Source organism: Streptomyces manipurensis, assembly GCF_049570255.1.
In the GTDB taxonomy this organism is placed as follows: domain Bacteria; phylum Actinomycetota; class Actinomycetes; order Streptomycetales; family Streptomycetaceae; genus Streptomyces; species Streptomyces manipurensis.
In genome coordinates, this window is the sequence record NZ_CP186950.1 from 2186786 (window position 1) to 2640380 (window position 453595).

398 protein-coding genes, 8 tRNA genes, 1 other RNA gene and 3 pseudogenes (2 of these 410 cut by a window edge) are annotated in these 453595 nt (G+C 73.0%); 190 read left to right on the forward strand and 220 right to left on the reverse strand.

Translation table 11 applies throughout. The features are described from left to right. Both aceE (ACPU2J_RS10065) and ACPU2J_RS10070 read left to right on the forward strand, forming a co-directional pair. Positions 1–2180, forward strand: the 3' portion of a protein-coding gene (aceE, locus tag ACPU2J_RS10065; protein ID WP_423833098.1) for a pyruvate dehydrogenase (acetyl-transferring), homodimeric type. The gene continues 502 nt to the left of window position 1, outside the view; only the last 2180 of its 2682 coding nucleotides appear in the window; the start codon falls outside the window, past its left edge; it ends in the stop codon at positions 2178–2180. Positions 2181–2342: 162 nt separating this feature from the next. After that, complete coding sequence (locus ACPU2J_RS10070) at positions 2343–2861, forward strand: DUF4240 domain-containing protein (protein WP_399818851.1); 519 nt, start codon at positions 2343–2345, stop codon at positions 2859–2861. On the opposite strand, the gene ACPU2J_RS10075 is transcribed toward ACPU2J_RS10070, so the two are convergent. Next, on the reverse strand, positions 2862–3632 hold the full coding sequence (locus ACPU2J_RS10075) for an SDR family NAD(P)-dependent oxidoreductase (protein ID WP_420081011.1): 771 nt from the start codon (positions 3630–3632) through the stop codon (positions 2862–2864). It abuts the gene before it with no gap. 87 nt (positions 3633–3719) lie between these two features. On the opposite strand from ACPU2J_RS10075, the gene ACPU2J_RS10080 reads away from it, so the two are divergent. Beyond that, the gene (locus ACPU2J_RS10080; protein WP_361604192.1) at positions 3720–4373 is read left to right on the forward strand and encodes a TetR/AcrR family transcriptional regulator; all 654 of its coding nucleotides are present in this window, start codon (positions 3720–3722) and stop codon (positions 4371–4373) included. 112 nt (positions 4374–4485) lie between these two features. Here ACPU2J_RS10080 and ACPU2J_RS10085 read toward each other — a convergent pair whose 3' ends face one another. Together ACPU2J_RS10085 and glnA are read right to left on the reverse strand one after the other, a co-directional pair. After that, a complete protein-coding gene (locus ACPU2J_RS10085) occupies positions 4486–5097 on the reverse strand; it encodes a hypothetical protein (protein ID WP_423833099.1) in 612 nt (203 codons plus the stop codon). Between the two features lie 156 nt (positions 5098–5253). After that, complete coding sequence (gene glnA / locus ACPU2J_RS10090; RefSeq protein ID WP_365074645.1) at positions 5254–6663, reverse strand: type I glutamate--ammonia ligase; 1410 nt, start codon at positions 6661–6663, stop codon at positions 5254–5256. A 184-nt stretch (positions 6664–6847) separates the two neighbouring features. On the opposite strand from glnA, the gene ACPU2J_RS10095 reads away from it, so the two are divergent. Next, the gene (locus tag ACPU2J_RS10095) at positions 6848–7315 is read left to right on the forward strand and encodes an RDD family protein (protein ID WP_389078895.1); all 468 of its coding nucleotides are present in this window, start codon (positions 6848–6850) and stop codon (positions 7313–7315) included. Positions 7316–7393: 78 nt separating this feature from the next. Here the strand turns inward: ACPU2J_RS10095 and ACPU2J_RS10100 are convergent, their stop codons facing one another. The 5 genes from ACPU2J_RS10100 to ACPU2J_RS10120 all read right to left on the reverse strand — a co-directional run bounded on the left by ACPU2J_RS10100 (position 7394) and on the right by ACPU2J_RS10120 (position 10782). Next, positions 7394–8092: a DUF4191 domain-containing protein gene (locus ACPU2J_RS10100; protein WP_030030927.1), complete on the reverse strand. Its 699-nt coding sequence runs from the start codon at positions 8090–8092 to the stop codon at positions 7394–7396. Positions 8093–8101: 9 nt separating this feature from the next. Next, complete coding sequence (locus ACPU2J_RS10105) at positions 8102–8299, reverse strand: hypothetical protein (protein WP_360875458.1); 198 nt, start codon at positions 8297–8299, stop codon at positions 8102–8104. A 245-nt stretch (positions 8300–8544) separates the two neighbouring features. Next, on the reverse strand, positions 8545–9498 hold the full coding sequence (gene lipA, locus ACPU2J_RS10110) for a lipoyl synthase (protein WP_361604204.1): 954 nt from the start codon (positions 9496–9498) through the stop codon (positions 8545–8547). 119 nt (positions 9499–9617) lie between these two features. Further along, positions 9618–10409 carry a lipoyl(octanoyl) transferase LipB gene (gene lipB / locus ACPU2J_RS10115; RefSeq protein ID WP_423833100.1) on the reverse strand — a complete coding sequence of 264 codons (792 nt, stop codon included), beginning with the start codon at positions 10407–10409 and terminating at the stop codon, positions 9618–9620. 76 nt (positions 10410–10485) lie between these two features. After that, complete coding sequence (locus ACPU2J_RS10120) at positions 10486–10782, reverse strand: hypothetical protein (protein WP_423833101.1); 297 nt, start codon at positions 10780–10782, stop codon at positions 10486–10488. Between the two features lie 173 nt (positions 10783–10955). Between ACPU2J_RS10120 and ACPU2J_RS10125 the strand changes: the two genes are divergently transcribed. Continuing rightward, positions 10956–12395: a regulator gene (locus ACPU2J_RS10125; RefSeq protein WP_361604213.1), complete on the forward strand. Its 1440-nt coding sequence runs from the start codon at positions 10956–10958 to the stop codon at positions 12393–12395. Between the two features lie 94 nt (positions 12396–12489). Here the strand turns inward: ACPU2J_RS10125 and ACPU2J_RS10130 are convergent, their stop codons facing one another. The 3 genes from ACPU2J_RS10130 to ACPU2J_RS10140 all read right to left on the reverse strand — a co-directional run bounded on the left by ACPU2J_RS10130 (position 12490) and on the right by ACPU2J_RS10140 (position 15796). Next, positions 12490–13761, reverse strand: a complete 1272-nt coding sequence (locus ACPU2J_RS10130; RefSeq protein ID WP_423833102.1) for an NAD(P)/FAD-dependent oxidoreductase — start codon at positions 13759–13761, stop codon at positions 12490–12492. Between the two features lie 286 nt (positions 13762–14047). Beyond that, positions 14048–14935 (reverse strand): TIGR01777 family oxidoreductase, encoded by an 888-nt coding sequence (locus ACPU2J_RS10135; protein WP_399818643.1) that lies wholly within the window; start codon positions 14933–14935, stop codon positions 14048–14050. A 102-nt stretch (positions 14936–15037) separates the two neighbouring features. Then, positions 15038–15796, reverse strand: coding sequence for a VIT1/CCC1 transporter family protein (locus tag ACPU2J_RS10140; RefSeq protein ID WP_389078887.1), 759 nt, complete (start codon positions 15794–15796; stop codon positions 15038–15040). An 89-nt stretch (positions 15797–15885) separates the two neighbouring features. On the opposite strand from ACPU2J_RS10140, the gene ACPU2J_RS10145 reads away from it, so the two are divergent. After that, positions 15886–16998, forward strand: coding sequence for a PP2C family protein-serine/threonine phosphatase (locus ACPU2J_RS10145; protein ID WP_423833103.1), 1113 nt, complete (start codon positions 15886–15888; stop codon positions 16996–16998). Between the two features lie 61 nt (positions 16999–17059). Here the strand turns inward: ACPU2J_RS10145 and ACPU2J_RS10150 are convergent, their stop codons facing one another. Beyond that, positions 17060–17311, reverse strand: coding sequence for a hypothetical protein (locus tag ACPU2J_RS10150; RefSeq protein ID WP_361604225.1), 252 nt, complete (start codon positions 17309–17311; stop codon positions 17060–17062). 105 nt (positions 17312–17416) lie between these two features. Here ACPU2J_RS10150 and ACPU2J_RS10155 point away from each other — a divergent pair, with 105 nt between their 5' ends. Next, entirely contained in the window at positions 17417–17791 is a 375-nt protein-coding gene (locus ACPU2J_RS10155; protein WP_420081006.1) for an ArsC/Spx/MgsR family protein, read from the forward strand. On the opposite strand, the gene ACPU2J_RS10160 is transcribed toward ACPU2J_RS10155, so the two are convergent. Continuing rightward, complete coding sequence (locus tag ACPU2J_RS10160) at positions 17788–18660, reverse strand: alpha/beta fold hydrolase (RefSeq protein WP_423833104.1); 873 nt, start codon at positions 18658–18660, stop codon at positions 17788–17790. The two genes, ACPU2J_RS10155 and ACPU2J_RS10160, sit on opposite strands and share 4 nt — an antisense overlap. A gap of 149 nt (positions 18661–18809) precedes the next feature. On the opposite strand from ACPU2J_RS10160, the gene ACPU2J_RS10165 reads away from it, so the two are divergent. The 3 genes from ACPU2J_RS10165 to ACPU2J_RS10175 all read left to right on the forward strand — a co-directional run bounded on the left by ACPU2J_RS10165 (position 18810) and on the right by ACPU2J_RS10175 (position 21271). Then, positions 18810–19238 (forward strand): MarR family transcriptional regulator, encoded by a 429-nt coding sequence (locus ACPU2J_RS10165; RefSeq protein ID WP_423834945.1) that lies wholly within the window; start codon positions 18810–18812, stop codon positions 19236–19238. Next, positions 19235–20653: a PLP-dependent aminotransferase family protein gene (locus tag ACPU2J_RS10170; RefSeq protein ID WP_423833105.1), complete on the forward strand. Its 1419-nt coding sequence runs from the start codon at positions 19235–19237 to the stop codon at positions 20651–20653. Before ACPU2J_RS10165 ends, ACPU2J_RS10170 begins: the two co-directional genes overlap by 4 nt. An 84-nt stretch (positions 20654–20737) precedes the next feature. Next, positions 20738–21271: a hypothetical protein gene (locus ACPU2J_RS10175; RefSeq protein WP_423833106.1), complete on the forward strand. Its 534-nt coding sequence runs from the start codon at positions 20738–20740 to the stop codon at positions 21269–21271. On the opposite strand, the gene ACPU2J_RS10180 is transcribed toward ACPU2J_RS10175, so the two are convergent. After that, positions 21264–22193 carry a Gfo/Idh/MocA family protein gene (locus ACPU2J_RS10180; RefSeq protein WP_423834946.1) on the reverse strand — a complete coding sequence of 310 codons (930 nt, stop codon included), beginning with the start codon at positions 22191–22193 and terminating at the stop codon, positions 21264–21266. The two genes, ACPU2J_RS10175 and ACPU2J_RS10180, sit on opposite strands and share 8 nt — an antisense overlap. 249 nt (positions 22194–22442) lie before the next feature. On the opposite strand from ACPU2J_RS10180, the gene glnII reads away from it, so the two are divergent. Next, positions 22443–23462: a glutamine synthetase gene (gene glnII, locus ACPU2J_RS10185; protein ID WP_361604244.1), complete on the forward strand. Its 1020-nt coding sequence runs from the start codon at positions 22443–22445 to the stop codon at positions 23460–23462. A gap of 474 nt (positions 23463–23936) precedes the next feature. Continuing rightward, positions 23937–24554, forward strand: coding sequence for a winged helix-turn-helix domain-containing protein (locus ACPU2J_RS10190; protein WP_423833107.1), 618 nt, complete (start codon positions 23937–23939; stop codon positions 24552–24554). Between the two features lie 109 nt (positions 24555–24663). Here the strand turns inward: ACPU2J_RS10190 and ACPU2J_RS10195 are convergent, their stop codons facing one another. Together ACPU2J_RS10195 and ACPU2J_RS10200 are read right to left on the reverse strand one after the other, a co-directional pair. Next, positions 24664–26181 (reverse strand): PepSY-associated TM helix domain-containing protein, encoded by a 1518-nt coding sequence (locus ACPU2J_RS10195; protein ID WP_423833108.1) that lies wholly within the window; start codon positions 26179–26181, stop codon positions 24664–24666. A 66-nt stretch (positions 26182–26247) separates the two neighbouring features. After that, the gene (locus ACPU2J_RS10200) at positions 26248–26994 is read right to left on the reverse strand and encodes a hypothetical protein (protein ID WP_423833109.1); all 747 of its coding nucleotides are present in this window, start codon (positions 26992–26994) and stop codon (positions 26248–26250) included. 63 nt (positions 26995–27057) lie between these two features. On the opposite strand from ACPU2J_RS10200, the gene ACPU2J_RS10205 reads away from it, so the two are divergent. The 8 genes from ACPU2J_RS10205 to ACPU2J_RS10240 all read left to right on the forward strand — a co-directional run bounded on the left by ACPU2J_RS10205 (position 27058) and on the right by ACPU2J_RS10240 (position 35499). After that, positions 27058–27645, forward strand: coding sequence for a rhomboid-like protein (locus tag ACPU2J_RS10205; RefSeq protein WP_423833110.1), 588 nt, complete (start codon positions 27058–27060; stop codon positions 27643–27645). A 69-nt stretch (positions 27646–27714) separates the two neighbouring features. Next, positions 27715–28509 carry a tyrosine-protein phosphatase gene (locus ACPU2J_RS10210; RefSeq protein ID WP_423833111.1) on the forward strand — a complete coding sequence of 265 codons (795 nt, stop codon included), beginning with the start codon at positions 27715–27717 and terminating at the stop codon, positions 28507–28509. Positions 28510–28586: 77 nt separating this feature from the next. Beyond that, positions 28587–30527, forward strand: a complete 1941-nt coding sequence (locus ACPU2J_RS10215; RefSeq protein ID WP_423833112.1) for a hypothetical protein — start codon at positions 28587–28589, stop codon at positions 30525–30527. Positions 30528–30696: 169 nt separating this feature from the next. Continuing rightward, entirely contained in the window at positions 30697–32148 is a 1452-nt protein-coding gene (locus ACPU2J_RS10220; protein ID WP_423833113.1) for a hypothetical protein, read from the forward strand. Between the two features lie 78 nt (positions 32149–32226). Next, positions 32227–33123, forward strand: coding sequence for a metal-dependent hydrolase (locus tag ACPU2J_RS10225; protein WP_365499619.1), 897 nt, complete (start codon positions 32227–32229; stop codon positions 33121–33123). Then, the gene (locus ACPU2J_RS10230) at positions 33120–34166 is read left to right on the forward strand and encodes a PDR/VanB family oxidoreductase (RefSeq protein WP_423833114.1); all 1047 of its coding nucleotides are present in this window, start codon (positions 33120–33122) and stop codon (positions 34164–34166) included. The genes ACPU2J_RS10225 and ACPU2J_RS10230 overlap by 4 nt, the downstream gene beginning before the upstream one ends. Before the next feature lie 54 nt (positions 34167–34220). Further along, entirely contained in the window at positions 34221–34937 is a 717-nt protein-coding gene (locus ACPU2J_RS10235; protein WP_361603316.1) for a TetR/AcrR family transcriptional regulator, read from the forward strand. A gap of 25 nt (positions 34938–34962) precedes the next feature. After that, positions 34963–35499 carry a GNAT family N-acetyltransferase gene (locus ACPU2J_RS10240; RefSeq protein ID WP_420080994.1) on the forward strand — a complete coding sequence of 179 codons (537 nt, stop codon included), beginning with the start codon at positions 34963–34965 and terminating at the stop codon, positions 35497–35499. On the opposite strand, the gene pulA is transcribed toward ACPU2J_RS10240, so the two are convergent. Together pulA and ACPU2J_RS10250 are read right to left on the reverse strand one after the other, a co-directional pair. Beyond that, positions 35486–40831: a pullulanase-type alpha-1,6-glucosidase gene (pulA, locus tag ACPU2J_RS10245; RefSeq protein ID WP_423833115.1), complete on the reverse strand. Its 5346-nt coding sequence runs from the start codon at positions 40829–40831 to the stop codon at positions 35486–35488. The two genes, ACPU2J_RS10240 and pulA, sit on opposite strands and share 14 nt — an antisense overlap. 96 nt (positions 40832–40927) lie before the next feature. Next, a complete protein-coding gene (locus tag ACPU2J_RS10250) occupies positions 40928–42640 on the reverse strand; it encodes a carbohydrate-binding module family 20 domain-containing protein (RefSeq protein WP_420080992.1) in 1713 nt (570 codons plus the stop codon). 312 nt (positions 42641–42952) lie between these two features. On the opposite strand from ACPU2J_RS10250, the gene ACPU2J_RS10255 reads away from it, so the two are divergent. Next, on the forward strand, positions 42953–44128 hold the full coding sequence (locus ACPU2J_RS10255; RefSeq protein WP_420080991.1) for a UDP-N-acetylglucosamine--N-acetylmuramyl-(pentapeptide) pyrophosphoryl-undecaprenol N-acetylglucosamine transferase: 1176 nt from the start codon (positions 42953–42955) through the stop codon (positions 44126–44128). A gap of 355 nt (positions 44129–44483) precedes the next feature. On the opposite strand, the gene ACPU2J_RS10260 is transcribed toward ACPU2J_RS10255, so the two are convergent. From ACPU2J_RS10260 to ACPU2J_RS10280, 5 genes are read right to left on the reverse strand one after another with little or no spacing between them, the layout of a single operon-like run. Then, the gene (locus ACPU2J_RS10260; RefSeq protein WP_399313986.1) at positions 44484–45491 is read right to left on the reverse strand and encodes a LacI family DNA-binding transcriptional regulator; all 1008 of its coding nucleotides are present in this window, start codon (positions 45489–45491) and stop codon (positions 44484–44486) included. Beyond that, complete coding sequence (locus ACPU2J_RS10265) at positions 45488–47137, reverse strand: glycoside hydrolase family 13 protein (protein ID WP_420080990.1); 1650 nt, start codon at positions 47135–47137, stop codon at positions 45488–45490. The genes ACPU2J_RS10260 and ACPU2J_RS10265 overlap by 4 nt, the downstream gene beginning before the upstream one ends. 51 nt (positions 47138–47188) lie before the next feature. Further along, positions 47189–48043, reverse strand: a complete 855-nt coding sequence (locus ACPU2J_RS10270) for a sugar ABC transporter permease (RefSeq protein WP_361603298.1) — start codon at positions 48041–48043, stop codon at positions 47189–47191. After that, complete coding sequence (locus ACPU2J_RS10275) at positions 48040–49104, reverse strand: carbohydrate ABC transporter permease (protein ID WP_423833116.1); 1065 nt, start codon at positions 49102–49104, stop codon at positions 48040–48042. Before ACPU2J_RS10275 ends, ACPU2J_RS10270 begins: the two co-directional genes overlap by 4 nt. A gap of 7 nt (positions 49105–49111) precedes the next feature. Next, complete coding sequence (locus ACPU2J_RS10280; protein ID WP_361603292.1) at positions 49112–50386, reverse strand: extracellular solute-binding protein; 1275 nt, start codon at positions 50384–50386, stop codon at positions 49112–49114. A 222-nt stretch (positions 50387–50608) separates the two neighbouring features. Here ACPU2J_RS10280 and ACPU2J_RS10285 point away from each other — a divergent pair, with 222 nt between their 5' ends. The 4 genes from ACPU2J_RS10285 to ACPU2J_RS10300 all read left to right on the forward strand — a co-directional run bounded on the left by ACPU2J_RS10285 (position 50609) and on the right by ACPU2J_RS10300 (position 55055). After that, a complete protein-coding gene (locus ACPU2J_RS10285; RefSeq protein ID WP_420080988.1) occupies positions 50609–52399 on the forward strand; it encodes a glycoside hydrolase family 13 protein in 1791 nt (596 codons plus the stop codon). Between the two features lie 124 nt (positions 52400–52523). Then, a complete protein-coding gene (locus ACPU2J_RS10290; RefSeq protein WP_399818687.1) occupies positions 52524–53564 on the forward strand; it encodes a LacI family DNA-binding transcriptional regulator in 1041 nt (346 codons plus the stop codon). Between the two features lie 74 nt (positions 53565–53638). Next, on the forward strand, positions 53639–54529 hold the full coding sequence (locus ACPU2J_RS10295; protein ID WP_420080987.1) for a phosphatase PAP2 family protein: 891 nt from the start codon (positions 53639–53641) through the stop codon (positions 54527–54529). Then, positions 54522–55055 carry a hypothetical protein gene (locus tag ACPU2J_RS10300; RefSeq protein WP_420080986.1) on the forward strand — a complete coding sequence of 178 codons (534 nt, stop codon included), beginning with the start codon at positions 54522–54524 and terminating at the stop codon, positions 55053–55055. Before ACPU2J_RS10295 ends, ACPU2J_RS10300 begins: the two co-directional genes overlap by 8 nt. Here ACPU2J_RS10300 and ACPU2J_RS10305 read toward each other — a convergent pair. From ACPU2J_RS10305 to ACPU2J_RS10315, 3 genes are read right to left on the reverse strand one after another with little or no spacing between them, the layout of a single operon-like run. After that, positions 55046–56170, reverse strand: coding sequence for a hypothetical protein (locus ACPU2J_RS10305; protein ID WP_420080985.1), 1125 nt, complete (start codon positions 56168–56170; stop codon positions 55046–55048). The two genes, ACPU2J_RS10300 and ACPU2J_RS10305, sit on opposite strands and share 10 nt — an antisense overlap. Beyond that, a complete protein-coding gene (locus ACPU2J_RS10310) occupies positions 56167–56427 on the reverse strand; it encodes a DUF397 domain-containing protein (protein WP_420080984.1) in 261 nt (86 codons plus the stop codon). Before ACPU2J_RS10310 ends, ACPU2J_RS10305 begins: the two co-directional genes overlap by 4 nt. Beyond that, entirely contained in the window at positions 56424–57272 is an 849-nt protein-coding gene (locus ACPU2J_RS10315) for a helix-turn-helix domain-containing protein (RefSeq protein ID WP_420080983.1), read from the reverse strand. Before ACPU2J_RS10315 ends, ACPU2J_RS10310 begins: the two co-directional genes overlap by 4 nt. 91 nt (positions 57273–57363) lie before the next feature. Between ACPU2J_RS10315 and ACPU2J_RS10320 the strand changes: the two genes are divergently transcribed. From ACPU2J_RS10320 to ACPU2J_RS10330, 3 genes are all read left to right on the forward strand, one after another. After that, positions 57364–57870, forward strand: a complete 507-nt coding sequence (locus ACPU2J_RS10320; protein WP_423833117.1) for an ATP-binding protein — start codon at positions 57364–57366, stop codon at positions 57868–57870. Between the two features lie 180 nt (positions 57871–58050). Beyond that, positions 58051–58911 carry a helix-turn-helix domain-containing protein gene (locus ACPU2J_RS10325; RefSeq protein WP_423833118.1) on the forward strand — a complete coding sequence of 287 codons (861 nt, stop codon included), beginning with the start codon at positions 58051–58053 and terminating at the stop codon, positions 58909–58911. Between the two features lie 369 nt (positions 58912–59280). Then, positions 59281–59826 (forward strand): hypothetical protein, encoded by a 546-nt coding sequence (locus ACPU2J_RS10330; RefSeq protein WP_420080980.1) that lies wholly within the window; start codon positions 59281–59283, stop codon positions 59824–59826. A gap of 31 nt (positions 59827–59857) precedes the next feature. On the opposite strand, the gene ACPU2J_RS10335 is transcribed toward ACPU2J_RS10330, so the two are convergent. The 3 genes from ACPU2J_RS10335 to ACPU2J_RS10345 all read right to left on the reverse strand — a co-directional run bounded on the left by ACPU2J_RS10335 (position 59858) and on the right by ACPU2J_RS10345 (position 62061). Further along, the gene (locus ACPU2J_RS10335; protein WP_420080979.1) at positions 59858–60871 is read right to left on the reverse strand and encodes a hypothetical protein; all 1014 of its coding nucleotides are present in this window, start codon (positions 60869–60871) and stop codon (positions 59858–59860) included. A gap of 139 nt (positions 60872–61010) precedes the next feature. Continuing rightward, positions 61011–61373, reverse strand: coding sequence for a DUF4180 domain-containing protein (locus ACPU2J_RS10340; protein WP_423833119.1), 363 nt, complete (start codon positions 61371–61373; stop codon positions 61011–61013). An 88-nt stretch (positions 61374–61461) separates the two neighbouring features. Then, positions 61462–62061 carry a hypothetical protein gene (locus ACPU2J_RS10345; protein WP_423833120.1) on the reverse strand — a complete coding sequence of 200 codons (600 nt, stop codon included), beginning with the start codon at positions 62059–62061 and terminating at the stop codon, positions 61462–61464. Between the two features lie 616 nt (positions 62062–62677). On the opposite strand from ACPU2J_RS10345, the gene ACPU2J_RS10350 reads away from it, so the two are divergent. Next, a complete protein-coding gene (locus tag ACPU2J_RS10350) occupies positions 62678–63445 on the forward strand; it encodes a CAP domain-containing protein (RefSeq protein ID WP_420080976.1) in 768 nt (255 codons plus the stop codon). Positions 63446–63503: 58 nt separating this feature from the next. On the opposite strand, the gene ACPU2J_RS10355 is transcribed toward ACPU2J_RS10350, so the two are convergent. Continuing rightward, positions 63504–66500, reverse strand: coding sequence for a bifunctional [glutamine synthetase] adenylyltransferase/[glutamine synthetase]-adenylyl-L-tyrosine phosphorylase (locus tag ACPU2J_RS10355; RefSeq protein ID WP_420080975.1), 2997 nt, complete (start codon positions 66498–66500; stop codon positions 63504–63506). Between the two features lie 256 nt (positions 66501–66756). On the opposite strand from ACPU2J_RS10355, the gene ACPU2J_RS10360 reads away from it, so the two are divergent. Both ACPU2J_RS10360 and ACPU2J_RS10365 read left to right on the forward strand, forming a co-directional pair. Beyond that, complete coding sequence (locus ACPU2J_RS10360; protein ID WP_423833121.1) at positions 66757–67245, forward strand: hypothetical protein; 489 nt, start codon at positions 66757–66759, stop codon at positions 67243–67245. A gap of 382 nt (positions 67246–67627) precedes the next feature. Then, complete coding sequence (locus tag ACPU2J_RS10365) at positions 67628–69685, forward strand: PIG-L family deacetylase (protein WP_423833122.1); 2058 nt, start codon at positions 67628–67630, stop codon at positions 69683–69685. A 75-nt stretch (positions 69686–69760) separates the two neighbouring features. On the opposite strand, the gene ACPU2J_RS10370 is transcribed toward ACPU2J_RS10365, so the two are convergent. Both ACPU2J_RS10370 and ACPU2J_RS10375 read right to left on the reverse strand, forming a co-directional pair. Then, entirely contained in the window at positions 69761–70012 is a 252-nt protein-coding gene (locus ACPU2J_RS10370; RefSeq protein WP_361603539.1) for a hypothetical protein, read from the reverse strand. A 240-nt stretch (positions 70013–70252) separates the two neighbouring features. Next, on the reverse strand, positions 70253–71614 hold the full coding sequence (locus ACPU2J_RS10375; RefSeq protein WP_361603578.1) for a glutamine synthetase family protein: 1362 nt from the start codon (positions 71612–71614) through the stop codon (positions 70253–70255). Between the two features lie 172 nt (positions 71615–71786). On the opposite strand from ACPU2J_RS10375, the gene ACPU2J_RS10380 reads away from it, so the two are divergent. The 4 genes from ACPU2J_RS10380 to ACPU2J_RS10395 all read left to right on the forward strand — a co-directional run bounded on the left by ACPU2J_RS10380 (position 71787) and on the right by ACPU2J_RS10395 (position 74213). After that, positions 71787–72167: a hypothetical protein gene (locus ACPU2J_RS10380; protein WP_423833123.1), complete on the forward strand. Its 381-nt coding sequence runs from the start codon at positions 71787–71789 to the stop codon at positions 72165–72167. Positions 72168–72221: 54 nt separating this feature from the next. Then, positions 72222–72923, forward strand: a complete 702-nt coding sequence (locus tag ACPU2J_RS10385; protein WP_420080971.1) for a DUF3105 domain-containing protein — start codon at positions 72222–72224, stop codon at positions 72921–72923. Next, positions 72920–73597, forward strand: coding sequence for a DUF305 domain-containing protein (locus ACPU2J_RS10390; protein ID WP_420080970.1), 678 nt, complete (start codon positions 72920–72922; stop codon positions 73595–73597). Before ACPU2J_RS10385 ends, ACPU2J_RS10390 begins: the two co-directional genes overlap by 4 nt. A 196-nt stretch (positions 73598–73793) precedes the next feature. Then, a complete protein-coding gene (locus tag ACPU2J_RS10395; protein ID WP_420080969.1) occupies positions 73794–74213 on the forward strand; it encodes a CBS domain-containing protein in 420 nt (139 codons plus the stop codon). Here ACPU2J_RS10395 and ACPU2J_RS10400 read toward each other — a convergent pair. Together ACPU2J_RS10400 and ACPU2J_RS10405 are read right to left on the reverse strand one after the other, a co-directional pair. Further along, complete coding sequence (locus ACPU2J_RS10400) at positions 74198–75190, reverse strand: alpha/beta fold hydrolase (protein WP_420080968.1); 993 nt, start codon at positions 75188–75190, stop codon at positions 74198–74200. The genes ACPU2J_RS10395 and ACPU2J_RS10400 overlap by 16 nt on opposite strands. After that, complete coding sequence (locus tag ACPU2J_RS10405; protein ID WP_391345366.1) at positions 75187–75888, reverse strand: DUF998 domain-containing protein; 702 nt, start codon at positions 75886–75888, stop codon at positions 75187–75189. The genes ACPU2J_RS10400 and ACPU2J_RS10405 overlap by 4 nt, the downstream gene beginning before the upstream one ends. A gap of 543 nt (positions 75889–76431) precedes the next feature. Between ACPU2J_RS10405 and ACPU2J_RS10410 the strand changes: the two genes are divergently transcribed. The 3 genes from ACPU2J_RS10410 (at position 76432) to ACPU2J_RS10420 (ending at position 81655) form a co-directional block, all read left to right on the forward strand. Next, a complete protein-coding gene (locus ACPU2J_RS10410) occupies positions 76432–78051 on the forward strand; it encodes a multicopper oxidase domain-containing protein (RefSeq protein ID WP_423833124.1) in 1620 nt (539 codons plus the stop codon). A 120-nt stretch (positions 78052–78171) separates the two neighbouring features. Next, positions 78172–79782: a hypothetical protein gene (locus tag ACPU2J_RS10415; RefSeq protein WP_423833125.1), complete on the forward strand. Its 1611-nt coding sequence runs from the start codon at positions 78172–78174 to the stop codon at positions 79780–79782. A 118-nt stretch (positions 79783–79900) separates the two neighbouring features. Then, a complete protein-coding gene (locus ACPU2J_RS10420; RefSeq protein ID WP_361603605.1) occupies positions 79901–81655 on the forward strand; it encodes an NAD+ synthase in 1755 nt (584 codons plus the stop codon). A 59-nt stretch (positions 81656–81714) separates the two neighbouring features. Here the strand turns inward: ACPU2J_RS10420 and ACPU2J_RS10425 are convergent, their stop codons facing one another. Continuing rightward, the gene (locus ACPU2J_RS10425) at positions 81715–82743 is read right to left on the reverse strand and encodes an endonuclease/exonuclease/phosphatase family protein (protein WP_423833126.1); all 1029 of its coding nucleotides are present in this window, start codon (positions 82741–82743) and stop codon (positions 81715–81717) included. 300 nt (positions 82744–83043) lie between these two features. On the opposite strand from ACPU2J_RS10425, the gene panB reads away from it, so the two are divergent. From panB to ACPU2J_RS10440, 3 genes are all read left to right on the forward strand, one after another. Then, complete coding sequence (gene panB / locus ACPU2J_RS10430; protein ID WP_361603611.1) at positions 83044–83913, forward strand: 3-methyl-2-oxobutanoate hydroxymethyltransferase; 870 nt, start codon at positions 83044–83046, stop codon at positions 83911–83913. Between the two features lie 147 nt (positions 83914–84060). Next, positions 84061–85083: an ATP-binding cassette domain-containing protein gene (locus ACPU2J_RS10435; RefSeq protein WP_420080965.1), complete on the forward strand. Its 1023-nt coding sequence runs from the start codon at positions 84061–84063 to the stop codon at positions 85081–85083. Beyond that, the gene (locus ACPU2J_RS10440) at positions 85080–85931 is read left to right on the forward strand and encodes an ABC transporter permease (RefSeq protein WP_361603617.1); all 852 of its coding nucleotides are present in this window, start codon (positions 85080–85082) and stop codon (positions 85929–85931) included. Before ACPU2J_RS10435 ends, ACPU2J_RS10440 begins: the two co-directional genes overlap by 4 nt. A gap of 57 nt (positions 85932–85988) precedes the next feature. Here the strand turns inward: ACPU2J_RS10440 and ACPU2J_RS10445 are convergent, their stop codons facing one another. Beyond that, complete coding sequence (locus ACPU2J_RS10445; RefSeq protein ID WP_423833127.1) at positions 85989–89417, reverse strand: AfsR/SARP family transcriptional regulator; 3429 nt, start codon at positions 89415–89417, stop codon at positions 85989–85991. A 73-nt stretch (positions 89418–89490) separates the two neighbouring features. Here ACPU2J_RS10445 and ACPU2J_RS10450 point away from each other — a divergent pair, with 73 nt between their 5' ends. After that, entirely contained in the window at positions 89491–90303 is an 813-nt protein-coding gene (locus tag ACPU2J_RS10450; RefSeq protein WP_389075601.1) for a site-2 protease family protein, read from the forward strand. A gap of 15 nt (positions 90304–90318) precedes the next feature. Here the strand turns inward: ACPU2J_RS10450 and ACPU2J_RS10455 are convergent, their stop codons facing one another. Continuing rightward, positions 90319–90534, reverse strand: a complete 216-nt coding sequence (locus tag ACPU2J_RS10455) for a hypothetical protein (RefSeq protein WP_420080962.1) — start codon at positions 90532–90534, stop codon at positions 90319–90321. Between the two features lie 101 nt (positions 90535–90635). After that, a complete protein-coding gene (gene npdG / locus ACPU2J_RS10460) occupies positions 90636–91340 on the reverse strand; it encodes an NADPH-dependent F420 reductase (protein WP_399818737.1) in 705 nt (234 codons plus the stop codon). Between the two features lie 108 nt (positions 91341–91448). Here npdG and ACPU2J_RS10465 point away from each other — a divergent pair, with 108 nt between their 5' ends. After that, positions 91449–92054 (forward strand): hypothetical protein, encoded by a 606-nt coding sequence (locus ACPU2J_RS10465; RefSeq protein ID WP_420080960.1) that lies wholly within the window; start codon positions 91449–91451, stop codon positions 92052–92054. Between the two features lie 21 nt (positions 92055–92075). Here the strand turns inward: ACPU2J_RS10465 and ACPU2J_RS10470 are convergent, their stop codons facing one another. Continuing rightward, positions 92076–92312 carry a hypothetical protein gene (locus ACPU2J_RS10470; protein ID WP_420082452.1) on the reverse strand — a complete coding sequence of 79 codons (237 nt, stop codon included), beginning with the start codon at positions 92310–92312 and terminating at the stop codon, positions 92076–92078. A gap of 80 nt (positions 92313–92392) precedes the next feature. Here ACPU2J_RS10470 and map point away from each other — a divergent pair, with 80 nt between their 5' ends. Both map and ACPU2J_RS10480 read left to right on the forward strand, forming a co-directional pair. Next, positions 92393–93250: a type I methionyl aminopeptidase gene (gene map, locus ACPU2J_RS10475; protein WP_361603638.1), complete on the forward strand. Its 858-nt coding sequence runs from the start codon at positions 92393–92395 to the stop codon at positions 93248–93250. Between the two features lie 139 nt (positions 93251–93389). Then, entirely contained in the window at positions 93390–94037 is a 648-nt protein-coding gene (locus tag ACPU2J_RS10480; RefSeq protein ID WP_361603641.1) for a heme oxygenase (biliverdin-producing), read from the forward strand. Positions 94038–94140: 103 nt separating this feature from the next. On the opposite strand, the gene ACPU2J_RS10485 is transcribed toward ACPU2J_RS10480, so the two are convergent. The 3 genes from ACPU2J_RS10485 to ACPU2J_RS10495 all read right to left on the reverse strand — a co-directional run bounded on the left by ACPU2J_RS10485 (position 94141) and on the right by ACPU2J_RS10495 (position 98036). Then, positions 94141–94839 (reverse strand): PhzF family phenazine biosynthesis protein, encoded by a 699-nt coding sequence (locus tag ACPU2J_RS10485; protein ID WP_423833128.1) that lies wholly within the window; start codon positions 94837–94839, stop codon positions 94141–94143. 19 nt (positions 94840–94858) lie between these two features. After that, complete coding sequence (locus ACPU2J_RS10490) at positions 94859–96331, reverse strand: HtaA domain-containing protein (protein WP_423833129.1); 1473 nt, start codon at positions 96329–96331, stop codon at positions 94859–94861. Between the two features lie 64 nt (positions 96332–96395). Then, on the reverse strand, positions 96396–98036 hold the full coding sequence (locus ACPU2J_RS10495; protein ID WP_423833130.1) for an HtaA domain-containing protein: 1641 nt from the start codon (positions 98034–98036) through the stop codon (positions 96396–96398). A 114-nt stretch (positions 98037–98150) separates the two neighbouring features. Between ACPU2J_RS10495 and ACPU2J_RS10500 the strand changes: the two genes are divergently transcribed. The 6 genes from ACPU2J_RS10500 to efeU all read left to right on the forward strand — a co-directional run bounded on the left by ACPU2J_RS10500 (position 98151) and on the right by efeU (position 104919). Beyond that, positions 98151–99167 (forward strand): heme/hemin ABC transporter substrate-binding protein, encoded by a 1017-nt coding sequence (locus ACPU2J_RS10500; RefSeq protein WP_420080956.1) that lies wholly within the window; start codon positions 98151–98153, stop codon positions 99165–99167. Position 99168: 1 nt separating this feature from the next. Further along, on the forward strand, positions 99169–100401 hold the full coding sequence (locus tag ACPU2J_RS10505; RefSeq protein ID WP_420080955.1) for a FecCD family ABC transporter permease: 1233 nt from the start codon (positions 99169–99171) through the stop codon (positions 100399–100401). 98 nt (positions 100402–100499) lie between these two features. Next, positions 100500–101375 carry a heme ABC transporter ATP-binding protein gene (locus tag ACPU2J_RS10510; protein WP_420082451.1) on the forward strand — a complete coding sequence of 292 codons (876 nt, stop codon included), beginning with the start codon at positions 100500–100502 and terminating at the stop codon, positions 101373–101375. Positions 101376–101561: 186 nt separating this feature from the next. Beyond that, positions 101562–102713 carry an iron uptake system protein EfeO gene (gene efeO / locus ACPU2J_RS10515; protein ID WP_361598300.1) on the forward strand — a complete coding sequence of 384 codons (1152 nt, stop codon included), beginning with the start codon at positions 101562–101564 and terminating at the stop codon, positions 102711–102713. A gap of 42 nt (positions 102714–102755) precedes the next feature. After that, positions 102756–104048, forward strand: a complete 1293-nt coding sequence (gene efeB, locus ACPU2J_RS10520; RefSeq protein WP_423833131.1) for an iron uptake transporter deferrochelatase/peroxidase subunit — start codon at positions 102756–102758, stop codon at positions 104046–104048. A gap of 25 nt (positions 104049–104073) precedes the next feature. Next, positions 104074–104919, forward strand: coding sequence for an iron uptake transporter permease EfeU (gene efeU / locus ACPU2J_RS10525; protein ID WP_420080953.1), 846 nt, complete (start codon positions 104074–104076; stop codon positions 104917–104919). A 60-nt stretch (positions 104920–104979) separates the two neighbouring features. On the opposite strand, the gene ACPU2J_RS10530 is transcribed toward efeU, so the two are convergent. From ACPU2J_RS10530 to ACPU2J_RS10540, 3 genes are read right to left on the reverse strand one after another with little or no spacing between them, the layout of a single operon-like run. Further along, positions 104980–105555, reverse strand: coding sequence for a GNAT family N-acetyltransferase (locus ACPU2J_RS10530; protein WP_420080952.1), 576 nt, complete (start codon positions 105553–105555; stop codon positions 104980–104982). After that, a complete protein-coding gene (locus ACPU2J_RS10535) occupies positions 105552–106415 on the reverse strand; it encodes a PhzF family phenazine biosynthesis protein (RefSeq protein ID WP_423833132.1) in 864 nt (287 codons plus the stop codon). Before ACPU2J_RS10535 ends, ACPU2J_RS10530 begins: the two co-directional genes overlap by 4 nt. 53 nt (positions 106416–106468) lie before the next feature. Next, positions 106469–107230: an SDR family oxidoreductase gene (locus tag ACPU2J_RS10540; protein WP_361598314.1), complete on the reverse strand. Its 762-nt coding sequence runs from the start codon at positions 107228–107230 to the stop codon at positions 106469–106471. Between the two features lie 109 nt (positions 107231–107339). On the opposite strand from ACPU2J_RS10540, the gene ACPU2J_RS10545 reads away from it, so the two are divergent. Next, entirely contained in the window at positions 107340–108653 is a 1314-nt protein-coding gene (locus ACPU2J_RS10545) for a Bcr/CflA family multidrug efflux MFS transporter (RefSeq protein ID WP_365493484.1), read from the forward strand. Between the two features lie 85 nt (positions 108654–108738). Next, positions 108739–109755, forward strand: a complete 1017-nt coding sequence (locus ACPU2J_RS10550) for a small ribosomal subunit Rsm22 family protein (protein ID WP_423833134.1) — start codon at positions 108739–108741, stop codon at positions 109753–109755. Positions 109756–109762: 7 nt separating this feature from the next. Here ACPU2J_RS10550 and ddaH read toward each other — a convergent pair whose 3' ends face one another. Further along, positions 109763–110638, reverse strand: coding sequence for a dimethylargininase (ddaH, locus tag ACPU2J_RS10555; RefSeq protein WP_361598481.1), 876 nt, complete (start codon positions 110636–110638; stop codon positions 109763–109765). Positions 110639–110729: 91 nt separating this feature from the next. Between ddaH and ACPU2J_RS10560 the strand changes: the two genes are divergently transcribed. Continuing rightward, positions 110730–111341, forward strand: coding sequence for a TetR/AcrR family transcriptional regulator (locus tag ACPU2J_RS10560; protein ID WP_365082724.1), 612 nt, complete (start codon positions 110730–110732; stop codon positions 111339–111341). Positions 111342–111511: 170 nt separating this feature from the next. After that, the gene (locus ACPU2J_RS10565) at positions 111512–112264 is read left to right on the forward strand and encodes a bifunctional DNA primase/polymerase (RefSeq protein ID WP_361598326.1); all 753 of its coding nucleotides are present in this window, start codon (positions 111512–111514) and stop codon (positions 112262–112264) included. Positions 112265–112329: 65 nt separating this feature from the next. Here the strand turns inward: ACPU2J_RS10565 and yaaA are convergent, their stop codons facing one another. Continuing rightward, on the reverse strand, positions 112330–113133 hold the full coding sequence (gene yaaA / locus ACPU2J_RS10570) for a peroxide stress protein YaaA (RefSeq protein ID WP_420080948.1): 804 nt from the start codon (positions 113131–113133) through the stop codon (positions 112330–112332). Positions 113134–113235: 102 nt separating this feature from the next. On the opposite strand from yaaA, the gene ACPU2J_RS10575 reads away from it, so the two are divergent. Beyond that, positions 113236–114678: an RNB domain-containing ribonuclease gene (locus tag ACPU2J_RS10575; RefSeq protein ID WP_423833135.1), complete on the forward strand. Its 1443-nt coding sequence runs from the start codon at positions 113236–113238 to the stop codon at positions 114676–114678. Positions 114679–114683: 5 nt separating this feature from the next. Here the strand turns inward: ACPU2J_RS10575 and ACPU2J_RS10580 are convergent, their stop codons facing one another. After that, entirely contained in the window at positions 114684–115523 is an 840-nt protein-coding gene (locus tag ACPU2J_RS10580; protein WP_423833136.1) for a hypothetical protein, read from the reverse strand. Next, a complete protein-coding gene (locus ACPU2J_RS10585; protein ID WP_423833137.1) occupies positions 115520–116254 on the reverse strand; it encodes a MerR family transcriptional regulator in 735 nt (244 codons plus the stop codon). Before ACPU2J_RS10585 ends, ACPU2J_RS10580 begins: the two co-directional genes overlap by 4 nt. Positions 116255–116332: 78 nt before the next feature. On the opposite strand from ACPU2J_RS10585, the gene rnpB reads away from it, so the two are divergent. After that, positions 116333–116734: RNase P RNA component class A (rnpB, locus tag ACPU2J_RS10590), an RNA gene on the forward strand. Positions 116735–117212: 478 nt separating this feature from the next. On the opposite strand, the gene ACPU2J_RS10595 is transcribed toward rnpB, so the two are convergent. From ACPU2J_RS10595 to ACPU2J_RS10605, 3 genes are read right to left on the reverse strand one after another with little or no spacing between them, the layout of a single operon-like run. Further along, the gene (locus ACPU2J_RS10595) at positions 117213–118505 is read right to left on the reverse strand and encodes a bifunctional RNase H/acid phosphatase (protein ID WP_420080944.1); all 1293 of its coding nucleotides are present in this window, start codon (positions 118503–118505) and stop codon (positions 117213–117215) included. Continuing rightward, a complete protein-coding gene (locus tag ACPU2J_RS10600; protein ID WP_361598484.1) occupies positions 118505–119248 on the reverse strand; it encodes a zinc ribbon domain-containing protein in 744 nt (247 codons plus the stop codon). The genes ACPU2J_RS10595 and ACPU2J_RS10600 overlap by 1 nt, the downstream gene beginning before the upstream one ends. Next, positions 119245–120102: a Nif3-like dinuclear metal center hexameric protein gene (locus ACPU2J_RS10605; RefSeq protein WP_389075562.1), complete on the reverse strand. Its 858-nt coding sequence runs from the start codon at positions 120100–120102 to the stop codon at positions 119245–119247. Before ACPU2J_RS10605 ends, ACPU2J_RS10600 begins: the two co-directional genes overlap by 4 nt. Positions 120103–120300: 198 nt before the next feature. On the opposite strand from ACPU2J_RS10605, the gene ACPU2J_RS10610 reads away from it, so the two are divergent. Then, complete coding sequence (locus ACPU2J_RS10610) at positions 120301–121398, forward strand: hypothetical protein (RefSeq protein WP_423833138.1); 1098 nt, start codon at positions 120301–120303, stop codon at positions 121396–121398. Positions 121399–121461: 63 nt separating this feature from the next. Here ACPU2J_RS10610 and ACPU2J_RS10615 read toward each other — a convergent pair whose 3' ends face one another. Genes ACPU2J_RS10615 through ACPU2J_RS10625 form a run of 3 tightly spaced genes read right to left on the reverse strand, consistent with a single transcriptional unit; the run spans position 121462 to position 124400 of the window. Further along, entirely contained in the window at positions 121462–122403 is a 942-nt protein-coding gene (locus ACPU2J_RS10615) for a 3-oxoacyl-ACP reductase (RefSeq protein WP_420080942.1), read from the reverse strand. A 25-nt stretch (positions 122404–122428) separates the two neighbouring features. Beyond that, on the reverse strand, positions 122429–123505 hold the full coding sequence (locus tag ACPU2J_RS10620) for a Zn-dependent alcohol dehydrogenase (protein ID WP_365082745.1): 1077 nt from the start codon (positions 123503–123505) through the stop codon (positions 122429–122431). A gap of 40 nt (positions 123506–123545) precedes the next feature. Then, positions 123546–124400, reverse strand: coding sequence for a MaoC/PaaZ C-terminal domain-containing protein (locus ACPU2J_RS10625; protein WP_365493499.1), 855 nt, complete (start codon positions 124398–124400; stop codon positions 123546–123548). A gap of 213 nt (positions 124401–124613) precedes the next feature. On the opposite strand from ACPU2J_RS10625, the gene ACPU2J_RS10630 reads away from it, so the two are divergent. The 3 genes from ACPU2J_RS10630 to ACPU2J_RS10640 all read left to right on the forward strand — a co-directional run bounded on the left by ACPU2J_RS10630 (position 124614) and on the right by ACPU2J_RS10640 (position 126068). Then, positions 124614–124967 carry a DNA-binding response regulator gene (locus ACPU2J_RS10630; protein ID WP_423834947.1) on the forward strand — a complete coding sequence of 118 codons (354 nt, stop codon included), beginning with the start codon at positions 124614–124616 and terminating at the stop codon, positions 124965–124967. 158 nt (positions 124968–125125) lie between these two features. Continuing rightward, entirely contained in the window at positions 125126–125698 is a 573-nt protein-coding gene (locus ACPU2J_RS10635; RefSeq protein ID WP_420080940.1) for an RNA polymerase sigma factor, read from the forward strand. After that, positions 125685–126068, forward strand: coding sequence for a hypothetical protein (locus ACPU2J_RS10640; protein WP_423833139.1), 384 nt, complete (start codon positions 125685–125687; stop codon positions 126066–126068). The genes ACPU2J_RS10635 and ACPU2J_RS10640 overlap by 14 nt, the downstream gene beginning before the upstream one ends. A 38-nt stretch (positions 126069–126106) precedes the next feature. On the opposite strand, the gene ACPU2J_RS10645 is transcribed toward ACPU2J_RS10640, so the two are convergent. Both ACPU2J_RS10645 and ACPU2J_RS10650 read right to left on the reverse strand, forming a co-directional pair. Continuing rightward, positions 126107–127318: a thiolase C-terminal domain-containing protein gene (locus ACPU2J_RS10645; RefSeq protein WP_423834948.1), complete on the reverse strand. Its 1212-nt coding sequence runs from the start codon at positions 127316–127318 to the stop codon at positions 126107–126109. Positions 127319–127344: 26 nt separating this feature from the next. After that, positions 127345–129477: an acyl-CoA dehydrogenase gene (locus tag ACPU2J_RS10650; RefSeq protein WP_420080938.1), complete on the reverse strand. Its 2133-nt coding sequence runs from the start codon at positions 129475–129477 to the stop codon at positions 127345–127347. Between the two features lie 158 nt (positions 129478–129635). Between ACPU2J_RS10650 and ACPU2J_RS10655 the strand changes: the two genes are divergently transcribed. Continuing rightward, positions 129636–130157 carry a hypothetical protein gene (locus ACPU2J_RS10655; RefSeq protein WP_420080937.1) on the forward strand — a complete coding sequence of 174 codons (522 nt, stop codon included), beginning with the start codon at positions 129636–129638 and terminating at the stop codon, positions 130155–130157. A 15-nt stretch (positions 130158–130172) separates the two neighbouring features. Here ACPU2J_RS10655 and ACPU2J_RS10660 read toward each other — a convergent pair whose 3' ends face one another. The 5 genes from ACPU2J_RS10660 to ACPU2J_RS10680 form a co-directional block, all read right to left on the reverse strand. Then, the gene (locus ACPU2J_RS10660; protein ID WP_423833140.1) at positions 130173–131084 is read right to left on the reverse strand and encodes an RNA polymerase sigma-70 factor; all 912 of its coding nucleotides are present in this window, start codon (positions 131082–131084) and stop codon (positions 130173–130175) included. A 5-nt stretch (positions 131085–131089) separates the two neighbouring features. After that, entirely contained in the window at positions 131090–132361 is a 1272-nt protein-coding gene (locus ACPU2J_RS10665) for an NAD(P)/FAD-dependent oxidoreductase (protein ID WP_423833141.1), read from the reverse strand. Between the two features lie 100 nt (positions 132362–132461). Beyond that, the gene (locus ACPU2J_RS10670; protein ID WP_423833142.1) at positions 132462–134087 is read right to left on the reverse strand and encodes a serine/threonine-protein kinase; all 1626 of its coding nucleotides are present in this window, start codon (positions 134085–134087) and stop codon (positions 132462–132464) included. Positions 134088–134118: 31 nt separating this feature from the next. Next, a complete protein-coding gene (locus ACPU2J_RS10675) occupies positions 134119–134385 on the reverse strand; it encodes a DUF397 domain-containing protein (RefSeq protein ID WP_399818785.1) in 267 nt (88 codons plus the stop codon). Continuing rightward, positions 134345–135193, reverse strand: coding sequence for a helix-turn-helix domain-containing protein (locus ACPU2J_RS10680; protein WP_423833143.1), 849 nt, complete (start codon positions 135191–135193; stop codon positions 134345–134347). The genes ACPU2J_RS10675 and ACPU2J_RS10680 overlap by 41 nt, the downstream gene beginning before the upstream one ends. A 126-nt stretch (positions 135194–135319) precedes the next feature. Between ACPU2J_RS10680 and ACPU2J_RS10685 the strand changes: the two genes are divergently transcribed. From ACPU2J_RS10685 to ACPU2J_RS10720, 8 genes are all read left to right on the forward strand, one after another. Beyond that, complete coding sequence (locus tag ACPU2J_RS10685; protein ID WP_423833144.1) at positions 135320–137131, forward strand: protein kinase domain-containing protein; 1812 nt, start codon at positions 135320–135322, stop codon at positions 137129–137131. 98 nt (positions 137132–137229) lie between these two features. Beyond that, complete coding sequence (locus tag ACPU2J_RS10690) at positions 137230–137871, forward strand: class I SAM-dependent methyltransferase (RefSeq protein ID WP_361598385.1); 642 nt, start codon at positions 137230–137232, stop codon at positions 137869–137871. A 92-nt stretch (positions 137872–137963) separates the two neighbouring features. Then, on the forward strand, positions 137964–138725 hold the full coding sequence (locus ACPU2J_RS10695) for a VanZ family protein (RefSeq protein ID WP_420080930.1): 762 nt from the start codon (positions 137964–137966) through the stop codon (positions 138723–138725). A gap of 10 nt (positions 138726–138735) precedes the next feature. After that, positions 138736–139446 (forward strand): response regulator transcription factor, encoded by a 711-nt coding sequence (locus tag ACPU2J_RS10700; protein ID WP_420080929.1) that lies wholly within the window; start codon positions 138736–138738, stop codon positions 139444–139446. Further along, a complete protein-coding gene (locus ACPU2J_RS10705) occupies positions 139439–140572 on the forward strand; it encodes a sensor histidine kinase (protein ID WP_423833145.1) in 1134 nt (377 codons plus the stop codon). The genes ACPU2J_RS10700 and ACPU2J_RS10705 overlap by 8 nt, the downstream gene beginning before the upstream one ends. Before the next feature lie 65 nt (positions 140573–140637). Next, the gene (locus tag ACPU2J_RS10710) at positions 140638–141651 is read left to right on the forward strand and encodes an N-acetylmuramoyl-L-alanine amidase (RefSeq protein WP_423833146.1); all 1014 of its coding nucleotides are present in this window, start codon (positions 140638–140640) and stop codon (positions 141649–141651) included. A gap of 166 nt (positions 141652–141817) precedes the next feature. After that, on the forward strand, positions 141818–142648 hold the full coding sequence (locus ACPU2J_RS10715; RefSeq protein WP_423833147.1) for a hypothetical protein: 831 nt from the start codon (positions 141818–141820) through the stop codon (positions 142646–142648). 103 nt (positions 142649–142751) lie between these two features. Then, the gene (locus ACPU2J_RS10720) at positions 142752–143762 is read left to right on the forward strand and encodes an LLM class F420-dependent oxidoreductase (RefSeq protein WP_399818800.1); all 1011 of its coding nucleotides are present in this window, start codon (positions 142752–142754) and stop codon (positions 143760–143762) included. Positions 143763–143922: 160 nt separating this feature from the next. On the opposite strand, the gene ACPU2J_RS10725 is transcribed toward ACPU2J_RS10720, so the two are convergent. Next, a complete protein-coding gene (locus ACPU2J_RS10725; protein WP_423833149.1) occupies positions 143923–144714 on the reverse strand; it encodes a MerR family transcriptional regulator in 792 nt (263 codons plus the stop codon). 145 nt (positions 144715–144859) lie between these two features. Between ACPU2J_RS10725 and ACPU2J_RS10730 the strand changes: the two genes are divergently transcribed. Both ACPU2J_RS10730 and ACPU2J_RS10735 read left to right on the forward strand, forming a co-directional pair. Next, positions 144860–146053, forward strand: coding sequence for a serine hydrolase domain-containing protein (locus tag ACPU2J_RS10730; RefSeq protein ID WP_420080923.1), 1194 nt, complete (start codon positions 144860–144862; stop codon positions 146051–146053). 88 nt (positions 146054–146141) lie between these two features. Continuing rightward, positions 146142–147161, forward strand: coding sequence for a quinone oxidoreductase family protein (locus tag ACPU2J_RS10735; protein WP_423833150.1), 1020 nt, complete (start codon positions 146142–146144; stop codon positions 147159–147161). A 46-nt stretch (positions 147162–147207) separates the two neighbouring features. Here ACPU2J_RS10735 and ACPU2J_RS10740 read toward each other — a convergent pair whose 3' ends face one another. Beyond that, a complete protein-coding gene (locus tag ACPU2J_RS10740) occupies positions 147208–147624 on the reverse strand; it encodes a hypothetical protein (protein WP_420080921.1) in 417 nt (138 codons plus the stop codon). Positions 147625–147717: 93 nt separating this feature from the next. Further along, positions 147718–148362 (reverse strand): hypothetical protein, encoded by a 645-nt coding sequence (locus ACPU2J_RS10745; protein ID WP_399818810.1) that lies wholly within the window; start codon positions 148360–148362, stop codon positions 147718–147720. Positions 148363–148474: 112 nt separating this feature from the next. Here ACPU2J_RS10745 and ACPU2J_RS10750 point away from each other — a divergent pair, with 112 nt between their 5' ends. Further along, positions 148475–148777, forward strand: a complete 303-nt coding sequence (locus tag ACPU2J_RS10750) for a hypothetical protein (protein WP_361598421.1) — start codon at positions 148475–148477, stop codon at positions 148775–148777. Positions 148778–148799: 22 nt separating this feature from the next. Here ACPU2J_RS10750 and ACPU2J_RS10755 read toward each other — a convergent pair whose 3' ends face one another. From ACPU2J_RS10755 to ACPU2J_RS10765, 3 genes are read right to left on the reverse strand one after another with little or no spacing between them, the layout of a single operon-like run. Next, positions 148800–149882, reverse strand: coding sequence for a prenyltransferase (locus tag ACPU2J_RS10755; RefSeq protein WP_423833151.1), 1083 nt, complete (start codon positions 149880–149882; stop codon positions 148800–148802). Then, complete coding sequence (locus ACPU2J_RS10760; RefSeq protein ID WP_361598427.1) at positions 149879–150613, reverse strand: class I SAM-dependent methyltransferase; 735 nt, start codon at positions 150611–150613, stop codon at positions 149879–149881. Before ACPU2J_RS10760 ends, ACPU2J_RS10755 begins: the two co-directional genes overlap by 4 nt. Positions 150614–150671: 58 nt before the next feature. Next, positions 150672–151985 carry a glycosyltransferase family 4 protein gene (locus ACPU2J_RS10765; protein ID WP_361598430.1) on the reverse strand — a complete coding sequence of 438 codons (1314 nt, stop codon included), beginning with the start codon at positions 151983–151985 and terminating at the stop codon, positions 150672–150674. Positions 151986–152200: 215 nt separating this feature from the next. Between ACPU2J_RS10765 and ACPU2J_RS10770 the strand changes: the two genes are divergently transcribed. Both ACPU2J_RS10770 and ACPU2J_RS10775 read left to right on the forward strand, forming a co-directional pair. Further along, positions 152201–152824, forward strand: coding sequence for a TetR family transcriptional regulator (locus ACPU2J_RS10770; RefSeq protein ID WP_420080919.1), 624 nt, complete (start codon positions 152201–152203; stop codon positions 152822–152824). A 103-nt stretch (positions 152825–152927) separates the two neighbouring features. Continuing rightward, the gene (locus ACPU2J_RS10775; RefSeq protein WP_361598460.1) at positions 152928–153299 is read left to right on the forward strand and encodes a VOC family protein; all 372 of its coding nucleotides are present in this window, start codon (positions 152928–152930) and stop codon (positions 153297–153299) included. A gap of 87 nt (positions 153300–153386) precedes the next feature. Here ACPU2J_RS10775 and ACPU2J_RS10780 read toward each other — a convergent pair whose 3' ends face one another. Beyond that, positions 153387–153620 (reverse strand): ferredoxin, encoded by a 234-nt coding sequence (locus ACPU2J_RS10780; RefSeq protein WP_361598463.1) that lies wholly within the window; start codon positions 153618–153620, stop codon positions 153387–153389. Then, on the reverse strand, positions 153620–155083 hold the full coding sequence (locus ACPU2J_RS10785; protein ID WP_423833152.1) for an aldehyde dehydrogenase: 1464 nt from the start codon (positions 155081–155083) through the stop codon (positions 153620–153622). Before ACPU2J_RS10785 ends, ACPU2J_RS10780 begins: the two co-directional genes overlap by 1 nt. A gap of 182 nt (positions 155084–155265) precedes the next feature. Between ACPU2J_RS10785 and ACPU2J_RS10790 the strand changes: the two genes are divergently transcribed. The 7 genes from ACPU2J_RS10790 (at position 155266) to ACPU2J_RS10820 (ending at position 163355) form a co-directional block, all read left to right on the forward strand. Further along, the gene (locus ACPU2J_RS10790) at positions 155266–156363 is read left to right on the forward strand and encodes an MBL fold metallo-hydrolase (protein WP_423833153.1); all 1098 of its coding nucleotides are present in this window, start codon (positions 155266–155268) and stop codon (positions 156361–156363) included. A gap of 394 nt (positions 156364–156757) precedes the next feature. Then, positions 156758–158008 (forward strand): prenyltransferase/squalene oxidase repeat-containing protein, encoded by a 1251-nt coding sequence (locus ACPU2J_RS10795; protein WP_423833154.1) that lies wholly within the window; start codon positions 156758–156760, stop codon positions 158006–158008. Further along, on the forward strand, positions 158008–158685 hold the full coding sequence (locus tag ACPU2J_RS10800) for an SCO2322 family protein (RefSeq protein ID WP_423833155.1): 678 nt from the start codon (positions 158008–158010) through the stop codon (positions 158683–158685). The genes ACPU2J_RS10795 and ACPU2J_RS10800 overlap by 1 nt, the downstream gene beginning before the upstream one ends. After that, positions 158682–159998: an energy-coupling factor transporter transmembrane component T gene (locus tag ACPU2J_RS10805; protein ID WP_423833156.1), complete on the forward strand. Its 1317-nt coding sequence runs from the start codon at positions 158682–158684 to the stop codon at positions 159996–159998. Before ACPU2J_RS10800 ends, ACPU2J_RS10805 begins: the two co-directional genes overlap by 4 nt. Next, positions 159995–161776 (forward strand): ABC transporter ATP-binding protein, encoded by a 1782-nt coding sequence (locus tag ACPU2J_RS10810; RefSeq protein ID WP_423833158.1) that lies wholly within the window; start codon positions 159995–159997, stop codon positions 161774–161776. Before ACPU2J_RS10805 ends, ACPU2J_RS10810 begins: the two co-directional genes overlap by 4 nt. Beyond that, positions 161773–162639, forward strand: a complete 867-nt coding sequence (locus ACPU2J_RS10815) for an ECF transporter S component (protein ID WP_420080912.1) — start codon at positions 161773–161775, stop codon at positions 162637–162639. Before ACPU2J_RS10810 ends, ACPU2J_RS10815 begins: the two co-directional genes overlap by 4 nt. A 260-nt stretch (positions 162640–162899) precedes the next feature. Beyond that, on the forward strand, positions 162900–163355 hold the full coding sequence (locus tag ACPU2J_RS10820; protein WP_420081851.1) for a transglycosylase SLT domain-containing protein: 456 nt from the start codon (positions 162900–162902) through the stop codon (positions 163353–163355). Between the two features lie 141 nt (positions 163356–163496). Here ACPU2J_RS10820 and ACPU2J_RS10825 read toward each other — a convergent pair whose 3' ends face one another. Continuing rightward, positions 163497–164666: a steroid 3-ketoacyl-CoA thiolase gene (locus tag ACPU2J_RS10825; protein WP_361594445.1), complete on the reverse strand. Its 1170-nt coding sequence runs from the start codon at positions 164664–164666 to the stop codon at positions 163497–163499. Between the two features lie 242 nt (positions 164667–164908). Between ACPU2J_RS10825 and ACPU2J_RS10830 the strand changes: the two genes are divergently transcribed. Then, positions 164909–166153: a cytochrome P450 gene (locus tag ACPU2J_RS10830; protein WP_361594447.1), complete on the forward strand. Its 1245-nt coding sequence runs from the start codon at positions 164909–164911 to the stop codon at positions 166151–166153. Between the two features lie 764 nt (positions 166154–166917). After that, positions 166918–167859 (forward strand): GlxA family transcriptional regulator, encoded by a 942-nt coding sequence (locus ACPU2J_RS10835; RefSeq protein ID WP_423833159.1) that lies wholly within the window; start codon positions 166918–166920, stop codon positions 167857–167859. 50 nt (positions 167860–167909) lie between these two features. Here the strand turns inward: ACPU2J_RS10835 and ACPU2J_RS10840 are convergent, their stop codons facing one another. Beyond that, on the reverse strand, positions 167910–169967 hold the full coding sequence (locus tag ACPU2J_RS10840; protein WP_423833161.1) for a bifunctional glycosyltransferase 87/phosphatase PAP2 family protein: 2058 nt from the start codon (positions 169965–169967) through the stop codon (positions 167910–167912). Positions 169968–170170: 203 nt separating this feature from the next. Between ACPU2J_RS10840 and ACPU2J_RS10845 the strand changes: the two genes are divergently transcribed. Continuing rightward, positions 170171–170542, forward strand: a complete 372-nt coding sequence (locus ACPU2J_RS10845) for an antibiotic biosynthesis monooxygenase family protein (protein ID WP_389072770.1) — start codon at positions 170171–170173, stop codon at positions 170540–170542. 138 nt (positions 170543–170680) lie between these two features. Here ACPU2J_RS10845 and ACPU2J_RS10850 read toward each other — a convergent pair whose 3' ends face one another. Together ACPU2J_RS10850 and ACPU2J_RS10855 are read right to left on the reverse strand one after the other, a co-directional pair. Continuing rightward, complete coding sequence (locus tag ACPU2J_RS10850) at positions 170681–171076, reverse strand: nuclear transport factor 2 family protein (protein WP_361594457.1); 396 nt, start codon at positions 171074–171076, stop codon at positions 170681–170683. 127 nt (positions 171077–171203) lie between these two features. Next, a complete protein-coding gene (locus tag ACPU2J_RS10855) occupies positions 171204–173273 on the reverse strand; it encodes a DHA2 family efflux MFS transporter permease subunit (protein ID WP_423833162.1) in 2070 nt (689 codons plus the stop codon). A gap of 226 nt (positions 173274–173499) precedes the next feature. Here ACPU2J_RS10855 and ACPU2J_RS10860 point away from each other — a divergent pair, with 226 nt between their 5' ends. Together ACPU2J_RS10860 and ACPU2J_RS10865 are read left to right on the forward strand one after the other, a co-directional pair. Next, complete coding sequence (locus ACPU2J_RS10860; protein ID WP_399821433.1) at positions 173500–174408, forward strand: peptidoglycan-binding domain-containing protein; 909 nt, start codon at positions 173500–173502, stop codon at positions 174406–174408. Between the two features lie 173 nt (positions 174409–174581). Beyond that, on the forward strand, positions 174582–175265 hold the full coding sequence (locus ACPU2J_RS10865; RefSeq protein ID WP_423833164.1) for an HAD-IA family hydrolase: 684 nt from the start codon (positions 174582–174584) through the stop codon (positions 175263–175265). Positions 175266–175346: 81 nt separating this feature from the next. On the opposite strand, the gene ACPU2J_RS10870 is transcribed toward ACPU2J_RS10865, so the two are convergent. Together ACPU2J_RS10870 and ACPU2J_RS10875 are read right to left on the reverse strand one after the other, a co-directional pair. Then, complete coding sequence (locus tag ACPU2J_RS10870) at positions 175347–175868, reverse strand: DinB family protein (protein WP_423834949.1); 522 nt, start codon at positions 175866–175868, stop codon at positions 175347–175349. Positions 175869–176081: 213 nt separating this feature from the next. Then, positions 176082–176663 (reverse strand): TMEM165/GDT1 family protein, encoded by a 582-nt coding sequence (locus ACPU2J_RS10875; RefSeq protein WP_361594465.1) that lies wholly within the window; start codon positions 176661–176663, stop codon positions 176082–176084. Between the two features lie 510 nt (positions 176664–177173). Between ACPU2J_RS10875 and ACPU2J_RS10880 the strand changes: the two genes are divergently transcribed. The 4 genes from ACPU2J_RS10880 (at position 177174) to ACPU2J_RS10895 (ending at position 181259) form a co-directional block, all read left to right on the forward strand. Further along, complete coding sequence (locus ACPU2J_RS10880; RefSeq protein WP_361594467.1) at positions 177174–177827, forward strand: HNH endonuclease family protein; 654 nt, start codon at positions 177174–177176, stop codon at positions 177825–177827. Positions 177828–177977: 150 nt separating this feature from the next. Next, on the forward strand, positions 177978–179633 hold the full coding sequence (locus ACPU2J_RS10885; protein WP_399313032.1) for an alkaline phosphatase D family protein: 1656 nt from the start codon (positions 177978–177980) through the stop codon (positions 179631–179633). A 201-nt stretch (positions 179634–179834) separates the two neighbouring features. Beyond that, the gene (locus ACPU2J_RS10890) at positions 179835–180458 is read left to right on the forward strand and encodes a DedA family protein (RefSeq protein ID WP_361594471.1); all 624 of its coding nucleotides are present in this window, start codon (positions 179835–179837) and stop codon (positions 180456–180458) included. 258 nt (positions 180459–180716) lie between these two features. Then, positions 180717–181259: a hypothetical protein gene (locus ACPU2J_RS10895; protein ID WP_365131822.1), complete on the forward strand. Its 543-nt coding sequence runs from the start codon at positions 180717–180719 to the stop codon at positions 181257–181259. Between the two features lie 78 nt (positions 181260–181337). Here ACPU2J_RS10895 and ACPU2J_RS10900 read toward each other — a convergent pair whose 3' ends face one another. Further along, positions 181338–181568: a DUF2277 domain-containing protein gene (locus tag ACPU2J_RS10900; protein ID WP_361594475.1), complete on the reverse strand. Its 231-nt coding sequence runs from the start codon at positions 181566–181568 to the stop codon at positions 181338–181340. 15 nt (positions 181569–181583) lie between these two features. Then, positions 181584–182255 carry a TRADD-N-associated membrane domain-containing protein gene (locus ACPU2J_RS10905; RefSeq protein WP_420080901.1) on the reverse strand — a complete coding sequence of 224 codons (672 nt, stop codon included), beginning with the start codon at positions 182253–182255 and terminating at the stop codon, positions 181584–181586. An 84-nt stretch (positions 182256–182339) separates the two neighbouring features. Between ACPU2J_RS10905 and ACPU2J_RS10910 the strand changes: the two genes are divergently transcribed. Next, complete coding sequence (locus ACPU2J_RS10910) at positions 182340–183641, forward strand: TerD family protein (RefSeq protein ID WP_420080900.1); 1302 nt, start codon at positions 182340–182342, stop codon at positions 183639–183641. 70 nt (positions 183642–183711) lie between these two features. Further along, entirely contained in the window at positions 183712–183786 is a 75-nt protein-coding gene (locus ACPU2J_RS10915) for a 50S ribosomal protein bL37 (RefSeq protein WP_099895366.1), read from the forward strand. 63 nt (positions 183787–183849) lie between these two features. On the opposite strand, the gene ACPU2J_RS10920 is transcribed toward ACPU2J_RS10915, so the two are convergent. From ACPU2J_RS10920 to ACPU2J_RS10930, 3 genes are all read right to left on the reverse strand, one after another. Continuing rightward, entirely contained in the window at positions 183850–184518 is a 669-nt protein-coding gene (locus tag ACPU2J_RS10920; protein ID WP_420080899.1) for a DUF4389 domain-containing protein, read from the reverse strand. Between the two features lie 214 nt (positions 184519–184732). Then, positions 184733–184921, reverse strand: coding sequence for a hypothetical protein (locus ACPU2J_RS10925; RefSeq protein ID WP_420080898.1), 189 nt, complete (start codon positions 184919–184921; stop codon positions 184733–184735). Between the two features lie 217 nt (positions 184922–185138). After that, a complete protein-coding gene (locus ACPU2J_RS10930; protein ID WP_420080895.1) occupies positions 185139–185429 on the reverse strand; it encodes an Imm32 family immunity protein in 291 nt (96 codons plus the stop codon). Between the two features lie 773 nt (positions 185430–186202). Between ACPU2J_RS10930 and ACPU2J_RS10935 the strand changes: the two genes are divergently transcribed. After that, the gene (locus tag ACPU2J_RS10935) at positions 186203–189004 is read left to right on the forward strand and encodes an NACHT domain-containing protein (protein ID WP_420080894.1); all 2802 of its coding nucleotides are present in this window, start codon (positions 186203–186205) and stop codon (positions 189002–189004) included. Between the two features lie 295 nt (positions 189005–189299). Next, positions 189300–189479: pseudogene (locus tag ACPU2J_RS10940) on the forward strand (tyrosine-type recombinase/integrase); the annotation flags it as partial. Positions 189480–189541: 62 nt separating this feature from the next. On the opposite strand, the gene ACPU2J_RS10945 reads toward ACPU2J_RS10940, so the two are convergent. Next, positions 189542–189616, reverse strand: a tRNA-Val gene (locus ACPU2J_RS10945). A 105-nt stretch (positions 189617–189721) separates the two neighbouring features. Between ACPU2J_RS10945 and ACPU2J_RS10950 the strand changes: the two genes are divergently transcribed. The 3 genes from ACPU2J_RS10950 to ACPU2J_RS10960 all read left to right on the forward strand — a co-directional run bounded on the left by ACPU2J_RS10950 (position 189722) and on the right by ACPU2J_RS10960 (position 192376). Continuing rightward, positions 189722–190966 carry a hypothetical protein gene (locus ACPU2J_RS10950; RefSeq protein WP_420080893.1) on the forward strand — a complete coding sequence of 415 codons (1245 nt, stop codon included), beginning with the start codon at positions 189722–189724 and terminating at the stop codon, positions 190964–190966. Positions 190967–191295: 329 nt separating this feature from the next. Further along, on the forward strand, positions 191296–192054 hold the full coding sequence (locus ACPU2J_RS10955; RefSeq protein WP_423833165.1) for a DUF4383 domain-containing protein: 759 nt from the start codon (positions 191296–191298) through the stop codon (positions 192052–192054). Between the two features lie 100 nt (positions 192055–192154). Continuing rightward, a complete protein-coding gene (locus ACPU2J_RS10960; RefSeq protein ID WP_361594497.1) occupies positions 192155–192376 on the forward strand; it encodes an FmdB family zinc ribbon protein in 222 nt (73 codons plus the stop codon). Positions 192377–192511: 135 nt separating this feature from the next. On the opposite strand, the gene ACPU2J_RS10965 is transcribed toward ACPU2J_RS10960, so the two are convergent. Genes ACPU2J_RS10965 through ACPU2J_RS10980 form a run of 4 tightly spaced genes read right to left on the reverse strand, consistent with a single transcriptional unit; the run spans position 192512 to position 197770 of the window. Beyond that, positions 192512–193171 carry an O-methyltransferase gene (locus ACPU2J_RS10965; protein WP_389072810.1) on the reverse strand — a complete coding sequence of 220 codons (660 nt, stop codon included), beginning with the start codon at positions 193169–193171 and terminating at the stop codon, positions 192512–192514. After that, positions 193168–193998, reverse strand: a complete 831-nt coding sequence (locus tag ACPU2J_RS10970; RefSeq protein ID WP_423833166.1) for an HAD family hydrolase — start codon at positions 193996–193998, stop codon at positions 193168–193170. The genes ACPU2J_RS10965 and ACPU2J_RS10970 overlap by 4 nt, the downstream gene beginning before the upstream one ends. Continuing rightward, a complete protein-coding gene (locus ACPU2J_RS10975; protein ID WP_423833168.1) occupies positions 193995–196589 on the reverse strand; it encodes a phosphoribosyltransferase in 2595 nt (864 codons plus the stop codon). The genes ACPU2J_RS10970 and ACPU2J_RS10975 overlap by 4 nt, the downstream gene beginning before the upstream one ends. 14 nt (positions 196590–196603) lie before the next feature. Continuing rightward, complete coding sequence (locus ACPU2J_RS10980) at positions 196604–197770, reverse strand: HpcH/HpaI aldolase/citrate lyase family protein (RefSeq protein WP_423833169.1); 1167 nt, start codon at positions 197768–197770, stop codon at positions 196604–196606. A gap of 196 nt (positions 197771–197966) precedes the next feature. Between ACPU2J_RS10980 and ACPU2J_RS10985 the strand changes: the two genes are divergently transcribed. Then, positions 197967–198719 carry a TerD family protein gene (locus ACPU2J_RS10985; RefSeq protein WP_420080889.1) on the forward strand — a complete coding sequence of 251 codons (753 nt, stop codon included), beginning with the start codon at positions 197967–197969 and terminating at the stop codon, positions 198717–198719. Between the two features lie 66 nt (positions 198720–198785). Here the strand turns inward: ACPU2J_RS10985 and ACPU2J_RS10990 are convergent, their stop codons facing one another. The 6 genes from ACPU2J_RS10990 to ACPU2J_RS11015 all read right to left on the reverse strand — a co-directional run bounded on the left by ACPU2J_RS10990 (position 198786) and on the right by ACPU2J_RS11015 (position 203353). Then, entirely contained in the window at positions 198786–199526 is a 741-nt protein-coding gene (locus ACPU2J_RS10990) for a TerD family protein (protein ID WP_361594509.1), read from the reverse strand. 119 nt (positions 199527–199645) lie between these two features. Then, positions 199646–200758, reverse strand: coding sequence for a DUF475 domain-containing protein (locus ACPU2J_RS10995; protein ID WP_423834950.1), 1113 nt, complete (start codon positions 200756–200758; stop codon positions 199646–199648). Positions 200759–200791: 33 nt separating this feature from the next. Next, on the reverse strand, positions 200792–201367 hold the full coding sequence (locus ACPU2J_RS11000) for a TerD family protein (protein ID WP_365492659.1): 576 nt from the start codon (positions 201365–201367) through the stop codon (positions 200792–200794). A gap of 231 nt (positions 201368–201598) precedes the next feature. Continuing rightward, positions 201599–202174, reverse strand: coding sequence for a TerD family protein (locus ACPU2J_RS11005; protein WP_030026013.1), 576 nt, complete (start codon positions 202172–202174; stop codon positions 201599–201601). A gap of 140 nt (positions 202175–202314) precedes the next feature. Next, positions 202315–202773 (reverse strand): peroxiredoxin, encoded by a 459-nt coding sequence (locus tag ACPU2J_RS11010; protein ID WP_361594513.1) that lies wholly within the window; start codon positions 202771–202773, stop codon positions 202315–202317. A 154-nt stretch (positions 202774–202927) separates the two neighbouring features. Continuing rightward, a complete protein-coding gene (locus ACPU2J_RS11015; RefSeq protein WP_420080888.1) occupies positions 202928–203353 on the reverse strand; it encodes a DUF3052 domain-containing protein in 426 nt (141 codons plus the stop codon). 472 nt (positions 203354–203825) lie between these two features. On the opposite strand from ACPU2J_RS11015, the gene aceE (ACPU2J_RS11020) reads away from it, so the two are divergent. Both aceE (ACPU2J_RS11020) and ACPU2J_RS11025 read left to right on the forward strand, forming a co-directional pair. Continuing rightward, positions 203826–206558: a pyruvate dehydrogenase (acetyl-transferring), homodimeric type gene (gene aceE, locus ACPU2J_RS11020; protein ID WP_423833170.1), complete on the forward strand. Its 2733-nt coding sequence runs from the start codon at positions 203826–203828 to the stop codon at positions 206556–206558. Between the two features lie 91 nt (positions 206559–206649). Further along, positions 206650–207441, forward strand: a complete 792-nt coding sequence (locus ACPU2J_RS11025) for a potassium channel family protein (protein ID WP_420080886.1) — start codon at positions 206650–206652, stop codon at positions 207439–207441. Here the strand turns inward: ACPU2J_RS11025 and ACPU2J_RS11030 are convergent. Beyond that, positions 207422–207832 carry a peptidase inhibitor family I36 protein gene (locus tag ACPU2J_RS11030; protein WP_420082444.1) on the reverse strand — a complete coding sequence of 137 codons (411 nt, stop codon included), beginning with the start codon at positions 207830–207832 and terminating at the stop codon, positions 207422–207424. The two genes, ACPU2J_RS11025 and ACPU2J_RS11030, sit on opposite strands and share 20 nt — an antisense overlap. A 460-nt stretch (positions 207833–208292) precedes the next feature. On the opposite strand from ACPU2J_RS11030, the gene ACPU2J_RS11035 reads away from it, so the two are divergent. From ACPU2J_RS11035 to ACPU2J_RS11050, 4 genes are all read left to right on the forward strand, one after another. Further along, on the forward strand, positions 208293–208964 hold the full coding sequence (locus ACPU2J_RS11035) for a TetR family transcriptional regulator (RefSeq protein ID WP_423833171.1): 672 nt from the start codon (positions 208293–208295) through the stop codon (positions 208962–208964). Between the two features lie 211 nt (positions 208965–209175). Continuing rightward, the gene (locus ACPU2J_RS11040; RefSeq protein WP_423834951.1) at positions 209176–210315 is read left to right on the forward strand and encodes an alpha/beta hydrolase; all 1140 of its coding nucleotides are present in this window, start codon (positions 209176–209178) and stop codon (positions 210313–210315) included. A gap of 75 nt (positions 210316–210390) precedes the next feature. After that, on the forward strand, positions 210391–211236 hold the full coding sequence (locus ACPU2J_RS11045) for a DUF4429 domain-containing protein (protein ID WP_420080884.1): 846 nt from the start codon (positions 210391–210393) through the stop codon (positions 211234–211236). A 130-nt stretch (positions 211237–211366) separates the two neighbouring features. Next, the gene (locus tag ACPU2J_RS11050) at positions 211367–212185 is read left to right on the forward strand and encodes a serine hydrolase domain-containing protein (RefSeq protein ID WP_420082442.1); all 819 of its coding nucleotides are present in this window, start codon (positions 211367–211369) and stop codon (positions 212183–212185) included. A gap of 9 nt (positions 212186–212194) precedes the next feature. Here the strand turns inward: ACPU2J_RS11050 and ACPU2J_RS11055 are convergent, their stop codons facing one another. Beyond that, complete coding sequence (locus tag ACPU2J_RS11055; protein WP_420080883.1) at positions 212195–212851, reverse strand: pirin family protein; 657 nt, start codon at positions 212849–212851, stop codon at positions 212195–212197. An 81-nt stretch (positions 212852–212932) separates the two neighbouring features. On the opposite strand from ACPU2J_RS11055, the gene ACPU2J_RS11060 reads away from it, so the two are divergent. The 5 genes from ACPU2J_RS11060 (at position 212933) to fabF (ending at position 217832) form a co-directional block, all read left to right on the forward strand. Then, positions 212933–214150, forward strand: coding sequence for a PucR family transcriptional regulator (locus tag ACPU2J_RS11060; protein WP_361594525.1), 1218 nt, complete (start codon positions 212933–212935; stop codon positions 214148–214150). An 89-nt stretch (positions 214151–214239) separates the two neighbouring features. Further along, positions 214240–215157 (forward strand): ACP S-malonyltransferase, encoded by a 918-nt coding sequence (locus ACPU2J_RS11065; protein ID WP_361594527.1) that lies wholly within the window; start codon positions 214240–214242, stop codon positions 215155–215157. Positions 215158–215176: 19 nt separating this feature from the next. Beyond that, positions 215177–216181: a ketoacyl-ACP synthase III gene (locus tag ACPU2J_RS11070; protein WP_361594529.1), complete on the forward strand. Its 1005-nt coding sequence runs from the start codon at positions 215177–215179 to the stop codon at positions 216179–216181. A gap of 57 nt (positions 216182–216238) precedes the next feature. After that, positions 216239–216487: an acyl carrier protein gene (locus ACPU2J_RS11075; protein ID WP_125816520.1), complete on the forward strand. Its 249-nt coding sequence runs from the start codon at positions 216239–216241 to the stop codon at positions 216485–216487. A gap of 79 nt (positions 216488–216566) precedes the next feature. Next, positions 216567–217832, forward strand: a complete 1266-nt coding sequence (gene fabF / locus ACPU2J_RS11080; protein ID WP_361594531.1) for a beta-ketoacyl-ACP synthase II — start codon at positions 216567–216569, stop codon at positions 217830–217832. Between the two features lie 100 nt (positions 217833–217932). Here the strand turns inward: fabF and ACPU2J_RS11085 are convergent, their stop codons facing one another. After that, entirely contained in the window at positions 217933–218427 is a 495-nt protein-coding gene (locus tag ACPU2J_RS11085; protein WP_420080882.1) for a DUF3145 domain-containing protein, read from the reverse strand. A 248-nt stretch (positions 218428–218675) separates the two neighbouring features. On the opposite strand from ACPU2J_RS11085, the gene ACPU2J_RS11090 reads away from it, so the two are divergent. Next, a complete protein-coding gene (locus tag ACPU2J_RS11090) occupies positions 218676–219572 on the forward strand; it encodes an SGNH/GDSL hydrolase family protein (RefSeq protein ID WP_420080881.1) in 897 nt (298 codons plus the stop codon). An 87-nt stretch (positions 219573–219659) separates the two neighbouring features. Here the strand turns inward: ACPU2J_RS11090 and ACPU2J_RS11095 are convergent, their stop codons facing one another. Continuing rightward, the gene (locus ACPU2J_RS11095; RefSeq protein WP_423833173.1) at positions 219660–222113 is read right to left on the reverse strand and encodes a beta-glucosidase family protein; all 2454 of its coding nucleotides are present in this window, start codon (positions 222111–222113) and stop codon (positions 219660–219662) included. Between the two features lie 180 nt (positions 222114–222293). Here ACPU2J_RS11095 and ACPU2J_RS11100 point away from each other — a divergent pair, with 180 nt between their 5' ends. Both ACPU2J_RS11100 and ACPU2J_RS11105 read left to right on the forward strand, forming a co-directional pair. Beyond that, positions 222294–222869 (forward strand): TetR/AcrR family transcriptional regulator, encoded by a 576-nt coding sequence (locus ACPU2J_RS11100; RefSeq protein WP_361594655.1) that lies wholly within the window; start codon positions 222294–222296, stop codon positions 222867–222869. 38 nt (positions 222870–222907) lie between these two features. Continuing rightward, the gene (locus ACPU2J_RS11105) at positions 222908–223624 is read left to right on the forward strand and encodes a carbon-nitrogen hydrolase family protein (RefSeq protein WP_420080879.1); all 717 of its coding nucleotides are present in this window, start codon (positions 222908–222910) and stop codon (positions 223622–223624) included. Between the two features lie 9 nt (positions 223625–223633). Here ACPU2J_RS11105 and ACPU2J_RS11110 read toward each other — a convergent pair whose 3' ends face one another. The 3 genes from ACPU2J_RS11110 to ACPU2J_RS11120 all read right to left on the reverse strand — a co-directional run bounded on the left by ACPU2J_RS11110 (position 223634) and on the right by ACPU2J_RS11120 (position 227448). Then, positions 223634–225235, reverse strand: coding sequence for a DUF2142 domain-containing protein (locus tag ACPU2J_RS11110; RefSeq protein WP_423833174.1), 1602 nt, complete (start codon positions 225233–225235; stop codon positions 223634–223636). Beyond that, entirely contained in the window at positions 225232–226908 is a 1677-nt protein-coding gene (locus ACPU2J_RS11115) for a hypothetical protein (protein ID WP_423833175.1), read from the reverse strand. Before ACPU2J_RS11115 ends, ACPU2J_RS11110 begins: the two co-directional genes overlap by 4 nt. Positions 226909–227112: 204 nt before the next feature. Further along, on the reverse strand, positions 227113–227448 hold the full coding sequence (locus ACPU2J_RS11120) for a winged helix-turn-helix transcriptional regulator (RefSeq protein WP_361594545.1): 336 nt from the start codon (positions 227446–227448) through the stop codon (positions 227113–227115). Between the two features lie 96 nt (positions 227449–227544). On the opposite strand from ACPU2J_RS11120, the gene ACPU2J_RS11125 reads away from it, so the two are divergent. Further along, entirely contained in the window at positions 227545–228435 is an 891-nt protein-coding gene (locus ACPU2J_RS11125) for an NAD(P)-dependent oxidoreductase (protein ID WP_423833176.1), read from the forward strand. A gap of 18 nt (positions 228436–228453) precedes the next feature. On the opposite strand, the gene ACPU2J_RS11130 is transcribed toward ACPU2J_RS11125, so the two are convergent. From ACPU2J_RS11130 to ACPU2J_RS11140, 3 genes are all read right to left on the reverse strand, one after another. Then, positions 228454–229254, reverse strand: coding sequence for an EI24 domain-containing protein (locus ACPU2J_RS11130; RefSeq protein WP_391345264.1), 801 nt, complete (start codon positions 229252–229254; stop codon positions 228454–228456). A gap of 68 nt (positions 229255–229322) precedes the next feature. Then, positions 229323–229745 carry an organic hydroperoxide resistance protein gene (locus tag ACPU2J_RS11135; RefSeq protein WP_361594551.1) on the reverse strand — a complete coding sequence of 141 codons (423 nt, stop codon included), beginning with the start codon at positions 229743–229745 and terminating at the stop codon, positions 229323–229325. A 66-nt stretch (positions 229746–229811) separates the two neighbouring features. Then, entirely contained in the window at positions 229812–230834 is a 1023-nt protein-coding gene (locus tag ACPU2J_RS11140; protein ID WP_365077517.1) for an NADP-dependent oxidoreductase, read from the reverse strand. A gap of 94 nt (positions 230835–230928) precedes the next feature. On the opposite strand from ACPU2J_RS11140, the gene ACPU2J_RS11145 reads away from it, so the two are divergent. Further along, complete coding sequence (locus tag ACPU2J_RS11145; RefSeq protein ID WP_420080875.1) at positions 230929–231351, forward strand: MarR family winged helix-turn-helix transcriptional regulator; 423 nt, start codon at positions 230929–230931, stop codon at positions 231349–231351. 40 nt (positions 231352–231391) lie between these two features. Here ACPU2J_RS11145 and ACPU2J_RS11150 read toward each other — a convergent pair whose 3' ends face one another. Next, the gene (locus ACPU2J_RS11150) at positions 231392–232144 is read right to left on the reverse strand and encodes an SCO2400 family protein (RefSeq protein ID WP_420080874.1); all 753 of its coding nucleotides are present in this window, start codon (positions 232142–232144) and stop codon (positions 231392–231394) included. Positions 232145–232222: 78 nt separating this feature from the next. Between ACPU2J_RS11150 and ACPU2J_RS11155 the strand changes: the two genes are divergently transcribed. Next, entirely contained in the window at positions 232223–232786 is a 564-nt protein-coding gene (locus ACPU2J_RS11155; protein ID WP_423833177.1) for a hypothetical protein, read from the forward strand. Between the two features lie 46 nt (positions 232787–232832). Here the strand turns inward: ACPU2J_RS11155 and ACPU2J_RS11160 are convergent, their stop codons facing one another. Beyond that, positions 232833–233630 (reverse strand): esterase/lipase family protein, encoded by a 798-nt coding sequence (locus ACPU2J_RS11160; protein WP_423833178.1) that lies wholly within the window; start codon positions 233628–233630, stop codon positions 232833–232835. Between the two features lie 211 nt (positions 233631–233841). On the opposite strand from ACPU2J_RS11160, the gene ACPU2J_RS11165 reads away from it, so the two are divergent. Together ACPU2J_RS11165 and ACPU2J_RS11170 are read left to right on the forward strand one after the other, a co-directional pair. Beyond that, on the forward strand, positions 233842–234879 hold the full coding sequence (locus ACPU2J_RS11165; RefSeq protein WP_361594563.1) for a rod shape-determining protein: 1038 nt from the start codon (positions 233842–233844) through the stop codon (positions 234877–234879). Continuing rightward, complete coding sequence (locus tag ACPU2J_RS11170) at positions 234876–236435, forward strand: GAF domain-containing protein (RefSeq protein ID WP_420080871.1); 1560 nt, start codon at positions 234876–234878, stop codon at positions 236433–236435. Before ACPU2J_RS11165 ends, ACPU2J_RS11170 begins: the two co-directional genes overlap by 4 nt. A 28-nt stretch (positions 236436–236463) precedes the next feature. On the opposite strand, the gene ACPU2J_RS11175 is transcribed toward ACPU2J_RS11170, so the two are convergent. Further along, complete coding sequence (locus ACPU2J_RS11175) at positions 236464–236898, reverse strand: Lrp/AsnC family transcriptional regulator (protein WP_365131757.1); 435 nt, start codon at positions 236896–236898, stop codon at positions 236464–236466. Positions 236899–236967: 69 nt separating this feature from the next. On the opposite strand from ACPU2J_RS11175, the gene ACPU2J_RS11180 reads away from it, so the two are divergent. The 3 genes from ACPU2J_RS11180 (at position 236968) to ACPU2J_RS11190 (ending at position 240062) form a co-directional block, all read left to right on the forward strand. Further along, the gene (locus tag ACPU2J_RS11180; protein ID WP_420080870.1) at positions 236968–237684 is read left to right on the forward strand and encodes a LysE family transporter; all 717 of its coding nucleotides are present in this window, start codon (positions 236968–236970) and stop codon (positions 237682–237684) included. 114 nt (positions 237685–237798) lie between these two features. Next, positions 237799–238581: a TSUP family transporter gene (locus ACPU2J_RS11185; protein WP_420082441.1), complete on the forward strand. Its 783-nt coding sequence runs from the start codon at positions 237799–237801 to the stop codon at positions 238579–238581. A gap of 119 nt (positions 238582–238700) precedes the next feature. Then, entirely contained in the window at positions 238701–240062 is a 1362-nt protein-coding gene (locus ACPU2J_RS11190) for a carboxyl transferase domain-containing protein (RefSeq protein ID WP_423833179.1), read from the forward strand. A gap of 46 nt (positions 240063–240108) precedes the next feature. On the opposite strand, the gene ACPU2J_RS11195 is transcribed toward ACPU2J_RS11190, so the two are convergent. Then, on the reverse strand, positions 240109–241371 hold the full coding sequence (locus tag ACPU2J_RS11195; protein WP_361594573.1) for an MFS transporter: 1263 nt from the start codon (positions 241369–241371) through the stop codon (positions 240109–240111). 215 nt (positions 241372–241586) lie between these two features. Between ACPU2J_RS11195 and ACPU2J_RS11200 the strand changes: the two genes are divergently transcribed. Then, the gene (locus tag ACPU2J_RS11200) at positions 241587–242744 is read left to right on the forward strand and encodes a carboxylate-amine ligase (RefSeq protein ID WP_420080868.1); all 1158 of its coding nucleotides are present in this window, start codon (positions 241587–241589) and stop codon (positions 242742–242744) included. Positions 242745–243318: 574 nt separating this feature from the next. Here ACPU2J_RS11200 and ACPU2J_RS11205 read toward each other — a convergent pair. The 3 genes from ACPU2J_RS11205 to ACPU2J_RS11215 all read right to left on the reverse strand — a co-directional run bounded on the left by ACPU2J_RS11205 (position 243319) and on the right by ACPU2J_RS11215 (position 243730). Beyond that, positions 243319–243392: transfer RNA gene (locus ACPU2J_RS11205), tRNA-Ile, on the reverse strand. 187 nt (positions 243393–243579) lie between these two features. Continuing rightward, positions 243580–243652 (reverse strand) — tRNA-Asn (locus tag ACPU2J_RS11210). A gap of 5 nt (positions 243653–243657) precedes the next feature. Beyond that, a tRNA-Asn gene (locus ACPU2J_RS11215) sits at positions 243658–243730 on the reverse strand. 145 nt (positions 243731–243875) lie between these two features. On the opposite strand from ACPU2J_RS11215, the gene ACPU2J_RS11220 reads away from it, so the two are divergent. From ACPU2J_RS11220 to ACPU2J_RS11235, 4 genes are all read left to right on the forward strand, one after another. Beyond that, complete coding sequence (locus tag ACPU2J_RS11220; RefSeq protein WP_361594579.1) at positions 243876–244178, forward strand: YtxH domain-containing protein; 303 nt, start codon at positions 243876–243878, stop codon at positions 244176–244178. A 97-nt stretch (positions 244179–244275) separates the two neighbouring features. Next, on the forward strand, positions 244276–245724 hold the full coding sequence (locus ACPU2J_RS11225) for an FGGY family carbohydrate kinase (protein ID WP_361594581.1): 1449 nt from the start codon (positions 244276–244278) through the stop codon (positions 245722–245724). Between the two features lie 191 nt (positions 245725–245915). After that, the gene (locus ACPU2J_RS11230) at positions 245916–247649 is read left to right on the forward strand and encodes an ABC transporter ATP-binding protein (protein WP_420080867.1); all 1734 of its coding nucleotides are present in this window, start codon (positions 245916–245918) and stop codon (positions 247647–247649) included. Then, on the forward strand, positions 247646–249568 hold the full coding sequence (locus tag ACPU2J_RS11235) for an ABC transporter ATP-binding protein (protein WP_423833180.1): 1923 nt from the start codon (positions 247646–247648) through the stop codon (positions 249566–249568). The genes ACPU2J_RS11230 and ACPU2J_RS11235 overlap by 4 nt, the downstream gene beginning before the upstream one ends. Before the next feature lie 69 nt (positions 249569–249637). Here ACPU2J_RS11235 and ACPU2J_RS11240 read toward each other — a convergent pair whose 3' ends face one another. Continuing rightward, positions 249638–250690, reverse strand: coding sequence for an RNA polymerase sigma factor (locus ACPU2J_RS11240; RefSeq protein ID WP_389072873.1), 1053 nt, complete (start codon positions 250688–250690; stop codon positions 249638–249640). Between the two features lie 172 nt (positions 250691–250862). On the opposite strand from ACPU2J_RS11240, the gene ACPU2J_RS11245 reads away from it, so the two are divergent. Together ACPU2J_RS11245 and ACPU2J_RS11250 are read left to right on the forward strand one after the other, a co-directional pair. Further along, a complete protein-coding gene (locus ACPU2J_RS11245) occupies positions 250863–251444 on the forward strand; it encodes a hypothetical protein (protein WP_423833182.1) in 582 nt (193 codons plus the stop codon). Next, complete coding sequence (locus tag ACPU2J_RS11250) at positions 251441–252460, forward strand: nucleotidyl transferase AbiEii/AbiGii toxin family protein (protein WP_423833183.1); 1020 nt, start codon at positions 251441–251443, stop codon at positions 252458–252460. Before ACPU2J_RS11245 ends, ACPU2J_RS11250 begins: the two co-directional genes overlap by 4 nt. On the opposite strand, the gene ACPU2J_RS11255 is transcribed toward ACPU2J_RS11250, so the two are convergent. From ACPU2J_RS11255 to ACPU2J_RS11270, 4 genes are all read right to left on the reverse strand, one after another. Beyond that, positions 252457–254535, reverse strand: coding sequence for a molybdopterin oxidoreductase family protein (locus ACPU2J_RS11255; RefSeq protein ID WP_420080862.1), 2079 nt, complete (start codon positions 254533–254535; stop codon positions 252457–252459). The genes ACPU2J_RS11250 and ACPU2J_RS11255 overlap by 4 nt on opposite strands. A 46-nt stretch (positions 254536–254581) precedes the next feature. Beyond that, positions 254582–254953, reverse strand: a complete 372-nt coding sequence (locus ACPU2J_RS11260; protein ID WP_423833184.1) for a hypothetical protein — start codon at positions 254951–254953, stop codon at positions 254582–254584. A 74-nt stretch (positions 254954–255027) separates the two neighbouring features. Further along, positions 255028–255798, reverse strand: a complete 771-nt coding sequence (locus ACPU2J_RS11265) for a glucose 1-dehydrogenase (RefSeq protein ID WP_423833185.1) — start codon at positions 255796–255798, stop codon at positions 255028–255030. 68 nt (positions 255799–255866) lie between these two features. Further along, positions 255867–256481, reverse strand: a complete 615-nt coding sequence (locus ACPU2J_RS11270) for a SanA/YdcF family protein (RefSeq protein ID WP_423834952.1) — start codon at positions 256479–256481, stop codon at positions 255867–255869. 356 nt (positions 256482–256837) lie between these two features. On the opposite strand from ACPU2J_RS11270, the pseudogene ACPU2J_RS11275 reads away from it, so the two are divergent. The 4 genes and pseudogenes from ACPU2J_RS11275 (at position 256838) to dnaG (ending at position 262393) form a co-directional block, all read left to right on the forward strand. Continuing rightward, positions 256838–257727, forward strand: a pseudogene (locus ACPU2J_RS11275) (sirohydrochlorin chelatase). A 36-nt stretch (positions 257728–257763) separates the two neighbouring features. Further along, positions 257764–259089: a deoxyguanosinetriphosphate triphosphohydrolase gene (locus tag ACPU2J_RS11280; protein WP_423833186.1), complete on the forward strand. Its 1326-nt coding sequence runs from the start codon at positions 257764–257766 to the stop codon at positions 259087–259089. A gap of 93 nt (positions 259090–259182) precedes the next feature. After that, positions 259183–260457 (forward strand): NAD(P)/FAD-dependent oxidoreductase, encoded by a 1275-nt coding sequence (locus tag ACPU2J_RS11285; protein ID WP_361594601.1) that lies wholly within the window; start codon positions 259183–259185, stop codon positions 260455–260457. 34 nt (positions 260458–260491) lie between these two features. Next, positions 260492–262393, forward strand: a complete 1902-nt coding sequence (gene dnaG / locus ACPU2J_RS11290) for a DNA primase (protein ID WP_420080855.1) — start codon at positions 260492–260494, stop codon at positions 262391–262393. A gap of 25 nt (positions 262394–262418) precedes the next feature. Here the strand turns inward: dnaG and ACPU2J_RS11295 are convergent, their stop codons facing one another. Beyond that, positions 262419–262874: a gamma-glutamylcyclotransferase family protein gene (locus ACPU2J_RS11295; protein ID WP_423833187.1), complete on the reverse strand. Its 456-nt coding sequence runs from the start codon at positions 262872–262874 to the stop codon at positions 262419–262421. A gap of 305 nt (positions 262875–263179) precedes the next feature. Here ACPU2J_RS11295 and ACPU2J_RS11300 point away from each other — a divergent pair, with 305 nt between their 5' ends. Both ACPU2J_RS11300 and ACPU2J_RS11305 read left to right on the forward strand, forming a co-directional pair. Next, the gene (locus tag ACPU2J_RS11300) at positions 263180–263722 is read left to right on the forward strand and encodes a hypothetical protein (RefSeq protein ID WP_361594607.1); all 543 of its coding nucleotides are present in this window, start codon (positions 263180–263182) and stop codon (positions 263720–263722) included. A 130-nt stretch (positions 263723–263852) separates the two neighbouring features. Next, a complete protein-coding gene (locus ACPU2J_RS11305) occupies positions 263853–264482 on the forward strand; it encodes a class F sortase (protein ID WP_420080852.1) in 630 nt (209 codons plus the stop codon). A 45-nt stretch (positions 264483–264527) separates the two neighbouring features. Here ACPU2J_RS11305 and ACPU2J_RS11310 read toward each other — a convergent pair whose 3' ends face one another. From ACPU2J_RS11310 to ACPU2J_RS11320, 3 genes are all read right to left on the reverse strand, one after another. Beyond that, positions 264528–265304, reverse strand: coding sequence for a sulfite exporter TauE/SafE family protein (locus ACPU2J_RS11310; RefSeq protein ID WP_361594611.1), 777 nt, complete (start codon positions 265302–265304; stop codon positions 264528–264530). Positions 265305–265340: 36 nt separating this feature from the next. Next, positions 265341–265631 carry a hypothetical protein gene (locus ACPU2J_RS11315; RefSeq protein ID WP_423833188.1) on the reverse strand — a complete coding sequence of 97 codons (291 nt, stop codon included), beginning with the start codon at positions 265629–265631 and terminating at the stop codon, positions 265341–265343. 62 nt (positions 265632–265693) lie between these two features. Beyond that, a complete protein-coding gene (locus tag ACPU2J_RS11320; RefSeq protein WP_423833189.1) occupies positions 265694–267016 on the reverse strand; it encodes a ferredoxin reductase family protein in 1323 nt (440 codons plus the stop codon). Positions 267017–267173: 157 nt separating this feature from the next. Between ACPU2J_RS11320 and ACPU2J_RS11325 the strand changes: the two genes are divergently transcribed. Genes ACPU2J_RS11325 through nirD form a run of 3 tightly spaced genes read left to right on the forward strand, consistent with a single transcriptional unit; the run spans position 267174 to position 271295 of the window. Next, the gene (locus ACPU2J_RS11325) at positions 267174–268439 is read left to right on the forward strand and encodes an NAD(P)/FAD-dependent oxidoreductase (protein WP_423833190.1); all 1266 of its coding nucleotides are present in this window, start codon (positions 267174–267176) and stop codon (positions 268437–268439) included. Position 268440: 1 nt separating this feature from the next. Then, a complete protein-coding gene (gene nirB, locus ACPU2J_RS11330; RefSeq protein ID WP_423833191.1) occupies positions 268441–270966 on the forward strand; it encodes a nitrite reductase large subunit NirB in 2526 nt (841 codons plus the stop codon). After that, positions 270963–271295: a nitrite reductase small subunit NirD gene (gene nirD, locus ACPU2J_RS11335; protein ID WP_365077431.1), complete on the forward strand. Its 333-nt coding sequence runs from the start codon at positions 270963–270965 to the stop codon at positions 271293–271295. Before nirB ends, nirD begins: the two co-directional genes overlap by 4 nt. A 46-nt stretch (positions 271296–271341) precedes the next feature. Here nirD and ACPU2J_RS11340 read toward each other — a convergent pair whose 3' ends face one another. Further along, positions 271342–271755, reverse strand: coding sequence for a VOC family protein (locus ACPU2J_RS11340; RefSeq protein ID WP_361594621.1), 414 nt, complete (start codon positions 271753–271755; stop codon positions 271342–271344). Between the two features lie 724 nt (positions 271756–272479). Here ACPU2J_RS11340 and ACPU2J_RS11345 point away from each other — a divergent pair. Then, the gene (locus tag ACPU2J_RS11345; protein WP_361594623.1) at positions 272480–273640 is read left to right on the forward strand and encodes an alkaline phosphatase PhoX; all 1161 of its coding nucleotides are present in this window, start codon (positions 272480–272482) and stop codon (positions 273638–273640) included. Positions 273641–273695: 55 nt separating this feature from the next. On the opposite strand, the gene ACPU2J_RS11350 is transcribed toward ACPU2J_RS11345, so the two are convergent. The 3 genes from ACPU2J_RS11350 to dusB all read right to left on the reverse strand — a co-directional run bounded on the left by ACPU2J_RS11350 (position 273696) and on the right by dusB (position 279296). Continuing rightward, positions 273696–274694, reverse strand: coding sequence for an ArsR/SmtB family transcription factor (locus tag ACPU2J_RS11350; RefSeq protein WP_361594625.1), 999 nt, complete (start codon positions 274692–274694; stop codon positions 273696–273698). 386 nt (positions 274695–275080) lie between these two features. Next, positions 275081–277789 (reverse strand): pyruvate, phosphate dikinase, encoded by a 2709-nt coding sequence (ppdK, locus tag ACPU2J_RS11355; protein ID WP_399821287.1) that lies wholly within the window; start codon positions 277787–277789, stop codon positions 275081–275083. Between the two features lie 364 nt (positions 277790–278153). Next, complete coding sequence (dusB, locus tag ACPU2J_RS11360; protein WP_361594629.1) at positions 278154–279296, reverse strand: tRNA dihydrouridine synthase DusB; 1143 nt, start codon at positions 279294–279296, stop codon at positions 278154–278156. A 51-nt stretch (positions 279297–279347) separates the two neighbouring features. Between dusB and ACPU2J_RS11365 the strand changes: the two genes are divergently transcribed. The 4 genes from ACPU2J_RS11365 (at position 279348) to ACPU2J_RS11380 (ending at position 283561) form a co-directional block, all read left to right on the forward strand. Beyond that, complete coding sequence (locus ACPU2J_RS11365; RefSeq protein WP_361594631.1) at positions 279348–280793, forward strand: MFS transporter; 1446 nt, start codon at positions 279348–279350, stop codon at positions 280791–280793. Positions 280794–280962: 169 nt separating this feature from the next. Beyond that, the gene (locus ACPU2J_RS11370) at positions 280963–282042 is read left to right on the forward strand and encodes an aldo/keto reductase (protein ID WP_423833193.1); all 1080 of its coding nucleotides are present in this window, start codon (positions 280963–280965) and stop codon (positions 282040–282042) included. 21 nt (positions 282043–282063) lie between these two features. After that, complete coding sequence (locus ACPU2J_RS11375) at positions 282064–282657, forward strand: TetR family transcriptional regulator (RefSeq protein WP_423833194.1); 594 nt, start codon at positions 282064–282066, stop codon at positions 282655–282657. Positions 282658–282823: 166 nt separating this feature from the next. Continuing rightward, positions 282824–283561, forward strand: a complete 738-nt coding sequence (locus tag ACPU2J_RS11380; protein WP_423833195.1) for a VC0807 family protein — start codon at positions 282824–282826, stop codon at positions 283559–283561. Positions 283562–283662: 101 nt separating this feature from the next. Here the strand turns inward: ACPU2J_RS11380 and ACPU2J_RS11385 are convergent, their stop codons facing one another. Further along, the gene (locus ACPU2J_RS11385) at positions 283663–285045 is read right to left on the reverse strand and encodes a glycine--tRNA ligase (RefSeq protein ID WP_420080843.1); all 1383 of its coding nucleotides are present in this window, start codon (positions 285043–285045) and stop codon (positions 283663–283665) included. 155 nt (positions 285046–285200) lie between these two features. Between ACPU2J_RS11385 and ACPU2J_RS11390 the strand changes: the two genes are divergently transcribed. The 4 genes from ACPU2J_RS11390 to ACPU2J_RS11405 all read left to right on the forward strand — a co-directional run bounded on the left by ACPU2J_RS11390 (position 285201) and on the right by ACPU2J_RS11405 (position 288445). Next, entirely contained in the window at positions 285201–286232 is a 1032-nt protein-coding gene (locus ACPU2J_RS11390) for a metal ABC transporter substrate-binding protein (RefSeq protein WP_423833196.1), read from the forward strand. Then, on the forward strand, positions 286233–287051 hold the full coding sequence (locus ACPU2J_RS11395) for a metal ABC transporter ATP-binding protein (protein ID WP_420080841.1): 819 nt from the start codon (positions 286233–286235) through the stop codon (positions 287049–287051). It begins immediately after the preceding gene. Then, complete coding sequence (locus tag ACPU2J_RS11400) at positions 287051–287914, forward strand: metal ABC transporter permease (protein ID WP_361596652.1); 864 nt, start codon at positions 287051–287053, stop codon at positions 287912–287914. The genes ACPU2J_RS11395 and ACPU2J_RS11400 overlap by 1 nt, the downstream gene beginning before the upstream one ends. Before the next feature lie 102 nt (positions 287915–288016). Further along, positions 288017–288445, forward strand: coding sequence for a Fur family transcriptional regulator (locus ACPU2J_RS11405; RefSeq protein WP_150519707.1), 429 nt, complete (start codon positions 288017–288019; stop codon positions 288443–288445). A 382-nt stretch (positions 288446–288827) separates the two neighbouring features. On the opposite strand, the gene ACPU2J_RS11410 is transcribed toward ACPU2J_RS11405, so the two are convergent. The 4 genes from ACPU2J_RS11410 to ACPU2J_RS11425 form a co-directional block, all read right to left on the reverse strand. Next, positions 288828–289652, reverse strand: a complete 825-nt coding sequence (locus ACPU2J_RS11410; protein ID WP_361596659.1) for an isoprenyl transferase — start codon at positions 289650–289652, stop codon at positions 288828–288830. A gap of 11 nt (positions 289653–289663) precedes the next feature. Next, complete coding sequence (gene recO, locus ACPU2J_RS11415; RefSeq protein WP_361596662.1) at positions 289664–290410, reverse strand: DNA repair protein RecO; 747 nt, start codon at positions 290408–290410, stop codon at positions 289664–289666. A 125-nt stretch (positions 290411–290535) separates the two neighbouring features. Next, positions 290536–292053, reverse strand: a complete 1518-nt coding sequence (locus ACPU2J_RS11420; protein ID WP_423833197.1) for a nucleobase:cation symporter-2 family protein — start codon at positions 292051–292053, stop codon at positions 290536–290538. A 611-nt stretch (positions 292054–292664) separates the two neighbouring features. After that, entirely contained in the window at positions 292665–293360 is a 696-nt protein-coding gene (locus ACPU2J_RS11425; RefSeq protein ID WP_361596668.1) for a TerB family tellurite resistance protein, read from the reverse strand. A gap of 161 nt (positions 293361–293521) precedes the next feature. Here ACPU2J_RS11425 and ACPU2J_RS11430 point away from each other — a divergent pair, with 161 nt between their 5' ends. Then, positions 293522–294280, forward strand: coding sequence for an SDR family NAD(P)-dependent oxidoreductase (locus ACPU2J_RS11430; protein WP_365131691.1), 759 nt, complete (start codon positions 293522–293524; stop codon positions 294278–294280). Positions 294281–294349: 69 nt separating this feature from the next. Here the strand turns inward: ACPU2J_RS11430 and leuA are convergent, their stop codons facing one another. Then, on the reverse strand, positions 294350–296113 hold the full coding sequence (gene leuA / locus ACPU2J_RS11435; protein WP_361596674.1) for a 2-isopropylmalate synthase: 1764 nt from the start codon (positions 296111–296113) through the stop codon (positions 294350–294352). A gap of 364 nt (positions 296114–296477) precedes the next feature. Here leuA and ACPU2J_RS11440 point away from each other — a divergent pair, with 364 nt between their 5' ends. The 4 genes from ACPU2J_RS11440 to ACPU2J_RS11455 all read left to right on the forward strand — a co-directional run bounded on the left by ACPU2J_RS11440 (position 296478) and on the right by ACPU2J_RS11455 (position 299470). Beyond that, positions 296478–297551, forward strand: a complete 1074-nt coding sequence (locus ACPU2J_RS11440) for a M4 family metallopeptidase (RefSeq protein WP_399312765.1) — start codon at positions 296478–296480, stop codon at positions 297549–297551. A 9-nt stretch (positions 297552–297560) separates the two neighbouring features. Next, entirely contained in the window at positions 297561–297830 is a 270-nt protein-coding gene (locus tag ACPU2J_RS11445) for a protealysin inhibitor emfourin (RefSeq protein ID WP_361596680.1), read from the forward strand. A 27-nt stretch (positions 297831–297857) separates the two neighbouring features. After that, a complete protein-coding gene (locus ACPU2J_RS11450) occupies positions 297858–298685 on the forward strand; it encodes a GNAT family N-acetyltransferase (RefSeq protein ID WP_420080837.1) in 828 nt (275 codons plus the stop codon). Positions 298686–298783: 98 nt separating this feature from the next. Then, on the forward strand, positions 298784–299470 hold the full coding sequence (locus ACPU2J_RS11455; protein ID WP_420080836.1) for an SAM-dependent methyltransferase: 687 nt from the start codon (positions 298784–298786) through the stop codon (positions 299468–299470). Between the two features lie 42 nt (positions 299471–299512). Here ACPU2J_RS11455 and era read toward each other — a convergent pair whose 3' ends face one another. The 3 genes from era to ACPU2J_RS11470 all read right to left on the reverse strand — a co-directional run bounded on the left by era (position 299513) and on the right by ACPU2J_RS11470 (position 303845). Next, positions 299513–300463: a GTPase Era gene (gene era / locus ACPU2J_RS11460; RefSeq protein WP_168714643.1), complete on the reverse strand. Its 951-nt coding sequence runs from the start codon at positions 300461–300463 to the stop codon at positions 299513–299515. A 905-nt stretch (positions 300464–301368) separates the two neighbouring features. Beyond that, on the reverse strand, positions 301369–302724 hold the full coding sequence (locus ACPU2J_RS11465) for a beta-xylosidase (RefSeq protein WP_423833198.1): 1356 nt from the start codon (positions 302722–302724) through the stop codon (positions 301369–301371). Positions 302725–302795: 71 nt separating this feature from the next. Next, positions 302796–303845, reverse strand: coding sequence for a GlxA family transcriptional regulator (locus tag ACPU2J_RS11470; protein ID WP_365131683.1), 1050 nt, complete (start codon positions 303843–303845; stop codon positions 302796–302798). 71 nt (positions 303846–303916) lie between these two features. Here ACPU2J_RS11470 and ACPU2J_RS11475 point away from each other — a divergent pair, with 71 nt between their 5' ends. Next, positions 303917–305248, forward strand: a complete 1332-nt coding sequence (locus tag ACPU2J_RS11475; protein WP_423833200.1) for an MFS transporter — start codon at positions 303917–303919, stop codon at positions 305246–305248. A 76-nt stretch (positions 305249–305324) separates the two neighbouring features. Here ACPU2J_RS11475 and ACPU2J_RS11480 read toward each other — a convergent pair whose 3' ends face one another. The 12 genes from ACPU2J_RS11480 to hrcA form a co-directional block, all read right to left on the reverse strand. After that, positions 305325–305693 carry a cytidine deaminase gene (locus tag ACPU2J_RS11480; protein ID WP_420080824.1) on the reverse strand — a complete coding sequence of 123 codons (369 nt, stop codon included), beginning with the start codon at positions 305691–305693 and terminating at the stop codon, positions 305325–305327. Positions 305694–305751: 58 nt separating this feature from the next. After that, positions 305752–306105 carry an MmcQ/YjbR family DNA-binding protein gene (locus tag ACPU2J_RS11485; RefSeq protein ID WP_399821253.1) on the reverse strand — a complete coding sequence of 118 codons (354 nt, stop codon included), beginning with the start codon at positions 306103–306105 and terminating at the stop codon, positions 305752–305754. Further along, the gene (locus tag ACPU2J_RS11490) at positions 306102–307406 is read right to left on the reverse strand and encodes a hemolysin family protein (RefSeq protein ID WP_361596704.1); all 1305 of its coding nucleotides are present in this window, start codon (positions 307404–307406) and stop codon (positions 306102–306104) included. Before ACPU2J_RS11490 ends, ACPU2J_RS11485 begins: the two co-directional genes overlap by 4 nt. Continuing rightward, positions 307403–307900, reverse strand: a complete 498-nt coding sequence (gene ybeY / locus ACPU2J_RS11495; protein ID WP_030957671.1) for an rRNA maturation RNase YbeY — start codon at positions 307898–307900, stop codon at positions 307403–307405. The genes ACPU2J_RS11490 and ybeY overlap by 4 nt, the downstream gene beginning before the upstream one ends. 13 nt (positions 307901–307913) lie before the next feature. Continuing rightward, entirely contained in the window at positions 307914–308951 is a 1038-nt protein-coding gene (locus ACPU2J_RS11500) for a PhoH family protein (protein WP_361596707.1), read from the reverse strand. 155 nt (positions 308952–309106) lie between these two features. Further along, positions 309107–310201 carry a carbohydrate kinase family protein gene (locus ACPU2J_RS11505; protein ID WP_365077371.1) on the reverse strand — a complete coding sequence of 365 codons (1095 nt, stop codon included), beginning with the start codon at positions 310199–310201 and terminating at the stop codon, positions 309107–309109. 187 nt (positions 310202–310388) lie between these two features. After that, positions 310389–311294, reverse strand: coding sequence for a ribonuclease Z (locus ACPU2J_RS11510; RefSeq protein WP_420080823.1), 906 nt, complete (start codon positions 311292–311294; stop codon positions 310389–310391). 3 nt (positions 311295–311297) lie between these two features. Then, positions 311298–311657, reverse strand: a complete 360-nt coding sequence (locus ACPU2J_RS11515) for a histidine triad nucleotide-binding protein (RefSeq protein WP_365077365.1) — start codon at positions 311655–311657, stop codon at positions 311298–311300. Between the two features lie 83 nt (positions 311658–311740). Then, the gene (locus tag ACPU2J_RS11520) at positions 311741–312484 is read right to left on the reverse strand and encodes a 16S rRNA (uracil(1498)-N(3))-methyltransferase (RefSeq protein ID WP_389072950.1); all 744 of its coding nucleotides are present in this window, start codon (positions 312482–312484) and stop codon (positions 311741–311743) included. Beyond that, the gene (locus ACPU2J_RS11525; protein ID WP_361596722.1) at positions 312481–313572 is read right to left on the reverse strand and encodes a nitronate monooxygenase; all 1092 of its coding nucleotides are present in this window, start codon (positions 313570–313572) and stop codon (positions 312481–312483) included. Before ACPU2J_RS11525 ends, ACPU2J_RS11520 begins: the two co-directional genes overlap by 4 nt. Positions 313573–313731: 159 nt before the next feature. Continuing rightward, the gene (gene dnaJ, locus ACPU2J_RS11530) at positions 313732–314871 is read right to left on the reverse strand and encodes a molecular chaperone DnaJ (protein ID WP_361596725.1); all 1140 of its coding nucleotides are present in this window, start codon (positions 314869–314871) and stop codon (positions 313732–313734) included. Then, the gene (gene hrcA / locus ACPU2J_RS11535; protein ID WP_361596728.1) at positions 314872–315888 is read right to left on the reverse strand and encodes a heat-inducible transcriptional repressor HrcA; all 1017 of its coding nucleotides are present in this window, start codon (positions 315886–315888) and stop codon (positions 314872–314874) included. A 163-nt stretch (positions 315889–316051) separates the two neighbouring features. Here hrcA and ACPU2J_RS11540 point away from each other — a divergent pair, with 163 nt between their 5' ends. Next, the gene (locus ACPU2J_RS11540) at positions 316052–316777 is read left to right on the forward strand and encodes an MBL fold metallo-hydrolase (protein ID WP_399821242.1); all 726 of its coding nucleotides are present in this window, start codon (positions 316052–316054) and stop codon (positions 316775–316777) included. 28 nt (positions 316778–316805) lie between these two features. Beyond that, positions 316806–317627, forward strand: coding sequence for a DUF3097 domain-containing protein (locus ACPU2J_RS11545; protein WP_361596734.1), 822 nt, complete (start codon positions 316806–316808; stop codon positions 317625–317627). Positions 317628–317671: 44 nt separating this feature from the next. On the opposite strand, the gene hemW is transcribed toward ACPU2J_RS11545, so the two are convergent. The 3 genes from hemW to lepA form a co-directional block, all read right to left on the reverse strand. Next, complete coding sequence (gene hemW / locus ACPU2J_RS11550; RefSeq protein WP_361596737.1) at positions 317672–318904, reverse strand: radical SAM family heme chaperone HemW; 1233 nt, start codon at positions 318902–318904, stop codon at positions 317672–317674. 106 nt (positions 318905–319010) lie between these two features. Further along, positions 319011–320903: an AMP-dependent synthetase/ligase gene (locus ACPU2J_RS11555; protein ID WP_423833201.1), complete on the reverse strand. Its 1893-nt coding sequence runs from the start codon at positions 320901–320903 to the stop codon at positions 319011–319013. A 234-nt stretch (positions 320904–321137) separates the two neighbouring features. Next, positions 321138–323003, reverse strand: coding sequence for a translation elongation factor 4 (lepA, locus tag ACPU2J_RS11560; RefSeq protein ID WP_361596743.1), 1866 nt, complete (start codon positions 323001–323003; stop codon positions 321138–321140). A 245-nt stretch (positions 323004–323248) separates the two neighbouring features. Between lepA and rpsT the strand changes: the two genes are divergently transcribed. Further along, on the forward strand, positions 323249–323515 hold the full coding sequence (gene rpsT / locus ACPU2J_RS11565; protein WP_361596746.1) for a 30S ribosomal protein S20: 267 nt from the start codon (positions 323249–323251) through the stop codon (positions 323513–323515). Between the two features lie 203 nt (positions 323516–323718). Here the strand turns inward: rpsT and holA are convergent, their stop codons facing one another. Beyond that, entirely contained in the window at positions 323719–324711 is a 993-nt protein-coding gene (gene holA / locus ACPU2J_RS11570) for a DNA polymerase III subunit delta (protein WP_365492816.1), read from the reverse strand. A 61-nt stretch (positions 324712–324772) separates the two neighbouring features. Here holA and ACPU2J_RS11575 point away from each other — a divergent pair, with 61 nt between their 5' ends. Next, positions 324773–325015 (forward strand): hypothetical protein, encoded by a 243-nt coding sequence (locus ACPU2J_RS11575; protein ID WP_423833202.1) that lies wholly within the window; start codon positions 324773–324775, stop codon positions 325013–325015. An 18-nt stretch (positions 325016–325033) separates the two neighbouring features. Here the strand turns inward: ACPU2J_RS11575 and ACPU2J_RS11580 are convergent, their stop codons facing one another. The 14 genes and pseudogenes from ACPU2J_RS11580 to ACPU2J_RS11645 all read right to left on the reverse strand — a co-directional run bounded on the left by ACPU2J_RS11580 (position 325034) and on the right by ACPU2J_RS11645 (position 339423). Continuing rightward, positions 325034–325915 carry a YceI family protein gene (locus ACPU2J_RS11580; protein WP_420080820.1) on the reverse strand — a complete coding sequence of 294 codons (882 nt, stop codon included), beginning with the start codon at positions 325913–325915 and terminating at the stop codon, positions 325034–325036. Positions 325916–326051: 136 nt separating this feature from the next. After that, positions 326052–328436, reverse strand: a pseudogene (locus tag ACPU2J_RS11585) (ComEC/Rec2 family competence protein); the annotation flags it as partial. After that, positions 328433–329188 (reverse strand): helix-hairpin-helix domain-containing protein, encoded by a 756-nt coding sequence (locus ACPU2J_RS11590; RefSeq protein ID WP_420080819.1) that lies wholly within the window; start codon positions 329186–329188, stop codon positions 328433–328435. The pseudogene ACPU2J_RS11585 and the gene ACPU2J_RS11590, both read right to left, overlap by 4 nt. 533 nt (positions 329189–329721) lie before the next feature. Continuing rightward, on the reverse strand, positions 329722–330567 hold the full coding sequence (locus ACPU2J_RS11595) for a DegV family protein (protein WP_361596761.1): 846 nt from the start codon (positions 330565–330567) through the stop codon (positions 329722–329724). A gap of 266 nt (positions 330568–330833) precedes the next feature. Next, a complete protein-coding gene (locus tag ACPU2J_RS11600; RefSeq protein ID WP_420080818.1) occupies positions 330834–331613 on the reverse strand; it encodes a hypothetical protein in 780 nt (259 codons plus the stop codon). A gap of 140 nt (positions 331614–331753) precedes the next feature. Beyond that, entirely contained in the window at positions 331754–334624 is a 2871-nt protein-coding gene (gene leuS / locus ACPU2J_RS11605) for a leucine--tRNA ligase (RefSeq protein ID WP_423833203.1), read from the reverse strand. Between the two features lie 257 nt (positions 334625–334881). Continuing rightward, a tRNA-Ala gene (locus tag ACPU2J_RS11610) sits at positions 334882–334954 on the reverse strand. A 131-nt stretch (positions 334955–335085) separates the two neighbouring features. Next, on the reverse strand, positions 335086–335319 hold the full coding sequence (locus ACPU2J_RS11615; RefSeq protein ID WP_008738908.1) for a hypothetical protein: 234 nt from the start codon (positions 335317–335319) through the stop codon (positions 335086–335088). A 143-nt stretch (positions 335320–335462) separates the two neighbouring features. Next, positions 335463–335535: transfer RNA gene (locus ACPU2J_RS11620), tRNA-Ala, on the reverse strand. 125 nt (positions 335536–335660) lie between these two features. Continuing rightward, positions 335661–336317, reverse strand: a complete 657-nt coding sequence (locus tag ACPU2J_RS11625) for a histidine phosphatase family protein (protein WP_423834953.1) — start codon at positions 336315–336317, stop codon at positions 335661–335663. After that, entirely contained in the window at positions 336314–336760 is a 447-nt protein-coding gene (gene rsfS, locus ACPU2J_RS11630; RefSeq protein ID WP_045950430.1) for a ribosome silencing factor, read from the reverse strand. The genes ACPU2J_RS11625 and rsfS overlap by 4 nt, the downstream gene beginning before the upstream one ends. 119 nt (positions 336761–336879) lie before the next feature. Then, the gene (locus tag ACPU2J_RS11635) at positions 336880–338577 is read right to left on the reverse strand and encodes an LCP family protein (RefSeq protein WP_420080816.1); all 1698 of its coding nucleotides are present in this window, start codon (positions 338575–338577) and stop codon (positions 336880–336882) included. Between the two features lie 24 nt (positions 338578–338601). Beyond that, complete coding sequence (gene nadD / locus ACPU2J_RS11640) at positions 338602–339219, reverse strand: nicotinate-nucleotide adenylyltransferase (protein WP_361596776.1); 618 nt, start codon at positions 339217–339219, stop codon at positions 338602–338604. 36 nt (positions 339220–339255) lie between these two features. After that, entirely contained in the window at positions 339256–339423 is a 168-nt protein-coding gene (locus tag ACPU2J_RS11645) for a hypothetical protein (RefSeq protein WP_361596779.1), read from the reverse strand. A 139-nt stretch (positions 339424–339562) separates the two neighbouring features. Here ACPU2J_RS11645 and ACPU2J_RS11650 point away from each other — a divergent pair, with 139 nt between their 5' ends. Beyond that, a complete protein-coding gene (locus tag ACPU2J_RS11650) occupies positions 339563–340672 on the forward strand; it encodes a M48 family metallopeptidase (RefSeq protein WP_423833204.1) in 1110 nt (369 codons plus the stop codon). Here the strand turns inward: ACPU2J_RS11650 and ACPU2J_RS11655 are convergent. From ACPU2J_RS11655 to ACPU2J_RS11685, 7 genes are all read right to left on the reverse strand, one after another. Beyond that, a complete protein-coding gene (locus ACPU2J_RS11655; protein WP_420080814.1) occupies positions 340656–341783 on the reverse strand; it encodes a hypothetical protein in 1128 nt (375 codons plus the stop codon). The genes ACPU2J_RS11650 and ACPU2J_RS11655 overlap by 17 nt on opposite strands. Before the next feature lie 68 nt (positions 341784–341851). Further along, positions 341852–342409, reverse strand: coding sequence for a hypothetical protein (locus ACPU2J_RS11660; protein WP_361596788.1), 558 nt, complete (start codon positions 342407–342409; stop codon positions 341852–341854). A gap of 76 nt (positions 342410–342485) precedes the next feature. Continuing rightward, the gene (locus ACPU2J_RS11665) at positions 342486–343769 is read right to left on the reverse strand and encodes a glutamate-5-semialdehyde dehydrogenase (RefSeq protein WP_361596791.1); all 1284 of its coding nucleotides are present in this window, start codon (positions 343767–343769) and stop codon (positions 342486–342488) included. Positions 343770–343926: 157 nt separating this feature from the next. Beyond that, positions 343927–344322 carry a hypothetical protein gene (locus ACPU2J_RS11670; protein WP_361596855.1) on the reverse strand — a complete coding sequence of 132 codons (396 nt, stop codon included), beginning with the start codon at positions 344320–344322 and terminating at the stop codon, positions 343927–343929. Between the two features lie 105 nt (positions 344323–344427). After that, positions 344428–345555 (reverse strand): glutamate 5-kinase, encoded by a 1128-nt coding sequence (proB, locus tag ACPU2J_RS11675; protein WP_365492837.1) that lies wholly within the window; start codon positions 345553–345555, stop codon positions 344428–344430. A gap of 76 nt (positions 345556–345631) precedes the next feature. Continuing rightward, positions 345632–346069: a GtrA family protein gene (locus ACPU2J_RS11680; RefSeq protein WP_361596797.1), complete on the reverse strand. Its 438-nt coding sequence runs from the start codon at positions 346067–346069 to the stop codon at positions 345632–345634. Next, positions 346066–347061, reverse strand: coding sequence for a glycosyltransferase family 2 protein (locus ACPU2J_RS11685; RefSeq protein ID WP_420080813.1), 996 nt, complete (start codon positions 347059–347061; stop codon positions 346066–346068). The genes ACPU2J_RS11680 and ACPU2J_RS11685 overlap by 4 nt, the downstream gene beginning before the upstream one ends. Positions 347062–347210: 149 nt before the next feature. Here ACPU2J_RS11685 and ACPU2J_RS11690 point away from each other — a divergent pair, with 149 nt between their 5' ends. Together ACPU2J_RS11690 and ACPU2J_RS11695 are read left to right on the forward strand one after the other, a co-directional pair. Next, positions 347211–350123 (forward strand): bifunctional glycosyltransferase/CDP-glycerol:glycerophosphate glycerophosphotransferase, encoded by a 2913-nt coding sequence (locus tag ACPU2J_RS11690; RefSeq protein WP_423833205.1) that lies wholly within the window; start codon positions 347211–347213, stop codon positions 350121–350123. Continuing rightward, positions 350120–351268, forward strand: coding sequence for a glycosyltransferase (locus ACPU2J_RS11695; protein ID WP_420080811.1), 1149 nt, complete (start codon positions 350120–350122; stop codon positions 351266–351268). The genes ACPU2J_RS11690 and ACPU2J_RS11695 overlap by 4 nt, the downstream gene beginning before the upstream one ends. 86 nt (positions 351269–351354) lie before the next feature. On the opposite strand, the gene galE is transcribed toward ACPU2J_RS11695, so the two are convergent. The 18 genes from galE to folC form a co-directional block, all read right to left on the reverse strand. Beyond that, positions 351355–352368 (reverse strand): UDP-glucose 4-epimerase GalE, encoded by a 1014-nt coding sequence (gene galE / locus ACPU2J_RS11700; protein ID WP_420080810.1) that lies wholly within the window; start codon positions 352366–352368, stop codon positions 351355–351357. A 57-nt stretch (positions 352369–352425) separates the two neighbouring features. Further along, positions 352426–354042, reverse strand: a complete 1617-nt coding sequence (locus ACPU2J_RS11705; protein WP_420080809.1) for a glycosyltransferase family 2 protein — start codon at positions 354040–354042, stop codon at positions 352426–352428. A 70-nt stretch (positions 354043–354112) separates the two neighbouring features. Continuing rightward, positions 354113–355558, reverse strand: coding sequence for a GTPase ObgE (gene obgE / locus ACPU2J_RS11710; protein WP_423833206.1), 1446 nt, complete (start codon positions 355556–355558; stop codon positions 354113–354115). A gap of 167 nt (positions 355559–355725) precedes the next feature. After that, on the reverse strand, positions 355726–355980 hold the full coding sequence (rpmA, locus tag ACPU2J_RS11715) for a 50S ribosomal protein L27 (protein ID WP_030027134.1): 255 nt from the start codon (positions 355978–355980) through the stop codon (positions 355726–355728). A gap of 13 nt (positions 355981–355993) precedes the next feature. Beyond that, a complete protein-coding gene (gene rplU, locus ACPU2J_RS11720; RefSeq protein ID WP_015033583.1) occupies positions 355994–356314 on the reverse strand; it encodes a 50S ribosomal protein L21 in 321 nt (106 codons plus the stop codon). Between the two features lie 275 nt (positions 356315–356589). Continuing rightward, positions 356590–360516: an Rne/Rng family ribonuclease gene (locus ACPU2J_RS11725; RefSeq protein ID WP_423833207.1), complete on the reverse strand. Its 3927-nt coding sequence runs from the start codon at positions 360514–360516 to the stop codon at positions 356590–356592. Between the two features lie 233 nt (positions 360517–360749). Then, the gene (locus tag ACPU2J_RS11730) at positions 360750–361529 is read right to left on the reverse strand and encodes a TIGR03936 family radical SAM-associated protein (protein WP_361596821.1); all 780 of its coding nucleotides are present in this window, start codon (positions 361527–361529) and stop codon (positions 360750–360752) included. 128 nt (positions 361530–361657) lie between these two features. Continuing rightward, positions 361658–362740: a hypothetical protein gene (locus ACPU2J_RS11735; protein ID WP_423833208.1), complete on the reverse strand. Its 1083-nt coding sequence runs from the start codon at positions 362738–362740 to the stop codon at positions 361658–361660. Between the two features lie 83 nt (positions 362741–362823). Beyond that, entirely contained in the window at positions 362824–364749 is a 1926-nt protein-coding gene (locus ACPU2J_RS11740) for a TIGR03960 family B12-binding radical SAM protein (protein ID WP_361596827.1), read from the reverse strand. Between the two features lie 76 nt (positions 364750–364825). Beyond that, positions 364826–366343, reverse strand: a complete 1518-nt coding sequence (locus tag ACPU2J_RS11745) for a CHAD domain-containing protein (protein ID WP_423833209.1) — start codon at positions 366341–366343, stop codon at positions 364826–364828. Positions 366344–366392: 49 nt separating this feature from the next. Next, positions 366393–367592, reverse strand: a complete 1200-nt coding sequence (gene rodA, locus ACPU2J_RS11750; protein ID WP_361596833.1) for a rod shape-determining protein RodA — start codon at positions 367590–367592, stop codon at positions 366393–366395. A gap of 14 nt (positions 367593–367606) precedes the next feature. Continuing rightward, on the reverse strand, positions 367607–369787 hold the full coding sequence (mrdA, locus tag ACPU2J_RS11755; protein WP_365077281.1) for a penicillin-binding protein 2: 2181 nt from the start codon (positions 369785–369787) through the stop codon (positions 367607–367609). A 13-nt stretch (positions 369788–369800) separates the two neighbouring features. Next, positions 369801–370508, reverse strand: coding sequence for a rod shape-determining protein MreD (mreD, locus tag ACPU2J_RS11760; protein ID WP_423833210.1), 708 nt, complete (start codon positions 370506–370508; stop codon positions 369801–369803). A gap of 13 nt (positions 370509–370521) precedes the next feature. Further along, positions 370522–371466, reverse strand: coding sequence for a rod shape-determining protein MreC (gene mreC, locus ACPU2J_RS11765; protein ID WP_361596842.1), 945 nt, complete (start codon positions 371464–371466; stop codon positions 370522–370524). Positions 371467–371597: 131 nt separating this feature from the next. Continuing rightward, the gene (locus tag ACPU2J_RS11770) at positions 371598–372617 is read right to left on the reverse strand and encodes a rod shape-determining protein (protein WP_030008578.1); all 1020 of its coding nucleotides are present in this window, start codon (positions 372615–372617) and stop codon (positions 371598–371600) included. Positions 372618–372913: 296 nt separating this feature from the next. After that, on the reverse strand, positions 372914–373324 hold the full coding sequence (gene ndk, locus ACPU2J_RS11775; RefSeq protein ID WP_030384687.1) for a nucleoside-diphosphate kinase: 411 nt from the start codon (positions 373322–373324) through the stop codon (positions 372914–372916). Between the two features lie 91 nt (positions 373325–373415). Next, a complete protein-coding gene (locus ACPU2J_RS11780; RefSeq protein ID WP_365077276.1) occupies positions 373416–373775 on the reverse strand; it encodes a DUF4233 domain-containing protein in 360 nt (119 codons plus the stop codon). A 2-nt stretch (positions 373776–373777) separates the two neighbouring features. Continuing rightward, positions 373778–375316 (reverse strand): bifunctional tetrahydrofolate synthase/dihydrofolate synthase, encoded by a 1539-nt coding sequence (gene folC, locus ACPU2J_RS11785; RefSeq protein WP_423833211.1) that lies wholly within the window; start codon positions 375314–375316, stop codon positions 373778–373780. Positions 375317–375433: 117 nt separating this feature from the next. Here folC and ACPU2J_RS11790 point away from each other — a divergent pair, with 117 nt between their 5' ends. Beyond that, the gene (locus ACPU2J_RS11790; RefSeq protein WP_423833212.1) at positions 375434–376483 is read left to right on the forward strand and encodes a rod shape-determining protein; all 1050 of its coding nucleotides are present in this window, start codon (positions 375434–375436) and stop codon (positions 376481–376483) included. Positions 376484–376513: 30 nt separating this feature from the next. On the opposite strand, the gene ACPU2J_RS11795 is transcribed toward ACPU2J_RS11790, so the two are convergent. Together ACPU2J_RS11795 and ACPU2J_RS11800 are read right to left on the reverse strand one after the other, a co-directional pair. Beyond that, the gene (locus tag ACPU2J_RS11795; RefSeq protein ID WP_420080805.1) at positions 376514–377662 is read right to left on the reverse strand and encodes a sensor histidine kinase; all 1149 of its coding nucleotides are present in this window, start codon (positions 377660–377662) and stop codon (positions 376514–376516) included. 170 nt (positions 377663–377832) lie between these two features. Next, positions 377833–380454, reverse strand: a complete 2622-nt coding sequence (locus ACPU2J_RS11800) for a valine--tRNA ligase (RefSeq protein ID WP_365137841.1) — start codon at positions 380452–380454, stop codon at positions 377833–377835. Positions 380455–380584: 130 nt separating this feature from the next. On the opposite strand from ACPU2J_RS11800, the gene ACPU2J_RS11805 reads away from it, so the two are divergent. Further along, on the forward strand, positions 380585–381508 hold the full coding sequence (locus ACPU2J_RS11805) for a hypothetical protein (RefSeq protein WP_389073008.1): 924 nt from the start codon (positions 380585–380587) through the stop codon (positions 381506–381508). A 77-nt stretch (positions 381509–381585) separates the two neighbouring features. Here ACPU2J_RS11805 and clpX read toward each other — a convergent pair whose 3' ends face one another. The 5 genes from clpX to ACPU2J_RS11830 all read right to left on the reverse strand — a co-directional run bounded on the left by clpX (position 381586) and on the right by ACPU2J_RS11830 (position 386260). After that, the gene (gene clpX, locus ACPU2J_RS11810; RefSeq protein WP_361607156.1) at positions 381586–382872 is read right to left on the reverse strand and encodes an ATP-dependent Clp protease ATP-binding subunit ClpX; all 1287 of its coding nucleotides are present in this window, start codon (positions 382870–382872) and stop codon (positions 381586–381588) included. 153 nt (positions 382873–383025) lie between these two features. Continuing rightward, the gene (locus tag ACPU2J_RS11815; protein ID WP_361607159.1) at positions 383026–383694 is read right to left on the reverse strand and encodes an ATP-dependent Clp protease proteolytic subunit; all 669 of its coding nucleotides are present in this window, start codon (positions 383692–383694) and stop codon (positions 383026–383028) included. Positions 383695–383750: 56 nt separating this feature from the next. Next, positions 383751–384368 carry an ATP-dependent Clp protease proteolytic subunit gene (locus tag ACPU2J_RS11820; protein ID WP_030026957.1) on the reverse strand — a complete coding sequence of 206 codons (618 nt, stop codon included), beginning with the start codon at positions 384366–384368 and terminating at the stop codon, positions 383751–383753. A 277-nt stretch (positions 384369–384645) separates the two neighbouring features. Then, complete coding sequence (gene tig / locus ACPU2J_RS11825; protein ID WP_361607162.1) at positions 384646–386031, reverse strand: trigger factor; 1386 nt, start codon at positions 386029–386031, stop codon at positions 384646–384648. A gap of 152 nt (positions 386032–386183) precedes the next feature. Continuing rightward, a tRNA-Pro gene (locus tag ACPU2J_RS11830) sits at positions 386184–386260 on the reverse strand. Between the two features lie 168 nt (positions 386261–386428). Between ACPU2J_RS11830 and ACPU2J_RS11835 the strand changes: the two genes are divergently transcribed. Together ACPU2J_RS11835 and ACPU2J_RS11840 are read left to right on the forward strand one after the other, a co-directional pair. Beyond that, positions 386429–386499, forward strand: a tRNA-Gly gene (locus ACPU2J_RS11835). Positions 386500–386613: 114 nt separating this feature from the next. Beyond that, positions 386614–387009: a DUF6578 domain-containing protein gene (locus ACPU2J_RS11840; protein WP_420080804.1), complete on the forward strand. Its 396-nt coding sequence runs from the start codon at positions 386614–386616 to the stop codon at positions 387007–387009. Between the two features lie 57 nt (positions 387010–387066). Here the strand turns inward: ACPU2J_RS11840 and ACPU2J_RS11845 are convergent, their stop codons facing one another. From ACPU2J_RS11845 to ACPU2J_RS11855, 3 genes are all read right to left on the reverse strand, one after another. Next, complete coding sequence (locus ACPU2J_RS11845) at positions 387067–387261, reverse strand: membrane protein (RefSeq protein WP_030008564.1); 195 nt, start codon at positions 387259–387261, stop codon at positions 387067–387069. 212 nt (positions 387262–387473) lie between these two features. Then, positions 387474–387929 carry an HD domain-containing protein gene (locus ACPU2J_RS11850; RefSeq protein ID WP_420080803.1) on the reverse strand — a complete coding sequence of 152 codons (456 nt, stop codon included), beginning with the start codon at positions 387927–387929 and terminating at the stop codon, positions 387474–387476. Beyond that, positions 387926–389314 (reverse strand): pyridoxal phosphate-dependent decarboxylase family protein, encoded by a 1389-nt coding sequence (locus ACPU2J_RS11855; protein ID WP_423833213.1) that lies wholly within the window; start codon positions 389312–389314, stop codon positions 387926–387928. Before ACPU2J_RS11855 ends, ACPU2J_RS11850 begins: the two co-directional genes overlap by 4 nt. Before the next feature lie 187 nt (positions 389315–389501). Between ACPU2J_RS11855 and ACPU2J_RS11860 the strand changes: the two genes are divergently transcribed. Continuing rightward, positions 389502–390158, forward strand: coding sequence for a DUF4232 domain-containing protein (locus ACPU2J_RS11860; RefSeq protein WP_423833214.1), 657 nt, complete (start codon positions 389502–389504; stop codon positions 390156–390158). Beyond that, positions 390155–390757: an AAA family ATPase gene (locus tag ACPU2J_RS11865; protein WP_420082439.1), complete on the forward strand. Its 603-nt coding sequence runs from the start codon at positions 390155–390157 to the stop codon at positions 390755–390757. Before ACPU2J_RS11860 ends, ACPU2J_RS11865 begins: the two co-directional genes overlap by 4 nt. Before the next feature lie 25 nt (positions 390758–390782). On the opposite strand, the gene ACPU2J_RS11870 is transcribed toward ACPU2J_RS11865, so the two are convergent. The 3 genes from ACPU2J_RS11870 to ACPU2J_RS11880 all read right to left on the reverse strand — a co-directional run bounded on the left by ACPU2J_RS11870 (position 390783) and on the right by ACPU2J_RS11880 (position 393550). Next, a complete protein-coding gene (locus tag ACPU2J_RS11870; protein WP_361592095.1) occupies positions 390783–391925 on the reverse strand; it encodes a PP2C family protein-serine/threonine phosphatase in 1143 nt (380 codons plus the stop codon). Between the two features lie 225 nt (positions 391926–392150). Continuing rightward, on the reverse strand, positions 392151–392960 hold the full coding sequence (locus ACPU2J_RS11875; protein ID WP_420080800.1) for an Fpg/Nei family DNA glycosylase: 810 nt from the start codon (positions 392958–392960) through the stop codon (positions 392151–392153). A 104-nt stretch (positions 392961–393064) separates the two neighbouring features. Continuing rightward, complete coding sequence (locus ACPU2J_RS11880; protein ID WP_030036244.1) at positions 393065–393550, reverse strand: ribose-5-phosphate isomerase; 486 nt, start codon at positions 393548–393550, stop codon at positions 393065–393067. A gap of 220 nt (positions 393551–393770) precedes the next feature. On the opposite strand from ACPU2J_RS11880, the gene ACPU2J_RS11885 reads away from it, so the two are divergent. Further along, positions 393771–395204 (forward strand): amino acid permease, encoded by a 1434-nt coding sequence (locus ACPU2J_RS11885; RefSeq protein ID WP_365492901.1) that lies wholly within the window; start codon positions 393771–393773, stop codon positions 395202–395204. A gap of 75 nt (positions 395205–395279) precedes the next feature. On the opposite strand, the gene ACPU2J_RS11890 is transcribed toward ACPU2J_RS11885, so the two are convergent. Then, positions 395280–395864 carry a biotin transporter BioY gene (locus tag ACPU2J_RS11890; RefSeq protein ID WP_399823520.1) on the reverse strand — a complete coding sequence of 195 codons (585 nt, stop codon included), beginning with the start codon at positions 395862–395864 and terminating at the stop codon, positions 395280–395282. A gap of 286 nt (positions 395865–396150) precedes the next feature. Here ACPU2J_RS11890 and ACPU2J_RS11895 point away from each other — a divergent pair, with 286 nt between their 5' ends. The 3 genes from ACPU2J_RS11895 (at position 396151) to ACPU2J_RS11905 (ending at position 400017) form a co-directional block, all read left to right on the forward strand. Beyond that, entirely contained in the window at positions 396151–397548 is a 1398-nt protein-coding gene (locus ACPU2J_RS11895; RefSeq protein WP_423833215.1) for an amino acid permease, read from the forward strand. A 249-nt stretch (positions 397549–397797) separates the two neighbouring features. Continuing rightward, the gene (locus ACPU2J_RS11900; protein WP_423833216.1) at positions 397798–399201 is read left to right on the forward strand and encodes an amino acid permease; all 1404 of its coding nucleotides are present in this window, start codon (positions 397798–397800) and stop codon (positions 399199–399201) included. Positions 399202–399360: 159 nt separating this feature from the next. Further along, positions 399361–400017 (forward strand): superoxide dismutase, encoded by a 657-nt coding sequence (locus tag ACPU2J_RS11905; protein WP_030016698.1) that lies wholly within the window; start codon positions 399361–399363, stop codon positions 400015–400017. A 148-nt stretch (positions 400018–400165) separates the two neighbouring features. Here the strand turns inward: ACPU2J_RS11905 and ACPU2J_RS11910 are convergent, their stop codons facing one another. Further along, entirely contained in the window at positions 400166–400816 is a 651-nt protein-coding gene (locus ACPU2J_RS11910) for a DsbA family protein (RefSeq protein ID WP_361592105.1), read from the reverse strand. Between the two features lie 132 nt (positions 400817–400948). Here ACPU2J_RS11910 and pepN (ACPU2J_RS11915) point away from each other — a divergent pair, with 132 nt between their 5' ends. Both pepN (ACPU2J_RS11915) and ACPU2J_RS11920 read left to right on the forward strand, forming a co-directional pair. Continuing rightward, positions 400949–403504: an aminopeptidase N gene (pepN, locus tag ACPU2J_RS11915; RefSeq protein WP_423833217.1), complete on the forward strand. Its 2556-nt coding sequence runs from the start codon at positions 400949–400951 to the stop codon at positions 403502–403504. A 203-nt stretch (positions 403505–403707) separates the two neighbouring features. Further along, entirely contained in the window at positions 403708–404673 is a 966-nt protein-coding gene (locus tag ACPU2J_RS11920; RefSeq protein WP_423833218.1) for a hypothetical protein, read from the forward strand. Here ACPU2J_RS11920 and ACPU2J_RS11925 read toward each other — a convergent pair. Together ACPU2J_RS11925 and ACPU2J_RS11930 are read right to left on the reverse strand one after the other, a co-directional pair. Next, entirely contained in the window at positions 404649–405536 is an 888-nt protein-coding gene (locus ACPU2J_RS11925) for a pyridoxamine 5'-phosphate oxidase family protein (RefSeq protein ID WP_420080795.1), read from the reverse strand. The two genes, ACPU2J_RS11920 and ACPU2J_RS11925, sit on opposite strands and share 25 nt — an antisense overlap. Before the next feature lie 63 nt (positions 405537–405599). Next, entirely contained in the window at positions 405600–406058 is a 459-nt protein-coding gene (locus tag ACPU2J_RS11930; RefSeq protein WP_420080794.1) for a VOC family protein, read from the reverse strand. A gap of 122 nt (positions 406059–406180) precedes the next feature. Between ACPU2J_RS11930 and ACPU2J_RS11935 the strand changes: the two genes are divergently transcribed. Both ACPU2J_RS11935 and ACPU2J_RS11940 read left to right on the forward strand, forming a co-directional pair. After that, positions 406181–406741, forward strand: a complete 561-nt coding sequence (locus ACPU2J_RS11935; protein ID WP_423833219.1) for a CGNR zinc finger domain-containing protein — start codon at positions 406181–406183, stop codon at positions 406739–406741. 273 nt (positions 406742–407014) lie between these two features. Next, complete coding sequence (locus ACPU2J_RS11940; protein ID WP_423833220.1) at positions 407015–410338, forward strand: S8 family serine peptidase; 3324 nt, start codon at positions 407015–407017, stop codon at positions 410336–410338. 73 nt (positions 410339–410411) lie between these two features. On the opposite strand, the gene ACPU2J_RS11945 is transcribed toward ACPU2J_RS11940, so the two are convergent. After that, a complete protein-coding gene (locus ACPU2J_RS11945) occupies positions 410412–411908 on the reverse strand; it encodes a M28 family metallopeptidase (RefSeq protein WP_423833221.1) in 1497 nt (498 codons plus the stop codon). A gap of 260 nt (positions 411909–412168) precedes the next feature. Between ACPU2J_RS11945 and ACPU2J_RS11950 the strand changes: the two genes are divergently transcribed. Next, the gene (locus ACPU2J_RS11950) at positions 412169–413197 is read left to right on the forward strand and encodes an aspartate-semialdehyde dehydrogenase (RefSeq protein ID WP_420080791.1); all 1029 of its coding nucleotides are present in this window, start codon (positions 412169–412171) and stop codon (positions 413195–413197) included. Between the two features lie 54 nt (positions 413198–413251). Here the strand turns inward: ACPU2J_RS11950 and ACPU2J_RS11955 are convergent, their stop codons facing one another. Further along, the gene (locus tag ACPU2J_RS11955; RefSeq protein ID WP_423833222.1) at positions 413252–413776 is read right to left on the reverse strand and encodes a DUF1203 domain-containing protein; all 525 of its coding nucleotides are present in this window, start codon (positions 413774–413776) and stop codon (positions 413252–413254) included. Positions 413777–413929: 153 nt separating this feature from the next. Here ACPU2J_RS11955 and pepN (ACPU2J_RS11960) point away from each other — a divergent pair, with 153 nt between their 5' ends. Next, entirely contained in the window at positions 413930–416512 is a 2583-nt protein-coding gene (gene pepN, locus ACPU2J_RS11960; protein WP_420080789.1) for an aminopeptidase N, read from the forward strand. A 130-nt stretch (positions 416513–416642) separates the two neighbouring features. On the opposite strand, the gene ACPU2J_RS11965 is transcribed toward pepN (ACPU2J_RS11960), so the two are convergent. From ACPU2J_RS11965 to ACPU2J_RS11975, 3 genes are read right to left on the reverse strand one after another with little or no spacing between them, the layout of a single operon-like run. After that, positions 416643–417542, reverse strand: a complete 900-nt coding sequence (locus ACPU2J_RS11965; protein ID WP_420080788.1) for a LysR family transcriptional regulator — start codon at positions 417540–417542, stop codon at positions 416643–416645. A 10-nt stretch (positions 417543–417552) separates the two neighbouring features. Next, a complete protein-coding gene (locus tag ACPU2J_RS11970) occupies positions 417553–418473 on the reverse strand; it encodes a DMT family transporter (protein ID WP_420082438.1) in 921 nt (306 codons plus the stop codon). A gap of 49 nt (positions 418474–418522) precedes the next feature. Next, complete coding sequence (locus tag ACPU2J_RS11975; protein ID WP_420080787.1) at positions 418523–419455, reverse strand: EamA family transporter; 933 nt, start codon at positions 419453–419455, stop codon at positions 418523–418525. Positions 419456–419626: 171 nt separating this feature from the next. On the opposite strand from ACPU2J_RS11975, the gene ACPU2J_RS11980 reads away from it, so the two are divergent. Beyond that, positions 419627–420118 (forward strand): MarR family winged helix-turn-helix transcriptional regulator, encoded by a 492-nt coding sequence (locus ACPU2J_RS11980; RefSeq protein ID WP_420080786.1) that lies wholly within the window; start codon positions 419627–419629, stop codon positions 420116–420118. A 168-nt stretch (positions 420119–420286) separates the two neighbouring features. Here ACPU2J_RS11980 and ACPU2J_RS11985 read toward each other — a convergent pair whose 3' ends face one another. Together ACPU2J_RS11985 and ACPU2J_RS11990 are read right to left on the reverse strand one after the other, a co-directional pair. Then, positions 420287–420529 carry a hypothetical protein gene (locus ACPU2J_RS11985; RefSeq protein WP_361592131.1) on the reverse strand — a complete coding sequence of 81 codons (243 nt, stop codon included), beginning with the start codon at positions 420527–420529 and terminating at the stop codon, positions 420287–420289. 20 nt (positions 420530–420549) lie between these two features. Continuing rightward, positions 420550–422556, reverse strand: coding sequence for a 4-alpha-glucanotransferase (locus tag ACPU2J_RS11990; RefSeq protein ID WP_420080785.1), 2007 nt, complete (start codon positions 422554–422556; stop codon positions 420550–420552). A gap of 241 nt (positions 422557–422797) precedes the next feature. Here ACPU2J_RS11990 and ACPU2J_RS11995 point away from each other — a divergent pair, with 241 nt between their 5' ends. After that, the gene (locus ACPU2J_RS11995) at positions 422798–425785 is read left to right on the forward strand and encodes a beta-N-acetylglucosaminidase domain-containing protein (RefSeq protein ID WP_423833223.1); all 2988 of its coding nucleotides are present in this window, start codon (positions 422798–422800) and stop codon (positions 425783–425785) included. Positions 425786–425836: 51 nt separating this feature from the next. On the opposite strand, the gene ACPU2J_RS12000 is transcribed toward ACPU2J_RS11995, so the two are convergent. After that, complete coding sequence (locus tag ACPU2J_RS12000; protein WP_420080783.1) at positions 425837–426379, reverse strand: HNH endonuclease; 543 nt, start codon at positions 426377–426379, stop codon at positions 425837–425839. Positions 426380–426647: 268 nt separating this feature from the next. Between ACPU2J_RS12000 and ACPU2J_RS12005 the strand changes: the two genes are divergently transcribed. The 11 genes from ACPU2J_RS12005 to ACPU2J_RS12055 all read left to right on the forward strand — a co-directional run bounded on the left by ACPU2J_RS12005 (position 426648) and on the right by ACPU2J_RS12055 (position 442844). Continuing rightward, entirely contained in the window at positions 426648–427745 is a 1098-nt protein-coding gene (locus ACPU2J_RS12005) for a mechanosensitive ion channel family protein (protein ID WP_420080782.1), read from the forward strand. 269 nt (positions 427746–428014) lie between these two features. Then, positions 428015–429247, forward strand: coding sequence for an ROK family transcriptional regulator (locus tag ACPU2J_RS12010; RefSeq protein ID WP_423834954.1), 1233 nt, complete (start codon positions 428015–428017; stop codon positions 429245–429247). A 117-nt stretch (positions 429248–429364) separates the two neighbouring features. After that, positions 429365–430639: a 6-phospho-beta-glucosidase gene (locus ACPU2J_RS12015; protein WP_420080781.1), complete on the forward strand. Its 1275-nt coding sequence runs from the start codon at positions 429365–429367 to the stop codon at positions 430637–430639. Then, positions 430636–431616 (forward strand): N-acetylglucosamine kinase, encoded by a 981-nt coding sequence (locus tag ACPU2J_RS12020; protein ID WP_423833224.1) that lies wholly within the window; start codon positions 430636–430638, stop codon positions 431614–431616. Before ACPU2J_RS12015 ends, ACPU2J_RS12020 begins: the two co-directional genes overlap by 4 nt. A 208-nt stretch (positions 431617–431824) precedes the next feature. Next, a complete protein-coding gene (locus tag ACPU2J_RS12025; RefSeq protein WP_420080779.1) occupies positions 431825–433231 on the forward strand; it encodes a hypothetical protein in 1407 nt (468 codons plus the stop codon). Between the two features lie 95 nt (positions 433232–433326). Next, positions 433327–434334: a glutamate ABC transporter substrate-binding protein gene (locus tag ACPU2J_RS12030; RefSeq protein ID WP_420082436.1), complete on the forward strand. Its 1008-nt coding sequence runs from the start codon at positions 433327–433329 to the stop codon at positions 434332–434334. Positions 434335–434432: 98 nt separating this feature from the next. Next, the gene (locus tag ACPU2J_RS12035) at positions 434433–435707 is read left to right on the forward strand and encodes a hypothetical protein (RefSeq protein ID WP_420080778.1); all 1275 of its coding nucleotides are present in this window, start codon (positions 434433–434435) and stop codon (positions 435705–435707) included. Further along, a complete protein-coding gene (locus tag ACPU2J_RS12040; protein ID WP_423833225.1) occupies positions 435704–438640 on the forward strand; it encodes a tetratricopeptide repeat protein in 2937 nt (978 codons plus the stop codon). The genes ACPU2J_RS12035 and ACPU2J_RS12040 overlap by 4 nt, the downstream gene beginning before the upstream one ends. Positions 438641–438643: 3 nt before the next feature. Beyond that, positions 438644–440290, forward strand: a complete 1647-nt coding sequence (locus ACPU2J_RS12045; RefSeq protein ID WP_423833226.1) for a protein phosphatase 2C domain-containing protein — start codon at positions 438644–438646, stop codon at positions 440288–440290. A 33-nt stretch (positions 440291–440323) separates the two neighbouring features. After that, positions 440324–441649: a VWA domain-containing protein gene (locus tag ACPU2J_RS12050; protein WP_365492964.1), complete on the forward strand. Its 1326-nt coding sequence runs from the start codon at positions 440324–440326 to the stop codon at positions 441647–441649. A 154-nt stretch (positions 441650–441803) separates the two neighbouring features. Further along, entirely contained in the window at positions 441804–442844 is a 1041-nt protein-coding gene (locus ACPU2J_RS12055; RefSeq protein WP_420080775.1) for an FHA domain-containing protein, read from the forward strand. On the opposite strand, the gene ACPU2J_RS12060 is transcribed toward ACPU2J_RS12055, so the two are convergent. Then, the gene (locus ACPU2J_RS12060) at positions 442845–443843 is read right to left on the reverse strand and encodes a methyltransferase domain-containing protein (RefSeq protein WP_423833227.1); all 999 of its coding nucleotides are present in this window, start codon (positions 443841–443843) and stop codon (positions 442845–442847) included. 141 nt (positions 443844–443984) lie between these two features. Between ACPU2J_RS12060 and ACPU2J_RS12065 the strand changes: the two genes are divergently transcribed. Continuing rightward, on the forward strand, positions 443985–444389 hold the full coding sequence (locus tag ACPU2J_RS12065; protein WP_420080773.1) for a globin: 405 nt from the start codon (positions 443985–443987) through the stop codon (positions 444387–444389). Positions 444390–444446: 57 nt separating this feature from the next. Here the strand turns inward: ACPU2J_RS12065 and ACPU2J_RS12070 are convergent, their stop codons facing one another. Genes ACPU2J_RS12070 through ettA form a run of 3 tightly spaced genes read right to left on the reverse strand, consistent with a single transcriptional unit; the run spans position 444447 to position 447299 of the window. Continuing rightward, complete coding sequence (locus ACPU2J_RS12070) at positions 444447–445166, reverse strand: hypothetical protein (protein WP_423833228.1); 720 nt, start codon at positions 445164–445166, stop codon at positions 444447–444449. Further along, entirely contained in the window at positions 445163–445612 is a 450-nt protein-coding gene (locus ACPU2J_RS12075; protein WP_361592157.1) for an acyl-CoA thioesterase, read from the reverse strand. Before ACPU2J_RS12075 ends, ACPU2J_RS12070 begins: the two co-directional genes overlap by 4 nt. A 22-nt stretch (positions 445613–445634) precedes the next feature. Next, complete coding sequence (ettA, locus tag ACPU2J_RS12080) at positions 445635–447299, reverse strand: energy-dependent translational throttle protein EttA (RefSeq protein ID WP_078658346.1); 1665 nt, start codon at positions 447297–447299, stop codon at positions 445635–445637. Positions 447300–447524: 225 nt separating this feature from the next. On the opposite strand from ettA, the gene ACPU2J_RS12085 reads away from it, so the two are divergent. Further along, positions 447525–447752 (forward strand): hypothetical protein, encoded by a 228-nt coding sequence (locus tag ACPU2J_RS12085; RefSeq protein ID WP_365077157.1) that lies wholly within the window; start codon positions 447525–447527, stop codon positions 447750–447752. A gap of 159 nt (positions 447753–447911) precedes the next feature. Here the strand turns inward: ACPU2J_RS12085 and ACPU2J_RS12090 are convergent, their stop codons facing one another. The 5 genes from ACPU2J_RS12090 to ACPU2J_RS12110 form a co-directional block, all read right to left on the reverse strand. Continuing rightward, a complete protein-coding gene (locus ACPU2J_RS12090; RefSeq protein ID WP_365492977.1) occupies positions 447912–449396 on the reverse strand; it encodes a bifunctional phosphatase PAP2/diacylglycerol kinase family protein in 1485 nt (494 codons plus the stop codon). A 165-nt stretch (positions 449397–449561) separates the two neighbouring features. Beyond that, a complete protein-coding gene (locus tag ACPU2J_RS12095) occupies positions 449562–450593 on the reverse strand; it encodes a thioester domain-containing protein (RefSeq protein WP_423833229.1) in 1032 nt (343 codons plus the stop codon). 347 nt (positions 450594–450940) lie between these two features. Further along, positions 450941–451348, reverse strand: a complete 408-nt coding sequence (locus ACPU2J_RS12100) for a single-stranded DNA-binding protein (RefSeq protein ID WP_423833230.1) — start codon at positions 451346–451348, stop codon at positions 450941–450943. Between the two features lie 99 nt (positions 451349–451447). After that, a complete protein-coding gene (locus ACPU2J_RS12105) occupies positions 451448–453307 on the reverse strand; it encodes a GTPase (RefSeq protein WP_420080769.1) in 1860 nt (619 codons plus the stop codon). 4 nt (positions 453308–453311) lie between these two features. After that, a protein-coding gene (locus ACPU2J_RS12110) for a dynamin family protein (RefSeq protein ID WP_420080768.1) crosses the window boundary here: on the reverse strand, positions 453312–453595 show its 3' end. 1378 nt of this gene lie beyond the right edge of the window; the window shows 284 of its 1662 coding nt (coding positions 1379–1662); the start codon falls outside the window, past its right edge — the gene reads right to left on this strand; it ends in the stop codon at positions 453312–453314.

Genomic DNA, 453595 nt, shown 5'->3' on the forward strand with positions numbered 1-453595 from the left:
AGCTCGACAACTTCCGCCAGGAGTCCGGCGGCAACGGCCTGCCCTCCTACCCGCACCCGCGACGCCTGCCGTGGCTGTGGGAGTTCCCCACGGTCTCCATGGGCCTCGGCCCGCTCTCCGCGATCTACCAGGCGCGCTTCAACCGCTACCTGCAGAACCGGAACATCAAGGACACCGCGAACTCGCACGTCTGGGCCTTCCTCGGCGACGGCGAGATGGACGAGCCCGAGTCGACCGCCGCCCTGGCCCTCGCCTCCCGGGAGCAGCTCGACAACCTGACCTTCGTCGTCAACTGCAACCTGCAGCGCCTCGACGGTCCGGTCCGCGCCAACTTCCGCGTGGTCCAGGAGCTGGAGGCCCAGTTCCGCGGCGCCGGCTGGAACGTCATCAAGACCCTGTGGGGCTCCGCCTGGGACGAGCTGTTCCAGCTCGACACCACGGGCGCCCTCGTACGCCGCCTGCGCGAGGTACCGGACGCGCAGTTCCAGACGTACGCGACCCGCGACGTGGCCTACATCCGCCAGCACTTCTTCGGCGCCAACGCCGAGCTGACCGCCCTCGGCGGCCTGCTCACCGACGCGAAGATCGCCGAGTGCTTCCGCACCTCGCGCGGCGGCCACGAGCCCCGCAAGGTGTACGCCGCGTACAAGGCCGCCCTGGAGCACAAGGGCGCGCCGACGGTCATCCTCGCGCAGACCGTCAAGGGCTACACGCTGGGTGCCGGGTTCGAGTCGAAGAACGCGAACCACCAGATGAAGAAGCTGACGATCGACGAGTTCAAGAGCATGCGCGACAAGCTCGGACTCCCGATCCCGGACAGCGCCTTCGAGGACGGCCAGGTCCCGTACGGCCACCCCGGCGCGAACAGCCCCGAGGTGCAGTACCTGAACGAGCGCCGCGCGGCCCTCGGCGGCCCGGCCCCGGCCCGCAAGGTCAAGCAGGTGGCCCTGCCCGCCCCGGCCGACCGCTCCTTCGCCCCGCTGCTCAAGGGTTCCGGCAAGCAGGAGATGGCCACCACCATGGCCTTCGTCCGCCTCGTCAAGGACCTGATGCGGGACAAGGAGACCGGCAAGCGCTGGGTGCCGATCGTCCCCGACGAGGCCCGTACCTTCGGTATGGAGTCCCTCTTCCCGTCGGCCGGCATCTACTCGCCGCTGGGCCAGACGTACGAGCCGGTCGACCGCGACCAGCTGATGTACTACAAGGAGGCCAAGGACGGCCAGATCCTCAACGAGGGGATCACCGAGGCCGGCGCCATGGCCGACTTCATCGCCGCCTGCACGTCGTACGCGACGCACGGCGAGCCGATGATCCCGTTCTACATCTTCTACTCGATGTTCGGCTGGCAGCGCACCGCCGACCAGATGTGGCAGCTCGCCGACCAGCTCGGCAAGGGCTTCATCGTCGGCGCCACCGCCGGCCGCACCACGCTGACCGGTGAGGGCCTCCAGCACGCGGACGGCCACTCGCACCTGATCGCGTCCACGAACCCGGCGTCGCTCAACTACGACCCGGCCTTCGCGTACGAGATCGCGGTGATCGTCAAGGACGGTCTGCGCCGGATGTACGGCGAGACGCCGGAAGACGTCTTCTACTACCTCACGGTCTACAACGAGCCGAAGGTCCAGCCGGCCATGCCGGAGGGCGTGGAAGAGGGCATCCTCAAGGGCCTCTACCGCTTCAACCAGGCCTCCGACCTGGAGAACGCCCCGGCCGCCGACGCCGCGAAGATCCAGCTGATGGCCTCGGGCACCGCGATCCACTGGATCCTTGAAGCGCAGGCGCTCCTCGCCGCCGACTGGAACGTGGCCGCCGACGTCTGGTCCGCCACCTCCTGGGGCGAGCTGCGCCGCGACGCGCTGGAGTGCGACGAGGCACTGCTGCGCGGCGAGGTGCGCACCCCGTACGTCACCCGCGCGCTGGAAGGCGCGGCGGGCCCGGTCCTCGCCGTGTCCGACTGGATGCGTCAGGTCCCGGACCAGATCAGCCAGTGGGTGGAGCAGGACTACACCTCGCTGGGCACGGACGGCTTCGGCCTGTCCGACACCCGCGAGGGCGCCCGCCGCCACTTCGGTGTCGACGCCCAGTCGATCGTGGTGGCCGCGCTGGCCCAGCTCGCCCGCCGCGGCGAGGTCCCCGCGTCCTCCGTCAAGGAGGCCCGGGAGCGCTACGGCCTGTAGGCCCGGCCCGGCCCGCCCGTGAGGCGGCCCGCCCAGGAGGGGACGGGCCGCCTCACGGCGTTTTCCGGGCCTCGGGCCCGGTGTGAGGGGGGGGCGGGGACCGGCCTTTGGCCGTATGCGCGGTGGCGGTGTGGGGGTGCAACCGTGATGCTGGATCCCGTGATGGACGAGACGGAGTTCTGGGAGATCGTCGACCGTACGCGCGAGGCAGCCGACGGCGACCCCGAGGAGCATGCCGAGCTGCTCGTGGAGCGGCTCGCACAGCTGGATCCGGACTCCGTCCTGGACTTCGCCCGGCATTTCGAGTCCCGGTACAACCGCGCGTACACCTGGGAGCTGTGGGGGGCGGCCTGGGTGCTGCTCGACGGGGCCAGCGACGACGCCTTCGACTACTTCCGGTGCTGGCTGATCGGCCAGGGCCGGGAGGTCTTCGAGGGCGGGGTGCACGATCCCGACCAGCTGGCGGAGCTGCTCGGCGACTTCGACGAGGAGATCGACGGGGACGGCGAGGAGCTCGGCTACGCCGCCGACGAGGCGTACGAGCAGCTGACCGGGGCGGTCGCGCCGGACCTCGGGATCCCGTTGCAGGCGGCGGAGCCGGTGGGCGCTCCGCTGGACTTCGAGAACGAAGCCGTGCTGGCGGAGCGCTTCCCCCGGCTCTGGGACCGCTTCAGGGGCTGATCAGGCGTGGGTGCCGCCGTCGATGCGGATTTCGGTGCCCGTGATGAAGGCGCCGTCCTCGGAGCCGAGCATGGCGACGACGCCGGCGACGGCCTGGGGGCCGGCGAAGCCCTGGCCGATGGCGGGGGCGAGCTTGGTGAAGAGGGACCAGTCGGTGTCCTCGGGCAGGCCGGGGCCGTTGCCGGTGGTCATGCCGCTCTCGATGGAGCCCGGCGCGACGCTGACGAAGCGCAGGCCCTGCTTGCTGTACTCGGCCGCCAGGGCGTGGGTCATGGACTGGATGCCGCCCTTGCTGGCCGCGTAGGCGGACATGTAGGGGTGCGCGAAGGACGCCGAGGTGGAGCTGAAGTTCACGACGACCGGCCGCTCCCCCGCGAGGAGTGCGGGCAGTGCCTCGCGGATCATCAGGAAGGTGCCCGTCAGGTTGACGGCGATCACCGTGTTCCAGAGGTCCAGGGTGGTCTTGTGGGTGTGCTCGGAGCGCAGGATGCCGGCCGCGTTGACGAGGACGTCGAGTCCGCCGAGGGCGCGGACGGCGGCCGCGACCCCGTCGCGGACCGCGTTCTCGTCGGATATGTCGAGGGTGGCGGTGGTGAGGCGGGCCGCGTGCCCGTCCTCGGCGGCCCGGGCGGCGGTGGCCGCGAGGCCCTCGTCGCTGACGTCCACGGTGTGGACGAGGCCGCCCTCGGCGAGGATGCGGTGGACGGTGGCCCGGCCGATGCCGGAGCCGCCGCCGGTGATGAGGACGCGTCGTCCTTCGTATCGGTTCATGGCGGGGAGCGTACCCACTGGTGGCACGGATTGCCATGATGGCAGGGAATGCAGGATGCGAGACGGGCGAAGGGTACGCTTCACCCCGTGAGATCCCCTCGTCCGTACGCTCCCCGGACCGGCCCCGGAGCCCAGTCGCTGACCGAGCGCCGCAAGGCCGCCACGCAGCTCGACATCGCCCGCGCGGCCTGTGAGCTCTTCGCCGAGCGCGGTCCCGACGGCACCACCGCCGAGGACATCGCCCACCGCGCGGGCGTGGCGCTGCGCACCTTCTACCGCTACTTCCGCAACAAGCAGGAGGCCGTCGCGCCCCTGCTGGCGGGTGGCGGCGACACCTGGCGCGCGCTGCTCGCGGAGGAGGATCCCGGCACCCCCCTCGCCGAGGCGCTGGAGCGGGCCGTCACCCGGTCGCTGAGCGGTCAGCAGGCGGTGGAGGAGGGCCTGGAGGTGACGCGCGGTCTGCTCCGCGCGGCGGCGGACGACCCGGCGCTGCGGGCGGTCTGGTACTGCGTGAACCAGGACTCGGAGGAGCACCTGGTGCCGGTGATCGGCCGGCTGGCGGGGCCGGGCGCCGATCCCCGCGAGGTACGCCTGCTCGCCGCGGCCGCGACGGACGCGATCCGGGTGGCGCTGGAGCTGTGGTCGGCCACGGACGCCCCCGTGTCGGGCCCGGGCTCCCCCGCCGAACTGGCCGTCCGGTGCCTGCGCGACCTGACCGGCGCGATGCCCCTGCTGCGCTAGAGGACCGGCGCGGCAGGGGCATCACGGCTTCGTCGAGGGCGAGTGCCCTGCGGAGTGCCCTGCGTACTGCGTTCGTTCGTCAGGGACGGGTGTCAGCGGGTGTCAGCGGGTGTCAGCGGCCACCACCGCCGCCGCCACCCCAGCCGCCGCCACCGCCGCCACCGCCACCCCAGTCGCCGCCACCGCCGCCGCCCCAGTCACCGTTCCCGCCGCCACCGCCGCCGTGGCCGCCGCCCCAGTCACCGTTCCCGCCGCCGCCACCGCCGTGGCCGCCGCCCCAGTCACCGTTCCCGCCGCCACCGCCGCCGTGGCCCCAGTCGCCGTTGCCGCCGCGGCCGCCGCCGTTCCAGTTGCCGTTGTCGTGCCAGTCGCCGTTCCCGCCGCGACCGCCGTCGCCCCGGTCGCGCCAGTCGCCGTTGCCGCCACGCCCGTAGTCGTTCCAGTTCGCGTGGTCCCAGCGGCCCCAGTCATGACGGTCGCCGTTGCCGCCGCGGCCGTTGTCGTTCCAGCACCAGCTCGGGCGGTCACGCCAGTCGCGGTTGCAGCAGTGGTCCCACCGCGCGTCGGAGCGGTTCGAGGGGTAGCGGTAGCAGTCGTAACCGCCGTTCCCGCCGCCTCCGCTGCCGGTGGTGGCCGCCGAGGCACTGCCGACCGGGAGGAGGCCGATGGCCACTCCGGCCGCACCCGCCATGGCTACTGCAACGATCCTTCGGCGCATCTTCATGCACCTCCGTCATAACTCGCTTATCGGGCGTTTAGGTCATTTCCACCGTTACTCGGGCCAGGGGCGCTGTCAAAGCGGGAGGCCCCCCTTCCCTCTCCGCGGAGAGGGAAGGGGGGCCTCCCATCAGGCATGACGCGAATTTTGCGGGATCGCGGCCTAGAGGTCGAAGTAGAGCTCGAACTCGTGCGGGTGCGGACGCTGCGCGATCGGGGCGATCTCGTGCGTGCGCTTGTAGTCGATCCAGGTCTCGATGAGGTCGGGGGTGAAGACACCGCCGGCCAGGAGGTACTCGTGGTCCTCCTCGAGGGCCTTGAGGACGTCCTCCAGGCTGGTCGGGACCTGCGGGACGTTCGCGTGCTCGTCCGGGGAGAGCTCGTAGAGGTCCTTGTCGATCGGCTCCATCGGCTCGATCTTGTTCTTGATGCCGTCGAGGCCCGCGAGGAGCAGGGCCGAGAAGGCCAGGTACGGGTTCGAGGACGGGTCCGGCGCGCGGAACTCGACGCGCTTGGCCTTCGGGTTCGAGCCCGTGATCGGGATGCGCATGGCGGCGGAGCGGTTGCGCTGCGAGTACACCATGTTGACCGGCGCCTCGAAGCCCGGCACCAGGCGGTGGTACGAGTTCACCGTCGGGTTGGTGAAGGCCAGCAGCGACGGGGCGTGCTTGAGGATGCCGCCGATGTAGTAGCGGGCGGTGTCCGACAGGCCCGCGTAGCCGGCCTCGTCGTAGAACAGCGGGTCGCCGTTGGCCCACAGCGACTGGTGGACGTGCATGCCCGAGCCGTTGTCACCGAAGATCGGCTTCGGCATGAAGGTCGCGGTCTTGCCGTTCTTCCACGCGACGTTCTTCACGATGTACTTGAAGAGCATCAGGTCGTCGGCCGCGGCGAGCAGCGTGTTGAACTTGTAGTTGATCTCGGCCTGGCCACCGGTGCCGACCTCGTGGTGCTGGCGCTCGACCTGGAGGCCCTGGGCGTCCAGCTCGAGGGAGATCTCGGCGCGCAGGTCGGCGAAGTGGTCGACCGGGGCGACCGGGAAGTAGCCGCCCTTGTAGCGGACCTTGTAGCCGCGGTTGTTCTCCTCGGAGCCGGTGTTCCAGGCGCCGGCCTCGGAGTCGATGTGGTAGAAGCCCTCGTTCGCGGTGGTCGCGAAGCGAACGCTGTCGAAGATGTAGAACTCCGCCTCGGGCCCGAAGAACGCGGTGTCGGCGATGCCGGTGGAGGCGAGGTACGCCTCGGCCTTCTTCGCGATGTTGCGCGGGTCGCGGCTGTAGGCCTCGCCCGTGATCGGGTCGTGGATGAAGAAGTTGATGTTCAGCGTCTTGTCGCGACGGAAGGGGTCCAGGCGCGCGGTGGTGATGTCGGCGCGCAGGGCCATGTCGGACTCGTGGATCGCCTGGAAGCCGCGGATCGAGGATCCGTCGAAGGCGAGCTCCTCCGCCGGGTCGAATGCCCGCGCCGGGATCGTGAAGTGCTGCATCACACCAGGCAGGTCGCAGAAGCGGACGTCGACGAACTTGACGTCGTTCTCCTCGATGTACTGCTTGACTTCGTCGGCGTTCTGGAACATCCAACTCCTCCTACTCCCGACCCGGGGCAGGGACGGGCTTTATAGCTCGTGGTGCGTCAGTGCGGTGCCGCACGCTGACCCGACCATAAGCAGACGGGATTTCTCAAGCATGACCCATTTGTTTCGCACAAGTTAACCAGGGTCCGGCCGGAGCACCGTGAGGCGCCACCGGTACCGTGGTCGGGTGGACAACAGACAGGCAATCGGATCCTGGCTCTCCGGCCCCAAGGCGGCCGCCGAGGACATGGGCGTCGACTTCGGCTACCCGGGCCAGCAGCTCGGCCTGCCGCAGCACGGCTCCGGCTCGGTGGCGCGGTTCGGGCGGCGCATCGGAGCCGTGGCCCTCGACTGGATCGGCTGCCAGCTCATCGCGTACGGGCTGATCACCGGCGGGAACCTGGCCGCGGCGGGCAACTGGACCCTCGGCCTCTTCCTGGCGCTGACGGTGCTGACGGTGGGCACCGTGGGCTTCACGCCCGGCAAGCGGGTGCTGGGGCTCCGGGTAGTCTCCGAGGACGGCGGACGGCTCGGCATCGGCCGGGTGCTCGTGCGCACGCTGCTGCTGGCGCTCTTCATCCCCGCACTGATCTGGGACCGGGACGGCCGCGGCCTGCACGACCGCCTCGCCCGCGCCGTCCAGGTCCGCATCTAGCGACGGACACAGGGGTGCCCCCCGAGCCGGTGGCTCGGGGGGCACCCCTGTGTCGTATACGAAGATCGGACGAGCGCGTCAGCGCATCTTCCCACCGCGGGGCATCCGCATGCCCTTGGGCATCGGGCCCTTCGGCAGCGGCATGTTGCTCATGAGGTCGCCCATGGCCCGCAGCTTGTCGTTGACCTGGGTGATCTGGGGGCCGGACAGCACGCGCGGCAGCTTGAGGAGGGTGGTGCGCACCTTCTTGAGCGGCACCTCGCCCTCGCCCGTGCCCACGATGAAGTCGTGCACCGGGACGTCCGGCATGATCCGGGCCATCTTCTTCTTCTCGTTCGCGAGCAGCGGCTTCACGCGGTTCGGGTTGCCCTCGGCGATCAGCACGACGCCGGCCTTGCCCACCGCCCGGTGGACGATGTCCTGCTGCCGGGTCATCGCGATGGCCGGGGTGGTCGTCCAGCCCCGTCCGACGTTGTCCAGTACGGCCGCGGCCGCGCCCGGCTGCCCTTCCATCTGCCCGAAGGCAGCCCGCTCGGCCCGCCGCCCGAAGACGATCGCCATTGCGAGGAAAGCCACCAGGAAGCCCAGGATGCCCAGGTAGACCGGGTGGTCGATCAGGAAGCCGATCGCAAGAAAGACACCGAAGGTGACGATTCCCACGCCCGCGACGATCAGACCGACCTTCGGGTCGGCCTTGCGCGTCATCTTGTACGTAAGGGCGATCTGCTTCAGTCGCCCGGGGTTCGCAGCAGTCTCTGCGTTTGACTTCCTCGCCATACCCAGAGTTTACGTGGCCTGCGGGGTTCGGGTAGCCGCGGCCTCAAGTACGTGTTCGGTTTCGACGCGGTCCTTCGCCCTGCGGCGGTCCTCCAGGACGGCGGCCCAGGCGTTGCGCCGGGCTCCGCTCATGAGCAGCGACTCGATGCCCCGGAAGGCGTCGGAGAGGGTCGGGATGGCGATGGCGCGTACGGGCGCGGCCTGCATGATGACGATCCCTTTCACGATGCCCGCATCCGGTGTGTGCGGGCGGTGTGTGCGGTGCGTGGACCAAGCGTCACTGACTGGTGTTACCAGGGCGTGACCGGGCGGTCAAATGTCGTTGACGCGTCGCATACGCCGACGCGGCCCGCCGGACTCTCCCTCTGAAGAGCCTAGGGGCCGCGTCGATGCGGTATTACTGATTGGTAATCCTTGTGCGGGACTTCACACGGTCGGCGCAGGGAGGCGGGTCACGCCTCGACGCGTCCGCGCTTCTCCATCGCCTGCTGGTACAGCCGGCCGGCGCGGTAGGAGGAGCGGACCAGCGGGCCGGACATCACGCCGGAGAAGCCGATCTCCTCGGCCTCCTTCGCCAGCTCGACGAACTCGGCCGGCTTCACCCAGCGCTCGACGGGGTGGTGGCGCGGCGAGGGCCGCAGGTACTGGGTGATGGTGATGAGCTCGCAACCGGCCTCGTGCAGCTCCTTGAGGGCCTGCGAGACCTCCTCGCGCTCCTCGCCCATGCCGAGGATCAGGTTCGACTTGGTGACCAGGCCGTAGGCGCGGGCCTGCCGGATCACGTCGAGCGAGCGCTCGTAGCGGAAGCCCGGGCGGATCCGCTTGAAGATCCGGGGCACCGTCTCGACGTTGTGCGCGAAGACCTCGGGCCGGGAGGCGAAGACCTCCTCCAGCAGCTCCGGGACGGCGTTGAAGTCGGGGGCCAGCAGCTCGACCTTGGTGTGGCCGGTCTCACGGCCCGCCGTCTGCTGGTGGATCTGGCGCACGGTCTCCGCGTACAGCCAGGCGCCGCCGTCGGCCAGGTCGTCGCGCGCGACGCCGGTGATGGTGGCGTAGTTCAGGTCCATCGTGACGACGGACTCGCCGACGCGGCGCGGTTCGTCGCGGTCCAGCGCCTCGGGCTTGCCGGTGTCGATCTGGCAGAAGTCACAGCGCCGGGTGCACTGGTCGCCACCGATGAGGAAGGTGGCCTCGCGGTCCTCCCAGCATTCGTAGATGTTGGGACAGCCGGCCTCCTGGCACACCGTGTGCAGTCCTTCGCCCTTCACCAGGGCCTGCATCTTGGTGTACTCGGGGCCCATCTTCGCCCGGGTCTTGATCCACTCGGGCTTGCGCTCGATGGGGGTCTGGGCATTCCGGACCTCGAGGCGCAGCATCTTGCGTCCGTCGGGTGCGACTGCGGACACGACCGGCTCCCTGTGACTTCGATTGTTCGGGCGCCCACCAGGGTACGCCCGTAATTTCGTACGCTCTTACGCCGACCAACCTGCGAGCGGCCGGACTCATTCCCGTAGCCGGAAGGTCTCTATGCGGTCTCGGTCTCGCGGGGCCGCAACTCGGCGTGCTCCAGCACGTCCCTGAGGTGCTTCTCGGCCACCGGCACCACTTCCTCGACGGTGACCTCGCGGCCCAGTTCGTACGAGAGGGAGGTCACACCGGCGTCCCGGATCCCGCACGGGATGATGCGGTCGAACCAGGTGCTGTCCGGGTTCACGTTGAGGGCGAAGCCGTGCATCGTGACGCCCTTGGCGACCCGGATGCCGATGGCGGCGAGCTTGCGGTCCTCGCGGCGCTGCCCGGCGTTGGAGGGGGCGTACTCGGGGCCGTTGAGCCGGGGGTCGAACTCCTCGTCGGCGAGGCGCGGGTCGAAGTCCAGGGAGAGGCCGCCGAGCTTCGGGCGCTGCTCGACGGGGTCGCCGAGCACCCAGACGCCGGAACGGCCCTCGACCCGGGTGGTCTCCAGGCCGAAGTCGGCGGCGGTGCGGATCAGCGCCTCCTCCAGGCGGCGGACGTGGGCGACCACGTCCACGGGCCGCGGCAGCTTCATGATCGGGTAGCCGACCAGCTGGCCGGGGCCGTGCCAGGTGATCTTCCCGCCGCGGTCCACGTCGATGACGGGGGTGCCGTCGAGCGGGCGCTCGCTGGGGTCCGTGCGCCGGCCCGCGGTGTAGACCGGCAGGTGCTCCACGAGCAGGCAGGTGTCCTCGACCTCGTCGGCGAAGCGGGCCGCGTGCACCCTGCGCTGCTCGTCCCAGGCCCGGGTGTACTCGACGGAATCCGGTCCGAAGCCCAGATGGACGAAACCAAGCTCAGCCACGGCAGCGCCTCCTCGTTGAACCTGCTGTGTGCACGTACCTCACCCGGCAAGGGTACGGCGGCCCGTGCGGCGCCCCTCAGGCCCCCGTGGAACCCGCGGCGCCCGGCCGGGGACGGGGTCCCCGCGGCGGCGCGCTCCGGCGCCGGCCCTTGGCCGGCCGGTCCGGGTCCTCGTCGGCGCGCGGCAGCCGCCGGTGCCCCTCGGAGTGGTCGTTCACCCAGCCGCAGACCCCGCACGCGTACCGCCCGTCGAGCCCCGCGATGAGGGTGCCGCACCGGCGGCATTCCGCCTCGGTGATCTCGGGCGGGGGCAGCGGGGCGGTGGATTCGGCGCGCTCCTCGGGAAGGTGCGCTCCGCGGGGCGTGCGGTTCATGGCCCGCAGCGTACGCGGGCGGAGGGGACCGGCCCGTAAAGAGCCCCACCGATTCTGCACACGATCGGATGAATATGGGGCAGAGAGGGCGGCGTGGGTGAAGTTCGCCGCTACATTCACGCCGTTCACAGGGCCGGGACACCGGTCCGTCACGTCAGGAAACCGTGGAGCCGATGACGGAACGACCTGCCCAGCGCGTCCCCAACAGGCAACTCGCGGCGCTGATCGCGGAAGCCGGGTTCTCCAACGCCGGGCTAGCCCGCCGCGTCGACCAGCTAGGCCTCGAACACGGTCTCGACCTGAGGTACGACAAGACCTCGGTGACCCGCTGGCTGCGCGGCCAGCAGCCGCGCGGGACCACGCCCGCCCTGATCGCCGAGGTGTTCACCCGCAGGCTCGGGCGGCGGCTCTCCGCGCAGGACCTGGGGCTGGACGCCTGCGCGCCCGTGTACGCCGGCCTGGAGTTCGCGGCCACGCCCGAGGAGGCCGTGGACATCGCGAGCGGCCTGTGGCGCAAGGACTCGGGCTCCCACGCCGAACTCCGCAAGATCGCCTTCACCCCGGCCGGGCTGGTGGTGCCCAGCCGGGACTGGCTGATCGGGCGGGCCGACGAGCGCGTGGGCCGGGGCGCGGAGCCGGCGGCGGCCCGCGTCCCGCTGCAGGGCCGGACCTCGGTGCCGCGCCAGCGGCAGATCGACCGGGGTCCCGGCCAGCGCGTGACGGCCGGGGACATCGCCGCGCTGAAGTCGGTGAGCGAGCTGTTCCGCACCCTCGACCAGACCTACGGCGGCGGGCACGCCCGCCAGGCCCTGGTGCGCTACCTGGAGCACGAGGCCGAGCCGATGCTCCGCGGGACCTACGGCGAGACCACCGGCCGGCGGCTGTTCGCGGCCGCCGCCGACCTGACCCGGCTCGCGGGCTGGACCTCGTACGACATCGCCGCGCACGGGCTCGCCCAGCGGTACTTCGTGCAGGCCCTGCGGCTCGCGCAGGCGGCCGGGGACCGCCCGTACGGCTCGTACGTGCTGGTCACCATGAGCCGCCAGGCGGTGTACCTGGGGCACGGCCGCGAGGCGGTGCAGCTGGCCCGGGTGGCGCAGCAGGGTGTCGGGTCCGGTCCCCCGCCGGTGGTGCAGGCCCTGCTGCACGCGGCGGAGGCGCGCGGGCACGCGGTGCTCGGGGAGGTCCGGGCGGCGACGGCCTCGCTGGTGCGGGCCGAGCGGTCGCTGGGCGCGGCCCGGCCGGGGGACGACGTGCCGCACTGGGCCCGCCCCTTCGACGAGGCGCAGCTCGCGGACGAGTTCGGCCACTGCCACCGGGACCTCCAGCAGTACCGGGCGTCGGCGCAGCACGCCGAGCGGTCGCTGCAGCTGAGGGGGGCGGCGTACGCCCGCTCGCGGCTGTTCTGCCGGGTGGTGCTGGCCACGGCCCGGCTGGGGCTGGGCGAGCTGGACCAGGCGTGCGCGCTGGGTGCGGAGGCGGCGCAGCAGGCGATGGAGATGCGCTCGGTGCGGGCGGTGGAGTACGTACGGGACTTCGAGCGGCGGCTGGAGCCCTACCGCGACGCCTCGGCGGTGCGGACCTACCGGGACCGGGTGGCGGCGCTGTCCTGAGGGCCGCCACCCGGTCCTCCACCGCGGGTCCCCGCACGTGGCAGGGGCCCGGTCCCGAGGCGGAAGGACCGGACCCCTGGGTCGTCTGTGGTTCTCAGGCCGCCACCGGGAGTGCGGGCTCCGGGGCGACCGGGAGCGGGATGCCGAAGTCGCGCAGGATGGCGCCGCCGGCGCGGCGGGCCGAGTGCAGGGCTCCCTGGACGGTGTTGGTGTCGCGGTGGTCGCCGCACACGTAGAGCCCGGCCAGGACCCGCACGGGGCGCCGCGCGTCGTAGGGCGGGGGCATGGCGGGGACGGCGTCCGGGGTGTGGTGGACGGCGAGCAGTTCCCACTCGCGGGTGGGGGTGTCGTAGAGCCGGGCCAGCCGTGAGGCGACGGTGCGCAGGGGCGGCGGCGGGCCGAGCACGGTGGTGGTGACCAGGCTGCGGCCGGCCGGGGCCCGTGTCGGGTCGACCGCGCTCATGACGGCGGTGTGGGAGACGGGCCAGTGCGGGTCCCCGTCCAGGACCAGCGAGGCGTCCCGGGGCAGCGGGCCCGCGGTGGCGTGGTGCAGCAGGGTCACCTGGTGGAAGGCGGGCAGGCGCAGGCCGGGCAGCAGCTCGGCGGCGGCGCGGGCGCCGGTGGCGAGCAGCACGGAGCGGCAGCGGAAGTCGCCGTGTTCCTCGGTGGTGACGAGGTTGGTGGCCACCGAGCGGACCCGGATGCCGGTCAGGACGGTGCCGGGCGGCAGCCCGGCGGCGAGCAGGTCGGGCAGGGCGGCGGAACCCCCCTCGGGGACGGCGAGCCGGCCGCGGGCGAAGGTCCTCAGGGCGAGGTCGGCGACCCGGCTGGAGGTGGTGAGGTCCGGGTCGCGCAGCAGGGCGGCGAGCAGGGGCCGGAGGACTCCGTTGAGGGTGCGCGGGGGCAGCGTCCGGGAGCGCAGGGCGGCGTGCGCGGTGCGTTCGGGACGGGCGAGCAGCTTCTCCTCGGGCAGGGCCGCGAGCCTGCCGAGGGCCGCGCTGAGCCGGGCCTGGTCGAGGGATCCGCTGGCCAGGGCCCGGGCCGGGGTGAGGGATCCGGCCCTCAGCTGCCTGCCTTCGGTGTGGACGAGGACCCCGGGCGTGAAGGGCCGCAGGGGCAGGGCCCGCAGGGCGGGGGTGCGTTCGAGTTCGGTGTACGCGGTGTTGAGCAGGGGGCCGGTCCGGTCCAGGCGGAAACCGTCGGCCGAGTCGGTGGCCATGCGTCCGCCGGGGCCGTCGGTGGCCTCCAGGACGGTGACGGTGACCCCGGCTGCGATCAGGTGGTGCGCTGCCGCGAGTCCTGCGACCCCGGCTCCTACGATGACGACGTCCGCATGGTGTGCGGCATGGTGTGCGCTGCTGAGCACGTGCCCCTCCCCGAGGTCGGCGCGGCTGTGTGGGGATCCTCCTTCCCCCAACCGACTCCGGGGGAACCCGAGTTGGGCTGGGTATTGCGGTCAACTCCGGTCGCACGACGGTCGCATACGGGTCACGAACGGTCGCACGGTGGTCGCACACGAAGATCTCGCCGCGCTCGTGCCGTGGCGCCGGCCACACGGCCACGCCCGGGCACACGGCCGACCTCGGGTTCCGGTCCGTGGCCGCCCGGCTCCGGCCCGCGGCCGCCCCGGCTCCTGCTCCGGTGCGCGGCCGTCAGAGCGCGGCGCGGATGGCCTCCTCGATGCCGGGGTCGCGGAAGACGAACCCGGACTCCAGCAGCCGGGCGGGCCGGGCCCGCTGCCCGGAGAGCACGTCCTGGGAGAACTCCCCGAGGACGACCCGCAGCGCCACCGCCGGCACGGGCAGCACGGCGGGCCGCTTCAGCACCCGGCCCATCGCGGCGGTGACCTGCCGGTTGGTCAGCGGCTCGGGGGCGGTGAGGTTGACGGGGCCGTGCAGGGACGGGGTGTCGACGATGTGGCGCAGGGCCCGGACCTCGTCCCGGAGGGAGATGAACGGCCAGTACTGGCGGCCGTCGCCGAGCCGGCCGCCGAGGCCCGCGCGGAAGAGGGGGAACATCCGGCCCCAGGCTCCGCCGTCCTTGGCGACGACCAGGCCGGTGCGGGCGAACGCGGTCCGGATGCCGGCCTCCCGGGCGGGGTCCGCGGCCGCCTCCCACTCCTGGCACACCGACGGCAGGAAGCCCCGGCCCGCGGGCGAGTCCTCGTCCACCACCCGGTCCCCGGTGTCCCCGTAGTAGCCGACGGCGGAGCCGCTCACCAGGACGGCCGGCGGCTCGTCGAGGCCGGCCAGCGCCCCGGCGAGCGCAGCGGTGCCCAGCACGCGGCTGTCGCGGATCGTCCGCTTGTAGGCGTCCGTCCACCGGTGGTCCCCGATGCCGGCACCGGCCAGGTGCACGACGGCCGCGCAGCCGGCCAGCCCGGCCGGGTCGACGTACCCGCGCTCCGGATCCCACCGCGCCTCGTCCGCGGCGGAGGGCTCCCGCCGGACGAAGCGGACCACCTCGTGCCCGTCCGCCCGCAGGGACCTCACGAGTGCACTGCCGATGAGCCCGGTCGAACCGGTGACCGCGATACGCATGACCCCATCCTGCCGGGTCGCTGCGCTGTGTTCGGGCGGATTCGGGGGTGTGGCGCCGACGGGCGTCACGACACGGCGCTCCGCGCCCCCGGGGCGGGGCCGTCAGCCCGTCGCGGTGCCCAGCCAGGTGCCCACCGCGTAGGTGACGGCCATGGCCAGGGCTCCCCCGGTGACGTTGCGCAGCACCGCCCGCGGCACGGGCGCCCCGCCCAGCCGGGCGCTGACCGTCCCGCACAGCGTGAGCGCCGCCAGGACCGACACCACCGTCACCGGCACCCGCGCGGACGCCCCCGGCAGGGTGATCGCCAGCAGCGGCAGCAACGCCCCGACCGTGAAGGCGACGAGGCTGGCGAGGGCCGCGTGCCAGGGATTGGCCAGCGCGTCGGGGTCGATCCCGAGCTCCACCCGGGCGTGGGCCCGCAGGGCGTCCCGTTCGGTGAGCTGCTCGGCGGCCTCCCGGGCCACGTCCCGGCTCAGGCCCCGCCCGGCGAGCAGGTCGGTGAGCTCCTGCAGCTCCGCCTCCGGCTCCTCGGCCAGCTCCCGGCGCTCCATGGCGAGCGCGGCCCGTTCGGAGTCGCGCTGGGAGCTGACCGACACGTACTCCCCCGCCGCCATCGACAGCGAGCCCGCCAGCAGCCCGGCGACGCCCGCCGCCAGGATGGCCGCCCGGGAGGTGGTGGACCCGGCCACGCCGACCACCAGGCCGGCGGTGGAGATGATCCCGTCGTTGGCGCCGAGCACCCCGGCCCGCAGCCAGTTGAGCCGGGTGCTCAGCTCGGCGCCGGGCGCGCCGCCGCCGGTGCCGTGCGCCTCGGCGTGCGCCCGGCCGGGCGTCCCCTGCGGGGCCTCGTCTCCCGTCACGTCACCACTGTCGCGGGCACCGGCCACCGCAGCCACCCGGCGGACCGGTCCGGGGTGCGCGGGTCCCGCCCCCGTACCAGGGTGGAGGGGTGAGACGCGGACGCGAGGAGCCGGGCAGGCTGCGCGGGGAGCCCCCGCCGCGCTGGGCCCGCATCGCGCCCGCGGCGGCGATGGTGGCACTGGTCCTCGCCCAGGCACTCACCCCCGGCGCGGAGCTGGGGTTCTTCCTGGCGGGCCTGCCACCGGTGGCGGCCTTCGCCTATGGAGCGGGCGGCACCGCCGTCTTCGCCGCGGTCGTCCTGGTCCTGCTGGGACTGCCGTCGCTGGGCGTCGGCAACGCCCGGAGCACGGACCTGGCCACGGTGGCCGCCGTGGGGCTGCTCAGCGTGGTGATCGCCTGGGTCCGCCAGCGCCGGGACGCACAGCTGGTGAGCGTGCGGACGGTGGCGGAGGCCGCGCAGCTCGCGGTCCTGCCGCCGGTGCCCGCACGGGTCGGGCCGGTGCACTGCGCCGCCCTGTACCGGGCGGCGCAGCGCGGGACCCTGGTCGGCGGTGACCTCTACGACGTACGGGCCGGCCCCTTCGGGGTGCGGGCGCTGGTCGGGGACGTACAGGGGCACGGCCTGGAGGCGGTGGCCACGGTCACGGCCCTGCTCGGCGCCTTCCGCGAGGCCGTCCTCGACGACGTCGGGCTGGCGGGCGTGGCGGCGCGCCTGGACCGGCGGCTGCTCGCGGACGCGGCGGCGGCCTCGGAGGACCAGGCGGAGCTGTTCGCGACGGCGGTGCTGGTGGAGTTCCCGCCGGGGCTGGGGGTCGTACGGATGGTGTCGTGCGGCCATCCGCCGGTGCTGCGGCTGCGCGGGACGGCCGTGGAGGAGGTGGTCGTGGAGCCCGGCCCCCCGCTGGGCCTGGGGCTCGCGGGGCCGGATCCGCCGCCGGTGGCGGAGCTCGCGGTGCTGCCCGGTGACCAGTTCCTGCTGCACACCGACGGCGCGACGGAGGCCCGGGACTCCACGGGGCACTTCTACCCCCTGGCGACCCGGGTTGCCGTGCTGTCGCGGGACCCGGCGGGCCTGGTCGACGCGGTCTGGCGGGACCTCGTCTCCTTCACCCACGGCGGCCCCGGCGACGACGTGGCCCTGCTGCTGCTCTCCCTGGACGGCCGGAGCGCGCGTGCCCCCGGCCGCCCCCTCCCGGGCTGAGCGGCCCTCCGCCCGCGCCCGCCCCGCCCTGCCCGGGCGGAGGGGGCGTGGGCCGGTCCTGCTAGGCCGCCTTGATGAAGGCGCGCACCATCCGGCAGGTGACGTTGGACGGCCGGTGGACGCCCGTCCGGACGGCCATCGTCCGGATCTTCCGGTTGGTGGCCCGCTGCGGGTCGTAGGTCCCCGAGTCGAGCAGGGATATCGCCAGCCTCATGGCCTTCAGACGTCGGTTGTGGCTCTCGTACCACTCGCGGGGCAGGCCCGCCGGCAGCGGCTTCTTCTTGACGTGCTGGACGGTGGTGGCAGTGGCCATCTACAGCCTCCCAAACGGTAGTTGGCTTCCTGTCGTGCTCCCTCGATTTTACCCGCGGGCACTGACAGAAGTCCCTGGCCAGACGGCCCCGGATAGGGTCGGGACATGGAGATCTGGATCAATCCCGCCTGTTCCAAGTGCCGCGGCGCCCTGACCCTGCTGGACGCGGAGGGGGCCGACTACACCGTGCGGCGCTACCTGGAGGACGTGCCCTCCGAGGAGGAGATCCGCACGGTGCTCGGCCGGCTCGGGCTGGAGCCGTGGGACATCACCCGCACCTCGGACCCGCTGGCCCGGGAGACGGGCGTACGGGACCTGCCGCGCGAGGCGACGCAGGAGGCGCGGGCCCGGTGGATCGCCCACCTCGCCGCGCACCCGAAGCTCATCCAGCGCCCCATCATCACCGCGGACGACGGCACGGCCGTCGTGGCCCGCTCCGAGGAGGCCGTCCGCGAGGCCCTCTCCCGCAGCGGGGTCTAGGACGCGCCCAGCCGGGCGGCGATGCGGTCGGCCGCGGTCAGCGGGAAGGCGTGGTGGGAGGCGCCGGGCAGCACCTCGACGTGGGCGTCCGGCAGGAGGCCGCGCGCGGTCCGGGCGGCGCGGGCCGCGTCGTGGCAGCGGGCCCGGCCCGCCAGGAGCACGTCGATCCGCAGGTCCGGCCGGCCGACGAGCCCGGACAGGGCGGGGCGCGGTCCCGTGACCGGCCGCACCGCGGGGAAGCCGGCGGCGCTCCCCTGGAGCCGCAGCAGGCCGGGGTCGGCCCCGTCCCCGCCGCCCTCCCAGGCGAGGAAGGAGCGGATCCGGTCGGGGGTGGGCCGTACCAGCAGGGGCAGGGCGCGCAGGACGTAGCGCGGGCGGAGCCCCGCGAAGACCAGGGTCGGGTCGGCGAGCACGAGCCGGCCGACCCGGCCGGGGCGCCGGGCGGTGTGGTGGGCGGCGATCCACGCGCCGTAGGAGTGTCCGCCGAGGACCACCGGACCGTCCGGGACGAGGGCGTCGAGGAGGGCGTCGAGCCATCCGCACAGGTCGCCGACGGTACGGATCGGCCGCCCGGGGGCCGGGGTGCTGAGCCCCGGCTCGCCCACGAGGTCCACGGCGTGCACCCGGTGGCCGCGGGCCGCCCCGGCGACGGCTCCCCACACGGCGGAGGTGGCGCCTCCGCCGGGCAGCAGTACGACGGGCGGCGCCCCGGCGGGGCCGGAGCTGTTGACGCGGGTGGAGCCGTACGGGGTGGGGAGGTCGGCGGTGTCGACGGAGCCGGGCCACCGGCCGAGCGCCTCCTCGTAGGCCTCCCGGAAGGCAGCCGCCGGGGACGGGAGCGGAGTCGGGGTCGGGGACGTCCGGGGCATGGGCCCTCCAATGTCTCGCCGGGCGATAATCTCGCTGAACGAGATGTTAGGCGGGAGGCGCTGTGCACGACAACAGAGGACCCGGAACGGAACCCGGAACCGGAGCCGCGCCCGGACCGGCGGGCGGACCGGAGCCGGAGAACCTCCGGCTGGTCCACCTGCTGCGCGCGGTGACCGTCGAATTCGGTCTGCGCCAGGCGGAGTTCGCCGCCCGCAACGGCATGCACCCCACCGACGTCCGGGCCCTGATCTGCCTGCTGGACGCCGCCCGCGCCGGAGAGCCGGCCACGGCGGGCCTGCTCGGCACGCGGCTCGGGCTCAACTCGGCGGGTACCACCGCCGTGATCGACCGGCTGGAACGGCTCGGCCACGTGGCCCGGTTCCGCGACGACCGGGACCGGCGGCGGGTCCTGCTGCGCGTGGAGCCGGAGGCGGTGCGCCTGGGGCGGGAGTTCTTCGGCCCGCTCATCGACGGGGTGCTCGCGGTGGTGGACTCCTTCGATCCGGCCGAACGGGACACCGTCCGCCGCTTCCTGACGGCCGCCCACGCGGTGTTCACGGCGGAGCCGCGCCCGTGACCGCCCCCACCCCGGACAGCACCGGCGAACCCGGCGGCTCCGACCTGCATCTGGACCTCTCCCCCGAGGGGCCCCGGCGCACCGCGCTCGCGCAGGCCCTGCGCGCGGCCGTGCGCAGCGGCCGGCTCCCCGGGGGCACCCGGCTGCCGCCGTACCGGACGCTGGCGGCCGAGCTGGGGCTGGCCCGCAACACCGTCGCCGACGCCTACGCCGAGCTGGTCGCCGAGGGCTGGTTCACGGCCCGGCAGGGTTCGGGCACCCGGGTCGCCGGCGGAGCCGCGGCAGCGGCGGGCGCGGCGGGCGCCCCGGCCGGTCCGGTGCCCGAACGGCCGCGCCACGACCTGCTCCAGGGCACCCCGGACCCGGCCTCCTTCCCGCGGGGCGCCTGGGCCGCGAGCGCCCGGCGGTCCCTGGCCGCGGCGCCGACCGAGGCCTTCGGCCCCGGTGATCCGCGGGGCCGTCCGGAGCTGCGGCGGGCCCTGGCCGGCTACCTGGCCCGGACGCGCGGGGTGCGCAGCGGCCCGGAGAACATCGTGGTCTGCTCCGGCTTCGCCAACGGCCTGCGGCTGCTCGCCTCCCTGCGGCCCCGGGACTGGGCCGTGGAGTCGTACGGGCTCCCCTTCCACCACGGCATCCTCGACGCGGCCGGGGTCCTCGCGCACCCGGTGGCGGTGGACGGGGACGGGGCCCGGACGCGGGAGGTCCCCGCGCGGGCCCGTACGGTCCTGCTCACCCCGGCGCACCAGTTCCCGACCGGGGTCCCGCTGCTGCCCGCACGCCGGACCGCCGCCGTGGAATGGGCCCGCGCCACCGGCGGGGTGATCGTGGAGGACGACTACGACGGGGAGTTCCGCTACGACCGCAAGCCGGTCGGCGCGGTGCAGGGCCTGGCTCCCGAGCACGTGGTGTACGCGGGCTCGCTCAGCAAGAGCCTCTCGCCGGCGCTGCGACTGGGCTGGCTGGTCCTGCCGGACCACCTGGTCGACCGGGTGCTGGCGGCGAAGGGGCAACGCGAGTCCTGGGCGGGCGCGCTGGACCAGCTGGCCCTGGCCGACTTCATCGAGTGCGGGGCGTACGACCGGCACGTCCGCCGGATGCGGCTGCGCTACCGGGGCCGCCGCGACCGGCTGGTGTCCGTGCTGGCCGAGCGGGTGCCGCAGGTCCGGGTGACGGGCATCGCGGCGGGGCTGCACGCCGTCGTGGAGCTGCCGCGGGGCCGGGAGGCGGCGGCCCTCGACCGGGCCCGGGCGGCGGGCCTGGCCATGGACGGGCTGTCGTCCTACCGGCATCCGGCGGACCGGTCGGAGCCCCGCGAGGGCCTGGTGGTGGGGTACGCGGCGCCGCCGGAGACCGCGTTCGGCCGGGCCCTGGACGCACTGGCGGAGGTCCTCGGCCGGTCGGTGGCGGGCGGCTGAGCCGGTGTTCACCGCGGCCCCACACGCTCTTCTCGTAAGGTGACCGGAGCGCCAAACAGGACATACCGCACCAAAGGACCCGTCGTGACCGAGCAGCAGCCGCAGGAAGAGGGCCGCACCGCCCGCCCTCACCAGCCCGCCCACCGGCACACCGACTGGATGTTCGGCGGGGTCTACGGGACGGTCCTGGCCAGCGCCCTGATGGCCGCACTGAACCAGGAGGGCGAGGGTTTCACCCCCTTCTACGACGCGAGCTGGGTGCTGGTGACGGCCGCCACGGCCGGTCTCGCGCACGGGTACTCGCACCACATGGCCTCCCACCGGGAGGGCTCGGAGGGCTACCGGTGGCGGCTCCTGGCGCAGGCCCTGTGGAGCGAGTGGCCACTGATCGTGGCCACCCTCCCCACCGTCCTGCTGCTGACCGCCGCCGGACTCGGCGGCTGGGACGCCTACGACGTGACGGCCGCCGGACTCGGCCTGAACACCGCCCTGCTGTTCGGGTGGGGGGCGCTCGTCGCGCTCCGGGTGGGCCACCGGCTCGGCCGGGCCCTGCTGATCGGCCTGGCCGACGCCGGCATCGGCCTGGCGATCATCGTGGCCAACGCCCTGATCAAGTAGGGAGCTGGGCCTCCGCCTGCGCCAGGATCTCCGTCAGCCGGGCGCCGAACCGGGCGTCGCGCGGATCGGGCACCCCCGTCCGCGCGGCGTCGAGCAGGGCGTCCAGGGCCCTCCCGTACGCACCCGGTACGTCGCTCCAGCCGGGCAGTGCGTGCACGCCCGCGGTGCCGCGCAGCTCCAGGCCCACGCCGGCCGCCGCCTGCGGCGCGCCCAGGCTGAGCACGGCCGTACTGGCAGCGCCGTTGGCGTGGCGCAGGGCCAGCTGGACCACGTCGGAGGGCCCGCGGGTGGCGCTGACCTCGGTGACCTCGCCCAGGATGGGGATCAGGACGGACAGGGCGTGCGGGCCGACGTCCCACAGCCCGCCCTTGGCCTTGCGCCAGGGCGAGTCGGCGTACGCGCTGGGCGTGCCGTCGGGCGGGAAGACGGCGCCCAGCCAGTGCGCCGCGGCCGTGAACCAGCCGGTCCGGGCGGCCTGTTCGGCGACCCAGCCCGCGGTGGGCTCGGCGAAGCGCAGGGTGAGGAAGACCACGGAGGCGACCCCGTGCCGGGCCACGGCGTCGGCGACGGTACGGGCCTGCGCCGGGGTCGTCGCGACGGGCTTGTCGAGGAGCAGGTGGCAGCCGGCCGCGGCCGCGCGCACGGCGAGCCCGGCCTGCACGTCGGGCGGCAGGGCGAAGGCGGCGACGTCACACTCGGCGAACAGCTCCTCGGGCTCTTCGTACACCTTCACGCCGTGCTCGGCCGCCAGCTCGGCGGCGGCTTCGGGCCGGCGCCCCCAGACGCCGGCGAACTCGGAGCCGGGATGGGCGGCGAGGGCGGGCGCGTGGGTGCGCTGCGCCCACGGGCCGGTGCCCAGCAGCCCGACCCGGGGTACCGGACCGGCGGCGGCCTGGCCGGGGGCGCTCGCGGCGGTGTTCACGACGGCATCTGCGGCGGGGTCTCCGGCAGGGCTCACATCAGACGAAAGGCTCACGCGCCCAGTCTGCCGCACCCGGACGGGCCTCCCGCCACAGGTCCGCACGGGCCGCCCGACCAGCGGTGTGAACCTCGGTAACACGGGGTTCACACACGGGCAACGGACGGGAAATCGCGGGCGGGCACGCTGCGGTCATCACCGCAGCGATGAAGCAGCGACCAGCAGCACCCGCAGAGTCTGAGGATGGGGCCCGTGAGCTACAAGGCTGAGTACATCTGGATCGACGGCACCGAGCCGACGGCGAAGCTTCGCTCCAAGACGAAGATCCTCGCGGACGGCGCGGAGCTGCCGATCTGGGGCTTCGACGGATCGAGCACCAACCAGGCCGAGGGCCACGCCTCCGACCGCGTCCTGCAGCCGGTCTTCTCCTGCCCGGACCCGATCCGCGGCGGCGCGAACGTCCTCGTGCTGTGCGAGGTCCTGAACATCGACATGACCCCGCACGAGTCCAACACCCGTGCCCTGCTGCGCCCGGTGGCGGAGAAGTTCGCCGGCCAGGAGGCGATCTTCGGCATCGAGCAGGAGTACACCTTCTTCGACGGCGTCCGGCCGCTCGGCTTCCCGGTGGGCGGCTTCCCGGCCGCGCAGGGCGGCTACTACTGCGGTGTCGGCTCGGACGAGATCTTCGGCCGCGAGATCGTCGAGAAGCACCTGGACCACTGTCTGGCCGCGGGCCTGGAGATCTCCGGCATCAACGCCGAGGTCATGCCGGGCCAGTGGGAGTTCCAGGTCGGCCCGCTGGGCCCGCTGGAGGTCTCCGACCAGCTGTGGATCGCCCGCTGGCTGCTCTACCGCACCGCCGAGGACTTCAACGTCTCCGCGACGCTGAACCCGAAGCCGGTGAAGGGCGACTGGAACGGCGCCGGCGCGCACACCAACTTCTCCACGAAGGCGATGCGCGAGGACTACCGCGCCATCATCTCCGCGTGCGAGGCGCTGGGCGAGGGCAGCAAGCCGCTGGACCACGTGAAGAACTACGGCGCGGGCATCGACGAGCGTCTGACGGGCCTGCACGAGACCGCTCCCTGGAACGAGTTCAGCTACGGCGTCTCGGACCGCGGCGCGTCGGTGCGCATCCCGTGGCAGGTGGAGAAGGACGGCAAGGGCTACATCGAGGACCGCCGCCCGAACGCCAACGTGGACCCGTACGTGGTGACCCGCCTCATCACGGACACCTGCTGCACCGGCCTGGAGAAGGACGGCCTGGTCTGACGGCCTGGTCCGACGGCCCGGCCCGACCCGGTCCGGCGCCCCGCCGGCCCCCGCACCACCCCCGACGCCCGCCCCGCCCTCCCGGCGTGGCGGGCGTCGTCGTCGGTCCGCCCCGGCCCCGATCGGCCACCCGCCTTGCCCCGTATTGCCCCGATCCCGGTCCCGGGATTCGAGACGGCGATCCACTGGCTGAGATCCGCCCTGCCCCCGGGGCGGTGCGTCTGCTTGAATGGGGCCATGGCCAGCCCCTCGCACACCTCGTCAGGTCGCAGCGACCTCGAGCCGTTCTGGCCGTCCCGGCAGGACCACGACTTCGACCGTGAGTGTCGCCGCGCGAAGAACGCGCAGGCCCTCTAACGCCTCCGGGACCTCCACGACCTCCTGTTCCCCCGGGGCCTTCGGTCTGCGCGGTACGACATCGATGACGCACGCACGTCTCCTGCCGGCCTCTCCGCGTGAAAGAGCTGACCACTCATGGCGAACACCCGCTCCCTCGCTTCCGCTGCGACCGCCCCCTCCCCGACCCATCCGCCCGCCCCGCGCCACCGGCTGCGTTCCGTCGACCGGGACGAGGTGGCCCGGGTCGTGGACTTCCTGCCGCCCGGGGCGACCTGGCTGCCCGCCCCGCAGCACACCCTGCCGGCCCTTCCGGGCCAGCCGCCGATGATCGGCTACCTGGTGCTCGTGCCGGCCGACCAGCAGCCCCCGGTCGGCTTCGCCCCGCAGGCCGTGGCCGCCGCCGTCCACCAGGTCCCCGCCGCCCGCACCCAGGCCCCGGCGGGGAGCGCGGACCGCCCGGCCGGCCGGGGCGACGCCCTGATCCGCATCGACCCTGCGCAGCGCACGGCCGAGGTCGACGGCCGCGTACTCGACCTGACGTACCTGGAGTTCGAGCTGCTGGCCCACCTGGTCGAGCACCCGCACCGGGTGCACAGCCGCGACCAGCTGGTCACCACGGTCTGGGGCTACGGCCACGTCGGCGACGGCCGGACCGTGGACGTCCACATCGCCCGGCTGCGCCGCAAGCTGGGCGGCTCCCACCGGGGCGCCATCCAGACCGTGCGCCGGGTGGGCTACAAGTACGCGCCCTGACCGGACAACAGGTCCCGTCCCGTCCTGTCCCGTCCGCAAGGGGTGTGGGCCCGTACTCCCCCGGGGGAGTACGGGCCCACTGGCTCTCCGGTGCGCTCCCGCCGGAGCGCTACGCGGCCCCGGCCCCCGACTCGACCTCGGCCTCGGTCTCGGTCTCGGTCTCGGTCTCGGTCTCGGCCGGACCGTCCGACGCGGCCCGCCGGCCGGCGACGAAGCCCAGCAGGACGTCGACGGCGAGGAAGGCCACGAGGCTGATGCCGAGCAGCGGGACGAACCAGCCGACCAGCGCCGTCACCGCGGCCAGCGGCAGCAGCACGGTCACGGGGAGCCTGCGCCAGGCGCCGCGCGGCTGCGCGCGGCCGACCGACAGCCTGCGGTCCTTCGTCGGGCGGCGCAGCCACCACATGCGGTAGCCCCAGAAGACGAGGAACATCACCGCGAGGGCGAGCGCGGCGAGCGCGATCTCGTTGACGATGCCGAAGGTCTTGCCCATGTGCACGTCGATGCCGAAGCGGGTCAGCTTGGCGAGCAGGGGGTAGTCGGAGAAGCGCAGTTCGTCCAGGACACGGCCGTCGGCCGGGTCCAGGGCGACGACGTCGAAGTGGACCGGGACCGTCTTGTCCTGCTCCTTGATCACGTAGCCCTTGCCCTCGGCGGGCAGGGTCACGCGGATCTCCTCGGTCACCCCGGCGGCGCGGGCCGCGGCCACGGCCGCGTCGATGCCGATGTCCGCGGTGGGTGCGGGGGCGGGCATCGGGGTGCCCTCGGGCATGGTGTGCCCGGCGTGCTCGTCCGACCCGGCGGCGCCGGCCGCGCCGCCCAGCTGCGCGGACACGGAGGGGGTGGCCCCGCCGAGGCCGTCCTGGAGCCGGCCGATGTTCTCACCGGCGTACTTGGACCAGGTCAGGCCGGTGGCGGAGAGCACGACGAGGCCGACGACGGCCCACAGACCGACGGTGCCGTGCCAGGACAGGGTGCGGCGGCGGCCGGTGGCCGCGCGGTCGGGGAGGAAGAGCTGCGCGCGGCGCTTGCGGCGGCGGCCGATCCACAGGGCCAGGCCGCCGAGGGCGACCACCCACATCCAGCTGGCGGCCAGTTCGCTGTAGTTCCGGCCGAAGTCTCCGAGGTGCAGGTTGGAGTGGAAGGTGCTCAGCCAGGCCCGCAGCGGCAGCGCGTCGCCCGCGGTGGTGAGCTGTCCGCGCACCTCGGCGGTGTACGGGTCGACGAAGACGGTACGGGTCTCGCCCTCGGCGAGGCCCGGGGCCTCCATGACGATCCGGGTGGTGGCCTCGGCGTCCGGGCCGGGCCAGACGCCCACGACCTCGCCGTCGGGCGCGGCGGCCTTGGCGGCGTCGACCTGGGCGGCGAACGGCAGGGCGGTGTCCCCGACCCGGTCGACGGTCAGCTCGTGGGAGTAGACGATCTTCTCGGCCTGCCAGGAGCCGGCGTAGAGCAGGCCGGTGGTGGCGGCGAGGAACAGCAGCGGGGCGATCAGCAGGCCCGCGTAGAAGTGCATGCGCAGGAGCAGGGGCCGTACGGCGGGCCAGCCGCCGGGGCCGGTGGATTTCGGGGCGGGTGTGGCGGGGGCGTCCTGGGTGGGGACGTCCTGAACCTCGTCGAGGGACATGTGGGTCCTAGGTGTTGGCGAAGACATGGGGGAGCACGGCCCCGGGTCTGCGCCGACGTCGCCGGTTCAGGCGGGGGCGGGACGGCCGGGGGCCGAGGAGCGGGTGAGGTGCGCGCGGGCGGGCGGGCCGCGGCGCACCACGGCGTGGGCGTGCACGGCTCCGCGCAGGCGGCGCGGCCGCCGGTGCGGGGGCCGGGGCGCGGGGCGGGCCGGTGCGGCGGCGATCCGCGCCCGGACCAGGGCGAGCGCGCGGGCCAGCGGCCGGGCGGCGTGCAGGGTGGCGGCGCCCAGGGCGCGGGCCAGCCGGAAGACGGCGGCTTCGCCGCGCGCCAGCCAGAGGGCGCAGAGCAGCCCGGCGAGCACGTGCGCGGCGATCATGCCCACGCCGCCGTCGTGCCCGGCCATCCCGCCCATCCCGCCCATGCCGCCCATGGCCGCGAGGTCGGCGGCCCCGGAGGCGCCCGTGACCACGGCGCCCGCGTCGGCGGCGACCGCTCCCGCGTCCGCCGCCATGTGGTGGTGGTGCTGCGCCCCGGCGTGCGGGGCACCGGCTGCCGGACTCGCGGTTCCCGAGAAGACCAGGTGCAGGGCTCCCTGGACCCCGAGCACCGCCGCGCTGATGCCGACCGGCCCCCGGCGGCGCCCCGCGGCGAGCCAGGCGAGGCCGCCGGTCACCGCGAAGGCGCCCAGAAGACCGTAGAAGGGGATGTCCGTCCCGGACATGTACGAATGCCCCACCGCGCCCAGAGCGACGCACACTGCCGCGAACATCGCGGCTCGGGTGGCGCGCATCGGCGCGAAAGATTCGAACATGGCCGGGACATGTTCGCACGGGGCGCCTGCGCCTCCGCCAGGGCCTTGTCCGATCATGAGCAGATGAAGCAGATTCCGTGGGGAGCGGTGTATGTCGGCGGGGTCCAGCTGGGGGCCCAGGCGCTGGAACGGATGAGCCCGGCGGACCGGCGGCGACTGCTGGAGCGGTGCTCCACGAACGTCGACAACCTCTCCGCCGGGCGCTGGGAGACCCTCGCCGGCAGCGCGTTCGTCGTCGAGGAGCCCATGCCCCTGCCGTACGCGCTGCTGCTGCTCGCGGTGCTCGGATACGCCGAGTACGCCTACGGCGCCTGGTGGGCGGCGGCGGTGTTCCTGTTCGGCCACGCCTCGGCGACCCTGCTCGTCCACGGGGCGCTGCGCCGGACGGCCGACCCGGCCGTACGCGGCGCCCTGGACGTGGGCACCAGCTACGGCTTCAACACCGTGCTCGGCGCGCTGACGTCGGCCCTGCCGCGGGGCGCCGTCCGCACCGCCGCCAGGGCCGGGCTCCTGGCGCTCGCGGTCGCGCCGGTGGTGAAGCGCGGGCGGACCTTCACGGACGCGGGGCACCTCGCGGCGCTCGGGGTCGGCGTCGGCCTCTCGCTGGCCTTCGATTGCCTTTCCGGAGCGAACCGTCCGAAAATTGCATGAACCACCCACGAGCAGCACCGTTTCCCCCCGCACGACCCGAGCCACTCGCACACGGCTGGAGCCGCCACGATGACCGCCACCCCCTCCACCACCGTCGCCAACCTCCGCGACCTCGGCGGCACCCCGCTCGCCGACGGCCGTACCGTCCGGCCCGGCCTGGTCCTGCGCTCCGGCCAGCTGGACCGGCTGGACCTGGACGCCGACCCGGTGGTGGCCGCGCTGGGCGTGCGCACCGTCATCGACTTCCGCACCGACGCCGAGCGCGCCGACCACCCCGACCGCATACCGCCGGGCGCCCGGCTGCTCGTCGGCGACGTCCTCGCGGACAAGCTGAGCGCGGGCAGGATGCCCGCCGCGGCCCAGCTCAAGGACCTGATGTCGGACCCGGCGGTGGCCGAGGAGCACCTGGGCGGCGGCAAGGCGCAGAAGCTGTTCGCCGACACCTACCGCGCCTTCGTGAACACCGGGTCCGCGCAGGCGGCCTACCGCACCCTGCTCACCGAGGCGGCCGACGCCGAGGCGGGTCCGCTGCTGTTCCACTGCACCGCCGGCAAGGACCGCACCGGCTGGGGCGCGACGGTCCTGCTGTCGCTGCTCGGCGCGGACGACGAGACCCTGATGGACGAGTACCTCTCGGTCAATCCGGCGGTCAGGCAGGCCTTCGCCCCGATGATCGAGGGCTTCACGGCGGCCGGGGGCGACCCGGACATCGCGCTGGCCCTCATCGGCGTCTTCCCCTCCTACCTGGGGGCCGCCCTGGACGAGGTCGAGATCCGCTACGGCTCCATGGAGAAGTACGTGCGCGAGGGTCTCGGCGTCCCCGACGAGACGGTCCGGGCCCTGCGGGACCGCCTGGTGGCCTGACGCCCCGGAGCGTCCCGGACCCGTCCGGCGGACCGCCGGCCGGGTGACCATCCGACGATTCGCTCGTTCTGCTGAACGTGACTGCGCCGGACACCGCCACCCGCCCCCTGCCGCCCGCATCCGTGCCGCCGGACGTCGAGCAGGCCGAGGCCGCCATCGTCGAGCACTACCCGCGGCTGGTGCGGCTCGCCTACCTGGTGCTGCCTCCCACGCTCGGCCGCAACCGCCGGGTGCTCACGGCCCATTCGCTGGTGCAGCGGGCGCTGCCGCGCGGCGGGCGGCGGGACGCGGCGGCGGGCGCCGCGGCCGTGCAGGGCGGGGTCCCGGGCCGGCGCGGCGGCGTGGACGACTCCGGCTACGCCTACGTCCGGCTGCGCGTGCTGCGCGCCGCCCTGGAGGCCGGGCTCCCGCTGACGTTCCGCTCGCTGCCGCGGCGCGCCCAGCTCCCGCCGGCCCTGCCGCAGGTGTGGGGGCTGCGGCTGTTCCCCCGTGCGGGCGGGGCCGAGGAGCTCGCCCTCGACCAGTGGCTGGCCACGCTGGACGGGCCCGGGCGGGCCGCCTGCGTGCTGCGGGCCGTGGAGCGGTTGTCGGAGCCGGAGGTGGTCCGGGTCCTCGACGAGGCCGGCGTGCCCGATCCGGCCGCCGCCGTGGCGGAGTCCGGCGACCCGGCCGACGACGCCCTGTTCGCCTCCCCCGAGTTCGATCCGTGCGTGCTCCAGGCCCGTCCGACCGACCTGCTGCGGCGGCGGCGCCTGACCCGGGCGGCGCTGGCCGCCGCCGCGGCCCTCGCCGTGTGCGGGACGCTGCTGGCGCTGCCGGGCGGGGGCTGGGGTGCGGACGGGGCGGCCGCCCCGCCCTACGCGCGCAACGCCGCGGCCGAGCAGGCGTTGGATCCGGGGAAGCTGGTGCGGGCCGCGCCCACGCTCTGGCGGACGTCCTCCCGTACGGGCTTCTCCACCTGGCCGGCCCGAGGCGAACGTGCCGACGACACCGCGCTGCTGCGCCGGGCGCTGGCCGTGTGGGCCCGGCCGGGCGCTTCGGTGGCGGTCTCCGCCACCCCGGGGACCCCGGCCGGGCCGCCGATGGGGCCGGCGCAGCTGCTGTACGCGGGCGCCGTCGACCAGGCCGTCGTCGTCCTGCTGCACGACGGTCTGCGGGTGGTCCGCTACGCCGAGCCGCGGACCGGATCCGCGGGCGCGGCCCTCGACTTCGCCCGGACCGACGGGGCTTCGGCGGACACGGCCGCCGCGCTCGTGCTCAGCAGGGTGGACGGCAACGTCCGCTATCTGACCGCGCCCTGGGTCACCGGTGCGGCCCTGCGGGACCTGCTCCGGCCCACGGCCGCGCCCACCGCGCTCAAGCCGACGCCGGACGGGGTGACCCCGCCGGTCCCGGGTCCGGCCCCGAAGGGCGAGTGCACGAGCTGGAACGCCCTGGCGCTGACCGGTGACGGCGCCACCCGCCTGATCACCGACCTCGGCGAACTGACCCCGGCCCGGCTGACCTCGGGCGCGCCGGGCGCGGAGCGGAACGTGACGGAGGCCGCGGAGCTCGGGGACTGGTCGCGGATCGCCTGTCTGCTGCCCTCCGTCCGCTCGCACGGGGTGCGTTCGGTGAACGCGTGGACGTACGCGAAGCAGCCGCTGCCGGAGGGCGAGGGGACGTCCGCCTGGCTGTGCACGCGGGCGGAGACCTGGCACGGTGCGGCGGACCGGGTCCAGGCGCAGTTCCTGGCACCGGGCACGGGTACGGCGGCGCAGGCGGCCGCGGCGGAGGGTTCCGCGGCGTGCGGGACCAGGGAGCCGCGCGTCCTGGCGGGTGTCCTGTGGAAGTCCCGGGCGGGCCAGTGGTACGTCCTGGCGGCGGGCAGTGCGCAGTTCGCGTCGCTGTCGGTGTCGGGCGGGGGCGTGAACGGTTCGGCGAACGGCAACCGCCTGGCGGTGAAGGCCCAGGCCGGTGCGCAGGTGGACCTGTCGGGGAAGCTGACGGACGGTACGAAGGCGGGGGTGTTGCGCTAGCGGGCCCGGCCCGGACCGGGGCGGCCGAGCCGGTGAAAGTTCAACCACCGCCTGGCCAAAGGGAGTTGGCGGGATCCGAACATGACGGTCGCTGTGCCCACATGGCATGATCGGTTCCGGTTACCGTTCGGTAATCCCCCACACCCCACGCCCCTCGAAGGTCCACCACGTGCGCACGCTTGCCCGCAGCCTCCTCCTCCCCGGCCTGACCGCCCTCGCGCTCACCGCCACCGGCTGCTCCTCCACACCCCACACCGGCGCGGCCGAACCGGCCGGCACCACCTCCCCGACACCCACCGCCGACGGCGTCTCGCAGCAGCTCGACGTGGCCGCCGCACCCCAGGGCGAGTCCACGCCCGCCGCCGTGGCCCGTGGCGACGCGAAGGGGCGGACCGAGAAGTCCGCACTGAAGGTCGCCTCGTACGACGCCGCGAGCGGACGGGCCGTCATAGCCGACGCGCCCAAGGCGCCCTCCAAGGGGCCCTCGCAGGCCCCCTCCCAGGCCCCCTCGCCCGGGAAGACGGCGAGCACGCCGCCCGACTCCGCCAGGCCCGGGGCCGACAAGCCCGTCGCCGTGGGCGACGTCATCGCCAGCGCGCCGGCCCCCGGCGCCCCCAACGGGCTGCTCGCCAAGGTCACCGAGGTGGTCGGAAAGACCGACCGCGGCACCGAGGTGAAGACCGCCTCCACGACCCTGGCCTCCGTCCTCAACGACGACAAGGCCGACGGCAAGGTCCCCGTCGACCCCGCGTCGGTCACCGTCGAGCCCCTGATGAAGGGCGTGACCTTCTCCTGGGCCAAGAGCGACGGCCTGAAGTTCGGCCCCGAGGGTGCCAAACTGCCGCTCGGGAACCTGCGGCTCGACGTGAACGCCTCCGTCGACACCGCCCCGGACGCCCCCGCCTCGGCCGGCGCCTCCGTCTCCGGCTTCGTCCAGCTCGCCCCTCAGGTGGAGTTCGCGTACGACGGCACGCCCGGCGGCGCACCGGGCCCGCGCGGCGCCTTCCTCGGGATGAGCGGCGACTGGTCCTCGCAGTGGAAGCTGCAGGGCCGCGCCGCCGCGAGCACGGGCGCGCCCAAGCGGATCCCGTTCGCCAAGCTGCACAGCTCCCCCGTCATCCAGGTCGGCCCGGTGCCCGTCGTGGTCAACCTCGACCTGACCTGCTACATCCAGGTGGAGGCGGACGGCAAGGTCACCGTCGAGGTCCAGCAGGACGTCAAGGGCGACTTCAAGGTCGGCGGCAGCTACGCCGTGGGCAAGGGCTGGACGCCCGTGAGCGCGTCGAACGTGCAGAGCACGCCGGTGCGGGCGAGCGTCACCGCCGCCGGACGGGTCAAGGGCGCCATCGGCGCGGAGGCCTCGGTCGGCCTCTACGGCGCCGTCGGCGTCACCGGCGACTTCGCCCCGTACCTGCGCGGCGAGGCCGACGCGAAGGCGACCGCGTCCAGCGACGGCAAGACCTCGCTCAGCGGCGCCTGGGCGCTGTACGGCGGCTTCGACCTGAGCGGGAACCTGCAGCTGCAGCTGTCCCTGTTCGGCACCCCGCTCTTCGAGCGGCGCATCCCGCTGGGCAGCCTCAACCGCGAATGGGCACTGGCGAGCGGCCGCACCGGCCAGTAGGACCCCGGCCCGGGGGCGTGCGCGAGAACTCGGCGCAGGGGTCTTCTCACCTCCTGTACCCATCAGTACATTGACGCCATGTCTAATACGCCGCTCGCGCCCGCCCCCGTGGCGTCGGAACACGTGGACCTCAAGCCGCGGAACGTGTCCTTCGGCTGGAAGGACACCCCCCTCCACTGGCTGCCCGGCGAACCCTTCGCCGGACACATGATCAACGTGCTCCACCTGCTGCTCCCCGCGGGCGAGCGCTGGTTCGTCCACGTCTACAAGCAGGCGCTCCCCCACATCACGGACGAGCGCCTGCGCGAGGACGTCGTGGGCTTCATCGGCCAGGAGGCCATGCACGCCGCCGCGCACGACGACGTGCTCCCCCACCTCAAGCGCCTGGGGCTGGACCCCACCCCCTACACCGCGCAGGTGGACTGGATGTTCGAGAAGCTGCTCGGCGACCGGACCCTGCCGCCCGGCCGGGCCCGGCACTGGTGGCTCATGGAACGCATCGCGATGATCGCGGCCATCGAGCACTACACGGCCTTCCTCGGCGACTGGGTCCTCAACGCCGACGCCCTCGACCGCCGCGGCGCCGACCCCACCATGCTGGACCTGCTGCGCTGGCACGGCGCCGAGGAGGTCGAACACCGCTCGGTGGCCTTCGACCTCTTCATGCACGTCGACGGCGGCTACCGGCGCCGCGCCCGCACCTGGGCGACCGCCTTCTCCGCCCTGGTCTTCCTCTGGCAGCGCGGCGTGCGCTTCTTCATGGAGAACGACCCGCACCTGGTAGACGGCAAGGCCTCCTTCGGGCAGTTCGTCCGCGCCGGCCGGCAGGGCGTGCTCCCCTCGACCGGCGCCATGCTGCAGTCCATCCCGAAGTACCTCTCCCGCACCTACCACCCCTCGCAGGAGGGCTCCACGGCCCAGGCCGTCGCCTACCTGGCCACCTCCCCCGGCGCGAACGGCGGGGTGCGGGCATGAGGCGCGTCCTCGCGGTCACCGCGGTCGCCGGTGCGGCCTGGGCGGCCCGGCGGGCCCTGAGCCGGCGCATCGACAGGTCCCCGCTGTGGCCCCTGCCCGCCCTGGAACAACCGGTGTCCGGGCACTCCCCGCGCCGTACGCTGCGGGCCCGGATCGCCTCCCGCACCGAGCCCGCGGACGGCGTGCTGCGGCTGGTCCTGGAGGCCCCCGACCTGCCCGCCTGGACCCCCGGGGCCCATGTGGACCTCACCCTCCCCTCGGGCCTGGTACGCCAGTACTCGCTGTGCGGCGACCCCGGCGAGCACGGCCGGTACACCATCGCGGTCCGGCTGGTCGAGGACGGCCGCGGCGGCTCCCGCGAGGCGCACGCCCGGCTGACCGAGGGCACCGAGCTGGAACTGCGCCCGCCCCGCAACCGCTTCGAGCTGCTCCCGGCACCCCGCTACGTGTTCGTCGCCGGCGGCATCGGCATCACCCCCGTGCTGCCCATGCTGCGCGCCGCGTCGCGGGCGGGCGCCGAGTGGACCCTCCTCTACGGGGGCCGCTCCCGGGCCTCGATGCCCTTCCTGGACGAACTCGCCGCCCACGGCGACCGGGTCGTGCTCTTCCCGCAGGACGAGACGGGCCTGCCCGACCTGTCCGCGGTCTCCGCGGCGGCGCCCGGCACCCTCGTCTACTGCTGCGGCCCCGAACCCCTCATGCGGGCCGTCACCGAGGCCGCCCCCGACCCGGACGCCGTGCACCTGGAGCGCTTCGCCCCGGCCGCGGAACCCGGCCCCGCCCGGGCCTTCACGATCGAACTCCGCCGCTCCGAACGGGTCGTGGAGGTGGCCGCCGACGAGAGCGCCCTGGCCGCGGTGCGCCGGGAGCTGCCGGACACCCCGTACTCGTGCGAGCAGGGCTTCTGCGGCACCTGCCAACACCGGGTCCTCGCGGGTGCCGTGGACCACCGCGACGAACTCCTCACGGACGGGGAACGGGAGGACTCCATGCTGCTGTGCGTCTCCCGCGCCGAGGACGACCGGCTCGTCCTGGACCTGTGAGCACCGCGCCTCCGGCACCGGGGCCTCCTCCCGCTCCGCAGTAGGGTGTTCCGCATGACGACCGGGGTGCGACGCAGGATGGGTGTCGAGGAGCGGCGGCAGCAGCTGATCGGGGTCGCCCTGGAGCTGTTCAGCCACCGGTCCCCCGACGACGTGTCGATCGACGAGATCGCGGCGGCGGCGGGGATATCCCGGCCGCTCGTCTACCACTACTTCCCCGGCAAGCTGAGCCTGTACGAGGCCGCGCTGCGCCGGGCGGCCGACGACCTGGCGCAGCGCTTCGTCGAACCCCGGGAGGGGCCGCTCGGGGCGCGGCTGCTGCGGGTCATGGGACGGTTCTTCGCGTTCGTGGACGACCACGGGCCGGGCTTCTCCGCGCTCATGCGGGGCGGACCGGCGGGCGGCAGCAGCCGGGCCAACGCGATGATCGACGAGGTCCGGCAGGCCGCGTACGAGCAGATCCTCACGCACCTCGACATCGGCCTCGACGACCCGCCGGCCCGTATGGAACTCGTGGTGCGCTCCTGGGTCTCGCTCGCCGAGTCCACCGCGCTGATCTGGCTGGACGGACGCCGCATCCCGCGCGCCGAACTCGAACTCCAGCTGGTGCACGACTTCGCGGCACTGGCCGGGGTCAGCGCCGCGTACGACGCCGAGATGGCGGGCATCCTGGTGCGGATCCTCGCCGACGAGCCGGCGGACGGGCCGTTCGGTGAGCTCGCGACCCGGCTGGCGGTGCTCGTCTCGGGCGGGGTGCCCGCCCCGCGGTGATCTTGCGTGTGGCCATAATGCCCGCGTGATCATTGACGACGGGATCTTGTTCCGGCAGGCCGAGGAGAAGGACGCCGGCACCCTGGTGCAGCTGTACGACCAGGCTGCCCGCTGGATGCGCAAGCACGGGATCGACCAGTGGAAGCCCGGGGAGAAGGACGCCGCGCACTTCCGGGCGGTGATGCGCTCCGGCGAGGTCTGGATCGGCTCGGACACCGACGGCCGGGTCTGCGGCGCCTACGAGCTGTGGTGGTCCGACGAGGACGCCTGGGGCGTCCAGCCGCCCGTGGCCGGCTACGTGCACCGGCTGATGGTGGCGCGCGAGACCGCCCCCGCCGGAACCGGGCGGCGGCTGCTCGAACATGCCGAGCGGCGCGTCGCCGGGACCGGCCGGGAACGGGCGCGGCTGGACTGCGTCTCCACCAACCCCCGGCTGCTCACGTACTACCGAGGTGCGGGCTACCGGGTGGTCGGGGAGTTCCCCCACAAGGAGGGGAAGGACGGCAGGATCTACGGGGTGATCCTGCTGGAGAAGCGGCTGGACCGGCTCAACGCCGTGTGAACACGGCGACCGTGCGGGCCGGGACGGTGAACTCTCCCTTCTGCCGGTCGAAGGCGGACTGCCGGACCGTGGCGTCGGCCCCGGCCGCCTGGACCGGGTGCAGGCGGTGGGCGGTGCCGGCGAGGGCCGGGACGCGCTGCGTCTGCGTCTGCGGGGTGGCGTTGAAGACGACCACGAGGTCGCCCAGGGTCATGGTGATCACACCCGGGGTCTCGTCCGTGCCGGAGAGGGGGAAGCCCAGCGAGGACTGCACCGCCCCCGCCGTGGTGAGGGCGAACTCCGGCTCCGTGGTACGGATCTTCAGCAGGTCGCGGTGGGCCGCGGCGGTGGCGTCGATCTCGGCGCAGCCGGGGGCCGGGCCGGTCAGCAGCGGCTTGGCGTACGTCCACTTCGGGGCGTTGTCGGCGGCCGGGGGCAGGCCCCGCCCGAAGCCGTTGCCGTCGCGGCAGTCCCAGTGGATGGCGTTGAACCAGTCGCCGCTGTCGTAGGAGTTGCGGTCCAGGGACTTCGAGCGCAGCAGGTCGGTGCCCGCCTGGGAGAGGGCCGGGCCCTGGGAGAGGGTGGCCGTCGCCATCGCCAGGACGTGCATGCGGGCCTGGTCGCGCGGGCTCGTCCCGGCCGGCAGCTTGAAGGTCAGCGCGTCGGCGAGGGTCTCGTTGTCGTGGGCGTCGGCGTAGGCCAGGGCGTCCCCGGGGGCGGCCGCGTAACCGGCCGGGGCGCCGTTGTAGTCCACCTCGGAGCCCTTGACCCGGCGGCCTGTGGTGTCGGTGAAGGTGTACGCGGCGAGGTTGCCGGAGAGGCCGACCTTGATCAGGTCCTGGGCGTGCAGGAGCCGGGTCCGCTGCTGTGCGGGGGTGCCGTTGGCGGGCGATGCGTTCGGGGCCGTGAACAGTCCGGAGGCGAAGCCCTGGACGCGCGGGTCCTCGTCGAAGGGGCCGCCGCCGCGGACGGCGTCGCGGGCCCGGTCGGAGAAGGTGGCGATGCCCGTGCCCGCCATGTTCTTCTGCGTGGCCTGCACGAAGCGGGCGTCGTCGGCGATCTCGCCGAAGTTCCAGCCCTCCCCGTAGAGGACGATCCGCTTGCCGTCGACCCCGTCCTTGGCGGGGGTCAGGGCGTCCAGGGCGGCGCGTACGGCCAGGATGTTGGCCTTCGGGTGGTGCCCCATCAGGTCGAAGCGGAAGCCGTCGACCTTGTACTCCTTGGCCCAGGTGACGATCGAGTCGACGACGAGGCGGCCCATCATGGCGTTCTCGGGCGCGGTGTTGGCGCAGCAGGTGGAGGTGGCCACGGAGCCGTCGGCCAGCAGGCGCTGGTAGTAGCCGGGGACGATGCGGTCGAGGACCGACTTGTCCGACTGCCCGGCGGCGACCGTGTGGTTGTAGACCACGTCCATCACCGTGCGCAGGCCGGCGCCGTTCAGCGACTGGACCATCCTGCGGAACTCGACGGTGCGGGCAGTGCCGTTCGGGTCGCTGGCGTAGCCGCCCTCGGGGACCGTGTAGTGCAGCGGGTCGTATCCCCAGTTGTAGGCGTCCTTGGCGGCGGCGGCCGCCACGCACGCCTGCTGCTCCTGGGAGTCCGGGGCGTAGACCTTCAGGTCGCAGGCGGGCTCGGTGCGGTCGGCCGCCTTCTCCGGGACGGTGCCGATGTCGAAGGCGGGCAGCAGGTGCACGTACGAGGTGCCGGCCTCGGCGAGGGCGCGCAGGTGCCGCATGCCCGCCGAACCGGTGTCGGTGAAGGCCAGGTACTGGCCGGGGTGGGCGCTGGTGCGGTCCGCGACGGAGAAGTCGCGGATGTGCAGCTCCTGGATCTGCGCGGAGGTGAAGGGGACGGCAGCGGGCTTGCGCAGCGACTTCCAGCCGGGCGGCGCCAGCTTCGGGTCGGCCAGGTCGACGACCAGGCTGTGCACGGAGTCCGCGGTGAGGGCGGTGGAGTAGGGGTCGGTGACCAGGTTGCGGACCACCTGGCGGGTGCTGGGGGCCCAGACGGTCACCGCGTAGCGGTAGGGCTTGCCGGCCCAGGAGCGCTCGCCGCGCACCGACCAGACGCCGGTGGCGTCGTCGCGGCGCATGGCGACGGTGCGGCCGTCGAGTTCGAGGGCCACCTGCTGGGCGGTGGGCGCCCAGACCGAGAGGGTGGGCCGGCCGTCCTTGAAGACCGGGCCGAGGGCGGCGGTCGTCGCGTACAGGTCGTCGAGGACCCCGGCGAGCTGGACGCCGGTCGCGGCGAGGACGGCACCGTTCGCGGCCCGGGCCGAGGCGACGAGCTGGCCGCGCAGGGCCTCCCGCACGCGGTCCCGGTCGCGCGGGTCCACGGTGAACGCGGCGTACGCGGCCAGGTGCGGGAACTTCTGCTTCTGGGCGGCGGTCAGCTCGGTCCGGTGCAGCCGGAGCCACGGGGCGGCGCCGGTCAGGGTGCCGTTCGCGGCCTTGACGGCGCCCTCGCGGGAGGCGAGGAGCTGCACGGAGGCGGCGGCCGCGGGGGCGTTCCAGGCGACGGTGTCGCGGTCGATCCAGACGGCCTCGGCCTTGGTGAGGTCGAGGGCGGCGGCGGATCCGGCGGGCTGCGGCAGGAGGTACTTCTCCCGGCCGCCCAGCGTCCACACCTCGTGGCCGGTGGCCTTCAGGTCCAGGGACTGGTCCGAGGGGAGGTCCTTCTCGTCACCCTTGTGCAGGATGTAGCTGAGGCTGGTGGCTCCCGGGGCGAGCGGGACCTCGTAGACCGCGCCGAAGGAGTCGAAGCGGGCGGGGAGCAGCGGCTTGGACCAGTCGGTCGGCGTCGCGGCCCCGGTCCAGACGTGCAGGCCCCAGCCGTCGTAGGCGCCGTCGGAGCGCTGGTGGTGCAGGACGGCCTTGCCCTGGTCCTGCGGCGGGTGGGCGGGGCGCTCGGTGCGGGCGGGCTCCTTGCCCTGCTCCAGCCAGATCTCGCCGGTCTTCGTCACGTCGATGCTGCGGTCGGCGGCGACGTCCTTGGTGCCGTTCTTGTCGATGACGAGATAGCTGACGGAGGAGGCGCCGGGCTTGAGCCTGACGTACGCGAAGGCGCCGTAGGCGTCACGGCCGGTGAAGGCGTGGCCCTCGGGCCACGGCGTGGCCTCGCCGTCCGCAAGATCGCCCCAGGCGTAGAGGCGCCAGTCGTCGTAGTCGCCGTCGGGGCGGTTGTAGTGGACGACCGCGTAGTCCCGCTGGGTGGCCGTGGGGACCTCGGGGGGCGGCGCCTGGCCGGTCGCGGAGGCGGCGATGGCGCTCGCGGTGCGGCCCGCGGAGTCCACGGCGACGGCCTTGTAGCGCAGGGCGGTCCCCGCGGGGGTCCCGGCGTCGATGTGCTGGGTGACCTTGTACGGGGCGTGGTCGGCGGAGCCGAGGACCTGCCACCGGCCGTTGCCGGTCTGCGCGGCGAAGACGACCCGGTTGAGACCGCCGCCGGTGACGTCCGCGGACAGCTCCACGGTGCCGGTGGCGCCCGGCGCGGGCGCCTTCAGGGTCAGCGCCGGGCCGGTGGCCGGCTTCGCGGCGGGGGCCACGGCCTGGAGGACGACGCTGCCGAGGGCGGGGACGACGACCGTGAGCTTGCCGGCGGCCGAGGCGCGCAGCAGGGCGGTCCCGCCGTGGAGGGTGCGGTACTGGCTGCCGGCCGGCGCGTCGATCTCCACGGTCCGGGACGCGGTGCCGTTGTTCGCGGCGACGAGGTACTCGGTGCGCGTCCTGGTGTCGGTGCGGGCGAACGCGTACACGGAGCCGTCGGAGAGGCGTTCGCTCTGGACGCCGTCGCGCAGCGCCGGATGTGCCTTCGTCAGCTTCGAGAGGGCGCTGATCTGCCGGTAGAGCGGGTGCCCCGGGTCGTAGGCGTCGGCCGCGTGCGTGCGCGCCGTGCCGAGCTGGTCGTCGTCCAGGTAGTCGGCGACGCGGGTGGCGAACAGCGGCTGGCGCGCGTCCTTGTCGCCGCCTGCCCCGGTGAAGCCCTGCTCGTCGCCGGAGTAGACCACCGGGTTGCCGCGCGAGAAGAACATCAGCTCGTTGGCGAGCCGGTAGCGGTCCAGCAGCTCCTGCTCGCCCGCCTCCGGCCGGTCCTGCTTCAGGAAGGTCCCGAAGCGGCCCATGTCGTGGTTGCCGAGGAAGGTGACCTGCTCGTACGCGTTGGCCTTGTCGGTGGTGTACCGGTAGTCGTCGGCCAGGACGGAGCCCAGCCGGGAGGCCTGCGCGCCCTGCGAGGCGTACGCGCGGATCGCGTCCTGGAGCGGGAAGTCGAGGGTGGCGTCGAGGCGGCCCCGCGTCACGTACGGGGAGGTGACGGCCGTGTCGGCCGAGTAGACCTCGCCGAACATGAAGAAGTCCTCCCGCCCGCGCTCGGCCGCGTAGGCGTCGAGGGCCGTCGCCCACTGCGTCCAGAACTCCGTGTTGACGTGCTTGACCGTGTCGATGCGGAAGCCGTCGATGTCGAAGTCCCGCACCCACTTCTCGTAGATCTTCTCCATCCCGTCGACCACCTCGGGACGCTCCGTCCACAGGTCGTCGAGGCCGAAGAAGTCGCCCTGCTCGGAGGACTCGCCGGCGAAGGTGGAGTCCCCGCGGTTGTGGTACATCGTCGGGTCGTTGAGCCAGCCCGGGACCTTGGCGTTCTTCTTCGCGTCCGGCACGAACGGGGTCCTCGGGAAGGACTCCCCGTCCACCTTCGGGAACTTCGCCTTCCCGGCGGCGTAGTCCTTGTCGTCGAACGGCACCCCGTCCTTCGTCAGGTAGGGGAACGCCCCCTTCGACAGATAGCCGTAGGACGCCTCCCGGTAGTCCACGACGTCCGCGGTGTGGTTGGTGATGACGTCGAAGAAGACCTTCATCCCCTTGGCGTGCGCCTTGTCGATCAGCCGCTCCAGGTCCGCGTTGGTGCCGAAGTGCGGGTCGACCTGGGTGAAGTCGGTGATCCAGTAGCCGTGGTACCCGGCGGAGACGTCGTCGCCCTTGCCCTGCACCGGCTGGTTCTTGAAGATCGGCGCCATCCAGATGGCGGTGGTGCCGAGCCCCTTGATGTAGTCGAGCCGGTCGGTGAGCCCCTTGAGGTCACCTCCCTGGTAGAAGCCCTTGTCGGTGGGGTCCAGGCCGGTCTCCAGGCGCGAGCCGGTCAGACCTCCCCGGTCGTTGCGCGGATCGCCGTTCGCGAAGCGGTCCGGGAGCACGAAGTAGAACTGCTCCCGGGTCAGGTCGTGCCGCGCGGGCTCGGAGGCCAGCTTCGCGTCCGAGGGCGGAGCGGGCGGCCTCGCCGCGGCCGCGGCGGGGAGGGCGGGCAGGAGCGTCACGGCCAGGGCGGCGGCGAGCACTCCTGCGGCAGGGCGTATCAAGGCGGGTCTCCTTGGGTACGTGTCGCGTGGCTGCGGGCCGCCCGGCGGTGGCAGGGACGGTGGTGCCGGGCGGCCCTGGTCTGTGGGGGCGGCGGCTCAGCTGCGCCAGGTGTCGGTCAGCGTGACCTTGCCGCTCGCGGGGACGGTGGCCGTACGGTTGGCGCCGCTCTCCCAGGTGACGTTCCCGGAGGCGTCCTTGCGGACGTACTTGTACGCGAAGGACGTGCCGGCCGGGAGGCCGAGGTCGAGCTTCCAGACGGGGTAGGCCGCCGGGTCGAGCTTCAGGGCGCCGCCGGTGTTCCAGTTGCCGAGCTCGGCCCGGTCACCGGTCACGAAGATGTTCTGGCCCACGGCCGTGGTCGCGTTGACCGCGAAGGAGGCTCCGGCGGAACCGGCCGGGGTGCCCGAGCAGGTGCGGGCCCCCACGTGCAGGGCGAGGGCCGTGCCCGCGCCGAGCGTGGCGGTGAACCGGCCGTCCGACGCGACGGTGACCGCGCGGCCGCTCTGCACGTCGCAGTAGTCGCCGGCCGGGAGCGAGGTCTGGAAGGTGCGGGTCAGGGACGAGCCCTCGTGGTTGAGGGCGACGTACGCCTTGGAGCCGCGGCCGAACGCGATCTGGTCGCCGCCGTTGTCCCACCAGTTCACGACGCCCTGACCGCGCGCCGTGTTCCGGAAGGCGACCATGGAGGAGATCTCCCGCCAGGCGTGCTGGCACTTCCAGCCGTCGCTGTAGCAGGCGTTGACCGTGCCGCCGTTGGGCGGGCCGGCGTCCTTGTCGCTCCACTCGTAGCCGGAGTGCACGTCCGGCGAGCCGTAGGGCCAGGCCAGCATGAACACGTTGGCGAGGGTGTAGGAGGAGCCGTCCTTGTAGCTCAGGGTGTCGCCGAGCCGCTCGGTGTCGTGGTTGTCGACGAAGACCCCGGACTTGCCGCTCGCCATGTGGCCCCAGGCCTCGCCGAAGTTCTTCAGGTAGGCGAGGTTCTCGCTCTGGAAGACCCGCTTCAGGTCGCGCGCGTAGCGGAACTCCTGGACGTCGCCGTTGCCCAGGTACTCGCTGGGCGACACCGCCTCCCCGGCCCCGAATATCGCCTCCTGCTTCCAGTAGACGGACGGGTTGCTCAGCCGGGACTTGATGTTGGCGAGGTCGGCGGCGGGCATGTGCTTGGCGGCGTCGATGCGGAAGCCGTCGACGCCCAGCGAGAGGAGGTCGTTGAGGTAGCCGGCGATGCGCCCGCGCACGTACTCCTCGCCGGTGTCGAGGTCGGCGAGCTGGACGAGTTCGCAGTTCTGGACGTTGGTGCGGTCCTGGTAGTTGGAGATGGTGGCGCGGCAGTCGTCCAGGTCCGCGCCGGAGTAGAGGCCCGGGTAGGAGTACTTCGTATACGTGGAGCCGCCCGTTCCGGTGAGGGTGGCGCCCGCGTCCGCCGGGCCCGCCATGTGGTTGATGACGGAGTCGACGACGACCTTCACGCCCGCCGCGTGACAGGCGCCGACCATCGCCTGGAAGGCGGCCCGGTCACCGAGCCGGCCGGCGATCTTGTAGCTGACGGGCTGGTACGAGGTCCACCACTGGCTGCCCTGGACGTGCTCCTGGGGAGGCGAGACCTGCACGTAGCCGTACCCGGCGGGGCCGAGGGAATCGGTACAGGCCCGGGCGACCGAGTCGAAGCGCCACTCGAAGAGGACGGCCGTGACGTCCTTCTCGCCGGGGGGTGCGGCGGCGGCCTGCGGCCCGAGGGCCGTGAGGGCGGAGGCGGCAAGTGCGGTGGTGGCGAAAAGGGTTGCAGCTCTGACGGCTCTGGCAGGCATGCGGGGGCCTCCTGGCGGAAGGTGTGGGGATTGGAGCGACCGTAGGGGCCAGGTAGAAGGCCTGCAAGAGTTTGCGCAAGAGATTGCAGAATCGTTTCCGAGGCGTGTCCTCCGCCGTCCCCGGGGCCGGACTCCGGCCGGGGCGGGGGGAGTTCGGGGGTGGGGCGGTCAGTGAGGACCAGCGGGTCCTGGATTCCCTTTGGCTGCGCGGAAGGGCCGTCCGCGCGGCGGAGCGCGATGCACGGCAGGCGCTCCGTCGCGCGTCCGACGTCCTTCAGCGTGATTGGCTGGGCAGCCAGTAGGGTGCGTGGGGTGAACAGTTCCCCCGTGCTCCCGCGTTCGTTCCGGCTCCTCGTGACGGGCGGAGGCACTGGCGGTCACACCTACCCGGCCCTGACGGCGATCCGTACCCTGCAAGGCCGCCTCGCAGATGCGGGCAGCACGCTGGACGTCCTTTGGATCGGCACGGCGGACGGGCTCGAAGCACGTGTAGCCCCGGCGGAGGGGATCGCGTTCAGGACGGTGGCCACGGGCAAGATCCGCCGGTCGTCGAATCCGCTCAAGATGCTGTCCGCCGCGAACGTGAAGGACATGGCCCGGGTACCGCTCGGCGTGGCTCAGGCCCGGTCGATCGTGTCGGACTTCCAGCCGGACGTGGTCCTGGCCACCGGCGGGTTCGTCGCGGTCCCGGCCGGGCTGGCCGCTCGGCTGTGCCGCGTCCCGCTGGTCCTGCACGAGCAGACCGTCCGGCTGGGTCTGGCGAACCGGAAGCTCGCGAGTTCGGCAACGCGGATCGCGGTGTCCTCGGAGTCCTCGCTTGACCTGCTGCCGGCCGAGGTACGTGGGCGTGCGGTCGTCACCGGGAACCCGGTGCGGCCGGAGGTACTGGGCGGACACGCGGACAAGGCGGTTGAGGCGCTGGGCCTGTACGGGTTCGACCGGCGTCTGCCGACGGTGTACGTCACCGGGGGCGCGCAGGGCGCGCAGCAGATCAACGGTGTCGTCCGTGAGGTTCTGCCCTGGCTCCTGACGCACGCGAACGTGGTCCACCAGTGTGGTCCGGCGAACGTGGACGAACTCCGGTCGGCCGCCGCCGGGCTGGACCCGGTCCTCGCCGGCCGCTACCACCTGACCGGGTTCCTCGGGCCCGAGCTTCCTGACGTGCTGGCGCTGGCCGACGTCGTGGTGTCGCGCAGCGGAGCCGGCACCCTGGCAGAGCTGACCGCGCTCGGCAAGCCCGCGGTGTTCATCCCGCTCGCCACGTCGGCCGGGAACGAGCAGGCCCACAACGCCCGTCACCTGGCCGACGCGGGAGCGGCACTGGCGCTGCTCGCCGATGTCACCGGCCCTGTGCTCCAGAGCGCGGTCGGCCCGCTCCTGACCGACCCCGCCCGACGGACGGCGATGGCGCAGCGGGCCCGGACACACGGTCGGCCGGATGCGGCGGACAGGCTCGTGGACGTGGTGCTGTCCGCCGCATCCGGCTGAGCACGCCGCCATCGCAGGCGGCTACGTCCAGCCCAAGAGGCTCGCAGTCGCCATCGCAGCGGAGCGCGTAGCGATCGCGGGCGGCCTATGCCCGGCCACGGGGGCTCGCAGCCGCTCTCCTGGAAAAGCGCGTAGCGATCTGAGGCGTTCCCGTCCCGGGCTCCGCCCGGGACGGGACGCTCCCTCGTCTCGGAAAGGATGCTCCGGCCCGTTCCTTTGGGGGGTTCCCGGCACTGCTCTGATCCCGCCCCGCCGAAGCCCCCGCTCCCCCACACCACCCCGACGCAGGGAGGTGGGTGGGCGGCCGCCGGCGCGGGGTGGTGGGGCCGCGGGGGTGGAGGCCCCCCGACGGCCCCTAGCCCACCGGCGCCTGACCCGTCGACCCGCGTACCACCAGCTCCGGCTGGAAGACGTACTCGGTGCGCTGGACCGGGGTGCCCGACACCGCCTCCAGCAGCGCGCCGACCGCGGCCGTCGCCATGGCGCGGACCGGCTGGCGTACGGTCGTCAGCGGCGGGTCGGTGAACGCGATCAGCGGCGAGTCGTCGAAGCCGACGACCGACACGTCCTGCGGCACCCGCAGGCCCCGCTCGCGGACGGCCCGTATGACGCCGAGCGCCATGGGGTCGCTGCCGCAGACGATGCCCGTGCACCCGCGGTCGAGGAGGGCGCCGCCCGCGGCGTGGCCGCCCTCGACCGTGAAGAGGGTGCGCTGGATGAGCCCCTGCTCCTCCGCGTCGGGCACCAGGGCGCGGAAGCCCTGTTCCTTGCGGGCCGACGGCACGTAGCGGGTGGGCCCGATGGCCAGTCCGATCCGCTGGTGCCCGAGGTCCTGGAGGTGCCGTACGGCCATGTCGGCGGCGGCCCGGTCGTCGGGGGAGATGAAGGGGGCGTTCACCTGCTCGTTGAACCCGTTGATCATCACGAACGGCAGCCCGCGCGCGGCGAGGCGCTGGTAGCGGGCGGGGTCGGCGTGGGCGTCGGCGTGCAGGCCGGACAGGAAGACGATGCCGGTGACGCCCCGTTCCTCCAGCTGCTCGACCAGTTCGTCCTCGGTGGCTCCGCCGGGGGTCTGCGTGCACAGCACCGGCGTGTAGCCGTGGCCGGCGAGGGCCTGCTCGATGACCTGGGCGAAGGCGGGGAAGATGGGGTTGGTGAGCTCCGGGATCAGCAGGCCGACCAGGCCGTTGCTGCGCCGTTTGAGCCGTACGGGCCGTTCGTAGCCGAGCAGGTCCATCGCGGCCAGCACCTTGTGCCGGGTGCCGGCCGCGACGCCCGCCTTGCCGTTGAGCACACGGCTGACCGTCGCCTCGCTGACCTGGGCCTGCGCGGCGATGTCCGTCAACCGGAGAGGGGAGGTCACCCCGACGTCACCTGCCACCACGCCGTGGTGTCGGCCGGCAGCAGCCCGCCCTGGACCGGCTCGCCGCTGGACAGCAGGAGCTCGCCGGTGACGGGGAGCGGTACGGCCGCGCCCGTGGTGTTGGCCGCGCACAGGAAGTCCCCGCGGCGGAAGACCAGCACGCCCTGCGGTGCCTCCTGCCAGTCCACGGACTCGCCCGCGCCCAGGTCCGGGTGGTCGCGGCGCAGGCGCAGCGCGGTGCGGTAGAGCTCGAGGGTGGAGGACGGGTCGCCGGTCTGGGCCTCGACGCTCAGTTCCGCCCAGGAGTCGGGCTGCGGGAGCCAGCTGCCGCCGGTGCCGAAGCCGTAGGGGGCCTCGGTGCCGGACCACGGGAGGGGGACGCGGCAGCCGTCGCGGAAGCCGTCCTGTCCGGCGGCGCGGAAGAAGGACGGGTCCTGGCGGACGTCGTCGGGCAGGTCGGTGACGTCGGGCAGGCCGAGTTCCTCGCCCTGGTAGACGTACGCCGAGCCGGGCAGGGCCAGCATGAGCAGGCTGGCCGCGCGGGCGCGCCGCAGGCCGAGTTCGCGGTCGCCGGGCTCGCGCAGCTGGGTGCCGAGGCCGGCGGGGTTGGCGAAGCGGGTGGCGTGCCGGGTGACGTCGTGGTTGGAGAGCACCCAGGTGGTGGGCGCGCCGACGGGGCGCATCGCGGCGAGGGAGCCGTCGATGACCTCGCGGAGCGCGGCGGCCTCCCAGTCGCTGGTGAGGTACTGGAAGTTGAACGCCTGGTGCATCTCGTCGGGGCGGACGTAGCGGGCGGTGCGCTCGACGGTGGGGGTCCAGGCCTCGGCGACGAGGACGCGGTCGCCTTCGTACTCGTCGAGGATGCGGCGCCAGGAGCGGTAGATCTCGTGGACGCCGTCCTGGTCGAAGAAGGGCATGACGTCGTTGCCGAGCAGCTTGAGCTGGTCCTTGGCGCCGAGGTCGGGCAGGCCGGGGGCCTTGACGAGGCCGTGGGCGACGTCGACGCGGAAGCCGTCGGCGCCGAGGTCGAGCCAGAAGCGCAGGATGGAGCGGAACTCGTCCTGGACGGCGGGGTGGTCCCAGTTGAAGTCGGGCTGCTCGGGGGCGAAGAGGTGCAGGTACCACTCTCCGTCGGCGACGCGGGTCCAGGCGGGCCCGCCGAAGATCGACTCCCAGTCGTTGGGGGGCAGTTCGCCGTTCTCGCCCTTGCCGGGGCGGAAGTGGAAGCGTTCGCGCAGCCGGGATCCGGGGCCTTCGCGCAGTGCCTGCTTGAACCATTCGTGCTGGTCGGAGCAGTGGTTGGGGACGAGGTCGACGATGATGCGCAGGCCGAGGCCGTGGGCTTCGCGGATGAGGGCGTCGGCGTCGTGGAGGGTGCCGAACATGGGGTCGATGGCCCGGTAGTCGGCGACGTCGTAGCCGGCGTCGGCCTGCGGGGAGGCGTAGAAGGGGCTGAGCCAGACGGCGTCGACGCCCAGCTCCTTGAGGTAGGGCAGTCGGCTGCGGATCCCTTCGAGGTCCCCCATGCCGTCTCCGTTGGAGTCGGCGAAGCTGCGCGGATAGACCTGGTAGATCACCGCTTCTCTCCACCAGCCGGGCGCGGTGCCGGTGGAGGTGGGGAGTGCGTCGGCGAGGTGCTGGGTCATGTCGTCCTTGAAGAGATCGGGCCGGGAAGCGGAAGGGGCAGGCTCGGGTGGTCAGCCCTTGGTGGCGCCTGCCGTCATCCCGGCGACGAGGTGACGCTGGGCGAAAACGAAGAAGATCGCCGCGGGGATGGCGATGAGGACCGAGGCGGCGCTCATGGCTCCCCAGTTGGAGGTGTACTGGGTGACGAAGGTCTGCAGGCCGCCGGCGAGGGTGAGGTTCTCCTCGCCGACCATGAAGGCGGAGGCGTAGGCGACTTCGCCCCAGGCGGTGATGAAGGCGTAGAAGCCGGTGACGGCGAGGCCGGGCTTGGCGAGCGGCAGGATGAGCCGCCAGAAGGTGCCGAAGGGGTTGAGTCCGTCGACGCGGCCGGATTCGTCGATCTCGACCGGGATGGTGTCGAAGAAGCCCTTCATCATCCAGGCGCAGAACGGCACGGCGATGGTGAGGTAGGTGATGATCAGGCCGACGGGCTGGTTGAGCAGCCCGAGCTGTCCCATCAGGTTGTAGAGCGGGACGATCAGGATGGCCATGGGGAACATCTGCGTGATGAGCAGGGTCCACATGAGGGGCCGCATGCCGGGGAACCTGAAGCGGCTGACCGCGTATCCGGTGGTGGCGGCGATGAACACGCCGAGGACGGTGGTGACGCCGGCGACCAGGACGGAGTTCAGGAACCAGTCGAGGAAGTGGCTCGACTCCAGCAGGTTCGTGTAGTTGCCGAGGGTGGGTTCCTTGACGAAGTCCGTGGTGATCGCGTACTTCGCGGGCTTGAGCGAGGTCAGCAGGATCCACAGGACCGGGAAGACGGCGACGACCGAGGCCACGAGCAGGGTGGCGTGGAGGCCGAAGGAGGCGAGCGGGGAGCGGCTGCCCCGGGCCCGCGTGCGGGTCGTGGTCACGGTCACCACACCTCTCCCTGCTTGCGCAGCGAGCGCCGGTAGACCAGCGCGAAGATCATGAGCAGCAGGAGGATCAGCACGCCCCACGTCGCGGAGACGGCGAAGTCGCGCGGGCTCGTGATGAAGGCCTCCCGGAAGGCCTGGGTCACCAGGATCTCGGTGGAGTCGCCCGGTCCGCCCCGCGTGAGCAGGAAGATCACCGGGAACATGTTGAAGGTCCAGATGGTGGAGAGCAGGATGACGGTCATGCTGACCGCGCGGAGCCCGGGCAGGGTGATGTGGCGGAAGCGCTGCCAGGCGCTCGCGCCGTCCATCTCCGCGGCTTCGTAGAGCTCGCCGGGGATGGACTGCAGGCCGCCGAGGAGGGCGACCATCATGAAGGGGATGCCCAGCCAGACGTTGACGGCGATGACCGAGAACTTGGCCCAGGTGGGGTCGTCGAGCCACGGCACGGCGGCGATGCCGCCGCCGTCGAGGATCTTGTTGAGGATGCCGTTGTCGCGGTTGAAGAGAAACCGCCAGGCGAAGACGGAGACGAAGCCGGGGACGGCCCAGGGCAGGATGAGCGCCATCCGGTAGGCGGCGCGGCCCCGGAACTGCCGGTTCAGCATGTTGGCGAGGGCCAGGCCGATCGCGAACGTGATGGACACGCACGCGACCGTCCAGAGCACCGTCCACACCAGCCGCTGCAGGAACACCGGGTCGCCGAGCACCGCCGTGTAGTTGTCGAGTCCGACGAACTCGTACGTGGCGTCGATGTGGCGGGCGCCGATGTCTCGGGCGACGTTGCGCTCGTTGGCGTCGGTCAGCGACAGGTAGAAGCCGCGCACCAGCGGCCAGCCGATGATCACGCCGAGGACGAGCACGACCGGGGCGACCATGGCCCAGGCGTACCAGTGGGTGGAGAGGGCGCGCCTCAGCGCGCCCGCGTTCCCCGCACTCCCCGCGTTCCCCGTTCTCCGGGTGTTCCCGCTGTCAGTCCTGCGGCTCCGGCCGCGGACGGCGGAGTCGTTCCCGACTCCGCCGTCCGCGGCCTTCGCCACCGACTGGCTGGTGTCAGCAGCCATGGTGTTGTTACTTCCAGCCCTTGAGGATCTTGCGGAACTCGACGCCGGCCGCCTTGGCCGCGTCCTCCGGGCTCGACGCCCCGGTGACCGCCTTGGTGTATTCGACCTTCAGCGGCTCGAAGAGGGAGCCGTTCTCCGGGATCCAGGCGCGCTCGACGGCCTTGTCCACGGCCGGCTTGAAGAACGCGACCATCTCGCTGCTCTTGACGTCCGGCTGCTCGTAGGCGGCGGTACGGGTCGGCAGCAGGCTCAGCTCCTTGGCGGACTGGACCTGGACCTCCTGGGAGGTCATGTACTCGACGAAGGCGTGCGCGGCGGCGCGGTTCTTCGAGCCGGCGTAGACGCCGAGGTCGTGGCCGCCCTGCGGGGCGCCGGCCTTGGCGGAGCCGGCCGGGACGGCGGCGATGCCGAGGTTGGCCTTGTCCTTGAACTGGTCGCCGGCGTAGGTGTCGGCGACGGCCCACGGACCGTTGATCATCATGGCGGCCTCGCCGGTCTTGAAGGCCGTCTGCATGTTGGTGTAGCCGTCGGTGGAGTTGGTGATCGCCGCGCCCGAGGCGACCAGGTCGCGGGCGGTGCGGAAGGCCTTGACGCCCGCCTCGTTGTCGACGGTGACCGTCTTGTTCTTCGCGTCGACGAGGTCGCCGCCCTCGCCGTAGATCAGCGGGAGGAACCAGTAGGAGTCGTCGCCGCGCAGGTAGAGGGCGGCCTTGCCGGTCTTCGCCTTGATCGCCTCGGCGGCGGTCTTCAGCTCGGCCAGCGTCTTGGGGGGCTGGACGCCGGCGTCGGCGAGCATCTTCTTGTTGTAGAAGAGGCCGAGGGTGTCGATGACCTGCGGGACGGCGTAGGTCTTGCCCTCGTACTTGCCGCTGGCCGCTGCCTGCGGGAGGAACTCGGCGTCGACCTTCTTGGCCGTCTCTGCGGGGACCTCGTCGAGGTAGCCGAGGGAGGCGAAGTCGGCGACCCAGCCGACGTCGGCGCGGATCACGTCGGGGGCGTCGGAGCCGCTGCTGAAGGCGTTCTTGACCTTGTTCTGCGCGTCACCGTAGGGGACGTTGACGTACTTGACGGTGACCTTCGGGTGCTTCGCGGTGAACGCCTCGGCGATCTTCTGGAAGCTGGCCTTCTCGGCGTCGTTCGAGGTGTCCCACCACGTGACCGTACCGGAAAGCTCGCCGCCGGCGTCGGTCCCGCCGTCGCCCTTGTCGTCACCGCCGCCGCAAGCCGTCGCCGCGAGCGCCAGGGCCGCGACCAGCGCGGTGGCCGCTATGCCACGCCGCATATGAACTCCTTCGATGATCCCGGCCGCGCCCTCGCGGTCCCGAGTTGCCAGGAACGTAACAAGACTGAAAGAGGACCGAAAGACCTTGCGCAAACTTTCTGCAAGCGGGGGCGATCGTTACATCCGTGTGTCCGGACGGTTGCCGCAGCTTGCTGTTAGTTCGAGTCACCTTCGACTGCACGGGCCCGCAACCAGCGGGTGGTCCGCCGCGTTGACCCCGATATGACCCATGAGTCGACGGCCGTCAGCCTTGCAAGTGCTTACAGCAACCCGACGACTGCGAGCGGTGACTGGTGGCGCGATGCCGTCATCTACCAGGTGTACGTGCGCTCCTTCGCCGACAGCGACGGCGACGGGATCGGCGACCTGCGCGGGGTCCGCTCCCGCCTCCCGCACCTCGCCCGCCTCGGGGTCGACGCCGTGTGGCTCACCCCCTTCTACGTCTCCCCGCAGGCGGACGGCGGCTACGACGTCGCCGACTACCGGGCCGTCGACCCGCTCTTCGGGGACCTCACCGACGCCGAGGACCTCGTCCGGGCCGCCCACGCGCTCGGGCTGCGGGTCATCGTGGACGTGGTGCCGAACCACACCTCCGAGCAGCACCCCTGGTTCCGCGCCGCGCTGGCCGGGGAGCCGGGGGCCCGCGAGCGCTACCTCTTCCGCCCCGGGCGGGGCGCCGACGGGAGCCTCCCGCCGAACGACTGGGAGTCGATCTTCGGCGGCCCGGCCTGGACCCGGGTCGCCGACGGGGACTGGTACCTGCACCTGTTCGCGCCCGAGCAGCCGGACCTGGACTGGAGCCGGCCGGAGGTCGCCGCCGAGTTCGACTCGGTGCTGCGCTTCTGGCTCGACCTCGGCGTCGACGGCTTCCGCATCGACGTCGCCCACGGCATGGTCAAGGCCGACGGCCTGCCCGACATCGGCCGCGGCGCCCAGGCCACCCTGATCGGCAGCGAGCCGCTGCCCTTCTTCGACCAGGACGGGGTCCACGCGATCCACCGCTCGTGGCGGCGCCTGCTCGACTCCTACGAGGGGCAGCGCATCGGCGTCGCCGAGGCCTGGGCCCCGACCTCGGAGCGGCTCGCCCTCTACGTCCGCCCGGACGAGCTCCACCAGGCCTTCAACTTCCGCTTCCTGACCTGCCCCTGGGACCCGGCGGCCATGCGCACCGTGATCGACGAGTCGCTGGCCGCCACCACCGCGGTCGGCGCCCCCACCACGTGGGTGCTCTCCAACCACGACGTCGTACGGCACGTGACCCGCTACGGCGACGGCCCGCGCGGCCTGGCCCGGGCCCGGGCCGCGGCCCTCCTGATGCTGGCCCTGCCCGGCTCGGCGTACCTCTACCAGGGCGAGGAGCTCGGCCTCCCCGAGGTCCTGGACCTCCCGCCCGCGGCCCGCCAGGACCCGGCCTTCCGCCGCGGGCCCCGGCCGCAGACCCCCGCGGGCGCGCCCGCCCCGCACCCGACGGTCGTCGCCCCCCGCGACGGCGACCCCACCGGGCCCGAGGCGGATCCCGGCGACGGGCCGCGGGCCGGGCACGGAGCCGATCTCCCGACCGCGCCGGAGGCGGACGGGCAGGACGGACTCCGCGACGGCTGCCGCGTTCCGGTTCCCTGGTCCGGGACGGAAGCCCCCTACGGCTTCGGGCCGGGCGGCAGCTGGCTTCCGCAGCCCGACGGCTGGGCCGGTCTGAGCGTCGCCGCCCAGACCGGCGACCCCCACTCCACGCTGGAGCTCTACCGCGCCGCCCTCGAACTGCGCCGCGCCCTGCCGGGCCTCGGCGCCCCCGGGGCGGGCGGCCCGCCGGAGTCCTGCGGGATGCGCTGGCGGTCCGCGCCCGAGGGGGTGCTCCTCTTCACCCGGCCCGGATTCGCCTGCACCGTCAACACCCGCCCCGAGCCGGTGGAACTGCCCGCGCCCGGCCGCCCCGTACTCTCCAGCGCCCCCGTGGAGACCGACGGCCGCACCGTCCGGCTGCCCGCCGACTCGTGCACGTGGTGGACCCCGTGACGCCCCCGGCCCGCGACGGCCTCCGCGCGCCCCGCCCCGCCCGCAACGCGCTGCGCAAACCCGGACGTCTCACTCCGCGCACTCAGGTTCCTACGTGAACCGGCGACCGGTAGAGTCCCATCCCGTGACCGCACGGCTAGCCGACATCGCAGCCCAGGCGGGGGTCAGCGAAGCCACAGTCAGCCGCGTGCTCAACGGCAAGCCCGGTGTGGCCGCGGGCACCCGCGAATCCGTGCTGGCCGCCCTCGACGTCCTCGGCTACGAACGCCCCGTGCGCCTGCGCCAGCGCAGCGCGGGCCTGGTCGGGCTGATCACCCCCGAGCTGGACAACCCGATCTTCCCGGCGCTCGCCCAGGTCATCGGCCAGGCCCTGACCCGCCAGGGCTACACGCCGGTGCTGGCCACGCAGACGCCCGGCGGCTCCACCGAGGACGAGCTGACCGAAATGCTCGTCGACCGGGGCGTCTCCGGCATCATCTTCGTCTCCGGCCTGCACGCCGACACCACCGCCGACACGGGCCGCTACGACCAACTGCGCGGCCAGGGTGTCCCCTTCGTCCTCATCAACGGCTTTTCGGACAAGGTGCAGGCCCCGTTCGTCTCCCCCGACGACCGTGCCGCCATGCAGCTCGCCGTCACCCACCTCACCGCGCTGGGCCACACCCGCATCGGCCTCGCGGTCGGACCGAAGCGCTTCGTACCGGTCCTGCGCAAGATCGAGGGCTTCCGGCTCGGCATGAAGGAACGGCTCGGACTCGGCGAGGCCGAGATCGAGGAGCTGATCCAGCACTCGCTGTACACGCTGGAGGGCGGCCAGGCGGCGGCCACCGCGCTGATCGCCCGCGGCTGCACGGCCGTGGTCTGCGCGAGCGACATGATGGCGCTCGGCGCGATCCGCGCGGCCCGGCAGCAGGGCCTCCAGGTGCCGCAGGACGTGTCGGTCGTCGGCTTCGACGACTCCCCCCTCATAGCCTTCACCGACCCGCCGCTGACCACCATCCGCCAGCCGGTGCAGGCGATGGGGCAGGCCGCGGTCCGGACCCTGCTGGAGGAGATCGGGGGGACGCCGGCCCCGCACAGCGAGTTCGTCTTCCTGCCGGAACTGGTCGTACGCGGCTCCACGGCGTCCGGCCGGGGCCGGACGCGCGAGCCGTCTCGTACCTGAGACGGACGTGCTGCGCCCAAGACGGTCCCGAGGGATGATCGGACGCGGGAACGCATCTGGCAGACTCTCTGCCCATGGGTGAATCGAGCGTGAAGACACTGGAAACCCGGACGGCTGTCTCGTCACCCACAGAGGTCGAGGCAGAGACTCGTCCGGGTTCCGAACGCGCCTTGATCGCCCGGCTGCGGATGCCGCGCCGGCCGCGCATCTGGTTCGAGATCCTGCTCATCGCGATCAGCTACTGGACGTACTCGCTGATCCGCAACGCCGTGCCCGAGCAGAAGGCGGTCGCCCTCGCGAACGCCGACTGGATCTGGAGCGTCGAACGGTCCCTCGGCATCGCCGTGGAGCAGTCGGTCAACCACGCCGTCAACTCCGTCACGTGGCTGATCGTGGGCATGAACTACTACTACGCCACGCTCCACTTCGTCGTGACCATCGGCGTCCTCGTGTGGATCTACCGCCTCCACCCGGGCCGGTACGCCGCGACCCGCCTGGTCCTCTTCGCCACCACGGGCGTCGCCCTGGTCGGCTACTACTTCTACCCGCTCGCGCCGCCCCGGCTGATGAACGGGCAGAACTTCATCGACACCGTGCTCGTGCACCACACCTGGGGCTCCATGGCCTCCGGGAACCTCAAGCACATGTCGAACCAGTACGCCGCGATGCCGTCCATGCACATAGGGTGGTCGCTCTGGTGCGGCCTGACGATCTTCGCGGTCGCCACGGCCCCCTGGGCCCGGATCCTGGGCCTCCTCTACCCGACGGCGACCCTGGTGGTCATCGTGGCCACGGCCAACCACTTCTGGCTCGACGCCGTGGGCGGCATGATCTGCCTCGCCTTCGGCTACGCCGTCTCGCGCACCTGGTACGGCGCGATGCCGCACCGCCTCCCTCGCCACCCCGAACCGGCGGGCCCGCACCCGGCGACGGAGCTGCTCAGCCGCGTCCGCACCCGTGCCTGAGCCGGCGGCACCCGTGCCCGACCCGGCGGTGACCGCCGGACCCGAAGCGGTCGTCTTCGTGTGCGCGACGTGCGAGGCCCCGCTGACCGGCCCCCTCACGCCCCTGCCCGCCGTCCCCGAGGCCCCGTACCACCCGTGGTGGGAGGACGGAGTGTCCCGTTCGGCCCCGCCGACCGTGCCCTCGGGGCACTACGCGATCGAGACCGAGCCCTACGGGGCTCCCCTGGTCGTCGCCGAGACCCCCGGACCGGCCATGCCGCGCCGCGGCACGATCGGCAACGGGCACGGGCAGCTCCTGGTGTCGCGAGGCCCGCGCGGCAACATCGTCGTCGACCCCGACGACGCCCTCGGCCTGGAACTGCGCCACGCCTCCGCGGCCTGCTGCGGGGCCACCCCCGACGGCGGCATGAACCAGGTGTGCGCCTGCGGAACGCTCGTCGCGACGCTCTCCTCCGACTGCTGCATCCCGTACGAACTCCACCTCTCCGCGACCCACGTCCGGGCGGTCGGCGCCGTTCAGGGCTGACGCGCGAGCGTCCCGGGCGGTGGGCCGAGGCGGGTGAGGGCCTCGGTGAGGGTCCGCGTGTAGGCGTCGTCGGCCAGGATCCGCGTGCCGACGTAGTCGTGGCCGAGCCGTTCCCCGCGCGCCAGGATCCCGCTCAGCAGCGGCGCCGCCTCGGCGGCGGGCGCTCCGATCTCCCCGAGGCGGCGGACGGCCTCCCGCACCGGCATCGCCGGGTTCCCCGTCCACTCCGGGTCCACCGCCGCGAGCAGCACCGGCACGGCCGGTTCCGCGTCCCCGGTGATCCGCCAGTACGCGTACGCGGCGGCGACCCTGGTCCAGCCTCCCGGCGACCGCGTCAGGCCGAGCACGGCGTCCGCGTGCGCGGCGGCCAGGGGGCCGAGGTCGGCGAGGAACGGCAGACCGTGGCTGCCGCTCCCCGAGCGCACGGCCGTCCCGCACACGCCGAGGGCGAGCTCCGGATCCCCGGTGACCCTCCAGTGCGCCCAGGCGGCACGCCGCCCGTGCTGCCGGCGTGCCCGGGGGTCGCGTCCGGTGGCGTACGCGACCAGCCGGTCCGCGGTCCCGGCGGCGGCGGGCCCGATCCGGCCGAGGACGCGCAGGGCGTCATAGGCGAACTGCGTGTCCAGGCGTCCGGCCACATGGCCCACGGCGGGTGCGGCGGCGGCGCCGCAGAGGGCGAGGAGTTCGAGGGTGGTGGTGTTCCGGTGGGTGTCGCGCCCGTCCCGCCGCATTTTGATCAGCAGGGCCCGCACCAGGTCGGCCGCGGGCAGGGCGGCCAGGACGCGGGCCTCCGGACGGTTGTCGGGGAACCCGCCGTGCTCGGCCAGCGCCCTCAGGCCGGGCAGCGCCCTGAGGTCTCCCGTGCCGGCGAGCGCGAGGGTCCGCACCTGCACGCCGTGGCCGACGGCCGTTCCGTACCGCCCCTGCCTGCGGCGCAGGCTCGCGGCGATCCGGTCGGCGTGCCGGGCGACGGCCGGGCCGGCCTGGACCAGCACGCCGTCGGCCCGCCAGCTCTCGGAGTCCTCGCAGACCGCGTCGACGACGGCATCCCAGCACTCCGGATCCGGCCGCCGCTGCCGCAACACGGCGTCGACGGCCGAGTCCAGCCGTCTCACGCGGTGCGGGCGTGTGCCACGAAGCCGGTCCAGGCAAGGGGGGCGACGGCAAGACGCGCCCCCTCGGGCCGCTTGGAGTCCCGCACGAGAACGGCCCCGTCGGTACGGGCTACTTCGACGCAGTCAGGGCCATCGTTGGTGCTGTAGCTGCTCTTGGTCCATGCGACCTCGACACAGTCCGGTCCATCGGCCGTGCTGTAGCTGCTCTTGACCCACGTGAGGTCGGAGAGGCCCTCGCCCGACGGCTTGATGGTCATGTCTCCCCCAGTACCTTCTCGATGAACGTCAGCGATGCCCGAGGCGTCAGGGCCTGTGCCCGGATCATGCCATAGCGCATGTCCAGGAGCTGGACCTCTTTGGGCTCGGTGATCAAGCGGCTGGCCAGCTGAACTTCGTTATGTCCCACCGTCGTTCCATCCCTGAGACGCATGACTTTGAACGATGAGGCGAGCCCGGAATGCTCCTCGACCGCGATGGGCATCACCTGGATCTCGACGGTGCGCAGCCGACCGACCTCCAACAGGTGCTCCAACTGGCCGCGCAGAACCATCCTGCCCCCGATAGGCCGCCGGAGGACAGCCTCTTCCTGCACGACGGTCAAGAGCGGGGCCGGATGTCGCCGGAGGATCTCTTGGCGGGCGAGCCTCGCAGCAACCAGACGTTCGACCTCACCCTCCGAGAAGCCCGGGCGCCTCAGCCCGAACAGGGCGCGGGCGTAGGCCTCCGTCTGGAGCAGGCCCGTCACCACGACGTTGTCGTAGGACCCGATCTCCACCGCCTCGGATTCCAACTTGGCCAGATCCCGGACCTTCTTGGGATACCGGGCCCTTTCGATGTCCGCCTTCATCGCGGCGATTTTCCCGTCCGCCCCCAGGGCCTCGTCCGCCTTGTCCAGGAACTCCGGGCGCGGAATACGCGCACCCCGCTCGATCTTGTAGATCAGGTTGGCGCCGTATCCCATCCGTTCGCCGAATTTGGTTCGGTCAAGGCCCGCCGCCTCACGCCACATCTTCAGCTGCCGACCCACCGTGGCGATGACCGCCCCGGATTCGTCCTCCGGGTCGAGTTCCCAGCTCGACTCGTCCGTGCCGTCCGTGCTCACTGACACCTCCGTTGGACCGGTAGGACACCACGGGACGCGCCTGGACAGCCGTCGTACACAGCGCCCTCAACTCTGTTCAGGTTACGCACGGATGGCCACGCTGAGTCACGTGAATCAGGAAACCCGCCTCGTCGCCGTGCTCCCTTCCACCCCGCGAGGAGCACGCGCCGCCCGCGCGCTCACCGTCGCCCAACTCGCGGAACAACAGATTCCGTTCGAGGATGCGGCGCAGGTCGTCGCCGAGCTCGCCGCCAACGCCGTGACCCACGGCCGGGTGCCCGGGCGGAGCTTCCGGCTCGCGTTGCGGGTCACGGCCGGGCCTACGCTGCGTATCGAAGTCAGCGACACCCGGCGGGAGTTCGCATCACCGGCAGTGGCGCCGGAGCCGTGGGCGGAGTCGGGGCGGGGGCTGTTCCTGGTGGCCGCCCTCGCCACCCGGTGGGGGACGGACCACGGGCCCGTACCGCTGAAAACCGTATGGGCGGAAATGGATTTGGGGATTCCGAGTCCGATGTCACCGGATCGAGGTTTTCACGACCCGGTGGATCGCGGGCCGGTCGCGCACGACGCCCAAGGATTGAATAACCGGGGGAAATGACCTCTCCACACCTCCCCCTCCCCTCTCACCCGGTCGGGTGAATCACCCCAATCCGGGTGGCGCGCACCTCAATTCGCCGGGCACGCTGTCCCCCGACAACCCCATAAACGCAATCGGCCCTCGTACGGGACTGGCATCCCGAGCGAGGGCCTGATCACAGAGAAGGCAAGCCCCTTCACCATGACTGACCAGCAGCTTAGCGCTACGTCGCGCCCTTCGTCGGGCATTCGGCACATCAACCACGACCACCGTCGCGGCTACGTCAAGATCGGCAACCATCTCGCCCAGCACCGCCGGCTGAGCATGACGGCAATCGGGCTGGCCACGCACATCCAGTCCCTCCCCACCGGTACCAAGGTGACCATCAAGGCCCTGGCCGAACGCTTCCCGGAGGGCGAGGTGCGGATCGCCGCCGCCCTGCGCGAGCTGGAGGTGCACGGCTACCTGGCCCGCTTCCAGGAGCGGCTTCCGTCCGGGCGCGTCGTGACCTGCACCGTCTCCTACAACAACCCGCCCGCCCGGTCCGCGGAAACCGCCCGCGCGCGCTACGTACCGCCGCGGCCGACCGCACCGGCTTCCGAGCCCGAACCGGACCCCGAACCGGATGCCGGACCGCCACCTGCCGGAGCAGTCGCCGCCGACGTACCGCAGAGCGAGCGCGAGGCGCGGGAGCTGCTGGCGCGCCTGCGGCTGCGCGATCCCCGGATGGTGCTGTCGGAGCGGGACACGGTACGGCTGGCGCCCGCCGCGGCCCGCTGGCTGGAACGCGGCCTCACCCCGAGCGCCGTGGCCGCCGCGCTGACCCGGGCCCTGCCGCAAACGGTCATCCACTCCCCCGCCGCCCTCGTCGCGCACCGCTTGCGGGAGATGCTCCCGCCGCGCCTCGCCGTCCCCGCCTCCGGAGGCGGCTCCTCGGCCGCCGGACCGCCCCCGCCCCCGGACCGGGTGCTGCTGCCGCTGCGTTCCTGCGAGGACTGCGAACGGGCCATCCGCTCCGCCTCCCCCGGCCGCTGCGCCGACTGCGCCCGCGTCGCCGCGTAGCGGGAGGGACGTCGTACGCTGCGGGTGGCCGGAGGCCGCGCCGGTCGCGCAGGCGCCCGGCCGGACGGCGGCTGCGGGCCTACGGCGGCCTGTGCCTCTACGGCCTCGTTCTCGCCAACGGCCTCCCGAGGCTCGCCGACGCCTCCGAGGCGACGGTCACGGCCTGCTCGGCCGTCGGCCTGGGCTTCGGTGCCGCCGCTGCCGTCCTGTTCCTGTTCGCGGCGCACAAGGACTGGGCCGCCCCGGCAGCGTGACGGCTCCTCCGCGCCGACCCTCTTCCGCCGCTGTGGACAACGGAGGTGTCGGGGAACGGGGTTGGGCGGCCGACCGGCTGGGATCGCCGTGAGGGCGCATGGAAGGATCCGGGGCATGGACGAGAGAGCCGGGTGGCTGACGGAAGGGGTGGCGGGGCCCGCCGCCGGACATGAGGACGTGCTGCGGCTGGTGCTGGACGCCACACGCCCGGAGCCCGGCGGACGGGTCCTGGCCCGGGCCGTCGCCTGCGAGCTGTGCGGCCCCGAGGGCGGCGGGTTCGAGGTCGCCAAGGGCGAGTGCTTCTGCGTCGGCTGCTGCATCCCGGTCGGGATCGTGGACGGGGGCGTGCAGCCCGACGCGTACCCGTGGCGGCTCGAAGCGGGCGGGGCCCCGCTGCCGCCCGCCTCGCCGGGGCCCGGCTTCGAACCGTCCGACCTCCCGGAGTGCCCGTGGGGGCACGGCGTCCTGGACGTGGCGGTCGCCTTCGCGTTCGCGGCGGACGGGACGACCGTGCGGGCGGTCTCCGTCGGCCTGAAGTGCCCGGAGGACGGCGCGCTGCTGCTGTACGTCGACAACGCGCGCGTCGTCCCCCGCCCCTGCGCCTGCTCCGGCCCGGGGACGACCTGCCGCGGGCCGGAGCAGGTGCAGGAGGGCGCCTGACCGGCCGCGGCACGCCGCGGCCCGCCGCCGTCTACGGAGTACGGGCGACGTCCCAGCCGTAGGCCTCGTGGTGGCGGCGCAGCGCGGGATCGCGTACGCCGGGCAGCCGGACCAGGGTGTCGTCGAAGGCGCGGGCGTGCGCGGGCAGCGGGTACCAGGAGTCCGGCGGCGGCGGGTAGTCGTCGCGCAGGACCCCCGCCGGGAGGACCCCGGTGGCGGGCATCGGCGAGGTCTCGCCGGGGCGGACGAGATACGCCCAGACACCGCTGTCGAGCGGCACCACGGGGCCTTCGTCGTCGGGCGGCCGCCAGGGTTCGCCGGTCAGCGGGTGGCGGGGGACGAGGAGGACGTCGGGGCGGGGCCGCGGCGGGCGGACCCCCGGGCCGGCCAGCCCCACGGAGCACGGCGGCGGCCCCGCGGGCAGGTGGCGTGCGACGGCGGGGCCGAAGAGCTCGGCGACCGGGCCGGCGGGCAGGGTGACCGGGCGGTCCCCGGTGGCCACGACCAGGTGGGCCAGCGCGACCCCGAGCGCCGCCTGCCAACGGCGGCTCCACCTCCCGTCGGGCTCGACGGGCGGCACCCGGTGGTCCGCACGCCGCAGATCGCCCCAGTCGGGCGGCGCCACGGCGGGCAGTCCGGAAGGGCGCCGCACGACCTCGCCGGGCTCCAGCCACACCGCCTGCCAGAGTCCGCAGTCGTCCATCCGCGTCGCCACGGCCCGCCCGCAGCCCGTACAGGCGAGGTTGGGCCCGCTGCGGCCGTCCACGCCCCGGCAGTAGCCGTCGCACCGCTCGGGGATCAGCGTCAGGGAGCGGGAGTCGCCGGGCGCGATCACGATCCTGTTCCGCGCGCCGAAGGACACCGAGAACACCGGCCCGTAAATGCCCTGCCGGGCGGCCTCCTCCTCCCCGACCTCGTCCCACCGCCGCCACGGCGGACCGCTGGGCCGCGGCTCGACGGCGTACGTAGCGGGCTCCATCAGCGCGGGATGCAGCTCCTCCCACCCCCCGTGGTGGGTGTGGACGGGGAGCGCGACCCGCGACACGGGCGCCGTCACCTCCGTACCGCACCCGGCACACGCGAACACGTCCAAACAAGCCCCCTCCGACCGCATTTCCCCCCATCCTGCCCGGCCGACCGCACGGGCTCCAGCCGGTTTCCGCCCCTGCCGGAACGGGCCGGTGTCAGCCCTGCAGGCGCTCGCGCAGCCGGTCGAGGTCGGTGAGGAACCAGGTCTGGGTGCCCCTGTTGCATTCGCGGACGAAGTCCGCGAGGGCGGGGCTCTCCTGGATGCGGGCGGAGACGTCGCCCAGCACCACCAGGCCCACCCGGTAGTTGACGAACTTCTGGATGATGTCGCCGGCGACCTTCGTGCGGAGCCGGAAGAAGTCCTCGCCGAACCGCTCCACGGGCACGACGACCCACCGGGCCCCCTGCCAGGCGGCGTTGCCCACCAGGTCCAGCGCGTCCGCCTCGCTCGCGATCACCGCCCCCTCGGGCTCGCACACGAGGACGCTGACGCTGCCGATCTCCTGAAAGCTGCTCATACGGTCCGAGGTTACGTGCCGGTACGGGCTCCGGTCGAAGCGTTTGCGGCCCCGGGGGCGGTCGCACGGTCAGGGCGGTCGCCGCCGGTCACGTCGGGCCGTCGGCGCCCGGGCGCAGGTCGCGCACCCGGAAGACGACGGGCGGGGGGTGGGCGCCGCAGGGCTGCGCGTGCAGTTCCTCCGGCCGCAGCGCCCAGGCGACGGCCTCGTCCGCACCGGTGTACGCGGGGTCGAGGTGGAAGGTGGTCCTGGTGCCGTGGCGGCGGAGCGCGGGGCACTCCCGCGGGGGTCCGGCGGGGACGGTGCCGGCCAGCTCCTGGCGGTGGCCGCGGCCGTCGAGCCAGACCTCGACGACGGTACGGACGCACAGCGCTCCCGCCGCGGCGGGAGCGGGGCGGTCCGGGTCGAGGAGCGATCCGTGGAAGCCGGGGCGCGGCCTTCGCCGTGCGTCGGCGGGGTGGGGCCGGTCGTCCTCGACCGTGAAGGAGAGGTCCGACAGGATCTCGACGACGCACTCCCCGTGCGTGCCGCCGGGATGGTGCAGGGCGTCCTGGACCACCCGCTGGAGCACCTCGGTCGGCAGCTCGGGGCTTTCTCGCCCGACGCCGAAATACACGGCCGGGTGGGCCCGTACGTGGTCCGCGAACGCCGGATCCGGAAGCCGGTGGCCGGCCGCCTCGTACTCCACTCCCGCTCCCCCGTGTCCACTCGCTTCCCCACTCGGCTCATCGACTCGCGTCAACTCGCGCGCATGCGCGTGACCGCCGAGGGCACGATCATGGCAGTTCTTCCCGGATACCGGTGGGCGTGGAATTCACGAAGGCGGGAATCGGGAATTGCCGCGGTTCCGTTCAGAGGTCGAAGGCGGGGCCCGTGCGGGCACGCCGCCGCGGTGGACCGGTCGCGGGCGGATGGTTCCCCCATGGAAACGTGACATGCATCACGGGGCGCGCCTCCACGCACCCACCCCCTTACGGCGGTCAGGCTCGTCGACATTTCGACATTTGTCCGTTTTGGAATCGACATTCCCCTCAACCGAGGGAACGGAATCGGCGATACCGGTGGCCGGGCCGCCGACCGCCCTGGTCACGGCCGGTTCTGAGAGCCCCTCAGCAGGTTGCGGAAGTGATCGGATCGTGACCAAGCACGTTCGCCGGTCCGTTTCAAGCCGGGTGACGAATGCCCAGGCCAGAGCGGAAACGGAAACTTGCCAGGCCGTTCGCGGGCTTTTAAGAATGGCGGCTCCTCCGGCGTCGTCGCAGTTCCGGCGCCGGAAGCTTCGCGATCACCGAATGAGGTCACGCATGCAGAAGCATCGGAAGAAGAAGCAGTACCGGAAAATAGTCATAGCCGTCAGTGCCCTCGGAATCGTGGGTGTTCCCACCGCCGCCATGGCCTGCTTCGACTCGGACGACGACGGCCGGGTCCGCGCGGCGAGCCAGCAGGAGCGCCGACCCTGGCAGTACGCGCCCGAGGCCGCGGCCGCCACCACCGCACCGCCCGTCGAGGCCCCGCTGCCGAGCGCCCCGCCGAGCAGCCCCGCGGACGCCGCCCCGAGCAGCCCCGCCGCACCCGCCGAGCCCGTCGCGCAGACCTCCCGGGCCCCGCAGCCCGCGCAGAAGCCCGCGAAGCCCCCGGTCGCCACCAAGAAGCCGCAGGCACCCGCGCCCGCGAAGCCCTCCGCCGCGCCCGCCACCGGTGCCGCCGCCGAGGTCCTCGCGCTCGTCAACCAGGAGCGCGCCGCCGCCGGCTGCCAGGCCCTCACCCTGAACGCGAAGCTCACGAAGGCCGCGCAGGACCACAGCGCCGACATGGCCTCCCACAGCAACATGTCGCACACCGGGTCCGACGGATCCGACCCGGGCCAGCGCATCACCCGCGCCGGATACACGTGGAGCACCTACGGCGAGAACGTCGCCTACGGCTACGGCTCCGCCAAGGCGGTCATGGACGGCTGGATGAACAGCCCCGGCCACCGGCAGAACATCCTGAACTGCTCCTTCAAGGAGATCGGCATCGGCCTGGCCCAGCCGAACAACTACTGGACGCAGGCCTTCGGCGCCTCCCGCTGACGCGGGCGCCCGCCCGAGCGGACCCCGGACCCGTGCGGGGTCCGCGGTCCGCCGACGGCTATCCGCCGTAGAACAGCTCCTCGACCACCGCGCGGGCGCGGCGCGTGATGCGGCGGTAGTCGTCCAGCATCTCGCCGGCCGTCCCCTCCGGGTAGCCGAGGTAGCGGCCCACCGCGGCCAGTTCGCGGGCCTCCGCCGGGAAGGTGTCCCCGGCCCGGCCCCGCACCAGCATCACGGCGTTGCGCACCCGGGTCGCCAGCACCCAGGCCTCGTCCAGGATCTGCGCCTCGTCGGTCGGGATCAGCCCGGCCGCGTGCGCCGCCGCCAGGGCCTCCCGGGTACGGGTGGTCCGCAGCCCCGGCTCCGCCCAGGCGTGCCGCATCTGGATCAGCTGGACGGTCCACTCGACGTCGCTGAGTCCGCCGCGGCCGAGCTTGGTGTGCAGCGTCGGATCGGCTCCGCGCGGCATCCGCTCCGACTCCATCCGGGCCTTCAGCCGGCGGATCTCGCGCACGGCGTCCTCGCCGAGGCCCTCGGCGGGATAGCGCAGCGGGTCGATCAACTCGATGAAGCGGCGGCCCAGTTCCTCCTCGCCGGCGACCGGTTCGGCGCGCAGCAGGGCCTGGCTCTCCCAGGTCAGCGACCAGCGCCGGTAGTAGGCGGCGTAGGAGCCCAGGGTGCGCACCAGGGGGCCGGAGCGGCCTTCGGGGCGCAGGTCGGCGTCGATGAGCAGCGGCGGGTCGGCCGTGGGCAGCTGGAGCAGTCGGCGCATCTCGGCGATGACCGTCTGGGCGGCCTTGGCCGCCTCCTGTTCGTCGACTCCCTCGCGGGGTTCGTGGACGAACAGGACGTCGGCGTCGGATCCGTAGCCGAGCTCGTGCCCGCCGAAGCGGCCGACCCCGATGACGGCGAAGCGGGTCGGCAGGGTCTCGCCGAAGTGGGACTGCACGGCGGCGCGCAGGGCTCCGGCGACGGTCGCGGCGGTGAGGTCGGAGACGGCGCCGCCGACCCGGTCGACCAGGGCTCCGTGGTCCTCCTCGGCCGGGCTGTCCTCCGTACCGTACGCGCCGATGATGTCGGCGGCGGCCGTACGGAACAGCTCGCGGCGGCGGACCCCGCGCGCGGCGGCGACGGCGGTCTCGGGGGTCTCGGCGCGGCCGACGGCGGCCAGGACCTCCTGCCGGAGCGCCTCGTGCGTACGGGGCTGCAGCCCCTCGGGGTCGCCGAGCAGGGCCACCGCTTCGGGGGCGCGCATCAGCAGGTCGGGGGCGAGGCGTCCGGCGGACAGCACGCGGGCGAGGTTCTCGGCGGCGGCGCCCTCGTCGCGCAGCAGGCGCAGGTACCAGGGGGTCTTGCCGAGGGCGTCGGAGACCTTGCGGAAGTTCAGCAGGCCGGCGTCCGGGTCGGCGGAGTCGGCGAACCATCCGAGGAGCACCGGCAGCAGGGTGCGCTGGATGGCGGCCTTGCGGGTGACGCCGGAGGCGAGGGCTTCGAGGTGGCGCAGGGCGGCGACGGGGTCGGCGTACCCGAGGGCTTCGAGGCGCTGCCCGGCGGCGCGCGGGGAGAGCCTGGTCTCGCCGGGGGCGAGCTGGGCGACGGCGTCGAGGAGCGGCCGGTAGAAGAGCTTCTCGTGCAGGCGGCGGACCACGGAAGCGTGCCGGCGCCAGGCCTTGTTGAGCTCGGCGACCGGTTCCGTGCGCAGGCCCAGGGAGCGGCCGAGGCGGCGCAGGTCGGCCTCGTCCTCGGGAACGAGGTGGGTGCGGCGCAGCCGGTAGAGCTGGATGCGGTGCTCCATGGCGCGCAGGAAGCGGTAGGCGTCGTTCAGTTGGGCGGCGTCGGCGCGGCCGACGTAGCCTCCGGCGGCCAGGGAGTGCAGGGCGTCGAGGGTGGTGCCGGAGTGCAGGGTGGCGTCGCTGCGGCCGTGCACGAGCTGGAGCAGCTGCACGGCGAACTCGACGTCGCGCAGACCGCCGGGGCCGAGCTTGAGCTCGCGGTCGACCTGGGCGGCGGGGATGTTGTCGACGACGCGGCGGCGCATCTTCTGGACGTCGGCGACGAAGTTCTCGCGCTCCGCGGCCTGCCAGACCAGGGGCGTTATGGCGGCGATGTACTCGGAGCCGAGGTCGGCGTCGCCGGCCACCGCGCGGGCCTTGAGCAGGGCCTGGAACTCCCAGGTCTTGGCCCAGCGCTGGTAGTAGGCCATGTGGGAGGCGAGGGTGCGCACCAGCGGCCCGTTGCGGCCCTCGGGGCGCAGGTTGGCGTCGACGGGCCAGATGGTGCCCTCGACGGTGGTCTCGGAGCAGATCCGCATCATGTGCGAGGCGAGGCGGGTGGCGGCCTGCAGGGCCTTGGCCTCGTCGGCGCCGTCCGAGCCGTCGGCCGCTTCGGCGACGAAGATGACGTCGACGTCGGAGACGTAGTTGAGCTCGTTGCCGCCGCACTTGCCCATGGCGATGACGGCGAGCCGGCAGCGGCCCGCGTCCTCGGGGGCCGCTGCGGCGGCGATCCGCAGGGCGGCACGGAGGGTGGCGGTGGCCAGGTCGGCGAGCTCGGCGGCGGTCTGGGCGACGTCGATGGTGCCGCAGACGTCCCGGGCGGCGATGGAGAGCAGGCAGCGGCGGTAGGCCACGCGCAGGGCGACGGGGTCGTGGGCGTCGGCGAGGCCGCGCTCGAACTCGGGGAGCCCGGGGTGCAGGTCGGCGGCCTCGTAGGTGACGAGGTCGATCCAGTCGCGGGGGTGCCGGGCGAGGTGGTCGCCGAGCGCCTCGGAGGCGCCGAGCACGCCGAGGAGGCGGTCGCGCAGGGGCTTGGCGCTGACGAGGGTGTCGAGGAGGCCGGGCAGCTCGCCGTCGGGCTGTGCCTCGGCGAGCCGGACGAGTCCGCGCAGGGCCAGGTCCGGGTCGGCGGTCGCCCCGAGGGCGTCGAGGAGCACCGGATCGGCCCGTACGGAGGTCATCGCGTCGGCGTCGAGCAGCCGGGCGGCGGCGGACGGATCGGTGAAGCCGCTGCGCAGCAGCCGGATGAAGGTGCTGCTCCTGCGTCCCGGGACCGTCATCCCGCCGCCTCCCGCGGTCGTCCTTGCCACTGCCCTGGCGTGCCTGGTGTGAGCCTAGCCGCAGCGGGCGCCCGGCTCACCGGGACGTCCCGTGGCGGGCCCCGCCGATGATCGGAGAAGCCGGAACCCGCCCCCTCGCGGGGCCGCTCGCGCCGGGCGTCGGCGTCGCGGGGGCCACGTCCGCTCCTGTCGGTGGCGGCGGTTAGGATCCGCTGTTCGTTCGAACGAGGAAACCTTTGGCGGGGGGCTACGGGGTATGGGTGCACGGCTGGGCGAGACCGCATCGGAGTTGGCCGGTCTTCTGTGGCGGGAGCACACCGTCTACCGCGAGCGCACGGGCGGTGTCGTGATCCGCGGGGAGCACGTCCAGCGCTGGATCAGCCTGGCTCCGAGCGGCGGGCGGGACGAGGTCCTCGTGCGGGCCGGACGGATCCTCGACGGCGGCACGACGGCTCCCGCCCGTTCGGAGGCGCTGGTGTGCCTGTCCGCCGGGACCGGCGAGCTGGCCGCGGTGTGCCGCCGCCTGCTGTCCGAGACCGCCGCCACGCCGGCGGCGCCGCACGGGCACGGACAGCGCGGGCCGCAACGGCGCACGCCGCGCAGGCGCACGCCGCGGGGGCGCACGCCGCGGGGGCGGACCGCGACCCGGAGCCGCCACACCGGCCTGGCGTCGTGGGCGGTCGTCGTGGTCGTGGTCGCGATCGTCGGCCTCTACAGCGCGTTCTACGGGCGCTTCTTCCTGTGACGGCAGGGCAACGAGGCACGTCGGCAGGCGCCGGCTCGCCGGCCGTTCGGCGGGGCACGGCCGCCGGCTGACCCACCACGCTTCAGAAAACGTTCGTATCGCGTGATGGGGCCCACTCCACACCGACCGGCCGGACGGACCCTCCCCATGGAGGGTGCGTGGGACAGTGCCCCGCGCAACGCGGCTCCGTAGGCGGGGCGGCGGGGACGGCGCTCCTGGGCGGGGTTCCGCGGCGCGGCGGGACGCGGAAACGGATGCACCGCGTCCGCATCTCGGGGATCTTCCTCACCCCTCCGGGTGAACCGAATCCCCCGTTCCGGACTCTCTCTGACTGCTCGACGGATTTCCCCGCCCGGAACGAACCGAACGCGAGGCGCACCCGATGCCCGTGACCCGCCGTGGCTTCGCGGCCCTGCTCACCGTACTGACCGCCGGCACCACCGGCGTCCTGTCCGTGGCCACCGCCCGGCAGACCTCCGCCGAGGCCGGCCAGGACGGGAAGCCGACCGCCGTCCTGCCCGCGAGCGTCACCGCGGGGTCCGTCGTCCAGGTCGTCGCGCACCCCGACGACGACCTGTTCTTCATGAACCCGGACCTCAGCCGCTCCCTGCGCTCCGGCACCCAGGTCACCACCGCGTACCTCACCTCGGGCGAGGCCGACGGGCGCAACGAGGCCGGCGGCGCGGCCAAGGACCCCGAACAGCCCGCCGACCACGCCCACTACGCCGAGGCCCGGCAGAACGGCATACGCGCCGCCTACGCCCAGATGGCCACCGGCGACCGCACCAGCCCCTGGAAGCGCGGCATCCTGCCCACGGCGGGCGGCGGGCACGCCGAGGTCGACGTACTGATGGCAAAACCGCAGATCAACCTGGTGTGGCTGATGCTGCGCGAGGCCCGCAGCACCGGCGGCGACACCCCCGAGAGCCTGCGCGGTCTGTGGAACGGCCGAATAACCGCCCTGAACGCCCAGCTGACCTCCGGCACCCCGGTCAAGCAGCCGTTCTCGTACACGAAGGACCAGCTCATACAGACGGTGGCCGGGGTCCTGGAGCAGTACCGGCCTACGACGATACGCATGCAGGACCCCACCCCCGGCCGCTACGGGGACAACGGCCGCTACACCGACCACCAGGACCACATGTACGGCGCGCGCTTCGTCCAGGCGGCGGCCGCCGCCTACGCCGCGCGCGTGCAACGCCGCCCGCACTTCTCGGTGCAGAACTACCTCGGCTACCACAACAGCACCCTGCCGCACTCGTTGGACCCGCAGACCGCCGAGACGAAGACCGACTACCTGCGGACGTACGCCTGGCAGGACCGCCAGGACTACTGCGGCAGCCCGTCCGGATGCGGCGACCGCAAGGTCGCGGGCAACCCGACCGGGCGCAACTGGGCCCAGTCGCTGCGCTACACGCGGGCCGACAGCACCTCCTGGCTCACGGAGGGGACCCCGGGCAGGCTGTGGGCGTTCGCCGCCCTCGACGGGCAGATGGCCTGCTGGACCCGCGACTCCGGCGGCGCCTGGCAGGGCCCGAACCTCCTCCCCGGCACCGGCATCGACCCGGGTGCCACCGCCGCCCGGCTCCCCGACGGCCGCGTCGGCGTGCTCGCCACCCGCACCCTGCTCGGCCCCGGAGCCGCCGACTACCGGCGCGAGGTCGTGTACGCCGTACAGTCCGCGCCGAACGGGCCGTTCGGGCCGTGGCAGTCCCTCGGCACCCCCGAGAAGACCGACGACGAGGGCACCTCGGCGATCAGCGCCCCCGCGGCCGCCGTCGACGCCCAGGGCCGGCTGACCGTCTACCTCCGCGACGCGCGCCGTACCCTGCGCGCCGCCTCCCAGCAGCCGGACGGCGGCTTCTCCACCTGGCAGCGGGCGGGCGGCGAGGACCTCCAGGGCGACCCGGTGACGGCGCTGGACTCCGCCGGCCGGCGCCACGTGTACGCCACGACCACCACCTCCGTGCTGGCCTGGACCCAGTCCGCCCCGGACTCCCCGATGCGCGGACCGGAACGGACGGGCCTGCCCGCGACCACCGTCCCGCTGTCGGCGTCCCCGGACGGCGCGGGCGTCCGCCTGTACTTCCGCCGCCCCGACTCGGGGGTGGTCCGCACGGCCCTGGTCACGGCCGGCCCCGCGGCCAGGCCGCAGGTCTCCAGCATCACGGAGGCGGGCGGCCGGGCCGGCTACGGGGCGGTCGGCGCGGCGGGCCGACACGTGGCGGGCCGGGCGGACAGCGGCACGGTCGCCGCGTCGGGCCTGGGCGGCCCGCCGGCCTGGCAGGAGTCCGGCATGCTCTTCGCCGGAGCGCCCTCGGCCGTGCACGAACCGTCCGGCACCACCACGACGACGGTCCTCGGCCTGGACGCGGAGCTCCACACGTCCACCACCCCCGCCACCCCGGCCCGCCCGGCCTGGCACCGGGCGGTCCGCTAGCGGGTCCCGGCGGACACGCCGCGGGGGCGGACCGGCAGCTCTGCCGGTCCGCCCCCGCGACGTGAACCCTCCGGGTCAGGCGCCCAGGTGGTGACCCTTCGCCCACTCGAACTCGCCGTCCTTGGCGCAGGTCGAGGAGTAGATCGGGCCGGTGAAGGCCGGACGGTTGCTGGGCACCGCGGCCAGGGTGGAGCAGTCCGACGAGAAGCCCGCGCGACCGCCGGAGAAGTAGTCGATGTCGACGTCGTCGGCCAGGGCGGCGCCGGCCCCGCCGAGCAGGATGCCGGCGGCCAGGACGGACGCGGTGACAGCAGAACGAATACGCATGACTCCCCTAAGGATCCGTGACACGACGCGCTGGTCGAAGTGCGCGTCGGCCGGTCCAACAGCCGAAGCCCCCGTCCGGGAACGCCGTTTCACTCCAATGCCCGCAGCTGTATCGTTTCGACACCGCACGCCCCCTTCACGCCCCCCCGAACGCGCCGGCATCGCACAACACGTCCGGGCCGGTGGTCGTCGACCACCGGCCCGGAGGGTTGTGCGCGCCCTGCGGGCGCTGACCTGCCCTTACAGCACCGGGAGGTTCTTGCGGAGTTCGAAGGCGGTGACCTCCGAGCGGTATTCCTCCCACTCCTGCTTCTTGTTGCGGAGGAAGAAGTCGAAGACGTGCTCGCCCAGGGTCTCGGCGACCAGTTCGCTGCGCTCCATCAGGGAGATGGCCTCGCCCAGGTTCTGCGGGAGGGGTTCGATGCCCATCGCGCGGCGTTCGGAGTCCGAGAGGGCCCAGACGTCGTCGTCGGCGCCGGCCGGGAGTTCGTAGCCCTCCTCGATGCCCTTCAGGCCCGCCGCCAGGAGCACCGCGTACGTCAGGTAGGGGTTCGCGCCCGAGTCGATCGAGCGGACCTCCACGCGCGACGAGCCGGTCTTGCCGGGCTTGTACATCGGGACCCGGATCAGGGCGGAGCGGTTGTTGTGGCCCCAGCAGATGTACGAGGGGGCCTCGCCGCCGGAGCCGGCGGTGCGGGAGGAGCCGCCCCAGATGCGCTTGTAGGAGTTCACCCACTGGTTGGTGACCGCCGCCGTCTCCGCCGCGTGCCGCAGCAGCCCGGCGATGAAGGAGCGGCCGACCTTCGAGAGCTGGTACTCGGCGCCCGACTCGTAGAAGGCGTTGCGGTCGCCCTCGAAGAGGGACAGGTGGGTGTGCATGCCCGAGCCCGGGTACTCCGAGAACGGCTTCGGCATGAACGTGGCCTGGACGCCCTGTTCCAGCGCGACCTGCTTCATGACGAGGCGGAAGGTCATGATGTTGTCGGCCGTGGAGAGGGCGTCGGCGTAGCGCAGGTCGATCTCCTGCTGGCCGGGGGCGCCCTCGTGGTGGCTGAACTCCACCGAGATGCCCATCGATTCGAGCATGGTGATGGCCTGGCGGCGGAAGTCCATGCCCACGTTCTGCGGGGTGTGGTCGAAGTAGCCGGAGTTGTCGGCGGGCACCGGGCGGGTGCCGTCCAGCGGCTTGTCCTTCAGCAGGAAGAACTCGATCTCCGGGTGGGTGTAGAAGGTGAAGCCCAGGTCGGAGGTCTTGGCGAGGATGCGCTTGAGGACATAGCGCGGGTCCGCGAAGGACGGGGAGCCGTCCGGCATGAGGATGTCGCAGAACATCCGGGCGGTCCCGGGGGCCTCCGCGCGCCACGGCAGTATCTGGAAGGTGCCCGGGTCCGGCTTGGCGATCATGTCGGACTCGTAGACCCGCGCGAAGCCCTCGATCGCGGAGCCGTCGAAGCCGATGCCCTCGTCGAAGGCCTGCTCCAGCTCCGCGGGGGCGACCGCGACGGACTTGAGGAAGCCCAGCACGTCGGTGAACCACAGGCGCACGAAGCGGATGTCGCGCTCCTCAAGCGTCCGGAGGACGAATTCCTGCTGCTTGTCCATGCCTTCATCCTCGCAGTTCAGACGGCCTGTGCACCACCGCCTGACCGGTCGCGGCGCACTCGGTCCGGCCCAGTATCGCCCGTGGTGGTTTCCGCCACATTACGCACACCGCAAAGCTCGCGGCACCCCCGCACTGACCTCGGCCCGGTCATGAGCATTACCATCTGCGCCCATGGGGGGCCGGGAGTACACGCAGCGGGGGCGTCGGGGACGTTCCGCGCTGCGGCGTGCCGCCCTGCTGAGCGTGCTCGGGGGGCTGGCCGGGGCGCTGTTCCTGTGTGCGCGTTCCGGTGAGCCGCACACCGCCTCCGAGGACGTCCGGGCCCACGGCGCGGCGGCGCACGCCGTCTGCGTGTCGCCGTACGACCTGCCCGGCTGTTCTCCCCGCGCGCACCTGCCCCCGGCCGTGCTGCCCGTGCCGCCGCCGGCCGTGACCGTGGCCGGTGGCGCGCCGCCGGCGGTCGCGCCGGTCGCCGGGGCGGGCCGGGTCCGGCCGCCCGGGCCGCAGGCCCGTGCCCCCGACCTGCACGTCCTCCAGGTGCTGCGGACCTGACGGGTCCGGTTTTGCGTTCCGCCCACCCCCCATTCTTCAGAAGGAACCAGGCACATGGCCGGCAACTCCAGCAGGACCCCCCAGAACACGGACCCGAACTCCCGCCAGGCCCGCATAGCCGAGATGCGCCGCGCCGAGAAGGCGCGCGAGCGGCGCAACAAGGCGATCGCGATCACCCTCTCGACGCTGATCGTCGGCGGCCTCGTCGGCTTCGGCGCCTGGGTGCTGATCGACCAGAAGCAGGAGGAGAAGCGCAAGGAGGCCGCCGCGGCGCAGCTCCGCAAGGAGGCGGAGGAGATCCGCAAGAAGCCGGTCGAGGGCGAGCAGCTGTGGGACGTGAAGAAGCTCGGCCGCAACCACGTCGAGACGCCCGTGAAGTACGAGACGGTGCCCCCGGTCGGCGGTGACCACCACCCCCGCTGGATGAACTGCAACGGCGACGTCTACAAGACCCCGGTGCCCGAGGTGAACGCCGTCCACTCGCTGGAGCACGGTGCCGTCTGGGTGACGTACAACGACAAGGCGCCCCAGGCCGAGCTGGACAAGCTCGCCACGACCGTCGGCAAGACCCCGTACACGCTGATGAGCCCGGTCAAGGAGCAGACCGGCGCGATCATGCTGAGCGCGTGGGGCAAGCAGCTCACCGTGGACAGCGCGGACGACCCGCGGGTCAAGCAGTTCCTCACCAAGTACGTGCAGGGCGAGCAGACCCCGGAGCCGGGCGCGGCCTGCACGAACGGGCTGACGGCGAAGTGACCCGCGCGATCCCCCGTACGTACTGGGTCGCGGGTACGGCCGTGCTGCTGGCGCTGCTGTTCGCGGCGGCGGCCACGGTCACCGCCGCGAACGGCGGACCGGCCGCCGCGGACGCGGCCGCCCCCCGTACGCCGGGGCTGCACTCGGCGGACGCCGGCTTCGCCCGGGACATGGCGGTCCATCACCAGCAGGCGGTGGAGATGTCCTTCATCGTCCGGGACCGCACCCAGGACGAGGCGGTCCGCACGCTCGCCTACGACATCGCGAACACCCAGGCCAATCAGCGCGGCATGCTCTTCGGCTGGCTGGACCTGTGGGGTCTGCCGAAGGTGGTGGCCGACGAGCCGCCCATGTCGTGGATGACCGGCTCCGGGGGCCACGGCGGCCACGAGGGGCACGCCGCGGCCAAGCCCGGCGCGTTGATGCCCGGCATGGCGACCAAAGAGGAGCTGGCGCAGCTGGGCTCCGCCGAGGGGCGGGACGCGGAGGTGCTCTACCTCCAGCTGATGACCGACCACCACAAGGGCGGCGTGGCGATGGCGGAGGGCTGCGCACGGCTGTGCGTGACGCCCGTCGAGCGGGCGCTCGCGCAGGGCATGGCCGACGCGCAGCAGTCGGAGATCACCCTGATGACGGACATGCTGAAGCAGCGCGGGGCCACACCGCGCGGGTGACGGGGCACGCCCGTACGGTGGTGGGAGGCGCCCTCTCACCCGTTACGGGCGTGTGCTCCGCCGCGGTGCGGCGGGGCCCGGTGGAGCGGCCGGCCGGGCGGAACGTCGTCGCCGGGCGGACGGCCCCACCGACGGGGGGACGCCGCGCCGGGTGCGTCCGCATCCGGCGGCGGACGGCGTGCAGGGAGGTTCAGCGATGACCACCGCCGCAGACATCATGCACCCCGGGGCGCAGTGGATCCCGGCGACCGAGACCCTGGACCGGGCGGCGCAGCTGATGGCCCGGTTGAACGTGGGGGCCCTGCCGGTCAGTGACGCCTCGGAACGGCTGTGCGGCATCATCACCGACCGCGACATCGTGGTCGGCTGCGTGGCCAAGGGCCACGACCCCGCGCAGGTCACCTGCGGTGACCTGTGCAAGGGCACTCCGCGGTGGATCGCCGCGGACGCGGACGTGTCCGCGGTGCTGGACGAGATGGAGGGCCACCAGATCAAGCGGCTGCCCGTGATCGACGACAAGAGGCTGGTCGGGATGATCAGCGAGGCGGATCTGGCGCAGCACCTGTCGGAGGAGCAGTTGGCGGGCTTCGTGGAGAAGGTCTACGCCAGGCGCTGACCGGGCCGGGCCGCCCGGCCCGCGCCCCCGTCCGGTACGGGGGGCTGCGGCAGGCCGGCGTCGAGGACCGTCCGGGCCACCTGGTCCGGGCGGTCCAGCATGACGAGGTGGCCGGCGGGCTCGGCGACCTCGAAGCGGGCGCCGAGCAGGTCGGACAGGTCCGCCTGGCGTGACAGCCAGTGCAGGGCCCCGCGGCCGGCGGATCCGTCGTGGCCGGCGAGGACGGTGGTCGGCGCGGTCAGCGGGGCGCTCCGGCGCAGGTCGAGGAGTTCGGCCGCCATGTCCGGGTAGCGGGAGTTCTCCAGCAGGGCGCCGCGCCAGACCCGGCCGGTGCGGTAGCAGCGGCGTACGAGGTCGGCCGGGGCCGGGTCGCCGCCGCCGGTGCGGGAGGCCCGTACGGTGGCGCGCCGGGCAGCGGGGCCGAGGGCGGCGGGCAGCCCGGCCGCGGTCAGGGCGCGGCCGGCGGCGCGGGCGATGCCGGTGCGCAGGGCCTGCGGCAGGACCGTACGGGGGTCCTCCTCCACGCTGGCGTCGAGGAGGACCAGCGCGGCGGTGCGCTCCGGGTACAGACGGGCGAAGGCCTCCACGTGGAACGCGGCGATGGAGTGGCCGACGAGGGTGACCGGGCCGGACGCGGGACCACCCGCGGCGGCGGCCACGGCCTCCGGGGTGCCCCACGTGTCCAGCGCGCCCGATGCCTCCAGCGCGTCCAGGAGGGCCGCGATGCGGTGGGCCTCCCCGGCCGTGGTCGGCGGCTCGGCGGCGGGGCCGCTGAGGCCGTGACCGGGACGGTCGAAGCGGACGACGGTACGGCCCTGCGCCACGAGCAGCGCCGCGACCTCGTCCCAGTCGAACCAGGCCATGGCCAGCCCGGCGGCGAGCACGCACACGGGCCCGCGGCCCTCCACGACGACGTGCAGCGGGACGCCGTCGACCCGGACGAAGCGGCCGACCGGTTCGGAGGAGGAGGGGCTCATGTACGGCCTTCCTTGTGCACGGAGTAGGCGAGCAGCCCCAGCCAGATTGCCACGAGCAGCACCTGGAGCCGCTGACCGGCGCCGAGCGCCCAGGTGCCGTGCCCCGCGGTGAACATCGCTATGGCGGTGAGGGTCCAGGCGGTGGCGAGCAGTTCGAGGACGACCAGCGCCGGGCCGAAGCGGGCGAGCGGCGCGAACCAGCCGTAGCGGCGCGCGGCGACGGTCAGAGCGACCAGCCCGACGAGGGCCCCCGTCATGGCGAGGCTGCTGCTGACGGCGTGCGCCTGGTGCGTGGCGGGCACCAGGCCCGCGGTCTCGCGCGCCGCGCACTCCGGGTCGGCGGTGGGCGTGCAGCTGAGCGGGAGCCAGGCGTCCGCGGCGGTGGCCGCGCCGAAGAGGGTGACCCCGGCCCATCCGACCACGGCCCACGGGCGGCGGGACTCGGTGTACTTCAGCAGCCGCGTCAGGGCGAACAGCCCTCCGGCGAAGGCGAGCAGTCCGGCGGTGAAGTCGGTGGCCCGGAACAGGCCGCCGAGCGGCTGGTCCTGTGCGGCCAGCTCGCTGACGTACGTCTCGATGGGGTTGAGGCCCGTGGAGACGACGACTTCGAGCACCCAGGCCGTGTAGGCGGCGCCGGAGAGGCCGATCAGGAGGGCGACGGGCCAGGCCGCACGCGGAGAGAGCCCATGAGGGGACATAGTGTGACTAATCCTCGGCAGTTTTCGGGGTCGGTCCTGTGATCGGATACCCACCCCGGGTAGGGTTCCGGCCATGACGCGCAGTGCTCGGCGAGCCGTTCCGGGGTCCCGGCCGCTGCCGCCCTCCGCACTGCTGCGCGGCGTCGGCACCCTGCGTCACCCGGACCGTCCGGTCGGCTCCCACACCCTGGATGACGTGCCCGCGGCCCGCTGCGTTGCCTCGGCCGGGCCTCCCGGACCCTCCGCGGACGGTGGCGCTCGCCACACTCGGGACGCCTCCCCGCACACACGGCCGCACACACATGCCGCCGCGCCGCCCACGGGCGTGGGCCGCATACCGGACGGACCGGACGGGCCGGTACCGCAGGCTCCCCACGCCCTCCGCACCGGGCCCTCGGCCGCGCGGCGATAGCCCCGACCGCCGCCCGTCCCGCTCACCCCCGCCCCCGCCGCCCACTCCCCCGTCACGGCCGCGGTCCGGACCCGCACGCCCCGCCACGCCCGTCCACGCCCCTCCCCCGGACTCCCCCACGCGAGGTGCCCATGCGCTCCCTCCCCACCCGCCGCACCCTCCTCGGCGCCTCCGCCGCCGCCCTCGGCTCCGGGCTGCTCACGGCCTGCGGCGGCGGCTCACCCTCCGGCGGGGCCACCGCCCGGACCGGGCACGGAGCCATGCACCACGGCGGCTCCCCGGCCGACGGCCCCCCGGGATACGTCGACCCGGCAGGGCCCGAGGTCCGCGCCGCCGAGGCCGCCCGCAAGGCCACCGGCCCGCTCACCGAGGTCAGGCTCACCGCCACCGCCACCCCGCTCGACCTCGGCGGCGGTCACACCGTCCGCTCCTGGGCCTACGGGGACACCCTGCCCGGGCGGGAGGTACGCGCCACCGCGGGCGGGACGCTCTCCCTCACCCTGGCCAACAACCTGCCGGAGGCCACCTCGCTCCACTGGCACGGCCTGGCCCTGCGCAACGACATGGACGGCGTCCCGGGACTGACCCAGCGGGACATCGCCCCGGGCGGCTCCTTCACGTACGGCTTCGCCCTCGCGCACCCGGGGACGTACTGGTTCCACCCCCACACCGGCGTGCAGCAGGACCGCGGCCTGTACGCGCCGCTGATCGTCGAGGACCCGAAGGAACCGCTCTCCTACGACAAGGAGTGGGTGGTCGTCCTCGACGACTGGATCGACGGGGTGGACGGCGCCACCCCGGACGCCGTCCTCGCAGAACTGCGCAAGGGCGCGGGCGGACAGGGCGGCGCCCATGCCGCCCACGGCCCGGCCGGCCGGCCCGGAGGCACGGCCTCCGCCCGGCCGAGCCCGGCCGGGGCGCCCTCGTACCTCCTCGTCGGGGCCGACAGCGACATCCTGGGCGCGGAGGCCGGCGACGTCGCCTACCCGCACTACCTGGTCAACGGCCGGGTGCCGGAGGACCCGTCGGTGTTCACCGCCCGCCCCGGCGACCGGATCCGGCTGCGCATCGTCAACGCCGGCGGGGACACCGCCTTCCGGCTGGCCCTCGGCGGCCACGAGATGACGGTCACCCACGCCGACGGCTTCCCGGTGCGGCACGCCACGGCGCGCTCGCTGCTGCTGGGCATGGGCGAGCGGTACGACGTCCTGGTCACGGCGCAGGACGGGGTGTTCCCGCTCACCGCGCTGGCCGAGGGCAAGGACCGGTCGGCGCTCGCCGTCCTGCGCACCGGTACGGGCACGGCCCCGACGGCCGCGACCCGGCCGGCGGAACTGGACGCCGCCCCCCTGATGGCCGGCTCACTGCTGCCCGACGAATCCGCGGCCCTGGCGGAGCGCACCCCGGACCGTACGCTCGCACTGCGCCTGACCGGCTCGATGAACCGCTACGACTGGGCCTTCGACGGCACGCCCTACACGCCCGACCAGCGGCATCCGGTCACGGCGGGCGAGCGGGTCAGGGTGGAGTTCCGCAACGCGACCCCGATGTGGCATCCGGTACACCTGCACGGGCACACCTTCGCGCTCGGCGGCGCCGGCGGAGCCCGCAAGGACACCGCGATCATCCTGCCGGGCGGGAGGCTGACGGCCGACTTCGACGCCGACAACCCCGGCCTGTGGATGGTCCATTGCCACAACGTCTATCACTCCGAGTCCGGGATGATGACCGTCCTCGGCTACCAGGCGTAGGGCGGCGCCCGGGCGGGGAAGGCCGGGTTCCGCCCAGGCCCCGCGGACCCCGGGCGCGGCGGGGCCGGACACCCGGCGGTAATTCGTACGGACGTGCGTGCCGGTCGTGGCACTCTTGCTGTGATCACGACAGTCGCGACAAAGGACGTCCTCGCCGGTATGACCACCCCGCCGAACCCGCCCCACACGCCCGCCGGACCTCCTGCGGAGCCTTCGGACGAGCCCGCACGGCTGTCGCTCCAGAAGCCCTCCGCCGCGCAGCCCGCGGCGGACCGGGACGCCGTTCCCCCGGCTGCCGAGGCCGCCGCCCCGGAGCCCGACGAGCCCGGCGGGCACGACGAGGCCGCTCCGCCCGCACCGGCCGCCGCCGACGCCACCGTCACCCTCCAGGCCGCCGCGGCCCCCGCCGGTGAGCCGCAGGAGGCCCAGGAGGCTCCGGCGGCCCAGGAGGCACCGGAGCCGCAGGACGCACCCGCCCCGGAGGCTCCCGCCGCTCCCGCGCCTGCCGCCCCCGCCGAGCCCGTCCCCGCGCCCGCCGACGCCACCGTGTCCCTGACGGCCACCCCGCCCCCGGCGCCCGGCACCGACCCGGCGGGGGCCGCCACCCCGCCCGCGCCCGCGCCGTCGTTCGAGAAGGCCCCGGCCGCCGGCCCTGCGGGCCCGCCCGCTCCGGCGGCCGTGCCGCCCGTACCGCCCGCCGCGCACCCGGTCCCCGCCCCCGTCCGTTCCGCGTTCGCCCCGCCGACTGCGGAGGACCTCGCCGCCGCGCAGGCCGCCCCGTACGCCGCCCCGGCCTACGGCTCCTCGCCCCACGGCGCCCAGCCGTACGGCGCCACGACCCACGGCGGCGGCCCCGGCGTCCCGCAGCCGCCCGCCCCGGACGTCAACCCGTGGGCGCAGCCCGCCCCCGGCACCGTGCCGTACGCCGCGTACCTCCCGCCGGCCCCGGCCGGCAACGGCCTCGCCGTCGCCGCCGTGGTCGTCGCGAGCCTCGGCGTCTTCCTCGGCCTCGTCCCGCTGCTCTTCTGGCTCGGCGGCCTGCTCGCACTGGTGGCGGTCGGCCTCGGCATCGGCGGCATCGTCCGCGCCTCCAAGGGCGCCCCGAACCGGGTCATGGCCATCGTCGGCACGGCCCTCGGCGGTCTCGGGCTCGTCGCCTCCGTCGCCGGCTTCTTCATCACCGTGTCCGTCTTCGAGAACGACGGCGGCTACGCCCATTCCATCGACTACGGCGACGACCCGGAGGACCTCTACCCGGGCGACGAGCCCTGGCCCACCGTCTCCCGGTCCCCCTCCCCCTCCGCCTCCCAGGTCCCCGGCCTGACCAGCGCGCTGCCCTTCGGTGAGACCTTCACCTACCCGAACGGCGTCAAGGTGAGCCTGTCGGCCCCGACGAAGTACGAGCCGAAGGGCATCACCGCCCGCGAGCGGATCAAGAACGCGATCCAGCTGACGGTCACCATCACCAACGGCTCCAAGGAGCCGCACGAGGTGATCTACGCCATGCCCAACGTCCGTGACGACAAGGGCATGACGGCGGACATGGTCTTCGACAGCGGCGGCAGCGCCGGCACCACCGTCCCGAAGATGATCAGGGGTTCGATCCTGCCGGGCGAGACCGCCAGCGGCATCGTGGCCTTCGAGGTCCCCGAGGGCACCAAGAGCATCACCGCGGACATCTCCGCCGGCACCCTGCTCGACGACGTGAAGTACGCCGGCCCCATCGGCTGACACGCCCCCTCCGGTGCCGCGGGAAACCCCGCCGGGACACCCCGCGGCGCACCTCGCGGCACCGGGAACCGCACGGGATCCAGGACATCGCGTCAGAAAGACGATTACACTGGCTCCCGTGCCTCAACTACGTCTCGCTCTGAATCAGATCGACTCGCACGTCGGCAACATCGCCGCCAACGCGGACTCGGTCGTCCACTGGACCCGGCACTCCGCCGAGCAGGGCGCCCACCTGGTGGCGTTCCCCGAGATGGTGCTCACCGGCTACCCCGTCGAGGACCTCGCCCTGCGGGCCTCCTTCGTCGAGGCCTCCCGCACCGCCCTGCGCGAGCTGGCGGAGCGGCTGGCCGCCGAGGGGCTCGGCGAACTGCCGGTCGTCGTCGGCTACCTCGACCGGACCGAGCGGGCCGTGCCCCGGCTCGGCCGCCCCGCCGGCTCCCCGGAGAACGCGGCGGCCGTCCTGCACCGCGGCCGGGTGGTCCTGCGCTTCGCCAAGCACCACCTGCCCAACTACGGCGTGTTCGACGAGTTCCGGTACTTCGTGCCGGGCGACACCCAGCCGGTGATCCGGGTGCGCGGCATCGACGTCGCGCTGGCCATCTGCGAGGACCTCTGGCAGGACGGCGGCCGGGTCCCCGCCACCCGCGCCGCCCGCGCCGGGCTGCTGATCTCGGTCAACGCCTCCCCGTACGAGCGCAACAAGGACGACCTGCGGCTGGAACTCGTGCGCAAGCGCGCCCAGGAGGCCGGCTGCACCCTCGCCTACGTCGCGATGATGGGCGGCCAGGACGAGCTCGTCTTCGACGGCGACTCCATCGTGGTCGACGCCTCCGGCGAGGTCGTCGCCCGCGCGCCGCAGTTCTCCGAGGGCTGCGTCCTGGTCGACCTCGACCTGCCCGCCGCGTCCGCCGACGCCCCCGAGGGCCCGGTGGGCGACGGGCTGCGCATCGACCGCGTGGTGCTGTCCGAGGAGCCGGTGGAGCCGTACGAGCCGGTCGTCCCCGGCGGGTACGCCGAGCGCCTCGACGACGACGAGGAGGTGTACGACGCACTGGTCGTGGGCCTGCGCGCCTACGTCCGCAAGAACGGCTTCCGCTCGGTCCTGATCGGGCTCTCCGGCGGCATCGACTCCGCGCTCGTCGCCGCCATCGCCTGCGACGCGATCGGCGCGCAGAACGTCCACGGCATCTCGATGCCCTCCAAGTACTCCTCGGAGCACTCCAAGGGCGACGCGGCCGACCTGGCCGAGCGCACCGGCCTCAACTTCCGCACCGTGCCGATCGAGCCGATGTTCGACGCCTACATGGGTTCGCTGGGCCTCACCGGTCTCGCCGAGGAGAACCTCCAGTCCCGGCTGCGCGGCACCATGCTGATGGCGGTCTCCAACCAGGAGGGCCACATCGTCCTGGCCCCGGGCAACAAGTCGGAGCTGGCCGTGGGCTACTCCACCCTGTACGGCGACTCCGTCGGCGCGTACGGCCCGATCAAGGACGTGTACAAGAGCGACGTCTTCCGGCTCGCCCGCTACCGCAACCGGGCCGCGGCCGAGCGCGGCGAGACCCCGCCGATCCCGGAGAACTCCCTCTCCAAGCCGCCGAGCGCCGAGCTGCGCCCGGGGCAGGTGGACACGGACTCGCTGCCGGACTATCCGGTGCTCGACGCGATCCTCGCCCGGTACGTGGACCGGGACCAGGGGCTGGACGAGATCGTGGCCGCCGGCTTCGACGCCGAGCTGGTCGCGAAGACCCTGCGGATGGTGGACACGGCCGAGTACAAGCGCCGCCAGTACCCGCCGGGCACGAAGATCTCCGCGAAGGGCTTCGGCAAGGACCGCCGGCTGCCCATCACCAACGGCTGGCGCGAGCAGGCCTAGGCCGCGTACGACGGAGGGCCCCGGCGCACCGGCGCCGGGGCCCTCCGCTTCGTCCTGCGCTACTGCTTCACCGTCAGCCGCGCGGCGATCGGCAGGTGGTCGCTGCCAGTGCGCGGCAGGGTCCAGGAGGCCTCCGGCTTGACGCCGCGGACCATGATCTGGTCGATCCGGGCCATCGGGAACGGGGCCGGCCAGCTGAAGCCGAAGCCGTCGCCCGCCGCGCCCTGCGTGGAGCGCATCTGCGAGGTCACCTCGGACAGCGCACGGTCGTTCATCGTGCCGTTCAGGTCGCCGAGGAGCACGACCCTCTTCAGCGGCTCGGCGGCGAGCGCGGCGCCCAGCGCGTCAGCGCTGTTGTCGCGCTGGTTCGCGGTGAAGCCCGCGTTCAGCTTGACCCGGACCGACGGCAGGTGGGCGACGAACGCCGCGACCGGCCCCTGCGGGGTGGCGACGGTGGCCCGCATGGCGCGGGTCCAGCCCATCCGGATGTCGACGGGCGCGGCCCCGCTCAGCGGGTACTTGCTCCACACGCCGACGGTGCCCTCGACCGCGTGGTACTTGTACGTCCCCGCCAGGGCCTGCTCGTAGACGGGGACGACGCTGCCCTTGAGCTCGGTCAGGGCCAGCACGTCGGCCCCGGAGCGGGCCACGGACTCGGCGGTGCCCCGCGGGTCGGGGTTGTCGGCGTCGACGTTGTGGGTGGCGACGACGAGGTTGCCGCCCGGACCGGACTTGTCGGTGACCAGCCCGCCGAAGAGGTTCAGCCACACCGCGGTGAGCAGCAGGACCGCGACGAGCGCGGTCGCCGACCTGCGCAGCACCGCCCCGGCCACCAGCAGCGGGACGGCCAGCCCGAACCAGGGCAGGAAGGTCTCGGTGAGGCTGCCGAGGTTGCCCACGTCGTTGGGCAGCTCCGCGTGCAGCACCATGACCAGGCACAGCAGGACGGCGATCGCCGCCAGCACCAGGCCGCGCCGCCAGATCCCGGGGTCACGGCGCAGTCCGGCCAGCCGGCGCCGGAAGCGGGATCCGGAGGGCTCGGGCTCCGAGCCGCCGTTCCCCGATTCCGTCATGTACGCCTGTGCCATGCCACTGCCCTCACTGCCGTGCTCGCGCTCCGTCCCCGCCCCTTGACCCTAGGCGATGAACCGGAGCCTTCCGTGCTGTACGTCACGGCCGTCTCGTCACGGCCGTACGTCCGGAAGGACGAACTGCCGTACGCAGCGGGTTCCGCTTGTCACGAAACGCGCACATTGGATCCTCCGCGGCCGGTGGGCGCGGCGGCCGGCGGCGGCCCACTTCCGCCGACGGCCCCGGTGATGCCACCATGGTGGGTGAGTCCGGGGACGCCGTGAGGGCGCCTCGAGATGACACAAGGAGCAGTTGCAATGACGCACGCCGTTTCGCCTGCCCGCGAACCCGCAGCCGCCGCCTCCCCCACCCTGTACGGAGGCACGGGCACCCGGCGCATCACCGTCCGCGACCTGACGCTCGCCAAGGAACGCGGCGAGAAGTGGCCCATGCTCACCGCCTACGACGCCATGACCGCGTCCGTCTTCGACGAGGCCGGCATCCCGGTGATCCTCGTCGGCGACTCGATGGGCAACTGCCACCTCGGCTACGACTCCACGGTCCCGGTCACGATGGACCAGATGACCATGCTGTCGGCCGCCGTCGTACGCGGCACGAGCCGTGCCCTGGTCGTCGGCGACCTGCCGTTCGGCTCGTACCAGGAAGGCGCCGTGCAGGCGCTGCGCAGCGCCACGCGCCTGGTCAAGGAGGCCGGGGTCGGTGCCGTGAAGCTGGAGGGCGGCGAGCGTTCGCTCGCGCAGACCGAGCTGATCGTCCAGTCGGGCATCCCCGTCATGTCCCACCTGGGCCTGACCCCCCAGTCCGTGAACGCCATGGGCTACCGGGTGCAGGGCCGCGGCGACGAGGCGGCGCACCAGCTGCTGCGCGACGCGAAGGCCGCGCAGGACGCGGGCGCGTTCGCGGTGGTGCTGGAGCTCGTCCCGGCGGAGCTGGCGGCCGAGGTGACCCGGTCCCTGCACATCCCGACGGTCGGCATCGGCGCGGGCGCCGAGTGCGACGCCCAGGTCCTGGTGTGGACCGACATGATGGGCCTGACCGGCGGGAAGATGCCGAAGTTCGTCAAGCAGTACGCGAAGCTCCGCGAGACCATGACGGACGCGGCGAAGGCCTTCGCCGAGGACGTCGTGGGCGGATCGTTCCCGCAGGAGCAGCACTCCTTCCACTGAGCCGGGAGGGGCGGCGCCGGCCCGGCCGGTGCCGCCCGCCGGCCGACCGTGTCGGCGGCCCGCGTCGGCGGCCTGTCGGTGGTTCGTCGGCCGCTCGCCCCGGGCTGTAGGCGGACTGTCGGTGCTTTGTCAGTGGCGGCTGGTCCCATGGTGGGCATGACGCGAAACGACAACAAGCCCAACGCCGTGGAGGTACGGGGGCTGGTCAAGCACTACGGCGAGACCAAGGCCCTCGACGGCGTAGACCTGGACGTCCGCGAGGGCACCGTCCTCGGGGTCCTCGGCCCCAACGGCGCGGGCAAGACCACGCTGGTCCGCTGCCTGTCCACGCTGATCGTCCCGGACTCCGGCACCGCGACGGTCGCCGGCTACGACGTGGTCCGCCAGCCCCGGCAGCTGCGCCGCACCATCGGCCTGACCGGTCAGTACGCCTCGGTCGACGAGAAGCTCTCCGGCTGGGAGAACCTCTACATGATCGGGCGGCTGCTGGACCTGTCCCGCAAGGACGCCCGCCTCCGCGCGGACGAGATGCTGGAGCGGTTCTCGCTGACCGAGGCGGCGAAGAAGGCCGCCATGAACTACTCCGGCGGCATGCGCCGCAGGCTCGACCTCGCCGCCTCCCTGATCGGCCGCCCGGCCGTCATCTACCTGGACGAGCCGACCACGGGCCTCGACCCGCGCACCCGCAACGAGGTGTGGGACGAGGTGCAGCGCCTGGTCGCCGAGGGGGCCACCGTGCTGCTCACCACCCAGTACATGGAGGAGGCCGAGCAGCTCGCGAGCGAGCTGACCGTCATCGACCGCGGCAAGGTCATCGCCAACGGCAAGGTCGACGAGCTGAAGGCCCGCGTCGGCGGCCGCACCCTGAAGATCCGCCCCGCGGCCCCCTCGGACCTGCCGGGCATGGCCCGTGCGCTGGCCGAGGCCGGGCTGGACGGCGTGGCCGGCTCGCAGGCCGTCCCCGACGAGGGCGTGCTGCTCGTACCGATCCTGAGCGACGAGCAGCTGACCGCCGTGGTGGGGCTGCTGGCCGCCCGCGGGTACGCCATCGCCGACCTCGGCACCTACCTGCCCAGCCTCGACGAGGTGTTCCTGGCCATCACCGGCCAGAAGTCCACCTCCGTCGAGGACTCCGTCCCCACCGACCAGAACGAGGAGGTCGCGGCATGAGCACCGTAACCACGACGAAGCCCGCTCCCGCCGCGCCCGGTCGGGCGGCGGCGGAGCCCCGGCCCGGGGAGGGCCGGATCGGCCTGCGGGCCAACCTGCGGCACATCGGCGCCCTGGTGCGCCGCAACGCCCTGCAGATCAAGCAGGACCCCGAGTCGATGTTCGACGTCCTGTTCATGCCGATCATCTTCACGCTGCTGTTCGTGTTCGTCTTCGGCGGCGCGATCTCCGGCAAGGGCAACCAGGCGGACTACGTCAACTACGTGGTCCCGGGCCTCATGGCCATGATGGGCATGAACATCGCGATGGCGGTGGGCACCGGGGTGAACGACGACTTCAAGAAGGGCGTGATGGACCGGTTCCGGTCCATGCCGATCGCCCGGTCCTCCGTGCTCCTCGCCAAGATCGTCGTCGAGCTCGGCCGGATGATGGTGGCCATCGCGATCCTGCTGGGCGTGGGCTTCCTGCTCGGCCTGTCGATCAAGTCCTCGGTGCTGGACCTGTTCCTCGCCATCGGGCTGTCGGCCGTCTTCGGCAGCGCCCTGATGTGGATCTTCATCCTGCTCGGTCTCACCATGAAGACCGCGCAGGCCGTCCAGGGCATGGCGATGCTGGTCCTGATGCCGCTGCAGTTCGGCAGCTCCATCTTCGCCCCGCCGTCCACCATGCCCGGCTGGCTTCAGTCCTTCACCGACTACAACCCGCTGTCGAACCTGGCCGACGCGGCACGCGCCCTGATCAACGGCACGCCCGTCGGCGACTCGGTGTGGATGACCCTGGCCTGGTCGCTGGCCATCACGGCCGTCACCATGCCGCTCGCGGTGCGCAAGTTCCGCCAGAAGACCTGACCCGCGGACCGATCCGTTCCGGATCGCGTCCCGGACGGACACCGGCCGGGGGCCGGGTCAGATGAGGGCGGTGGCCTCCTCCTCGGAGAGGCCGCCGCCTTCGGCGTACGCCGCCTCGTAGGCGGCGTCGCCGAGCGCGGCCCGCGCGAGCTTCTCGGCCAGGGCGAAGTCCTCCCGCTCCGTCGACACCGGGAAGTGCCCCGGCGGCAGCAGCGCCCGGTAGGCGCCGAGCAGCCGGGCCGCGTCGCGTTCGCGCCGCCCGCCGCCCAGCGAGGCCAGGGACAGGGCGCCCGTCACCAGGTAGACGGCCGGCATCTGTGGCGCCACCATCCGGGCCAGCGGGTCGGCCACGGCCACCATGGCCTGCCGCAGCCGGGCCAGGGCGTCCTCGTGGTGCCCGTCCTGGTTGTCCAGCCAGGCCATCGTCCCGAGCAGGAAGCCGTCGAAGACGGCGAACGCCCCGAAGGCGAACTCGTCCCGCAGGAGCTGGAGCTGGGCGCGGGCCTCGGCGATCCGGCCGGTGCGGCCGAAGATCCCGGCGAGGAACATCCGGGCGGCCGGCATCGCCTCGTTGCCGTACTGCCGCACCGTCGCGGTGATCTCCGTCAGGATCCGCTCGGCCTCGTCGATCCGGCCGGCCTCGGTCAGCGTCCCCGCCATCCGGACCCGCAACACGGTCACCTGCGCCAACGCGCCGAGGCGTTCCGCGTAGGCGACCGCCTCACGGTAGTCGCGGGCCGCCGCCTCGTACTCGCCGCGTTTCTCCCGGGCCTCGGCGCGGGCGGACAGGGCCTCGGCGCAGCCCCAGGCGTCGCCCAGGTCCCGGAAGAGGGCGAGGCTCTCGTCGGCGTCGCGGGAGGCGTCACCGGCCCAGGCCGCCCGGTTGGCGAAGATGTTCGCGCGGAGCTGGAGCGCGGAGGCCAGCTCCCAGCCGTAGCCCAGCTCGCGGGCGGTGGCGACGGTCTCGTCGACGGTCGTCCGGAGCATCTCCGGGTCGCCCGCGATCATGACCGCGTAGATCCACAGGGAGGCGGGGGTCCGGCAGGTCTGCGGGAGCCCGGGGCGGTAGACGGCCAGGATCCCGTCGATCTGGGCGCGGACCGCCGGGTCGTTCCACGTCTCGCTGGTGTGGTCGCGGGAGGCCAGCAGGACCAGCCGCAGGGCGCGCCAGGCCTCGGTGAGGGTCTCCCCCGAGTACGGCGGCGGGTGGTCGACGAGGCGCTCGTGGACGGGCTCGGCGGGTACGTGGGGCTCGGCGAAGGGGTCGGGGCCGAGCACGGCGACCGCCTCGGACCAGTGCCGGGACTCCGAACGCAGGTCGTGCATGTGCCAGTACCAGCCGAGGGAGTGGACCAGGCACAGGGCCTCGTCGGCGTCCCGGGTGGCGACGGCCCGGCGCAGCGCGGTGCGGAGGTTCTCGTACTCGGTGGCGAGCCGGTCGGTGGCGGCCCGCTGGCCGTGCCCGCGCAGCAGCGGGTCGGTGGTCCGGGCCAGTTCGCGGTAGTGGACGAGGTGGCGGTGGGCGGTGGCCTCGCGGTCGCCGTCGGCCTCGGCGAGGCGCTCGGCGGCGTACTCGGCGACCGTCTCCAGCAGGCGGTAGCGCATGCCGGAGCCGTCGGCGCCGGGGGCGGCGACCACCAGGGACTTGTCGACGAGGGAGCCGAGGACGTCGGCGGCGTCGAAACCGGCGCGGGCGCCCCCGTCGGCGGGGTCGGTGCAGACCGCTTCCGCGGCGGCGAGGTCACAGCCGCCCGCGAACACCGACAACCGGCCCAGGACCGTCCGCTCGGCCCCGTCCAGCAGGTCCCACGACCAGTCCACCACCGCGCGCAGCGTCTGCTGACGCGGCAGCACCGTACGGGAACCACTGGTCAGCAACCGGAACCGGTCGTCGAGCCGGTCCGCGATCTGCCGCGGGGTCAGCAACCGCAACCGCGCCGCCGCCAGCTCGATCGCCAGCGGCAGCCCGTCCAGCCGCCGGCAGATCTCCGCGGCGGCCGCCGGGTCCTCGTCGGGGGTGAATCCGGGGCGGGCGGCCGCCCCGCGGTCGCCGAGCAGCCGCAGCGCGATCGGGTCGGGCAGCGGCTCCACCGGGCGCAGGGACTCCCCCGGCACACCGAGCGGTTCGCGGCTCGTGGCCAGGATCTGCACGGCGGGGCAGTGCGTGAGGAGCCGCTCGGCCAGCTCGGCGGCGGCGCCGATGACGTGCTCGCAGTTGTCGAGGAGCAGCAGCATCCGACGCCGCGCGCAGTGCTCGGCGAGCCGGTCCAGGGGGTTGTCGCCGTTGCGGTCGGTCAGGACGCGCAGCTCCTCGGCCGCGGCGCCGCGCAGCTTGGTCTCGCGCGCGCCGAGTGCGGCGAGCGTGGCCTCGGCGACGTCCTCCGGGTCGTCGACCGGGGCGAGCTCGACGAGCCACACTCCGTCGGGCCACGCGCCGGCCGCCGCGTGCGCCTCGGCGGCCTCCTGCGAGAGCCGGGTCTTGCCGGCGCCGCCGGGCCCGAGGAGGGTGACCAGCCGGGCCCGGGCGAGGTCGTCGCCGATGACGCGGATGTCCTCCTCCCGCCCGACGAAGGTGGTGAGCCGGGCCCGCAGGTTGCCGCTGCCGCCCTGCCCCTGTCCGGCCCGCCCGGCCGGGAGCGGGGCGGGTGCGGGTGCGGGGGCCGCGGGTGCCGGAGCGGCGTACGGGGCCGCGTACGGGGCCGCCGGGTGCGGATGCGAGGGCTCGGACGGGAGGAGCGGCGGGCCTGGGGGCGGGCCCGGCGGCGTCCGGCCGGGCGGCGGGGCCAGGAGCTGGGCGTGCAGCGCCCGCAGGGCCGGGCCCGGGTCGGTGCCCAGCCGGTCGGCGATCTCCCGGCGGACCTCGTCGTACGCGGCCAGCGCCTCCGCCGGCCGGCCCGCGTCGCGCAGCGCACGGATCCGCAGCGCCTGCAACGGCTCGTCCAGCGGCTGCTGCGCGCACAGCGCCGTCAGCTCCGGCAGGAACCGGCCGGCCTCGCCCAGGTCCAGGGCCGCGTGGAGCCGGCCCCGCCGCGCGTCCAGGCGTACGGCCTCCCAGCGCGCGGCCTCGGCGGCCTCGTCGGGCAGGTCCGCCAGCGCCGGCCCGCGCCACAGGGCGAGGGCCTCGTCGTACAGGGCGGCCGCCCGCGCCGGATCCGGCGCCTCGCCGCCCGCGCGGACCAGCCGTTCGAAACGGTAGAGGTCGATGTCCTCCCGCGCGGCGGCCAGCTGGTAGCCGCCCTCCGCGGAGCGCACCGCGGCGTGCCCCAGCGCCCGCCGCAGCCGGCCCACCAGCGCCTGGAGGGCCGCCACGGCGTCGGCCGGCTGGTCACCGGCCCACACCTGGTCGACGAGGAGACGGGCCGGCACCGTGCGCCCCGGCCGCAGCGCGAGCGCGGTCAGGAGCGCCCGCAGCCGCGCTCCGCCGACGGGTACCGGGGTCCCGTCGTCGTGGAGGGCCAGGGCGGGGCCGAGAATCGCGTAACGCACCGGCCCATTGTCCCCGGAGCCCTGCCCGGCCCCGAACCCTTTTCCGCGCGGCGCCCGGGATAGGTTTCCCCGCATGGGTCATCAGGGCGGCCGCGGCGAGCGGCGGATCAGTGCGGTATTCCTCGGTGTCGTCGCCGTCATGGCGGTCACGGGCTGGGCCACGTGGACGGGCTACTCCACGAGCACCGGGCTGGCGGTGTTCCTGTTCGTGACGTCGGCGTGGATCGTCTCGCTGTGCCTGCACGAGTACGCGCACGCCCGCACCGCCCTGCACGGCGGGGACCTGACCGTCGGCGCCAAGGGCTACCTGACGCTGAACCCCCTCAAGTACACGCACGCCCTGCTCAGCATCGTCCTGCCGGTGCTGTTCGTGATCCTCGGCGGCATCGGCCTGCCCGGCGGCGCCGTCTTCATCGAACGCCACCGGATCCGGGGCCGCTGGAAGCACAGCCTGATCTCGGCGGCGGGCCCGCTGACGAACGTGGCCTTCGCCGTCGTCTGCACGGCCCCGTTCTGGCTGGACGCCCTCGACGGGGTCCCGCAGGCCTTCCGCTACGCGCTGGCGTTCCTGGCCCTGCTCCAGGTCACGGCGGCGATCCTGAACTTCCTGCCGGTGCCGGGCCTCGACGGGTACGGGGTGATCGAGCCCTGGCTGTCGTACCGCGTCCGGCGCGAGATGGAGCCGCTGGCGCCCTTCGGGCTGATCGCGGTGTTCGCGCTGCTGTGGATCCCGGCCGTGAACGCGTTCTTCTTCGGCGTGGTCTACGACCTGCTCGGCGCGCTGGGCGTGTCGGACCTGGAGAGCTACTGCGGACGCGACCTCTACAGCTTCTGGCAGGACGCGAGCGGCGTCTGCGAGGTCCCCCTGGGCCGCGGCCGGGACTAGGGCCTGTCCGGCGGCTCAGGCCGCGGGGTGGGACCCGGCCGCCCGGGCGTCGCGCGCGGCGGCGGCCTTCTCGGCCTTCGCCTTGCGGATGTAGTACCAGGCCATGTTGGACGTGAGGCCCGCGAGCAGCACCCAGACGATCCCGATGAAGCTGCCCTCCACGAAGGCGACGACGGCCGCGGCCACGGCGAGGAGGCAGACGACAACGGCGAAGACGGCAAGGCGGGGCATGGGAGAAGCTCCTCGGGAACACTGAAGACGGTCGAGCCCCACCAGTGTCCCCCATGCCCCGCAGTGCTGCCGTAAGGACCGGGGCCCGGTGGCGGGGGCGGTCAGACGTCGGTGATGCGGAGGCCCGCGTGGGCCTTGTGGCGGCGGTTGGTGGAGATGAGGTTCGCCACGAGGCCCTCCACCTGGTGGGCGTTGCGCAGGCGGCCCGCGAAGATTCCGCGCATGCCCGGGATGCGGGCGGCGAGGGCCTGGACGATGTCGGTGTCGGCGCGGGACTCGCCGAGGACCATCACGTCGGTGTCGATCTCGTCGATCGACTCGTCCTGGAGCAGGACCGCCGACAGGTGGTGGAAGGCGGCCGTCACCCGGGAGTCGGGGAGCAGGGCGGCGGCCTGCTGGGCGGCGCTGCCCTCTTCGACGCGGAGGGCGTAGGCGCCCTGCTTGTCGAAGCCGAGCGGGTTGACGCAGTCGACGACGAGCTTGCCCGCGAGGTCCTCGCGCAGGGCTTCGAGGGTCTTGGCGTGGCCCTCCCACGGAACGGCGACGATGACGATGTCGCTGCGGCGGGCGCAGTCGGCGTTGTCGGCGCCCTCGACGCCGAGTCCCAGTTCCTCCGCGGCGGTGTGCGCGCGGTCGGCGGCGCGCGAGCCGATGATCACCTTCTGGCCGGCCCGGGCGAGGCGGTAGGCGAGGCCGCGGCCCTGGTCGCCGGTGCCGCCGAGGACGCCGACGACCAGGCCGGACACGTCGGGGAGGTCCCACGGGTCCTTGGCCGGCGGCTTCTGCGTGCTGTCTGAGGAAGTCATGGGGGCGAGCGTACTGCCGGGTAGTGCGGACCCGAAGCGATCGCCCCGGGGGGTGTCAAGTGGAAGGAACCGCTCCCCCGGGCGGGGCCTATGCGGCAGGATGCCGGCATGGACGCCGTGAGGGTCGCGCTGCTGCGCGAGGTGCTCGCCGGTACGCAGTGGCCCGGGGCCGCGCGCCGCTTCGCGGGCTCGCTGCGCCGCTCGGTCGTGCCGGCCGGCGGGAACCTGCTGCTGGTGGGGACGGAGGACTACGAGCCCTGGCACCTGGCGGCGCACCTGGTGGACGAGGCCGCCTGGTCGGGCCTGCCGGAGCTGGCGCCGACCCTGGTGCGCCACCGGGTACGGCCGGGGGCGCCCGCGCACCTGTCGGTGGGACTGGGCAGGCTGGCGGCGGCCCGGCGCGGGCACACGCTGCTGGTGGTGGCTCCGGCGGAGCCCGGCGAGGGGCTGCTGGAACGGGTGCACGACGCGCGGCGGGCGGGGGCGACCGTCCTGTCCCTGGACGGCGGGGACCGGGAGCTCGGCGCGCTCGCGCACGACGCGCTGTCGGTCCCGCCGGACGGGGCCGAGCTTGACCTGGACACCGTCCAGCACCTGGTCAGCGCGGCGACCGGGGAGAACACCCTGCCGGCGCAGCGCGGCCCGCTGCGGCTGCGGGACCGGCTGGCGCGGCTGGCCGACCAGCTGACCGCGCCGCCGCCCAGCCGCTGGTGACGGGGGCGCGCCGCCGGCCGGTCAGCCGGCGGTGCCCTCTTCGTCCTCGCGGGTCTTGTCGTTCCACTTGGGGTCGTTCTGCCATTCGAGGTTGCGTTCCTGCGCCGTCTCCATGGCGTGGTTGGCCTCCTCGGCGGTCGCGTAGGGACCGAAGCGATCCTTGGCGGGGCAGTCGGGGCCTTCCTCGACCTTCTTGTGGACCAGGCAGTAGTACCACTCGCCCGGTTTGCCCACCTGGCGCTTCTTGAACAGGGCCATCCCGTCGGGCTCCTCTCGCTGCCGCTTCACGATCTCTATGCCGCCATGCTGCCCCATCCCCGCTGGATACACTCGCTTGCATGTCCGGTCAGTCGCTGCTCGTACCAGGCGAGCTCTCTCCCGCCCGTTCCGTTCCCGGAAACATCCGCCGGCCCGAGTACGTGGGCAAGCCCGCGCCCACTCCGTACACCGGACCGGAGGTGCAGACGGCCGAGACCATCGAGGCCATGCGCATCGCCGGCCGGATCGCCGCCCAGGCGATGGAGGAGGCCGCCAAGCTGATCGCGCCGGGGGTGACCACCGACGAGCTCGACAAGGTCGCCCACGAGTACATGTGCGACCACGGCGCCTACCCGTCCACGCTCGGCTACCGCGGCTACCCGAAGTCGCTGTGCTCCTCGGTCAACGAGGTGATCTGCCACGGCATCCCCGACTCCACCGTCCTGCGCGACGGCGACATCGTGAACCTCGACGTGACGGCCTACATCGGCGGCGTGCACGGCGACAACAACGCCACCTACCTGTGCGGCGACGTGGACGAGGAGTCGCGGCTGCTGGTGGAGCGCACCCGTGAGGCGCTGGCCCGGGCCATCAAGGCCGTCAAGCCGGGCCGCCAGATCAACGTGATCGGCCGGGTCATCGAGTCGTACGCGAAGCGCTTCGGCTACGGCGTGGTCCGGGACTTCACCGGCCACGGCATCAACTCGTCCTTCCACTCCGGCCTGATCATCCCGCACTACGACAGCCCGCACGCGACCACCGTCATCGAGCCCGGGATGACGTTCACCATCGAGCCGATGCTGACGCTGGGCACGCACGACTACGACATGTGGGCCGACGGCTGGACGGTCGTCACCAAGGACCGCAAGCGGACCGCACAGTTCGAGCACACGCTCGTGGTCACCGATTCCGGGGCGGACATCCTGACCCTTCCGTGAGCGGGCAGCACCGCGGGGGCTCCCCGAATTTTTACCGACAGAACGTCGGGAACACATTGACTTAGGCATACCTAAGTAGGAGTATCGGGTGTGGCGGCGCGCTGCCGCCGCGCCTGTTTCCTCTTCCTGGAGGTCCGCCTTGGACGCCTTCTCTACGGTCATCCGCGTCGCGTCGCACGAGCAGCACACCGAGGCCGAGACGTCGACCTTCATGAGCGACCTGCTGGGCGGACGTCTCGGCGTGGACGCGTACACGCGCTACACCGAGCAGCTGTGGTTCGTGTACCGGGCCCTGGAGGACGCGGCCGAGGCGCTCAAGGACGACCCGGTCGCCGGACCGTTCATCCGGCCCGAACTGATGCGTGTCGCCGAGATCGAGCGCGACCTCGCGCACCTGCTGGGCCCGCAGTGGCGCGAGAGCGTGGTGGCCCTGCCGGCCACGGAGGCCTACGCCGCCCGCGTCGCCCAGTGCGCCGCGCAGTGGCCGGGCGGGTACGTCGCCCACCACTACACCCGCTACCTCGGCGACCTCTCCGGCGGCCAGATCATCCGCGACAAGGCCGAACGCACCTGGGGCTTCGAGCGCAAGGGCGACGGCGTCCGCTTCTACGTCTTCGCGGACATCTCCAACCCGGCGGCCTTCAAGCGGACCTACCGCGAGCTGCTCGACGCGATCGCCGCGGACGACCTGGAGAAGCAGCGCATCATCGACGAGTGCAAGCGGGCCTTCGACTTCAACGGCGCGGTCTTCCGCGAGCTGGGCGAGCAGTTCTCCCTCAGCGCGTAACCGCGACCGCGGTCACGGCCGCGGGGCCGGTCCCGGTGCACCTGGCACCGGGACCGGCCCCGCGGCCGTTTCGGGAGCGTCTCAGGAGAGCCTCGGGAGAGGCTCAGAATCCGGCGAACTGCCCGGCGCGGGCCTCCCGGCCGGCCTGTCCGGGCGCGGCGAAGCGGACGCGGCCGCCCAGTTCGATCGTGCCGTCCGCGCCGGGGGCCGTCAGGATCTGGGATCCGGCGCCCTGGGTGATGTTCAGGGCCCGGTCCAGCTGGGCCGTCAGCAGGATCGCCGCCGAACCGGTGGCCTCGTCCTCGGTGATGATCCCGTCGGGGCGGCGCGGGAAGCCGCGGGCCCGCACCCGGCCGGCCGCCTCGTCCTCCCACGCCCACGCGTACAGCCAGCCCTCACCCGGCGGCGGCGCCGGCAGCGCCTCCACCTCGGCGACCGTCGCGTACTGCTCGGTGCGCTTGCCCTCGACCCACTCGGGGCGGGCCGTGATCCAGGTGAACTCGCCGTCGTCACGGGCCCATACGGATCCGGCGGGCGGCTGCAGCTCCTCGATGTCCAGCAGCCAGGCGACCCCGACCAGCGGGTGCCCGGCGAAGGACATCCGGGTGCCGGGCGTACGGATGTCGACGACCCCGCGTTCGGGGTCGTCGACGAACACCGTCTCGCTGTAGCCGAGTTCGGCGGCCAGCGCCTGCCGGGACGCATCGTCGGGGCAGGTCCGGCCGTCGCGCACGACACCCAGAAGGTTGCCGTGGCGGCCGTCACCCGCGCAGAAGACCCTCAGCACATCGAGATCGTTCACGCGGGAATTGAAACACGGCTCAGGGCTGGGCCGTACGCCGCCTGCGCGCCAGGTGGACCGCACCGGCGCCGGCCGCGATCACCGCGCCGGAGGTGGCGAGCAGGGCTCCGGCCGGGACACCGGCGCCGGTGGCGGCGAGGTTGCCGCCCGCGGAGCCGCCGACGGAGCCGGCCGAACCGCCGCCCGCCGTGCCGCCCGTACCGCCGGTACCGCCGGTGGTCCCGCCGGTGGATCCGCCGGTGCCGCCGCCCGTCGTCCCGCCGTCGGTGGTGCCACCCGTGGACGGCAGGGTGGCGTCCTTGTCGACCGCCACGGAGAAGGTGAGCGGGTCGATCGGGTCGCCCGCCTTGTACATGGAGCCCGTCGTGTCGTTGGCGAAGGCGGCCGCGCCGTCGGCGGTGAAGGCCGCGGGGACGCCGTTCAGCGCCAGCACGCCGTTCTTCGTCCTGTAGTCGGTCTTCGACAGGTCGAGCGTGGCGAAGGCGACACCCGTCCTGCTGCCGGTGGCGTTCTTGACGTCGACGTACAGGGTGCCGGTCTTGCCGGTGGCGTCGACGCGCGGGTTGCCGAAGGTCATGTCGATACCGTGGGCGGCGTACTGGAAGCGCAGGCTGCCCTCGAAGGAGGCGTTCAGCTTCTGCTTCTTCGCGTCCAGCTCGCCCTTGCCGAAGGCGAAGTCGAAGAGCTGGCCGTTCTTGGCGGCACCGCCGGACGGGGTGATGGAGCCCGCGCCGAGCACGTAGCGGCGGAAGGACTCCTTCAGACCCCAGGTCAGCTTGCCGTTGAGGACCTTCTGCGCCCCGTCGGCGGGAGGCGTGGGGTTCTTGGTGGGAGTGGGGTCGGCGCTGGGGGTGGGTTCGGCGCTCGGGGTGGGCTTGGTCGGGGTCGGCTCCGGGGCCGGCTGCTCGAACTTCAGGCCCACGGTGAGCGGGTCGCCCGTTTTGTTCTCGTAGCCGGCGGAACCGAGCGCGTCCGCGGCCTCCTTGGTGAGGGTCGTCGCCAGGCCGGTCATCGACTGGCCGGCGAAGGCCACCGTGGCCAGCGGCACGTCCTGGGCCGTGGCACCGGACGTGGTGACGTCGGCGGTCAGCTTCTTCGTGCCGGTGTCGATGCGGATGTCGGAGAGCTTGACCTCGAAGCCGTGGCCGGTGGGCGGGGCGGGCGAGGAGAAGGTGACGCTGCCCCTGAAGGCCGCCTTCACGACGTGGCCGCCGGCCGGGTCGTACTGGCCGGTGGGCTCGGTGAACCGCAGGGTGCCGTCGGCGTTCTGCTGGGCGCCGTCCGCGACGGTGATGGTGCCCTTGGCCATGCCCGTCACGTAGGCGCGGTAGCTCGCGAGGACACCCCAGTCGAGCGTGCCGCCGACGATCTTCACGGGGCCGGTGGGCGGGCCGCCCGCGGCGCTCGCGGGCAGGGAGAAGGCGGCGGCGCCGAGCGCGGCTGCGGTCAGGACGGCGGCCGCGAGGGAGATCGGGCGGCGGGCGGTGGACATGGCGGGGGACTCCTGGGGGCGAAGGGGAAGAGTGCGGTGGTGGGAGAGGGGGCGGGCGGTACGGCTACTTCGCCGTGCCGGTGGACGGGGCCTCGGGCCCGTCCCCGGCCGGTGCGTCCGGGCCGGTCCGCCCCTCGGCGGGCTCGGCGGCGCGTCGGTCCGCGCCGCCCTCCGCGTCGGCCGCGGGCCCGGGTTCGCCGGGCGCGGCGGGTGGTTGGTCGGAGGGGGACGGGGACTCCGCCGCAGCGGCGGAGTTCCCGGAGGCGGGGGCCGGGTCGGCCACCGGTGCCGCCCCGGCCGCCGGTCCGGCGGTGGACGCGGCCCGGCGGTTGCGGGTCAGCAGGTAACCGGCACCGGCGGCCAGCAGCAGCGCGGCCACGCCGAGGGCGACGTGGAGCGCGGCGCCGGAGGAGGATCCGGCGGCCGCGGGGGCTGCCCCGACCGGGGACGCGGAGGCGGTGGCGGGTGCGGGTGCGGACGGCGCGGGCGTGGAGCCCAGGTCGGGCAGGGCCGGGAGCTGCGCCGTGGCGTCGAGGGCGACGGCCAGCGAGACCGGGTCCATCTCCGTGCCGGCCTGGTACATCGAGTTGAAGGCCTGGGAGCCGCCCTCGGTGAGCGTGGCGGGGGCCTCGCTCAGGGTGGCCAGCGCGCCCTCGGTCTTCAGGCCCTTCGCGTCGAACTCCACGAGCGGGACCGCGTTCTTCGTCGCGCCGCCGGAGGTGACGTCCGCGGACAGCACGCCCTTGCCGTTCTCCACCTTCACGCCCACCTTGCCGAAGGTCAGGTCGAGGTGGGCCCCGGTGAAGCGCACGGTCCCGGCGAAGGCCGCGTCGAGCACGCCCTTCTCCCTGTCGAACGCGCCCTTGCCCTGCGGGAAGCGGAAGAGCGCGCCGCCGTCCTGGGCGCCCTCGGCGAGGGTCCAGCCGCCCTGGCCGATCGGACCGGTGACGTACTCGCGGAAGGTGCGCCGCACCCCCCAGTCGACGGCGGCGTCGGCGAAGGCGCCGGGCGCCTGCGGGGCGGTGGCCGCGGCCGCCGCCGTGGCGCTGGGCTGCGCGGCCGGCGACTGGGCGGGGGCCTGCGCGGGGGCCTCGCGCACGTCGGCGGAGAGCGAGACCGGGTCGAGCTGCGCACCGGCCGGGTAGTAGCCCGCGAAGGCCTCGGCGCCCTGTGCGGTGAGCGTGGCCGGGATGCCGGTCAGGGCGAGGGGGCTGCGGGCGCCCTTCATGTCGATGCCGCCGAGTCCCAGCGTGGCGAACGGCACCTGGGAGCGGCTGCTGACGGCTCCGCCGCCCTTGGCCTTGCTGGAGACGTCCACGTACAGGGTGCCGCGGCCGCCGCTGATCCTGACCGTGGGGCGGCTGATGGTCATGTCCAGCTCGTACGCGCCGTCGGGCTTGCGGTGGCCCGTGAAGGACACTCCGCCGGTGTACGCGGCCTCGAAGGTGCCGCTGCCGGGGTCGTATGAGCCGGTGGCCGAGTGGAAGCGGAACAGGCTGCCGCCCACGGTCGCGGCGCCGCCCTTCAGCTTGAAACCGCCTTTTGCGATCGGCCCGGTGACATAACTCTGGAAGGACGCCTTGATGCCCCAGTCGAGCCGGCCGCCCTGCACGGTGCCCGCGTGGGCGGCGCTCGCCGGGAGCAGGGCCCCCAACAGGGCCGCCAGCAGGGCGACGGTGAGCGTACGGACGGGTCTCATGGGCATGACTGCCCCCTCCAGGGTCTGGCGAGCAAGGTTAGGCTAACCTAAGCTAAACCCGGACCGGATGAGAACACCCGGTCCCCAGAACCTCAGCCGGACGACCAGGACGGTGCCTTCGTGCCTACGCCCGCCGCGTCACACCGCTTTCCCCGTCTCGCCGTTGCCGTGGCAGCACTGGCACTCGCGCTGACGGCCTGCGGAGGTACGGCCACCACCCCCACCCCGCCCGCACCCGCCGCCCAGGCGGTCCCGGACCGGGTGGAACCCCTGGCCCCGGCACCCCGGCCGGCCCTGCCCGTCACGGTGCCCTCCGCCGACGGCGGCCAGGTCACCGTCACCGCGGCCGACCGCGTCGTCCCGCTGACCGGCAGCCTCAACGAGATCGTCCACACCCTCGGCCTCGGCGCCCAGGTCGTCGCCCGCGACATCACCGCCACCTTCGAACAGGCCGCCGCACTGCCGGTGGTGACCCGTGGCCACGACGTCTCCGCCGAGAGCGTGCTCTCGCTGCGCCCGACGCTCGTCCTGGCGGAGACCACCACGGGCCCCGCCGAAGCCGTCCAGCAGATCCGCGACGCCGGGATCCCGGTCCTGGTCGTCGCCCCGGCCAAGTCCCTGGACGACGTCCCCCGGCGGATCGACACGGTGGCCACGGCGCTCGGCGTCAAGGAGGCCGGAACGCAGCTCAACCAGCGCACCGCCGACCGGATCGCCGCCGCCCGCAAGGGCGTTCCGGCCGCCTCGGGCAAGCAGCCGCGGGTGGCCTTCCTCTACCTGCGCGGCACCGCGTCGGTGTACCTCCTGGGCGGCTCGGACTCCGGGGCCGCCTCGCTCCTCGAAGCGGCCGGCGCGGTCGACACCGGCAAGGACTCCGGACTCGGCAAGGACTTCACCCCGATCACCAGCGAGGCCCTCGCGGCCGCCGCGCCCGACGCGATCCTGGTCATGTCCAAGGGCCTCGAATCCGTCGGCGGCATCGACGGCCTCGTGAACATCCCGGGCGTCGCCCAGACCCCGGCCGGCATGGACCGCCGCGTGCTCACCGTCGACGACGGCGTCCTCCTCAACTACGGCCCCCGCACCGACCAGGTCCTCTCCTCCCTGATCGCCCAGCTCTACGGCAAGGGAGCCTGAGATGCCCCTCTCCCCCGCCGCGCACGACCCGGCCGGGGCCGGGTGGGTGTCGGGGCGCTCCCCGCAGGGCGCCGAACGCACCGCCGCCGCACCGTCCGACCCCGCGCACCGTTCGGCGTCCGAGGAGACGCCCCGGCGCACACCCGGCCCCACCGAAGCCGAGCCCGCCCCGGCCGAGCCCGCCGCAGGCGGCCCGGCCGCAGGACGGCACGGCCGCGCCGCCCTGCTCACCGCCGCCCTGACCGCCGCCCTGCTGCTCCTCGCCCTCCTCTCCGCCGGAATCGGCGCGTACCACATCCCCACCGCCGACGTCCTCGCCTCCGTCCAGCACCACCTGGGCCTCGGCGGGGCACCGCTCGACCGGGTCGGCGAGAGCGTGCTGTGGAACGTACGCCTCCCCCGCGTCGCCCTCGCCCTGCTCGTCGGCGCGAGCCTCGGCTGCGCCGGAGCGCTCATGCAGGGCGTCTTCGGCAACCCGCTCGCCGAGCCCGGCGTCATCGGCATCTCGGCCGGCGCCGCCGTCGGCGCGGTCGCCGCCATCGGCCTGGGCCTGAGCTTCTTCGGCAACTGGACCATCACCGCCTGCGCGTTCACCGCGGGCCTGATCACCGTCAGCGCCGTCTACCTCCTCTCCCGCAACGGCGGGAGGACGGAGGTCGTCACGCTCATCCTCACCGGCATCGCCGTGAACGCGTTCGCGGGCGCCCTCATCGGCCTGTTCGTCTTCTTCGCCGACTCCGGCCAGGTCAACCAGATCACCTTCTGGCAGCTGGGCTCCCTCGCGCAGGCCACCTGGCCCAAGGTGCTCGCGGTCCTCCCGTGCGCCCTCGCCGGTCTGCTCGTCGCCCCCTTCTACGCCCGCCGCCTCGACCTCCTCTCCCTCGGCGAGGGGCCCGCCCGCCACCTCGGCATCGACGTCGAACGGCTGCGCCGCGCCCTCATCCTGGTCGTCGCCCTGCTCACCGCGGCCGCGGTCGCCGTCGCCGGCGTCATCACCTTCATCGGCCTGCTCGTCCCGCACCTGCTGCGCATGGCCAACGGCCCCGGCCACCGCTTCCTGGTGCCGGGGAGCGCCCTGGCCGGTGCCGTGGTCCTGGCCGCCGGCGACCTGGCCGCCCGGACCCTCGCCCAGCCCGCCGAGCTGCCGCTCGGTGTGCTGACCGCCCTGATCGGCAGCCCGTTCTTCTTCTGGCTGCTGCGTCGCACCCGCCGCAAGCAAGGAGGCTGGGCGTGACCCGCGCGACCACCGCACACACCGAAGACGCCACAGACGCCACAGACACCCGGGACCATCGGGACGCCACCGTCACCGCCGGATCCGGGCGCGGCCCCCTGGCCCGCCTCCTCGGCCGCAACCGCCGCGCCGTCCCGGCCCGTCCCGCCCCCGGCTCGCCGCTCGCCGAGGCCGTGGACCTGCACGTCCGGCTGGGGCAGCGCGAGATCCTGGCCGGCATCGACCTGACCGCCCGGGCGGGCGAGGTGCTCGCCCTGGTCGGCCCGAACGGCGCCGGGAAGTCCACCCTCCTCGGCGCCCTGGCCGCCGACCTGCCCGCCGCCTCCGGCGAGGTCCGCATCGACGGCCGCCCGGTGACCGGCTGGAGCGCACCCGAGCTCGCGCTGCGCCGCTCGGTCCTGCCCCAGTCGGCCTCGCTGTCCTTCCCGTTCCCCGTCGAGGACGTCGTACGGATGGGCCGCGCCCCCTGGGCCGGCACCCCCCTCGCCGAGGACGACGAGGAGGCGGTGGCCTCCGCCATGGCCGCGTCCCAGGTCACCGCGTTCGCCGCCCGCCCCTTCTCCGCGCTCTCCGGCGGCGAGCGGGCCCGGGTCGCGCTGGCCCGCGTCCTGGCCCAGCGGGCGCCGCTGCTCCTGCTGGACGAACCCACCGCCGCCCTCGACCTGCGCCACCAGGAACTCGTGCTGCGCCTGTGCCGCGAGCGGGTCGGCGCGGGGGACGCGGTCGTGGTGGTCCTGCACGACCTGGGGCTGGCGGCCGCCTACGCCGACCGGGTGGCGGTCCTGCACGGCGGCCGGATCGCCGTGGCCGGCCCGCCCGCCGAGGTGTTCGAGGACGCGCTGCTGAGCCGGGTGTACCGGCAGCCGGTCGAGGTGCTCCCCCACCCCCGGACGGGGGTACCCCTGGTGGTCCCCGTACGCGGCGGCACGGAGGACACGGCGCCTTCCACGATGCGGAAGAGCCTCCGGATTTGACCGGTGCTTGACCGGCCCTTGAGGCGGCCGTGGAGCGCCCGTGACGGCCTCGTGTCCGGGGACGAAAGGTGCGACCCGAATCACTGCGCGACGGGGTATCGGACAGGTAAGGCTCGGTTAAGTTAGGTCCGCCTCACCGGCCTCTCCCCCTTGGGACGGCCCACGTCCGACGCCCAGGAGCCCCCTATGCGCCCCGCCCGCCTCACCGTCGCAGCCGCCTCCGTCGCGGCCGCGCTGACCGTCGTCACGGCCTGTTCCCAGAAGAGCGACTCGGGCGGCGACGACGCGATCAAGGTGGCGGCGTCCGACAGCGCCTGCGAGGTGTCGAAGACGGAGTTCCCCGCCGGCAAGGTGCAGATCGACGTCGAGAACAAGGGCGCCAAGGTCACCGAGGTCTACGTCCTCTTCCCGGACGCCCGCATCGTCACCGAGCGGGAGAACATCGGCCCGGGCACCAAGGCGTCCATCACCGCCGAGATCAAGGCGGGCGACTACGAGATCGTCTGCAAGCCCGGCATGAAGGGCGACGGCATCGCGCAGAAGGTCAAGGCGACCGGCGCCCAGGGCAGCGGCGAGAAGCGCAGCCCCGAGGCGGACGCCGCCGTCGCCGCCTACCGCGCGTACGTGGTCAAGCAGGCCGAGGAGACCCTGCCCAAGGCGCAGGCCTTCGCCGACGCGGTCAAGGCCGGCGACGTCGAGGCCGCCAAGAAGGCGTACGCGCCGTCCCGCATCGGCTGGGAGCGCACCGAGCCGGTCGCCGAGTCCTTCGGCGACATCGACCCGAAGGTCGACGTCCGCGAGGACGGCCTGGAGGCCGGCCAGGACCCGGCGAAGGACTGGACGGGCTGGCACCGCCTGGAGAAGTCCCTGTGGGCCGACAACAAGATCGACGACAACGACAAGAAGCTCGCCGACACCCTGATCGCCGACCTGACCGACTGGCAGAAGAAGGTCGGCCAGGCGGAGATCACCCCGACCTCGATCGCGAACGGCGCCAAGGAGCTCCTCGACGAGGTCGCCACCGGCAAGGTCACCGGCGAGGAGGAGCGCTACTCCCACACCGACCTGGTCGACTTCAAGGCCAACGTCGAGGGCGCTCAGCAGGCCTACGAGCTGCTCAAGCCGATCGCCGGGAAGAACGACCCGGAGCTGGCCAAGCAGCTCGACACCCAGTTCGCGGCGCTGAACACCCTCCTGGACAAGTACCGCGCCGACAAGACCTCCTACGAGTTCACCTCGTACGACAAGGTCGGCGAGGCGGAGCGCAAGGAGCTCTCCGACGGTGTCAACGCGCTCGCGGAGCCGCTGTCCAAGCTGGCCGCCGCGGTCGCGAAGTAGCGGTCGGACCGGAAGCGGACGAACAGCGGACGGGAGCGGACGATGACCGAGCAACAGGCGGCTGCCGGGCAGCCGGACCAGGACGACCGCGGCGCACCGGCGGCGCCCGGGGCCGCGCCCTCCCGGCGCGCGGTGCTGGGCTGGGGCGGGGCCGGGCTCGCGCTCGGCGCCGCCGCGGCCGGCGGCGCGGCCGCGGCGTTCGGCGGCGGGTCGGACATGGTGTCGGCGGCGGCCGCGGGGGCGGCCGTGCCGTTCCACGGCGAGCACCAGGCCGGCATCGCGAGCGCGGTGCAGGACCGGCTGCACTTCGCGGCCTTCGACGTGAAGAAGAAGGACCGCGCGGAGCTGGTGGCGCTGCTGAAGGAGTGGACGGCGGCGGCCCGGCTGATGACGGCGGGCCGGCCGGTCGGCGACGTGTACGAGGGCCTGCCGGAGGCACCGCCGACCGACACCGGCGAGGCCCTCGGGCTGAAGGCCTCCCGGCTGACCCTCACGATCGGCTTCGGTCCGGGCCTGTTCGCCAAGGACCGGTTCGGGCTGGAGGGCAGGCGCCCCGAGGCGCTGGTGGACCTGGAGCAGTTCCCCGGTGACAACCTGGACCCGGCCCGCTCCGGCGGCGACCTCTGCGTCCAGGCCTGCGCCGACGACCCTCAGGTCGCCGTGCACGCCGTCCGCCAGCTGGCCCGGATCGGCTTCGGCCGGGTCGCGGTGCGCTGGTCGCAGCTCGGCTTCGGCAAGACCTCCTCGACGACGCCGGACGAGCAGACCCCGCGCAACATGATGGGTTTCAAGGACGGCACCCGGAACATCTCCGGCACCGACGACGCGGCCCTGGCCGAGCACGTGTGGGTCGGCGCGGGCGACGGCAGCGACTGGCTGACCGGCGGCTCGTACCTGGTGGCGCGCCGGATCCGGATGAACATCGAGACCTGGGACCGGACCTCGCTGCGGGAGCAGGAGGACATCTTCGGCCGCGACAAGGGCGAGGGCGCCCCCGTGGGCAAGTCCAGGGAACGCGACGAGCCCTTCCTGAAGGCGATGAAGCCGGAGGCGCACGTCCGTCTCGCGCACCCGGACACCAACAACGGTGCGACGATCCTGCGGCGCGGTTACTCCTTCACGGACGGCACGGACGGTCTGGGCCGCCTCGACGCGGGTCTGTTCTTCCTCGCCTACCAGCGCGACGTCCGCAGGGGCTTCGTCCCGATCCAGCGCAGCCTGGCGAAGTCCGACGTCCTCAACGAATACATCCAGCACGTGGGTTCGGCCGTCTTCGCCGTCCCGCCGGGCGTCCGCGACACGGACGACTGGTGGGGCCGGACGCTGTTCGCGTGAGATTCCTCCGGAGGGGAAGGACGCCGTGTTCGGCAACTATCTGATCGGCCTGCGCGAGGGGCTGGAGGCCAGCCTGGTCGTCTGCATCCTCGTCGCCTACCTGGTGAAGACCGACCGCCGGGACGCCCTGCGTCCGGTGTGGCTGGGCATCGGGATCGCCTGCGCGCTCTCGCTGTCCTTCGGCGCGCTGCTCGAATTCGGCACGCAGGAGCTGACCTTCGAGGCGCAGGAGCTGATCGGCGGGAGCCTGTCGATCGTCTCGGTGGGCCTGGTGACGTGGATGGTCTTCTGGATGAAGCGCACGGCGCGGCATCTGAAGGCCGAGCTGCACGGGCGGCTCGACACGGCGCTCGCCATGGGCACGGGCGCGCTGGTGGCCACGGCGTTCCTGGCCGTGGGCCGGGAGGGTCTGGAGACGGCGCTGTTCGTGTGGGCGTCGGTGCGGGCCAGCGGTGAGGGGTCCTCGGCTCCGCTGATCGGGGTGCTGCTGGGCATCGCGACGGCCGTCGTCCTCGGCTGGCTCTTCTACCGGGGTGCGCTGCGGATCGACCTGGCGCGGTTCTTCCGGTGGACGGGCGCGATGCTGGTGGTCGTGGCCGCGGGCGTGCTCGCGTACGGGGTGCACGACCTCCAGGAGGCCCGCTTCCTGGGCGGTCTGGGGAACAAGGCCTTCGACGTGAGCGAGACCGTCCCGCCGGACAGCTGGTACGGCACCCTGCTCAAGGGCGTCCTCAACTTCCAGCCGGATCCCACGGTCCTGCAGGTCGTGGTGTGGGTGCTGTACGTGGTGCCCGTGCTGGTGCTGTTCTTCGCCGGCCGGAACCGGTCGGCGGCTCCCCCGCTGCGGCCCGCGGACTCCCCGGCGGGCTGACCGGGCGGGCCGCGCCGGCGGGACCCGACGGCGGGCTGTGGTGGCGGGCCCGCGGGCCGGTCACCACAGCCTGTCGATGTTTCCGGGGTGGAGCGGGACGCGGACGCCGGTGAAGGCCCTGCGGTCCCGGTCCGGGGTGTCCGAGAAGAAGGCCGCCGGCACCACCTTGTCGAAGCCGGGGGCGTCGGTGGCCAGCGGCTCCTCGGGGGTGCCGCCGACGAGCACGGTGCCCGGGAGCGGCGGGAATCCGGCCGCCGTGTAGAAGGGCGCGAGGGGCCGGTCGCAGCTGAACAGCGCCAGGTCCACGGCCGGGTCCGCGGCCAGTTCCGCGCGGGCGGCCGCGACCAGCAGGCCGCCGAGCCCCCGGCCGCGCAGCGCGGACCGGGTCACGACGGAGCTCAGCCCGGCCGCGCGGTGGGTGCGTCCGCCGAGGCGGATCTCCTTGTGCAGCAGGGACAGGGCGGCGGCGACGGTGCCGTCCTCCCCGAGGAGCAGGAGGCTGCGGGGCGCCAGGGCGGGGTCGTGCCCCGGGGCGGAGCCGGGCCAGGCCTCCGCCTCCAGGGCGGCGACCTGGGCGGCGAGCCCCGCGGGCACGTCGGCCTCGGCGAAGCAGACCACGTACGGGTCCCTGCTCACGGGATGCGGACCGCCGCCCCGCCGACGCGCACCCTGGGGTCGCCCGCGCGCAGTTCGACGGTGAGGACGCCGGGGCGGCCCATGTCCTCGCCCTGGTGCAGGGTCAGTACGGCGTCCTGCGGGACGAGGCCCAGCTCCCGGGCGTACGCGCCGAAGGCGGCGGCCGCGGCGCCGGTGGCGGGGTCCTCGACGACCCCGCCGACCGGGAAGGGGTCGCGTACGTGGAACAGCGCCGGGCCGGCCCGGTGCACGAGCTGGACGGTGGTGAGGTCCAGGCGGCGCATCAGCGCCTCCAGGCGGGCGAAGTCGTAGTGGAGGTCGGCGAGGCGGTCGCGGGTGGCGGCACCGAGGACGAGGTGGCGGGCCCCGGCGTAGGCGATCCGCGGCGGGATCGCCGGGTCGAGGTCCGCCGCCGGCCAGTCCAGTGCGGCCAGCGCCTCGGCCAGGTCGGCCGCGCCGATCTCCTCGGTGTGCGGCTCGACGCTGGTGAGCGTGGCCCGCGGGCGGCCGTCCGCGACGGTCACGGACACCGGGACGGTGCCGGCGCGGGTGGCGAAGAGGAGCTCGCCGGGTCCGATCCGTTCGGCGAGGGCCACGGCCGTGGCCACGGTGGCGTGCCCGCAGAAGGGGACCTCCGCCTTGGGGCTGAAGTACCGCACGGTGAAGGCGCGTCCCGGGGCGCCGCCGAGCCCCTCGGGCGGGGCGGTCAGGAAGGCCGTCTCGCTGTACCCCAGCCCTGCGGCGATCGCCAGCATGGCGGCGTCGTCGAGCCCGGCCGCGCCCGGCACGACCCCGGCGGGGTTGCCGCCGTCCGGGTCGTCGGAGAACGCGGTGTAGCGCAGTACCTCGGTTTCGGTCATGCGGTCATGATCGTCGCCGCCCGGCGCCGTGGCAACGGGCCCGGGACGGGGGTTCAGCCGCGGCCGATGTAGGGCATCGAGGTGGCCATCACGGTGGCGAACTGGACGTTCGCCTCCAGCGGGAGCTCCGCCATGTGCAGCACCGTGCGGGCCACGTCGGCGGCGTCCATCACCGGTTCCACGGCGAGCTGCCCGTTCGCCTGGAGGATGCCGGTCTGCATGCGCTCGGTCATCTCGGTCGCCGCGTTGCCGATGTCGATCTGGCCGCAGGCGATGCGGTAGGGCCGCCCGTCCAGCGACAGGGACTTGGTCAGGCCGGTCATGGCGTGCTTGGTCGCGGTGTAGGCGATGGAGTGCGGCCGGGGCACGTGGGCGGAGATGGAGCCGTTGTTGATGATGCGGCCGCCCTGCGGGTCCTGCTGCTTCATCTGCCGGAAGGCGGCCTGGGCGCAGAGGAAGGCACCGGTGAGGTTGACGTCGACGACGGAGCGCCAGGCCTCGGGGGTGAGGTCCTCCAGCGCGACACCGCCGGGGCCGAAGGTGCCCGCGTTGTTGAAGAGGAGGTCGAGGCGGCCGTGGCGGGCGCGCACCGACTCGAACAGTCCAGTGACGTCGTGCGGGTCGCTGACGTCCGTCCGGACGCACAGGACGTCGGCGCCGGGGCCGGCCGCCCGGGCGGTGTCCTCCAGGGGTTCGGTCCGGCGGCCGGCCAGGGCCACGGCCCATCCGGCGGCGGCCAGGGCGAGGGCCACCGAGCGGCCGATCCCGGAACCCGCGCCGGTCACGACGGCGATCTTCTTCGTACGTTCGTCCATGGGGCCGCAGGGTACGTCACGGCGCGCTCGGGTCCCCGGACGTTCCGATTGCTGAGAGCATGGGTCGGTCAGGGGTGCATATGAGCAGATGAGAAGACTGGAGTTCCGCATGTCGGAGAGAGGCCCCGCGACGGCTCCCTCGCACGACCCGTCGCCCGATTCGCCCTCCGTCCCCCTCGCCACGGCGCCCCTGAAGGCCGCACGCCGCACGGGCCTGCTGGTCACGTTCATACTGGGCGGGCTGACCGCCCTCCCCCCGCTGTCCATGGACATGTACCTGCCGGCGCTGCCGCAGGTCACCGACGCCCTGAACAGTCCCGCCGCGACCGTCCAGCTCACCCTGACGGCCTGCCTGGCCGGCATGGCCCTGGGCCAGCTGGTCATCGGCCCCATGAGCGACCGGTGGGGCCGCCGCCGGCCGCTGCTCGCCGGCATGGTCGTCTACGTCCTGGCCACCGCGATCTGCGCACTCGCCCCCACCGCCGAACTGCTGATCTCCTTCCGGCTGCTCCAGGGCCTGGCCGGGTCCGCGGGGGTGGTCATCGCGCGGGCCGTCGTACGCGACCTGTACGACGGCGACGAGATGGCCCGGTTCTTCTCCACCCTGATGCTCATCTCGGGCGCCGCCCCGATCGTCGCGCCCCTCATCGGCGGCCAGGTGCTGCGCTTCTCCGACTGGCGGGGCGTCTTCCTCGTCCTGACCGCGGTCGGCGCCGTGCTCACCCTGACGGTCTGGCGCAGCCTCCACGAGACGCTGCCGCCCGAGCGCCGGCACACCGGCGGCGTCGGCTCGGCGCTGCGGACCATGCGCGGGCTGCTCGGCGACCGCGTCTTCGCTGGCTACACCCTGACCGGCGGCTTCGCCTTCGCCGTGCTCTTCTCCTACATCTCCGCCTCCCCCTTCGTGATCCAGGAGATCTACGGGGCTTCGCCGCAGGCCTTCGCCCTGCTCTTCGGACTCAACTCCGTCGGCCTGATCCTCGTCGGCCAGATCAACGGCAAGCTGCTGGTCGGCCGGGTCCGCCTGGACAAGGTGCTGGGCCTCGGGCTCGCCGTGGTCACCGCCGCGGCCGTGTCGCTGCTGCTGATGGCGACGGGCGTCTTCGGCGAGGTCGGGCTGACGCCCGTCGCCTCCGCCCTGTTCGTGCTCATGTCGGCGATGGGCGTGGTGCTCCCGAACACCAACGCGCAGGCCCTGATGCGGACCCCGCACGCCGCCGGATCGGCCTCCGCGCTGCTCGGCACGGCCTCGTTCCTGATCGGTGCGATCGCCTCGCCGCTGGTGGGGATCGCCGGCGAGGACACGGCCGTGCCGATGGCGCTGGTGCAGCTGGTGTGCGCGGTGCTGTCGGTGAGCTGCTTCCTGGGCCTGTGCCGGCCCTGGCAGAAGCGGGACGTACCGGCCGGTCCCGCCCGGGCCTGAGCCCGGACCCGGGCGCCGGGCCGGTTCGCCGGCCGGCCGGGCCGCCCGGTCCGGCCGCGGTCCCGCGTCACCGTAAAATCGGCAGGTGAACGCCTCCGCCCCCACCGCCTCCGCCGAGACCCTCCGCAGCACCCTGGGAGGGCTGCTGGACGGGCTCCCGCCCAAGCAGGCCGCGGCCGCCGTCGAGCGGCTCATCGCCAACTACCGGGGGCGGACCCCCACCGACGCGCCCGTCCTGCGCGACCGGTCCGACGTCGCGGCGTACGCGGCCTACCGGATGCCCGCGACCTTCGAGGCCGTACGCACCGCCCTGGACGCCCTGGCGGAGGCCGCGCCCGGCTGGGCCCCCGGCTCGCACGCGGACGTCGGCGGCGGCACGGGGGCCGCGACCTGGGCCGTGGACGCCGTCTGGGACGGCCCGCGCGAGACCACCGTGCTGGACTGGGCCGAGCCGGCACTCGCCCTCGGCCGGGAGCTCGCCGTGGCCTCCGGCTCGCCGGCGCTGCGCGCGGCCGAGTGGCGGCGGGCCGTCATCGGCCCCGGCCTGGCGGTGCCCGACGCCGACCTGGTGACGGTCTCGTACGTGCTCGGCGAGCTCACCCCGCAGGCCCGCACGGCCGTGGTCGCCGAGGCGGCACGGGCCGGCCGGACGGTGGTCGTCGTCGAGCCGGGCACGCCGGAGGGCTACCTGCGCGTGCGCGAGGCGCGGGACCAGCTGATCGCGGCCGGGCTGCGGGTCGCCGCACCCTGCCCGCACGACGGGACCTGCCCGATCGAGGTGGGCCGGGACTGGTGCCACTTCTCGGCCCGGGTGAGCCGTTCCTCCCTGCACCGGAAGGTCAAGGGCGGTTCCCTGCCGTACGAGGACGAGAAGTTCAGCTACGTGGCCGCCACCCGCGTCCCGGTGGAGCCGGCCACCTCCCGGATCACGCGCAAGCCGCAGATCCGGAAGGGGCTCGTCCTGCTGGAGCTGTGCGGTCCCGAGACGGGCGAGGGCGCGGGCCTGACCCGGGTCAACGTGACCAAGCGCAACGGCGACCTGTACAAGGCCGCGCGGGACACCGACTGGGGCCGGGCCTGGCCCCCGCCCGCTCAGGACTGAACGGTGCTCAGGGCCGCAGCTCCTGGGTGCAGCACTTCACGCTGCCGCCGCCCTTGAGCAGCTCCCCGAGGTCCATCGGGACCGGCTCGAAGCCGCGCTCGCGCAGCGGGTCCAGCAGCCCGGTGGCGCCCTGCGGGAGCAGGACGTTCCGGCCGTCGGACACCGCGTTCAGGCCGAGGGCGGCCGCGTCGGCGGCGTCGGCGATCAGCGCGTCCGGGAAGAGCCGCTTGAGCACCTCCCGGCTGCCGGGCGAGAAGGCGCCGGGGTAGTACATGACCTCGTCGCCGTCGAGGACGCTGAGCGCGGTGTCCAGGTGGTAGTAGCGCGGGTCGACGAGGTCGAGGCCGATGACGGGGCGGCCGAAGAACTCCTGGGCCTCGTCGTGCGAGAGCGGACTGGAGCGGAAGCCCCGGCCGGCCAGGATCCAGCTGGCGGTGACGGCGAAGTCCCCCTCGCCCTCGTTGATGTGGTCCGGCTCGTGGACGTCGCGGTAGCCGTTCGCGCGGAACCACGCGAGGTGCCGTTCGGCCTCGCCGGTGCGCTCGGGATAGGCGAAGCGTGCCCCGAGGACCCGGCCGTCGACGACGAGGGCGCCGTTGGCGGCGAAGACCATGTCGGGCAGGGCGGGGTCCGGTTCGAGGATCTCCACGGTGTGACCGAGGGCGCGGTAGCGGTCCCTCAGGTCCTCCCACTGGGCGAGTGCGAGGGGCAGGTCCACCGGTTTCGTGGGGTCCATCCACGGATTGATGGAGTACGTGACCTTGAAGTGTGCGGGTGGGCACATCAGGTAGCGCCGGGGTGTGGCGTCTCTGCGCAAAGAAGGCTCCTCACGACTTTCACGACTCGGAACGAGTTCTGAAGAGAATCGTCTCTCCGGAACCAGGACAACACAGTGGACCGATGGGGTGGTTTCGGGGAAGGCCGCATGGACGAAGAGAGGGAGACGAGACGTCTCGCTTTGGTATTTTCAGGTCATGACGAAGACCCCCGACGCGACCCGCCGCAGCGACCGCTCCCGGCGCGCCATCCTCGACGCCGCCCTCACCCTGGTCGGCGAGGTCGGCTACAACAAGCTCACCATCGAGGCCATCGCCGCCCGCGCCGGCGTCGGCAAGCAGACCATCTACCGCTGGTGGCCCTCCAAGGCCGCCGTCCTCCTCGACGCCTCGCTGGCGCTGGCCGGGGACGCCGAGACGGCCGCCGAGTGGGCGGGCTTCCCCGACACCGGGGACCTGGCCGCCGACCTCAAGCACGTGCTGCGGGCCACCGTCGACGAGTTCAACGACGAGAAGTACGAGGCACCCGCGCGCGCCCTGACGGCGGCCGGCGCCACCGACCCCGAGCTGGGCGCCCGCTTCACCGAGAAGCTGCTGGAACCGCAGCTCGCCCTGTACGAGGAGCGCCTGCGCACCGCCCGCGAGGCCGGCCAGCTCGCACCCGACACGGACCTGCGGCTGACCGTCGAGATGCTCCTCGGCCCGCTGACGTACCGCTGGCTCCTGCGGACCGCACCGCTGACCCACGCGTACACCGACGCACTGGTGGACCGGGTGCTCGGCGGGGTGGCAAACGTCACCGCCCGCTAGGCGCCGGACAACCGGCGTTCACCCGCAAAGGTTTGCCCTGATTCTGTGGCTATGGTGTGGTTTCGACCCACCCATCCCCGGCCCCCCGCCCGTCGAGAGCGGTCACCCGGGGCTCAGGATGGTGGGACCATGTGAAGGTCTGCCGGGGCAACGGTGAGGTGAGGGGATAGATGGGGTCTGAGTCCGGCCGCGTCGAACGCGGCGAGCAGAGCAGGATTTCCCAGTGGCTGCGCCGGCGGCAGAAACCCGCCGCCGAGGACCCCGCACGCGAGCGCGAAGCGCTCCTCCTGGCCGTCGCCGCCGCCGGCCTCCCCCTGGCCCCCGCCGCACATCCCGCCGGCTACCGGTGTTCGTGCGACCGCATCGGCTGTCCGACCCCGGCCCGACATCCGGTCTCCTTCGCATGGCAGACCCAGTCGACCACCGACCGCGCCCAGATCGAGCGGTGGGCCCGCAACCAGCCCCAGGCCAACTTCATCACCGCGACCGGCATGGTCCACGACGTGCTCGACGTCCCGCTGGAAGCCGGCACCGACGCCCTCGACCGCCTCCTCCTCGCCGGCATCAAGGTCGGCCCCGTCGCCGAATCGGGCGGCACCGGCGACCAGGCCCGGATGCTCTTCTTCACCGCGACCCGCGGCACCCCCGAGGACGAGGACGAATGGTGGCCCTGCGCCCTGGACTGCCACCCCGAGACGATGGACGAACACCCCGGCCTGCGCTGGCACTGCCGCGGCAGCTACGTCCTGGTCCCGCCCGCCGCCCTCCCCGGTGACCACGGCGTGAAGTGGATCCGCGGCATGGAGCACCCCCTCCCGGACCCGCTCACCCTCCTCGAAACCCTCACCGACGCCTGCGCCCAGTACGCCGACTCCACGGACCAGGACCCGGCCGCGGTCGCCTGGCCCCTCGGCCGTCACTGACCGCGTGGCCGGGGGCCGCTCCCCCGGCCACCGCCCCACGGGGGCGGATCCGCCCCCGTGGTGGATCAGTGGTGGATCTGCGTCACGACCACGTCCAGCGACCAGGCCCGGCCCGCCCGCGCGGGCGCCTCCGCCTCGACGACGTGCCCCAGGTCCCGCAGGGCCGTCACCAGCTCCGCCGGTCCCGCCGGCTCCGCGCCCGCCACCAGCAGGTCCCGCACCAGCCGGCCCTTCGTCGCCTTGTTGAAGTGGCTGACCACCGAACGCTTCTCGACGCCGTCCACCACCTGCGCGTGCAGCACCCGCACGGTCGCGGTCCGGCCCGCCACCTCGCCCTTGGGCTTCCACGCCGTCGCGTACGCCGCCGAACGCAGGTCCAGCACCAGCCCGTCCCCGGCCGCCGCGGGCATCACCTCCGCCATCGGCGCGCGCCAGTACGCGCCCAGCGCACCCAGCGCCGGCAGCTTCACGCCCATCGAGCAGCGGTACGAAGGGATCCGGTCGGTGATCCGCACCGCACCCCACAGCCCCGAGAAGACCAGCAGCGACGCCTCCGCGGCCGCCCGCGCCGCAACGGGCAGCCCGGCCAGGTCCAGAGCGTCGTAGAGGACCCCCGTGTAGATCTCCCCCGCCGGGCGGGCGCCCGCCGTGCGCAGGCCGGCGTTCTTCGCGACCTCGCCCCGCAGCCCCTCGCTCAGCCCCAGCACCTCACGGGCCTTGAGCTCGTCCCCCGCGCACAGCTCGACCAGCTCCTCCAGGACCGTCGCCCGGGCCTGCGCCAGACCGGGCAGCGACAGCGCCCCGGGCTCCAGCGGTGCGCCGGAGCCGCCGGCGGCCTTTCCCTCGGACGGCGGCAGCAGCACGAGCACGGTGGTTCTCCTTCAATACGTCACGGCGCGAGGGGTGCGGCCCCCCGGCCAGGGTAGACGGCTCGCCGCGCCGTCCGGGCCCACCGCCCATAGGCTCGGTCCATGCCACGGCGTCAGATGCACATCACCGGCGCGGACGGAGCCGCCCTGCGGGCCGCGCTGCGCGCCCTGCGGACGGACCTGGACGTGCCGGCCGCCTTCCCGGCCGAGGTGCTCGCCGAGGCCGAGAACGCCGCCGCCCGCCCCCGCCTCCCGGACGCCGACGACACCGCCGTCCCCTTCTTCACGATCGACCCGCCCTCCTCCGTCGACCTCGACCAGGCCCTGCACCTGGCCCGGCGGCCCCGCGGCGGCTACCGCGTCCACTACGCCATCGCCGACGTCGCCGCCTTCGTCACCCCCGGCGGCGCCCTCGACGCGGAGGCCCACCGGCGCGTCACCACCCTCTACTTCCCCGACGGCAGGGTCCCGCTCCACCCGCCCGTGCTCTCGGAGGGCGCCGCCAGCCTGCTGCCCGGCCAGGACCGGCCGGCCCTCGTGTGGCGGTTCGACCTCGACACCGACGGCCGGGTCGAGACCACCGACGTCCGGCGCGCCCTCGTCCGCAGCCGCGCCAAGCTGGACTACGACGGCGTGCAGAAGGCCGTCGACAACGGCACCGCCGAGGAACCCCTCGCCCTGCTCGCCGACGTCGGCCGGCTCCGCGAGGCCCTGGAGCGCGAACGCGGCGGGATCTCCCTCGACGTCCCCGAGCAGGAGGTCGTCGAGCACGACGGCGCCTACCGCCTCGCCTACCGCGCCCCGCTGCCCGCCGACGGCTGGAACGCCCAGATCTCCCTGATGACCGGCATGGCCGCCGCAGATTTGATGCTCGCCACCGGCACGGGCGTCCTGCGCACCCTGCCCACCGCTCCCGACGGCGCCGTCGGCCGGCTGCGGCGGACCGCGAAGGCCCTGCGGATCGACTGGCCGCACCACGTCCCGTACGCCGAACTGGTCCGCTCCCTCGACCCGCACCGGTCCGCCCACGCCGCCTTCCTCCAGGAGTGCACGGCCCTGCTGCGCGGCGCCGGCTACACCGTCTTCTTCGGCGGAGACGTCCCCGACCCGGCGATCCACGCGGCGGTGGCGGCCCCGTACGCCCACTGCACCGCGCCGCTGCGTCGGCTCGTCGACCGGTACTGCGGCGAGCTGTGCGTGGCGGCGGCCGCGGGCACCGAACCCCCGGAGTGGACGTCGGCCGGCCTCGCCGCGCTGCCCGGGCGGATGGCCGGGGGCAGCCGGCTGGCGAACGCGGTCGAACGCGAGTCGGTGGACCTCGTCGAGGCGGCCGTGCTCGGGGACCGCGTCGGGGAGACCTTCGAGGCCACCGTCATCGACGTGAAGGAGCGGGAACCCCGGGTGGGCACGGTCCACCTGGAGGACCCGGCGGTCGTCGGCCGGATCCGGTCGGACGCCGGAGACCTTCCCCTCGGCGAGCGCATCCGGGTCCGCCTGACCGAGGCGGACCCCGGCACCGCGAAGATCCTCTTCGCCCCGGCCTGACACCCCTACGGGCAGCCGGCCGTCCGGCGCAGCGCCGTGACCACGGCGCGCGGGTCGTCGGCGTGGAAGCGCACCGTCCGCGCCCGCCCCCGGGCCCCGAGCGGGCGGGTGAAGTCCAGCTCCCGGTTCAGCTCCAGCGTCACCGTGGTCTGGCTGCCGACGATCAGGTCGAGCACCCCGTCCTCGGAGAGCGTGACCAGCCGTCCTTCGGGATAGCGGCGCTCCACCCGTACCGACGCCACCGCGTCCGGCGGGACGGCGAGGTCGAAGAGGGCTCCGTAGCGGATCCTCAGCGAGCCGTCCGGGCGGACCACGTGCGGGCGGCTGACGCAGGCCGCGTGCAGGGCGAGCACCAGCAGGATCCCGTAGACGTCCAGGACCAGCACCACCCGGTGGACCGCGGGCCAGGGGATCAGGAAGGCCAGGGCGACGGTCTCGACGACCGACACGAAGACCATCCCGTACATCACCGCCGTCTGCGGTCCGGTGTAGGCGGCTGCCAGGTCCCCGGGGCGCACCCCGTGCGTACGGCGCAGCGCCCACCACCCGAGGGAGACCCCGGCCTTCAGCTCGTGCCGCAACAGCCGCCGCACCTGGACCGGGACCACGGCGTGCGCCGCCGTCCGCCGGGCGGCCCGGGGGGCCTCGCCGGCCGCCCGGGCGGCGGCGTACAGCCGGTACAGCACCCACGCCTCCAGCAGCAGCACCCCGAGCACCAGGACCTCGGCGGCGGCCAGGGCGGGCGCGGGCAGCCGTACCCCGGCGGCCACGCACACCACGAGCGCCAGCTCCGCCGGCAGGACCGCGGCCACCGCGATCCGGGCGGCCCGTACCGTGCGGGTCATCCCCGCCCCCTCTCGATGAAGGCCTCCATGACCAGGCGGACGACCTCCGCCTGCGCGGGGGCGTACTCGGCGAGCAGCGCCTCCTTGAAGCCGGACACGACCGCCCCGTCCCGGGGGACCGCGGCGAACACCTCGTCGGGGACCGCTGCCACCAGCTCCGCCGCCAGTCCCGGGATCCGCGGGTCGTCCTCGGCGGCGTCGGCGAGTTCGTCCAGCCGCTCGTACAGGGCCAGCACGGCGGGGTCGGCGGCCAGCGGCCCGAGCGCGGCGTAGACCTCCTCGCCGCCGACGCCCGTGGCGTCGAGGAGCGTCAGGTGCTCGCGGTCCTTCGCCGCGGCCGGGGAGGTGGTGTGCGGCGCCTTCGCCAGGAGCGCGGCGAGCGCGGGCGAGATCGGCTCGCCCTCCCCGGGGTCCGCGGCCAGGAGCACGCCGAGCCGACGCCGCCGCTCCTTGATCGCGGCCTCCTGCCGGGCGAGGTCGGCGTCCAGCTCCTCCAGTACGTCGGCCAGGTCGCGCCCGGCGTCGTCCGCGAGCACGTCGCGCACCTCGTCGAGGCTGAGCCCCAGCTCGGTGAGCCGCCGTACGCGGGCCAGCAGGACGGCGTCCCGGACGGTGTAGGCCCGGTAGCCGTTGGGGCGCCGCTCCGGCTCCGGGAGCAGCCCGACATGGTGGTAGTGCCGGATCGCCCGGGTGGTGACCCCGACGACCGCGGCGATCTCTCCGATCCGCATGCCCACCAGTAGAAACCCTGCCGTTGCGGCAAGGTCAAGGGGCGGCGGCACAGCCGGTAGCATGGTCGCCACGGCAGACGAGTCGGCCGGGCGGCCGCGTCGGGATCTCCGGATCCCGCCGAGGAACGTCCGGGCTCCACAGGGCAGGGTGGTGGGTAACGCCCACCCGGGGTGACCCGCGGGACAGTGCCACAGAAAACAGACCGCCGGGGGCTTCGGCCCTCGGTAAGGGTGAAACGGTGGTGTAAGAGACCACCAGCGCCTGGGGTGACCCAGGCGGCTAGGTAAACCCCACCTGGAGCAAGGTCAAGAGGATCCGTCCCCGGACGGGTCTGCGCGAACGCTTGAGGGCTGCCCGCCCGAGTTCGCGGGTAGACCGCACGAGGCCGGCGGCAACGCCGGTCCTAGATGGATGGCCGTCTCCCCGGCGACCGCGAGGTCTCCGGGCGACAGAACCCGGCGTACAGGCCGACTCGTCTGCCGCTTCCACTCCCGTTCGGGGTGGCGGGGTCTACCGCGGGGCCGGACCCGGCTCCCGGAGCTCCGCCCCGGACCCCGCGCCTCAATCGCCGGCGAGGCTTCATCGACGCCCGGCGGCTTCGCGAGGTGTGGGCCGGTGCCCCGCCGGAGCATCTCCTCGGCTCGGCGCGCGCGGGCATGTCCCGGTTGTCGGGCGGTGGTCGCGCCTCGTCCTGCGGGGACGCTCCGCCGTGTCCCCGCCCCACGGCGGGCTCCGACGGTACGGAGCGGGGACGGTGAGGGGTGTACCCGCAGGACGAGGCGCGACCACCGGGTACCGCCGTGACGCCCCGCGTGCGCCGAGCCGAGGAGACACCCCTCGCCGGCCCCGCGGAGGGGCCTCCGCGACACCCGGATCCCGATCCGCCGCCTTCCGGCCCCGCCGGCGTTTGAGGCGCGGGGTCCGGAGCTCCGCCCCGGGAACCCGGCCCGGCGGGGCCTACCGCAGGTGGGACGTGTCGTTCAGGAGGCGGAGCGAGGCGTTGCCGTCGGCGTAGTAGGACACCGCCGAGAGGGAGGCCGCCGAGAGTTCCATGCGGAACAGGGATTCCGGCGGTGCCCCGAGGGCGAGGCGGACCAGGATCTTGACCGGGGTCACGTGGGTGACCAGCAGGACCGTGCGGCCCGCGTGGGCGGCCAGCAGCCGGTCGCGGGTCGCCGAGATCCGGCGGGTGGCCGCCATGAAGCTCTCGCCGCCGCCGGTGGGCGCCGCCTTCGGGGAGTCGAGCCACGCCTTCAGGTCGTCCGGGAAGCGCTCCTGGACCTCACCGAAGGTCAGCCCCTCCCAGGCGCCGAAGTCCACCTCGCGCAGGCCCTCTTCGACGGTCACGGCGAGGCCGAGGCGGTCGGCGACGGCCGCGGCGGTCTCCCGGCAGCGGCGCAGCGGGGAGCTGACGACCGTCTGGATCGTGCCGCGCGCGGCCAGCGCCTCGGCCACGGCGGCGGCCTGGCGGCGGCCGGCCGGGGACAGTTCGGGGTCGCTGCCGCCGCTGCCGGAGAACCGCTTCTGCGGGGTGAGCGCGGTCTCGCCGTGGCGCAGCAGCACGAAGGTGGCGGGTGCGCCCATGTCGGGGCCCCAGCCCTGCCCCGCCGCGGGGGCGGCGGCCCGGTCGGGTTCCGCCGACGGGACCGGTGCGTCCTCGGCGGCGGCCTCCGGCGCCGGGAACGGCGTGCCGGTGCCGCGGGACGCGGCCAGGGCTGCGCGGGCCGCCGCGGCGCCCGCGGTGGCGTCCCCGGGCGGGCCGGACGGCGGCGGGGTGGACAGCGACCGGGCCGCGGACGTGTCGAGGGCGGCGGTGGAGGCCGACGGCTCCCACTGCGCGCCGCGCTTGCCCGCGTCCATCGCCTCGTTGGCGAGCCGGTCGGCGTGCTTGTTGCGCTCGCGCGGGATCCACTCGTACGTCACCTGGGCGCGCGGCAGGATCCGCGCGGCCTCGGCGGCGAGCGGCTTCATGTCGGGGTGCTTGATCTTCCAGCGGCCGGACATCTGCTCGACGACGAGCTTGGAGTCCATCCGGACCAGGACGACCGCGTCCGGCGCGAGGTCACGGGCCGCCGTGAGCCCGGCGATCAGGCCCTTGTACTCGGCCACGTTGTTCGTCGCGACGCCGATGTACTCGGCGCGCTCGGCCAGCGTCTCGCCGGTGGCCGGATCGAGGACGACCGCGCCGTACCCGGCGGGCCCGGGGTTGCCCCGGGACCCGCCGTCCGCCTCCACGACGAAGCGCGGCATCAGATGCCCGAGTCGGCCGTACGGACGAGGATGCGGCCGCAGTTCTCGTGGCGGACGACCTGGTCGCGGGCCGCGGCCTTGATCTCGTTGACCTCGGCCATGTCGAGCTCCAGGCGGCAGCCCTCGCAGCGGCGCTGGTAGAGGCGGGCGGCGCCGACGCCGCCCTGCTTGACGCGGATCTTCTCGTACAGGGCCATCAGGTCGGCGGGCATCGAGGTGACGATCACCTCGCGGTCCTTGGTGACCTTGGCGACCTCGGCGTCGATCTCGGCGGTGGCCGCGTCGCGGCGCTCGGTGGCGTCGGCGGTCTTGGTCTCCAGGCCGGAGACGCGTCCGGTGAGCTCGGAGACGCGCTCCTGGGCGGCCTCCAGACGCTCCATGACCTCCAGGACCACGTCCTCCAGGTCGCCCTGGCGCTTGGCGAGGGAGACCACCTCGCTCTGCAGGTTCGCCAGGTCCCGGGCCGAGATGCCCACGCCGGAGTCGAGCCGCTGCTGGTCGCGGACCGCGCGCTGGCGCACCTGGTCGACGTCCTGCTCCGCCTTGGTCTGCTCGCGGGCCGTGTCGCTCGCCTGGGTCTGCGCGGCGACGAGCAGGTCGCGCTGCTGGCTCAGGTCCTTGGTGAGGGAGTCGAGCTCGGCGTGCTCGGGCAGCGACTTGCGCTTGTGGGCGAGCTGAGACAGCCGGACGTCCAGTGCCTGGACGTCGAGAAGTCGGATCTGGTCGGCGGGCTCGGCGTTCAGTTGGGGGCTCCAGAGATAGAAGGGGTGGTGACGGACGGCGCGTGCACCGTCCAGGGGTCGGTGACCGTGCGCGAGACGTGGGTGCGCAGACCCCAGCCGTGGCGCTCGGAGATGGCGTCGAGCTGCGCGGCGGCCTGTTCGCACCAGGGCCACTCGGTCGCCCAGTGGGCGGCGTCGACGAGGGCGAGCGGGCTCTGCTCGCGGGCCTCGGACACCGGGTGGTGGCGCAGGTCGGAGGTGACGAAGGCGTCCACGCCGGCGGCGCGGACCTCGGCGAAGAGGCTGTCGCCGGAGCCGCCGCTGACGGCGACGCGGCGGATCAGCGCGTCCGGGTCGCCGGCGACGCGGATGCCCTGGGCGGTCGGCGGCAGCCAGGCGGCGCACCGGGCGGCGAACTCGCGCAGGGTCTCGGGGCGGTCCAGTTCGCAGATCCGGCCGAGGCCGCGGCGGCCCTCGGGGTCGCTCGGATCGGGCACGAGCGGGCCGGTGATGCGCAGGTCCAGGGCGCCGGCGAGGGCGTCGGAGACGCCGGGATCGGCGGTGTCGGCGTTGGTGTGGGCGACGTGCAGCGCGATGTCGTTCCTGATCAGCGTGTGCACGACGCGGCCCTTGAAGGTGCCGGCCTCGACGGTGGTGGTCCCCCGCAGGTAGAGGGGGTGGTGGGTGATGATCAGGTCGGCGCCCAGTTCGACCGCCTCGTCGGCGATCTCCTGGACGGGGTCGACGGCGAAGAGGACCCGGGTGATCTCGGCGTCGGGGTCGCCGCAGACGGTTCCGACCGCGTCCCACTTCTCGGCCCGCGAGGGGGGCCAGAGAACGTCCAGCGCGGCGATGACTTCAGAGAGACGGGGCACGGGCCAAGGCTACCGTCCGCTGGTGGCGGCCCCGTCAGCCCGGGCCCGGGCCGGGGGCCCGCCGCCGCGGCGCAGCACAGTCGCCGCGCCGCTCAGGGGCGAATCGCCGGGCGGACACCCTTACGTGTGAAGCCGGGTTGGTCGTGTTGTTCGGCGCAGGCCCGAAAACTAGCTTCCTCCCCGGAGGTGACGGCCCGGATGACTGTCTGTGCCATCGAGATGACGACCACGGCCCCGTTCACGATCTCCGCGGACGGGTCGTACGCCGCCCGGCTCGCCGGGGAGGGCGAGGCGCGTTACGCGGAACGCTGGACCCTCGCCGGACCGGAGCCGTACGCGGTTCCGCTGCCCCTCGCGCAGCCCGAGGACGGCGACAGCGAGGTGCTGCCCCTCGCGGACGGGCGGGTGCTGATCCACCGGCGGGTCGCGGACCGCCACGCCTTCGCGCTGCTGTACCCGACGGGTGCCGCGGCCGGGCCGCGCACCGGGGAGCTCCAGCTGGGCGCGGTGGACGCGGAGGAGGGCGTACGGGTCACCCTGCTGCCGCCGTCCCCGGACGGGTGCGGCGCCTACGCCCTGGCGGCGGGTGAGACCTCGACCATGCTGTGGCAGGTGGCCGGCTGCGCGTTCGGGCCGCAGCGGATCGTGACGATCCCGGGACGCTGCTCGGGCGGTGTCTGGCTGGACCGGACGGGCCGGCTGCTGTCCCTGGACCGTGAGCTGGACGGCACCGCCAAGGCCGTGGCCGTGGACCTGGGCCGCGGCGGCGAGGTCACCCCGCTGCTGCAGATCACCGAGGACAGCGAGGACCGGCTGCTGCTGGCGGACCCGGACAGCGGGCTGCTGCTGATCCGCTCCGACGCTCCGGGTGAACCGCGCCTGGGCTGGGGGGTGCTCGGGAGTTCGCTCCCGGTCCGCTTCCCGGAGTGCCTGCGGCCCGCGGAGGCGCGTCCGTTCGCGGTGCAGCCCGGGCAGGCCCTGATGCCGGAGACCTGCGGGGTGGCGCTGTGGATGCCCGAGGGCGGCATCGGCCTGTGGCGGCCCGCCGACCGGCACGTCTTCCGTGTCGCCGCTCCGGCGGGCTGGCTGGCCGGCGGCGGGCTGTGGAGCGCGGACGGCCGCCTGCACCTTCCGTACGCGACGGCGGAGGTGCCCTGCGGGATCGTCGGCCTGAGCCTGCCGGCCGCCCCTCCGGCGCCGGTGCGGCTGGATCCAGGGCCCGCGGCCGCGGCCGCGCCCGGACCGGCGGCCCCCCGCCCGGTGCCCCTCCAGCAGGCCCCGCTGGCGGGGCGGTAGCGGAGGGGGTGCGGGGCGGCGGGATCGGTCCGGGCGCGGTGGTGCCCGGCGGGTGCCCGGTGCTCAGGCGTGCTTGAGCCCGAGCACCTCCGTGGCCGCGAAGGTCTCGTTCGCGGGCCGGGTCGCGTAGTGGGCGGTCAGGACCTCGTCGAGCTCCTCGTAGGAGAAGGCCTCCTTGCCGGTGTCGAACTTGGCGGCGACCTTCGGGCGGTCCATGACGACGACGATGCCGCCGTGGACGACGAACAGCTGCCCGTTGGCCCGGGCCGACGCGGGTGAGGCCAGGTAGCCGACGAGCGGGGCCACGTGCTCGGGTGCGAGGGGGTCGAGGCGGCCCTCCTCGGGGAGCTCGAAGCCGGCGAAGACGTCCTCCGTCATCCGGGTCCGGGCGCGCGGGCAGATCGCGTTGGCGGTCACCCCGTACTTGGCGAGGGCCAGGGCGGTGGACGTGGTCAGGCCCACGATGCCGCCCTTCGCCGCCGCGTAGTTCGGCTGGCCGGCCGAGCCGCCGAGGAAGGCCTCGGAGGAGGTGTTGACGATCCGGCCGTAGACGGGGCCGCCGGCCGCCTTGGACCGTTCCCGCCAGTGCGCGGACGCGAAGTGGGTGGTGTTGAAGTGGCCCTTGAGGTGGACCCGGATGACCGAGTCCCATTCCTCCTCCGACATCGAGAAGATCATCCGGTCGCGGAGGATGCCGGCGTTGTTGACCAGGACGTCGAGCTTGCCGAAGGTGGCGACGGCCAGCCCGACCAGCTCGCGGGCCTGCTCGAAGTCGGCCACGTCGCCGAGGTGCGCCACGGCCTGCCCGCCCGCGGCCCGGATCTCCTCGGCCACCTCCTGTGCGGGGGCCGCGGAGGCCTCCCCGGAGCCGTCCCGGCCGGGCTGGCCGAAGTCGTTGACGACCACGCTCGCGCCGAGCCGGGCCAGCTCGATCGCCTCGGCCCGGCCGAGCCCGCGGCCCGCGCCCGTGACGACGGCGCTGAGCCCCTCAAGTGGCAGTGACATCCGTACGGTTCCCCTCGGAGTCGGGTCAGAGTTCGATGCACGTGCGCAGGGCGACGCCCGTGCGCATCTGGTCCAGGGCGTCGTTGACCTCGGCGAGGCCCACCCGGTGCGTGATCAGGTTCGCCAGGTCGATCCGGCCGGCCCGCCAGAGCTCGATGGTGCGCTCGTAGGAGCGGAGCACGTCGCCGCCGCCGTACATGGACGGCAGGATCTTCTTCTCGTCGAAGAACAGCGAGAACATGTTGATCTGGAAGTTGTCGTCGAGGGCGCCCGCCCCGACCACCACGACCGAGCCGCCGCGCCGGGTCATCTCGTAGGCCTTCTGCACGGTCGCGGACCTGCCGACGACCTCGAAGACGTAGTCGAATCCCTCCCCTGAGGTGATCCGGTTCTTGGCGTCGGCGAACTCCTCCGGGGAGACCGCCTCGGTGGCGCCGAAGCGCAGGGCCGCCTCGCGGCGCGAGGCCACCGGGTCGACGGCGACGATCTGGGCCGCGCCCTGCACCTTGGCGCCCTGGATCACGGAGATGCCCACGCCGCCGCAGCCGATGACGGCGACGGAGGAACCGGCCTCCACACGGGCGGTGTTGACGGCGGCCCCGATGCCGGTGGTGACGCCGCAGCCGATCAGGGCCGCGATGTCGAAGGGCAGCTCGTCGGGGATGGGGACGGCGCAGGCGGCCGGGACCACCATCTCCTCGGAGAAGGTGCCGGTGCCGGCGAAGCCGAAGATGTCGCCGGTACCGCGCCGGAAGTTGGGGGTGGCGACGTTCCCGAAGGCCTCCAGGCACAGGTGGCCCTGGCCGCGCCGGCAGGAGGGACAGCGGCCGCACGGCGGCAGCCAGCAGACCAGGACCCGGTCGCCGATCGCGTGGCCGGTGACGCCGTCGCCGATGTCGGTGATCACTCCGGATCCCTCGTGGCCCGGGACGAAGGGGGCGGGCTGGGGCAGTACGCCGCTCATCGCGGACAGGTCGGAGTGGCACAGGCCGGTGGCCTTGATCCGGATCCGCACCTTGCCGGGGCCGAAGCCCACGGCCTCCATGTCGTCGACGACTTCCAGCTTGTCCTGGCCGATCTCGCTCTGCAGTGCTGCGCGCACGGTGCGGCTCCTGTCGGTGCTGTCCGGGAGAAGGGGGGTGTCACGCGTGGTCGACGACGGTGTCGGCGAGGACCGGCGCGTCGTCGCGTTCGACGGCGGTCACCGACACCAGGACGCGGCCGGGCTCCTGCCACATCCGGATGCGCAGGGTCTCGCCCGGGAAGACGATCCCGGCGAAGCGCGTCCGGTAGGCGCGGACCCGGGAGACGTCCCCGCCGAGGGCGGTGTCCACGACGGCCTTGAGGGTCATGCCGTACGAGCACAGGCCGTGCAGGATCGGCTGCTCGAAGCCGGCCAGCTTGGCGAACTCGGGGTCGGCGTGCAGCGGGTTCCAGTCGCCGGAGAGGCGGTACAGCAGGGCCTGTTCCTCGCGGATGCGGCGCTCCTCGACCCGGTCGGGCGCCCGCTCGGGCAGCTCCTCCCGGACGGAGGGGCCGCGCTCGCCGCCGAAGCCTCCCTCGCCCCGGATGAAGATCTGCGCGTCGCTGGTCCACAGCGGCCCGTCGGCGTCCGCGACCTCGGAGCGCAGCACGACGACGGCGGCCTTGCCCTTGTCGTAGACGGCGGCGACCCGGGAGCTGGAGGTGGCCCGCCCCTTGACCGGGATGGGCCGGTGCAGCTCGATGGAGTGGCCGCCGTGCAGGACGTTCGCGAGGTCGACCTCGATGCCGGGCTGGCCGAGGCCGCCGAGCATGGCCATGCCGGCCCCGGCGACGGTCGCGAAGCTGGGCAGGACGTGCAGCCTGGATTCGAGGGTGTAGCGCAGTTCGTCGGGGTCGGTGGCCGGCAGGCCCGCGCCGAGGCCGAGGTGGTAGAGCTGGATGTCCTTGTGGTCCCAGCCGATCTCCCCCGGTCGGGGGTCGGCGGCGAGGGCCCTTGCGGCATCGATCGGCATGTGGATGCGGCTCCCTGTCGTCGGAAGGTCGGGAAAATCGCTGCCCTGGAAGACCTCGGCGCGACCGTCCGCACCGTCGGCCGCACCGAGGTCGTCTGCGGGCCGGTTCTAGAACGCGTTCTAGGGTCGGCCGGTGAGGGAATGTATAACGCACGCCCCCTCACTTGGGAAGACTCCTGACTTCACGTCAGATAGGCTTTCCGGGTGGACGAAATGCCCGTGGAACACCGCCGGGGCCGCGCCCTGCGGGTGCTGCTGGACCCGCCGAATCCGGCCCTGGCGCTGCAGCTCGGCCTCCAGCCCGACATCGAGGTCGTATGGGACCTCATGGCCCGCCCGGCGGTCGCGCTCGTGGAGGATCCCGGCACGGTGACGGCCCTGCTCGCGGACGACCCGGAGTGCCGGGTCCTGGTCCTGACCGGCTCGGCCCATCCGGGCCTGGCGGCCTCCGTCCTCGCCGCCGGCGCGGCGGGGCTGGTGCTGCGCGACGGCCCCGTCGAGGAGCTGGCGGACGCCGTCCGCCGCGCTTCGACGGGCGAGACGGTGGTCGATCCCGCCCTGGGGTGAATCCTTTCGGGGTGCCCCCGCCTCCTGTGTACGTGACCGACACCGAGGTCGGCACCCGAACTGGAGGTCTGACGTGATCACTGCCCTCGTCGTCGCCGGCGCCGCCGTCCTGCTGTGCGCCTGCACCGTCACCGTACTGCGCAAGCGGGGCCGGGCCCGTGGCTGAGCGGAACTGGCCCGACGACGCCCTGATCGTCGCCGCGCAGGCCGGCGACCTCGACTCGCTCACCGCGCTGGTCGCCGGATCGCATCCGAACGTACGGCGCTTCGCGCACTCGCTGTGCGCCTCGACCGAGGACGCCGAGGACGCGGCGCAGGAGGCGCTGATCATCCTGTACCGGAAGATCGGCATGCTCCGGGCCACCGGGGCCCTGGCCTCGTGGATGTTCCGCATCGTCCGCAACGAATGCCTGCGCCGGGCCCGGCTGGCGCCGCGCGAGCGCGAGCGCGCGGAGCTCCCCGACACCGCGGTGATGTCCGCCGAGGACGAGGTGCTGAGGAGGCTGGAGGCGGGGCGGGTGGCGGAGGCGATCGCCGGACTCCCGGCCGACCAGCGGCGCGTCCTGGTGATGCGGGACCTCCAGGGCCACAGCGGGCGGGCGACCGCCGACGCGCTCGGCCTGAGCACGGCCGCGATGAAGTCGCGGCTCCACCGCGCCCGTACGGCCCTCCGGCACAGCCTGCACGGCCCCTTCGACCACGCGCCGGGAGGCGACCATGCCCGTCACTGAACGCACCACGGTCCTCGACCCCGTCCCCGCGGACCGCCCGGGGTGGGACAACCACGCCGGATCCCGGTCCGGCGCCGGATCCCGCTCCGGGTCCCGCGCCGGGTCCGGCTTCGCGAGCGCGTCCGTACCGCGCCACCTGGCCCGCGGCGCGGTGGGCTTCGGCTCGCTGATCGCGGCCTTCGCCCTCCTCCCGGTGTTCGGCCCGGCCACCCTGCTCCTCGCCCCGGTCGGCGTGGTCGCGCTGCGCGGCTGCCCGATGTGCTGGGCGATCGGCCTGGCCGAGACCGTCTCCCGCGGCCGGCTCCGCCGCGAGTGCACGGACGGCGTCTGCGAACTGAAACCGGTCGCACGAAAGCCCGGGACCGCATAGGGCGACGCGAGGGCCGGGGCCGGGCCCGGGCCGGATGGTCAGCGGCGCAGCAGGGTCACCACCGCCGCGCCGCCCAGGCCGATGTTGTGCGCGAGGCCGACGCGGGCTCCCGCGACCTGCCGGGCGCCCGCCTCGCCCCGCAGCTGCCACACCAGCTCCGCCGCCTGCGCCAGCCCCGTCGCGCCGAGCGGGTGGCCCTTGGAGATGAGCCCGCCGGAGGGGTTCACCACCCACCGGCCCCCGTACGTCGTCGCGCCGCTCTCCACCAGCTTGCCCGCGGCCCCGTCCTCGCACATGCCCAGCGCCTCGTACGTCAGCAGCTCGTTGATCGAGAAGCAGTCGTGCAGCTCCACCACGTCCACGTCCTCGATGCCCAGCCCGGACGCCTCGTACGCCTGCCGGGCCGCCGCCGCGCTCATCGGCTTGCCGACCACGTCGATGCAGGATCCCGACGCGAAGGACTCCTGCGTGTCCGTCGCCATCGCCTGCCCGACGATCTCCACCGCCTTGTCGTGCAGGCCGTGCGCGACGAGGAACCGCTCCGACACCACCAGCGCCGCCGCCGCGCCGTCCGAGGTAGGCGAGCACTGGAGTTTCGTCAGCGGTGCGTGGATCTCCTTCGCCGCGAGGATCTCCTCCACCGAGTACACGTCCTGGAACTGCGCGTTCGGGTTGTTCGCCGAGTGCCGGTGGTTCTTCGCGCCGACCGCCGCCAGCTGCGCGGGCGTGGTCCCGTGGCGCTCCATGTGCTCCCGCGCCGCGTTGCCGAAGATCTGCGCCGTGGGCGGGGACATCTCGAAGCCGTGGCCCGCGGCCATGATCCCGTAGTGCCGGGCCACCGGTGACGTCTTGAAGGATTCATCAGCGGCTCCGCCGCGGGCCCCACCGTCGGCGCCCCCGCCCAGCGCGCCGCGCTTCATCTTCTCGAAGCCCAGCGCCAGCACGCAGTCGCTCAGCCCGCCCTCCACGAACTGCCGCGCCAGCATCAGCGCCGTCGATCCCGTCGCGCAGTTGTTGTTGACGTTGTAGACCGGCACCCCGCTCAGCCCGAGTTCGTACGCCGCGCGCTGGCCGGCCGTGGACGCCTGGAAGCAGTACCCGACCGGCACCTGCTGCACCAGCCCGTAGTCCACGCCCGCGTCCGCGAGCGCCGCGGACCCGGCCTCCTTCGCCATGTCCCAGTACTGCCAGTCCCGCGACTCGGGCTTCTCGAACTTGGTCATGCCCACGCCCACGATGTACGACTTCATGCCCCTGCTCATGCCCTGGTGTCCCTTCAGTCCCGCGGAAGGCCGAGGATCCGCTCGGCGACGACGTTGAGCTGGACCTGTGTGGTGCCCCCGGCGATGGTCAGGCAGCGGGACATGAGCATCCCGTGCACCGCCCGCTCCCCCGCTCCTTCGCACACGGCTCCCGCCGGCCCCAGCAGTTCGAGCGCGAGCTCGGCGGTCCGCTGCTGGTGCGGGGTCTGGACGAGTTTGCGCACCGAGGCGCCCGCGCCCGGTTCGAGGCCCGAGACCTGCTGGAGGGTGGTGCGCAGGGCGATGCAGGCCAGGGCGTGGGCCTCGGCGGCGAGGGCGCCGATCCGGGCCCGGTGGGTGTCGTCGAGTCCGGCGGCGCGCGCCAGGAGCGCTTCCAGGCCGGTGTCGAAGGTCATCTGGTCGGCCATGTGGACGCGTTCGTTCCCGAGGGTGTTGCGGGCGACCTTCCAGCCTTCGTCGGCGGCGCCGACCAGCGCGTCGGCGGGCAGGCGCACGTCGTCGAACCAGACCTCGTTGAAGAGGGCCTCGCCGGTGATCTCCTTGAGCGGGCGGACGTCGATGCCGGAGGTGTTCCTCATGTCGACGACGAAGTAGCCGAGCCCCTTGTGCTTGGGGGCGTCCGGGTCGGTCCGGGCGAGCAGGATGCCGAAGTCGGCGCTGTGCGCGGAACTCGTCCACACCTTCTGCCCGTTGACCACCCAGGAGCCGTCGGCCGCCCGCTCGGCCCGGGTGCGCAGGGAGGCCAGGTCGGAGCCCGCGTCCGGCTCGGAGAAGAGCTGGCACCAGGTGATGTCCCCGCGCAGGGTGGGGAGTGCGTAGGCGTCGCGCTGCGCCTGCGTCCCGTAGGCGAGCAGCGAGGGCACGACCCAGGTGGCGATCCCGAGGTCGGCGAGGCGGACGCCCGCCGCGGCGAGTTCCTGCTGCACGACGAGCTGCTCGACGGGGCCGGCGCCGAGGCCGTGGGGGGCCGGGAGGTAGGGGGCCGCGTAGCCGGTGGGGGCGAGGGCCCGCCGGGCGGCGGCCGGGTCGAGGCCGCGGGCGTCCGCGATGGCGGCCCTGGCCCTGGCGCGGTGGGTCTCGGCCTCGGGCGGCAGTTCCAGGCGCAGTTCGCGCCGGGCTCCGGCCGCCGCGCAGTGCACGGCCCGCAGCCGGTGGCCGTCGCCGGGGCCGAGGAGCTGGCGGGCGACGAGCGCCCGCCGGAGGTGGATGTGGGCGTCGTGCTCCCAGGTGAAGCCGATCCCGCCGAGGATCTGGATGCAGTCCTTGGCGCAGGTGTAGGCGGCGTCCAGGGCGGTGCCGGCGGCGAGCGCGGCGACGAGGGAGCGGACGCCGGGCGGTTCGTCCATGGCCTGGGCGGCGTCCCAGGCGAGGGCCCGGGCCTGTTCGAGCCGGACGAGCATGTCGGCGCACAGGTGCTTGACCGCCTGGAACCGTCCGATGGGCCGGCCGAACTGTTCGCGGACCTTGGCGTGCGCGGTGGCGGTGTGCAGGGCCCAGGCGGCGGTACCGCAGGCGTCGGCGGCGAAGAGGGTGCAGGCCAGGTCGCGGACGAGGGCCGCGTCCAGGTCGAGCAGCCGGTCGGCGGCCACGGCCGTCCCACGGGCCCGGACCTCGGCGGTCGGCCGGGTCGGGTCGGCGCTTTCGTGCGGGCGGATGTCGAGGGCCGCGGCGTCCACGGCGAACCATCGGATGCCGTGCGCGGCCTCGGCGGCGAGCAGGACGAGGTCGGCCTCGCCGGCGCCGAGGACGGGCGGGGCCTCGCCGTCGAGCAGGTGGCCGCCGCCCTCGACGGGGACGGCGGTGAGGGTGCCGGGGCCGAGGGCGACCGCGCCGACCCGCCCGGCGAGGGGTTCGGCGCCGGCGCGCTGCAGCAGTACGGAGGCCAGCGCGCTCGGCAGGTAGGCGCCGGGCAGCGCGGCCCGGGCGGCCTCCTCGACGACGACGGCCAGGTCGAGCAGGGTGCCGCCGTCCAGGTGGGGATCCAGCAACCCGGAGTCCGCGAGCGCGTCCCAGTAGGCGGGCCGCACCCCGGTGCGCGGCGGGGTGTCGAGGAGCTTGCGCACGTCCTCGGGCGGCACGGTCCGCGCGGCCCACCCGCGCACCGCCTCGGCCAACTCCCGCTGTTCTTGCGTGATTCCGATGCCCATGCGCGGCAGACTAGAACACGTTCCAATCTGACGGAAGGTCAGAAGAAGCCCGTTCTCGCGGAACGCACCGCGCCGGCCCGGCTCAGGTGCCGCGGAGCCCGCGCGGGCCGGATCGACGCCCGGGGACCCCCCGTCCGGCCCCTCGTAGGGTGGGGGACATGAACGACGACCAGTTCGTGGCCCTGTTCCACGCCCTGGACCGGCTGCCCGGACCGGACCACCTGGAGTTCCCCGACGGTTTCGACCACGACGCGGCCGAGGAACGGGCGACGGCGCTGCTGACCCGCCTCGGCGAGGACATCGGGCCGTGCCTCCTCGGCGGGGCGCAGGACGCCGCCTCCTACTTCTCCGTCGCCGTACCGGCCGAGGCGACCGAGGCGGGAGTGCTCCTCTGCGTGCGGCTGAGCAATTTCGGCGGCCTGGCCGTGGTCACCACGCCGGGGCCCGCCGACCACGACGACCTGGCCCACGCCGTGCGGGACGGGGCCCTGTCCGAGGCCGACCGCGGCCGGGTCGAGGCCGCCCTGTCCGATCTCGGCTGCACGCTGGTCCCCCAACGGCTCCTCCACCGGCGCTACGACGGCGTGACCCGCCTCACCGACGACGGCGACACCTTCCTCGGCTACGGCGTCCACGCGGGCCGCGCCACGTGGTGGACCCGCTTCTTCGAACACCTCTGACGTTCCCGCGCGGGCTCATGCGCGGGTCAGCGGGGTCTCGGACGCGACGCGGGTCAGTTTCTCCGGGTTGCGGACGTAGTAGAGGCCCGTGATGCGGTCGTCCTCCACGCTGATCGCGATGACGCCGTCGAGCTCGCCCTCCCGGTGCACGAGCAGCGCCGGACTGCCGTTCGCCGTGGTGAGCGTGAACGCCATCGTGCCCCCGCGCACGGCCAGGCGGCCGGCGACGAAACGGGCCACCTTGTCGGCGGTGACGATCGGCCGCACCGCGGCCTTGCGCAGGCCCCCGCCGTCGGTCAGCAGGACCGTCTCGGGCGCGAGGACGTCGAGGAGCCCCTGGAGGTCGCCCGTCTCCAGGGCGAGCCGGAAGGACTCCATGACCGCCCGCGTCTGCCCCGGGGACACCGCCGCCCGGGGGCGGCGCGCGTCCACGTGACGGCGCGCGCGGTGCGCGATCTGCCGGACGGCGGCGGGTGTCTTGCCGACGGCGGCCGCGATCTCCTCGTAGCCGACGTCGAAGGCCTCCCGGAGCACGAACACGGCGCGCTCGGTCGGCGACAGCGTTTCGAGGACGAGCATCATCGCCATCGACACGCTCTCCGCCAGCTCGACGTCCTCGGCCACGTCCGGCGCGGTGAGCAGCGGCTCGGGCAGCCAGGGCCCGACGTACGCCTCGCGCCGCCGGCTCGCGGTGCGCAGCCGGTTCAGGGCCTGCCGGGTCGTGATCCGCACCAGGTACGCCCGCGGGTCGGCCACCTCCGCCAGGTCCACCTTCACCCAGCGCAGCCAGGTTTCCTGGAGGACGTCCTCCGCGTCGGCCGCCGAACCGAGCATCTCGTACGCGACGGTGAAGAGCAGGTTCCGGTGGGCGACGAAGGAATCGGTCGCCGGGTCGTGCGCTTCCACTGCGAGTCCCCTCGTCCTCATGGTTCCTAGGCCGCCGGACCGGTGGCGGGGGCCGCGGCCGGGGCGCCGGGCCCACCGACGATTCCGGCCTGCCGCAGCCGGTTCTGGCGCACCCCGCCGCCCGACACCCGGTGCAGACGGTACGAGCCCGGCTCGCGCGCCTCGTCGGCCAGGTGCTTGACCACCCCGGCGCACACGAACTCCTTGAGCTTCGCGCCCGGCCGCCCGGCCACGTGGAACCACAGGGCGACGTCGTTCCTGTGCGCGAACTGGAAGATGCCGCGCTGCCGCCCCAGGCTGATGCACTGACCCGCGAACACGGTGTTCAGGGTCTCCGGCCGCTCCCCCGCGATCCGGCTGAGGACCGTGTCCGCGGCCCGGGCGCCCAGCGGCATCGCCGCCTGGCAGCTCATCCGCGGCGGCAGGCCCGACGGCGCCGCCGAGTCCCCGGCCGCGACGATCCGTACGTCGTCCACGCTGGTCAGCGTCTCGTCCGTGAGCAGGCGCCCCAGGGCGTCGGTGGTCAGCCCGCTGTACGCCGCCAGGTCCGGCACGCCGAAGCCGGCGGTCCAGATCGTCACCTCGCTCGGCAGCATGCGGCCGTCCCGGAGCTCCACGGCGTCCCGGGTCACGGCCGTCACCCGCGCGTCGGCGCCTTCGAGCACGGTCACGTCCAGGGCCGCCATCCGCCTGGCGACCGCGCGCCGCCCCCGGTCGTGCAGGTACGGGCCGAGCACCCCGCCGCACACCAGCGTGACCCGGCGCCCCTGCTCGGCGAGTTCGGCCGCCGTCTCGATCCCGGTCGGCCCGGCCCCGACGACCGTCACGGGGGCGGCCTGCGCCGCGGCACCGAGGACCGGCTTCAGCCGCCGCGCCTCCTCCAGGGAGGCGATCGGAAAGGCGAACTCGGCCGCGCCCGGCACCGAGGGGTCGGCACTGCCGCTGCCGACCGCGTAGACGAGGTAGTCGTAGCCGATCGTGCCGCCGACGGCGAGGTTCACGGCCCGGCCGGCCGCGTCGATCCGGGTCACGGTGTCCACGACCAGCCGGACCCCGTCGGCCAGCACGTCGCGGTAGTCGACGACGGCGTCGTCGCTGCCGCCGACCAGCTGGTGCAGCCGGATCCGGTGGACGAAGGACGGCCGCGGGTTGACCAGCGTCACGTGCACGCCCTCGCGCGCGGTGAGCCGGTTGGCCGCCATGACCCCGGCGTACCCGCCGCCGATCACGACGACCTCGGTGCCCGCGGCGCCCGCCGCGCCCTCGGTGTGCCCCGTGCTGTGCGCGTTCGCGTCCATGGTCTCTCCCGGGCCGGTTCCTGTGTGCTCGTACGCCCTTGAGACACCGCGCCCCCGAATCCTGTGACAACGTGTGAGCCGGATCACTCCGCAGCCCGGATCAGCGGCTGCGCGACGCCGCCTTCAGGGCTGCCCGGGCGACCTCCTTGGCCTTCTCCTGGCAGGCCGGCGTCTCGTACGAGGCCTTGTGCAGGCCGACCCAGACGGAGAGGTTGCCCTCGCGCACGGCGAGGCCGCAGGCCCAGTCGGCACCGCGGTCCACCCAGTACGCCTCGGTCCCGAAGCCCACGTCGGCCGCCGTCCGCTCGGCCGCGTCCACCCGGAACCGGCCGCGCTGGGCGCCCGCGTCGGCCGTCGTGTCCCCGCCGAGGCTCAGCTCCCAGCGCACCAGCGCGCGGGGTGCACCGGTGGACGCGTTGCCGTTCCAGGTGCAGCCCGTCCGTACGCCCCAGCCCTCCTGGGAGCGCGTGTCGAGCGACGGCGCGGGATTCTTCAGGGGCATCCGCCCGCGCACCTCCGGGCAGGTGGGGGTGCGCGTGTAGGCGACGGGGTCGTTCGCCCGGTCCCGTACGTACGCCACCACGCCGGTCCCGGCCACGAGGAGCACCCCGGCCGCCGCCAGGGCCGCCACCCGCCGCCGACCGCCCCACCGGGGCCGGTCCCCGCCCCGGTCCCGGCCCTGGTCCTGGTCCTGGTCCTGTGGCGGCGGAAACGTTCCGGTGGGCCGCTGCGGCGGATCCTTCGGCAACGGCTCCGCGGCCCGGGGCAGGGGCAGGGTCTCCGATGCGGGCCCGGTCACGGAGTCCGGCGCGGGGCCCTCCGCGTCCCGCCCCCGGAGCAGCCCCTCGATCCTCGCCCGCTGCTCGGCGGCCATCCCGTACACGGCCGACGGCCACTGCCGCCCCGCCGGTGTCACCGGACCGATCAGCTCCCGCAGCTCCGCGGGCGACGGCCGGTCCTGCGGATCCTTCGCCAGGCACCGCGCGACCAGACCGCGCAGCCCCTCCGGGACACCACTCAGGTCGGGCTCCGCGTGCACCACGTCGTACAGCGTCCGCAGGGTGGAGGGCCCGACGAAGGGGCTGCGGCCCGTCGCGGCCATGGCCAGCACGGACCCGAGCGAGAAGACGTCGGAGGCCGGCGTGAGCGGCTTGCCCTCGGCCTGCTCGGGAGACATGTACGCGGGTGAGCCGACCACCCAGCCCGTACGCGTCAGCCCGGTGTCGCCCTCGGCCCCGCCGTCCGCCTCCCGCGCGATCCCGAGGTCGATGACGCGGACCCCGTCCTCCGCGAGCAGCACGTTGTCCGGTTTCAGGTCCCGGTGCACGAGCCCGGCCCGATGGATCTCGGCCAGGGCCGACGTCAGTCCCGCGGCGAGCCGGCGTACGACCTCCTCCGGCAGCACCCCGACCGCCTTGACCACGGCCCCGAGCGAGGGCCCGGCCACGAACACCGAGGCCAGCCACGGCGTCGGCGCGTCCGGATCGGCGTCGATCACGGCCGCCGTGTACGCCCCGGACACCTTGCGCGAAGCGGTGACCTCCCGCCGGAAACGGGCCCGGAAGGCCTCGTCGTCGGCGAAGTGCGCCAGCACCTGCTTGACGGCCACGAGCCGCCCGTCGGGCCCTGCGCACAGCAGCACCCGCCCCATACCGCCCTGCCCGAGCACCCCGACCGTCTCGAACGGCCCCACGTGCGTCGGCCCGCCCGCCCCCATGCGTTCCATGCCCCGATCCCCCTCCCGAGTCGGGAGCGGATCATACAGAGACGGACCTCACGAACGCGGCGAAAGCCGCGGGGCGCACGGTGAAAACGGGCCCACCGGGAACCTTGGAATCCCGCACGGCGACGAGGCAGGGCTGCGCGGCGACCTCGACACAATCACCGCCGGTGTCACCGCTGTACGAAGCCTTGCGCCATGCCAGGGCCCCGATCGGGGCGCATTCGACGCACTCCCCGCCGGTGTCGGCGCTGTACGAGGACTTACGCCACGTCGCGCCGGCCAAGTGCTGGTTGGTGTCCATAGCGCTCCTCCATCACTCGGGCGATCAGAGCCGCCGAGTCTTCCAGAGAGAGCGCAGCGGCCTGCAAATGATCGTATCGGAGCGAACCCTCCCTGAGGGCTTGTGGATTGGCCGTCATATGACCCTGTACGAAGTCCTCGGTGTAGACGATGTCCGGATCATTGTCGAACCGAAGGGTGGTGAATGTTCCGGGCAACCCGGCATGGGCGCCCGCCTCGAACGGCAGGATCTGCACCCTCACCCACTCCCGCCCCCTCAAGCCCAGAAGGTGGGCCAGCTGGCCCCGCATGACCTCCCGGCCGCCGATCTCCTGGTGCAGTACCGCCTCGCTCAACACGACCCACATCAATGGCGGGTTCTCTCGGTCGAGGACCCTCTGCCGCTCCATTCGGGCAGCCACCTTGGCGTCGAGCTCACCCTCGCTCCGCACCCCGAGGACCGCCCGCGCGTACTCCTCCGTCTGCAGCAGCCCGTACACCAACTGCGCCTGGAAGGTGGAGATGTACGCCGCCCGGGCCTCCATCTCCGCGTACGCCTGGAACCACGTCGGCAGCACGCTCCGCAGGACCAGGCCCACCAGCCGCGAGAAGTGGCCGCCCGTGTCCAGGGCCGCGTCCACCCGCTCGGAGAAGTCCCGCGTGGGCACCCGGCGGCCGTTCTCCACCATGCCGATCAGAGAGCCCGTGCAGAAGATGATCGAGCCGAGCTGTGCCTGCTTCAGGCCCGCCGCCTCTCTCAGGCGGCGCAGCTCGTAGCCGTAGTAGTCCAGCGGCGAGGCGCTCGGATCGATGTCGCGGGCCTGGACCACGGGACGGTCACCCCCAAGTTCACGCTGTGCGGCGTTCCTTCACTCCGTGGCCGAGCGTAGCCATCCGGGACACCTCCCGGTGACCCGATTCCCCGGACGGGGCGGGCTCTCGGCGATAATGCCCACGTGGGGGAACTGATCGAAAACCGGTACGCACTGGAGGAGTTGCTCGGCCGGGGCGGCTTCGGCGAGGTGTGGCGGGCCGAGGACGGGCGGGTGGGGCGGCGGGTCGCCGTCAAGATCGGCTATCCGCAGACGCCCGAGGAGAGCCGCCGCTTCGAGCGGGAGGCCAGCCTCGCCGGAAGCCTCGCCCACCCCAACGTCGCCACGGTCCACGACTTCGGCCGGATCGAACGGGACGGGCGCGATGCCGTCTTCCTGGTGATGGAGCTGCTGCGCGGCCGCAGCCTGGCCCAGGTGCTGGCGGACGGCGTGCCGCCGCTCGCGGACGCCCTGGAGTGGGCCGGGCGCATCGCGGACGCGCTCGGGGCCGCCCACGCCGCCGGGATCGTCCACCGGGACGTCAAGCCCGCCAACGTGATGATCACCGAGGCGGGCGCGGTGAAGGTCCTCGACTTCGGGATCGCCAAGGCCGGTTCCGCGTCCGGATCCGGGGGCGGGACGGATCTGACCGGCACCGGGATGGTCATCGGCTCGTTCCCGTACATGGCGCCCGAGCGCTGGACCGGCGGGGCCGGCGGGGTGCCCGTCGACGGGCGGGCCGACCTGTACGCGCTGGGCTGCGTCCTCATGGAACTGCTCACCGGCAGCCGGCCGTTCGCCGCCCGCGAGATGCACGAACTGCTCGCCCAGCACCTCACCGCCGAACCGCCCGTGCCGAGTTCGCTGCGGGCGGGGCTGCCGGCCGTACTGGACTCCCTCGTGCGGGAGTTGCTGGCGAAGGACCCGCGCGAACGGCCCGCGGACGCGGCGGAGGTCTCCCGGCAGCTCGCCGAGGCCGCGCGCGACGGAGCCCCGGGGCGGCCCGCAGCCGTGACGTACCCGCCGCCGCCCGCGTACGCGCCCACTGTGCACACCGCGGCCGACGACGCGGTCCGGCTGATGCTGGAGCGGCGGCTGACGCGGTTGCTGGAGGACTCCCCGGCCGACGTCGTCGACCGGCTCGCCGTGCTGGTCGCCGACCTGACCGAGGAGGTGGGCGCGCAGGACGCGCTCACGGTCCGCGCCGCCTGCCACCGGGCCCTGCGGGTCCGCCGGCAGTCCCCGACCGACCTGGAGCGGATCCTGCCGCGCATGGTGCGGGCCCTGGGCCTGGAACACCCGGACACGATCACCGCCCGTGCCACCTGGGTCGGCGAGGCCGCCGCCTTCGGGCCCGGTGACGGCCGCCGCCACGAGGAGGAGCTGCGCGAACTCGTCGCGCAGGCCGGGAGGGTGTTCGGCGCGCACGGCGCCGTGACGCTGACCGCCCGCTACCACCTGGCCTCGGCCATGCACCGCGGCGCCCGCGACCGCGACGGCCAGTGGGACGCGCGCACCCGGGAGCGGGCCGAGAGCGAACGCGCCTGGCTGGGGCCGCTGCTGCCCGACCTGGAATGGGCGATGACGGCGGACGACCCCGTCCTGCTGGACGTACGGCGCAGGCTCGCCCACGACGCCTGGCTGGTCGGTGACTCCGCGGGCGCCGCCGAGCTCTACTGGCGCCTCTTCCCGAACCTCGCCGAACTCGCCGAGCACGGAGACCCCGAGGTGGCCCACCGCGTGCTGCGCAGCATCGGCGAGGCGGGGGACCCCGTGAGCGCGCTGGCGCACATGGACCTGCTGCTGCACCGGCTGCCGTTCCTGAGCGGCAGCCAGTGGCTGGCGCAGGAGGTCTCCGACACCCGCGCGGCCTTCCGCAGGGACGTGCGGGAGCGGCGGCGTGCGGACGGTTCCGGCGGCACGGGCGGCGGACTGTCCCGGCTGTTCGGCCGCTGACCGGCAGGCCGCGCGCTCCTGCGGGACCCCGGGCATGGTGTCCTACCAGCGGGTAGGGCAGCATGGGGCCGCCACACGCGCTCACCCCCGGAGGAACCATGGCCACGCCCAAGCCGGAGACCCTCGCCGCCTTCGAGGCGGCCAAGGGGTTCATGCCCGTACGGGAGGGTCTCGCGCTGTACGAGGCCGCCGCCGCGGCCGGGGCGCTCGGGCTGCCGCTGCTGGAGGTCGGGACGTACTGCGGGCGTTCGACGATCCTGCTCGCCGACGCCGCCCGCGAGGCCGGCGTGCCCGCGATCACCGTGGACCACCACCGGGGCAGCGAGGAGCAGCAGCCGGGCTGGGAATACCACGACCCGACGGTCGTGGACCCGGAGGTGGGGCTGATGGACACCCTCCCGACCTTCCGCCGCACCCTGCACCGGGCCGGGCTGGAGGACCACGTGATCGCCGTCGTCGGCCGCTCGCCGCAGGTCGCCGCCGCCTGGGGCGGCCCGCTCGGCTTCGTGTTCATCGACGGCGGCCACACCGACGAACACGCCACCGGCGACTACGAGGGCTGGGCCCCGCACCTGGCCGAGGGCGGCACGCTCGTCATCCACGACGTGTTCCCGGATCCGGCCGACGGCGGCCAGGCCCCCTACCGGATCTACCTGCGGGCCCTCGCCTCCGGAGCCTTCGAGGAGGTCTCCGTGACGGACTCGCTGCGGGTGCTGCGCCGCACGGGGCCGGGCGTCTGAGGGTCCCTCGGGACGACGGGCGCACGCGGAACGCGGCCCGGCGAGCGGAAACGCATACGCCCCCGCAACATGCCGTCACCTGCGATGGGGGCATGAACCCCGAAGCATCCCCGCCGGCGCCGCGCGGCCACCGCCTCCGCCGGGCCGTTCCGCTCGGCCTGGCCGTACTCGGCCTGGCGGGCGTCCTGTTCGTCCTGCGGCGCCCCCTGACGATGTCCGCCCCCGTGTGCCTGGCGGGCCGCTGGCACGGCTGTTACGACACCTTCAACGGCGTCGTGCTGATGACCCTGGCCGCGGTGCCACCCGCTCTGCTGCTGGTGTGGCTCATGGCACGCCGGCGCGGGGCGGCCGGTGCCGCCCCGGCATGGCGCAGGTCGCTGGCGGAGGTGGGCATGGTGCACGGGACGGTGCCGTTCGTCTGGATGATCCTCATGCCGGGCGCGGCGGCGGGGCTGGTCCCCGGCCGGGTGAGCCTCGTACCGCTGGAGGACCTGCGGACGATGGGGGCGCCCGGGATCGTCGGGAACCTGCTGGTCTTCGCGGCGCTGGGGTTCTTCGCGCCGGTGCGGTTCGCGGCGCTGGCATCGGTGCCCCGGATCCTGGCCCTCGGGGCGGGCTGCTCGGTCCTGGTCGAGACCGCGCAGTACGTGCTGCGGCTGGACCGGGTGTCCTCCGTGGACGACGTACTGGTCAACGCGACCGGTGCGGCGCTGGCCGCGCTGGCGTCGCGCCGCTGGTGGCGCACGGCTCCCCGGCGGCACGCGGACTCGGACACGCGGGCCGTGCGCCGGGCCGCCGAGGGGGTGTCCGGGCGGTCGGGCCGGACCCGGCCGGCGCGACAGGACACCCTCTAGGCTGCCCGGCATGCGCGTACTGATCCTGGAGGACGAGCCCTACCTGGCCGAGGCCGTCCGGGACGGCCTGCGGCTGGAGGCCATCGCCGCCGACATCGCCGGTGACGGGCACAGCGCCCTGGAGCTGCTGGGCGTCCACTCCTACGACCTCGCCGTCCTCGACCGGGACGTCCCGGGCCCCTCCGGTGACGAGGTCGCCCGGCGCATCGTCGCCTCCGGCAGCGGCACCCCGATCCTCATGCTGACCGCCGCCGACCGGATCGACGACAAGGCCTCCGGATTCGCGCTCGGCGCCGACGACTACCTGACGAAGCCGTTCGAGCTGCGGGAGCTCGTGCTGCGGCTGAGGGCCCTGGACCGCAGGCGCGCCCGGGCCCGGCCGCCGGTCCGCGAGCTCGCGGGGCTGCGGCTCGACCCCTTCCGCCGGGAGGTCTTCCGCGACGGGCGGCCCGTCGCCCTCACCCGCAAGCAGTTCGCCGTGCTGGAGGTGCTGGTCGCCGCGGAGGGCGGAGTGGTCGGCTCCGAGGAGCTGCTGGAACGGGCCTGGGACGAGAACGCCGACCCCTTCACCAACGCCGTGCGCATCACCGTCTGCGCACTGCGCAAGCGGCTGGGCGAGCCCTGGGCCATCGCGACCGTTCCGGGCGTCGGCTACCGCATCGACACCGGCGCCGGCGTCGGCACCGACACCGCCGTCGACACTGGCGGCCGGCATGCGTAGGCGCCGCGGACCCGGCGCCCGGCTCGGGCTCGCGCTCAGCTACGCCGGGTTCCTCGCCGTGGCCGGGGCCCTGCTGCTGGCCGTGGTGTGGGGGTTCCTGCTGCGCTACGTCCCCGACAACTCCCAGGGCCTCCTCGGGGTCTCGCCCAACCGCTACCTCCTCGTCCACACCTTCGCCCCGGCCGCCGCCTGGGCCATGGCCTTCCTGCTCGTCTTCGGCCTCGTCGGGGGATGGCTGCTGGCCGGCCGGATGCTCGCACCGCTCACCCGGATCACGGCCGCCGCGCGCACCGCCGGGACCGGGTCGCTGTCGCACCGGATCCGCATGGAGGGCCGGCAGGACGAGTTCCGCGAGCTCGCCGACGCCTTCGACGGCATGCTCGCCCGGCTCGAAGCGCACGTCACCGAGCAGCGCCGGTTCGCAGCGAACGCCTCCCACGAGCTGCGCACCCCCCTCGCCGTCTCCCGCACGCTGCTCGACGTCGCCCTCAGGGACCCGGAGGGCGACAGGGAGCAACTCCTCACCCGCCTGCGGACCGTCAACACGCGCGCCATCGACCTCACCGAGGCGCTGCTGCTGCTCAGCCGCAGCGACCGCGGGACGTTCGCCCGTGAGGAGGCCGACCTCTCGCTGGTGGCCGAGGAGGCCGCCGAAACCCTGCTCGGCGCCGCCGAACGGCGCGGGATCGTCCTGGACGTCACCGGCGGGCCGGCGCCCGTCTCCGGCTCCCCCGAGCTGCTGTTCCGGATGGTGACCAACCTCGTCCAGAACGCCGTCGTCCACAACCTTCCCGCTGGCGGCACCGTGACGGTCCGCACGGCGGTGGACGGGGGCACGAGCGTGCTGCGGGTGGAGAACACCGGCCCGGCGGTGCCCGCCGGCCTGGTGCCGACCCTGACCGAGCCCTTCCAGCGCGCGACGGAGCGCGTGCGCACCGACGAGCACGTGGGCGCGGGGCTCGGTCTGGCCATCGTGCACAGCGTCGTGCGCGCCCACGGCGGAACGCTCGGGCTCGTCTCCCGTCCGGACGGGGGCCTGCGCGTCACGGTCGCCCTCCCCGCCCCGCAGGATCTTCCGGAACCCGCCACAGGCACGCTGCGGGCATACCAGCCCACAAGCGGATGAACACACCGCGCCCTCGGATGGCCCAGTCCCGGCCCGGCCGCGGACCCCGGGTCTAGCATCGCCGCGTGCGCTACGACGACAGTCCCCCCGCTCCCGAGTCCGGCCCCGCGGACTCCCCGGACCGCCACTGGTTCACCCGACGCTCCACGCTCGTCGTCGGGGTCGCCGCCCTCGCCCCGGCCTGCCTCGCGGGCTGGGTGCTGACCCAGGCCCTGTCCGGGGCCGGGCCCGACGAGACCAGGCCCCACACGGTGCCGCTGCCCGCCTCTCACTCGGCCCTGTCCCACGGCCAGCGGGACGCGAAGCCCGGCTCCAGCCCCAGCTCCACCCCCACGTCCACTCCCACGTCCACGCCCAGCGGCAGCCCGAGCACGTCCGCCGCGGCCCCCGCACCCGCCCGGGGCCCGCTGAGCGGCCGGACCGTGGTCATCGACCCCGGACACAACACCGGCAACTTCCAGCACACCGACGAGATCGACCGGAAGGTCGACATCGGCACCAACCGCAAGGAGTGCGACACCACCGGGACCACCACGAACTCCGGCTACATGGAGGCCGAGTTCACGATGGACGTGTCCGTGCGGACGCGGAAGATCCTGGAGGCGCAGGGCGCCAAGGTGGTCCTCACCCACGAGACGGGCGTCCGCCCCTGGGGGCCCTGCATCAACGAGCGCGCCCGCATCGGCAACGAGGCGGCGGCGGACGCCGTGGTGTCCGTCCACGCCGACGGCGTCTCGTCCGGGAACCGCGGCTACCACATCATCCTCCCCGCCGCCGTCAAGAGCGGCGCCGCGGACACCGCGAAGATCGTCGGCCCCTCCCGCGACCTGGGCGAGAAGATCGCCTCGAACTTCGCCCGGACCACCGGCTCCTCGCCCGCCAACTACCTCGGCAGCGGCACCGGCTTGGTCGTCCGCGACGACCTCGGCGGACTGAACCTGTCAACCCGCCCCAAGGTGTTCATCGAATGCGGCAACATGCGTGACGCCAAGGACGCGGCGCAGCTGACGAGTCCGGAATGGCGGCAGAAGGCGGCCCAGGGCATCGCGGACGGCATCGTCGGCTTCCTCGGCGGGTAGTCCCTCTCGGGCGTCCCGCCGGGACGCCCCGCCGCCCCGATCCTCTCGGCCGCGGGACACTCCGTACCATGGTGCCGCCCGCCCTGTCGCAGACACGTGCTGCGGCGGGCACGCTCTGCGACCGCGGCACCACGAGACGACCGAGACCGAGAAGGACACCTGAGACGTGAACATCCGCTCCCTCACTCGAGGCGACGGCGTGGTGATCGGAGCAGCGGTGCTGCTGTTCATCGCTTCGTTCCTCGATTTCTACTCCACCACCGGCGGCGACCTGCCGAGCGCGTGGGACACCGACGCCTACCGCCTGGTGCTCCCCAGCGTCTTCCTGCTCGGCTTCATCGCCGCCGGCCTGCTCGTCGCGGGCCGTTTCCAGCCGGAGACCCGCAAGGTCCTCGGCGTGCCGCTGGGGGCCTGGGGCACGGTGCTCGCCGTCTCGGCCGCCTGGTCCTCGCTGTGGGCGCTGATCACCTGCCCGTCCACGATCGACCTGGGCGCGGGCGCCATCCTCTCCTTCCTCGCGACGCTGATCCTGGCCGGTACGGCACTGTTCGGTGCGAAGGTCCCGGCCCTCGCCGGTTCCCTGGTGCCGGAGTCCCGGCCGGCCACCCCGCAGCCGTACGGCGGGCAGCCCCAGCCGGGCGCCGGGTACGGCTACCCGGGCGGAGCGCAGCCCTACGGCTCCACCCCGCAGCCCGTCCCGCCCTACGGCGGCACGCCGAACCCGAACCCGCACCCGAACCCCGGTCCGGGTCCGGGTCCGCAGGAGGCGCAGCACCAGACGCCCGCGCCGGCGTCGGACTTCAGCCCGTTCTGGTTCGCGGTGCCGGTGGCCCGTCCCCTCTTCGCCGAGGACGGCTCCTCCGGCCAGATCGCGGAGCTCGCTCCGGGCACCTGGTACCTGGCGGTCGAGCAGCGCGGGGCGACGGCCCTGGTCGCGCAGACCCAGGACGGGCGCCGCGGCGTCCTGAACGACACCTCGGGCATCCAGCGCGGCTGACCCGCCGCGCGCCCGGGGCAACGGCCCCCCGCCCTTCCGGGCGGGGGGCCGTTGCCCTACAGTCGCCTGACGCATCGTCAGTTCCGGCTGGAGGGAACCTCCCATGCGCCTCGGACTCGCACTCGGATACTGGGGCCGCGGCCCCGGCGCGGCCCACCTCGACCTCGCCACCGAGGCCGAGAATCTCGGCTACCACTCGGTGTGGACCGCCGAGGCCTGGGGCTCGGACGCCTTCACCCCACTGACCTGGATCGCCGCGCACACCTCGCGGATCCGCCTGGGCACCGCCATCGCCCAGATGGCGGCCCGCACCCCGACCGCGACCGCCATGCACGCCCTCACCCTGGACCACCTCTCCGGCGGCCGGATGATGCTCGGCCTCGGACTGTCCGGCCCCCAGGTCGTCGAGGGCTGGTACGGACGCCCCTTCCCCGCGAGCCCCCTGACCGCCACCCGCGAGTACGTCGACGTCATCCGTCAGGTCCTGCGCCGCGAGGGACCCGTCGCCCTGGACGGCCGCTTCCACAGCCACCCGTACCGCGGGGAGGACGGCACCGGCATCGGCAAGGCCCTCAAGCCCATCACCCACCCGCTCCGGGCCGACCTGCCCCTGCTGCTGGGCGCCGAAGGGCCCAGGAACATCGCCCAGACCACGCGCATCGCGGACGGCTGGCTGCCGCTGTACTGGTCGCCGACCCGCACCGACGTCCACAGCGCATCCCTGGCCGACCTGCCCCCCGGCTTCATGATCGCCCCGATGGCCCGGGCCCGGGTGTGCGACGACGTCGCCGAAGGGCTCCTGCCGGTCAAGGCCATGCTCGGCTTCTACATCGGCGGCATGGGCCACGCCGCCCGCAACTTCCACGCCGACCTCATGGCGCGGATGGGCTACGAGGAGGAGGCCCGCCGCATCCAGGAGCTGTTCCTCGCCGGGCGCAAGGAGGAGGCCGTCCTCGCCGTCCCGGACGCCTTCGCCGACGAGATCTCACTGGTCGGACCCCGGGAGCGGATCGCCGAACGCCTGGAGCTGTGGCGCAAGGGACCCGTCACCGACCTCCTCGTGACGGCCCCGGACCCCCACACCCTGCGCGTCCTGGCGGACCTCAACCACTAGGCCGTGCCGTCGACGTCCCGCCTGGTCCCGCCCCACGGGCGGCCGACGCCACGTTGACGACACTCCCCAGGCCCTGCCCGGCTCCTCCGGATCGCGCCGGGCCCTCGGGGACGACATGACCCGGAGGAGCCGGCCGGCCACGGCCCCGGCCGGGCCGGGGTCAGACGGGCGCCGCCCGGGTGCGGCACAGCTCGATCAGCCGCTCCCAGGCGGGCACCGGCCGGCCCGTCTGCGCCGCCATGAGCGTGACCGCGACGAGCGCGTCGAGCGCCAGCACCGGCCGGCCGCCGCCCTCGCCCGTACCCGTACCGGTCGGCGCCCCGGCTCCGGCCCCCGTCTCCGCCTCGGGCGCCCGGAGCCCGCCGAAGGCGTTCACCTCGTCGGCGAGCGGCTCCAGCCGCGGATCGTCGCGGTCCCAGCCCGCGGCCCGGTCGACCGTCAGGTACAGCCGCCGGAAGGCGGGGTCCTCGAACAGCGCCCGCTTCCGCAGCGCCCACCCCGGCACCTGGTCGGCGTACTGCGCCACCAGCAGGATCCACGTGTCCCGTTCGGTCCGTACGCTCTGCGGGCTCAGCCCCGCCTCCCGCAGCCGGTCCAGCAGGACCACGACCTCCTCCGGCAGGAACATCCGCTCCCCGGCGGACAGTTCCGCCATGCGCTTCCGCCGCCGCTCCAACTCGGCCACCTGAGCAGACAGTTCCGCGTCGATCGCGGCGATCGACGCCGTGAACTCCTCGGCCGAGGCGCGCATCAGCCCCTCGATCCGGGCCAGCGGCACACCCGCGTCCGCGAGGGTCCTGATCCGCACGAGCGCCACGATCGCGTCGGCGCCGTAGCGCCGGTAGCCCGAGGCGTCCCGCTCCGGCTCGGGCAGCAGCCCCCGCTGGTGGTAGTGGCGGACGGTCCGCACCGTCACCCCGAGATGCGCCGCCACCTGGCCGATCGTCAGCATCGAACGTCCCCCCGGAAATCCGTCGGCCGAAGCCGCTTGACCCTGCCCCTGCGTCAGGGTCGCACGATCGCACCACGAACACGGCGACGAGCCGGTGCTCGACGAACACGACGCACACGACGCACCCGCAGACAAGGAGCCCCTCATGCGCACCCGACGTCTCTCCGCAGGCACCCGCGGCACCCGCACCGCCGCTGCCGCCGCCCTGACCGCCCTCGCCCTCACCGCCCCCACCGCGTCCGCGTCCGCGGACGACGCGGCGGCCGCCCGGCCCGGCCACGCGGCCGCCCAGCGGATCATGGACCGGGCGGTGGCCGACGGAGGGGTCCCCGGCATCACCGCCGAACTCCGCGACGCCCGCGACCCCCGCGCCCACTGGACCGGCACGGCAGGAGTCGCCGACACCGCCACCGGCCGCGAGCGACGCCCGCAGGACCGGTTCCGCATCGGCAGCACCACCAAGACGTTCACCGCCACCCTGCTGCTGCAACTCGTCGCCGAACACCGCCTCACCCTCGACGACCCGGTGACCAGCTGGATCCCCGAGGTGCCCGCCGGCGTGACCGTCCGCCGGCTGCTGAACCACACCAGCGGCATCCCGGACTACGTCACCGACCCGGTGATCGTCTCCCGCAGCGTGGGCCTGCCGTTCCTGGAGCACCGCTTCGACGGCTACCGGCCGGAGGAACTCGTCCGCATCGCCCTCTCCCACCCGCCCCTCTTCGCACCGGGCACGAGCTGGTCGTACTCCAACACCAACTACGTCCTGGCCGGAATGATCATCGAGCGGGTGACCGGCAAGCCCCTCGCCGATGTCGTCGCCGAGCGCATCAGCCGCCCGCTGGGCCTCACGGCGACCTACCTCCCGCGCGCCGACGACCCGCGGATCCGGGGCCCCCACGGCCGCCACTACTCCAAGCTGATGCTGACCACCCCGGACGCGGGCGTCCACGACGTGACCGAACTCAACCCCTCCTGGGGCTGGGCGGCCGGCGGCATCGTCTCCACCACCGGCGACCTCGACCGCTTCTTCGGCGCGCTGCTCGGCGGCCGCCTCCTGCCGCCGGCCCAGCAGGAGGCCATGCTCACCATGCTGACCACCAGGAACTGGATCCCGGACACCGCCTACGGCCTCGGCGTCTCCTCCATCCGGCTCGCCTGCGGTACGACGGTCTGGGGCATGGGCGGCGCCATCAACGGCTCCTGGACCTACACCTACGGCACCCGTGACGGCCGCCGCATGCTGTCGGTCAACGTCAACGGCGACTGGAACGACCCCATCGCCACCTTCACCGACCTCCTCCAGGCCGAGTTCTGCGCACCGGCCCCCACCCCGTGACCACGGACGCTTCCGCAGCCGGAGCCGCTCGCCGGGAATCGCAGCGCCTTCAACGGGGTTGGTGGGGATGAACCGACAGGGGAGGATCATGCGAGCGATTCAGGTGTACGAAGTGGGCGGTCCCGAGGTGCTCCGGGAGGCCGAGGTGGCCCCGCCCCGGCCGGGTCCGGGCGAGGCGGTCGTGGAGGTCGCCGCATCCGGGGTCAACTTCCTCGACGTCTACCACCGCGAAGGCCGGTACACGCTCCCGCTGCCCTTCACCCCGGGCACCGAGGGCGCCGGCACGGTCGTCGACATCGGACCCGGGGTCACCGACGTCGCCGTCGGGGACCGGGTCGGCTGGGTGGAGATTCCCGGCTCGTACGCCGAACGGGCCGTCGTGGACTCCTCCCGGCTGGTGCCGCTGCCCGACGACATCGACTTCGAGACGGCCGCAGCCGTGCTCCTCCAGGGCATGACCGCGCACTATCTCGTCAAGGACGCCTACCCGGTCCAGGAGGGCGACACGGTGCTCGTGCACGCGGCCGCCGGTGGCATGGGACTGCTGCTGACCCAGCTCGTCACCCATCTCGGCGGCAGGGTGATCGGCACGACGTCGACCACGGCGAAGGCCGAGCTGGCGAAGCGCGCCGGAGCCGCCGAGGTGATCGTGTCCTCCGCGGTCGACGACCTCGCAGCCGAGGTGAGGCGGCTCAACGGCGGTCGGGGACTGCCGGTCGTCTTCGACGGCGTCGGCGCGCACACCTTCGACGCGAGCCTCGCCAGCCTGCGGACCCGCGGCCATCTCGTGCTCTTCGGCGCGGCAAGTGGCGCCGTGCCGGCGTTCGATCCGATGCGGCTCGCCCAAGGCGGCTCGCTGACCCTGATCCGGCCCAGCCTCGGGGACTTCATCGCCGACCGGCCCGAACTGCTCCGACGGGCCGCCGAGGTGTTCGCGTGGGTGCGCTCCAAGGCGCTCGAGGTCACCGTGACGGGCCGCTACGCGCTGTCCGAGGCGGCCCGGGCCCACAGCGATCTGGAGGCTCGGCGCACCACCGGCAAGCTGCTCCTCGTACCCGATGTACCCGGTGCGGCCGCCGGCGGGCGCCGCGAGGAGACGCAGAGCTGATCGCGGGGGCGAGGCCGGGGATCGTGGAGGGCGGGACGTCGAGCCTTCAGGATCCCCCGGCCGGATCGCCCCCGGCCGGGTCGTCCGCGCGGGGCACGGCCGCCAGCAGTTCCCGGACGTCCAGCGGCATGACGGCGATCTCGATGCTCCCGCCTCCGTCGTAGACGCAGGTGACGATCCGCGAGCCGGGGTTGATGGAGATCCCCTCCCGCACCGTGGGCACCCGCAGCCCGGTGGCCCGGGCACCCGGCAGCGGCAGGGGCTCCCCCCGCCCCGGCACCCAGCGGGCCGCGCCTCCGTCCGCGTACAGCCGGCCCGGCCGCCAGCGGCCCTCGCCGGCCGGCCGGCGCGCCATGCCGGGGATCCCGGGCACCGGCTCCGCGCCCAGCCGCTCACGGTGCTTGCGCCGCACCAGCCACCCGGCCCCGGCCACCACGAGGGCGGCCACCACGATCTCGATCACCGGCCCATTCAAACAGCCCGCCCCGGACCGGGCCGCACGCCCCCGCGCCCCGGGGCCGAGGGGACCGCGACGCCAGGGGCCGCGGACCGCCGGTCAGCCGCCGCTCAGCTGGGACGTGCTCGGGACCTTGTCGACCACCGTGGCGCCGGCGCTCTGGCCCGCTTCCTTCACCCCGTTGATGATGTTGTTGAAGGCGTCGATGTCGGCGTCACCCGCCTGACCCTTGCGCAGCTTGCTGCCGAGACCCTTCAGCGACTCGATGCCCGCCGTCAGCGGGACCATCGCCTTCGACAGCAGCGGGTCGCCCTTGGCGTTCTCCGCGGCCGCCTTCAGCCGGTTGTACGCGAACGCACCCGCGAGACCCGCCTTGATCAGCGCGAACGTACGCCCCTTCGCGCCCTTCTTGAACGTGCCGTCACGGTACGGCTTGATGATCCACTGGTACGTCGCCCCGGCCGCCAGACCCGCGTTCGCGACGAACCGCGCCTTGGCGAACTTCTGCTTCTCGGCGGAGGTGCTGGGCGACGGCGTCACCGCGGCCCTCTCGTCGGCCTCCACCGCCGCGGGCTCCGCCGCGGCCAGCGCGGCCAACTCCCCCATCGATGCGGCGGACAGCTCCTCGCGCGGGGCGCCGCTACCGCCGCCGCTGCCACAGGCGGTGGCGCCGGCCAGCAGCGCGGTCGACAGGACCACCGCCGTGAGGGCACGGCGGAATCGAACGGTCGTGGGTACGGACACGGCTTCCTCCGGGGACTCAGGTGTCCCCCGCAGCCTCACCCCGGCCCCCGGAGCCCGCCACCGGGCGGACCCGTTCGGGTTTACCGGACGCCCGCGCGGCAACACGGGCTGCATGAGCACTCACACACGAGTACGCACTCGAGGAAGCAGTCAGGCAGGCCGCGCCGTCGCACTGTTGGCGGACGTGCTCGCCTTCGTCATCGGACTCTGGATCCTGCTGTACCTGCTGGACGCCAACCCCGGCAACTCCCTCGTGGACCTCGTCCACGACTGCGCCGCCTGGCTGTCCGGCTGGTCCTACGACCTGTTCAGCTTCAGCCGCGAATGGGTCCAGGTGGTGGTCGGCCACGGCATCGCCGCCGTGACCTACCTCCTCGTCGGACACGCCGTGGCCGGCTGGCTCTACCGCCGCTGAGCGGCCGGCCGCGCCCGGCCGCTCATCCGCAGCAGTCGGGCTCCAGCCCGGCCGGGAGCGAACCCCCGCCGAACACCTCGGTGGTGGCCTCGTCCCCGCCCAGCGCCGCGACGGCCAGGAGCAGCGACCCCGCGGTCCACGTCGTCTGCTCCACCGGCCAGACCGCCTCGTCCTGGAAGACGTACCCGGTCCAGTACATGCCGTTCTCGGCCCGCAGGTGCCCGATCGACCGCAGGATCTCCAGCGCCCGGTCCGACTCACCCGTCGCCCACAGCGCGAGCGCCAGCTCGCAGGACTCCCCGCCCGTCACCCACGGGTTCGGCAGCACGCAGCGCACACCGAGGTCCGGCACCACGAACTCGTCCCAGCGCGCGGCGATGCGCTCCCGGGCCTCGGCGCCGGTCAGCGCCCCGCCGAGGACCGGGTAGTACCAGTCCATCGAGTAGTGGTCCTTGTCGAGGAACCGCTCCGGGTGGCGCCGGATCGCGTGCCGCAGCGCACCCGCGGCGAGTTCCCAGTCCGGCTGCGGCTCCTCGCGGTGCTCGGCGATGGCCAGGGCGCAGCGCAGCGCCTGGTGGATGGAGGAGGAGCCGGTCAGCAGCGCGTCCGTGACGGGCGTGCCGTCCGCCTCCCGCTTCCAGCCGATCTCGCCACCCGGCAGCTGGAGCGCGAGGACCCACTCCACGGCCGCGTACACGGCCGGCCACATGCGGTCGAGGAAGGCGTCGTCCCCGGTCGACAGGTAGTGGTGCCAGACGCCGACGGCTATGTAGGCGGTGAAGTTGCTCTCGCGGCTCGCGTCCTGCGGAGCGGCGGTGTCCACGCCCTCCGGCGTGTCGGCGTAGGCCGCGCACCAGGAGCCGTCCTGGTTCTGGTGGCGGGCCAGCCACGCGTACGCCCGCTCGGCCGCCTCGTGCTCGCCGGCCACGTCCAGCGCCATCGCCGCCTCGGTGTGGTCCCACGGGTCGAGGTGATGACCGCGGAACCACGGGATGGCACCGTCGGCGCGCTGGACCTCCAGGATCCCCGCCACCGTCCGGGCGGCCTGTTCGGCGGTCAGCACGCCGTCCAGGACGAGGTGTTCGGTGCGCCCGGGAGAGGTCACTGGGCCGCGCCGACGGGAAGGTGGGGCTTGGTCGCGTACGCCACGAAGCTCTTGCCGATGAGCGGGTTCAGGGCCTGCTCGGCGAGCCGCGTCGCCAGCGGCTTCTTCATGATGTCCCAGACCAGCAGCTTGTGGTACGCCTTCACCGGCAGCGCCTTGTCATTGTCCACGCCGAAGGCGCACTTGAGCCACCAGTACGGGGAGTGCAGGCCGTGTGCGTGGTGCGTGCCGTACGGCTTGAGGCCCGCGGCCCGCATCTTGCCGAGCAGCTCGTCCGCCCTGTAGATGCGGATGTGCCCGCCCTCCACCTCGTGGTAGGCGTCGGACAGCGCCCAGCAGATCTTCTCCGGGCCGTAGCGCGGCACGGTCACCGCGATGCGGCCGCCCGGCTTGAGGACGCGCACCATCTCGGCGAGCACCCCCTTGTCGTCGGGGATGTGCTCCATGACCTCGGAGATGATGACGACGTCGAAGGAGTCGTCGGGGAAGGGCAGGGCGAGCGCGTCGCCCTCCATCGCGGTGGCGGTGGCCCCGATCGGGGCCTCACCGGCCTCCTTCATCGCCGCGAACCACTTCGCGACCTCGCGGATCTCCTCGCCGTTGCGGTCGACGGCGACCACCTGGGCGCCTCTCCGGTAGCACTCGAAGGCGTGCCGGCCTGCGCCGCAGCCCAGGTCGAGCACGCGGTCGCCGGCGGCGAGCGGGAACCGGGAGAAATCGACGGTCAGCACGGGGTCCTGCCTTCGCGGTCGCGGGGGTGTTCGGGGGTGGAGCGGATCGGGGGGAGGGTCACCGCGCGCGGCGGGCGCGGGCGGCCTGCTCGATGGCGGCGCGGTAGTGCGCGGCGGTGCCCCGGGCGGCCGCGGCCCAGGTGAAACGGGTCAGGACCCGTTCCCGGCCGGCGGCGCCGAGCCGGGCGCGCAACTGCGGGTCGCCCAGCATCCGGCCCAGCGCGGTGGCCAGGGCGCCGGCGTCGCCGGGCGGCACGGCCAGGCAGCTCTCGCCGTCGGGTCCCGACACCTCGGGGATCGCGCCGCCGGTGGTCGCGACGAGCGGTGTGCCGGTGGCCATCGCCTCGGCCGCCGGGAGCGAGAAGCCCTCGTACAGCGAGGGCACGCAGGCGACCTGTGCGCTGCGCACCAGGTCGACGAGTTCGGCGTCGCTGATGCCCTTGACGAAGCGGACGGCGTCCTGGAGCCCGTACGTCTCGATGGCGCGGGCGACCGGCCCCTGCTCGGCGCGCTTGCCGACGACGACGAGGTGCGCCTCGGGCTGCTCGGTGCGCAGCTTCGCGAGGGCCTCGACGAGGAACACGAGCCCCTTGAGGGGGACGTCGGCGCTGGAGGTCGTGACGATCCGGCCGGGCACCTCGGCCACGGACGGGTCGGGCGACCACAGGTCGGTGTCCGCGCCGATGTGCACGACGTGGATGCGCTCGTCGCGGACGCCGAGGTGGTCGGCGATCTCCTGCTTGGAGGACCCGGAGACGGTGAGCACGGACGGGAGCTTGCGGGCCACGCGGCCCTGCATGCGGGTGAAGGCGTACCAGCGGCGCACCGAGGCGCGCTTCACGCGGCCCTGTGCGGCGTCGAGGTCGAGCTTGCGGTCGACGGTGATGGGGTGGTGGATCGTCGTCACCAGCGGGGCGCCGAGCTCGCCGAGCAGGCCGTAGCCGAGGGTCTGGTTGTCGTGGATGACGTCGAAGTCGCCGGCCCGCTCCCGCAGGTGCCGGCGGGCGCGCAGGGAGAACGTCAGCGGCTCGGGGAAGCCGCCCGTCCACATCGTCGCGACCTCGAGGGCGTCGATCCAGTCCCGGTACTCGTCACGCTTCGGCGTGCGGAACGGGTCGGGGCTGCGGTAGAGGTCCAGGCTCGGCAGCTCGGTGAGCGTGGCACCGGTGTCGAGGACCGGATAGGGCTGGGAGCCGATCACCTCGACGGAGTGCCCGAGGTGCACCAGCTCGCGCGCGAGGTGACGGACGTAGACGCCCTGACCGCCGCAGAACGGGTTCCCCTTGTAGGTGAGGAGCGCGATGCGCAGCGGACGGTCGCCGTCGTCGGCGGGACCCTCGAAAGGGCTCGTCACCACGGCCTCAGCGGACACTCTCGGCCCCCTTCTCACTGCACTTTCGCCGGAGCGTAACCGCTCGGATAATGTAGAACAAGTTTCAGACTTGATCCGTCGAAGCATTGAATCTACCGGCCGGAAACCACACCGTAAGAGATGGAGCAGGTGATTCGCGCCACCACCGCGGCGCCTGCCATGCTGACTCCGCTTCAGCCCGGAGACAGCCCGCGCAACGACACGGAACGGGACACATGACAGCGGAAGTGAAGGCGGGCAGCACACCGGCGTCGCCTCCCCTGACGGAGCGCCAGGAAGCGCGCCGCCGCCGGATCCTGCACGCCAGCGCGCAGCTGGCCAGCCGGGGCGGCTTCGACGCCGTCCAGATGCGGGAGGTCGCCGAGGCGGCCGGTGTCGCGCTGGGCACGCTCTACCGCTACTTCCCGTCGAAGGTGCACCTGCTGGTCGCCACCATGCAGGACCAGCTCCAGCACATGCACACCACCCTGCGCAAGCGGCCGCCGGCCGGGGACGACCCGGCGGCACGGGTCGCGGAGACACTGATGCGGGCCTTCCGCGCGCTCCAGCGGGAACCGCAGCTGGCCGACGCGATGGTGCGCGCACTGACGTTCGCGGACCGGAGCGTGAGCCCCGAGGTGGACACCGTGTCCCGGCTGACCACGGCGATCATCCTGGACGCCATGGACCTGGAGGCTCCCCCGACGGCGGAGCAGCTCTCCGCGGTCCGCGTCATCGAGCACACCTGGCACTCGGCACTGATCACCTGGCTCTCGGGCCGCGCCTCGATCGCCCAGGTGAAGATCGACATCGAGACGGTCTGCCGCCTGATCGACCTGACGGCCCCCGAAAAGTCCTGAAGCCGCCGCTGCGCCGGAAGGGGCGGGGCGGCGCCTCCGGCACGGGTGCCCGCCCGCTTCTATTGGCTGGACAGCGCTCGCCGGCTGTTCGATAGTCCCGCCCATGGCTTCTCTCGTACGACACATCACCATCGACTGCTCCGACGCCTACCGGCTCGGGCAGTTCTGGGCCGCCGTGCTGGACGGCTCGCTCGCCGACGACGACTTCCCCGGGGATCCCGAGGCGCTGGTCACCGCCCCCGGTTCGGCGCTTCTCTTCGTGACGGTGCCCGACGCCAAGACCACCAAGAACCGCGTGCACGTGGACCTGCAGCCGCAGGACCGGACCCGCGACGAGGAGGTCGAGCGGATCCTGGCCCTGGGCGCCACCGTCGCCGGGGACCACCGCAGGCCGGACGGCACCGGCTGGGTGACCCTCGCCGACCCGGAGGGCAACGAGTTCTGCGTCGAGCGGAGCGCCGCCGAGCGGAAGTGACCCCTGCCGCGGGCCGGGGGCGGGCCGCCCCCGGCCCGCGGCACCTCCACCACCGCCCCGCGGCGCGCGCCTCGCTCCTCTACTCCTCTACTCCTCGGGCGGGAACACCGCCTCGCCCGTCCGCGCCAGGGTGATCATGATGGCTTCCACCGGGCAGCCCTCCGCCGCCGTGAGGATCGGCTCGTTCGCGTCCGCCTGCGCCGCGCGCGGGTGGGACTGGCGCGCCGAGTCCAGGACGAAGCCGTCCGGGGCGTGGTTGACGCACATGCCCGAGCCGATGCAGACGCCCCGGTCCACCTCGACCTGCCAGCGGTCCCCCATCAAGCACCCGCCTCGTAGCCGGCCGGGAGGTGGATCATCTTGTGCTCCAGGTACTCGCCGAGGCCCTCCGGGCCGAACTCCCGCCCGAGCCCGCTGTTCTTGTAGCCGCCGAACGGCCCCAGCATGTCCAGGCTGAAGGTGTTCACGTTGAAGGTGCCGGTGCGGATCCGCCGGGCGAAGTCGATGCCGTGCTCGACGTCGCCGGTCCAGACGCTGCCGCTGAGCCCGAAGTCGGAGTCGTCGGCGACACGTGCGGCCTCCTCCTCGTCCCCGTACGGGATCAGGCAGACGACCGGGCCGAAGATCTCCTCGCGGGCGATCCGCATGGAGTTGTCGACGTCGCCGAAGAGGGTGGGCTCCACGTACCAGCCCCGGTCCAGGCCGGCCGGACGGCCGCCGCCCGCCAGGACCTTGGCCCCTTCCTCCTGGCCGATCCGGATGTAGTCGAAGGACCGCTGCTGCTGGCGCCGCGCCACGAGCGGTCCGAGCTGGGTCGCCGGGTCGAGCGGGTCGCCGACGACGAGCGCGCCGGCCGCCGCCGCGAGGGCCTCGGCGACCTCCTCGTAGCGGCTGCGGGGGGCGAGGATCCGGGTCTGGGCCACGCAGGCCTGGCCGTTGTTCATCCAGGCGGCGGGCGCGATACCGGCGACGGCGGCCGCCACGTCGGCGTCCGGGAGGACGACGGCGGCGGACTTGCCGCCGAGCTCGAGGGTGACGCGGGTGAGGTTGCGGGCGGCGACCTCCATCACGCGCCGGCCCGCGGCGACGGAACCGGTGAAGGCCACCTTGTCGATGCCGGGGTGACCGACGAGGTACTCGCTGACCTCGCGGTCGGCGGGCAGGATCGACAGCACGCCCTCGGGCACGCCGGCCTCGCGCGCGATGTCGGCGAGGATGTAGGAGTCCAGCGGGGCTTCCGGGGAGGGCTTGAGGATCACGGTGGACCCGGACAGCAGCGCGGGGGCCAGCTTGGCGGCAGCGACGAACTGCGGGACGTTCCACGGGATGACGGCGGCGACGACGCCCACCGGCTCGCGGCGCACCAGGATCGGGCCGAGCACGCCCTGGCGGTGCTCCTCGTAGGGGTAGGCGCGCGCGACGGTGATCGCGGCGTCGTAGACCATCATCGGGCCCAGCGCCTGGGCCAGGACGCTCCAGGAGTACGGGGAGCCGTTCTGCGAGCTGATCGAGCGGGCGATCTCCTCGTGGCGGACGGCGATGGCGTCCTTGATGCGGGAGACGACCGCGATGCGCTCCTCCAGCGTCGTCCGGGGCCAGGGCCCTTCGTCGAAGGCCCTGCGGGCGGCCGCGACGGCGCGGTCGACGTCCGCCTCCGACGCGTGCGGGACGGAGCCGATGACCTGCTCGGTGTGCGGGGAGACGATCCGGATGGTGTCGGTGCCCAGCGGATCCGTCCACTCACCGCCGATGAACAGCTTTCCGTGTTCCACGAGCTCCGTCATGGCTGAGGCCTCCTGGGGCTTGGCGTTCCCGAACTGATACCAGTTCTAGTTCCAGGAGTCCACGGCCCGGACGGAAGACCGCGGGAGAGCCGACGACTGGTCAGAAGCCTGCGAAGATGGTCGACTTGGGCTACCAAGGAAACACGTTCTCGTCCCGAGGACGGCCGACGGGCGGAGGACCCATGCCGGAGGACACCTCAGAGGACACCTCGCAGTTCGCGTCGGAGGCCGCGTCACAGGTCGCGTCACAGGCCACCGATCACGGCGGCGGCGTGTGGGGCATCAAGGTGCCCATCCCCGACAACCCCCTCGGCCACACCCTCGTCCACGTCCTCGACACCGACCGCGGACCGGTCCTCGTCGACACCGGCTGGGACGACCCCGCCTCCTGGGACTCCCTCGTCGGTGGCCTCGCCGCCCTCGGCATCGCCGTCGCCGACGTCCACGGCGTGGTCATCACCCACCACCACCCCGACCACCACGGCCTCTCCGGCCGGGTCCGGGAGGCGTCCGGCGCCTGGATCGCCATGCACGCCGCCGACACCGAGGTCGTCCTGCGCACCCGCTCCGCCGAGCCCGGCGTCTGGTTCGACTACATCGGCGCGAAGCTCGCCGCCGCCGGAGCCCCCGAGGAGCACCTCGCGCCGCTGCGCGCCGCCCGCGCCGCCGGTCGGATGCGGACCCTGCCGGGCCTGCGCGCCGCCGTCCCCGACCGGGAGATCGTCCCCGCCGAGCTGCTCCCCCTCGCCGGCCGCCGGCTGAGGGCGATCTGGACCCCCGGCCACACCCCCGGCCACGTCTGCCTGCACCTGGAGGAACGCCACCCCGCGAACCTCCCCGGCAACGGCCGACTCTTCTCCGGCGACCACCTGCTGCCCGGGATCTCCCCGCACATCGGCCTCTACGAGGCGCCGGAGGACGCCCACGCCACCGATCCCCTCGGCGACTACCTCGACTCCCTCGAACGCATCGGCCGCCTCGGGCCCGCCGAGGTCCTCCCCGCCCACCAGCACCCCTTCACCGACGCGGCCGGCCGGGTCCGGGAGCTGCTGCGCCACCACGAGGAGAGGCTGACCGGGCTGTGGGGACTGCTGGCCGAGCCGCTGACCCCGTGGGGGCTGGCGGAGCGGATGGAGTGGAACCGCCCCTGGGAGGAGATCCCGTACGGCTCCCGCACCATCGCCGTCTCGGAAGCGGAAGCACATCTGCGGCGGCTGGTGAAGCAGGGCCGGGCCGAGGCCGTCCCCGGCTCGGACCCGGTCGCGTACCGCGCGCTGTAACGGGCACCGCAGCGGACGCACCGCACGGCAGCGGACGGCGGGCCGGGGCGTACGGCCGGGGAGCGGGCGGCCGGGTGCGTACGGCCAGGGAGAGCGGGCGCCGTCGGGGGTGCCCGCCCCCTCCGCCCCCGGGCCCGCGGGCTACGGGCCGGTAGAGTGAGGCGGTCGTCCACACCCCGCGCGGGGGGAAGCCGGTGCGAATCCGGCGCTGACCCGCAACCGTGTCCCGCCCCGGCAGCCGCCGGCGGGGAGCCGGAATGCCCCGTACCGGAGTGAGCGGCTCGTGCCGCCGGTCCCTTCCGGCGGCCGGCACCGTCGAGGAAAACGGAGCCGGAGCCCGGTGCCTGTGCGTGCCGCCTGCCCCGGTTCCCCAGCAGGAGAGGCACCCTCCCCCATGACCGTCCGTCGCAGCGCCGCCGCGCTCGCCGCCTCCGCCGTGCTCTGCGTGGGCGTGGCCCCCGCAGCCCTCGCCGACACCCCGCCGCCCTCCCCCTCCGCACCCCCGGTGATCCCCTCCGGGCTGTACGGCAAGGCCGACCCCACCTACGACGGCGTGTGGCGGCAGTCCTTCGCGCTGCTCGCCCAGGACACCGTCGGCGTGAAGCCCGCGGCGCAGGCCGTGGACTGGCTGGTGGGCCAGCAGTGCGCGAACGGCGGCTTCGCCTCCTTCCGCGCGGACGCCTCCGCGGCCTGCGACGACAAGACGATGTACGACACGAACGCGACCGCCGCGGCCGTCCAGGCCCTCAAGGCCCTCGGCGGCAAGGACGACGCGGTCGCCAAGAGCGTCGCGTGGCTGAAGTCCGTCCAGAACGAGGACGGCGGCTGGGCCTACGTCCCGGGCACCCCCAGCGACGCCAACTCCACCGCCGTGGTCATCAGCGCCCTGGCCGTGGCCGGCGAGAAGCCCGCCGCGATCACGTCGAAGGCCGGCAAGTCGGCGTACGACGGTCTGCTCGCCTTCCAGCTGGGCTGCGCCACCGAGCAGGCCACCGACCGCGGCGCGTTCGCCTACCAGCCGGCCGACGGCAAGCTCGTCGCCAACGCCGACGCCACGGCCGCCGCCGTGCTCGCCGGCCTCGGCAGGGGCGCGGTCGTCGTGCCCTCCGGTACGGACACCCCCGCGGCCCCGCTGACCTGCCCGGCGGCGAGCCCCGCGGACCCGGCGGCCGCCGCCCAGGGCGCCGCGGGACACCTGGCCGAGGCACTCAGGAAGGACGGCCACCTGACCGCCCTCACCCCGGGCGCGGACCAGCCGACCGCCGACACCGGCAACACCGCCGACGCCGTGATCGCCCTGGCCGCCGCCGGGCACAAGCAGGCCGCCACGGGCGCCGTGGAGTGGCTCAAGACCCACTCCGCGGAATGGTCCAAGGGCAGCCCGGCCGCTCTCGGCACCCTGATCCTCGCCGCGCAGGCCACGGGCACCGACCCGAAGTCCTTCGGCGGCACCGACCTCGTCGCCGCGCTGAACGCCGCCGGCCCCACCCCGCAGGGCGCGGCGACCGACGCGACCCCCGTCGAGGAGGAGAAGGACAAGCCGTCCGGCGGCCAGAACATCTGGTGGATCATCGGTGCGGGCGCCGCGGCCGGCATGGGCATCGGCATCCTGCTCAGCGGCCGCCGGAAGAAGAACCAGCTCTGATGCGCCGCCGCCTGCCCGCCGCGGCCGCCGCCCTCGGGATCGTCCTGGCTCTGCTGGCCGCTGCCCCGGCGCTGGCGGCCGGCTACCGCTACTGGTCGTTCTGGGACGGAGCGGGCGGCCGCTGGTCCTACGCCACCCAGGGCCCGTCGACGGCGCGGCCCGCGGACGGCTCCGTCCAGGGATTCCGTTTCGCGGTGAGCAAGGACGCGGCGGCCGAGGCGGCCACCCCGCGCACGGAGGCCGACTTCGAGGCCGTCTGCGGGGGCACCGCCCCTGCCGAGGGCCGCAAGCGCGTCGCCGTCGTCATCGACTTCGGCGTCCCGCAGGACGCCCCCGAGGGCGACGCCCCGCCGCAGGACACCCCGCGCACGGCCTGCGCGCAGGTGCCCCCGGCGGCCACAGCGGCCGAGGCACTGGCCGCGGTGGCGAAGCCGCTGCGCTACAACAGCGCGGCCCTGCTCTGCGCGGTCTCGGGCTATCCGAAGCAGGGCTGCGGTGAGCAGATCGCCGACACCCCGTCCTCGGCGCCGGCTTCCGCGCCGTCCGCCTCCGCTTCCGCGTCCGGTGGGGCGTCCGGGGACGGCGGCGGCCCGTCGCTGGGCCTGCTCGCGGGCATCGCGGCGATCGCCGCCCTGGCCGTGGCGGGCGTCCTGCGGTCCCGCCGCCGCGCACGATGACCCCGCCGCCCGCCGCACCGTACGACCCCGCGGATGCCGGATCGTCGTCCGGGCCGGGGGCGGGCGCGGCCTGCGAGGACCTGTGGGTGCCCGCGCCGCGCGGTACGGCGGCTCCGGTCCGGAGCCGCCGTACCGCGGTCGCGGCGGCCGGCCCGCGGCCCGCCGCCGAACCGGCGTACCGGCGCTGGCGGGCCCCGCGGGCCGGCCGGGGCAGCGCCCTGCACGCCGGGGCCTGGTGGCTGTGGGCCCTCGGGCTCGCCACCGCCGCGTCCCGGACCACCAACCCGCTCCTCCTCGGAATGATCATCGGCGTCGCCGGATACGTGGTCGCCGCCCGCCGCACGGACGCGCCCTGGGCCCGCTCGTACGGTGCCTTCCTCAAGCTGGGCCTGTTCGTCATCGGCCTGCGGCTGCTGTTCTCGATGCTGCTCGGCTCCGGCGTCCCCGGCACCCACACCCTGTTCACCCTGCCCGAGTTCCCGCTGCCCGCCTGGGCACAGGGCATCCGGTTCGGCGGACCCGTCACCGCCGAACAGCTCGTCTTCGCCTTCTACAACGGCGCGAAGCTCGCCGCGCTCCTGGTCTGCGTCGGCGCCGCGAACGCCCTCGCCAATCCGGCCCGGCTGCTGAAGTCCCTGCCCGCCGCGCTCTACGAGGCCGGCGTCGCCGTGGTCGTCGCGATGACCTTCGCGCCGAACATGGTCGCCGACGTGGTCCGCCTGCGCACCGCCCGCCGGCTGCGCGGACGCCCCACCGGCGGGGTCAAGGCCGTACTGCAGATCGGCCTGCCGGTCCTGGAGGGCGCCCTGGAACGCTCCGTCGCCGTCGCCGCGTCGATGGACGCGCGCGGCTACGGCCGTACGGCGCAGGTCCCGCGGGGCGTCCGGCACACCACCACCGCCCTCACCCTCGGCGGCCTGCTCGGCATGTGCGCGGGCACGTACGGACTGCTCGCCGCGCAGGGAGCCGCTTACGGACTGCCGGTGCTCGGCATCGGCGCGGTCCTGGCCCTCGCGGGCCTGCGGCTCGGCGGCCGCCGCTCGGTCCGGACCCGCTACCGGCCCGACCGCTGGGACGCCCGCGCCTGGCTGGTGGCCGGCTCGGGCGCGGCCGTCGCCGCCCTCCTGATCCACGCGGGCTCGGTCGACCCGGCCGGGATGCACCCCGGCGTGGTCCCCCTGGTGGCGCCCGCGCTGCCGCTGTGGCCGGCGGCCGCGGTCCTGATCGGCCTGCTGCCCGCCTTCGTGGCACCCGTACCGTCCGCGCCCGAACCGCCCGTACCGCCCGTACCGCCCAAGGAGGCGTCGCAGTGATCCGCTTCGACCGGGTGTCGGTCACCTACGACGGCGCCCCGTCCCCCTCGGTGCAGGGTGTCGACCTGGAGATCCCGGAGGGCGAGCTGACCCTGCTCGTCGGCCCGTCCGGGGTGGGCAAGTCCACCTTGCTGGGGACCGTGAGCGGGCTGGTCCCGCACTTCACGGGCGGCACCCTGCGCGGCCGGGTCACGGTCGCGGGCCGCGACACGCGCACGCACCGGCCGCGCCAGCTCGCGGACGTGGTGGGCACGGTCGGCCAGGACCCGCAGGCCCACTTCGTGACGGACGTGGTGGAGGACGAACTGGCCTACGGCATGGAGTCCCTGGGCCTGCAGCCCGCGGTGATGCGCCGCCGGGTGGAGGAGACCCTCGACCTGCTGGGCCTCAACGAGCTGCGCGAACGGCCGATCGCGACCCTGTCCGGCGGCCAGCAGCAGCGGGTCGCGATCGGGTCGGTGCTGACCACGCACCCGAAGGTGCTGGTGCTGGACGAGCCGACGTCCGCGCTGGACCCGGCGGCGGCCGAGGAGGTCCTGGCGGTCCTCCAGCGGCTGGTCCACGACCTGGGCACGACCGTGCTGATGGCGGAGCACCGCCTGGAACGGGTCGTCCAGTACGCCGACCGCGTCCTGCTGCTGCCCGCCCGGGGCGCCGCCCCGGTCCTCGGCAGCCCGGCGGACGTCATGGCCGTCTCCCCGGTCCACCCGCCGGTGGTCTCCCTGGGCCGCCTGGCGGGCTGGTCCCCCCTCCCCCTCTCGGTCCGCGACGCCCGCCGCCAGGCCGCCCCCCTCCTCGACCGCCTCCCACCCACACCGGACACCCGCCCCTCCCCGCCGACGCCCACTCCAGCCCCGCCGACGCTCACTCCAGCCCCGCCGGCGTTCGAGGCGCGGGGGTCCGGGGGCGGCGCCCCCGGCAACGGCGCCGCACCCGGCCTGCTCAGCCGCCTGCTGCGCCGCGCCCCCGGCACACCCGAACCCGCCGAGCCCGCCACAGGCACCCCGGAAGGCACCCCGGCCCGCACCCGGAACCTAGGCCTCCGCCGCGCCCGCGCCGACGTGCTGCGCAACATCGACCTCACCGTCGCCCCCGGCGAGACCATCGCCCTGATGGGCCGCAACGGCGCCGGCAAGTCCACCCTGCTGTCCACCCTCGTCGGCACGCTCGCCCCCACCACCGGCGAGGTCACCGTCGGCGGCCGCACCCCGCACCGCACTCCGCCTCAGGAGATGGTGCGCCACGTCGGCCTCGTCCCGCAGGAGCCCCGCGACCTGCTGTACGCCGACACCGTCGCCGCCGAGTGCGCGGCCGCCGACGCCGATGCCGGCGCGACCCCCGGGTCCTGCCGCGCTCTCGTCTCCGAGCTGCTGCCGGGCGTACCCGACGACACCCATCCCCGTGACCTCTCCGAGGGCCAGCGGCTGGCCCTCGCCCTGGCGCTGGTCCTGACGGGCCGCCCGGCCCTGCTGCTCCTCGACGAGCCGACCCGCGGGCTGGACTACGCGGCGAAGGCCCGGCTGGTGGAGATCCTGCGCGGCCTGGCCGCCGACGGCCACTCCATCGTGCTGGCCACCCACGACGTGGAGCTCGCCGCGGAGCTGGCGCACCGGGTGGTGATCCTGGCGGGCGGGGAGGTGGTCGCGGACGGGCCGACGGCGGAGGTCGTCGTCTCCTCCCCCGCCTTCGCCCCGCAGGTGGCGAAGGTGCTGGCGCCCGGCCACTGGCTGACCGTGGGCCAGGTCGCCGAGGCCCTCGGCACGGAGCCGCCCCGATGAGCCGCACGCCTTCCCGCCCGCCCCGTCCGGTCCGCCCGGTCCGCATCGGCCCCCGGGCCGCCGTCGCCCTGGTCCTCGTCTCGCTCATCGGTGTGGCGGCGTTCGGGTGGCCGCTGCTCGCCGATCGGCAGTCGGGGCTCGCGCACTCCCAGGACGCTCCGTGGCTGTTCGCGGCGCTTTTGCCGCTCCTGGTCGGCGTCGTCGTCGCGACGATCGCCGACAACGGCATGGACGCGAAGGCGGTGGCGATGCTCGGTGTACTCGCGGCCGTCGGGGCGGCCCTCAGACCGCTGGGGGCGGGCACGGCCGGCCTGGAGCCGATGTTCTTCCTGATGGTGCTGGCCGGCCGGGTGCTCGGTCCGGGCTTCGGCTTCGTCCTGGGTTCGGTGACGATGTTCGCGTCGGCCCTGCTGACGGGCGGGGTCGGGCCGTGGATGCCGTTCCAGATGCTGTCGATGGGCTGGTTCGCGCTGGGGGCCGGGCTGCTGCCGGGCCCGGACCGGATCCGGGGCCGGGCGGAGCTGCTGCTGCTGGCCGGCTACGGCTTCGTGGCCGCCTTCGCGTACGGCGCGGTCATGAACCTTCAGGGCTGGACGATCATTCCGGGCATGAACGAGGGCATCTCCTTCCATGCGGGGGAGCCGCTGCCCGCGAACCTGGCGAGGTTCGTCGCGTACTACCTGGCGACGTCGCTGGGCTGGGACCTGGGCCGGGCGGTGCTGACGGTCGTCCTGACGCTCGCGCTCGGCGGCGCCCTGCTGAGGGCGTTGCGGCGGGCGACCCGGAAAGCCGCCTTCGACGCCGCCGCCACTTTCGACCCGGACCCCGCCACGGATCCGTGTCCACCCGTGCACCGGGGGTGATTTCGGGGGTCCTGGGCGGTGAGGCGGCCCACAGGACGCAGGTCACATACGAGAGCGGTTAGTGGGCCGCGAGACGCCTTTGGTGCCCTTTTTGGAGGGTTTCGTCCGGGGTCGTTGGGCCTGTAGGTGCCGGGTCGGGTAGTAGGCAGGGTCTTTGCCAGGGGGTGGGGGGTGTCGGTAGAACGGGATGTGTCGCCGGGCGGCACGGGTGCTTCACCCGCCGCCCGCGTTCCTCTCCCCCTCGTGTGAGTGGTTCACGCATGTCCTCGGTGTGCGTGCGGCCGTCCTTGTTCCCGTCGGAAGGTTCCTCCGTGTCCCACGCTGTCATCCGCCGCATCGCCGCTTCGAAGAAGACCCTCGTCGGTTCCGTGCTCGCCCTGGGTGTCGCCGGTTCCATGCTGGCCGCGGTTCCCGCGCAGGCCGCCCCGACGAGCGCCAAGGCGATCGCCCAGCAGATGATCAAGGACCCGGCGCAGTTCGCGGCGTTCAACAACATCGTTTCCCGTGAGAGCGGCTGGAACCACACCGCCACGAACGCCTCCTCGGGCGCCTACGGTCTGGTCCAGGCCCTGCCGGCCTCGAAGATGGCCTCCGCGGGTGCCGACTGGAAGACCAACCCGGCCACCCAGATCAAGTGGGGCCTGGACTACATGAACGAGCGCTACGGCAGCCCCGTGGCCGCCTGGAACTTCTGGCAGGCCAACCACTGGTACTAGGCCACCAGCGACAGCACCAGCAGCAGAGCATTCGAAGGCCCCGGTGGCCGGCCTCCCCAGGTCCGGCCGCCGGGGCCTTCTGCATCCCATCCCACGGGATCGGGTGCGCCCTGCGCGCACGGTGGTGCGCGCAGGGCGCGGTCAGAGGCGCTGGATGATCGTGCCCGTCGCCAGCGCGCCGCCGGCGCACATGGTGATCAGCGCGAACTCCTTGTCGCGGCGTTCCAGCTCGTGCAGGGCGGTGGTGATCAGCCGGGCGCCGGTGGCGCCGACGGGATGACCGAGGGCGATGCCGCCCCCGTTGACGTTGACCTTCTCCAGGTCCTGGTCGAAGACCTTGGCCCAGCTGAGGACGACGGAGGCGAAGGCCTCGTTGATCTCGACGAGGTCGATGTCCCGGAGGGACATGCCGGCCTTGCCCAGGACCGCGCGGGTCGCGTCGATGGGCCCGTCCAGGTGGAAGTGGGGGTCCGAGCCGACGAGGGCCTGGGCGACGATCCGGGCGCGCGGGCGGAGCTTGAGGGCGCGGGCCATCTTGCGCGAGGCCCACATCACGGCGGCCGCGCCGTCGGATATCTGCGAGGAGTTCCCGGCGGTGTGCACGGCGGTGGGCATGACGGGCTTGAGCCGGGCGAGGGCCTCCATGCTGGTGTCCCGCAGCCCCTCGTCCCGGTCGACGAGGCGCCACATGCCCTGGCCGGCGGCCTGCTCCTCCTCGGTGGTGGGCACCTGCACGGCGAAGGTCTCGCGCTTGAACCGCTCCTCGGCCCAGGCGGCACCCGCCCGCTCCTGCGAGAGCAGGCCGAGCCGGTCGACGTCCTCCCGGGTCAGGCCGCGGTTGCGGGCGATCCGCTCGGCGGCCTCGAACTGGTTCGGGAGGTCGACGTTCCACTCGTCCGGGAAGGGCTTGCCGGGGCCGTGCTTGGACCCCGAGCCCAGCGGTACGCGGCTCATGGCCTCGACGCCGCAGGCGATGCCGACGTCCATGACGCCGCCGGAGATCATGTTGGCCACCATGTGGTTGGCCTGCTGGGAGCTGCCGCACTGGCAGTCCACGGTGGTCGCGGCGGTCTCGTACGGCAGCCCCATGGCGAGCCAGGCGTTGCGGGCCGGGTTCATCGACTGTTCGCCGGCGTGGGTGACGGTCCCGCCGACGATCTGCTCGACGCAGTCCGGCTGGATTCCGGTACGGGCGAGGAGTTCGCGGTAGGTCTCGCCGAGCAGGTAGGCGGGATGGAGGTTGGCGAGCGCGCCCCCGCGCTTGCCGATCGGGGTGCGTACGGCTTCGACGATGACGGGTTCCGCGGCCATGAGCTCGTCCTCTCCTGCACAGCGCCGGCATGGCGGGCCGTCCCGGCGCCCCGCCGCGAACTAGTACGCGTTCTAGTTCTCCCCGCAGTCTTATGAACGGGAGCCCCGGCACGCAAGGGTCTTGCACGCGGCCTGCACGGATTCCACACGCAACAGTTGGCGCACCGGCCCTTGCCACTTGTGGAACTCGTTACTACGTTCAAGCCAACTTCTGATGGTCCGTCAGACTTTGGAGTCGCCCGATGTCCTGCCCCGCGCTCCCCGACGGCTTCGACGCCACCGACCCCGACCTGCTCCAGAGCCGGGTCCCCTACCCGGAGTTCGCACAGCTGCGGCAGACCGCACCCGTGTGGTGGTGCCCGCAGCGACGGGGCGTGACCGGCTTCGACGACGAGGGCTACTGGGCCGTGACCCGGCACGCGGACGTCAAGTACGTCTCCACGCACCCGGAACTGTTCTCCTCCACCGTCAACACCGCGATCATCCGCTTCAACGAGCACATCCAGCGTGACGCCATTGATGCCCAGCGACTGATCATGCTGAACATGGATCCGCCGGAACACAGCCGCGTACGCCAGATCGTGCAGCGCGGCTTCACCCCGCGGGCCGTCCGCGGACTGGAGGAGGCCCTGCGGGAACGGGCCCGGAAGATCGTCGAGGAGGCCTCGGCCGCGGCGGGCGGCGGCAGCTTCGACTTCGTCACGCAGGTGGCGTGCGAGCTTCCGCTGCAGGCCATCGCCGAGCTGATCGGCGTACCCCAGAAGGACCGCGCCAAGATCTTCGACTGGTCGAACAAGATGGTCGCCTACGACGACCCGGAGTACGCGATCACCGCCGAGGTCGGCTCCAACGCGGCGATGGAACTCATCGGCTACGCCATGAACCTCTCCGCCGAACGCAAGCAATGCCCCGCCAACGACATCGTCACCCAGCTGGTGGCGGCCGAGGGCCAGGGCAACCTGGGCTCAGACGAGTTCGGCTTCTTCGTCCTGCTGCTGGCGGTCGCCGGCAACGAGACCACCCGCAACGCCATCAGCCACGGCATGCACGCCTTCCTCACCCACCCCGAACAGTGGGAGCTCTACAAGGCGACCCGGCCCTCCACCGCCGCGGAGGAGATCGTGCGCTGGGCCACCCCGGTGGTGTCCTTCCAGCGCACCGCCACCCAGGACACCGAACTGGGCGGCCAGAAGATCAAGGCGGGCGACCGGGTGGGGATGTTCTACTCCTCCGCCAACCACGACCCCGAGGTCTTCCGGAACCCGGACGTCTTCGACATCACCCGCGACCCGAACCCGCACCTCGGCTTCGGCGGCGGCGGCCCCCACTTCTGCCTCGGCAAGTCCCTGGCCGTGCTGGAGATCGACCTGATCTTCAACGCCCTCGCCGACGCGCTGCCCGACCTGCGGCTGGCCGGCGAGGAGCCGCGCCGGCTGCGCGCGGCCTGGCTCAACGGCATCAAGGAACTCCGGGTCAGCCACGGCTGACCCGTGACCCCGGGCGGCAGGGGCCGCTCCTCCCACGGCCCGGCCCCTGCCGTCCGCTGGCGGACCGGGGAGCCGGGGAACCGGGAGAACCAGAAGAACGGGGAGGATTCGGGGTATCCGGGGCGGGTGCGCTCACCCGTCCGAGTGGCGGCATCACCCGAACGGGGCGATCCTGACTCTCAGCGGCGATCCAGCCGAAGGGGCGCCGGGGTCGGCCACGGCCCCGGCGCCCCTTCGGCCCGCCGCCTCCAGCGCTGGCCCGCCGTCCCCGGCCCCGCCGGCCCCCCGGCTCAGCCCGCGCGCAGGATCGCGCAGGTCGTCGTGCCGTGCGCGTACAGCTTCCCGTCGTGCGTCCCGACGTCGAGTCCAGCAGCGTGGCCAGGAACCCGCCGTGCACGGTCCCCATCGGGTTGAGCAGGTGGTCGCCCGGATCGCCCTCGAACACGGCGAAGCCCTCCGAGGCCTCGGTGAGGCGGAAACCCAGGGTGCTCGCCATCGACGCCCCTGCCAGCTCGCCCTTCAGGCTTGCCTGGAGGATCTCCAGGCCGCTCATGCCGAGCATCTCGGGGGTCGTCTCCGGGCGCGGCCGCCAGGTGTGGGTGCGGCTGTGCAACGGGGCGCCGGTCCCGTCCGGGACGCCGGTCTCGTACGTGGTCATGCCACCGACCCTAGGCAGCGGACGGCCCGGACGGGAGTGTCGGATCCGGCATCATCCGCATGGATCCCGACACCCACTGGGGGCACGCGGGCGCTACGGTGGAGCCGTGAAAGTCGCCGTACTCGCCGTCGACGGGGTCTTCGACTCGGGCATCTCCGCCGTCCTGGACGTCCTGCACACGGCCCACGCCCTGCGCCGGCGCGTGGCCGGAACCCCACCGCCCGCCTTCGACATCCGCACCGTCGGCGTGCGCCGCCGGGTCCGCACGGGACTCGGCCACCGCATCGACACCGAACCGGTCGCGGTCGCCGAGGACGCCGACCTGCTGGTGGTGCCCGCGCTGATGGAGCGCCGCCCCGAGCTGCTGGTCGAGACCGTCGCCTCGGCCGCGTACCGTCCCGTCCGCCGGATCCTGGCCGACACCCGCGGCCGCGACACCCCGCTCGCGACCGCCTGCACCGGGACGTTCCTGCTGGCCGAGGCGGGCGTCCTCGACGGGCTGCGGGCCACGACCAGCTGGTGGCTGGCCCCGCTGTTCCGCGAGCGATACCGGGGCGTCACCGTCGAGGAGACCCGCATGGTCGTCCGCTCCGGCGGGGTCACCACGGCGGGCGCCGCCTTCGGCCATCTCGACCTGGCCCTGTCGGTCGTCGGCGCGCGCAGCCCCGCCCTCGCCGACCTGGTCCGCCGCTACCTGATCGTGGACGACCGGGCCTCCCAGGCCGCGTACGCCATCCCCAGCGCCCTGGCCCACCACGACCCGCTCGTCGCCGCCTTCGAACAGTGGGCGCGGGCGCGGCTCGCGGCCCCGGCGCCGATCGCGGACGCCGCCCGGGACCTCGGCGTCAGCGAACGCACCCTGCAACGCGCGGTCGCCCGTACCCTCGGCCGCACACCGGTCGGACTGGTCCAGGACCTTCGCGTGGAACAGGCCGAGCACCTGCTGCGCACCACCGACCTGCCGCTGGCGGCGGTGGCCCGCCGGGTCGGGTACGAGAGCCCGGGACCGCTGCGCGCCCTGCTGCGCAGGCGCCGCGGCGAACCCTGACGCGCCCCGGGACGGCGCACGGGCAGGGGCAGGGGCCCCGGGGGCGGCCGTTAAGGGCGCGACCTGGACCCGGCGACGCGTACGGCGGCTCCGGACGCGACGCCCGGTCCGGCCGGCCCGGACCCCGGGACCGTCCCCTCAGCGCGCTGCGCCGGCAGGACCGGCTGCACGCCGCGCGGCCCGGACAGGACGTGGACGAGCCCGAAACCGGCGGCCACGACGACCGCGCCCCCGACGGCGTCCAGCACCCAGTGGTTGGCCGTCGCGACGATCGCGCACACGGTGATCACCGGGTGCAGTGCGCCGAGCAGCTTCTGCCAGCCCTTCGGCGCGAGCACCACGATCACGATCCCGCACCACAGCGACCACCCGAAGTGCAGCGAGGGCATCGCCGCGTACTGGTTGGAGATCGCGGTCATGGCCCCGTACGAGGGGTTGGCGAGGTCCTGCGGCCCGTGCACGGTGTCGACGAATCCGAGACCGGGCATCAGGCGCGGCGGCGCGAGCGGGTAGAGCCAGAAACCGATCAGGGCGAGGACGGTGGCCAGGCCCAGGGAGGCCCGCGCCCACCGGTAGTCGGCGGGGCGGCGCCAGTACAGGACCGCCAGGATCGCCAGCGGGACCACGAAGTGGAAGGAGGTGTAGTAGAAGTTGAAGAACGCCTCCAGCCACGGAGTGTCCACCACGGCGTGGTTCACGGCGTGCTCGATGTCGATGCCCAGCGCCCGCTCGACGGCGTGGATCCGGCTGCCGTTGCCCTCCGCGAGCGCGCGGCTGTTCGGGGCCGCCGCCCGGATGTGGGAGTAGAGGGAGTACCCGACCCGTATCAGCAGCAGCTCCAGCAGGAGGTTCGGGCGCGACAGCACCCGCCGCCAGAACGGCATCAGCGGGACCCGCGACCAGCGGGCCGCGACGGGCCGCCCGTACGCGGTCGGTACGGGCTCACGCCAGTACGGCGACGTGCGCGCCAGGAACGGCACCGCACAGGCCGCGGCCAGCGCGGTCAGCAGCAGCACGTTGTCGCGCACGGGCGCGAGCGCGGCCATGTTCGGCAGCAGCACCTGGCTCGGCAGGCTCATGACGAGGACCACCGCCACCGGCCACACGCGACGGTCGGCGGCACGCCGGCCCACCTTGCCCGCGACGGCGAGCAGCACCCACAGCATCTGGTACCGCCAGCCCGTCGGCGACACGGCCACCGCCACGCAGCCGGTGACGGCGACGGCCGGCAGCAGCTGCCCGTCGCGGGCGTAACGCACCGCCCGGCGCAGCCCGAACCGGACGACGACGGCCGCCAGGGCCACGTACAGCAGGATCTCCGTCGGACCGCTCAGGCCGAGGCGCAGCAGCGCGCCGTGCAGGGACTGGTTGGCCAGGCCGTCGGGAGCGCCGCCGAGACCCGTCCCGGCGAGGTGGCGCACCCAGTACGTCCAGGAGTCGCTCGGCAGGAACGCCCACGACAGCGCGGTGGCTCCGGCGAAGGTGACGACGGCGGTACGGGCCGAGGCGCGGCGCCCGGTCAGCCACAGCAGCGGGGCGAAGAGCAGCAGCGCCGGCTGGAGCGCGGCGGCGAGGCCGACGAGGAAGCCGGCGGGGCGCTCGCCGGGCACGCGCAGGACGGCGAAGAGCACCAGCAGGACCGGCAGGACCGCAGTCCGGCCCGGGGAGGCCGCTTCCCGGACGGGCAGCGAGGCCATCATCAGGGCGGTCAGGAGGGGCGCGGCGAGGAGGGCGGTGCGGCGGGGCACGGGATCGGGCAGGCCGCGGGCGGCGACGAGCCCCATGGCGGCGACGCACAGCAGCGTCACACAGGTCCAGGTCACCTCCAGCGAGGGGGCGGCGAGACCGGCGAGCGGTTTGAGGACCAGCCCGGCGAAGGGGGTCCCGGTGAACTGGCCCCCGTCGTAGAGCGAACCGGCCTGACTGCCGGGCAGGTGGAAGGCGTTCAGCCATTCGCCCGGCGGCACGCGCAGCACGACGGCGGCCTGTCTGACGGCGAGGGCTCCGGCGAGCGCCCACAGCAGGAGCCGCGCGGCCCCGAGTCTGCCGTCCCCGCCTATGACCCCGGCATGCCCTTTCGCCCCGCTGTGCTCTGCCGCGTTAGCCACGCCTCGCAGGCCTCCCGCCCTGTTGACCGCAACCCCGACTTCGCCTGGCTGCCGCGCTCCCGTACCCGCACGACGATATCCCCCGCGGCGTCCGGCGTACGGCCCCGTCCTGACGGCGCTTTGACCGGCGGATGTAGGAGACTGCACGCACGTGGTCGAAGGCCGGGCGCAGCGTCCGGTCCGTGTTTGCTGAGAGGTGCCAAGTGCCGAGCGTGGTAAAGATCAACGCACTGACGGTTCCCGCCGAGCAGCGGGAAGTCCTGGAGCGGCGGTTCGCCTCCCGGGCCGGGGCGGTGGAGAGCTCGGACGGGTTCGAGTGGTTCGAGCTGCTGCGGCCCGTGGAGGGCACCGACCAGTACCTGGTCTACACGCGGTGGCGTTCGGAGGAGGACTTCCAGGCGTGGATGGAGGGGCCGATGAAGGCCGCTCACCAGGGCGGAGGAGGTCAGGGCGGCCAGGGCGGCGAGGGCGCGGGCGGCGGCGCCGAGCGGCCGAAGCCGGCGGCGTCGGCCTCCACGGTGTGGTCGTTCGAGGTCGTGCAGCAGGCGGCCCCGAAGAAGCCCGAGCAGGCGTGACCGCCTGACGGTTCGGCTGCCTGACCGCCTGACGGCCTGGTTGCCTGTCGGCATGTCCGCCGCCCCGCGTCGGCCGCGCGGGGCGGCGGGTGAGCGGGGCGGCGGCGCGGCGGGGCGGCGGGGCGGCGGGCCGGGGTGTCAGCCCCAGAAGGTGTCTTCCTCGTCGATGTCCGCGGTGCACTGGTCGATGTCGGTGATCTTGTGGCCGACGATCGTGAAGAAGAGCCCCTGCCGGATCTCGATGCCCCGGTCACCGCGGTCGCCGCGCGCGGTGTGGAAGCTCATCACGTGGCCCCGTCCGTCGGCGAGCACCGATTCGAGGTGCAGCCGCAGGGTCCCGCCCGTCTCCTCGCCGAGGCGGCGGTAGAAGTCGAGGACGTGCTCGCGCCCCTTGTGGTGCCCCGACAGGGGGTGCCCGCCGGGCACGTGGTGGATCACGTCGGCGGTCATGAGCGTTCCCAGCGTCTCCATGTCGCCCGTGCCGAAGGCCTCGTAGCCGCGGCGGATCAGGGCACAGTCCGGATGCTCTGCCATGGCGATTCACACCCTCCGGGGTACGCGGTTCGTCTGTTTTCCTATCATCGGCCCGGCATTGTGGATATTCCAGACGGGACGTCGCCCGCGCCCCCCACACTGGCGCCATGAACAGTCACAGCACCCCCTACGGCGCGGCGTGGTCGCGCCGGGGCTCCCGGTCGTGGGGCTCCTCCTCGTCGGATCCGCAGAGTTCCATGTTGAGGTCGTGGACGAGCTGGAAGAGGTCGGTGGGCCGGTCCGGCCCCCACCAGTCGCCGAGCAGCTCGGCGAGGGACTCCTGCCGGGCCTCCGCGAGCTTCGCCGCGGCCGTGCGGCCCCGGTCGGTCAGGAGCAGGGGCAGCCCGTCGCGCACGGCGAGTCCGCGCTCCTCGACCTGGCGGGCCGCGTCGGTGATGACCTTCAGCGGCACCTTGGCGCTCTCGGCGAGCAGGGCGGGTTCCGCCGAGCCGTACTTGTTGATCCGCAGCAGCAGCCAGCTGGAGGCGGGCAGCAGGTCGTAGCCGGCCTTCGCGGTGATCTTCTCGTAGACGTGGCGGCGGCCTTCGCGGGTGCCGAGGACGGACAGCGCGCGGGCGACCTCCTCGTGGGAGGAGCGGTGCACGGGGTTGGAGGCGAGGGTCTCGGTGACGTCGGGTGCGGTGACGGAGGCGCGGAGCTTGTCCTCCTTGAGGAACCAGGCGATGACGAAGGCGACCAGGACGACGGGGACGGCGTAGAGGAAGACGTCGGTGATCGCCGTGGCGTAGGCGTCGAGGGCGCGGGGCTGAAGGTCGGCGGGCAGGGCGCCGATGGCCCGGGGATCCGCCTCCAGCTCCGCGATGCTCGCGCCGGGCGGCAGCGTGGTGCCCGCGAGGGAGGTGGAGAGTTTGTCGTCGAGCTGGTGGGTGAAGACGGTGCCGAAGATCGCGACGCCGAAGGAGGCGCCGATGGAGCGGAAGAAGGTGGCGCCGGAGGTGGCGACGCCCAGGTCGGCGTAGCTGACGGCGTTCTGCACGACGAGGACGAGCACCTGCATGACCAGGCCGAGGCCGGCGCCGAACACGAAGAAGTAGGCGCTCATCTCCCAGGTCGAGCTGGTGCGGTGCAGCTGGTGCAGGAGGAGCAGGCCGAGGGCGGTGACGGCGGTGCCGACGATCGGGAAGACCTTCCAGCGGCCGGTGCGGCTGACGATCTGGCCGGACGCCGTGGAGGAGATCAGCATGCCGATCACCATCGGCAGCATGTGGACGCCGGACATGGTCGGGGAGACACCCTGGACGACCTGGAGGAAGGTCGGCAGGTAGACCATCGCGCCGAACATCGCGAAGCCGACGACGAAGCTGATCGCCGAGCAGAGGGTGAAGGTGCGGATGCGGAAGAGTCCGAGCGGCAGGACGGGTTCGGTGGCCTTGCGTTCCACGAGGACGAAGACGACGAGCAGCACGGCGCCGAGGACGGCGAGGCCGATGATCCGTGCCGAGCCCCAGCCCCAGGTGCCGCCGAGGGAGGCGATGAGGACGAGGCAGGTGGCGACGCAGGCGATGACGAAGGTGCCGAGGTAGTCGATGGTGTGCCGGGAGCGGCGTACCGGGATGTGCAGGGCGGCGGCGATGACAACGAGGGCGACGAGACCGATGGGGAGGTTGATGTAGAAGACCCAGCGCCAGGACAGGTTGTCCACGAACACTCCGCCCAGCAGCGGTCCCAGCACACTGGTCGCGCCGAAGACCCCGCCGAAGAGGCCTTGGTAGCGGCCGCGTTCACGGGGCGGGACGATGTCCCCGACGATCGCCATGGACAGCACGATCAGTCCGCCGCCGCCGAGTCCCTGGAGGGCGCGGAAGCCGATCAGCTGGGGCATGTCCTGGGCCAGTCCGCACAGCGCGGACCCGATCAGGAAGAGGACGATGGCGTACTGGAAGAGCCTCTTGCGCCCGTACTGGTCGCCGAGCTTGCCCCACAGCGGGGTGGCGGCGGTGGCGGCGAGCATGTAGGCGGTGACCACCCAGGACAGGTGGGCCATGCCGCCGAGTTCGCTGACGATGGTCGGCAGGGCCGTGGAGACGATGGTCTGGTCGAGTGCCGCGATCAGCAGGCCCAGGAGCAGGGCGCCGATGGGGACGAGCACCTCGCGGGAGCTGTGCTCGGCGGCGGGGCCGGGCTTCCGCGGGCCGGAACCGGGGCCCACGTCCGCCGGGGTCACATCCTGAGCCATCGAGTCCTCCTCCGGCCGGGATCAACATTTCCATCCTGAGCGGTGTGTCCGGTTATGGCCTCTCGGACGGTTGGGCGCTCCCGGGCGGGTCTGCATAATCGCAGGCAACACAGCCAGGGAGGGGAGTCCAGTGAACGGTGAGCACTGTCCGAATTGCGACGCTGCCGGCGCCGCCTGCGGGTGCGCGCCGGGTGCGGGTTTCAACCCTCTGCGCATCCGCCCGTACGTGACGCTGGCCGAGCCCACGGAGCCGGACGAGGATGCGGGCCGACCGTCGCCGCAGCCGGTGGCGGGCGTGGTGAGCCCGCCGCCGGGGACGCTCCCGGCACCGGGCGCGGGCGCCCCGGCGGACGGGGACGACACCCCGGCGTACGGGATACCCGTGGCGCCGGCGAGCGGCCCGTGGCAGGACGGCCCCTGGCACGAGGGGCCGGCCCAGCCGGGGAGTCCGGCACGGCCGGCGCATCCGGCCGAGACGATGCGCCTGCGCACGGTCCCGCCGGAAGGTCCGGGAGGCCCGGGAACCACAGGCGGTACGGGGGGAGGGGGGTGGGGAGGGGGCCCGGAGGGGGGCCGCCCCTCCCGTCGCCGCCCGCTGGCCCTGCTGCTGGGGGCCGCGGCCGCGGTCGCCCTGAGCGGTACGGCGGTGGCGGTGTGGGTGCTCCCCTCGTCCACGGAGAACAATGCGGCCCTGGTGGACGCCACGACGCCGGCGCCCGCGTCGAGCGCCGCTCCGGCCGCCCCGTCCGCGGTCCCGTCCTCGAGCGGCCCGTCCCGTTCCGCGTCGGCGTCCGCGTCCCCGAGCGCGTCGAAGTCGGCGTCGCCGTCCGCCTCGCCGAGCCCGTCCCGTTCCGCCTCCGCGTCGCCCTCCCCCACCCCGTCGGCCTCCGCGAGCCGCTCGGCCAGCCCCACGCCGGTGGCGCAGGCGCCCGTACTCCGCTACGGGGACTCGGGTGCGGAGGTGGAGAAGCTCCAGCGGCTGCTGGCGGCGCAGGGGCTGTACCGGGGGAAGTTCAACGGACAGTTCGACTGGCGGGTCGAGCGCGCCCTGTCGGAGTTCCAGTACGACCACGGGCTCGACGACAAGGAGTGGGGCTACTACGGCCCCCTGACACGCAAGGCGCTGGAGGGTTAGCCGCGGGAGGGCGGGACGGGAGGGGACCGGACGGGACGGGGGTCACACCGCCCCGAGTGGCGTAGACCGCCCCCGGTTTTGTATCGTGAGGGAACAAAGTGGTTCCGCCTTCACTCCCTGACCGGTGGGCGGAACCACTTGTTCTCTTTTCCCGCCCGTCTGGAGCCCCACCGATGCCGGCCAGCACCACGACCGCACCCGCCGTCCTCCACGCCAAGGCCCTGCTCCTGGACATGGACGGCACCATCGTCAACTCCGACGCGGTGGTCGAGCGCTGCTGGCGCGAGTGGGCGCAGTCCCACGGGCTGGACCCGGAGGAGGCCCTGAAGGTGGTGCACGGCCGCCAGGGCTACGCCACCATGGCCGTGCTCCTGCCGGACCGGCCGATGGAGGTCAACCACGCCGAGAACGCGGAGATGCTGGCCCGCGAGACCGCCGACACCGACGGCGTGGTCCCCGTGGCCGGCGCCCCGGCGTTCATGGAGGCGATCGCCGGTCTCCCGCACGCCCTGGTCACCTCCGCCGACGCCGCCCTGGCCCTGGCCCGGATGACCGCCGCCGCCCTGCCGATGCCCGAGGTGCGGGTCACGGCCGAGTCCGTCGGGGCGAGCAAGCCCGACCCCGAGGGCTTCCTCAAGGGTGCCGCCGCGCTCGGCGTCGAGGCGGCCGACTGCATCGTCTTCGAGGACTCCGCCGCGGGCATCGCCGCCGGCCGGGCCGCGGGGATGCGCGTGATCGGCGTGGGCCCCCGCGCCGCCGCCCACGGTCCGACGGCGCACGTCGCCGACCTGCGCTCGCTCGAGGTCACGGCCGGCCCCGACGGCTCGATCCGGATCACGGTCCACCAGGAGGGCTGAGCACCACGCCCGCGACGCCGGCGAGGGCCCTCCGCCCGGGAGCGGCCACCCACCGGCGCGTTCCCGCAAGAACAGGCTGCCCTACTGGCCCACGCGCCCGTCGATGCGCTCCCGCAGCAGGTCGGCGTGCCCGTTGTGGCGGGCGTACTCCTCGATCATGTGGACCAGGACCTCCCGCAGCTCCATCGGCTCGCCCCCGCAGTCCCCCGTGACGTCCACGCCCGGGGCGCGCGCCACGAGCTCCTCGGCGAAGGCGATCTCGGCCCGCCAGGTGGCCCACGCGTCGGTGACCAGTTCCGGATCGGCCACCGCCCCGGTGAACTCCCCCGCCGGCTCTTCCTCCGAGCGGTAGTGCCGGCGTATCACCTGGCCCGCCATGACCTGGCGGAACCAGTACTGCTCCACGCCCGCGAGGTGGCGTACGAGGCCCAGCAGGGACAGGTCCGACGGCTCGACCGACCGCCGCGCGAGGGCTTCCGCGTCGAGCCCCGCGCACTTCAGCTCCAGGGTCAGCCGCTGGTCGTTGAGGTAGCCGACGAGTACGTCGCGCTCACCCCGGAAGCCTCCGTCGGTACGGGGGTCCTCGTCGGGGTGGACGAACATGTTGGACCAGCCGAAGCCGCCCGCGGCGGGGGGCTCGGCGGGGGCGGTGCGGGCGGGGGCGGAGGTGGAGTCGGTCACGCGCCGAGCGTGATCGACCGGGTGCGGCGCCCGCAACGGAGTTTCCCCCCGCCGCCGTCCGCACCCGCGCCCGCACGCCCCGCCCCCGCCCCCGCCCCGCACCCGGCGCGGGTACGTCCCGGGCAGGCCGTCGCCTCAGCCCGCGATCGCCTCGTACAGGGAGAAGACGGCGAGCGCCGCCATCACCGCGGCCGCGATCTTGGTGATCAGCCGCAGCGGCACGTACTTCATCAGGGTGCGTCCACCCAGGATGCCGATGCCGGCGACCGCCCACAGGGCCAGTACGGCGCCGATGCCGACGGAGACCGGGTCGTCGTAGCGCGCGGCGAGGTTGGCGGTCATGATCTGGGTCAGGTCCCCGAACTCCGCCACCAGGATCAGCATGAAGCCGGCCCCGGAGACCTTCCAGAAGGACTGGTCGGCGGGCGGCTTGACCTCCTCCTCCCCCTCGTCCTTCTTCAGCAGCAGCATGGCCGCGCCCAGCAGGAAGAGGATGCCGACGACGGCCTGGACCAGGCGGTGCGGGAGCAGTGTGAGCACGCTGCCCGCCGCGATGGCGAGGGCGACGTGCACGGCGAAGGCGGCGGCGACACCGGCGAAGACGTAGGAGGCGCGGTAGCGCGTGCCGAGCATCAGGCCGGCGAGGGCCGTCTTGTCGGGGAGTTCGGCGAGGAAGACGACGCCGAAGGCGATCGCCGTGATGCTGAAGCTGAACACGGAGGGGGAACCCCGATCGGTCGGGCAGGACGCCGTCGGCACCGAGAGGACCTGGAGTGTGTCAGGGGTCGCTTCGGCTCGGCGGCACCCTGACATGCGCATGCGCGTACGGAACGCGCCCACGCCGGACAGGACACTGCGGCCGAAGGTCTCGCTGGCCGACCGCGGTCCGCGGCCTGCCTCCGGGCGCCGGCTGGGTGACCCAGCAGTATGTCGACGGTCCGGCGAAGAGCTACTCCCCTTCTGCTCCGAACAGAGTACGCGATGGCTGCGGCGGGCCGGAATGGGCCTTTGGTCCCGCTGCGCCCCGGCTCGCTGCCCGCCGGGAGCTCCCGCACGCTGCGGAATCTCAACTTCCATTTAAATCGGGGGGCTTGAGCGGGTTGATGTGACGTGCTCATGTCGCCACGCTGTCACCTGGCGCCCATCCCCGCGACATCCGGCGCCGCCAGCATGGCCACGCCCCGCCCGGGGCCCACACCGCCACACCCCCCGCACCCAGGAGCCTCCATGGCACTCACGTCCAGCGTCTACGCGCGTCGAGTCGGCGTCCTCGCCTCGGCCGCGGCCCTCGCCGCCCTCACGTCCCTCGTCAACGCCCCCGCGGCCCAGGCCGCCCCGCCCACCCCCATCAGCGCCTCGGCCGCCCGCGCCTACCTGGCGACCGTCACCCCGCGGACCGAGGGATCCACCAGCGGCTACAGCCGGGACCTCTTCCCCCACTGGAGCACCGTCTCCGGCAGCTGCAACACCCGCGAGACGGTCCTCAAGCGCGACGGCGTGAACGTCGTCCAGGACTCCTCCTGCGCCGCGGTGAGCGGCAGCTGGTACTCCGAGTACGACGGCGCCACCTGGACGGCCGCCTCCGACCTCGACATCGACCACGTCGTCCCGCTGGCCGAGGCCTGGCGGTCCGGTGCCAACTCCTGGACCACGAGCAAGCGCCAGCAGTTCGCCAACGACCGGACCCGCCCCCAGCTCATAGCCGTCACCGACAACGTCAACCAGGCCAAGGGCGACCTCGACCCCGGCAAGTGGCTGCCCCCGCGGACGGCCTACCGCTGCACCTACGCGCGGATGTGGGTGGACGTGAAGCAGTACTGGGGCCTGAGCATGGACTCCGGCGAGAAGAGCGCACTGGTCGGCATCCTGAACGGCTGCTGACCAGCTCTCTGACCTGCTGGCCACCAGCCGCCGGCCCGCTCCCGGCCGGGAGCCCGCCCGGCCGGCCGATCTTTCCCCCGCCAGGGGGAGGCGTGGCTCCCCCTCCCCGTCGTACCGTGATCGAAGGGGACACGGAGGAGGGGGAGTTGCATGGCCGGACTGCGTGTGGGGCCGCTGCTGCGCCACGTCGACTGGGAGACGGGCGGCGCGGCCACGATATGGGTCGAGGCCGACCGCCCGTGCACGGCCGAGGTGCGGTGCGCCGGCGGGGCGGGCGGCAGTGCGCGCAGCTTCCAGATCGCCGGGCACCACTACGCGGTGGTGCCGGTGACCGGCCTGACCCCGGGGACCACCACGGCGTACGAGGTGCTGCTGGACGGCCGGCAGGTGTGGCCGCCCGCCGACAGCCGTTTCCCTCCCAGCACGATCACCACCCCGGCCGTGGAGGGCCCCGGCCGGCCCGCTCCCGGTCTGCGCGTCACGTTCGGCTCGTGCCGGCAGGCGGCCCCGCCCGCCGGACGGCACGGGCCGCACGGCGCGGACGCCCTCGACACCCTCGCGGCACGGCTGGCGGCCGACCCCGGAGCGGAGCGGCCGGACCTGCTGCTCCTGCTCGGTGATCAGGTGTACGCGGACGCGCTGTCGCGGGAGACCCGGGCCTGGCTCGCCGCGCGGCGGGACCTGCGGGACCCGCCGGGCGCCCAGGTCGCGGACTACGAGGAGTACACCCGGCTCTACTACGAGTCCTGGCTGGACCCGGAGATCCGCTGGCTGCTGTCGACCGTGCCGAGCCTGCACATATTCGACGACCACGACGTCATCGACGACTGGAACACCAGCGCGGCCTGGCTGGAGGAGATGCGGGCCACGCCGTGGTGGCGGGAGCGGGTGCTCAGCGGCCTGATGTCGTACTGGGTGTACCAGCACCTGGGGAACCTCTCCCCGGCCGAGCTCGCCGCCGACGCGCTGTACGCGGAGGTCCGCGCGACCCCGGACGGCACGGACGTGCTGCGGGCCTTCGCGTCCGCCGCCGACGCCGACCCGGCCACGGTGCGCTGGAGCTACCGGCGCGACTTCGGACGGACCAGGCTGCTGATGGTGGACACCCGTGCCGCGCGGGTGCTGGCCGAGGACGGGCGGGCGATGCTCGACCCGGAGGAGCAGCAGTGGCTGCGGGAGAACGCCCTGGCCGGGCACGGCGGCTTCGACCACCTGCTGATCGGCTCGTCGCTGCCCTGGCTGATGCCGCCGCTGATCCACGACGCCGAGACGTGGAACGCCGCGCTGTGCCGCGGCGAGCGGGGCCCGCGCTGGGCGCGGATCGGCGAGGACCTGCGGCGGCGCAGCGATCTGGAGCACTGGGCGGCGTTCCCGGCGTCGTTCGCGGCGCTGACGGATCTGATCGAGGAGGTGGGGACGGGCCCGCGGGCGCCGTCGACGGTGTGCGTGCTCTCGGGGGACGTGCACCACGCGTACGTGGCCGAGCCGCGCATACCGAGCACGTCCCGGGTGTTCCAGCTGACGTGTTCGCCGGTCCACAATTCCATCCACACCGTGGTGAAGTGGGGCTTCCGGCTGGGCTGGTCGCGGACGGGGCGCTGGCTGGGGCGGGGCTTCTCCTGGCACGGGCGGACGGGCCGGCCGCCGGTGAACTGGCGGCGTACGGGTGGCCCCTGGTTCGGGAACCAGCTGATGACGCTGGCGCTGTCGGGCCGGACGGCACGCCTGCGGCTGGACCAGGCGCACAAGAAGCGGGGCGGGGCGAAGCTGGTGACGGTGCTGGACCGGGAGCTCACGGGGGCGTAGCGGCGCCGGAGCGGCGGGGGCTCACGGAGCCGTGCTGAAGGGGGCCGGTGGGGCTGTCGAGTTGACGGATACGACGACCCGGACACCGTGCGTGAGGGCATCGGGCGTACGCTGTGTGGCTGTCAAGCCGCTCCTGCCGCTCCCCCGCGACGTCGCGGCGCTTCATGCCGCAGCACGTCAACCGGACTGGGGAGTCCCGCTTTGTTGGAGACGCTGGGGTCGCTGACCGCGAGCCCATGGATCTACGCCTTGGTGGCGGTGTCCATCGTGCTCGACGTCTTCCTCCCGGTGCTGCCCAGCGGGGTTCTGGTGATCACCGCGGCGGCGGCCGCGGCGGCGGCGAGCGCGACCGGCCCGGTGCCGGGTCCCGAACAGGTGCCGGACATCCTGCTCCTGCTGGTCATCGCGACGACCGCGTCGGTGCTGGGCGACATGGCGGCCTACCGGCTCGGGAGGCGCGGCGGAGCCAGGCTGGACCGGGCCATCGCCCGCTCCCGGCGTCTCACCCGTGCCCAGGAGCGCCTGGGCACGGCGCTGACCCGCGGGGGCGGCGCCCTGGTCGTGATCGCCCGGTTCGCGCCGGCCGGCCGCTCGGTGGTGTCGCTCGGTGCGGGCAAGACCCAGCGCCGGGTCGCGGAGTTCCTGCCCTGGTCGGTGCTGGCGGGCATGGCCTGGGCGGGCTACAGCGTGGCCCTGGGCTACTTCGGGACCCAGTGGCTGGGCACCCAGTGGCTCGGTACGGCCGTCTCCTTCGTGGCGCTCTTCGCCGCGGGTGCCCTGGCCGCCTTCCTGGTCCGCCGCCCGCCCCCGGCGACGCCCGCGTAACACCCGGCCCCCGTACCGGACGCGGCACGAAGGCCCCGGTGGCCCGGCCCCGTATCCGCACACCGCATGCGCGCCCTCCACCCTGCGGTGTCCCCCGGGCGGCGGTGTCCCCCGGGCGGAGCAGCGGCTCACCCGTTCACCCGGCCCCGATCGCCGCGCCCGGCGTCGGCTCCTAGCGTCCACAGCAGGCACGCCACCGCATCCGCGTCACATCCGTGGCCCGGCCGTGCCGCCCCGAGGAGCCGAGGAGTCACCTCCATGCCCGCCACGCTTCCCGCCAAGCCCACCCGCACGCGCCGCGCGACCTTCCGGTCCGCCGTTCCGCGCCGTCTGGCGGCCGTCGCGGCCGCGGCGGCCCTCGTCACCGCGCCCGCCGCCCTCGTGTCCGCCCCCCTCGCCCACGCCGCCTCCTCCGCCACGGCCTCCCCCAGCTCGGTCGCCCCGAGCGGCCGGGTCACCCTCGCCATGCAGGGGTGCGGAGCCCGCACCGCCCGGGTCACCTCGACCGCGTTCGGCGAGGTCCGGCTGGAGACGGCCAGTGCCCAGACCACCGGCCTCTCCGGCAGCGCCACCGTCTACAACGACGCCAACCCGGGCACCCACCAGGTGGTCTTCGAGTGCGGAGGCCCCGGCGGCGAGCGGGTCACCGTGTCCCTCCAGGTCACCCCGGGCGCGGCGCGCGGCGGCACGGGCGGCAGCATCGGCTCGATGAGCACCGTGCAGACCGCCGTGGGCGGCGCGCTCGCCGTGTGCGCCCTCGCCGGCGGCGTGTGGGTCCTGCGCCGCCGGGCCTCCGCCTAGAGAGCACGACCGCGAGCGGCGCGGCCCGTACCGCACGGAACGGGCCGCGCCGGACCGGCGGCGGGACGCCGCCCGGGTTCACGCGGGGGCCGCGGCCCCCGCGCCCCGTACGTGGACCCCGTCGAGCAGGGCCGCGGTGGCTTCGGCGACGGCGTCCACCGCCGCCTCGAACACCTCGCGGTTGTGGGCGGCCGGTACGCGGAACCCGGACACCTTCCGTACGTACTGCAGTGCGGCGGCGCGGATCTCCTCCTCGGTGGCCTTCTCGGGGATGGCGGGCGGACGCAGCGTCTTGATCGATCGGCACATACCTCCACTATCCCGCTAGCCGGGCAGCTCCGCGCCGGAGAGTTTCATGATCAATCCGGCTTGCAGGCGCGCCTTCAGCCCCGGGTCGTCGACGGCGTCCAGCAGGTCGATGGCCTGCTGGGCCGTCTCGGCGGCCCGCCTGTCGTCGCGCAGGGAGGCGGTCTGCGCGGCCATGTGCCGCAGGGCGATGTCGGCCCGCCGGTGGAAGAGCTGCCCGATCAGGGCCGTGACCAGGCCCGTGGAGCTCGTGACGATCCCGAGGTAGAACTCCCCGCCCGCCTCCGCCTTCCAGACGGCCAGGCCCACCCCGACGAGCAGGATCGCCGCACCGACCCCGGCGAAGCGCTGACTGGTGGCGAAGCTGCTGCGCGCCTGCGTCAGCCCGTACGCGTAGTACTCCACCAGCATCGGCGTGAAGTCGTCCCGCCGGTCGCCGAGCCGGGCCGGGGGCGGCCGGTGCCGTGCCCCGCCGACGTCCTCGAACTTCCCCGGTCGCGGGAGCAGGGACGGCTCCTCCGCGTCCTGCGCACCGGCCGCCGGGGCGGCGAGCTGTGCGAGCAGCCGCGCGCGTTCCTCGGCGCGTCTGCGCTCGAAGGCCGCCCCCAGGGAACGCTCCGCCATCGCCACCACCACCACGGCCGCGACCACCGCCACGACCACCGCGCCCCACGCGAGCCAGTCGCCCATCCCCCGACGATCCCACGCCCCGCCACGGCCGCCAAGGGCGCCGGACCGCTGTGACACAGTGGCCGGATCGCTGTCGGAGGATCGGTGACGGGAACAGGCATGGCGGAGCTCGGCAAAGGCGGCAACACGGGCATCGGGGCGGAGCGCGTCACCGTCGAACTGCACGGCACCGGGGGTGCCGTCGACCTCAGCGCCCTGCTGGTGGCCGCGGACGGCCGCGTCGGGTCGGACGACGACATGGTGTTCTACAACCAGCCGTCGACGGAGTCCGGCGCGGTCCGCCACCTCCCCGCGGACGCGGCCGGCCCGGAGCGCGTCGAGGTGGACCCGGCGGCGCTCCCGGCGGACGTGGACCGGGTGGTGCTGATCGGCAGCTGCGACCCGGACGACACCACCCGCACCTTCCGCGACGTACGGGGGCTCCGGGTCCGTGCGGTGCAGGACGGCGCCGAACCGGTCGAGTTCCTCCCACCGCCGCTCACGGACGGCGAGCGCGCCGTGCTGCTGGTGGAGATCTACCGCCGCGGGCCCGGCTGGAAGCTCCGTGCCATCGGCCAGGGGTACGCGAACGGCCTCGCGGGGCTGGCCGAGGACTTCGGGGTCCACGTGACCCAGCCGGCCCCGCCGCAGGCGACCCCGACCCCGACCCCGGCTCCCGTGCCGGCGACTTCGCCGGCACGGGTGGATCCGCCGGGGCGGCCGCTGGGCGCGATCAGCCTGGACAAGGGCGGCAGGGCGTCGATCAGCCTGGACAAGGAGGACCGCGAACTGGTGGTGACCGCCACCCTGGAGTGGGACGGCGGCAGCGCCGAACGACGCAAGCGGGGCGCCGACCTCGACCTGTACGCCCTCTTCGTCCCGGCGTCGGCGGCCCTGCACGGCGTCACCGAACCCGGCACCCTGGTGAAGTCCCGCCACGTACCCGAGGGCACCCCCCTGTCCCCCGGATCCACCGGCGCGACCGGGGCCGACGTCGTGTACTACAAGAACCTCGGCTCCCTGGCCGAGCCCCCGTTCATCCGGCTCGACGGGGACTCGCGCAAGCCCGGCCGCGAGACGATCCGGATCGTACGCCCGCGGGAGCAGGGCTACGTCCTGCTCTGCGCGTACTCGGCGGTGCGCAACGGCATCGGCTCCTTCGCCGACTTCGGCGCGAAGGTGATCGTGACGGACGGCCGCGGCTCCACGGTGACGGTCCCCCTCTTCGAGAACACCAGGACCCGCTTCTGGGTCGCCATCGCCCTGGCCGACTTCACCACCCCGGACGGCGTCTCCATCCGCCACGTCGAGGCGTACAGCTCCCGCATGACCGAGCGCCGCCCGGTCCTGCACCGGGACGGGTCGATCCGGATGAACGGCGGCCCGGTGGAGTTCAAGCGGCGCTGATGCGGACACCCCGCCCCGAACCTAGACTGGCGACGTCATGAAGGTCACCCACGGTAAGGAGACTGACACCATGGCCAAGCGAGGCAACAAGAAGCGCGCCCGCAAGAAGAAGAAGGCGAACCACGGCAAGCGCCCCAACGCCTGAGCCGACCCGAAGGACCCCCGTCCCCCACACCGACGGGGGTCTTCTCCTGCCCGACGAACCGGCTCACCCGCCCACAGCGGGCTCGTCGCCTCCCATGTCCAGCCGGAACGGCGGATAGGTGTCGGTCAGGAGGAATCCGTAGGCAAGCACCCGCACCATCCAGCGCAGCAGACCGACCAGCAGGTCGAAGAGGTCCCGTGGGTAGGTCCCGGTGAACGCCAGGACCACCACCGCGACCAGCGAGAGCAGCCCGACGAGTCCGGAGGAGAACGGCGTGTACTCCTCGACGTACCGGAACACGCTCCAGCCGCTGGTGACGAGAATCGCGACGACCAGCAACTGCGGGACGACCAGAAGCCACTTGACGAGGACCAGCCCCCGGGACAACCGCTCGGGGTAGGAGACGTCCACCTGTACGGGATAGCCGGGCACGTCCTTCAGGGTGAACGGCGGATACGCGTCGGTCCCGAGGACCATGGAGCAGTAGTAGCCGACACGCGTGCTCCAGCGCATCACGCCGACGTTGAACCTGAACAGCGGCCGCGGGTATCTGGCGGTGACCAGGATGCTGACGAACGCCACGACGCTCACCAGCAGGAAGGCGACCTGCAGGAAGAGCAGCACGATGTGGTGCGGGATCGCGAGGATCCACTTCACCAGCCATTTCCATCGGCTGAGCCGGGGGTCCAGAACCGCTGTCACCTGCACGGGATGGGCGTGAGGGGGAATCATCGCTGCCACATCCTTCCTCTCGGGGATCGGGGAAGGTGTCCCGCGGAGCACTCGCGAACGGCTCGGCGGGCCACTCACACCATTGGGCCCTCGCGCCCGAATCCCTTCACGTCCCGAATCCACGTACCAGGAACACACGTGACTTGACAGCCGCCCGTCACCGTGACCGAGCCGCGGCACTGCGCAGGGATGCGCCTCCCCACCTCGAGCCGGCTCAGCAGGGACCGTCGATCAGCCCGAAGCCCTCCGGGAAGCCCTCCAGGAACTCGCGACGATCCGGGCCGGTCTCGGCCGCCGCCATCTCCCCGATCAGGCGAACCAGCTCCTGCCGCTGACCACCCGTCAACGCACTGACCACATGGGCGACTCCCTCCATCACCCTCACCGCGTCGTCCTGATCCATCTGTTCCTCCTCACTACCGTCGACGAACCGAAGGACATCGACCAAGGCCTCGGCCAAGGCACGGGTCAGGGACGGGTACGAGGACGTCACGAGGGTCTCCCGGCAGATCGACGACGAAGTCCGGCCACCCCACCACACACCACTGACACCCGTGACCGGCGGGGGACCTTTGCGCTGGTGGTCCATGCCAGCTCCGGCAATGGCCACGAGGGGCCACTCACTCCTCGTCGTTGCGCTCCAGGACCAGGCCGACGGACCCGCCCTCCAGCCCGTTGCCGTCATCGAGATGCAGATGGGCTCCATCCGTGACACCTTCGCCGGCCAGCACCATCAGGTGCCCGGCAAGCGTCCTGAGACCTGCGGCATTCGCCTCGATGACGACCTCGGCCCCGAGGCTCCGCACCTCGATCCGGGCATCGGCATCCCACGTGAAGCGCAGCCCCGCGCCCTCGACGGCGGCCTGGACATGAGTGCTCTCGATCGGCGCAGAGCCGGTTCCGGAAGTCATGGAACCCATGATGCCGCTGCCCAGGAAGTCGCCGAAGACAGCCCGAAGCTCAGCAAGCCACGTTCTTCTCCGACGCCGACAAGTTCGCCCGTACACCTCCACCGAGCACGACGGCGAATGGCTCCGGTACGTGCCGGACAGAGCCTATGAGCTGGCCACCGGCAAGGAGTGCGACCGCTAAGCCCGGTACTGCTTCGAGAGCTACTCCAACCGAGACGGCTGGCCCCACCTACAGGTCTGAACCGGACGGACAGGACCATGTCCGGCGTCTCCAAAGGTCGCCCCACGTCGCAGCACCACATCCGCCAGATATACGTGACGAGGCCGCCCTGACCGCCGAAGGCCCCCACCTAAGATCAGTTGGGGGCCTTTGCAGTGGTGGGCAAGGACGGTTTCGAACCGCCGACATCTGCTTTGCAAGCTCGCCAGGCCAGGAAAGCGACCTCGACAGGCGCTCCTGCCTGCCGCCCACCCTCCACCTCATGATCAGCCGCGATCCGTCGGCGTGCACATCCGTTGCTGCAACGGTTGCCGTCATAGGTACGGCTGCTGCCACACGGCTCCGGCGGGCATGCCTTGAGGCAGTCAGGGACCCCTGACCTGCGAGCATCCGTCAGAGTGCGAGCATCGGGCTGAGTCCCATCGCATACCGTGCGAAGCCGGGTGACGCGCAGGCTGAAGTCCACCCGGGCAATGACTAGTTGGCGTAGCCTTATCTCACCAGTGCTGGGTACTTTGGGGGGATCGTGCCAGACCCGATTACTACAGGCGTTGTGTCAGCTGCTGGCTCGGCTGCAGGGCGGGCAGTCGGCCCCCTTCTTCTGGGCGGCGTGCGCTCTACACTTGAGCGTCGAGCGATCCACAAGCGCGCTGATGGGGTTCAGTTTGAGGGCGCAGCAGCCGTCGAAAATGCGCTTGAAGGCATCTCGGCAACGGATCGTGAAAGAATTCTGGAATTCACCAAATCTGCAGAATTCGACAACATCTGCTTCCAGGTTGCCATCGCTGGATGCATGCCGCAGAACCCCGAGGAGCACCTGACACAGCTTCGGGTGACGTTCGACCGTTCACTTCGCCGGTACTCTGGAGTTCCGGATTCGAAGTCCGAGATAGTGGCAAATGCACTATTCTCTGAAATCTGCGCCATTTCGTGGCGGGAAGTTAACAAACATCAGCACGAGCGCGGGATCAAAAAGCGCTCTCTCACTCCAGAGTTGATCGCCTCACACATTTCCGCGGCCACCCGGAATGGTGAAATTCATTCGCAGCTCGCGAGCCTGTCGGCGATTGATCGATTTGCTGATCAATTTTCACAGCAGTGCGCAAAGCTGCACGGCAAGATGAGGCCCGCCCAGACAGAAAGTGGCGCCCGCGTCCCCTTCGATGACCTGTATGTAGAGCCTCGCCTCAGCGTCGCAGGCGACAAGAGCAGTCGGGATGAGAGGGTTAGTGTGCGAGATTTGCTCTCGCAGGCAGGCAGGGTTGTCGTCTTGGGGGACCCAGGGGGTGGAAAGACAACTCTGTCACTCAAGCTGACCCTGGACGTTGCCATGGGCCGTGGCACGTGCCCGGCTCGGCAGATTCCGCTGAGAATTGTTCTCCGAGAGTACGCCAGCCATTTCGCATCGAACCAAGAATCCATCGTCGAATTCTTGGAGAAGCAAGCAAAGTCAACCTACTCGACTACCGCTCCAGAGGGGGCAATTGAATACCTGCTCCTCAACGGCCGATCGGTGGTGATATTCGATGGCTTGGATGAGCTCACCGACACGAGCCTCCGGCTGCGAGTTGTCGATTCTGTCGAGGCGTTCGCTTACGCCTACCCAACAACGCCAATTCTCGTAACATCTAGGCGTGTCGGGTATGAGATGGCCCCATTGGACGGCCACCTGTTCTTTTCTTCTCACCTTTCGCCATTCGACAGATCCCAGCAACGACAGTACGTCACAAAGTGGTTCACGCACGTACGGGGTGGCGTGGCAGAAGGCGGAATGGCTGAGCGCTTCCTGGCCGAATCTCGACATGCAGATGATTTGACCTCGAACCCTCTGATGCTGGGGCTGATGTGTGCCCTTTATCGAGGCGAGGGATACATTCCAAGGAATAGGCCGGATCTATTTCGACGGTGTTCCGAGTTCCTCTTCGAGCGCTGGGATGCTTCTCGCAGCATCTCGGTCGTTCAGCCTTTTGAGAGGAATATCCAATTTGCCATGTTCAGTCTCGCGTTGAGTATGTTGCGGAACTCGGAAAATGGCTTGGGCATGACAGAGCGAGAGCTAATCCGGTACACTTCCGATTTTCTACTGGGGCAGCAATACGAAGACCGCGATAGTGCTGATGCGGCTGCAGAGGCCTTTGTTAGATACTGTCGAGGACGGGCATGGGTACTGACAGATGTAGGTACCGAGCCGACGGGGGAGCGGATCTATTCATTCACGCACCGCACCTTCCTTGAGTACTTCTCGGCGAGACAACTAGTCCGAGACAGCGGGGACGCAGAAGGTCTATTCCGAGAACTAACGGTTCATCTCAAGAATGAATCATGGGATGTCACTTCACAGCTTGCTGTGCAGTTTCTTGATGAGCGGCTGAGTGACGCCGCAAACGACTTTGTATCTCTCGCCCTACAGGAATCTCGCGAGCTGGGTGAGGGCGTTCCGCGATCCGCTCTCGTAAGCTTCTGTGCCCGCCTGCTAGAGTTCATGCAACTGAAACCAGCACTTGTGCGAGAAATCATTACAGAGCTGCGTTCACTGGGTCAGTCGACCGGGCGACCAGGTGTTCAAGACGCAATCGGGGCTGCTTGGGAAGGCGTCGCTATGTGCGCCAGCGAAACGCGCAAAGTAGTCGTGGACTCGCTGCTACTCCCTTCGAGGGGCGCCTCAACTGAATTTGAAGAAATCGCTTGCGCGCTCTCCATGAGCGAGTTCGTACCTCATCATGCCGGCCCGGAGGTTCGTAAATTCTGGTCACGGCGCGACCAACTGAACGCGGTCCTACTGAGCGACAAGCTGGTGGCAGCATCACGCTCGGATGTGCATGCAGCTGCTACCGCTGTGCTGTTTGGCGTGATCGAAATCTCGGATGCCGCTAAATGGCATGGCCCCAAGGTCGCGACAGTTAGCGTGTTTTCTGGAGGGTCCACTCGATTCTCTCACAATCTGATCTCGGAACTCGCCCGTCCAGTTAGGCGCTGGAATCACGATGATATCGACTCTGTCAGAGAGAAGGTGTTGGATTATTTGATTGCAGCTCCGACTCCATGGCATCAGGGTTTCCAGCGCTTCGTCGTATACTCCAAGGCGTTGCCGGAAGAGCCGAATGCCGTGAAATTCGTCCTGCTGAGCTGGATGCTCGGTGTCGAACATGTGGAAGGCGGCATGACATACGATCGTGCGAGCGCCCACGCGCTTCTGGTGTCCGTCGCTGAAATGCGAAAGGCGGGATGCCTGGACTCCCGCTTCGATGAGTGGAAGTCGAAGCTGGGAGAAGATTTCTCGACATTGGTGGAGAGATGGGCCCGGCGCGAGATCTCACTCTCCTCTGGGGGAAAAAGGGATAGGAATGAAACCTGAAGGCAACCAAGTAGTAGAGTCGGTGCGGTCAGGCTGGAGGGGGCCGGCGACAGGAGCGCAAGCCCGGGCGACAGGCCGCGCGCCTCGCACGGCCCATGCCTTTATGGGGGAGGGAAACTCCTACCTCGCACCCTCCAGAGATGGTTGGGCCTATCTGCAACTTCAACGAAGCTCTTTAGAGCACCGATCACGGTTGCGGGATCGCCGTCGTACCGCACGTGCGGCTCGTTGGCCTCGGGAGGGAAGAACCGAGCGCGATAGCGCTGGAGGTCGCTCTCCGAGCACGACGTTCGGGCATGGGCTCGCCACGCTGCTGTTCGGGGCCGGGGTGGCGCCGCGCGTGGTGATGGAGATCCTCGGTCACTCGCAGATCGCCGTCACGATGAACATCTACACCCACGTGGCCGACAGCGGCAGGCGGGAGGCGATGGGGCACATGGACCGGCTGCTGCGCCGGCGGCGGCCCGCCGAGTAGGCGTTGCCGTCACTTTTAGCCGTCAAAGGCCCCCAACCAAGATCGGTTGGGGGCCTTTTGACTGGTGGGCGCGGACGGTTTCGAACCGCCGACATCTGCTTTGTAAGAGCAGCGCTCTACCCCTGAGCTACGCACCCGTGGACGAGTGGACAGCCTACATGGCCAGCGCACCCCCCACGCAAACGCGTTCCCGTGGGAGAGAATGGACCGGGGCATGGCGGACACGGTACGGGAGAGGGATTGTGGCGACGGCATCCCGGCGGTGGTTCGGTGGGCGGGACGAGAGTCGGCGGGCGGATGCGCAGGCGGCCAAGGACGCCGCCGCGGCCGCCTTCTACGAGCTGGACACCGCGCAGCGGGACCTGCGGATCTCCATGGAGACGATCGCCGCCGCCGACGGGTCGCCCGCGGCGCGGCAGGCCGCCGAGGGGTTCGTCGCGCTCGGGCAGCGGATCGACCAGGTCAGCCACGTCTACATCGAGGCGGTCGACGCGTACGACCTGGACCGGGCCGAGTTGGAGGCGTCCGTCGCGACGCGCGCGCGGGAGCAGCTGACGCGGGCCCGGGACGAACTGGTGCGGGTGAAGGCGGAGCTGGACCGGTTCGCGCAGGGGCTGCAGCCGTTGCTGGACAAGGCCGAGACGCAGCTGGCGCGGGTCGCACCGGCCCGGGAGCGGGCGCGGGCGGCGCTGATCGGGGCGAGCGACGCGCTGGACGCCGTACGGGCCAAGGGGATGCGGGCCGACGATCTCGCGGCGCGGCTGGCCGCGCTGGGGCCGGAGCTGACCAAGCTGAACCAGGGCGCGGCGCAGCACGGGGTGCAGGAGACGGTGCAGCGTGCGGACCGGATCCTGCGTGACGCGGAGGCGATACGGGCCGAGGCGGAACGGCTGCCGGAGCGTGCGGCGGAGATCGACCGGCGGCTGGTGAGCCTGCGGACGCGGGCCCAGGCGCTGCGGAACCGGGCGGACCGGGTGGATCCGGTGCTGAGCGAGCTGCGGCGGAGGTTCAGTGCGGCGTGCTGGCAGGACCTGCAGCACGTGCCCGACGAGGCGGTGCGGGAGGTCACGGACGCGGAGGAGCGGCTCGGGGAGGCGGGCCGGGCCCGGGACGAGCAGCGCTGGGCGGACGTGGGGGCGCTGATCGAGGCGGTCCGCGGTGCGCTGGACGCGACGGACGAGGCGGTGTCGGCGGCGCAGGACCGGCTGACCCGGCTGGAGGCGGTGGCGCGGGATCCGCAGGCGGAGGTGGACCGGACCCGGTTCGCGATCCGGGATGCGCAACGGCTGGCGATGGCGGGCCGCAGCGTCCCCGATCCGCGGCACGCGGGGCCGCTGGACGACGCGGTGGCCCGGGTGGCCCGGGCCCGGGAGGGGCTGGAGGCACGGCATCCGGACTACTGGGCGTTCCTGCAGGAGATGGAGGCCGTACGGGCCTCGGTGAACCGGGTGGTGACCGCGATCCGCGAGGAGCTCGGGCACGGCTGACCGCCGGCCACCGCCGGAGTCGGCCACCGACCGGTGGCCGGCTCCGGCGGTGGCCGGCGGGCGGCGGGGAGCTGCGGCCCCGGGCAGGGCCGACGCCCTGAGCCGTACGCCCCACACACCGGGCGCCGGGCCGAACCCGCCCTCCGGCACCCACCCGCACCCACGCCCGCCGTACTGCCCCGGTCCCCCCGTTCCCCCGGAACCCGTCCGCGCCGCCACGCCCGCCCGCCCACCCACCGACCTGGTACGGCCCGCCCCCCACCCGGTTGTTTCCACAGCCCCGGCGGCGGATGCTGGGAGGTGCCTGGAACGGAACAGAGGAGGGCGCCATGGCTGCCCATACCTTCCGCAAGCCTGCCGCGACGGCGCCCGCGCCGCCGCCGGAGCCGTACGTGGCCCACGCGGCGTACGGGTGCACCGAGCCGCACGAGCACTACGCGCCGTACATCGCGCACGATCCCGATCCCGAGGCGCCCCCGCCTCCGCGGCTGTCCGACACGGTCTCCCGGCGCATGGAGCGGATGATGCACCCGGTCAACGCGCGGCTGGACGAGCATCTGCCGACCGACCACAAGCTCAGCAAGGTGTACCGGGTCGGGGCGGGGCTGACGGGGCTGCTCCTCGTCGTGTTCGGGGTGCTGGGGCTGATCAACCGGATCGGCTTCTTCGACACCGGCGGCGACACCGTCCTCGCCCTGAACACCAACGGTGCGCTGAGCGTGCTGTCGATCTGCATCGGGGCGCTGCTCATCGTGGGGATGGTGGTGGGCGGCACGTTCGCGTCGACCCTGAACATCGTGCTGGGCGTGCTGTTCATCGCGAGCGGGTTCGTGAACCTCGCGCTGCTCGACACCGGGCTGAACTTCCTGGCCTTCAGGATCCAGAACGTGCTGTTCAGCTTCGTCGTCGGCGTGATGCTGATGTGGTTCGGGATGTACGGGCGGGTGGGCAGCGCGCTGCCGCACGACAATCCGTACTGGCGGGCCCGCCATCCCGAGCAGGCGGCCCGGGAGGACCGCGCCCGGGCGGCGCAAGCGGCACGGTCCATGGGGGTGCGGCCCGCGATGCCCGGCGCCGGACATCCCTGAGTCCCTGAGTCCCTGAGCTACGCGCTCACCTCCTGCGACACGCGCGGGGCCCCGCCGGGGGCCGTAGCGCCGGGGTGGCGGGCGCGCTTAGCCTGTGCGCATGCCTCGTTACGAATTCCGCTGCCGGACCTGCGACGACACCTTTGAGGTCAGCCGGCCCATGGCCGAGTCCTCCGCTCCCGCCGACTGCCCGGCCGGGCACGCCGACACCGTGAAGCTGCTGTCCGCGGTCGCCGTCGGCGGTTCCGGCGGCGCGCCCGCGCCCGCCCGCCCCATGGGTGGCGGCGGCGGGGGCTGCTGCGGTGGCGGCGGCTGCGGCTGATCCCGCGCGGAACGGGAGCGAGCACGCCGCCGGGCGGACACGACGCGGGGCCCGGGGCCACCAGGAGCACGCGGGGCCCGGGGCCACCAGGAGCAAAGGGCCGAGGCCCCGGCCGTGTCCGCACGGGCAGTACACCTAGCGCTTGCGCGACAGGGTCAGCCCGTCCGAGATGGCCAGCAGGACGGAGTCCATGCGGTCGTCCGCCGTCACGTGGTCGTTGAAGGCGCGCACGCCCGCCGCAGAGCCGGTCGCCGACTCGTCCAGCACCGATCCGTGGAACAGGGTGTTGTCGGTGACGATCAGGCCGCCCGGGCGGAGCCGCGGTACGAGCTGCTCCCAGTAGGCGACCTGGTTCTCCTTGTCCGCGTCCACGTAGGCCAGGTCGATGTGCGGTTCGGCCGGCATGGCGCGCAGGGTCTCCAGGGCGGGTGCGATGCGCAGCTCGATGCGGTCCTCGACGCCCGCCTCCGCCCAGGCGTCCCTGGCGTACGAGGTCCACTCCTCGGAGACGTCGCAGGTGATCAGGCGTCCGTCCGCGGGCAGGGCCTGGGCCATGGAGAGGGCGGAGAAGCCGGTGAAGGTGCCGACCTCGACGATGTGGCGGGCGCCCGTGAGGCGGACCAGGAAGGCCAGCAAGGGGCCCTGTTCCTCCGCCGACTGCATGCCGGCGACGTCGGGGAACTTCGCGTAGGTCGTCGCGACCAGCCCCCGCTGGACCCGGTCCAGCGGGGGGTTGTGGTCGAGCATGTAGGTGTAGAGCTCGTCCGTGATCTTGGTGCTGTTTCCCTTGGTCATGCACCCAGTCTGCCGAGCCGGCCGGCCTCGCGGGTGAATGCCCGCAGGATTGCCTCGCCTGCCAGGACCCCCGCCTCCGGCAGGGCCGTGACCCTGGGTGCCGTCCACGCCGCGTCGGCCAGTTCGCCGTGGCCCGGCCGCCAGGCGCTGTCCGCCGCCAGGAGCAGGTCGGCGTCCAGGAGCGAGTCCCCGGCGGCCAGGGTCGTGGTCGCCCCGGTGCGGCGGGCGACCTCGTGCATGGCCGCGCTCTTGGTCAGCGGCCGCGGGACGGCGTAGATCTTGCGGCCCTGGAGGGAAACCGTCCAGCCGCGCTCGCCCGCCCACTCCGTCAGGGACTTCAGCCACGCGTCGGGGACCAGGGACCGTTCGACGACGAGGTACGCGAAGAGGTCCTCCGCCAGGCGTGCCTTGCGCAGCCATGCCGCGTCGGCGACGGCCAGGAGGTGGCGGTGGACCTCCTCCAGCGGGGCGCACTCCTGCGCGAGGCGGGCCGCGACCTGGCGGCGCCAGTCCCGGTCGGGGACCCCGTCGACGAGGAGCTGGCCGCCGTTGGCGCAGATCGCGTAGGGGGCGGGGCGGCCGGGGAAGCGGATGCGCTGGTACTGCTTGCGGGTGCGCGTGGTGGTGGGGACGAAGACGACGCCGGGGTCCTCGGTCAGCCGCGCCAGCAGGGCCGCCGCCGTCTCCGTCATGTAGGACAGCGGCTTGCTCTCGTGGACCTCCACGCACAGCAGGCGGGGGGCCTCCTGGTCGGGCATGGTCAGGCCGAGGGCGGCCGCCGAGTAGATGAGCGTGCGGTCGAGGTCACTGGCTACGAGGACGGTCACTTGGTGGTCACGGCCTTTCCGTCGGCGCCGGTGGCGCCGCGCGTGAATCGGGGGTGGATGAGTCCCACGCACGTGTAGGGCAGCCCGTCGACCTCTTCGACCGGGACCCCGCGCTGCTCGGCGAGCAGCCGTACGTGGTCCAGGTCGGCGCCTGCGCCGCGCTGCGCCAGGATCTTCCAGGGCACCCTGCGCAGCAGGACGCGGGTGGTCTCGCCGACACCGGGCTTGACGAGGTTCACGTCGTGGATGCCGTACTCCTCACTGATCCGCTCGACGGCCGCCCAGCCCTCCCAGGTGGGCGTCCGGTCGGCCGCGAGCAGTTCCTTGACCTCGTCGTCGACGGCGTCGGCGACCTCGTCGAAGTGTGCGGCGACGGCGTCGACGAAGTCGACGGAGACGTCGGCCCCGGAGAGCTCGCGGTAGAACTTCGCGCCGTGGAAGTCGGCGGGGCCGACGAGGTCGGCCCTCAGCACCGTACGCGAGACGAGACCGGAGACGGTGGAATTGAGACAGGCGGAGGGGATGAGGAAGTCCTCGCGGGTGCCGTACGTGGTGACGCAGGAGCCGGGGTCGGCGAGGACGACGATCTCGGGGTCGAAGCCGGGGAAGTCCGCCAGGGCCTCCTTCAGCTCGCGGGTGATGGCGCCCTTCCCGGTCCAGCCGTCGACGAAGACGATGTCGGCGGGGTCGTGGTGGGCGGCCAGCCAGCGCAGGGCGTTGGCGTCGATGCCGCGGCCGCGCACGATGGAGACGGCGTAGTGCGGGAGGTCCAGGCCGTGCCGGGCGCGGGCCCAGCGGCGCATGAGGACGCCGACGGGGGTGCCGGCGCGGGCCAGGGAGACCAGGACGGGGGACGGGGAGCGTTCGGCGAGGACGGTCTCGGTGACCGTGCCGACGGCGCGGGCGACGCGGGCCGCGGAGGCATCGAGCGCGCTCCGGTAGAGGTCCTGGTACTGCGGGGAGGGCTGGTACTCGACGGGCAGGGACTCGGCGTAGTGCGCGCCGCCGGCCTGGATCGCCTCCTCGCGCTCCTCGGTCGGGGCCTCCAGCCGGACGCCGGAGAGGTCCTGGAGCAGCCAGCCGACGTCCTCGGGGGCGTACGAGGAGAAGGCGGGGCCGCGCAGGGGCTCGGTCATGATCGGCTCCTGCCGGTGGTCTGACGTGTCGGGGGCGGTGGGGACGGTGGGCCCGGTACGGTCGCCCGCCGCGCCGGAGACGGTACGGTCGCCCGCCTCGCCGGCGGTGGTACGTGCGCCCCGCGCAGCGGCGGCACCCGGCCCGCCCGGCGTGTAGGACGGGACGACGGCCAGGAGGACCCGGCCCGTGTGCGCGGCGAGTGCGGCCAGCAGGCCGGCGTGCAGCGCGGGGGTGTCCCCGGCCGAGTCCACGACGGCGACGACGGTGTCGAAGCCGGGGGCGTGCGCGCCCGCGGCGACGTTGTAGGCGTAGCGGTCGCCGGGGCCGTCGGCCGGGGCGTCGTGGGCCGGGAAGACCAGCCGGGTGCGGATGGCGTAGCCGGGGTCGTCGACGGCGAGCACCGGGGAGCGGGTCGTGGTCGAGAAGCGGACCTCGGCGGCGGCGCCCGCCTCCTCCAGGGCCTTCGCGAGGCGCAGCGGCACGTACATCAGCTCTTCGTTGCCGAGTACGAGGACCCGTCCGGGCGCGGGGCCGAGCGCGGCGGCAAGGCGGCCGGCCAGGCCGGGCAGGGCGGCCTCCAGGCGGACGCGGTGGGCGGCGGTGAAGCCGTGCCGTCCGCCGTCGGGCAGGCCCTGCGGCCACCCAAGGTCCACCCGGACGACCTCGGCCGCGGCGGTACGGGGCCCCGTGCCGCCGGGGCCGGCGGCGGGCGCGGACTCGTGCTGCTCCACCAGGGCCCGGCCCTTGTCGAGGACCCCGTCCGGGAGGGAGACCGTCCCGGACGCGAGGGCGATGAGGTCCACGCGGGCGCCCAGCTCGGCGGCGAAGTCGGTGAGCCGGTCGCGGTCGGCCGGGGAGCGCATGTCGACGAGGGCGACGACCACGTAGTGGGAGCGGGGGTGGCGGGCGTGCAGGTCGCGGATGGTGTTGAGGACGGTGTTGCCGGTGGAGAACTCGTCGTCGACGAGGACCAGCGGCCCGTCGCCCGCGAGCAGCCCGGCGTCCTCGGGCAGCAGCAGGTGCGAGGTGGCGTGGGAGTGCGCCTCCTCGAAGCCGCCGGCCGCGGTGACGCCCGGCACGGGGCGGCGGGTGGAGTGCAGGTACGGGGCGGGGCCGAGGCCGTCGGCGACGCAGTGGCCGAGCCCGGTGGCGGTCTCGGCGTAGCCGAGGACCACGGCCCGTGCGGCGGCTTCGGCGCCGAGCAGCTCCCGTACGCGCTCGCCGAGGCCGTGCCCGGCGCCGTACACCGCGTGCGGCAGCTGCGGGACGTGTTTGCCCAGCACCTGCGAGACCAGCAGGTGCGCCCGCTTGGGGTTGCGCCGCAGGGCCAGCCCGAGCAGCTCCGTCAGCCGCGGCCCCCCTCCGGAGTCCTCCAGGCGCACGCCCAGCCGGTCCGCGACCCAGGTACCCGACCACACCGCTTCGATCGTCTTGCCCTTCCTCGTCGTACGCATCGGTTCCGGCCCGCTCACACCTGGAGGCCGGCCGTGAGCAGGTCGACGAAGCCGACCTGCTCCTTCGCCACACCGAAGACCTCGGCGCGGAGCATGGTGCGCTCCGCCCAGGCCCGGTGGGGCTTCACCTCGTTCATCTTGTTCGTATAGGCGGACCGCATCACTCCGCCACCGCCGCTCTCGGGCCGCAGGATGTCCTGGGCGTCGCAGAACTCCTCGTGGGAGACCACGGACAGGGCGTGCACGGGGGTGACGTGGGCGGGGTGGATGCAGGTCTTGCCGAGGAGGCCGTTGGCCCGGTCGAGTTCGATCTCGCGCAGCAGGCCGTCGAGGTCGTGCTCGATGAGGGCGGTGCGCAGCTCCTCCACGCCCTCCTCCAGGAAGGGGCTGCGCCGCAGCTGGGGCTTGAAGAGGCGCTGCTGGCTGCGGAAGTACTCCCAGACGGGGCCGGTGACGGTGAAGCCGGTGCCGTCGGCCCTGCTGAGGACGTTGACGACGTCCGCGATGACGCCCGCGACGATCTGCACGTCGTAGGCGGTCATGTCGGGGGTGCGGCGCAGTCCGTAGGCCGAGCAGAAGTCGGTCACGCCGAGGCGGAGCGCGAGGACGCGGTCCCGGTGGCTGTTGACCGTGCGGAAGATGCCGGCGAGGGTCTCGACGCGGGTTTCGAGGTGCAGGAGTCCGGGGGTCTCCAGCACGGGCATGGCATACAGCCGGGGCACTCCGCTGATCGCCTCGGCGTCGGCGACGGCTTCGAGGAAGGGCTGGCCGTGCTTCTCGTCGAACTTGGGGAGTACGAATCCGGCCAGCAGCCGGACGGCGCTGCCGAGGCGGCGCACGAGGTCCGTTATCTGCTCGGGGGTGCGGACGCGGATGAAGAGCAGCGGCAGCTCGGCGGTCTCGTCCTCCAGCTCGGCGAACTGCCGGACGAGGTTCTCCTCGGCCCCCGCGACATCGCCGTCGCTGATGGAATCCTCCAGGCAGAGGACCATGGAGACCACTCCGCGGCTGGACTGCTTGCGGATGTCGGCGGCCAGTGAGGGGCGGGTGGCGGGGCTGTAGAGGGTGGCCCCCAGGGCCGCTGCGAGGACGCGGGAGGGCGAGGCTCCGGTGAATTCCGCCGGTTCCTGGTGGAAGAGGTCCTTACGGACCGTGGGCGAAATGTGCCCGAAGTGACGCATGTGCTCTCCCCCGTACTTGCATCGGGTGCCCATCTGGCATGGCCGGTAATAGTACGTACGATCGTGAGTCGAGAGTTCCTCGAGCACATGAAGTTCAGGTAACCCTCTTGCACCATGCCCAGCTCCCCCGATCGGTACAAGGCCCTACGGGGGGCCGCATTGTCCCGCTCCACCCCGGGAGGGCAGGATGACGTGCATGACGCACGCGATGCAGAAGGGCTCGAACATCCCGGTGGCCCCCGTGGCCGTCCGGGCGGTGCTGCGCTGGACCGGCGGCCCCGAGGTGCCGGACGTGGACGCGTCGGCGCTGCTCGTGGGCCCTGACGGCCGGGTGCGTTCGGACGAGGACTTCGTCTTCTACAACCAGCCCCGCCACCCCTCCGGCGCCGTCTGGCGGCTCGGGAAGAAGCAGATCGGCGACGCGATCACCGACGCGGTCCAGGCGGACCTGCGCACGGTGCCGCCGTCGGTGGACCGGATCCTGGTGGTCGCCTCGGCGGAGGACGTCCCCTTCGAGCGGGTCCGCGACCTGCGGATCCTGCTCTACGACGCCGGCGCGACCGGCGGCTCCGAACCGCTGGCGTACTTCGACGTACGGCCCGAGACCGGCGCGGAGACGGCGCTGATCTGCGGCGAGCTGTACCGCAGGGGCGACGGCTGGAAGTTCCGGGCGCTCGGCGAGGGCTACTCCGACGGCCTGGTGGGCCTGGCGACCGACCACGGGATCTCGGTCGACGAGAGCGCCGCCGATCCGGACGCGGCTGCCGCGGCGGGCATCGGCGCCGAAGCGACCGGCGAGCGGACCACGGCCATGGCCCCGCCCACCCAGGCTCCGCCCGCCGTCCCGCCCGCCTACGGCTACCCGCAGCCGGTGTCCCCGGTCCCGGCACCGGGCGCCGACTCCGCCTTCCGGCTGCCGGCGCAGGGTCCGCAGTTCATCCGGCGCTGATCGCACGGCCCGGCCGGGTCCCGGGACCCGGCCGGCCAAGGACACGGGGGCGCCGGCCGGCCCCGGTCAGCTCTTGGTGCTCTTGTAGCCCCTGCCCCACTGGAGCCCCCACCCGTACAGCCGGTCCAGCTCGGCCTGGAAGCCGTACACGAACTTCACCTCGCGCCGCACGACGAGCTCGCCCTTGACCTTCTCCAGGGACACCACCGCGCAGGAGCGGGCCTCCGGGTGCCGCTCGTCGAGCGGGATCTCGATCCGCGGCCCGGTGACCGGGTAGAGGGTCACCATGGCGTGCGTCCGGTCGAAAGCCGGGGTCTGGTCGTAGATGTAGACGAAGACGAGCAGCCGCTTGATGTCGTCGGCGTGGTCGAGGTTGATGTAGAGGGTCTCCCCCGAGCCCGAGCCGAACCGGTCGTCGCCGCTGAGCTTCACGTACGGCGGGTCGTTCAGATCGCCCAGCAGGTTGCCCAGTGGCTGCACGGCGCCCCGGGTGCCGTCGGCCAGCTCGTACAGGCAGCCCATGTCGAGGTCGACGTTGACCATGCCCTGGGTGTGGGCCTGCACGATGTCCGGCTTGAACAGCTTGAACGGATGTCGGAAGAGCTGGCCGCTCTGGCCGGAGCGGCCGCCGATGTCCGAGGTGCGCATCCGCCAGGACAGGTTGACCCGCAGGTTGCCGTGCACGGCCTCCTGCCGGGTGAGTGAAACCGTCGGATGCCGCTTGGTCAGCTCGATCGCGTTCGACGAGGCGCTGCCCGACTGGAACTGCGCCGCCCGGCTGCCCATGATGCCGTCGAAGAACCCCATCCCCTTGCCCCCCTGGTCCCCCTGGACCCCTTCGATGCCTACGGAAGCGGGGCGGCCCGCCGGGTCCGTGGACCCGGTGGACCGCCCCGCAGATTGAGCGTTCCGCATTACCGCCGCCGTCATGCGTCGACGGTGGAACCCTCCCGTTCCAGGCGCTTGTTCCGGCGCACCGAGGACCAGAAGGAGGCGGCGATCAGCACCACGCCGATGAGGCCGGTGATGAGCTCGCTGATCTCGTGCTGGATGGTGACGAGCAGGATGACGGCGAGCGCGCCGATCGCGTAGTGCGCGCCGTGCTCCAGGTAGACGTAGTCGTCCAGGGTGCCCTGGCGGACCAGGTAGACCGTGAGCGAACGGACGTACATGGCACCGATGCCGAGACCCAGCGCCATCCAGAAGATGTGGTTGGTGATGGCGAACGCGCCGATGACACCGTCGAAGGAGAACGACGCGTCGAGGACCTCGAGGTAGAGGAAGAGGAAGAACGCGGCCTTGCCGGCGAGGCCGACGGCGGAGACGGGCTTGCCCGCGGCCTTGGCCTTCTCCTCCTCCTCGTGCTCGCGCTCCTCTTCCTCCTCCAGCTTGTCCTCGAAGTACGAGGACAGGCCGCCGACGATGAGGTAGGTGATCAGGCCGGCGACGCCGGCCAGCAGCACGGTGGCGGACTTGTCCGCGTACCCGGTGCTGGTGTGGGCGTTCACGGCGAAGGTCATCGCGGTGACCAGCAGGGCGATCAGGGCGATGCAGACCGACAGCATGTCGACCTTGCCGAGCTTGGCCAGCGGACGCTCCAGCCAGGAGAGCCACTTGTGCTCGCGCTCCTCGAAGATGAAGTCGAGGAAGATCATGAGGAGGAACATGCCACCGAACGCGGCGATCGCCGGGTGGGCGTCGGTGACGAGGGCCTCGTACTGCTCGGGGTGGTCCAGGGCCAGCTCGATCGCCTCGATGGGGCCGACCTTCGCACTGATGGCGACGATCGCCACCGGGAAGACCAGCCGCATGCCGAAGACGGCGATCAGAATGCCGATGGTGAGGAAGATCTTCTGCCAGAAGGCATTCATCTTCTTCAGGATTCCGGCGTTGACGACCGCGTTGTCGAAGGACAGGGAGATTTCGAGGATCGACAGGATCAGTACGACCCCGAACGCCTCCCACCCCCACTGCCACGCGGCAAAGGCAAGGCCGAGCGCCGTGATGGCGAACGACCAGCCGAAGGTTTTCAGAACCACTGGCACCTGGCACCCCATGCGTGTTGTAAGGCTTTACGAAACGTTGACCCCGAAGTCTAGAGCGATGCCCCTCAGGCCGGACGCGTACCCCTGCCCCACTGCACGGAACTTCCATTCGCCGCCGTAGCGGTAGACCTCGCCGAAGATCATCGCGGTCTCGCTGGAAGCGTCCTCGGAGAGGTCGTAGCGGGCGAGTTCCTGACCGTCGGCCTGGTTGACCACCCGGATGAAGGCGTTGCTGACCTGGCCGAAGCTCTGCCGGCGGGAGTCCGCGTCGTGGATGGAGACCGGGAAGACGATCTTGTCCACCACGGCCGGCACCTTGGTGAGGTCGATGATGATCGACTCGTCGTCGCCGTCGCCCTCGCCGGTGAGGTTGTCACCCGTGTGTTCGACGGAGCCCTCGGGGCTCTTCAGGTTGTTGTAGAAGACGAAGTACTCGTCCCCCAGCACCCGGCCGCCGTTGCAGAGCAGCGCGCTGGCATCGAGGTCGAAGTCGGCGCCCGTGGTCGAGCGCGCGTCCCATCCGAGACCGATCAGAACCCTGGTGAGGTTCGGCGCGGCCTTGGACAGGGAGACGTTGCCCCCCTTGGCGAGTGTGACGCCCATGATGTGGTCCTCCCCGGACGACGGTGTGGCGGTGCGGCGGTGCGGCGGTGCGGCGGTGCGGCGGTGCGGCGGTGGCACGGTGCGGCCCGCGGTGCGGCGGCGGCGCGGTCTCGCACGGGTACTGCGGTGGTGCGGGTACGGCCGTACAGCGGTGGTGCGGTACCGCGGGTGAAGCAGGTCCGGCGCCGTACACACAGTGCACGACGCCGGACGGACGAACTGCTCGCAGGCTCAGACGTTGACGCCGAAGTCCTGCGCGATGCCGCGCAGACCGGAGGCGTAGCCCTGGCCGATGGCGCGGAACTTCCACTCGGCGCCGTTGCGGTAGAGCTCGCCGAAGACCATGGCGGTCTCGGTGGAGGCGTCCTCGGAGAGGTCGTAGCGGGCGAGCTCGGTGTTGTCGGCCTGGTTCACGACGCGGATGTAGGCGTTGCGGACCTGACCGAAGCTCTGCTGGCGGGTCTCGGCCTCGTAGATCGAGACGGGGAAGACGATCTTCGCGACGTCGGCGGGGACGCCGGCGAGGTTGACCTTGATGGCCTCGTCGTCGCCCTCGCCCTCACCGGTGGTGTTGTCACCGGTGTGCTCGACGGAGCCGTCGGGGCTCTTCAGGTTGTTGAAGAAGACGAAGTTCGCGTCGCTGGCGACCTTGCCCTGGTCGTTGGTCAGGATCGCGCTGGCGTCGAGGTCGAAGTCGACACCGGTGGTGGTGCGAGCGTCCCAGCCCAGACCGACGATGACCGCCGTCAGGTTAGGCGCGGCCTTGGTCAGCGAGACGTTGCCGCCCTTGCTGAGGCTGACTCCCACGGGTCCTCCATTGGGTTCTGTGTGGGGCGGTGCCCCGTCGTGCGGTTGCTACCGGATCAACGCTTCGATCCTAGTGACGGGTTCCCGCCTGTTGGCGCGGTTTTTCGCGGGGAACTGCGGGCCGACCCGCAGGAACGCGGTCAGAGGCTGTCGAGCGCCTTGATGTACTCGTTCAGGTCACGCGCGTCGGGCAGCCCGTTGACGACCGTCCAGCGGACGACGCCCTCCTTGTCGATGACGAAGGTGCCGCGGACCGCACAGCCCTTCTCCTCGTCGAGCACCCCGTAGGCGCGGGAGGTCTCGCCGTGCGGCCAGAAGTCCGACAGCAGCGGGTACTCCAGCCCCTCCTGCTCCCCGAAGACCCGCAGGGTCGGCACGGAGTCGTTGGAGACGGCCAGGAGCTGCACGTCGTCGTTCTGGAAGCGCGGCAGCTGGTCGCGCAGCTCGCACAGCTCACCGGTGCAGACGCCGGTGAAGGCGAACGGGTAGAAGAGCAGGACGACGGCCTTCTCCCCGCGGAAATCGGAGAGCCGCACGGTGGCGCCGTGGTTGTCCTTGAGCTCGAAGTCGGGCGCCTTGTCGCCGACCTGGATCGCCATCTTCTGCATCCCTTCGTCCCGCATCCCTGCGTTGAGCCGTTCAGGTGATTCCCACCCTAGGGGCCGAGCCTACGGGCCGGGAACGCACACGCCCCACCACCCGGGTCCATCCGGTGCGGCGGGGCGTGTGTTCCGCATGTCTGCGGGGCGCGGCTCAGCGCTTGGACTTGGCTGCCTTGGGCGTCACCAGCTTGGTGGAGGTCCACTCCTTGCCGACGGGCAGGCCCTTGGCCAGGGAGAGGCCCGCGGTCTCGGCCGCTTCGCTGATGTCGCTGGCCTCGACGTAGCCGTCGCGGCCCGTCTTGGGGGTCAGCAGCAGGATCAGTGCGCCGTCCTCGACCAGCTCGGTCGCGTCGACCAGGGCGTCCGTCAGATCGCCGTCCTCGTCGCGGAACCACAGCAGCACCGCGTCGGCGCCCTCGTCGTAGTCCTCGTCGGCGAGCTCGCTCACGAGCTTCTCGACGGCTTCACGGAATTCCTGATCGACGTCCTCGTCGTAGCCGATCTCCTGGACCACCTGTTCGGACTGGAAACCCAGCCGGGCGGCCAGGCTCTCCGCGTGGTCCGCGGTCGCGCTCACGGGGTGCCTCCTGCTCATGTTCGGTGAATGTCTTTCGGCGGCGCGCGTACGCGCAGCATTGGGCGTAGTCCACACGGGCGCGGCGGATCGCGCAAGTACCCGGCGGCCGAGACCGTCGAAACGGTGACGATTGCGGCCGTCTCGCCGCAACTTTCAGCCTGCCCGTGTGCACCTCTGGTGATTCATCCCACACCATTGCAGCTCATTCGGCATCATCGCCGACGCTTGACGGCTTTCCTGCGCGTTTGACAGTCGAACGCCTTTGCGAAGTCACTGACCGGCTTGCGCGTAAGGTTGCGTTCTGGGCGTACACTCCGCCCGCCCCGACCGCACCGGACCCGTGCCCCCTGCCGCGTTCTCCCGGTCCACCACAGGGATTACCCAGTGGTACGGATGACGATTCCGGCCGGGCGTAAGACCATGGGAGGCGGCGAACCCCAAGGCACGACTCCCCCGACAGCGAAGGAACAGCGTGGCTTCCGCATCCGATCGCAATCCGATCATCATTGGCGGCCTCCCGAGTCAGGTCCCGGACTTCGATCCGGAGGAGACCCAGGAGTGGCTCGACTCCCTGGACGCAGCGGTCGACGAGCGGGGCCGTGAACGCGCCCGCTACCTCATGCTGCGGCTCATCGAGCGGGCCCGCGAGAAGCGTGTGGCCGTGCCCGAGATGCGCAGCACGGACTACGTCAACACGATCGCCACCCGGGACGAGCCGTTCTTCCCGGGCAACGAGGAGATCGAGCGCAAGGTCCTCAACGCCACGCGCTGGAACGCGGCCGTCATGGTCTCGCGCGCCCAGCGCCCCGGCATCGGCGTCGGCGGCCACATCGCCACGTTCGCCTCCTCGGCCTCCCTGTACGACGTGGGCTTCAACCACTTCTTCCGCGGCAAGGACGAGGGGGACGGCGGCGACCAGATCTTCTTCCAGGGCCACGCCTCGCCGGGCATCTACGCCCGCGCCTACCTCCTGGACCGGCTCAGCGAGCAGCAGCTCGACGCCTTCCGGCAGGAGAAGTCCAAGGCGCCGTACGGCCTTTCCAGCTATCCGCACCCGCGGCTGATGCCGGACTTCTGGGAGTTCCCGACCGTCTCCATGGGTCTCGGCCCGCTCGGTGCGATCTACCAGGCCCGGATGAACCGGTACATGGAGGCGCGCGGGATCGCGGACACCTCCAAGTCCCACGTTTGGGCGTATCTCGGCGACGGCGAGATGGACGAGCCCGAGTCCCTCGGCCAGCTGTCGCTGGCGGCGCGCGAGGGCCTGGACAACCTCACCTTCGTGGTGAACTGCAACCTCCAGCGCCTCGACGGCCCGGTCCGCGGCAACGGCAAGATCATCCAGGAACTGGAGTCGCAGTTCCGCGGCGCCGGCTGGAACGTCATCAAGCTGATCTGGGACCGCTCCTGGGACCCGCTGCTGGCCCAGGACCGCGACGGCATCCTGGTCAACAAGATGAACTCCACCCCGGACGGGCAGTTCCAGACGTACGCCACCGAGACGGGCGGCTACATCCGGGACCACTTCTTCGGCGACGACCAGCGGCTGCGCGCGATGGTCGAGAACATGACCGACGACCAGATCCTGCACCTGGGACGCGGCGGCCACGACCACAAGAAGATCTACGCGGCGTACGCGGCGGCCAAGGCCCACAAGGGCCAGCCGACCGTGATCCTCGCGAAGACGATCAAGGGCTGGACCCTCGGCCCGAACTTCGAGGGCCGCAACGCCACGCACCAGATGAAGAAGCTGACGGTCGACGACCTCAAGCGCTTCCGCGACCGCCTGCACATCCCGATCACCGACCAGCAGCTGGAGGGCGGCGCGCCGCCGTACTACCACCCCGGCCGCAACTCGCCGGAGATCCAGTACATGCACGACCAGCGCAGCGCGCACGGCGGCTACGTGCCGACCCGCGTGGTGCGCGCCAAGCCGCTGGAGCTGCCGGGCGACGCCACGTACGCGGCCGCCAAGAAGGGCTCCGGTCAGCAGTCGATCGCCACCACGATGGCCTTCGTCCGCATCCTGAAGGACCTGATGCGGGACAAGGAGATCGGCAAGCGCTTCGTGCTGATCGCGCCCGACGAGTACCGCACCTTCGGCATGGACGCCTTCTTCCCGAGCGCCAAGATCTACAACCCGCTGGGCCAGCAGTACGAGGCGGTCGACCGCGACCTGCTGCTCGCGTACAAGGAGTCCCCGACCGGCCAGATGCTGCACGACGGCATCTCGGAGGCGGGCTGCACGGCCTCGCTGATCGCCGCCGGCTCGGCGTACGCCACGCACGGCGAGCCGCTGATCCCCGTGTACGTCTTCTACTCGATGTTCGGTTTCCAGCGCACGGGTGACCAGTTCTGGCAGATGGCCGACCAGCTGGCGCGCGGTTTCGTCCTGGGCGCGACCGCCGGCCGGACCACCCTGACGGGTGAGGGCCTCCAGCACGCCGACGGCCACTCGCAGCTGCTGGCCTCGACGAACCCGGGCTGTGTCGCGTACGACCCGGCCTACGGCTACGAGATCGCGCACATCGTCAAGGACGGTCTGCGGCGGATGTACGGCCCCGAGGCCGAGGACGTCTTCTACTACCTGACCGTCTACAACGAGCCGATCCAGCACCCGGCCGAGCCGGCGGACGTCGACGTGGAGGGCATCCTCCAGGGCATCCACCGGGTCGCGCAGGGCACCGCGGGCAGCATCCCCGCGCAGCTGATGGCCTCCGGCGTCGCCGTGCCGTGGGCCCTGGAGGCGCAGCGGATCCTCGCCGAGGAGTGGAACGTCCGCGCGGACGTCTGGTCGGCGACCTCCTGGAACGAGCTGCGGCGCGAGGCCGTCGCGGTGGAGGAGCACAACCTGCTCCACCCGGAGGAGGAGCAGCGCGTCCCGTACGTGACGCGGAAGCTGTCCGGTGCCGAGGGGCCCTTCGTGGCGGTCTCGGACTGGATGAGGTCCGTGCCGGACCAGATCGCGCGCTGGATCCCCGGCGCGTACACCTCGCTGGGCGCGGACGGCTTCGGCTTCGCGGACACGCGCGGCGCGGCCCGGCGCTTCTTCCACATCGACGCGCAGTCGGTGGTCCTGGCCACGCTCACCGAGCTCGCCAAGGCAGGGAAGATCGACCGTTCGGTGCTGAAGCAGGCGATCGACCGGTACCAGCTGCTGGACGTGGCGGCGGCGGACCCGGGCGCCGCGGGCGGCGACGCCTGACGTCCGGCGGACACCGACGCACGACCTCGGGCGGCGGGCCCGGCTCCGGCCGGGCCCGTCCCCCTTTTGCGCGTTCCCTACGATGCTCCGCATGAAAGAACCCTCCCGCCGGCTGCTCTGGGAGCGGCGGAGCCAGACCCCGCTGCTCCTGCTCGCCGTGGCCTTCGCCGTCGCGTACGCCGTCCCGATCGTCGCCCCGGACGCGAGCGAACGGGTCCACGGGGCCTGCACCTATGTGGAGTGGGCGGTGTGGGGGGCCTTCGCCCTCGACTACCTGGTGCGGCTGGGCCTCACGACCGACCGCCGGCACTTCGTGCGCACCCACTGGCTGGACCTGGCCGCGGTGGTCCTGCCGCTCGTGCAGCCGCTGAGGCTGCTGCGCCTGGTCGCGACGCTGATGCTGGTGGGGCGACGGGCCCGGATGGCCCCGCAGATCCAGCTGACGACGTACGTGGCGGGCTCCGTCGTCGGACTGCTGATGTTCGGGTCGCTGGCCGTGCTGAGCGTGGAGCGCGACGCACCCGAGGGGAACATCAAGAACCTCGGCGACGCCGTGTGGTGGTCCTTCACCACGATGACGACGGTCGGCTACGGCGACCACTCGCCCACCACCGGTCTCGGCCGGGTGCTGGCGGTCGGCCTGATGCTGTCCGGGATCGCCCTGCTCGGTGTGGTGACCGCCAACATCGCCGCCTGGTTCATCGCCCGCTTCGAGCGCGACGACCAGGCCGAGCGGCTCCAGCTGGCCGCCATCCGGGAACTGCAGGCGGAGGTGCGGGCGCTGCGCGGCGAGGTCGCCCGGCTGGGCGGTGCGGCGGACGGAGTGCCGTCCGCCGGGCCGGGCGCCCCCGCGCCGCGGGAGGCTACCGCTCCCACACCTTGAACGCCCTGACCTGGTACGGCGACTCGGGCAGCCAGACCCCGTCGCCGGGATAGGTCTGGAACTCGCCGGTCTCCGCGCACTCTGCCGACTGGTAGGTGGTGACGGGCCGTCCGGTGCGGTTGGTGAGGGACTGGGCGCTGGTCCCGGCGGGCAGCGCGGTGCAGCTGTTGATGTCCAGGGTGCTGAGCTCGTGGGTCTGGCGGGCCCCCTTGAAGTCCGGTTTCGCCCACAGGCACAGCTGCCCGGTCGCGCAGGAGCCGAGGGCCGGCGGGCCCGCGGCCCGTGCCGTGGCCGCCGTACCGGGGAGCAGTGCGGTCAGGGCCAGGACGGTCGCGGCCAGGATGGTGCTGACGCGGGTGGTGGTGACACGGGTGCCGGCGGCGCGCGGCATACCGACGCGGGTGGTGCCGACGCGGGTGGTGCCGACGGAGTTGGTGCCGGGGCGGGAGGTTGTACACGTACGCATGACGGATCGGCTCCTTGCTGACGGCGGGCTGCCGGACCTGTTCCGGTGCTCCGCCGACACCACGCTGACCTGCGGCGACGGGTGGGCGGAAGGGGTCGGGGGCGGGTCCACCCGGATAGGCGACAGCTCCGCGGGAACCGTCCGGCGGGCCTTCCCTCCGTACGGAGTTGACGCTTCCGGCGGCCGCCGCGCCGGGCCCGGCCCGCCCCCGCAGCGGTGTCCGCGCCATCCGCCGCCGACCCGAACGTGTCATGCGGGACCCTCCGCGCGCGCGGGTCCGGCCACCGCGGCGGCACCTCGCAAACGGCTCAACGGACCGGCCGCCGGGCCAGTGGTCACGGGTACGCTGACCGCCCACTCGGCGTCAGAGAGGAGCCCAGCGGTGATGACCGACGAGCGGTCCGCGCCGGCCGCGCCGGTGGCCGGACTGCGCGAGCGCAGGAAGCGGCGCACCCGGAACGCCCTGCTGCGCGCCGCGCTCGCGCTCTTCGTCGCACGGGGGTACGAACGCACCACCGTCGACGAGATCACCGAGGCGGTGGCCGTGTCCCAGCGCACCTTCTTCCGCTACTTCGCCAACAAGGAGGAGGTCGTCTTCGCCGTCCAGGATTTGGTGGAGTCGCACTTCGTCGCGGAGCTGCGCGCCCGGCCGGCGGCCGAGGGCCCGCTCGAAGCGCTGCGGGGCGCGGTGCTCGCCGCCTGGGACACCGTCGACGAGGCGCTCGGCGAGGTGGTCCCGGTCGACCTCTACGTGCGCAGCTACCGGCTGATCGAGTCCACCCCCGCCCTGCTGGCGGTGCACCTGCGCCGGTCGACCGGGCTGGAGGAACGGATCGCCCGGCTGATCGCCGAGCGGGAGGGCCTGGACGTGGAGGCGGACCCCCGGCCCCGGGTGGCCGTCGCCGCCTTCTTCGGCGTGATGCGCGTCACGGGCAGGCTCTGGGGGCGGGGCGAGGACACCGGCGTGGAGGGGTTGCGCAGGCTGACGGACAGTTACCTCGACCGGATCGGCCCCGCTCTCGCGGGGAGCTGGCGCCCCGTCGGCTCCGCCTGCTGACCTTCCGGACCCGGGAGGGCGTGTGCGCCGCCTCGCCCACGGGGGTCCCACGGTCGGGCGTGAACCCCGTCACCCGGCGCGCCACAGGACGAATCGCTCTCCTACGCTGGTCCCAGTGAATCTGCCCGGCCTCGCCCACCCCACCGCCTCCGGCGCCGACGTGCGCCCTGCCGTCCTGCGCACCCTGCTCGCGCTGGCGGTCGTCTTCGTGATGCTGGCGACGACCGGCTGGACTGCCGTGCACCGGCCCGAGGGGGGCACCCCGATGCGGCTCGCCGCTCTGCAGGCGTGGGCCAAGGCCCGGATCGACGGCCGTCCGCTGCCCGCCGCCGACGCCCCCGTACGGACCGTGGCGCGCTTCTTCGCGGGCCTCGACGGCTCCCAGCGGGCCCGGATCGCGGAGGACCACCCCCTCGTCGTCGGGAACCTCGACGGAGCCCCGGCGGCGGTCCGTTACCGGGCCAACCGGCGCGGCCTGGAGCAGGCCCGCCTGGTCGAGGAGGCCCGCAGCCGCGACGTGGCCCTGACCCCGGCCGACCGGGCCGAGGCCACCCGGCGCTCCCACCGCTTCGCCTCGCTCGCCGAGCCGGGCCGGCAGATCCTCGTCTTCGACCCCACCGGCGGCGGCCTGGTCGCCGAGGTCCTCGGCGACCTCGACCGCGCCGACCGGGTGTCGGTGGTCGTCCCGGGCGTGGACACCGACCTGATCACCTTCGAGCGCACCCAGCGCCGCCTGACCTCGCCGGTGGGCATGGCCGAGTCCCTCTACGCGGCCGAGCGGTCGGCCGCGCCGGACAGCCGTACGGCGGTCATCGCCTGGGCCGGCTACGTCGCGCCCACCGGGGTGGGCATGGACGCCGCCACCGGCCGGATGGCCTTCGACGGCGCGGTCCGGCTGCGGTCGCTGACCCTGGCGCTGCCCGGGGACTCCCGCGTGGCGCTGTTCTGCCACAGCTACGGGTCGGTGGTGTGCGGGGTCGCCGCGCGCGACCTGCCCGACCGGGTGACGGACGTGGCGGTGGCGGGCAGTCCCGGCATGCGGGCCTCGAACGTCGCGGGCCTGCACACCACGGCGCGGGTCTGGGCGACGCGGGACGAGGGCGACTGGATCGCCGACGTGCCGCACCTGGAGGTCGGCGGTGTGGGGCACGGCGCCGACCCGGTGTCCCCGGACTTCGGCGCACGGCTGCTGTCCTCGGCCCGGGCGCGGAGCCACACCGGCTATTTCGCGCCAGGCACGGATTCGCTGGACAACTTCGCCAAGATCGGAACCGGTACGTTCGGTTCCGTTGTGTGCGCGACCGGCGACGACGCCTGCCGGCGCGGAATTTCCGGGGCAGAACGGGACTGACGCGCGTAGAGGTGCGTGAATCGGCCACGGCATCGAGGGGGACGCACGGGGGTGGCTCCCTTTACGATGTGGCGCATGGGTGACGTACTGGCCGGAAACCATGCCGTCTGGGAGTTCGACTCGGACTCGGTGCTCATCCGCTTCGCACGGGGGATGCGAACGCCGAGGCTGTTTCACGCGCTGGGCTCGCGCAGGATTCCCTTCGAAGCGGTGTCGAACGTGACCGTGACCGCGGGCAAGCGGGACACGGTGGTCCTGCGTGCCCTCCCGCGGCCGGGAGCCGATCCGCTGATGGACGCCGCGGCCGGGCAGCTGAAGGAGACCTGCGACCCCTACCGCCTGGTACTGCCGGGCGACCGGGCGGCGCTGGCAGACGCTTTCGCCGGGGAGATACGGTCCCGGCTCGCGCCGGACGCCGACGAACCGACGTCGCGCTTCCTCGTCGACGCGCCGCAGCCCCCGCTCCAGCTCAAGGCCTACGACGCGCGCATCGCCTTCGACGGCTCGACGGTCAGCTTCCACTGGTCGCGCACGGGAGCCACCGGCACCAAGTGGAAGGCCGGCGACCAGCACTACCCGCTCACCGCGCTGTCCGGGCTCGCCTGGAGCTCGCCGGAGGGCCCCGGCGGACACCTGCGGCTGCTGCTGCGTGAGACCGGCCACACCGCGGCCGACCCGCGGCCGGACCACGACCTGGCCGCCGCGGTCTTCGGCACCGGCTACGGGGCCGTGCACGAGTCCCTGCCCTTCGCCGCCGCCCTCCTCGCCGCCCTGCGCAGCCGCACCCCCGTCGGCGCCGCGGCCCGGGCGCACGCCGGTGACGACCGGCTGCGCCACCTCAGCGAGCTGCACACCGCCGGGCTGCTCACCGACGGGGAGTACGCGGCGCTGCGCGACCGGTTCGCCGCCGAACCGCTGTAGCGCGGCCCGCCGCACACCGCCCGCCCGCCGCGGACCGTCCGCACCCCGCACCGGGTCCGGGCCGTAATCCTCGAGCGCACTCCCAGCAAGTAGGCTCGGCCGCATGGAGAGCATGGAGGCCGTGAGCGGCATGGAAAGCCTGCGGATCGTCGAGACCTGGCCGGTGGCGACCGTCGCGGTCGCCGTGGTGCGTGCCGACGGCAGCACCGCCGGCACGCACGGGCCCCTCGACCACCGCTTCGCGCTGGCGTCGGTCACCAAGCCGCTCGCCGCGTACGCCGCCCTCGTCGCGTACGAGGAGGGGGCGATAGAGCTGGACGAACCGGCCGGCCCCGAGGGGTCGACGGTCCGTCACCTGCTCGCGCACACCAGCGGACTGGCCTTCGACGAGCACCGCGCCATGGCCGCGCCCGGGACCCGCCGCCTGTACTCGAACGCCGGCTTCGAGGTGCTCGGCGACCACATCGCCAAGGCCACCGGCATCCCCTTCGCGGAGTACCTGCACCAGGCGGTGTTCGAGCCGCTCGGCATGACCTCGTCGGCCCTGGACGGCTCGCCCGCCAAGGACGGCGTCTCCACCGCGGCCGACCTGATGCGCTTCGCCGCCGAGCTGCAGGCACCCCGGCTGCTCGACGTCCGCACCGTCGCCGAGGCCACCTCCGTGGTCCACCCCGGCCTCAAGGGCGTCCTGCCGGGCTACGGCAGCCAGTCGCCCAACGACTGGGGGCTCGGCCTGGAGATCCGCGGCGGCAAGTCCCCTCACTGGACGGGCCTGACCTCCTCCGCGCGCACCTTCGGCCACTTCGGGCAGGCCGGCACCTTCCTGTGGGTGGACCCGGACGCGCGGGCCGCCTGCGTGGCCCTCGCCGACCGCCCGTTCGGCCCGTGGGCCGTGGAGGCGTGGACCCCGTTCACCGACGCGGTGCTCGCGGAGCTGTCCGCGCGCTGAGCCCGGCCGCTATCCGGGGAGTTCCCAGATCAGCAGCTCCCCCGGGGACCCGGCGGTGACCTCCAGGTCCTTCTCCGCGGTGATCCGCGCGGAGTCCCCCGGGCCGAGCTCCTCGCCGTCCAGGCGCAGGTCGCCGTGGACCACGTGCAGGTACACGCGCTCCGCCGCGGGCACGGGGACCCGCTCGCCCGCGCCGGGCCGCCGCACGTGCAGGACGGCCCCGGCGGCGGGGACCTCGTAGGGCGTGCCGTCGGGCAGCGCGCGCACCACCTCGTACGAGGGCTCCCCGCCGGCGGCGAGCGGCGCGAGCCACATCTGCACGAAGCGCAGCCGCCGGTCGCCGTCGTTGCGCTCCACGTGCCGGGCGCCGGATCCGGCGCTCAGCCGTTGGACGTCACCGGGCCGTACGGTGCTCCGCTCGCCGGTGCTGTCCTGATGGGTGAGCTCGCCCTCGACCACCCAGGTGACGATCTCGGTGTGGCTGTGCGGGTGCTCGTCGAAGCCGGCACCCGCGGCGAGGGTCTCCTCGTTGCAGGCGAGGACCGGGCCGAAGCGCAGGTTGTCGGGGTCGTAGAAGGACCCGAAGGAGAAGGCGTGCCGGGTGGCGATCCCGGCCGCCGGGTCCCCTCCCTCGTACCGGTCTGCGCCGCGGCGAACATCAATCATGAGGGCCACGGTAGCCCCCGGGACGGGGCCGGGCGCGGGACCGGACTCCGCGCGGGCTTCCCGATAAGGCAGTCTTGTCCCGTGCCCCAACCCGAACGTGAGCATTCGCCCGCCACACACTCCGCGCATCCCGCTCCCGCGCATCCGCACTCCGCGACGCTGCGCCGCCTGGAGAAGTCCTCCGGCCGGCTCGCCGCCAACGCGATCGCGCGCATGGACGAGACCCTGCCGTGGTACCGGGCGATGCCCCCGGAGAACCGGTCCTGGATCGGCCTGGTCGCCCAGGCCGGCATCGCCGCGTTCACGGAGTGGTTCCGGCATCCGGAGACCCCCCAGGCGATCTCCACCGACGTGTTCGGGACGGCTCCGCGGGAGCTGACCCGGGCGATCACGCTGCGCCAGACCGTCGAGATGGTCCGCACCACGATCGAGGTCATGGAGGCCGCGATCGAGGAGGTGGCGGCCCCGGGGGACGAGTCGATCCTGCGCGAGGCGCTGCTGGTGTACGCCCGGGAGATCGCGTTCGCGACCGCCCAGGTGTACGCGCAGGCCGCCGAGGCGCGCGGGGCGTGGGACGCCCGGCTGGAGTCCCTGGTCGTCAACGCGGTGCTGTCGGGCGAGGCCGACGAGGGCGCCCTGTCGCGGGCGGCGGCGCTGGGCTGGAACTCCCCGGAGCACGTGTGCGTGGTGCTCGGCACGGCGCCGGAGGGTGACAGCGAGCTGACGGTGGAGGCGATCCGGCGTGCGGCCCGCCACCACAAGCTGCAGGTGCTGACGGGCGTGCTCGGCGACCGCCTCGTGGTCATCGCGGGCGGCAGCGACAACCCGGTGCAGGTGGCGAAGTCGCTGATCGGCCCCTTCGCGGCGGGCCCGGTGGTGGCCGGACCGGTCGTCTCGGACCTGCTGAACGCGACGAAGTCGGCGCAGGCCGCGGCCGCCGGGCTGAAGGCCTGCACCGCCTGGCAGGACGCGCCCCGGCCCGTCCTCGCGGACGATCTCCTGCCGGAGCGCGCGATCGCCTCCGATCCCGCTGCCAGGGAACAGCTGGTGGAGGAGATCTACAGACCGCTGGAGGAGGCGGGGTCGGCGCTGCTGGAGACCCTGAGCGTCTACCTCGAGCAGGCGAGCAGCCTCGAAGGGGCCGCCCGGATGCTGTTCGTGCACCCCAACACGGTGCGCTACCGGCTGCGACGTGTGACCGACGTCACCGGCTGGTCACCCTCCGATGTCCGCTCGGCGTTCACGCTGCGGATCGCCCTGATTCTGGGGCGCTTGGCCGACGGCGATCAACAGCCCTAGGCTTTTGTTGGACGTCAACAATTACCCCGACGGTTCTTGGTCCCTGTCCCCACGGGCGGCAGGGACCCTCCACAAGAGAGAGTGTGAGGGTGCTCGTACTCGTCGCTCCCGGCCAAGGCGCTCAGACGCCCGGCTTCCTGACTCCCTGGCTGGACCTCCCCGGTGCCGCCGACCGCGTGAACGCGTGGTCGGACGCCATCGGGCTGGACCTCGCCCACTACGGCACGAACGCCGATGCCGATGAGATCCGCGACACCGCGGTGGCCCAGCCCCTGCTGGTCGCCGCGGGTCTGCTGTCCGCCTCCGCGCTGGGTTCGCCCGCGGTCTTCGGGGCCGTGGCGGGCCACAGCGTCGGCGAGATCACCGCGGCCGCCGTCGCCGGTGTGCTGTCCGAGCAGGACGCGCTGTCCTTCGTCCGGACCCGCGGGCTCGGCATGGCCGAGGCCGCCGCGGTCACGGAGACCGGCATGGCCGCGGTGCTCGGCGGCGACCCCGCCGTGGTCGTGGCGCACCTGGAGAAGCTCGGCCTGACCCCGGCCAACATCAACGGCGCGGGCCAGATCGTCGCCGCCGGCACCATGGAGCAGATCGCGGCCCTGGAGGCCGACAAGCCCGAGGGCTCCATGAAGGTCGTCGCCCTCAAGGTCGCGGGCGCCTTCCACACGCACCACATGGCCCCCGCGGTCGCCACGCTGGAGAAGGCCGCCGAGGCCCTCTCCCCGGCGGACCCGGCCCTGAAGTACGTCTCGAACAAGGACGGCCTCGTCGTCGCCACGGGTGCCGACGTCGTCGCCCGCCTGGTCGGCCAGGTCGCGAACCCGGTCCGCTGGGACCTGTGCATGGAGACGTTCGCCGAGCTGGGTGTCACGGGGATCATCGAGCTGTCCCCCGGCGGCACCCTGACGGGTCTGGCCAAGCGCGCGCTGAAGGGCGTACCGAGCGTGGCGCTGAAGACCCCGGACGATCTCGACAAGGCCGCGGCGCTCGTCGCCGAACTGACGGCCTGAGAGAAGGAGCCCAGACAGCATGTCCAAGATCAAGCCGGCCAAGGGCTCCCCCTACGCCCGCATCCTCGGCGTCGGCGGCTACCGTCCGACCCGCGTGGTGCCCAACGAGGTCATCCTCGAGACCATCGACTCGTCCGACGAGTGGATCCGTTCCCGTTCGGGCATCGCGACCCGGCACTGGGCCTCGCCCGAGGAGACCGTCGCCGCGATGTCGGTGGAGGCCTCGGGGAAGGCACTGGCCGACGCGGGTGTCGCCCCCGAGCAGATCGGTGCGGTGATCGTCTCGACGGTCTCGCACTTCAAGCAGACCCCGGCCGTCGCGACCGAGATCGCGCACCGGATCGGCGCGGTCAAGCCCGCCGCCTTCGACATCTCGGCCGGCTGCGCCGGGTTCGGCTACGGCCTGACCCTGGCCAAGGGCATGGTCGTCGAGGGCTCCGCGGAGTACGTCCTCGTCATCGGCGTGGAGCGGCTCTCGGACCTCACCGACCTGGAGGACCGCGCGACGGCCTTCCTGTTCGGCGACGGTGCCGGTGCCGTGGTCGTCGGTCCTTCGGACGAAGCCGCCATCGGCCCCACCGTGTGGGGTTCCGAGGGCGACAAGTCCGAGACGATCAAGCAGACCGTGCCGTGGGACGAGTACCTCGGCAAGGACGCCGGGGAGAAGTTCCCGGCCATCACGCAGGAGGGTCAGGCGGTCTTCCGCTGGGCCGTCTTCGAGATGGCCAAGGTCGCCCAGCAGGCGCTCGACGCAGCCGGGATCACCGCGGACGACCTGGACGTCTTCATCCCGCACCAGGCGAACATGCGGATCATCGACTCGATGGTGAAGACTCTGAAGCTGCCGGAGCACGTCACGGTCGCCCGTGACGTGGAGACCACCGGCAACACCTCCGCCGCCTCGATCCCGCTCGCCATGGAGCGGCTCCTGGCGACCGGAGCGGCGAAGAGCGGCGACACCGCGCTCGTCATCGGCTTCGGGGCGGGACTCGTCTACGCCGCGACGGTCGTTACCCTCCCCTAGGACCGGGATCCGCATCCCGGTCCTGCATCACCCAGTTACCCAGAGAAGGAGCGCCACATGGCCGCCACGCAGGAAGAGATCGTCGAGGGCCTCGCCGAGATCGTCAACGAGATCGCGGGCATCCCGGTCGAGGACGTCGAGATCGACAAGTCCTTCACCGACGACCTGGACGTCGACTCCCTGTCCATGGTCGAGGTCGTCGTCGCCGCCGAAGAGCGCTTCGACGTCAAGATCCCGGACGAGGACGTCAAGAACCTCAAGACGGTCGGCGACGCCGCGGACTACATCCTGAAGCACCAGGCCTGAGCCTGACGAGCGTTTGTCGCCACCCGGCGGTGGCGCCGTGACAATTCAGCACCCTCTGAGACGTGGAGAAAGAATTCCTGTGAGCCCGACCAATCGCACCGTGGTCGTCACCGGTATCGGCGCAACCACTCCGCTTGGTGGCGACAGCGCTTCGACCTGGGAAGGTCTGCTCGCCGGCCGTTCCGGCGTGAAGCCCCTGGAGGGCGAGCGCTTCGCCGAACTCCCGGTCCGCATCGCCGCCCCGGTCGCCGTGGACCCGAGCGAGGTCCTGCCGCGCCCCCTGGCCCGCAAGCTCGACCGCTCGGCGCAGTTCGCCGTCGTCGCGGCGCGCGAGGCGTGGGCCGACGCCGGCTACACCGCCCCGGCGGGCGAGGACGAGTCCGTCGCCCCCGAGCGCCTGGGCACCGTGATCGCCTCCGGTATCGGTGGTGTCACCACGCTGCTCGACCAGTACGACGTACTGAAGGAAAAGGGTGTGCGCCGGGTCTCCCCGCACACCGTCCCCATGCTCATGCCGAACGGCCCGTCGGCCAACGTCGGCCTGGAGGTCAACGCCCGGGCGGGCGTGCACACTCCGGTCAGCGCCTGCGCGTCCGGCGCCGAGGCCATCGGCTACGCCGTCGAGATGATCCGCACCGGCCGTGCCGACGTGGTCGTCGCCGGCGGCACCGAGGCGGCGATCCACCCGCTGCCGATCGCCGCGTTCGCCAACATGATGGCGATGTCCAAGAACAACGAGAGCCCGGAGCAGGCCTCTCGTCCGTACGACAAGGCCCGTGACGGCTTCGTGCTGGGCGAGGGCGCGGGCGTCGTCGTCCTGGAGTCCGCCGAGCACGCCGCCAAGCGCGGCGCCCGGGTCTACTGCGAGGTGCTGGGCCAGGGCCTGTCGGCCGACAGCCACCACATCGCGCAGCCCGAGCCGACCGGCCGCGGTGTCGCCGCCGCCGTGCAGAACCTGCTCGACAACACGGGTCTCGACCCCGCCGAGCTGGTCCACGTCAACGCGCACGCCACGTCCACCCCGCAGGGTGACACGGCCGAGCTGAAGGCCCTGCGCAAGGTCCTGGGCGACGACCTCGACCACGTCGCGATCTCCGCGACCAAGTCGATGACCGGTCACCTCCTGGGCGGCGCGGGCGGCATCGAGACCGTCGCGACCGTGCTGGCGCTGTACCACCGGCTGGCCCCGCCGACGATCAACATCGAGGCGCTCGACGACGAGATCGACGCGGACATCGTCCAGGGCGAGCCGCGCAAGCTGCCGGCCGACGGCCCGATCTCCGCGATCAACAACTCCTTCGGATTCGGCGGCCACAACGTGACGCTCGCCTTCCGCAGCGTCTGATCCGGTCCGTTCCGGTCCGCGCGGCCATGTGAAGGGCCCCGCACGGCAGTCGCCGTGCGGGGCCCTTCCGCGTGCCGCGGTCCGTGTCCGGCACCCGGGGTCAGACGACCTGGTGGAGCCAGCGGACCGGTGCGCCCTCGCCGGCGTGGCGGAAGGGCTCCAGCTCGTCGTCCCAGGGCTTGCCGAGCAGTTTGGAGATCTCCTCCTCCAGCCCGGTCTCGCCGCGCGCGGAGCGGGCGAGCGCCGCGCGCAGCCGGTCCTCCGGGATCAGGATGTCGCCGTGCAGGCCGGTGACGGCGTGGAAGATGCCGAGCTCCGGGGTGGAGCTGTAGCGCTCCCCCTCGGCGTTCTGGCAGGGGTCCGCCGTCACCTCGAAGCGCAGCAGGTGCCAGCCGCGCAGTGCGGAGGCGAGTTTCGAGGCGGTACCCGCTTCGGCCTGCCAGGAGAACTCGGCTCTCCAGGTGCCCGGGGAGGCGGGCTGCCTGATCCAGTCGAGGTTCACCCGCACCCCGAGCACGCCCGCCACAGCCCATTCCACGTGCGGGCAGAGCGCGCGCGGTGCGGAATGCACGTACAGAACTCCACGTGTCGTCACCGGGACCTCCAGTGTGGGACGAGGTCGGGAATAAACTCCAGAAAACGGACAGTATGTGACGTGATGTAATGTAACGGAAATTTTTTGACATTGCTCTGCGGGACCTGCGGCCGAAACGCCACGGGAAAAAGCTACCGTGCGCCGGGGGTCCTGGTGTGACGTACGGTCGCTCCCAGACCGGTATACACAGAGCTTTCACTCAGCAGGACCCCCGCGGGACGCGGGGGCCACAAGGAGGGTTCCCCCCGATGCGCACCACCGCTCCACGCCGCCGCGCGCGCCGGATCCTCGCGGGCGCGGGCGGCGCGGCCGTGCTGCTGGCGGGGGTCCTGACGGGGTGTGACACGGGCGCGTCGCCCGACCGGGGCGAGCGCGGGGCGGAGTCCGGACCGCGGTGGAACACGGCGCCCGCCTCCATCGCCGCCGTGGGCGACTCCATCACCCGCGGCTTCGACGCCTGTTCGGTCCTCACCGACTGCCCGGAGGTCTCCTGGGCCACCGGGGACGACCCGGCCGTGCAGTCCCTCGCCACGCGGCTGCTGGGGGCCGCCGGAGCCCCCTCCCGCAGCTGGAACTACGCGGTGACGGGCTCCCGGATGTCGGACCTCCCGGCCCAGCTCGCGGGGGCCGCCGCGCACAAGCCCGACCTGGTCACGGTGATGGTGGGCTCGAACGACGCCTGCCGGCCCACGGCTTCCTCGATGACGCCGGTGGCGCAGTTCCGCAGCGACTTCGAGAAGGCCCTCGCGGACCTGCGGGCCGCGTCCCCCGCCTCCCAGGTGTACGTCTCCAGCGTGCCGGACCTGCAGCGGCTGTGGGAGCAGGGCAAGGACAGCCCCATGGTGCGCAGGATCTGGAGCCTGGGCATCTGCCAGTCGATGCTCGCCGATCCGCTGTCCGCGGCCACCGGAGCCACGGCGCGGCGCGAACAGGTGCGGGCGCGGGTGGTCGAGTACAACGAGGTGCTGCGCGAGGTCTGCGGGAAGGACGCCCTGTGCCGCTACGACGGCGGCGCGGTCTTCCAGTACCCCTTCGCGGTGGATCAGTTGAGCCGCTGGGACTGGTTCCATCCGGGCAAGGACGGGCAGGCGCGGCTGGCGGAACTGGCGCACCGCCAGGTGACGGCGGCCGAGCCGCCGCGTTGACGCACACCTGCGCGAAGGGGTCCGGGAGCGGGTGTCAGGGCCCGCTCCCGGACCGGCTTCAGGAGTGATTTCCGGCCATACGGCGTGTCACGCGAGGTCGAGGGTCGTGGTCAGCCGGGTGTCGCCGTGCGAGCGGCTCGCGCGGACCTCGTAGGCACCGCCGATCCGCCGCCAGGCCCGGGCCTCCTCGTCCCAGATCTCGAAGGCCCGGGCGGGCAGGGCGATCTCCGCCTCGACGCTCTCGCCGGGGCCCGCCTGGACCCCCGTGAAGGCGGCCAGCCAGCTCGCCGGACGCTCCACCGCGTCGTCCAGGGGCGCCAGGTAGACCTGGACGACCTCCCGGCCGGGCCGGGTGCCGGTGTTGGTGACGCGGACCCGCACCGTGTCCGCAGTGGCCTCCAGCGACTCGTACGCCCAGTCGGTGTAGCCCAGGCCGTGCCCGAAGGGGAAGGCGGGGACGATGCCGTTCCGCTCGTACGCGCGGTAGCCGATGAAGAGGCCCTCGCGGTACTCCAGCCGCCCGTCGACGGGGACCACCTCGGTGACCGGCGCGTCCGCGAACCGCGCGGGCCAGGTGGTGGGCAGCCGGCCGCCGGGCTCCTCCGCGCCGAGGAGCACGTCGGCCAGCGCGGCCCCGCCCTCCTGCCCGGGGAACCAGCCCAGCAGCACGGCGGCGACGTCCTCGCGCCACGGCATCTCCACCGGGGAGCCCGCGTTGACGACGACCACCGTGCGGGGGTTGGCGGCGGCGACGGCCCGTACGAGGTCGTCCTGCCGGCCCGGGAGGGCGAGGTCGGTGCGGTCGAAGCCCTCGGACTCCACGCGCTCGGTGGTGGCGACCACCACGACGGCGGTGTCCGCCGCGCGGGCGGCCGCCACGGCCTCGGCGATCAGCGCGTCGGCGTCGCGCCGCGGACCGAGGTGCAGCAGGGAGAACATGATCGCCCTGACCGGCAGCCCGGTCATGTCGGGCACCCGGAAGGTCAGCGACACCTCCACCGGCTCCCCCGCGGCGAGGGTGATCCGGGCGCGCTCGCTGGGGGCGCCGAAGAAGGCCTCGAACGGGTCGGCCTCGTCACCCATCGGCTGGACGCCGCTCCACAGGGTCCGGCCGCCCACGGCGAGCTCGAAGGCGCCGAGCCCTCGGGTGCCGAAGGTGTGCTCTCCGCCCTCGCGCGGCACGAAGGTGCCCCGGACCTCGATGCTCGCCAGGGTCTCGTACGAGACGCCCGCGGGCAGGTCGTCGCCGATCCACTGAACCTGGCCGGTGGGCAGGGAGCCCTCCCCGAGGACGGCCCCGGAGGCGTCGCGGCACACGGCACGGAGCCGGAAGCCCCGGTCGGCGGGGACCGGTTCGTCGGAGGGGTCGGCTCCGACGGCGTAGCTCAGGGCGCCGTCCGGGAGGGCGGCGGTCAGCCCGTCGAGCGGGGAGACCACCCGCTCGGGGAAGACCGTGGCGGAGCCCCCGCCGAGCACGCGGGCGTCCCGGGCTGCGGCCCCGATCAGGGCGACGGTGCGCCCGGCGGAGACGTCCAGCGGCAGGGTCGCGTCCTCGTTGCGGACGAGGACGAAGCCGCGCACGGCCAGCTCGCGGGCCAGCGCCTGGCCGTCGACGGGAGCGGGGAGGGAGGCGACGGCGGCGGGGGCGCCCTCCAGGGCCCCGGCGCGGGCGGCGAGGCGCAGGACGTTGCGGACGGCGGCGTCGACGGCGGCCTCGGGGACCTCCCCGGCGCGGACGGCCTCGGCGAGGGCGGGCCCGTAGACGGTGGCGGGGCCGGGCATGGCCACGTCCATGCCGCCGAGGATGTCCCCGGTGGTGGAGCGGGCCGCCATCCAGTCGGAGACGTTGGCGCCGTCGAAGCCCCATTCGCCGCGCAGGACCTCGTTGACGAGGTGGCGGTGCTCGGTCATGGTCGTGCCGTTGACCCGGTTGTAGGCGGTCATGACGCCCCAGGGGCGGGCACCGGTGACGATGGCCTCGAAGGGCGCCAGGTACAGCTCGCGCAGCGGGCGCGGGGCGATGACGCTGTCGACGGTGAACCGGTCGGTCTCCGCGTCGTTGCCGACGAAGTGCTTCACCGTGGTGCCGACGCCGCCGTCCTGGACGCCGGCCACGTAGCCGCTGCCGACGGCACCGGTCAGGCAGGGGTCCTCGGAGTAGCACTCGAAGTGCCGGCCGCCGAGCGGGGACCGGTGCAGGTTGACGGTGGGCGCGAGCAGGACGTGGACCCCCTTGCGGCGGGCCTCCTGGGCGAGGAGACGGCCCGCGCGGCGGGCCAGCTCCGGGTCCCAGGCGGCGGCCAGCGCGGTCGGGGAGGGCAGGGCCACGGACGGGTCGTCGGCGCTCCAGCGCACGCCGCGGACCCCGACGGGGCCGTCGGACATGACGAGGGAGTGCAGTCCGATCTCGGGAAGGGCCGGCAGGGACCACATGTCCTGACCGGCCAGCAGACGGGTCTTGGTGTCCAGGTCGAGCTTGTCCAGCGCCGCCTCCACGGCGTCTTCGCGGATCCGGTCGCGGGCCTGATCGGCATCGGTCATGTCCGTGCCTCCTCGTCGGGGAAACGGTGCGGTCGCGCGCTGCGGCGCCGTGCGGTGCCCCCATCGTGGACCGCTTGCCTGTAGAGCGGTAGGGTTTGTGATCTTTTCGTGATGTTCGAATGGCGTACGGTCCACCTACGGCCCCGCGGGCGGGGCGTGGACGGAAGGGGTGCCATGGCCATGGCCAGGGCGAGGAGCGAGGAGCGCCGCGGGGAGATCCTCCGCGCCGCCGTCGAGGTGATCGCGGAACGCGGCTACCGGGGGGCCTCGCTGGGCACCGTCGCCGAACGCGTCGGCCTGACCCAGCAGGGCCTGCTGCACTACTTCCCGACCAAGGAGGCCCTGCTGGTCGCGGTGCTGGAGGAACGCGACCGGTGGGACACCGGCGGCGGATCGCGCGCCGCGGCGGGCACCTGGCGCCTTGACCTGCTCGACTCGCTGGTGGAGTACAACGCCATGCGCCCGGGGATCGTGCAGACCTTCTCGGCGCTGCTCGGCGAGAGCGTGACGGACGGGCATCCGGCGCGGGAGTTCTTCACCGAGCGCTACGCCCAGGTCCGCGGCGAGATGGCGGCCGTCCTGCGGGCGGAGTTCGGCGAGCGCCTCCCCTCGGGGCTCACCCCGGAGGAGGCCGCACCGCTGCTGACGGCCGTCATGGACGGCCTGCAGTACCAGTGGCTGCTGGCACCGGAGGCGGTGGACATGCCGGCCGCCTTCCGCTCCTTCCTGACCCTGCTGCGGGGCCCGGGCACCTGACACGGGCGGGGTCCGCGGGTGGTGGCATGCTGGGCCCGGTGAAGATCGCAGCAGCGCAGCTGACCTGTGTCCCCGCCGACGTCCCGGCCAATGCGGCGCGGGCCGCGGCCCTCGCCTCGGTGGCCCGCGAGCAGGGCGCGGAGCTCGTCGTGTTCCCCGAGCTCGCCCTCACCGGCTACGAGCCCGAGGCACTGGCGGCCGACCCGGGGCTGTGGACCGCCGCCGACGACCCGCGGCTGGATCCGCTGCGCTCGGCGGGCATCGCCACCGCGGTGAACGTCGCCCTGCCGGGGCCCGGCCCGCGCCCGGTCATCGCGACCCTGGTGCACGACGCGGACGGCACGCACCTGACGACGTACGCCAAACAGCACCTCTACCGGCACGAGCGGGAGGTCTTCGCACCCGGCACGGCGGACGGCCGTTTCGAGCTCGGCGGGATCCGCTTCTCGCTGGGCGTCTGCTACGACAACCACTTCGCGGAGCTCACGGCGCGCGGCGCCGCCGACGGCTGCCGCGTCCACCTGGCCTCGTCGCTGTACGGGACGGGCGACGGCCTCCGCGAGCGCGCGAGCGTGTACCCGGGCATCGCGCGGGAGCACGGCCTGTACGTGGTCCTCGCCAACCACGTGGGACCCGCCGGCCCGTGGACCGGCTGCGGCGGGGCGGCCGTGTGGGCCCCGGGCGGCACGCTGCTGGCCGAGGCGGACGGCCGTACCCCGTCGGTGGTGACGGCCGAGGTCGGCGCCACCACCTGACGGTCCGGGTCAGGCCGGCTCGGGTACCGGCCGGCGGCCGCCGGAGGCGCCGTCCTGCTCCGGAAGCGCCACGGGGGCGTCCTCACGGTCCGGGAGCAGCGCGAGCACCGCGAGGGCCAGGGCCGCCACCGCGTGGACCGCGGTCCACAGGGCCCAGCCGCCGGGCGGGGCCCAGTGCGCGTTGGCCACGATCCACGGGCCGTCGGTGCCGACCGCGAAGCGGCGCAGCGTCCAGTAGAAGGCGGCTGCGTGGGCCAGGGCGAGCCCGCCCACGGCGAAGCCGGCCAGGCGCCGCCAGGGGAATCCGCCCGCGGGGGCGCGCGTGGCGCAGATCAGTACGGCCATCAGCGGCAGGCCCACGGCGAAGGGCAGCAGGTAGCGGCCCTGCCAGACCATGCCGATCCGCTCCGCCTGGGAGGCCTGTCCCACGACCGGCACGATCACGACGGCGACGAGCATGGCGAGGATCGCCGGTGCTTCGAGCCTGCGGGCGTGGGCCAGGGCCAGCGCGACGAGCGCCGCGAGCACGCCCGACCAGAGCAGCCAGGTGAGGGCGGGCGCGGGCGTGTCCAGCCAGCCGAAGTAGCCGAGCATCTGCTTGATGTAGACGTCGGTGTTGCCGAAGGTCTGCTTCGCCGCTTCCCGGGCGGTCAGGTGGTCGGGGATGTCGATCACCGAGTTGTCCGGGTGACCGGCCGCCCACAGCAGCGCGCCGGCGGTCGTGGCAGCCAGTACGCCCGTCCACGCCCACAGCGCCTTGCTGCGCAGCACCGGGCCGAGGACTCCGCGCCGCTGGACCAGCAGCAGGGAGAAGACCACGGCCCCGGCGAACCAGATCAGTCCGAGCGGCCGGATGCTGATCAGCACCGCCGCGCCGATGCCGAGCCGGGCGAGCCGGCGGTTCAGCAGCTTGGGATCGGGCGACAGCACGATCGAGAGCAGGGCCGTCCACACCAGGATCCCGGCGGCGATCTCACCGCCGCTCGGATTGACCATGCCGGCCATGTACAGCGCCATCGGCGTGGCGGCGGCGAACACCCCGAGCATCGCCAGGGAGCGCCGGCGCCATTCGGCGGCCGTGACCACGGCGCTGGCCAGCAGGGCCGAGCAGAACAGCGCGGCCGCGAAGCGCATCAGGTACAGCCCCTTGGGGCCGTCGACCAGCAGGCTCGGCCAGCCCGCCACCAGGTAGTAGCCCGGGTGGTAGCGGCCCGCCGCCGTGGTGGCCTGCGCGGTCTTCTCGGAGCTGCCCAGCGAGGGTGCGCAGGAGGCCGGCTTGGACTGGTTCCACGAGTAGCACTCGTGGGCCTTGGGGAGGTTGCGGTACCACTCGGGGAGCTGCACGCCCGATTCGGCGAAGTGCCCCGGGATGCCGGCCACGGTGTGCGGGACCATCACCTCCGTCCCGCCGAACTGGCCGCGGGCGACGGCGGCCGCCCGGATGAAGTGCGCGTGCTCGTCGGGCGAGCCGGCCGGCGGGGTGGCCGCCGACCAGGAGCCCGCGAGCGTGAGGAACAACGCGAACGAGATCAGCCAGAGCCGCTTCGGGGTGCGGGCGGCCCAGGCGGCCAGCCGCCGGGGTGCGGAGGTCATCGGTTCCCTCGAAGTCATCGGATGAAGTCCAACCAGCTCTGGTCGCCGTCCTTGGAGCAGGTGCCTCCGGGAGCGTACTTCGGGCAGCTGCCGTCCTTCTCCGTGATGGTGTGCGACACCCAGGGCAGGATCCGGTAGGTGTTCTCCTTCGCCGGCATGTAGCGGTCGGACATCGCGGAGGAGACGGTGCCCAGGAGGAGCAGCAGGGCGCAGAGGGTCCCGATCACCGCCCCCTCGCGGGCGGGGAGACCGCGCACGGCCGGCGTGTTCGCGCCGTCGCCGGGCTGCTCGGCCCTGCGGGCGGCGATCCGCTGCGAGACCAGGTGGGCGACGAGCGCGCACAGCAGCAGCCCGCAGTAGAGCAGCTGGTTGTTGGTGCGGGTGTAGAGCTGGACGGTCTGCGTCTCGTACATGTGCGAGGCGATGTACATGCGCATCACCCACGCGCTGATGAACATGGCGGCGATGGTGACGATCATCGGCTTGCGCAGGCCCAGCCAGATCGCCGCGCCGAGGCAGACGAAGGTGACGAGGGCGAACAGGCCGACGCCGCCGTACTCGCCGGGCGGCGGCCACTCCCCCACCTTGCCGGGCATGTCGGTGCGCCACATGAGGTAATACGCCGGGTCGGTGAAGTTGTCGAACCGGAAGTTGTAGTCCTTGGTGGACTGCCCCTCGGTCAGCATGACCATCAGGTAGCGGCCGGCGACCACGAGGAAGGCGGCGAGGGTGGCGGCGAGGAAGCCGGCGCCCTTGAGCCGGCCGGCGCGCCCGGCCCGCCACGGGAAGTAGAGGGCCGCGGCGAAGAACACACCGGCCGCGCTCCACAGGAACCAGCCGGAGTAGGTGAGGAACAGCAGGCCGAGCAGGGCGCCGAAGCCGGCCCCCTTGAGCAGCAGCGGCCGCCAGTCCTGCCGCGCGCTGCGGCCCAGGCAGACCACCAGCGCGACCAGGACGGGCACCAGCAGGACGAGGACGGTCTGGCTGTACGGCTTGTAGGCGTCGATCAGCGCGAAGGCCGGGGCGACACCGAAGGCCAGGGCCCGGACGGGGCTGAGCAGCATCCGCCAGCAGAGGTAGACCAGCGGTCCGAAGGCGGCCGCGCCGAGGATCTGGAGGTCCTTGAAGGCGTACGCGGTGTTGCCGCCGCGGAAGAACTCGGCGTAGTAGCCGAGGGTGTAGAGCGGGGCCGGGGGGTAGACCGGGGAACCGGAGGGGCGGCCGTTGGCCACGGCGTGGGCCCACTCGACGATGCGGCCGCTGTCCCCGTTGAGGCCGAACATCGGCCAGGGCGTGCCGTGCAGGGCGACGACCGCGCCGGCGGCGACGAATCCGCTCGCGAGGCCGGCGATGCCGGCGGCCGCGATCCGGGCCGAGAGGTCGAAGTGCCGGCCCTTGCGGAACCGCAGGGCCGCGGCGACGGCGGCCACGAGCAGCAGGCCGAGGAGCGCGAACCGCAGCTGTATCGCGGCCAGCCCGCTGACCTGCGCGATGCGGTCCAGGGGGTTGAGGCGGAAGCCGCGGGCCAGCAGCGGGAGCACCAGCGCGGCGGCGAAGGCGACGGCGGCCTCGACGAGGAGGAGCGCCGCCCGGGCTCCCGGACCCCGCCGGGCCGCGGGTATGGGGCGGTCGGACGTGGCAGGGCCGCCCGGGGGCAGCACGGCCACCGAGGCGTCGGTACTGACTGTCACTGCTGGGTCCCCTACTGCTGGTCGGTCCTCGGCCCGGCGGCCGGTCGTCGTACGGCAAGCCGCCGGCCGGCTCGCGACTCCCGGCGCCGGGAGCGCCGGGCTCCGGCGGACTCAAGGGCAGTGGGAGACGGCCTCGGCACTTGCCGCCTTGCATACTACGGGCCGCCCGGGGGTGGGCGGGGGCGCCCGTTGATCACAGGAGGGCTACGCCGAGTCCGGTAGCAGGTGCTTCGTCCCCCATGCCCCGAGCGGCACCAGGGCCGCGCTCAGGTCCCGGCCCAGCACGGTCAGCGAGTACACGACGCGCGGCGGGACCTCCTCGTACACCTCGCGGTGCACGATGCCGTCGGTCTCCATCTCGCGCAGCTGGGCGGCGAGGACCTTCTCCGAGACCCCCGGGACCAGCCTGCGCAGCTCGCCGAAGCGGCGGGGGCGCTGGTCCAGCTCCCACAGGAGCGACACCTTCCACTTGCCGTCGATCACCGACATCGCCGCGGCGATCCCGCAGTGATCCGCACCGGGCCTCCGTGCCAACGCCATCGCACACCCTCCCCACCTGTTCGCTCACCTCGGGGTAACCACCCACTCCGAAGTGCGTACTTGAGCGCTCCGGCGCCCCCCACCAGGCTAATCGGCATGAACGACACCACAGCCCGGAACTCCCTCACCCTGCTCGGCCTCGGCGACATGGGCGCCGCCCTCGCCCGCACCTGGATCGCCGCCGGCCACACCCCCACCGTCTGGAACCGCACCGCCTCGAAGGCGCAGGCACTGGTCGCGGAGGGCGCCGTCGCGGCCCCGACTCCGGCCGCGGCCGTCGCTCCGAACACGCTGGTCGTGGTCTGCCTGCTGGACGACGCCAGCGTCGGCTCCGCCCTGGAGGGCGTCGACCTCGACGGCAAGGACCTCGTGAACCTCACCACCGGCACCCCCGCCGAGGCGCGCGCCCGCGCCGCCTGGGCCGAGGAGCGCGGAGCCCGGTACGTGGACGGCGGGATCATGGCCACGCCGACGATGATCGGAGCCCCCGAGGCCGGGGGGTACGTCTTCTACAGCGGCTCCCGCGCGGCGGTGGAGGACCACCGGGCCCTGCTGGAGGTCCCGGTGGGGGTCCGCTTCGTCGGGGAGGACCCCGGCCACGCGGCCCTGCACGACGTGGCACTGCTCAGCGCGATGTACGGGCTGTTCGCCGGCATCTCGCACGCCTACGCGCTCACCGAGGGCGAGGAGGGCGTCGCGCCGAAGGACCTGGCTCCGCTGCTCTCCGAGTGGCTGGGCGCCATGGGCTTCTTCGTCGGCAACGCCGCCGAGCGGCTGACCTCCCGGGACTTCACCACCGGAGTGGTGTCCAACCTGGCCATGCAGGTGGCGGCCAGCGGCACCCTGCTGCGCACGGCGCAGGAGCAGGGGGTGGACGCCGGGCTGATCTCGCCGTACCTCGAGCTGATGCGCCGCCGGCTGGAGGCGGACCCGGCCGCGCACGGCGGGGAGGACACCTCGGGGGCGATCCTGATGCTGAAGCGGTAGGGGTGGCGGGTCCGGTGGTCAGGGGAAGGCCGGCGGCGGCGGTCCGAAGCCCGCGGGGGTGGTCTCGGCGGCCGGGGTCTCGTCGGTGCGCACCAGGTCCCGGGCCATCAGGGTGGCTCCGGCGACCGCGCCCGGCATCAGGAACACCGCGACCAGCGGCACCAGGAAGGCCAGGACCAGCGGCACGCCGAAGCCGAGGACGAGCAGCCGCCGCGAACGCAGCAGCACCAGCCGGTCGGGCAGCTCCACCTTGCGGCGCTGGAGGGCGACGGCCGTGAGCTCCTGGGTGAGGAAGTACCCGGAGACGCAGAAGCCGAGGACCGGGACCACGGTCTGCCCGATCACCGGGACGAACCCGAGGGCGAAGAGCGCGATCCCGTAGAGCAGCACCCTGCCGAGGATCCTGACGCTGTCCCGGGCCGAGATCCACAGCTCCAGCCAGAGCGGCAGCCCGGACTGCGGGACCTCGCCGCCCTCGCTGCGGTCCACCTGCTCGGAGAGGGACTCGTAGAAGGGCTGGCCGATCAGCAGGGTGACGGCGGTGAAGGTGATCACCGCCAGGAACAGGCCCAGGCCGAAGAGCAGGCCGGTCAGGAGCCCGCGGAAGACGCCGAGCCAGGGGGCGGACCAGTCGTCGGCGAAGGGGGTCGCCCAGGCGGTCACGTCGTCGGCGGTGTAGCCGAGCCCGATCAGCGCCCCGGCGTAGAGGACGAAGGAGACGAGCCCCGGAAGGAGCCCGAAGCCGAGCCATCGGCCGTGTCCCAGTACCCACCGCTGTCCGGCCAACAGGTACCGGAAGCCCCCCGCAAGATCATGCATGGGGCCAGTTTACGGCGAGGGCCGCACCCCGGTCGGGGGGCGGCCCTCGCGCGGCTGCGGCAGCCGGATCAGACGGCGAGCTCGACGGTGATGTTGCCGCGGGTCGCCTTGGAGTACGGGCAGACCTCGTGGGCCTTCTCGATGAGCTCCTTGGCGGTGGCGGCGTCCACGTTCGGGATCACGGCGGAGATCTTGACGATCAGGCCGAAGCCGTCGTCGTTCTTGCCGATGCCGACCTCGGCGGTGACCGTGGAGCCGGAGATGTCGGCGTTCACGTTCTTGGCGACGACGCCCAGGGCGCCCTGGAAGCAGGCGCTGTAGCCGGCGGCGAAGAGCTGCTCCGGGTTGGTGCCGGCGCCGGAGCCACCGAGCTCCTTGGGCGGGTTCACGACGACGTCGAGCCGGCCGTCGTGGGTGGCGACGCGGCCGTCACGGCCGTTCTCGGCGGTGGCCACGGCGGTGTACGCGACGTCGGACTGCTGGATGGACATGAAGAATGTTCCTCCTGGTGATCGCCGCGACTCGCGCCCACGGGCCACGACGGTTGTGGGGTGAGCCTAACCGGTGAAGGAAACGATCATCTTTCCGGTGTTCTCCCCGCGCAGCATGCCGAGGAAGGCGGAGGCGGCGTTCTCCACGCCCTCGACGACCGTCTCGTCGTAGCGCAGCTCACCGGAACGCAGCCATCCGGCGACGTCCTGGACGAACTGCTGCTGGAGTCCCGCGTGGTCGCTGACCAGGATGCCCTGCAGGCGCAGGCGCTTGCCGATGACCTGCATCAGGTTGCGCGGGCCGGGCGCGGCCTCGGTGTCGTTGTAGTGGGCGATCGCGCCGCAGAGGGTGGCGCGGCCGTGCACGTTCATGGAGGAGATGGCGGCCTCCAGGTGGTCGCCGCCGACGTTGTCGAAGTAGACGTCGATGCCCTCGGGGGCGGCGGCGCGCAGCTGCTCGGCGACGGGGCCGTTCTTGTAGTTGAAGGCGGTGTCGAAGCCGTACTTCTCCGTGAGGAGGGTCACCTTCTCGTCGGAGCCCGCGGAGCCGATCACCCGGGACGCGCCCTTGATCCTGGCGAACTGGCCGACGAGGCCGCCGACCGCGCCCGCGGCGCCGGAGACGAAGACGGCGTCGCCCTCCTTGAAGGAGGCGACCTCGAAGAGGCCGGCGTAGGCGGTCAGGCCCGGCATGCCGAGCACGCCGAGGTAGGCCGACAGCGGGGCGAGCGAGGCGTCCACCTTGGTGGCGTGCTTCGCGTCGAGCTCCGCGTACTCGCGCCAGCCCAGGCCGTGCAGGACGTGGTCGCCGACGGCGAAGCCCTCGGCGTTGGAGGCGACGACCTCGCCGACCGCGCCGCCGTCCATCGGGCGGTCGAGCTGGAAGGGCGGGACGTAGGACTTCACGTCGTTCATGCGGCCGCGCATGTACGGGTCGACGGACATGTGCAGGTTGCGCACGAGGATCCGGCCGGCGCCGGGCTCGGCGTCGAGGGGGACCTCGCGCAGGGCGAAGTCCTCGGCGACGGGCCAGCCCTGCGGGCGACGGACGAGGTGCCACTCGCGGCTCACGGCGGGAATCTCAGACATGCGGCGCTCCTGGTCAGAACGAATTGCTTCACTGGATGAAACAACCATGCTCCTGGATATTTCATGTTGTCAAGTAAATGGGTACGCTGGAGTCATGCCCAGTCGTCGCACAGACCCAGTGACCGTCGAGGTCGTCGAGCTCATCGGTGACGTCGTGTCCCGGTACCACATGGAGTACGAGCACGCGGCTTCCAGCCACCAGCTCACCGGCGCCCAGGCCAAGGTGCTGAACCTGCTGGCCATGGAGCCGATGCCCATGCGTCACATCGCCCGGAAGCTGCACTGCGAGCCCTCGAACGTGACGGGCATCATCGACCGGCTGGAGGCCCGCGGCCTGGTGGAACGTCGCCCTGACCCGGCCGACCGGCGCGTCAAGCTCGCGGCCCCCACCGAGGAGGGCGTGCAGACGGCGGAGCGGCTGCGCGAATCCCTGGACTTCGCCCGCGAACCGCTGGCCGGACTGTCCCCCGAGGAGCGGGCCGCCCTGCGGGACCTGCTGCGGCGGATGCTGGTCTGACCGGCCCGCGCAGGGGCGTCCCGCCGGGGAACGGGTCCGCTCAGGAGCAGAAGATCCAGAGCACGCAGCTCTTGGTGGGCTTGGGCGTGGGGGACTGCGTCGGCGGGACCGGCTCCGGCGCCCGGCTGGTGCCGGTGGCCCCCTGGGACGGCGCCCCCGAGCCCGAGGCCTGCAGGGAGGGCCCGCGCCCGGGCGGGACCGACGCCGATCCGGACACCGTGGGGGCGGGACCGGCATCGGAGCTCGTTTCGGGGGCGGGGCCGCTCGGGCCGGGCGCGTCGGCGCCCGCGGAGGGCGACCCGGTGCCCGCCTTCCTGGTCACCGAGGCGGTCTTCGCCGTGCCCTTGCCCGGCCCCGTGGGCGCGCCGGCCGTCGGCAGATCCGGCACCGGGGCGGGCTGCTGGGGGCCGTCGTCCGTCAGCACCACGTTCGAGGCGCGGTCGGTGGCCTGCCCGTCGGCGACCAGGTGGGCCGCGGACAGGGAGCCCCCGGCCGCGATCAGCACCCCGAGCCCGAGGGAGAGCACGGTCCGGCGGCGGCGCCGGTGCGCGACCCTGCGGCGGGCCCCGGCCCTGCGCCCCTCCGGCGCGGACAGCACCACCAGCGAGTCGGCGTACACATCGGCCAGGGCGGTCGGCGTCTCGGGCACCGGGGGCCGCACGCCGGGGGTCTCCGGCGGCGCGGGCCGTCCGGCGGGAGGCGCGGCGGGGATCAGGTACTCGGCGGCGGTTCCGCATCCGGCGCACGCCAGCGCGCCGTTGAGGTGCCTCCGGCATGCGTGGCAGTAGTTCATGGCGCCCGCAGGCTATGCCGTCCGCGTCAACATCCGTATCCCGAGAACGTAAGGATCCTGTGTGGAATCGTTTCCTCCATGACTTCCTTCGGGCCGGACGCGTTCCAGTTGGTGTTGCTGCGGCGGATGGCCGACTTCCAGCCGGAGCTCGCCGAGGAGGCCCGCCGCCGGCTGGGCGCCTCGCCCGCCGACCAGCGGGAGGCGAACAAGCGCTGGCAGGCCATGGTGCGCTCGCGCCGCGCCCTGGCCCGGTACCGTTCGGTGCTCGGCCCGCCGGAGTCCGCCGAGCCCCGCAGGATCGGGGACCTGGAGTGCGAGGCGCTGCGGTGGCCGCTGCCGCTCTGGCCCGACCTCCGCTTCGAGGTGCTGGCCGCGCCGGACGGGGCGGTGTGGAACGAGTGGCTGGTACGGGCCCCGGGCGCACCGGGGCCCGTACTGGAGTCGCCGGAGGACCTGCTGCCCTGGTCGGCGACGGTGGACGAGGTGGCGCGGGCCTTCGCACCGGTCCGGCCCATGGAGGGCACCGCACCCACCCGCTGGCGCCTCGCCTTCGCCGCGCGGGGGCGGCCCTGCACGGCCGAGTTCACGTACGGCCTGCTCCAGCGGGTCTCCCCCGGACCGGAAGGGGCGGTCGCCCCGTAGCCCGCCGGCCCGCGGGCGGGACCGTGCGGACCGGGCGGACCCGGCCTCAGGACGCGAGGAAGGCGCGGACGCCCGCCGAGGTCGGCTCGTCGCCGAGCAGGTCGTTGTGCGCGAGGCAGCCCACCGGGGTGTTGAGGGCACCGGCCAGCGGGACGCTGTCGTCCGGGTTGACCACCTCGTCGCAGCCGGACCAGAAGGTCGCGTACTTCACCGCGCCCGGGGTCGGGTCCCCGGCGTTGAGGTTCCGCAGCACGTACGAGCCGGGGGTCATGTCCCGGCACGCCTGGTCCCACAGGGCGCAGGCCCAGGCCGTGGAGGTGCCGCGGTTGGGGCCGGCGAGCGAGACCCAGTGGTCGACGGCGGCGGCGCCGCCGCCGAACTTCACGTACCAGCGGCTCACCAGGGAGCCGAAGGAGTGCGCCACGACGTCGACCCTGGCGGCGCCGGTCTCCCGGCGGACCTGCTCGACGTAGGCGGCGAGCCGTCCGGCGAGGACCTCGTTGACGGACAGGTGGGTGTCGTAGCCCCAGGAGAAGAGCTGGGCATCGGTCCAGCCGGCGGCGCGCAGGTCCGCGCGCAGGGCTCCCCAGACGCCCGGATCGGCGTTGTAGCCGTGCACGAGGACGACGGGGTTGCGGGCGGACGTCCCCTCCGGGGCGGCCCCGGAGGACCGGTCGGCGGCGCGGGCCGCAGCCCACGCCGGGAGGGCCGGGCAGAGCGCCAGGCAGAGCGCGAGGAGCACCGGCAGCCCGCGTCGCGCGTCGCCCCGCGTCCGGCGCGTCCCTCGCACCTGCCGCTCCCACCGCTCCCGCCGCGCACGCCGCTCCTGCCGCACCGTCAGCATCGGGCCCCCTCTACCTTGTTACGCGCGAGTAGCGCGTGCGGTGCGGGCATGGTGCTGCCTGTCGGTACAGAAATCCACCCCCATGCAGGCGCGCGGCACCCCCGGCCGGAGCAGCCCAACAGGCCATAAGACCGAAACGCCCGGGATGATATGAAAAGCGATCGGCGCCTCGGCCGGTCCTCTTGCGTCAGCGCTCTCGGGAGGTTCTGCCGTGACCGTCAGTCTTGAGCAGTTGCGCCGCTGCCACGTCGCCGTCGACCTGGGGGCCGCCAGGACCCGCGTGTACGTCAAGGGCGCCGGCCTCGTGGTCGACGAACCCAGCGTCGCCGCGGTCAACACCCGCACCGGCGCGCTCATCGCCGTCGGAACCTTCGCCGAACGGATGACGGGCCGCACCCCCGACTACATCAGGGTGGTCCGCCCCGTCTCCGGCGGCACCGTCGTGGACATCGAGATGGCCCAGCGGATGCTGCGCCACCTCCTCGGCGAGAAGCTGCGCCGCGCCCTGCGCCGCAAGCCGCGGCTGCGGGCGGCCGCCTGCACCCCGCACGACGCGGACCCCCTCGCGCAGCGGGCGACCGTCGAGACCCTGGTCGGCCTCGGCGCCCGGCGCGTCGAACTCGTCGACACCCTGATCGCGGCGGCCGTCGGCTGCGGACTGCCCGTGGAGCAGCCGACCGCGACGATGATCATGGTGTGCGGGGCCGCCACCACCCAGGTCGCCGTCCTCTCCCTCGGCTCCATCGTCACCGCCCAGCGGATCCCCGTCGGCGGCGAGGCCATCGACCACGCGGTCGTCCAGCACCTGCGCCACGCGCACGAGCTGATGCTGCCCAGCCAGGCCGTCCGCCCCCTGCAACTGGCCCTGCACGGCAACGGCATCACCGACGAGGGGCCGGCCTCCACCCTCATCCACGGCCGTGACGTGGCCACCGGGCTCGCCCGCTCCGTCCAGGTCGACACCGCGGCCGTGCGCAACGCCATCCACACCCCGCTGACCGCCGTCCTCGACGGCATCGGCAAGGTGCTGCGCGACTGCCCGCCCGACCTGGTCGCCGACCTGACGGACCGGGGGATCATGATGGTGGGCGGCAGCGCCCTGCTGCCGGGCCTGGACCAGATGCTTCGGGACGCCACCGGGATGCCCGTCGCCATCGCGGAACGGCCCGACGTGTGCGCCGTACTCGGTCTCGGCGCGATGCTCGAAGGGAAGATCGCCCCCATGGTCCTCAACCCGCTGGCCGGATGACGCGGAGCGGACGGGACGAGGAGGAACCCCGACTTCCGGTACTGCTGGAGGCCGTCCTCAACGTCGGATCCGAGCTCGAACTGCGCTCCATCCTCCAGCACATCGTGGACTCGGCGGCCGAGCTCTGCTCGGCCCGGTACGCCGCGCTCGGGGTCGTCGACCCCGAGCGCGTCCTGCTGACCGAGCTGTTCACGGCGGGCCTGACCGACGAGGAACGGGCCGCGATCCCCCGCCTGCCGGACGGGCGTTCCGGAGTGCTCGGCGTCGTGCTCCACACGGCCCGCCCCCTGCTCCTGGAGGACCTCTCCGAGGACCCGCGGGCCGTCGGCTTCCCGCCCGGCCACCCGCGCATGCGCAGCTTCCTCGGCGTCCCGATCCGGGTGCACAAGGAGGTGTTCGGGAACCTCTACCTCACCGAGAAGCGGGGCGGCGGACCCTTCACGGGCGGGGACCTCGCGCTGCTGCGCGTCCTCGCCTCCCAGGCGGGGATGGCCATCGGCAACGCCAGGCTCTACGAGACCGCGCGCCGCCGGGAGCGCTGGATCGAAGGCGCCGCCGCCGTGACCACGACGCTGCTCGCCGGGAAACCGGCCGCGGACGCCCTGATGTGCGTGGCCGAACGGGCCCGGCTGCTGGCCGACGCCGCCGCCGGGGTCGTGCTCCAGCCGACCCCCGAGGGCGGCATGGAGATCGTCGCCGCCTCCACGCCCGGGGACCCCGGGGACCTGGTCGGGACGGCGATCGCCCCCGGGTCGCCCGTACTGGAACAACTCCTCGGCGGGGAGCCCGTCTTCATCGACGACTCGGCCACCGACCCGCGCATGACCACGCACGTCCGCGAACGCTTCGGTCCGAGCATGATGCTCCCGCTCCAGAGCGGCGGCCGGCTGATCGGCACCCTGGCGCTGCCGCGCTCCCGCGGCGGCCCCGCGTACGACGCGGTCGACCGGCTGCTCGCCTCGCAGTTCGCCTCCCAGGCCGCGCTGGCCCTCGTCCTCGCGGACGCCCAGCACGACCGGGAGCAGCTCGCCGTGTACGAGGACCGCGACCGGATCGCCCGCGACCTCCACGACCTGGTGGTCCAGCGGCTCTTCGCCACCGAGATGATGCTGGAGAGCACCCGGCGGCGTGCCGCGAACGCCCCCTCGGGGGACGCCGTCGGCGACGAGCTCGGCCGCGCCGTCGACGAGCTCGACTCCACCATCCAGGAGGTCCGCACGGCCATCTTCGCCCTCCAGCAGCCGCCCACCGACGCCCCGACGACCTTCCGCGGCCGGGTCATGCGCGAGACCGGCGGGGCCGCCGTCCTGCTCGGCTTCCAGCCGTCGGTGCACTTCGCCGGTGCCGTGGACGCCCTGGTCCCCGAACCGGTGGCGGCGGAGCTGCTGACGGCCCTGCGCGGTGCCCTGGCCGCCGCCCACCGGCGCAGCGAGGTCGGCTCGATCGAGGTGGTGGTCGACGCCACCGCGGAACGCGTCCGGCTGACGGTCACGGACGACGGACGGACGGATCCGGGCACCCGGGACACGACGGTGACCTGGGAGTCCGCGCTCTGAGCGGCCCGCGCCGCCGTCGGGCGCGCCCTCAGAGCGGGCGGTCGGCGGCGCGCAGCGCGATCCGGGTGTGGGACTGGGCCACGCCCGCCTCCCGCTTGAGGCGGCGCAGCAGCCCGTCGAGGGCCGCCGGGTCGGCGGCCCGGGCCCGCACGAGGTAGTCGTGGGCGCCGGTCACGTGGACCACCTCGGTGATCCCGGGAAGCCCGGCCACCTGGCGCTCGAACTCCTCGTTCGTGGTGTCCTGCCGCAGGGTGACGTCGATGAACACGACGAGCCCGCCGCCGGTGTCGGCGGCCGGGTCCACCACGACGGTGAACGCGCGGATCACTCCGTCGCGGCGCATGCGCCGCACCCGGTCGGCGGTGGCGTTGGCGCTGAGGCCGACCCGGACGCCGAGGTCCCGGTAGGAGATCCGCGCATCCTGCTGCAGGATCCCGAGGATCTCCCTGTCGATGCGGTCCATACCGCGATTGTCGCAGCGCGGTCCGGTATTCGTGCCCGGAGCGCGGCGCGGACACCCCACCCTCCCCCTATGAACGACGTGATGACACCGGCCCTGGCGGGCGCGGTCGCCGGCCTGGGCGTGGCGATGCCGATGGGCGCGATGAGCGTGCTGCTGCTCCAGGAGGCGATGCGTGACCGCCGCGCCGCGGCGGCCGCGGCGGCGGGCGTGGCGGCCGTCGACCTCGGCTACGCGGCCCTCGCCACCGCCCTGGGGCCGTGGGTGGCCTCGCACGTCTCCCCCGTCGAGGCGTGGGTCCGGCTGGCGTCGGCGGTGATCCTGCTCGCCATCGCGGCCCACGGACTCGCCGGCTCCCCCGCCCGGTCGGCGCCCGCAGCGGTGGCGCCCGCACCGGTGGACGGCCCGGGCCCGCAGGGCGGCGGGGACGGGGGAAGCGGCGGCGGGGACGCGGGGAGCATCGGCGGGGCCGGCCGGACCGCCACCGGCCTGCGCCGCCCGTCCCGGACCTTCGCCCGCTACGCGGCCCTCACCGCGGTCAACCCCACGACCGCCCTCTACTTCGCCGCCCTCACCACCGCCCAGGGCGCCGCCCTCGGCTCCGGCCCCGCCGGTGCCGCCTTCCTCCTCGGCGTCGGGGTCGCCTCCCTGCTGTGGCAGCAGTCCCTCGTGGCCCTCGGCTCCCTCGCCGGCGCCCGCATCTCCCCCACGGCCCGCGTGTGGACCTTCCGCCTGGGATACGGCCTGGTGGCGGCCTACGCGGTGAAGATCGCCCTCCCCCTGCCCTGACGGCCGGGGCCGAGGGCCCGGCCCCGGAGCGGAGTTCACGAGATCTTCATGCCCACCGCCCCGGAAACGGGCGAGGCTGGGGTGTCCGGGTGGCGGGTGTGCGGGGAGGCCGTGGTGTCGTGGTGGTCGGGGCTGCTCGGGTTCGGTGCCGGGCTGCTGATCTCGGGCGTCACCGCCCCCGTCGGGGTCTCCGGAGCGGTCTTCCTGCTGCCCGTACAGGTCAGCGTCCTGGGCGTGCCCAGCCCGGCCGTGACCCCGACCAACCTGCTGTACAACGTCGTGGCCGGCCCCGGCGCGCTGCTGCGCCACCTCCGGGCGGGCCGGCTGAGGGGCCCGCTCACCCGCCTGCTCGTCGCGGGCACCGTCCCCGGCGTCGTCGTCGGCGCGCTGGTCCGGGTGTTCGCCGTACCGAGCCCCCGGGTGTTCCGGCTGCTCATCGCCGTACTCCTGCTGCCCCTCGGCCTGTGGCTGCTGCTGCGCACCCTGCGCCCGGCGGACGGCCGTCCGGCCCGCCCGCCGTCGCCCCGCGCCACGACCGGCCTGGCCCTGACCGTCGGCGTCGCCGGAGGGGTGTACGGGATCGGCGGCGGCTCCCTGCTCGGCCCGGTCCTCGTCGGCCGCGGGATGCCGGTCGCGCTCGTCGCGCCCGCCGCCCTGGCCGCCACCTTCGTCACCTCCGTCGTCGGCGCGGCCGTCTACGCGCTGCTCTCCCTCGCCGCCACCGGCGACGTCGCCCCCGACTGGTTCCTCGGCCTGTCCTGCGGGGCCGGCGGTCTGGTCGGCGGATACCTCGGGGCCCGGCTCCAGCCCCGGCTGCCCGAGACGGCCCTCCGGCTGCTGCTCGGAGCCCTGGCCGCGGGGATCGGGGCCCTGTACGCCGTCCAGGTCCTGCGCTGAGCGCCGCCGTCCGGATCCCGCGACCGCCGCCTCCGCCCGGATACCGCACTGACCGCGCCCGCCCGGCCGAAGTACTGTCGCCCGGACACGACTTCGACGACACGACCTGGGGTGAACCCGTGACGACGACCCGACTCTCGGCCCGCGCCGCCATCGCGTCCGTGGCCGACCCGGACAGCTTCGCCGAACTGCCCGCGCCCCGCCGGGAGTCCCCCGCCGACGGCCCCCTGGCCTGGTCCGGCTACGACGCCTCCCGGGAACGCGCGACCGCGCGCACCGGCGAGGAGGAGTCCGTGGTCGTCGGCACGGCCCGCATCGCCGGCCGCGAAGCCGCGCTCGTCTCCTTCGAGTTCGGCTTCCTCGGCGGTTCCCTCGGGCAGCGCACCGGGGACCGGCTCGAAGCCGCGTACGAGCACGCCCGCGCGCACCGGCTGCCGCTCGTCTCCCTCATCGCCACCGGCGGCTCCCGCATGCAGGAGGGCATGCTCGCGCTCACCCAGCTCCAGCGCGTGGCCCGCCAGTGCGTCCTCACCCGCGCCGCGGGCCTCCCCCAGCTCGCCGTCCTGCGCGATCCGACCACGGGCGGCGGGTGGGCCACCCTCGGGGCCGGGGCCGACGTGGTCCTCGCGCTGCCCGGCGCGCAGGTCGGCTTCGCCGGGTCCCGGGTGCGGCCTGCGGACGCCGACCCGGCGGCGTACGGCGCCGAGGGCCAGTACGCCTCCGGGCACGTGGACGCCGTGGTCGCCCCCGCCGACCTGCCGGGCACCCTCGCCGACTGGCTGCGCGTGCTGGCCGCGCCCCGCCCCGACGGTCCCGTCGAACCCCCGGCGGCCCTCGCCGACGCGAGCCCGCCCGCCACCGGCTGGGACGCCGTGCGCCAGGCCCGCCGGCCCGGCCGGCCGCACGCCCCGGCCTACCTCGACGCCTACTTCGACCTGCGGCTGCCGCTGTCCGGGGACCGCGCGGGCGGCACCGACCCGGGAATGCTCTGCGGGTTCGGGCTCCGGGACGGCCGGGCCGTGGCGTACGCCGCCCAGTGCGGCACCGCCACCCGCCCGGCGGGATACCGTACGGCCGCCCGCGTGGTGCGCCTCGCGGACCGGCTCGGCATCCCCGTCCTCACCCTGGTCGACACCCCGGGCGCGGCCAACGACGCCGCCGCCGAGCACGCGGGCGCGGGCCCCGCCATCGCGGACGCGTTCGCGGCGCTGGCCGGGGCCACCGTGCCCGTCACCACCCTGCTGATCGGCGAGGGCGGCTCGGGCGGCGCCCTCGCGCTGGCCGCGCCCGGGAACACCTGGGTCACGCCCGACAGCTACTTCTCGGTCATCGCCCCCGAGCTGGCCGCTGCCATCCTCAAGCGGCCGCCCTCGGCCGCCCCCGCCACGGCCGACCAGCTCCACGTCCGCCCCCAGGACCTGGTGGCCCTGGGAGTGGCCCGCGGCATCGTCGCCCCGGCCACCCCCGCCGCCACGCCGTGAGACCGGCCCCGGGCAGCGCGGTCCTGCCGGCCGCCGCGGCTGCGGGCTACGCCTGCGGGGAGCGGGCGTCGTAGTGGGCGAAGTTGCGCCAGCGCAGGGCGAGCAGGCCCACCACCAGCACGCAGGCCAGCCCGCCGCCGGTGACGGCGACGGCGGGTGAGGTCAGGTCGGCGGCGCTCCCGGCGAGGAAGTCCCCGAGCCGGGGCCCGCCCGCGACGACCACGATGAAGACGCCCTGGAGCCGGCCACGCATCTCGTCGGGCGTGGCGGCCTGGAGCATGGTGGTGCGGAACACCATCGAGACGGTGTCGGCGTACCCGGCCAGGGCCAGGAAGAACAGCCCGAGCCAGAGGTTCCGCGTGAGTCCGAACACCGCGATGGCCAGCCCCCAGGACGCGACGGCCAGCAGGATCGCCAGCCCGTGCCGCCGGACGTGGGCCTGCCAGCCGGAGAACAGGCCGCCCAGCAGCGCCCCGGCGGCGATCGCGGCCACCATCAGGCCGACCGTCTTCGCGTCGTCGCCGTACCAGAGCACGGCGATCGCGGGGAACAGCGCCTTCGGCTGCGCCAGCACCATCGCGGCCATGTCGGTGAAGAAGGTCATCCGGATGTTGGGCCGGGTGCCGAGGAAGCGCAGCCCGTCGACGACGGAGGCCCTCCCCCGCACCCCCTCGGCCCGGTCCGGCTTCATCGAGGGCAGCCGCCACATCGCGTAGAGGGCGGCGGTGAAGGTCACGGCGTCGATCAGGTACGCCCACTCGTAGCCGCCGACGGCGACGACCAGGCCGCCGAGCGCGGGGCCGACCATCGTCCCGAAGGTCATGGTGACGGAGTTCAGGGCGTTGGCGGCGGGCAGCTGTTCGGGCGGCAGCAGCCTGGGGATCATCGCGGAGCGCGCCGGTCCGGTGAGGGCCCCGCAGACCGCCTGGAGCGCGACGACGGCGTACAGGAACCACACCCGGTGGAAGCCGAGCAGCGCGGCCGCGGCGAGCGCGACGGACAGCACGGCGGCGCCGAGGGAGCTGTAGAGGCCGAGCTTGCGCCGGTCGACGGTGTCGGCGATGGCGCCGCCGTACAGGCCGAAGACGACGAGCGGGACGAGGGAGAAGAGGCCGACCAGCCCGACCGAGAAGCTGGAGCCGGTGATGTCGTAGACCTGGAGCGAGATCGCGAGGGTGGTCATGGCCTGGCCGACCCACGAGATGGTCCCGCCGATCCACAGCCGCTGGTAGTCGGCGGAGGTGCGCAGCGGGGTGAGGTCGGCGAGGATGCGTCGCTTCGGAGCGGTTCGATCGGTCGTACGAGTCACATCGGATGATAACCAGCGGCCGTCCGCCGGTCCGCGGGGTTTTCCGGCCCTTTCACACACCGGCAACAGTCGCCCCATCCGGCCCCGGACCCCCGGGCGGACCGGCCCCTTGCCGGTAACCCGCCACTATCACCGGACATTTGACCGAATCGCCGTACGCTCCTCGCCTCGTGTTCGGCTCATGATGAAAAGACTCGTATGTCCAGGGAGGCGTAGTGATCGAACCTGGCAACAAGAACACGAGCACCGGCACGACGCAGAACACGGTGCGGCCCACCGTGCCCCTCACGGTCGGCGTGGAGGAGGAGTTCCTCCTCGTCGACGCCCGCACCCTCCGGGTGGTCCCCGCCGCCCCGCAGGTCCTCGCGACGGCCGGCGGACTGCCCGGCGCGATGCACCCCGAGGGCACCCGCTACCAGGTGGAGATCTCCACCCCCGTCGCCGAGTCGGCCGGCTCGCTGCGCACCGAACTCGCCGCGCTCCGGCGCTCCCTCGGCCACGCGGCCCGCGCCCACGGCTGCCGCCTGCTGGCCGCCCCCTCGCCGGTGGTCGCCATGGAGGGCCCACTGCACCTGACGGACGACCTGCCGCGCCAGCGCGAGCAGCACCGCCGCTTCGGCGCGCTGACCGACACCCTCGTCAGCTGCGGCCGGCACATCCACATCGGCACGCTCGACGTGGACACGGCCGTGGCGGTGTCCAACCGGATCAGACCATGGCTGCCCACGCTGATCGCGCTGGCCGCCAACTCGCCGTTCTGGGGCGGCCGCGACACCGGTCACGCCAGCTGGCGGGCGATGGCCTGGTCGGGCTGGCCCTCCGCGGGCCCGCCCCCGCACTTCGCGTCGACGGCCCACTTCCGGCGCTCCGTGCAGACCCTGCTCGGCTCCGGGGCGGCCCTGGACACCAAGATGGTCTACTGGGACCTCCGCCCCTCCGGGCACTGGCCCACGCTGGAGTTCCGGGCCCCCGACATGTCCGCGTCCCTGGACACGGCCGTGCTCCAGGCCGAACTGGCCCGGGCCCTGGTCTCCACGGCGCTGCGCGAGATCCGCGAACGGCGCCCCGAGCCGGCCGTACGGGACGACGTCCTGCGCCTCGCCCGCTGGCGGGCCGCCCACGACGGCCTGGAGGGCTTCGGCCTCGACCCGTACACAGGGGCGGAACTGCCCGCGGCCGACCTCGCGGAGGCCCTGCTGGACCTGGTGGCCCCGGAACTGGCCGCCTCCGGCGACCTGGACCACGCGGCGAAGACCATGGCCGCGCTCCTGCGCGACGGTTCGGGCGCCCACCGCCAGCGCACGGCCTTCGCCCGCCGCCAGGACCTGGCGGACGTCCTGCGCCACCTGACGGACGAAACGGAGGCCTTCTAGCCGCTTGGCGCGCATCGCCGCGGATCATCCGTCGCGCCGGGGGCCCCGCCCCCGGCGCGACGGATCCCTGGGGTGAATCCGCATGGACGACGCCACAGCCCCCGGACCTCACAGGTCCGCCATCCGATGGCCCGAAAGCACCGGGCCGGACGGCCGCCCCCTCCGCCGCGAACTCTGCACCTGCTTCAGCATGCACAGCGCGCACCCACGCACCCGGGTCGGATTCCACGGAGAACGGCAGGACACGTCCTCGGCGAGCCGGCGCCTCCTCGCGCTCGTCGACGAGGCGGCAGCCGACGGCAGGGAGGATTTCAACCCCCTGGTCGAGCTCAGCCCGCAGGAACGGCTCGACGCGATCACCCTGCCCGCGAGCATCGCCCGGCTGACCGAGGTCAGGCACCTGAGGCTCTACGGCAGCAACCTCGTCCGGCTCCGGCCGCCGAACGGGGCCCGCCCCGCCGCGCCGGACCCGAAGCGGTGGGGCGCGACGGCGATCGACACGTGCAGCGTCTGCGACGGGCCCCGGAAACGCCGAAGCCGCAGGTGCGATCGTTTCTGCACCTGCGGCTCGCGGTGGGGCGGGTGGGACTCGAACCCACGGCCGACGGATTATGAGTCCGCTGCTCTAACCGGCTGAGCTACCGCCCCTTCACGGCGTGGCGCGTACACGTGTGCGCGCCGTCTGCCGCAGCATAGCCGCTCATACGATCTCCTGCCTCGGATGCCTCGCATGATCGGCTCCGCCTGTTCAGAGAGACCGCGCCGAGTGCTGCCCGGTTCCCGAAACGCCCGACAAAGAAGAAAGAGGACCCCGTGGGGCCCTCTTCGTTCCTTGCTCCCCCGACTGGACTCGAACCAGTAACCTGCCGGTTAACAGCCGGCTGCTCTGCCAATTGAGCTACAGGGGACCGCGCTCCCCCGACTGGACTCGAACCAGTAACCTGCCGGTTAACAGCCGGCTGCTCTGCCAATTGAGCTACAGGGGATTGCTGCGGTGCATCAAACGGCCCACCTCCGGCCTTGCCGGGGGGCGGGCGCCCGTTGCGAGTCATAGATTAGCGCAAGCAGGGGGGTGCTCCGCCAATCGGTATCGACAGCAGGCCGGGCACCACACGACGAAGGGTGGCAGGCATGCGTTACAAGGTCACGTTCGTGGTCGGACTGGCCCTCGGATACGTGCTCGGGACCCGGGCCGGACGCGAGCGCTACGAGCAGCTCAAGAAGTCCGCCCGGCAGGTCGCGCAGAACCCGGCGGTGCGCAACGCCGCCGAGACCGCGGGCCGGACCGGCCGCGAGTACGCGGGCAAGGCCTACGCCGTGGTCAGCGAGAAGGTCGGCGACGCCGTGCCGGACTCCGTGGCCGGGCGGGTGCGCGGGCTGCGCGACCGGGCCGGCGTCGGCGCCGACGACGAGTGGGGCACCAGCAACACCTGAGCCTCGTGCGCATCCGCCCCGGGGGCCCCGGAACCCTCACGGTTCCGGGGCCCCCGGGGCGGTCGCCACCCGCGCCGCGTGCGGCAGAATCCTCCGTATGGGGATAGTCGCCGGGCTGGACAGCTCTTCCGCCTTCACACGCATCGTCGTCTGTGACACCGAGACCGGCGCCGTGCTGCGCCAGGGGTACGCCCCCCATCCGCAGCCCGCGGGCGAACCCGACGGCGCGAACCCCCACGAGACGGACCCGCAGGCGTGGCTGCTCTCGCTCGGCGAGGCCGCCGGCGGCGGGCTCCTCGAAGGGGTCCAGGCCATCGGCGTGTCGGCGCAGCAGCACGGTCTGCTGCCGCTGGACCCGCAGGGTGGGCTCGTGCACGCGGCCCTGGTCGGCAACGACAAGCGGGGCCAGGCGGCCGCCGCCGACCTGACCGAGGCGCTCGGGGGCCGGCAGGCGTGGGCCGAGGCCGTGGGCACCGTCCCGCACTCCGCCCAGCCGCTGGCGAAGCTCGCCTGGCTGGCCCGTACCGAGCCGGAGGCCGCGCGCCGGGTGGCGGTGCTGATGTCCCCGCACGACTGGCTGGTCTGGCAGCTGCTCGGCCGGCCCGCCCGGCGGACCACGGACCGCGGCGGCGCGTCCGGGACGGGCTACTGGTCGACGGCCACCGGCACCTGGCGCCCCGACCTGGTCGAGCTGGCGCTCGGCCACCGGGCCCTGCTGCCGGAGGTGCTCGGCCCCGCCGACGCCGCCGGGACCACGCCCGAGGGCCTGCTGATCTCCGCGGGTACGGGCGAGACCATGGCGGCGGCGCTCGGGCTGGGGCTGGGCCCCGGCGACGCGGTCGTCTCGCTCGGTGCGTCCGGTTCGGTGATGGCCGTGCACCACGAGGCGCTGTCGGAGCCGGGCGGCCTGATCACCTCGCTGGCCGACGCCACCGGCATGCACCTGCCCGTCGTGAACACGTCCAACGCCGTACGGGCCCTGCGCGGCACGGCCGAGCTGCTCGGCACGGACCTGGAGGGCCTGTCGGAGCTCGCGCTGAAGTCGACCCCGGGCGCGCACGGGCTCGTGCTGCTGCCGTACCTGGAGGGCGAGCGGACGCCGAACCTCCCGCACGCCGCCGGGACCCTGTCCGGGCTGCGCCGGGACTCGATGAAGCCGGAGCACCTGGCCCGGGCCGCGTTCGAGGGCATGCTGTGCGGGCTGGTGGACGCGCTGGACGTGCTGCGTTCGCGCGGCGCCGAGATCCGCCGGGTGTTCCTGCTGGGCGCGGCGGCGGAGCTGCCCGCCGTGCAGGCGGCGGCTCCGGGGCTGTTCGGGACGCAGGTGGTCGTGCCGGCTCCGGCGGACTACGCGGCCCTGGGCGCGGCGCGGCAGGCGGCCTGGGCCCTCGGTGTGGCGCAGGGCACACTGGCCCCGCACACCCCGCCGGTCTGGCCGGCCCCGTCGGCGCAGGTCTTCGAGCCGGACGAGGAGTTCGCGGCCTGGCAGGGGGTCCGACAGCAGTACGCCGCGACGCGGGAGCAGGTCCACCCGGGGGCGTTCTGACCCGGGAGGCCCCCCGCGCGGGCCCTGGGCGGCCGGCGCACGAGCCCCCGCGCGCACCCGGCGCAGGTCGTAGGCCGCCTCCGGCGGGGGCTCATCCTTTTGACCGGGCTTTGCGAAATCCGGTGGGGATCGCTGGGCCGTTTGGCCGAAGATGGGTCGACCCCCTCGATCGTGCCGACCGGAGCCTACGCGTGCTCATACGACTCTTGCGGACCCATCTGGGTCCGTACCGCAAACCCATCTGGGCGCTGGTCCTGCTGCAACTCCTGCAGACCAGCGCGAGCCTCTACCTGCCCACCCTCAACGCCGACATCATCGACAACGGTGTCGTCAACGGGGACACGGGCTACATCCTGACCTTCGGCGCCCTGATGCTGGGCGTCTCCCTCGTGCAGCTGGTCTGCAACGTCGGGGCCGTCTACTTCGGTGCCCGCACGGCGGCCGCCGTCGGCCGCGACATCCGTGCCGCCGTCTTCGACCGGGTGCAGGGCTTCTCCTCCCGGGAGCTCGGCCAGTTCGGCGCCCCGTCCCTGATCACCCGTACGACGAACGACGTCCAGCAGGTCCAGATGCTGGTGCTGATGACCTTCACCCTGATGGTCTCCGCGCCGATCATGTGTATCGGCGGCATCGCGATGGCGCTGTCGCTGGACGTGCAGCTCTCGGGCGTGCTGCTGGCCGTCGTCCCGGTCCTCGGTGTGTCGGTCGGCGCCATCGTCTTCCGGACGCGGCCGCTCTTCCGCCTGATGCAGGAGCGGCTGGACACGGTGAACCGCGTGCTGCGCGAGCAGATCACCGGCAACCGGGTGATCCGCGCGTTCGTCCGCGACGACTACGAGAAGGACCGGTTCCGCGACGCCAACGGTGATCTCACCGGTGTCTCGCTGGCCTCGGGCCGGCTGCTGGCCCTCATGTTCCCGGTCGTCATCCTGGTGGTGAACATCTCCAGCGTCGCCGTCATCTGGTTCGGCGCCATGCGCGTCGACAGCGGCGGCATGGAGATCGGCCAGCTGACGGCCTTCCTCGCCTACCTGATGCAGATCGTGATGGCGGTCATGATGGCCACCTTCATGTTCATGATGGTGCCGCGCGCCGAGGTCTGCGCGGAGCGCATCCAGGAGGTCCTGGACACCGAGTCCAGCGTGGTCCCGCCCGCCGAGCCGGTGCGCGAGCTCACCCGTCGCGGGCTCCTGGAACTGCGCGGCGCCGACTTCCGCTATCCGGGTGCCGAGGCGCCGGTGCTGCGCGGAGTGGACCTGGTGGCCCGTCCCGGCGAGACCACCGCCGTGATCGGCTCCACGGGCAGCGGGAAGTCCACCCTGCTGGGTCTGGTCCCGCGGCTGTTCGACACCACCGGCGGTGAGGTGCTGGTCGACGGCGAGGACGTCCGCGGGCTGGACCCGGAGCTGCTGGCCAGGACGGTCGGCATGGTTCCGCAGAAGCCCTACCTGTTCTCGGGGACCATCGCCTCGAACCTGCGCTACGGCCGCCCGGACGCGAGCGACGAAGAGCTGTGGCAGGCGCTGGAAGTGGCCCAGGCCCGGGAGTTCGTCTCCGCGCTGGAAGGGGGTCTGGAGGCTCCGGTCACCCAGGGCGGCACCAATGTCTCCGGCGGCCAGCGCCAGCGCCTGGCCATCGCCCGCACCCTCGTGCAGCGCCCCGAGATCTACCTCTTCGACGACTCCTTCTCGGCCCTGGACTACGCGACGGACGCGGCGCTGCGCGCGGCGCTCGCCCGGGAGACCGAGGACGCGACCGTGGTCATCGTCGCGCAGCGCGTCGCGACGATCCGTGACGCCGACCGGATCATCGTGCTCGACGAGGGCCAGGTCGTGGGCGAGGGCCGCCATCACGAGCTGATGGCGGGCAATGAGACCTACCGGGAGATCGTGCTCTCCCAGCTGACGGAGGCGGAGGCCGCATGAGCGGGCCCGGAGGACGGATGATGATGGGGCCGGCCCAGCGGTCCCTGGACTTCAAGGGTTCGGGCAAGCGGCTGCTGGGGCAGCTCGCCCAGGACCGGGGCAAGCTGTGGGGCATGGTCCTGGCCGTGGTCGGCAGTGTCGGCTGCGCGGTGGTCGGGCCGAAGATCCTCGGTGAGGCCACCGACCTGGTGTTCGCGGGGATCGTGGGCCGGGAGATGCCGGCCGGTCCGACCAAGCAGCAGGTGCTGGACGGCATGCGCGCCGACGGCCGCGGCGGCATGGCGGACATGCTCGCCGGCACGGACTTCACCCCGGGCCGCGGCATCGACTTCGGCGCGGTGGGCGTGGTGGCGCTGTGGGCGCTGCTGGCGTTCACGCTGGCCGGCCTGCTGATGCTGGTCGCGACCCGGCTGTCGAACCACGTCATGAACGGCACCCTGTACCGGATGCGCGAGGAGCTGCAGGCGAAGCTGTCGCGGCTGCCGCTGTCGTACTTCGACCAGCAGAAGCGCGGCGAGGTGCTGAGCCGGGCCACCAACGACATCGACAACATCGGGCAGACACTCCAGCAGACGATGGGGCAGCTGCTGAACTCGCTGCTGACCATCGTCGGCGTCCTCGCGATGATGTTCTGGATCTCTCCGCTGCTGGCGCTGGTGGCGCTGGTGACCGTGCCGCTCTCGGTCGTCGTCGCGGCGCGGATCGGCAAGAAGTCGCAGCCGCAGTTCGTGGCGCAGTGGAAGACGACCGGCGCGCTCAACGCGCACATCGAGGAGATGTACTCGGGGCACACCCTGGTCAAGGTGTTCGGACGGCAGAAGGAGTCCGCCGCGGTCTTCGCCGAGCAGAACGAGGCGCTGTTCCGGGCCTCGTTCAAGGCGCAGCTGGTCAGCGGCCTCATGCAGCCGGTGATGTTCTTCATATCGAACATCAACTACGTGCTGATCGCCGTCGTCGGCGGGCTCCGGGTCGCCTCCGGCACCCTGTCCATCGGTGACGTGCAGGCGTTCATCCAGTACTCGCGGCAGTTCTCGATGCCGCTGACGCAGGTCGCGTCGATGGCGAACCTGGTGCAGTCCGGGGTCGCCTCGGCGGAGCGGGTCTACGAGCTGCTGGACGCGCCGGAGCAGGAGCCCGACGCCGAGGTGCCGGAGCGTCCGCGGGAGGTGCGCGGCCGGGTCACGTTCGAGAAGGTGGCGTTCCGCTACGAGCCCGACCGGCCGCTGATCGAGAACCTCTCGCTGGCGGTCGAGCCCGGTCACACGGTCGCGATCGTCGGCCCGACGGGTGCCGGCAAGACGACGCTGGTGAACCTGCTGATGCGGTTCTACGAGGTCACGGGCGGGGAGATCGGCCTGGACGGGGTGGACATCGCGAAGATGACCCGTGCGGAGCTGCGCGGTGCCATCGGCATGGTGCTCCAGGACACGTGGCTGTTCGGCGGCACGATCGCCGAGAACATCGCGTACGGCGCCTCGCGCGAGGTGACGCGCGCCGAGGTCGAGGAGGCGGCGCGGGCCGCGCACGCGGACCGCTTCGTCCGGACCCTGCCGGACGGCTACGACACCGTGCTGGACGACGAGGGCGCCGGGGTCAGCGCGGGCGAGAAGCAGCTGATCACCATCGCGCGGGCGTTCCTGTCGGACCCGGTGATCCTGGTCCTCGACGAGGCGACGAGCTCGGTGGACACCCGTACCGAGGTGCTGATCCAGAAGGCGATGGCGCGCCTGGCGCACGGCCGGACGTCCTTCGTGATCGCGCACCGGCTCTCCACCATCCGGGACGCGGACGTGATCCTGGTGATGGAGAGCGGCGCGATCGTGGAACAGGGCACGCACGAGGAGCTGCTGGCCGCGGACGGTGCGTACGCCCGGCTGTACTCGGCGCAGTTCGCCCAGGCGGTCGCCGAAGTCGACTGACGTGCCGGGCGGTTCGGGCGGTCGGGGGCGTCCTGCGGGGCGCCCCCTGCCGTTCACGGCCCGGCCGGCTCAGTCGAGGTAGCCGCGCAGCTGGTCGGCGAAGGCGTGGTCGCGCAGCTTGTTGAGGGTCTTGGACTCGATCTGGCGGATCCGTTCGCGGGTCACGCCGAAGATCCGGCCGATCTCCTCCAGGGTGCGCGGGCGTCCGTCGGCGAGCCCGTACCGCAGCTGCACGACCTTGCGTTCGCGTTCGCCGAGGGTCGACAGGACGGCTTCCAGGTGCTCGCGGAGGAGGAAGAAGGCGGCCGACTCCACGGGGGACGCGGCGTCCCCGTCCTCGATGAGGTCGCCGAGGGCGACGTCGTCCTCCTCGCCGACGGGTGCGTGCAGGGAGACCGGTTCCTGGGCGAGGCGGAGGACTTCGAGGACCCGCTCGGGGGTCAGTTCCAGGTGGACGGCCACCTCTTCGGCGGTGGGCTCGTAGCCGCGCTCCTGGAGCATGCGGCGCTGGACGCGGACGACGCGGTTGATGAGCTCGACGACGTGGACGGGCACCCGGATGGTGCGGGCCTGGTCGGCGAGGGCCCGGGACATCGCCTGCCGGATCCACCAGGTGGCGTACGTGGAGAACTTGTAGCCGCGGGCGTAGTCGAACTTCTCCACCGCCCGGATGAGGCCGAGGTTGCCCTCCTGGACCAGGTCGAGCATGGTCAGCCCGCGGCCCACGTACCGCTTCGCGACGGAGACGACCAGCCGCAGGTTCGACTCGATGAGCCGGCGCTTGGCCATGCGGCCCATGACGACGAGCCGGTCCAGGTCGTGGGCGAGCTGGGAGTCGAGGTCGGGGGTGGAGCCGAGCTTCTCCTCGGCGAACAGGCCCGCTTCGACCCGCCGGGCGAGGTCGACCTCCTCGGCGGCGCTCAGCAGCGGGATCCTGCCTATCTCGCGCAGGTACTGCCGGAAGAGATCCGCGGAGGGACCCGATCCGCTCCCGCTCTCGCCGGTGTCCCGCCTGCTCTGCACCGGTACCGGCTCGATGAGCTCCAGTACCTCGGGCTCTTCGTCCACGGCCTTGGCCTCCGAGGACTCGCTCACGTTCACGGTCAGGGTCCGGGTCTGCACGGGGGCGACCTCCAGGGCTCCGAGGACGGGGGCACCTCACTCAGTGTGGGGTACGACACATCGCGGCCACGAGGGGCGTGCGAGCACTTTCTGAGTCCGGCGCGTGACCGATGGTTACCCCCTGCCGGGAACCCCGATGCGGATCGGACGGATGTCCGAGAAGATCGGGCCCATGTCTGAGTACGAAACCCACGTGACCGTGCGCTGCGCGGACGCGGCGGAGCTGGCCCGGCTCGATGCCTGGGCCGGGGCACGGAACCTGAAGGTCACCCACATCCTGCTGGCCCGGGGCCGGATGGTGTCGCAGCCGATGCTGACCCTGCGGGACCGCACGGGCCACGAGCGGCTGGTGCCGCGGCTGCGCGCGGCCGGCTTCGACCCGGTGCGGGTCAAGGTGGAGACGGTCCCCTGGACCACCGACCGGCCGGGCCCGGGCGGCGGCTACTTCGAGCACCACCTGAAGCTGCTGCTGCCCGCCGGATACGACCGTGCGGCGCTGGAGGCCCTGGTCACCCCGTACGCGGCGCACCTGTCGTGGAACGCGCGCCGGGTCCTGGACGGGGGCCGCCACGAACGGTTCGTCACCCAGCGGTGGCGCGGCACGGCGGCCGGAGCCGCGGCGGCCTGCGACGCGCTGGCGGCCGCCCTGCGCCTGGGCGGGTACGAGATCCGCTCGGAGGAACGCGAGTTCGTGCTGTACGACAGCGACCTGTCGGTGGACGACGGATGGATCGAGGAGGGCGTGGGGGCATGACCGGGACGAGCGCGTACGAGCGGGGCGAGGCCGAGTGGAGGCGGCGCCAGGGTGAGCTGCCGCGGACGTCGGTGGCCGGACTGGGCGAGGGCACCGCGCGGGACCGGGTCTTCGACCCGGCGCTCAAGCACTTCGGGTACGGCTACCGGATCGCCGACACGGTCGTGGACCCCGCCCGGCGGACTGCCTGGCGGGCCGCCCGCAGGACGGCGCTGGACGTGGTGGCCCGCGGTGTCGCCCGGTCGGGCTGGGCGGACTCGCTGGTGCTGCGCGGCAGCATGCTCATGGCGGGGTGGTTCGGGGAGGCGGCACGGGAGCCGCACGACCTGGACTTCGTGGTGGTCCCACAGAACTGGGGCATCGGGGAGCCGCGGACGGAGCGGCTGCTGCGGGCGGTCGCGGAGGCGGCCGAACGGGCCGCCGCGGACGAGGGCGGTCTGGCGATGCCGGCCGACGGGGCGGTCGCCGAGGACATCTGGACGTACGAACGCGTGCCGGGTCGGCGGCTGGTGCTGCCCTGGTCCGCCCCGGGGCTGCCGGGCGGCCAGGTCCAGCTGGACTTCGTCTTCAACGAGGCGCTGCCGGTGGCGCCGGAGCCGGCCGAACTCGCCTGCGGGGCCGTGCTCCTGGCCGCGACACCGGAACTGTCACTGGCCTGGAAGGTGCTGTGGCTCGTCAGCGACCGGCACCCGCAGGGCAAGGACCTCTACGACGCGGTCCTGCTCGCCGAACGCCACCGGCTGCCGAACGGCCTGCTCCAGGAGGTCTTCCGGCAGGCCGGCGAGGCCCCGCAGCCGCACCGGGACGTGGAGCTCCTCGACATCGTGCACATCGTCCCGGAGGGCTACGTGGGCGCCGAGTGGCAGCACTTCGAGGCGGAGTACCCGCATCTGGCCGCCCCCGGGGAGGAGGCCTTCCTGGCCCGGCTGGTGGAGGCCCTGCGCCCGACCTTCGAGAGCCCGGGCCCCGGCACCGACACCGGCACGGCCCGGGCCGGCTCCGGGGGCACCGCCTAGGCCGGCTCGACCCGGACCGCGCAGACCTTGAACTCCGGCATGCGGGAGGTGGGGTCGAGGGCCGGGTTGGTCAGGGTGTTGGCGCGGCCCTCGCCCGGCCAGTGGAAGGGCATGAAGACCGTGTCCGCGCGGATGGCGTCCGTGACCCGCGCCGGGGCCACCGCGCGGCCGCGGCGGGAGGTCACCGCCAGCGGGCTGCCGTCGACCGCGCCGAGCCGGGCCGCGAGGCGGGGGTGCAGCTCCACGAAGGGGCCGGGGGCGGCCTCGTTGAGCTCGTCCACCCGGCGGGTCTGGGCCCCCGACTGGTACTGGGCGACCACGCGGCCGGTGGTGAGCAGCAGCGGGTAGTCCGCGTCGGGTACCTCGGCGGCGTCGCGGTGGGCGACGGGGACGAAGCGGGCCCGTCCGTCCTCGGTGGCGAACCGGTCCAGGAAGAGGCGGGCGGTGCCCGCGGAGCCCTCGGGGCAGGGCCAGAACACCCCCTGTTCGGCCTCGATGCGGTCGTAGGTGATGCCCGAGTAGTCCGCCGGGCCGCCGGCGGAGGCGCGGCGGAGCTCGGCGAAGACCTCCTCGGGCGCGGTGGGGAAGCCCTTCTCGATTCCCAGGCGGGTGGCCAGCCCGTGCAGGACCTCCAGGTCGGAGCGGACCCCGGGCGGCGGGGTGAGGGCCCGGCGGCGCAGCAGGACGCGGCCTTCGAGGTTGGTGGTGGTGCCGGTCTCCTCCGCCCACTGGGTGACGGGGAGGACGACGTCGGCGAGGGCCGCCGTCTCGGAGAGGACGACGTCGGCCACGGCGAGGAAGTCCAGCGCGCGGATGCGGTCCTCCACGTGCGCGGCGCGGGGGGCCGACACCACCGGGTTGGAGCCCATCAGCAGGAGGGACTTCACGTCGGTGCCGAGGGCGTCGAGGAGTTCGTACGCGCTGCGGCCGGGACCGGGCAGGCTGTCGGGGTCGACGCCCCAGACCCCGGCGACGTGGGCCCGCGCCGCCGGGTCGGTGAGCTTGCGGTAGCCGGGGAGCTGGTCGGCCTTCTGGCCGTGCTCGCGGCCGCCCTGGCCGTTGCCCTGGCCGGTGAGGCAGCCGTAGCCGGAGCGGGGGCGGCCGGCCCTGCCGGTGGCCAGGCAGAGGTTGATCCAGGCGCCGACGGTGTCGGTGCCCTTGGACTGCTGCTCCGGGCCGCGGGCCGTCAGCACCATCGCGGAGTCCGGGGCGCAGAAGAGGCGCACCGCCTCGCGCAGGGCCGGGACCGGGACGCCGGTGATGCGCTCGACCAGCTCCGGCCAGTGGGCCATGGCGGCGGCCCGGGCCTCCTCCCAGCCGGTGGTGCGGGCGGCGATGAACTCCTCGTCGGTGCGACCCTCAGCGACGACCAGGTGCAGCAGTCCGAGGGCGAGGGCCAGGTCGGTTCCGGGGCGCGGGGCGAGGTGCAGGTCGGCCTGTTCGGCGGTGCGGGTGCGGCGGGGGTCGACGACGACGAGCGTCCCGCCGTTGGCCTTCAGCTCGGTGAGGTAGCGCAGGGCGGGTGGCATGGTTTCGGCCAGATTCGAGCCGACGAGGATCACGCAGCCGGTGCGCGGGACGTCCTCCAGCGGGAAGGGCAGACCCCGGTCGAGCCCGAAAGCCCTCTGGTGGGCGGCGGCGGCCGAGGACATGCAGAAGCGGCCGTTGTAGTCGATCTGGGAGGTGCGCAGGGCGACGCGAGCGAACTTCCCGAGGGCGTAGGCCTTCTCGTTGGTCAGCCCGCCGCCGCCGAAGACCCCCACCGCGTCGGGGCCGTGGGCGCGGGCGGTGCGGGTGAGGCCGTCGGCGACGGCGTCGAGGGCCTCCTCCCAGGTGGCCGGTTCGAGCCGCCCTGCGTGGGTGCGGACGAGCGGCTCGGTGAGGCGTACCCGGGAGGAGAGCACGGCGGGGGCGGTGCGGCCCTTGCCGCAGAGCGCGCCCCGGTTCACGGGGAATTCGGTCCGTTCCTCCACGGTCACGTCGGCCCCGCCGCCCGGCCCGGGGCGCAGGTTCATCCCGCACTGCAGGGCGCAGTAGGGGCAGTGCGTGGCGGTGACCGGTTCCGAGGTGTGCATGCGGTCCAGGGTGGGTCGCCGGTGTTTCACGGGCCGGCGCCTCTGGTTACACCTCGCGTACGGGCGCCTCAGCGCTGCCCGGCCCCGCCGGTGAGGCGCCGGTCCGTACGCGCCGCAGGGCGGGCCGGTCGATGATCTCGACGTACACGATCCGCGGGCCGACGACATCGAGGTTCAGGAGGCCCCGCTCCGGGAGGAGGCAGACCATGCGGTGGCCCGGCCCGTAGGGGCGGCCCGGCGGGTGGTCGTGGGTGCGGAAGCTCTGGCAGAAGTCGTCGCCGCAGTCGCACTCGGCCACCAGCCGGAGGTCGTGGGCGCAGAGGGCGAGATCGCGTTCGCCCTCCTCCTCGAGCAGCCGCACGAGCTCGGCCGTCAGGTCGGGGAAGACGTCGCGGACGAGGGGTGCGTCCTGGTTCACGGCACGCACCGTAGCCCGGCGTCCCCGTCGGGGCCCACGGATTTACGCACGCCCCGGCGGCGGGGCCGGCGGGGTCAGCGGCCCGTCAGGTGTTTCACCGTCAGGCCCGCGGTCCAGCCGCCGTCCACCGCGAGCTCGGCGCCCGTCATGTACGCGGCGGCGTCGGAGAGCAGGAACGCGACCGCGGCGGCCACCTCCTCGGGGACGCCCACCCGGCCCATGGGGGCGCCGGGGTAGTTGCCGCTGCCCTCCCGGATGCCGACCGGGGCGGTCATGGGGGTCAGCGTCATGCCGGGGTGCACGGAGTTGACGCGGATCCCCTCCTCGGCGAGCTCGAGCGCGCCGATCTTCGACAGGCCGCGCACCCCCCACTTGGAGGCGCCGTAGCCGGCGGTGAGGGCGAGGCCGGTCAGGCCCGCCGCGGAGGAGATGTTCACGATCGACCCGCCGCCGTTCGCCCGCATCAGCGGGATCGCGGCCTTGATGCCGATGAACACGCCGACGAGGTTGATCTCGACGACCCGGCGGAAGCTCTCGACGCTCTCGTCCTCCAGCAGCCGGCCGGAGGCTATGCCCGCGTTGTTCACGAGCCCGTCGATCCCGCCGAACTCGGCGACCGCGTACTCCAGCGCCGCCGCCCAGCCGTCCTCGCTCGTCACGTCGTGCGCGATGAAGCGTGCCGCCCCGCCCAACTCCGCGGCGGTCTCGGCGCCCTCCGCCTCCAGCACGTCGGTGATCAGCACCCGGCCGCCGCCGTCCACGACGGCCCGTGCCGCCGCAGCGCCGAGGCCACGGGCTCCGCCGGTGATGACGACCGCCTTGCCGCTCAGATCCACTGCCGCCATGTCCCGCACCCCTGACGCTCGCACCGGCCGATCCGCCATATGACTAATCAGCATATGAAGGCGGTGCGTCAGTCTGCCAGAGCGAGCAGGGCCCGGGACACCCCCTCCTCCTTCGGCCCGAGGAAGCGCGGTTCGGGCCTGAAGGCGGCGTCCAGCGCCGCCTTGCCGGAGGCGAAGAACTCGCGCGTCTGGCCGTAGTACCAGGTGGCGTCGTGGACGTCGGCGACCCCGACGCCGTAGGAGTCCAGACCCGCCGCCTGGCACAGGGCGACGGCCCGGCGTATGTGGAAGCCCTGGGTGACCAGCACGGCCCGCTCGACCCCGAAGACCTCCTTGGCGCGCACGCAGGAGTCCCAGGTGTCGAAGCCGGCGTAGTCGCTGACGATCCGGGCGTCCGGCACGCCGTGCTCGGTCAGGTACCGGCGCATGGCGTCCGGCTCGTCGTACTCCACGCGGCTGTTGTCGCCGGTGACGAGCACGACCCGGACCTTGCCCGCGCGGTACAGCTCCGCCGCGGCGTCCAGCCGGTCCGCGAGGTAGGGCGTGGGTCTCCCCCGCCACAGACCGGCCCCGAACACCACGGCCACGTCCGCCGCGGGCGCGTCCGCCGTGGTCCGCAGCCGGTCCGAGGCCGTCGCATGCGTCCACGCCGAGGGCAGCAGCGCCAGGACGCAGCCCGCCATGACGGCCTGGACGGCGAGCCGCCGCGCCCGCACGCCCCGCAGCACTGCCGGCCACGACGCCCGCCGCGGCCGCCCCGTACGCCCCGGCCTGCGCAGCCACCCCGGACGCCGGGACACCGCCGCCGCCACCCCGCTCCAACCCCTGATCCCCATGGCCGCCCACTCCCTCGCCCGCACCGCCCGCACGCGCCGATCGCACGCACCGTTCGCACACATTGACGATCGCGGCCGGGCTTCGAGTTCCGGCGCCTCCCCCGTTCACCCGCACGAGCGACCGAACGGCTCCGTGAGCAGCCGGCAAAGACCCGTCACGCCGGCGCAACCCATCGGCAATCTGCGGCCCGCAGGATCGGTCCATGACGGAGCCGGTGCACCCTCCCGACAGCCTGTCCCTCCCCTTCGGCAGCACGCCGGACCCCTTCGGCAGCACGGCCGAGCTGCTGACCCGGATCACCGCCCAACTCGGCACGCAGCTCAGCGGACTGCGACCGCCCCGCACCCGCCCCCACGGAGACCGCCCATGCAGCAGCCCACCCTCGTCGCCGTGGCCCACGGCAGCCGCGACCCCCGCGCCCTGCACACCGCCCGCGCGCTCCTCGACCGGGTCCGTGAACTGCGCCCCCGGCTCGATGTCCGGCTCGGCCACGTCGAGCTGAACCGGCCGCTCCTCGACGACACCCTGCGCGCCACCACCGGCTCCGCGGTGCTCGTCCCCCTGCTCCTCGGCCGCGGCCACCACGTCAAGCGCGACCTCCCCGCGGCCGCCGCCCGGGCCGCCCACCTGCGCGTCCGGGTCGCATCTCCGCTGGGGCCGCACCCGCTGCTCGTCGAAGCCCTGTACGAAAGGCTGCTGGAGGCCGGCTGGACGCCGGGCACCGCGGTCGTGCTCGCCGCCGCCGGCTCCCGCGACCCGGACTCGGCCGCCGACACCCGCCGCACCGCCGCGCTGCTCTCCGAACGCCTCGGCGGGGTCCCGGTGGTCCCCGCCTACGCCTCAGCGACCGCACCGAGCGCCCCGGACGCCGTCCGGGCGCTGGCCGCCCGGGGCCACCACCGCGCCGCCGTGGCCTCGTACTTCGCCGCCCCGGGCCGGTTCGCCGCGCAGACCGCCGCGGCGGCGCCCGCCCGTGCCGCCGCGCCCCTGGGCGACCACCCGGCCCTGGCCCGCCTGCTGCTGCACCGCTACGACGAGGCCCTGGCGCGCCCCGCCGACGCCCTCCCGCGGCCGGAACTCGTCTCCGCCTGATCCCGGTTTGTCAGTCCTTCCGGTTACCGTCATGTCATGGAAGGCACCGCGCACGCCCCCGCAGACCACCCCCACGACCTCTACAACGCGGCCGACACCGAACGCTGGGCCGGCGAGCCCGACAAACGCCCCGGGCGCACCGCCTTCCAGCGCGACCGCGCGCGCGTGCTGCACTCTGCCGCGCTGCGCCGCCTCGCCGGGAAGACCCAGGTGGTCACCCCGGGCACCCGCTCGTACGACTGGGACGCGAGCCCCCGTACCCGGCTGACCCACTCCCTGGAGTGCGCCCAGGTCGGACGGGAGCTGGGCGCGGCCCTCGGCTGCGATCCCGACCTGGTCGAGGCCGCCTGCCTCTCCCACGACATGGGCCACCCGCCCTTCGGCCACAACGGCGAGGAGGCGCTGAACGAATTCGCCAAGGACTGCGGCGGATTCGAGGGCAACGCCCAGTCGCTGCGGCTGCTGACCCGGCTGGAGCCCAAGCGGTTCGTGCCCGGACCGGCCGGCGGCGCGCCCGTCAGCGTGGGCCTGAACCTCACCCGGGCCTGCCTGGACGCCGCCACCAAGTACCCGTGGGCGCGCGGGGACCACCCCACCGATCCCGACTCGGTCAAGTTCGGGGCGTACGAGGACGACCTGCCGGTCTTCGAGTGGCTGCGCCGGGGCGCTCCCGCCGACCGCAAGTGCTTCGAGGCCCAGGTCATGGACTGGGCGGACGACGTCGCCTATTCCGTGCACGACTTCGAGGACGGGCTGCACGCCGGCCACCTCGACCCCAATCTGCTGTTCGCCGAGCCGGAGCGCGCCGCGATCTGGGACGTCGCGATCGGCCGCTACGTGCCCGCCGACACCTCGCCCGAGGAGCTGCGCGCCGCCCTGGACCGACTGATGGAGCAGGAGTGGTGGCCGCACGGCTACGACGGTTCGGCCGTCGCCCAGGCCCGGCTTAAGGACGCGACGAGCCAGCTGATCGGCCGTTTCTGCCTGGCGGCGGAGGGTGCCACGCGGGGCGCGTACGGATCGGGCCGGCTGACCCGGTACGGCGCGGAGCTGGTGGTGCCGCGCGAGGCGCGCAACGAGTGCGCGGTGCTGAAGGCGGTCGCCGACCTGTACGTGATGCAGCGCGACGAGCAGGAGCGCATCCGCGCCGACCAGCGCATCGTCCTGGCCGAACTCGCCGAGGCGCTCAGCGCCCGGGCCCCCGAGGGCCTGGACCCGCAGTTCCGGGCGATCTTCGACGCGGCCCCGGACGACCGGTCGAGGAAACGGGCGGTCATCGACCAGATCGCGTGTCTGACCGACGCATCGGCGCGTTCCCTGCACGCCCGTCTCACCCGGCGCACCCGACGCGCCGAAGGGTGAGCCGATCGCGCCACTCCCCCTTCACGGGGCAGGCTCGGTGCGGGACGCTCGCATGTGCTCGCATGTGGCGCAGAGGTTATGAGGAGGCATCAGGTGGTCGACGCACACCAGACGTTCGTCATCGTCGGCGCAGGGCTCGCCGGGGCCAAGGCGGCCGAGGCGCTGCGGTCCGAGGGGTTCACGGGGCGGGTGATCCTGATCGGCGACGAGCGCGACCACCCCTACGAGCGGCCTCCGCTCTCCAAGGGGTACCTGACGGGCAAGGAGGAGCGGGAGAGCGTCTTCGTCCACGAGCCGTCCTGGTACGCGGCCTCCGACATCGAGCTGCACCTCGGCCAGCCCGCGGTCCACCTCGACCGCGACGCCAAGCGCGTGGTCCTCGGCGACGGCACGGCCCTGCACTACGACAAGCTGCTGCTGGCCACCGGTGCCGAACCGCGCCGCCTGGACATCCCCGGCACCGGGCTGGCGGGTGTGCACCACCTGCGCCGGCTCGCGCACGCCGAGCGGCTGCGGCACGTCCTGGCCGGACTGGGCCGGGACAACGGCCACCTGCTGATCGCGGGTGCCGGGTGGATCGGCCTGGAGGTGGCCGCCGCGGCCCGCGGGTACGGGGCCGAGGTGACCGTCGTGGAGCCGGAGGCCACGGCGCTGCACGCCGTCCTCGGCCCGGAGATCGGCCGGCTCTTCGGCGACCTGCACGCCGACCACGGGGTCCGCTTCCACTTCGGGGCCAGGCTGACGGAGATCGTCGGGCAGGACGGCATGGTGCTGGCCGCCCGTACCGACGACGGGGAGGAACACCCCGCGCACGCCGTGCTCGCCGCGATCGGGGCGGCCCCGCGGACGGCGCTCGCCGAGACCTCGGGCCTGGCCCTCGTCGACCGCGAGCACGGCGGCGGGATCGCCGTGGACGAATCGCTGTGCACCTCCGACCCCGACGTCTACGCGGTCGGCGACGTGGCGGCCGCCCACCACCCGGTGCTCGGCACCCGGCTGCGGGTCGAGCACTGGGCCAACGCGCTCAACGGCGGCCCGGCGGCCGCGCGGGCGATGCTGGGACGGCCGGTCGTCTACGACCGGGTGCCGTACTTCTTCTCCGACCAGTACGACGTGGGGCTGGAGTACTCCGGCTACGCCCCACCCGGGGGCTACGACCAGGTCCTGATCCGCGGTGACGCCGCGAAGCGGGAGTTCATCGCCTTCTGGCTCTCGGAGGGCCGGGTGCTCGCCGGGATGAACGTGAACGTGTGGGACGTCACCGAGCACATCCAGGCCCTGATCAGGTCGAAGGCGCCCGTGGACCGGGAGGCACTGGCGGACCCGTCGGTTCCGCTCGCCTCGCTGGTCCCCGCGGAGGGTGCCTGACGGATTCGCCCCCGCCCGGCCGTAGACTTCACGGGTGGCAGGACGGATCAACGACGACGACGTGAAGGCGGTACGGGACGCGGTCCCGATCGACGCCGTGGTCTCCGACTACCTCCAGCTGCGCAACGCGGGCGGTGGCAACCTCAAGGGCCTGTGTCCCTTCCACGACGAGAAGTCCCCCTCCTTCCAGGTCAGCCCCAGCAAGGGGCTCTACCACTGCTTCGGCTGCCAGGCGGGCGGGGACACCCTCGACTTCGTCATGAAGATCGACCACCTGTCCTTCTCGGAGGCGGTCGAGCGCCTGGCCGGCCTGGCCGGCATCACCCTGCGGTACGAGGAGGGCGGCTACACCGCCGGCACCAGCGGCCGCGGTGAGCGCATCCGGCTGGTCGAGGCGCACCGGGAGGCCGCCCGGTTCTACGTCGACCAGCTGGACGGGCCCGAGGCGGAGATCGGCCGCAGGTTCCTCGCCGAACGCGGCTTCGACCAGGCTGCGGCCGCCCACTTCGGGGTCGGCTACAGCCCGGCCGGCTGGGACCACCTGACCCGGTTCCTGCGCGGCAAGGGCTTCACCGACAAGGAGCTGATCACCTCCGGGCTCGCCCAGGACAGCCGCAGCGGCAAGCCCATCGACCGGTTCCGCGGCCGGCTGATGTGGCCGATCCGCGACACCAGCGGCGAGGTGGTCGGCTTCGGCGCGCGCAAGCTGCGCGACGACGACAACGGCCCCAAGTACCTGAACACCCCCGAGACGGCGATCTACAAGAAGTCCCAGGTGCTGTACGGCATCGACCTGGCCAAGAAGGAGATCGCGAAGACCTCCCGGGCCGTGGTCGTCGAGGGTTACACCGACGTCATGGCCTGCCACCTGGCCGGTGTCACCACCGCGATCGCGACCTGTGGCACCGCCTTCGGCGGGGACCACATCAAGATCCTGCGCCGGCTGCTGATGGACAACGCCACGGCCGAGGTGATCTTCACCTTCGACGGGGACGCGGCCGGACAGAAGGCGGCCCTGCGGGCCTTCGAGGACGACCAGAAGTTCGCGGCGGAGACCTCCATCACCATCGCCCCCGGCGGGATGGACCCCTGCGACCTGCGCCTCGCGCAGGGCGACGCGGCCGTGGCCGGCCTGGTGGAGGCCCGCACCCCGCTGTTCGAGTTCGCGCTGCGGCACATCGTCTCCCGGCACAACCTGGAGAACCCGGCGGGGCGGGCGGCCGCGCTGGCCGAGGCGGCGCCGGTCGTGGCGAGCATCAAGGACCTGTCGATCCAGCACGAGTCGGCGGTCCAGCTGGCGGGCATGCTGGGCATCCTCGACGAGCAGTTCGTGGTCAAGCGGGTCGCGCAGCTGGCGCGGTGGGCGCGGGAGCGCGGCAACCAGCCCCAGCAGCAGGGCCGGGGCCGTCCCCAGCCGGCGGCGCCCGCTCCGGCGCCCCCGCCGGTGAGCGGCGGCCCGGCGCTCAACCTGCGCAACCCCGTCCACATCACCGAGCGCGAGCTGCTCAAGCTGGCGCTGCAGCGTCCCGCGCTGGTGTCCCCCGCCTTCGACGCGTACGGGATCGACGAGTTCACCGCCCCGCCCTACGCGGCGGTCCGGCAGGCCATCCAGGACGCGGGCGGCGCCGCGCAGGCGGACGACGGCTACCTGGCCCGGGTGCGCGAGGCCGCCCCCAACGACACCGTCCGCGCGATGGTGACCGAGCTGGCCGTGGAGGCCATCCACGCCAAGACCGTGGACGAGGTCTACGCCGGTGTCCAGCTCGTCCAGGTCCGGCTGCGGGCCGTCGACCGCCGGGTGCTGGAGGTCCAGGGCACGATGGCCCGCCTGGGCCCGCACGCCCCGCCTGAGCAGCACGCGGCGGTCCAGGAGGAGCTGTGGGTCCTCCAGCAGTACGGCCGGCGCCTGCGCAACCGCGGCGCCGAAGGCCTCTAGGCCCCCTCGTCCGGACCGGGCCGGCTCAGGCGCGGGAGGGGCGGCGCAGCCAGTCCCCGCCCGGTATCTCCGTGCCGGCCTCCCGGAGGTCGCGGGCGACCAGCGGTGCGGCCAGGTAGGCCCAGGCGCGGACCGTGGTCCCGTCGGGGCGCAGGGTGGGGCGGGCGAGGCGGTCGTAGACGTTGCCGGGGCGTCCCGGGCCCTCGTACTCCTCCAGCCGGTCCAGCCCGGCCAGCAGCTCCGCGTACGCGCCCGGCTCCGCGGTGATCAGCTCCCCGACGACCGTGCCGCCGGGCCGGTGGACGGCGAACGGGTATCCGGGGCCGTCGTAGAGGGCCGCGTCCGGCAGGACGGCGGGCTCCTCGGCGAGCGTGCGGCCGCGCAGGAAGAGGGCGTGGTTGACCTCGCCGGGGCGCAGGGTCCCGTACACGAAGAACGGAAGCGGAACGACTTCCTCCAGTGGTCGTTCGACCGGTGTCACGGGGCCCTCCCTGGGATACGGCGCGGGGCTGGTCCGGCCGGGCCGGGAGGCCCCGGCCCCGCCGCGCCCCACCACCGTACGCACCGCCCGCGGCGTGCGGGGCCCCGGCCGCGGCACTCGCCCCGCCGGCCCCCGGTCACCCGGACGGCCCGGCCGCCCCGGATGGCCGCACCGCGTCCCCGACCTGCACGAACAGGGCCTTCCCAGCCGCACGGGAGCGGACCTGACGGAACATCAGCAGGCGCACTGCGGGAGGGGCGGGTTTCCTCGGAACGACGGCCCCGTGTCCTTGCAGGGAGAGTGCCATGCGCCGACGTACCGCACACGCGCTGACCGCTGCCGCGCTGACCGCCGCCGCGTTCGCCGTGCCGGTCGCCGGCGCGATGGCGGCCGGACACCTGGGCGTACCGGCCTTCGCGCCCGGGGACTTCTCGCCCCTGGAGGTGTGGCCGAAGTCCGCCGCCCCCGGGGCCACCGTCACCGTGAACACCACCGCCTGCGGTACCGGAAGCCACGCCGACGGCGATGCCACGACCGTCGGAGGCGGCCGCTTCAAACTGGTCCCCGGCACCCACAAGGAGGTGGTCGTGGGGCAGTTCCAGGTGTCCCGCGGCACCCGGGCCGGCACCTACGCCATCGGCGCGACCTGCGCGAACGGAAAGTTCGCCACCGGCGACCTGGTGGTCACCGAACGCGGCCCGCAGGGCCACGTCAACACCGGGGTGGGCGGTGGCACGACCACCACCACCGACCCCGCCAAGATCGCGGCGGGAGCGGGCGTACTGGCCGCGACCGCCGCCGGCGGTACCTGGCTCCTGCGTCGCCGGGCGAGCGGCACGCGGAGCTGACGGACGCCCACCGCGGCCCCGGCCGCGGTCCGACCGGTACCGTCCCCCGTCGCCCGCCCCGCGAGGTCCCCCCCGTTCGCGGGGCCGGGCGACGGCCAGTCACCCCGAACGACGCGCCGAGGGGGTACGCATGGGCCGCGCCTTCACCCCGACAGCCCGGCACGGCGGGCTCGTCGCCCTCGCCGCCTGCATCGGCATCTGGCTCGTCACCAGCGGTTCCCGCGAGCCGGTCGGACCGCCGCTGCCCTCCCCCGCCGAGGCCCTGACCGCCTCCGGCACCCTCGGCCTCACCATCGCCCCGCTGCCGGGTTCCCCGCCCGCCCGGATCCGGATCCCCTCGATCCGGGTCGACGCCCCGCTGGTCGGCCTGGGCCTGGACCGCGACGGCCACCTCCAGGTGCCCCCGCCCGACCGGCGCGACCTGGCCGGCTGGTACCGCGAGGGCACCACTCCGGGCGCCACCGGGACGGCCGTCGTCGCCGGGCACGTGGACGACGCGGTCGGGCCGGGGGTCTTCTACCACCTGGGCGCGCTGCGCCGCGGCGCGACGATCGAGATCCCGCGCGCGGACGGCCGTACGGCGGTGTTCACGGTCCACGCGGTCGAGGTCCACGACGCCAGGGGCTTCCCCGACAGCCGGGTGTACGGCCCTTCGGAGCGGGCCGAGCTGCGGGTGATCACCTGCGGGGGCGGTTTCTCCCCGCGCACGGGCTACCGCGGGAACGTGGTGGTGTTCGCGCACCTCACCGGCACGTACTGACCGGACCGGCCTCCGCGCCGCGGCCCCGCCGGGGAACCAGCGCGCTCAGCCCCACTGCTCGAAGCCGAGCTTGATGACGAGCGCGCTCACCACGGTCAGCAGGACGCCCCGGACGAAGCCGCTGCCCTTCTTGAGGGCCATCCGGGCCCCGATCATGCCGCCGGCCAGGTTGAACACCGCCATCAGGGCGGCCAGCTGCCACAGCACCATGCCCTGGTAGGCGAACATCGCCAGCGCGCCCGCGTTGGTGCAGCAGTTGACGATCTTGGCGGTCGCGGAGGCGGTGACCAGGTCGAGGTGGAGCAGGGCAGTGAGGGCGAGCACCAGGAAGGTGCCGGTGCCCGGCCCGATGAGCCCGTCGTAGAAGCCGATGCCGAGACCGGCGAGCCCGATGGCGAGCAGCACCCGTCCGCGGCTGACGGGCGAGGCGGACGGGGCGGTGCCGAAGCCGGGCCGGAAGATGACGAACCCGGCGACGAGGACGAGCACCACCATGATCATCGGGCGGAGGGCGTCCTTGCTGATGCCGCCCGCGAGCGCGGCGCCGCCCATCGATCCGGCGAGGGCGGCCAGGCCGATGCGCACGGCGAGCTTGACGTTCACCGGAGCCTTGCGGACGTACGTCACGGCGGCGCCGGCCGTGCCGACGATGGCCACGGCCTTGTTGGTGCCGAGGACGGTGGCGGGATGGGCGTTGGGCAGCCCCAGCAGCAGGGCGGGCAGGAGCAGCAGGCCGCCGCCGCCCACCACCGCGTCGATCCAGCCGGCCGCGGCGGCCGCCACGCACAGCACGATGATCATGGTCGTTGATATGTCAGGCACGTCATGACCTTATGGAGCTGATGTGTGCAGTGGGCATCAATCTCCGGAAACTTGCGCAAAGGTTGAGCTTTCCCGGGCCGCCACCCGGTCCGGAGCCACCGGAGCCGCCGGGTCCACGGCCGCTGTGAGCACGCTCGCCGCCAGCACACTGGCCGCCCCCAGCCCTGCGGCGAGCCGCCCCGCCGGAGGTACGCGGGCCAGCGCGGCCAGGGCCGACCGCGCCGGCGAGGGTCTGCGCGGCTTGCGGTGCCGGGCACGCGCCGCGGCCGCGGCTCCGGCCGGCACGGCCACGGACAGGGGCACGGCGACGTGCAGGGGGTGGCGCATGGGGCGGGGACTCCTCGGGAGGGAAGGGCGGGCGGGCAGCCGACGGCGGGGGCCGGGCACGGTCAGAAGGTGAAGCACTCCGCGTGGATGCGGCCGGCCGGCACCCCGGCGCACAGCAGCGCGACCCGGGTGGCCTCGGCCATCCCCGGCGGACCGCACAGGTAGACGTCGTGCTCGGCCAGGTCCGGCACCAGCGCGACGAGCGCCTGCGGAGCCAGCGGATCCCCCCAGCCCGGGACCGGGAGCCGCCCGGCCGCGGCGCCGGACGGCCCGAGCAGATAGTGCAGGCCGGCCTGCCGCTCGGCGGCGATGGCCTCCAGCTCGGCCCGCAGCACCAGCTGCTCCTCGGCCCCGGCCCGGTAGAGCAGGGTGATGTCCCCCGGTCCGCCCGGCAGCGTCTCGAACAGGGCGCGCATCGGGGTGATGCCGACCCCGCCGGCGATCAGCAGCACCTTGGGCCTGGTCCGCCGGGCGGCGGTCAGCGCCCCGAACGGCCCGGTGGCGAGGACCCGCGTACCGGGACGGAGGCGGCGGATCCGGCGGGAGTGGCCGCCCAGCCCCTTGACCGTGATCCGCAGGGTGTCGGACCGGACGGGGGCGGACAGGGAGAACGGCAGGGCGGTGGACCACAGGCCCCGCTGGAGGAAGCGCCAGCGCAGGAACTGGCCCGGCTCCGCGCGCAGCTCCGCCAGGTGCTCCCCGCGGACGACCACGGACACCACGCCGGGCCCCTCGAAGCGCACGTCGGCGACCCGCAGCGCGTGCCGCAGGGCCTGCCGTACGGGGACCACGGCGCGGTACCAGACCAGCAGCACGGCGACGACGGTGTGCGCGAGCGCCCAGAACCAGGCGACGGCGGTCAGGTCCGGTCCGGCGAGCTGGTGCACGAAGCCCAGCGCGGCGGCCACGTAGACGAGGAGGTGCACCCCGCGCCAGGTCTCGTGCGACACCCGGCGGCGCACGGCGCGGGCGGAGGTCGCGCCGACCGCGGCCAGGAGGACGGTCCCGGCCGCGGCGGCGGCTATCGCCGGGTAGCCGAGCAGCTCCCGGACGGCGCGGATCAGGTCGACGCCCTCGTGGACGGCGTAGCCGAGCAGCGCGAACAGGCCGTGCCCGAAGCAGAGGAACAGGACGTACCGGCCCCCGAACGCGTGCCAGCGGGCGAGCCGGTCGGCGCCGACCCCGTGTTCCAGGGCGGGCACCCGCGCCATCAGGAACAGCAGCACGAGGACGCCGTACCCGGCGAGCAGGCCGGTCAGATGGGCGGCGGTCGCGAACAGCGCGTCGGGCCGCGCGGAGGGCCGCACCTGCACCGCCCAGAGCAGGGCCACCACCCCCGCCCCGCCCAGAATCCCGCCCCGCACCCGCGCCGCCGCATCTCGCATACGCAGCACGCTAAGGGCCCCGCGGGCCCTGCCGGTGATCTTTAAGGCCGCCTTGAGGAAGGCCTCACCGACCCTTAAACCACGCGCTGAGGTCGGCGTTCCGTCCGGGTAACAGGCGCGATGCGGAAGGGAAACAGCGGCCCCGCACCCTCGGGTCATGACCTCGGAACAGCGTGTGGTGGTGATCGGCGGCGGCCTCGCGGGCCTGCGACTCGCGCAGCGGCTGGGACCCGTCGCCGCGGTGACCGTCCTCGGCGAGGAGACCCGCGTCCCGTACAACAGGGTTCTGCTCGCCGAGGTCCTCGCCGGCCGCTACGCGCCGGAGGTGACGGCCCTGCCCGCGCCCGGTCCGGTCCTGCGGCGCGGGGTCCGGGCGGTGCGGATCGACCGGGCGGAGCGGGCCGTGCACTGCGACGACGGCACGGTCGCCCCGTACGACACCCTGGTCCTGGCCACCGGTTCCAACGCGGTGCTCCCGCCGCTGCGCGGCCTGTTCGAGCCCGGCGGCCGGGACCTCCCGGACGGGGTGCACGCCTTCCGCACGATGGACGACTGCCTCGCCCTGTCGGCCGCCGTACGCCCCGGCGTACGGGCGGTGGTGATCGGCGGGGGCCTGCTCGGCGTCTCGGCGGCCCGGGCACTCGCCGTGCGCGGAGCGGCCGTGGTCCTGGCCCAGCAGGGCGAGCGCCTGATGGAACGCCACCTGGACGCCGACGCCTCCGCCCTGCTGGCGACGCACCTGACCGGACTCGGCGTGGAGATCCACACGGAGTGCCGGGTCCGGGGGCTCGTGACCACGCGAACGCCTGCGGCCGCCCCGGCGGCCCCCGGGACACGGCACGGCACGGACACTCCGCGCGGGGTCACCCACGTCGAACTCGCCGACGGCTACCGGCTGGACGCCGACCTCGTCGTCCTCGCGTGCGGCGTCCGCCCCCGCACCGGCCTCGCCGAGGCCGCCGGCCTGGAGGTCCGCACCGGGATCGTGGTCGACGACCACCTGCGCACCGGCGACCCGCACGTCCACGCCGTCGGCGACTGCGCAGAGCACGCCGGGCAGGTGTACGGCCTGGCCGGGGCCGCCCTGGAACAGGCCGACGCCCTCGCCGCGATCCTCGCCGGGACCCCCGCCCCGTACACCGGCACCCGCGCCCTGACCCGCCTCACCCTCGGCGGAGCGGGGAGCGGCCACCTCGACCTCGCCGCCTTCGGGGAGACCACGCCCCGCCCCGGCGACGACGTGGTCCGCCTCGCCGACGCCACCCGGCGGACCTACCGGAAGGTCGTCCTGCGCGGCGACCGGCTCGTCGGCGGAGTGCTGCTCGGCGAACTCTCCACGGTGGGGGCCCTCGCCCGCACCTGGGAGGGCGGCGAAGCCCCGCACGACCTGTTCCACCTGCTCACCGACGACGGAGGCCACTGACATGACCGAGCCCACGCCCACGATCGTGCTCATCGGGCACGGCATGGTCGGCCAGCGCTACCTCGAAGCGCTCGCCGAGCGCGGGGCCACCGCCACGCACCGGATCACCGTGCTCTGCGAGGAGCCCCGGCCCGCCTACGACCGCGTGCACCTGACCTCGTACTTCTCCGGCAGCACCCCCGAGGACCTGTCCCTGACGCCCGCCGGGTTCATGGAGGAGCACGGCATCGCCCTCCACCTCGGCGACCCGGCCGAGCACATCGACCGCGCCGCCCGCACCGTCACCTCACGCTCCGGGCGGGTGTTCCCGTACGACGTGCTGGTCCTCGCCACCGGCAGCCACCCCTTCGTGCCGCCCGTCCCCGGCAAGGACGCCCCCGGCTGCTTCGTCTACCGCACCATCGAGGACCTCCTCGCCATCGAGGAGTACGCGCAGGGCAGGACCACCGGCGCGGTCGTCGGCGGCGGGCTGCTCGGGCTGGAGGCCGCCGGCGCCCTGCAAGGCCTCGGCCTCGCCACCCGCATCGTCGAGTTCGCCCCGCGCCTGATGCCCGTGCAGGTCGACGAGGGCGGCGGCGCGGCCCTGCTGCGCACCATCGAGTCCATGGGACTCACCGTCCACACCGGAGTCGGCACCCAGGAGGTGCTGACCGGCGAGGACGGACGGGTCGGCGGCATGCTGCTCTCCGACGGCTCGACCGTCGACACCGACCTCGTCGTCTTCTCCGCGGGCGTCCGGCCCCGCGACCAGCTGGCCCGCGCGGCGGGGCTCGACGTCGGGGAGCGCGGCGGCATCGCCGTGGACGCCCGCTGCCGCACCTCCGACCCGTACGTGTACGCCATCGGCGAGTGCGCCCTCGCCGTCGACGGCCGCGTCTACGGCCTGGTCGCCCCCGGCTACGAGATGGCCGAGACCGCCGCGGACGACCTGCTGGGCCGCGCCAAGGAGTTCACCGGAGCCGACCTCTCCACCAAGCTGAAGCTGCTCGGCGTGGACGTGGCCTCCTTCGGCGACGCCCACGGCACCGCCCCCGACAGCCTCGACGTGGTCTGGTCCGACTCCCGCTCCGGCGTCTACAAGAAGCTGGTGGTCTCCCCCGACGGGGTCCTCCTCGGCGGCGTCCTCGTCGGCGACGCCGACGCCTACGGCCTGCTCCGCCCGCTCACCGGCAGCGTCCCGCCCGTCGCCCCCGAACAGCTGGTCCTGCCCGCGGGCGTCGGCGCGCCCGTCGCGCTCGGCCCGTCCGCCCTGCCCGACGACGCGGTGATCTGCTCCTGCCACAACGTCACGAAGAAGGCCATCACCGCCTGCTCCACCCTCCCCGAGGTCAAGAAGTGCACCAAGGCGGGTACCGGCTGCGGCAGTTGCCTCAAGGTGATCGGGCAGCTGCTGCCCGCCGCCGCCGACCCGGGGCTGTGCGGCTGCTTCCCGCACACCCGGGCCGAGCTGTACGAGATCGTCCGCACCCGCCGGCTCACCTCGTACGAGCAGCTCCTCGACGGACACGGCCGGCCCGAGGCCCGCGGCAGCGACGGCTGCGAGGTCTGCAAGCCCGCCGTCGGCTCGATCATCGCCTCGCTCGCGGCGACCCTGGGGGCCAGCGGCTACGTCCTGGACGGGGAGCAGGCCGCCCTCCAGGACACCAACGACCATTTCCTGGCGAACCTGCAGCGCAACGGCTCCTACTCGGTCGTCCCGCGCATCCCCGGCGGCGAGATCACCCCGGACCGGCTGATCGTGATCGGCGAGGTGGCCCGCGACTTCGGCCTCTACACGAAGATCACCGGAGGTCAGCGGATCGACCTGTTCGGCGCGAGCGTGGACCAGCTCCCCCGCATCTGGGCACGGCTCGTCGACGCCGGCTTCGAGTCGGGGCACGCCTACGGCAAGGCCCTGCGGACGGTGAAGTCCTGCGTGGGGCAGACCTGGTGCCGCTACGGCGTCCAGGACAGCGTGCGCATGGCCATCGACCTGGAGCTGCGCTACCGGGGACTGCGCGCCCCGCACAAGCTCAAGTCTGCGGTGTCGGGCTGCGCCCGCGAGTGCGCGGAGGCGCAGAGCAAGGACTTCGGGGTCATCGCGACGGCGAGCGGCTGGAACCTCTACGTGGGCGGCAACGGCGGCGCCACCCCGCGCCACGCCGACCTCCTCGCCCAGGACCTGTCGGACGCCGAACTGGTCCGGCTGATCGACCGGTTCCTGATGTTCTACATCCGCACCGCCGACCGGCTGGAGCGGACCTCCACCTGGCTGGAGCGGATGGAGGGCGGCCTCGGCCACCTGCGGGACGTGGTGGTCCACGACTCGCTCGGGCTGTGCGCGGAGCTGGAGGCCCTGATGGCCGACCACGTGGCGCACTACCGCGACGAGTGGGCCGAGACGCTCCAGGACCCCGAGCGGCTGCGCCGGTTCGTGTCCTTCGTCAACGCGCCCGGCGCGCCCGACCCGACCGTGAAGTTCGTCCCCGAACGCGACCAGGTCAAGCCCGACCTGGCCGTCCTGACCGTGGAAGGTGTCGCACGATGACCGTGGAACTCCGGGTGGCGCAGGGCTGGCTGACGGTGTGCGAGCTGTCCGCGCTGGTCCCCGGGCGGGGGGTGGCGGCGCTGCTGCCCGACGGGAGCCAGGCCGCGGTCTTCGTCGACCGCGCGGGGCGTGCGTACGCCATCGGCAACCGGGACCCCTTCACCGGCGCGCAGGTGCTCTCGCGCGGGCTGGTGGGGGCCGTGGCGGGCCGGCCGTTCGTGGCCTCGCCCCTGCTCAAGCAGCGCTTCGACCTGGAGTCGGGGCGCTGCCTGGACGACGAGGAGGTGGCGGTCCGGACCTATCCGGTGCGGACCGCCGCGACCTCCTGAGGGAGCGCGGCCTCCCGGTGGGAGCCGCCTCCCGGCGGGGCGGGGCTCAGCCCTGCTGCTGCACCATGGACGGGTCCATCCACATGATCTCCCAGGTGTGGCCGTCCAGGTCGTCGAAGGCACGGCCGTACATGACGCCGTGGTCCTGGGCCGGCCGGGGCTCGGTGGCGCCGGCCGCGACGGCCCCGTTGACCAGCTCGTCGACCGCGGCGCGGCTCGGGGCGCTCAGACACAGGAGCACCTCGGAGGTCTTCGTCGCGTCCGCGATCTCCTTGTGGGTGAAGTCCTTGTAGCGGGCCTCGCTCAGCAGCATCGCGACGATGGTGTCGCTGATGACCATCGAGGCGCAGTTCTCGTCGGTGAACTGGGCGTTGAAGGTGTAGCCCAGCTTGCTCCAGAAGGCCTTGCTGGCGTCCAGGTCCTTGACCGGCAGGTTGACGAAGATCATCGTGGCGGACATCGGGGTCCCTCATCTCTCGTGTGCGGTGCGTGCTGCCCTGTGCTCGCTGCTCAGTGCCCGTGCTCAGTGCTTGTGAGGGGTAGACCGCGGCCCCCCGGAAAACTCATCGCTCCGCCGGAGAATTTTTTCGCCCAGCTCTCCCTGGGGAAGGAAGTGCAGGTCAGGGCGGTGGGGGCGGTCCCTCAGTCGTCCCGGAGCGGTCGGCGGGACCGACGGCGAGCCACGGGCGGCCGGCAGACCGCCCCCGCGGGTCCGGGTGAGACTTTCGGCCCAAACCCCGGAGGCCCGGACAGGCCGAAAAATGCCGCCCGCGCCCGACCGTGCCCGCCCCTGCGGCCCGGCGGGCCCGCCGGGCCGGTCACGGTCGGCAACGTCCGTACCGCTGATTTCACCCTGCGCGCCCGCCGCCGCGGGAAATCGGTCTCCCCCGGCCGGAACGGCGCCGGCAGCCGCGGCATTGTGCTGTCCCGGCCCACGGGAACGGCCTCTCGCCCGGGTGTGAACAAGCCGCGGGGAACTGGCCGAAGCCGATGCCGTGGGGCCCGTACGGCCTTCCGGAAAGAGCTCCCGGCACGCCGAAATCGGCGCCGCAGGATTGAACCCCGGCCGGTCGCCCGGGCGTAATGAGGAATTGGCGCCACGGCAACGGGCGCCTCCTAGGTTCCTCGACGCGTGCGACCCCGCGTCCGACCGGCCGCGGGGCCTTCCTCCCACAGGAGTGACCGTGGAACGTCGTACCTTCCTGCGCGGCGCAGTGATCGGTTCGTCGGCCGCCGCCTTCGGCGGCACCTTGATGCGCGGGGCGGCCTACGCGGCCCCGGCCCAGCCCGGCGCCGGCCCCTACGGGGCCCTCGGCGCGGCCGACGCGAACGGCATCATGCTCCCCGGCGGCTTCACCAGCAGGGTGATCGCCCGCTCGGGCCAGACCGTCAGCGGTACCTCGTACACCTGGCACAACGCCCCCGACGGCGGCGCCTGCTACGCCGACGGCTCGGGCTGGATCTACGCGTCCAACTCGGAGATCAACCCCTCCGGCGGCGCGAGCGCGGTGCGGTTCGACTCCTCCGGCACGGTCACCGGCGCCTACCGGATCCTGTCCAACACCCGGCAGAACTGCGCGGGCGGCAAGACCCCGTGGAACACCTGGCTGTCGTGCGAGGAGGTCGACCGCGGCTTCGTCTACGAGGCCGACCCGTACGGCGTGAACGCCGCCGTCCAGCGCCCGGCGATGGGCCGCTTCAAGCACGAGGCGGCCGCGGCGGACCCGGTCCGCAAGGTGATCTACCTGACCGAGGACGAGAGCAGCGGCTGCTTCTACCGCTTCGTCCCCACCACCTGGGGCAACCTCTCCTCCGGCACCCTCCAGGTCCTCAAGGCCGGAACGGCCACCTCCGGCTCCTTCACCTGGCAGAACGTCCCCGACCCGGACGGCTCCCCCACGGCGACCCGCAGCCAGGTCTCGGGCTCGAAGAAGTTCAACGGCGGCGAGGGCTGCCACTACGCCAACGACACCGTCTGGTTCACCACCAAGGGCGACAACCGGGTCTGGCAGCTCAACCTCGCGAACAACACCTACGAGCTGGCCTACGACGACTCCCTCGTCCCCGGCGGCGCGGCGCCTCTGACGGGCGTCGACAACGTCACCGGCTCCTCCTACGGCGACCTGTACGTCGCGGAGGACGGCGGCACCATGGAGATCTGCGTGATCACCCCGGACGACGTGGTGGCGCCCTTCCTGCGGATCACCGGCCAGTCCTCCTCCGAGATCACCGGCCCGGCCTTCTCCCCCGCGGGCAACCGGCTCTACTTCTCCAGCCAGCGCGGCACGAGCGGCAGCTCGTCCGGCGGCATCACCTACGAGGTGACCGGCCCCTTCCGCGTCTGACCCGCCCGCACCGCGGCGCCCCGGCGGGTACGGACCCGCCGGGGCGCCGCCGCGTTCAGGACGCCACGGCCCCGCCCTTCAGCAGCGCGGCCCCCAGCGGCGTCACCGTGTGCAGGACGGCGTTGCCCCGGCGCAGGGTGGTCACCAGGCCCGCCTCGCGCATCACGCAGGCGTGCTGGCTCGCCGAGGCCAGCGAGACGCCCGCCCGGCGGGCCAGCTCGCTCGTCGTCGCGCCGTCCCCTATGGCCCGCAGCACCACCGAGCGGGTGTGCCCGACCAGCTTGCCCAGCGTGCGCTGGCGCTGCTCCTCCGCGGGCCGGGCCGACGGCCCGTCCGCGGGCGCGGAGGCGAGCTGCGCGGCCGCCGGGTAGACGAGCACGGGCGGCAGCTCGGGGTCGTGCAGGGTGACCGCGGTGCGCCGGCAGAAGAAGGACGGCTGGAGCAGCAGCCCCCGCCCGCGCAGCCGGACGTCACGGTCCACCGGGTAGTCGCACTCCAGCACCGGAGCCCGCCAGCGCAGCATCGGCGGCAGCGAGTCGAGCAGCTCGTCGGCGCCGCCGTCGAGCAACGCGCGGCCGCGTGCCGCCCGTTCGGCTTCTATCTGGGCCTGTATGTGGGTCCAGTACGGCTCCACGGCGGCCCGGTGATAGGCGCGCAGCTCTCCCAGCAGCCTGGGCAGGTGCTTGGCCCCGCCGTCCATGAAGTCCCGCAGGCGCGGGGACATCGGCGCACCGGCGGACAGCAGCTGGAGCTCGCGGCGCATGCGGTCGGGACGGATCCCGCGCAGCGCGTCGAGGGCCACGTCCCACCCGTACTGCCCCTCCACGGGGGTCAGGAAATCCGGGAAATAACCGCGACTCGGTATGAGCATACCGAGGGTGCGTGTTTCACTATTCAACCTGCTCCGGGTTTCAGTACGCCATTCACCGAACAACCGGGCGTCACGCCGGTCTCTTAAGCGATGAAAGCTGAGAATCGTTTCCCACAACGCATCGGGACGCCCTGCCATCCGTACGCGTGCCAGGTCCACTCCAGTGAAATGGATACGCAGCACCGAACCCCCACCTGTGCAACCGCAATCCCCCCGCTCCATGAGTATGCACGCAGTCACACGTGGTCACCACGCCCTTTCGGCCACAGTTGAAACCCCTTTCGGCGAGGGCGTGACAACCGAAATCCTGTACTCCGCCGGGCACACTCCGGTGCGACCGAAACGCTCCGCGAAGGCCGTGGGGGGCTTTGCGGGGCCTGGCGGTCGGTCGCACCGGGAAGCGCCGACGTGCCCGGCAGAATGACAGCGGCGGTGGACGGGTGGGGATCCGTCCACCGCCTGCTGGCGTAAAGATTTGTTGAACAACGGAAAATAGGCGCGCCTGCCCCCGGGCAGTCAGGGAACCCGGGGACAGGCGCGGTCTATGGGGCCCGCGGCGGGGCCTGGGGTCAGCGGCTGTCGCTGCCCTTCGCCTCGGCGGCCGCACGGCCGGCCTCCAGGCGCGCCACCGGAATCCGGAACGGCGAGCAGGAGACGTAGTCGAGGCCGACCTCGTGGAAGAAGTGGACGGACTCGGGGTCGCCGCCGTGCTCACCGCAGACGCCGAGCTTGAGGTCGGGGCGGGTGGCCCGGCCCTGCTGGACCGCGTGGCGCACGAGGGAGCCGACGCCGTCCTTGTCGATGGTCTCGAACGGCGAGACCCCGAAGATGCCCTTCTCCAGGTACGCGGTGAAGAAGCTGGCCTCCACGTCGTCGCGGGAGAAGCCCCACACCGTCTGCGTCAGGTCGTTGGTGCCGAAGGAGAAGAACTGCGCGGCCTCGGCGATCTGGGCGGCCGTCAGGGCGGCGCGCGGCAGCTCGATCATGGTGCCGATGGAGAGCTTGAGGCTGGTGCCGGTGGCGGCCTCGACCTCGGCGATGACCGCGTCGGCCTCCTCGCGGACGATCTCCAGCTCCTGGACGGTGCCCACCAGCGGGATCATGATCTCGACCCGCGGGTCGCCCTTGGCGTTCACGCGCTCGGCCGCAGCCTCGGCGATCGCCCGGACCTGCATGGCGAACAGGCCGGGGATGACCAGTCCGAGGCGGACGCCGCGCAGACCCAGCATCGGGTTCTGCTCGTGCAGCTTGTGGACGGCCTGCAGCAGGCGCAGGTCGTTCTCGTTGGCGTCCTTGCGGGACTCGGCGAGGGCGACGCGGACCGACAGCTCGGTGATGTCGGGCAGGAACTCGTGCAGCGGCGGGTCGAGCAGGCGGACGGTGACGGGCAGGCCGTCCATCGCCTCGAACAGCTCGATGAAGTCCTTCTTCTGCAGCGGCAGGAGGGCGCTGAGGGCCTGCTCGCGCTCGCCGTCGGTGTCGGCCAGGATCAGGCGCTCGACCATCTCGCGGCGCTCACCGAGGAACATGTGCTCGGTGCGGCACAGGCCGATGCCCTGGGCGCCGAAGCGGCGGGCGCGCAGCGCGTCCTCGGCGTTGTCGGCGTTGGCGCGGACGCGCAGCCGGCGGACGCGGTCCGCGTAGGCCATGATCCGGTGCACGGCCTGGACCAGCTCGTCGGCGTCGTCGGCGCCGGCGTGCATGCGGCCCTCGAAGTACTCGACGACCGGGGAGGGTACGACGGGTACCTCACCGAGGTAGACCTTGCCGGTGGAGCCGTCGATGGAGACGACGTCGCCCTCTTCGATGACCGTCTCGCCGACCGTCATCCGGCGGCGCTTGGTGTCGACGTCGAGCTCCTCGGCGCCGCAGACGCAGGTCTTGCCCATGCCGCGGGCGACGACGGCGGCGTGCGAGGTCTTGCCGCCGCGCGAGGTCAGGATGCCCTCGGAGGCGATCATGCCGTCCAGGTCGTCGGGGTTGGTCTCGCGGCGGATCAGGATGACCTTCTCGCCGGAGCGGGACCACTTGACGGCCGTGTAGGAGTCGAACACGGCCTTGCCGACGGCGGCGCCCGGAGAGGCGGCGATGCCGCGGCCGAGCAGCTCGGTCTTCGCGTTCTCGTCGAAGCGCGGGAACATCAGCTGGGCGAGCTGGGCGCCGTTGACGCGCTGGAGCGCCTCGGCCTCGTCGATCAGGCCCTGGTCCACCAGCTGGGTCGCGATGCGGAAGGCCGCGCCCGCCGTGCGCTTGCCGACGCGGGTCTGGAGCATCCACAGCTGGCCGCGCTCGATGGTGAACTCGATGTCGCAGAGGTCCTTGTAGTGGGTCTCCAGCGTCTCCATGATCGTCATGAGCTGGTCGTAGGAGGCCTTGTCGATGGTCTCCAGGTCCGCGAGCGGCACGGTGTTGCGGATGCCCGCCACGACGTCCTCGCCCTGCGCGTTCTGCAGGTAGTCGCCGTAGACGCCCTGGTGGCCGCTGGCGGGGTCGCGGGTGAAGGCGACGCCGGTGCCGGAGTCCGGGCCGAGGTTGCCGAAGACCATGGAGCAGACGTTGACCGCGGTGCCCAGGTCGCTGGGAATGCGCTCCTGGCGGCGGTAGAGCTTGGCGCGGTCGGTGTTCCACGAGTTGAAGACGGCCTCGACGGCGAGGTCCATCTGCTCGCGGGCGTCCTGCGGGAACTCGCGGCCGGCTTCCTTGGCGACGATCTTCTTGAAGGCCGCGACCAGCTTCTTGAGGTCGGCGGCGTCGAGGTCGGTGTCGACCGTGACCTTCTTGGCGGCCTTGGCCTCGTCGAGGGCGTCCTCGAAGAGCTCGCCCTCGACGCCGAGGACCGTCTTGCCGAACATCTGGATCAGGCGGCGGTAGGAGTCCCACGCGAAGCGCTCGTCACCGGCCTGGGAGGCGAGGCCGGTCACGGACTCGTCGGAGAGGCCGATGTTCAGGACGGTGTCCATCATGCCGGGCATGGAGAACTTGGCGCCGGAACGCACGGAGACCAGCAGCGGGTCGTCCGACTGACCGAGCTTCTTGCCCATCTTCGCCTCGAGGGCGGCCAGGTGGGTGCTGACCTCGTCGCGCAGCGCGGCCGGGGCCGAACCGCTCTCGAGGTAGACCTTGCAGGCCTCGGTGGTGATGGTGAAGCCGGGAGGGACCGGGAGGCCCAGGTTGGTCATCTCGGCGAGGTTGGCACCCTTGCCACCGAGAAGGTCCTTGAGGTCGCGGTTGCCCTCGGTGAAGTCGTAGACGAACTTCTGATCTTTGTTTTCCGACACGGGTCTCGACTCCTCGAGGCTCGGTGGCTGCCCTGACGGCCAGGAACATACCCAGATCGAAGGCTTCTGGGTACGTCCACTTGGTCGTCATACGGCTGTAACCACCCGTGCGCCAGCAGATCGAAAGTAACTCATGGGTAATCAGAATGTACGAAGAGCGTTCACATCCCGAACACGGAGAGCTCGTTCGAGGCTTGATATCGCTCGGATGAGCGATCATCGATCCATTTGCGTTCAAGTGTTGAACACACAAAGGGTGGCACCCAGTGCCACCCTTTGAAAGTCTTACCCGTGACTTTGCCGCTCATCTGAGCGAAACCCTTCCCATGCGTGGCGTATATCACGCACCACGGAGGGCGATTTGTCAGCCTCCGGAGGTGTCCAGTTCCGCGTCCTCGCTCACACCGGCGCAGTCGTACGGGTCCTTCAGCCAGCCGTCCGGCAGGACAACTCGGTTGTTTCCGGACGTCCGACCGCGCGGACCGTCGGCACTCTCGGGCCAGGCTTGATCCAGATCGAGCTCGCTCAGATGAGCGTCGAGCTCGGCCAGGGACGAGGTGACCGCCAGTTTCTTGCGCATCTCGGAACCGACCGAGAAGCCCTTGAGGTACCAGGCCACGTGCTTACGGAAGTCGATCACCCCGCGCGTCTCGTCGCCGATCCACTCCCCCAGCAGCTGGGCGTGCCGGAGCATGGTCGCGGCGACCTCGCGCAGGGCCGGCTTGTGGAAGTCCTCCGGACGGCCCTCGAAGGCCGCCACCAGGTCGTTGAACAGCCACGGCCGCCCCAGGCAGCCCCGGCCCACCACGACCCCGTCGCAGCCCGTCTCGCGGACCATGCGCAGGGCGTCCTCGGCGCACCAGATGTCGCCGTTGCCCAGTACCGGTATCTCCGGCACGTGCTCCTTCAGCCGTGCGATGGCGTCCCAGTCCGCCGTGCCGCCGTAGTGCTGCGCCGTGGTCCGGCCGTGCAGGGCGATGGCGGTGACGCCCTCCTCGACGGCGATCCGGCCGGCGTCGAGGTAGGTGAGGTGGTCGTCGTCGATGCCCTTGCGCATCTTCATGGTGACCGGCAGGTCGCCGGCGCCCGCAACGGCCTCGCGCAGGATCGCGCGCAGCAGGTTCCGCTTGTACGGCAGCGCCGAGCCGCCGCCCTTGCGGGTGACCTTGGGGACCGGGCAGCCGAAGTTGAGGTCGATGTGGTCGGCCCGGTCCTCTTCGACGATCATGCGGACGGCCTTGCCGACCGTCACGGGGTCGACCCCGTACAGCTGAATCGACCGGGGCTTCTCGGTCTCGTCGAAGTGGATCAGCTGCATGGTCTTCTCGTTGCGCTCGACCAGGGCGCGGGTCGTGATCATCTCGCTCACGAACAGCCCCTTGCCGCCCGAGAACTCCCGGCAGAGGGTACGGAACGGGGCATTGGTGATGCCGGCCATGGGCGCGAGCACCACCGGGGGCTGCACGGTGTGCGGGCCGATCGCGAGGGGCTGAGGGAGCGTGGTCATCCGCCCATTGTCCCGCATGCCGAGGGGGTCGGGCGGACGTAGCATCGGCGCATGATCGAGCCGAGTCACCGGCAGCGCATGCTCGTCCTGGCGATCTGCTGCATGAGCCTGCTCATCGTCAGCCTCGACAACACCGTGCTCAACGTCGCCCTCCCGTCGATGAGCCGTGAGCTGCACGCGTCGGTCGCGGGGCTGCAGTGGACCATCGACGCGTACACCCTCGTGCTGGCCTCGCTGCTGATGCTGGCGGGCTCCACGGCCGACCGGATCGGCCGGCGCAAGGTGTTCGTCGCCGGGCTGGTCGCCTTCACCCTGGGCTCCCTGCTGTGCTCGCTGGCCCCGAGCCTCGAATGGCTCATCGTCTTCCGCATGGTGCAGGCGGTCGGTGGCGCCATGCTCAACCCGGTGGCGATGTCGATCATCACCAACACCTTCACCGACCCGGGTGAACGGGCCCGGGCCATCGGCGTGTGGGGGGCGGTCGCGGGCGTGTCCATGGCCGCCGGCCCGCTGGTGGGCGGCCTGCTGGTGGACACCGTGGGCTGGCGCTCGATCTTCCTGGTCAACCTGCCGATCGGGGTGGCCGCGCTCGCGCTGACCCTGCGGCACATCCCCGAGTCCCGGGCCGCCCGGCCGCGCCGCCCCGACCCGGTGGGCCAGTTGCTGGTCATCGCACTGCTGGGCAGTCTGACGTACGGGATCATCGAGGGCCCGGCCGAGGGCTGGCGCTCCCCGCTGATCCTGGGCTGCGCGCTGGTGGCGGTCGCCTCCCTCGTGGGGCTGGTCCGGTACGAGCGGCGGCGCGAGGAACCCCTGATCGACCTGCGGTTCTTCCGGAGCGCCCCGTTCAGCGGCGCCAACGTGATCGCGGTCAGCGCCTTCGCCGGGCTGGCCGGCTTCCTCTTCCTGAACACCCTCTATCTCCAGGACGTCCGGGGACTCAGCGCGCTGGAGGCCGGGCTGTACATGCTGCCGATGGCCGTCCTGACCACCTTGTTCGCCCCGTTGTCGGGCCGGCTGGTGGCCAGCCGGGGGCCGCGGATCTGCCTGCTGATCGCGGGCGTGGCGATGGGCGGCAGCGGGCTGATGTTCGCCCTCTTCGAGGCGGAGACCTCCACGCCGCTCCTCTTCACCGGATACGTCCTCTACGGCCTCGGGTTCGGCATGGTGAACGCGCCCGTCACGAACACGGCGGTCTCCGGGATGCCGCGCTCGCAGGCGGGGCTCGCGGCGGCCATCGCCTCCACCAGCCGGCAGACCGGCAGCACCCTGGGCGTGGCCGTGATCGGCTCCGTCCTGGCGGCGGGCCTGGCGGACGGCTCGGGCTTCTCCTCGGCGGCGCAGCCGGCCTGGTGGATCATCGCGGTCAGCGGCCTGCTCGTCCTGGTGGTGGGCGCCGCGACCAGCGGGAGCTGGGCCCGGGCCACGGCGGAGCGCACCGCCCGCACCCTGGAGCCGGCCGGGCCTCCCGCGGAGACCGGCGCGCCGCGCGCCTGAGCCTCCCTCTCACCCGCGTCCCACCCCTCTTCCCCCACTCCCCTCACTCCCCTCACTCCCCTTTCGCGGAGCGGCGGTGCCGAGCGGGCTTCCCACCGTGCCGCACGGCACCACACACTGACGAGTGACAGATATTGAAATCTGTCACTCGTCATGCCATTCTCGTTCCATGACCACGCACGAGACGCACAAGAGCAGCTCCACGACCACCACGACCACCGCTTCCGACCCCTCGGCCCGGCAGCGCCTGGGCCGCACGGGCCCCTCCGTCTTCCCGATCGGACTGGGCTGCATGGGGATGTCCGCCCTCTACGGGGAGGCGGACCGCGCGGAGTCGCTCGCGACCATCCACGCCGCTCTGGACGCGGGCGTGACCCTGCTCGACACCGGCGACTTCTACGGCATGGGCCACAACGAACTGCTGATCAACGAAGCCCTGCGCACGGCGCCCGCCGAGGCCCGCGAGAAGGCGCTGACCAGCGTGAAGTTCGGAGCGCTGCGCACCGTCGAGGGAGGCTTCACCGGCTACGACGGCCGGCCCGAGGCAGTGAAGAACTTCCTCGCCTGCTCCCTCCAGCGGCTCGGCCGCGACCACATCGACATCTACCGGATCGCCCGCGTCGACCCGGAGGTGCCCATCGAGGAGACCGTCGGGGCCATCGCCGAGGCCGTCCAGGCCGGGCACGTCCGCCACATCGGCCTCTCCGAGGTGGGCGCCGACACCATGCGCCGCGCCGCGGCGGTGGCGCCGATCGCCGACCTCCAGATCGAGTACTCCCTGATCTCGCGCGGCATCGAGGAGGAGATACTCCCGACCGCGCGCGAGCTCGGCATCGGCGTCACCGCGTACGGGGTGCTCTCCCGCGGCCTGATCAGCGGGCACTTCAGCCGGGACCGGGAGCTCGCCCCGGGCGACTTCCGCGGCATGAGCCCCCGCTTCCAGGGCGAGAACCTCGGCCGGAACCTCGATCTGGTCGACGCCCTGCGCAAGGTCGCCGAGGACAAGGGCGTGAGCGTCGCCCAGACGGCCATCGCCTGGGTGCTCGCCCAGGGGCCGCGCCACGGCGCGGACATCGTGCCGCTGGTGGGTGCCCGGCGCCGGGACCGGCTCGCCGAGGCACTGGGTGCCATGAACGTCACCCTGAGCGCCGAAGACCTGAACGCCGTCGAGGCCGCCGTACCGGCCGGATCCGCGGCCGGCGAGAGGTACCCGGCGGCGCAAATGGCCCACCTCGACAGTGAGCACTGAGCTGGCGGTACGGTCGTACCCATGCCACCCGCTGCCTCCGAGCCCCTGACCCCCGAGCGCATCCTCGAGACCACCGAGGAGGTGCTGCGCCGCTTCGGCCCGACCAAGGCGACCGTGGTGGACGTGGCCCGCGCCCTCGGCGTCAGCCACGGCAGCGTCTACCGGCACTTCCCCTCGAAGGCCGCGCTGCGCGAGGCCGTCACGGACCGGTGGCTCGCCAAGAGCGTGGTCATGCTGGAGGAGATCACCTCGGCCCCGACCGGGAGCGCCCCCTCCAAGCTGGAGGCCTGGCTGGAGGCGCTGTTCGAGGCCAAGCGCCACAAGGCCGGCGACGACCCGGAGCTGTTCGCCACGTACACGGTGCTCCTCGCCGAGAACAGCGGGACGGTGGACCAGCACCTGACGGAGCTGATCGACCAGCTGACCCGGATCATCGCCCAGGGGGTGGCCGACGGCTCACTGGCGGCCCCGGACGTGCCGGCCGCGGCCCGTGCGGTCTTCGACGCCACCGGCCGGTTCCACGACCCGCAGTACGCGGCGGAGTGGTCCTCCCCCACGATCATCACCGAGTTCGAGGCGGTCACCTCGCTGGTGATCCGCGGTCTGCGGGCCTGACTGACTCCGCCCGGAGTGCCAGGAGCGTCCCGGAACGCCCGGCGGGATCCCGGCGGTTCTTCGCGAACGCTTGGTGATCGCTTTGATCCCCCTGGGTTGCCCGCGCCCCGCCGAGGTCCCTACGGTCCCCCTACCGCACGGCATCAGACACGACTCGGGGGGAACCGTGTCCGGACAGGACGTACAGCAGGACGTACAGACAGAACAGGCCCCGGCGGCTGAACGGCCCGCGCCGCCGGCGCGCTCGCGCGGCGCCGCCGCCCTGGGCTGGGTCATGACCATCGGGCTCAACGTGATCGCGCCGATCATCACCTACCACCAGCTGCGCGACCACGGATTCGGCGAGTTCCAGGCGCTGTTGATCAGCAGCGCCTGGCCGGTCCTCGACAGCGCGATCCATCTGGCCTGGCGCCGCAAGGTCGACGAGTTCGCCGTCGTCACCCTGGTGTTCCTGGTGATCACCGCCGCGGTCTCGCTGATCGGCACCCACTCGGCGCGGGCCCTGCTGATCAAGGACTCGGGCGTGACGGGCCTCTTCGGCCTGTTGTGCCTCGCGACCCTGCTGGGGCCGCGCCCGCTGATGTTCTACTTCGGCCGCAAGTTCGCGACCGACGGCACGCCCGCGAGCACCGCCTGGTGGAACGGGCTGTGGCAGTACGAGGGATTCCGCCGGTCGATGACCGTGATGACGGCCGTCTGGGGCGTGGTCTACCTCGTCGAGGCGGGGGTCCGGATCGTCCTGGCCTACGTCGTGGACACGGACACGATGGTCGTGGTCAGCCCGGTCATGGTCTACGTCGTCCTCGGCTGCCTCGGGGTGTGGACGGCCCTGTACGGCAAGCGGTCCCAGGCCGAGGGAGAGCGGCGGGCGGCCGCCGCGGCCGCCGGGACCCCGCCGGCCTGACCCGCGCCCGGCCGGTCCGGCCTGGTCCGGCCTGGTCCGCAACGACCGGTGGCCCGGTGCGCAGTGTGCGCACCGGGCCACCGGTCGTTCGTGCGGGGCCGTCAGCAGCCGAGCAGGCGGCTGCCGAGGTAGGTCTGGATCTGGTCCAGGGAGACACGCTCCTGCTTCATGGTGTCGCGCTCGCGCACGGTCACCGCGTTGTCGTCCAGGGTGTCGAAGTCGACGGTGACGCAGAACGGCGTGCCGATCTCGTCCTGGCGGCGGTAGCGGCGGCCGATGGCGCCCGCGTCGTCGAACTCGATGTTCCAGTTCTTGCGCAGGTCGGCGGCGAGGCCCTTGGCCTTCGGCGACAGCTGCGCGTTGCGGGACAGCGGCAGGACGGCGACCTTGATCGGGGCCAGGCGCGGGTCCAGGCGCATCACGGTGCGCTTCTCCATGACGCCCTTGGCGTTGGGGGCCTCGTCCTCGTTGTACGCGTCGAGCATGAAGGCGAGCATGGCGCGGTTCACGCCGGCCGCCGGCTCGATGACGAACGGGGTGTAGCGCTCGCCCGCCTCCTGGTCGAAGAAGGAGAGGTCCTGGCCGGAGGCCGCGGAGTGCGCCTTGAGGTCGTAGTCGGTGCGGTTGGCGACGCCCTCGAGCTCGGAGAACTCACTGCCACCGAAGTTGAAGCGGTACTCGATGTCGGCGGTGCGCTTCGAGTAGTGGGACAGCTTCTCCTTCGGGTGCTCGTACCAGCGGATGTTCTCCTCGCGGATGCCGAGGTCGCGGTACCAGTTCCACCGCTCCTGCATCCAGTACTCCTGCCACTGCTCGTCCTCGCCGGGCTTGACGAAGAACTCCATCTCCATCTGCTCGAACTCGCGCGTGCGGAAGATGAAGTTGCCCGGGGTGATCTCGTTGCGGAAGGACTTGCCCATCTGCGCGATGCCGAAGGGCGGCTTCTTGCGCGAGGTGACCTGGACCTGGGCGAACTGCGTGAAGATGCCCTGCGCGGTCTCGGGGCGCAGGTACGCCTTGGAGCCGGTGTCCTGGGTCGGGCCGAGGTGGGTCTCCAGCATGCCGGAGAACTGCTTGGGCTCGGTGAACTGGCCCTTCACACCGCAGTGGGGGCAGTTGACGTCGGCCAGGCCGTTGGCGGGGAGGCGGCCGTGCTTGGCCTCGTACGCCTCTTCCAGGTGGTCGGCGCGGTGGCGCTTGTGGCAGGAGGTGCACTCGGTCAGCGGGTCCGAGAAAGTGGCGACGTGGCCGGAGGCCACCCAGACCTCGGGGGCCAGGATCACGGACGAGTCGAGACCGACGACGTCCTCACGCCCGGTGACCATGGCCTTCCACCACTGGCGCTTGATGTTCTCCTTGAGCTCGACACCCAGCGGACCGTAATCCCAGGCAGCCCGGGAGCCGCCGTAGATCTCACTGCAGGGGAAAACGAAGCCACGGCGCTTGCTCAGGCTGACGATGGTGTCGATCTTGTCGGCGGCCACGGTGCTCTCTTCATTACGAGGACGAACGGCGAAGCCCTTAGGTTACCGGCGCCCGCACCCCCCCTTTCAAATCGGTTCCCCTTCCCCGCCTGCCCGCCCGGGCCTCCCACCTGGGTTTTTGACAACCGTTTCCATCTTTGATGAAAATGGATGTCATGAACGTACGACGCCTCATACCCACCGCCGCCCTCGCCGGAGCCGTAGCCCTCGGCGCCACGGCCCTGACCGCCTGCTCCGGAGCGAGCGCCGCGGGCGGCGAGGACGGCAAGCTCGGCGTGACGGCGTCGTTCTACCCGCTGCAGTACCTGGCCGAGCAGATCGGCGGGAACCACGTCCGGGTCACCACCCTCACCAAGCCGGGGGTCGAGCCGCACGACCTGGAGATCACCCCGCGCCAGGCCGTCCAGCTCTCCGCGGCCGACGTCGTCCTCTACCTCAAGAAGCTCCAGCCCGCCGTCGACAAGGCCGTCGCCCAGGCCGGCGTGAAGAACACCGTCGACGCCGCCACCCTCACCACGCTGGAGAACCACGGCGCCTCCGGCCACGACCACGGCGGCGAGCCCGCCCACGGCGAGGAGGGCCACGCCCACCAGGACGGCGACGAGCACGCCGCGCACCCCGAGCACGCCGAGGGGGAGCACGACGGGCACGCGCACGGCGAGGCCGGCGAGGACCCGCACGTCTGGCTCGACCCCACCAAGTACGCGGAGATCGCCAAGGGCGTGGGCGCGGCCCTGGAGAAGGCCGACCCCCATCACGCGGCGGACTACCGCAAGAACACCGACGACGTCGTGGGCCGGCTGACCGCCCTGGACGGCGAGTTCAAGGACGGCCTGAAGGACACGGCCTCCAAGACCTTCATCACCACCCACTCCGCCTTCGGCTACCTCGCCGAGCGCTACGGCCTGGACCAGGAGTCCATCTCCGGCGTCGACCCCGAGTCCGAGCCGAGCCCGGCCCGCATGCGGGAACTCCAGACCTTCGCCAGGCAGGAGAATGTCTCGACCGTGTTCTTCGAGACGCTGGCCAGCGACAAGACGGCCAAGGCGCTCGCGTCGGACACCGGACTGAAGACCGACGTCCTCGACCCGCTCGAGGGAATCACCGACAAGTCCCAGGGCGCTGACTACTTCGAGGTCATGCGGTCCAACCTGAAGAACCTCCAGAAGGCGCTCGGAGCCAAGTAGATGACAGCAGCAACGGAGGCGCGAGCCATGCAGTCCACGCCGCCGCAGGCAGCGGACCAGCCCGTCATATCCCTGCGCGGGGCCACGGCCTCGCTCGGCTCGCGCCCCGTGCTGCGCGGGGTCGACCTGACCGTCCACCGCGGCGAGGTCGTCGCGCTCCTCGGCGCCAACGGCTCCGGCAAGTCCACGGCCGTGCGCGCCGTGGTCGGGCAGGTCCCGCTGACCGACGGCAGCCTGTCCCTCTTCGGCACCGAGTTCCGGCGCTTCCGCGACTGGTCGCGCATCGGGTACGTCCCCCAGCGCACCACCGCCGCCAGCGGGGTCCCGGCCACCGTCCGCGAGGTCGTCTCCTCCGGCCGGCTGGCCCGCTCCCGCTTCGGGCTGCTGCGCAAGGCCGACCGGGCCGCCGTCGACCGGGCCCTCACCCTGGTCGGCATGGAGTCGTACGCCGAGGCCTCCGTCAACGCCCTCTCCGGCGGCCAGCACCAGCGCGTGCTCATCGCCCGGGCGCTCTCGGTCGAGCCCGAACTCCTGATCATGGACGAGCCGATGGCGGGCATCGACCTCGCCAACCAGGAGGTCCTCGCGAACGCCGTCCGCGAACAGACCGCGGCCGGCACCACCGTCCTGCTCGTCCTGCACGAACTCGGCCCGCTGGAGCCCCTGATCGACCGCGCCGTCGTCCTGCGCGACGGCTGCGTCGTCCACGACGGCCCGCCGCCGGAGGCCGTCGGCCAGCACGCCCTGCCGGGCCACGACCACGTACACCCCCACGCGGCGCACGACGCCGAGCCCCTGCGGACGGGACTGCTGAGCTGATGGAACTCCTCGATTCCCCCCTGATGGTGCGCGCGCTGGTCGCGGCCGCCCTCGTGGGCGTCACGGCGCCCGCGATCGGCACGTACCTCGTGCAGCGCCGCCAGGCCGTCATGGGCGACGGCCTCGGCCACGTCGCCATGACCGGTGTCGCGCTGGGCTTCGTCCTGCACACCAGCCCGGTGTGGATGGCCACCCTCGTCGCCGTGCTCGGCGCGGTCGGCATGGAGTTCATCCGCTCCCGGGGGAAGACCAGCGGCGACGTCGCGCTCGCCATGCTCTTCTACGGCGGCCTGGCGGGCGGCGTGATGATCATCAACGTCGGCGGCGGCTCGAACCTGGACCTCCTCAGCGCCATGTTCGGCTCGATCACCACGGTCACCCCGTCCGACGTGACCGCCGTCGTGATCCTCACCGCGTTCGTCCTCGCCGTCACCGTCGGCCTGCGCCGGCAGCTCTTCGCCGTCTGCCAGGACGAGGAGTTCGCCCGGGTCACCGGTCTGCCCGTGCGCGCCCTGAACCTGCTGATCGCGATCACCGCCGCGATCACCGTCACCGTCGCGATGCGGATCGTGGGCCTGCTGCTCGTCAGCGCCATGATGGTGATCCCGGTCGCGGCCGCCCAGCGCGTCACCCGCGGGTTCACCGCCACCCTCTCGCTCTCCATGGCGATCGCCCTGGTGGTCTCCCTGTCCGGCACGGTCACCACGTACTACATCGACGCACCGTCCGGCGCGACGATCGTGCTGCTCGCGATCGGCGTCTTCATGGTGATGACGGCCCTGTCCGCGCCCCTGGCCCGGCGCCGCGCCGCGGCGGCCCGCGTGGCCGAAGAGGTGTGCACCCGGGACGACGTCAAGGTGTAGGGGGCCGGCGGACCGGGCCGCTCCGGCCATGATCCGCCGGACACCCCCGAGGGGGCTCGGCCGCCTGGCACAATGGCGGCAGGCCGATACGAGGAGGAACCGGTGGCGACTGCGCCTGGCGAGACGAATACCGCGCCAGTACGAGGACGATCCACCCGGCAGCGCGCCGCAGTGGCGGCGGCGCTGGACGAGGTGGACGAGTTCCGCAGCGCCCAGGAACTCCACGACATGCTCAAGCACCGTGGCGACTCCGTGGGCCTGACCACCGTCTACCGCACGCTGCAGTCGCTCGCGGACGCCGGTGAGGTCGACGTGCTGCGCACCAGCGACGGCGAGTCCGTCTACCGCCGCTGCTCCACCGGCGATCACCACCACCACCTGGTCTGCCGCAAATGCGGCAAGGCCGTCGAGGTGGAGGGCCCGGCCGTGGAGAAGTGGGCCGAGTCGATCGCGGCGGAGCACGGCTACGTGAACGTCGCCCACACCGTGGAGATCTTCGGCACCTGCGCCGACTGCGCCGCCGCGGGCTGACCGGCCCGGCCGGCCGTCTCCCGCCGCTCCGGACGGTGTCCGGGCGGATGTCCGCGCGGTGCCGGCCAGAGCCGCCGCAGGTGCGCGTCCAGGAGCGCCCTCAGGGCATGACGAACGTGTCGGCGGTCTCCACGTACCGCGGCGGCGCCGCCCAGTCCACGCGCGTCTCGCTGTCCGCCGAGGTCAGCCGGACGCCCGAGCCGTCCACGACCGTCCGGGTCTCCCCCGTCTCCTCCAGCAGCCCGCGGAAGGCCCGGGCCCGGAGCGCTCGACGGTCCGCTCGTCCCGCAGGACCGCCCGGTCATTCGTGTTCATGACAGCGGACCCTACCGGCGGGCCGGGTCCGTGCCACGGACCGGTCCCGGCCCGTGGCAGGGAGAGCTCAGGCCGAGGCGCCCGGCTCCGGCTGGTTGGGGACGGCGCCGCCGAAGCGGCGGTCGCGCTGGGCGTACTCCAGGCAGGCCTGCCAGAGGTTGCGCCGGTCGAAGTCCGGCCACAGCACGTCCTGGAAGACCATCTCGGCGTACGCGCTCTGCCAGATCAGGTAGTTGGACGTGCGCTGCTCGCCGCTCGGGCGCAGGAACAGGTCGACGTCCGGCATGTCCGGGTAGTAGATGTACTTGGCGAAGGTCTTCTCGTTGACCTTCGACGGGTCCAGCCTGCCGGCCGCCACGTCGCGGGCGATGGCCTGCGCCGCGTCGGCGATCTCGGCGCGGCCGCCGTAGTTCACGCAGAAGTACAGGGTCATGGCGTCGTTGTCGACGGTCTGCTCCTGCGCGATCTGGAGCTCCTGGACGACCGACTTCCACATCTTCGGCATCCGGCCGACCCAGCGGATGCGGATGCCCAGCTCGTTCATCTCGTCGCGGCGGCGGCGGATGACGTCGCGGTTGAAGTTCATGAGGAAGCGCACCTCGTCGGGCGAGCGCTTCCAGTTCTCCGTCGAGAAGGCGTACAGGGAGAGATTCTTGACGCCCATCTCCAGGCAGCCCTTGAGCACGTCGAGCACGACGCCCTCGCCGACTTTGTGCCCCTCGGTGCGCGGCAGCCCGCGCTCCTTCGCCCAGCGGCCGTTGCCGTCCATGACGACGGCGACGTGGTTCGGGACCAGCTCGCCGGGGATCTTCGGCGGGACCGCACCGGAGGGGTGCGGCTCGGGAACCTTGTACTCCCGGCGAGAGCGTCCCAGAATCCCGCGTCGTGCCATGTGCCCAGCTCCTATTTCTCGACGTATCGCAGGGAGCGTAGCCCGCGCTCCAGATGCCAGTGCAAGTAGGCGGAGACCAGCCCGCTGCCCTCCCGCACGTGGCGTGCAGCGCACGCGTCGGCGTACCCCCAGTCGCCCGTCAGCAGCGCGCTGAGCAGGGCGATGGCCTCCGACGAGGGTACGACGCTGCCGGGCACCCGACAGTCGCCGCATATCACCCCGCCCGCGGCGACGGAGAAGTGCCGGTTCGGGCCGTGGATGCCGCACTTCGCGCAGTCCTCGAAGCTGGGCGCGTAGCCGTTGACGGCGAGGGAGCGCAGCAGGAAGGCGTCGAGGATGAGGTGCGGTTCGTGTTCGCCGCGGGAGAGGGTGCGCAGGGCTCCGACGAGGAGGAGGTACTGCTGGACGGAGGGTTCGCCCTCGTTCTCGGTGAACCGCTCGGCGGTCTCCAGCATGGCGGTGCCGGCGGTGTAGCGGGCGTAGTCGGTGACGATGCCGTTGCCGTACGGGGCGATGATCTCGGTCTGGGTGCACAGCGGGAGGCTGCGGCCGACCAGCTCGTTGCCGCGGGCGAAGAACTGCACGTCGGCATGGGAGAAAGGTTCCAGCCGGGCCCCGAACTTGGACTTGGTGCGGCGCACCCCGCGGGCGACCGCCCGCACCCGGCCGTGGCCCCGGGTCAGCAGCGTGATGATGCGGTCCGCCTCACCCAGCTTCTGGGTGCGCAGCACGATGCCGTCATCACGGAACAGACTCATGGGCCCATTGTCTCCTGTACGGGGACCCGCCCGGGGACGGCCCCGGGCGGGGACGGCGCGGGGACAGCCCGGACCCCCCGCCCGGACGCGGGGTCCGGGCGAGGGGTCGGCACCCCTTGGGAGGATCAGGGAGCGGACGGCGAGGGGGCCGCGTCGCCCGCCTTCTCGGCGCCGGGCACGGGGGCCGACGCCTGGACCGGGACCACCGCGGAGATCCCCTCCGCCCCGGCCCCGGTGCCCGGGCCGGACGCGGTGTCCGGCGCGGCCGCGGGCGCACCGTGCGCGTCGTCCCCGGCCAGGCCGTTGAAGATCAGGTTCAGGACGATGGCCGCCGTGGCGCCGAGCGTGACACCGCTGTTGAGCAGCGAGGACAGGTCCGCGTCCATGTGCTTGGTGAAGAACACCGGGACGGTGGCGGGCAGCAGGGCGAAGGCGAGGGAGACGCCGACGATCAGGGCGTTCTTCTCCTCCTTGAGGTCCACCTTGCCCAGGGTCTGGATGCCGGCGAGGGCGACCATGGCGAACATGACGGTCGCGGCGCCGCCGAGGACCCCGTGCGGGACGGCGGCGACGATCGCGGCGGCCTTGGGCAGCAGACCCAGGATGATCATGAACACACCGGCGGCGACGACCACGAAGCGGCTCTTCACCTTCGTCATCCGCACCAGGCCGACGTTCTCGGCGAAGGCGACGTACGGGAAGGAGTTGAGGGCGCCGCCGAGGGCGGTGGCGGCGCCGTCGGCGCGCAGGGCGCGGGCGACGGTCTCGCTGTCGACCTCCTTGCCGACGATGTCGCCGACCGCGTAGGTGTCACCGGTCGTCTCGACCATGGTGATCAGCATGACGATGAGCATCAGGACGATCGGGAACCACTCGAACTTCGGGACGCCGAAGTGGAAGGGGGTGGTGACGCCGATCCAGTCGGCGTCGCCCACGCCGCCGAACTTGGCGTCGCCGAGCAGGAAGGCGACCGCGGTGCCGGCCACCAGGCCGAGGAGGATCGCGATGCTGGAGAGGAAGGGCTTGCCGATCTTCATCAGGACGAGGATGAAGAGCATCGTGCCGCCGGCGTAGGCGAAGTTCTTGGGCTCGCCGAAGTCGGGGCTGCCGAGGCCGCCCGCGGCGTCGTTGAGCCCGACCGGGATCAGGACGATGCCGAGGACGGTGATCACCGTACCGGTGACGACCGGCGGGAAGAGCCGCATGACCGTCCTGAACGCCTTGGCGGGCAGCCAGGCGAACGCGAAGGTGGCGATGCCCGCCGTGATGACGGCGCCGTAGATGACCAGCAGGGCGGCGGTCCCGCCGCCGGCCCCGAGGCCTATGGCGATCATGGGCGAGACGGCGGTGAACGTCACGCCCTGGATCAGCGGCAGGCGCGCGCCGACGCGGCCGATGCCCCAGGCCTGGATGATCGAGGCGATACCGCAGGTGAAGAGGTCCGCGTTGATCAGGTAGACCAGCTGTTCGGGGCTCAGCTTGAGCGCGCTGCCCACGATGATCGGGACGATCACCGCGCCGGCGTAGAAGGCGAGTACGTGCTGGAATCCGTACAGCGCGAGCCTGGGAACGGGGAGCACCTCGTCGACCGGGTGGGTGCTCTGCTTTCCGTCGTCGGAAAGCCGGGCGGCGACACGTGCCATCTCAGCCTTGCCCTTCACGGTAGGTAAGTGAGAGGAGATCTGGTTGTCCCTGGGCGGAGTGGGTCGCTATCCCGTTGGTCCGCCGGGGTTGTCAGGGCGTTCACGTGGATCGAAGTACCGCCGTGTTACAGGCGACGTCTCGGCGTGTGACCGGAATTGAACGCCTGTGGGGGGCCTCACAGGTATCGTCGACTTCCACAAATTGTTGACCCTGGGGACGGGCAGTTCTGTAGATTTCTCCAGTGGCGGAGCCCCTGGCGCGGGAGTATGCGACGACCGGCCCGGAGGGATGTATTCCGGCCACGTGGGCGTGAAGTGTCCCCACCCTGAGCTGCGCCGACAGGCTTCGCGGGCGTTCGGGCGCGCACAACCGAAAGGCCCGCTCCGGCCTGCTGGAGAAGGCCGGAACGGGCCCGGAGCCATCGGCTCCGTGGTGCGCGAAGTGTTCACCAGGCGAGATGCGGGGCGCCACGAGGTCGGATCGTTACCTCTGGCGGGGCCGGTTCCGGCCGGATTTCGTACGGCGTCGCACGGCTACGGTCCTGAACCGGGCCGGCCGGCACACCGGGCCGACCGGGGGTCGACGAGGCCGACCGGGCCGACCGGGCGCCTCAGGGGGCGCGCACCGCCGACAGCAGGCGCGCCACCTCGTCCGCGCCGATCCGCAGCGCCGCGCCGACGGTGGCCAGCACCTCGCGCTCCGCCGGGATGTACGGGCCGTCCGCGAGGGCGATCCGGGCGCCCTGGAGCAGGATCGACTCCCGGCCGGGCCCGGCCAGGTGCGGGGCGAGCGGCTCCAGCGCCTCGTGCAGCTCTATCGACAGCGCGGCCCCGCAGCACTCCGGGACGTCGTACATCCCGAGCCGGCCCTCGTCCGCGGACAGCGCGTCCACGAGGGACTCCAGCTGCTCCTCGGTGCAGTCCTGGAAGCCCGCGGCCCGTACGGCGCCCACGGCGGCCTCCAGGGCGCTGCGCGAGGCGGTCCCGCCCGCGGTGAGCACGGCCAGCGCCACCGTGTGCACGGCGTCGCGCAGCAGCGCCGTGAACCGGGTGGTGGTGAGGTGGTCCAGGACGTCGGTGCCGAAGCGCTCCCGGCAGCCGTGGCACTCCACGACGGGCCCGGCCTGTCCGCGCGGCAGCAGCGGCACGCCGAGGACGGTGAACCGGCGCCGTCCGGTGCGCCTGCGGTAGTTGCGGTCCCCACCGCAGTCGGGGCAGAAGAACTCCCCGTCGCCCACGGTGCTCCAGGTGGTACGGATGCCCCAGACCGTCAGCTTCCGGCCGTCCCCACCCCGAACTGGCAGCACGTCGCACCTCCGTGGTCGTCCGGCCGCATCGCCGGGTGGGCGTGATGTTAGCCACATCGGTGAGGATGCGTCAGTCGTGTGACAAGACAACATGCCCGCCGCCGGGGAGTTGGCCGATCTGCACCCCCCGGCGCGGCCCCGGCGCCCCTAGGGTCTGCGGCATGAACGAGAAGTCCTGTCTGGTGACCGGTGCCGCGAGCGGGATCGGCCGGGCCACCGCGGTGCTGCTGGCCCGCTCCGGAGCCCGTGTGACCGCGGCCGATATCGACGGCCCCCGGGTGGAGGCCCTGTGCGCGGAACTGGCCGGAGAGGGGTGCGCGGTCACCGCCGTCGCCGGTGACGTCTCCGATCCGGAGGCCAACCGCGCGATGGTCGCCGCCGCGGTGGAGGCGTACGGGCGCCTCGACGTCGCCGTGGCGAACGCCGGGGTGATCCCTCTTTCGGATGTACGCGAGACCAGTCCGGAGGACTGGGACCACGTGATGGCGGTCGACGGCAGGGGAATGTTTCTGACCTGCAAGTACGCCATCGAGGCGATGACCGCGCAGCCGCGGCCCGGCGGGGCGCTGGTCTGCGTCTCCTCCATCTCGGGCGTGGCCGGCCAGGCCCGGCAGGCGGCGTACGGGCCCGCGAAGTTCGTGGCGTCGGGGCTGACCAAGCACCTGGCGGTCGAGTGGGCGGCGCACGGGATCCGGGTCAACGCGGTGGCGCCCGGGACCATCCGGACGGAGCGGGTGCTCGCGCTGAAGGACGAGGAGGGCGGCCCGGAGTACCTGGAGGAGGTCGCGGGCGCGCATCCGATGGGGCGGCTCGGCGAACCGGAGGAGGTGGCCCGGGTCATCGCCTTCCTGGCCTCGGACGCGGCCTCGTTCGTGACGGGCGTGGTGCTCCCGGTGGACGGCGGCTACCTGGCACGTTGAGGCGGACGCGGCGGGACCCCGCCCCTCCGGGAGGAGGTGCGGGGTCCGTCGCCGGTCCTGGCCGCGCGGTCAGCGCCCGGCGCGGTTCACGGCGGAGATGACGGCCTTCAGGGAGGCGCGGGTGGTGTTGGCGTCGATGCCGATGCCCCACAGGACGCGGCCGTCGATCGCGCACTCGATGTACGAGGCGGCGACGGCGGAGGCACCCTCGCTCATCGTGTGCTCGGTGTAGTCCAGCAGGCGGGCGTCGACGCCGATGCCGGCCAGCGCGTCGAAGAAGGCCGAGATCGGGCCGTTGCCGGTGCCGTTCAGGACCGTGTCCACGCCGTCCACGACGGCCTCGACGGTCAGGGTGTCCGTGCCGTCCTTGTCGGTGGCCGTCGAGCCGGACCGCAGCTGGATGCGGCCCCAAGGGTTCTCGGGGTTCGGCAGGTACTCGTCGGAGAAGACCTCCCAGATCGCCTTCGGCGTGACCTCGCCGCCCTCGGCGTCGGTCTTGGCCTGGATGATCCGTGAGAACTCGATCTGCATGCGGCGCGGCAGGTCCAGCTTGTGGTCGTTCTTCAGGACGTACGCGATGCCGCCCTTGCCGGACTGCGAGTTGACGCGGATGACCGCCTCGTAGGAGCGGCCGACGTCCTTGGGGTCGATGGGCAGGTACGGGACGGCCCACTCGATGTCGTCGACGGTCTTGCCGCGGGCGGCCGCGTCGGCCTCCATGGCGTCGAAGCCCTTCTTGATGGCGTCCTGGTGGGAGCCGGAGAAGGCGGTGTAGACCAGGTCGCCCGCGTAGGGGTGGCGCGGGTGGACCTCCATCTGGTTGCAGTACTCGCTGGTGCGGCGGATCTCGTCGATCTGCGAGAAGTCGATCTGGGGGTCGATGCCCTGGGAGAACAGGTTCATGCCCAGGGTGATCAGGTCCACGTTGCCGGTGCGCTCGCCCTGCCCGAACAGGCAGCCCTCGATGCGGTCGGCGCCGGCCATCAGGGCCAGCTCGGCGGCGGCGACGGCGGTGCCGCGGTCGTTGTGGGGGTGGACGGAGATGCATACGTGCTCGCGGCGGGTCAGGTTGCGGGCCATCCATTCGAAGCGGTCCGCGTGGGTGGAGGGCGTCGAGCGCTCCACGGTGGCGGGCAGGTTCAGGATGATCTCGCGGCCCTCGGCCGGCTGCCAGACGTCGCAGACGGCCTCGCAGACCTCCAGGGCGAAGTCCAGCTCGGTGTCGGTGAAGATCTCCGGGCTGTACTGGTAGCCGAAGGTGGTCTCCGGGCCCAGCAGCTTGTCGGCGTACTCCATGACCAGGCGGGTGCCGTCGACGGCGATCTGCTTGATCTGCTCCTTGGAGCCGCGGAAGACGACCCGGCGGAAGGTCGGCGCGGTCGCGTTGTACAGGTGCACGGTGGCGCGCCGGGCGCCGACCAGGGACTCCACGGTCCGCTCGATCAGGTCCTCGCGGGCCTGGGTCAGTACGGAGATGGTGACGTCGTCGGGGATCGCGCCCTCTTCGATGATGGAGCGCACGAAGGCGAAGTCGGTCTCGCCGGAGGACGGGAAGCCGACCTCGATCTCCTTGTAGCCCATGCGCACCAGCAGGTCGAACATCTCGCGCTTGCGGGCGGGGGTCATCGGGTCGATCAGCGACTGGTTGCCGTCCCGCAGGTCGGTGGACAGCCAGCGGGGGGCCTTGGTGACGCGGGCATCGGGCCAGGTGCGATCAGGGATGTCCACCTGTTCGTACTGTCCGTACTTGTGGATCGGCATCCCGGAGGGCTTCTGGGTGTGGGTCGCGTTGGTGATGGGCGTGGGGCGACCGACAAAAGGCTGCTGGCTCATGGCGTTGGGCTCCTCGCGTGTCCGCGGTGGTTCGCTGGGACGGCCGACGGCGGTAGTGGAAACCGCAACACCGAACTCCGCGGGGAGGGGGCCGGCCTACGACTACAGACCCTCGCCGCGGCAGCTAAGAAGAAGCAGCCCGAAACGCATGATGGACCGAGCCTAGCCGAGCCGCGCCGTGACGCGAGGACCTGTTCAGTATGCAAGACCCGGTGGTCCGATTTGCGGCTTATGTGAGTTAGGCCTCTTCCAGTCCAGGCGGGTCAGGACGATCCGTCAATCCGTCGTCGCCGCTTTCAGACAACCGAATGAATCATGGTCGCAGGTAGTGACAGCGTCATGACCCACTGCCACATTGCCGGGCATGGATGCCTCCCACACGCACCGCCACCCCGTCTTCTGCACGGTCGTGCCGCCGCACCTCCTCGACCGGGCCGCCCTCTCCGAGGACACCCGGCGCGCCGACCTCGCCCAGCGCACCCTCGAACGCGACTCCCTCCTGCGCACCCGGCGCCGGGTCACCGCCGTCCGCGGCCTCGTGCCCACGCTCGCCGCCCCGCCCTCCGACGGCCCGGACCGGACCGTGTACGACGCCGGGCACCTCACCCGGCTCCCCGGGACCAAGGTGCGCGGGGAGGGCGACCCGGCGGGCGGGGACGCCACCGTCAACCGCGCCTACGCCGGCCTCGGCGCGACCTACGACCTCTTCCTGAAGGGCTTCGGGCGGCGCTCCATCGACGACTCCGGGCTCCCCCTGGACGCCACCGTCCACTACGGCGAGGACTACAACAACGCCTTCTGGGACGGACAGCAGATGGTCTTCGGCGACGGGGACGGGGACCTCTTCCTCGACTTCACCGTCTCCGTGGACGTCATCGGCCACGAACTGACCCACGGCGTCACCCAGTACACGGCGAACCTGCGCTACCGCGGCCAGTCGGGCGCCCTCAACGAGTCCATGTCCGACGTCTTCGGCTCCCTGATCAAGCAGTACTCCCTGGAGCAGACCGCGGACGAGGCCGACTGGCTGATCGGCGCGGGCCTGCTCGGCCCGAACGTCACGGGCGTCGCGCTGCGCTCGATGAAGGCCCCGGGCACCGCGTACGACGACGACGAGCTCGGCAAGGACCCGCAGCCCGCGACCATGGACGACTACGTGGTCACCCACAGCGACAACGGCGGGGTGCACATCAACTCCGGCATCCCGAACCACGCCTTCTACATCGCCGCCACCGAGCTGGGCGGCAAGGCCTGGGAGCGGGCCGGGCAGATCTGGTACGACACCCTCACCGGCGGGGACCTCACCCCGAAGGCCGACTTCGCGGACTTCGCGCGGCTCTCGACGGCGGCGGCCGTCGCCCGCTACGGCAGCGGCGGGGCCGAACACCAGGCGCTGCAGAAGGCGTGGTCGGCCGTGGGCGTCCCGCTCGCGGGGTAGGACGGTCCCATGCGCATCCAGGTGATCAGAACGGGCGGTTTCGCGGGCATCGAGCGCCGGGCCGAGGTGGACACCTCGGGCCGACCGGACGAGGAGGAGTGGCAGGCCCTGGCCCTGCTCGCGCTGCACCCGGGCCCGCCCGGCGATCCGGCGGACCGGGTGCGGGACGGCTTCGCGTACCGGATCACGGTGGACGGGCGGACGGTGTCCTGCCGCGAGCCGGGCCTCTCGGAGGCCCAGCGGGCGCTGATCTCCCGGGTCCTGAAAGAAGGTGCCTGAGCAACCCGCCCTTGCTTGGATGACCGGATGACCAATCGCATGATCGACACGACGCTGGCCGAGCTGGAGCGCTACTACGACACGGTGCCGCGGGTGGGCGGGGCCCGCGCCGAGGACTTCGGCCCCCTGACGCTGTTCGTCCAGGAGGGCGCGGGCTGGCCCTACTACGCGCGGCCCGCGCTCGGCGGCTCCGGCACCACCACCGCCGCCGACGTGGAACGGGTACTGGCCCGGCAGCGGGAGCTCGGCGTCCCCGAGGCCTTCGAGTGGGTGGCCGAGAACAGCCCCTCGCTCCGGGCCGCGGCGGAAGCCGCGGGCCTGCACGTCCACGCCCATCCGCTGATGGTGCTGGAGGGCACCGCGGACCTGCCCCCGCACCCCGAGGTCCGGCTCCTCGACGCGGACGACCCGCTGCTGCCGGCCGCCGTGACCGTACCGGCCCTCGCCTTCGGGGACCCGGGAACCGCGGTGGGCGAGGCCGGCCCGGCCGAGCTGGCGGCCGCGCTCGCGGACCCGTCGGCCGCGGAGCGCGCCCAGAGCGTCGCGGCGAAGCTCGCGGCGGGCACCTCGGGGATGGCGGCGGCCGTCCGCGACGGCGTGGTGCTGTGCTCGGGAATGTACAACCCGGTCGGGGACGTCGCCGAGGTGGTCGGCGTCGGCACCCTCCCGTCGGCCCGCCGCCAGGGCCTGGCCCTCGGCGTCACCGCGGCCCTCGTCGCCCGGGCCCGCGCGACGGGAGCCCGTACGGTCTTCCTCTCCGCGGGCGACGAGGACGTGGCGCGCGTCTACGGCCGCGCCGGCTTCCGCCGCATCGGGACCGCCCTGATCGCGGAACCGCCCGCCGCCGCGCAGTAGGGTCCGGCCGGTTTGCCGGACCGGCAACGAACATTGCCGGACGGCCCCGTACGGGCGGAGCATCGGAGCCACGAAGCCCCTGAGCGGAAGAGGCCCCCATGCCCGAGCACGACCACGACCACAGCCACGAGCACGACCACGAGCACGAGCCCGACGGCGCCCCCGTCCCCGGTGGCGAGGAGTTCTGGGACGGGCGCTACAGCGAGCGCACGCGCATCTGGAGCGGCAAGCCCAACGACCTCCTGGTCCGGGAGACCGAGGAGCTCGCCCCCGGCCGGGCCCTCGACCTCGGCTGCGGGGAAGGCGCCGACACCGTGTGGCTCGCCCGCCGGGGGTGGCGGGTCACCGCCACCGACATCTCGGGGGTGGCGCTCGACCGGGCGGCCGAGCACGCCGCCGAGGCGGGCGTGGAGGACCTCGTCGACTGGCAGCGGCACGACTTCTCGCAGTCGTTCCCCACCGGGGAGTTCGACCTGGTCTCGGCCTGTTTCCTGCACAGCTACGGGGAGTTCCCCCGGGAGCGGATCCTGCGCCGGGCCGCCGCCGCGGTGGCCCCCGGCGGCGTCCTCCTCGTCGTAGGCCACGCGGGAGGGCCCTCCTGGAACCCGGAGGCGCTGGCGGACATCCACTTCCCGACCCCGCAGGAGGTGCTCGGGCAGCTCGAACTGCCCGAGGGCGGCTGGGAGGTCCTCACCTCCGCGGAGCACCTCCAGCCGATGACCGACCCCGAGGGCCGGCCCGCGACCCGCCCCGACAACGCGCTGAAGGTCCGGCGCCTGCCGTAGCGGCTCCCCCGGGGGCCGGGGGGTGAGCACCCCGCGGGGTGCTCAGAAACCGAGCTTGCGCAGCTGCTTGGGGTCCCGCTGCCAGTCCTTCGCGACCTTCACGTGCAGGTCGAGGAAGACCGGGGTCCCGAGCAGCGCCTCGATGTGCTTGCGCGACTTCATCCCGACCTCCTTCAGACGGGAGCCCTTCGGGCCGATGATGATGCCCTTCTGGCTGGGGCGCTCGATGTAGACGTTCGCGTGGATGTCCAGCAGCGGGCGGTCGGCCGGCCGGTTCTCCCGCGGGATCATCTCCTCGACGACCACGGCGATGGAGTGCGGGAGCTCGTCCCGCACGCCCTCCAGCGCGGCCTCGCGGATCAGCTCGGCGACCATGACCATCTCGGGCTCGTCCGTGAGGTCGCCCTCCGGGTACAGCGGCGGGCTCTCCGGCAGCAGCGGCGCGATCAGGTCGGCCAGCAGCTGGACCTGGCTGTCGCCGACCGCCGAGACGGGCACGATCTCGGCCCACTCGAAGCCCAGCTCCTCGGCCAGCCGGTGGACGGCGATGAGCTGCTCGCCCACCACCTTGGACTCGACGAGGTCGGTCTTGGTGATGATCGCGATCTTGGGGGTCTTCTTGATCCCCGCGAGCTCCTTCGCGATGAACTTGTCGCCCGGACCGAGCTTCTGGTCGGCCGGCAGGCAGAAGCCGATGACGTCGACCTCGGCCCAGGTGGTGCGCACGACGTCGTTGAGGCGCTCGCCGAGCAGGGTGCGCGGCTTGTGCAGGCCGGGCGTGTCGACGAGGACGAGCTGCGCGTCGGGGCGGTGCACGATGCCGCGGACCGTGTGGCGGGTGGTCTGCGGCCGGTTGGAGGTGATCGCGACCTTGGTGCCCACGAGTGCGTTGGTGAGGGTCGACTTCCCGGCGTTGGGGCGGCCGACGAAGCAGGCGAAGCCCGCACGGTGCGGGGCGGTGGACTCGGGGGAACGATCGCTCATACGGGCCATTCTCCCCGATGCCGCTCCCAGCGCCGACCAGGCCAGGGGGACGAGGGCGAGCAGGGCCGTGAGCGACGGGTGCGGGGCGTGGACGGCACGGCCCTGAGCTGTGGTTCCGTCGGCCCGGGCGCGCACGGTGACCTGCGTCCATTCCACCCCGGGCGGCCCCTCCCAACGGGTCGTGAGCCGTACGTCCCGCCCCGGCAGCAGCTCCGCCGACGGCCCGCCCGGACCCCGGACGAGCAGCCGGCGACCGAAGGCGCCGGTGACGGCGAGGGAGACGCGCGGACGGAGGGTGACGTTGCCGGTGTTGTGCAGGGTGTACGCGATCTCCGCGGCGGAACCGCTGCGCCCCACCGTGACCCCGCGCACGGCCAGGGCCGGGGCCGTCGGGCCGGTCACCCGCAGGTACACCCGGGCGGCGACGGCCTGCCGCACCCCGATCCCCGGCCCCCCGGACGCGGCGGCGGGCTCCTCCAGGGCCACGACGGCACCGGGGTGGTCCCCCGGTTCGGCGCGCTCGGGGACCGCCAGGGTGAAGCCGACGGTGACGGAGCCGCGGGCCGGCACGGTGACCCGGTCCCGTTCCAGCCGGGTCCAGGCCGCGGTGGCCGTTCGCGGCTCGTCGGGGCCGCGCAGCGCGAAGCCGCCGTCGCGCGCCGTGTGGTGGGCGTCGGCGGCGTAGAAGCGGAAGCTCCGGGGGCGGTCCGCGTCGTTGGTGAGGGTGACGGCGTCGGCGACGGTGCCGCCCGGCCCGGCGGCGAGGTAGAAGCAGGGGCGCTGCCCGGCCGCGGTCGCCGCGGGAAGCACGGAGAACGGGCCGCCGTCCGCGGCGGCGGGCGTGGCGGGCCAGGCCAGGAGCCCCGCGGTGAGCACCGACACGGCCGCGGCGCGGCGCCGTACCGCGGGCGCCGTCACGACAGGGTCAGCGTCAGGACCGCCGCGTAGGAGCCCGGCGGGGTGTAGGGCGGCACGTGCAGGGTGACCGCGGCGTCGACCGTGAAGGTGCCCCCGGCCGACGGGCCGTCCGGGGCGGAGGCCAGCAGGGCGCCCTCCGGTCCGACGACGCCCGCGCTGCCCGCCGTACAGGTGCTCCGGCTGCCCGGGGCGGACGTGCAGGCCGGGGTCCAGGAGAGGGAGGCGCCCGGGATGCGGACCCCGCCGGGTCCGGTGAAGTCGGTGACCTTCCCGGTGAGCGCCCAGCCGGCCGGGCCGCCTCGGGCGTCCGTCACGGTGACCGTCCCGATCCGGCCCGGGACCGCGGCGGCGGTGCCGTACGCGACGGTGCCCAGGGTGAGGTCCCGGCCGGCCTGGGTCATGGTCAGGGATCCGGGCGCGACGGTGGCGGTGACCTCGGCGGTGACCGTCGTCGGCGGGTCGGCGGGCCGCGGGGTGTCGTCGATGACGGTGTACGCGGCCGGGCCGGAGCCCCGCTCGGCCGTCCAGGCGTCGCCCTCGTAGGCGATCACGGCGGTGGTGGCCCGGTCGGTGACCGGCAGGTCGGCCTCCGCCGCGCCCAGTGCTCCGGCGGTGACCGTGACCCGGTCGGCGGTCCCGGCTGCTCCGGCCCGCCCGGCCACGGTCACGGCCGCGCCCGGCGGGAAGCCGGCGGCGGTGACCCGGACGGTGGCGCCCGGACCGCCGTGCGCGGCGGCCGGGAAGACGCTGCGCAGGTTGGCGGTCGGCAGCGCGGCGGCGGTGAGGTGTGCGGAGACGGGGACGGCGGTGGTCCCGGAGGGCGTGCAGGCGGTCTCCGGGGCGGCCGGGTGGGCGGTGTGCAGGGCGTAGTCGCCCGGGGCGAGGGTGAGGGCGCCGGGCGCGGTGACGGTGAAGGTGCCGGTCATGGTGACGGGCGGCAGGGGCGCGCCGGGCGGGACCGGGTCGTTGCGCCGGGCTCCGACGACCGTGACCTCACCCTGCTGCGCGCCCGCCAGCAGGACCCGTCCGGTGGGGGTGAGCACGTCGGCGGGGAGTGCGCCGTCCGCCGGGCCGCGGGCCGGGGTGCTCAGGACCTGGTAGGTCACGGTGACGGTGTCGCCGACCCGGGGGGCCGGGTCGTCGACGGAGATCCGGGCGGTGGTCGGCCCGTCGGCGGGCGGGACCCCGGCCTCCTGGGGGGCCAGGCACTGGGTGGCGAACTCCACCCGGCCCTCGGGCACTTCGCCTTCGGCCGCGGCGGACGCGCCGAGGGCGGCGGCGCCGGCCGTCGCCGCGAGCACGGCCGTGCCGAGGGCCGCCGGCCATCTCCGGTTCCGTGCCGTTGTTCGCACCGCCCGCCCCCTGGGTTCCCTCGCGCCGAGCCCCGTGCAGGGGGCCATTCACGGGCGGGCGGCGGAAGAAGTCAAGACGCGGAACCGACCGGAACTGATGACCCATCAGAAGATGGCGTCCCGGATCCCGTCCGCCCCGTGTCCCCCGCGGTGCGGAAGGTCCGCCGGTAGGCGGTGGGGCTCACGCCGAGGGCCGCCTGCACGTGTTTGCGCAGCGACTGCGCCGTCCCGAAGCCGGCCTCGCGGGCCACCCGCTCCATGGGCAGTTCGGTCTGCTCCAGCAGCCGCCGGGCCCGCTCCACCCGCTGGCCCGTGATCCACTGGCCGGGGCTGACACCCGCCTCCTCGCGGAAGCGGCGCGTGAAGGTCCGTACCGACATCGACTCCTGCCGGGCGAGGTCGGTGAGCCGGAGCGGCTCGTGCAGCCGGTCCAGCACCCACGCACGGGCGGCCGTGGTGCTCGCGAGCTGCGGTTCGGGCACCGGGCGGGCGACGAACTGCGCCTGTCCGCCCTCCCGGTGGGGCGGGACGACGGTCCGCCGGGCCGCCTCGTTCGCGACCGCGGCACCGTGGTCGCGGCGGACGATGTGCAGGCACAGGTCGATCCCGGCGGCGACGCCCGCCGAGGTCAGCACGTCCCCGTCGTCGGTGTAGAGCACGTCGGGGTCCACCCGCACGGCGGGGAAGAGCCGCTGGAAGTGCTCGGCCGAGGCCCAGTGGGTGGTGGCACGTCGGCCGTCCAGGAAGCCGGCCGCGGCCAGGACGTAGCCGCCGGTGCAGATGGAGACGAGCCGGGTGCCGGGGCGGATGTGCGCGAGGGCCGCGGCGAGCTCCCCGGTCAGCCTGCCGTGCTCGTGGACGGGGCCCAGTTCGTACGAGGCCGGCACGACCACCGTGTCGGCGGTCGCCAGCAGCTCGGGGCCGTGCTCGACGTGGATCGCGAAGTCGGCGTCCGTGGAGACCGGGCCGGGCGCGAGCCCGCAGGTCAGGATCGTGTAGAGCGGCCGGCCCGCCGGGTCCTTCGCACGGCCGAAGATCCGGTGCGGGATGCCCAACTCGAAGGGCAGCAGGCCGGAGAGGGCGAGGACGACGACACGGTGGGGCACGGGCTGCGAGTCCATGGCCCGATCGTAGCGAAGCATGACAGTCAGGCCACTGTCGAGCGGCGCCCCCGGGGCCGGAAGCTGTCCGCGTGACCCAGACAGCACCCGTCCCCGGCCCCGCCGCCGACCCCGCGACGCCCGCCCCGCGGCGGCCCGGGCGCGTCCACCGCGCCTGGTCCGTCGCCGCCGTCGCCTTCGTGACGATCATCGGCGCCGCCGGCTTCGCCTCCCTGCCCGGACTGCTCGTCGAGCCGCTGCACGAGGAGTTCGCCTGGTCGCGCGGCATCATCGGCGTCGCCGTGTCGGTGAACCTCGCCCTCTACGGGCTCACCGCGCCCTTCGCCGCGGCGCTGATGGACCGCTTCGGCATCCGCCGGGTGGTCACGGTGGCGCTGACCGTGATCGCCTCCGGCGCGCTGGCCACCGTGTGGATGACCGAGCCCTGGCAGCTGGTGCTGTACTGGGGCGTGCTGGTGGGCCTCGGCAGCGGCTCGATGGCCCTGGCCTTCGCGGCGACGGTGACGGCCCGCTGGTTCACCGCCCGGCGCGGCCTGGTCACCGGCATCCTGACCGCGGCCGGGGCCTCCGGACAGCTGGTGTTCCTGCCGCTGCTCGCCTGGCTGGTGGAGGACCACGGCTGGCGCCCGGCTGCCGTGACCGTCGCGCTGGCGGCGCTGGCCGTCGCCCCGTTCGTCTGGCTGCTCCTGCGCGACCATCCGGCGGACGTGGGGCTCGCCCCTTACGGCGGCACGTACGCCCCGAAGCCGGCTCCGGCCCGCGGCGCCGCCCGGCGTGCGCTGAAGGTCCTCGCCGACGCGGCCCGGACCGGCCCCTTCTGGCTCCTCGCGGGCACCTTCGCCATCTGCGGGGCCTCGACCAACGGGCTGGTGCGGACCCACTTCGTGCCCGCCGCCCACGACCACGGCATGCCGGTGACGGCCGCCGCCGGGCTGCTGGCGGTGATCGGCGTCTTCGACGTGGTCGGCACGATCGCCTCGGGCTGGTTCACCGACCGCTTCGAGTCCCGGCGGCTGCTGGCCGTCTACTACGCGCTGCGCGGGATCTCGCTGCTGTTCCTGCCGGTCCTGCTGGCACCCTCGGTGCAGCCGCCGCTGGTCTTCTTCATCGTCTTCTACGGCCTGGACTGGGTCGCGACCGTCCCGCCGACGATCGCGCTGTGCCGCGAGCACTACGGGGAGGACGGCGCGATCGTCTTCGGCTGGGTCCTGGCCTCGCACCAGGTCGGCGCGGCGGTGGTGGCCTTCCTGGGCGGCCTGGCCCGCGACCTCACGGGCTCGTACGACGTCGTCTGGTACGCGTCGGGCGCGCTGTGCGCGACGGCGGCGCTGATGGCGATGGTCATCCGCCGCCGCCCTTCCGGCGAGGCGGCCGGACTCTCCGCCGGAGCGCGCCCCGCCTGACGGCGGCTGTGCCCCGCCACGCCGGACCCGATCCCGGCGAGGCTGACATGGTGCGACCCCGCCGGGAGGCCAGAGGCTACGACCCGGCCGGGGTGGTGGACTTCAGGGTGCCGTCCGGGGCGGCCAGGAGGACCGGGGTGCCCGGGCCACCGAGGTCGCGGACGGCCGCGCGGTCCGCCTCGGCCGGAGCCTCGGCAGCGCTCACGACGGCGGCGGCCTCCAGGGACCGCGCGCCGCTCGCCACGGCCATCGCGACCGCCGTCTGCAGCGCGCTCAGCTTCAGCGAGTCGAGCTCCACCGTCCCGGCGACGTACGTACGGCCCGTCTCGTCCCGGACCGCAGCCCCCTCGAGCACGCCGTTGCGGGCCCGGGCGCTGCGCGCCAGCGTGATGATCTTGCTGTCCTCGGGGTCGATCCCGGTGCTTTCGCTCATGGTCGAAAGCATAGGGAGCGGGCGGCGCGGGCCGCGCAACGCCCCCGCCACGGCCCGGCCGCGGCCCGCCTCAGGGCCGGTCGAGCCGGAGCCGTTCCGCCCGCGGCAGCCCGGCCACCACCAGGTCGTAGGAGTCCTCGACGAGCTCGCGCAGCAGCGCGTCGGGGATCCCGCCCACGGTCACCGTGTTCCAGTGCCGCTTGTTCATGTGGTAGCCCGGCGCGACCGCCTCGTGCTCCTCGCGCAGCCGCACGGCCTGCTCCGGCTCGCACTTGAGGTTGACCCTCAGCGGCTCCGCGTCCAGCGCGGACAGCGCGAACACCTTGCCGAGCACCTTGAACACCGAGGTCTCCGGGGTGAAGGGGAACTCCTCCACCGCCGCGTTGAAGCCCAGACAGAACTCCCGCAGCTCCGCCGGGGTCATTCCGCCTCCTCCCCCGGGGCCGCCACCACGGCCACCGGCTCGACGAGCACGGTCACGATCTTGTTCCGCCGCCCCGCCGGGGCCTCGGCCGTCAGCCGCAGCGGGCGCCCGTCCGGCAGCTCCACCAGCGCCGACGCCCCCGCGATCGGCACCCGGCCGAGGGCCTTGGCCAGCAGTCCGCCGACGGTCTCCACGTCCTCGTCGTCGAAGGCCTCGACCCCGAACAGCTCACCGAGGTCGGTGATGTCGAGACGCGCCGTGACCCGGTAGCTGTCCGCGCCGAGGTCCTCGACGGGCGGCAGCTCCCGGTCGTACTCGTCCGTGATCTCGCCGACGATCTCCTCGAGGATGTCCTCGATGGTGACGATGCCCGCCGTGCCGCCGTATTCGTCGATGACGACGGCCACGTGGTTGCGCACCTGCTGCATCTCGCGCAGCAGGTCGCCCGCGTTCTTGGTGTCCGGGACGAAGACGGCCGCCCGCATCGCCGTCGACACCAGGTCGGCCTCGGCCTCCCGGCTGATGTGCGTCTTGCGGACCAGGTCCTTCAGGTAGACGATCCCGACGATGTCGTCCTCGTTCTCGCCGGTCACCGGGATCCGCGAGAAACCGGAGCGCAGGGCCAGCGTGGTGGCCTGACGGACCGTCTTGTAGCGCTCGATGCAGACCAGGTCGGTGCGCGGGACCATCACCTCGCGCACCAGGGTGTCGCCGAGCTCGAAGACCTGGTGCACCATCCGGCGCTCGTCGTCCTCGATCAGCGATTCCTTCTCGGCGAGGTCCACCATCGCGCGCAGCTCCGCCTCGGAGGCGAACGGCCCCTTGCGGAAGCCCTTCCCGGGCGTCAGCGCGTTGCCGACGAGGATCAGCAGCTGCGGGATCGGCCCCATGATCCGGGCCAGCGGCACGAGGACGTACGCGGCGGCCGTCGCCGTGTTCAGGGGGTGCTGGCGGCCGATCGTGCGGGGCGAGACGCCCACGGCGACGAAGGAGACCAGCACCATCACGGCGATGGCGACGAGCAGGGCCGTCCAGTTCTCGCCGAACTCGTCGAGGCAGACGTAGGTGACGAGCACGCCCGCCGCCATCTCGCAGGTGACGCGGACCAGCAGGGCCACGTTCAGGTAGCGGGTGGGGTCGCCGGCGACCTGGGCGAGCTTCTCGCTGCCCCGCCGGCCCTCCCGTACGGCCTGCTCGGCGCGGAAGATCGAGATGCGGGCGATGCCGGACTCCGCGCACGCGGCGAACCAGGCCACCACGACCAGCAGGACGGCTCCGGTGATCAGTTGGGCGGCGTTCACGAGACCGTCGGGGCCGGGGACGGTCCGGTCAGGCCGCGTTCACCGCGCCAGCCGTCCACGATCGCCGCCTGGAGGCCGAACATCTCGGCCTTCTCGTCCGGCTCCTCGTGGTCGTAGCCGAGCAGGTGCAGCACCCCGTGGACGGTCAGGAGCTGGAGCTCCTCGTCCATGGAGTGCTGCGTCGGGGCTTCCTCGCCCTGCTTCTTGGCGACCTCCGGGCAGAGCACGATGTCACCGAGGAGCCCCTGCGGGGGCTCCTCGTCGTCCTTCGACGGCGGCCGGAGCTCGTCCATCGGGAAGGACATGACGTCGGTCGGACCGGGCAGGTCCATCCACTGGATGTGGAGCTGCTCCATGGCGTCCTCGTCGATGACGATGACGGAGAGCTCGGACAGCGGGTGGATCCGCATCCGGGTGAGCGCGTAGCGGGCGATGTCGAGGATCGCCTGCTCGTCGACCTCGGTTCCGGACTCGTTGTTGACGTCGATCGACATGGTGCGCTGGGGTCTACTTCCGCTGGTGGCCGTTCGCGGCCTGCTGGCCGTCGTCGTACTTCTCGTACGCATCGACGATACGGCCGACCAGCTTGTGCCGGACGACATCCTCGGACGTGAGCCGGGAGAAGTGGATGTCCGGTACCCCGTCGAGGATCTCCTGCACCTGGCGCAGACCGCTGCGGGCCCCGCCCGGCAGGTCGATCTGGGTGATGTCACCCGTGATCACGATCTTCGAGTCGAAGCCGAGCCGGGTCAGGAACATCTTCATCTGCTCGGTGGTGGTGTTCTGCGCCTCGTCGAGGACGACGAACGCGTCGTTCAGCGTGCGTCCGCGCATGTAGGCCAGCGGCGCGACCTCGATGGTGCCCGCCGCCATCAGGCGCGGGATCGAGTCCGGGTCGAGCATGTCGTGCAGCGCGTCGTAGAGCGGGCGCAGGTAGGGGTCGATCTTGTCGAAGAGGGTGCCCGGCAGGAAGCCGAGCCGCTCCCCCGCCTCGACGGCCGGGCGGGTCAGGATGATCCGGCTGACCTGCTTGGACTGCAGGGCCTGGACCGCCTTGGCCATGGCCAGGTAGGTCTTTCCGGTACCGGCGGGGCCGATGCCGAACACGATCGTGTTCTTGTCGATCGCGTCGACGTACCGCTTCTGGTTGAGGGTCTTGGGGCGGATGGTGCGGCCGCGGCTGGAGAGGATGTTCTGGGTGAGCACCTCGGCCGGGGTCTCCTCCGGCCCGTTTCCGTTGCCGCTCGCCTTGAGCATGGCGATCGAGCGTTCCACTGCGTCCTCCGTCATCGGCTGCCCGGTGCGGAGCACCAGCATCATCTCGTCGAACAGTCGCTGGATCAGGGCGACTTCCGCCGCCTCTCCGATCGCGCTGACCTGGTTGCCCCGAACATGGATGTCGGCCTTCGGGAAGGCCTTCTCGATCACGCGCAACAGGGCGTCACCCGAGCCGAGCACCGTCACCATGGGGTGCGTCGCCGGAACGGTGAAGTGGGCTCGCGCCTGCCCCGGCGCGGGGATGTGGGCTGTCGATGTCTGAGTCATGGGCCGGCACTCGGGCCTGCACATACCTCCTGCTGAGGGGCCGCGCCGATCGACGACCTCCGGAGTACCAAGCGTACGTCGCCGCCGGACCTTCCCCGAGGGGTTTTCCCGGCCGGGCCACGGGCCGCGGGGCCCGGCCGCAGGGCGGCGACCGCTCACGCGGAGTGCCGGAAACCGATCGTCGGCACCGCTCTGCGCCGGGCGGCCGGGGTGGCGGCCGGCGGGACCAGCTCGTCCAGGAAGGCGTACCGGCCGCGCAGGGCGGGCGGGGCGCCCCGCCACCAGTGGGCCACCTCGGCCCAGCCGGGGGCCGAGAGGGAGCCGCCGAACTCCTGGACCGACAGGGCGGCCGTCAGCCCTGCGAAGGCCAGCCGGTCCGCGAGCGGCCAGCCCGCCAGCGTGCCGGTGAGGAAGCCCGCCACGTACACGTCGCCGGCGCCCGTGGGGTCCAGGGCCTCCACGGCGATCCCGGGGACGTGCGCGGTCTCCCCGGTGTGCCCGTCGACCGCGTACGAGCCCTCCGCGCCCATGGTCACCACCGCGATCGGCACCTTCTCGGCCAGTGCGCGGGCCGCCGCCCGGGGGCAGTCGGTCCGGGTGTAGCGCATCGCCTCGCCCGCGTTCGGCAGGAAGGCCTCGCAGTGGTGCAGGTCGGTCAGGGCCGCCAGGTCCCAGCGGCCGCTCTCGTCCCAGCCGACGTCGGCGAAGACGCGCGAGCCGCGCCGGGCCGCCTCGCCGATCCAGTCCTCGCGCCGGCCGGGCGCCAGCGATGCCACGGCGGCCCGGGCCCGCGGCGGGCAGGCGGGGAAGGGGCCGGGGCCGGCCGGCGGAGGGGCCTCGTGGCCGTGCGAGACCATCGTGCGCTCGCCCTCGTAGGCCATGGAGACGGTGACGGGGCTGTGCCAGCCGGGAACGGTGCGCGACATGGACAGGTCGATGCCCTCGCCCTGCTCCAGGGCGTCCCAGCAGTACTCGCCGTAGTGGTCGTCGCCGAAGGCGGCGGCCAGGGAGGTGCGCAGCCCGAGCCGGGCCAGGGCGGTGGCCATGTTGGCCACTCCGCCGGGGCTGGAGCCCATGCCGCGCGCCCAGGACTCCGTACCGCGCACCGGCGCCGAGTCGAGGCCGGTGAAGATGATGTCGAGGAAGACCGTCCCGGTCAGGAAGACGTCGCAGCCCGGTTCCTCGGGGTCCCGCAGCGGGCCGAGGGGGTCCACTGCTGCTGGGCGGCTGTCGAAGTCCCGACTGGTCACGGTGTGCTCCCCTGGCGATCTCGAAGGGCCGTCTCTTCGGTGGAAAGCTGCCAGGTTTTCCCACGCCGGCCAGGACCAGAACCCAGTGTGGCGCAGATCACCCCGGAAAGGTCCTCCGGGAGCACGGTGCGGCGCCGGGCCGGCGGGACCCCCTGCCGGGGTCCCGCCGGCGGCTCCGCCCCCGGGGTCAGGCCCGCTTGGGCACCGGCACCCGCACGAGGTCCGCCGCGATCGTCAGCTCGCCCTCGTAGCCCGCCGCGCGGGCCTGCCGCTCGAACGCGGCCGGGTCGGTGTACCGCTGCGAGAAGTGCGTCAGCACCAGGTGCCGGACGCCCGCCTCCCGGGCCACCCGGGCCGCCTGTCCGGCGGTGAGGTGCCCGTGGTCGGTGGCGAGCCGCTCGTCCTCGTCGAGGAAGGTCGACTCGATCACCAGCATGTCGCAGCCCCGGGCCAGCTCGTCCACGCCGGGGCAGAGCCGGGTGTCCATGACGAAGGCGAAGCTCTGGCCGGGACGGGGCTCGCTGACGTCGTCCAGGCTCACCCCGCCGAGCCGTCCGTCGCGCTGGATGCGGCCCACGTCGGGCCCCTTGATGCCGTGCCGCGCGAGCAGCTCGGGCACCATCCGGCGCCCGTCGGGCTCGGTGATCCGGTAGCCGAAGGACTCCACCGGGTGGGAGAGCAGCCGGGCCTCCAGGACGTACGAGCCGCCGGTGGCCAGCGGCCCGTCCGCGGCGACCGGCTCCTCGCGCAGCGGCACGGTCTCGCGGTAGGCGGTGGCGTACCGGAGCCGGTCGAAGAACTTCTGCCCGGAGGCCGGGTAGTGCGCGGTGACCGGGTGCGGCACCTGGTCGAGGTTGATCCGCTGGATCACCCCGGCGAGGCCGAGGCTGTGGTCGCCGTGGAAGTGGGTGATGCAGATCCGGTCGATGTCGTGTGCGGCCACCCCGGCGCGCAGCATCTGGCGCTGCGTGCCCTCGCCGGGGTCGAAGAGGATGCCCTCGCCGTCCCAGCGCAGCAGGTAGCCGTTGTGGTTGCGGTGGCGGGTGGGCACCTGGCTGGCGGTGCCCAGCACCACGAACTCTCGTGTGGACACGGGCTATCCAGGGGGCCACTGGAGGCCGCGGCCGCCGAGGACGTGGGCGTGCGCGTGGAAGACGGTCTGCCCGGCGCCGGCACCGGTGTTGAAGACGATCCGGTAGCCGTGCTCGTCGATCTTCTCGTCGGCGGCGACGAGGGCGGCCTCGCGCAGGACGTCGGCGGCGACGCCGGGCTCGGCCGCCGCCAGGGAGGCCGCGTCCGGGTAGTGCACCTTGGGGATGACGAGGACGTGCGTGGGCGCCTGCGGGTTGATGTCCCGGAAGGCGACCGTCGTCTCGGTCTCCCGGACCACCGTCGCGGGGATGTGCCCTTCGACGATCTTGCAGAACAGGCAGTCGGCCTGCGGTTCCCCGGCCATTGCTTCGCCTCCGTGATGTTGATCGGTCCGGGCATCGTATCCAGCGGGCCACCCGCGGCGGGCGTGCATTCCGGCCCCGCCGTTCAGGCCCAGCGGCCCGTCCTGGCCAGCAGGACGGCGGTGGCCGCGGTACCGGCGGTGGAGGTCCGCAGGACGGAGCGGCCCAGGCGGAAGGGCCGGGCGCCCGCCTCGGCGAAGACGGCCAGTTCCTCCGGGGAGACGCCCCCCTCCGGGCCGACCACCAGGACGACGGAGCCCGAGGAGGGCAGTTCCGCGGTGGCGAGCGCCTCCGAGGGGGTGTCCCGGTCCTCGTGGAGCACCACGGCCAGGTCCGCGCCGGCCAGCAGCGCGGCCACCTGCTTGGTGGACATCGCCTCGGCCACCTCCGGGAAGCGCACCCGCCGGGACTGCTTGCCCGCCTCCCGGGCCGTGGCCCGCCACTTGGCCAGGGACTTCGCACCACGGTCGGCACGCCACTGCGTGATGCAGCGCGAGGCCTGCCAGGGCACGATCGCGTCCACGCCGGTCTCGGTCATGGTCTCGACCGCCAGCTCTCCGCGGTCGCCCTTGGGCAGGGCCTGGACCACCGTGATCCGCACCTGCGGTTCGGCCTCCTCGCCGCTCGCGGTCACCGCGACGACCAGCCGGTCCTTGCCCTCCGCCGCCTTCACGACGGCCTCCGCCCAGCCGCCCCGGCCGTCCGTGAGGACCAGCGCCTCACCGGGGTTCAGCCGCTTCACCGACACCGCGTGCCGGCCCTCGGCACCGTCCAGGACGTACTCCGCCCCCGCGGGGACCTCTTCCACCACGAACACCGGGGCGGTCATGACGCACTCCTCTTTTCCGATTCCTTCAACGTCTCGCGCGCTTCGGCCAGTTCGGCCGCCAGCACCTCCACCAGCTGCGCCGCGGGCAGCGCCCGCGCGAGCCGGTGGCCCTGCCCCGCCCACAGCGCCATGCCCTGCGGGTCCCCGGCGGCGGCCGCCGCCTTGCGCAGCCCCGACGTCAGGTGGTGGACCTGCGGGTAGGCGGCCGGGGCGTAGGGCCCGTGCTCGCGCATGAAGCGGTTGACGAGCCCCCGGGCCGGACGCCCCGAGAAGGCCCGGGTGAGCTCCGTGCGGACGAAGAGCGGGTCCGTCAGCGCCTTCTTGTGCACGGGGTGCGCCCCTGACTCCGGGCACACCAGGAAGGCCGTTCCGAGCTGTGCCGCCTCCGCGCCCGCGGCGATCAGCGCCGCGATCTGCGCGCCCCGCATCAGGCCGCCCGCGGCGATGATCGGGAGGGCCACGGCCTCCCGTACCTGCGCCACCAGCGCGAGGAGCCCCACGGCCGCCGTGCCGTCGATCTGCGGGTCGTCCCGGTGGGTGCCCTGGTGCCCGCCGGCCTCGACGCCCTGGACGCACACGGCGTCGGCGCCGGCCCGCTGGGCCGTGCGCGCCTCCTCGACGGAGGTCACGGTGACCACGGTGTACGTACCGGCCTTGCGCAGGGCGGCGAGGACGGAGGAGGCCGGGCAGCCGAAGGTGAAGGAGACGACCGGGACCGGGTCCTCCAGGAGGATGGCGAGCTTGGCGTCGTAGCCGTCGTCCCCCGTGCCGATAACGTCCTCCTCGGCGATCGAGACGTCGTACCAGCTCGCCTCGCCGGCCAGCTGCCCCCGGTAGGTCTCCACGGCGGCCGGGTCGACCTGCGCGGTCTGCGGCATGAAGAGGTTGACCCCGAAGCGGCGGCGGGTGAGCGCGCGCACCTGCTTGATCTCCTGGTACATCCCGTCGGCGGTCTTGTAGCCGCCGGCCAGGAACCCCAGGGCGCCGGCCTCGCACACGGCCGCGGCGAGCGGCGGGCAGGAGGCACCGCCCGCCATGGGGGCCTGCACGATCGGATACCGGAAGAGACCGTTCGGTGCGGTGGACATGGACTGCATCGTGCCATGTCCCGCTCAGGGGGCCGAATCACCGCATCCGCCCGGCACGGCCCCCGTCGGGCGGGGCGTGGCACCCCTGTCCGCACCATGCGCGGAGCCCGCTCCGGGGACTCCCCGGAGCGGGCTCCGCACGTGCGTGACCCTGCGGGATCAGCGCCCGTTGAACGCGTCCTTCAGACGGCTGAAGAGGCCCTGCTGGCCCGGCGCGAACTGGCCCATGGGCCGCTCCTCGCCGCGCAGCTTCGCCAGCTGGCGCAGCAGCTCCTCCTGCTGGGCGTCCAGCTTGGTCGGGGTGGTGACCTCGACGTGGACGATCAGGTCGCCGCGCCCGCCGCCGCGCAGGTGGGTGACACCGCGCCCGTGCAGCGGGATCGCCTGGCCGGAACCGGTCCCGGGCCGGATGTCGATCTCCTCCAGGCCGTCCAGCGTCTCCAGCGGACACTTGGTGCCGAGGGCGGCCGCCGTCATCGGGATGGTCACCGTGCAGTGCAGGTCGTCCCCGCGCCGCTGGAAGGTCGGGTGCGCCAGTTCGTGGATCTCCACGTACAGGTCACCGGCGGGGCCGCCGCCGGGGCCGACCTCGCCCTCGCCCGAGAGCTGGATCCGGGTGCCGTTCTCCACGCCCGCGGGGATCTTGACCGTGAGGCTGCGGCGGGAGCGGACCCGGCCGTCGCCCGCGCACTCGTGGCACGGGGTCGGGACCACGGTGCCGAACCCCTGGCACTGCGGGCAGGGGCGCGAGGTCATGACCTGGCCCAGGAAGGACCGGGTGACCTGCGAGACCTCACCGCGGCCGCGGCACATGTCGCACGTCTGCGCCGAGGTGCCGGGGGCGGCGCCCTCACCGGAGCAGGTGTTGCAGACCACGGCCGTGTCGACCTGGATGTCCTTGGTCGTCCCGAAGGCCGCCTCGTCCAGCTCCAGGTCCAGGCGGATCATCGCGTCCTGGCCGCGGCGGGTCCGCGAGCGCGGGCCGCGCTGCGAGGCCTGGCCGAAGAAGGCGTCCATGATGTCGGAGAAGTTGCCGAAGCCACCCGCACCGAAGCCGCCCGCGCCGCCGCCACCGCCGGAGGCGGACAGCGGGTCACCGCCGAGGTCGTAGACCTGCTTCTTCTGCGGGTCCGACAGCACCTCGTAGGCGGCGTTGATCTCCTTGAAACGCTCTTGCGTCTTGGGATCGGGGTTCACATCCGGGTGCAGCTCGCGCGCGAGTCGCCGGAAGGCCTTCTTGATCTCGTCCTGCGATGCGTCGCGGCGCACGCCGAGTACGGCGTAGTAGTCCGTGGCCACTTACGACTCCGCCAGGATCTGTCCGACGTAACGTGCCACTGCGCGTACCGCTCCCATCGTTCCGGGGTAGTCCATGCGGGTCGGTCCGACCACGCCGAGTTTGGCGACTGTTTCGCCGCCCGAACCGTAACCGACCGAGACGACCGACGTGGAGTTCAGTCCCTCGTAGGCGTTCTCGTGCCCGATCCGTACGGCCATCCCCGACTCGTTGGCCTCGCCGAGCAGCTTGAGGAGCACGACCTGCTCCTCCAGCGCCTCCAGCACCGGCCTGATCGTCAGGGGGAAATCGTGTCCGAAGCGGGTGAGATTGGCGGTACCGCCGATCATCAGCCGCTCCTCCGCCTCCTCGACCAGGGTTTCGAGGAGGGTCGACAGCACGGTGGAGACCGTGCCGCGGTCGTCCGCCTCGAACGACTCGGGGAGGTCCTGGACGAGCGGGGGGACGTCGGTGAAGCGCCGGCCGACGACCCGGCTGTTGAGGCGGGCCCGCAGGTCCGAGAGCGAGGCCTCGCCGAAGGGGCTCGGGCAGTCGATGAGCCGCTGCTCGACGCGCCCCGTGTCCGTGATCAGTACGAGCATCAGGCGCGCGGGAGCCAGCGAGAGCAGCTCCACGTGCCGGACGGTCGACCGGGTCAGGCTCGGGTACTGGACGACGGCGACCTGCCGGGTGAGCTGCGCGAGCAGCCGCACCGTGCGGCCCACGACGTCGTCGAGGTCCACGGCGCCGTCGAGGAAGTTCTGGATGGCCCGGCGCTCGGGCGTCGACAGCGGCTTGACCCCCGCCAGCTTGTCGACGAAGAGGCGGTAGCCCTTGTCGGTGGGGATCCGGCCGGCGCTGGTGTGGGGCTGGGCGATGTAGCCCTCCTCCTCCAGCACGGCCATGTCGTTGCGCACGGTGGCGGGCGAGACGCCGAGCCGGTGCCGCTCGGTGAGCGCCTTGGAGCCGACCGGCTCCTCCGTCCCGACGTAGTCCTGGACGATGGCGCGCAGCACTTCGAGTCTGCGTTCGCTGAGCATCGCGCACACCTCCAGCTGAGTCCGTTGCGGTCTTCCGACGCGTTCTGCCGTGTTCTGCCGTTCGTTGGCACTCCGGATGTTCGAGTGCCAGAGAGCCCCCGCTCAGTGTACGGCCGGGCGGTGAGCCCCTGGCAAGGGAGGCCCGCCAGGGTAGCGTCGCGGCATGGACGTGCGTTGGGAAGAGGCGGGCTGGGAACGGCTGACCGGAAGGGCCGGCCGCAAGCGCCTGCCGGTGTGGGACTGCACGGTGGGGCTGGTGGTGGGCGACGAGTCGGTGCTCCTCGTCGACCCCGGTTCGTGCGTGCGCGAGGGCGCCCGGGTGCGGGCCGAGGCGGAGCGGCTGACCGGCCGGCGAGTGACCCATATCGCATTCACGCACGGCCATTTCGATCACGTGCTGGGCGCTGCCGCCTTCGCCGGGGCCGAGGTGTTCGCCGCGGTGGGGCTGGACGCGCTGCTGGCCGCGGGCCGCGAGGAGCTGCGGCAGGACGCGGTGCGCCACGGGCTCGCGGAGGCGGAGGCCACCGAGGCGGTGGACCTGCTGGCGCTGCCCCGGCATCCGGTGTCGGGCGAACGGACACTGGAACTGGGCGGGCTGCAGGTGCTGCTGGCCAACGTGGGGCCCGGCCACACCGGCCACGACCTGGCGGTGTTCGTGCCCGGTGAGCGCGAGACGGTGTTCTGCGGGGACCTGGTCGAGGAGTCGGGGGAGCCCATGGCGGGCCCGGACGCGGTGCCCGGTCAGTGGCCGGCGGCCCTGGACCGGCTGCTGGCGCTCGGCGGCGGGGACGCCCTGTACGTGCCGGGGCACGGAGCGGTGGTCACCGCGGAGTTCGTCCGTGCGCAACGCGCCACACTGGCAGCGCGTTTCGGCGTGTCGGGGGCATGAGGCGCGCGGCTCTCCTAATGTCGGCCGGATGCGTGAGTACTCCCCCGATCTGACCCCGCAGTGGAAGCGCCCGAAGGCCGTGCCGGAGGTGGCGGCGGAACCGGACCTGGTGGTCGAGGTGGCGGGCACGGACTTCTGCGGCGCGGTGGTGGCCTGCGAGGCGGGCACGGTCACCCTGGAGGACCGCTTCGGCAAGCGCCGGGTGTTCCCGATGGAGCCGCGCGCCTTCCTGCTGGACGGGGCCGTGGTGACGCTGGTGCGCCCGCCCCGCGGCCCGGCGGTGCCCACCCGCACGGCGTCCGGCTCCGTCGCGGTCCCCGGCGCCCGCGCGCGGGTGGCCAGGGCGGGCCGGATCTATGTGGAGGGCCGGCACGACGCCGAGCTGGTCGAGCGGGTCTGGGGCGACGACCTGCGCATCGAGGGCGTGGTCGTGGAGTACCTGGAGGGCGTCGACGACCTCCCGGCCGTGGTGGCGGAGTTCGGCCCGGCCCCGGACGCCCGCCTCGGGGTCCTGGTGGACCATCTGGTCCCGGGCTCGAAGGAGTCCCGTATCGCGGCGCAGGTGACCTCGCCGGACGTGCTCGTGGTGGGCCACCCGTACATCGACGTCTGGCAGGCCGTGAAGCCGTCCGCCCTGGGCATCCCGGCCTGGCCGGTGGTCCCCCGCGGCCAGGACTGGAAGACGGGCGTCTGCCGCGCCCTGGGCTGGCCGGAGAACACGGGCGCGGCCTGGCAGCACATCCTGTCGAAGGTGACCTCCTACCGCGACCTGGACCCCGCCCTCCTGGGCCGGGTGGAAGAGCTCATCGACTTCGTCACGGCCGAAGGACCGGGCCCGGCCGGCGCCTGAGGCGCGGGGGTCCGGGGGCTCCGCCCCGGGAGCGCGCCCGGGGCTCAGTCCACCAGGTCCCGCACCACGGCGTCGGCCAGCAGGCGTCCGCGCAGGGTCAGCACCGCCCGGCCCGCCCCGTACGGCTCCGGCTCCAGCAGGCCGTCGGCCAGGGCACGCCGGGAGGCCGCCAGGCCGGCCGGGGCCAGCAGGGACAGCGGGACGCCGTCCACCAGGCGCAGCTCCAGCAGGATCCGCTCCACCCGGCGGTCCTCCGCGGACAGCAGCTCGCGGCCGGCGCCCGGGGAGCGGCCCTCCGCCAGGGCGGCGGCGTAGGCCCCGGGGTGCTTGACGTTCCACCAGCGCACCCCGCCCACGTGCGAGTGCGCGCCCGGACCGGCGCCCCACCAGTCGGCGCCGCGCCAGTACAGCTCGTTGTGCAGGCAGCGGCCGGCCTCCGAGGTCGCCCAGTTCGAGACCTCGTACCAGGAGTAGCCGGCCTGCGCCATGACCTCGTCGGCGATCAGGTAGCGGTCGGCGTGGACGTCGTCGTCGGTCATGGGGACCTCGCCGCGGCGGATCCGCCGCGCGAGCTGGGTACCCTCCTCGACGATCAGCGCGTAGGCGCTGACGTGGTCCGGGCCGGCCCCGAGGGCGGAGGCGAGGGAGTCGCGCCAGTCCTGGTCCGTCTCGCCCGGGGTGCCGTAGATCAGGTCGAGGTTGACGTGCTCGAAGCCCGCGGCGCGGGCCTCCGCCACGCACGCCTCGGGGCGCCCGGGCGTGTGGGTGCGGTCCAGCACCTTCAGCACGTGCTGCTTGGCGCTCTGCATGCCGAAGGAGACCCGGTTGAAGCCGCCGGCGCGCAGCTCGGCCAGGTACGCCGGGTCGACGGACTCCGGGTTGGCCTCCGTGGTGATCTCGGCGTCCTCGGCCAGGCCGAACTCGTCCCGGATCGCCGCGAGCATCCGTACGAGGTCGGCGGCGGGCAGCAGGGTGGGCGTGCCGCCGCCCACGAAGACGGTGCGCACGGCCCGCGGGTCGTCGCCGAGCACCTTCCGGGCCAGGCGCACCTCGTCGATCAGGGTGTCGGCGTAGTTCTCCCGGGAGGCGAGCACGCCTCCGGTGCCCCGCAGCTCGGTGGCCGTGTAGGTGTTGAAGTCGCAGTACCCGCAGCGGGTGGCGCAGTACGGGACGTGCAGGTAGAAGCCGAGCGGCCGGTCCCCCGCGCCCGCCAGGGCGTGGGACGGCAGGGAGCCGTCTTCGGGCATGGGTTCACCGTCGGGCAGGGCGGAAGGCATACCCCCATCATCCCGCACGCGGCACCGCGCTCCGCCCGGCCCGGGCTCGGGCCACGGGGGGTGCGGGGCGGGTCACCGCCCCGCCCCGCCCGGCCCGGCGCGGCTGTCAGGCCTCGCGCGAGCCCTCGTACATCTCCTCGATCAGGTGCTTGAACTCACGCTCGACGACCGGCCGCTTCAGCTTGAGGCTGGGGGTGAGGTCGCCGTGCTCGACGTCCAGGTCGCGCGGCAGCAGCCGGAACTTCTTGACCGTCTGCCAGCGCTGGAGGCCCTCGTTGAGGGTCTGGACGTAGGTCTCGATCAGGCGGGTGGTCTCGGGCGCGGCCAGGACCTGCTGGTACGTCTTCCCCTCCAGCCCGTTCTCGGCGGCCCAGCCCACGATGGACGGCTCGTCGAGGGCGATCAGCGCCGTGCAGAAGTTCCGGTCGGCGCCGTGCACCACGATCGTGGAGACGTAGGGGCAGATCGCCTTGAACCGGCCCTCGATCTCCGCCGGTGCGACGTACTTGCCGCCGGAGGTCTTGATCAGGTCCTTCTTGCGGTCGGTGATGCGCAGGTAGCCGTCCGGCGAGAGCTCGCCGATGTCGCCGGTGTGCAGCCAGCCGTCGGACTCCAGGACCTCGGCGGTCTTCTCGGGCTGGCCGTGGTAGCCCTGCATGATGCCGGGTCCGCGCAGCAGCACCTCGCCGTCGTCGGCGATGCGGACCTCGGTGCCGGGGAGCGGCTTGCCGACCGTGCCGGTGCGATAGGCCTCGCCCGGGTTGACGAAGGAGGCCGCGCTGGACTCCGTCAGGCCGTAGCCCTCCAGGATGTGGATGCCCGCGCCGGAGAAGAAGAAGCCGATGTCGGGGGCCAGGGCGGAGGCGCCGGAGACGGCCGCCCGGAGCTTGCCGCCGAAGGCGTCGCGGAGCTTGGAGTAGACGAGCGCGTCGGCGATCCGGTGCTTGGTGGTGAGACCGAAGGGGGCGCTGGCACGGCCGGTGCGGCGGAAGTTGTCCTGGGTGACCTTCGCGTATTCGCGGGCGACGCCGGCGGACCACTGGAAGATCTTGTACTTGGCGCCGCCCGCGGCCCGGGCCTTGGCGGCGACGCCGTTGTAGACCTTCTCGAAGATGCGCGGTACGGCGGCCATGTACGTGGGCTGCACGACCGGCAGATTCTCGATGATCTTGTCGATGCGGCCGTCGACGGCCGTCACGTGGCCCGCCTCGATCTGCCCGGAGGTCAGCACCTTGCCGAAGACGTGGGCCAGGGGCAGCCAGAGGTACTGGACGTCGTCCTTGCCGATCAGGCCGGTGGCGACCATGGCTTTGGCCAGGTACGACCAGTTGTCGTGGAGCAGCCGGACACCCTTGGGCCGGCCCGTGGTGCCGGACGTGTAGATGAGGGTGGCGAGCTGTTGCGAGGTGATGGACGCGATGCGCTCGTCGACCGCCTCCGGGTGCTTGGCGAGGTGCTCGCGGCCCTTGGCCTCCAGGTCCGCCAGCGAGAGCACCCAGCCCTCGGGGTCCCCTTCGGCGGGCACCGCGTCGGCGGCCTCCATGACCACGACGTGGCGCAGCTTCGGCAGGTCGGCGCGGCGTTCCCGGGCCTTGGCCAGCTGCGCGCCGTCCTCGGCGATCAGCAGCCGGCTCTCGGAGTCGGCGAGGATGAACGCCGACTCGTCGGCGTTGGTGCTGGGGTAGATCGTGGTGACCGCGCCGCCGGCGCACATCACGCCGAGGTCGGAGAGGATCCACTCGACGCGCGTGTTGGAGGCGAGCGCGACCCGGTCCTCCGTCTCCAGGCCGAGGGCGACCAGCCCGGCCGCGATGGCGAAGACCCGCTCCGCCGCCTGGCCCCAGCTGAGGGACTTCCAGTCGTCGGGAGCGCCCTGGCCGCCGGCTGAGGGCACCGGGTACCGGTAGGCCTCCGCATCGGGCGTCGCTGCGACGCGCTCAAGGAAGAGCACCGCCACGGTGGGCGGGCGGTTCTCGAGATAGGTCTTCGTGTCGCTCACGACATCCTCCGGACCGAACCACGCGGGCGTGCGTGGGCGTGGGGCGCTGGGGGCGCTTGGGACTGGCGGGTTTGCAGCCGTTGGCTTTCTGAACTGGCGAGTAACCGTCGAGCAGTGATCAGACTAGAGGCCGTGCGGCGTACGCGTAAGAGCCCGCGAGCGGCCGGTTCATAACGAAACAGGCCCCCGCGCCGGTGCGCGGGGGCCTGTGTGCGCCGGGTGACGCGGCAGTGGCTACTTCTTCTTGGCGCCGGACTCGTCACTGGAGAGGACGGCGATGAAGGCCTCCTGCGGGACCTCCACGGAGCCGACCATCTTCATGCGCTTCTTGCCTTCCTTCTGCTTCTCCAGCAGCTTCCGCTTACGGGAGATGTCACCGCCGTAGCACTTGGCGAGGACGTCCTTGCGGATGGCGCGGATGGTCTCGCGGGCGATGACGCGGGAGCCGATCGCGGCCTGGACGGGGACCTCGAAGGCCTGCCGCGGGATGAGCTCGCGCAGCTTGGCGACGAGGCGCACGCCGTAGGCGTAGGCGGCGTCCTTGTGGCAGACGGCGGAGAAGGCGTCGACCTTGTCGCCGTGCAGCAGGATGTCGACCTTGACCAGGCTGGAGGCCTGCTCGCCGGTGGGCTCGTAGTCGAGGGAGGCGTAGCCGCGCGTCTTGGACTTCAGCTGGTCGAAGAAGTCGAAGACGATCTCCGCGAGCGGGAGGGTGTAGCGGATCTCGACGCGGTCCTCGGAGAGGTAGTCCATGCCGAGGAGGGTGCCGCGGCGCTGCTGGCACAGCTCCATGATCGCGCCGATGAACTCGGTCGGGGCGAGCACCGTGGCCCGCACGACCGGCTCGAAGACGTCCTTGATCTTGCCTTCGGGGAACTCGCTCGGGTTGGTGACGGTGACTTCCTTGCCGTCCTCCAGGACCACCCGGTAGACCACGTTGGGCGCGGTCGCGATCAGGTCCAGGCCGAACTCGCGCTCCAGGCGCTCGCGGACCACGTCCAGGTGCAGCAGGCCGAGGAAGCCGACGCGGAAGCCGAAGCCGAGCGCCGCCGAGGTCTCCGGCTCGTAGACCAGCGCGGCGTCGTTGAGCTGGAGCTTGTCCAGGGCCTCGCGCAGGTCCGGGTAGTCCGAGCCGTCCAGCGGGTACAGGCCCGAGAAGACCATCGGCTTCGGGTCCTTGTAGCCGCCGAGGGCCTCGGTCGCGCCGTTGTGCAGGCTGGTGATGGTGTCACCGACCTTGGACTGACGGACGTCCTTCACGCCGGTGATGATGTAGCCCACCTCGCCGACGCCGATGCCGTCGGCCGGCGTCATCTCCGGGGAGGAGACACCGATCTCCAGCAGCTCGTGGGTGGCGCCGGTGGACATCATCCTGATGCGCTCGCGCTTGTTGAGCTGGCCGTCGACCACACGGACGTACGTCACGACGCCGCGGTACGAGTCGTAGACCGAGTCGAAGATCATCGCGCGGGCGGGGGCGTCCTTGACGCCGACCGGGGCCGGGACGGTGGCGACGACCTTGTCCAGCAGGGCGTCGACGCCCATGCCGGTCTTCGCGGAGACGCGCAGCACGTCGTCGGGGTCGCAGCCGACCAGGTTCGCGAGCTCCTCGGCGAACTTCTCCGGCTGGGCGGCCGGCAGGTCGATCTTGTTGAGGACCGGGACGATCGCGAGGTCGTTCTCCATCGCCAGGTACAGGTTGGCGAGGGTCTGCGCCTCGATGCCCTGGGCGGCGTCCACCAGGAGGATCGTGCCCTCGCACGCGGCGAGGGAGCGCGAGACCTCGTAGGTGAAGTCGACGTGCCCGGGGGTGTCGATCATGTTGAGGATGTGGGTGTTGCCCTGACCCTCGCCCGTGGTGGGCGCCCAGGGCAGCCGCACCGCCTGGGACTTGATCGTGATGCCGCGCTCACGCTCGATGTCCATGCGGTCGAGGTACTGGGCGCGCATCTGCCGCTGGTCGACGACACCGGTGAGCTGGAGCATCCGGTCGGCAAGGGTCGACTTGCCGTGGTCGATGTGCGCGATGATGCAGAAATTGCGGATCAGCGCCGGGTCGGTACGGCTCGGCTCGGGCACGTGGCTGGGGATCGCGGGCACGCAGTGTCCTGATTCTCGGGTCGCAGTCGGAACGAAGTCTGAGGCGAAAGTTCGGATCTCGTCGCCTTCGTCGGCGCGATGTCGGATCTGTACGCAGGCTCCCATGGTCCCATGGACGGGGCAGTGCGCTCGGTTTGGGCTGCCCGGAGGGCGCCTGGTACCCTGGGCAGCTGTGTCTCGTGTGCCCTCTCAGCTCTCGGGACACAGTCGGAAGATAAACCTCTGAACCTGAAAAGGCTCTTTTCGTGGCGAACATCAAGTCCCAGATCAAGCGGAACAAGACCAACGAGAAGGCGCGCCTGCGCAACAAGGCCGTCAAGTCGTCGCTCAAGACCGCGATCCGCAAGGCCCGCGAGGCCGTCCTCGCCGGTGACGTCGAGAAGGCCACCGTGGCTTCCCGCGCCGCCGCGCGTGCGCTCGACAAGGCTGTCTCGAAGGGTGTCATCCACAAGAACGCCGCCGCCAACAAGAAGTCGGCGCTGGCTGCCAAGGTCGCCACCCTCCAGGGCTGAGCTCCCTGATGTGATCGCCGGGTAGGGATCCAGTGGGCCCTCTCTCCCACTCCTGACCGGCACCCCGCTCCGCACACGAAGCGTTCGCCACGCGGGTGCGGAGCAACCGAGAAGTAACCGGAGGCCCCGGCCGCCACTCTTCCCCAGGGTGGTGTCCGGGGCCTTCGCGTTCCCGGGCCCGGCCTCGGGCGGGCGAGCGGGCCTCAGCGGCGCTGGGGGCGGGCGGCGCGGGCCACCGCGACCACCGCCTTCTCCAGGGCGTACTCGGGGTCGTCGCCGCCGCCCTTGACGCCCGCGTCGGCCGCGGCGACCGCGCGCAGGGCGTCCGAGACGCCGTCCGCCGACCATCCCCGCATCTGCTGGCGGACCCGGTCGATCTTCCACGGCGGCATGCCGAGGTCGCGGGCCAGGTCGCCGGGGCGGGCACCGCGCGGGGCCGAGGCCAGCTTGCCGATCGCGCGGACCGCCTGGGCCAGCGCGCTGGTGATCAGGACCGGGGCCACGCCCGTGGCCAGCGACCAGCGCAGGGCTTCCAGGGCCTCCGCCGCCCGCCCCTCGACCGCCCGGTCGGCGACCGTGAAGCTGGAGGCCTCGGCGCGGCCCGTGTAGTAGCGCCCGACGACGGCCTCGTCGATGGTGCCCTCGACGTCCGCGCACAGCTGGGCCGCCGCGCTGGCCAGCTCGCGCAGGTCGCTGCCGATGGCGTCGACGAGAGTCTGGCAGGCTTCCGGGGTGGCCGACCGGCCCAGTGTGCGGAACTCGCCCCGGACGAACGAGAGCCGGTCGGCGGCCTTCGTCATCTTCGGGCAGGCGATCTCCCGGGCACCCGCCTTGCGGGCCGCGTCCAGCAGCCCCTTGCCCTTGGCCCCGCCGGCGTGGAGGAGGACCATGACGATCTCCTCGTAGGGCGCGTCGAGGTAGGCCTTGACCTCCTTGACGGTGTCAGCCGAGAGGTCCTGCGCATTGCGCACGACCAGCACCTTGCGCTCCGAGAAGAGCGAGGGGCTGGCCAGCTCGGCGAGGGTGCCGGGCTGGAGCTGGTCGGAGGTGAGGTCCCGGACGTCGGTGTCGGCGTCGGCGGCGCGGGCGGCCGCCACCACCTCCCGTACGGCGCGGTCGAGCAGCAGCTCCTCCTGGCCCACCGCGAGGGTGAGCGGGGCGAGCGGATCGTCGGTGGGGTTCTTCCTGGTGGCCATCGCCCCCAGGATCCCACGCCGCACCGACAGCGCCCCGCGCCGCGTGCCCGAGAATGTTCGGGTGAACCTGCGACATGTACTCGTCCTGCCCGACCGAGACGCCGCCGAGGAGGTGGCGCAGGAGGTCGTGGACCGCTTCGGACTCTCGGAGGAGCCGCAGCTGGTGCGCGACGCCCTCGCCGGCGAGGACGACGCCGAGGACGCCCAGTGGCTGGTGGTCGTCGAGGACCCGCGGGAACGGCTCGACGCCACCTCACTGGACGACCTCGCCGCCGAGTACGAGGGCTGGCTGGAGGCCCCCTGAGACCCGGGGGCGCTCCGGTCAGGCCTTGCGCACGATCTGGACGTCCAGGGTCACGTCCACGCTCGAACCGATCGCCGCGATCCCCTGCGCCAGCATCGACTGCCAGTTGAGGGTGAAGTCCTCGCGGTGCAGTTCGGCGGTGGCCCGGCAGGCGGCCCGCACCTCGCCCTCCATGCCCGTGCCCAGGCCCAGGTACTGGGTGTCGAGGGTGACCGACCGGCTCACCCCGTGCAGGGTGAGGGCGCCGGCGACGGCCCAGCGGCTGCCGGTGCGGTGGATGAACCGCTCGCTGTAGAACTCCACCGTGGGGTGGCGGGCGGCGTCCAGGAAGTCCCCCGACCGCAGGTGGTCGTCCCTCAGCCGCATCCCCGTGTCGATGCTCGCCGCATCGATGATCACGTGCATGGTGGAGTCCTCCATGCGGTCGGCTATGCGGACCGCCCCGGCGAACGTGTTGAACCGTCCGTGGATCCGGGCCAGCCCGATGTGCCGGGCCGTGAAGCCGATCGACGAATGCGCGGGGTCCAGCTCCCAGTGGCCCGGCTGCGGCAGGACCGGCGGTTCCACCGCGTCGAGGATGATCTCCCCGGTCCCCGGCTGCACCGGGTCGCCCACCAGGGTCACGCCGTGGAACGGGGCGTACCCCTCGGCCGTGACGAGCAGCCGGTACTCCCCCTCGGGCACGGCCGCGGTGAAGCCGCCGAACGGGTCGGTCTCGCCCGTGACGATCTTCCGGCCGATGGGGTCCGTCACCTCGAACGCGGCCTGGCGGACCGGCCTGTGGACCGTGTCGAGGACCCGGTAGCTGAGCAGACGCGCCGTGGGCGGCAGCGTCAGTGTCGCGGATGTGTGCGGGCTGGAACTTCCGGCCGACTCCATCCCCCGTCGGCGACCGAACATGACTGACGCACCCCCGTGCTGTGTGGACTTGGACCGTGCTGGCGAAGACGCATTCGATCATGCTGTCGGGTTGTGGGCAAACAGAGTGGTCGCGCCCGGTATGCCCACGACCGATCCGGCGCCTGTTGGCCGGAAAAGCACGCATCCGGACGCCGGTCCCGCTGACGGCGATCGAACCGTCGGTGTCCGTGCGCAACACCGTGGCCCCCACCGCCCGCAGGCGTGCGAGCGTACCGGGCGCGGGGTGTCCGTAGCGGTTTTTTGTACCGACCGGAACAATCGCGAGCCGTGGCCGGATCCGGTCGTGCAGTGCGGGATCCTGGTGTGCGGATCCGTGGTGGGCGACCTTGAGGACGTCGACCGGACCGAGGTCCGGACGGCCCCTCAGCAGGGCCTGCTGCGCCGGTGGTTCGAGGTCTCCCAGCAGGAGCAGGGTCAGCCCCGCGCGGCGGACCAGCAGGACCACGCTGGCGTCGTTGGGACCCTCCGGGGGCGGCCCGGCGGCCGGCGGCCACAGCACCTCCCACTCCAGGGGTCCGGCCCGGCGCCGCTCCCCCTGGACCGCGTGGACGACCGGCACGCCGGCCTCCCGCGCGACCCGGTGGACGAACGCGGCCTGTGCGGGCGGCTCCTGCAGCCCCGTCGCCTGGATCAGCCCCACCGAGCGCCCGCGCAGCACCCCGGACAGGCCTCCCACGTGGTCGGCGTGGAAGTGCGTCAGCACCAGCATCGGCACCCGTCGCACGCCGAGGGCGCGCAGGCAGCCGTCCACGGGCCCGGGCTCCGCGCCCGCGTCCACCACCACGGCCTCCCCGGGGCCGACGGCGAGCACGGCGGCGTCCCCCTGCCCCACGGCGCACTGCACGTAGCCCCAGTCGGGCGGGGGCCAGCCGGTGACCGTGCGGGTGAGCTGCGGCGGCCTCAGCACGGCGAGCACGAGGAGCAGTGCCAGGACGGTGCACAGCCGGCGCCGTCGGCGTGAGCGGGCACCGGCCCGGACCGCGACCACGAGGACAGCGGTGGCCGCGGCCAGCAGCAGGCCGCCGGTGAGTCCGCCGGGCCAGGCCAGCTCGGCCCCCGGGAACCCGGCGCCGGTCCGGGCCACGGCCGCGATCCATCCGGCGGGCACCCCGGCGCACCGGGCGAGCAGCTCCGCCGCGGGCATCCACAGCGGCGCCACCGCCAGCGCGGCGAACCCGAGGACCGTGGCCGGTCCGGCGGCGAGCTCCGCGAGCAGGTTGCACGGCACCGCCACCAGGCTGACCCGGGCGGCGAGCACGGCGACCACGGGGGCGCACACCGCCTGGGCGGCAGCGGCGGCGGCCAGGGCGTCGACGAGCCGGGGTCCCGCCCCGCGCCCGAGCAGGGCCCGGCTCCAGCGCGGGGCGAGGGTGAGCAGCGCCCCGGTGGCCAGGACGGAGAGCAGGAAGCCGTAACTGCGGGCCAGCCACGGGTCGTAGAGCACCAGGAGCAGCACGGCGGCCCCCAGGGCGGGGATCAGGGACCTGCGCCGCCCGGTGGCGATGGCCAGCAGGGTGACCGACCCGCAGGCCGCGGCGCGCAGCACGCTCGGCTCGGGCCGGCACACCACCACGAAGGCCAGCGTGAGGGCGGCCCCGCACAGCGCGGTCGCCCGCAGCGAGAGCCCGAGCCGGGGTGCCAGCCCGCGCCGCTCCGCCCGCTGGGCGCTGCCCGGGGGACCGATCAGCAGGAACAGCACCACCGTCAGGTTCGACCCGGAGACGGCCAGCAGGTGCAGCAGGTCCGTGGCCCGGAAGGCCTCGTGGAGGTCGGCCGGGACCCTGGAGGTGTCCCCGACGACCAGCCCCGGCAGCAGGGCCCTGGCGTCCGGCGCCAGCCCCTCGGTCGCCTCGCGCAGGCCCGCCCGCAGCCGTCCCGCGACGCGCTGGGCGGCATTCGGACCGCCCGTCACCCGGGGCGGGGCGTCACTCGCCGGGCGCAGCACCGCGACGGCCCGCTCCCCGTTCCTCCCGGGGCCCGCGCGGGCGACCACCACCAGCCGTGTGGAGGGCTGCAGCCGGGCCCACTCCGCGTGCGCGGCCAGGACCCGGACGGGCGTCCGGACCCGTGTGCTCCGCCCGTCGGGCCCGGTCACCCGGCCGACCACCGCGTCCAGCACCACCACCGGCGGTCCGCTCCCGCTCCGGGAGGTGCGCGGATCGGAGGCGACGGTGAGCTCGGCGAGCACCCGGGCGTGCTGCCGTGCCAGCCCGGCGACCGGGCCGGCCCGCGCCTCGGCCTGGTCGAGCCCCGCCACGGCCGCCCCGGCGGCCGCGCAGAGCAGGGCCGCGGCCACCGCGGGGGCGGTCCCCCACCGCGGTCCCGTGCGCCGCCCCGCGACGAGCAGGAGCAGGCCCGCCCCGGTGACGGCCAGGGCCACCCCGGCGGCGGCAAGGCCGGCCGGCGCGTCCAGTGCGAGAGCGGCCGCCGCCCAGGCGGCCACGGCGGGGACGGCGATCCGCAGGTCCGGCGGAGCGCCCGGCTCTTCGGGGCGGTTCACGGCCGCACCAGCCCGCGCAGCTCGGCGAAGCGGCGCTCGCCGATCCCGTCGACCTGCCGGAGCTCCTCCACCGAGCGGAAGCCCCCGCGGGCCGTGCGGAAGTCGACGATGTGCTGGGCCAGGACGGGCCCCACCCCCGGCAGGCCGTCGAGCTGCGCGACCGTGGCGGACGCCAGGCTGAGCGGGCCGGCGGCCGTCCCGCTCACGGCGCCGCCCGCGGCCCCGCCCGACGATGCGGCCGCGAGCCCGCCGGGCGGTGGCTGGACGGGGACTCCGACCAGCAGGTGTTCGCCGTCGAGGAGCACCCGGGCGCGGTTGAGCCCGGTGGTGTCGGTGCCCGGGCGCACTCCGCCGGCGGCCGCCAGCGCGTCCTCCACCCGCGAGCCCACGGGCAGCCGCCGCACCCCGGGCTCCCGCACCTTCCCCCCGACGTCCACCACGATCCGTGCCGTGGCAGCGGCCGCACCCGGCCCGGCCGGCGGCCCGGCGGAGGCCGTCGCGCCGGCCGGGACCACGCCGGGGGCGACCACCGCCGGAACGGTCACCTCCTGCGGCCGGGAGGTCCAGAACTGCTGCCCTGCGAAGCCGACGGCGACGACCAGCACCACCCCGACGGCGGCCACCGTGCGCGGCTCGACCCCGCAGCGGGCCTGCAGCCACAGCGGCAACCGTTCCCGTACGGCCAGGCTCCGCCCGGACACCGGGGTCACGACGGCCTGCCGGCCCGGCGGCTCCCCGGGCTCCTCCCCCACGGGCGGCGCCGCCGGCGGCCCCACCCCACCCACCGGAGGCTCCGCGAACACCTCCACCGGAGGCGGAGGCGGAGGCGGGCCGGGCGCCGGAGCCACCGGACCCGTGGGAGGCGGCTCGGGGTCGTCCGCGTCCACCTGGCGCGGCACGGGAGGCCGCGCGGGGGCTCGGCCCACCGGATGCGGTCCGCCGCCGAGCAGGGCTTCGGCCCTCCGCAGCACCTCCCCCGGATCCGGCCGCGGCCGGGGAGGCCCCGGCGGCTGCGGGCGCTGCCGTGGATAGGCGAGTTCGCCGCGGAGGCGGGGACGGCCGCGGCGGAGACGCAGGCGGCCGTCGGAGTGCGGGGTGCGAACCGGGCCACCACCGGCGCCGGCGCGGCCCGGGCCACCACCAACGACGGCGCCCGAAGGGTGTCGAGTACGCATGCGAAGAGTCATGCGACGACCGTAGGGGCCGTCCCGGATCCCCGTTCGGAACCTTCAATTCCGGTGGATTGCTGCCCCGTTGTGGATAACCGCGCCACTCGTTCCGGTGATCAGCGGGGCGAGACGACCGCCGCGAGCAGCCCCGGGCCCGTGTGTGCGCCGATCACCGCACCGACCTCGCTCACGTGCAGTTCCACCAGGCCGGGAATCCGCTCGCGGAGCCGCTCCGCGAGCTTCTCGGCCCGCTCGGGAGCCGCGAGATGGTGCACCGCCACGTCGACGGCGGCGGAGCCCGCACGCTCGACGGCCAGCTCCTCCAGGCGCGCGATGGCCTTGGACGCCGTGCGCACCTTCTCCAGCATCTCGATCCGCCCGCCGTCCAGCGTCAGCAGGGGCTTCACGGCCAGGGCCGACCCGAGGAGGGCCTGCGCGGCTCCGATCCGGCCGCCGCGGCGGAGGTAGTCGAGGGTGTCGACGTAGAAGTAGGCGGCCATGTCCGCCGCCCGCTTCTCGGCCGCGGCGACGGCCTCGTCCACGGAGCCCTCGGCCTCGGCCACCTCCGCGGCGGCCAGCGCGCAGAAGCCGAGGGCCATGGCGACCATGCCCGTGTCGACGACACGGACGGGCACGGGCGCCGTCCGGGCGGCGACCACGGCGGCGTCGTAGGTGCCGGAGAACTCGGAGGACAGGTGCAGGCTGACGATGCCGGTCGCCCCGGCGTCCGCCGCCTCGCGGTAGGCACGGACGAACTGCTCGGGGCCGGGCCGCGAGGTCGTGACCGACCGGCGCTTCTGCAGGGCGACGGCCAGGCTGCGCGCCGAGATCTCGGTGCCCTCCTCCAGCGCCTCCCCGCCCAGCACCACGGTGAGCGGGACGGCCGTGATCCCGTGCCGCTCCATGGCCGGCCGGGGCAGGTAAGCCGTGGAATCGGTGACGATGGCGACATGGCGGGACATGAGGCGGAGGTTACCGCCCGCCGGGGCCGGACGGCAGCCTGGCCCCGGCATGAATCCTCCCCCACCTCACCGGCCCCCGGGCCCCCACCCGCCACACAGCCGGGGACGCGTCCGTACACGCGGCCGGGAGCCGTTCACCGGCCGCCGGAGGGGACGACCTCGGAGCGGCCCTCGGACGGGGTCACGCGGGCGTCAGAAGGCACTCAGGAGGCCTTGGGGCGGCCACCGAGCCGCCCCTCTCCACCGCGCCCCAGGCCCCCGGACCCTCAGGTCGTGGTCTCCGGGCGCGGCGCCTTCTGCCAGGGGTACTGGGGCTGCGGCGCGGGCGCGTCCAGAGCAGGCCGCTGCCGCTCCTCGCCCCGTCCCGCCGAGGCCTGCGCCGTACCCGCGGCCCCCGGGGCCTGGGCGGCATCCGCCGCGGATCCGCTCGCCGGCGCCTGTGCGGCCGCCTGCGCGGCGTCCCAGGCCGCCGCGACCTCCGCCAGCTCGTCCACCTGCGGCTCCCGCTGCCAGTCCCGCAGCGCCCCGGACTCCATCCGGATCTGCTCCGACAGCGAGGACAGCTCGTCCTCCGCGAAACGGCTCGCGCGGTCGCGCGCGGCCCACCGCAGCGAGTCGGCGGCCTGCGTGATCTTGGCCGTACGTTCCCGCAGGTCGGGCATGCGCTCCCCGATCCGCTGCCGGTCCGGATCCTGCTCCAGCATCTTCAGCTCGTCGTCCAGATCGCGTCCGTGCGCGCTCAGTCGCTCGAACAGCATGATCGATTCCTTGAGCGAGGCGTCCACGCGCGCCCCCTCCTGCAGCGCCTGCTGCGTCGAGCGCATCGACGTCCGCAGGTCCAGCCGCAGCTGCGCCAGTGCACCCGCGACCCCGACCTGGCCGAAGCTCTTGGCCCGCAGGGTCGTGTCCTCGACCGTCCTGCGCGCCTGCGAGATCGTCCGGTCCACCCCCCGCTTGGTGGCCTTGGCCACCTTCACGGTGGCGTACCCCAGGCCGAGGAAGGTGATGAGCACCATCAGCGCGAAGATGATCAACGCGGCCTCCATGAGTGTCCCTTCCCCGGTCCCCGCTGACTCTTGTCCGTCCCCTCCACCGTAAACGCCGCGGGCAGGCCAGGGGTTCCATTCGAACCCCCAACCTGCCCGTACGGGATCTCCCCGATGCCGGGGCAGCGCCTTCCGGCGGCTCAGACGACGATGTTCACCAGCTTCGGAGCGCGCACGATGACCTTGCGGATCTCCGCGCCGCCCAGCGCCGCGACGACCGCCGCGTCGTTGACCGCCAGCTGCTCCAGGTCGGCCTCCGAGATCGCCGGCGAGACCTCCAGACGGGCCTTGACCTTGCCCTTGACCTGCACGACGCAGGTCACGGTCTCGTCCACGACGTAGGCCGGGTCCGCCACCGGGAAGTCCTGGTGGACGACCGACTCGGTGTGGCCCAGCCGGTGCCACAGCTCCTCCGCGATGTGCGGGGCCAGCGGGGCGACCAGCAGCACCAGGCGCTCCGCCACGGACCGCTCCAGCGGCCGGCCGGCCTTCGTCAGCGCGTTGTTCAGCTCGGTGATCTTCGCGATGGCGGTGTTGAAGCGCAGGCCTGCCAGGTCCGCCCCGGCCCCGTCGATGGCCTTGTGCAGGGCACGCAGCGTGTCCTCGCCCGGCTCGGCGTCGACGACGGTGACCGCGCCGGTCTCCTCGTCCACGATGTTGCGCCACAGGCGCTGCAGCAGGCGGTACTGGCCGACGACGGCCCGGGTGTCCCACGGACGGGAGACGTCCAGCGGGCCCATCGCCATCTCGTACAGGCGCAGGGTGTCCGCGCCGTACTCCTCGCAGATCTCGTCGGGCGTGACGGCGTTCTTCAGGGACTTGCCCATCTTGCCGTGCTCGCGCCTGACCTGCTTGCCCTCGTGGAAGTAGGCGCCGTCGCGCTCCTCCACCTCGGCCGCCGGGACGTACACGCCGCGCTCGTCGGTGTAGGCGTACGCCTGGATCATGCCCTGGTTGAACAGCTTGTGGAACGGCTCCGCCGAGGACACGTGGCCCAGGTCGAACAGCACCTTCGACCAGAACCGGGCGTACAGCAGGTGCAGCACCGCGTGCTCGGCGCCGCCCACGTACAGGTCGACACCGCCGTGCGGGGCGCCCTCGCGCGGACCCATCCAGTACTGCTCGATCTCCGGGTCGACCAGCGCGGACGCGTTGTTCGGGTCCAGGTAGCGCAGCTCGTACCAGCAGGAACCGGCCCAGTTGGGCATGGTGTTGGTCTCGCGGCGGAAGGAGCGGACACCGCGGCCGTCGCCCAGGTCCAGCTCGACGTTCACCCACGCCTCGTTGCGCGACAGCGGGGTCTCCGGCCGGGAGGCCGCGTCGTCGGGCTCGAAGGTGCGCGGCGAGTAGTCCTCGACCTCGGGCAGCTCCAGCGGCAGCATCGACTCGGGCAGGGCGTGCGCGACGCCGTCCTCGTCGTAGACGATCGGGAAGGGCTCGCCCCAGTACCGCTGGCGGCTGAACAGCCAGTCGCGCAGGCGGAAGTTGACGGTGCCCTCGCCGATGCCGCGGCCGGCCAGCCACTCGGTGATGGCGGCCTTGGCCTCGACGACGCCCAGGCCGTCCAGCGAGATGCCCTCGCCGGCCGAGTTGACCAGCTTCGCGTCGTAGGAGACGAAGGCGTCCTCCCACGCGGCCGGGTCGGTGCCGCGGCCGTCGGTGGGCTCGACCACGCAGCGGATCGGCAGCTCGAAGGCGCGCGCGAACTCGAAGTCGCGGGCGTCGTGGGCCGGGACGGCCATGATCGCGCCGGTGCCGTAGCCCATCAGCACGTAGTCGGCGATGAAGACCGGGACCTTCTCGCCGCTGACCGGGTTGACCGCGTACTCGCCGGTGAAGACGCCGGTCTTGTCCTTGGCCTCGGCCTGGCGCTCGACGTCCGACTTGGAGGCGGCCTGCTTGCGGTAGGCGGCCACGGCCTCGGCGGGCGTGGCGTGACCGCCCGTCCACACGTCGTGGGTGCCCTCGGGCCAGGCGGCCGGAACGAACTTCTCGACCAGCGGGTGCTCGGGGGCCAGGACCATGTAGGTGGCGCCGAACAGGGTGTCGGGGCGGGTGGTGAAGACGGTGATCGCCTCGTCGCCCAGCGCGAAGTCGACGCGCGCGCCCTCGCTGCGGCCGATCCAGTTGCGCTGCTGCAGCTTGATGGCCTCGGGCCAGTCCAGCGCGTCCAGGTCGTCCAGCAGGCGGTCCGCGTAGGCCGTGATGCGCATGTTCCACTGGCTCAGGCGGGACTTGAACACCGGGAAGTTGCCGCGCTCGGAGCGGCCGTCCGCGGTGACCTCCTCGTTGGCCAGTACGGTGCCCAGCCCGGGGCACCAGTTGACCGGCGCGTCGGAGGCGTAGGCCAGCCGGAAGCCGTTCAGGACGTCGGCCCGCTCGGCGGCGGTCAGCGCGCTCCAGGCACGGCCGCCGGGGACCTCGCGGGAGCCGTCCTCGAAGCCGGCGACCAGCTCGGTGATCGGGCGGGCCTTCTGCGCGTCGGCGTCGTACCAGGAGTTGTAGATCTGCAGGAAGATCCACTGGGTCCACTTGTAGTAGTCCGGGTCGATCGTCGCGAACGACCGGCGCTTGTCGTGGCCCAGGCCCAGCCGGCGCAGCTGGACCTTCATGTTCTCGATGTTCGCCTCGGTGGACACCCGCGGGTGAGTGCCGGTCTGCACGGCGTACTGCTCGGCCGGCAGGCCGAAGGCGTCGAAGCCCAGGGTGTGCAGGACGTTGTGGCCGGTCATCCGCTGGTGGCGGGCGAAGACGTCGGTGGCGATGTACCCCAACGGGTGGCCCACGTGCAGGCCGGCGCCGGACGGGTAGGGGAACATGTCCATGATGAACTTCTTGGGCCGCGCGACCACCGCGGGGTCCCCGGCCAGGTCACCGGTCGGGTTCGGCGCCTCGTAGGTGCCCTGCGCGTCCCATACGTCCTGCCAGCGTGCCTCGATGTCGGCGGCCATGGCAGCCGTGTAACGGTGCGCCTCGGCCACCTCGGGGGCCGGGGTGTTCGTCTCGCTCATGATTCCTGAAGCTCCATCGATCGTCTCTGCCGTCTCTGCCTGCCCAAACGAAAAAACCCCTCGCACAGGAGGGGGCGCCGCGCCGAGGCCGACCGTCTCGAAGGGTCGGTACTGATCAGCGCGGCTCGGTAAGCAGAAGGCGTACGGCACGCATGGCGTCAGGGTACCGCAGCGGCCCCGGCCGCCGCCCGGTCGCTCCACCTGACGGCACAACGAGAAAGCGGGCCACCCGATCCGGGTGGCCCGCTTCTTCACTGTGGAGCTAAGGAGAATTGAACTCCTGACCTCCTGCATGCCATGCAGGCGCTCTACCAACTGAGCTATAGCCCCTTGCCCTGCCTGCCGCTTCGGTTTCCCTTGCCGGTTCCCCTTGGCGACGTCCCAAACATTACACGGTCATGGCCCTGGTCCAAAAATCGGTTTCCGCCGACCGAAGGCCATGTCCGTTTTGGGGCTGTTCGTCACGCTCTCGCGAACTGGTAGAACCGCTTGAGCGTGCAGTGCTCGTCCAGCAGCCGACCGTAGATCGGCTCCCCCTCCAGCTCCCGGTACGTCTCGATCGGGTCGCCTTTTATGATCAGCGCCCGCGCGCATTCCTCGCACCAGTACTGGTAGTCGGGGTTGACCGGGTCCATGTCCCGGACGATCGGCGTGCCGTTGTTGCACCAGTCGCACCGGCGCCGGTGTGCACCCATCCGTCAGCGACTCCCTCCCGCGTCGGGCCGTCGACTCCCCCTCCGGCTGTCCGATTCTGCCACGCCGGTGCGGGCCAGGTCAGCAAACGCAAAGGGTACAAAAGCAAGGATCCCGCCCCCTGTTGGGGACGGGATCCTGATTGTGGAGCTAAGGAGAATTGAACTCCTGACCTCCTGCATGCCATGCAGGCGCTCTACCAACTGAGCTATAGCCCCGCTCTCCGCTGCGCTTCCCCCGTCTCCGGTGTTCTTCGCTGCGAACAAGAAGAACTCTAGCCTGCGACCAGCCGGAAAGTGAAATCCGGGTCCGGGCCGCGCCACGGGAAGCGACAGGGAGCCGTTCAGTCGTCGTCGCCGAGCACCGGTTCCGGCAGCGTGCCGGCGTTGTGCTCCAGCAGCCGCCAGCCTCGCACGCCCTCGCCGAGCACCGACCAGCAGCAGTTGGAGAGCCCGCCCAGGCTCTCCCAGGACCGGGCTTCGAGGCCCAGCAGCCGGCCGATCGTCGTGCGGATGGTGCCGCCGTGGCTGACCACGACGAGCGTGCCGCCCCGCGGCAGCCGGCCGGTGTGGTCCAGGACCACGGGTGCGGCGCGGTCGGCGACCTCGGTCTCCAGCTCACCGCCGCCGCGGCGAACCGGTTCGCCGCGCTTCCACGCCGCGTACTGCTCGCCGTACTTCTCGACGATCTCCTCGTGCGTCAGGCCCTGCCACTCGCCGGCGTACGTCTCGCGCAGCGCGGCGTCGTGCGTCACGGCCAGGCCCGTGACGGCGGCCAGCTCGGCCGCGGTGGCCGCGGCCCGCTTGAGGTCGGAGGCCACGATGGCGTCCGGCTTCAGCGAGGCGAGCAGCCGGGCGGAGCGGCGCGCCTGCGCCAGGCCCGTCTCGGTCAGCTCGATGTCCGTGGAGCCCTGGAAGCGCCGCTCCAGGTTCCACGAGGTCTGGCCGTGCCGCCACAGGACGATCTTCCGGCCGGAGCGGCCCGAGGTGCTCGCGCTCAGAACAGATCACCGTCCAGCTCGTCGTCGCCCTGCGCCTCGCGGAGCTTGGCGTGCTCCTCGGCCTTGCCGATCGTGAGCTTGGCGTCCTCGGGGAGCTCGATCTCGGGGCAGTCCTTCCACAGGCGCTCCAGCGCGTAGAAGACGCGCTCCTCGCTGTGCTGGACGTGGACGACGATGTCGACGTAGTCGAGCAGGATCCAGCGGGCGTCGCGGTCGCCCTCGCGGCGCACCGGCTTGGCGCCGAGCTCCTTCAGCAGGCGCTCCTCGATCTCGTCGACGATCGACTTGACCTGGCGGTCGTTGGGCGCCGAGGCGAGCAGGAAGGCGTCGGTGATCGACAGCACGTCGCTGACGTCGTACGCGATGATGTCGTGCGCGAGCCGGTCGGCCGCGGCCTGGGCGGCGGTGGTGATGAGCTCGATGGAGCGGTCCGTGGCGGTCACTGGCCATGCTTTCGGGTTGGCGGGCAGATCCTTACAAGGGTCTCATGTACCGCCGACGGCGCCCGCGCGGAATGTTCCGCACGGGCTCGGGCCCGCCCCGGGACGGGCCCGAGCCCCGGTCAGGACGGCTTGTAGTCCTTGCCCAGGATCACCACGACCTCGGCGTTCACGACGCCGTCCGCCTTCTTCACGACCGTCTCGGGAAGCCCCAGCGTCTTGGCGACGTCGATCGCCCGCTCGCGCTGCGCGTCGTCCTGGTAGGTGATCTGCGTGGTGCCGGCCGTCTTGTCGGCCTTGCCTCCGTCGACGAAGGTGTAGCCGCCGTTCTTCAGCGCCGCCATGGCCGCGACCTGCGTCTTCTCGTCGCCGGTGGCGTCCTTGAGGCCGACGCGCGGGGAGGCGCCGGGCTGCGACGCGGCCGCGGATCCGCCCAGGACCTCCTTGACGACCTTCGTGTTGGCCTCGTCCGTGAGCCTGCCGTCCGCCTTCACCGTGAGGAGGTCGGTGCGGTGGTCGCCCACCTTGGCGTGCTCGGCCAGCCGGGCCAGCAGCGCGCCGAGGGTCTGCGCGTTCAGGGCCGGGTCGAGGATCTGCCCGATGCTCTCGACCGTCACCGCGGCGGCCTTGGGGTCGCTGGGCACCTTGCGCAGGACCGCGAGGAGCACCTTCCCCAGCCGCTCCAGCTGCTTGGCCTCCGGCTCGCCCTGGCCGCGGTACGTGGCGTAGGCCACCGCCATCGGGCCGCTCAGGCTCTGCTTCTGGCCCTGGCCCACGGCGGGCGCCTTGGCCGCGTCGTCGGCCGGGACGGCGGTGTCGGTGTCGACCTCGATGCCGCCGACCAGCTCGACCAGGTTCTCCAGGAAGGGGGTGTCCAGGCGCCAGGTGCCGCCGATGCCGGTGCCCAGTACGGCGTCCAGGGCCTCACGGGTGCCGAGGCCGCCCTCCTCGACCGCCTTGCCGAGCGGGACGGCGGTCCCGTCCTGGCTGCTGACGGAGAGGTTGTTCGGCAGGAGGACGGTGGCGCCCCGCTTGGTGGTGACGTTGTCGACGAGCAGCGCGGAGGAGGTGCCGCCCTTCTTGGTGTTGTGCACGTGCACGACGATCATGTCGCGCTTCTGCGCGCCCGCGTCGGCGGCCTGCGCGGGCTTCGTGGAGCCGGGGCCGTCGAGGAAGGGCAGCTTGCCCGCGTACCAGAGGTAGCCGAGTCCGCCGACGACGAACAGGGCGAGGACGACGATCAGCGCGACCACGCGGTTGCGGCCGCGGCGGCGGGCCTCCTCGCGGCGCTCGGTACGGCTCTCGGTGAACTTCAGCCAGTCGATGACGTCCTCGGAGTCCTCGTCCGGCTGGTCGATGAAGGCGAACATCTCCGTGCGGTAGTCACGGTCGTCCGCCCCGGCCTCCGGCCGGCGCGGCTCGGGGACCTGTCCGGCGGGCCGCTCCCCGGGGGCCTGGGGACCGGGGGCCTGCGAGTGGGGCGCCTGGGGGTGGGGCGCCTGCTGCTCGGGAACCGCCTGCTCGGGGGCCGTCTGCTGCGGGATCCACTGCTGCGTCTGCTGCTGGACCTGCTGCGGCTCGTACCCGTAGGAGGGCTGCTGCGGGTACTCCTGCCGGCCGTAGTCCTGGGGCTGCTGCGGGTAGTACTCCTGCTGCGGCTGCGCGTACCCCTGGTGGTCGTAGCCGTACTGCTGCTCGTACGCGGAGGCCGGCCCGGCGGGCGCCTGGCCGTACACGGGCCGGCCGTACGCGTCGTAGCCGATGAGCTGCTGCTGCTCGTGCGCGGCATACGGGTCGTACGGATCCTGTCGGTCGTTCACCGCGGGGCCCCTCTCTCCGGAAGCTCAGGCTCCCCGGTACAGCTCACGCTTGTCGATGTAGCGCACCACGCCGTCCGGCACCAGGTACCAGACGGGATCCCCCTTCGCGACCCGCGCACGGCAGTCCGTGGACGAGATCGCCAGCGCGGGCACCTCGACGAGGGAGACGCCGCCCTCGGGCAGCCCGTCGTCGGTGAGCACGTGGCCCGGCCGGGTGACGCCGATGAAGTGGGAGAGCGAGAAGAGCTCGTCGGCGTTCCGCCAAGTCAGGATCTGTGCGAGGGCGTCGGCACCCGTGATGAAGAACAGGTCGGCGTCGTCGTTCAGCGCCTTGAGGTCCCGCAGCGTGTCGATCGTGTACGTCGGCCCGCCGCGGTCGATGTCGATGCGGCTGACCGAGAACTGGGGGTTCGACGCCGTGGCGATGACCGTCATCAGGTAGCGGTCCTCGGCGGGCGAGACCGCACGCTGGGACTTCTGCCACGGCTGACCCGTCGGCACGAACACCACCTCGTCGAGGTGGAAAAGGGCGGCCACCTCGCTGGCGGCCACCAGGTGTCCGTGGTGGATCGGGTCGAATGTCCCGCCCATCACTCCGAGCCGGCGCTTGACCGGACCGGTAGGCATTTCCTGCTCTCCCATGAGCGCAGAGCCTACTGGCCCGGCGGACCGGTCCGACTAGCGGTCGCGGTTCAGGCGCGTGGTGATCCAGAGCATCAGCATCAGGATGACGAACGCGGCGCCGCCGGTCAGGTAGGGGTTGAGGCTTTCGTGGTTGCCGCCGTGCTGCTCGGCCCCCTCCGAGGCGAGGACGACCAGGTTGTGGGCGGTGGAGGACAGGCTCATCAGGCAGGTACCTATCGAGTCGGGGAGCGGGCGGAGACTTCGCTCACATCGTATGCGGGTGCCCGGGGCACGCTCGCGCCGACTCAGGCGTTGGAGAGGATAGACGCAGGGTCGGGAAGGTCGACAAGGGGAGGGCGCTATGACGGAGACGGGATTCGAGAAGGCACCGACACGGGACCGCAGGAGGTTCCCCGGTATCTCCTCACGGGCGTACGAACACCCGGCGGACCGCTCCGCCCTGGTGGCGCTGCGCAGGCTGAGCGGTTTCGACACGGTGTTCAAGGCCCTGAGCGGGCTGCTCCCGGAGCGGAGCCTGCGGCTGCTGTTCCTGTCGGACTCGGTGCGGGTGGGCGAGACGCAGTTCCCGCACCTGTACGCGATGCTCCGGGACGCCTGTTACATCCTGGACCTGGAGAAGGTCCCGCAGATGTACGTGCAGCAGGACCCGCGGCCCAACGCGATGTGCATCGGGCTGGACGAGCCGATCATCGTGGTGACCACGAGCCTCGTCGAGCTGCTCGACGAGGAGGAGATGCGGGCGGTCGTCGGCCACGAGGTGGGCCACGCGCTGTCGGGGCACTCGGTGTACCGCACGATCCTGCTGTTCCTGACCAACCTGGCGCTGAAGGTGGCGTGGATCCCGCTGGGCAACGTGGCGATCATGACGATCGTGACCGCGCTGCGGGAGTGGTTCCGCAAGTCGGAGCTGTCGGCCGACCGGGCCGGGCTGCTGGTGGGCCAGGACGTGACGGCCTCGATGCGCGGGCTGATGAAGCTGGCGGGCGGCAACCACCTCCACGAGATGAACGTGGACGCCTTCCTGGAGCAGGCCGACGAGTACGAGAAGGGCGGCGACCTGCGGGATTCCGTGCTGAAGATCCTCAACATGCTGCCCCGTACGCACCCCTTCACCACGGTCCGGGCGGCCGAGCTGAAGAAGTGGTCGGAGAGCCGGGACTACCAGCGGATCATGGACGGCCACTACCCGCGCCGCGACGAGGACAAGGACACCTCGGTCACGGACTCCTTCCGGGAGTCGGCCGCCCACTACGCCGACTCGGTGCGCACCAGCAAGGACCCGCTGTTCAAGCTGGTCGGCGACATCGCGGGCGGCGCGGCCGACATGGGCGGCAGGCTGCGCGACAAGTTCACGGCGGCGGCGGGCGGCGCGGCCGCGCCCGGGAAGGACAGGAGCGCCGACTCCGGCGGCTCCGAGGGCACGGCCGACGGGGCTACCGGGCGGGGCTGACCACAGCGGGCGGCTGCGGCACGGCCGGCGCGGACGGTGTCGCGAGGACGCCGCACAGCCCTGCCGCGCGCCGCGGCCGGCCGTCGGCGTACGGATCGCTCGCGGCCGGGCCCACGGTGGTGGGGGCCGCGCCGGCCAGGAGCGGGCGGAATCCCGCGGCGGGGTCGGCCGAGCAGTCCTGCGGTCCGGCCATGACGTAGGCCGAGGCCAGTTCCAGCCTGCGGGCGGCCAGGTCCTCCCGGTCGAACCGCAGCCGCAGCTCGCGCCGCACGGTGAACAGCGAGGCCCCGTCCGCCGCGGCCGGGACGCCGGTGGCCGGCCGCACGGCGTACACGAAGGTGTGGTCGGTGGTGACCTCCAGGACGTCCGAGGTCACCTCCTCGAAGGAGAGGGTTCCGCTCACCCGGACCCGGGGGTCGGCCATCACGGCGGTGCCCGCGTCGAAGCGGACCAGCCAGCCGGTGGCCGCGTGCCGGCCGTCCCCGGACGGCGAGGTCATGCTGCGGTCGAACTGCTCCGTCTGGTCCGGGTCGAGCAGGACGCGCACCGGGCGGACCGCCGTCCCGGCCAGCACGTCGGGGTCCAGGGAGGACTGCACCAGGTAGTCCTTGGCGATGGACAGCGCGGTGACGATCTGCACGTCGGTGAAATGGTGCGTGCGCCGCACGGCGGGCAGGGTGATCCCGGCCGCCCCGACCCGGTAGTCGGCCGCGGGGCTCTTCGCGTACAGCTCGGGCGGGAGCCCGCCGGGCACGGCGGTCGTCGGGGCGAGCGGCACCACGGTGCTGGTGAGCGCCTGGGCGGGTCCCCCGGGCGGGGGCAGGTAGGGGCTGCGCAGCCCCATGTAGACGGCGAAGGCGAAGGCCGTGGCGATGAGCAGCACGAGCAGCATGCCCTGCCGGGCGCCCCGGCCGGGGGTGCTGGTCCGGGGTGCGCTGCCGCCGGACCAGAGGGACCGGCTGCGGACGGCCCGGGCGTGCTCGCCCATGCGTTCCTGGGCGGAGTACTCCTGGAGCCGGGCGGCCCGGACGAAGTCCTCGTCGAACACCACCGAGCGGTAGTCGTCGTCGCCGTCGGGGGTTCCGTCGGGTGGATCTCCTGGTACGGCCATCGCTTCTCCCCGCTGTCCCCGCTTCAGAGAAGCCCCCGGCTGATGCGAACGCGCGTGGGGTCGTACTTTCAGGGTTGGCGGACTGAGGGGTAGGTAAACGCACCGACGCCGGTGACTTCCCGTCCGGGTGTACTGGCGGGCGCCGGTGCGGGGTCGGAGTCGCCCGCGGCGCTGCGGTAGACGGCGCTGAAGGCGAGCGCCACCATGCCGAGGCCCATCACGAAGGCGAGGACCCAGGCGACCGGGCGCAGCCAGGGCGAGCGGCCCCGGTACGGGCGCAGGCTGCCGCCGTAGGGGCCGTAGGGGTGGTGGCCGCCGCGGTCGTGGTCCCAGCCGTGGTCCCAGCCGTGCTCGTCGGCGTCGTACCCGTCGGGATGGCCGTAGCCGTAGGCGTCGTAGTCGTCGTCGCCGGTCCAGCCGCCGGGGACGGCACGGGCTGCTTCCGCCTCGGCGTGCGCCCGGTCGGCCGCCCGCTGGCGCTCGGCGGCACTCGGTTCATGGATCTCAGCGTTCCGGACGAAGGCCTCGTCGAACACCACGGAGGCGAAGTCCTTGTCCGCGCCTCCGCGGTCGTCGTCGGGCTCTCCGCCGTCCGGGAACGGCTTGCCCCCCACGTCGTCCGGCACGGGACCAGCGTAGACCTGGGGGGCGTCTTTGGGCAGGGTGTACGCCGATTCCGGCCACACCGTGTTCGTCGGTCGGTTACCGGATGTGACCGTCGCCGGTGACGATGTACTTGGTGGAGGTGAGCTCCGGGAGGCCCATCGGGCCCCTGGCGTGCAGCTTCTGCGTGGAGATCCCGATCTCGGCGCCGAAGCCGAACTGGCCACCGTCGGTGAACCGGGTGGACGCATTCACGGCCACCGTGGTCGAGTCGACCAGCTGGGTGAAACGGCGGGCCGCGGCCTGCGAGGTGGTGACGATCGCCTCGGTGTGGCCGGAGGTCCAGCGGCGGATGTGGGCGACGGCGTCGTCGAGGGAGTCCACGACTCCGGCGGCGATGTCGTACGAGAGGTACTCCGCGGCCCAGTCCTCGTCGGTGGCGGGCAGGGCGGTGGCCTTGGTGCCCTCGGCGGCGGCGAGCACGGCCGCGTCGCCGTGGACGGTGACCCCGGCGTCGGCGAGCGCGTCGAGGGCGCGCGGGAGGAAGGCCGGGGCGATGTCCCGGTGGACGAGGAGGGTCTCGGCCGCGTTGCAGACGGAGGGCCGCTGGGCCTTCGAGTTGATGAGGATGTCCACGGCCGTGTCGAGGTCCGCCTGGGCGTCGACGTAGACGTGGCAGTTGCCGGTACCGGTCTCGATGACCGGGACGGTGGACTCCTCCACCACCGTCTTGATGAGGGAGGCGCCGCCCCGCGGGATGAGCACGTCGACGAGGCCGCGGGCCCGCATCAGCTCGCGGACGGAGTCGCGGGACTCGCCGGGGACGAGCTGGACCGAGTCGGCGGGCAGGCCCGTGCTCTCGACGGCGTCCCGGAGGATGGCGACGAGCGCGGTGTTGGAGGAGTAGGCGGAGGAGCTGCCGCGCAGCAGGACCGCGTTGCCGGACTTCAGGCAGAGGGCGGCGGCGTCCACGGTGACGTTGGGGCGGGCCTCGTAGATGATGCCGACGACGCCGAGGGGGACGCGGACCTGCCGCAGGTCGATGCCGTTGGGCAGGGTGCTGCCCCGGACGACCTCGCCGACGGGGTCGGGGAGGGCGGCGACGTCGCGCACGTCGGAGGCGATGGCGGCGATCCGCTCGGGCGTCAGGGTGAGGCGGTCGATGACGGTCTCGCTGGTGCCGGCGGCGCGGGCCTTGTCGGTGTCCACGGCGTTGGCTGCGATGATCTCGGCGGTACGGGCCTCCAGCGCGTCCGCGATCGCCAGCAGGGCCGTGTCCTTGGCGGACCGCGGGAGTGGGGCGATGGCCGCGGCGGCGGTCCGGGCGCGGTGCGCGGTGGCGAGGACGGGCGAGGTGACGGTGGCGTCGTCGAGCGAGGTCATGCGGCCAGGGTAAGGCCATGCCGGAACCTCGCCGACGGGATTCCGGCCCGCGAGACGGGGCCGGGCGGGGTGCCGCTGCGCGGAGCCGCTCCCCGCCCCGCCCTTTCGCCGTTTCCCGGGGCTCCGCCCCGCACCCCCGCCCGATCGCCGGTGGGCGTCAGTACGGGTGGACGCCGACCGGGTGGGCCGGGGGTGGGCCGTAGCCCTCCGCCACGCGCAGGTGGTAGGTGGCCCGGTCGATGACCTCCAGGCCGACGATCTCCCAGGGCGGCAGCTGCGCCGAGGACCGGTGCTCGCCCCACAGGCGCAGCGCCACGGCGGCCGCGTCGTGCAGGTCCCGGGCCTCCTCCCAGTAGCGGATCTCCGCGTGGTCGTCGGCGTACCGGCTCGTCAGCAGGAAGGGGTGGTCGTGGGCGAGCTGTTCCAGCCCGCGCCGGACCTCGGACAGCGGGGCCGGCTTGCCGGAGACGCTGAGGGTCACGTGCCACAGGCGGGAGCTGTCGTCCTGCTCGTGGCCGCCGCCGTCACCGTCCCCCGTGCCGACGCTGGTCAGCGCTCGTCTCACCAGCCGTCTCCCGTCCTCGGTACGTCTCGTCGCCCGCTCGGCCCTTCACAGTTGACCAGTCCCCGGGCGGCCGCGCTGCGGTTTTGCAGAACCTCAGCCCTGCAGCAGGACCAGATCGTCACGGTGGACGACCTCCCGTTCGTACGCGGGTCCGAGTTCCCGTGCGAGCTCGCGAGTGGAGCGTCCGAGGAGCTGCGGAAGCTCCTTGGCGTCGAAGTTGACGAGGCCCCGCGCGACCGCGCGGCCGTCGGCGGCGCGCAGCTCCACCGGGTCCCCGGCGACGAAGTCGCCGCCGACCGCCGCGATGCCCGCGGGCAGCAGCGAGCTGCCGCGCTCGGTGACCGCGCGGACCGCCCCGTCGTCCAGGACCAGGTGGCCCTGCGGGGTGGAGGCGTGCTGGAGCCAGAGCAGCCGGTCGGCGGAGCGGCGTCCGGTGGCGTGGAAGAGGGTGCCCGTGCCGCGGCCCGCGAGGGCGTCCGCGGCCTGGCTCGCGGAGGTGAGGACCACCGGGATGCCGGCGGCGGCCGCGATGCGGGCCGCCTCGACCTTGGTGACCATGCCCCCGGTGCCCACGCCCGCCTTGCCGGCGCTGCCGATGGAGACGTGCGCGATGTCCTGCGGTCCGTGGACCTCGTCGATGCGGGTGGTGCCCGGCTGGGAGGGGTCGCCGTCGTAGAGGCCGTCCACGTCGGAGAGGAGGACGAGGAGGTCCGCCCGGACCAGGTGGGCGACGAGGGCGGCGAGGCGGTCGTTGTCGCCGAAGCGGATCTCGTCCGTGGCGACGGTGTCGTTCTCGTTGACGACCGGCAGGGCGCCCATGGCGAGCAGCTGGTCGAGGGTGCGGTAGGCGTTGCGGTAGTGGGCCCGGCGGCTGGTGTCGTCGGTGGTGAGCAGGACCTGGCCGACGCGTACGCCGTAGCGCGCGAAGGAGGCGGTGTAGCGGGCGACGAGGAGGCCCTGGCCCACGCTCGCGGCGGCCTGCTGGCGGGCCAGGTCCTTGGGGCGGCGGCGCAGGCCCAGCGGGGAGAGGCCGGCGGCGATGGCTCCGCTGGAGACGAGGACGATCTCCTTCTCCCCGCCGCTGCGGGCCTTGGCCAGGACGTCGACCAGTGCGTCCACCCGGTCGGCGTCGAGTCCGCCGGCCGCGGTGGTCAGGGAGGAGGAGCCGACCTTGACCACGATCCTGCGGGCGTCCACGACACCTTGCCTAGCCGCTGACACGTCTTTCCCCTTGCCCCTTGCCGAAATGCCTGCCACCTCAATCTAAGGGGTGGCCCGACGGGGTCGCTCGGGGGTTTCAGACCGTGGACGAGGTCCTGGCCTGCCCCTGGGGCCGTTCCGGCTCGGCCGGGCGGCCGGTTCCGGGGACGAGGATCCTGCGGGAGAGCAGGAAGGTGAACGGGATGGCCACGACCGCCGCGACCAGCGGCGCGATCCGGGTGTCCATCCCGGCCCAGGCCACCAGGGCGTACAGGCCGGCCGACTGGATCACGTAGTTCGTGATGTTCGTCAGCGGGAAGAGCAGGAACTTCTTCCAGGTCGGCCGGGTGCGGTAGGTGAAGTAGGTGTTCATGAAGAAGGAGCCGACCATCGCCAGCACGAAGGCGAGGGAGTACGCGGCGAAGTACGGCATCCACGGGTGCAGCAGCAGGTAGAGGCCGAAGAAGGTGGCGGTGTTGACTCCGCCCACGAGGGCGAAGCGGAAGACCTGGCCGAGCTGGTCCTTGCGGCTCATCGGGCGCTGCGCTCCGCGATCTCCGGCTGTGCGGCCGGGGTGGTGGGGCCGGTGCGGGCGAGCGGCTCGGAGCCGTGCGCCTCCTTCACCAGGAAGTGCGGCCGCCGCTTGGTCTCGTAGTAGATGCGTCCGATGTACTCGCCGATGAGGCCCAGCATGATCAGCTGGACCCCGCCGAGTCCTGTGATGATGGCCACGAGGGTGACGTAGCCCGGGGAGTCGACGCCGTTGGTGATCGCCATGACCGTGATCCACAGCGCGTAGAGGCCGGTCAGGGCCACCAGGGACACGCCGAACCAGATCCCGATGCGCAGCGGCCGGTTGTTGAAGGAGATCAGCCCGTCCATGCCGTAGTTCAGCAGGGAGCCGAACTTCCACTTGGTCTCCCCCGCCTCGCGCTGGGCGTTGCGGTAGTCGAAGTGGACGGTGTCGAAGCCGATCCAGGAGAACAGGCCCTTGGAGAAGCGGTTGTACTCCGGCAGGGCGAGCAGTGCGTCGACGGCCGGGCGGGACAGCATGCGGAAGTCCCCGACGCCGTCGGTGAGCTCCACGTCGACCCAGCGGTTCACGCCGCGGTAGTAGAGGCGGCTGAGGGCGGAACGGAGTTTTTTGTCACCCTCGCGGGTCCGGCGGGCGATGATCTGGTCGTGGCCCTGCCGGTAGTGCTCCAGCATGGTCGCGATCAGCTCGGGCGGGTGCTGGAGGTCGGCGTCCATGATCACGACGGCGTCCCCGGTGGCCTCGCCCAGGCCGGCGAGCATGCCGGCCTCCTTGCCGAAGTTGCGGCTGAAGGAGACGTAGCGGGTCCGTTCACCGTGTTCGGCGGCGATCCTGCGGAGCTTGCCGAGGGTGCCGTCGCGGCTGCCGTCGTCGACGTAGCAGACCTCGTACTCCACGGGCAGGGAGTCCAGGACCCTGCGGATCTCGACGTCGAAGCTGTCGATGACGGCTTCTTCGTTGTAGCAGGGGACAACTACGGACAGCTTGGTCATGAACACTTCCTGCGGGATCCGAACGGGTGATTGTCGGAGACCGGACCGCCCCTCACCTCTTCCTTAGAAGTATGCACGGGGAGGCGCGGCCGGGAGTCGTCCTGCCTGAGGCGGCGGCGACACACGGTAGCTTTGACTGGATAAGCGGAATGAGCGGAACGAAACGAATCGAAGGGATCGAGGTGCACGTGCCCGACGTCTCCGTGGTCGTCATCGTCTACAACGACGCAGAGCGTCTGTCGACAGCAGTCCAGTCGGTTCTCGACCAGACCCTCCAGGGTGTCGAGGTCGTGATCGTCGACGACTGCAGCAAGGACCGTTCCTACGCGGTCGCCCAGGAACTGGAAGCAGCGAACCCGGGACGGGTGCGCGCCTTCCAGCTGCCCGAGAACAGCGGTGGCTGCGGTGCCCCGCGCAATCACGGCATCCGGCAGGCCACCGGCACCTACGTGATGTTCCTCGACAGCGACGACGTCCTGGAGCGCAACGCCTGCCGCAACATGCTGGAAGCGGCCGAGCGGACCGGATCCGACCTGGTCTCGGGCATGTGCGTCCGCGTGCACCTCGACAACCGGTGGGGCAAGACCACCGAGTGGTACCCCTGGATCTACGCCCGCACCCGCACGCTGGAGTCGATCACCGAGTTCCCGGACCTGCTGGTCTACGACACGCTCTCCACGAACAAGTGCTACCGCCGCGATTTCCTGCTCGAACAGGGCCTGGAGTTCCCGGTCGGCATCCACTACGAGGACCTGCTGTTCTCCGCCCAGGCGTACGTGGCGGCCCGCCGGATCACCCTGATCCCCAACCACGTCTACTTCTGGAACGTGGTCGAGAAGGCCACCGCCAAGTCGATCAGCAACCGGCGCCACGAGATCGCGAACTTCGTCCACCGGATGGAGATCCACCGCCGCGTCGACGAGCTGCTGGCGGCCGAGGGCCACACGGACATCAAGTCCGCCAAGGACGCCAAGTTCCTCAAGCACGACCTGGTGCTGCACCTGCGCGACCTGCCGCTGCTGAGCGACGAGTACCGCCAGGAGTTCGCCCGCCTCGCCAACGGCTACCTCGCCGGCATCGACCCGGAGGCGTACGAGCACGTCACACACCTCCAGGCGATCTGCGCGTACCTGCTCGGCAAGGAGGACTGGGACAACCTGCTCCCGGCCGCCGACGCCATGACCAACAAGGGCCGGCTGACCTCCCCGCTCGCCGAGCGCGACGGGCGCGTCTACTGGTGCGGGGAGCACATCGACGGCCCCGACGCCGACGAGGCCCGCCGGATACTGGACGTCACCGACCAGGGCTTCCACACCACCCCGCTGCCGTCGCTCACCCTCGGCAACCGGCTCACCTCGTACGAGGACGACGGGCGCGGCACGGTCACCCTGGCCGGCACGGTCGTCAACCCGCTCGGGCGGATCCCCGCCGACGCGGAGCTGGGCGCCACGCTCGAGCTGCGGGCCCGCCGCCAGATCGGCGTGCGCTCCTTCAGCTTCCCGGTGGCGACCGTGCGCCACGCGGGTGACACGATCGAGTGGCGGACCACCGCCGACATCGGCGGCACCGTGCGCCCCCTCGGCATCATCGACGCCGTCTGGGACGTCCGCCTGAGGCTCACCGCCGGGGGCGAGCGGATCACCACCCGCGTCTCGCTCGGCGGCCTCGACCTGGACTCGGCGGCCCGGCTGCGCGTACGACCGCGGCTGACCCGGCTGGTCTCCGACCGCTTCGCGGCCCAGATGACCAAGAAGGGCAACCTCTCCTACGTCCTGGCCGCGGAGGGCGCCGCCGCCGTCCGCACCCAGTCCCTGATCAACAACGCCATACAGGGCAAGACGGCGAACGTGGTCAAGCGCGGCCTGCGCAAGGCCCTGCGGGCCCGGAGGAACATCGGCTCCGGCGAGCAGAAGGTCAGGATCTACCACGAGGTGTTCTCGAAGCTGCCGGTCAAGAAGGGCACGGTCGTCTTCGAGAGCCACATGGGCAAGCAGTACAGCGACAGCCCCAAGGCGATCTACGAGGAGATGGTGCGCCAGGGCGTGCCCTTCGAGGCGGTGTGGTCCTACGCCGGATCCCGCCCCACCGGCTTCCCGAAGGAGGCCACCCTGGTCAGGCGCTGGAGCTGGCAGTACCTGCGCGCCCTCGCCCAGGCCGAGTTCTGGGTCGACAACCAGGGCTTCCCGCTGGCGCTGGCCAAGCGTCCGGGCACGACGTACATCCAGACCTGGCACGGCTCGGCCCTCAAGCGGATGGGCTTCCACGAGCCCCGCACCAAGGCCCAGGGGCGCCCGGGCCAGGCCCGCTTCCAGGCCGCGGTCGACCGCTTCGACCACTTCCTGATCCGCTCCGAGCACGACGCCCGCACCCTCGCCAAGGGCTTCCGGCTCCGCGACGAGGTGCTGCTGCGCACCGGCTACCCGCGCAACGACGCCCTCGTGGCGGCCCACCGCGAGGAGGCCGACAGCGGCGAGCGTGTGCGCGGGCCGCTCGCCGCGGAGCTCGGCATCGACCCCGACAAGAAGGTGCTGCTGTACGCACCGACCTTCCGGGCCGGTGCGGACGGCGCGGTGGAGGGCTTCACCTTCCCCTTCGACGTGGAGGAGTTCGCGGACCGGCTCGGCGACCGCTTCACCCTGCTGGTGCGCACCCACTACCTCAACAGCGTCTCGCTGCCGCCGTCGGTGGCCGGCCGGGTCGTCGACGTCTCCCGGCACCACGACATCACCCCGCTGCTGGCCCTCGCCGACGGCCTGATCACGGACTACTCGTCGGTGATGTTCGACTACGCCGTCCTGGACCGGCCGATGGTGTTCTTCGCGTACGACTACGAGAAGTACGCCACCGACATCCGCGGCACGTACTTCGACCTGAAGGAGAAGGCCCCGGGTCCCGTCGTGGCCACCGCGGACGAACTCCTCCAGGCCCTGGCCGCCTTCGAGGAGGCCGACGCCAAGTACGCGGAGGCCAGGCAGCGATTCCTGACCGAGTTCGGCGAGTACGACCGGGGCGACGCGGCCCGCCGGATCGTCGAGAAGTTCTTCACCGGGAGCGGCAAGTGAGCCGGGACATCTTCATCGTCTCCAACAGCGTCGACGAGCTCGGCGGTGTGACCACCTGGTCCCACCAGATGGCCCGGCAGTTCACCGACCGCGGCCACCGGGTCCACATCGTCGGCATCGCCCCCGTCGCCGAGGAGATCCGGCAGAGGTTCCCCGACGACCTGCCGTACGAGACGACCACCCTGTACGACGCCCACCCGCCGTCGGCGCGCCGGCTGCGCGGCATCAAGGGCCGGCTGAACGCGCCCGAGCGGCGCCGCCAGGCGGCCCGGCGGGCGCAGATGCGGGCCAAGGCGGAGCGGCTGAGCGAGCTGCTGCGCGCGGCCCGCCCCGGCGCGGTGGTCATCGTCACCCAGGTCTGGGCGATGGAGTGGGTGGCACTCGCCGACACCAAGGGCCTCACCGTCATCGGGATGAGCCACGAGTCCTTCGAGGCCAGCCAGAAGTCCAGCCGCGGCGAGCGGGTCCGCCGCCACTACGCGGAGGTCGACCGGCTGCTGGTGCTGACCCCGGAGGACGCGGACCTGTGGATCCGCGCGGGCATGGAGAACGTCGGCAGCATGCCGAACCCGCTGCCGTTCATGCCCGCGGCGCCCGCCCCGCGCACCGAGAAGGCCGTGGTGTGCGTCGGCCGCCTCGCCTTCGAGAAGGGCGTCGACCTGCTGCTCGACGCCTGGGCCGACGCGGCGCCGCTCCACCCCGACTGGGTCCTGAAGGTCTACGGCGCCGGCGTGGAGGAGCCCGTGCTGCGGGCCCACAGCGCCTCGCTCGGCCTGGAGGACTCGGTCCGGTGGATGGGCAGCACCGACGACGTCCTGGGGGCCCTGACCTCGGCGTCGGTCTTCGCCCAGGCCTCGCGCGCCGAAGGCTTCCCCATCACCCTCCTGGAGGCGATGGCCGCGGGCCTGCCCGTGGCCGCCTTCGACTGCGCCCCGGGCGTCCGGGAGATCGTCGAGCACGGTGAGGACGGACTGCTGGCCCGGCTGGGCAACACCATGGAACTGGCCGGCCACCTGCACGCCCTGATGTCGGACCGGGAACTGCGCGACCGGCTCGGGGACAACGCCTTCCGTTCGGTGCGCCGCTACTCCGGCGCGGAGATCACCGACCGGTGGGAGGAGCTGTTCTCCTTCCTGGAGCGCTGACACCACCCGCACCACGTCACGCAGCGGCCCCGCCCCCGGTCCGGGGGCGGGGCCGCTGCGTGGCGCAGGGGGCGCGGTCCGGCGCGTCAGGCCTTGTGGACGTCCTGGTGCGCGGTCTTGCGGGCGGCCTTGTTGGCCTCCCAGCCCGCCCAGGCGGAGGTGACCATCTCCCGCACGTCGTGGCGGGCCTTCCAGCCGAGCTCGCTGGTGATCCGGTCGGCGGAGGCCACGACCTTGGCCGGGTCGCCGGGGCGGCGCGGGCTGATCACCGGGGCGTGGTCGTGCCCGGTGCCCTCGTTCAGCAGGGCGACCATCTCGGCGACCGAAACGCCCTCGCCGCGGCCGATGTTGACGGTCAGGTCCTTGTACTCGCCGGCGGCGGCCCACTCGGCCAGCTTGCGGGCGGCGGCCACGTGGGCCTCGGCCAGGTCCTCGACGTGGATGTAGTCGCGGATGCAGGTGCCGTCCGGGGTCGGGTAGTCGTCGCCGAAGATCTTGGCGCCCTGGCCGGCGTCGTACCGCTCGAAGACCATCGGGACCAGGTTGAAGACCCCGGTGTCGGCGAGCTCCGGGGTCGCCGCGCCCGCCACGTTGAAGTAGCGCAGACAGGCGGTGGCGATGCCGTGCGCCTTGCCGGCGGCCCGGATCAGCCACTCGCCCGCGAGCTTGGTCTCGCCGTAGGGGCTCAGCGGCGCGCACGGGGTGTCCTCGGTGACGAGGTCCACGTCGGGCATGCCGTAGACGGAGGCGGAGGACGAGAAGAGCACGTTGCGGATGCCCGCGTCGGCCACGGCCTGCAGCAGGACCGTCAGCCCCTGCACGTTCTCGTGGTAGTAGTACAGCGGCTTCTCGACCGACTCGCCGACCTGCTTCTTGCCCGCGAGGTGCACCACGCCGGTGATCTTGTGCTCGCGGAAGGTCTTCTCCAGGATCAGCCGGTCCAGCACCGACCCGACCACCAGCGGGACGCCCTCCGGGACGCGGTCCTCCTTGCCCGTGGACAGGTCGTCGAGGACGACGACCTTCTCCCCCGCGAGCAGCATCGCGCGGACGACGTGCGCGCCGATGTATCCGGCGCCACCGGTGATCAGAAACGTCATGTGTATCTCCTTGGTCCTGTCCGACTTCGGGGTGTGGGCGCGGCGTGGGTACGGCCGTCAGTCCGCCGCCCGGGCCGCCCTGGCCCGGTGGAGGCGGTTGCGCACGAGGTAGAGGGCCCCCTCGGCACCCGGCGCGAGGCGCAGCGCGAGGGCCCCGGCCCCCGTCCGGTACGGCTGCGCCAGCAGCACACCGTACCGGCTGCTGGGCAGCGCCCGGCGGCGGAGCAGACGGCCCCGGGGGCGCAAGGAGGTGAACAGCGAGCTCCCGTCGGCACACTGCACGCCCACACCGATGTTCCAGGCCTGCATCCTGCGCAGGCCCTGGCGGCGGCCCGTGACCGCCAGGTCGGCGAGCCGGAACGGCAGGACGGCGCTCCAGCCGCCGCCGGGCTCGGCCGTCAGGTCGACGGGCCGGGCGAGGATCGCCTCGCCGCCCGCGCGGGGCAGGAAGCTGAGCGCCGCGGTGAGCGGGCCCGCCCCGGCGAGCCGGCCGTAGAGGTCGTGCACCCGGATCCGCACGGCGCCGCGTCCCGCCGGCTCCGCGTCCACGGTGACGGGCAGCTCGGCGACGGGCAGCCCGGCGAGGCCGTCCAGCTCCACCGGCAGTTCCTCGCTCCACACCGGTTCCCCGGCGGGGCCGGCCGCGTACGGGGGCAGCAGCCGCGGCGGCTCGGCGGCCAGCCGGGTGAGCCGCTCGACGTCCGCGGGCGGAGTGGGGGTGGCGCGCAGCAGCCGGACGATCCAGCGGGCGTGGGCGGCCGCGGCCTCGACGTCGGCCTCGGCGAACGTCGCGACGTAGTCCCGGGTCAGGGTCCACCAGGCGGCCCGGTAGCCGGGGTCCTTGCCCAGCTCGCGCAGGTACATCCGCAGGTCGTACTCCAGGAACTTCACGTGGCAGGCGCTGCCGAGCACCGGGGAGGCGGCGGCGAGGGTGCGCGCCGCGGTCCGGTGGGCCTCGACGCGCGCGCGCCAGTTCCCGACGTCCTTGCGGTCCAGGGAGATCGACACCTGGGCGGCGCTGCGGCGGACGTGCCAGACGTAGACGAGGTCGCCGGTCACCGCGATGCGCGGGGCCGCGGCCAGCACGCGGGCGGTGAAGGCGAAGTCCTCGTAGACGAACCGGCCGTCGGGGAAGCGCAGGCCGTGCTCCTCCAGGAAGGCCCGCTCGTAGAGCTTGTTCACGCACAGGGTGTCGCGGACGAGCTCGGGCCGGTCGGCCGGCCGCTCGATCACGTCGCCGGGCGTGTAGAGGCCCGGCATCCACGGCACGTCGTGGTGCTGCGGCAGCTCGCGGCGCACGGCGGCGCCGACGGTCACCGGCGCCCGGTGCCGCTCGGCCGTGCGGACGAGCGCGTCGGCCGCGCCCGGCGGCAAAACGTCGTCGCTGTCGAGGAAGAGCACGTAGCGGCCGGAGGCGGCGGCGATGCCGTCGTTGCGGGGGGTGCCGCACCCCCCGCTGTTCTCCGTCCGGTGGAGCACCTTGACGCGGGGATGGGCGGCGGCGAGCTCGTCCAGCACCCCCGCGGTGCCGTCGGACGAGGCGTCGTTCACCGCGATGACCTCGGTGACGACCGGGCCCTGGGCGAGGGCCGAGGAGACGGCCTCGCCCACGAGCCCGGCATCGTTGTACGCGATGACCACGACGGAAACCGTGGGGGGGTTGCTGCTGTTCACCCGAAGGATCCTAGGCGACCCGTGTAAAGACGCCTTCAAACCCGATCGGGGCGAGTCCGTCGCCTGCGGGCTAGAACGGCCGGAATTCGTCGTACTCCTGCTGCGCCGAGTCGCCGCGCTTGGCGTCCTTCTCCTTGCGGCGCTGGGTGGCGGGGCGCGGGGCCTCCAGGCGGTGGTCCTCACCGCGGCGGCCCAGCATCTCGGCACCGGCCATCATGGTCGGCTCCCAGTCGAAAACGACCGCGTTCTCGTCGGAGCCGATGGCGACGCCGTCACCGGCGCGGGCGCCGGCCTTCTTGAGCGCGTCCTCGACACCGAGGCGGTTGAGCCGGTCGGCCAGGTAACCGACGGCCTCGTCGTTGTTGAAGTCGGTCTGGCGGACCCAGCGCTCCGGCTTCTCGCCGCGCACCACGTACACGTCCTCGGCCTCGTCGTAGGTGACGGTGAAGCCGGCGTCGTCCACGGCCTTCGGGCGGATGACGATGCGGGTCGCCTCCTGCTTGGGCTTGCGGGCCCGCGCCTTGGCGACGACCTCGGCCAGGAAGTACGAGAGCTCCTTGAGGCCCGTGCGGGCGACGGCGGAGACCTCGAAGACCTTGTAGCCGCGGGCCTCCAGATCCGGGCGGACCATCTCGGCGAGATCCTGGCCGTCGGGGATGTCGACCTTGTTGAGGACGACGAGGCGGGGCCGGTTCTCCAGACCGCCGCCGTAGATCTTGAGCTCCTCCTCGATGACGTCGAGGTCGGCCACCGGGTCGCGGTCGGACTCCAGGGTGGCGGTGTCCAGGACGTGCACCAGGACCGAGCAGCGCTCGACGTGCCGCAGGAACTCCAGGCCCAGGCCCTTGCCCTGGCTGGCGCCCGGGATGAGGCCGGGGACATCGGCGATCGTGTAGACGGTCGAGCCGGCGGTGACCACGCCCAGGTTCGGGACGAGCGTGGTGAAGGGGTAGTCGGCGATCTTCGGCTTGGCGGCGGAGAGCACGGAGATCAGCGAGGACTTGCCGGCGCTCGGGAAGCCCACCAGCGCCACGTCGGCGACGGTCTTGAGCTCCAGCACGATGTCGCCGGAGTCGCCCGGGACGCCGAGCAGGGCGAAACCGGGGGCCTTGCGGCGGGCGGAGGACAGCGCGGCGTTGCCGAGGCCGCCGCGGCCGCCCTGGGCGGCGACGTAGGTGGTGCCCTGGCCGACGAGGTCGGCGAGGACGTTGCCCTGCTTGTCGAGGACGACGGTGCCGTCCGGCACGGGCAGGACCAGGTCCTGGCCGTCCTTGCCGGAGCGGTTGCCGCCCTCGCCGGGCTTGCCGTTGGTGGCCTTGCGGTGCGGGCTGTGGTGGTAGTCCAGCAGGGTGGTGATCGCCTGCTCCACCACCAGGATGACGTCGCCGCCACGGCCGCCGTTGCCGCCGTCGGGGCCGCCGAGCGGCTTGAACTTCTCCCGGTGAACGGAGGCGCAGCCGTGGCCTCCGTTACCCGCGGCGACGTGCAGCTCGACGCGGTCCACGAAGGTGGTCATGGTTGTTCCTCCAGATACATACGGGAATGTCCCGGGCAGGCCTTGCTGCCCATTAAACGTGTCTATGTGACAACGCGCCGAGGGCGGACCTCTCTTCCCGGCACCTGCCGGAAAGAGCTGAGATCCGCCCTCGGGAAGTTACGAACGCTTGATCAGCAGAAGCCGGATCAGGCGGCCGGAACGATGTTCACGACCTTGCGGCCACGGTGCGTGCCGAACTGCACGGCACCGGCCTGCAGCGCGAACAGCGTGTCGTCGCCACCACGACCGACACCCGAGCCCGGGTGGAAGTGGGTGCCGCGCTGGCGGACGAGGATCTCGCCGGCGGAAACGACCTGACCGCCGAAGCGCTTCACGCCGAGCCGCTGGGCATTGGAGTCGCGCCCGTTCCGGGTGGACGATGCGCCCTTCTTGTGTGCCATGTCTCAGTCCCTCTTACTTCGCAGCCGCGGGGATACCGGTGACCTTGATCGCCGTGTACTGCTGGCGGTGACCCTGGCGACGGCGGTAGCCGGTCTTGTTCTTGTAGCGCAGGATGTCGATCTTGGCGCCCTTGTGGTGGTCCACGACCTCGGCCGTGACCTTGATGCCGGCCAGGACCCACGGGTCGCTGGTCACGGCGTCGCCGTCGACAACGAGCAGGGTCGAGAGCTCGACCGTGTCGCCAACCTTGGCAGTGGAAATCTTGTCAACCTCAACGATGTCGCCGACAGCAACCTTGTGCTGGCGACCACCGCTGCGCACGATGGCGTACACGCGGATCTCTCTCTCACTCGGGACGGATGCTCCTGAAGCCAGCCGCTCAGGCGGGCCGGGGCCCACGCTGATCCGGATTGGACGAGCGGCCTCTCCCGTACAGCGCTTGCGCGCGGGAAGCGGGAGGAAGGTGCTCAGGAGCGCGGCGCGCACTGCACGGATTCGTACAGGACACGCCGACGGTCTAGGTTACGGGGCCGGTTCCGGAGGGTCAAACCGGGCCCCGCACGACCGTGGGCCCCGCCGGTCGGCGGGGCCCACGGTCGCGGGACGGATCAGGCCTCGGTCGGAGCCGAGACGGACGGGGCAGCCTGCTGCTCCGCCGCCGCGGTCTTCTTCGTCGCCCGCTTCGTCGCGGTCTTCTTGGTCGTGGCCGTCTTCTTGACCGCGGTCTTCTTGGCGGCCGCCGCCTTCTTGGCCGGGGCCTTCTTCGCCGCGGTCGCCTTCTTGGCCGGGGCCTTGCGGGCGGCCTTCTTGGCCGGAGCGGGCTCCTCCGCCGGGGCCTCCTCCGCCACCGGCCCGGGCTCCGCGGCCGGCTCGGTCACCGGGGCCTCGACGACCAGTACGGCGGCCTCGGCCGCACCGGCCGGGGAGCCGGCGGGCGCGGTGGCCTTGCGGGTGGCACGGCGGCGCGGACGGGCCGGAGCGGCGTCCGCCACCGGGGCCTCCTCGGCCACGGCGACCGGCTCGGGCTCCACGACGGGCTCGGGCGCGGCCACGGGCTCGACCACGACGACCGGCTCGGCCGGCGCCTCCTCGGCCGCGACCGGCTCCGGCGCGGTGGCCTTGCGGGTCGCCCGGCGACGGGTACGGCCCTTCGGCGCGGCCTCCTCCACCGGGGCGGCCGGGGCGGCCTCCACGGTCTCGGCGGCCTCCGCCTCGGCTGCGCGGGCGACGGCCTCGGGGGCCGGCTCCAGCACCGTCTCGGCCGGCTCGGTGACCGGCTCGTCGACGACCACGGCGGCCGGAGCGGCTGCCTGACCGCGCGGGGCGCCCGCGGGGGCGGTCGCCTTGCGCGTGGCGCGGCGCCGGTTGCGGCGGCCGCTCAGGCCCGCCGCGGCCTCCGCCTCGGCCGGGGAGCCGTACAGCTCCTCGCCCGCGATGAACTCCGGCTCGGGCAGTGCCTTCGGCGCGGCGACCTCCGCGGCCACCTCGGCCTCGGTCTCGGTCTCCGGGACCTCGGCCTCCGCCGTCGCGACCGTCTCGACCTCGTGGTCGTGCTGGTCGAACTCGCCGCGGCCACCGCGACGCTTCGAGCGCTTGCCGTTGCCGCCGCCGCCGATCGCGGCCGGGGACTCCATGTGGACGATGACACCGCGTCCGTTGCAGTGGACGCAGGTCTCGGAGAAGGACTCCAGCAGGCCCTGGCCCACCCGCTTGCGGGTCATCTGGACCAGGCCCAGCGAGGTGACCTCGGCCACCTGGTGCTTCGTACGGTCGCGGCCCAGGCACTCCAGCATGCGCCGCAGGACCAGGTCGCGGTTGGACTCCAGGACCATGTCGATGAAGTCGATGACGACGATGCCGCCGAGGTCGCGCAGCCGCAGCTGGCGCACGATCTCCTCGGCCGCCTCCAGGTTGTTCCGGGTGACGGTCTCTTCGAGGTTGCCGCCCTGACCGGTGAACTTGCCGGTGTTGACGTCGATGACGATCATCGCCTCGGTCTTGTCGATCACGAGGGAACCGCCCGAGGGCAGCCACACCTTGCGGTCGAGCGCCTTGGCGAGCTGCTCGTCGATCCGGTACGTCGCGAAGACGTCGACCTCGGAGGTCCAGCGCTGGAGCCGGTCGGCCAGGTCCGGGGCCACGTGCGAGACGTAGCCGTGGATGGTCTCCCAGGCGCCGTCACCGCTGACGATGACCTTCGAGAAGTCCTCGTTGAAGATGTCGCGCACGACGCGGACGGTCATGTCCGGCTCGCCGTACAGGAGGGACGGCGAAGAGGTCGTGATCTGCTTCGACTTCTTCTGGATGTCCTCCCACTGGGCCTGCAGACGCTCGACGTCGCGGCGCAGCTCGTCCTCGCTCGCGCCCTCGGCGGCGGTGCGCACGATGACGCCCGCGTCCTCGGGGACGATCTTCTTGAGGATGGTCTTCAGGCGCGCGCGCTCGGTGTCGGGCAGCTTGCGGCTGATGCCGGTCATCGAGCCCTCGGGCACGTAGACCAGGTAGCGGCCGGGCAGCGAGACCTGCGAGGTCAGGCGGGCGCCCTTGTGTCCGATCGGGTCCTTGGTGACCTGCACCAGGACCGACTGGCCGGACTTGAGGGCGGACTCGATGCGGCGCGGCCCGTTGGCCATGCCGAGCGCCTCGAAGTTGACCTCACCGGCGTACAGGACGGCGTTGCGGCCCTTGCCGATGTCGATGAAGGCGGCCTCCATCGACGGCAGCACGTTCTGGACCTTGCCCAGGTAGACGTTGCCGACGTACGAGGTGGCCTCTTCCTTGTTGACGTAGTGCTCGACGAGCACGTTGTCCTCGAGGACGCCGATCTGGGTGCGCTCGCCGGACTGGCGGACGACCATGACGCGCTCGACGGCCTCACGGCGGGCCAGGAACTCGGCCTCGGTGATGATCGGGACGCGACGGCGGCCCTGCTCACGGCCTTCGCGGCGGCGCTGCTTCTTGGCCTCCAGGCGGGTCGAGCCCTTGATGGACTGGACCTCGTCGGAGCTCGCACCGGACTCCGCCTTCTCACGGGCCGGGCGCGGCTCGCGGACCTTGACGACGGTGCGCACGCCGTCCTCGTCGGAGGTCTCGACGGAGTCGGCGGCGTCACCGCTGCGACGGCGACGGCGACGGCGACGACGGCTGGAGGACGAACCCAGGGCCTCCTCGGCCTCGTCGTCCTCGTCCTCGTCGGTCTCCTGCTCGGCGGACTCGGCCTCTTCCTCGGCGGACTCGTCGAGGTCGGCGGACTCGCCGCGGCGACGGCGGCGGCCGCCCCGGCGGCGGCGGCGCGAGGGGCGGTCGCCCGACTCGTCGCCGTCCTCGAAGTCGGCGGCCTCGGCGGCGTCCTCCTCGGGCTCGGCGGCCTCGGCCTCCGGCTCCTCCTCCGCGGGCACCTCGGCCTCGGGGGCCGGCGCCTCGGCGGCACCGCGGCCACGACGACGGCGGCGGCCGGACGGCTGCGCGGGAGCGGCGGCCTCGACGGGGGCCGCGATCGCGTCCTCGTCCTCGTCGTCCTCCTCGGCCTCGGCGCGGGCGGAGGCCGCGGCCGCGGCGGCGGCCATGGCGGCCGTCTCGGGGGTCTGGAACATGGGCTCGGCGAAGACCGGGGCCTGGAAGACGGCCACGGTGGGGCGCACCGCGCGGCGGGCCCGGGCCGGAGCGGCGGGGGCCTCGGCGGCCTCCGGCTCGGCGGCGGCCTGCGGGGCAGCGGCGGCGGTGCCGGTGGCGCGGGTGGCACGGCGACGGCCGCGCTTGGGGGCGTCCACGGCGTCGGCCACGGTCACGGCGCGGGCGGCCCTGGCCTTGGGGGCCTCCTCCTCCGCGGCGGCGACCGGCTCGGCGGGCGCTGCCCGCTCGGCGGCCGGGGTCTCGGCGGCGGCCTCGACGGTCTCGGCGGCGGGCGCGGTGGCGGCACGGGTGGCACGACGACGGGTACGGGGAGCCGGAGCGGCCGGAGCCTCCTCCACGGCGGCGACCGGAGCGGCTTCGGCCTGCGGAGCCTCGGCGGCCGAGGCCTCGACGACGGCCTCGGCGGCGGGAGCGGTGGCGGCGCGCGTGGCGCGACGGCGGGCACGCGGAGCCGGGGCGGCCGGAGCCTCCTCCACCGCGGCAGCAGCGGCCGGGGCCTCGACGACGGCCTCGGCAGCGGGCGCGGTGGCGGCACGGGTGGCACGACGACGGGTACGAGGAGCCGGAGCGGCCGGAGCCTCCTCCACGGCGGCGACCGGAGCGGCCTCGGCCTGCGGAGCCTCGGCGGCCGGAGCCTCGACGACGGCCTCGGCGGCCGGGGTCTTCGGCGCGGCCACGGCGCGGGTCACGCGGCGGCGGGGCCGGGCGGGGGCGGCGCTCGGAGCGGCCTCCTCGACGGGGGCGGCCTCGGCCACCGGGGCCGCCTCGGTGGCGGCGACGCCGCCGGGCGGGCCGGCGGGTCGGGAGGCGGCGCGGCGGCGCCTGCGCGGGGGCAGGTTGTCGCTGGGGCTGCCGTTGTCGGCGTTACCGGCGGGGGTGGTGTCGATTTCGTTGTTGGGCATTGCGGGCGGTTCTCCCGTCACGCCCCCGGGCGCCGCGGCTGACGTCCGGTCCGGCACGGCTCCGCGAAGTACGCGGAGCCGGCCTCCGGGGCGCGTTCGCCACACGGGAGCTGTAGTCCATGGCCGCCGGTTCCGTACGTGTGATCCGTACGGCCTGGCGGAAGTCTTCAGGTCTGTGCGCGGCCCGACCCAGGTGGCTCCCGAGTGCCAGGGCTGCGCGACGACGACGATCCCTACGCGGCGGGACCTTCCGGTGCCTTCGCGTCGGCGGTTACGGCGGCCGTGGGTGTGGCGGTCGTATCAGCCTCGCGGTCGGGCGCAAGCGGGTCGGTCACCGTGCCGGACTCCTCGTCGAAGAGCCCCTGCGCCAGCCTGGTCACCGCTGAGGGGACCGGCGGCGCCAGGTCGGCCACAGCTCGGAGACCGGACAGGACGTCGTCGGGTCGTACGGCAGGTGTCAGATGCCGAACAACCAGCCGCAGTATCGCACAGGCATTGTCCAGCGGCCTATCAGCCGGCGCGGGAAGCGCTTCGAGGCTGACGACGGCGCCACGCGTGTCGAAGGTCCGCACGCCGTTCTTGGTCTTGCGCTGCACCTCGACGGCCTCGGCGGCGAGGAAGACCTCCACCGCCCGCTCGGCCTCGGCGAGCTCCACGCCGTCCAGGCGCAGCTCCCACACCGAGGCGGTGAGCCGGTCGGCGAGGCCCGAGGTGCGGGCCTCGACGGCGTCGACGATGTCCAGTCCGGCCGGCATCGACTCGTCGAGCAGCTTGCGGAGGGTCTCGGGGTCGCGGGGCGCCGCGAGCCCGATCTCCAGGTACTCGGCCTCGCTGCCGGTGCCGGTCGGGGCGGCGTTGGCGTAGCTGACGCGCGGGTGCGGGGTGAAGCCCGCCGAGTACGCCATCGGCACCTCGGCCCGGCGCAGGGCGCGCTCGAACGCACGCTGGAAGTCTCGGTGGCTGGTGAACCGGAGGCGGCCGCGCTTGGTGTAGCGCAGTCGGATGCGCTGCACCACCGGTGCCGGGGGCGGGCCTTCGGGCTGTCGCTTGCCCAGTGGTTCTTCTCCTTGTGCGGGGCTCCGCGTCTCGCGCGTCGCCCTGAGCTTCCGTGGGGCCGGCGGGCCACGCACTCGCCCCCGGCTCACCCCCGCCGTTCGGGGAGGGAGATCTCGGGGGCGGGCGTGTTGCCCGCGGCTGTCGTACTACCCAGAGTACGCGCCCGTGACCTCGCCGGTTCCACGGGAGGAGTACCGAAGAGCGCACGGCGCACGGTGGCCCGGGCCTCCCGGACGGCGGCACGGGCGGTGCGCCAGACCTCCCGCGCGGCGTGCCCGGCCGGGGTGAGCACGTACCGGTACACCCGGGAGGCGGGCCATCCGACCAGTACCCAGCCGACCCGCTTGAGCCCTCGCCACAGGAAGCCGAGGATCCGCTCGGCCACGTGCCAGGCCCAGACGAGGACCTGCCCGACCGGGGTGACCACGTAGCGGTAGAGGATGCCGGCCAGCCACCCGAGAGCCAGTCCGAGGGGCCGCAGCAGGTACCGGTACAGGGCGACCACCAGCCATGCGAGCCCCAGCGCGACCGGCCGCAGCAGGTACCGGAACACCGCGACCAGCAGCCACACGAGGCCGTGCCCGACGGGGGTCAGCACGTACCGGTACACCGCGGCGGCGAGCAGGGCGGTCCCGCGGCCGAGGGGCGCGAGCACGTGGCGCCACAGGGCGACCCAGGGCCAGACGAACAGCGTCATGCCGAGGGCCCACGCGATCACGGTGACGCCCCTGCCGAGGGGGGCGAGCAGGTAGCGCATGCCGCCCCGACCGAGCCAGGCCAGCGCGGCGCCGAGCGGACGCAGCACGCGGAGGCTCAGGAACCGTCCGGCCGGTGCGAGCACCCGGTCGTACAGCCCCCGCCATCCCCGGGCCAGGCACCGCCCGACCGGCACGAGCAGGTAGCGCCACAGCCCGACCCACGGCCAGACGAGGACCAGCTTGAGCAGGACGGCCAGCACCAGGCCGAGGCCCCGGAGCAGCGGTTCGAGCACGTGCGCGTACAGCGGCCCGAGGAGGTGCCGGTGCACGGCGCGGCCCGCGGCGACGAGCAGTTCCCAGACCACTCGTACGGGCAGTACGACGAGTACGGCGACGATCTTCACGGGGATCCTGATGACGCCCACCAGGCACCCGTCGCCGCCGGCCGGAGGCCGTTTGTCCATGTCCATGACGTGAGGGACACGGCGGAGGCCCCCGCCCGTTGCGGGCGGGGGCCTCTCGTGACCCAAGGGTTACGTGACCGGCGGGCCGGTTACTTCACGACCGACAGCGGCAGCAGCTTCTTGCCGGTGGGGCCGATCTGGATCTCGGTCTGCATCTGGGGGCAGACGCCGCAGTCGAAGCAGGGCGTCCAGCGGCAGTCGTCGACCTCGGTCTCGTCGAGGGCGTCCTGCCAGTCCTCCCAGAGCCAGTCCTTGTCGAGCCCGGAGTCCAGGTGGTCCCAGGGCAGGACCTCCTCGTAGGTGCGCTCGCGCGTGGTGTACCAGGCCACGTCCACGCCGTACTCCGGCAGCGTCTTCTCCGCGGCCCGCATCCAGCGGTCGTAGGAGAAGTGCTCGCGCCAGCCGTCGAAGCGGCCGCCGTCCTCGTAGACGGCGCGGATGACGTCGCCGATGCGGCGGTCACCGCGGGAGAGCAGGCCCTCGACGATGCCGGGCTTGCCGTCGTGGTAGCGGAAGCCGATGGAGCGGCCGTACTTCTTGTCGCCGCGGATCTTGTCGCGGAGCTTGCCCAGGCGGGCGTCCGTCTCCTCGGCGGACAGCTGCGGCGCCCACTGGAAGGGGGTGTGCGGCTTGGGCACGAACCCACCGATGGACACCGTGCAGCGGATGTCGTTCTGCCCGGAGACCTCGCGGCCCTTGGCGATGACGTTGACCGCCATGTCGCCGATCTGGAGCACGTCCTCGTCGGTCTCGGTGGGCAGGCCGCACATGAAGTACAGCTTCACCTGGCGCCAGCCGTTGCCGTAGGCGGTGGCGACGGTCCGGATCAGGTCCTCCTCCGAGACCATCTTGTTGATGACCTTGCGCATGCGCTCGGAGCCGCCCTCGGGAGCGAAGGTCAGACCGGAGCGACGGCCGTTGCGCGTCAGCTCGTTGGCCAGGTCCACGTTGAAGGCGTCCACGCGGGTCGACGGCAGGGACAGGCCCACCTTGTCGTCCGTGTAGCGGTCGGCGAGGCCCTTGGCGATGTCGGCGATCTCGGTGTGGTCCGCGGAGGACAGCGAGAGGAGGCCGACCTCCTCGAAGCCCGTCGCCTTGAGACCCTTCTCGACCATTTCGCCGATGCCGGTGATGCTTCGCTCCCGCACGGGGCGCGTGATCATGCCGGCCTGGCAGAAACGGCAGCCGCGGGTGCAGCCGCGGAAGATCTCCACGGACATGCGCTCGTGGACGGTCTCGGCGAGCGGGACCAGGGGCTGCTTGGGGTAGGGCCACTCGTCGAGGTCCATGACGGTGTGCTTGGACACGCGCCACGGCACGCCGGAGCGGTTCGGGACGACGCGGCCGATGCGGCCGTCCGGCAGGTACTCGACGTCGTAGAAGCCGGGGACGTAGACGTTGCCGGTCTTCGCGAGGCGCAGGAGGACCTCCTCGCGGCCGCCGGGACGGCCCTCCGCCTTCCACGTGCGGATGATCTCGGTCATGTCGAGGACGGCCTGCTCGCCGTCGCCGATGACCGCGCAGTCGATGAACTCCGCGATCGGCTCCGGGTTGAAGGCCGCGTGCCCGCCCGCGAGGACGATCGGGTGGTCCACCGTGCGGTTCCTGGCCTCCAGCGGGATGCCCGCGAGGTCCAGGGCCGTGAGCATGTTGGTGTAGCCCAGCTCCGTGGAGAAGGACAGCCCGAACACGTCGAAGGCGGAGACGGGGCGGTGGCTGTCCACGGTGAACTGCGGCACCTTGTGCTCGCGCATCAGCTCTTCGAGGTCCGGCCACACGCTGTAGGTGCGCTCGGCGAGGACGCCCTCGCGCTCGTTGAGCACCTCGTACAGGATCATGACGCCCTGGTTGGGCAGCCCGACTTCGTATGCGTCCGGGTACATGAGCGCCCAACGGACGTCGCAGCTCTCCCACGGCTTCACCGTGGAGTTGAGTTCACCGCCGACGTACTGGATGGGCTTCTGCACGTGCGGAAGCAGGGCCTCAAGCTGAGGGAAGACCGACTCGGTCATCACGCGACTTTCGTGAAGCGGGCAGGGGGCAGCTATCTAGCGTACCCCGAGGGTCCGGCCGCCCCCACCCGCATGATCACTACAGGGCGGCGCGCAGGGCGGGGCCCGAGGCCTTGGCCCAGACGGCGGGCAGCTCCCTCTCGTAGCGGTCGGCGAGGGCCTCCTCGCGGGCGAGGAGCACCCCCCAGGTGAAGGAGGCCTCCCCCGCGTCGGCCGCCTGGACGGCGATGCCGCGCAGGGCGCCGCGGGCCACCACGCTGTCCTGGTGGTCGCCGAGCAGGCTCTGCACCTTCTTCGCGGCCTTGGCCAGGCGTTTCGCCGGCCTGCCGAGGACCGGTTCGGCGGATTCCGCCGCGTAGCGCAGGCGTTTGGCCGCCTTGCGGGCCTCGTGCAGGGCCAGGTCCCGCTCGTGGCCCGGGTCGAGGACGAGGGCGTCGTCGATACGGGAGGCGAGGCGGGCGTAGTCGCGGAGCACCGCCGTGCGCAGCACCTTCTGCGGGGGGCGGGCGGCCGCCTTGCGCAGCGGGGGGTCCGCCAGCAGGGCGTCGAGGGAGTCGAGCAGGGCGACGTAGCGTTCGCCGTCCAGTACGGCGAGGGCACGGCGCCGGGACCGGGAGCGCCGTGCGGTGTCCCAGGTGCGCAGGCGGCTGCGGACCGGGCCCATCAGCAGGGTGCGGTCCGTCTCGCCGAGCCGGGTGCGCAGCCGTTCCAGCAGGACCTCCTGGTCGCGGTCGACCCCGAGTTCGCCGGCGAGCCAGCGCAGCTCCTCGCCGATCGGGTCGGTGACGGCCCGGTCCAGGACCGCGCGGTAGGTCTTGAAGGCGCTGCGCAGCCGGCGGGTGGCGACGCGCATCTGGTGCACGGCGTCGGGGAGGTCGCGCCGCACGGCGGGGTCCTGGGCGACCAGGGCGTCGCGCTGCGCGCCGAGGTACGCGAGGACGTGGGCGCCCGCCGTTCCGCCGGGCCCGCCCGTCCCGGGCCGGGCCGGGGGTGCGGCTGCGGTCTCGGCGAGGGCGCGGGCGAGTTTGGAGGGGGCGTCGGACACCCGCAGGCCGGAGGCGCGGAAGGCCTTCTCGACGTCGTCGAGGAGTCCGGGGTCGATGCCGTCGGCGAGTTCCACCTCGACCTCGGTCCAGCCGGCGGTGGCGTCGCCGCGCTCGGCGAGGACCTCGTCGGTGCTCAGTTCGGCCAGGAGGGCGCCGTCGGCGTCGAGGAGGTGGCTGACGCGGCGCGAGGAGACGAGGCGGACCTGCGGCTGGAGCGCCGCGCCGCGCACGCGGGAGCGGACGAGGGCGGCGAGGGCGGGCGGGACGGTGTCGCTGAGGTCGGCGCCGACCTCGTCGCGCACGCCCGGGGAGACGGGCAGTTTGAGGTGCCAGCCGGCGTCGGCGCCGCCCGTTCTGCGCCGCAGGGTGAGACCGTCGGCGGCGAGCCGCTGGTCGGGGGTGTCGTAGTAGACGGCGTCGAGGTCGACGGTGCCCTGGTCGGAGACGGCCGCGATACCGGCCGTCCCCGTCAGGTCCGGCACTCCGCGCCGGGCAGCCTTGGCCTTGGTGAACTCGAATTTACGCTCGATTTCGCGCTTTGTGTCCGCCATGGTCCGAACTTAAGCCTGAACGGACGGCATCGGCAGGGTGAACGCGGCATCAGGCCGACAATGGCCGTTGCACCTTGATCGACTGCAGTAGTCCGACCGCCATCCACACCGCGAACATCGACGAACCACCGTACGACACGAACGGCAGCGGCAGGCCGGCCACCGGCATGATCCCGAGGGTCATGCCGATGTTCTCGAAGGACTGGAAGGCGAACCAGGCGATGATGCCGGCGCAGACGATGGTGCCGTAGAGCTCGGTGGTCTCCCGGGCGATCATGCAGGCCCGCCACAGGATGACGCCCAGCAGCACCAGGATCAGGCCCGCGCCGAGGAAGCCGAGCTCCTCGCCCGCCACGGTGAAGACGAAGTCCGTCTGCTGTTCCGGCACGAACTGGCCGGTGGTCTGGGAACCCTTGAAGAGCCCCGAGCCGGTCAGCCCGCCCGAGCCGATGGCGATGCGCGCCTGGTTGGTGTTGTAGCCGACGCCCGCGGGGTCGAGTTCGGGGTTGGCGAAGGCCGCGAAGCGGTTGATCTGGTACTCGTCCAGGACGCCCAGTTGCCATATCAGGACGGCACCGGCCACGCCGGAACCGAGCAGGCCCAGCACCCAGCGGTTGGAGGCGCCCGAGCCGAGCAGCACGCCGAGCACGATGACGACCATGACCATCACGGAGCCGAGGTCGGGCATCAGCATGACGATGCCCATGGGGGCGGCGGCCAGGCAGAGGGCCTTGACCACGGTGCGGTGGTCGGGGTGGGTGAGGTCGCCCGCGTCCACCCGGGTCGCCAGCAGCACCGCCATGACCAGGATGATCGTGATCTTCACGAACTCGGACGGCTGGAGGGAGAAGCCGCCGCCGATCACGATCCACGCGTGGGCGCCGTTGATGGTGGCACCGAGCGGGGTGAGCACGGCGATGATGAGGACGAGCGAGAGGCCGTAGAGGACGGGCACCGCGCCGCGCAGGGTGCGGTGGCCGAGCCAGATGACGCCGACCATCAGCACCAGGCCGATGCCGGTGTTGAGCACGTGCCGGAAGAGGAAGTAGTACGGGTCTCCCTGGTTCAGCTGCGTCCTGTTGCGGGTCGCCGACCACACGAGGAGGGCGCCGAGGAGCGACAGGGCGAGCGCGGAGAGGAGTATCGGCCAGTCGAGCCGGCGCACGACCGAGTCGCGTGCGGTCAGCTTGGCCATCGCCCCGCGCTCGGGCGCGTACCGGGAGACGGAGAACTTGTTGGCGGTCTGCATGTCGGTTTCGGTCCTCAGTCCTGCCGTGCGGGGGGCGGGGCGGGCGGCCCGGCGAGAGCGGGCGGTTCCAGCTCCTCCGGGGACGGGGGCACGTACGGCCGGATCTCGGGTGAGTCGATGGAGCCGTCGGGGCGGATCGTGGGCAGTTTGGCTTCGGGGGCGGGCAGCAAGGCCTTCTTGAGGTCCTGGTTGCCGGCCATGTCGAGACCGTAGAGGGCGTTGTAGAGGTTGCGGACGGCGGGGCCGGAGGCTCCGGAGCCGGTGCCGCCCTGGGAGATCGTCATGACGATCGTGAAGTCCTTGGTGTAGGTCGCCAGCCAGGACGTGGTCTGCTTGCCGTAGACCTGCGCGGTACCGGTCTTCGCGTGCATCGGGATCTTGTCCTGCGGCCAGCCGCCGAAGCGCCAGGCCGCGGTGCCGCCGGGCTCGACGACCATCCGCAGGCCCTTGTCGAGGTCCGCGATGGTCTGGGCCCCGACCGGGAGCCGGCCGTGCGCCTGCGGCTTGATCATCTCGACGCGCTTGCCGTCGGGGCTGATGATCGCCTTGCCGACGGTCGGGTTGTAGAGGGTGCCGCCGTTGCTGATGGCGGAGTAGGCGGTGGCCATCTGGATGGGGGTGACCAGGACGTCGCCCTGGCCGATGGCGAAGTTGATGCTGTCGTAGGCCTTCAGCTGGTTGCCTTCGAGGCAGCTCTCGTAGGCGATCTGCTCGACGTAGGTGCCGCCCCGCTTGCCCTGCTTGCACCAGGACTTCTTGTTGGCCGCCCAGAAGCTCTGCTTCCACTGGCGGTCCGGGATGCGGCCCTTGACCTCGTTCGGCAGGTCGATCCCGGTCTCGGAGCCGAGCCCGAACTCGCGGGCGGTCCGGTAGAACCAGTCGTGCGCGTCCTTCTTGGGGCTGAGGCCCCCGTCGCGCTGCCACTCCTTGTGGCCGAGGGCGTAGAAGACGGTGTTGCAGGAGAACTTCAGCGCCTCGCCGAGGGTGATGGGGCCGTGCCCCTTGGACTCGAAGTTGGCGAAGCTGCGGCCGCCGAGGCTGTAGGAGCTGCTGCAGTTGTACTTGTCGTTGAACTTGTAGCCCGCCCGCACGGCGGCGCTCGCGGAGACCACCTTGAAGATGGAGCCGGCCGGCGCCATGCCCTGGATGGCCCGGTTGAGGAGCGGATAGTTCGACTTCTTGCTGGTGAGCCGGGCGTAGTCGGCGCCGGAGATGCCGCCGACCCAGGCGTTGGGGTCGTAGTCGGGCTGGGAGGCCATCGCGACGACCCGGCCGGTGCGGGCCTCCATGACGACGACGGCGCCGGAGTCGGCCTCGTACTTGCGGCCGGTGATGTTGTCCGTCTCGTTGCGGACGACCTTCATCGCCTCGGCCAGCTCGAACTCGGCGACGGCCTGGACGCGGGCGTCGATGCTGGTGACCAGGGTGGAGCCGGGGATGCCCGCGTCCGACTTGGTCTGCCCCATGACGCGGCCGAGGTTGTCCACCTCGTAGGAGGTGACCTGGGCCTTGCCGCGCAGCTCCTTGTCGTAGGTGCGCTCGATGCCGGAGCGGCCGACCTGGTCGGAGCGCAGGTGCGGGGAGGCGGTGTCCTTGGCCTTCTGGATCTCGTCGTCGGTGACGGGCGAGAGGTAGCCGAGCACCTGGGAGGTGCGGGCGCCGCCGGGGGCCGTGTAGCGGCGGACGGCGGTGGGCTCGGCGGTGATGCCGGGGAAGTCCTCCGGGCGCTCGCGCAGCTGGAGCGCCTGCTGCGTGGTCGCTTCGAGGGTGACCGGGATCGGCTGGTACGGGGAACCGTTCCAGCACGGCTTGGGGGTCTGGGAGTCGCAGAGCCGGACCTTGTCCATGACCTGCTTGGGGGTCATGTCCAGGACGTCGGCGAGGCGGGTCATGACCGCCTTGCCCTTGTCCTGCATCTTCATCAGCTTGGTGCGGCTGGCGGACACGACCAGCCGGGTCTCGTTGTCGGCGAGGGCGACCCCGCGGGCGTCGAGGATCGAGCCGCGGACGGCCGGCTGCACGACCCGCTGGACGTGGTTGCTCTTGGCCTCGTGGTAGTACTCCGCGCCGTTGCGGATCTGGAGGAACCAGAGCCGGCCGCCGAGGGTGATCAGCATGGAGAGGACGAGGACCTGCATGATGACGAGCCTGATCTGCACCCTGGGGGTGCGGCCGGTCTCCGGGCCGTTGGTCACGTCTGCTCCTCCCTCACAGCTTCTTGACGCTCTTCACACCCTTGAACGGCTTGACGCCCTTTATGCGGCCGGCCCGGTTGGCCCGGGAGCGCGCGGTCTTCATGCGCAGGCCGCCGCGCTGGCTGCCGATGCGCAGGCCCGTGCCGCCCGCGAGCCAGCCGGCGGAGACGTCGGCGGCCTTGTTGGCGGGGCCTGCCCCGGCCTCGACCGCCATCGGGTCGTTCTCGGCGCGCCGGGCGAGGGCCATGATGAACGGCACGGTGAACGGCGCGAGCAGCAGGTCGTAGAGGGTCGCGGTGAACAGCAGTCCCAGCAGGCCCACGTGGCGGGCGGCGGTGTCGCCGACGAGGGCGCCGACTCCCGCGTAGAGCAGGGTGGAGCCGATCGCGGCGGCGACGACGGTCAGCAGCGGGCCCCAGGCGGAGCGGAAGCGCCCGTTGTCCGGCCGGGCCAGGCCCACCAGGTAGCCGATGACGCACAGGACGAGCGCGTAGCGGCCGGCGGCGTGGTCGGCGGGCGGCGCCAGGTCGGCCAGCAGGCCCGCGGCGAAGCCGATGAGCGCTCCGCTGACGTGCCCGTAGACCAGTGCCAGGGACACGACGGTGAGGAGCAGCAGGTCGGGGACGGCGCCGGGCAGCTGGAGCCGGCCCAGGACGGTGACCTGGACGACGAGGGCGACCACGACCAGCGTGGCCGAGAGCAGGATCCGGTTGAAGCGCATGCGGTGTCTGCTCCTACTCGTCGTCCGGCTTGGGCGCACCGGCGGTCGCGGACGGGGTGACCGTGACCGTGACCGTCGGGGTGGGCTTGGGGGCCTCGGGCTTGGGCGGCAGGACGGCGTCGCGCGGGTCCTCGCGCGGCGGCATGACCACGACGCCGACGATGTCCAGCCGCGAGAATCCGACGAACGGACGCACCCAAACGGTACGGGTGAGGTCGCCGCGGGACGGGTCGACCTTCACGACCTCGCCGATCGGAACCCCGGGCACGAAGGGCTTGTTGCCGCGGGAGCCGAAGGTGACGAGCCGGTCGCCGGGGCTGACCTTGGCCTTTCCGTTGAGCATCTGGACGGACAGGGCGCGGTCGCCCTGGCCGGTGGCGAAGCCGAGCTCGCCGGTCTTCTCCAGGCGGGTGCCGACGGTGAAGTCGGGGTCGTTGGCCAGGACGACGGTCGCGGTGTCCGGGCCGACGGTGGTGACGCGGCCGACGAGTCCGTCGCCGTTCAGGACGGTCATGTCGCGCTCGATGCCGTCCTTGCTGCCGGCGTCGATGGTGACGGTCCAGGAGAAGCCCTGGGCCGCTCCTATGGCGATGACCTCGGCACCCTTGATGCCGTACTGGCCCGCGCCGGCCCGCTTGAGCATCTCGTCGAGCTCGCGGATGCGGCTGCGGGTCTGGTCCTCGCTGCCGAGCTTGGCCTTCAGCGCGGCGTTCTCGCGCTCCAGCGTGGCGATGCGGTTGTGCCGCTCTCCGGAGTCCCGTACCGCCCCTATGGCGTTGGCGACCGGGTCGACGGCGGTCGACACGCCCTTCTCGACCGGCCCGAAGACCGCGGCGGCGGCCTGTCGGGCACCGTCGACCGGCGACTCCTCGCCTGCCCTGATGTCCACCGTGATCAACGCGAACGCGATGGCGATCAGAAGCACCAGGAGCAGCCGGCTCTCTCGTGTGTCCCTCACGTGCGGCGGCCGTGCCTTCCTCGTCGGAATTCTTTTTGCCTGTATATCAACGATCCGCCGCACGGGCCCGGTAGCACCCGTACGGCGGATCCTTGTGTTCCGCTTGGCCCTTCGGGCAGGAAGGGGCCGTGTCAGCGACGGGGCTGGGCGTCCAGGACCTGCTGGAGGGCCTCGAACTCCTCGACGCACTTGCCGGAGCCGAGGGCGACGGAGTCGAGGGGGTCCTCGGCGATGTGGATGGGCATGCCCGTCTCGCGGCGCAGCCGCTCGTCGAGGCCGCGGAGCAGGGCGCCGCCGCCGGTGAGCACGATGCCGCGGTCCATGATGTCGCCGGAGAGCTCCGGCGGGCACTTGTCGAGCGTGGTCTTGACCGCGTCGACGATGGAGTTGACGGGCTCCTCGATGGCCTTGCGCACCTCGGCGGCCGAGATGACGACCGTCTTGGGCAGGCCCGAGACGAGGTCACGGCCGCGGATCTCGGTGTGCTCGTCCTTGTCGAGGTCGTAGGCCGAACCGATGGTGATCTTGATCTGCTCGGCCGTGCGCTCACCGAGGAGGAGCGAGTACTCCTTCTTGATGTGCTGGATGATCGCGTTGTCGAGCTCGTCGCCGGCCACCCGGATGGACTGTGCCGTGACGATTCCGCCGAGGGAGATGACGGCGACCTCGGTGGTGCCGCCGCCGATGTCCACGACCATGTTGCCGGTGGCCTCGTGGACGGGCAGGCCCGAGCCGATGGCGGCGGCCATGGGCTCTTCGATGATGTGCACCTGGCGGGCGCCGGCCTGCGTGGACGCCTCGATGACGGCGCGGCGCTCGACCCCGGTGATGCCGGAGGGGACGCAGACCACGACGCGCGGACGGGCCAGGTAGCGGCGCTTGTGGATCTTGAGGATGAAGTACCGGAGCATACGCTCGGTGATCTCGAAGTCGGCGATCACGCCGTCCTTGAGGGGCCGTACGGCGACGATGTTGCCGGGCGTGCGCCCGATCATCTTCTTCGCCTCGGAGCCGACCGCCAGGATGCCGCCGGTGTTCGTGTTGATGGCGACCACGGACGGCTCGTTCAGGACGATCCCCCGGCCCCTCACGTACACCAGCGTGTTGGCGGTCCCGAGGTCGATCGCCATGTCACGGCCGATGAACGACATGTTGTTCCCCTTGTTCCCCATGAGGAGCGTCTGGCCTTCCAGTTGATAGCGGCTGCTGTCAGGTCGGCGAGGTGGGTGTGTGGGTGGAGGCCCCATCGTAGTCACGGTTGTACCGACACCGCGCGACGGGACTCCGGCAATCCCGCCGGATTGGATGTCCGTCCCCTTACTGGTGACGACGTGTCCTGCCCAGGCGTTCCCCTCCGGTCCCGGAAATACCGTGGGGCGACCGAAATTACTTCGGTCGCCCCAGGTCATGAGCGCTATTCGGCTGATGTCTCGTCAGGGAAGACGGATCAGAGCGCCGGGAAGAACAGCTTCAGCTCGCGCTCGGCCGACTCCTGCGAGTCGGAGGCGTGGATCAGGTTCTCCCGGGTGATGGTGCCGAAGTCGCCCCGGATGGAGCCCGGCGCCGCGGCGATCGGGTCCGTGGGTCCGGCCAGCTGGCGGACACCCTCGATCACGCGTTCCCCTTCGACGACCAGAGCCACGACCGGGCCGCTGGACATGAAGCCCATCAGCGGCTCGTAGAACGGCTTGCCCTTGTGCTCGCCGTAGTGCGCCTCCAGGGTCTCCTGGTCCAGCGTACGCAGCTCCAGTGCGGGGATCGTCCAGCCGGCCTTCCGCTCGATGCGGCCGATGATCTCGCCGACCAGGCCACGACGGACGGCGTCGGGCTTGAGCAGGACGAGGGTGCGCTGGGTCATGGTGCGGGCTCCTTGCGGCATTCGGGTGCGGTGGGACGAATCTACAGGGCCACCCGGGGCATCCCGCCCGTCCGGGTCCCCCGGGACGGGCCTAGGCAGCGTCGGTCGTGGCGGGGGCCTCCTGCGCCGCCGCCCACTGCTCCTTGATCGTGTCGATCCGGCGGCCGTAGTGCACCGAGCACCACCACAGGCCGGCGAAGACCGCGCCGAGGAAGAACATGGTCGGAACGACGAACCCGCTCGCGATCAGCCCGATCTGCAGGGCCCAGCCCAGCTGGACCGCGCCCGGCCGCGACAGCATCCCGCACAGCAGCACCGACAGCAGCATCGAGACCCCGCAGACCGTCCAGACCGTGGCCTGGGTCAGGTCCGGGTCCTTCATCGCCACCAGCCCCGCGAAGCCGATCACGAAGAACTCGCCGATCAGCGTGCTCGCACACAGCGTGCGCATCCTCAGCCCCTCTTCAGCAGCAGGCGGGCCTCGCCCACCGTGATCACGGAGCCGGTCACCAGGACGCCGGCCCCTCCGTACTCGGCCTCTTCCTCCGCCAGGGTGATCGCCGCCTCCAGGGCGTCGTCCAGCCGCGGCTCGACCTGCACCCGGTCCGCGCCGAAGACCTCGACCGCGACGGACGCGAGCTCGTCCGCGCCCATCGAGCGGTGGCTGGAGTTCTCCGTCACAACCACCTCCGCGAAGATCGGCTCGAAGGCCTCCAGCACCCCGCGCACGTCCTTGTCCGCGCTCGCGGCGACGACACCGATCAGCCGGCTGAAGCCGAAGGACTCGGTGACCGCGTCGGCCGTGACGGCCGCGCCCGCCGGGTTGTGCGCCGCGTCCAGGATCACCGTGGGGCTGCGCCGTACGACCTCCATCCGGCCCGGCGAGGTCACCGACGCGAACGCCTTGCGGACCGTCTCCACGTCCAGGACCCGCGCGTGCTGCCCGCCGATCCCGAAGAACGCCTCGACCGCGGCCAGCGCCACCGCCGCGTTGTGCGCCATGTGGGCGCCGTACAGCGGCAGGAAGATGCCCTCGTACTCGCCGCCGACCCCGCGCAGCGTCAGCTGCTGGCCGCCGACCGCGACCTCGCGCGAGACGACACCGAACTCCATGCCCTCACGGGCGACGGTCGCGTCCACCTCGACGGCCTTCTTCAGCAGCACCTGCGCCGCGTCCACCGGCTGCTGCGCCAGGATCACGGTGGCGTCCTGCTTGATGATGCCGCCCTTCTCCCCGGCGATCTCACCGGGCGTGGAGCCCAGCCGGTCGGTGTGGTCCAGGCTGATCGGGGTGATGACCGCGACGGAGCCTTCGATGACGTTGGTCGCGTCCCAGCTCCCGCCCATGCCGACCTCGACCACGGCCACGTCCACGGGGGCGTCCGCGAAGGCCGCGTAGGCCATGCCGGTCAGCACCTCGAAGAAGGACAGCCGGAACTCCTCGGCGGCGTCGACCATCTCCACGTACGGCTTGATGTCGTGGTAGGTCTCGACGAACCGCTCGGCCTCGATCGGCGCCCCGTCCAGGCTGATCCGCTCGGTGATCGACTGCACGTGCGGGCTGGTGTAGCGGCCGGTGCGCAGCTCGAAGGCGTTCAGCAGGGCCTCGATCATGCGGGCCGTGCTGGTCTTGCCGTTGGTGCCGGTGACGTGGATCGAGGGGTACGCGCGCTGCGGCTCGCCCAGGACGTCCATCAGCGCCGCGATGCGCGACACCGACGGCTCCAGCTTGGTCTCGCCCCAGCGGGTGGACAGCTCCTGCTCCACCTCCAGCAGCGCCGCGGCGACCTCCGGGTCGACGGGCCGGGCGGGCACCGGGTCGCCCTGCGGCGGCCCGGCCTGGGCGCGCAGGGTGCGGCTGCCGGCTTCGATCACCGCCAGGTCCGGGTCGCGGTCGGACTCCTCCGCGACGATCTGGTCGAACTCGTCGAAGGCACCGGCGAGGTCTTCGTCGTCGAAGCGGTCGTGGCTCTCGGGCTGCTGGTCACTCACAGGGCCAGTCTACGGACGGCGACCCGAAGGACTTTCGGCCCGGCCGTTTCGGGACCTTCGGCGCCGGATGCGACCTGATCGTTATGCAAGCCTTGCGAGCAGCAGATAGGGGAGCAAATGCCGCAGGCCAGTACCAACAAGACAGCTTCCAGCCGCGACATAGGGATCGACCTGGGGACCGCCAACACCCTCGTCTACGCGCGGGGGCACGGGATCGTCCTCAATGAGCCGTCCGTGGTCGCCGTGAAGGCGGGCACCACCACCGCCCTGGCCGTGGGGGCGGACGCCAAGGAGACCATCGGCCGCACCCCCGGCTCCATCACCGCGATCCGCCCCCTCAAGGGCGGGGTGATCTGCGACTACGAGGCCGCCGAGGAGATGATCCGGCACTTCGTCCGCAAGGCGGTCCCGGGCCGGCGGCCCCGCACGCGCATGGTGATCTGCGTGCCGTCCGGGGTGACCCCGGTCGAGCGGCGGGCCATCGTCCACGCCTCCACCCGGGCCGGGGCGAAGGCCGTCCACCTGATCGAGGAGCCGATGGCGGCGGCCATCGGCGCCGGCCTGCCGGTCGCCGAACCGCGCGGGTCCATGGTCGTGGACATCGGCGGCGGCACCTCCGAGGTCGCCGTCATCTCCCTGGGAGGCATCGTCACCTCGCAGTCGCTACGCATCGGCGGCGACCGCTTCGACGCCGCGATCACGGACCACGTACGCCGGGAGCACTCCCTGCTCATCGGGGAGCGCACCGCCGAGGACGCCAAGCTCGCCGTGGGCTCGGCCTGGCCGGTGCCGGACCGGCCGGAGCTGGAGGAGCTCACCTTCACCGTGCGCGGCCGCGAGAAGGTCGGCGGCATGCCGAAGACGCTCGCGCTCGGCGCGCGGGACGTACGGGCCGCGCTCGACGAGCCCGTGGAGGCGATCATCACGGCCGTCCGCACCACCCTGGAGGACTGCCCGCCGGAACTGTCCGGCGACGTGATGGAGCACGGCATCGTCCTCACCGGGGGCGGCGCCCTGCTGCCCGGCCTCGACCTGCGCATGGCCTCCGCGACCGGCATCCCGGTCTTCGTCGCAGACAACCCGCTGGACTGCGTGGCCCTGGGCTACGGCCGCTGCGTGGAGGACCTGGACTCCCTGGACGGCCTGCTGGCCCCGGAGCGGGCGTAGCCGGCCCCGGCCTGATCCGCCGGACGGGCCCTAGCCGCGCGGCAGGGTGGCGACCACGAGGTAGGCGTCCTCGGTGCGGGTCGCCTCCAGGGTGCCGCCGAGGCTCTCGACCCGCTCGGCCATGCTCGCCGTACCGGAGCCCGCGGAGACGGGGGCGCGGCCCGGGACGCGGGCCGGCAGGGCGTTGCCGACGGTGATCCTCAGTTGCGTGCCGTCCACGGCGATCGAGACGTCTATGGGCTCGCCGTGGGCGTGCTTGGCCGCGTTGGTGAGGCACTCCTGCACCACCCGGTACACGGCGGCCTGGCGCAGCGGGGACAACTCGCGCACGTCCGGGTCCATGGTGAGCCGGACGGGTGAACCGGCCCGCCCGCTCTCCTCCGCGAGCGCCCGGAGGCCGTCGACGCCCGGGGTCGCGGACCGTTCGCCGCGCTGCACGATGATCTCGTTGAGGACCAGGTGGGCCCGGCGCGCGGTGTCGGCCAGCTCCTCGAAGTCCGGCCCGTACGCCGTCTCGCGGGCCCGCATCGAGAGCACCTCGGACCGCACCGTCAGCAGGGTCAGCTCGCGCCCCACGAAGTCGTGGACGTCGCGGGCCACGGAGGTGCGCTCCTGCTGGACGGCCTGCAGCACGGCGGACTCGGCCCGCCGCGCCGTGAGCTCCCGCACCAGGTCGTGGCGGCAGGCGGCGATGCCCACGGCCGAGGCGAGCACCCCGATGGGCACGACCACGCTGAGGAAGCCGCTGAGGGTCTCCCCCCGCGGCGCGGGCCAGTCCGGCACGCAGAACATGGCCAGGGCGAACGCGACGTAGCCGACGGTGGCGAGGATCCCGGCCCGGCGCCCGCGGAACCGGCCGACCGAGTACAGGGCGAACTGGATCAGGGTCAGCTCGTGCAGCCAGCCGATGAAGAACAGCGCGGCCAGGTACGAGACCCAGGGCATCCGGCGGCGCACGAGCAGCGTCGCGCACCCCAGGGCGAGCACCACGACGGCGGCCGGCCCGTTCAGCGAGTTGTCGGCGGCGGCCAGGCCGGGCAGGTCGAGGGCCGTCAGCGCGAGGCAGGCGAGTGCGGTGAGCACGTCCAGCGCCCGCGGCGAACCGGCCCAGCCGTCGGCGAGCCGGCGTCCGGAGGCCGCCCAGCGGCGGAACACCGGGGCGGCGGGCTTGGCGTGCATGCCCTCCATCATCCGTGGTCGGGACAGCCGTTCGGGAGCCGGAGCAGCGGAAACCAAGTGATGTAGGGCACTTCGGACAGGCCGGAGGTCCCGTACGTACGCGCAGGCCCCGCACCGGTGATCCGGTGCGGGGCCTGCTTCCGTACGGACGGACCCGCGGGCGCGGGGCGCTACGCGGCGGGCAGCGACGCCAGCTGGGCCTGGATCCGGGCGATGTCCGCCTCGGCCTTGGCCAGCCGGCCCTTGATCTTGTCCACGACGTTGTCGGGGGCCTTGGCCAGGAAGGCCTCGTTCCCGAGCTTCGCCTCGGCCTGCGCCTTCTCCTTCTCGGCGGCACCGAGGTCCTTGGTCAGGCGCTTGCGCTCGGCCTCGACGTCGATGGTGCCGGACAGGTCGAGGGCGACCGTCGCGCCGCCGACCGGGAGGGTCGCGGAGGCGCTGAAGGCGTCGCCCTCCGGCTGGAGCCGCAGCACCTGGCGGATGGCCGCCTCGTGCGCGGCGAGCTCCGTACCGGACAGGTCGAGACGCGCCGGGACCTTCTGCTTGTCGTCGAGGCCCTGCTCCTTGCGGAAGCGGCGGACCTCACGGACGAGGTTCTGGACGTTCCCGATCTCGGTCTCGGCCGCCTCGTCGCGGAAGCCGCTGTCCTTCGGCCAGTCCGCGATCACCAGGGACTCGCCGCCGGTCAGCGTGGTCCACAGGGTCTCGGTGACGAAGGGGACCACCGGGTGCAGCAGCCGCAGCATGACGTCGATGACCTCGCCGAGGACACGGCCGGAGACCCGGGCCTGCTCGCCGCCCGCGAAGAAGGTCGTCTTCGACAGCTCGACGTACCAGTCGAAGACCTCGTCCCACGCGAAGTGGTAGAGCGCCTCGCTGAGCTTGGAGAACTGGAAGTCCTCGTAGTAGCCGTCGACCTGCGCGACCGTCTTGTTCAGGCGGGACAGGATCCAGCGGTCCGTCGCCGAGAGCTGCTCGACCGGCGGCAGCTCGCCCTCGATCGTGGCGCCGTTCATCAGGGCGAAGCGCGTGGCGTTCCAGATCTTGTTGGCGAACTTGCTGGACGCCTGGACCCAGTCCTCGCCGATCGGGACGTCGGTGCCGGGGTTGGCGCCCTTGGCCAGGGTGAAGCGGACGGCGTCGGAGCCGTACTTGTCCATCCAGTCCAGCGGGTCGACGACGTTGCCGAAGGACTTCGACATCTTCTTGCCGCGCTCGTCGCGGACCAGGCCGGTCAGCGCGATCGTCTTGAAGGGCACCTCGCCGTCCATGGCGTACAGGCCGAACATCATCATCCGGGCGACCCAGAAGAAGATGATGTCGTGGCCGGTGACCAGGACGTCGGTGGAGTAGAACTTCTCCAGGTCCGGGGTCTTCTCCGGCCAGCCGAGCGTGGAGAACGGCCACAGGCCGGAGGAGAACCACGTGTCGAGGACGTCGGTGTCCTGGGTCCAGCCCTCCCCCGTCGGCGCCGCGTCGTCCGGGCCGAGGCAGAGGACCTCGCCGTCCGGGCCGTACCAGACCGGGATGCGGTGGCCCCACCACAGCTGGCGCGAGATGCACCAGTCGTTGAGGTTGTCGACCCAGTCGAAGTAGCGCTTCTCCATCTCCTGCGGGTGGATCGCGACCCGGCCGTCGCGGACCGCGTCACCGGCGGCCTTCGCGAGGGTCTCGACCTTGACCCACCACTGCAGGGACAGCCGCGGCTCGACGGTGGTGCTGCAACGCGAGCAGTGGCCGACGGAGTGCAGGTAGGGGCGCTTCTCCGCGACGATGCGGCCCTGCTCGCGCAGGGCGCCGACGACCGCGGAGCGGGCCTCGAAGCGGTCCAGGCCGAGGAAGGGGCCGTGGACGGTGATGACACCGTGCTCGTCCATGATCGTCATATTGGGCAGGTTGTGGCGCTGCCCGATGGCGAAGTCGTTCGGGTCGTGGGCGGGCGTCACCTTGACGCAGCCGGTGCCGAACTCGGGGTCGACGTGGGTGTCCGCGACGACCGGGATCGAACGGTCGGTCAGCGGCAGCTTGATGAGCTTGCCGACCAGGTGCTTGTAGCGCTCGTCGTCCGGGTGGACGGCGATGGCCGTGTCACCGAGCATCGTCTCGGCGCGGGTCGTGGCGACGACCAGGGTGTCCTCGCCCTCGCCGTACGTGATGGAGACCAGCTCGCCCGCGTCCTCCTGGTATTCCACCTCGATGTCGGAGATGGCCGTCAGACAGCGGGGGCACCAGTTGATGATGCGCTCGGCGCGGTAGATCAGACCGTCGTCGAAGAGCTTCTTGAAGATGGTCTGGACGGCCCGGGACAGGCCCTCGTCCATGGTGAAGCGCTCACGCGACCAGTCGACGCCGTCGCCGAGACGGCGCATCTGGCCGAGGATCTTGCCGCCGTACTCTTCCTTCCACTGCCAGACGCGCTCGACGAACTCCTCGCGGCCCAGGTCGTGGCGGGACTTGCCCTCCTCGGCGAGCTGCTGCTCGACCTTGTTCTGGGTGGCGATGCCGGCGTGGTCCATGCCGGGCAGCCACAGCGACTCGTAACCCTGCATCCGCTTGCGGCGGGTGAGGGCGTCCATGAGCGTGTGCTGGAAGGCGTGGCCCAGGTGGAGCGAGCCGGTGACGTTCGGCGGCGGGATGACGATGGTGTACGGCGGCTTCTCGCTCGCGGGGTCGGCCGTGAAGTAGCCACGCTCTACCCAGCTCTCGTAGAGCTTCCCCTCTACGGCGGCCGGGGCGTACGCGGTCGGCAGTTCGGAGGGGGGGCTGCTGGGTGTCTGCGTGTTCTCGGTCACGGGCCACAGTTTAGAGCGGTAACAGTCCAGTCATGAAACCGGTAATCCCGGGGCCCGGCGCACTGGCCGCCGCGGCCTTCCGCCAGGATGTGAGGGTCGCATAAAGAGCTACCTCATAGGGGGACACGGGATGAGCTACAACCAGCCGGGACCTTACGGCCAGCCCCAGCAGCCCGGGCCGTACGGGCAGCAGCCCCCTCCGCCGCCCGGCCCGTACGGCCAGCCCGCGCAGCCGGGCCCGTACGGCCAGCCCGCTCCGCAGCCGGGCTACGGCTACCCGCAGCAGCCGGGCGTCCCCCCGCAGGGCTACCCCCAGCAGCCTCCGACCCCGGCCTACGGCTACCCGCAGCAGGCCCCGTACGGCGGCCAGCCGCCGAAGAAGTCCAAAGCGGGCGTCATCATCGGCGTGGTCGTCGCGGTGGCCGTCATCGCGGGGGGCGGCTGGTACCTCCTGGGCAGCGGCGCGGGCGGCAGCATCGCCGCCGACACCAAGGGCTACAAGCTGGTCGCGCCGGACTCCGTCGACGACTTCAAGAAGGACCCGAAGTACACGGAGAAGCCCCTCACCGACAAGGACAAGCAGGAGGCCGAGGCGGCGGGCATCAAGAACCCGACCAAGGCCGGCATGAACTACCTGGCGGGCGACCCCAAGAACCCGCTGTCGACCAAGAGCCTCAACTTCTCCGGCGTGTACGGCGAACTCGCCGACCCGGAGAAGACGGTGGACGGCTACTTCGCCATGGCCAAGCTGGAGAACAGCAAGGACGGCAAGTCCCAGGTGGAACTGCTCGGCACGCCCAAGACGATGTCCCCGGCCGGCTTCGAGGGCGCCGTCATGAAGTGCCAGGACTTCAAGTTCACCGCGAAGGACACCACCACCAAGGGGCCCAAGGAGGCCACGCTCCCCATCTGCATCTGGGGTGACTACAGCACCCTGGCGATGGTGAGCGCGACGGACGTGGCCTCCGTCCTCGCCGGCAAGCCCGGTTACACCCAGGAGCAGACCGCGGAACTCGCCGCGAAGCTCTACAAGACGGCCCGCGTGAAGAAGTAACGGACCGTCGGACGTGCGAGAGGGGCGCCCCCGGTGGGGGCGCCCCTCTCGCGTACTACCGCTCTACCGGCCTGCGGTCAGGCCGACTTCTCGTGCGGGCCCTGGTCCTTGGGGACGATGCGCGGGACCAGCGTCGGGTTGACGTTGGAGCGGACCACGTCCGCCGTGATGACCACGCGGGCCACGTCCTTGCGGGACGGGACCTCGTACATCACCGACATCAGCACCTCCTCCATGATGGCGCGCAGACCGCGCGCGCCCGTCTGGCGGAGGATCGCCTGGTCCGCGATGGCCTCCAGCGCCTCGCGCTCGAAGTCCAGCTCCACACCGTCGAGTTCGAACAGCCGCTGGTACTGCTTCACCAGCGCGTTGCGCGGCTCGATCAGGATCTGCAGCAGCGCCTCGCGGTCCAGGTTGTGCACCGAGGTGATGACGGGCAGACGGCCGATGAACTCGGGGATCATCCCGAACTTCACCAGGTCCTCCGGCATGACCTCCTGGAACTGGTCGCTGGCCTCGATCTCGCGCTTCGAGCGGATCGTCGCCCCGAAGCCGATGCCCTTGGCACCCGCGCGCGACTCGATGATCTTCTCCAGGCCGGCGAAGGCACCGCCCACGATGAAGAGCACGTTCGTCGTGTCGATCTGGATGAACTCCTGGTGCGGGTGCTTGCGCCCGCCCTGCGGCGGCACCGACGCCGTGGTGCCCTCCAGGATCTTCAGCAGGGCCTGCTGCACGCCCTCACCGCTCACGTCGCGCGTGATCGACGGGTTTTCGCTCTTGCGGGCGACCTTGTCGATCTCGTCGATGTAGATGATCCCGGTCTCGGCCTTCTTGACGTCGTAGTCGGCGGCCTGGATCAGCTTGAGCAGGATGTTCTCGACATCCTCGCCGACGTACCCGGCCTCCGTCAGCGCCGTCGCGTCGGCGATGGCGAACGGGACGTTCAGCATGCGCGCGAGCGTCTGCGCGAGGAGGGTCTTGCCGGAGCCCGTCGGGCCGAGCAGCAGGATGTTGGACTTCGCGAGCTCGATCGCGTCCTCGCGGCCCTGCCCGCCGCCGTTCTCACCGGCCTGGACCCGCTTGTAGTGGTTGTAGACCGCCACCGAGAGGGCCTTCTTCGCCGGCTCCTGGCCGACGACGTAGCTCTCCAGGAACTCGTAGATCTCACGGGGCTTGGGGAGTTCCTCCCACCGGACCTCGGAGGTCTCCGCGAGCTCCTCTTCGATGATCTCGTTGCAGAGGTCGATGCACTCGTCGCAGATGTACACACCGGGTCCTGCGATGAGCTTCTTCACCTGCTTCTGGCTCTTTCCGCAGAACGAGCACTTGAGCAGATCGCCGCCGTCACCGATGCGTGCCACGAGGTGCTTCCCCTTCGCCTGGGAGACGCCTGGTTCAGCGCTCCTGGTGCCTCATATCCGACGGTACCTTGCCGGGGGCCCCGTGCGGGGCCCCCTTGACGTGGTTCACACCGCCGAATCCGGTGGTGCGCCCGCGCCAACTGGCGGCAAGGATCAGAGCTTGTTGCTCTTGCGGGTGGAGATGATCTGGTCGACCAGCCCGTACGCGAGAGCGTCCTCGGCCGTGAGGATCTTGTCGCGCTCGATGTCCTCGCGGATCTTCTCGATCGGCGTGGTCGAGTGCTTGGCCAGCATGGTCTCCAGCTGGTCGCGCATGCGCAGGATCTCGTTGGCCGCGATCTCCAGGTCCGAGAGCTGCTCACGGCCGGTGCCGCCGGACGGCTGGTGGATCAGCACGCGGGCGTTCGGCAGGGCCATGCGCTTGCCGGGCGTACCGGCGGCGAGCAGGACCGCGGCGGCGGAGGCCGCCTGGCCCATGCAGACCGTCTGGATGTCCGGCTTCACGAACTGCATCGTGTCGTAGATCGCCGTCAGCGCGGTGAACGAGCCGCCGGGGCTGTTGATGTAGATCGAGATGTCACGGTCGGGGTCCATCGACTCCAGGCACAGCAGCTGCGCCATGACGTCGTTGGCCGAGGCGTCGTCGATCTGCACGCCGAGGAAGATCACGCGCTCCTCGAAGAGCTTCGCGTACGGGTCGTACTCGCGCACGCCCTGCGAGGTGCGCTCGACGAAGCGCGGGATGACGTAGCGGTTGTCCACCTGCGGGCCGGAGTAGAGGCCGCTCGCGGAGAAGTTGTTCTGCATCTGGGTGTTCACCATCCTGGTGGCGTTCTGCGGGCTGTCGGCTGCTGGGTACTGACGGTGGGCTGCCGGGATCAGGCCCCGGTGCCGCCGCCGCCCGGAACGTTGGACGCGGCCGAGATGATCTCGTCGATGAGGCCGTAGTCCTTGGCCTCCTCGGAGGTGAACCAGCGGTCACGGTCACCGTCACGGATGATCGCCTCGACGGTCTGGCCCGAGTGGAACGCGGTGATCTCGGCCATCCGCTGCTTGGTGCGCAGCAGGTACTGGGCCTGGATCTTGATGTCCGACGCGGTGCCGCCGATGCCGGCGGAGCCCTGGTGCATCAGGATGTCGGTGTTCGGCAGGGCGAAACGCTTGCCCTTGGCGCCGCCGGTGAGCAGGAACTGGCCCATGGAGGCCGCCATGCCCATACCGATGGTGACGACGTCGTTGGGGATGTACTGCATGGTGTCGTAGACGGCCATGCCGGCCGTCACGGAGCCACCGGGGCTGTTGATGTAGAGGTAGATGTCCTTCTCCGGCTCGGCGGCCAGGAGCAGGAGCTGCGCGGTGATCTTGTTGGCGATGTCATCGTCGACCTGCTGGCCGAGGAAGATGATGCGCTCGCCGAGCAGCCGGTTGTAGACATGGTCGCCGAGGCCGCCACCGATGGACGGCTCACCCGCGGCGTAAGGCTTCAGATTCGTCACGTATCCACCTGCTCGTCTCCGACGGCCATGTGCCGTCTCAGCGTCTCGTTCTGGGGCATGCTCGGCCGGAGCGGACGAGTCCGCCGGCGCCCGGGTCATCACGTGCCCTCGTATTCATGGACCCTAACGCGCAGGTCGGACAACGCCATCCCGCTTCCCGAACTGTTCGCTCGGAGCGCAAGCTACCGGGACCTTTCCGGCACTGTGCCGAAGGGCCCGGACGCGACGGCGTCCGGGCCCTTCGGGCACTGCTCGGCGGGCTCGGCGGCCCGGGGTGTTACTTGGCCTCGTCGGCAGCGGCCTCGTCGCCGTCCACGGCGGCCTCGACCGTCTCGGCGGCCTGCTCCTCGTCCTCGTCGGACAGGTCCACGAGCTCACCGTTGGTGTCGGTGACCTTGGCGGCCTCGACGACGACCGCGAGGGCCTTGCCGCGGGCGACCTCGCCGACCAGCATCGGGACCTGGCCACCCTCGACGACCGCCTGGGCGAACTGGTCGGGGGACATGCCGGAGGAGGCTGCACGGCGCATGAGGTGCTCGGTGAGCTCCTCCTGGTTCACGCCCAGCTTCTCCTTGTTGACCAGGGCGTCCAGGACGAACTGGGTCTTGATGCCCTTGATCGCCTGCTCCTTGGTCTCGGCGTCGAACTCCTCGACCGTCTTGCCCTGGAACTCCAGGTACTTCTCCAGGTCCAGGCCCATCTGGCCGAGCTGGTGGTGCTCCAGGTTGTGCTTGCGGGTGTTGACCTCGTCCTCGAGCAGCTTCTCGGGGATCGGCACCTCGACGAGCTCCAGCAGCTTCTCCAGGACGCGCTCCTGGGCCTGCGTGGCCTGGTCGTACTGCTTCATGTTCTCGAGGCGCTTGCGGCTGTCGTCCTTGAGGGCCTCGAGGGTGTCGAACTCGCTCGCCATCTGCGCGAACTCGTCGTCCAGCTCCGGCAGCTCACGGGCGGAGACCTTGGAGACCTTGACGGTGACCTCGGCGTCCTTGCCCTCGGCGGAGCCGCCCTTCAGCTGCGAGGTGAAGGTGGCCTCGCCGCCGGCCTCCAGGCCCTTGACGGCCTCGTCGATGCCGTCGAGCAGCTCGCCCGAGCCGATGGTGTAGGAGACGTCGGAGGCGACGCCGTCGGGCAGCACCTCGCCGTCGACCTTGGCCTCCAGGTCGAGGGTGACGACGTCACCCTCGGCGGCGGCGCGCTCGACGTCCTTGGTGGACGCGAAACGGCCGCGCAGCTGCTCGACCGACTTCTCGATGTCCTCGTCGGAGACCTCGATGGCGTCGACCTCGACCTCGATGCCGGAGTAGTCCGGGATCTCGATCTCGGGACGCACGTCGACCTCGGCGGTGAAGGCCAGCAGCTCGCCGTCCTTCAGCTCGGTGATGTCGACCTCGGGCTGACCCAGCGGGTTCAGGTCGGCCTCGTTCACCGCTTCGGTGTAGAACTTCGGGAGGGCGTCGTTGACGGCCTCCTCCAGCACCGCACCGCGGCCGAAGCGCTGGTCGATGACACGGGCCGGGATCTTGCCCTTGCGGAAGCCCTTCACCGTGACCTGCTGGTTGATCTTCTTGTACGCCGCGTCGAGGCTGTCCTTGAGCTCCTCGAAGGGCACCTCAACAGTGAGCCGAACCCGGGTCGGGTTCAGGGTCTCAACGGCGCTCTTCACGGTTCGGTCTCCTTGTGGCTGACTGCTGGGGGATCTGCCGTCTCGCTGGAATCAGCGGCCCGGCGGACTTCGGCCCGGTACATCAGACACACGGGCACGCAGCTTGCATAGTAGCCGCAAGCGGCAATCAGCCCACAACGCGATCTTGCTGTTGGTCGGGGTGGCCGGATTCGAACCGACGACCTTCCGCTCCCAAAGCGGACGCGCTACCAAGCTGCGCCACACCCCGTCGGTGCGACACGTAGGGTACATGGCCGGAGACCCTCTGATGCGCCGCCTTTTCCGGAGCCATTCCGGACGGGCGCCGACGCGGGCACGCCATGTGGTGTGCGATCCGCCGCTCCGACCCGCTAGGATGCTGTCCGTGCCGCGGTCCCGGACCTGCGGCGCGCGCGTTGCGGGCGTAGCTCAATGGTAGAGCCCTAGTCTTCCAAACTAGCTACGCGGGTTCGATTCCCGTCGCCCGCTCTCATCGGCTCAGGGCCAGGTCGGAGGATGTTTCCTCGGCCTGGCCCTGATGCGTTTCCGGGGTACGACCGGGGCCCCTCGGGGGCGGGTGGGGGGCGTGGGGACAATGGCGGGATGACGGTGACGGTGTGGGTCGACGACTGGCAGATGCAGTGCTGCGGGGAGGACTTCGCGCCCGGGGACGTCGTGTCGTGGCATCTGCTGGAGGTCGATCCGGAGGACTACGCCGACCTCGTCGGGAGTGACCTGGCCGCCGGGATCGACTTCTGCGAGGAGCACCACGGTCAGGAGAAGGGGCACTCCCCCGCTTCCCTGGAGGTGCTGACGATCACCGAGGTGCACTGCCGGTACGAGGTGCCCGCGGGGAGTACCGGCCGGGTGCAGCGGCCCGTGCCGGGTTCGGCGGAGCTGGTCGGGGTCGCGGCGGCGGACGGGTGGGCGCGGGAGCGGCCGGGCGTCCGGTTCGCCGGCTACCTGGTGACCGCGCGGCGCACCGCCGACGGGCCGTGAGCGGCGGCCCGGCGCGGGGGTCCGTGACGGTGGAGCGCCCGGACGGCGCGGATGTGGTTAGAGCTTGATGTTGGCGATCATCGTCGCCAGCGAGTTGAGGAAACGGTTCACGTCGTCCGCGATCGAGCTGGACGCCAGGAAGAAACCGAAGAGGGCCGCGACGATGGCGGGGCCCGTCTTGATGTGGTTGCCGCGGATCAGCACCACCAGGATGACCGCCAACAGAACCACCACTGACAGCGAAATGGCCACAACTGATCACACCTTCGGTCGTCCCCTGGTCGGCCGGGGGGCGCACGGCCGGGCATGCCCCCACATGGTCCATCCTCCCACCAACCGGGCTCACCCATACGCGCCGTGACGAAGAGCCATGGCTGCGTTCCCGCCAACCACCGCCACAAAAGCGCACATTCGGCATCTTGTGGGGCGCTTGGACGCCGGCCGGGGCGCGCGGTCAGGGGCGGTCAGGGGGCGGTGAGGCCCAGGAGGGAGCGGACGTACGCGTACTTCGCGGTCAGCCGGTCGCGGGTGGCGGCGTCCAGCTCGGCGAGGCGCACGGGGTCGGTGTTGTGCGCGAGGTCGGCCTCCTTGACCAGCAGGGCCCCGGGCGTGGCCAGGATGCGGGCCGTGTACTGCTCCAGCGGCTCCCCCGGCCGCTTGGTCACCGCGAGGACCATGTCCTTCACGGTCTGCGGGAGGGCGGCCGTCTCCAGCCAGGCGGGGCTGAGCGCCTCGTCCTCGATCGCGTCGTGCAGCCAGGCCGCCGCCTGCTGTTCGGGGCTGCCGCCGCGCACGCGGACGCCCTCGGCCACGGCGGCGAGGTGTTCGGCGTACGGGCGGCCGGACTTGTCGGTCTGGCCCTCGTGCGCCCCGCGGGCCAGGGCCTCGACCTCCAGGAGGGTCAGGGGGCTGCTCGTCATGCGATCTCCCTCGCTGCCGTGCGCAGGGCCTCGGCGGCCCTGCGGACGTCTGCCTGCGTCGTACGCCAGTTGGAGAACGCGGCGCGCAGGCCGGCGGTTCCCTCGTGGACGGTCGGAGTGACGAACACCTCGCGCGACACGGCCTCCCGCAAGGCTGTCAGGCGGGCCGGGTCGGGGTGTTCGGCGAGGGTGAAGCAGACGACGTTGAGGCGGACCGGCGCGAGGAGGGTGAGGGCGGGATCGGCCTCCAGGGCGGCGCCGAGGGCGCGGGCTCCGGCGATGTTGCGCTCGACGATCTCCCGGTGGCCGCGGCGGCCGTAGGCGCGGAGCGTGAACCAGGCGGCGAGCGCCCGCAGGCGGTGGGAGTTCTCGGGTGTCAGGTGCACCAGGTCCGGGTGCTCGCCGAGCGGGCCGAGGTAGGCGGCGGAGTTCTGGAAGACACGGGCCTGCAGGTCCTGGCGGCGGGTGAACTGCACGGCGCTGTCGTAGGGGACGTTGAGCCACTTGTGCAGGTCGACGCAGACGGAGTCGGAGGCGTCGAGGCCCTCCACGAGGTGCGCGTGCTGCGGGGAGAGCGCGGCGAAGGCGCCGAACGCGGCGTCCGTGTGCAGCCAGAAGTCGTGGCGCGCGCGGAGGGCGGCAAGGGCGGGCAGGTCGTCGAAGTCGACGGTGTTGACGGTGCCGGCGTTGGCGACGACGACGGCCGGTCCGGGGGTGTCGGCGAGGGCGCGCTCCAGGGCGGCGGGGTCGACGGCCTCGCGGCCGGGCAGGGTCGGGACGCGGACCAGGCTGTCGCGGCCCAGGCCGAGGAACGCCAGGGCCTTGGCGATGGAGGAGTGCGGGGCGCCGGACAGGACGCGGACCGGCCCGAGGGCGGCGGCCCCCTGCTCGGCCGGGGAGACCCCGAGGCGTTCGCCGAGCCATTCGCGGGCGATGGCGAGTCCGGTGGTGTTGGACATGGTGGCGCCGCTGACGAAGGTGCCGGAGTGCGCTCCGGAGAGGCCGAAGAGTGCGCGCAGCCAGCCGACGGTCTCGCGTTCGAGGTCCTGTCCGGCGCCGTCCAGGGCGGAGTTGGAGTTCTGGTCGTGGGCGGCGGTGAGCCAGTCCCCGGCGAGCGCGGCCGGGGTGGCCCCGCCGGTGACGAAGCCGAGGTAGCGGGGGCCTGCGGAGGCCGACAGCCGGGGCTCCCAGCGGGCGCGGAACGCCGCGAGGGCGGCCTCGGCCCCGCTGCCGTCCTCCGGGAGCGGTTCGGGGTCGCGGGGCGGTCCCGCGGGCGGTACGACGTCGCGGTCGTCCAGGGTGGCGAGTGCTTCGGCGGCGGCCCGGCGCGTGGCGTCGAGCAGGTCGGGGAGCCGGGCGAGATCGGCGGCGAGCGTGCGGTCCATGGGGGCACGGTAGGGCGCGGCCGGTGACGCGCGGGCGGGCCAATCCGGGGCGGGTGGCCCGCCTTCACCCCGGCGGCCGGTCGGCCCCGCCCGTACGTCCCCGCGTACGTCCGCCCGTACGCCGTCACGTCCGCCCCTCGGCCCGTCCGCCGCCGCGCCCGCGGTCCACCCGTCGTAGGCTCGGCGGATGGTCACGAAGCGGTGGGTGCGGGGCTTTGTCGGGGGCGTGGTCGTCGCGGGGGTGATGGCGGGAGCGGCCGGGTGCGACACGCCGCCCGCGCCGCGGGCCGCGCCCGGGCCGACGGCGGCGGCCTCCGGAGGCGGCCCGGGGGCCGCGTCCCGGCCGGCGGGAGGGGGTTCGGCACAGCCGGGCCGGTCCGTGCCCGCTCCCGATCCGTCCCCGCAGTGCCCCGAGGGCGGCGTCCGGCTCCTGGAGGCGGGCGGGGACGCGGCCATGGGGCTGCGCGTGGAGGGCTTCCAGCTGCTCAACTGCGGTACGGAGGAGTACGTGCTGGAGGGCTACCCGGAGGTGACGCCGCGGGACGGCCGCGGCGACCGCCCGGCGGTCGCCGTCGTGCACGGCGCTTCCGGGATCACCACCGGGGTACCGGACATCGAGGCCCCGCCGCAGCGGGTGGTGCTCGCGCCGGGGCAGGCCGCGGCCTGGTCGGTGGTGTGGCGCAACCTCGTGACCGACCCGAGCGTGCCGGCCACGACGGTGACGGCGCTGGAGGTCGTACCGCGCCCCGGCGCCCCGCGGCTGCGGCTGGACCTCACCCGGCCGCTGGACCTGGGGAACACCGGGAGGCTGGGGACCGGACCGTGGACGGCGGTCGCCCGGTGATCGTCTGGCTCAACGGGCCCTTCGGCGGCGGCAAGACGCAGACCGCGTACGAGCTGCACCGCAGGCTGCCGGGGAGCGTGGTGTGCGATCCGGAGCACGTCGGGTTCGGCCTGCACCGGATGCTGCCGCCGGCCCTGCGCGGCGACTTCCAGGACCTGGCGGCCTGGCGTCAGGGCGTGTTCGAGGTGCTGGACCTCGCCGACCGGCGGCATCCGGGCACGGTGCTGGTGCCGATGACGGTCACCGAACCGGCCATTTTCGCGCAGACCGTGGGACGGCTGCGTGAGTCCGGGCACGACGTACGGCACTTCGCGCTGCTGGCGCGGCGGGAGACGGTGCTGGCGCGGCTGCGCGAGCGGGGACTCGGCCGGGGGCTGAAGCGGGAGAGCTTCGCGGTGTCCCGGCTGGACGGCTGCCTGGAGGCGCTGCGCGCACCGGAGTTCGCCCAGCACCTGGCCACCGACCGGCTGACCGTGTCCCAGGTCGCGGACCGGGTGGCCGCCTCGGCGGGACTGGAGCCGGCCCCGGACACGGACGGGCCGCTGCGGGGCCGGTTGCGCCGCGCGCTGGTGGGCGTACGGCACATCCGCTTCGACTGAACCGTCCCTTGCGGGGCGGGCCGGGTCACGGGGAGCGGCGGATCAGGAGGAGGGCGCGGTCGTCGTTGACGTCCTTGGCGACCTTCTCGATCAGGTGCCAGGCGGCGCCCTCCCAGCCCGCGGCCACGTACCGGTCGGCCTCTCCGGTGAGCCGGTCGATGCCCTCGCCGATCTCGCGGTCGGACGTCTCGACCAGCCCGTCGGTGAACAGCATGAGGACATCGCCGCGGCGGAGGTTGCCGCGGGTGGGGGTGAACTCGGCGCCGTCGTAGACGCCGAGCAGCGGGCCCTCGCCGGACTTCTCCTGCCAGCGGCCCGTGCCCGCGGACAGCTGGAGGGCGGGGAGGTGGCCGGCGGAGAGCAGTTCGTAGTCGCCGCTCTCCAGGTCCAGGACGAGGTGGATGGAGGTCGCGAAGCCCTCGTCCCAGTCCTGGCGGAGCAGGTAGCCGTTGGCTGCGGGCAGGAAGCCGTGCGGCGGGAGCGCGCCGAGCAGCCCGCCGAAGGCGCCGGACAGCAGCAGGGCCCGGGAGCCGGCCTCCATCCCCTTGCCGGAGACGTCGGTCAGGACGATCTCCAGGGTCCGGCCGCCGTTGGTGCGGGCGGCGACGACGAAGTCCCCGGAGAAGGACTGGCCGCCGGCCGGGCGCAGGGCCATCTCGCGGTGCCAGCCTCGGGGCAGGGCGGGCAGCTTGCTCTGCACCCGGATGCGTTCGCGCAGGTCGAAGAGCATGGTGCCGCCGCGCCGCCAGGGGACGCCGACGCGGCTGCGGAACTGGGCGATGACCAGTCCGAAGAATCCGCAGGCGGCGACGACGAGGACGGTGCCGGGGGTGACGCGCGCCGGGCCCTGGGTGTAGGGGCCCAGGACGAGGGCCTCGACGATCAGTGCGGCCGCGGAGGCGGCGTACAGGGCGAGGAGGCTGGCGGGGCGCAGCAGCAGGCCCCCGGCGACGATCGGCAGGACGAGGGCGGCGGGCGAGAACCAGACGGGGAGCATCAGGGTGCCGCACGCTATGGCGGGGACGGTGAGCAGGAGTCCGGCGAAGGCGAGCCAGTCGGAGGCGTCGCCTCGGAAGTAGTCGACGGCGGATTTGCGCAGGGCGGTACGGGCCCGGTGCGACAGCATGCGCATCCGGGCCATGAGGGTCTCCACGCGTGCTCCGGCCATTGCTTCGGGACCCTATCCACCCAGGCTGTGAATGCGCAGGGGTACCCCCGGACCGGATGCTTCAGGGTGCCCGAAAACCCACCTATCGTTCCGGAATGCCCTGATGGGGATGGCCGTATGGCTCTTGAGATGCGCGCATTGCAGGGCGATGCGTGGGATGTCCGGTACGGCCGCCCGCCCGCCGGCCGGTACGGCCACCCGGAACCGGCGGCCCGCCGGAGTCCCCTAGCGCTGCTGGCAGGTCGGGCACCAGAAGAGGTTGCGGGCGGCGAGGTCGGCGGTGCGGATCTCGCTCCCGCAGATGTGGCAGGGCATGTTCGCCCTCCTGTAGACGTACACCTCGCCGCCGTGGTCGTCCACCCGCGGCGGGCGGCCCATGGCCTCGGGGAGGTGCTCGTCGCGGACGGTGTCGATGCGGTTGTTGCGCACGCCCTGGCGCATCAGGGCGGCCAGGTCCTCCCACAGGGCGTCCCACTCGGCGCGGGTGAGGTCCCTGCCCAGGCGGTAGGGGTCGATGCCGTGCCGGAAGAGGACCTCGGCGCGGTAGACGTTGCCGACGCCCGCGACGACCTTCTGGTCCATGAGCAGGGCGGCGACGGTGGTGCGGGAGCGGGAGATGCGGGCCCAGGCGCGGTCGGGGTCGTCGTCGCGGCGCAGCGGGTCCGGGCCGAGGCGGGCGCCTATCGCGTCCTTCTCCTCGTCGGTGATCCACGCGCAGGTGGTCGGGCCGCGCAGGTCGGAGAAGTGGTCGTCGTTGGCCAGGCGCAGCCGGACGGTGTCGGTGGCCGGCGGGGCGGGGGCGGGGCCGAGCGCGTACTTGCCGAAGAGTCCGAGGTGGATGTGGATCCACCCGTTCTCCTCGAACCCGAGGAAGAGGTGCTTGCCGTGGGCGTCGACCGCGTCCATGATCCGGCCGTCGAGGAGGGCGGCGCTCTCGGCGAACCGCCCCTGCGGGCTGCCGACGGCGACCGGCCGCCCGGCGAACCGTTCCAGGTGGTCCTCGGCGAGGCGGTGGATCGTATGCCCCTCGGGCACTGCGCGCTCCTCGGAGAAGGGGAGAAGAAGGGGAGAGGAAGAGGACGGCGGGGAAGACGACGGCCGTGCCACCCGCCCCCCGGGTGGCACGGCCGGAAGCGGGATCAGCCCTGCGGGTGGTGGGCCGGGATCGGGGGGAGCTCGCCGGTCTGCTCGTAGGCGGAGAGCATGTCGATGCGGCGGGTGTGGCGCTCCTCGCCGGAGTACGGGGTGGCGAGGAAGGCCTCGATGAAGCTGACGGCCTCGTCCTGCGTGTGCATGCGGCCGCCGACGGAGATCACGTTGGCGTTGTTGTGCTCACGGCCGAGCTGGGCGGTCTGGACGCTCCAGGCCAGGATGGCGCGGACGCCCTTGACCTTGTTCGCGGCGATCTGCTCTCCGTTGCCGGAGCCGCCGATCACGATGCCGAGGCTGCCCTCGTCGGCGGCCGTCTTCTCCGCGGCGCGGAGGCAGAAGGGCGGGTAGTCGTCCACGGCGTCGTAGATGTGGGGGCCACAGTCGACGGGCTCGTGGCCGTTGTTCTTGAGCCAGTCCACGAGGTGGTTCTTGAGCTCAAAGCCGGCATGGTCGGATCCGAGGTACACGCGCATGGTCCGAGTGTGGCACGAGCGGCCCCGCGGACCCGCAGTGGGTGTCGCGTAAGTCACTTCTAAAGCTCAAGTAAACCCAAAGGACGCAGATGGGACACGGGAAGGACCTCCGTCCTGGACGTTCACCCGAAGGCAACGATCCGGATTGAGGTCTTCCGTCCTGCGTTCATCTCAGGTTTGAATGCCGGGGCTCGCAACCCGAGAACCTAAGGATCCGTCCATGAGCTCCACGACGACCCTCCAGAAGGAAGGCAACCCCACCGGAAACCCCGGCGACGGTCTGCCTTCCGACGGTCTGAAGGCCGGTCTCAAGAACCGCCACCTGTCCATGATCGCCATTGGCGGCGTCATCGGCGCCGGTCTCTTCGTCGGCTCCGGTGGCGGCATCGCCAAGGCCGGTCCCGCCATCCTGATCTCCTACGCCCTCGTCGGCGCCATGGTGGTCTTCGTGATGCGGATGCTCGGCGAGATGGCCGCGGCCAGCCCGAACTCGGGCTCCTTCTCCGCGTACGCCGACCGCGCGCTCGGCCGCTGGGCCGGCTTCTCCATCGGCTGGCTGTACTGGTTCTTCTGGGTCGTCGTGCTCGCCGTGGAGGCCACCGCCGGTGCCGCCATCCTGGAGAACTGGATCCCGGCCGTCCCGCAGTGGGCCTGGGCCCTGATCGTGATGGCGGTCCTGACCGCCACGAACCTCGGCTCGGTCGCCTCCTACGGTGAGTTCGAGTTCTGGTTCGCGGGCATCAAGGTCGTCGCCATCGGCGCCTTCGTGGTCATCGGCATGCTCGCCGTCTTCGGCGTCCTGCCCGGCTCCGACAACCCGGGTGCGGGCTTCGCCCACCTGACCGACGCCGGCGGCTTCTTCCCGAACGGCTACGGAGCGGTCCTCACCGGTGTCCTGATGGTCGTCTTCTCCTTCATGGGCAGCGAGATCGTCACCCTCGCCGCCGGCGAGTCGGAGAACCCGCGCAAGGCCGTCACCCAGGCCACCAACTCCGTCATCTGGCGCATCGGTGTCTTCTACCTCGGTTCGATCTTCGTGGTGCTGACCCTGCTCCCGTGGAACGACAAGTCGATCACCGAGAAGGGCTCGTACGTCGCCGCCCTGGACTCGATCGGCATCGCGAACGCCGGCACGATCATGGAGGTCATCGTCCTGACCGCCGTGCTGTCCTGCCTGAACTCCGGCCTCTACACCGCCTCCCGCATGGCCTTCTCGCTCGGTGAGCGCGGCGACGCCCCCAAGGCGTTCGCCAAGGTCAACGCCAAGGGCGTGCCGGTCGCCGCGATCCTCGGCTCCACGGTCTTCGGCTTCGTCGCCGTCTACTTCAACTACGCGTTCAAGGACACGGTCTTCAACTTCCTCCTGAACTCCTCCGGCGCCATCGCCCTCTTCGTCTGGCTGGTGATCTGCTTCACCCAGCTGAAGATGCGCGGCATCCTGGTCCGCGAGGCCCCGGAGAAGCTCACCGTGAAGATGTGGCTCTTCCCCTGGCTCACCTGGGCCACGGCCGCCCTGATCATGTTCGTGATCGGCTACATGTTCGTGGACGACGCCAACCGCGAGGTCGTCACCCTCTCCACCCTGGTCGCCGGGCTCGTCGTGCTCGTCGGCGTGGTGCTGGACTTCCGCCGCAAGCGGGCCCTGAAGGCCTGACCCACGTGTGCGAACGCCGGAGCCCGGCCCGCCCCCGAGGGGCTGGGCCGGGCTCCGGCGCGTTGCGGGACGGACTCAGCCGCGGCTGCCGAGCAGCTTCCACGCGGTCGGCAGGACGCCCATGGCCAGCGCGGCCTTGAGCGCGTCGCCGATCAGGAAGGGCGTCAGACCCGCCGCGACGGCGGCGCTCAGGGACATCCCGGTGGCGCCCATGAGGTACGGCACGCCCACCGCGTAGATCAGCGCGGAGCCGAGCACCATCGCGCCGGCCGTGCGCAGCACCGAACGGTCGGCGCCGCGCCGCGCGAGGGCACCGACGACGGTCGCGGCCAGCAGCATTCCGAGGACGTAGCCGAAGGAGGCGCCGCCCGCGCCGGAGCTGCCGCCCGCGAACCACGGCACGCCCGCCGCGCCGACGAGGGCGTACAGCGCCAGCGCCAGGAAGCCCCGGCGGGCGCCGAAGGCGGTGCCGACGAGCAGCGCGGCGAAGGTCTGGCCGGTCACCGGCACCGGGGAGCCCGGGACGGGGACCGAGATCTGCGCGGCCAGGCCGGTGAGCGCGGCGCCGCCGACGACGAGGGCGATGTCGCGGACGCGGCTCGCGGGCAGCAGGTCGGCGAGGACGGCGCCGGGCCGGAAGGAGACGGAGGCAGTGCTCATCGGGAGGCTCCACGGGTCGGGGGGTGGCAGGAACGATCACCGACGCTAGTGCGCGGCGGCCCGTGGCCCCACCGCTGCCAGGGACAAAGCCCCGCTCACCGCCTTGGTGGGGATTTCACAAAGCCTGCACGCACCGCACGAGTCGACGTGATCCTCATCACGAGGCACATCAGACATCACGTCCGTTTTGCACGGACGACCACCGCTCAGTGAGACTGTTGGATCCCGCCAATCCTGATGCGGAGACCCCACCGCCCTGGGCCGAACGAGAGTACGAGCACCCTCCATGCGTGAGCGTCCGGAAGAAGCACCTCCCACCACGGGCGAACTGCCCGCGGAACCCCTCAGCCACAGCCTCAAGCAGCGCCACCTGACCATGCTGGGCCTCGGCGGCGTGATCGGCGCCGGCCTCTTCGTCGGCTCCGGCGCCGGCATCGGCATCGCCGGTCCCGCGATCATCTGCTCCTACCTGCTGGCCGGCGTCCTCGCGATGCTGGTGATGCGCGCGCTCGGCGAGATGTCGGCCGCGATGCCCGCCTCCGGCTCCTTCTCCGTGTACGCGGAGAAGGCGCTCGGGCGCTGGGCCGGCTTCTCGGCGGGCTGGCTGTACTGGTTCCTGCTGGTCGTGGTGCTGGCCGTGGAGGCCACCGGTGCGGCGAAGATCGCCAACGGCTGGGTGCCCGCGGTGGACCAGTGGATCTGGGTGCTGCTGTTCATGGTGGTCTTCACGGTGAGCAACCTGGCCGCGGTGAAGAACTTCGGCGAGTTCGAGTTCTGGTTCGCCGCGCTGAAGGTCGGCGCGATCGTCCTCTTCCTGATCCTCGGCACCCTCGCGATCTTCGGGGTGCTCCCCGACACCGATCCGGTGGGCCTGGCCAACCTCACCGGCCAGGGCGGCTTCTTCCCGGCCGGCATCGGCGGGGTGGTCGCGGGCATGCTCGCCGTCATCTTCGCCTTCGGCGGCCTGGAGGTCGTCACGATCGCCGCCGCCGAGTCCGACGACCCGGCCCGGTCCGTCTCCCGCGCGGTGCGCAGCGCCGTCTGGCGCATCCTCTTCTTCTACGTGGGCTCGATGCTGGTCATCGTCACCCTGCTGCCGTGGGACTCCCTGGAGCCGGGGCAGAGCCCGTACGTGGCGGTCCTGGACTCCATCGGCATCCCCGGGGCAGGCCAGATCATGAACATCGTGGTGTTCGTGGCGCTGCTGTCGGCGCTGAACGCGAACCTCTACGGCTCCTCCCGCATGATCTTCTCGCTGGCGGAGCGCGAGGAGGCGCCCAAGGCGCTGCTCAAGGTCTCGGGCGGCGGGGTGCCGCGGCGGGCGGTGTTCGCCTCGGTGGCCTTCGGGTTCGTCTCGGTGGTGCTGAACCTGCTGTGGCCGGACACGATCTTCCTCTACATGCTGAACGCGGTCGGCGCGGTGCTGCTGTTCGTGTGGGCGCTGATCGCGGTGTCCGAGCTGAAGCTGCGGCGCCGGCTGGAGCGGGAGATGCCCGAGCGGCTGGTCCTGCCGATGTGGCTGTTCCCGTACGCGACCTGGGCGGCGCTGGCCGGGATGGCGGCGGTGCTGGTCCTGATGCTGTTCGACGACGCGGCGCGGCCGCAGCTGCTGTGGTCGACGGGGGCGGCCCTGCTGGTCCTGGCCGTGGCGGGGATCCGCGAACTGCGGGCCCGCCGGGCCTGACGCCCGCCGCTCCCCCATGCCCGTCCGCCGACGGGAGAGGACCCCGTGCTGCGGCACGGGGTCCTCTCCCTTTTCCGGCCGGCTTCCTTCCGGCCGGCGCATGCGGGGCCCACGGACGGGCAGCCGTGCGGGTGTGATCACGATCCGTGAAAGCGGTGTCCGGATATCGGACACGAAACGTCCGGTGATCGGACGCTCGGCACACTGGGGCCCTCGCCCCACCCCCGCACACCGGACAGGCGCACACCCATGAGTCACAGCAGCACCCTCGCACCGCCCGAGCCGCCCCGGGCGGACACCGGATCCCCGCTCGGCAACGGCCTGAAGCAGCGTCACCTCTCGATGATCGCCCTCGGCGGCGTCATCGGCGCCGGGCTCTTCGTCGGATCCGGCGCCGGCATCGCCGCCGCGGGCCCCTCGATCGTGCTCGCCTACGCCGCCTCCGGCCTGCTCGTCATGTTCGTGATGCGGATGCTCGGCGAGATGTCCGCGGCCAACCCCGCCTCCGGCTCCTTCTCGGTCCACGCCGAACGGGCGATCGGCCCGTGGGCGGGCTTCACCGCCGGCTGGATGTTCTGGACCCTGCTGTGCGTGGGCGTGGCCATCGAGGCCATCGGCGCGGCGCACATCATGACGGGCTGGTTCCCCGGCACCCCGTCGTGGATGTGGGTGCTCGTCTTCATGGCGCTGTTCTGCGGCTCCAACCTGGCCGCCGTGTCGAACTTCGGCGAGTTCGAGTTCTGGTTCTCGGCCCTGAAGATCGGCGCCATCGCCCTCTTCCTCGGCCTCGGCGTGCTGGCGGTCCTCGGTCTGCTGCCCGGCACCTCCGCGCCCGGCACCGCCAACCTCCTGCACGACGGCGGCTTCCTGCCCAACGGCGTCGACGGCCTGCTGGTCGGCCTGCTGGCCTCGGTGGTCGCCTACGGCGGACTGGAGACGGTCACCATCGCCGCCGCGGAGTCGGAGGACCCGGTCAAGGGGGTCGCCAAGGCCGTGCGCACCACCATGTGGCGGATCGCGATCGTCTACGTCGGCTCCATGCTGGTCATCGTCACCCTGCTGCCGTGGAACGACCCGGCCGTCACCGAGACCGGCCCGTACGCCGCCACGCTGGACCACCTGGGCATCCCCGCGGCGGGCCAGACCATGAACGTGGTCATCCTGATCGCCCTGCTCTCCGCGATGAACGCCAACATCTACGGCTCCTCCCGCATGGCCTACTCGCTCGTCTCCCGCGGGCAGGGCCCCAAGGCGCTGGGCAAGGTCACCGGCCGGGTGCCGCGCCGGGCGGTGCTCGCCTCCTCCGGCTTCGGCTTCGTCACCGTGCTGCTGTCGTACTGGTACCCGGACACCCTCTTCGCCTGGCTGCTGAACATGGTCGGCGGGGTCATCCTCGTCGTCTGGGGGTTCATCGCCGTCTCGCAGTTCGTGCTGCGCCGCCGGCTGGAGCGCGAGGCGCCCGGGAAGCTGGTCGTGCGGATGTGGGGCTTCCCGTACCTGACCTGGGTGGCGCTGGCCGGGGTGGCCGCGGTCCTGGTGCTGATGGCGCTCGGCGAGGACACCCGGGTCCAGGTGGTCTTCACGGGCGGCCTGACCGTCGCCCTCGCGGTGACCGGATACGTCCTGCAGCGCCGGGCGGCCGCCGCCCGCTGACAGCCCCGCGCCGCAGGTGGGCCCCGTGCGTTCGCACGGGGCCCACCTGCGTTTTACAGAGGTAACCCTTACGTGTGAGGCGGAATAGATACTGCTAGCGTGCAGTTGCGCATTAATTGCAATTAGCGATTGGCACGCTGAGGGGACCGGATAACACGCATGGCCATCTACACGCTTCCTGAGCTTCCGTACGACTACGCGGCGCTGGAGCCGGTGATCAACCCGCAGATCATCGAACTGCACCACGACAAGCACCACGCGGCCTACGTCACGGGCGCCAACAACACGCTGGAGCAGCTGGCCGAGGCGCGCGACAAGGAGAACTGGGGCGCGCTCAACGGCCTGGAGAAGAACCTCGCGTTCCACCTCTCGGGCCACATCCTGCACAGCATCTACTGGCACAACATGGCCAGCCCGAAGACCGGCGAGGGCGGCGGCGAGCCCACCGCGGCCGACGGCCTGGGCGACCTGGCCGACGCGATCACCGAGTCCTTCGGCTCCTTCGCGAAGTTCAAGAAGCAGCTGACCTTCGCGTCCTCCGCCACCCAGGGCTCCGGCTGGGGCGTGCTCGCGTACGAGCCCGTCAGCGGCCGCCTCGTCGTCGAGCAGGTCTACGACCACCAGGGCAACGTCGGTGTCGCCAGCACGCCGATCCTGGTCTTCGACGCCTGGGAGCACGCCTTCTACCTTCAGTACAAGAACCAGAAGGTGGACTTCATCGAGGCGATGTGGAACGTCGTCAACTGGCAGGACGTCTCCAAGCGCTACGCCGACGCCAAGGCCAACACCCCGCTGCTGATCCCCGCCAAGGGCTGATCGCACCGCCAGCCCGTCCGCCTCGTGATCGTCTTCTCAACCTTCACCGGCGGGCGTGTCCAGCAGAAGACCCCCGTGAGGACGTGACTCACGGGGGTCTTCTGTGTTCCGGGGGTGCGGCCCGTGCGGGCCGCACGGGATCCGCGGCCTACTCGAAGGACGGGCCCTTGGTGCGGGTCCGCTTGATCTCGTAGAAGCCGGGGGTGGAGGCGACGAGCAGGGTGCCGTCCCACAGCCGGGCCGCCGCCTCGCCGCGCGGGGTCGGGGTGACGACCGGGCCGAAGAAGGCGACGTCGCCCTCGCCGTCGGCGCCCGGGACGGAGATCACCGGGGTGCCGACCTCCTGGCCCACCCGGTCGATGCCGTTGTTGTGGGAGGCGCGCAGCACCTCGTCGTACTCGTCGGAGTCGGCGTACGCGATCAGCTCCGCCGGCAGGCCCACCTCGGCCAGCGCCTCGGCTATGACCTCGCGGGTCGGGCCCTTGTCCTCGTTGTGGATGCGGGTGCCGAGCGCGGTGTAGAGCTTGCCCGTGACCTCGTCGCCGTGCTTCTGCTGCGCCGCCGTCACCACGCGCACCGGGGCCCAGCCCTTGGGGCCGAGCAGGTCGCGGTAGACCTCGGGCAGCTCGTCGAGCTTGTTCTCGTTGAGGACGGCGAGGCTCATCACGTGCCAGCGCACCTCGACGTCACGGACCTTCTCGACCTCCAGCATCCAGCGGGACGTCATCCAGGCCCACGGGCAGAGCGGGTCGAACCAGAAGTCGACCGGGGTCTTCTCGCCCACCTGGGTCTCTGTCATGTCTCTCCTCGTGCGGGTCGCGGAACGGCATCACTGGCGCATGTCCTCCGTGGCCAACCAGGACACCAGCGCCCGCATTCCCCTCGTGCGAGGATTCGGCACAAGAACGCGATCACGCACGAAGGAGTGCAGGTGCCCGGAGAGAATCTGTCCCGCGAGGAGGCCCGCGAGCGGGCCGAGCTGCTGTCGGTCGACGGGTACGAGGTCGTCCTCGACCTCCGGTCCGCGGTGGACGAGGCCGAACCCGCCGAGGGTCCGCGCACCTTCCGGTCGGTGACGACGGTCCGCTTCCGGGCCGCCGTCCCGGGCAGCTCCAGCTTCGCCGACCTGATCGCCCCCTCGGTGAACTCCGTCACCCTGAACGGGCGGGACCTCGACGTGGCCGCCGTCTTCGACGGGTCCCGGATCGCCCTGGAGGACCTGGCCTCGGAGAACGTCCTGGTGGTGGACGCGAACTGCGCCTACAGCCGGACCGGCGAGGGCATGCACCGCTTCGTCGACCCGGAGGACGGCGAGGTCTACCTCTACACCCAGTACGAGCCGGCCGACGCCCGGCGGGTGTACGCGAACTTCGAGCAGCCGGACCTGAAGGCGCCCTACCGCTTCGAGGTGACCGCTCCCGAGGGCTGGCAGGTGTGGAGCAACGGCGTGGAGGAGTCCCGCGAGGGGCAGACCCGCCGCTTCGCGCAGACGGCGCCGATCTCCACGTACATCACCTGCGTGGTGGCCGGGCCCTACCACTACGTGACGGACACCTACACCCGCGGGGACCTGACGATCCCGCTCGGCGCCATGTGCCGCAAGGGCCTCGCCAAGCACTTCGACGCGGACGACGTCTTCCTCGTCACCAAGCAGGGCTTCGACCTCTTCCACGAGATCTTCGACTACCCCTACCCCTTCGGGAAGTACGACCAGGCCTTCGTGCCCGAGTACAACCTGGGCGCCATGGAGAACCCGGGCATGGTGACCTTCCGCGAGGAGTACATCTTCCGCGGCAAGGTCACGCAGGCCTCCTACGAGCGCCGCGCCAACGTGATCCTGCACGAGATGGCGCACATGTGGTTCGGCGACCTCGTCACCATGAAGTGGTGGGACGACCTGTGGCTGAAGGAGTCCTTCGCCGACTTCATGGGCTCCTTCGGGCTCGTCGAGGCCACCCGCTTCGACCGGGCCTGGGTGTCCTTCGCCAACAGCCGCAAGGCGTGGGCCTACCGCGCCGACCAACTGCCGTCCACGCACCCGATCACGGCCGACATCCGTGACCTGGAGGACGCGAAGCTCAACTTCGACGGCATCACCTACGCCAAGGGCGCCGCGGTCCTCAAGCAGCTGGTCGCCTACGTCGGCCGGGAGGCGTTCCTGGAGGGCGCGCGGCGCTACTTCAAGGCGAACGCGTACGGGAACACCACCCTCGACGACCTGCTGTCGGTGCTCGGCGAGGTGTCCGGGCGGGACATGACCGAGTGGTCGCGGGCCTGGCTGCAGACGGCGGGCGTGAACGCGCTGACCCCGCTGGTGACATACGACGCCGAGGGCCGGATCACCGAGCTCGCGGTCGCGCAGGAGGGCGAGGAGCTGCGCCCGCACCGCATCGGCGTGGGCCTGTACCGGCTGGAGGACGGCGCTCTGGTCCGCTACGCGCGGGCCGAGGCGGACGTCGCGGGCGCCCGCTCGGTGATCGGTGAGCTGGCCGGCCAGGACCGCCCCGACCTGGTGCTGGTGAACGACGAGGACCTCACCTACTGCAAGATCCGCTTCGACGAGGGCTCGCTGGCCACGCTGCGCGCGCACCTCGGCGACCTGGCGGACCCCCTCGCCCGGGCCCTGAGCTGGTCGGCGCTGTGGAACCTGACGCGGGACGGCCTGATGCCCGCGCGCGACTTCGTCTCGCTGGTGCTGGCGCACGCGGGCCGGGTGACGGACGTCGGCGTCCTGCAGCAGCTGCACGCGCAGGCCCTGACCTCCGTCACCCACTACGCGACGCCGGAATGGCGCGAGCAGGGCGGCCGGGAGCTGGCGGCGGGCGCGCTGCACGAACTGCGCCTGGCCGAGCCGGGTTCGGAGCACCAGCTGACCTGGGCGCGGTTCTTCGCGGCGAGCGCGTCGACCGAGGGCGACTTCCAGCTGCTGCTGGGTCTGCTGGAGGGTTCGGCGCGGATCGACGGGCTGGACGTGGACCAGGAACTGCGCTGGGACTTCCTGCTGCCGCTGGCCGCACACGGGGCGGTGGACGAGCCGGCGCTCGCCGCCGAACTGGCGCGGGACGACACCGCGTCGGGCAAGCGGCACCAGGTGCGGTGCCTGGCCGCGCGTCCCTCCCAGGCGGTCAAGGACCAGGCGTGGGCCGCGGTGGTCGAGTCCGACGCGCTGTCCAACGCGCTGGTCGAGGCGACGATCTCGGGCATGCAGCAGCCCTCGCAGCGGAGTTTGCTGGCCGCTCACTCGGGACGCTACTTCGAGGTCATCGAGCAGGTGTGGGCGGACCGTTCGATCCAGATCGCGATGGACGTGGTGAAGGGCCTGTACCCGTCGCTGCAGGGTGACTCCGCGACGCTGGACGCCACCGACGCGTGGCTGGCCGGGCACCCGGACGCCGCTCCGGCGCTGCGCCGCCTGGTGCTGGAGTCCCGCGACGACCTGGCCCGGGCCCTGCGCGCGCAGGCCTGCGACGCGGCGGCGGGCAGCTGACCCGAGGACCGGCCGGCGGGTGCCGCCGCGCGGGGTGATCCCGCGCGGCGGCGTCCCGTAGGGGTCACCTCGTGCGGGTCACTGCGTACGGGGGCACCTCATCGGCAGTCGAACGCCCGTACTTTAGCCCCGTCTTGTCCGCATTTGTCGACAAGCGTGTAACAGGGGTTAGCAAGGCCATGGCCTGAGGGAATCACGGAGTCATGAACCACAACGCTCCCCTCCCCCTCGCCCACCTCACCGGCAGCCGCCCCCGCGTGCTCACCCTCGCGCAGCTGCGCGAGCACGGGGTGAGCGCCTCCGAGGCCGCCGTGCGGCCCTGGAAGCAGATCCTGCCGGGGGTGTTCCTGCTCCACTCCGGCCCGGCGACCAGCGAGGAGCGGCTGCACGCGGCCCTGCTGTACGCGAACCGGCGCGGCGGCGAGGCCATGATCACGGGACTGGCGGCCCTGGCGCTGTACCGGTTCGCCTCGGCGCCGGCGCTGCTCGCCCTGCCGCAGATCGACGTGCTGGTCCCGGGCACCCGGCGGCTGCGCTCCGCGGGGGACGTGCGGATCGTGCGCACGCACACCCCGCCCCGGTCCCAGGAGGTGACCGGGCTGCCGGTGGCCCCGGTCGCGCGGGCCGTCGCCGACGCCGTCGCGCAGCTGTCCGACGCGGCCACCGTACGCCGGCTGCTGAGCGAGGCCGTCCGCAGCGGGCACTGCGAACCGGCCGCCGTGGTGCGGGAGCTGACGGTGGCCCGACTCCTGAACCGGCCGCACGTGGTCGACGCCGTCGAATCCCTTCTGGCCGAGGGCCGCGCCCTCGCGGAGGACCGGCTCTACCACCTGGTGCGCGGCCTCGAACTCCCCGATCCCGTCTGGAACGTGGACCTGCGCCTGCCGGGAGGCCCGCACCTGGGCGGGGTCGACGCGTACTGGCCCGAGCACTCCGTGGCCGTGGAGATCGACACCCGTGCGCCCCGCCAGGGCGAGGCCGAGGACGAGGAGTGGTCGGCGTGCGTGCGCAAGCGGGAGACCCTGGAACGGCTGGGGGTGACCGTCGTCCACATCACCCCGCGCAAACTCCGCGACTGGCCCGAGCAGCAGGCCACCGTCATCCGGACCGCCCTGGCGGCCTCCCCCGACCGCGAACCCGCCTCCTACCTGGTCGTGCTCCCCAGGTGAGGCGAGTACTCCGGGGTGCTCCACAGCAGCCGTCCCGGATGCACGGCCTCCACCACCGACTCCACCCGGAAACGGGTCCGCCGGCTGCCGTCGTCCCCGAACTCCGTCCGGGCCCGGCCGCTGAGCTGGAGAACGGCCCCGCTCTCCCAGTCCGGGAAGAGGAGCCCGGCCCGCGGGTCGACCTCCAGGTTGCCCAGGGTGAGGAACATGGCGTTCCCCGCGTAGTCCGGCCAGGCCAGCTCGTGCGGCGACAGCACCTCGACGAATCCCGGCAGGCCGCCCCGGTGGCCGGCGTCGACGCCGTCCGCCCGCGCCGTGGTCCCGACGAAGAAGGTGTCGGCGGAGCGGACCGCCCGCACCTGGTCCGGGTCGAGCGCCTCCCCGCGCCGCACGATGCCGGCGCCCTGCGCGGCCACCTCCAGGGGCTGCCGCTTCTGCAGGTACTTGGGGCAGTTGGAGAAGACCTGCTCGGCCGTGACCGCGAAGCCCCGCGGGGTCACCGCGAGGGTCCCGTTCAGCCGCATCCTGCGCCGGGTGCGCGGATCGAGCGCGATGGTCCCGACCCGGGTCCCGTCCGTGGCCAGCGCCCCCGTGAGCGGATCGCCCGCGGGCAGCCCCCCGGCGACGGCGATGCGGTCCGGCCCGGTGGCCCGTACGAAGCCGGGCGCCCCGGTGAGCAGGGAGGCCCACATCCGCCCCGCGTCGTCGGCCGCGGCCACGACCAGGTGGGGCTGGAGCTCCAGGAAGGCCGCGGCGACCTCCCGGATGCCCGTGCCGATCGAACGGCCGACGTGCTCGGCCGGCCCCCGCACCCCGAGCCTTTCCTGCACGGCCAGTGAACCGCGGTGGTAGGTCCCGCCCATCGTGTACACCCCTTCCGTCGTGTGCGTCGCGTCGGTGCCGGTCGCCGGCGGCCGTGGCCGGTTCTAGAAGAAGCCGCAGGTCGGCGCCGATTCCACCGGCACGGGCGCGTCCTGTGCGCCGAGCGGGACGGAGATCTCCAGGCGGGTCCCGTCGGGGTCGTGGAAGAAGATCCCGCCGGAGGCCGCGCCCTCGCCGTGCGCGACGACGCCCTCGTAGGCGAACGCCACGCCGAGGCCGCGCAGCCGCTCCTCGTACTCCCTCACCTCCTCGATCGCCCCGGCGGAGAACGCCAGGTGGTGCAGGCCCGCCACGTCCGGGGCGTACGGGCCGCCGGCCTGCTGCCAGAGGGTGAGGACGAGCTCCCCGTCCCGGCCGAGGAAGGCGTGGCGGCGTCCTTCCTCCGCGCCTTCGCCCAGCACCCGGAAGTCGAGCGCGTCGCGGTAGAAGGCGAGCGAGCGGTCCAGGTCGGTGACGTTCAGGCCCACGTGGCCGGTGCGAAGCGTTCTGATGGCGGTCGTCATGGCGGGTCCTCCCCAGGAACCGAAGCGAAATTCTAACCTTCTAAATCTAATTTAGGGGTTAGAGCGAGGGGCGTCAACCACTCACGTACTCTTGAGTGGTTAGCGAGCGAGGAGAGACGGACATGACGGCGGCGGACCCACGACCCCTGACCGGCGAGCCGGTCGCCCTCGACCTCCTGAACACCCGCTGGATCCAGGACGGCGAGAGCGCCGACCTCTTCGCCGGCGCCTTCGGGCTGAGCCGGGTCGAGGGGCTGGCCGTCTGGCTGGAGTCCGTCGGCCTGAGCGGCCGCTTCCGCGCGGACGCCTCGACCCTCGTCCACCTGATGACCGCCCGCGAGGCCCTCGCCCGCGCCGTCGCCGACCCGGCCGACGAGAGCGCGCTCGCCCTCGTGGACGCCGTGCTGGAGCACGGCCGCATCCGCGCCACCCTGACCGCCGAAGGGCCGGGCGAGCGCGCCGAGTTCGACGACCCGAGCTGGGGCCCGGCCTGGACGGCCGCCCGTAACTACCTGGAACTGCTGGGCTCCGCGCCCGACCGGATCCGCGCCTGCGCCTCCGAGAGCTGCGTCCTGCACTTCCACGACACCTCGCGCAACGGGACCCGGCGCTGGTGCTCGATGTCCGCCTGCGGAAACCGGGCGAAGGCCTCACGCCATTACGCGCGCACGCGCGAGCGCTGAACGCACGGAATCTGTCACACCCGCACCGGGGCGCCACCGCGCCCCGGTGCCGACTTTCGGCCTCCAAGTCGATAAATCCACTCTTCCACCCCGGTGGTTCGCACCACTGCGTCCCGATACGGCCGCGCTGGCGTGTTCGGCGCGCTGGCGAGTGTCCGCCACCGCAGGTCTCGGTCGATGACATCCCTCCCCAAAGACCGGTCGCTTGAGGAAAGCTGACCGGTCATCCGGCACCGAAATCCGGACCGTATCTTTCACTTACCAGGGATGCTGATGACCCTCGAATCCCCCAGCTCCATACCCGGGACCAGACGCGCCGCGCGCGTCGCGGCCGCGGCCGGCCTGGTCGCCGCCCTCGTGGCCGGCGGCGCCGTGCCCGCGTTCGCGGCGACCGGCGCGGACACCCCGGGCACCTCGCCGGCGGTCAAGTCCGCCGACCAGAAGATCGGTTCGGCCGACGCCGAGCTGCTCCAGGAGGCCAAGGCCAAGGGTGACGCGAACGTCACCGTCATGGTCGCGACCGCCCCCGGCCAGACCAAGCAGGTGGCCGAACAGCTCGACGCCGTGCAGGGCGCCTCCGTCGGCCGCACGTACGACAACCTGGGCTACGTGCGCGCCACCCTGCCCACGGCCAAGGCCGAGGCCGCGCTGAAGGCGGCCGCCAAGCTGTCCTCCGTGCACGGCATCGACCTGCGGCACGAGATCCAGCTGCCGGACCCGCGTCCCGACGCCGACCGGGAGACGGGCACGGTCAAGAAGACCGCGGCCGAGACCTACGCGGCGCCGGACAAGAACACCCCGGCGAAGAACCCGTACAACCCGTCCTTCGAGACCGGTGCGGTCGACTTCGTCGCGCAGAACCCGCAGGCCGACGGCCGCGGCGTGACCATCGGCATCATGGACTCGGGTGTCGACCTCGGCCACCCGGCCCTGCAGAAGACGACCACCGGCGAGCGCAAGATCGTCGACTGGGTGACGGCCACCGACCCGATCACGGACAACGACGGGACCTGGCGCGCCCAGATCACCCCGGTCACCTCCGCGGGCGGCACCTTCACCGCGGGCGGCCAGAGCTGGAAGGCCCCCGAGGGCAGCTTCCAGTGGAGCCGTTTCAGCGAGTCGATCACCGCCACCGGTGACATGGCGGGCGACGTCAACCGGGACGGGGACACCACCGACCGGTTCGGCATGCTCTACGACGCCGCCGCCGGCACCGTCCGCGTCGACACCGACCAGGACGGCGACTTCACCAACAACGAGCCGATGAAGCCGTACAAGGACGGCTACCAGATCGGCTACTTCGGCACGGACAACCCGGCGACCGAGGTCGCCGAGCGGATCCCGTTCGTGATCGAGATCCGCAAGGACGTCCCGATGGACCCGCTCGGCGGGGACTGGGTCGGCAAGAAGGCCGACTTCGTCAACATCGGCATCATCGAGTCCGAGCACGGCACGCACGTCGCCGGCATCACCGCCGCCAACAGCCTCTTCGGCGGCAAGATGAACGGCGAGGCGCCCGGCGCCAAGCTCGTCTCCTCGCGCGCCTGCTCCTGGTCGGGCGGCTGCACCAACATCGCGCTGACCGAGGGCATGATCGACCTCGTCGTCAACCGCGGCGTGGACATCGTCAACATGTCCATCGGCGGCCTGCCGGCGCTGAACGACGGCAACAACGCCCGCGCCGAGCTCTACCGCAACCTCGTCGACACCTACGGGGTCCAGCTGGTCATCTCGGCCGGCAACTCCGGCCCGGGTGTGAACACCATCGGCGACCCGGCCCTCGCGGACAAGGTCATCTCCGTGGGCGCCTCGGTCTCGAAGGAGACGTGGGCCGCCAACTACGGCTCCGGCGTGAGCACGAAGTACAACATGTTCCCCTTCTCCTCGCGCGGTCCGCGTGAGGACGGTGGCTTCACGCCGACCATCAGCGCCCCCGGCGCGGCCATCAACACCATCCAGACCTGGCTGCCCGGCGCGCCGGTGAAGGAGGCGGGCTACACCCTGCCGGCCGGTTACGGCATGCTCCAGGGCACCTCGATGGCCTCGCCGCAGGCGGCGGGCGCGAGCGCCCTGCTGATCTCGGCCGCGAAGCAGGCGAACATCAAGCTGACCCCGGCCTCCCTGCGGGTCGCGCTCACCAGCTCCGCCAAGAAGATCGACAACGTCCCCGCGCACGCGCAGGGTTCGGGTCTGATCGACGTGAACGGCGCCTGGGAGTCCATCCAGCGTGACGCCAAGGCCAACGAGTTCACCGTCAAGGCGCCGGTCGACACCGCGATCGACCAGTTCCTGAAGACCCCGGGCTTCGGCACCGGCCTGTACGACCGCGAGGGCGGCCTCAAGGTCGGCCAGAAGAAGGTCTACAACGTCGTCGTCACCCGCACCACGGGCGTCAAGTACGGCACCCGGCACGACCTGAGCTGGCGCAACAACGACGGCACCTTCAAGGTCATCGGCGGCTACGACTACGTCACCCTGCCGCTGAACAAGCCCGTCACCATCAAGGTCGAGGCCAACGCCAAGACGGCCGGCGTCCACAGCGGCATCCTGCAGCTGGACGACGAGACCACCGAGGGCATCGACAAGCAGATCCTGACGACCGTCGTGGCTTCCGCCCCCCTGGCCGCGCCGTCGTTCGCCGTGTCGGACAGCTCCTCCGTGCAGCGCAACAGCCACAAGTCGTACTTCGTGACCGTGCCGCCGGGCGCCAAGAGCCTGGAGGTCGCGCTCAGCGGTCTCGCAGCCGGCGCCCAGACGCGCTTCATCGCGATCCACCCGTACGGTACGCCGGTCGACCCGACCGCCACGACCAACTGCTACCCGAACTACGACAACCCGGCCAACACCTGCCGCCCCGACGTGCGCTCGTACCCCGAGCCGACGCCGGGCGTCTGGGAGATCGAGGTCGAGGCCCGTCGTACGTCGCCGGTCCTGGACAACCCGTTCAAGCTGGACGTGTCCGTGCTCGGCGCGGCCTTCGACCCCGCGGTCAAGGTCCTGCCCGAGGTCAAGCAGGGCACCCCGGCCCCGGTCCAGTGGAGCGTCAAGAACGCCGGCGCGGCCATCACCGGCGGCAAGCTCACCGGCGGTCCGCTCGGCTCCGCGAAGGTCGCCAAGCCGACCATCGCCAACGGTGAGACCCACACCACCGAGATCGCGGTGCCCGCGGGCACCTCGCGCCTCGACGTGGCCATCGGCAAGGTGTCCGACGCCGCCGCCGACCTCGACCTCGAGGTCTACAAGGACGGCATCAAGGTGGGCTCCGCCGCCGACGGCGACTCCGAGGAGGCCGTGAGCCTGGTGAACCCGGCCGCGGGCACCTACACCGTCAAGGTGATCGGCTACGCGATCCCGGCCGGCACCACCACCTACGACTACCGCGACGTGTTCTTCTCGGCCGCCCTGGGCTCCGTCCAGGTCGACGACGCCGCCACGGTGAACCTCGCCACCGGCGCCACCGCGCAGGTCTCGGCGAACGTCCTGGTCACCAGCGCCGCCCCCGAGGGCCGCCAGTTCTTCGGCCAGGTCCAGCTGCTCAACGCCCGCGGCACCGCCGCCGGCACCGGCAGCGTGCAGATCGAGAAGGTCCTCCCGTAGCACCTTCCGCGGGAAACCCGAGGGGGCGGCGCTCTGACGAGCACCGCCCCCTCGGGCCGTTCCCCGGCCCGTACTACCTGCCGAGGGAGCGCAGCGACTCGGCGTAGGTGCCGACCGCGTGCGCGATCACGTCCAGGTTGGTGTCGAAGACCTTGAGGTCCACGTTCCTCAGGTCGTCCCCGGCCCCGTGGTAGTTCGGGTCGTAGGGGGCCCCGGCCGTCCCGCCGTACCTCCTGGCCTGCTCGGCGGTCTTGATGCCCTCGGCCCCGGTGAAGGTGCCGCCGGCCGGGATGCCGTTCGCGATGAACGGCCCGTAGTCGGAGCGGCCGTCGAAGTCGCTGCCCTCGTGCGGCTTGCCCTTCCGGTCGAGGAAGCCGTTGATCAGCGCCTCGATCTGCGCCGAGCCGGCCGGGCCGGCGCCGGCGCCCGTGCGGTCGGAGTCGTCGCCGTCGTAGACGAACTGCACCGGGTTCGGCGAGGCGATCATGTCGAAGTTCAGGTAGAGCGCGATGTCCTTCTTCTGCTTCTCCGACAGCTGCGCGACGTAGTGCTCCGAGCCCAGCAGGCCCAGCTCCTCCGCCGACCACCAGCCGAAGCGGACCTTGTTGGCGGGCCCCTTCCCCTTCTTGTTGGCGCCCTCCTCGGCCAGCTCGACGGCCACCTCCAGCAGACCGGCCGAGCCGGAGCCGTTGTCGTTGATACCCGGGCCCTCGGGCACCGAGTCCAGGTGCGCCCCGAGGGTCACCACGCGGTCGGAGCGGCCGCCCCGGGTCTCGGCGACCACGTTGCGGGTGGTCTTCCTCAGGTGCTCCTGGTCCAGGTCCAGGCGTACGGTCACCTCGCCCTTCCCGGCGGCGGCGGTCAGCGCCTCGCCGTCGGCCAGCGTGATGCCGGCGCTCGGGATGATCCCCTCGGCGGGCGAGGAGAAGCCGCCCCGGACCGGGGTGGTGCCGCTGTGGTTGTAGACGATGATGCCGAGCGCGCCCGCCGCGGCCGCCGCACGCTGCTTCTCCACGAAGGTGCAGGCACCCCGCTTGACCAGGGCGATCTTCCCCGTGAAGGCGCCGGCCGGGTAGTCGTCCGCCGTGCAGCCGGGGGTCTCGTCGGCCCGGGCGGGCACGAGCGGCGCGGTCAGGCCGCCGGCCGGGGTGGACGGGGTGAAGGTGAAGGCGGCCGTGGCCGGCTCGCGGGAGTCCGGGCCGAGGACGGTGGTCCGCTCCGTCCTCGTGCGCGCCTCGTGAATGTCGAAGTCCTGGTACGAGACGTCGTACCCGGCCTTCTTCAGCGTGTCGTGCACGTAGGCGGCGGAGGCCGCGTGGCCGGGGGTGCCCGCGGCGCGGTTGCCGCCGTTGGCGTCGGCGATCTGCTGGAACTTCTTCAGGTGGCGGTGCGCGCCCTTGGCGGTGACCTCCTCCACCAGCTCCCTGGCGAGCCGGCCCTCGCGCGGGTGGGCGGCCGCCGGGGTGGCGGCCAGCAGGACGGGTGCGGCGACGGCGGCGGCCGCGAGGGCGGCGAGCGCCGGTATGGCCCGGCGGCGGTGTCGGTGGCGGAGGCGGCGGATGGCGCGCACGGTGGAATCTCCCCGGTGGACGGTTCGTTCTTCGGTCGGCCGCGTCCGGAAATCGGACGTGACGCACCGGACGCTAACCGCCTCCGACCAGGCAAAACGTCCGATCGGGGGGCAGGAAACACGGCCGCCACGCACTCGTCACCGGTGTTCACATTCAGGACACCGTCCGTTCCTCGGACAATGGATTGGACAAGGCTCGTGGGGTCGAACGCATGATGGCCTCACGCGCGCCCGCGTCGTACGGAGCAGAAGGAGTCACCGTGAGGGTCGGAATCGTCGGAGCCACCGGTCAGGTCGGCGGAGTCATGCGCAGCATCCTCGCCGAGCGCAAGTTCCCGGTGGACGAGCTGCGCCTGTTCGCCTCGGCCCGGTCCGCGGGCACGACGATCGAGTGGGAGGGCCGGGAGATCACCATCGAGGACGCGTCCACCGCCGACTACTCCGGCCTGGACATCGTGCTCTTCTCCGCGGGCGGCGCCACCTCCAAGGCCCTGGCCGAGAAGGTCGCCTCGCAGGGCGCCGTCGTCATCGACAACTCCTCCGCCTGGCGCAAGGACCCCGAGGTCCCCCTCGTGGTCTCCGAGGTGAACCCGCACGCGATCAAGAACCGCCCCAAGGGCATCATCGCGAACCCGAACTGCACCACCATGGCCGCCATGCCCGTGCTGCGCCCGCTGCACGAGGAGGCCGGCCTGACCGCGCTGATCGCCACCACCTACCAGGCCGTGTCCGGCTCCGGCCTGGCCGGTGTCGCCGAGCTCGACGGCCAGGTCAAGGCCGTCTCCGAGGGCGCCGCCGGGCTGGTCCACGACGGCGGTGCCGTCGACTTCCCCGAGCCGGGCGTCTACAAGCGTCCGATCGCCTTCAACGTGCTCCCGCTCGCGGGCGCGATCGTCGACGACGGCTCCTTCGAGACCGACGAGGAGCAGAAGCTCCGCAACGAGTCCCGCAAGATCCTGGAGATCCCGGAGCTGAAGGTCTCCGGCACCTGCGTGCGCGTGCCGGTCTTCTCCGGCCACTCCCTCCAGGTCAACGTCCGCTTCGACCGTCCGATCAGCGTCGAGCGGGCCTACGAGCTCCTCCGGGACGCCCCGGGCGTGGAGCTGTCCGAGATCCCGACCCCCCTCCAGGCCGCCGGCAAGGACGCCTCGTTCGTGGGCCGCATCCGCGTCGACGAGACGGTGGACAACGGCCTCGCGCTGTTCCTGTCGAACGACAACCTCCGCAAGGGCGCCGCGCTGAACGCGGTGCAGATCGCGGAGCTCGTGGCGGCCGAGCTGCGGGGCTGACCCCGACCGACGATGCGGGGGCGGGCGCCGGAGGGCGCCCGCCCCTTCGCCGTGTCAGGGCCTGCGCACCTCGAACTGGAAGCAGCCGAACTCGGCGGCGCGCACGTGGACGAGGGCCGTCCCCGGATCGGCGAAGGCCTCGTCGAGGGCCCGCCCGACGTCGCCGTCCGCATCCTCGCCGAGGGCGAGCACCCGCCCGCCGAGGATGTGCCCGCGTACGTCGTAGCGCCGGAGCGTGCGCAGGACGCCGGGCCGTGCGAAGGGATAGCCCCCGGCCCCCGGGCCGCTCCCCGCCCCGCTCCCGGCCGGCCCGCCGCACTCGCCGGCGTGGACGAAGACGGGCCCCTGTTCGTCGTAGGCGCCCGGATCGGCCCCGGTGGCGGCGGCCCAGCGCCGCAGCGGCGCGTACGCGACGAGCGCGATCCGCTCGCCGGCGGCGCTCGTGCGCAGGCAGCACCTCAGCGGCGCCCCGCCCTCCTCGTCGGTGTACGGGACGCATGCGCGTCCGGCGTCGTCGGCGTCGCGGAGCTGCCTGAGCACGGCTTCCTCGATGGGCATCGCCCGGTATGCGGTCTTCATACCGACAGCTTCCCCGCGCCCGTCCGCCGTGTCCGGCGGCTTTCCGACGTCGCGTTCGCGCAGGGCTTCCGCAGCGGGCGAATATCCCCCGGCAGGGTCGCGGTCCTGCGTGGAAGGATGGGCCAGAACGTCACCATCGAAGGAGATGACCGCGTGCCAGGCACGAATCTCACCCGTGAAGAGGCTCAGCAGCGGGCGAAGCTGCTCACCGTCGACTCGTACGAGATCGAACTCGATCTCAGCGGTGCGCAGGAGGGCGGGACCTACCCGTCCGTGACCACCGTGCGCTTCCGGTCCTCCGAGGCCGGGGCCGAGACCTTCATCGACCTGGTCGCCCCGGCCGTGCACGAGGTCGTCCTCAACGGCAGGTCGCTGGACGTCGCCGCCGTCTTCCGGGACTCCCGGATCGCCCTGGACCACCTGGCGGCCGGCGCGAACGAGCTGCGGGTCGTCGCGGACTGCGCGTACACCAACACCGGTGAGGGCCTGCACCGCTTCGTCGACCCGGTCGACGAGCAGGCCTACCTGTACACCCAGTTCGAGGTGCCGGACGCGCGGCGGGTGTTCGCCAGCTTCGAGCAGCCCGACCTGAAGGCCACGTTCCAGTTCACCGTGACGGCCCCCGAGGGCTGGACGGTCATCTCGAACTCCCCGACGCCCGCCCCCGCGGACGTCAAGGACAACGTCTGGCGCTTCGAGCCGACCCCGCGCATCTCGTCGTACATCACGGCGCTGATCGTCGGCCCCTACCACGCGGTGCACAGCAGCTACGAGGGCAAGGACGGCCAGAGCGTCCCGCTCGGCATCTACTGCCGTCCCTCGCTCGCCGAGTTCCTCGACGCGGACGCGATCTTCGACGTCACCCGGCAGGGCTTCGACTGGTTCCAGGAGAAGTTCGCCTACGACTACCCGTTCGCCAAGTACGACCAGCTCTTCGTGCCGGAGTTCAACGCGGGCGCGATGGAGAACGCGGGCGCGGTCACCATCCGCGACCAGTACGTCTTCCGCTCGAAGGTGACGGACGCGGCGTACGAGGTGCGCGCGGAGACCATCCTCCACGAGCTCGCCCACATGTGGTTCGGCGACCTCGTCACCATGGAGTGGTGGAACGACCTGTGGCTGAACGAGTCCTTCGCCACCTACACCTCCATCGCCTGCCAGGCGTACGCGGAGGGCTCGAAGTGGCCGCACGCGTGGACCACCTTCGCCAACTCCATGAAGACCTGGGCGTACCGGCAGGACCAGCTGCCGTCCACGCACCCGATCATGGCCGACATCCGTGACCTCGACGACGTCATGGTCAACTTCGACGGCATCACGTACGCCAAGGGCGCCTCGGTGCTCAAGCAGCTCGTCGCCTACGTGGGCACTGACGCCTTCTTCAAGGGCGTGCAGGCCTACTTCAAGGCGCACGCCTTCGGCAACACCCGCCTGTCCGACCTCCTGGGCGCCCTGGAGGAGACCTCCGGACGCGACCTGACGGCCTGGTCGAAGGCGTGGCTGGAGACGGCCGGCATCAACGTGCTGCGCCCCGAGATCAGCACCGACGCGAACGGCGTCATCACCGCCTTCGGCATCCGCCAGGAGGCCCCGGCCCTGCCCGCCGGCGCCACCGGCGAGTCCACGCTGCGCCCGCACCGCATCGCGGTGGGCCTGTACGAGCTCCAGGACGGGGCGCTCGTGCGCACCGACCGGATCGAGCTGGACATCGACGGCGCGCTGACGACCGTCCCGGAGCTCGTGGGCCGCGCCCGCCCTGCGGTCGTGCTGCTCAACGACGACGACCTGTCCTACGCGAAGGTCCGCCTGGACGAGGAGTCCCTCGCCAACGTGACCGCGCACATCGGCGACTTCGCGGAGTCCCTGCCGCGCGCCCTGTGCTGGGCCTCGGCCTGGGACATGACGCGCGACGGCGAGCTCGCCACCCGCGACTACCTCTCGCTGGTGCTCTCGGGCATCGGCAAGGAGTCGGACATCGGCGTGGTGCAGTCGCTGCACCGGCAGGTCAAGCTGGCCATCGACCTGTACGCCGACCCGGCGTGGCGCGAGCAGGGCCTGGCGGCCTGGACCGGGGCCACCCTGGAGCATCTGCGCGCGGCCGAGCCGGCGGGCGACCACCAGCTGGCGTGGGCGCGGGCCTTCGCCGCCACGGCGCGCACCGAGGAGCAGCTGGCGTACCTGTCGGCGCTGCTGGACGGCTCGGCCGAGGTCGAGGGCCTGGCCGTCGACACCGACCTGCGGTGGGCGTTCCTGGAGCGGCTCGTCGCGACGGGTGTCGCCGACGAGGCGGCCATCGACGCCGAGCTGCAGCGGGACGCGACCGCGGCCGGCGAGCGGCACGCGGCGACCGCGCGGGCCGCACGCCCGACGGCGGAGGCCAAGGCCGCGGCGTGGGCCTCGGTGGTGGAGTCCGGCGACCTGCCGAACGCGGTGCAGGAGGCCGTCATCGGCGGCTTCGTCCAGACCGACCAGCGCGAGCTGCTCGCCCCGTACACCGCGAAGTACTTCGCGGCGGTCAAGGAGGTCTGGGACACCCGCAGCCACGAGATCGCCCAGCAGATCGCGGTGGGCCTGTACCCGGCCCTCCAGGTCTCGCAGGAGACCCTGGACGCGACGGACGCCTGGCTGGTCTCGGCCGCGCCGAACGCCGCCCTGCGGCGCCTGGTCTCGGAGGCCCGTGCGGGCGTCGAGCGCGCGCTGAAGGCCCAGGCCGCCGACGCCGCCGCGCAGGCCTAGCCCTCGCGCCCCCGGTCCTCGAACGCCGGACGGGCTGGAAAGTCCAGCCCGTCCGGCGATCGAGGGCACGGGTCCGGGAATCCGGCCCCGCCGGCGTTCGAGGCGCGGGGTCCGGGGCGGAGCCCCGTGGTCAGCGTGCGGCAGCGACGGTCCGCAGGGCCGTGAGGACGTGGGCCACCGCCGGAGCGGACTCGGCACCGCGGCGCACCGCCGCGATCACGTGCCGGGTCGGCCGGTCCCGTGACAGCACCCGCACCACCACCCCCGAGGCCCGGCTCGACACCATCCGCGGGACGAGTGCCACGCCCATACCCGCCTCGACCATGGCCAGGATCGCCGTCCAGCCCGACGCCGAATGGGCCTGTTCGGGCACGAAGCCGGCCGCCTCGCACGCGCCCCGGGCGATCTCCGACCACGGTCCGCTGCCCCCGTAGATCCACGGGTCCCCGGAGAGGTCCGCCAGCCGCAGACCGTCCGCGTCCCGCAGCGGGTGCCCCGGCGGGAGCGCCACGTCCAGCGGGTCCTCCATCAGGGTGACCCGGGTGAAGCGCCGGTCCCGGGCGGTCGGTGCGTGGGCGGCCAGGGACAGCGCGAGGTCCACTCCCCCGGCCGAGAGCAGCTCGTAGGACTCCGCGGCCTCGGTCTCGCGGACCCGGACCTCCACTCCCGGGTGGGCGCTGCGCAGCCGCGCCACCGCCGGGACGACGAGGGCCGGGACGGCGGTGGAGAAGGCGCCGACCCGTACTTCGCCCGCGTCCCCGGCGAGGTACCCGGCCAGCTCCGCGTCGGCCCGTTCCAGTTGTGCGAACACCGCCTCGGCGTGCCGCAGGACGAGCTGCGCGGCGTCGGTGAGGCGGACCCGCCGGCCCTGCGCCTCCAGCAGGACCACCCCCAGCTGCCGGGCGAGGTTCGTCAGCTGCTGCGAGACGGCCGAGGGGGTCATGTGCAGGGCCTCGGCGGTCGCGGTGACGGTCCCGCGTTCGGCGAGGGTCCGCAGGATCCGCAGCTTCTTGATGTCCCACTCGGTCATGGGCCCGAACCTACCGCCGGGCACTTCCCAGCCCGACCCCGCCGAGGATCAGCGCCATGCAGAGCAGCTGGGCCGGTCCGGTCGGCTCGCCCAGCAGGAGCAGGCCGAGGGCTGCCGAGCACACCGGCTGGAGGTAGTAGACGACGCCGGCGCGGGCCGCCCCGATGAGCGACACGGCCTTGTTCCAGGCGAAGAAGGCGACGGCCGAGGAGAACACCCCGACGTACAGCAGGGGTCCGACCGTGGCGGGGGTGACCGCGAAGCCGCCCTGGACGGTGACGGAGACGGCGTAGGCGGGGGCCAGCATCAGGGCGCCGAGGACGAAGGTGGTCATCAGGAAGGCCAGTCCGCCGAGCTCGGCGGGCTTGCGCTTGAGCAGCGCGCTGTAACTGGCGAAGGACAGGGCGGCGGCGAACATCCACAGGTCGCCGGCGCCGAAGTCGAAGCCGATCGTGCCGTCCCCGACGAGGAGCAGCACGCCGAAGGCGGCGAGGAGCATTCCGGAGGTCCGCCGGGCGCCGAGGCGTTCACCGCCGATCCGGGCGTAGACCGCCATGATCACGGGCGAGGCGGCCATGATCATGCCCATGTTGGAGGCGGAGGTGGTCAGGCCGGCCTGGTGGACGAGCGTGTTGTAGAGGGCGACGCCGAACAGCGAGGCGAGGGCGACGAAGCCGAGGTGCCGCCGGATCAGGGCCCGCTGCTGCCAGGCCTGGCGGGCGGCGAAGGGGGCCACGGCGAGCAGCGCGATGATCCAGCGCCAGAAGACCGCCTGGACGGGTGGCACGGTCTCGGCCATCCCTCGGGTGGCGACGAAGCTGCCGGACCAGACGACCGTCGCGAGGAGGGCGAGGAGGATGCCGAGCCCGGAGGCTCCCTTCTTCGCCGTGCTGCCGGGTTCGGCGTGCGAAACGGTGCGGGCGCGGTCCATGACGGCCACGGTGTGTCTCCCCCTCGGGTGCGGTGCGGTGTGGTGGGGACTACCGTCGCACCTGCTGATTGGTCAGGTCCATCGAAATGTTCCGATCATTCTTTTCAGGAGAACTGAACGATCGGGCGGCGCGCGCGGCGGCCAGCTGGCCCGCGACGGTGGCACCGAAGGCGATGCCCATGCCCACGAGCTGTACGGGGGTGAGGGCCTGGCCGAGGGCCGCCCAGCCGATGACGGCGGCGGTGAGCGGGGAGAGCGGTCCGAGCAGGGTGACGGAGGTGGCGCTGAGCTGTCCGATGCCGCGGAACCAGAGCCAGTAGGCGATCCCGGTGTTGATCAGCATCATGTAGCCGTAGCCGAGGAGGGCCTTGCCGTCGAGGGCGGGCGGGGCACCTTCGACGAGGGCGGCCACGGGGATGATGACCAGCCCGCCGGCGGTGAGCTGCCAGCCGGTCACGGCCAGGGGTCCGACGCCCTCGGGGCGCCCCCAGCGCTTGGTCATCACGGTGCCCGCCGCCATGGAGACGGAGGAGACCACCCCGGCGACGACGCCTGTCAGGTCGAGGGCGGCGTCGGCGGTCAGGACGACCATGCTCACGCCGAACGCCCCCGCGACGGCGGCCAGTACGGTGCGCAGGCTCGCGCGCTCCCCGAGGAGGAGCGCGGCGAGCCCGACGACGAACAGGGGTCCCGCGGAGCCCAGGACGGCCGCGACCCCGCCGGGGAGCCGGTAGGCGGAGAGGAAGAGCAGCGGGAAGAACGCGCCGATGTTGAGGGTGCCGAGGACGGCGGACTTCCACCACCAGGCGCCCGTGGGCAGGGTGCGGGCCAGCGCCGTGAGCAGCAGGCCAGCCGGCAGGGCGCGCATGACCCCGGTGAACAGCGGCCGGTCGGGCGGCAGCAGTTCGGAGGCGACGGCGTACGTCGACCCCCAGGAGACGGGGGCGAGCGCGGTCAGGACGACGGTGGTGAAGCGCTTCATGGCGCTGGCTCCTCGACGGATTGAGGAAGACGGGACCGGACGGCCGGCAGCCGCGGCCGGGGGCCACGCGCCCTCCCCCAACTCGATTGCCGGTAAGTAGCTTACCGCTAAGCTACTTACGGTCAAGCAACTTTCTTGCGAACGATCCGGAGGGAGCGGAATACTGCGCTCATGAGTGAGGACAAGGACGCGGTCGACGCGATCACGGCCCAGTGGTTCGCCGTCCGCCCCGAGCTGGACACGGCCCCCATGGCCCTCTTCGGCCGCATCTACCGCATCGCCAAGGCGATGGGCGACGCGGTGGAGGAGCGCTACCAGCGCTTCGGCATCTCGCGCGGCGAGTTCGACGTCATCGCCACCCTGCGCCGTTCAGGGCCCCCGTACACCCTCTCGCCGCGGCAGCTCTCGGCGACGCTCATGCTCACCACGGGCGGCATGACCGGGCGCCTGGACAAGCTGGAGAAGGCCGGGCTGCTCTGCCGCAAGCCGGATCCGCACGACCGGCGGGGGCTCCAGGTGACGATCACCGAGCAGGGCCTCGCGCTCGTCGACCAGGCCGTCACCGCCGGCCTGGAGGTGCAGCACGCCGCACTCGCCGGACTCACCGCCGAGGAGGCCGAGACGCTCGGCGGCCTGCTCCGCAAGCTGCTCGCCGGCGTCTGAGCAGGCGTCCGGTCCGGCGTACGGTCGGTGTCCGGCCGGCGGCCGCGGAGGCGTCCGAGGACATGACGAGGCGCCGGGGGTCGGCGCACCGCCGTCGACGTGCGGCAGTGCGGACCCCCGGCGCCCGGGAAAGGTCGTGCGGCTGCGGCCCGGCGGGGCCGCAGCGGATCAGGCCTGCTTCTTCTGCGGCCTGTCGGACTTGTCGAGGACCATCACGAGGCCCACGATGACCAGGAAGATCACGATCGGCAGGGCCACGAACAGACCGAGCGTCTCACCGATGCTCAGGCCCGGGCCCGGGTCGTCGCCGTCGTCGCGGGTCAGCGCGAGGGCGGGAGACGTCATCAGCAGCATCATCAGCGTCGTTCCGGCCGAGACGGCGCCGGCGCGCAGAGCGTTCTTCTTGTCCACGGTGCAAACGTAGCGAACACCTAAACGCCGCGCGCGCCCGGGGGTGCCGTACGGGGACCCTCCGCCTCCCGCACGGCGCTGAGCAGTGCGTTCGCCCGCGGCGACGCCATCAGGTCCTCCAGCGACAGCGGGCGCCCCGCACCGTCGGCCACCGGCAGCCGCCAGTTCGGGTACTGGTCCCAGGTGCCCGGCAGGTTCTGCGGCCGCCGGTCCCCCACCGCGTCCGGCAGCCAGAGGCCGACCATCCGGGCCGGCGTGCGCAGCAGGAAGGCGTACAGGGCCTGCACGGCCGCCTCCTCGCCCTTGGTGTCGAGCCCGAGCCCGTCCAGGAGCGCGAGCCACTCGGCGGTGTCGGCGGCGTCCTCGGCCCGCTCCCGCTCGGCCGGCCGGGTCAGCAGGCCCAGCCTGTCGCGCAGTTCCACATGGCCGCCCGCGAGCTTCGCGGCCGTGGGCGGCAGGTCGTGGGTGGTGACCGTGGCCAGGCAGTCGGCCCGCCACTCCCCCGGCTCCAGCGGCCCCCCGCCGCCGTCCCAGTCCCGCTCGAACCACAGCACCGACGTGCCGAGCACCCCGCGCCGGGCCAGTTCCCGGCGCACGTGCGGCTCCACCGTCCCGAGGTCCTCGCCGATGACCAGGGCACCGGCCCGGTGCGCCTCCAGCACGAGGACCGCGAGCATCGCCTCGCCGTCGTACGAGACGTACGTGCCCTCCGCGGGCGGCGTGCCCTCCGGGATCCACCACAGCCGGAACAGCCCCATGACGTGGTCGATGCGCAGCGCGCCCGCGTACCCGAACACCGCGCGCAGCAGGGAGCGCAGCGGCTCGTAGCCGGTGGCGGCGAGCCGGTCCGGGCGCCACGGCGGCAGCCCCCAGTCCTGGCCGCGCGCGTTGAAGGCGTCCGGCGGCGCCCCGACCGAGGTGTCGCGGGCGTGGAAGGAGCCGGTCAGCGCGTCGGAACCGGCGGGGTGCACCCCGACGGCCAGGTCGTGCACGATGCCGACGGACATGCCGGCCCCGCGCGCGGCCCGCTGTGCCGCGGCGAGCTGGCCGTCCGTCAGCCAGACCAGCCAGCGGTGGAAGTCCGCCCGCTCCCGCGGGTCCTCGCCGCCCGCCGCCGCGCACCAGACGGCGTGGTCGTCCAGCGCGGCGCCCTGGCGGCTGCGGAACCGCGCGTAGTCCGCCTCCCGTTCGGGGGTCCGCGGGACGGCGTACAGCAGCTCGAGCGCCCGGCGCTTGAGCTCCCAGACGGCGTCGCGGTCGATCAGGGCGCCCTTCTCCAGCACCTCGCGGCGCAGGGCGGCGCCCCGGTCGGCCAGGGCGTCGAGGGCCTCGCGCTCGGTGCAGTCGGCGTACTCCGGGACGTCCTCCACGCGCAGGTGGACGGGATCGGGGAAGCGGCGCGAGGAGGGGCGGTAGGGGGAGGGGTCGGTCGGGGCCCCGGGCACGGCCGCGTGCAGCGGGTTGACCTGGATGAATCCGGCGCCGTGGGTGAGCCCGGCCCAGCGGGCGAGCTCCGCGAGGTCACCGAGGTCGCCCATGCCCCAGGAGCGTTCGGAGAGCAGGGAGTAGAGCTGGACGAGCAGCCCGTGGGTGCGCGCCGGGGCGGCGGGGGCCCGGTCCGGGGCGACGACCAGGGTGGCCTCGCCCGTCCGGCCGTCCGGCGCCTCGGCGGTGATCCGGTGGACCCCGAGGGGCAGCGTCCCGCTCCACGACACGCACTCCCCGGTCTCCTCCAGGACGACGCGGACCCGGGTGCAGGAGGGCAGCGCGGCCAGGGCCGGCGGCCGGGCGGGCGGGGCGCCTCCGCCCTGCCAGTGCACGACGGTCGGCGGCAACAGCCGCTCGGCCCGCAGCCGCTCGGCCAGGTCGGCCGATCCGCGCACCTCCTCGGGCGTGCCCGCAGCGACGCCGAGCAGACCGAGAACGGTTCTGACCGTCGCCTCGGGCACCGGGACGGTGACGTCCGGGGCGGGCTGGTGGACGGTCGCGATGCCGTGCAGGGCGGCGAGCCGGGCCAGGTCGTCCATCGTGGGCTGCTCCTTCTTCGTGCTTCGTGCGTGCGGGCGCGCGGTGGTGAGGGTGGGTCAGAAGCGTGGAGCACCAGGGCGGGACGCCGCCGGGGAACACCGCAGCCATACCCACTCGGAGGCACCGCATTCCTGGCATATCCGGTACAGATCACCCACCCGCATTGACACTCCAGCCGCACGGGTGGTGGGCTCGGGCTCATTCGTACGAGTGGGGGACGTCTCGGGACGAGGAGGTTCTGTGCAGCTCAGGGGCAGGAAACGGTCGGTGGCGGCCGCCGCCGTGGTGGTCGGGACGCTGCTCGGCGGCGCCGTGTCCGCCGCACCGCCCGGAATCTTCGCGGCGCCCGCCGCGCCGGCCTCCCCGGCGCGCGAACCCGCCCCTTCCGGCCTGCCCGGCCCCGTGCTCGACCCGGGCGCGGAGATCCACCGCGCCCCCGCCGACGGCCCCGCCGTATGGCCCCGCCCGCAGTCCGAGGTCGCCGATCCGGCCCGCGAGGTACCGCTCGGCGGCGAAGCCGTGCTGCTCGCCCCGGCGGACGCCGACCCCTACGCCGTCCAGGCGGTCCGGGCCGCACTGCGCTCGGCGGGCGTACGGACCCTGCACGAGCCGGCGCCCGGTGCGCCGCTGCCCGCGCGGGGCACGGTCGTACGCCTCCAGGACACGGGGGCCCAGGAGGCCCTGCTCGCGCTGGGCGCGACCGCGGCCGGCGACCTCCCCGACGGGGGGTACCGGCTGGCCGTGGGCCGGCCCGCGGGCGGCCGCGAGACGGTCGCCCTGGCCGGTGTGGGCGATTCCGGGCTGTTCCACGCGGCGCAGACGCTGCGTCAGCTGCTCGCCGCCGGCCGCGGGAAGGTGCCCGGTGTGGTCATACGCGACTGGCCGGCCGCACCGGTGCGCGGGATCACCGAGGGGTTCTACGGGCAGCCGTGGACCCGGGAGCAGCGCCTGGCCCAGCTGGACTTCATGGGCCGCACCAAGCAGAACCGGCTGCTGCTCGCCCCGGGCGACGACCCGTACCGGACGACGGCCTGGCGCGACGCGTACCCGGCCGAGCGGCAGGAGGAGTTCCGGGCGCTGGCCGAACGGGCCCGCGCGAACCGGGTGGTCCTGGGCTGGGCGGTGACCCCCGGCCAGTCCATGTGCCTGTCCTCGTCGGCCGACCGGGCCGCCCTGGCCCGCAAGCTGGACGCGATGTGGGACCTCGGCTTCCGCGCCTTCCAGGTGCAGTTCCAGGACGTCAGCTACACCGAATGGGGCTGCACCGCGGACCGGGAGCGCTTCGGCAAGGGTCCGGAGGCCGCCGCGAAGGCGCACGCCGAGGTCGCGGGGGAACTGGCCGCGCACCTCGCGGCCCGCCACCCGGGGGCGGCCGCGCTGTCCCTGCTGCCGACGGAGTTCTACCAGGAGGGCGCCACCGCCTACCGCACGGCGCTGGCGCGCAAGCTGGACAAGCGGGTGGAACTGGCCTGGACCGGCGTGGGCGTGGTGCCCCGCACGATCACCGGCAAGGAACTGGCCGGTGCCCGCTCGGCCATGGGGCAGCACCCGCTGATCACCATGGACAACTACCCGGTCAACGACTGGGATCCGGGCCGGATCTTCCTCGGCCCGTACGCGGGCCGCGAACCGGCGGTCGCGGGCGGCTCCGCGGCGCTGCTGGCCAACGCGATGCCGCAGGGCACCCTGTCGCGCATCCCGCTGTTCACCGCGGCCGACTTCGCGTGGAACCCCCGCGGCTACCGTGCCGGCGAGTCCTGGGCGGCGGCCGTGCGCGACCTCGCGGGCCCCGACCCCAAGGCCCGCGAGGCGGTGGCCGCGCTGGCGGGGAACACCACCTCGTCGGGGCTCAAGCAGGAGGAGTCCGCCTACCTCAAGCCGCTGGTCGAGCAGTTCTGGAAGGCCCGGGCCGCGGGCGATCCGGCGGCCGGGGCGGAGCTGCGCAAGGCCTTCACCGTGCTGCGGGAGTCCCCCGCCCGGCTGCCGTCGCTCAAGGGCGAGGCGGGGCCCTGGCTGGAGCGGCTCTCGCGCTACGGAACGGCCGGCGAACTGGCCGTCGACGTCCTCCAGGCCCAGGCCCGCGGCGACGGGACGGCGGCCTGGCAGGCCTCCCGGTCGCTGGCCGAGGCCCGCAAGGCGCTCGCCGAACCGGGTCCGGCCCAGGTGGACAAGGCCGTCCTGGACCCCTTCCTGGAGAAGGCCGCCGCGGAGGCCGACGCCTGGACGGGCGCCACCCGCGCCACGGGCACGGTCGCGAAGGACGCGCAGTCCTGGACGGTGCAGCTCGGCACCGCCCGGCCGGTGTCGGCGGTGACCCTGATGACCGACCCGCTCCCGGCGGGCGTGCGGGGCGCCGTGGTGGAGGCCCACGTACCGGGCGGCGACTGGCGCAAGGTCGCCGACGCGGCGGCGTCGGGCTGGACGCAGGCGGACACGGCCGGGCTGACCGCCGACGCGGTACGCCTGAGCTGGGCCGGGACGGCACCGGTCGTCCACAAGCTGGTCCCGTGGATCGGGGACGGGCCGACGTCCCGGTTCGAGCTCGCGGACGGCGGCACGGCGGACGCGGAGATCGGCGGTGCCCCCCGGCGGGTCTCGGCGCAGCTGTCGGCCCTGGGCTCCGCCGAGGTGCGCGGCCCGCTCTCGGCGCAGCCCCCGGCGGGCATAGAGGTCCGGCTGCCGCAGTCCGCGGTGGCTCCGCGCGGAGGCCAGGTGTCCATCCCGTTCGAGGTCGTCGTCGCGGGGTCCACGGCGCCGGGCAGCTACCAGGTCCCGGTGGTCTTCGGCGGGGAGACGCGCACGCTGACGGTGCGGGCGGTGGCCCGTACCGGCGGGCCGGACCTGCTGCGGACCGCCCGGGCGAGTTCCTCCGCGGACGAGACCTCCGGCTTCCCGGCCGCGGCGGCCGTGGACGGTTCCCCGGCCACCCGCTGGTCCTCGCCGCCGGTGGACGGCGCGTGGTGGCAGGCTCAGCTGACCGCCCCGGCGCGGATAGGCCGCCTGGAGCTCCACTGGCAGGACGCCCACCCCTCGGCGTACCGGGTGGAGACCTCCGCCGACGGGACGAACTGGGTCCCGGCGGCGGCCGTGACGGACTCCCGGGGCGGCCACGAGTCGCTCCGGCTGGACGCCGCGGACGCCCGGTTCCTCAGGGTGACGTGCGAGCGCCGGGCGACGAAGTTCGGGTGTTCGCTGTGGTCGGCGGAGGCCTACGCGGTCACCCCGTAGCCGCGGGGAGGGACATCGGGGCCGGGCGGTCCGCCACCGCCCGGCCGCGCCTCAGGACGCCGCGACGCCGACCCCGATCCGTTCCAGCGCGTCGTCGGCCCCGTACGGCTGGAGGTAGGGCATCCACCTGGGGTCCCGGTGGCCGGTGCCGATGATCCGCCAGGCCAGGCCGGACGGCGGGGCGGGCTGGTGGCGCAGGTGCCAGCCGAGGTCCACCAGGTGCCGGTCGGCCTTGACGTGGTTGCAGCGGCGGCACGCGGCGACGACGTTGTCCCAGACGTGCAGGCCGCCCCGGCTGCGCGGGATGACGTGGTCGACGCTGGTGGCGACGGCGCCGCAGTACATGCAGCGGCCGCCGTCCCGTGCGAACAGGGCGCGCCGGGTGAGTGGAACGGGCCCCCGGTAGGGGACCCGCACGAAGCGCTTGAGCCGTACCACGCTGGGAGCGGGGACGACCCTCGTCGCGCTGTGCAGGTAGGCGCCGGATTCCTCCAGGGAGACCGCTTTGTTCTCCAGGACGAGGACGAGCGCGCGGCGGAGCGGTACGACGCCGAGGGGCTCGTACGACGCGTTGAGGACCAGGACGTGCGGCACGGACTGCCTCCTTGTACGCCGGCGGCGCGTGGCTCGCGCCGGGACGATCTGCCTTCAGTCTCTCCTTACGGCTGGTCGAAGCGCCACCACGCGCCCGTAACGGGCTCGTGGTGTTTTCGACCACACCCAGTCATCCCCGGGTGAGTCTGGTCTCTCCCTCGAACACTGCGCCGAGGTGAAGGGAATGCCCCGTTAGTGTGGATGGTCTGCCCGCACCACCCGATCCGGACCCGGTCCGGGGGAAGCTCCGGCGGGCAGACCGCTACACATGGAGGTTCCTCTCGTGCCCTGGCCCGCCGCTCTGCTGCCGACGGCAGCCGAAGTTCCGGACGCGCCCGCTTCGGTCAAGGAGGCGCAGGCGAGCGTCACCGAGGCCGCGAGCTTCATCGAGCAGAACTGGGCCACCTGGCTGAGCATCGGTCTGCGGATCCTGCTGATCGTCGTGATAGCGGCCGTGATCCGCTCGGCGGTCCGCAAGGCGCTCACCAAGCTCATACACCGGATGAACACCAGTGCCGAGGCGGTCGAGGGCACGGCGCTGGGCGGGCTCCTGGTCAACGCCGAGCGGCGGCGCCAGCGGTCGGAGGCGATCGGTTCGGTCCTGCGCTCGGTGGCGTCGTTCCTGATCCTCGGCACGGCCGCGCTCATGGTCCTCGCCGCGCTGAAGATCGATCTGGCGCCGCTGCTGGCGAGTGCCGGTGTGGCCGGTGTGGCCATCGGTTTCGGTGCCCGCAACCTGGTGACGGACTTCCTCTCCGGCGTCTTCATGATCATGGAGGACCAGTACGGGGTCGGCGACAAGATCGACGCGGGCGTGGCCTCCGGCGAGGTCATCGAGGTCGGCCTGCGGGTGACCAAGCTCCGCGGGGACAACGGCGAGATCTGGTACGTGCGCAACGGCGAGATCAAGCGGATCGGCAACCTCAGCCAGGGCTGGGCGACCGCCGGCGTGGACGTCCAGGTCCGGCCCACGGAGAGCCTGACGAAGATCCGCGAGGTGGTCCAGCAGGTCGCCGACGGGCTGGCCAAGGAGTCCCCGTGGGACGAGCGCCTGTGGGGTCCGGTGGAGGTGCTGGGCCTGGACGAGGTGCTGCTGTCCTCGATGACGGTGAAGGTGTCCGCGAAGACGATGCCGGGTCAGCAGTTCGCGGTGGAGCGGGAACTGCGCTGGCGCATCAAGGACGCCTTCGACGCGGCGGGCATCCGGATCATCGGCGGCCCGCCGGTCGGGGAGGAGGACGAGGAGGCCGCGGCCGACCCGTCGGCCGCCGTCGCCCCGCCGTCGGCCATGGCCAACCCGGCCTCGCCGCAGGCGCTGGCCACCGCCCCGATCCCGCCGCCGGCCGGTCCGCGGATCACCAAGTAGACATCGGGGCGGCACCGAGAGGTGCCGCCCGGCGGGCCACTGCCCCGTGAGCCGATCCCCCCGGGACCGGCTCACGGGGCAGTGCCGTTGACACGGCCGCACAATCGACAGGAAACTTGACTGACAACTGGCGCGCCGCCTCGGAGACCGATCCGGAGCACGCCCGGAGAACGCCCGGGGAGCACCCCGGACCTGCACGCCGGAGACCAGGCCGGCGAGGGAGCCGCCCCGTGCCCGCCACCCCCGGAACACCCAGCCTGCTGCGAGCCATGAACGACCGGGCCGCTCTCGACCTCCTGCTCGCGCACGGCCCCCTCTCCCGGACCCGCGTCGGGCAGCTGACCGGGCTGTCCAAGCCGACCGCCTCCCAGCTGCTCGCCCGGCTGGAGGGCGCCGGACTCGTCGTCGCCACCGGCACCGACGGCGGCCGGCCCGGCCCCAACGCCCAGCTGTACGCGGTCAACCCGCGCGCCGCGTACGCCGGCGGCGTGGACGTCACCCCGCACCGCGTCCGGGCGGCCGTCGCCGACCTGACCGGCACCGTGGTCGCCTCGCACGAGGTCCCGTACACGGAGGGCGCGTCGGCCGTCGGCCAGGTGACCGAGGCCCTCGGCGGGGCCGCCGAGGCCGCCGGACAGGGCCTCACCGACCTGCACCGGGTCGTCATCGGCACCCCCGGCGCCTTCGACCCCCGCACCGGCCGGCTGCGCTACGCGAGCCACCTCCCGGGCTGGCACTCCCCCACCCTCCTCGACGACATGGCGGCGGCCCTGCCGGTGCCCGTCGCCCACGAGAACGACGTCAACCTGGTCGCCGTCGCCGAACAGCGCCTGGGCGCCGCCCGCGGCCACGAGGACTTCGTCCTGCTGTGGAACGAGGAGGGCCTCGGCGCGGCGCTGGTGCTCGGCGGCCGGCTGCACCGCGGCTGGACCGGAGGCGCGGGCGAGGTCGGCTTCCTGCCGGTCCCGGGACGCCCGCTGGTGCGGCACGTCACCCGCGCCAACGCGGGCGGCTACCAGCAGCTGGCCGGCGTGGGCGCCCTGTCCCGGCTCGCCGCCGAACCGGGCGCGGGGACCGGCGGAGCGGCCCGCGGTCACGCGCGCCGGGGCCGTGCGGGCGATGACCACGGCGGCGGTGACGGCGGCCCGTTCGGCGGTACGCGGGACCCCGACGTCGGCGCGGCCGTCGCACTGCTGGCCCGGGCCGCGGCGGAGCCCGAGGGGGCGAACCTGCGCCTCCTGCGCACGTACGCCACCGCGCTGGCCACCGGCCTCGCCTCGCTCGTCGCCGTGCTCGACCCCGAGGTCGTGGTCCTGGCGGGAGCCGTGACCGGCGCGGGCGGCGAGGTGCTGCGCACGCTGCTCGACGCCGAACTGGCCGAACTCGCCCCGTCCCGGCCGCGACTGCTGCCCGCAGAGGTGCTGGAGGACCCCGTGCTGCGCGGCGCCCTGGAGAGCGCGCTCGCCGCCACCCGCGACGAGGTCTTCGACACCTCCCGCTGAACGCCCCGACCACGGCCGCGACCGCGCCGGTCACGGCCCCCTGTTGACCGTCCGGGGCGGCGCCCCGACAGCGCGCGCCGAGGGCGCCACCCCGACCGGAGTGAGAGGCTGACGACGATGAAACTCGCAGTGGTGGGCGGCGGTTCCACCTACACCCCCGAACTGGTCGACGGTTTCGCGCGGCTGCGCGACACCCTGCCCGTCACCGAGCTGGTGCTGATCGACCCCGCCGCCGACCGGCTGGAGCCGGTCGGCGCCCTGGCCCGGCGGATCCTCGCCCGGCAGGACCACCCGGCCCGGGTCACCACCACCTCCGACCTCACCGCGGGCGTCGCCGGAGCCGACGCCGTCCTCCTCCAGCTGCGCGTCGGCGGCCAGGCCGCCCGCCTCCGGGACGAGACCTGGCCGCTGGAGTGCGGCTGCGTCGGGCAGGAGACCACCGGCGCCGGCGGTCTCGCGAAGGCCCTGCGCACCGTCCCGGTGGTCCTCGACATCGCCGAACGGGTCCGGCGGGCCGCCCCCGACGCCTGGATCATCGACTTCACCAACCCCGTCGGGATCGTCACCCGGGCCCTGCTGAACGCCGGGCACCGGGCGGTCGGCCTGTGCAACGTCGCCATCGGCCTCCAGCGCAAGTTCGCGGCCCTGCTCGGCCTCCCGCCCGCCGAGGTCCACCTGGACCACGTCGGCCTCAACCACCTCACCTGGGAACTGGGCGTGCGCCGCGGCGGCCCGGACGGCGCGGACCTGCTGCCGGACCTGCTCGCCGCCCACGGCGACACCGTCGCCGCGGAACTGCGCCTGCCCCGGGCCGTCCTGGACCGGCTCGGCGCCGTCCCGTCGTACTACCTGCGCTACTTCTACTCCCACGACGAGGTCGTACGGGAACTGGGCACCAAGCCCTCGCGGGCCGCCGAGGTCGCCGCGATGGAGCGGGAACTCCTCGGCCTGTACGCGGACCCCGCGCTCGACGAGAAGCCGGCGCTGCTGGCGAAGCGCGGCGGTGCCTTCTACTCCGAGGCGGCCGTGGACCTGGCGGCCGCCCTGCTGGGCGACGGCGGACCGGCCGTCCAGGTGGTCAACACGTACAACAACGGCACCCTGCCCTTCCTCCCGGACGACGCGGTCGTCGAGGTCCAGGCGCGGGTCCGCGGGACCGGCGGTTCCCGGCCGGTGCCGCTGCCCGTCCCGCGGCTGGACCCGCTGTTCGCCGGACTGGTCTCCCACGTGACGGCGTACGAGGACCTCGCCCTGGACGCGGCCCTGCGCGGCGGGCGCGAGCGGGTCTTCAAAGCGCTGCTGGCGCACCCGCTGGTCGGCCAGTTCGACCTGGCCGAGGCGCTGACGGACCGGCTGCTCGCGCACAACAAGGAGCACCTGCCGTGGGCATGAGCACGGGCCCGGTCCTGGCCGTGGACGCGGGCAACACCAAGACCGACGTCGCCCTCGTCGCCCCCGACGGGACCGTCCTGGCCACCGGGCGGGCCGGGGGCTTCCAGCCGTCCCGGACGGGAGTGCCCGCGGCCGTCGACGTGCTCGCCGCGGCGATGACCGACGCCGGGCTGGACCCCGGCCGGCCCGGGCCCCGGGCGCAGCGGGTGTCGGCCTGTCTCGCCAATGCCGACTTCCCCGCGGAGGAACGGGAGCTGGCGGACGAGATCCGGCGGCGCGGCTGGGCCCGCGAGACCGCCGTCCACAACGACACCTTCGCGCTGCTGCGGGCGGGACTCCCCTCGGGCGCCGCGCCGCGCGGGGTGGCGGTGGTGTGCGGGGCAGGCATCAACTGCGCCGGGATGACCCCGGACGGGCGCACCGCACGCTTCCCCGCGGTCGGGCGGATGTCCGGCGACTGGGGCGGCGGGGGCGGGCTGGCCGAGGAGGCCATGTGGTGGGCGGCCCGCGCGGAGGACGGGCGGGGCGAACCCACGGAGCTGGCCCGGGCGCTGCCCGCGCACTTCGGGCACGCGTCGATGGGCGCGCTGATCGAGGCCTTCCACCTGGGCCCGCTCCCGGCGCCGCGACGGCACGAACTGACCCCGGTGCTGTTCGCGGTGGCCGCGGCCGGGGACCCGGTGGCGCAACGTCTGGTGGACCGGCAGGCGGACGAGGTGGTGGCCATGGCCGCGGTGGCGCTGGGCCGGCTCGGCCTGCTCGGCGAGGAGGTCCCGGTGGTGCTCGGCGGCGGGGTGCTGGCGGCCGGCCACACCCGGCTCGACGAGCGGATCGCCGGAGGGCTCGCGGAACGCGCACCGCGCGCCCGGATCACCGTGGTCACCGCTCCTCCGGTGCTGGGCGCGGCGTTGCTCGGACTGGACGCCCTGCGCGCTCCGGCCGCCGCCCACGAGAAAGTCCGTGCCCTGTTCGGGTGAAACCGCCCCGGAAGCCGCCCGGTCTGGAACCGTGGCGGCGGGACGGACGTATTGACGGTGAGGGGGTGACGAGGGGCACCCACCGGGGGCGAAGCGCCCCGATCCGGCACCGGGTGCTGTGATCGACCGGCACTACGGCCATACTGCTGCGCAGCGGGGGGTGCCTCTGCGTTGGCCGGGGGACGACAGGACCGAGGGGGAGGTCACGGTGGCGATCACATCACGCGCGCCCGCGCCGGGGGGCGGTGTCTCCGTGCCGCCCGCCGGACCGCCGTCGCCGGCCGCGGGACCGCCCGGGCGCAGTACCGCGTGGACCGAGGGCGTGCAGCGGCTGCGCGAGGCGGCCACCACCGAGCCCGGCCGCCTGCGGATCATCGGCGCGGTGCTCGCCGCCCTCATCGTGCTGTTCGGCACGGCGAGCGTGTGGGAGGTCTCCGCACGGTCCGCCGCCGCCGACGACGTGGTCGGCCGCAGCCAGCCCCTCAGCGCGGACGCGGCGAGCATCTACCGCTCCCTCGCCGACGCGGACACCACCTCCTCCAGCGGGTTCCTGCTGGGGGCCCAGGAGCCCCGCGAGGTCCGCCAGCGGTACGAGAAGGACATCGCCAACGCCTCCCGGCTGCTGGTCAGCGCCGCCGCGAACGCCGGCGGCAGCGAGGAGTCCCGCAAGCAGATCACCCTGCTGAGCGAGCAGCTGCCGCGCTACACCGGCCTGATCGAGCAGGCGCGCGCCACCAACCGGCAGGGCCTGCCGCTGGGCGGCGCCTACCTGCGCTACGCCAACGAGCAGATGACCACCCAGCTGCTGCCCGCCGCCCAGCGGCTGTACGAGGCGGAGACCCGCCGGCTCTACGCGGACCACGACGACGCCCGCTCCTGGCCGCTGGCCTCCCTCGGTCTCGGACTGCTCGCGATCGGCGCCCTGGTCTGGGCCCAGCGGCGCAACTACCGGCACACGAACCGGGTCTTCAACCACGGGCTGGTGGCGGCGACCGCCGCGACCACGGTGGTGCTGCTGTGGCTGGCCGTGGGCCAGACCGTGGCGCGGTCCTCGCTGAGCGAGGCGCGGGCGGACGGACAGGAGTCGATGAAGGTCCTCAACGACGCGCGCATCGCCTCCCTCCAGGCGCGGGCCAGTGAGAACCTCACGCTGATCGCGCGTGGTGCCGTGCTCGCGGAGGACAAGAAGTCCGACAAGTACGACGTGGACTTCACGCACAACATGAAGCAACTCGACACCGGGCTGGCGAAGGCACTGGAGCTGGCCGGCGACGAGGCGGGCCGGGCCCCGGTGAGCCGGGCCGCGGACGGTGTCGCGCAGTGGAAGCAGCGGCACTCGGCGGCCCGGGAGGCGGACGTGAAGGGCGACTACGAGGCCGCACTGCCCCAGGTCGTCGGGGACGAGCGGCACAAGGAGAGCAGCGGGGCCGCCTTCGACACGGTCGACGCGTCGCTGGAGCAGGCGGTCGCCCACGAGCAGCGGGAGTTCACCCGGGCCGCCCGCGCCGGGCTGGGCGCACTGGGCGGTCTGGTCACGGGCGCCGCGTTGCTGGTGCTCGTCGGTGCGGCAGCCGCCCTGCTCGGTATCGGGCGCAGGCTTTCGGAGTACAGGTGAGCGCGATGCGGATACGGGCGAGGCGGGCCGCCGACGGCCACGAGGAATACGAGGGCCCCGAGGCGCCGGGCGGCCGGCCGGGAGCCCGGCGCGCGATGTCCCGCGGCCGCCGCGGCGCGAGTCGGCTGCGCGGCTGGGGCGGGGTGAGCGCGATGGCCGCCGCCTGCGCCCTGACAGCCGCGGTGGTGCTGCTGCCGCTGGCGCACGCGACGCCGGACAGCGCCCTGCCCGCGGCCCCGAAGCCGGCATCGGCCGCCGCCGCCCCGGCGGCTCCCTGGGTCCTGTCCGACACCTGCCAGGACCCGGAGGCGAGCCTGCGCCCGTCCGACGTGGACGGGGCGGCCATCGCGCGGATCAAGGCGGCGGGCAAGCTCGTCGCGGGAGTGGACCAGAACAGCTTCCGCTGGGGCTACCGCAACCAGACCGCGGAGGGCGGCCGGCTCGACGGCTTCGACATCGACCTGGTCAAGGCCATCGCCAAGGACATCCTCGGCGACGAGAACGCGGTCATCTACCGGGCCATCCCGACGAGCCAGCGCATCCCGGCCCTCCAGGAGGGACGCGTCGACATCGTCGTGCGGACGATGACCATCAACTGCAAGCGGCTGGAGGACGTCGCCTTCTCGACGGCCTACTTCGAGGCCGGGCAGCAGGTCCTGGCGCCGAAGGGCTCGCCGATCACCGGGTACGACGCCTCGCTGAAGGACAAGCGCATCTGCGTCGCGTCCGGTTCCACGGCGGAGACGGCGCTGAAGGCGCAGTCCTACGGCGCGGCGCCGGTCACCGTCGCCAACCAGCTCGACTGCCTGGTCCGGCTCCAGCTGGCCGAGGTCGACGGCATCATCACCGACAACGCCCTGGCCGCCGGGCAGGCCGCCCAGGACCCCTCGGTGCGGCTGGTGGGCTCCCCCTTCACCCGCGAGTTCTACGGCGTGGCCATGAACAAGGACGCCTCCGACCTGGTCCGCCGGGTCAACAAGGTCCTGGAGAACTACCGCGCGGGCGGGAACGACAGCCCGTGGATGCGGGCCTACCTCAAGCACCTGCAGCCCGTGCTGCCCGGCGTGACCGCGCCGCCCGCGCCCAAGTACCGGGACGGCTGAGACCGGTGGCGGTGCCGGGCACGGAACCGGACACGGAGGAACACACGGCGGCGGAAGCGGAAACGGAGGCACCTGCGGTGGAGGCGGGGTCGGCAGTGATGGACCGGGACGACGTCGACCGTGCCCTGGCCAGGCTGGGCGCGGAGCACGAGGCCGTCGAGACCTCGCTGCTCGCCCTCCAGGACCATGCCGGGCGACGGCTGCTGGAGGGCGCCGCGCTGACCGGGCTCACCGAGGAGCGCTGGGCCGCCGCGGAGGCGGACATCACCCGGCTGTGGACGTACTTCGACGCCTACAGCGGGGCACTGGCCGCCGCGCGTGAGGTCCGCGAACGACGCCGCTGGCCGCAGCGCGAGGACCTGGTCGAGCTCACCGAGCGGCTGCGCGGGCCCGGTGTCCTCATCGCCGGCGCCGCCTCGGAGGGTCTCGCCCTGACCGAACGGCTGTCCCTGGCCGAGCTGGTGGCCCGGATGAACGACCTCTACGCCCGTTCGCTCGACGTGGTGGTCGCGGCCGACGCCGTCTGGTCCGCGCTGCCCGCGCGGATCGACCTGCTCGCCGCCGAACTCCACCGCACCCGGTCCCTCGCCCACTCGGTGGGCGTGCGTCCCGGCGAACACCCCTCGGGCGACGACCTGGAGGACATCACCGCCGAGCTGACCGGGCTGCGGGCGCAGGTGATCGCGGACCCGCTTGCCTTCTGGCGTCCCGCGGCGGGGAGTTCCGCGCCCGGCGGCGGCCGCCCGGACACCGCCCGCTACGACAGGGCCGCGCTCGCGCTGGAGGACGTACGCCGTGAGATCGAGGCCGTGCTGGACGTCCGGCAGGACGCCGAACAGCGGCTGATCAGCCTGCGGGACGTGCTCTCGCGGGCCGACCGGACACTGGCCGAGGCGCGCACGGCGCGCGGCGAGGTGCTGGCGAAGATCGCCGCGTCGGAGGTGCCCGCGGTCAGCGGCCCGCCGACGGTGCTGCAGGAACAGCTGGCGGCGGCCGCCGAACACCGGCGCCACGCCCGCTGGCACCGGCTCTCGCCGCTGCTGGATGCCCTGGAGGAACGCGCCGAGGAGGAGCTGCGCCGGGCCCGCGAGTCGCTGACCGCCGTGACGGCGCCGCTGGCCGTACGGGCCGAGCTGCGCGGACGCCTCGACGCGTACCGGGCGAAGGTGGCCCGCCACGGGCTCGCGGAGGACCCGCTGCTGGTCGAGCGGTACGACACGGCCCGGCGGATGCTGTGGAGCGCGCCCTGCGACCTGCGGGCCGCCGAACAGGCCGTCCTGCGCTACCAGCAGGCGGCGGCGGAGTCGCTGGTGCCCCCGCACCGGCCCGAGCAGACGGACCGGCCCGAGGCGCCGGGGACGGAGGACGCATGAGCCTGACAGGAGCCGCGTGCGTTCGCCCGGGCTGCCCGGGGGCGTACGAGGACATGGGCGGCGGCGAGCTGTACTGCGACACCTGCGGGCTGGCCCCGGTCGGCTCGGCCGCGGCGGGTGCCGAGGAGCTGGTCTCGCCGCCGACGGGGATGACCAGCGCCGCCCGCGGCTCGCTGGGGTCCGCCGGTTCGCAGGGCTCCGCCGGCTCGCGGGGCTCGCACGGCTCGGCGCGTTCCTCCGCCTCGGCCCGCTCCTCCCGTTCCTCCTCGTCCCGCCGTTCGGTGTCGGGCCGGCTCTCGCGGTCGCTCACCGGGCAGGCCTCCACCCGCTCGGTGTCGGTGCGCAGTTCGGGCTCGGCCGCCTCGGCCTCGGGCCGCAGCCGGCTCGGCGCCGGCCTGGTCAGCGTTCCGGAGGTGCCGCGTCCCGACCCGTCGACGGCGGTCCTGGAGAACCCGGAGGTGCCCGAGCGCAAGCGGTTCTGCTCCCGCTCGGACTGCGGCGCCCCGGTGGGCCGGTCCCGCGGCGAGCGGCCCGGCCGCACCGAGGGCTTCTGCACCAAGTGCGGGCACCCGTACTCCTTCGTGCCCAAGCTGCGCGCCGGCGACGTGGTGCGCGGCCAGTACGAGGTGGCGGGCTGCCTGGCGCACGGCGGCCTCGGCTGGGTGTACCTGGCGGTGGACCGGGCGGTCGCGGACCGGTGGGTGGTCCTCAAGGGCCTGCTGGACACCGGTGACCAGGACGCGATGGAGGCCGCGATCTCGGAGCGGCGCTTCCTCGCGGAGATCGAGCACTCCAACATCGTGCGGATCTACAACTTCGTGGAGCACCTGGACCAGCGGACCGGCTCGCTGGACGGGTACATCGTCATGGAGTACGTGGGCGGCAAGTCGCTGAAGGAGATCGCGAACGAGCGGCGCCGGCCGGACGGGCGGCGGGACCCGCTGCCGGTGGAACAGGCCTGCGCGTACGGCATCGAGGCGCTGGAGGCGCTGGGACACCTGCACAGCAGGAACCTCCTGTACTGCGACTTCAAGGTCGACAACGCCATCCAGCAGCAGGACCAGCTGAAGCTCATCGACATGGGCGCCGTACGGCGCATGGACGACGACGTGTCGGCCATCTACGGCACGGTGGGCTACCAGGCGCCGGAGGTGGCGGAGCTGGGCCCGTCGGTCGCCTCCGACCTCTACACGGTGGCGCGCACGCTGGCCGTGCTCACCTTCGACTTCCAGGGCTACACGAACGTGTTCGTGGACTCGCTGCCCGACCCCGAGCACATCGAGGTGTTCCGGCGCTACGAGTCCTTCTACCGGCTGCTGGTGCGGGCCACGGACCCCGATCCGGGCCGGCGGTTCGCGTCCGCACAGGAGATGGCGGACCAGCTGACGGGCGTGCTGCGCGAGGTGGTCGCGCTGCAGACGGGCCGGCCCCGGCCGCAGCTGTCCACCCTCTTCGGCCCGGAGCTGCGCGTCCCGGACACCGAGCTGTACGCCGACGCGGCGGGGGCCACCGTGTCCCGGCTCGGCAGTCGCCCCGTCGGGGCGGGCACGTTCGGCCCCTTCCGCGGCGGCCTGTTCGGGCCGCGCGGCCGGCGCCGTGCGGGTGCGGCCCTGCCGGGCGGCACGGGGCCGGCCTCGGGGACGGCGGGCCCGGCCGCGGCACCGCCGCACGCCGCCGCGGGCCCTGCCGGGGCCTCCGGCCCGTGGGGGCACACCTCCCTCGTCGGGACGCCGCCCGGCGGAACGCCCCTGCCCGGGGCGGCCGGTGCAGCGGCCGGCGGCTCCGCGTCGGCGTCCGGGCACCGCGGGGGTGCGCCGCTGCCCTCGCTCGGCAGTACCGCCACCCACGTGACGGCCGCACCGCTGCCGGGGCCGCGCTCGGCGCCGCCCGCCGCCGGGCCGGGCCCGCAGGCCTTCCCCGCGCAGGGGTCCGGGCCTGTCTCCGGGCCGCTGTCCGGCCAGGCCTCGGGACCGGTGTCGGGGTGGCACCTGCCGCCGCCGGCCGCGGGATCGACCGTGCCGGACACCCACGGGGCGGCGCTGGCCCTGCCGGTGCCCCTGGTGGACCCGGCCGACCCGAATGCCGGTTTCCTCACCGGACTGCTCGCCTCCGCGCCGGGCGACCTGCTGGGCGCCCTGGCCGCCGCGCCCGCCGACTCGGCCGAGCTGCGGCTGCGGGAGCTGCGGGCCAGGCTGGAGCTGGGCGAAGCGGCCGAGGCCGGCGACGCCCTCGCGGAGCTGGAGGCCCGGCACCCGGACGACTGGCGGGTCGTCTGGGCCCGCGGCATCGCCTCCCTGTCCACCGGTGACGACGAGACGGCCGCGCTCTCCTTCGACGCGATCTACGACGCCTTCCCGGGCGAGCCCGCGCCGAAGCTGGCCCTGGGCCTGTGCGCGGAGGTGCTCGGGCAGCTGGACAACGCCGCCGAGTACTACCGGCTCGTGTGGACCACCGACCCGGGATTCGTCAGCGCGGCCTTCGGGCTGGCCCGCGTGCAGCTGGCCGCGGGCGACCGGGACGCGGCCGTGCGGACGCTGGAATCCGTACCGGAGGCGTCCATCCACTACACCGCCGCGCGGGTGGCGGCCGTACGCGCACGTCTGCGCGACCGGTCACCGCAGGAGGCGCTGCTGCCGGATCTGGTGGCCGCCGCCGGGCAGGTGGAGGCGCTGCGGAGGTTCGGGCTGGACCCCGAACGGCAGGAGCGGCTGGTGACGGAGGTTCTGGGCTCGGCCCTGGACTGGGTACTGTCGGGTAGTCGGGGTTCCGACCCCGGACGGACCTCGTTGCTCGGCAGCCAACTGGACGAGCGGGGCCTGCGCTTCGGTCTGGAGCGCTCGTACCGCGTCCTCGCACGGCTGGCACGGCGTGGCGAGGAGAGGATCGAACTGGTGGAGCGGGCAAACCGTTTCCGTCCCCGGACGTGGGTGTGAGTGATGTCGATGCATCGGCTGTCGGGCTGCCCCAGCTGCGCGGAACCCCTGGAGGAGGGTGACCGTTTCTGCGGAGTCTGCGGCCACGCCGTGACCTCCCCTCCCCGGGCGGCGGCCGCAGACCACCCGACCGTGCCCATCCCACCGGCCCCACGGCCGGCGCAGACCCCACCGGCCGCAGCGGCTGCACCGCAGGCCGTCGAGGAGCCGGAGCGGGCCGCCCCGGCGGGCGGCCACGCCGGCCCGCCCGCCGCCGTCTCCCACGGCGCCGCCGAACCGGCACCCGGCTGGGGCAGCGCGGCCTCGGCCGCACCCACCCTCGTGGGCGACCCCGCCGACTGGACGGTCGCCCCGGCCGAACCCCGGCGGGAGCCGGCCGCGGCCTCGTACGGCTCCCCGGGCCACGAGAACCCGTACGGCCCGGCCACGCCCCCGGAGGGCACCCCGTGGGGCGCCGCCGAGCACCCGTACGGGCCCGGCCCGGGCGGCCCGCAGGCCCGCTACAACCTCCCCGGCGGCGGTACGCCCGGCGACGGGCCGGCAGGGGACCCCGCGACCGGCGGCGCCCAGCCCGCGCCGCAGGGCCCGTACGCGGACCGGCCCGCGGCGGCGTCCGCGTACGGCGCGGCCCCGGCCCCGGCTCAGGCCGCCGCTGCGGCCGCGGCCCCGGCCGCCGAGTCCGGGAAGACCTGCGTGGCCTGCCGCGCCGGGCGGGTGGACACCGACGGCTACTGCGAGCACTGCGGGCACGCCCAGCCGCGGGAGCGGGACCACCTGGAGGAGGAGCTGGGGAGCGTCGCCGCCGTCAGCGACCGGGGGCTGCGCCACCACCGCAACGAGGACTCCTTCGCCGTGTCGGCCACGGCGCTGCCCGACGGCTCGGCCGCCACCGTGGCCATCGTCTGCGACGGCGTCTCCTCCGCGAGCCGCCCCGACGAGGCCTCGGCCGCGGCGGCGGGCGCCGCCAACGAGGCCCTGCTCGACGCACTGCCCCGCGGCGCGCACCCGCAGGAGGCCATGCACGAGGCGATCCTGGCCGCGGCCTCCGCCGTGAACGCCCTGGCCCCGGAGGTGCCCGGCGCGCAGAACGCCCCCGCCTGCACCCTGGTCGGCGCCGTCGTCAGCGGCGGCCTGCTGACCATCGGCTGGGTCGGCGACAGCCGCGCGTACTGGGTCCCCGACGACCGCGCGGCCCTGCCGCGCCGGCTCACCGAGGACGACTCCTGGGCCGCCCAGATGGTCGCCGCGGGCCTGATGGGCGAGGCCGAGGCCTACGCGGACGTCCGCGCGCACGCCATCACCGGCTGGCTGGGCGCCGACGCCTACGAACTCGAACCGCACACCGCGACCTTCAAGCCGGACCACCCCGGCGTGGTGGTGGTCTGCACCGACGGACTGTGGAACTACGCCGAGTCCGCGCGGGAGATGGCCCAGGTGCTGCCCGCCGATGCCGCCAGCCGCCCGCTGCACAGCGCCCAGGTGCTGGTGGGGCACGCCCTCGACGGCGGCGGCCACGACAACGTCACGGTGGCCGTGGTGCCGTTCGCCACGGCGCCCGGGCAGGCACCGGAGCCGGGCCCGGGCTCCGCGGCCGCCCCCGGCCCGGAGGAACGACCGGAACCGGAAGTGGAAGCGCGCCCGCAGGTCTGACCCGCCTGCCCGAGCACCCTAGGAGTCCATCCGATGGCGAACTTCGCCAAGCCGAGCGCGCCGCGCTTCAGCGTGGACGTGTACCAGAACGAGTTCCTGCCCGAGGGTGGCCGGGACGTGCACGCCATCGTCACGGTCACCGCCACCGGCGGCGGCCGGGCGGCTGCCGCGGCGCCCGCCGACGGCACGGCCGCCGTCGTGATCATGGTCGACTGCTCGGGCTCGATGGAGTACCCGCCGGAGAAGATGCGCGGCGCCCGCGAGGCCACCGCGGCCGCCGTCGACACCCTGCGCGACGGCACCGCCTTCGCGGTGATCGCCGGTACGCACGTGGCCAAGGAGGTCTACCCGGGCCAGGGCCGACTCGCCGTGGCCGGACCGGCCACCCGCGCCCAGGCCAAGGAGGCCCTGCGCGGCCTCGGCTCCGGCGGCGGCACCGCCATCGGCACCTGGCTGCGCCTCGCCGACGGCCTGCTGCGGGGCTCCACCGCCGCCATCCGGCACGGCATCCTGCTCACGGACGGCCGCAACGAGCACGAGGAGCCGGCCGTCCTGCGCGCCACCCTGGACGCCTGTGCCGGGCGGTTCACCTGCGACGCCCGCGGCGTGGGCACCGACTGGGAGGTGAAGGAGGTGACCGGCATCGCGAACGCGCTGCTCGGCTCCGCGGACATCGTGGCCGATCCGGCGCACCTCGCCGAGGACTTCACGCGCATGATGGAGAACGTCATGGGCAAGGAGGTCGCGGACGTCTCGCTGCGCCTGTGGACCCCGGTCGGCGCGGAGGTCCAGTACGTCAAGCAGGTCGCTCCCGCCGTCCAGGACCTCACCGGCCGCCGGACGGAGGCGGGCCCTCGCGCCGGGGACTACCCGACGGGTTCGTGGGGCGACGAGTCCCGCGAGTACCACGTGTGCGTCCGCGTCCCGGGCGCCGCCGTGGGGCAGGAGATGCTGGCCGCCCGGGCCACGCTCGTCCGGCCCGGCCCGGCCGGCGAGCCCGCGGCCGTCCTCGGCCAGGGCCTGGTGCGGGCGGTGTGGACGAACGACCTGGCCGCTTCCACCGCCATCAACGCGCAGGTCGCCCACTACACCGGGCAGGCGGAGCTGGCGCAGGCTATCCAACAGGGCCTGGAAGCCCGCAAAATGGGCGATGTGGATGGTGCTACGGCCAAACTCGGGCGTGCGGTACAGCTCGCCAGTGCGTCCGGCAACGCCGACACAGCACGGCTCCTGTCGAAGGTGGTGGATGTGGTGGACGCGGTGGCGGGTACTGTGCGGCTGAAAGCGAAGGTCGCCGATGCCGACGAGATGACCCTCGAAACGCGTTCGACGCAGACCGTCCGGGTGAAGAAGTCCTGAAGCACGGCAGCGCCGCACGACCGCAGCACCGCAGTATCGAAGTACCGCATCACCGGGCACCACCCGGCACCACCGAAGTACCGAGTTCCACGAAGTCCTGAAGACCTGAAGACCTGCCGCGTTGACGCAGGAAGAAGAAGGGGGAAGCGCCGCCATGCCGACCTGCCCGAACGGGCACCAGTCCGCGTCCGACGACTGGTGCGAGGTCTGCGGCCACCGCATGGGTACCGCCGAGGCACCCCCCGCGGTGCCCTCCTACGGCTACGGCTTCCCCCCGAGCGCCGGTGACGCGACCGCCCAGGCGGAGCTCTGCCCGCAGTGCCGGACCCCGCGCGAGGCGATGGCCCCGTTCTGCGAGGAGTGCCGCTACAACTTCCTGACCCGTACGGCGACCCCGTACTCGCCCCCGGCGGCGGAGCAGGGCACCGGCGCGGGTCCGCACGCGACGGGCGCGGGGCCGCACCCGACCGGCGCGGTCCGGGGCACGCCCCCGCCGCCCGTACCGTCTCCCGGGGCCTACTCCCAGGACCACTTCGAGTACCAGGGCTCCCGCCCGTCCCGCGTGAACCGGCCAGCCGAGCCGCTCCAGCGCGAGGACGACTGGCTGCTGCCGCCCCCGGCGCACGAGCCGGCCCACGAGTACCAGCAGCAGCAGTACCCGCAGCAGGCTCCGCCGCAGCACCAGCGCGAGTACCAGGAGTACCAGCAGCCCCCGGCCGCCCCGTCGTACCAGCAGCAGGCCCCGGCACCGTCGCAGGCGCACCACCAGCCCCTGCCCTCCCAGGGCGGCGGATCCTGGTCCGCGACGATCGGCCCGGACCGCTCCTACTTCATGGCGATGATGCAGCGCAGCGGCCCCGAGGCGACCGGGCTCAACCTGCCCGCCTACTCCCCGGAGCAGCACCTCGCGCTGTCCGGCGGCCAGATCACCATCGGCCGCCGCCGGGCCTCCACCGGCGAGTCCCCCGACATCGACCTGTCCGTGCCCCCGGAGGACCCGGGCGTCTCCCACCAGCACGCGGTCCTGGTCCAGCAGCCGGACCTCAGCTGGGCGGTCGTCGACCAGAACTCCACCAACGGCACGACGATCAACGGCGGCGAGGACCCGATCCAGCCCTATGTTCCGGTCCCGCTGTCCGACGGCGACCGGGTCCACGTCGGCGCCTGGACCACGATCACCATCCGCCGCGCCTGATCACACCATCCCCAGGGGCCACACGTAGGGCCCCTGGGGGTCGTCCAGCCAGGACCACTGGCCCTCCGGGCCCACCGACACCCCGAAGCGTTCGCGCGACGGGCGGCCCTCGCTGCGCCACAGGTCCAGGGCCTCCCGCGGGTGCAGCACGCCCGAGGTCAGCAGCAGCATGAACTGCAGGCGCTCGTTCTCCACCAGTTCGTACGGCACGCCGCGCAGCAGCGCCTCCGCGTCGGTCGGCGGCGCCGCCGTGGCCCCGCGCAGCGGGACGAAGTACGCGGGCGTGTGCAGGAAGCGGCCCTCCGCGAAGTCGGCGTCCCGGACCGTCAGCGCGATCAGCCCCGTCGACAGCGGCGCCAGGATCCGCGCCCCGGGGCGGCACTGGGCGAGCCAGGCGTGCGGGACCAGCGGCAGCGTGCAGGTGACCAGGATCCGGTCGAACGGCGCCCGCGCGGGGCAGCCGCGCGCGCCGTCCCCGGTGACCACGGCGGGGTGGAGGCCGAGGCGGGCCAGGTGGACCCGGGCGGACTCGGTGATCTCCTCGTCCAGGTCCACGGTGGTGACGTGCTCCTCGCCGAGGCGGTGGCACAGCAGCGCGGCGTTGTAGCCGGTGCCCGCGCCGATCTCCAGGACGTCGTCGCCGTCGCGCACGTCGAGGGCCGCCAGCATCCTCGCCATCAGGGAGGGCTGGCTGCTGGAGGAGACCAGCCGGCCGTCGCGGAGCCTGGTGGCCAGCGGGGTGTCGACGTAGACGCCGCGCAGCCAGCGGGCCCGGCGCTCGGGGTCGGGATCCTCGCCCCAGAGGCGTTCGTGCCCCGCGCCGCGGCCGGTCCAGAAGTACGGCACGAAGACGTGCCGCGGGACGGCGGAGAACGCGGCCCGCCAGCGCGGGTCCTTCAGCACCCCGGCGGCGGTCAGCTCCCGCACCTGCGCGGCGTGGGCGGCCTCCCTGAGGTCCCGGGAACCGGTGGGGGCGGTGCGTGCGGTGTGTGCGCCCATGCCTCCACTGTCCTTCGCCGCGTCCCCGCGTGCGAACGCGGGGAGCAGCGGGACGGTACGGGGGGCAGCGGGACCCGGGAGGGCGGCGAACGATGGTGCGGGAGCCCCCGGCGCGGGCCGGGCGTCTGAGACGATGGTCGGGTGAACGAGAATCCGCAGGACACCCTTCAGGAGCAGACCTTCTACGAGCAGGTGGGCGGCGAGGCCACCTTCCGCCGCCTCGTGCGGCGCTTCTACGAAGGGGTCGCGGAGGACCCGCTGCTGCGCCCCATGTACCCGGAGGAGGACCTCGGTCCCGCCGAGGAGCGGTTCGCGCTGTTCCTGATCCAGTACTGGGGCGGTCCCAACACCTACAGCCGGCACCGCGGCCACCCGCGGCTGCGGATGCGGCACGCGCCGTTCCAGGTGGACACCGCGGCGCACGACGCCTGGCTGAAGCACATGCGGGTCGCGCTGGACGAGCTGGGGCTGGAGCCCGAGCACGAGGCGCAGCTGTGGAAGTACCTGACCTACGCCGCCGCCTCGATGATCAACACGGCGGGCTGACGGCCGACGCCGTCCGTGCGGTTCGGCCGGACGGACGGCGGCCGGACGAGCCGGGGGTCAGACCGGCCGGACCTGGAGGGCGCCCAGCCCGCCCACGGCGCCGGGGCGGCGGGTGGCGACGGACCCGTACGGGGTGCGCAGCCGCAGCCAGCTCCCGGCGGACAGCAGCGCCTCGGGGTCGGGTGCGGCGGACCCGGAGGCGGCGGCCGTGGAGGTCACCGCGGCCCGCACGGGCCTGAGGAAGCCGAGGGACTGCGCGGCGTGCGCGACGCGCAGCGGCAGGTCCGTGTCGCCCAGGGGGCGGGACCAGATCTCACGGCCGATGCGGTCGCGCTCGGAGCGGGTCCGGTGCTGCGGCGGCAGGGCCTCGTCACGGGCCCGGAACTCGGCGACGGCGGCGGCGACGGCCGCGGCGATCGCCCCGGGGGCGGGCAGCCCCGGCAGCCTGCTCCAGCCGCCGCGCGGCGGCAGTACGCCGGTCCACGGCGGCCCGGTGACCGGACCGGGCACGGTGGCCGCGGCCGCCGGCTCGTCCACGGACTCCAGGAACTCCCCCGCGGACACGGTCAGGTCCAGCGGGGTGCTGACGGGTACGGCGAGCCGTACCGTCCGGACGGCCAGCACCTCGAAGGACGGGGGCCGGCCGAACACGGCCAGCGCGCCGCCGCCCGCCTGGAGGCGGACGGCGGCGGCGCGGTCGTAGTGCACCAGTCGGCCCAGGAAGGCGGCGAGGTCCGCCGCCTCCCCGGAATCGGCGAAGCGCAGCTGCTCGGTCATGCCGCGACGGCCTCGGCGCTCGGCTCGTCGAGGTACTCCTCCAGGAAGTGCCTCTCCTCGGCCGTGATGCGGCGCGGCCGCCCCGCGGCGAGGTTGTAGGGCACGACCACGGTCTCCGCGCGCACGTAGACGGTCTCGGGCCGGTCCTCCGTCGCCTCGTCCTTGACCTCGTAGCGGATGGTCAGGGAAGCGGCGCCTATCCGGGTCACCCAGGACTCGATGAGGACGGGCTCGTGACGGTGCACGAGGGGCAGCTTGTAGTCGATCTCGTGGCGGGCCACGACGGATCCGCCCGTGAAGGACTCACTGCCCTCCCCCGGCGCGAGGCGGAACATGAAGTCGATCCGCGCCTCCTCCAGGTAACGGAGGAAGACGACGTTGTTGACGTGCCCGAAGGCATCCATGTCCGCCCAGCGCAGGGGGCAACGGTATTGGTGTCTGGCCATGGCCGTGACCTCGGCTCTCCCCTCAGCCCCGGGTGAGCTTCTTGTAGGTGGCGCGGTGCGGACGCGTGGCGTCCGGGCCGAGCCGCTCGATCTTGTTCTTCTCGTAGGACTCGAAGTTGCCCTCGAACCAGAACCACTTGGAGTCGCCCTCGTAGGCGAGGATGTGCGTGGCCACCCGGTCCAGGAACCAGCGGTCGTGGGAGACGACCACGGCCGCACCGGGGAACTCCAGCAGCGCGTTCTCGAGGGAGCCGAGGGTCTCGACGTCGAGGTCGTTGGTGGGCTCGTCGAGGAGCAGCAGGTTGCCGCCCTGCTTGAGGGTCAGCGCGAGGTTCAGGCGGTTGCGCTCACCACCGGAGAGCACACCGGCCGGCTTCTGCTGGTCCGGGCCCTTGAAGCCGAAGGCGCTGACGTACGCGCGGGAGGGCATCTCGACGTTGCCGACGTTGATGTAGTCCAGCTCGTCCGACACGACCGCCCAGAGGGTCTTCTTGGGGTCGATGTTGGCGCGGCCCTGGTCGACGTACGAGATCTTGACGGTCTCGCCGACCTTGATCTCGCCGGAGTCCGGCTTCTCCAGGCCCTGGATCATCTTGAAGAGCGTGGTCTTGCCGGCGCCGTTCGGGCCGATGATGCCGACGATGCCGTTGCGCGGCAGCGTGAAGGACAGGTCGTCGATGAGGACCTTGTCACCGAACGCCTTGGAGAGGTTGTTGACCTCGACCACGATCGAGCCCAGACGCGGGCCCGGCGGGATCTGGATCTCCTCGAAGTCCAGCTTCCGCATCTTGTCGGCCTCGGCCGCCATCTCCTCGTAGCGGGCGAGGCGGGCCTTGGACTTGGCCTGGCGGCCCTTGGCGTTGGAGCGGACCCACTCCAGCTCTTCCTTGAGGCGCTTGGCGCGCTTCTCGTCCTTCTTGCCCTCGACCTTGAGGCGCTCGGCCTTCTTCTCCAGGTAGGTGGAGTAGTTGCCCTCGTAGGGGTGCGCGCGGCCGCGGTCGAGCTCGAGGATCCACTCGGCGACGTTGTCGAGGAAGTAGCGGTCGTGGGTGACGGCCACGACGGCGCCCTTGTACTGGGCGAGGTGCTGCTCCAGCCAGTTCACCGACTCGGCGTCGAGGTGGTTGGTGGGCTCGTCGAGGAGCAGCAGGTCGGGGGCCTCCAGCAGCAGCTTGCAGAGGGCCACGCGGCGCTTCTCACCACCGGAGAGGTTGGTGACCGGCCAGTCGCCGGGCGGGCAGCCCAGGGCGTCCATGGCCTGCTCCAGCTGGGCGTCGAGGTCCCACGCGTTGGCGTGGTCCAGGTCGTCCTGGAGCTTGCCCATCTCCTCCATCAGCTCGTCGGTGTAGTTGGTCGCCATTTCCTCGGCGATCGCGTTGAACCGGTTGAGCTTCTGCTTGATCGGGCCGACGCCGTCCTCGACGTTCTCCAGGACCGTCTTGGACTCGTCGAGCTTCGGCTCCTGCATGAGGATGCCGACCGAGTAGCCGGGCGAGAGGAAGGCGTCGCCGTTGGACGGCTGCTCGATGCCCGCCATGATCTTCAGAACGGTGGACTTACCGGCACCGTTAGGACCCACCACACCGATCTTCGCGCCGGGCAGGAAGTTCAGGAAGACGTCGTCAAGGATCACCTTGTCGCCGTGTGCCTTGCGCGTCTTGCGCATGGTGTAGATGAACTCAGCCAAGAGAAACCGTCCGGCAGATCGATGGTGGGCAGATACACCCCATCTTGCCGTACCTCCATACCCGCGGGCGAATGGGTAGGTGGGGCCCGGGTCCGGGCGGGTGCGGCGCCGCCCGGACGGGAGCGGTGCGGCGGGCGGGCCGTGCTGCGGCTCCATCCTTCGGCCTACCGCGTTCTCGGCCCTGCGGAGGACGTTGCGGCGGCCTCGCCACGGGAGGCTTGATCCGTGCGAACAGCCATCGGATACACCGTCGAAAGCATCGGATACGTCATAGGGGCCCAGGGGGTCGTCGGCTTCGCCTCGCCCATCCTCTTCGGCAGCCAGTGGGGTTGGGTGCACAAGGTCGTCACCCTGCCGCCCGGCGCCTACCTGGGCATCGTCGCGGCGGGGCTGGCGCTGGTCGCCGTCGGCGTGGGGACGCGCAAGGCGACCGGACACCGCCGGACGGCCTGAGCGGCGCGGGCGCGTGCGTCCCCGGGCCGGTCCGGTTCCCGTCACGGGGGCGGGACCCGGGCCGGACCGGGGACGGGGGCGGCGGCCCGGCCCCGCGGCGCCGGGACCGTACGGGGGACGGTCCCAGCGAAGGGGGACAGGCTCAGCGGGGGGGCAGCCTCAGCGGGGGCGGTAGACCGTGAGGGCGTCGGGGAGGACGTCCAGGACCAGCCGGGACGGCGCGTCGGCGTACTCACCGTCGTAGGCGAGCGGCGTGCCGTCCGGGACGTCGGCGATCCGCAGGCTGCGCAGGTGGGTGGCCGCGTGGACCGGGGATTTGCTCAGCGGCCCGGCCAGCGCGGCCGCCAGCAGGCGCGGGCCGGGGCGCCCGCCGCCGTAGACGACACGCAGGTCGAGCAGGCCCTCGCCGAGGCTGTCGCGGCGGCGGGGGGTGGGGCCGGTGCCGTGGTAGGTGCCGTTGCCCGCGAAGAGCAGCCACACGCTGCGGGGGCGGCCGGCCAGCCGGAGCCGTACGGGCCGCTGGGCGCGCAGGACCTTCCAGGACGCCAGCAGTGCGGCCGGACCCCCGCCGATGCGCGGGGCCCAGCGCAGCCGGTGGCCGAGCAGCTCCGGGTAGGCGCCGATGCTGAAGGTGTTCAGGAAGTGGCCCGGTTCGCCGTCCGGGCCGGGGCCCGGGGTGAAGCGGCCGACGCCGACGCGGACGGCGTGCCCCTCGGCGACGGCCGCGCAGGTGTCCTCGACCCCGGCGAGGCCGAGGTCCATCGCGAAGTGGTTGAGGGTGCCGCCGGGGAACACCGCGAGCGGCACCCCGGCGCGCAGGGCGGCGCCGGCGGCCGCGTTGATGGTGCCGTCGCCTCCGCACACCCCGAGGACGGAGGACCTCGACGCCGCGTCGGCGAGGGTGGCGACCAGGTCCTCGCCCGCGCACTCGATCAGCTCGGCCTTGGGGAGCCGGCGGCGCAGTACGTCGTCGAGGCCCGCGGCGCCCGCCGTACCGGACCCGGTGTTGACCACCACCGTGAGCCCGGAACCGTCCGGCAGCGCCGGCGCCCCGGGGGCCGGCCGCTCGTCGCCGGGGACCACCCGGGCCTCCTGCGCGTCCCGCGCGAGACGGCGGACGACGAAGGCGGCGCCCACGCCGAGCGCCGCACCCGCGGCCACGTCGGAGGGGTAGTGCACGCCGGTGTAGACGCGCGAGAAGGCCACGGAAGCGGCGACCGGTGCCAGCACGGCCCCCCAGCCCGGAGAGGCCAGGGCCACGCCGGTGGCGAAGGCGAAGGCGGAGGCGGAGTGCCCGGACGGGAAGGAGGTCGTGGTCGGCTGTACGGAGAGCTGCCGTACGGCGGGCACGCCCGCCAGCAGCGGGCGCCGGCGGCGCACCGACCACTTGCCGATGGTGTTGATGGTCGACGAGGCCAGCGCGAGGGAGGCGGCTCCGCGCACGGCCGCCTTGCGGGCCCCGGCCGAGCCGAAGACGCCGATCGCCAGGGCGGCCCCGCCCCACAGGACCCCGTGGTTCGCGGCGCGGCCCAGCCTGGGCAGCACCCGGTCGGCCCCGGGCCAGTGCCGCCGTGCCACCGCGTCGAAGAGCCGGCGGTCCCACCGTGCGAGGGCTGCCGGCCAGGTCAGTTCTTGATCGGCCATTTCCTGCCCCTACCCCGGGAGCCGGATCCGAACCGACGATGCGGCCGACCGGCCCAGCGAACCATGCGGCGGCGGGCCCGCGCCGGCTTCCGGGACCCGCCGACGGGCCGGGCGCCGGGCCGCTCGTCGGCCCCGCCGCCGCATGATCCAGGAGCCGGGGACCTCCTACTCCTCGCCCTCCTCCAGGGGGCGCTTGCGCAGGAGGAGGACCACCAGGCCGCCCAGGACCACCAGACCCACCGCCAGGGAGGCGATGACCGGGGTGGCGGCGGAGCTGCCGCTGGTCGCCAGGCGTTCCTCGTCCGGGGAGGAGGTGGGCAGGGACGCGGCCCGAGTGCCGAGCGCGCTCGCCCCCGAGCCGGGCGCGGCCGCCGTCTCGGTGTCGGGCGCCGGGGCGGGCGGCCAGGCCGCGGTGGCCAGGGCGGCGGCCGCGGACTCGCTGGAGCCCGCCACGATCTGCGCCTGGGCCGGCACCCCGCTGGTGAATACCCGGCCGACCGGCACCTTGGTCGCGCCCTGCACGGTGACCGAGGCCGTCCCGTCCGGGGTGCCGGCGGGGACCTCGAAGTACAGCCGGCTGCCGTTGGCCGCGCTCGTCAGGGGCTGCCCCTCGGCGTCCACCACCCGCACGCCCATCGCGAGGGCCGCGGCGTCCGGGGTGACCGAGACGCTGCGGGCTCCGGTCCGCACGGTCACCGGACCGATCCGGGTGCCGACCGGCCCCGACACCTCGCCCGGGTCCAGCGCCAGCGAGGCGGGCGGCTCCGGCAGCTGCCCCGCCGCTCGCTGGAGGTAGTCGGCGAGCTTCTCGGCCGCCGGGTCGGCGGCCTCGACCCGTGCTCCGTCCGCCAGCCGCCAGATCGCCACCTGGGTCCCGGCCGCCGCGCTCTCAGCGGTGAGCGCGCCGGCCCCCGCCGCCTTCGCGAGTCCGGCCAGGTCGTTGAGCTGCGGGTAGGAGTGTTCCAGGACCCAGCGGATCCGGCCGGCCTGCCCGTTGCCCGCGAGCGGGCTGCCGTTCCAGCCGCCCTCGGTGTAGCGGGACTGCGGCTGGGCGTTGCCCGACACGCCGACCCCGTACGTCTGGAGCATGCCGCCGCCGTCGACCCGCATCTCGTAGAGCCCGGCGTGGATCTGGCGCACTGATCCGTCCCCGCCGCGCAGCACCGCCTGGCCGTACGTCTTCAGCCCGTCCAGCACGGCGCTCGCACCCTCGGGCACGCGGGTCGGCAGCGGTCCCGAGTCCGCGGCGGCTCTCCCCGCGGGCGCGGCGGCGGCGAGGGCCGCGGCCAGCAGCGCGGCCGCCAGCGGGCGCCGCGCGGCACCCCGGGGCCCGCCGGGGGCCTCCGCTCCGGCGGCCGCCGGAGCGGCCCCCGAGGGACCGGCGGGACCGGCATGACCCGGGGAACCGGAAGTCCCCGGAGGGCCGGCAGGAGCAGGAGAACCAGGAGCGGAGGATGCGGGAACGGCAATCGACACAGTCTTCCCCTTCGGGCCGGAGGCCCAGGTGCCCGTGAGTACCGGGGAATCCTAACCGCCTCGAACACTCAGACCACCGACGAATTCTGAGTGGCCATCAGTGGCTGATCGGTCCTGGCCACCCGGCGGAACGCGGCGGTACCGCGGTTCAGGTCGTGGCCGACGGCGGTCGCGTCGATCTCCGCGGAGAACCAGCGGTTGCCCTCGCCGTCGGGCGGGTCCTCCCGCACCCGCAGCCTCCCGTGCACCACGAGCGGCTCGCCGACCGCCACGGAACCCGCCAGGTTCACCGCGAGGGTGCGCCGCGCCCACACCGTGTAGAAGCTCGTGGTCCCGTCGGTCCACGTGTCCTTGCGCCGGTCCCAGTAGCGCGGTGTCACCGCGAACCGGAACCGCGCCGACGGGCCGTTCACCGTCTCCTTGTAGTCGACCTGCGTCGCCACGTGGCCCACCAGCGTCACCTGGGTGTCGTACATCCCGGCCGCCCTCCCCCGTCGTCCCGCGCCGCACGGACCATCCGTACGGGCTACGACCCATGCTGGCCGGACGGCCGTCGGGACGGTCCGCCCTGTGGACTACTGGCGGGTTGTGGACAACCGGCTCCCCCCTGCGGCGACCGTGGCGTACTGCTCGCGCACCTCCCGGTAGCGCAGCAGCTCCGCCGCCACGGGTTCCAGCACCCGGGCCCGCCCGCACCCGGCCGCCGCCTGCCGCAACCTCCGCTCGGCGTCCTGCCCGTACCTCCGTGCCGGGCCGCGCGCCGCGATGGAGCAGGCCCATTCCACGAGCGGACCGCCGATGATGCCCGCCACCATCAGCAGCACCGGCGGCATCAGCTTGGGCTCCAGCAGCCCGGCGATCTGCCCGACCAGCCACAGCCCGCCGAAGATCTGCAGGAGCGTCATGGCCGCCTGCGTCAGGACCGCGGCCGGCCACCACGCGGGCCGCGGCGGCCTGGTGCCGGACTGCACCTCCGCCGCCCCGAGGGTCACCGCGATCTCGTCCAGCGCCTCCGGAAGGTGCTCCGCGCCGCGTACCGCGGTCTCCCGGACCGCCTGCGCCCACGGGTCGGGCAGGCCGATGACCGCCTCGTCGGCGACGACCCGTACGGCCTGCTCCACGCGCTGGCGCGCGGTCACCTCCTCCTCGGCCGGGGCCTGGGCGGTGTTCTGCCCGCGGCCGCCGATCGCGGCCAGCGCGGCGAGTCCGGCCAGGGTGTGGGGCGCGCGCCGGTTCTCGTACCACCTCCACAGCCGCAGCCACGGGGTGCCGCAGGCCTTGCCCGCGTTGCGCCGCCAGGCCCGTTCGGCGGCGAGTCCGGCCGCGCCGGCGCCGACGGCCTCGGCGAGCCGGTCCTCGAACTGCTCGCGGGCCGCCTCGCCGATCTCCGGTCCCGGATGCCCGTCGGCGACGTACAGCGGCCGCAGGCGGACGGCGGCGCGGTCGACGTCGGCGGAGATCCGCCGGGTCGCGGCGCCCCGCTCCTGGGTGAACTGGCCGAGGACCTCGCGCAGTTCCCCGACCCCCTCGCCGGTCAGGGCGGACAGGCCGAGGACGGTGGCGCCCGGTTCGCCGTGCTCGCCGAGGGCGATGCCGTCCTCGTCGAGGAGGCGGCGCAGGTCGTCCAGGACGAGGTCGGCGGCCTCTCCGGGCAGCCGGTCCACCTGGTTGAGCACGACGAGGGTCACCTCGGCGTGTCCGGCGAGCGGGCGCAGGTAGCGCTCGTGCAGCACCGCGTCGGCGTACTTCTCCGGGTCCACGACCCACACCACGGCGTCGACCAGGGCCAGTACGCGGTCCACGTGGTCCCGGTGCGCGCCGACCGCGGAGTCCAGGTCGGGCAGGTCGACGAGGACCATCCCGCGCAGTGCCTCCGCCTCCGCGCTCTCGCGGGGCCGGCGCCGCAGCCGGCCGGGAATCTCCAGGCGGTCGAGCAGGCCGGCGGCTCCGTCGGACCAACTGCAGGCGATGGGTGCCGCGGTGGTCGGGCGGCGCAGTCCGGTCTCGGAGATCTGCACTCCGGCGAGTGAATTGAAGAGCGTGGACTTGCCGCTTCCGGTGGCTCCGGCGATGGCGACGACCGTGTGCTGGGGCGAGAGGCCGCGGCGCGCCGCGGCCTCGTCCAGGACCCGCCCGGCCTCGGCGAGGGTCTTGCCGTCGAGCCGGGTGCGGGACAGTCCGACCAGCTGGCGCAGGGCGTCGAGCCGCTGGCGCAGGGCCTGTCCCTCGGGGCTGAGCGGGGGCGCGGGCGACTTCCCGCCGTCGCTGCCCGCGCCGGAGACGGCCCGTACGAGCGCGTCGTCGCCCGCTTCGCCCGCCTGATCCGCGTCGTCCGCGTCGGCGTCCTGGCCGGTCCCGGCGACGGGGCGGGGGCGCGAGCGCGCGATGAGGCCGTCGTCCCAGCGGTCGTCGGTGCGGTCGGTCAGGGCGGTCACCGGGTCACCTCTCCTTCTGCAGTACGGACAGCGCGGCGATCAGTTCGGCCTGGGGTTCCGGGGTCACTTCGAGGGCTTCCAGCGGGGCGAGCCTGCGGTCCCGTTCGGCGCGCAGCACCTGGTCGAGGTGGTCCCCGATCAGCTCGCCGCCCCGGTCGCGCAGCCTCAGGGCGGCCTGTGCGCCGATCCGTTCGGCCAGCTTCTCGCCCGCGGGCCGCGCCCGCCTGCCGCCGAGGAGGGCGGCGGCGAGGAGGGCCGCGACCGCGTCGGCGTCGGGGGGCGGCTGCT

Bases quoted from the DNA above. Each gene is read 5' to 3' on its own strand.
- ACPU2J_RS10070 (WP_399818851.1), top strand. From the start codon at position 2,343: ATGGACGAGACGGAGTTCTGGGAGATCGTCGACCGTACGCGCGAGGCA.
- ACPU2J_RS10075 (WP_420081011.1), bottom strand. From the start codon at position 3,632: ATGAACCGATACGAAGGACGACGCGTCCTCATCACCGGCGGCGGCTCC.
- ACPU2J_RS10085 (WP_423833099.1), bottom strand. From the start codon at position 5,097: ATGAAGATGCGCCGAAGGATCGTTGCAGTAGCCATGGCGGGTGCGGCC.
- glnA (WP_365074645.1), bottom strand. From the start codon at position 6,663: ATGTTCCAGAACGCCGACGAAGTCAAGCAGTACATCGAGGAGAACGAC.
- ACPU2J_RS10100 (WP_030030927.1), bottom strand. From the start codon at position 8,092: ATGGCGAGGAAGTCAAACGCAGAGACTGCTGCGAACCCCGGGCGACTG.
- ACPU2J_RS10105 (WP_360875458.1), bottom strand. From the start codon at position 8,299: ATGCAGGCCGCGCCCGTACGCGCCATCGCCATCCCGACCCTCTCCGAC.
- ACPU2J_RS10120 (WP_423833101.1), bottom strand. From the start codon at position 10,782: ATGAACCGCACGCCCCGCGGAGCGCACCTTCCCGAGGAGCGCGCCGAA.
- ACPU2J_RS10125 (WP_361604213.1), top strand. From the start codon at position 10,956: ATGACGGAACGACCTGCCCAGCGCGTCCCCAACAGGCAACTCGCGGCG.
- ACPU2J_RS10135 (WP_399818643.1), bottom strand. From the start codon at position 14,935: ATGCGTATCGCGGTCACCGGTTCGACCGGGCTCATCGGCAGTGCACTC.
- ACPU2J_RS10150 (WP_361604225.1), bottom strand. From the start codon at position 17,311: ATGGCCACTGCCACCACCGTCCAGCACGTCAAGAAGAAGCCGCTGCCG.
- ACPU2J_RS10155 (WP_420081006.1), top strand. From the start codon at position 17,417: ATGGAGATCTGGATCAATCCCGCCTGTTCCAAGTGCCGCGGCGCCCTG.
- ACPU2J_RS10160 (WP_423833104.1), bottom strand. From the start codon at position 18,660: ATGCCCCGGACGTCCCCGACCCCGACTCCGCTCCCGTCCCCGGCGGCT.
- ACPU2J_RS10190 (WP_423833107.1), top strand. From the start codon at position 23,937: ATGGCGAACACCCGCTCCCTCGCTTCCGCTGCGACCGCCCCCTCCCCG.
- ACPU2J_RS10195 (WP_423833108.1), bottom strand. From the start codon at position 26,181: ATGTCCCTCGACGAGGTTCAGGACGTCCCCACCCAGGACGCCCCCGCC.
- ACPU2J_RS10200 (WP_423833109.1), bottom strand. From the start codon at position 26,994: ATGTTCGAATCTTTCGCGCCGATGCGCGCCACCCGAGCCGCGATGTTC.
- ACPU2J_RS10205 (WP_423833110.1), top strand. From the start codon at position 27,058: ATGAAGCAGATTCCGTGGGGAGCGGTGTATGTCGGCGGGGTCCAGCTG.
- ACPU2J_RS10210 (WP_423833111.1), top strand. From the start codon at position 27,715: ATGACCGCCACCCCCTCCACCACCGTCGCCAACCTCCGCGACCTCGGC.
- ACPU2J_RS10225 (WP_365499619.1), top strand. From the start codon at position 32,227: ATGTCTAATACGCCGCTCGCGCCCGCCCCCGTGGCGTCGGAACACGTG.
- ACPU2J_RS10230 (WP_423833114.1), top strand. From the start codon at position 33,120: ATGAGGCGCGTCCTCGCGGTCACCGCGGTCGCCGGTGCGGCCTGGGCG.
- ACPU2J_RS10235 (WP_361603316.1), top strand. From the start codon at position 34,221: ATGACGACCGGGGTGCGACGCAGGATGGGTGTCGAGGAGCGGCGGCAG.
- ACPU2J_RS10250 (WP_420080992.1), bottom strand. From the start codon at position 42,640: ATGCCTGCCAGAGCCGTCAGAGCTGCAACCCTTTTCGCCACCACCGCA.
- ACPU2J_RS10265 (WP_420080990.1), bottom strand. From the start codon at position 47,137: ATGACCCAGCACCTCGCCGACGCACTCCCCACCTCCACCGGCACCGCG.
- ACPU2J_RS10275 (WP_423833116.1), bottom strand. From the start codon at position 49,104: ATGGCTGCTGACACCAGCCAGTCGGTGGCGAAGGCCGCGGACGGCGGA.
- ACPU2J_RS10280 (WP_361603292.1), bottom strand. From the start codon at position 50,386: ATGCGGCGTGGCATAGCGGCCACCGCGCTGGTCGCGGCCCTGGCGCTC.
- ACPU2J_RS10285 (WP_420080988.1), top strand. From the start codon at position 50,609: ATGACCCATGAGTCGACGGCCGTCAGCCTTGCAAGTGCTTACAGCAAC.
- ACPU2J_RS10295 (WP_420080987.1), top strand. From the start codon at position 53,639: ATGGGTGAATCGAGCGTGAAGACACTGGAAACCCGGACGGCTGTCTCG.
- ACPU2J_RS10310 (WP_420080984.1), bottom strand. From the start codon at position 56,427: ATGACCATCAAGCCGTCGGGCGAGGGCCTCTCCGACCTCACGTGGGTC.
- ACPU2J_RS10320 (WP_423833117.1), top strand. From the start codon at position 57,364: ATGGCCACGCTGAGTCACGTGAATCAGGAAACCCGCCTCGTCGCCGTG.
- ACPU2J_RS10325 (WP_423833118.1), top strand. From the start codon at position 58,051: ATGACTGACCAGCAGCTTAGCGCTACGTCGCGCCCTTCGTCGGGCATT.
- ACPU2J_RS10330 (WP_420080980.1), top strand. From the start codon at position 59,281: ATGGACGAGAGAGCCGGGTGGCTGACGGAAGGGGTGGCGGGGCCCGCC.
- ACPU2J_RS10340 (WP_423833119.1), bottom strand. From the start codon at position 61,373: ATGAGCAGCTTTCAGGAGATCGGCAGCGTCAGCGTCCTCGTGTGCGAG.
- ACPU2J_RS10350 (WP_420080976.1), top strand. From the start codon at position 62,678: ATGCAGAAGCATCGGAAGAAGAAGCAGTACCGGAAAATAGTCATAGCC.
- ACPU2J_RS10355 (WP_420080975.1), bottom strand. From the start codon at position 66,500: ATGACGGTCCCGGGACGCAGGAGCAGCACCTTCATCCGGCTGCTGCGC.
- ACPU2J_RS10360 (WP_423833121.1), top strand. From the start codon at position 66,757: ATGGGTGCACGGCTGGGCGAGACCGCATCGGAGTTGGCCGGTCTTCTG.
- ACPU2J_RS10365 (WP_423833122.1), top strand. From the start codon at position 67,628: ATGCCCGTGACCCGCCGTGGCTTCGCGGCCCTGCTCACCGTACTGACC.
- ACPU2J_RS10370 (WP_361603539.1), bottom strand. From the start codon at position 70,012: ATGCGTATTCGTTCTGCTGTCACCGCGTCCGTCCTGGCCGCCGGCATC.
- ACPU2J_RS10375 (WP_361603578.1), bottom strand. From the start codon at position 71,614: ATGGACAAGCAGCAGGAATTCGTCCTCCGGACGCTTGAGGAGCGCGAC.
- ACPU2J_RS10380 (WP_423833123.1), top strand. From the start codon at position 71,787: ATGGGGGGCCGGGAGTACACGCAGCGGGGGCGTCGGGGACGTTCCGCG.
- ACPU2J_RS10385 (WP_420080971.1), top strand. From the start codon at position 72,222: ATGGCCGGCAACTCCAGCAGGACCCCCCAGAACACGGACCCGAACTCC.
- ACPU2J_RS10395 (WP_420080969.1), top strand. From the start codon at position 73,794: ATGACCACCGCCGCAGACATCATGCACCCCGGGGCGCAGTGGATCCCG.
- ACPU2J_RS10400 (WP_420080968.1), bottom strand. From the start codon at position 75,190: ATGAGCCCCTCCTCCTCCGAACCGGTCGGCCGCTTCGTCCGGGTCGAC.
- ACPU2J_RS10405 (WP_391345366.1), bottom strand. From the start codon at position 75,888: ATGTCCCCTCATGGGCTCTCTCCGCGTGCGGCCTGGCCCGTCGCCCTC.
- ACPU2J_RS10410 (WP_423833124.1), top strand. From the start codon at position 76,432: ATGCGCTCCCTCCCCACCCGCCGCACCCTCCTCGGCGCCTCCGCCGCC.
- ACPU2J_RS10425 (WP_423833126.1), bottom strand. From the start codon at position 82,743: ATGGCACAGGCGTACATGACGGAATCGGGGAACGGCGGCTCGGAGCCC.
- panB (WP_361603611.1), top strand. From the start codon at position 83,044: ATGACGCACGCCGTTTCGCCTGCCCGCGAACCCGCAGCCGCCGCCTCC.
- ACPU2J_RS10435 (WP_420080965.1), top strand. From the start codon at position 84,061: ATGGTGGGCATGACGCGAAACGACAACAAGCCCAACGCCGTGGAGGTA.
- ACPU2J_RS10440 (WP_361603617.1), top strand. From the start codon at position 85,080: ATGAGCACCGTAACCACGACGAAGCCCGCTCCCGCCGCGCCCGGTCGG.
- ACPU2J_RS10450 (WP_389075601.1), top strand. From the start codon at position 89,491: ATGGGTCATCAGGGCGGCCGCGGCGAGCGGCGGATCAGTGCGGTATTC.
- ACPU2J_RS10455 (WP_420080962.1), bottom strand. From the start codon at position 90,534: ATGCCCCGCCTTGCCGTCTTCGCCGTTGTCGTCTGCCTCCTCGCCGTG.
- npdG (WP_399818737.1), bottom strand. From the start codon at position 91,340: ATGACTTCCTCAGACAGCACGCAGAAGCCGCCGGCCAAGGACCCGTGG.
- ACPU2J_RS10465 (WP_420080960.1), top strand. From the start codon at position 91,449: ATGGACGCCGTGAGGGTCGCGCTGCTGCGCGAGGTGCTCGCCGGTACG.
- ACPU2J_RS10470 (WP_420082452.1), bottom strand. From the start codon at position 92,312: ATGGCCCTGTTCAAGAAGCGCCAGGTGGGCAAACCGGGCGAGTGGTAC.
- map (WP_361603638.1), top strand. From the start codon at position 92,393: ATGTCCGGTCAGTCGCTGCTCGTACCAGGCGAGCTCTCTCCCGCCCGT.
- ACPU2J_RS10490 (WP_423833129.1), bottom strand. From the start codon at position 96,331: ATGTCCACCGCCCGCCGCCCGATCTCCCTCGCGGCCGCCGTCCTGACC.
- ACPU2J_RS10495 (WP_423833130.1), bottom strand. From the start codon at position 98,036: ATGCCCATGAGACCCGTCCGTACGCTCACCGTCGCCCTGCTGGCGGCC.
- ACPU2J_RS10505 (WP_420080955.1), top strand. From the start codon at position 99,169: ATGCCCCTCTCCCCCGCCGCGCACGACCCGGCCGGGGCCGGGTGGGTG.
- efeO (WP_361598300.1), top strand. From the start codon at position 101,562: ATGCGCCCCGCCCGCCTCACCGTCGCAGCCGCCTCCGTCGCGGCCGCG.
- efeB (WP_423833131.1), top strand. From the start codon at position 102,756: ATGACCGAGCAACAGGCGGCTGCCGGGCAGCCGGACCAGGACGACCGC.
- ACPU2J_RS10535 (WP_423833132.1), bottom strand. From the start codon at position 106,415: ATGACCGAAACCGAGGTACTGCGCTACACCGCGTTCTCCGACGACCCG.
- ACPU2J_RS10540 (WP_361598314.1), bottom strand. From the start codon at position 107,230: ATGGACGAACGTACGAAGAAGATCGCCGTCGTGACCGGCGCGGGTTCC.
- ACPU2J_RS10545 (WP_365493484.1), top strand. From the start codon at position 107,340: ATGTCGGAGAGAGGCCCCGCGACGGCTCCCTCGCACGACCCGTCGCCC.
- ACPU2J_RS10560 (WP_365082724.1), top strand. From the start codon at position 110,730: ATGACGAAGACCCCCGACGCGACCCGCCGCAGCGACCGCTCCCGGCGC.
- ACPU2J_RS10565 (WP_361598326.1), top strand. From the start codon at position 111,512: ATGGGGTCTGAGTCCGGCCGCGTCGAACGCGGCGAGCAGAGCAGGATT.
- ACPU2J_RS10575 (WP_423833135.1), top strand. From the start codon at position 113,236: ATGCCACGGCGTCAGATGCACATCACCGGCGCGGACGGAGCCGCCCTG.
- ACPU2J_RS10580 (WP_423833136.1), bottom strand. From the start codon at position 115,523: ATGACCCGCACGGTACGGGCCGCCCGGATCGCGGTGGCCGCGGTCCTG.
- ACPU2J_RS10585 (WP_423833137.1), bottom strand. From the start codon at position 116,254: ATGCGGATCGGAGAGATCGCCGCGGTCGTCGGGGTCACCACCCGGGCG.
- ACPU2J_RS10595 (WP_420080944.1), bottom strand. From the start codon at position 118,505: ATGCCGCGCTTCGTCGTGGAGGCGGACGGCGGGTCCCGGGGCAACCCC.
- ACPU2J_RS10610 (WP_423833138.1), top strand. From the start codon at position 120,301: ATGACTGTCTGTGCCATCGAGATGACGACCACGGCCCCGTTCACGATC.
- ACPU2J_RS10615 (WP_420080942.1), bottom strand. From the start codon at position 122,403: ATGTCACTGCCACTTGAGGGGCTCAGCGCCGTCGTCACGGGCGCGGGC.
- ACPU2J_RS10625 (WP_365493499.1), bottom strand. From the start codon at position 124,400: ATGCCGATCGATGCCGCAAGGGCCCTCGCCGCCGACCCCCGACCGGGG.
- ACPU2J_RS10630 (WP_423834947.1), top strand. From the start codon at position 124,614: ATGCCCGTGGAACACCGCCGGGGCCGCGCCCTGCGGGTGCTGCTGGAC.
- ACPU2J_RS10640 (WP_423833139.1), top strand. From the start codon at position 125,685: ATGCCCGTCACTGAACGCACCACGGTCCTCGACCCCGTCCCCGCGGAC.
- ACPU2J_RS10645 (WP_423834948.1), bottom strand. From the start codon at position 127,318: ATGAAGTCGTACATCGTGGGCGTGGGCATGACCAAGTTCGAGAAGCCC.
- ACPU2J_RS10650 (WP_420080938.1), bottom strand. From the start codon at position 129,477: ATGGGCATCGGAATCACGCAAGAACAGCGGGAGTTGGCCGAGGCGGTG.
- ACPU2J_RS10655 (WP_420080937.1), top strand. From the start codon at position 129,636: ATGAACGACGACCAGTTCGTGGCCCTGTTCCACGCCCTGGACCGGCTG.
- ACPU2J_RS10660 (WP_423833140.1), bottom strand. From the start codon at position 131,084: ATGAGGACGAGGGGACTCGCAGTGGAAGCGCACGACCCGGCGACCGAT.
- ACPU2J_RS10665 (WP_423833141.1), bottom strand. From the start codon at position 132,361: ATGGACGCGAACGCGCACAGCACGGGGCACACCGAGGGCGCGGCGGGC.
- ACPU2J_RS10670 (WP_423833142.1), bottom strand. From the start codon at position 134,087: ATGGAACGCATGGGGGCGGGCGGGCCGACGCACGTGGGGCCGTTCGAG.
- ACPU2J_RS10675 (WP_399818785.1), bottom strand. From the start codon at position 134,385: ATGGACACCAACCAGCACTTGGCCGGCGCGACGTGGCGTAAGTCCTCG.
- ACPU2J_RS10690 (WP_361598385.1), top strand. From the start codon at position 137,230: ATGGCCACGCCCAAGCCGGAGACCCTCGCCGCCTTCGAGGCGGCCAAG.
- ACPU2J_RS10695 (WP_420080930.1), top strand. From the start codon at position 137,964: ATGAACCCCGAAGCATCCCCGCCGGCGCCGCGCGGCCACCGCCTCCGC.
- ACPU2J_RS10700 (WP_420080929.1), top strand. From the start codon at position 138,736: ATGCGCGTACTGATCCTGGAGGACGAGCCCTACCTGGCCGAGGCCGTC.
- ACPU2J_RS10705 (WP_423833145.1), top strand. From the start codon at position 139,439: ATGCGTAGGCGCCGCGGACCCGGCGCCCGGCTCGGGCTCGCGCTCAGC.
- ACPU2J_RS10720 (WP_399818800.1), top strand. From the start codon at position 142,752: ATGCGCCTCGGACTCGCACTCGGATACTGGGGCCGCGGCCCCGGCGCG.
- ACPU2J_RS10725 (WP_423833149.1), bottom strand. From the start codon at position 144,714: ATGCTGACGATCGGCCAGGTGGCGGCGCATCTCGGGGTGACGGTGCGG.
- ACPU2J_RS10730 (WP_420080923.1), top strand. From the start codon at position 144,860: ATGCGCACCCGACGTCTCTCCGCAGGCACCCGCGGCACCCGCACCGCC.
- ACPU2J_RS10735 (WP_423833150.1), top strand. From the start codon at position 146,142: ATGCGAGCGATTCAGGTGTACGAAGTGGGCGGTCCCGAGGTGCTCCGG.
- ACPU2J_RS10750 (WP_361598421.1), top strand. From the start codon at position 148,475: ATGAGCACTCACACACGAGTACGCACTCGAGGAAGCAGTCAGGCAGGC.
- ACPU2J_RS10770 (WP_420080919.1), top strand. From the start codon at position 152,201: ATGACAGCGGAAGTGAAGGCGGGCAGCACACCGGCGTCGCCTCCCCTG.
- ACPU2J_RS10775 (WP_361598460.1), top strand. From the start codon at position 152,928: ATGGCTTCTCTCGTACGACACATCACCATCGACTGCTCCGACGCCTAC.
- ACPU2J_RS10780 (WP_361598463.1), bottom strand. From the start codon at position 153,620: ATGGGGGACCGCTGGCAGGTCGAGGTGGACCGGGGCGTCTGCATCGGC.
- ACPU2J_RS10785 (WP_423833152.1), bottom strand. From the start codon at position 155,083: ATGACGGAGCTCGTGGAACACGGAAAGCTGTTCATCGGCGGTGAGTGG.
- ACPU2J_RS10790 (WP_423833153.1), top strand. From the start codon at position 155,266: ATGCCGGAGGACACCTCAGAGGACACCTCGCAGTTCGCGTCGGAGGCC.
- ACPU2J_RS10795 (WP_423833154.1), top strand. From the start codon at position 156,758: ATGACCGTCCGTCGCAGCGCCGCCGCGCTCGCCGCCTCCGCCGTGCTC.
- ACPU2J_RS10800 (WP_423833155.1), top strand. From the start codon at position 158,008: ATGCGCCGCCGCCTGCCCGCCGCGGCCGCCGCCCTCGGGATCGTCCTG.
- ACPU2J_RS10805 (WP_423833156.1), top strand. From the start codon at position 158,682: ATGACCCCGCCGCCCGCCGCACCGTACGACCCCGCGGATGCCGGATCG.
- ACPU2J_RS10815 (WP_420080912.1), top strand. From the start codon at position 161,773: ATGAGCCGCACGCCTTCCCGCCCGCCCCGTCCGGTCCGCCCGGTCCGC.
- ACPU2J_RS10820 (WP_420081851.1), top strand. From the start codon at position 162,900: ATGTCCTCGGTGTGCGTGCGGCCGTCCTTGTTCCCGTCGGAAGGTTCC.
- ACPU2J_RS10825 (WP_361594445.1), bottom strand. From the start codon at position 164,666: ATGGCCGCGGAACCCGTCATCGTCGAAGCCGTACGCACCCCGATCGGC.
- ACPU2J_RS10830 (WP_361594447.1), top strand. From the start codon at position 164,909: ATGTCCTGCCCCGCGCTCCCCGACGGCTTCGACGCCACCGACCCCGAC.
- ACPU2J_RS10850 (WP_361594457.1), bottom strand. From the start codon at position 171,076: ATGGCAGAGCATCCGGACTGTGCCCTGATCCGCCGCGGCTACGAGGCC.
- ACPU2J_RS10855 (WP_423833162.1), bottom strand. From the start codon at position 173,273: ATGGCTCAGGATGTGACCCCGGCGGACGTGGGCCCCGGTTCCGGCCCG.
- ACPU2J_RS10865 (WP_423833164.1), top strand. From the start codon at position 174,582: ATGCCGGCCAGCACCACGACCGCACCCGCCGTCCTCCACGCCAAGGCC.
- ACPU2J_RS10870 (WP_423834949.1), bottom strand. From the start codon at position 175,868: ATGTTCGTCCACCCCGACGAGGACCCCCGTACCGACGGAGGCTTCCGG.
- ACPU2J_RS10880 (WP_361594467.1), top strand. From the start codon at position 177,174: ATGGCACTCACGTCCAGCGTCTACGCGCGTCGAGTCGGCGTCCTCGCC.
- ACPU2J_RS10885 (WP_399313032.1), top strand. From the start codon at position 177,978: ATGGCCGGACTGCGTGTGGGGCCGCTGCTGCGCCACGTCGACTGGGAG.
- ACPU2J_RS10895 (WP_365131822.1), top strand. From the start codon at position 180,717: ATGCCCGCCACGCTTCCCGCCAAGCCCACCCGCACGCGCCGCGCGACC.
- ACPU2J_RS10900 (WP_361594475.1), bottom strand. From the start codon at position 181,568: ATGTGCCGATCGATCAAGACGCTGCGTCCGCCCGCCATCCCCGAGAAG.
- ACPU2J_RS10905 (WP_420080901.1), bottom strand. From the start codon at position 182,255: ATGGGCGACTGGCTCGCGTGGGGCGCGGTGGTCGTGGCGGTGGTCGCG.
- ACPU2J_RS10920 (WP_420080899.1), bottom strand. From the start codon at position 184,518: ATGATTCCCCCTCACGCCCATCCCGTGCAGGTGACAGCGGTTCTGGAC.
- ACPU2J_RS10925 (WP_420080898.1), bottom strand. From the start codon at position 184,921: ATGGATCAGGACGACGCGGTGAGGGTGATGGAGGGAGTCGCCCATGTG.
- ACPU2J_RS10930 (WP_420080895.1), bottom strand. From the start codon at position 185,429: ATGACTTCCGGAACCGGCTCTGCGCCGATCGAGAGCACTCATGTCCAG.
- ACPU2J_RS10955 (WP_423833165.1), top strand. From the start codon at position 191,296: ATGGCTGCCCATACCTTCCGCAAGCCTGCCGCGACGGCGCCCGCGCCG.
- ACPU2J_RS10960 (WP_361594497.1), top strand. From the start codon at position 192,155: ATGCCTCGTTACGAATTCCGCTGCCGGACCTGCGACGACACCTTTGAG.
- ACPU2J_RS10965 (WP_389072810.1), bottom strand. From the start codon at position 193,171: ATGACCAAGGGAAACAGCACCAAGATCACGGACGAGCTCTACACCTAC.
- ACPU2J_RS10975 (WP_423833168.1), bottom strand. From the start codon at position 196,589: ATGCGTACGACGAGGAAGGGCAAGACGATCGAAGCGGTGTGGTCGGGT.
- ACPU2J_RS10980 (WP_423833169.1), bottom strand. From the start codon at position 197,770: ATGCGTCACTTCGGGCACATTTCGCCCACGGTCCGTAAGGACCTCTTC.
- ACPU2J_RS10985 (WP_420080889.1), top strand. From the start codon at position 197,967: ATGACGCACGCGATGCAGAAGGGCTCGAACATCCCGGTGGCCCCCGTG.
- ACPU2J_RS10990 (WP_361594509.1), bottom strand. From the start codon at position 199,526: ATGGGGTTCTTCGACGGCATCATGGGCAGCCGGGCGGCGCAGTTCCAG.
- ACPU2J_RS11000 (WP_365492659.1), bottom strand. From the start codon at position 201,367: ATGGGCGTCACACTCGCCAAGGGGGGCAACGTCTCCCTGTCCAAGGCC.
- ACPU2J_RS11010 (WP_361594513.1), bottom strand. From the start codon at position 202,773: ATGGCGATCCAGGTCGGCGACAAGGCGCCCGACTTCGAGCTCAAGGAC.
- ACPU2J_RS11025 (WP_420080886.1), top strand. From the start codon at position 206,650: ATGAAAGAACCCTCCCGCCGGCTGCTCTGGGAGCGGCGGAGCCAGACC.
- ACPU2J_RS11030 (WP_420082444.1), bottom strand. From the start codon at position 207,832: ATGCCGCGCGCCGCCGGCACCCGTGTCACCACCACCCGCGTCAGCACC.
- ACPU2J_RS11035 (WP_423833171.1), top strand. From the start codon at position 208,293: ATGACCGACGAGCGGTCCGCGCCGGCCGCGCCGGTGGCCGGACTGCGC.
- ACPU2J_RS11040 (WP_423834951.1), top strand. From the start codon at position 209,176: ATGCTGGCGACGACCGGCTGGACTGCCGTGCACCGGCCCGAGGGGGGC.
- ACPU2J_RS11045 (WP_420080884.1), top strand. From the start codon at position 210,391: ATGGGTGACGTACTGGCCGGAAACCATGCCGTCTGGGAGTTCGACTCG.
- ACPU2J_RS11050 (WP_420082442.1), top strand. From the start codon at position 211,367: ATGGAAAGCCTGCGGATCGTCGAGACCTGGCCGGTGGCGACCGTCGCG.
- ACPU2J_RS11055 (WP_420080883.1), bottom strand. From the start codon at position 212,851: ATGATTGATGTTCGCCGCGGCGCAGACCGGTACGAGGGAGGGGACCCG.
- ACPU2J_RS11070 (WP_361594529.1), top strand. From the start codon at position 215,177: ATGTCCAAGATCAAGCCGGCCAAGGGCTCCCCCTACGCCCGCATCCTC.
- ACPU2J_RS11075 (WP_125816520.1), top strand. From the start codon at position 216,239: ATGGCCGCCACGCAGGAAGAGATCGTCGAGGGCCTCGCCGAGATCGTC.
- ACPU2J_RS11090 (WP_420080881.1), top strand. From the start codon at position 218,676: ATGCGCACCACCGCTCCACGCCGCCGCGCGCGCCGGATCCTCGCGGGC.
- ACPU2J_RS11095 (WP_423833173.1), bottom strand. From the start codon at position 222,113: ATGACCGATGCCGATCAGGCCCGCGACCGGATCCGCGAAGACGCCGTG.
- ACPU2J_RS11100 (WP_361594655.1), top strand. From the start codon at position 222,294: ATGGCCAGGGCGAGGAGCGAGGAGCGCCGCGGGGAGATCCTCCGCGCC.
- ACPU2J_RS11110 (WP_423833174.1), bottom strand. From the start codon at position 225,235: ATGACTTCGAGGGAACCGATGACCTCCGCACCCCGGCGGCTGGCCGCC.
- ACPU2J_RS11120 (WP_361594545.1), bottom strand. From the start codon at position 227,448: ATGGCGTTGGCACGGAGGCCCGGTGCGGATCACTGCGGGATCGCCGCG.
- ACPU2J_RS11125 (WP_423833176.1), top strand. From the start codon at position 227,545: ATGAACGACACCACAGCCCGGAACTCCCTCACCCTGCTCGGCCTCGGC.
- ACPU2J_RS11130 (WP_391345264.1), bottom strand. From the start codon at position 229,254: ATGCATGATCTTGCGGGGGGCTTCCGGTACCTGTTGGCCGGACAGCGG.
- ACPU2J_RS11135 (WP_361594551.1), bottom strand. From the start codon at position 229,745: ATGTCCATCCAGCAGTCCGACGTCGCGTACACCGCCGTGGCCACCGCC.
- ACPU2J_RS11140 (WP_365077517.1), bottom strand. From the start codon at position 230,834: ATGTCTGAGATTCCCGCCGTGAGCCGCGAGTGGCACCTCGTCCGTCGC.
- ACPU2J_RS11145 (WP_420080875.1), top strand. From the start codon at position 230,929: ATGCCCAGTCGTCGCACAGACCCAGTGACCGTCGAGGTCGTCGAGCTC.
- ACPU2J_RS11150 (WP_420080874.1), bottom strand. From the start codon at position 232,144: ATGAACTACTGCCACGCATGCCGGAGGCACCTCAACGGCGCGCTGGCG.
- ACPU2J_RS11155 (WP_423833177.1), top strand. From the start codon at position 232,223: ATGACTTCCTTCGGGCCGGACGCGTTCCAGTTGGTGTTGCTGCGGCGG.
- ACPU2J_RS11160 (WP_423833178.1), bottom strand. From the start codon at position 233,630: ATGCTGACGGTGCGGCAGGAGCGGCGTGCGCGGCGGGAGCGGTGGGAG.
- ACPU2J_RS11170 (WP_420080871.1), top strand. From the start codon at position 234,876: ATGACGCGGAGCGGACGGGACGAGGAGGAACCCCGACTTCCGGTACTG.
- ACPU2J_RS11175 (WP_365131757.1), bottom strand. From the start codon at position 236,898: ATGGACCGCATCGACAGGGAGATCCTCGGGATCCTGCAGCAGGATGCG.
- ACPU2J_RS11180 (WP_420080870.1), top strand. From the start codon at position 236,968: ATGAACGACGTGATGACACCGGCCCTGGCGGGCGCGGTCGCCGGCCTG.
- ACPU2J_RS11220 (WP_361594579.1), top strand. From the start codon at position 243,876: ATGCGTTACAAGGTCACGTTCGTGGTCGGACTGGCCCTCGGATACGTG.
- ACPU2J_RS11225 (WP_361594581.1), top strand. From the start codon at position 244,276: ATGGGGATAGTCGCCGGGCTGGACAGCTCTTCCGCCTTCACACGCATC.
- ACPU2J_RS11235 (WP_423833180.1), top strand. From the start codon at position 247,646: ATGAGCGGGCCCGGAGGACGGATGATGATGGGGCCGGCCCAGCGGTCC.
- ACPU2J_RS11245 (WP_423833182.1), top strand. From the start codon at position 250,863: ATGTCTGAGTACGAAACCCACGTGACCGTGCGCTGCGCGGACGCGGCG.
- ACPU2J_RS11250 (WP_423833183.1), top strand. From the start codon at position 251,441: ATGACCGGGACGAGCGCGTACGAGCGGGGCGAGGCCGAGTGGAGGCGG.
- ACPU2J_RS11255 (WP_420080862.1), bottom strand. From the start codon at position 254,535: ATGCACACCTCGGAACCGGTCACCGCCACGCACTGCCCCTACTGCGCC.
- ACPU2J_RS11265 (WP_423833185.1), bottom strand. From the start codon at position 255,798: ATGGCGGCAGTGGATCTGAGCGGCAAGGCGGTCGTCATCACCGGCGGA.
- ACPU2J_RS11270 (WP_423834952.1), bottom strand. From the start codon at position 256,481: ATGGCGGGCTGCGTCCTGGCGCTGCTGCCCTCGGCGTGGACGCATGCG.
- ACPU2J_RS11280 (WP_423833186.1), top strand. From the start codon at position 257,764: ATGGAAGGCACCGCGCACGCCCCCGCAGACCACCCCCACGACCTCTAC.
- ACPU2J_RS11300 (WP_361594607.1), top strand. From the start codon at position 263,180: ATGCGCCGACGTACCGCACACGCGCTGACCGCTGCCGCGCTGACCGCC.
- ACPU2J_RS11305 (WP_420080852.1), top strand. From the start codon at position 263,853: ATGGGCCGCGCCTTCACCCCGACAGCCCGGCACGGCGGGCTCGTCGCC.
- ACPU2J_RS11315 (WP_423833188.1), bottom strand. From the start codon at position 265,631: ATGCGCCACCCCCTGCACGTCGCCGTGCCCCTGTCCGTGGCCGTGCCG.
- ACPU2J_RS11320 (WP_423833189.1), bottom strand. From the start codon at position 267,016: ATGCGAGATGCGGCGGCGCGGGTGCGGGGCGGGATTCTGGGCGGGGCG.
- ACPU2J_RS11325 (WP_423833190.1), top strand. From the start codon at position 267,174: ATGACCTCGGAACAGCGTGTGGTGGTGATCGGCGGCGGCCTCGCGGGC.
- nirB (WP_423833191.1), top strand. From the start codon at position 268,441: ATGACCGAGCCCACGCCCACGATCGTGCTCATCGGGCACGGCATGGTC.
- nirD (WP_365077431.1), top strand. From the start codon at position 270,963: ATGACCGTGGAACTCCGGGTGGCGCAGGGCTGGCTGACGGTGTGCGAG.
- ACPU2J_RS11340 (WP_361594621.1), bottom strand. From the start codon at position 271,755: ATGTCCGCCACGATGATCTTCGTCAACCTGCCGGTCAAGGACCTGGAC.
- dusB (WP_361594629.1), bottom strand. From the start codon at position 279,296: ATGACCACGCTCCCTCAGCCCCTCGCGATCGGCCCGCACACCGTGCAG.
- ACPU2J_RS11365 (WP_361594631.1), top strand. From the start codon at position 279,348: ATGATCGAGCCGAGTCACCGGCAGCGCATGCTCGTCCTGGCGATCTGC.
- ACPU2J_RS11370 (WP_423833193.1), top strand. From the start codon at position 280,963: ATGACCACGCACGAGACGCACAAGAGCAGCTCCACGACCACCACGACC.
- ACPU2J_RS11375 (WP_423833194.1), top strand. From the start codon at position 282,064: ATGCCACCCGCTGCCTCCGAGCCCCTGACCCCCGAGCGCATCCTCGAG.
- ACPU2J_RS11390 (WP_423833196.1), top strand. From the start codon at position 285,201: ATGAACGTACGACGCCTCATACCCACCGCCGCCCTCGCCGGAGCCGTA.
- ACPU2J_RS11395 (WP_420080841.1), top strand. From the start codon at position 286,233: ATGACAGCAGCAACGGAGGCGCGAGCCATGCAGTCCACGCCGCCGCAG.
- ACPU2J_RS11400 (WP_361596652.1), top strand. From the start codon at position 287,051: ATGGAACTCCTCGATTCCCCCCTGATGGTGCGCGCGCTGGTCGCGGCC.
- ACPU2J_RS11410 (WP_361596659.1), bottom strand. From the start codon at position 289,652: ATGGCACGACGCGGGATTCTGGGACGCTCTCGCCGGGAGTACAAGGTT.
- recO (WP_361596662.1), bottom strand. From the start codon at position 290,410: ATGAGTCTGTTCCGTGATGACGGCATCGTGCTGCGCACCCAGAAGCTG.
- ACPU2J_RS11420 (WP_423833197.1), bottom strand. From the start codon at position 292,053: ATGGCACGTGTCGCCGCCCGGCTTTCCGACGACGGAAAGCAGAGCACC.
- ACPU2J_RS11430 (WP_365131691.1), top strand. From the start codon at position 293,522: ATGAACGAGAAGTCCTGTCTGGTGACCGGTGCCGCGAGCGGGATCGGC.
- leuA (WP_361596674.1), bottom strand. From the start codon at position 296,113: ATGAGCCAGCAGCCTTTTGTCGGTCGCCCCACGCCCATCACCAACGCG.
- ACPU2J_RS11440 (WP_399312765.1), top strand. From the start codon at position 296,478: ATGGATGCCTCCCACACGCACCGCCACCCCGTCTTCTGCACGGTCGTG.
- ACPU2J_RS11445 (WP_361596680.1), top strand. From the start codon at position 297,561: ATGCGCATCCAGGTGATCAGAACGGGCGGTTTCGCGGGCATCGAGCGC.
- ACPU2J_RS11450 (WP_420080837.1), top strand. From the start codon at position 297,858: ATGACCAATCGCATGATCGACACGACGCTGGCCGAGCTGGAGCGCTAC.
- ACPU2J_RS11455 (WP_420080836.1), top strand. From the start codon at position 298,784: ATGCCCGAGCACGACCACGACCACAGCCACGAGCACGACCACGAGCAC.
- era (WP_168714643.1), bottom strand. From the start codon at position 300,463: ATGGCCCGTATGAGCGATCGTTCCCCCGAGTCCACCGCCCCGCACCGT.
- ACPU2J_RS11470 (WP_365131683.1), bottom strand. From the start codon at position 303,845: ATGGACTCGCAGCCCGTGCCCCACCGTGTCGTCGTCCTCGCCCTCTCC.
- ACPU2J_RS11480 (WP_420080824.1), bottom strand. From the start codon at position 305,693: ATGCTTTCGACCATGAGCGAAAGCACCGGGATCGACCCCGAGGACAGC.
- ACPU2J_RS11485 (WP_399821253.1), bottom strand. From the start codon at position 306,105: ATGACCCCGGCGGAGCTGCGGGAGTTCTGTCTGGGCTTCAACGCGGCG.
- ybeY (WP_030957671.1), bottom strand. From the start codon at position 307,900: ATGTCGATCGACGTCAACAACGAGTCCGGAACCGAGGTCGACGAGCAG.
- ACPU2J_RS11500 (WP_361596707.1), bottom strand. From the start codon at position 308,951: ATGACTCAGACATCGACAGCCCACATCCCCGCGCCGGGGCAGGCGCGA.
- ACPU2J_RS11515 (WP_365077365.1), bottom strand. From the start codon at position 311,657: ATGGCCGGGGAACCGCAGGCCGACTGCCTGTTCTGCAAGATCGTCGAA.
- ACPU2J_RS11520 (WP_389072950.1), bottom strand. From the start codon at position 312,484: ATGACCGCCCCGGTGTTCGTGGTGGAAGAGGTCCCCGCGGGGGCGGAG.
- ACPU2J_RS11525 (WP_361596722.1), bottom strand. From the start codon at position 313,572: ATGTCCACCGCACCGAACGGTCTCTTCCGGTATCCGATCGTGCAGGCC.
- hrcA (WP_361596728.1), bottom strand. From the start codon at position 315,888: ATGCTCAGCGAACGCAGACTCGAAGTGCTGCGCGCCATCGTCCAGGAC.
- ACPU2J_RS11540 (WP_399821242.1), top strand. From the start codon at position 316,052: ATGGACGTGCGTTGGGAAGAGGCGGGCTGGGAACGGCTGACCGGAAGG.
- ACPU2J_RS11545 (WP_361596734.1), top strand. From the start codon at position 316,806: ATGCGTGAGTACTCCCCCGATCTGACCCCGCAGTGGAAGCGCCCGAAG.
- hemW (WP_361596737.1), bottom strand. From the start codon at position 318,904: ATGCCTTCCGCCCTGCCCGACGGTGAACCCATGCCCGAAGACGGCTCC.
- holA (WP_365492816.1), bottom strand. From the start codon at position 324,711: ATGGCCACCAGGAAGAACCCCACCGACGATCCGCTCGCCCCGCTCACC.
- ACPU2J_RS11580 (WP_420080820.1), bottom strand. From the start codon at position 325,915: ATGTTCGGTCGCCGACGGGGGATGGAGTCGGCCGGAAGTTCCAGCCCG.
- ACPU2J_RS11595 (WP_361596761.1), bottom strand. From the start codon at position 330,567: ATGTCCCGCCATGTCGCCATCGTCACCGATTCCACGGCTTACCTGCCC.
- ACPU2J_RS11600 (WP_420080818.1), bottom strand. From the start codon at position 331,613: ATGGAGGCCGCGTTGATCATCTTCGCGCTGATGGTGCTCATCACCTTC.
- leuS (WP_423833203.1), bottom strand. From the start codon at position 334,624: ATGAGCGAGACGAACACCCCGGCCCCCGAGGTGGCCGAGGCGCACCGT.
- ACPU2J_RS11615 (WP_008738908.1), bottom strand. From the start codon at position 335,319: ATGGGTGCACACCGGCGCCGGTGCGACTGGTGCAACAACGGCACGCCG.
- nadD (WP_361596776.1), bottom strand. From the start codon at position 339,219: ATGGGAGAGCAGGAAATGCCTACCGGTCCGGTCAAGCGCCGGCTCGGA.
- ACPU2J_RS11645 (WP_361596779.1), bottom strand. From the start codon at position 339,423: ATGAGCCTGTCCTCCACCGCCCACAACCTGGTCGTCCTCGCCTCGGAG.
- ACPU2J_RS11650 (WP_423833204.1), top strand. From the start codon at position 339,563: ATGACGGAGACGGGATTCGAGAAGGCACCGACACGGGACCGCAGGAGG.
- ACPU2J_RS11655 (WP_420080814.1), bottom strand. From the start codon at position 341,783: ATGGCCGTACCAGGAGATCCACCCGACGGAACCCCCGACGGCGACGAC.
- ACPU2J_RS11665 (WP_361596791.1), bottom strand. From the start codon at position 343,769: ATGACCTCGCTCGACGACGCCACCGTCACCTCGCCCGTCCTCGCCACC.
- ACPU2J_RS11680 (WP_361596797.1), bottom strand. From the start codon at position 346,069: ATGAGCCGCAAGGACCAGCTCGGCCAGGTCTTCCGCTTCGCCCTCGTG.
- ACPU2J_RS11685 (WP_420080813.1), bottom strand. From the start codon at position 347,061: ATGACCAAGCTGTCCGTAGTTGTCCCCTGCTACAACGAAGAAGCCGTC.
- ACPU2J_RS11690 (WP_423833205.1), top strand. From the start codon at position 347,211: ATGAGCGGAACGAAACGAATCGAAGGGATCGAGGTGCACGTGCCCGAC.
- galE (WP_420080810.1), bottom strand. From the start codon at position 352,368: ATGACGTTTCTGATCACCGGTGGCGCCGGATACATCGGCGCGCACGTC.
- obgE (WP_423833206.1), bottom strand. From the start codon at position 355,558: ATGACCACCTTCGTGGACCGCGTCGAGCTGCACGTCGCCGCGGGTAAC.
- rpmA (WP_030027134.1), bottom strand. From the start codon at position 355,980: ATGGCACACAAGAAGGGCGCATCGTCCACCCGGAACGGGCGCGACTCC.
- ACPU2J_RS11725 (WP_423833207.1), bottom strand. From the start codon at position 360,516: ATGCCCAACAACGAAATCGACACCACCCCCGCCGGTAACGCCGACAAC.
- ACPU2J_RS11735 (WP_423833208.1), bottom strand. From the start codon at position 362,740: ATGGACATGGACAAACGGCCTCCGGCCGGCGGCGACGGGTGCCTGGTG.
- ACPU2J_RS11745 (WP_423833209.1), bottom strand. From the start codon at position 366,343: ATGGCGGACACAAAGCGCGAAATCGAGCGTAAATTCGAGTTCACCAAG.
- rodA (WP_361596833.1), bottom strand. From the start codon at position 367,592: ATGCAGACCGCCAACAAGTTCTCCGTCTCCCGGTACGCGCCCGAGCGC.
- mreD (WP_423833210.1), bottom strand. From the start codon at position 370,508: ATGCGCTTCAACCGGATCCTGCTCTCGGCCACGCTGGTCGTGGTCGCC.
- ACPU2J_RS11770 (WP_030008578.1), bottom strand. From the start codon at position 372,617: ATGTCGTTCATCGGCCGTGACATGGCGATCGACCTCGGGACCGCCAAC.
- ndk (WP_030384687.1), bottom strand. From the start codon at position 373,324: ATGACCCAGCGCACCCTCGTCCTGCTCAAGCCCGACGCCGTCCGTCGT.
- ACPU2J_RS11780 (WP_365077276.1), bottom strand. From the start codon at position 373,775: ATGCGCACGCTGTGTGCGAGCACGCTGATCGGCGAGTTCTTCGTGATC.
- ACPU2J_RS11790 (WP_423833212.1), top strand. From the start codon at position 375,434: ATGCCGCAGGCCAGTACCAACAAGACAGCTTCCAGCCGCGACATAGGG.
- ACPU2J_RS11795 (WP_420080805.1), bottom strand. From the start codon at position 377,662: ATGCACGCCAAGCCCGCCGCCCCGGTGTTCCGCCGCTGGGCGGCCTCC.
- ACPU2J_RS11805 (WP_389073008.1), top strand. From the start codon at position 380,585: ATGAGCTACAACCAGCCGGGACCTTACGGCCAGCCCCAGCAGCCCGGG.
- ACPU2J_RS11815 (WP_361607159.1), bottom strand. From the start codon at position 383,694: ATGGTGAACACCCAGATGCAGAACAACTTCTCCGCGAGCGGCCTCTAC.
- ACPU2J_RS11840 (WP_420080804.1), top strand. From the start codon at position 386,614: ATGACGGTGACGGTGTGGGTCGACGACTGGCAGATGCAGTGCTGCGGG.
- ACPU2J_RS11850 (WP_420080803.1), bottom strand. From the start codon at position 387,929: ATGACGAGCAGCCCCCTGACCCTCCTGGAGGTCGAGGCCCTGGCCCGC.
- ACPU2J_RS11855 (WP_423833213.1), bottom strand. From the start codon at position 389,314: ATGGACCGCACGCTCGCCGCCGATCTCGCCCGGCTCCCCGACCTGCTC.
- ACPU2J_RS11860 (WP_423833214.1), top strand. From the start codon at position 389,502: ATGGTCACGAAGCGGTGGGTGCGGGGCTTTGTCGGGGGCGTGGTCGTC.
- ACPU2J_RS11870 (WP_361592095.1), bottom strand. From the start codon at position 391,925: ATGGCCGGAGCACGCGTGGAGACCCTCATGGCCCGGATGCGCATGCTG.
- ACPU2J_RS11880 (WP_030036244.1), bottom strand. From the start codon at position 393,550: ATGCGCGTGTACCTCGGATCCGACCATGCCGGCTTTGAGCTCAAGAAC.
- ACPU2J_RS11885 (WP_365492901.1), top strand. From the start codon at position 393,771: ATGAGCTCCACGACGACCCTCCAGAAGGAAGGCAACCCCACCGGAAAC.
- ACPU2J_RS11890 (WP_399823520.1), bottom strand. From the start codon at position 395,864: ATGAGCACTGCCTCCGTCTCCTTCCGGCCCGGCGCCGTCCTCGCCGAC.
- ACPU2J_RS11895 (WP_423833215.1), top strand. From the start codon at position 396,151: ATGCGTGAGCGTCCGGAAGAAGCACCTCCCACCACGGGCGAACTGCCC.
- ACPU2J_RS11900 (WP_423833216.1), top strand. From the start codon at position 397,798: ATGAGTCACAGCAGCACCCTCGCACCGCCCGAGCCGCCCCGGGCGGAC.
- ACPU2J_RS11905 (WP_030016698.1), top strand. From the start codon at position 399,361: ATGGCCATCTACACGCTTCCTGAGCTTCCGTACGACTACGCGGCGCTG.
- ACPU2J_RS11910 (WP_361592105.1), bottom strand. From the start codon at position 400,816: ATGACAGAGACCCAGGTGGGCGAGAAGACCCCGGTCGACTTCTGGTTC.
- ACPU2J_RS11920 (WP_423833218.1), top strand. From the start codon at position 403,708: ATGAACCACAACGCTCCCCTCCCCCTCGCCCACCTCACCGGCAGCCGC.
- ACPU2J_RS11925 (WP_420080795.1), bottom strand. From the start codon at position 405,536: ATGGGCGGGACCTACCACCGCGGTTCACTGGCCGTGCAGGAAAGGCTC.
- ACPU2J_RS11930 (WP_420080794.1), bottom strand. From the start codon at position 406,058: ATGACGACCGCCATCAGAACGCTTCGCACCGGCCACGTGGGCCTGAAC.
- ACPU2J_RS11935 (WP_423833219.1), top strand. From the start codon at position 406,181: ATGACGGCGGCGGACCCACGACCCCTGACCGGCGAGCCGGTCGCCCTC.
- ACPU2J_RS11940 (WP_423833220.1), top strand. From the start codon at position 407,015: ATGACCCTCGAATCCCCCAGCTCCATACCCGGGACCAGACGCGCCGCG.
- ACPU2J_RS11955 (WP_423833222.1), bottom strand. From the start codon at position 413,776: ATGAAGACCGCATACCGGGCGATGCCCATCGAGGAAGCCGTGCTCAGG.
- ACPU2J_RS11965 (WP_420080788.1), bottom strand. From the start codon at position 417,542: ATGACCGAGTGGGACATCAAGAAGCTGCGGATCCTGCGGACCCTCGCC.
- ACPU2J_RS11970 (WP_420082438.1), bottom strand. From the start codon at position 418,473: ATGGACCGCGCCCGCACCGTTTCGCACGCCGAACCCGGCAGCACGGCG.
- ACPU2J_RS11975 (WP_420080787.1), bottom strand. From the start codon at position 419,455: ATGAAGCGCTTCACCACCGTCGTCCTGACCGCGCTCGCCCCCGTCTCC.
- ACPU2J_RS11980 (WP_420080786.1), top strand. From the start codon at position 419,627: ATGAGTGAGGACAAGGACGCGGTCGACGCGATCACGGCCCAGTGGTTC.
- ACPU2J_RS11990 (WP_420080785.1), bottom strand. From the start codon at position 422,556: ATGGACGACCTGGCCCGGCTCGCCGCCCTGCACGGCATCGCGACCGTC.
- ACPU2J_RS12005 (WP_420080782.1), top strand. From the start codon at position 426,648: ATGGAGGTTCCTCTCGTGCCCTGGCCCGCCGCTCTGCTGCCGACGGCA.
- ACPU2J_RS12010 (WP_423834954.1), top strand. From the start codon at position 428,015: ATGAACGACCGGGCCGCTCTCGACCTCCTGCTCGCGCACGGCCCCCTC.
- ACPU2J_RS12015 (WP_420080781.1), top strand. From the start codon at position 429,365: ATGAAACTCGCAGTGGTGGGCGGCGGTTCCACCTACACCCCCGAACTG.
- ACPU2J_RS12020 (WP_423833224.1), top strand. From the start codon at position 430,636: ATGAGCACGGGCCCGGTCCTGGCCGTGGACGCGGGCAACACCAAGACC.
- ACPU2J_RS12030 (WP_420082436.1), top strand. From the start codon at position 433,327: ATGTCCCGCGGCCGCCGCGGCGCGAGTCGGCTGCGCGGCTGGGGCGGG.
- ACPU2J_RS12035 (WP_420080778.1), top strand. From the start codon at position 434,433: ATGGACCGGGACGACGTCGACCGTGCCCTGGCCAGGCTGGGCGCGGAG.
- ACPU2J_RS12040 (WP_423833225.1), top strand. From the start codon at position 435,704: ATGAGCCTGACAGGAGCCGCGTGCGTTCGCCCGGGCTGCCCGGGGGCG.
- ACPU2J_RS12045 (WP_423833226.1), top strand. From the start codon at position 438,644: ATGTCGATGCATCGGCTGTCGGGCTGCCCCAGCTGCGCGGAACCCCTG.
- ACPU2J_RS12050 (WP_365492964.1), top strand. From the start codon at position 440,324: ATGGCGAACTTCGCCAAGCCGAGCGCGCCGCGCTTCAGCGTGGACGTG.
- ACPU2J_RS12055 (WP_420080775.1), top strand. From the start codon at position 441,804: ATGCCGACCTGCCCGAACGGGCACCAGTCCGCGTCCGACGACTGGTGC.
- ACPU2J_RS12060 (WP_423833227.1), bottom strand. From the start codon at position 443,843: ATGGGCGCACACACCGCACGCACCGCCCCCACCGGTTCCCGGGACCTC.
- ACPU2J_RS12070 (WP_423833228.1), bottom strand. From the start codon at position 445,166: ATGACCGAGCAGCTGCGCTTCGCCGATTCCGGGGAGGCGGCGGACCTC.
- ACPU2J_RS12075 (WP_361592157.1), bottom strand. From the start codon at position 445,612: ATGGCCAGACACCAATACCGTTGCCCCCTGCGCTGGGCGGACATGGAT.
- ACPU2J_RS12090 (WP_365492977.1), bottom strand. From the start codon at position 449,396: ATGGCCGATCAAGAACTGACCTGGCCGGCAGCCCTCGCACGGTGGGAC.
- ACPU2J_RS12100 (WP_423833230.1), bottom strand. From the start codon at position 451,348: ATGTACGACACCCAGGTGACGCTGGTGGGCCACGTGGCGACGCAGGTC.